This is a genomic window from Clostridium sp. LIBA-8841 (assembly GCF_034439435.1).
Classification (GTDB): Bacteria; Bacillota; Clostridia; order Clostridiales; family Clostridiaceae; genus Sarcina.
On sequence record NZ_JAPCKJ010000001.1, the window covers coordinates 346,028 to 807,400 of the forward strand.

At 28.7% G+C, this 461,373-nt stretch carries 417 protein-coding genes, 1 other RNA gene, 2 pseudogenes, 3 riboswitches and 2 other annotated features (1 of these 425 running past the window's edge); of the genes and pseudogenes, 54 read left to right on the forward strand and 366 right to left on the reverse strand.

Annotation, left to right across the window (positions count from 1 at the left end; genetic code table 11):
* Positions 1-33 precede the first annotated feature (33 nt).
* The 4 genes from OIF33_RS01355 to OIF33_RS01370 form a co-directional block, all read right to left on the reverse strand.
* Positions 34-726 carry a Crp/Fnr family transcriptional regulator gene (locus tag OIF33_RS01355; protein WP_322502429.1) on the reverse strand — a complete coding sequence of 231 codons (693 nt, stop codon included), beginning with the start codon at positions 724-726 and terminating at the stop codon, positions 34-36.
* Between the two features lie 148 nt (positions 727-874).
* Positions 875-1,687: a formate/nitrite transporter family protein gene (locus tag OIF33_RS01360; RefSeq protein WP_322502430.1), complete on the reverse strand. Its 813-nt coding sequence runs from the start codon at positions 1,685-1,687 to the stop codon at positions 875-877.
* Between the two features lie 189 nt (positions 1,688-1,876).
* Positions 1,877-2,497 (reverse strand): hypothetical protein, encoded by a 621-nt coding sequence (locus OIF33_RS01365; protein ID WP_322502431.1) that lies wholly within the window; start codon positions 2,495-2,497, stop codon positions 1,877-1,879.
* A complete protein-coding gene (locus OIF33_RS01370; RefSeq protein ID WP_322502432.1) occupies positions 2,475-2,756 on the reverse strand; it encodes a GIY-YIG nuclease family protein in 282 nt (93 codons plus the stop codon). Before OIF33_RS01370 ends, OIF33_RS01365 begins: the two co-directional genes overlap by 23 nt.
* Positions 2,757-3,021: 265 nt before the next feature.
* Here OIF33_RS01370 and OIF33_RS01375 point away from each other — a divergent pair, with 265 nt between their 5' ends.
* A complete protein-coding gene (locus OIF33_RS01375) occupies positions 3,022-5,082 on the forward strand; it encodes a helix-turn-helix domain-containing protein (RefSeq protein WP_322502433.1) in 2,061 nt (686 codons plus the stop codon).
* A gap of 484 nt (positions 5,083-5,566) precedes the next feature.
* On the opposite strand, the gene OIF33_RS01380 is transcribed toward OIF33_RS01375, so the two are convergent.
* From OIF33_RS01380 to OIF33_RS01415, 8 genes are all read right to left on the reverse strand, one after another.
* The gene (locus tag OIF33_RS01380) at positions 5,567-6,832 is read right to left on the reverse strand and encodes a helix-turn-helix transcriptional regulator (protein WP_322502434.1); all 1,266 of its coding nucleotides are present in this window, start codon (positions 6,830-6,832) and stop codon (positions 5,567-5,569) included.
* A 16-nt stretch (positions 6,833-6,848) separates the two neighbouring features.
* Positions 6,849-8,150, reverse strand: coding sequence for a helix-turn-helix transcriptional regulator (locus tag OIF33_RS01385; RefSeq protein ID WP_322502435.1), 1,302 nt, complete (start codon positions 8,148-8,150; stop codon positions 6,849-6,851).
* A gap of 296 nt (positions 8,151-8,446) precedes the next feature.
* A complete protein-coding gene (locus OIF33_RS01390) occupies positions 8,447-8,608 on the reverse strand; it encodes a YtxH domain-containing protein (RefSeq protein ID WP_322502436.1) in 162 nt (53 codons plus the stop codon).
* A gap of 79 nt (positions 8,609-8,687) precedes the next feature.
* Positions 8,688-9,320 (reverse strand): ribonuclease H family protein, encoded by a 633-nt coding sequence (locus OIF33_RS01395; RefSeq protein ID WP_322502437.1) that lies wholly within the window; start codon positions 9,318-9,320, stop codon positions 8,688-8,690.
* Positions 9,321-9,333: 13 nt separating this feature from the next.
* Complete coding sequence (locus OIF33_RS01400; protein ID WP_322502438.1) at positions 9,334-10,305, reverse strand: YkvA family protein; 972 nt, start codon at positions 10,303-10,305, stop codon at positions 9,334-9,336.
* A 280-nt stretch (positions 10,306-10,585) separates the two neighbouring features.
* Positions 10,586-11,617 (reverse strand): rhomboid family intramembrane serine protease, encoded by a 1,032-nt coding sequence (locus OIF33_RS01405; RefSeq protein WP_322502439.1) that lies wholly within the window; start codon positions 11,615-11,617, stop codon positions 10,586-10,588.
* 16 nt (positions 11,618-11,633) lie between these two features.
* On the reverse strand, positions 11,634-13,433 hold the full coding sequence (gene pepF / locus OIF33_RS01410; protein WP_322502440.1) for an oligoendopeptidase F: 1,800 nt from the start codon (positions 13,431-13,433) through the stop codon (positions 11,634-11,636).
* A 20-nt stretch (positions 13,434-13,453) separates the two neighbouring features.
* A complete protein-coding gene (locus tag OIF33_RS01415; protein ID WP_322502441.1) occupies positions 13,454-13,852 on the reverse strand; it encodes a DUF6762 family protein in 399 nt (132 codons plus the stop codon).
* 160 nt (positions 13,853-14,012) lie between these two features.
* Between OIF33_RS01415 and OIF33_RS01420 the strand changes: the two genes are divergently transcribed.
* The 3 genes from OIF33_RS01420 to OIF33_RS01430 all read left to right on the forward strand — a co-directional run bounded on the left by OIF33_RS01420 (position 14,013) and on the right by OIF33_RS01430 (position 15,925).
* Positions 14,013-14,357: a hypothetical protein gene (locus tag OIF33_RS01420; RefSeq protein ID WP_322502442.1), complete on the forward strand. Its 345-nt coding sequence runs from the start codon at positions 14,013-14,015 to the stop codon at positions 14,355-14,357.
* 72 nt (positions 14,358-14,429) lie between these two features.
* Positions 14,430-15,098 (forward strand): metal ABC transporter ATP-binding protein, encoded by a 669-nt coding sequence (locus tag OIF33_RS01425; RefSeq protein WP_322502443.1) that lies wholly within the window; start codon positions 14,430-14,432, stop codon positions 15,096-15,098.
* 17 nt (positions 15,099-15,115) lie between these two features.
* A complete protein-coding gene (locus OIF33_RS01430; protein WP_322502444.1) occupies positions 15,116-15,925 on the forward strand; it encodes a metal ABC transporter permease in 810 nt (269 codons plus the stop codon).
* 155 nt (positions 15,926-16,080) lie between these two features.
* Here OIF33_RS01430 and OIF33_RS01435 read toward each other — a convergent pair whose 3' ends face one another.
* The 4 genes from OIF33_RS01435 to OIF33_RS01450 all read right to left on the reverse strand — a co-directional run bounded on the left by OIF33_RS01435 (position 16,081) and on the right by OIF33_RS01450 (position 22,312).
* Positions 16,081-17,472: an MATE family efflux transporter gene (locus OIF33_RS01435; RefSeq protein ID WP_322502445.1), complete on the reverse strand. Its 1,392-nt coding sequence runs from the start codon at positions 17,470-17,472 to the stop codon at positions 16,081-16,083.
* 168 nt (positions 17,473-17,640) lie between these two features.
* On the reverse strand, positions 17,641-20,064 hold the full coding sequence (locus OIF33_RS01440; protein ID WP_322502446.1) for an FN3 associated domain-containing protein: 2,424 nt from the start codon (positions 20,062-20,064) through the stop codon (positions 17,641-17,643).
* A gap of 184 nt (positions 20,065-20,248) precedes the next feature.
* Entirely contained in the window at positions 20,249-21,643 is a 1,395-nt protein-coding gene (locus OIF33_RS01445) for an NCS2 family permease (RefSeq protein WP_322502447.1), read from the reverse strand.
* Between the two features lie 79 nt (positions 21,644-21,722).
* Positions 21,723-21,824, reverse strand: a riboswitch (purine riboswitch).
* A 77-nt stretch (positions 21,825-21,901) separates the two neighbouring features.
* Entirely contained in the window at positions 21,902-22,312 is a 411-nt protein-coding gene (locus OIF33_RS01450) for a Fur family transcriptional regulator (protein ID WP_322502448.1), read from the reverse strand.
* A gap of 382 nt (positions 22,313-22,694) precedes the next feature.
* Between OIF33_RS01450 and OIF33_RS01455 the strand changes: the two genes are divergently transcribed.
* Positions 22,695-23,897, forward strand: a complete 1,203-nt coding sequence (locus OIF33_RS01455; protein WP_322502449.1) for a 6-phosphofructokinase — start codon at positions 22,695-22,697, stop codon at positions 23,895-23,897.
* Positions 23,898-23,956: 59 nt separating this feature from the next.
* On the opposite strand, the gene OIF33_RS01460 is transcribed toward OIF33_RS01455, so the two are convergent.
* On the reverse strand, positions 23,957-24,322 hold the full coding sequence (locus tag OIF33_RS01460) for a C-GCAxxG-C-C family protein (RefSeq protein WP_322502450.1): 366 nt from the start codon (positions 24,320-24,322) through the stop codon (positions 23,957-23,959).
* Positions 24,323-24,461: 139 nt separating this feature from the next.
* Positions 24,462-25,748 carry an aminotransferase class V-fold PLP-dependent enzyme gene (locus tag OIF33_RS01465; RefSeq protein ID WP_322502451.1) on the reverse strand — a complete coding sequence of 429 codons (1,287 nt, stop codon included), beginning with the start codon at positions 25,746-25,748 and terminating at the stop codon, positions 24,462-24,464.
* Positions 25,749-25,918: 170 nt separating this feature from the next.
* Between OIF33_RS01465 and OIF33_RS01470 the strand changes: the two genes are divergently transcribed.
* Positions 25,919-27,850: an ABC-F family ATP-binding cassette domain-containing protein gene (locus OIF33_RS01470; RefSeq protein WP_322502452.1), complete on the forward strand. Its 1,932-nt coding sequence runs from the start codon at positions 25,919-25,921 to the stop codon at positions 27,848-27,850.
* Between the two features lie 138 nt (positions 27,851-27,988).
* Here OIF33_RS01470 and OIF33_RS01475 read toward each other — a convergent pair whose 3' ends face one another.
* From OIF33_RS01475 to OIF33_RS01485, 3 genes are all read right to left on the reverse strand, one after another.
* Positions 27,989-28,453, reverse strand: coding sequence for a deoxyuridine 5'-triphosphate nucleotidohydrolase (locus OIF33_RS01475; protein WP_322502453.1), 465 nt, complete (start codon positions 28,451-28,453; stop codon positions 27,989-27,991).
* Between the two features lie 129 nt (positions 28,454-28,582).
* On the reverse strand, positions 28,583-29,221 hold the full coding sequence (locus OIF33_RS01480; protein WP_322502454.1) for a hypothetical protein: 639 nt from the start codon (positions 29,219-29,221) through the stop codon (positions 28,583-28,585).
* A 75-nt stretch (positions 29,222-29,296) separates the two neighbouring features.
* The gene (locus OIF33_RS01485; RefSeq protein ID WP_322502455.1) at positions 29,297-29,851 is read right to left on the reverse strand and encodes a DUF1836 domain-containing protein; all 555 of its coding nucleotides are present in this window, start codon (positions 29,849-29,851) and stop codon (positions 29,297-29,299) included.
* 237 nt (positions 29,852-30,088) lie between these two features.
* On the opposite strand from OIF33_RS01485, the gene trhA reads away from it, so the two are divergent.
* Positions 30,089-30,736, forward strand: a complete 648-nt coding sequence (trhA, locus tag OIF33_RS01490; protein ID WP_322502456.1) for a PAQR family membrane homeostasis protein TrhA — start codon at positions 30,089-30,091, stop codon at positions 30,734-30,736.
* Between the two features lie 46 nt (positions 30,737-30,782).
* On the opposite strand, the gene OIF33_RS01495 is transcribed toward trhA, so the two are convergent.
* Both OIF33_RS01495 and OIF33_RS01500 read right to left on the reverse strand, forming a co-directional pair.
* A complete protein-coding gene (locus OIF33_RS01495) occupies positions 30,783-31,667 on the reverse strand; it encodes a LysR family transcriptional regulator (RefSeq protein ID WP_322502457.1) in 885 nt (294 codons plus the stop codon).
* A gap of 11 nt (positions 31,668-31,678) precedes the next feature.
* Positions 31,679-31,969 (reverse strand): hypothetical protein, encoded by a 291-nt coding sequence (locus OIF33_RS01500; protein ID WP_322502458.1) that lies wholly within the window; start codon positions 31,967-31,969, stop codon positions 31,679-31,681.
* A 176-nt stretch (positions 31,970-32,145) separates the two neighbouring features.
* On the opposite strand from OIF33_RS01500, the gene OIF33_RS01505 reads away from it, so the two are divergent.
* On the forward strand, positions 32,146-32,862 hold the full coding sequence (locus tag OIF33_RS01505; protein ID WP_322502459.1) for a polysaccharide deacetylase family protein: 717 nt from the start codon (positions 32,146-32,148) through the stop codon (positions 32,860-32,862).
* Between the two features lie 18 nt (positions 32,863-32,880).
* On the opposite strand, the gene OIF33_RS01510 is transcribed toward OIF33_RS01505, so the two are convergent.
* Both OIF33_RS01510 and OIF33_RS01515 read right to left on the reverse strand, forming a co-directional pair.
* Entirely contained in the window at positions 32,881-33,417 is a 537-nt protein-coding gene (locus tag OIF33_RS01510; protein WP_322502460.1) for a hypothetical protein, read from the reverse strand.
* 126 nt (positions 33,418-33,543) lie between these two features.
* The gene (locus OIF33_RS01515; RefSeq protein WP_322502461.1) at positions 33,544-34,179 is read right to left on the reverse strand and encodes a hypothetical protein; all 636 of its coding nucleotides are present in this window, start codon (positions 34,177-34,179) and stop codon (positions 33,544-33,546) included.
* Positions 34,180-34,396: 217 nt separating this feature from the next.
* On the opposite strand from OIF33_RS01515, the gene OIF33_RS01520 reads away from it, so the two are divergent.
* Positions 34,397-36,052, forward strand: coding sequence for a SulP family inorganic anion transporter (locus OIF33_RS01520; RefSeq protein ID WP_322502462.1), 1,656 nt, complete (start codon positions 34,397-34,399; stop codon positions 36,050-36,052).
* A gap of 54 nt (positions 36,053-36,106) precedes the next feature.
* Here OIF33_RS01520 and OIF33_RS01525 read toward each other — a convergent pair whose 3' ends face one another.
* From OIF33_RS01525 to OIF33_RS01575, 11 genes are all read right to left on the reverse strand, one after another.
* Positions 36,107-36,259 (reverse strand): hypothetical protein, encoded by a 153-nt coding sequence (locus OIF33_RS01525; RefSeq protein ID WP_322502463.1) that lies wholly within the window; start codon positions 36,257-36,259, stop codon positions 36,107-36,109.
* A 79-nt stretch (positions 36,260-36,338) separates the two neighbouring features.
* A complete protein-coding gene (locus tag OIF33_RS01530; RefSeq protein ID WP_322502464.1) occupies positions 36,339-37,304 on the reverse strand; it encodes a carbohydrate kinase family protein in 966 nt (321 codons plus the stop codon).
* 38 nt (positions 37,305-37,342) lie between these two features.
* Positions 37,343-37,537, reverse strand: coding sequence for a DUF4250 domain-containing protein (locus tag OIF33_RS01535; RefSeq protein WP_322502465.1), 195 nt, complete (start codon positions 37,535-37,537; stop codon positions 37,343-37,345).
* A gap of 254 nt (positions 37,538-37,791) precedes the next feature.
* Entirely contained in the window at positions 37,792-39,120 is a 1,329-nt protein-coding gene (locus OIF33_RS01540) for an MATE family efflux transporter (RefSeq protein WP_322502466.1), read from the reverse strand.
* Between the two features lie 16 nt (positions 39,121-39,136).
* Positions 39,137-39,823 (reverse strand): ABC transporter ATP-binding protein, encoded by a 687-nt coding sequence (locus tag OIF33_RS01545; RefSeq protein ID WP_322502467.1) that lies wholly within the window; start codon positions 39,821-39,823, stop codon positions 39,137-39,139.
* Position 39,824: 1 nt separating this feature from the next.
* Entirely contained in the window at positions 39,825-40,580 is a 756-nt protein-coding gene (locus tag OIF33_RS01550; protein ID WP_322502468.1) for an ABC transporter permease, read from the reverse strand.
* On the reverse strand, positions 40,555-41,559 hold the full coding sequence (locus OIF33_RS01555) for an ABC transporter substrate-binding protein (RefSeq protein WP_322502469.1): 1,005 nt from the start codon (positions 41,557-41,559) through the stop codon (positions 40,555-40,557). The genes OIF33_RS01550 and OIF33_RS01555 overlap by 26 nt, the downstream gene beginning before the upstream one ends.
* A gap of 254 nt (positions 41,560-41,813) precedes the next feature.
* Positions 41,814-41,999, reverse strand: a complete 186-nt coding sequence (locus OIF33_RS01560) for a hypothetical protein (protein ID WP_322502470.1) — start codon at positions 41,997-41,999, stop codon at positions 41,814-41,816.
* A gap of 229 nt (positions 42,000-42,228) precedes the next feature.
* Positions 42,229-42,420 carry a hypothetical protein gene (locus OIF33_RS01565; RefSeq protein WP_322502471.1) on the reverse strand — a complete coding sequence of 64 codons (192 nt, stop codon included), beginning with the start codon at positions 42,418-42,420 and terminating at the stop codon, positions 42,229-42,231.
* A 255-nt stretch (positions 42,421-42,675) separates the two neighbouring features.
* Positions 42,676-43,533 carry a hypothetical protein gene (locus tag OIF33_RS01570; RefSeq protein WP_322502472.1) on the reverse strand — a complete coding sequence of 286 codons (858 nt, stop codon included), beginning with the start codon at positions 43,531-43,533 and terminating at the stop codon, positions 42,676-42,678.
* A gap of 105 nt (positions 43,534-43,638) precedes the next feature.
* The gene (locus tag OIF33_RS01575) at positions 43,639-44,415 is read right to left on the reverse strand and encodes a sulfite exporter TauE/SafE family protein (RefSeq protein ID WP_322502473.1); all 777 of its coding nucleotides are present in this window, start codon (positions 44,413-44,415) and stop codon (positions 43,639-43,641) included.
* Between the two features lie 140 nt (positions 44,416-44,555).
* On the opposite strand from OIF33_RS01575, the gene OIF33_RS01580 reads away from it, so the two are divergent.
* A complete protein-coding gene (locus OIF33_RS01580) occupies positions 44,556-44,978 on the forward strand; it encodes a hypothetical protein (RefSeq protein ID WP_322502474.1) in 423 nt (140 codons plus the stop codon).
* A gap of 79 nt (positions 44,979-45,057) precedes the next feature.
* Here the strand turns inward: OIF33_RS01580 and OIF33_RS01585 are convergent, their stop codons facing one another.
* The 11 genes and pseudogenes from OIF33_RS01585 to uraA form a co-directional block, all read right to left on the reverse strand.
* Entirely contained in the window at positions 45,058-45,558 is a 501-nt protein-coding gene (locus OIF33_RS01585) for a DedA family protein (protein ID WP_322502475.1), read from the reverse strand.
* Positions 45,559-45,791: 233 nt separating this feature from the next.
* Entirely contained in the window at positions 45,792-46,289 is a 498-nt protein-coding gene (locus OIF33_RS01590; RefSeq protein WP_416173344.1) for a DedA family protein, read from the reverse strand.
* 357 nt (positions 46,290-46,646) lie between these two features.
* Positions 46,647-47,507 (reverse strand): annotated as a pseudogene (locus OIF33_RS01595) (tRNA 2-thiocytidine biosynthesis TtcA family protein); the annotation flags it as partial.
* A 265-nt stretch (positions 47,508-47,772) separates the two neighbouring features.
* Positions 47,773-48,276, reverse strand: coding sequence for a QueT transporter family protein (locus OIF33_RS01600; RefSeq protein ID WP_322502476.1), 504 nt, complete (start codon positions 48,274-48,276; stop codon positions 47,773-47,775).
* A gap of 323 nt (positions 48,277-48,599) precedes the next feature.
* Entirely contained in the window at positions 48,600-49,478 is an 879-nt protein-coding gene (locus tag OIF33_RS01605) for a ComEC/Rec2 family competence protein (protein ID WP_322502477.1), read from the reverse strand.
* 188 nt (positions 49,479-49,666) lie between these two features.
* A complete protein-coding gene (locus OIF33_RS01610; protein ID WP_322502478.1) occupies positions 49,667-50,992 on the reverse strand; it encodes an ATP-binding protein in 1,326 nt (441 codons plus the stop codon).
* Positions 50,986-51,696 carry a LytTR family DNA-binding domain-containing protein gene (locus OIF33_RS01615; protein ID WP_322502479.1) on the reverse strand — a complete coding sequence of 237 codons (711 nt, stop codon included), beginning with the start codon at positions 51,694-51,696 and terminating at the stop codon, positions 50,986-50,988. Before OIF33_RS01615 ends, OIF33_RS01610 begins: the two co-directional genes overlap by 7 nt.
* Positions 51,697-51,833: 137 nt before the next feature.
* Positions 51,834-52,877 (reverse strand): N-acetylmuramoyl-L-alanine amidase, encoded by a 1,044-nt coding sequence (locus tag OIF33_RS01620; RefSeq protein WP_322502480.1) that lies wholly within the window; start codon positions 52,875-52,877, stop codon positions 51,834-51,836.
* Between the two features lie 102 nt (positions 52,878-52,979).
* Entirely contained in the window at positions 52,980-53,267 is a 288-nt protein-coding gene (locus tag OIF33_RS01625) for an MTH1187 family thiamine-binding protein (RefSeq protein ID WP_322502481.1), read from the reverse strand.
* A 342-nt stretch (positions 53,268-53,609) separates the two neighbouring features.
* On the reverse strand, positions 53,610-54,623 hold the full coding sequence (locus OIF33_RS01630; protein WP_322502482.1) for a 3D domain-containing protein: 1,014 nt from the start codon (positions 54,621-54,623) through the stop codon (positions 53,610-53,612).
* 421 nt (positions 54,624-55,044) lie between these two features.
* Entirely contained in the window at positions 55,045-56,346 is a 1,302-nt protein-coding gene (uraA, locus tag OIF33_RS01635) for a uracil permease (protein ID WP_322502483.1), read from the reverse strand.
* A 187-nt stretch (positions 56,347-56,533) separates the two neighbouring features.
* Between uraA and OIF33_RS01640 the strand changes: the two genes are divergently transcribed.
* Positions 56,534-58,117: an ABC-F family ATP-binding cassette domain-containing protein gene (locus OIF33_RS01640; protein ID WP_322502484.1), complete on the forward strand. Its 1,584-nt coding sequence runs from the start codon at positions 56,534-56,536 to the stop codon at positions 58,115-58,117.
* A 57-nt stretch (positions 58,118-58,174) separates the two neighbouring features.
* Here the strand turns inward: OIF33_RS01640 and OIF33_RS01645 are convergent, their stop codons facing one another.
* The 18 genes from OIF33_RS01645 to OIF33_RS01730 all read right to left on the reverse strand — a co-directional run bounded on the left by OIF33_RS01645 (position 58,175) and on the right by OIF33_RS01730 (position 87,586).
* Complete coding sequence (locus tag OIF33_RS01645; protein WP_322502485.1) at positions 58,175-59,146, reverse strand: polysaccharide deacetylase family protein; 972 nt, start codon at positions 59,144-59,146, stop codon at positions 58,175-58,177.
* Positions 59,147-59,423: 277 nt separating this feature from the next.
* Positions 59,424-64,934, reverse strand: coding sequence for a glycoside hydrolase domain-containing protein (locus OIF33_RS01650; RefSeq protein ID WP_322502486.1), 5,511 nt, complete (start codon positions 64,932-64,934; stop codon positions 59,424-59,426).
* A 306-nt stretch (positions 64,935-65,240) separates the two neighbouring features.
* Positions 65,241-67,427: a DNA topoisomerase III gene (locus tag OIF33_RS01655; protein WP_322502487.1), complete on the reverse strand. Its 2,187-nt coding sequence runs from the start codon at positions 67,425-67,427 to the stop codon at positions 65,241-65,243.
* Positions 67,428-67,609: 182 nt separating this feature from the next.
* Positions 67,610-69,028, reverse strand: a complete 1,419-nt coding sequence (locus OIF33_RS01660) for a PH domain-containing protein (RefSeq protein WP_322502488.1) — start codon at positions 69,026-69,028, stop codon at positions 67,610-67,612.
* 9 nt (positions 69,029-69,037) lie between these two features.
* Positions 69,038-69,478: a PH domain-containing protein gene (locus OIF33_RS01665; protein WP_322502489.1), complete on the reverse strand. Its 441-nt coding sequence runs from the start codon at positions 69,476-69,478 to the stop codon at positions 69,038-69,040.
* 166 nt (positions 69,479-69,644) lie between these two features.
* On the reverse strand, positions 69,645-70,037 hold the full coding sequence (locus tag OIF33_RS01670) for a hypothetical protein (RefSeq protein ID WP_322502490.1): 393 nt from the start codon (positions 70,035-70,037) through the stop codon (positions 69,645-69,647).
* A gap of 214 nt (positions 70,038-70,251) precedes the next feature.
* Positions 70,252-73,530, reverse strand: a complete 3,279-nt coding sequence (locus OIF33_RS01675; RefSeq protein ID WP_322502491.1) for a ligand-binding sensor domain-containing protein — start codon at positions 73,528-73,530, stop codon at positions 70,252-70,254.
* Between the two features lie 81 nt (positions 73,531-73,611).
* Positions 73,612-74,712 carry a DHHW family protein gene (locus OIF33_RS01680; protein WP_322502492.1) on the reverse strand — a complete coding sequence of 367 codons (1,101 nt, stop codon included), beginning with the start codon at positions 74,710-74,712 and terminating at the stop codon, positions 73,612-73,614.
* A 23-nt stretch (positions 74,713-74,735) separates the two neighbouring features.
* Complete coding sequence (locus tag OIF33_RS01685) at positions 74,736-76,103, reverse strand: MBOAT family O-acyltransferase (protein WP_322502493.1); 1,368 nt, start codon at positions 76,101-76,103, stop codon at positions 74,736-74,738.
* A 273-nt stretch (positions 76,104-76,376) separates the two neighbouring features.
* A complete protein-coding gene (locus OIF33_RS01690) occupies positions 76,377-76,874 on the reverse strand; it encodes a DUF4358 domain-containing protein (RefSeq protein ID WP_322502494.1) in 498 nt (165 codons plus the stop codon).
* A gap of 230 nt (positions 76,875-77,104) precedes the next feature.
* Positions 77,105-78,322 (reverse strand): DEAD/DEAH box helicase, encoded by a 1,218-nt coding sequence (locus tag OIF33_RS01695; protein WP_322502495.1) that lies wholly within the window; start codon positions 78,320-78,322, stop codon positions 77,105-77,107.
* Positions 78,323-78,342: 20 nt separating this feature from the next.
* Entirely contained in the window at positions 78,343-78,654 is a 312-nt protein-coding gene (locus OIF33_RS01700) for a hypothetical protein (protein ID WP_322502496.1), read from the reverse strand.
* Between the two features lie 428 nt (positions 78,655-79,082).
* Positions 79,083-80,429, reverse strand: coding sequence for an NADP-specific glutamate dehydrogenase (gene gdhA / locus OIF33_RS01705; protein WP_322502497.1), 1,347 nt, complete (start codon positions 80,427-80,429; stop codon positions 79,083-79,085).
* A gap of 565 nt (positions 80,430-80,994) precedes the next feature.
* Entirely contained in the window at positions 80,995-83,079 is a 2,085-nt protein-coding gene (locus OIF33_RS01710) for a cellulose biosynthesis cyclic di-GMP-binding regulatory protein BcsB (RefSeq protein ID WP_322502498.1), read from the reverse strand.
* A 22-nt stretch (positions 83,080-83,101) separates the two neighbouring features.
* The gene (locus OIF33_RS01715) at positions 83,102-84,364 is read right to left on the reverse strand and encodes a glycosyltransferase family 2 protein (RefSeq protein WP_322502499.1); all 1,263 of its coding nucleotides are present in this window, start codon (positions 84,362-84,364) and stop codon (positions 83,102-83,104) included.
* Positions 84,365-84,368: 4 nt separating this feature from the next.
* The gene (locus OIF33_RS01720; RefSeq protein WP_322503247.1) at positions 84,369-86,018 is read right to left on the reverse strand and encodes a DUF2334 domain-containing protein; all 1,650 of its coding nucleotides are present in this window, start codon (positions 86,016-86,018) and stop codon (positions 84,369-84,371) included.
* Entirely contained in the window at positions 86,011-86,856 is an 846-nt protein-coding gene (locus OIF33_RS01725) for a GGDEF domain-containing protein (RefSeq protein WP_322502500.1), read from the reverse strand. The genes OIF33_RS01720 and OIF33_RS01725 overlap by 8 nt, the downstream gene beginning before the upstream one ends.
* A 235-nt stretch (positions 86,857-87,091) precedes the next feature.
* Positions 87,092-87,586: a hypothetical protein gene (locus OIF33_RS01730; protein ID WP_322502501.1), complete on the reverse strand. Its 495-nt coding sequence runs from the start codon at positions 87,584-87,586 to the stop codon at positions 87,092-87,094.
* A gap of 232 nt (positions 87,587-87,818) precedes the next feature.
* Here OIF33_RS01730 and OIF33_RS01735 point away from each other — a divergent pair, with 232 nt between their 5' ends.
* The gene (locus OIF33_RS01735; protein WP_322502502.1) at positions 87,819-88,844 is read left to right on the forward strand and encodes a branched-chain amino acid aminotransferase; all 1,026 of its coding nucleotides are present in this window, start codon (positions 87,819-87,821) and stop codon (positions 88,842-88,844) included.
* Between the two features lie 41 nt (positions 88,845-88,885).
* On the opposite strand, the gene OIF33_RS01740 is transcribed toward OIF33_RS01735, so the two are convergent.
* From OIF33_RS01740 to OIF33_RS01755, 4 genes are all read right to left on the reverse strand, one after another.
* Positions 88,886-89,326, reverse strand: a complete 441-nt coding sequence (locus tag OIF33_RS01740) for a hypothetical protein (protein ID WP_322502503.1) — start codon at positions 89,324-89,326, stop codon at positions 88,886-88,888.
* Positions 89,327-89,348: 22 nt separating this feature from the next.
* The gene (locus tag OIF33_RS01745) at positions 89,349-89,894 is read right to left on the reverse strand and encodes a hypothetical protein (RefSeq protein WP_322502504.1); all 546 of its coding nucleotides are present in this window, start codon (positions 89,892-89,894) and stop codon (positions 89,349-89,351) included.
* 285 nt (positions 89,895-90,179) lie between these two features.
* Positions 90,180-93,554: a beta-N-acetylglucosaminidase domain-containing protein gene (locus tag OIF33_RS01750; protein ID WP_322502505.1), complete on the reverse strand. Its 3,375-nt coding sequence runs from the start codon at positions 93,552-93,554 to the stop codon at positions 90,180-90,182.
* A 482-nt stretch (positions 93,555-94,036) separates the two neighbouring features.
* Positions 94,037-97,420 (reverse strand): beta-N-acetylglucosaminidase domain-containing protein, encoded by a 3,384-nt coding sequence (locus OIF33_RS01755; RefSeq protein ID WP_322502506.1) that lies wholly within the window; start codon positions 97,418-97,420, stop codon positions 94,037-94,039.
* Positions 97,421-97,815: 395 nt separating this feature from the next.
* Between OIF33_RS01755 and OIF33_RS01760 the strand changes: the two genes are divergently transcribed.
* A complete protein-coding gene (locus OIF33_RS01760; protein ID WP_322502507.1) occupies positions 97,816-98,766 on the forward strand; it encodes a fused DSP-PTPase phosphatase/NAD kinase-like protein in 951 nt (316 codons plus the stop codon).
* Positions 98,767-98,828: 62 nt separating this feature from the next.
* On the opposite strand, the gene OIF33_RS01765 is transcribed toward OIF33_RS01760, so the two are convergent.
* The 7 genes from OIF33_RS01765 to OIF33_RS01795 all read right to left on the reverse strand — a co-directional run bounded on the left by OIF33_RS01765 (position 98,829) and on the right by OIF33_RS01795 (position 113,878).
* Entirely contained in the window at positions 98,829-100,598 is a 1,770-nt protein-coding gene (locus tag OIF33_RS01765; protein ID WP_322502508.1) for an ABC transporter ATP-binding protein, read from the reverse strand.
* A gap of 61 nt (positions 100,599-100,659) precedes the next feature.
* Complete coding sequence (locus OIF33_RS01770) at positions 100,660-102,390, reverse strand: ABC transporter ATP-binding protein (RefSeq protein ID WP_322502509.1); 1,731 nt, start codon at positions 102,388-102,390, stop codon at positions 100,660-100,662.
* Between the two features lie 841 nt (positions 102,391-103,231).
* Complete coding sequence (locus tag OIF33_RS01775) at positions 103,232-104,260, reverse strand: hypothetical protein (protein WP_322502510.1); 1,029 nt, start codon at positions 104,258-104,260, stop codon at positions 103,232-103,234.
* 220 nt (positions 104,261-104,480) lie between these two features.
* Positions 104,481-107,231: an endo-beta-N-acetylglucosaminidase gene (locus tag OIF33_RS01780; RefSeq protein WP_322502511.1), complete on the reverse strand. Its 2,751-nt coding sequence runs from the start codon at positions 107,229-107,231 to the stop codon at positions 104,481-104,483.
* A 415-nt stretch (positions 107,232-107,646) separates the two neighbouring features.
* Entirely contained in the window at positions 107,647-111,159 is a 3,513-nt protein-coding gene (gene pulA / locus OIF33_RS01785; RefSeq protein ID WP_322502512.1) for a type I pullulanase, read from the reverse strand.
* 223 nt (positions 111,160-111,382) lie between these two features.
* Complete coding sequence (locus OIF33_RS01790) at positions 111,383-112,969, reverse strand: hypothetical protein (protein ID WP_322502513.1); 1,587 nt, start codon at positions 112,967-112,969, stop codon at positions 111,383-111,385.
* A gap of 111 nt (positions 112,970-113,080) precedes the next feature.
* Positions 113,081-113,878 carry a helix-turn-helix domain-containing protein gene (locus tag OIF33_RS01795; protein WP_322502514.1) on the reverse strand — a complete coding sequence of 266 codons (798 nt, stop codon included), beginning with the start codon at positions 113,876-113,878 and terminating at the stop codon, positions 113,081-113,083.
* 83 nt (positions 113,879-113,961) lie between these two features.
* Here OIF33_RS01795 and OIF33_RS01800 point away from each other — a divergent pair, with 83 nt between their 5' ends.
* The gene (locus tag OIF33_RS01800) at positions 113,962-114,603 is read left to right on the forward strand and encodes a GNAT family N-acetyltransferase (RefSeq protein ID WP_322502515.1); all 642 of its coding nucleotides are present in this window, start codon (positions 113,962-113,964) and stop codon (positions 114,601-114,603) included.
* Between the two features lie 163 nt (positions 114,604-114,766).
* Here OIF33_RS01800 and OIF33_RS01805 read toward each other — a convergent pair whose 3' ends face one another.
* Together OIF33_RS01805 and OIF33_RS01810 are read right to left on the reverse strand one after the other, a co-directional pair.
* Complete coding sequence (locus OIF33_RS01805) at positions 114,767-115,174, reverse strand: hypothetical protein (protein ID WP_322502516.1); 408 nt, start codon at positions 115,172-115,174, stop codon at positions 114,767-114,769.
* A gap of 181 nt (positions 115,175-115,355) precedes the next feature.
* Positions 115,356-115,715, reverse strand: coding sequence for a hypothetical protein (locus OIF33_RS01810; protein ID WP_322502517.1), 360 nt, complete (start codon positions 115,713-115,715; stop codon positions 115,356-115,358).
* Positions 115,716-115,917: 202 nt separating this feature from the next.
* Between OIF33_RS01810 and OIF33_RS01815 the strand changes: the two genes are divergently transcribed.
* The gene (locus tag OIF33_RS01815) at positions 115,918-116,253 is read left to right on the forward strand and encodes a YnfA family protein (RefSeq protein ID WP_322502518.1); all 336 of its coding nucleotides are present in this window, start codon (positions 115,918-115,920) and stop codon (positions 116,251-116,253) included.
* 114 nt (positions 116,254-116,367) lie between these two features.
* Here OIF33_RS01815 and OIF33_RS01820 read toward each other — a convergent pair whose 3' ends face one another.
* A complete protein-coding gene (locus OIF33_RS01820) occupies positions 116,368-117,273 on the reverse strand; it encodes a 3'-5' exoribonuclease YhaM family protein (RefSeq protein WP_322502519.1) in 906 nt (301 codons plus the stop codon).
* A 185-nt stretch (positions 117,274-117,458) separates the two neighbouring features.
* A complete protein-coding gene (locus OIF33_RS01825) occupies positions 117,459-118,877 on the reverse strand; it encodes a glycosyltransferase family 39 protein (protein ID WP_322502520.1) in 1,419 nt (472 codons plus the stop codon).
* 449 nt (positions 118,878-119,326) lie between these two features.
* On the opposite strand from OIF33_RS01825, the gene OIF33_RS01830 reads away from it, so the two are divergent.
* A complete protein-coding gene (locus OIF33_RS01830) occupies positions 119,327-120,658 on the forward strand; it encodes a polysaccharide deacetylase family protein (RefSeq protein WP_322502521.1) in 1,332 nt (443 codons plus the stop codon).
* A gap of 231 nt (positions 120,659-120,889) precedes the next feature.
* Here the strand turns inward: OIF33_RS01830 and OIF33_RS01835 are convergent, their stop codons facing one another.
* The 9 genes from OIF33_RS01835 to asrA form a co-directional block, all read right to left on the reverse strand.
* Entirely contained in the window at positions 120,890-121,303 is a 414-nt protein-coding gene (locus OIF33_RS01835) for a zinc ABC transporter ATPase (RefSeq protein WP_322502522.1), read from the reverse strand.
* Between the two features lie 252 nt (positions 121,304-121,555).
* Positions 121,556-122,503, reverse strand: coding sequence for a carbohydrate kinase (locus tag OIF33_RS01840; protein ID WP_322502523.1), 948 nt, complete (start codon positions 122,501-122,503; stop codon positions 121,556-121,558).
* On the reverse strand, positions 122,496-123,959 hold the full coding sequence (locus OIF33_RS01845; RefSeq protein WP_322502524.1) for a sucrose-6-phosphate hydrolase: 1,464 nt from the start codon (positions 123,957-123,959) through the stop codon (positions 122,496-122,498). The genes OIF33_RS01840 and OIF33_RS01845 overlap by 8 nt, the downstream gene beginning before the upstream one ends.
* 54 nt (positions 123,960-124,013) lie before the next feature.
* A complete protein-coding gene (locus OIF33_RS01850) occupies positions 124,014-124,991 on the reverse strand; it encodes a LacI family DNA-binding transcriptional regulator (RefSeq protein WP_322502525.1) in 978 nt (325 codons plus the stop codon).
* A 134-nt stretch (positions 124,992-125,125) separates the two neighbouring features.
* Positions 125,126-126,478: a sucrose-specific PTS transporter subunit IIBC gene (locus OIF33_RS01855; protein ID WP_322502526.1), complete on the reverse strand. Its 1,353-nt coding sequence runs from the start codon at positions 126,476-126,478 to the stop codon at positions 125,126-125,128.
* A 345-nt stretch (positions 126,479-126,823) separates the two neighbouring features.
* Positions 126,824-127,450, reverse strand: coding sequence for an alpha/beta hydrolase (locus tag OIF33_RS01860; protein ID WP_322502527.1), 627 nt, complete (start codon positions 127,448-127,450; stop codon positions 126,824-126,826).
* A 540-nt stretch (positions 127,451-127,990) separates the two neighbouring features.
* Positions 127,991-129,037 carry a sulfite reductase subunit C gene (gene asrC / locus OIF33_RS01865; RefSeq protein WP_322502528.1) on the reverse strand — a complete coding sequence of 349 codons (1,047 nt, stop codon included), beginning with the start codon at positions 129,035-129,037 and terminating at the stop codon, positions 127,991-127,993.
* 12 nt (positions 129,038-129,049) lie between these two features.
* Entirely contained in the window at positions 129,050-129,841 is a 792-nt protein-coding gene (gene asrB / locus OIF33_RS01870) for an anaerobic sulfite reductase subunit AsrB (protein WP_322502529.1), read from the reverse strand.
* Positions 129,842-130,873 carry an anaerobic sulfite reductase subunit AsrA gene (gene asrA, locus OIF33_RS01875; protein ID WP_322502530.1) on the reverse strand — a complete coding sequence of 344 codons (1,032 nt, stop codon included), beginning with the start codon at positions 130,871-130,873 and terminating at the stop codon, positions 129,842-129,844.
* A gap of 258 nt (positions 130,874-131,131) precedes the next feature.
* On the opposite strand from asrA, the gene OIF33_RS01880 reads away from it, so the two are divergent.
* A complete protein-coding gene (locus OIF33_RS01880) occupies positions 131,132-132,178 on the forward strand; it encodes a YdcF family protein (protein WP_322502531.1) in 1,047 nt (348 codons plus the stop codon).
* Between the two features lie 53 nt (positions 132,179-132,231).
* Here the strand turns inward: OIF33_RS01880 and OIF33_RS01885 are convergent, their stop codons facing one another.
* The 4 genes from OIF33_RS01885 to OIF33_RS01900 form a co-directional block, all read right to left on the reverse strand.
* Positions 132,232-132,696, reverse strand: coding sequence for a hypothetical protein (locus tag OIF33_RS01885; protein ID WP_322502532.1), 465 nt, complete (start codon positions 132,694-132,696; stop codon positions 132,232-132,234).
* Between the two features lie 58 nt (positions 132,697-132,754).
* Positions 132,755-134,239 (reverse strand): HAMP domain-containing sensor histidine kinase, encoded by a 1,485-nt coding sequence (locus OIF33_RS01890; RefSeq protein WP_322502533.1) that lies wholly within the window; start codon positions 134,237-134,239, stop codon positions 132,755-132,757.
* Complete coding sequence (locus tag OIF33_RS01895; protein WP_322502534.1) at positions 134,232-134,897, reverse strand: response regulator transcription factor; 666 nt, start codon at positions 134,895-134,897, stop codon at positions 134,232-134,234. Before OIF33_RS01895 ends, OIF33_RS01890 begins: the two co-directional genes overlap by 8 nt.
* Before the next feature lie 373 nt (positions 134,898-135,270).
* The gene (locus OIF33_RS01900) at positions 135,271-137,265 is read right to left on the reverse strand and encodes a bifunctional 2',3'-cyclic-nucleotide 2'-phosphodiesterase/3'-nucleotidase (protein WP_322502535.1); all 1,995 of its coding nucleotides are present in this window, start codon (positions 137,263-137,265) and stop codon (positions 135,271-135,273) included.
* 242 nt (positions 137,266-137,507) lie between these two features.
* On the opposite strand from OIF33_RS01900, the gene OIF33_RS01905 reads away from it, so the two are divergent.
* The gene (locus tag OIF33_RS01905; RefSeq protein ID WP_322502536.1) at positions 137,508-137,918 is read left to right on the forward strand and encodes a hypothetical protein; all 411 of its coding nucleotides are present in this window, start codon (positions 137,508-137,510) and stop codon (positions 137,916-137,918) included.
* Between the two features lie 99 nt (positions 137,919-138,017).
* Here OIF33_RS01905 and OIF33_RS01910 read toward each other — a convergent pair whose 3' ends face one another.
* The 10 genes from OIF33_RS01910 to OIF33_RS01955 form a co-directional block, all read right to left on the reverse strand.
* Positions 138,018-139,202 carry an ABC transporter permease gene (locus OIF33_RS01910; RefSeq protein WP_322502537.1) on the reverse strand — a complete coding sequence of 395 codons (1,185 nt, stop codon included), beginning with the start codon at positions 139,200-139,202 and terminating at the stop codon, positions 138,018-138,020.
* Positions 139,189-139,887, reverse strand: coding sequence for an ABC transporter ATP-binding protein (locus tag OIF33_RS01915; protein WP_322502538.1), 699 nt, complete (start codon positions 139,885-139,887; stop codon positions 139,189-139,191). Before OIF33_RS01915 ends, OIF33_RS01910 begins: the two co-directional genes overlap by 14 nt.
* Positions 139,880-141,010 carry an efflux RND transporter periplasmic adaptor subunit gene (locus OIF33_RS01920; RefSeq protein WP_322502539.1) on the reverse strand — a complete coding sequence of 377 codons (1,131 nt, stop codon included), beginning with the start codon at positions 141,008-141,010 and terminating at the stop codon, positions 139,880-139,882. Before OIF33_RS01920 ends, OIF33_RS01915 begins: the two co-directional genes overlap by 8 nt.
* A gap of 163 nt (positions 141,011-141,173) precedes the next feature.
* Positions 141,174-142,529 carry an adenosylmethionine--8-amino-7-oxononanoate transaminase gene (gene bioA / locus OIF33_RS01925; RefSeq protein ID WP_322502540.1) on the reverse strand — a complete coding sequence of 452 codons (1,356 nt, stop codon included), beginning with the start codon at positions 142,527-142,529 and terminating at the stop codon, positions 141,174-141,176.
* Positions 142,519-143,205 (reverse strand): dethiobiotin synthase, encoded by a 687-nt coding sequence (bioD, locus tag OIF33_RS01930; protein WP_322502541.1) that lies wholly within the window; start codon positions 143,203-143,205, stop codon positions 142,519-142,521. Before bioD ends, bioA begins: the two co-directional genes overlap by 11 nt.
* Before the next feature lie 2 nt (positions 143,206-143,207).
* Positions 143,208-144,167, reverse strand: a complete 960-nt coding sequence (gene bioB / locus OIF33_RS01935) for a biotin synthase BioB (protein ID WP_322502542.1) — start codon at positions 144,165-144,167, stop codon at positions 143,208-143,210.
* A gap of 17 nt (positions 144,168-144,184) precedes the next feature.
* Positions 144,185-144,739, reverse strand: coding sequence for a biotin transporter BioY (locus tag OIF33_RS01940; protein ID WP_322502543.1), 555 nt, complete (start codon positions 144,737-144,739; stop codon positions 144,185-144,187).
* A gap of 303 nt (positions 144,740-145,042) precedes the next feature.
* Complete coding sequence (locus OIF33_RS01945) at positions 145,043-146,188, reverse strand: DUF1002 domain-containing protein (protein WP_416173345.1); 1,146 nt, start codon at positions 146,186-146,188, stop codon at positions 145,043-145,045.
* 459 nt (positions 146,189-146,647) lie between these two features.
* Positions 146,648-150,049 carry an AAA family ATPase gene (locus tag OIF33_RS01950; RefSeq protein WP_322502544.1) on the reverse strand — a complete coding sequence of 1,134 codons (3,402 nt, stop codon included), beginning with the start codon at positions 150,047-150,049 and terminating at the stop codon, positions 146,648-146,650.
* 107 nt (positions 150,050-150,156) lie between these two features.
* Entirely contained in the window at positions 150,157-152,208 is a 2,052-nt protein-coding gene (locus OIF33_RS01955; RefSeq protein WP_322502545.1) for a molybdopterin-dependent oxidoreductase, read from the reverse strand.
* Between the two features lie 592 nt (positions 152,209-152,800).
* Between OIF33_RS01955 and OIF33_RS01960 the strand changes: the two genes are divergently transcribed.
* Positions 152,801-153,895: a ribose-phosphate pyrophosphokinase gene (locus OIF33_RS01960; protein WP_322502546.1), complete on the forward strand. Its 1,095-nt coding sequence runs from the start codon at positions 152,801-152,803 to the stop codon at positions 153,893-153,895.
* A gap of 51 nt (positions 153,896-153,946) precedes the next feature.
* Here OIF33_RS01960 and OIF33_RS01965 read toward each other — a convergent pair whose 3' ends face one another.
* The 3 genes from OIF33_RS01965 to pulA (OIF33_RS01975) form a co-directional block, all read right to left on the reverse strand.
* Positions 153,947-155,008, reverse strand: coding sequence for a PRK06851 family protein (locus OIF33_RS01965; protein ID WP_322502547.1), 1,062 nt, complete (start codon positions 155,006-155,008; stop codon positions 153,947-153,949).
* A gap of 164 nt (positions 155,009-155,172) precedes the next feature.
* Entirely contained in the window at positions 155,173-156,174 is a 1,002-nt protein-coding gene (locus tag OIF33_RS01970; protein WP_416173346.1) for a polysaccharide deacetylase family protein, read from the reverse strand.
* Between the two features lie 186 nt (positions 156,175-156,360).
* Positions 156,361-158,322: a type I pullulanase gene (pulA, locus tag OIF33_RS01975; RefSeq protein WP_322502549.1), complete on the reverse strand. Its 1,962-nt coding sequence runs from the start codon at positions 158,320-158,322 to the stop codon at positions 156,361-156,363.
* A 180-nt stretch (positions 158,323-158,502) separates the two neighbouring features.
* Here pulA (OIF33_RS01975) and lepB point away from each other — a divergent pair, with 180 nt between their 5' ends.
* Positions 158,503-159,039 (forward strand): signal peptidase I, encoded by a 537-nt coding sequence (gene lepB, locus OIF33_RS01980; RefSeq protein WP_322502550.1) that lies wholly within the window; start codon positions 158,503-158,505, stop codon positions 159,037-159,039.
* 208 nt (positions 159,040-159,247) lie between these two features.
* On the opposite strand, the gene OIF33_RS01985 is transcribed toward lepB, so the two are convergent.
* From OIF33_RS01985 to OIF33_RS01995, 3 genes are all read right to left on the reverse strand, one after another.
* Complete coding sequence (locus OIF33_RS01985; RefSeq protein WP_322502551.1) at positions 159,248-160,075, reverse strand: hypothetical protein; 828 nt, start codon at positions 160,073-160,075, stop codon at positions 159,248-159,250.
* Between the two features lie 93 nt (positions 160,076-160,168).
* A complete protein-coding gene (locus OIF33_RS01990; RefSeq protein WP_322502552.1) occupies positions 160,169-160,438 on the reverse strand; it encodes an ATP cone domain-containing protein in 270 nt (89 codons plus the stop codon).
* A gap of 160 nt (positions 160,439-160,598) precedes the next feature.
* The gene (locus OIF33_RS01995) at positions 160,599-162,614 is read right to left on the reverse strand and encodes an LTA synthase family protein (protein ID WP_322502553.1); all 2,016 of its coding nucleotides are present in this window, start codon (positions 162,612-162,614) and stop codon (positions 160,599-160,601) included.
* Positions 162,615-163,235: 621 nt separating this feature from the next.
* Here OIF33_RS01995 and OIF33_RS02000 point away from each other — a divergent pair.
* Positions 163,236-163,631, forward strand: a complete 396-nt coding sequence (locus OIF33_RS02000) for a hypothetical protein (protein ID WP_322502554.1) — start codon at positions 163,236-163,238, stop codon at positions 163,629-163,631.
* A 373-nt stretch (positions 163,632-164,004) separates the two neighbouring features.
* On the opposite strand, the gene OIF33_RS02005 is transcribed toward OIF33_RS02000, so the two are convergent.
* Positions 164,005-164,955: an aromatic acid exporter family protein gene (locus tag OIF33_RS02005; RefSeq protein WP_322502555.1), complete on the reverse strand. Its 951-nt coding sequence runs from the start codon at positions 164,953-164,955 to the stop codon at positions 164,005-164,007.
* A 149-nt stretch (positions 164,956-165,104) separates the two neighbouring features.
* On the opposite strand from OIF33_RS02005, the gene OIF33_RS02010 reads away from it, so the two are divergent.
* Both OIF33_RS02010 and OIF33_RS02015 read left to right on the forward strand, forming a co-directional pair.
* Complete coding sequence (locus OIF33_RS02010; protein WP_322502556.1) at positions 165,105-165,746, forward strand: undecaprenyl diphosphate synthase family protein; 642 nt, start codon at positions 165,105-165,107, stop codon at positions 165,744-165,746.
* 32 nt (positions 165,747-165,778) lie between these two features.
* A complete protein-coding gene (locus tag OIF33_RS02015; RefSeq protein ID WP_322502557.1) occupies positions 165,779-167,272 on the forward strand; it encodes a phytoene desaturase family protein in 1,494 nt (497 codons plus the stop codon).
* A 64-nt stretch (positions 167,273-167,336) separates the two neighbouring features.
* Here the strand turns inward: OIF33_RS02015 and OIF33_RS02020 are convergent, their stop codons facing one another.
* The 17 genes from OIF33_RS02020 to OIF33_RS02100 all read right to left on the reverse strand — a co-directional run bounded on the left by OIF33_RS02020 (position 167,337) and on the right by OIF33_RS02100 (position 181,272).
* Positions 167,337-169,028 (reverse strand): diguanylate cyclase, encoded by a 1,692-nt coding sequence (locus tag OIF33_RS02020; protein WP_322502558.1) that lies wholly within the window; start codon positions 169,026-169,028, stop codon positions 167,337-167,339.
* Between the two features lie 60 nt (positions 169,029-169,088).
* A complete protein-coding gene (locus OIF33_RS02025) occupies positions 169,089-169,223 on the reverse strand; it encodes a cyclic lactone autoinducer peptide (RefSeq protein ID WP_283704608.1) in 135 nt (44 codons plus the stop codon).
* Between the two features lie 23 nt (positions 169,224-169,246).
* Positions 169,247-169,891 (reverse strand): accessory gene regulator ArgB-like protein, encoded by a 645-nt coding sequence (locus OIF33_RS02030; protein ID WP_322502559.1) that lies wholly within the window; start codon positions 169,889-169,891, stop codon positions 169,247-169,249.
* A 1-nt stretch (position 169,892) separates the two neighbouring features.
* On the reverse strand, positions 169,893-170,354 hold the full coding sequence (locus OIF33_RS02035; protein ID WP_322502560.1) for a hypothetical protein: 462 nt from the start codon (positions 170,352-170,354) through the stop codon (positions 169,893-169,895).
* Between the two features lie 16 nt (positions 170,355-170,370).
* Positions 170,371-170,937: a DUF5317 domain-containing protein gene (locus tag OIF33_RS02040; RefSeq protein ID WP_322502561.1), complete on the reverse strand. Its 567-nt coding sequence runs from the start codon at positions 170,935-170,937 to the stop codon at positions 170,371-170,373.
* Positions 170,938-171,105: 168 nt separating this feature from the next.
* Positions 171,106-171,651, reverse strand: a complete 546-nt coding sequence (locus OIF33_RS02045) for a VTT domain-containing protein (RefSeq protein ID WP_322503249.1) — start codon at positions 171,649-171,651, stop codon at positions 171,106-171,108.
* A 25-nt stretch (positions 171,652-171,676) separates the two neighbouring features.
* Positions 171,677-172,117, reverse strand: coding sequence for a GNAT family N-acetyltransferase (locus OIF33_RS02050; RefSeq protein WP_322502562.1), 441 nt, complete (start codon positions 172,115-172,117; stop codon positions 171,677-171,679).
* Positions 172,118-172,179: 62 nt separating this feature from the next.
* The gene (locus tag OIF33_RS02055; RefSeq protein ID WP_322502563.1) at positions 172,180-173,175 is read right to left on the reverse strand and encodes a calcium/sodium antiporter; all 996 of its coding nucleotides are present in this window, start codon (positions 173,173-173,175) and stop codon (positions 172,180-172,182) included.
* Between the two features lie 132 nt (positions 173,176-173,307).
* Positions 173,308-174,387 (reverse strand): DNA polymerase IV, encoded by a 1,080-nt coding sequence (dinB, locus tag OIF33_RS02060; RefSeq protein WP_322502564.1) that lies wholly within the window; start codon positions 174,385-174,387, stop codon positions 173,308-173,310.
* Between the two features lie 159 nt (positions 174,388-174,546).
* Entirely contained in the window at positions 174,547-175,179 is a 633-nt protein-coding gene (locus OIF33_RS02065) for a peptidylprolyl isomerase (protein ID WP_322502565.1), read from the reverse strand.
* Positions 175,180-175,368: 189 nt separating this feature from the next.
* Positions 175,369-175,773 carry a DUF3785 family protein gene (locus OIF33_RS02070; RefSeq protein WP_322502566.1) on the reverse strand — a complete coding sequence of 135 codons (405 nt, stop codon included), beginning with the start codon at positions 175,771-175,773 and terminating at the stop codon, positions 175,369-175,371.
* Positions 175,774-176,080: 307 nt separating this feature from the next.
* Positions 176,081-176,695 carry a PH domain-containing protein gene (locus tag OIF33_RS02075; RefSeq protein WP_322502567.1) on the reverse strand — a complete coding sequence of 205 codons (615 nt, stop codon included), beginning with the start codon at positions 176,693-176,695 and terminating at the stop codon, positions 176,081-176,083.
* Between the two features lie 84 nt (positions 176,696-176,779).
* Positions 176,780-177,610, reverse strand: coding sequence for a Cof-type HAD-IIB family hydrolase (locus OIF33_RS02080; RefSeq protein ID WP_322502568.1), 831 nt, complete (start codon positions 177,608-177,610; stop codon positions 176,780-176,782).
* Positions 177,611-177,924: 314 nt separating this feature from the next.
* The gene (locus tag OIF33_RS02085; RefSeq protein ID WP_322502569.1) at positions 177,925-178,638 is read right to left on the reverse strand and encodes a PspA/IM30 family protein; all 714 of its coding nucleotides are present in this window, start codon (positions 178,636-178,638) and stop codon (positions 177,925-177,927) included.
* 85 nt (positions 178,639-178,723) lie between these two features.
* Positions 178,724-179,404: a hypothetical protein gene (locus OIF33_RS02090; protein WP_322502570.1), complete on the reverse strand. Its 681-nt coding sequence runs from the start codon at positions 179,402-179,404 to the stop codon at positions 178,724-178,726.
* A 206-nt stretch (positions 179,405-179,610) separates the two neighbouring features.
* Entirely contained in the window at positions 179,611-180,321 is a 711-nt protein-coding gene (locus tag OIF33_RS02095; RefSeq protein ID WP_322502571.1) for a PspA/IM30 family protein, read from the reverse strand.
* An 84-nt stretch (positions 180,322-180,405) separates the two neighbouring features.
* The gene (locus OIF33_RS02100) at positions 180,406-181,272 is read right to left on the reverse strand and encodes a hypothetical protein (RefSeq protein WP_322502572.1); all 867 of its coding nucleotides are present in this window, start codon (positions 181,270-181,272) and stop codon (positions 180,406-180,408) included.
* Between the two features lie 158 nt (positions 181,273-181,430).
* Between OIF33_RS02100 and OIF33_RS02105 the strand changes: the two genes are divergently transcribed.
* The gene (locus OIF33_RS02105; protein WP_322502573.1) at positions 181,431-182,096 is read left to right on the forward strand and encodes a hypothetical protein; all 666 of its coding nucleotides are present in this window, start codon (positions 181,431-181,433) and stop codon (positions 182,094-182,096) included.
* 62 nt (positions 182,097-182,158) lie between these two features.
* Here OIF33_RS02105 and OIF33_RS02110 read toward each other — a convergent pair whose 3' ends face one another.
* The 15 genes from OIF33_RS02110 to OIF33_RS02180 all read right to left on the reverse strand — a co-directional run bounded on the left by OIF33_RS02110 (position 182,159) and on the right by OIF33_RS02180 (position 200,361).
* Positions 182,159-182,431, reverse strand: a complete 273-nt coding sequence (locus tag OIF33_RS02110) for a metalloregulator ArsR/SmtB family transcription factor (protein WP_322502574.1) — start codon at positions 182,429-182,431, stop codon at positions 182,159-182,161.
* Positions 182,432-182,477: 46 nt separating this feature from the next.
* On the reverse strand, positions 182,478-184,814 hold the full coding sequence (gene gshAB, locus OIF33_RS02115) for a bifunctional glutamate--cysteine ligase GshA/glutathione synthetase GshB (protein WP_322502575.1): 2,337 nt from the start codon (positions 184,812-184,814) through the stop codon (positions 182,478-182,480).
* Positions 184,815-185,277: 463 nt separating this feature from the next.
* Positions 185,278-186,279 carry a PTS sugar transporter subunit IIC gene (locus tag OIF33_RS02120; RefSeq protein ID WP_322502576.1) on the reverse strand — a complete coding sequence of 334 codons (1,002 nt, stop codon included), beginning with the start codon at positions 186,277-186,279 and terminating at the stop codon, positions 185,278-185,280.
* A 72-nt stretch (positions 186,280-186,351) separates the two neighbouring features.
* Entirely contained in the window at positions 186,352-187,275 is a 924-nt protein-coding gene (locus OIF33_RS02125; RefSeq protein WP_322502577.1) for a patatin-like phospholipase family protein, read from the reverse strand.
* Between the two features lie 155 nt (positions 187,276-187,430).
* Positions 187,431-188,720, reverse strand: a complete 1,290-nt coding sequence (locus tag OIF33_RS02130) for an NCS2 family permease (RefSeq protein WP_322502578.1) — start codon at positions 188,718-188,720, stop codon at positions 187,431-187,433.
* A 253-nt stretch (positions 188,721-188,973) separates the two neighbouring features.
* A complete protein-coding gene (locus tag OIF33_RS02135; protein ID WP_322502579.1) occupies positions 188,974-189,342 on the reverse strand; it encodes a CoA-binding protein in 369 nt (122 codons plus the stop codon).
* 187 nt (positions 189,343-189,529) lie between these two features.
* Positions 189,530-190,483, reverse strand: coding sequence for an ABC transporter permease (locus OIF33_RS02140; protein WP_322502580.1), 954 nt, complete (start codon positions 190,481-190,483; stop codon positions 189,530-189,532).
* Positions 190,483-191,580 carry an ABC transporter permease gene (locus tag OIF33_RS02145; protein WP_322502581.1) on the reverse strand — a complete coding sequence of 366 codons (1,098 nt, stop codon included), beginning with the start codon at positions 191,578-191,580 and terminating at the stop codon, positions 190,483-190,485. Before OIF33_RS02145 ends, OIF33_RS02140 begins: the two co-directional genes overlap by 1 nt.
* Entirely contained in the window at positions 191,570-193,105 is a 1,536-nt protein-coding gene (locus tag OIF33_RS02150; protein ID WP_322502582.1) for an ABC transporter ATP-binding protein, read from the reverse strand. Before OIF33_RS02150 ends, OIF33_RS02145 begins: the two co-directional genes overlap by 11 nt.
* A gap of 158 nt (positions 193,106-193,263) precedes the next feature.
* A complete protein-coding gene (locus OIF33_RS02155) occupies positions 193,264-194,373 on the reverse strand; it encodes a BMP family ABC transporter substrate-binding protein (RefSeq protein ID WP_322502583.1) in 1,110 nt (369 codons plus the stop codon).
* A gap of 645 nt (positions 194,374-195,018) precedes the next feature.
* A complete protein-coding gene (locus OIF33_RS02160) occupies positions 195,019-195,840 on the reverse strand; it encodes an alpha/beta hydrolase (protein WP_322502584.1) in 822 nt (273 codons plus the stop codon).
* A 178-nt stretch (positions 195,841-196,018) separates the two neighbouring features.
* A complete protein-coding gene (locus OIF33_RS02165; RefSeq protein ID WP_322502585.1) occupies positions 196,019-196,873 on the reverse strand; it encodes a DegV family protein in 855 nt (284 codons plus the stop codon).
* A 274-nt stretch (positions 196,874-197,147) separates the two neighbouring features.
* A complete protein-coding gene (locus OIF33_RS02170) occupies positions 197,148-197,978 on the reverse strand; it encodes an energy-coupling factor transporter transmembrane component T (RefSeq protein WP_322502586.1) in 831 nt (276 codons plus the stop codon).
* Positions 197,978-199,684: an ABC transporter ATP-binding protein gene (locus tag OIF33_RS02175; RefSeq protein ID WP_322502587.1), complete on the reverse strand. Its 1,707-nt coding sequence runs from the start codon at positions 199,682-199,684 to the stop codon at positions 197,978-197,980. The genes OIF33_RS02170 and OIF33_RS02175 overlap by 1 nt, the downstream gene beginning before the upstream one ends.
* Before the next feature lie 119 nt (positions 199,685-199,803).
* The gene (locus OIF33_RS02180) at positions 199,804-200,361 is read right to left on the reverse strand and encodes an ECF-type riboflavin transporter substrate-binding protein (RefSeq protein ID WP_322502588.1); all 558 of its coding nucleotides are present in this window, start codon (positions 200,359-200,361) and stop codon (positions 199,804-199,806) included.
* Positions 200,362-200,591: 230 nt separating this feature from the next.
* Here OIF33_RS02180 and OIF33_RS02185 point away from each other — a divergent pair, with 230 nt between their 5' ends.
* The gene (locus tag OIF33_RS02185) at positions 200,592-201,056 is read left to right on the forward strand and encodes a rhodanese-like domain-containing protein (protein WP_322502589.1); all 465 of its coding nucleotides are present in this window, start codon (positions 200,592-200,594) and stop codon (positions 201,054-201,056) included.
* A 46-nt stretch (positions 201,057-201,102) separates the two neighbouring features.
* Here OIF33_RS02185 and OIF33_RS02190 read toward each other — a convergent pair whose 3' ends face one another.
* The 4 genes from OIF33_RS02190 to OIF33_RS02205 form a co-directional block, all read right to left on the reverse strand.
* Positions 201,103-201,426, reverse strand: a complete 324-nt coding sequence (locus tag OIF33_RS02190) for a hypothetical protein (RefSeq protein WP_322502590.1) — start codon at positions 201,424-201,426, stop codon at positions 201,103-201,105.
* A gap of 162 nt (positions 201,427-201,588) precedes the next feature.
* Positions 201,589-204,792: a type I pullulanase gene (gene pulA, locus OIF33_RS02195; protein ID WP_322502591.1), complete on the reverse strand. Its 3,204-nt coding sequence runs from the start codon at positions 204,790-204,792 to the stop codon at positions 201,589-201,591.
* A 102-nt stretch (positions 204,793-204,894) separates the two neighbouring features.
* The gene (gene glgB, locus OIF33_RS02200; protein WP_322502592.1) at positions 204,895-206,892 is read right to left on the reverse strand and encodes a 1,4-alpha-glucan branching protein GlgB; all 1,998 of its coding nucleotides are present in this window, start codon (positions 206,890-206,892) and stop codon (positions 204,895-204,897) included.
* 112 nt (positions 206,893-207,004) lie between these two features.
* Complete coding sequence (locus tag OIF33_RS02205) at positions 207,005-207,688, reverse strand: hypothetical protein (protein WP_322502593.1); 684 nt, start codon at positions 207,686-207,688, stop codon at positions 207,005-207,007.
* Positions 207,689-207,897: 209 nt separating this feature from the next.
* Between OIF33_RS02205 and OIF33_RS02210 the strand changes: the two genes are divergently transcribed.
* The 3 genes from OIF33_RS02210 (at position 207,898) to OIF33_RS02220 (ending at position 210,263) form a co-directional block, all read left to right on the forward strand.
* On the forward strand, positions 207,898-208,668 hold the full coding sequence (locus OIF33_RS02210; RefSeq protein WP_322502594.1) for a threonine/serine exporter family protein: 771 nt from the start codon (positions 207,898-207,900) through the stop codon (positions 208,666-208,668).
* A 342-nt stretch (positions 208,669-209,010) separates the two neighbouring features.
* Positions 209,011-209,781 carry a threonine/serine exporter family protein gene (locus OIF33_RS02215; RefSeq protein WP_322502595.1) on the forward strand — a complete coding sequence of 257 codons (771 nt, stop codon included), beginning with the start codon at positions 209,011-209,013 and terminating at the stop codon, positions 209,779-209,781.
* Positions 209,778-210,263, forward strand: a complete 486-nt coding sequence (locus OIF33_RS02220; RefSeq protein ID WP_322502596.1) for a threonine/serine exporter family protein — start codon at positions 209,778-209,780, stop codon at positions 210,261-210,263. Before OIF33_RS02215 ends, OIF33_RS02220 begins: the two co-directional genes overlap by 4 nt.
* 92 nt (positions 210,264-210,355) lie before the next feature.
* On the opposite strand, the gene OIF33_RS02225 is transcribed toward OIF33_RS02220, so the two are convergent.
* From OIF33_RS02225 to OIF33_RS02245, 5 genes are all read right to left on the reverse strand, one after another.
* Positions 210,356-211,123 carry a hypothetical protein gene (locus tag OIF33_RS02225; RefSeq protein ID WP_322502597.1) on the reverse strand — a complete coding sequence of 256 codons (768 nt, stop codon included), beginning with the start codon at positions 211,121-211,123 and terminating at the stop codon, positions 210,356-210,358.
* Positions 211,124-211,500: 377 nt separating this feature from the next.
* Positions 211,501-213,210, reverse strand: a complete 1,710-nt coding sequence (locus tag OIF33_RS02230) for a phosphatidylglycerol lysyltransferase domain-containing protein (protein ID WP_322502598.1) — start codon at positions 213,208-213,210, stop codon at positions 211,501-211,503.
* 173 nt (positions 213,211-213,383) lie between these two features.
* Complete coding sequence (locus OIF33_RS02235; RefSeq protein ID WP_322502599.1) at positions 213,384-213,707, reverse strand: thioredoxin family protein; 324 nt, start codon at positions 213,705-213,707, stop codon at positions 213,384-213,386.
* A gap of 96 nt (positions 213,708-213,803) precedes the next feature.
* On the reverse strand, positions 213,804-214,766 hold the full coding sequence (locus OIF33_RS02240; RefSeq protein WP_322502600.1) for an acetylxylan esterase: 963 nt from the start codon (positions 214,764-214,766) through the stop codon (positions 213,804-213,806).
* A 280-nt stretch (positions 214,767-215,046) separates the two neighbouring features.
* Positions 215,047-218,334, reverse strand: coding sequence for a M14 family metallopeptidase (locus OIF33_RS02245; RefSeq protein WP_322502601.1), 3,288 nt, complete (start codon positions 218,332-218,334; stop codon positions 215,047-215,049).
* Between the two features lie 438 nt (positions 218,335-218,772).
* On the opposite strand from OIF33_RS02245, the gene OIF33_RS02250 reads away from it, so the two are divergent.
* Positions 218,773-219,636, forward strand: coding sequence for a ComEC/Rec2 family competence protein (locus tag OIF33_RS02250; protein ID WP_322502602.1), 864 nt, complete (start codon positions 218,773-218,775; stop codon positions 219,634-219,636).
* A 45-nt stretch (positions 219,637-219,681) separates the two neighbouring features.
* Here the strand turns inward: OIF33_RS02250 and OIF33_RS02255 are convergent, their stop codons facing one another.
* The 15 genes from OIF33_RS02255 to OIF33_RS02325 form a co-directional block, all read right to left on the reverse strand.
* Positions 219,682-220,110: a DUF3783 domain-containing protein gene (locus OIF33_RS02255; protein WP_322502603.1), complete on the reverse strand. Its 429-nt coding sequence runs from the start codon at positions 220,108-220,110 to the stop codon at positions 219,682-219,684.
* A gap of 146 nt (positions 220,111-220,256) precedes the next feature.
* Entirely contained in the window at positions 220,257-220,838 is a 582-nt protein-coding gene (locus tag OIF33_RS02260) for a thiamine phosphate synthase (RefSeq protein ID WP_322502604.1), read from the reverse strand.
* 38 nt (positions 220,839-220,876) lie between these two features.
* On the reverse strand, positions 220,877-221,980 hold the full coding sequence (gene thiH / locus OIF33_RS02265; protein WP_322502605.1) for a 2-iminoacetate synthase ThiH: 1,104 nt from the start codon (positions 221,978-221,980) through the stop codon (positions 220,877-220,879).
* Between the two features lie 12 nt (positions 221,981-221,992).
* The gene (locus OIF33_RS02270) at positions 221,993-222,757 is read right to left on the reverse strand and encodes a thiazole synthase (protein WP_322502606.1); all 765 of its coding nucleotides are present in this window, start codon (positions 222,755-222,757) and stop codon (positions 221,993-221,995) included.
* Between the two features lie 177 nt (positions 222,758-222,934).
* Entirely contained in the window at positions 222,935-223,750 is an 816-nt protein-coding gene (gene thiF, locus OIF33_RS02275; RefSeq protein WP_322502607.1) for a sulfur carrier protein ThiS adenylyltransferase ThiF, read from the reverse strand.
* A gap of 86 nt (positions 223,751-223,836) precedes the next feature.
* On the reverse strand, positions 223,837-224,031 hold the full coding sequence (gene thiS / locus OIF33_RS02280; RefSeq protein WP_322502608.1) for a sulfur carrier protein ThiS: 195 nt from the start codon (positions 224,029-224,031) through the stop codon (positions 223,837-223,839).
* 123 nt (positions 224,032-224,154) lie between these two features.
* A riboswitch (TPP riboswitch) is annotated at positions 224,155-224,258 on the reverse strand.
* A gap of 46 nt (positions 224,259-224,304) precedes the next feature.
* Positions 224,305-226,005: an MFS transporter gene (locus tag OIF33_RS02285; protein ID WP_322502609.1), complete on the reverse strand. Its 1,701-nt coding sequence runs from the start codon at positions 226,003-226,005 to the stop codon at positions 224,305-224,307.
* 268 nt (positions 226,006-226,273) lie between these two features.
* Positions 226,274-227,080 carry a RelA/SpoT domain-containing protein gene (locus OIF33_RS02290; RefSeq protein ID WP_322502610.1) on the reverse strand — a complete coding sequence of 269 codons (807 nt, stop codon included), beginning with the start codon at positions 227,078-227,080 and terminating at the stop codon, positions 226,274-226,276.
* A 52-nt stretch (positions 227,081-227,132) separates the two neighbouring features.
* Positions 227,133-227,432, reverse strand: coding sequence for a DUF6483 family protein (locus tag OIF33_RS02295; RefSeq protein ID WP_322502611.1), 300 nt, complete (start codon positions 227,430-227,432; stop codon positions 227,133-227,135).
* Between the two features lie 16 nt (positions 227,433-227,448).
* Positions 227,449-227,892 (reverse strand): peptide-methionine (R)-S-oxide reductase MsrB, encoded by a 444-nt coding sequence (gene msrB / locus OIF33_RS02300; RefSeq protein ID WP_322502612.1) that lies wholly within the window; start codon positions 227,890-227,892, stop codon positions 227,449-227,451.
* A gap of 35 nt (positions 227,893-227,927) precedes the next feature.
* Positions 227,928-228,575 carry an alpha/beta hydrolase gene (locus OIF33_RS02305; RefSeq protein ID WP_322502613.1) on the reverse strand — a complete coding sequence of 216 codons (648 nt, stop codon included), beginning with the start codon at positions 228,573-228,575 and terminating at the stop codon, positions 227,928-227,930.
* Positions 228,576-228,686: 111 nt separating this feature from the next.
* The gene (locus OIF33_RS02310) at positions 228,687-229,646 is read right to left on the reverse strand and encodes a siderophore ABC transporter substrate-binding protein (protein WP_322502614.1); all 960 of its coding nucleotides are present in this window, start codon (positions 229,644-229,646) and stop codon (positions 228,687-228,689) included.
* A 27-nt stretch (positions 229,647-229,673) separates the two neighbouring features.
* Entirely contained in the window at positions 229,674-230,429 is a 756-nt protein-coding gene (locus tag OIF33_RS02315) for an ABC transporter ATP-binding protein (RefSeq protein ID WP_322502615.1), read from the reverse strand.
* The gene (locus OIF33_RS02320) at positions 230,429-231,391 is read right to left on the reverse strand and encodes an iron chelate uptake ABC transporter family permease subunit (RefSeq protein WP_322502616.1); all 963 of its coding nucleotides are present in this window, start codon (positions 231,389-231,391) and stop codon (positions 230,429-230,431) included. The genes OIF33_RS02315 and OIF33_RS02320 overlap by 1 nt, the downstream gene beginning before the upstream one ends.
* Positions 231,384-232,334 (reverse strand): ABC transporter permease, encoded by a 951-nt coding sequence (locus tag OIF33_RS02325; protein WP_322502617.1) that lies wholly within the window; start codon positions 232,332-232,334, stop codon positions 231,384-231,386. The genes OIF33_RS02320 and OIF33_RS02325 overlap by 8 nt, the downstream gene beginning before the upstream one ends.
* A gap of 246 nt (positions 232,335-232,580) precedes the next feature.
* On the opposite strand from OIF33_RS02325, the gene OIF33_RS02330 reads away from it, so the two are divergent.
* On the forward strand, positions 232,581-232,880 hold the full coding sequence (locus OIF33_RS02330) for a hypothetical protein (protein ID WP_322502618.1): 300 nt from the start codon (positions 232,581-232,583) through the stop codon (positions 232,878-232,880).
* Positions 232,881-232,918: 38 nt separating this feature from the next.
* Here the strand turns inward: OIF33_RS02330 and OIF33_RS02335 are convergent, their stop codons facing one another.
* Together OIF33_RS02335 and OIF33_RS02340 are read right to left on the reverse strand one after the other, a co-directional pair.
* Positions 232,919-233,920, reverse strand: coding sequence for a polysaccharide deacetylase family protein (locus OIF33_RS02335; protein ID WP_322502619.1), 1,002 nt, complete (start codon positions 233,918-233,920; stop codon positions 232,919-232,921).
* A 239-nt stretch (positions 233,921-234,159) separates the two neighbouring features.
* Complete coding sequence (locus OIF33_RS02340) at positions 234,160-234,429, reverse strand: hypothetical protein (RefSeq protein ID WP_322502620.1); 270 nt, start codon at positions 234,427-234,429, stop codon at positions 234,160-234,162.
* A 101-nt stretch (positions 234,430-234,530) separates the two neighbouring features.
* On the opposite strand from OIF33_RS02340, the gene OIF33_RS02345 reads away from it, so the two are divergent.
* Positions 234,531-235,184: a TVP38/TMEM64 family protein gene (locus OIF33_RS02345; RefSeq protein WP_322502621.1), complete on the forward strand. Its 654-nt coding sequence runs from the start codon at positions 234,531-234,533 to the stop codon at positions 235,182-235,184.
* Positions 235,185-235,351: 167 nt separating this feature from the next.
* Here OIF33_RS02345 and OIF33_RS02350 read toward each other — a convergent pair whose 3' ends face one another.
* The 3 genes from OIF33_RS02350 to OIF33_RS02360 form a co-directional block, all read right to left on the reverse strand.
* Positions 235,352-235,714 (reverse strand): hypothetical protein, encoded by a 363-nt coding sequence (locus tag OIF33_RS02350; protein WP_322502622.1) that lies wholly within the window; start codon positions 235,712-235,714, stop codon positions 235,352-235,354.
* Positions 235,715-235,832: 118 nt separating this feature from the next.
* Positions 235,833-237,140: a murein hydrolase activator EnvC family protein gene (locus OIF33_RS02355; RefSeq protein ID WP_322502623.1), complete on the reverse strand. Its 1,308-nt coding sequence runs from the start codon at positions 237,138-237,140 to the stop codon at positions 235,833-235,835.
* 209 nt (positions 237,141-237,349) lie between these two features.
* On the reverse strand, positions 237,350-237,562 hold the full coding sequence (locus OIF33_RS02360; protein ID WP_322502624.1) for a hypothetical protein: 213 nt from the start codon (positions 237,560-237,562) through the stop codon (positions 237,350-237,352).
* A 315-nt stretch (positions 237,563-237,877) separates the two neighbouring features.
* Between OIF33_RS02360 and OIF33_RS02365 the strand changes: the two genes are divergently transcribed.
* Entirely contained in the window at positions 237,878-238,066 is a 189-nt protein-coding gene (locus OIF33_RS02365) for a hypothetical protein (RefSeq protein WP_322502625.1), read from the forward strand.
* 196 nt (positions 238,067-238,262) lie between these two features.
* On the opposite strand, the gene ssrS is transcribed toward OIF33_RS02365, so the two are convergent.
* From ssrS to helD, 4 genes are all read right to left on the reverse strand, one after another.
* A non-coding RNA gene (gene ssrS / locus OIF33_RS02370) (6S RNA) lies at positions 238,263-238,460 on the reverse strand.
* A 59-nt stretch (positions 238,461-238,519) separates the two neighbouring features.
* Positions 238,520-238,915 carry a hypothetical protein gene (locus OIF33_RS02375; RefSeq protein ID WP_322502626.1) on the reverse strand — a complete coding sequence of 132 codons (396 nt, stop codon included), beginning with the start codon at positions 238,913-238,915 and terminating at the stop codon, positions 238,520-238,522.
* Between the two features lie 18 nt (positions 238,916-238,933).
* On the reverse strand, positions 238,934-239,191 hold the full coding sequence (locus OIF33_RS02380) for a DUF1292 domain-containing protein (RefSeq protein ID WP_322502627.1): 258 nt from the start codon (positions 239,189-239,191) through the stop codon (positions 238,934-238,936).
* Between the two features lie 15 nt (positions 239,192-239,206).
* Complete coding sequence (gene helD, locus OIF33_RS02385) at positions 239,207-241,498, reverse strand: RNA polymerase recycling motor HelD (protein WP_322502628.1); 2,292 nt, start codon at positions 241,496-241,498, stop codon at positions 239,207-239,209.
* A 186-nt stretch (positions 241,499-241,684) separates the two neighbouring features.
* Here helD and OIF33_RS02390 point away from each other — a divergent pair, with 186 nt between their 5' ends.
* Positions 241,685-242,155 carry a DUF2383 domain-containing protein gene (locus tag OIF33_RS02390; RefSeq protein ID WP_322502629.1) on the forward strand — a complete coding sequence of 157 codons (471 nt, stop codon included), beginning with the start codon at positions 241,685-241,687 and terminating at the stop codon, positions 242,153-242,155.
* A 38-nt stretch (positions 242,156-242,193) separates the two neighbouring features.
* Here OIF33_RS02390 and OIF33_RS02395 read toward each other — a convergent pair whose 3' ends face one another.
* Both OIF33_RS02395 and OIF33_RS02400 read right to left on the reverse strand, forming a co-directional pair.
* Positions 242,194-243,000, reverse strand: a complete 807-nt coding sequence (locus OIF33_RS02395; protein ID WP_322502630.1) for a cation diffusion facilitator family transporter — start codon at positions 242,998-243,000, stop codon at positions 242,194-242,196.
* A gap of 238 nt (positions 243,001-243,238) precedes the next feature.
* Positions 243,239-245,215 carry a hypothetical protein gene (locus OIF33_RS02400; protein WP_322502631.1) on the reverse strand — a complete coding sequence of 659 codons (1,977 nt, stop codon included), beginning with the start codon at positions 245,213-245,215 and terminating at the stop codon, positions 243,239-243,241.
* 143 nt (positions 245,216-245,358) lie between these two features.
* On the opposite strand from OIF33_RS02400, the gene OIF33_RS02405 reads away from it, so the two are divergent.
* Positions 245,359-246,024 (forward strand): hypothetical protein, encoded by a 666-nt coding sequence (locus OIF33_RS02405; protein WP_322502632.1) that lies wholly within the window; start codon positions 245,359-245,361, stop codon positions 246,022-246,024.
* 109 nt (positions 246,025-246,133) lie between these two features.
* On the forward strand, positions 246,134-248,059 hold the full coding sequence (locus OIF33_RS02410; protein WP_322502633.1) for an FUSC family protein: 1,926 nt from the start codon (positions 246,134-246,136) through the stop codon (positions 248,057-248,059).
* A gap of 60 nt (positions 248,060-248,119) precedes the next feature.
* Here the strand turns inward: OIF33_RS02410 and OIF33_RS02415 are convergent, their stop codons facing one another.
* The 22 genes from OIF33_RS02415 to OIF33_RS02520 form a co-directional block, all read right to left on the reverse strand.
* Positions 248,120-251,374: an SNF2 helicase associated domain-containing protein gene (locus OIF33_RS02415; RefSeq protein WP_322503250.1), complete on the reverse strand. Its 3,255-nt coding sequence runs from the start codon at positions 251,372-251,374 to the stop codon at positions 248,120-248,122.
* 200 nt (positions 251,375-251,574) lie between these two features.
* Positions 251,575-252,576: a LacI family DNA-binding transcriptional regulator gene (locus tag OIF33_RS02420; RefSeq protein ID WP_322502634.1), complete on the reverse strand. Its 1,002-nt coding sequence runs from the start codon at positions 252,574-252,576 to the stop codon at positions 251,575-251,577.
* A 76-nt stretch (positions 252,577-252,652) separates the two neighbouring features.
* A complete protein-coding gene (rbsB, locus tag OIF33_RS02425) occupies positions 252,653-253,558 on the reverse strand; it encodes a ribose ABC transporter substrate-binding protein RbsB (protein WP_322502635.1) in 906 nt (301 codons plus the stop codon).
* Positions 253,559-253,579: 21 nt separating this feature from the next.
* Entirely contained in the window at positions 253,580-254,515 is a 936-nt protein-coding gene (locus OIF33_RS02430) for an ABC transporter permease (RefSeq protein WP_322502636.1), read from the reverse strand.
* A gap of 13 nt (positions 254,516-254,528) precedes the next feature.
* On the reverse strand, positions 254,529-256,034 hold the full coding sequence (locus OIF33_RS02435) for a sugar ABC transporter ATP-binding protein (RefSeq protein ID WP_322502637.1): 1,506 nt from the start codon (positions 256,032-256,034) through the stop codon (positions 254,529-254,531).
* Positions 256,035-256,118: 84 nt separating this feature from the next.
* Positions 256,119-256,514: a D-ribose pyranase gene (rbsD, locus tag OIF33_RS02440; protein WP_322502638.1), complete on the reverse strand. Its 396-nt coding sequence runs from the start codon at positions 256,512-256,514 to the stop codon at positions 256,119-256,121.
* Between the two features lie 2 nt (positions 256,515-256,516).
* A complete protein-coding gene (gene rbsK / locus OIF33_RS02445; protein ID WP_322502639.1) occupies positions 256,517-257,449 on the reverse strand; it encodes a ribokinase in 933 nt (310 codons plus the stop codon).
* A gap of 140 nt (positions 257,450-257,589) precedes the next feature.
* Positions 257,590-258,057, reverse strand: coding sequence for a peptide deformylase (def, locus tag OIF33_RS02450; RefSeq protein WP_322502640.1), 468 nt, complete (start codon positions 258,055-258,057; stop codon positions 257,590-257,592).
* A gap of 153 nt (positions 258,058-258,210) precedes the next feature.
* On the reverse strand, positions 258,211-259,170 hold the full coding sequence (locus OIF33_RS02455) for an MraY family glycosyltransferase (protein ID WP_322502641.1): 960 nt from the start codon (positions 259,168-259,170) through the stop codon (positions 258,211-258,213).
* 147 nt (positions 259,171-259,317) lie between these two features.
* Positions 259,318-259,884: a helix-turn-helix domain-containing protein gene (locus OIF33_RS02460; protein ID WP_322502642.1), complete on the reverse strand. Its 567-nt coding sequence runs from the start codon at positions 259,882-259,884 to the stop codon at positions 259,318-259,320.
* 221 nt (positions 259,885-260,105) lie between these two features.
* The gene (locus tag OIF33_RS02465; RefSeq protein WP_003449608.1) at positions 260,106-260,750 is read right to left on the reverse strand and encodes a V-type ATP synthase subunit D; all 645 of its coding nucleotides are present in this window, start codon (positions 260,748-260,750) and stop codon (positions 260,106-260,108) included.
* A gap of 2 nt (positions 260,751-260,752) precedes the next feature.
* Complete coding sequence (locus OIF33_RS02470) at positions 260,753-262,135, reverse strand: V-type ATP synthase subunit B (protein ID WP_322502643.1); 1,383 nt, start codon at positions 262,133-262,135, stop codon at positions 260,753-260,755.
* Positions 262,128-263,903 carry a V-type ATP synthase subunit A gene (locus tag OIF33_RS02475; RefSeq protein ID WP_322502644.1) on the reverse strand — a complete coding sequence of 592 codons (1,776 nt, stop codon included), beginning with the start codon at positions 263,901-263,903 and terminating at the stop codon, positions 262,128-262,130. The genes OIF33_RS02470 and OIF33_RS02475 overlap by 8 nt, the downstream gene beginning before the upstream one ends.
* A gap of 16 nt (positions 263,904-263,919) precedes the next feature.
* Positions 263,920-264,237, reverse strand: coding sequence for a V-type ATP synthase subunit F (locus OIF33_RS02480; protein ID WP_003449642.1), 318 nt, complete (start codon positions 264,235-264,237; stop codon positions 263,920-263,922).
* A complete protein-coding gene (locus OIF33_RS02485; protein ID WP_322502645.1) occupies positions 264,224-265,231 on the reverse strand; it encodes a V-type ATP synthase subunit C in 1,008 nt (335 codons plus the stop codon). The genes OIF33_RS02480 and OIF33_RS02485 overlap by 14 nt, the downstream gene beginning before the upstream one ends.
* Positions 265,232-265,243: 12 nt before the next feature.
* The gene (locus OIF33_RS02490) at positions 265,244-265,840 is read right to left on the reverse strand and encodes a V-type ATP synthase subunit E (RefSeq protein WP_322502646.1); all 597 of its coding nucleotides are present in this window, start codon (positions 265,838-265,840) and stop codon (positions 265,244-265,246) included.
* Between the two features lie 31 nt (positions 265,841-265,871).
* Positions 265,872-266,366, reverse strand: a complete 495-nt coding sequence (locus tag OIF33_RS02495) for a V-type ATP synthase subunit K (protein ID WP_322502647.1) — start codon at positions 266,364-266,366, stop codon at positions 265,872-265,874.
* A 55-nt stretch (positions 266,367-266,421) separates the two neighbouring features.
* Positions 266,422-268,371 carry a V-type ATP synthase subunit I gene (locus OIF33_RS02500; protein ID WP_322502648.1) on the reverse strand — a complete coding sequence of 650 codons (1,950 nt, stop codon included), beginning with the start codon at positions 268,369-268,371 and terminating at the stop codon, positions 266,422-266,424.
* Positions 268,358-268,684 (reverse strand): ATP synthase archaeal subunit H, encoded by a 327-nt coding sequence (gene ahaH / locus OIF33_RS02505; RefSeq protein WP_322502649.1) that lies wholly within the window; start codon positions 268,682-268,684, stop codon positions 268,358-268,360. The genes OIF33_RS02500 and ahaH overlap by 14 nt, the downstream gene beginning before the upstream one ends.
* A 252-nt stretch (positions 268,685-268,936) precedes the next feature.
* Positions 268,937-270,616: a B12-binding domain-containing radical SAM protein gene (locus OIF33_RS02510; protein ID WP_322502650.1), complete on the reverse strand. Its 1,680-nt coding sequence runs from the start codon at positions 270,614-270,616 to the stop codon at positions 268,937-268,939.
* A complete protein-coding gene (locus tag OIF33_RS02515) occupies positions 270,516-271,118 on the reverse strand; it encodes a hypothetical protein (RefSeq protein WP_322502651.1) in 603 nt (200 codons plus the stop codon). Before OIF33_RS02515 ends, OIF33_RS02510 begins: the two co-directional genes overlap by 101 nt.
* A 123-nt stretch (positions 271,119-271,241) precedes the next feature.
* Positions 271,242-272,531 carry a hypothetical protein gene (locus OIF33_RS02520; RefSeq protein ID WP_322502652.1) on the reverse strand — a complete coding sequence of 430 codons (1,290 nt, stop codon included), beginning with the start codon at positions 272,529-272,531 and terminating at the stop codon, positions 271,242-271,244.
* A gap of 146 nt (positions 272,532-272,677) precedes the next feature.
* On the opposite strand from OIF33_RS02520, the gene spoVB reads away from it, so the two are divergent.
* Positions 272,678-274,207 carry a stage V sporulation protein B gene (gene spoVB / locus OIF33_RS02525; RefSeq protein WP_322502653.1) on the forward strand — a complete coding sequence of 510 codons (1,530 nt, stop codon included), beginning with the start codon at positions 272,678-272,680 and terminating at the stop codon, positions 274,205-274,207.
* Between the two features lie 7 nt (positions 274,208-274,214).
* Here spoVB and OIF33_RS02530 read toward each other — a convergent pair whose 3' ends face one another.
* The 3 genes from OIF33_RS02530 to OIF33_RS02540 form a co-directional block, all read right to left on the reverse strand.
* Entirely contained in the window at positions 274,215-275,009 is a 795-nt protein-coding gene (locus tag OIF33_RS02530; RefSeq protein ID WP_322502654.1) for a hypothetical protein, read from the reverse strand.
* Between the two features lie 197 nt (positions 275,010-275,206).
* A complete protein-coding gene (locus OIF33_RS02535; protein ID WP_322502655.1) occupies positions 275,207-276,049 on the reverse strand; it encodes a S1 RNA-binding domain-containing protein in 843 nt (280 codons plus the stop codon).
* A gap of 11 nt (positions 276,050-276,060) precedes the next feature.
* Positions 276,061-276,564: a gamma carbonic anhydrase family protein gene (locus OIF33_RS02540; protein ID WP_322502656.1), complete on the reverse strand. Its 504-nt coding sequence runs from the start codon at positions 276,562-276,564 to the stop codon at positions 276,061-276,063.
* Between the two features lie 177 nt (positions 276,565-276,741).
* Between OIF33_RS02540 and OIF33_RS02545 the strand changes: the two genes are divergently transcribed.
* On the forward strand, positions 276,742-277,743 hold the full coding sequence (locus tag OIF33_RS02545) for a CehA/McbA family metallohydrolase (RefSeq protein ID WP_322502657.1): 1,002 nt from the start codon (positions 276,742-276,744) through the stop codon (positions 277,741-277,743).
* A gap of 27 nt (positions 277,744-277,770) precedes the next feature.
* Here the strand turns inward: OIF33_RS02545 and OIF33_RS02550 are convergent, their stop codons facing one another.
* Positions 277,771-278,103, reverse strand: coding sequence for a hypothetical protein (locus OIF33_RS02550; protein WP_322502658.1), 333 nt, complete (start codon positions 278,101-278,103; stop codon positions 277,771-277,773).
* A gap of 237 nt (positions 278,104-278,340) precedes the next feature.
* Here OIF33_RS02550 and OIF33_RS02555 point away from each other — a divergent pair, with 237 nt between their 5' ends.
* Positions 278,341-278,811, forward strand: coding sequence for an Lrp/AsnC ligand binding domain-containing protein (locus tag OIF33_RS02555; RefSeq protein ID WP_322502659.1), 471 nt, complete (start codon positions 278,341-278,343; stop codon positions 278,809-278,811).
* Between the two features lie 97 nt (positions 278,812-278,908).
* Positions 278,909-279,115, forward strand: coding sequence for a DUF378 domain-containing protein (locus OIF33_RS02560; RefSeq protein ID WP_322502660.1), 207 nt, complete (start codon positions 278,909-278,911; stop codon positions 279,113-279,115).
* Positions 279,116-279,159: 44 nt separating this feature from the next.
* On the opposite strand, the gene OIF33_RS02565 is transcribed toward OIF33_RS02560, so the two are convergent.
* A complete protein-coding gene (locus tag OIF33_RS02565) occupies positions 279,160-280,905 on the reverse strand; it encodes a phosphoenolpyruvate carboxykinase (protein WP_322502661.1) in 1,746 nt (581 codons plus the stop codon).
* Between the two features lie 199 nt (positions 280,906-281,104).
* Between OIF33_RS02565 and OIF33_RS02570 the strand changes: the two genes are divergently transcribed.
* The gene (locus tag OIF33_RS02570) at positions 281,105-281,953 is read left to right on the forward strand and encodes a ComEC/Rec2 family competence protein (RefSeq protein WP_322502662.1); all 849 of its coding nucleotides are present in this window, start codon (positions 281,105-281,107) and stop codon (positions 281,951-281,953) included.
* Between the two features lie 55 nt (positions 281,954-282,008).
* Here the strand turns inward: OIF33_RS02570 and OIF33_RS02575 are convergent, their stop codons facing one another.
* Positions 282,009-282,692, reverse strand: coding sequence for a ribonuclease H-like domain-containing protein (locus OIF33_RS02575; protein ID WP_322502663.1), 684 nt, complete (start codon positions 282,690-282,692; stop codon positions 282,009-282,011).
* 186 nt (positions 282,693-282,878) lie between these two features.
* Between OIF33_RS02575 and OIF33_RS02580 the strand changes: the two genes are divergently transcribed.
* Genes OIF33_RS02580 through OIF33_RS02590 form a run of 3 tightly spaced genes read left to right on the forward strand, consistent with a single transcriptional unit; the run spans position 282,879 to position 285,060 of the window.
* Positions 282,879-283,097 (forward strand): ferrous iron transport protein A, encoded by a 219-nt coding sequence (locus OIF33_RS02580; RefSeq protein WP_322502664.1) that lies wholly within the window; start codon positions 282,879-282,881, stop codon positions 283,095-283,097.
* A gap of 36 nt (positions 283,098-283,133) precedes the next feature.
* Positions 283,134-284,897 carry a ferrous iron transport protein B gene (gene feoB, locus OIF33_RS02585; protein WP_322502665.1) on the forward strand — a complete coding sequence of 588 codons (1,764 nt, stop codon included), beginning with the start codon at positions 283,134-283,136 and terminating at the stop codon, positions 284,895-284,897.
* A 13-nt stretch (positions 284,898-284,910) separates the two neighbouring features.
* Entirely contained in the window at positions 284,911-285,060 is a 150-nt protein-coding gene (locus OIF33_RS02590) for a FeoB-associated Cys-rich membrane protein (RefSeq protein WP_322502666.1), read from the forward strand.
* Between the two features lie 45 nt (positions 285,061-285,105).
* Here the strand turns inward: OIF33_RS02590 and argS are convergent, their stop codons facing one another.
* Positions 285,106-286,803 carry an arginine--tRNA ligase gene (gene argS, locus OIF33_RS02595; RefSeq protein ID WP_322502667.1) on the reverse strand — a complete coding sequence of 566 codons (1,698 nt, stop codon included), beginning with the start codon at positions 286,801-286,803 and terminating at the stop codon, positions 285,106-285,108.
* A gap of 104 nt (positions 286,804-286,907) precedes the next feature.
* Positions 286,908-287,109, reverse strand: a binding site (T-box leader).
* A gap of 172 nt (positions 287,110-287,281) precedes the next feature.
* Between argS and OIF33_RS02600 the strand changes: the two genes are divergently transcribed.
* A complete protein-coding gene (locus OIF33_RS02600) occupies positions 287,282-288,790 on the forward strand; it encodes a Ppx/GppA phosphatase family protein (protein ID WP_322502668.1) in 1,509 nt (502 codons plus the stop codon).
* A gap of 33 nt (positions 288,791-288,823) precedes the next feature.
* On the opposite strand, the gene OIF33_RS02605 is transcribed toward OIF33_RS02600, so the two are convergent.
* The 3 genes from OIF33_RS02605 to OIF33_RS02615 all read right to left on the reverse strand — a co-directional run bounded on the left by OIF33_RS02605 (position 288,824) and on the right by OIF33_RS02615 (position 292,400).
* Positions 288,824-290,038 carry a CapA family protein gene (locus OIF33_RS02605; RefSeq protein ID WP_322502669.1) on the reverse strand — a complete coding sequence of 405 codons (1,215 nt, stop codon included), beginning with the start codon at positions 290,036-290,038 and terminating at the stop codon, positions 288,824-288,826.
* Positions 290,039-290,190: 152 nt separating this feature from the next.
* Positions 290,191-290,814 carry a site-2 protease family protein gene (locus OIF33_RS02610; RefSeq protein WP_322502670.1) on the reverse strand — a complete coding sequence of 208 codons (624 nt, stop codon included), beginning with the start codon at positions 290,812-290,814 and terminating at the stop codon, positions 290,191-290,193.
* A gap of 206 nt (positions 290,815-291,020) precedes the next feature.
* The gene (locus tag OIF33_RS02615; RefSeq protein WP_322502671.1) at positions 291,021-292,400 is read right to left on the reverse strand and encodes a PhoH family protein; all 1,380 of its coding nucleotides are present in this window, start codon (positions 292,398-292,400) and stop codon (positions 291,021-291,023) included.
* Positions 292,401-292,606: 206 nt separating this feature from the next.
* Between OIF33_RS02615 and OIF33_RS02620 the strand changes: the two genes are divergently transcribed.
* The gene (locus OIF33_RS02620; RefSeq protein WP_322502672.1) at positions 292,607-293,236 is read left to right on the forward strand and encodes a 3'-5' exonuclease; all 630 of its coding nucleotides are present in this window, start codon (positions 292,607-292,609) and stop codon (positions 293,234-293,236) included.
* A gap of 21 nt (positions 293,237-293,257) precedes the next feature.
* Here the strand turns inward: OIF33_RS02620 and OIF33_RS02625 are convergent, their stop codons facing one another.
* The 43 genes from OIF33_RS02625 to OIF33_RS02835 all read right to left on the reverse strand — a co-directional run bounded on the left by OIF33_RS02625 (position 293,258) and on the right by OIF33_RS02835 (position 340,547).
* Positions 293,258-293,587, reverse strand: coding sequence for a single-stranded DNA-binding protein (locus tag OIF33_RS02625; protein WP_322502673.1), 330 nt, complete (start codon positions 293,585-293,587; stop codon positions 293,258-293,260).
* 264 nt (positions 293,588-293,851) lie between these two features.
* On the reverse strand, positions 293,852-295,282 hold the full coding sequence (gene purB / locus OIF33_RS02630) for an adenylosuccinate lyase (RefSeq protein ID WP_322502674.1): 1,431 nt from the start codon (positions 295,280-295,282) through the stop codon (positions 293,852-293,854).
* A gap of 249 nt (positions 295,283-295,531) precedes the next feature.
* Complete coding sequence (locus tag OIF33_RS02635; RefSeq protein WP_003459789.1) at positions 295,532-295,792, reverse strand: HPr family phosphocarrier protein; 261 nt, start codon at positions 295,790-295,792, stop codon at positions 295,532-295,534.
* A 101-nt stretch (positions 295,793-295,893) separates the two neighbouring features.
* The gene (locus OIF33_RS02640; protein WP_322502675.1) at positions 295,894-297,087 is read right to left on the reverse strand and encodes a pyridoxal phosphate-dependent aminotransferase; all 1,194 of its coding nucleotides are present in this window, start codon (positions 297,085-297,087) and stop codon (positions 295,894-295,896) included.
* A 154-nt stretch (positions 297,088-297,241) separates the two neighbouring features.
* Positions 297,242-297,502: a stage V sporulation protein S gene (locus tag OIF33_RS02645; protein WP_003459803.1), complete on the reverse strand. Its 261-nt coding sequence runs from the start codon at positions 297,500-297,502 to the stop codon at positions 297,242-297,244.
* Positions 297,503-297,733: 231 nt separating this feature from the next.
* Positions 297,734-299,275 (reverse strand): ribonuclease Y, encoded by a 1,542-nt coding sequence (rny, locus tag OIF33_RS02650; protein ID WP_322502676.1) that lies wholly within the window; start codon positions 299,273-299,275, stop codon positions 297,734-297,736.
* Positions 299,276-299,626: 351 nt separating this feature from the next.
* Positions 299,627-300,673, reverse strand: coding sequence for a recombinase RecA (recA, locus tag OIF33_RS02655; RefSeq protein ID WP_322502677.1), 1,047 nt, complete (start codon positions 300,671-300,673; stop codon positions 299,627-299,629).
* 135 nt (positions 300,674-300,808) lie between these two features.
* Positions 300,809-301,399: a CDP-diacylglycerol--glycerol-3-phosphate 3-phosphatidyltransferase gene (gene pgsA, locus OIF33_RS02660; protein ID WP_322502678.1), complete on the reverse strand. Its 591-nt coding sequence runs from the start codon at positions 301,397-301,399 to the stop codon at positions 300,809-300,811.
* Positions 301,383-302,720: a 30S ribosomal protein S12 methylthiotransferase RimO gene (gene rimO / locus OIF33_RS02665; RefSeq protein WP_322502679.1), complete on the reverse strand. Its 1,338-nt coding sequence runs from the start codon at positions 302,718-302,720 to the stop codon at positions 301,383-301,385. The genes pgsA and rimO overlap by 17 nt, the downstream gene beginning before the upstream one ends.
* Before the next feature lie 68 nt (positions 302,721-302,788).
* Positions 302,789-305,176, reverse strand: a complete 2,388-nt coding sequence (locus OIF33_RS02670; protein ID WP_322502680.1) for a DNA translocase FtsK — start codon at positions 305,174-305,176, stop codon at positions 302,789-302,791.
* Positions 305,177-305,306: 130 nt separating this feature from the next.
* Positions 305,307-306,002: a ClpP family protease gene (locus tag OIF33_RS02675; protein WP_322502681.1), complete on the reverse strand. Its 696-nt coding sequence runs from the start codon at positions 306,000-306,002 to the stop codon at positions 305,307-305,309.
* A 53-nt stretch (positions 306,003-306,055) separates the two neighbouring features.
* On the reverse strand, positions 306,056-307,252 hold the full coding sequence (gene dapG, locus OIF33_RS02680) for an aspartate kinase (RefSeq protein WP_322502682.1): 1,197 nt from the start codon (positions 307,250-307,252) through the stop codon (positions 306,056-306,058).
* 13 nt (positions 307,253-307,265) lie between these two features.
* The gene (locus tag OIF33_RS02685) at positions 307,266-307,541 is read right to left on the reverse strand and encodes a YlmC/YmxH family sporulation protein (RefSeq protein WP_322502683.1); all 276 of its coding nucleotides are present in this window, start codon (positions 307,539-307,541) and stop codon (positions 307,266-307,268) included.
* Between the two features lie 134 nt (positions 307,542-307,675).
* Positions 307,676-309,784: a polyribonucleotide nucleotidyltransferase gene (locus tag OIF33_RS02690; protein ID WP_322502684.1), complete on the reverse strand. Its 2,109-nt coding sequence runs from the start codon at positions 309,782-309,784 to the stop codon at positions 307,676-307,678.
* A gap of 91 nt (positions 309,785-309,875) precedes the next feature.
* Positions 309,876-310,139, reverse strand: coding sequence for a 30S ribosomal protein S15 (gene rpsO, locus OIF33_RS02695; protein WP_322502685.1), 264 nt, complete (start codon positions 310,137-310,139; stop codon positions 309,876-309,878).
* Positions 310,140-310,254: 115 nt separating this feature from the next.
* Positions 310,255-311,184 (reverse strand): bifunctional riboflavin kinase/FAD synthetase, encoded by a 930-nt coding sequence (locus tag OIF33_RS02700; RefSeq protein WP_322502686.1) that lies wholly within the window; start codon positions 311,182-311,184, stop codon positions 310,255-310,257.
* 3 nt (positions 311,185-311,187) lie between these two features.
* Entirely contained in the window at positions 311,188-312,072 is an 885-nt protein-coding gene (gene truB, locus OIF33_RS02705; RefSeq protein WP_322502687.1) for a tRNA pseudouridine(55) synthase TruB, read from the reverse strand.
* 3 nt (positions 312,073-312,075) lie between these two features.
* Positions 312,076-313,029, reverse strand: coding sequence for a bifunctional oligoribonuclease/PAP phosphatase NrnA (locus tag OIF33_RS02710; protein WP_322502688.1), 954 nt, complete (start codon positions 313,027-313,029; stop codon positions 312,076-312,078).
* 3 nt (positions 313,030-313,032) lie between these two features.
* Positions 313,033-313,383: a 30S ribosome-binding factor RbfA gene (rbfA, locus tag OIF33_RS02715; protein WP_322502689.1), complete on the reverse strand. Its 351-nt coding sequence runs from the start codon at positions 313,381-313,383 to the stop codon at positions 313,033-313,035.
* Between the two features lie 17 nt (positions 313,384-313,400).
* Positions 313,401-315,440 carry a translation initiation factor IF-2 gene (infB, locus tag OIF33_RS02720; RefSeq protein ID WP_322502690.1) on the reverse strand — a complete coding sequence of 680 codons (2,040 nt, stop codon included), beginning with the start codon at positions 315,438-315,440 and terminating at the stop codon, positions 313,401-313,403.
* A 29-nt stretch (positions 315,441-315,469) separates the two neighbouring features.
* Positions 315,470-315,772 (reverse strand): ribosomal L7Ae/L30e/S12e/Gadd45 family protein, encoded by a 303-nt coding sequence (locus OIF33_RS02725; RefSeq protein WP_322502691.1) that lies wholly within the window; start codon positions 315,770-315,772, stop codon positions 315,470-315,472.
* Complete coding sequence (gene rnpM / locus OIF33_RS02730) at positions 315,765-316,031, reverse strand: RNase P modulator RnpM (RefSeq protein ID WP_322502692.1); 267 nt, start codon at positions 316,029-316,031, stop codon at positions 315,765-315,767. Before rnpM ends, OIF33_RS02725 begins: the two co-directional genes overlap by 8 nt.
* Positions 316,032-316,058: 27 nt before the next feature.
* The gene (gene nusA, locus OIF33_RS02735; protein ID WP_322502693.1) at positions 316,059-317,159 is read right to left on the reverse strand and encodes a transcription termination factor NusA; all 1,101 of its coding nucleotides are present in this window, start codon (positions 317,157-317,159) and stop codon (positions 316,059-316,061) included.
* An 18-nt stretch (positions 317,160-317,177) separates the two neighbouring features.
* Positions 317,178-317,642, reverse strand: coding sequence for a ribosome maturation factor RimP (rimP, locus tag OIF33_RS02740; protein WP_322502694.1), 465 nt, complete (start codon positions 317,640-317,642; stop codon positions 317,178-317,180).
* 232 nt (positions 317,643-317,874) lie between these two features.
* Positions 317,875-322,224: a PolC-type DNA polymerase III gene (locus tag OIF33_RS02745; RefSeq protein ID WP_322502695.1), complete on the reverse strand. Its 4,350-nt coding sequence runs from the start codon at positions 322,222-322,224 to the stop codon at positions 317,875-317,877.
* A gap of 77 nt (positions 322,225-322,301) precedes the next feature.
* Complete coding sequence (gene ispG / locus OIF33_RS02750) at positions 322,302-323,351, reverse strand: flavodoxin-dependent (E)-4-hydroxy-3-methylbut-2-enyl-diphosphate synthase (protein ID WP_322502696.1); 1,050 nt, start codon at positions 323,349-323,351, stop codon at positions 322,302-322,304.
* A gap of 19 nt (positions 323,352-323,370) precedes the next feature.
* A complete protein-coding gene (rseP, locus tag OIF33_RS02755; protein ID WP_322502697.1) occupies positions 323,371-324,378 on the reverse strand; it encodes an RIP metalloprotease RseP in 1,008 nt (335 codons plus the stop codon).
* 11 nt (positions 324,379-324,389) lie between these two features.
* Complete coding sequence (gene dxr, locus OIF33_RS02760) at positions 324,390-325,544, reverse strand: 1-deoxy-D-xylulose-5-phosphate reductoisomerase (RefSeq protein WP_322502698.1); 1,155 nt, start codon at positions 325,542-325,544, stop codon at positions 324,390-324,392.
* Positions 325,545-326,044: 500 nt separating this feature from the next.
* Positions 326,045-326,359, reverse strand: a complete 315-nt coding sequence (locus tag OIF33_RS02765; protein WP_322502699.1) for a DUF3784 domain-containing protein — start codon at positions 326,357-326,359, stop codon at positions 326,045-326,047.
* A gap of 21 nt (positions 326,360-326,380) precedes the next feature.
* Positions 326,381-326,773, reverse strand: a complete 393-nt coding sequence (locus OIF33_RS02770) for a DUF3887 domain-containing protein (protein WP_322502700.1) — start codon at positions 326,771-326,773, stop codon at positions 326,381-326,383.
* 2 nt (positions 326,774-326,775) lie between these two features.
* Positions 326,776-327,519, reverse strand: coding sequence for a YhfC family intramembrane metalloprotease (locus tag OIF33_RS02775; protein ID WP_322502701.1), 744 nt, complete (start codon positions 327,517-327,519; stop codon positions 326,776-326,778).
* Between the two features lie 11 nt (positions 327,520-327,530).
* The gene (locus tag OIF33_RS02780) at positions 327,531-328,844 is read right to left on the reverse strand and encodes a sensor histidine kinase (protein ID WP_322502702.1); all 1,314 of its coding nucleotides are present in this window, start codon (positions 328,842-328,844) and stop codon (positions 327,531-327,533) included.
* A 10-nt stretch (positions 328,845-328,854) separates the two neighbouring features.
* Positions 328,855-329,562, reverse strand: coding sequence for a LytTR family DNA-binding domain-containing protein (locus OIF33_RS02785; protein WP_322502703.1), 708 nt, complete (start codon positions 329,560-329,562; stop codon positions 328,855-328,857).
* Between the two features lie 180 nt (positions 329,563-329,742).
* Positions 329,743-330,537 carry a phosphatidate cytidylyltransferase gene (locus tag OIF33_RS02790; protein ID WP_322502704.1) on the reverse strand — a complete coding sequence of 265 codons (795 nt, stop codon included), beginning with the start codon at positions 330,535-330,537 and terminating at the stop codon, positions 329,743-329,745.
* A gap of 17 nt (positions 330,538-330,554) precedes the next feature.
* Positions 330,555-331,316 carry an isoprenyl transferase gene (locus OIF33_RS02795; RefSeq protein ID WP_322502705.1) on the reverse strand — a complete coding sequence of 254 codons (762 nt, stop codon included), beginning with the start codon at positions 331,314-331,316 and terminating at the stop codon, positions 330,555-330,557.
* 68 nt (positions 331,317-331,384) lie between these two features.
* Complete coding sequence (gene frr, locus OIF33_RS02800; RefSeq protein WP_322502706.1) at positions 331,385-331,942, reverse strand: ribosome recycling factor; 558 nt, start codon at positions 331,940-331,942, stop codon at positions 331,385-331,387.
* Between the two features lie 11 nt (positions 331,943-331,953).
* The gene (gene pyrH, locus OIF33_RS02805; RefSeq protein ID WP_322502707.1) at positions 331,954-332,667 is read right to left on the reverse strand and encodes a UMP kinase; all 714 of its coding nucleotides are present in this window, start codon (positions 332,665-332,667) and stop codon (positions 331,954-331,956) included.
* A gap of 93 nt (positions 332,668-332,760) precedes the next feature.
* Positions 332,761-333,672, reverse strand: coding sequence for a translation elongation factor Ts (gene tsf, locus OIF33_RS02810; RefSeq protein ID WP_322502708.1), 912 nt, complete (start codon positions 333,670-333,672; stop codon positions 332,761-332,763).
* Between the two features lie 79 nt (positions 333,673-333,751).
* Complete coding sequence (gene rpsB, locus OIF33_RS02815; protein WP_322502709.1) at positions 333,752-334,453, reverse strand: 30S ribosomal protein S2; 702 nt, start codon at positions 334,451-334,453, stop codon at positions 333,752-333,754.
* A gap of 422 nt (positions 334,454-334,875) precedes the next feature.
* Positions 334,876-335,652: a GTP-sensing pleiotropic transcriptional regulator CodY gene (codY, locus tag OIF33_RS02820; RefSeq protein WP_322502710.1), complete on the reverse strand. Its 777-nt coding sequence runs from the start codon at positions 335,650-335,652 to the stop codon at positions 334,876-334,878.
* Between the two features lie 141 nt (positions 335,653-335,793).
* Positions 335,794-337,896, reverse strand: a complete 2,103-nt coding sequence (gene topA / locus OIF33_RS02825; protein ID WP_322502711.1) for a type I DNA topoisomerase — start codon at positions 337,894-337,896, stop codon at positions 335,794-335,796.
* Positions 337,897-337,940: 44 nt separating this feature from the next.
* Positions 337,941-339,023 carry a DNA-processing protein DprA gene (gene dprA / locus OIF33_RS02830; RefSeq protein WP_322502712.1) on the reverse strand — a complete coding sequence of 361 codons (1,083 nt, stop codon included), beginning with the start codon at positions 339,021-339,023 and terminating at the stop codon, positions 337,941-337,943.
* Positions 339,024-340,547: a YifB family Mg chelatase-like AAA ATPase gene (locus tag OIF33_RS02835; protein WP_322502713.1), complete on the reverse strand. Its 1,524-nt coding sequence runs from the start codon at positions 340,545-340,547 to the stop codon at positions 339,024-339,026.
* 124 nt (positions 340,548-340,671) lie between these two features.
* Here OIF33_RS02835 and OIF33_RS02840 point away from each other — a divergent pair, with 124 nt between their 5' ends.
* Positions 340,672-341,040 carry a YraN family protein gene (locus OIF33_RS02840; protein WP_322502714.1) on the forward strand — a complete coding sequence of 123 codons (369 nt, stop codon included), beginning with the start codon at positions 340,672-340,674 and terminating at the stop codon, positions 341,038-341,040.
* On the opposite strand, the gene OIF33_RS02845 is transcribed toward OIF33_RS02840, so the two are convergent.
* From OIF33_RS02845 to pta, 20 genes are all read right to left on the reverse strand, one after another.
* Complete coding sequence (locus OIF33_RS02845) at positions 341,035-341,859, reverse strand: ribonuclease HII (protein WP_322502715.1); 825 nt, start codon at positions 341,857-341,859, stop codon at positions 341,035-341,037. The genes OIF33_RS02840 and OIF33_RS02845 overlap by 6 nt on opposite strands.
* A gap of 15 nt (positions 341,860-341,874) precedes the next feature.
* Complete coding sequence (ylqF, locus tag OIF33_RS02850) at positions 341,875-342,720, reverse strand: ribosome biogenesis GTPase YlqF (RefSeq protein ID WP_322502716.1); 846 nt, start codon at positions 342,718-342,720, stop codon at positions 341,875-341,877.
* Positions 342,721-342,866: 146 nt separating this feature from the next.
* Positions 342,867-343,214, reverse strand: coding sequence for a 50S ribosomal protein L19 (gene rplS, locus OIF33_RS02855; protein ID WP_322502717.1), 348 nt, complete (start codon positions 343,212-343,214; stop codon positions 342,867-342,869).
* A 118-nt stretch (positions 343,215-343,332) separates the two neighbouring features.
* Positions 343,333-344,043, reverse strand: coding sequence for a tRNA (guanosine(37)-N1)-methyltransferase TrmD (gene trmD, locus OIF33_RS02860; RefSeq protein WP_322502718.1), 711 nt, complete (start codon positions 344,041-344,043; stop codon positions 343,333-343,335).
* A complete protein-coding gene (gene rimM, locus OIF33_RS02865) occupies positions 344,033-344,530 on the reverse strand; it encodes a ribosome maturation factor RimM (protein WP_322502719.1) in 498 nt (165 codons plus the stop codon). The genes trmD and rimM overlap by 11 nt, the downstream gene beginning before the upstream one ends.
* Positions 344,531-344,586: 56 nt before the next feature.
* Complete coding sequence (locus OIF33_RS02870; RefSeq protein WP_322502720.1) at positions 344,587-344,814, reverse strand: KH domain-containing protein; 228 nt, start codon at positions 344,812-344,814, stop codon at positions 344,587-344,589.
* 46 nt (positions 344,815-344,860) lie between these two features.
* The gene (gene rpsP / locus OIF33_RS02875) at positions 344,861-345,106 is read right to left on the reverse strand and encodes a 30S ribosomal protein S16 (protein ID WP_003458442.1); all 246 of its coding nucleotides are present in this window, start codon (positions 345,104-345,106) and stop codon (positions 344,861-344,863) included.
* A 33-nt stretch (positions 345,107-345,139) separates the two neighbouring features.
* Complete coding sequence (gene ffh, locus OIF33_RS02880; RefSeq protein WP_322502721.1) at positions 345,140-346,498, reverse strand: signal recognition particle protein; 1,359 nt, start codon at positions 346,496-346,498, stop codon at positions 345,140-345,142.
* Between the two features lie 11 nt (positions 346,499-346,509).
* A complete protein-coding gene (locus OIF33_RS02885; protein ID WP_322502722.1) occupies positions 346,510-346,848 on the reverse strand; it encodes a putative DNA-binding protein in 339 nt (112 codons plus the stop codon).
* A gap of 205 nt (positions 346,849-347,053) precedes the next feature.
* Positions 347,054-347,968, reverse strand: a complete 915-nt coding sequence (gene ftsY, locus OIF33_RS02890) for a signal recognition particle-docking protein FtsY (RefSeq protein ID WP_322502723.1) — start codon at positions 347,966-347,968, stop codon at positions 347,054-347,056.
* Positions 347,969-347,981: 13 nt separating this feature from the next.
* Positions 347,982-351,539, reverse strand: coding sequence for a chromosome segregation protein SMC (gene smc / locus OIF33_RS02895; protein WP_322502724.1), 3,558 nt, complete (start codon positions 351,537-351,539; stop codon positions 347,982-347,984).
* Between the two features lie 16 nt (positions 351,540-351,555).
* Positions 351,556-351,651, reverse strand: a complete 96-nt coding sequence (locus tag OIF33_RS02900; protein ID WP_322502725.1) for a DUF4044 domain-containing protein — start codon at positions 351,649-351,651, stop codon at positions 351,556-351,558.
* Between the two features lie 90 nt (positions 351,652-351,741).
* Positions 351,742-352,815: an elongator complex protein 3 gene (locus OIF33_RS02905; protein WP_322502726.1), complete on the reverse strand. Its 1,074-nt coding sequence runs from the start codon at positions 352,813-352,815 to the stop codon at positions 351,742-351,744.
* Complete coding sequence (rnc, locus tag OIF33_RS02910) at positions 352,794-353,507, reverse strand: ribonuclease III (RefSeq protein WP_416173347.1); 714 nt, start codon at positions 353,505-353,507, stop codon at positions 352,794-352,796. Before rnc ends, OIF33_RS02905 begins: the two co-directional genes overlap by 22 nt.
* A gap of 98 nt (positions 353,508-353,605) precedes the next feature.
* Positions 353,606-353,836, reverse strand: coding sequence for an acyl carrier protein (gene acpP, locus OIF33_RS02915; RefSeq protein ID WP_322502728.1), 231 nt, complete (start codon positions 353,834-353,836; stop codon positions 353,606-353,608).
* Between the two features lie 76 nt (positions 353,837-353,912).
* Entirely contained in the window at positions 353,913-354,932 is a 1,020-nt protein-coding gene (gene plsX, locus OIF33_RS02920) for a phosphate acyltransferase PlsX (RefSeq protein ID WP_322502729.1), read from the reverse strand.
* A 56-nt stretch (positions 354,933-354,988) separates the two neighbouring features.
* Complete coding sequence (gene rpmF, locus OIF33_RS02925) at positions 354,989-355,171, reverse strand: 50S ribosomal protein L32 (RefSeq protein WP_003449428.1); 183 nt, start codon at positions 355,169-355,171, stop codon at positions 354,989-354,991.
* 15 nt (positions 355,172-355,186) lie between these two features.
* Positions 355,187-355,582, reverse strand: a complete 396-nt coding sequence (locus tag OIF33_RS02930; protein ID WP_322502730.1) for a DUF177 domain-containing protein — start codon at positions 355,580-355,582, stop codon at positions 355,187-355,189.
* Between the two features lie 218 nt (positions 355,583-355,800).
* Complete coding sequence (locus tag OIF33_RS02935; RefSeq protein ID WP_322502731.1) at positions 355,801-356,994, reverse strand: acetate kinase; 1,194 nt, start codon at positions 356,992-356,994, stop codon at positions 355,801-355,803.
* 108 nt (positions 356,995-357,102) lie between these two features.
* On the reverse strand, positions 357,103-358,104 hold the full coding sequence (gene pta, locus OIF33_RS02940) for a phosphate acetyltransferase (RefSeq protein ID WP_322502732.1): 1,002 nt from the start codon (positions 358,102-358,104) through the stop codon (positions 357,103-357,105).
* Positions 358,105-358,339: 235 nt separating this feature from the next.
* Here pta and OIF33_RS02945 point away from each other — a divergent pair, with 235 nt between their 5' ends.
* Positions 358,340-359,545, forward strand: a complete 1,206-nt coding sequence (locus tag OIF33_RS02945) for a nucleotidyltransferase (RefSeq protein ID WP_322502733.1) — start codon at positions 358,340-358,342, stop codon at positions 359,543-359,545.
* A gap of 68 nt (positions 359,546-359,613) precedes the next feature.
* Positions 359,614-360,774 (forward strand): sporulation integral membrane protein YlbJ, encoded by a 1,161-nt coding sequence (gene ylbJ, locus OIF33_RS02950; RefSeq protein ID WP_322502734.1) that lies wholly within the window; start codon positions 359,614-359,616, stop codon positions 360,772-360,774.
* On the opposite strand, the gene OIF33_RS02955 is transcribed toward ylbJ, so the two are convergent.
* From OIF33_RS02955 to OIF33_RS02980, 6 genes are all read right to left on the reverse strand, one after another.
* The gene (locus tag OIF33_RS02955) at positions 360,757-361,287 is read right to left on the reverse strand and encodes an ATPase (protein ID WP_322502735.1); all 531 of its coding nucleotides are present in this window, start codon (positions 361,285-361,287) and stop codon (positions 360,757-360,759) included. The two genes, ylbJ and OIF33_RS02955, sit on opposite strands and share 18 nt — an antisense overlap.
* An 8-nt stretch (positions 361,288-361,295) precedes the next feature.
* Complete coding sequence (coaD, locus tag OIF33_RS02960) at positions 361,296-361,790, reverse strand: pantetheine-phosphate adenylyltransferase (RefSeq protein ID WP_322502736.1); 495 nt, start codon at positions 361,788-361,790, stop codon at positions 361,296-361,298.
* 1 nt (position 361,791) lies between these two features.
* Positions 361,792-362,349 carry a 16S rRNA (guanine(966)-N(2))-methyltransferase RsmD gene (rsmD, locus tag OIF33_RS02965; RefSeq protein WP_322502737.1) on the reverse strand — a complete coding sequence of 186 codons (558 nt, stop codon included), beginning with the start codon at positions 362,347-362,349 and terminating at the stop codon, positions 361,792-361,794.
* Positions 362,350-362,413: 64 nt separating this feature from the next.
* Complete coding sequence (recG, locus tag OIF33_RS02970; RefSeq protein WP_322503251.1) at positions 362,414-364,447, reverse strand: ATP-dependent DNA helicase RecG; 2,034 nt, start codon at positions 364,445-364,447, stop codon at positions 362,414-362,416.
* A 257-nt stretch (positions 364,448-364,704) separates the two neighbouring features.
* Entirely contained in the window at positions 364,705-366,351 is a 1,647-nt protein-coding gene (locus tag OIF33_RS02975) for a DAK2 domain-containing protein (RefSeq protein ID WP_322502738.1), read from the reverse strand.
* 13 nt (positions 366,352-366,364) lie between these two features.
* Entirely contained in the window at positions 366,365-366,712 is a 348-nt protein-coding gene (locus tag OIF33_RS02980) for an Asp23/Gls24 family envelope stress response protein (protein ID WP_322502739.1), read from the reverse strand.
* A 194-nt stretch (positions 366,713-366,906) separates the two neighbouring features.
* Between OIF33_RS02980 and rpmB the strand changes: the two genes are divergently transcribed.
* Positions 366,907-367,098 (forward strand): 50S ribosomal protein L28, encoded by a 192-nt coding sequence (gene rpmB / locus OIF33_RS02985; RefSeq protein WP_003458496.1) that lies wholly within the window; start codon positions 366,907-366,909, stop codon positions 367,096-367,098.
* Between the two features lie 92 nt (positions 367,099-367,190).
* Here rpmB and spoVM read toward each other — a convergent pair whose 3' ends face one another.
* The 69 genes from spoVM to OIF33_RS03325 all read right to left on the reverse strand — a co-directional run bounded on the left by spoVM (position 367,191) and on the right by OIF33_RS03325 (position 438,170).
* Positions 367,191-367,307, reverse strand: coding sequence for a stage V sporulation protein SpoVM (gene spoVM, locus OIF33_RS17085; protein ID WP_416173348.1), 117 nt, complete (start codon positions 367,305-367,307; stop codon positions 367,191-367,193).
* A 32-nt stretch (positions 367,308-367,339) separates the two neighbouring features.
* Complete coding sequence (locus tag OIF33_RS02990) at positions 367,340-367,969, reverse strand: thiamine diphosphokinase (RefSeq protein ID WP_322502740.1); 630 nt, start codon at positions 367,967-367,969, stop codon at positions 367,340-367,342.
* Between the two features lies 1 nt (position 367,970).
* Positions 367,971-368,624, reverse strand: a complete 654-nt coding sequence (gene rpe / locus OIF33_RS02995) for a ribulose-phosphate 3-epimerase (RefSeq protein ID WP_322502741.1) — start codon at positions 368,622-368,624, stop codon at positions 367,971-367,973.
* On the reverse strand, positions 368,624-369,487 hold the full coding sequence (gene rsgA / locus OIF33_RS03000) for a ribosome small subunit-dependent GTPase A (RefSeq protein WP_322502742.1): 864 nt from the start codon (positions 369,485-369,487) through the stop codon (positions 368,624-368,626). Before rsgA ends, rpe begins: the two co-directional genes overlap by 1 nt.
* A 190-nt stretch (positions 369,488-369,677) precedes the next feature.
* Complete coding sequence (gene pknB, locus OIF33_RS03005) at positions 369,678-371,741, reverse strand: Stk1 family PASTA domain-containing Ser/Thr kinase (protein WP_322502743.1); 2,064 nt, start codon at positions 371,739-371,741, stop codon at positions 369,678-369,680.
* A 1-nt stretch (position 371,742) separates the two neighbouring features.
* The gene (locus OIF33_RS03010) at positions 371,743-372,462 is read right to left on the reverse strand and encodes a Stp1/IreP family PP2C-type Ser/Thr phosphatase (RefSeq protein ID WP_322502744.1); all 720 of its coding nucleotides are present in this window, start codon (positions 372,460-372,462) and stop codon (positions 371,743-371,745) included.
* Positions 372,463-372,474: 12 nt separating this feature from the next.
* Positions 372,475-373,518, reverse strand: a complete 1,044-nt coding sequence (gene rlmN / locus OIF33_RS03015; RefSeq protein ID WP_322502745.1) for a 23S rRNA (adenine(2503)-C(2))-methyltransferase RlmN — start codon at positions 373,516-373,518, stop codon at positions 372,475-372,477.
* A gap of 34 nt (positions 373,519-373,552) precedes the next feature.
* Entirely contained in the window at positions 373,553-374,878 is a 1,326-nt protein-coding gene (gene rsmB / locus OIF33_RS03020) for a 16S rRNA (cytosine(967)-C(5))-methyltransferase RsmB (protein ID WP_322502746.1), read from the reverse strand.
* A gap of 10 nt (positions 374,879-374,888) precedes the next feature.
* Positions 374,889-375,584, reverse strand: a complete 696-nt coding sequence (locus OIF33_RS03025; RefSeq protein ID WP_322502747.1) for a zinc metallopeptidase — start codon at positions 375,582-375,584, stop codon at positions 374,889-374,891.
* 17 nt (positions 375,585-375,601) lie between these two features.
* A complete protein-coding gene (fmt, locus tag OIF33_RS03030) occupies positions 375,602-376,531 on the reverse strand; it encodes a methionyl-tRNA formyltransferase (protein WP_322502748.1) in 930 nt (309 codons plus the stop codon).
* 19 nt (positions 376,532-376,550) lie between these two features.
* Positions 376,551-376,994, reverse strand: a complete 444-nt coding sequence (gene def / locus OIF33_RS03035) for a peptide deformylase (protein WP_322502749.1) — start codon at positions 376,992-376,994, stop codon at positions 376,551-376,553.
* A gap of 14 nt (positions 376,995-377,008) precedes the next feature.
* Positions 377,009-379,204, reverse strand: coding sequence for a primosomal protein N' (gene priA / locus OIF33_RS03040; RefSeq protein WP_322502750.1), 2,196 nt, complete (start codon positions 379,202-379,204; stop codon positions 377,009-377,011).
* Between the two features lie 38 nt (positions 379,205-379,242).
* Complete coding sequence (gene coaBC / locus OIF33_RS03045; protein ID WP_322502751.1) at positions 379,243-380,430, reverse strand: bifunctional phosphopantothenoylcysteine decarboxylase/phosphopantothenate--cysteine ligase CoaBC; 1,188 nt, start codon at positions 380,428-380,430, stop codon at positions 379,243-379,245.
* Between the two features lie 5 nt (positions 380,431-380,435).
* The gene (gene rpoZ / locus OIF33_RS03050) at positions 380,436-380,648 is read right to left on the reverse strand and encodes a DNA-directed RNA polymerase subunit omega (protein ID WP_322502752.1); all 213 of its coding nucleotides are present in this window, start codon (positions 380,646-380,648) and stop codon (positions 380,436-380,438) included.
* Positions 380,629-381,279, reverse strand: a complete 651-nt coding sequence (gene gmk / locus OIF33_RS03055) for a guanylate kinase (RefSeq protein WP_322502753.1) — start codon at positions 381,277-381,279, stop codon at positions 380,629-380,631. The genes rpoZ and gmk overlap by 20 nt, the downstream gene beginning before the upstream one ends.
* The gene (remA, locus tag OIF33_RS03060; RefSeq protein ID WP_003458433.1) at positions 381,269-381,538 is read right to left on the reverse strand and encodes an extracellular matrix/biofilm regulator RemA; all 270 of its coding nucleotides are present in this window, start codon (positions 381,536-381,538) and stop codon (positions 381,269-381,271) included. Before remA ends, gmk begins: the two co-directional genes overlap by 11 nt.
* Positions 381,539-381,551: 13 nt before the next feature.
* Positions 381,552-382,436, reverse strand: a complete 885-nt coding sequence (locus OIF33_RS03065) for a YicC/YloC family endoribonuclease (RefSeq protein WP_322502754.1) — start codon at positions 382,434-382,436, stop codon at positions 381,552-381,554.
* 285 nt (positions 382,437-382,721) lie between these two features.
* Positions 382,722-384,119, reverse strand: a complete 1,398-nt coding sequence (locus tag OIF33_RS03070) for an NCS2 family permease (RefSeq protein ID WP_322502755.1) — start codon at positions 384,117-384,119, stop codon at positions 382,722-382,724.
* A gap of 256 nt (positions 384,120-384,375) precedes the next feature.
* Positions 384,376-385,359: an asparaginase gene (locus OIF33_RS03075; RefSeq protein WP_322502756.1), complete on the reverse strand. Its 984-nt coding sequence runs from the start codon at positions 385,357-385,359 to the stop codon at positions 384,376-384,378.
* A gap of 263 nt (positions 385,360-385,622) precedes the next feature.
* Positions 385,623-387,101, reverse strand: coding sequence for a stage IV sporulation protein A (spoIVA, locus tag OIF33_RS03080; protein ID WP_322502757.1), 1,479 nt, complete (start codon positions 387,099-387,101; stop codon positions 385,623-385,625).
* A 192-nt stretch (positions 387,102-387,293) separates the two neighbouring features.
* Complete coding sequence (locus tag OIF33_RS03085) at positions 387,294-388,289, reverse strand: NAD(P)H-dependent glycerol-3-phosphate dehydrogenase (RefSeq protein WP_322502758.1); 996 nt, start codon at positions 388,287-388,289, stop codon at positions 387,294-387,296.
* A gap of 4 nt (positions 388,290-388,293) precedes the next feature.
* The gene (gene der, locus OIF33_RS03090; protein ID WP_322502759.1) at positions 388,294-389,610 is read right to left on the reverse strand and encodes a ribosome biogenesis GTPase Der; all 1,317 of its coding nucleotides are present in this window, start codon (positions 389,608-389,610) and stop codon (positions 388,294-388,296) included.
* 2 nt (positions 389,611-389,612) lie between these two features.
* Entirely contained in the window at positions 389,613-390,950 is a 1,338-nt protein-coding gene (locus tag OIF33_RS03095) for a DUF512 domain-containing protein (protein ID WP_322502760.1), read from the reverse strand.
* A 376-nt stretch (positions 390,951-391,326) separates the two neighbouring features.
* Entirely contained in the window at positions 391,327-393,042 is a 1,716-nt protein-coding gene (locus OIF33_RS03100; RefSeq protein WP_322502761.1) for an ATP-binding protein, read from the reverse strand.
* Positions 393,043-393,074: 32 nt separating this feature from the next.
* Complete coding sequence (pgeF, locus tag OIF33_RS03105) at positions 393,075-393,779, reverse strand: peptidoglycan editing factor PgeF (RefSeq protein WP_322502762.1); 705 nt, start codon at positions 393,777-393,779, stop codon at positions 393,075-393,077.
* A 181-nt stretch (positions 393,780-393,960) separates the two neighbouring features.
* Complete coding sequence (gene nrdR, locus OIF33_RS03110) at positions 393,961-394,410, reverse strand: transcriptional regulator NrdR (protein ID WP_322502763.1); 450 nt, start codon at positions 394,408-394,410, stop codon at positions 393,961-393,963.
* 61 nt (positions 394,411-394,471) lie between these two features.
* Positions 394,472-394,744, reverse strand: coding sequence for a YlmC/YmxH family sporulation protein (locus OIF33_RS03115; RefSeq protein ID WP_322502764.1), 273 nt, complete (start codon positions 394,742-394,744; stop codon positions 394,472-394,474).
* A gap of 143 nt (positions 394,745-394,887) precedes the next feature.
* Positions 394,888-395,661: an RNA polymerase sporulation sigma factor SigG gene (gene sigG / locus OIF33_RS03120; protein WP_322502765.1), complete on the reverse strand. Its 774-nt coding sequence runs from the start codon at positions 395,659-395,661 to the stop codon at positions 394,888-394,890.
* 74 nt (positions 395,662-395,735) lie between these two features.
* Complete coding sequence (gene sigE / locus OIF33_RS03125; protein WP_322502766.1) at positions 395,736-396,443, reverse strand: RNA polymerase sporulation sigma factor SigE; 708 nt, start codon at positions 396,441-396,443, stop codon at positions 395,736-395,738.
* Positions 396,444-396,456: 13 nt separating this feature from the next.
* Positions 396,457-397,263: a sigma-E processing peptidase SpoIIGA gene (gene spoIIGA / locus OIF33_RS03130; protein WP_322502767.1), complete on the reverse strand. Its 807-nt coding sequence runs from the start codon at positions 397,261-397,263 to the stop codon at positions 396,457-396,459.
* Between the two features lie 565 nt (positions 397,264-397,828).
* Positions 397,829-398,968, reverse strand: coding sequence for a cell division protein FtsZ (gene ftsZ / locus OIF33_RS03135; RefSeq protein WP_322502768.1), 1,140 nt, complete (start codon positions 398,966-398,968; stop codon positions 397,829-397,831).
* A 13-nt stretch (positions 398,969-398,981) separates the two neighbouring features.
* Positions 398,982-400,220, reverse strand: a complete 1,239-nt coding sequence (locus OIF33_RS03140) for a cell division FtsA domain-containing protein (protein WP_322502769.1) — start codon at positions 400,218-400,220, stop codon at positions 398,982-398,984.
* Between the two features lie 78 nt (positions 400,221-400,298).
* Positions 400,299-401,351, reverse strand: coding sequence for a type IV pilus twitching motility protein PilT (locus tag OIF33_RS03145; protein WP_322502770.1), 1,053 nt, complete (start codon positions 401,349-401,351; stop codon positions 400,299-400,301).
* Between the two features lie 179 nt (positions 401,352-401,530).
* Positions 401,531-402,232 carry an RNA polymerase sporulation sigma factor SigK gene (gene sigK / locus OIF33_RS03150; RefSeq protein WP_322502771.1) on the reverse strand — a complete coding sequence of 234 codons (702 nt, stop codon included), beginning with the start codon at positions 402,230-402,232 and terminating at the stop codon, positions 401,531-401,533.
* A gap of 66 nt (positions 402,233-402,298) precedes the next feature.
* Complete coding sequence (locus OIF33_RS03155) at positions 402,299-403,963, reverse strand: penicillin-binding transpeptidase domain-containing protein (protein WP_322502772.1); 1,665 nt, start codon at positions 403,961-403,963, stop codon at positions 402,299-402,301.
* A 127-nt stretch (positions 403,964-404,090) separates the two neighbouring features.
* Positions 404,091-404,717 carry a uridine kinase gene (gene udk / locus OIF33_RS03160; protein WP_322502773.1) on the reverse strand — a complete coding sequence of 209 codons (627 nt, stop codon included), beginning with the start codon at positions 404,715-404,717 and terminating at the stop codon, positions 404,091-404,093.
* Positions 404,717-405,946, reverse strand: a complete 1,230-nt coding sequence (locus OIF33_RS03165) for a U32 family peptidase (RefSeq protein ID WP_322502774.1) — start codon at positions 405,944-405,946, stop codon at positions 404,717-404,719. Before OIF33_RS03165 ends, udk begins: the two co-directional genes overlap by 1 nt.
* 6 nt (positions 405,947-405,952) lie before the next feature.
* Positions 405,953-406,597 carry an O-methyltransferase gene (locus OIF33_RS03170; protein ID WP_322502775.1) on the reverse strand — a complete coding sequence of 215 codons (645 nt, stop codon included), beginning with the start codon at positions 406,595-406,597 and terminating at the stop codon, positions 405,953-405,955.
* A gap of 15 nt (positions 406,598-406,612) precedes the next feature.
* Complete coding sequence (mltG, locus tag OIF33_RS03175) at positions 406,613-407,641, reverse strand: endolytic transglycosylase MltG (RefSeq protein ID WP_322502776.1); 1,029 nt, start codon at positions 407,639-407,641, stop codon at positions 406,613-406,615.
* Between the two features lie 150 nt (positions 407,642-407,791).
* On the reverse strand, positions 407,792-409,621 hold the full coding sequence (gene typA, locus OIF33_RS03180; RefSeq protein ID WP_322502777.1) for a translational GTPase TypA: 1,830 nt from the start codon (positions 409,619-409,621) through the stop codon (positions 407,792-407,794).
* A gap of 155 nt (positions 409,622-409,776) precedes the next feature.
* Positions 409,777-411,444, reverse strand: a complete 1,668-nt coding sequence (locus OIF33_RS03185; protein ID WP_322502778.1) for a ribonuclease J — start codon at positions 411,442-411,444, stop codon at positions 409,777-409,779.
* 70 nt (positions 411,445-411,514) lie between these two features.
* Positions 411,515-411,967 (reverse strand): Fur family transcriptional regulator, encoded by a 453-nt coding sequence (locus tag OIF33_RS03190; RefSeq protein ID WP_322502779.1) that lies wholly within the window; start codon positions 411,965-411,967, stop codon positions 411,515-411,517.
* A 20-nt stretch (positions 411,968-411,987) separates the two neighbouring features.
* Positions 411,988-412,242, reverse strand: a complete 255-nt coding sequence (locus OIF33_RS03195; protein WP_003459598.1) for a DUF1292 domain-containing protein — start codon at positions 412,240-412,242, stop codon at positions 411,988-411,990.
* 16 nt (positions 412,243-412,258) lie between these two features.
* On the reverse strand, positions 412,259-412,672 hold the full coding sequence (gene ruvX / locus OIF33_RS03200) for a Holliday junction resolvase RuvX (protein WP_322502780.1): 414 nt from the start codon (positions 412,670-412,672) through the stop codon (positions 412,259-412,261).
* A gap of 47 nt (positions 412,673-412,719) precedes the next feature.
* Positions 412,720-412,977 (reverse strand): IreB family regulatory phosphoprotein, encoded by a 258-nt coding sequence (locus tag OIF33_RS03205; protein ID WP_322502781.1) that lies wholly within the window; start codon positions 412,975-412,977, stop codon positions 412,720-412,722.
* A gap of 142 nt (positions 412,978-413,119) precedes the next feature.
* Positions 413,120-415,759 carry an alanine--tRNA ligase gene (gene alaS, locus OIF33_RS03210; protein WP_322502782.1) on the reverse strand — a complete coding sequence of 880 codons (2,640 nt, stop codon included), beginning with the start codon at positions 415,757-415,759 and terminating at the stop codon, positions 413,120-413,122.
* 164 nt (positions 415,760-415,923) lie between these two features.
* Positions 415,924-416,094, reverse strand: a binding site (T-box leader).
* A 225-nt stretch (positions 416,095-416,319) separates the two neighbouring features.
* The gene (locus OIF33_RS03215; RefSeq protein WP_322502783.1) at positions 416,320-417,357 is read right to left on the reverse strand and encodes an AI-2E family transporter; all 1,038 of its coding nucleotides are present in this window, start codon (positions 417,355-417,357) and stop codon (positions 416,320-416,322) included.
* Between the two features lie 83 nt (positions 417,358-417,440).
* A complete protein-coding gene (locus OIF33_RS03220) occupies positions 417,441-417,917 on the reverse strand; it encodes a PRC-barrel domain-containing protein (RefSeq protein ID WP_322502784.1) in 477 nt (158 codons plus the stop codon).
* A gap of 147 nt (positions 417,918-418,064) precedes the next feature.
* Complete coding sequence (locus OIF33_RS03225) at positions 418,065-418,574, reverse strand: PH domain-containing protein (RefSeq protein WP_322502785.1); 510 nt, start codon at positions 418,572-418,574, stop codon at positions 418,065-418,067.
* A 189-nt stretch (positions 418,575-418,763) separates the two neighbouring features.
* Positions 418,764-419,369 carry a GNAT family N-acetyltransferase gene (locus OIF33_RS03230; protein WP_322502786.1) on the reverse strand — a complete coding sequence of 202 codons (606 nt, stop codon included), beginning with the start codon at positions 419,367-419,369 and terminating at the stop codon, positions 418,764-418,766.
* A gap of 316 nt (positions 419,370-419,685) precedes the next feature.
* Positions 419,686-420,765: a tRNA 2-thiouridine(34) synthase MnmA gene (gene mnmA, locus OIF33_RS03235; protein ID WP_322502787.1), complete on the reverse strand. Its 1,080-nt coding sequence runs from the start codon at positions 420,763-420,765 to the stop codon at positions 419,686-419,688.
* 25 nt (positions 420,766-420,790) lie between these two features.
* The gene (gene nifU, locus OIF33_RS03240; protein WP_322502788.1) at positions 420,791-421,219 is read right to left on the reverse strand and encodes a Fe-S cluster assembly scaffold protein NifU; all 429 of its coding nucleotides are present in this window, start codon (positions 421,217-421,219) and stop codon (positions 420,791-420,793) included.
* A 2-nt stretch (positions 421,220-421,221) separates the two neighbouring features.
* Positions 421,222-422,418, reverse strand: coding sequence for a cysteine desulfurase NifS (nifS, locus tag OIF33_RS03245; RefSeq protein WP_322502789.1), 1,197 nt, complete (start codon positions 422,416-422,418; stop codon positions 421,222-421,224).
* On the reverse strand, positions 422,411-422,872 hold the full coding sequence (locus OIF33_RS03250; protein ID WP_322502790.1) for an Rrf2 family transcriptional regulator: 462 nt from the start codon (positions 422,870-422,872) through the stop codon (positions 422,411-422,413). The genes nifS and OIF33_RS03250 overlap by 8 nt, the downstream gene beginning before the upstream one ends.
* A gap of 275 nt (positions 422,873-423,147) precedes the next feature.
* Positions 423,148-424,395, reverse strand: coding sequence for a replication-associated recombination protein A (locus OIF33_RS03255; protein ID WP_322502791.1), 1,248 nt, complete (start codon positions 424,393-424,395; stop codon positions 423,148-423,150).
* A 194-nt stretch (positions 424,396-424,589) separates the two neighbouring features.
* Entirely contained in the window at positions 424,590-425,492 is a 903-nt protein-coding gene (locus OIF33_RS03260) for a GGDEF domain-containing protein (RefSeq protein ID WP_322502792.1), read from the reverse strand.
* A gap of 314 nt (positions 425,493-425,806) precedes the next feature.
* A complete protein-coding gene (locus OIF33_RS03265; protein ID WP_322502793.1) occupies positions 425,807-426,238 on the reverse strand; it encodes an MOSC domain-containing protein in 432 nt (143 codons plus the stop codon).
* 3 nt (positions 426,239-426,241) lie between these two features.
* Positions 426,242-427,213: a GTP 3',8-cyclase MoaA gene (moaA, locus tag OIF33_RS03270; RefSeq protein ID WP_322502794.1), complete on the reverse strand. Its 972-nt coding sequence runs from the start codon at positions 427,211-427,213 to the stop codon at positions 426,242-426,244.
* An 83-nt stretch (positions 427,214-427,296) separates the two neighbouring features.
* Positions 427,297-428,310, reverse strand: coding sequence for a molybdopterin-binding protein (locus tag OIF33_RS03275; protein WP_322502795.1), 1,014 nt, complete (start codon positions 428,308-428,310; stop codon positions 427,297-427,299).
* 110 nt (positions 428,311-428,420) lie between these two features.
* Complete coding sequence (locus OIF33_RS03280) at positions 428,421-429,017, reverse strand: molybdenum cofactor guanylyltransferase (RefSeq protein ID WP_322502796.1); 597 nt, start codon at positions 429,015-429,017, stop codon at positions 428,421-428,423.
* 146 nt (positions 429,018-429,163) lie between these two features.
* Positions 429,164-430,384 carry a gephyrin-like molybdotransferase Glp gene (gene glp / locus OIF33_RS03285; RefSeq protein WP_322502797.1) on the reverse strand — a complete coding sequence of 407 codons (1,221 nt, stop codon included), beginning with the start codon at positions 430,382-430,384 and terminating at the stop codon, positions 429,164-429,166.
* 316 nt (positions 430,385-430,700) lie between these two features.
* A riboswitch (molybdenum cofactor riboswitch) is annotated at positions 430,701-430,939 on the reverse strand.
* Between the two features lie 72 nt (positions 430,940-431,011).
* Positions 431,012-431,500 (reverse strand): molybdopterin-guanine dinucleotide biosynthesis protein B, encoded by a 489-nt coding sequence (mobB, locus tag OIF33_RS03290; protein WP_322502798.1) that lies wholly within the window; start codon positions 431,498-431,500, stop codon positions 431,012-431,014.
* Between the two features lie 251 nt (positions 431,501-431,751).
* Entirely contained in the window at positions 431,752-432,975 is a 1,224-nt protein-coding gene (locus OIF33_RS03295) for an NAD(P)/FAD-dependent oxidoreductase (protein WP_322502799.1), read from the reverse strand.
* A 1-nt stretch (position 432,976) separates the two neighbouring features.
* Positions 432,977-433,390, reverse strand: a complete 414-nt coding sequence (locus OIF33_RS03300; protein WP_322502800.1) for a 4Fe-4S dicluster domain-containing protein — start codon at positions 433,388-433,390, stop codon at positions 432,977-432,979.
* Between the two features lie 12 nt (positions 433,391-433,402).
* Positions 433,403-435,481, reverse strand: a complete 2,079-nt coding sequence (locus OIF33_RS03305) for a molybdopterin-dependent oxidoreductase (protein WP_322502801.1) — start codon at positions 435,479-435,481, stop codon at positions 433,403-433,405.
* 154 nt (positions 435,482-435,635) lie between these two features.
* Positions 435,636-436,400, reverse strand: a complete 765-nt coding sequence (locus OIF33_RS03310) for a TraX family protein (protein WP_322502802.1) — start codon at positions 436,398-436,400, stop codon at positions 435,636-435,638.
* A gap of 408 nt (positions 436,401-436,808) precedes the next feature.
* Positions 436,809-437,078, reverse strand: a complete 270-nt coding sequence (locus OIF33_RS03315; RefSeq protein ID WP_322503252.1) for a RidA family protein — start codon at positions 437,076-437,078, stop codon at positions 436,809-436,811.
* An 83-nt stretch (positions 437,079-437,161) separates the two neighbouring features.
* Positions 437,162-437,692 (reverse strand): PH domain-containing protein, encoded by a 531-nt coding sequence (locus OIF33_RS03320; RefSeq protein ID WP_322502803.1) that lies wholly within the window; start codon positions 437,690-437,692, stop codon positions 437,162-437,164.
* A gap of 304 nt (positions 437,693-437,996) precedes the next feature.
* Positions 437,997-438,170, reverse strand: a complete 174-nt coding sequence (locus OIF33_RS03325; RefSeq protein ID WP_322502804.1) for a hypothetical protein — start codon at positions 438,168-438,170, stop codon at positions 437,997-437,999.
* Positions 438,171-438,500: 330 nt separating this feature from the next.
* Here OIF33_RS03325 and OIF33_RS03330 point away from each other — a divergent pair, with 330 nt between their 5' ends.
* Positions 438,501-439,115, forward strand: a complete 615-nt coding sequence (locus tag OIF33_RS03330) for a hypothetical protein (RefSeq protein WP_322502805.1) — start codon at positions 438,501-438,503, stop codon at positions 439,113-439,115.
* A 67-nt stretch (positions 439,116-439,182) separates the two neighbouring features.
* Here the strand turns inward: OIF33_RS03330 and OIF33_RS03335 are convergent, their stop codons facing one another.
* The 5 genes from OIF33_RS03335 to OIF33_RS03355 form a co-directional block, all read right to left on the reverse strand.
* A complete protein-coding gene (locus OIF33_RS03335) occupies positions 439,183-439,608 on the reverse strand; it encodes a hypothetical protein (protein WP_322502806.1) in 426 nt (141 codons plus the stop codon).
* Positions 439,609-439,836: 228 nt separating this feature from the next.
* Complete coding sequence (locus OIF33_RS03340; protein WP_322502807.1) at positions 439,837-440,718, reverse strand: GNAT family N-acetyltransferase; 882 nt, start codon at positions 440,716-440,718, stop codon at positions 439,837-439,839.
* A gap of 446 nt (positions 440,719-441,164) precedes the next feature.
* Entirely contained in the window at positions 441,165-443,180 is a 2,016-nt protein-coding gene (abc-f, locus tag OIF33_RS03345; RefSeq protein ID WP_322502808.1) for a ribosomal protection-like ABC-F family protein, read from the reverse strand.
* Positions 443,181-443,794: 614 nt separating this feature from the next.
* Positions 443,795-443,926 (reverse strand): hypothetical protein, encoded by a 132-nt coding sequence (locus OIF33_RS03350; protein ID WP_322502809.1) that lies wholly within the window; start codon positions 443,924-443,926, stop codon positions 443,795-443,797.
* Between the two features lie 13 nt (positions 443,927-443,939).
* Positions 443,940-444,584, reverse strand: coding sequence for an MBL fold metallo-hydrolase (locus tag OIF33_RS03355; RefSeq protein ID WP_322502810.1), 645 nt, complete (start codon positions 444,582-444,584; stop codon positions 443,940-443,942).
* A gap of 268 nt (positions 444,585-444,852) precedes the next feature.
* Here OIF33_RS03355 and OIF33_RS03360 point away from each other — a divergent pair, with 268 nt between their 5' ends.
* Positions 444,853-445,032, forward strand: coding sequence for a hypothetical protein (locus tag OIF33_RS03360; RefSeq protein WP_322502811.1), 180 nt, complete (start codon positions 444,853-444,855; stop codon positions 445,030-445,032).
* A gap of 171 nt (positions 445,033-445,203) precedes the next feature.
* Here OIF33_RS03360 and OIF33_RS03365 read toward each other — a convergent pair whose 3' ends face one another.
* The gene (locus tag OIF33_RS03365) at positions 445,204-446,481 is read right to left on the reverse strand and encodes an FAD-dependent oxidoreductase (RefSeq protein WP_322502812.1); all 1,278 of its coding nucleotides are present in this window, start codon (positions 446,479-446,481) and stop codon (positions 445,204-445,206) included.
* Positions 446,482-446,739: 258 nt separating this feature from the next.
* A complete protein-coding gene (locus OIF33_RS03370; RefSeq protein ID WP_322502813.1) occupies positions 446,740-447,720 on the reverse strand; it encodes a sulfide/dihydroorotate dehydrogenase-like FAD/NAD-binding protein in 981 nt (326 codons plus the stop codon).
* A gap of 193 nt (positions 447,721-447,913) precedes the next feature.
* Between OIF33_RS03370 and OIF33_RS03375 the strand changes: the two genes are divergently transcribed.
* Complete coding sequence (locus OIF33_RS03375; RefSeq protein ID WP_322502814.1) at positions 447,914-448,756, forward strand: hypothetical protein; 843 nt, start codon at positions 447,914-447,916, stop codon at positions 448,754-448,756.
* Between the two features lie 72 nt (positions 448,757-448,828).
* Here the strand turns inward: OIF33_RS03375 and OIF33_RS03380 are convergent, their stop codons facing one another.
* Positions 448,829-449,704, reverse strand: coding sequence for a D-alanyl-D-alanine carboxypeptidase family protein (locus OIF33_RS03380; protein ID WP_322502815.1), 876 nt, complete (start codon positions 449,702-449,704; stop codon positions 448,829-448,831).
* 148 nt (positions 449,705-449,852) lie between these two features.
* On the opposite strand from OIF33_RS03380, the gene OIF33_RS03385 reads away from it, so the two are divergent.
* Positions 449,853-450,428 (forward strand): DUF2953 domain-containing protein, encoded by a 576-nt coding sequence (locus OIF33_RS03385; protein WP_322502816.1) that lies wholly within the window; start codon positions 449,853-449,855, stop codon positions 450,426-450,428.
* 57 nt (positions 450,429-450,485) lie between these two features.
* Complete coding sequence (ytfJ, locus tag OIF33_RS03390; protein WP_322502817.1) at positions 450,486-450,902, forward strand: GerW family sporulation protein; 417 nt, start codon at positions 450,486-450,488, stop codon at positions 450,900-450,902.
* Between the two features lie 262 nt (positions 450,903-451,164).
* Here ytfJ and scpB read toward each other — a convergent pair whose 3' ends face one another.
* The 11 genes and pseudogenes from scpB to spoIVB form a co-directional block, all read right to left on the reverse strand.
* Entirely contained in the window at positions 451,165-451,752 is a 588-nt protein-coding gene (gene scpB / locus OIF33_RS03395; RefSeq protein ID WP_322502818.1) for an SMC-Scp complex subunit ScpB, read from the reverse strand.
* On the reverse strand, positions 451,745-452,491 hold the full coding sequence (locus OIF33_RS03400) for a segregation/condensation protein A (RefSeq protein WP_322502819.1): 747 nt from the start codon (positions 452,489-452,491) through the stop codon (positions 451,745-451,747). The genes scpB and OIF33_RS03400 overlap by 8 nt, the downstream gene beginning before the upstream one ends.
* Positions 452,492-453,294: 803 nt before the next feature.
* Positions 453,295-454,503, reverse strand: a pseudogene (locus OIF33_RS03405) (D-alanyl-D-alanine carboxypeptidase family protein); the annotation flags it as partial.
* Positions 454,504-454,812: 309 nt separating this feature from the next.
* Positions 454,813-456,114, reverse strand: a complete 1,302-nt coding sequence (locus OIF33_RS03410; RefSeq protein ID WP_322502820.1) for a pyrimidine-nucleoside phosphorylase — start codon at positions 456,112-456,114, stop codon at positions 454,813-454,815.
* A gap of 247 nt (positions 456,115-456,361) precedes the next feature.
* Positions 456,362-456,751: a YxeA family protein gene (locus OIF33_RS03415; RefSeq protein ID WP_322502821.1), complete on the reverse strand. Its 390-nt coding sequence runs from the start codon at positions 456,749-456,751 to the stop codon at positions 456,362-456,364.
* 228 nt (positions 456,752-456,979) lie between these two features.
* Positions 456,980-457,852 (reverse strand): site-specific tyrosine recombinase, encoded by an 873-nt coding sequence (locus OIF33_RS03420; RefSeq protein WP_322502822.1) that lies wholly within the window; start codon positions 457,850-457,852, stop codon positions 456,980-456,982.
* A gap of 49 nt (positions 457,853-457,901) precedes the next feature.
* Positions 457,902-458,522, reverse strand: a complete 621-nt coding sequence (gene spoIIM / locus OIF33_RS03425) for a stage II sporulation protein M (RefSeq protein WP_322502823.1) — start codon at positions 458,520-458,522, stop codon at positions 457,902-457,904.
* A 441-nt stretch (positions 458,523-458,963) separates the two neighbouring features.
* Positions 458,964-459,494 carry an NUDIX hydrolase gene (locus tag OIF33_RS03430; RefSeq protein WP_322502824.1) on the reverse strand — a complete coding sequence of 177 codons (531 nt, stop codon included), beginning with the start codon at positions 459,492-459,494 and terminating at the stop codon, positions 458,964-458,966.
* Between the two features lie 147 nt (positions 459,495-459,641).
* On the reverse strand, positions 459,642-459,956 hold the full coding sequence (locus OIF33_RS03435) for a hypothetical protein (RefSeq protein ID WP_322502825.1): 315 nt from the start codon (positions 459,954-459,956) through the stop codon (positions 459,642-459,644).
* 216 nt (positions 459,957-460,172) lie between these two features.
* Positions 460,173-461,003: a sporulation transcription factor Spo0A gene (gene spo0A, locus OIF33_RS03440; protein ID WP_322502826.1), complete on the reverse strand. Its 831-nt coding sequence runs from the start codon at positions 461,001-461,003 to the stop codon at positions 460,173-460,175.
* A 171-nt stretch (positions 461,004-461,174) separates the two neighbouring features.
* Positions 461,175-461,373 carry the 3' portion of a SpoIVB peptidase gene (spoIVB, locus tag OIF33_RS03445; RefSeq protein WP_322502827.1) on the reverse strand. Its footprint extends 968 nt past the window's final position, so 199 of the gene's 1,167 nt are visible here — the last part of the coding sequence; the start codon falls outside the window, past its right edge — the gene reads right to left on this strand; the stop codon is at positions 461,175-461,177.

Here is a 461,373-nt window from a genome sequence, read left to right on the forward strand (position 1 = left end):
AATATTTATAACTTTTAACCATATAGACCCTTCTTATAATAAAGATTTAAAATATGCTGCAATTCTATCTCTATCAGGTACTATTATCTTTTTATTGTTTTTTATTATTAAATTCTCATCTTTTAAGGTTTTAATAGCTCTAGAAACACTTTCTCTTGGTGAACCAAACATATCTGCTAAATATGTTATGCTTATATCTAAATCAATAAGTGTTCCTTCATCAACCTTTTTCCCATAATCTTTACTAAGCTTCCAAAGCTTTGCTGCTACTCTTTTTTCAAGCTTTATAGGAGTTACATTCTTCATTTGTCTATAGAGTCTTCTTATTTTTTTACTCATTTCATTTAAAACAATTTTTGTTAATTCAAAATCTTCACTCATTATTTTTAGCAACTTATTTTTTTCTATACTTAATATAATTGAATTTTCAAAGGCTTCTCCATTTATTGATGAAGATAGATTATCAACTATTACTTCATTTAAGAAACTTTCTTCTCCAAGGATATATATTATTCTTTTTTGACCATACTCATTCATTTTATAAAGAGTAACTTTTCCCTTTAATACAATAAAAATATCTTGAACTTTATCCTTATCTCTAAAAATATGCTCTCCCTTTTTCTTTTTTAATACTTTCGAATTTTGAGCTATATATTTTAATGTATCATCATTAAGTCTCGAAAAAAAACTTATACTCTTTAACTCATCAATACTTATTAATTTCATAATCTCTCCTACTTTAATTCACAAAATATTAGTATCTTCACACAATATAATCTAATTTAACATAAAATCTCACGAAATAATAGAACTTAAATGATTATATTTTAAATATTTAGCCTTTAAAATATGAAAGATACCTATTTAATTGAGCTTAGTTCACAAAGATGTTCTTTTTCTTAATTGTTTTGTTATTAATTATTTTGTTTTTGTCAGATATATAATGATATGCCATAGCCAAAATAGTTCCACCTATTATATTACCTATTGTGACAAAAAATAAATTATATAAATAACCAGATATTGTTATGGTTGTTCCCTTTGTCAAAACAACCCCTATTGCTAGTAAACTCATATTAGCAACACTATGTTCAAATCCAACTGTTACAAAGGCAAAAATGCATAAAAACATCATTATAAGCTTGCCAGTCTCTGTTTTTAACCTATAAGTACACCATACAGCTAAACATACTAACATATTACAAAGTATTCCCCTTATAATTAACTGTTCCACTGGCATACTTGTTTTAATTCCAGCTGTTTTAATTATAAATTCGCTTACACTCCCAGTAGCTAAACCTGCTCCTGCGAACCCTAAGGCTGCCACTATTGATCCTAAGAAATTTCCTAAGTAAGCCATTCCCCATATTTTCCCGCATTCTTTAAAGCTTATTTTTTTATTTAGGATTCCTATGGTCATTATGAAATTATTTCCTGTAAAAAGCTCTGCTCCTGCAAAAACTACTAAACTTAAAGACACTCCAAAAGATGCACCCATTGCCATTTTTGTGCTTGGAGAATTCACACTATCTAATATCCCACCTATGGTAAATGCTAGCATTATACCAAAACCTACATAAAGTCCAGCCATCATAGCAGATACTAAATAACGTCCCTTACTATTATTTAGCAAATCTATTTTTCCCCTACCAGCATTATTAACTATACTTAATTCCTCACTAAACATGTTAAAGCCTCCCCACTAAAAAGTCTTTATTTAAAATTCTAAAATAAAATAATCTTAATAGCCATAATCAAAGTAATAAAATAACCATTTTTTACTTTTTATCTATAATTAATTAATAATAAATCAATATTTATATTAATCTTATAAAAGAAAAAAAGACTTTACTAAATTAATAGTAAAGTCTTTAATTTATTTTCTTTTATTATTATTTCTCATAAAGTCAGTTAAATCTTGGAATAACTTATTAGGTTTACCCTTTAAAAATCTATTTAAAAATGGTGATAAAACAATAGGGAATATACTTCCTGTTATTATATCTTTCATAGTATCAAACAAACTTATTTGAGCTGTTAATCCAAAAGTTTGATCTGTGAAGAACTCCCACATTTCCCATACAGCTGTAGAAGCTATTCCAAATAAAAGAGCAAATACAACTATTACTAATGGGTTTACATTGTCTGTTTTATAGTTATTAAGGTATAAAAATAACAAATATCCAAGTATAAATGTTAATATTCCAGATAATATATGTAAAAATGTATCCCAATGTGGTATAGCATAGAAGTTATTTACTTTAGCTAAAAACATTGAAATAAAGATAAATCCTACAATTATAAAATTTAAAAATGAAGATAATTTTATTTTAGCAATTTTACATATAGCTCTAGGTAAAGCTAAAGTAATAGCTGTTAAAACTGTTGAATATAATAAGATCATATCTTTATTTATTATTCCATATATTAAATATGCTACAAGTAAGATATAAAATATAATTTCAAAATAAATATCATAAGTCAATTTCTTTTTCATAAGTATCCTCCTCAATATCCTTACTATTTATAAGATTCAATTTTTGTTTTTTTGTTAACCTCTTTATATAATACTCTCTACTTTGAGCCTCTCTTTTATCTTCAAAAACCTCAAAATACATAAGCTTCACAGGCCCTCTTCCTCTAGTATATTTTGCTCCACAACCATTATTATGTGCATTAATTCTTTTTTTTAGATTGTTAGTCCATCCTGTATATAAAGAATCATCTTTGCATTTTAATATATAAACATAATTCAAAGTAATCACCACTTTTTATATTAAATCATACCTATGCTTTTATCAACTGAAAACATAACATTATTTAACAAAATTTTATTTTTATTTTTTATTGAGATATAATAGTACTATAAATAATTTTATCTAAAATTTACTAAGTAATTTCTAATTTTTTCAATAATAATTAAAAAATTATTTAGAATCATATAAATAAGACTAGATTTTTAGAACTTAACATTTTTTCTAATCTCTTAGTCTCAACTTATTATATAAAGGAGTTTTTTAAGTGAGAAAAGAATATGTGAACTACCCTTCAGACATCCCAGTAACAATATCTTATGCAAACATAAAAAACTATCCCTTGCATTGGCATGATGCAATCGAAATACTGTATGTACTTAAAGGTAGTATCCAAGTAGATATAGATACTGACAGTTATGAAATACTAGAAGATGAAATTGAAATAGTAAATACAGAACAAACTCACAGGATTTACTCTAATGAAGATAATAGAGTTTTAATATTTAAAATAGATCCTCACTTTTTTGAAAAATACTATAGTGATATAGAAAATATGTTCTTTTATACAAACACCTCTGATGAAGGTGCTCAAAGTGATGAATCCTATGATAAACTTAGAGTGTTTTTATCAATTATTTTATGTGAAGAAGCTCAAAAAGTAGATGATTATGATAAATATATCGAAAAGTCTTTAGTGGAACTTTTATTTCATCTTTTAAATAATTTTCATTATCTTTTATATGATAATGATGAAATACATGAAAATAACATGTTATTAGAAAGATATCATAGAATTTCTAAGTATATATACAATAATTATAATAAAAATATAACTTTAAAAGACATTGCTAATACAGAATTTCTTAGTACCCATTATCTTTCCCATGAAATTAAATATGCAACTGGCTTGAGTTTTACAGACTTATTAAATTTAACAAGAATTGAAGAATCAGTAAAACTTCTTTTAGATAGTGATAAATCACTTTCTGAAATCTCTTATGAAATAGGATTTTCACACACTCGTTATTTTAATAAACATTTTAAAGCTTATTATAATTGTACCCCTTTACAATTTAGAAAAAAACATAAAATAAGTGAAGAGGAATATAATAAGCAAAAAGAAGTAACTTATTATCCTTTAGAAGAAAGTCTTGATGAACTTTCTTACTATTTAGATGATTATCCTAGATTCAACTATGAAGATAAAATTCATAAACTTACTTTTAATATGAACACTGAAGGCACTGAATTTAATAAATACTTTAAGGAAGTTCTTAATGTTGGAGATGCCTTTGACTTACTTTTAGAAGATAACCAAGATATTGTTGAAGATCTGCAAGAACAAATCGGATACAACTATATAAGACTTCTTCATGTATTTTCATCAGATATGGGGATATTCCCTGGATCAAAATTTTTCAACTGGACTAGAACCTTCGATATTTTTGAGTATATATCTTCTTTAGATTTAATACCTTTGATTGTTTTAGATCATACTGGATATTCTAAAGAAAACTTCTTAGATATTATAAATTCATTCATAGACTTTTTCAGCGAGGTAGAAAGTTTTGAATTAACAGATTTAAAATTCCAATTAACCTCCACCTTTGATGAAGAATTAAAGAAATCCTTAATAGAACTTTTTGATTCTAAAGATTTGACTTTAGTAGATACTTTATATACACCTAATAATAAAATAGATTTAATATATGATACAGCCTATATGCTTCCATTTATAATCCATAACACTGTTAATTCTGGAAGCAAATTAAACTTTATAAAGGCCTTTGATGCCTTGGATAGACAAATCGATATTACAAATGAAGTTTTTTTCGGTTATCCAGCTATGGTTAATGATAAAGGAATAAAAAAGCCTGCTTATTATGCTTATTATTTCCTAAGTAAACTTGGAGATACCCTTCTTTATAAAGGTGATGGCTATATACTAACTCAATCTGAAGATGAGTATCAACTTCTTATATACACATATAATGACGAAATTGATTCTCTAATAGACTTTAAAGACTTTACAAAACTAAGAGGAGTTAAAGATTTAGTAGATAAGAAGATTTCTTTAAACTTACTTGATTTAGATAGTGATGTCAGAATAACCAAATACACAATAGGTGAAAATTTTGGTTCCTCTTTCAACTATTGGCTATCAATGGGAAAACCTAAAAGATTAAGAAAAGAAGAGAAGGACATATTATTTAAAGCTTCTTATCCTAAAATCGAATTTGAATATTCTAAAAAAAATACAATTTTAAATATTCAGACAACTCTTCAAGGATATTGTGCTGAATTATTTATACTAAAAAAAGTTTAATTTTGTATAATAAACATGTAAAAAGAGTACTTTTTTGCCTTTTTCAAATATTTTCCTGAAAAACTTTCCTTACATTTGTACATCTTTTAAGACATACATGCAAATTATTTTATTAAGGAATTAGGTATATAATATAACTATAGAAAAGAGAAGATATGAAAGAAGGTATTTTTATGGCAAGGCTAAAAAAATTTTTTAGACCTATTAATTTAAACTGTTTTAATTGCAAATTAAGTTTTTTACAACAAACAATGGACTTATTTTATAGAGGTTAAATATATATGAAAAAGAATCTAGAATTTAAATTTCTAGGTTCTTTTTTGTTATTCGAATAAAATTTTAGACTCTATTTTACGTAAATGTTGATTTTTAGATAGAACTGTAAGTTAAGTCTGAAGAGCTAGCTAAAAATCAACACTAGTTTAAAACAGCGCCTTTAAATAAAATTAAGGAGAGAGCCATAAGCTCCCTCCTTAATTTTATATTAATATAATTTATCAACTTCTTTTATAGCAAAGCTTAAATATTTTAAAGCTTCATTGGTATCATCTAAGTAATGGTAAAGATCAGCCATTTCTAAATATCTCGCTCTCTTTTCTTCATATGTACCAAACTTAAGTAAAAGATCTGTTGCTAAATTCATATACATTTCCCATTGCATATCATTTTTCTCATTTCTACTTAATTGGGCTTTAAAATAATAACTTCTCTCTATAAAAAACATATTGTTCTTATTTATCGCTAACTCTAAGGATAATTCACAATATTCTTTTACACTTTCTATGCATCCATTTACATTATAAACATTTATTATAAATAATAGAAGTTCTATATATCCTATTTTATCTTCTTTATCAACCTTATTTATAGACTCTTCAGTAAACTTTTGTGCTTCTTCATAATTACCATTCTTTAAGAAAGCATCTATAATAAGACTATTTATTCTTTTCCAATTATAAGCTTTACAATCAACCTTATTTTTATATTGATTATAATTTTTTTCAAACTCATCAATATTTTCATTTAGTAAAGCTATAGTGGCTAAGACACCTTGCGCCTCACCTAAGTATTTATTATTTATATCAATACCTTCAATTGAGAAAATATCTCTCAATATTTCATTGCTTTTGTCTATCTGTCCTACTCTATAATTACATATAGCTAAAGCCGTAGCATTTTTTATATAAATTTCATCCTTCTTTTCTATTCCATCTTTTAATAAAAAATCTAAAAGCATATTATAATATGTTATTGCATCTGCAAAGTTTTTTCTCACAGTAAAATATAAAGCTAAATCTTCATAATATACTCTTTTATTACTTTTATTACTTTCATATATGCTTGAATATTCATTTAATAATTCTTTTGCTTTTCTGAAATCCCTAAGGTTTGTATAATTCATAAATAAAATATGCATAAGTTTTGCTGAGATTTCATCATATTCCTTGCTTAAAGAATACTCTAAATACTCCTTAATTTCATCTGATTCGTTCTCTGTTAAAATTTTCTTCCCAACATATTTTTCAATTGAGTTGTTTAATTGAGTTATATCATCACATAAAAGATATTCTAAATCTAAATTTAATCTTTTAGCAACTAGTTCTAAGACCCATCTATCTGCTTTTACTTTTCCATTTTCTATACAGCTCATTCTAGATATAGATATATCCTCTTCACAAAGTTGCTTTAATGTTAACCCTTTATATATTCTAGCTCTTTTTATTTTCTCACCAGTAGATAAAAAATCCATCACTCTCACCTATACCTTAACTTTTAATTACACCTAAATTTTTCAAGTTATTTATACCTTTATCTAAATACTTAGCTGCTTCATAATCTCTCTTAAGCTCTAGATAAAACTTACCTAATCTTATGGATATGTTAGCTTCTTTCTTTTTCATATCATTTCTTTTGGCAATTTCAAGTGTATCTAATAAAATATTTTCTGCCTCTTTTATATTGTTTTGTAAGACTTCTATTCTAAAAGTCAGAATCTTATATTCTATTAACCTATTAACATCACTTATATTTAACTTATTCTTTATTTCATTAAGAATCTCTATGCACTTAGTCATATTCTTTGTTTTAATATGGTTTTCACATAAATTAAATAAAGTATCTAAAAGTTTAGAGTCAGTGTTTTCTTCTCTTATTTTCATTGCTCTATTATAATGTTCAAAAGATTCTTCTATATTGTCAAACTCAAAGAATAGTTTTCCTAAAGAATCTTCTATAGAACTTATCTTATCTAATTGTTCTAATTCCTTATAAACGTTAAGACTTTGTTTTGAATATGCTATAGCACTTTCTAAGTCTCCAACTTTAGCATGCTCTTCTGCTAATAACTCTAAGCTCTTAGCATAGGCCTTTTTATTGTAAACTTTTTCAAATTCGCTTTTTGCTAGAAATGCAAAATTTATTGCCTTAGGTAAGTTCTCAATAAAGAAATAAGTTTTTGAAATTAAGTAATATATTTCACCTAAAAGCAAATCTTCAGTTAATTTATTAGTTACATATATCTTTTCAGCCTCTCTTAAGTATGAATTAGCTGAATAGTATGCCTTTGAATGCAAGCTTATTTTTGCTATATTTAAATATGTCTTCACCATATCTATATTACTATTTATTTGTAAAAACAGCATATTTGCAGATAAAAAATACTGCTGTGCTAAAACGTATTCTTCGTTTTTTAAATACATCTCAGCCTTTAAGGCTAAGTTCTTTGCCTTTCTATATACTAAATCATATTTATCAGCATAATAGATTGCATATTCTATAAATTTCTCACCCTTTTTTATATCATCATTTAAAATAGCACCCTCTGCTATTTGTTCATAATATAAACATATTTTTTCTGCCTGTGTTTTTTCTGTTTCCATTAAATATTCAACAGAAGTGTTTAGTGTAATTGCAATATACTCTAAAAGATCCATTGAAGGATTTGACCTTCCTGACTCTACCAAACTTATCTGTCCTGGTGTTATTCTTTCCCCTGCTAATTCCTTAAGAGTCATATTTAATTCTTTTCTTCTTCTTTTAATTTTTTCTCCCAATGATAATATTTCCATAGCTTAAATCATCCTCTTACTGTTATTTTTTTAACATCCATAACTAATTAAATTATAACACAAATTTAGGTTTTTATGTCAATTATTCAGTATTTTTGTAAAAATCTATATACCTTTGTATATTTTTTAACATTTTTAATAGCCTATTTAAATATTTACAATTTCTATTCCTAATTTCTAAATATATATACATATTCTTTAAAATTATTATATATTATAATTAAAAATTTCTCTACATAATAAAAAAATTTCTATAAATATACAAAAAAAGCAGCTATTAAGCTGCTTTTTTTGTATTATTTCATCCATTCCATAGATTCTCCGGCTACATTCATCATTCTTCTTGAAGCTTTTTTAATAGCTCTTTGAGTTCTTCTGTCTAAGTTTGGAGTTACCATCATACCAACTGCTGCTCCAATAGCACCTACGGCTAAAGTAGTCATCAATCTATTTGCCATAACAATCACCTCTTTATAATAATGACTTCATGTTTAGTTTGGCTAAATCAAAGTTTTTTATTAGAGGTAATTCATAGCACTAAATACTTTCTAATGCTTTTTTAGCAAGTATATCTGCCATATCATTGAATTTATTTCCACTATGTCCTTTTATTTTTTTAAATTTAATATTTATAACTTTAAATTTTTCTTGCATAAATTCATGATAATTTTGAGTTATTCTATTGTTTCTTTTCCAAGTACCTAAAGCCCAGCTCTCTATTCCTTGGTAATCATAACAAAGTATTATTTCTTTATATCCATTTTTTACGGCATACTCTGTTGCTTTCATAGCACCTTCAACTTCACCTGATACATTTCTTAAAGCTATCGCTTCTTTATCATGTCCAACACCATTATCCTTAAATAAAACCTCATTGTTTTTTACAACTAAAAATCCATAAGAGTAATTTTCCTTATGAACCATGAAACTACCATCTACATAGATATAAATGGAATCATCATTAACTTTCTCTTCATTTCCCTTAACTTCTAAAGAAATCCCACTATTTGTGTGAAGAGAAATAAAATTTTCTGCCTCTTCTATTGAAGTGAAACTTTTATATTTAGCTCCCTTACATCCTATAACCTCTTTTTGACATTCAGGCCATGTTTCAACAATCTTAGGAACTCCTGATTTTCCTTTTGCTATAGCATAATATTTTTTAGCCATTATTTTACTCCTTCTAATTACTTATTAAATCTATGACTTCATATATATTATCTAAGTTATTTGCTCCTGTAAATCCACTAAAGAAATCTACAGTTTTTCTTAAAATAACCACAAATTCATTTTTACCTTGCCAGTTCTCTAAAATAATATCTATATCTACATCATTTATTATTCTATTTAAAGCAAAAAATACAACACTTATGTCATCTAACGCTCCTATAAAAGGTATTTTATCTGGTAATATATCAAAAGGACAGCTTACATAAGCTAGAGAAGCACCTACTACAGCTTTAGTTTTAATTGGAACTCTACTATCTTTTAAAAGTCTAAATATTAAAGCTACTATATCTGGTATAAACATTATGTAATCCTTATAAGCCTGAGCTTTTTCTGGAATATGTTCAACTACATATTCTCTACTACTTGTGTACATATCCTCAACCTTTTGTACATCTATACTCATAATATAGTCATCATTTTTTTCTTCATGCTCAATTTCTTCTCTTACTTCAATTTCTAATGCTGGTTCTTTTACTTTTGAAAGCTCAACATCTATCTTTTCTAAGTTTACATTTAAAGTATTTTCTTGAATTTTTAAGTCTTTAAAGTTTAAATTTAAAAAAGGTATCTTATCTAGTATTGTTTTATAACTTATAAGTATTTTATCCTGTTTTACTAGTATTCCTTGATTTTTAAAACCTTTTAAAGCTATTTTAAGCCCTATCTTTCTAAAAGGCTTTAAAATTCCAACACTCATAAGTTTAGCCTTAGAAAATTCAATAACTAAGTTATCTCCTTCTAAGCCTAGAACATCTATTGTTGCCTTAAATCCCAGTGCAAGAATCTTTTTAAATACACCTTCCACTTCTATTTTATTATTTATTTTTAAACTCTTTATTTCTAATCCTTCTATTTTTACAAAATCATTAATAAAACTCATTAAATCATCTGCACTTAATTTTATGTCTATATTTGAAATTTGCAAAATACTTCTCTCCCTATCTACTTAATATTTAACCATCTTTTAGTATATCTTATTTACTTCTAATTTTAAAGGTAAATTATCCAATAGATTCCACTTACTAATATACTGTACTTTTCCCCATAACTTACCTTGGTAAAACTTATAGAATTAATTAGACTTATTTTTTTAACACTGTCTAATAATAATTGTTTCTAGTTAATGTATTAGAAACTTTAATTACTCCAAACCAAATATTATATACAAAAAATCCTCTGTTTTACTCACAGAGGATTTTGTATTTTTATTTATTTTTTATTACTTTATAATTATGGAAGAAAAGACCTAATATAGCTCCACCTATAAATCCACCAAAATGAGCTGATATATCTATGCCATTCATTGATAAACCAATAAATACATTTAATAATATAATAATTATTATATTGGTTACTAATCCCTTACCAATTCTATCTTTTTCATAAAAAGCAAAAACTAGGGCAGCGCCTAAAAGTCCAAATATTGCTCCTGAAGCTCCAACTCCCATAACTGGAGAGAAATATAAGCTAAATATACTAGCTAATATTCCTGATACAAAATAAATAACTAAGTATTTTTTTGCTCCATACACTCGTTCTATGAAGTCACCTAATATATATAAAGCATACATATTAAATAAAAGATGAATTATTCCAGCATGTAAGAACATAGATGTTATTAATCTGTAATACTGTCCTTGTAGAAGTATTGCATTATTATGCTTAGCACCCATCCAGTATAGAATTTGTGGATTTACACTTAACAAATTCTTGAAAAAGCCATCTCCTAAAACAGTAGCTACAATAAGACAAATTAAAAAAGCTAAGATATTTAAACCAATTAAAATACTTGTTACTTTTCCACATCTTATTTTCTTATACCACGGAATTTTAGGTTCTTCTTTCTTCTTTAATAAAAATTCTAATATTTTAACTAGAGGCTCAGAGCTTCTATCACTTTTTAAAACTTCCTTTTTTTGAGCATCAACAATTATTCTATGACAATTCTTATCTATAGAAAAATCATCTTCCTCTCCTTCAGCACTATTATAGTTTTTATAAAGAATTATATTATGAAGAGAATAAGGTTTATCTAAACTCTTTAAATAATCTTCTGCTATTTTAAAATTCTCATCTTCTTCATAAGACTTAGATATTATAACAGCATACTTTCCTTCATTATTAACAGTTTTTATAGCTATCCATAATTCTTTATTATTTTCTCCTTTTAGATTTTCTACATAAAAACCATAATTATTTATTAGTAAATTGAAATAATCTTGCTCAAATCTACTCATAGCCTCTCCTCATTTTCTAAATTATTTCTTCTAACATATCTAAAAGTTCATTAAATCTATCTAAAGTATCTTTAAGAGGTTTAGAAGTTGTCATATCTACTCCTGCCATTTTCAATGTATCTATAGGATACATTGATCCTCCAGCTTTTAAGAAACTCTTATATTTTTCAACAGCTTCTTCTCCTTCTGTAAGTATTGAATTTGCAAAGGATGCTGCTGCTGCATATCCTGTGGCATATTGATATACATAGAAATCAGAATAAAAGTGAGGTATTCTAGCCCATTCTATAGAAATTTCTTCATCTACAATCATATCTTCTCCAAAATATTTCACATTTATATCTTTCCACATTTTGCATAAGTCTTCTGAAGTAAGAGATTCTCCATTTTCAATAGCTTCATGAGTCTTAAGTTCAAAATCTGCAAACATTAATTGTCTAAATACAGTTGTTCTTATTTGCTCTAACTCTTGATTTATTAGGTATAATTTTTTATTCTTATCCTTTTCATTTTCTATTAAATGATGTATAAGTAATATTTCATTTGTTGTTGAGGCAACCTCTGCACAGAAAAGGCTATAATCCCCATATATATAAGGTTGTGTTTTTCTAGTATAGTAAGAATGAATTGAATGCCCCATTTCATGAGCTAAAGTTGAAGCATCATTTAACTCATAATTATAGTTTAAAAGAACATATGGCATCGTATCGTATGTTCCCCATGAGTAAGCTCCACTTCTCTTACCTTTGTTTTCATATACATCTATCCATCCTTCATTTATTCCTTCATTGAATATATCTAAATATTCTTTTCCTAAAGGCTTTAATCCTTCCTCAACTAAATTTATAGCATCCTTATATTCTAAATTTTCTTTTTCAGATTCTATAACTGGAACATATAAATCATACATATGCATTTCATCTAAATTAAGTAGTTTCTTCTTTATTCCAACATATCTATGAAGAGCCTCAATATTTTCATCCACTGTTTTTAAAGCATTATAATATACCTCTACTGGAATATTGTTAGGCTTTAAAGAAGCTTCTAAAGAACTATTATATTTTCTTGTTTTGCTTTCAAAAACAAAATTCTTTATGGAACTAGCTAAACTTGTTGCTAATGTATTTTCATATTTTTTATATGTTCCAAATAAAAGTTTAAATGCATCTTCTCTTACTCTTCTATTTTTACTCTTTATAAAAGAACTATAGTTACCTTCACTTAATTCTACTTTAGCACCATTTTCATCAGTTATTTCTCCAAAAGTTATATCCGAATTGGTAAGCATTGAATATATACTTTCTGCTGCTCCTAAACAATCTGAAACTGATGCTAAAACTGCCTCTACCTCTTTTGATAATATATGTGGTTTTTCCTTTAATATCATTTCAAAATATATTTTATATTTCTCTAAATCTTTATCTTCCTTTATGAAGCCTTCAATTGTTCCTTCTTTTAAACTTAGTATTTCTGGAACAAAATAAGCAGTATAACTTGAAAATTCTGCTGAATATGGATCTATTTTATTTACTAGAGTCTGCATTTCAGAGTTAGATGTATCCTCATGGCTTCTCATATGTGCATAAACATATAACTTTCCAAGCTTCCTACTTAATTCTTCATTTAATGCAAGAAACGCTTTTAAGTCTTCTTTATTTCCAAGTTTGCCCTCAAATTCTTTTAATCTTGGAGCTTCATTTTTTAATTGATTTAATTCCTCATTCCAAAGAGTTGGAGTTTCATAAATTTTATCAATTCTCCACTTATCACTTTCTGGAATTTCCTCTCTTCTTCTAAGCTTTTTAACCTCACTCATTATAATTCTCCTTTCAACTATTATTTATAATCTTCTTCTTTACCCTTTATATCCTCAAACACCTTATTCATATGTTCATTTATGATTGAGCAAACCTCATTTAAAACTGCTCTCATTTCCTCATGTTCATCATCAAACTTAAATTTAACCACCCAAGTTGGATTATATTCTTCATCAAACTCTTCTACTATATATCCTAATGAAGTAAGAGCCTCCACATTAAACAAATCATATATTGCTGAAAATTCCCATTCTTCAACATCTTTATCAGTATCAAAAAATAGACTTACATCTCCATCTATGCAATATAATTTTTTAACATAATTAGTTCCATCTCCAACGGAATAACTTCCTAATTCTCCTTTTATAGCTCCACTTTCTTTATCTTTTTCCATTATAACTAATGAAGAAAAATCCATACTATCTCATCCTTTCCTGTTTTGTCATATATACTAATTATAAATTTTCTTTTTATATTTTCAAGTGTATATATAACATATATAAATAATGTAACATTTCTACTCTTTATACATTTGTAAAATTATGGTAATATACTTCTATATATCATTATAAATAGAGGTGATTTTTTTGAATAAATTTTTACTTAGACGCATAATTTTAGCAATATCTTTATTTTTTATAATTATATTTTCAAGTGCTTTTATTATTAATAAAATTTATGTTAAACAAAAGTGTAAAGATTTATACTTCGCTACTGAACATTTAACCACCAAAGGAAATATGGAAAATAGTCTTTTAAGAATTGAAAACTTCGAACTATCCTTTTTAGATGAAGATATAGCTGTTGTGCAAATTAATGGACTAAGCTATGAAAAGCCTCGTAAATCAATTTCTTGCAATGCATACTTTGAAAAAAACAAAAATTCTATTTGGAATTTAAAGAGAATTGAGAGGCTAACTTAAAATGCAAATTATTTGCACTTACCTCAAAATCAATGTATAATTTATTTAGAATTATACTAGGAGTGATACAATTTGATAAAAATAAATAATCTTTCCTTTTCCTATAGTGGTAAAAAGCCCTATCAACTTGATGATATAAACTTATCTTTGCCTAAAAATGAGTTTATTTCAATAGTAGGAGAAAATGGAAGTTCTAAAACTACTCTTTTAAAGCTTCTTTTAGGATATTTAAAACCTATTAAAGGGAATATTGAAATAAATTTAAATAGTGTTGGGTATGTTCCTCAAAAAGTTGATAACTTCAACTCTCAATTTTCTATCACAGTTTATGAAATATTAAAAATACATTTAAAAACTCTAAAAATAAAAGACAAAGGCGAAATAGACAGAGTTCTTTCAGCTGTTAATATGCTAGATTTTAAAAATAGATTAATAGGTTCTCTTTCTGGTGGTCAACAGCAAAGGGTTTTTATAGCAAGAGCTTTAATTGGTCATCCAGATATATTAATACTAGATGAACCATCTACAGGAATAGATGAAAAAACTCAAAAAGATATATATGAACTTATTTATAAATTAAACAAAGAGAAAAAAATGACTATTATATGCGTCGAACACAATATAAGAAAATCTCTTAAATATTCATCATATATTCTTGAATTAAAAAATGCACATGCTACTTTATTTAAAACTGATGAATATATAAAAAAACTTAATAAAATGAATAATGAATTTATATAGAAAGGGCTCTTTAAAACATGTCTATTATACAAAATATGTTTCAATTTGAATTTATGCGTAATGCATTTATGGCTGGATTTATAATATCTCTTCTATGCCCATGCATAGGACTTTTTCTTGTCTTAAAGAGATATTCAATGATAGGGGATACTCTTTCTCACTCATCCTTTGCTGGAGTTGCAATTGGATTAGTATTTGGCGTTAACCCTCTTTTAACAGCCTTTGTATTCACTACTATTTGTGCATTACTTATAGAAGTGTTAAGAAATTATTATAAGAAATATGCAGAATTATCTATGTCTATTATACTTACTTTTAGTTTAGGTTTGGCCTTAATATTAGTTAGTAGCGGTAAGTCTAGTACAACAGTTAACTCATTTTTATTTGGAAGCATACTAACTGTCTCAAGAACTGACTTAATAATTATAGCCTTAGTTTCCTTACTTTGCTTCATAGGTATATTTTCATTATATAACAAGCTAGTTTATACTACCTTTGATGAAGAAGGAGCTAAAGTTGCCGGAATAAACACTAAACTTATAAATTATATTTTTACAATTATAGTAGGAGCTACTATTTCTGTTTCAATTAGAGTTATGGGAATATTAGTTATCTCTTCAATAATCGTTATACCAGCTGCAACAGCAATGCAATTTAAAAAAGGCTTTACTAAATCTCTTATTATATCAATGATAATAGGAGTTATAGATGTTTTAAGTGGTTTAATCTTAGCTTCTCTATTTGATTTAGCTCCAGGAGGAACCATAGCTTTAACATCTGTAATAGTTCTTATATTTGCATTACTTTTAAACAGAAAAAAATTATAAAATGAATTTAATAATTATAATAAACAAAAAGTCTATAAGTAGATATTAAAAATATCTTACTTATAGACTTTTCTTTTAATCTTTAATTATGGTTTAGAATAGTTTTAATCTTAATCACTCTTTTGATACCACTTTAAATTTATCAAGCTTTAAAACTACATACTTATATGCTCTAATTCATTATCATCTTTATAGACTTTAAAAAGTTTATTCTTCTTATAAAGATATCTATATATAGCATATACCACTACTCCCTTTAAAGCTCCAGTTATGGTTATAGCCCACCAAATTCCATCTAAACCTAAGAATTCTGGTTTACACAAAATATAAGCCATTGGTATTCTCGCCCCAGTTAGCAATATACTAATTATTGAAGGTATATATGTTCTTCCTAATCCATTAAAGGCTCCTGTTGTTGTTATTTCCACACAAACAAGAATCTGACAATAGCCAAGTATTCTTAAATAAACAGTTCCCTGTTCTATAGCCTGTGCCTCTGGTATAAATATTCTAAAAATCTCTTCTCCAAAGAAAATTAATATAGCTGAAGCAAAAACTCCTACTACAAGAGAAATCACCATGGTTATATTAAACCCTTTTGTTATTCTCTTTAACTTGCCTGCTCCATAGTTTTGACCTACAAAACTACTTAAAGCAGTAGAGATTCCTCCTGCTGTCATCCAAGCAATCGCTTCAACCTGTGATCCTACTTTTTGAACCGCTATAGGAACAGGCCCAAAGACAGCTACTATTTTTCCTATAAACATTGAAAAAACAGTAAATAATCCACTTTGAAGAGCTGCCGGTAATCCAATATGAACTAGTGTTTTCATACAATTTATATTTATTCCACTAAATAAATTTATTTTTAAATATTCAGCCTTACTCTTTATCATTATATATAAGAAACTAAGTGTAACTATAGCCTGTGCTATGACAGTTGCAAGAGCTGCACCTAAAACACCCATTTCTGGGAATATTCCTATTCCAAATATTAATACTGGATCAAATACTATATTAAATATTAACCCTATTGTATTTGCAATAAAAGGAGTTCTACTGTCTCCTGAACCTGTAAATACCGCTGTGAATACAGGATTTAAAAAATTAAATATCATTCCTAAAGCAACAGCAATCAAATAGGTCTCAGCCATATTTATAACCTCTGTATCACCTAAATTAAAAAATCCTATTAATTCACTATTAAATAAAAGCAGTATTATTGAATACAAAATAGCTAGTATAATATTAATTTGAAATGCACTCTTTATATAATCCTTTGTACTTTCAATATCATGTCTTCCTAAACTCTGTGCAACTTTAATCTCGGCTCCTACTTTAGAAATCATTACAAAAGCCATACCAAGCCATGGAAAGAATCCAGCTGTTCCAACAGCTGCTACAGCATTACTTCCTATTCTACCAACCCAGAGCATATCAGCCATACTATAAGCCATTTGTATGAAAGAAGTTGCCATAATTGGTATTGAAAGTTTTATAAGGTTGCTTGTTATTTTCCCTTCTGTTAAGTCAATTCTCTTGTCCATTTTTCCCCCTGTGTACCTCAAAAAATTTATTCTTACACATTATAATTCATATTATATTTAATCTAAATATATAAAATTATTTTATACAAAATAATTTTAATTTGTTTTTTATATATATTTTTTAGTTAAGAATTTAGAAAAAGTCTTCCATCTGATTTAAAATATCTTTTATAATACAGTAATTTGGTCTACAAACATGAATGTTGGTCCTTCTCCCGGCATTATGCTCCATGGTGGACATACCTCTTCATTTTTAGCAAATATCTTAATATATCTAGCTTTACTCTCTTTACTTGCCACAATGTCTTTTTTTCCAACCTCTTCTCTCTTTTCACTACTATCTTTTTCTTCTCTTTTTAAAAGAGAAAATTCTCTTCCATCTATTGAAGAATAAAATTCTACGAACTTAGGATAATAAATCCAGGCCCTTGTATCTTGTAAAAAGCCTACCATAACCTCCTTAATATCTTTTATTTCTCCTAAGTCAACTATCACCTCCATATCTTCAGTATATCCAAGCCATCTTCCATCAGTATAATGTAAACTTCCTTTTTGTCCATCAATCAAATCATAAACTCCATTTTTATTGTACATATAATGATTCGTAGGATTTGTTAATCCCTTAATATCAACTATTGGTAAAGTAACATATATTCTACTTTCAACTGTATTGCTTGGCTTATATCCTTCTTTAAAAACTTTTGCCTTTATAAAAGCTCTATCATCAACAACTATTGGCTCCTTATATAAGATAGAGTTCTCATTTGGCTCACTTCCATCTAATGTATATCTAATCTCTCCTTTTTTATCCTTTTTTCCTAAAAGAATTTCCTGAGAGAAAGGTTTATTCATTAATAAAGTGTCAACATTTACAATAGGTCTAAAAGCTCTTAACTTAACTTTATTAGTTTTATTATATCTCTTATATTCTGGTATATATCCATCTATTTCCTCTCTATTTTTTAAATATTCATCATTAAAAAACTCCTTTTCCTTAGTTATTTTATTAGTTGTATTTAAGTCAATAATAACTTCACCATGATCAGAAGTTATCAATATTTTAGAATCCTCATCTATTGTAAACTCACCCTTAATTAAAGAAACTTTATACTTAAAATTATTGTGTTCACATAAAATTGTATTTGAATTTAATTCCTTAAGAACCGGTAAAGTATTTAAACTAACCATATATTTTTCATTAGACTTCACATTAAAATTAATCTTAATCTTATCTTCTTTACAAAGTATTCTTATCTCCTCATCTTCATGAATCTGCCATAAAATTTCACATTCTGCCTCTCCCATGGACTTAAAGTTTAAATATTTCCCTTCCACTTTTTCATATACACCAATTCTTTTTGCTTTAACAAAACTTATTTCAGGTCTTTCATCTATTTCATTTTTCCAATAATGTGGTCTCATTAAAGGCAAAGCATCAAATATACTTTCATTACTATTTAGTGAATTCTCATAATATCTAGATTTATAGTTCTCATTGAATAAATGTATATCCCTTATGCTTAAAACATTGTTTTCAAATAAAAAACTACTTCTATAAAATCTACTGTTATACCATAAAGTTTTCATATTATAAGTATTCCAGTCCTTTTTAGCTCCAAATGTAGTTGGAGGTGTTAACCTGTATTTTTTCTTATACCAAAGGGCACTTTCCACCAAAGTTTCAACCCTAACTTTCTTCTCCTTTTCTAATTTTAAAATTTGTTCTATTTGAACTTCATACCCCTTATACATGGTATTCCATAAGAATGTATTCTCTTGTCCTACTTGAGCATAAGAAAAACCTAAAACTTCTTCATCAGTTAAACACTCAAAAAACCAATCTACCCACTCTTTACTTTGTCCAATTATCCACGCTGGCTCTAATGTATGAACTCCTTTTAATTCTTGGCGTAATCCTTCTTCAAAATTATATATTGGATCTGGTCCTAAAAGCCTAAATAAAGGTAAATCTAATTGCATTTCCTTGTTTTGAGCTGGAATATATTCATTTAATTTACTCGGATAATAAGCTTGATTAAAATATCCACCCCAAAGAGTAAAACCATCAGTTCCTATTTGATCTCTACAAATAGCTCCTCCTATCACCCCATATTTCTCCTTTAAATAATTTAAAGTTCTTATATCTATAACCCAAGAACCTACTGTCTTAGGATAATACCCGAATATATCTTTAAAATCTTTCATATAAGCATCGACCATTTTAATTCTATCCTCTGGACTATATCCTAGTGAATATCCTTTATCAACGTGATCATCAATAGGAGTTTCTCCCTTCCAGATTACTCCTGCTTTATTCGCTAATTCCTCTGTTATTTCCCACCATGCTCCAACTTCATCATATTCATCTATAGAATCTTTTATAAGGTTTACAAACCTTTCGTCCATTAAAGCATCATGTTTTAATGCATATGTTGCTGGAAAACCATATTGCTTTATTAATTCAATTTCTTGAACTACTGTTTGAAAATCATCCTCAACGAACTCTCCACTTGGATAAACCGTTTTTCTTATGAAATTATATATATTTACTATAGTTAAATTATTATTCTTTTTCCTCTCAAACTTTATCATATAATAATCACCCCTTTTCACCTCATTTTAAGTAATCTAATCACTTTAAACAATGAACAAATTTTAGTTTTTATTAAGATTTTCTTTATAATTTCTTTTTTGTGAGTTTATACAATTCAATAAAAAAAGCTATGAAATAATGAATATTTTCATCCATTACTTCATAGCTTATTTATTTTATTATTTAATCTGGCATTAATATAAATCTAAGAATAAATAAAAATGCGAATATGTATATAACCTTATGAACTTCCTTTCCTTTTCCAGTTACAACTTTCATAATTGGATAGAAAATCATTCCTATAGCGATTCCATTTGCTATAGAATATGTAAATGGCATCATAGCTACTGTGAAGAATGCAGGTACAGCCTCTGTAAAATCTGAAAAATCTATTTGAGTTATAGCTCCCATCATTAATACTCCAACTATTATTAATGCTGGTGCAGTTGCACTTTGTGGTACAATTCCTATTATTCCACTAAAGAATAGAGAAACTACTAATAATATACTTACAATTACATTAGATAATCCTGTTCTTGCTCCAGCTGATATACCTGCTGCAGATTCTACAACTGTTGCTAATGTAGTTGTACCAAGCATAGCTCCTATTGTTGTTCCAACAGCATCAGATGCTAGAGCTTTTCTTAAATTTTTAACTTGTCCATTTTCATCTATCATTCCTGAGCTTTGAGCTGTTCCAACTAAAGTTCCTATAGTATCAAATAAATCTACTAAGCTTAAAGTTATTACAACCATGAATATTGTAAGAAGTGCTTCCAAAATGCTATTTCCATTACTTGTTAAAAGTCCTTTTATATCCATTGCAAAAAATGTATTTCCTATGTTAGGTAAAGAAAATAGCTTCATTCCAATTAAATTAGTAATTCCCATTGGTATTCCTATTATAGTAGTTATTATTATTCCTAAAAGCATTCCACCAGTTACCTTTCTAGCAACTAGTATAGCCGTTATTATAATACCGATTATTGTAAGTAAAACATATTTATCTGTAAAATCCCCAAAGGCTACTAATGTTGCTGGATTTGCAACTATAATTCCCCCACTCTTTAAGCCTATTAAAGCTACAAAAAGCCCTATTCCTGCTGTTATTGCAAACTTAAGATTCTCTGGAATTGCTTGTACTATTTTTTCTCTTATTGAAGTAAGAGTAATTATTATAAATAAAAGACCTGAAATAAATACAGCTGCTAATCCTTCTTGCCAAGAAAAATCTAATTTTATACATATGTTATAAGCAAAGAATGATACTAATCCTAAACCTGGTGTTAATACAAAAGGTAAATTAGCATAAAAGGCCATTACTAACGTACCTATAGCAGCCGCTATACATACTGAAGCAAAAGCAGAAGCTATTATAGGATCACCTGCCATAGTTAAATTAGCTGCGGCATCCCCTTTAACTCCTAAAGAATTCATACCTCCAATTTTAAGAATGTTCGGAATAACTAATAATGCATAAGCAAAAGTAACAAAAGTAGTTAACCCTCCTATAACTTCTGTTTTTACATTAGTCTTGTTCTCCTTCAGCTTGAAAATCTTCTCTAATAAGCTCTTCATTTGTTTCTCCTTTCTGAATCTTTTAATATGCAAAAAAAAATTAGTATTGATTTAGGTAAATCAATACTAATTTTGATCATTAATATGCCGATTTACCCATAGCGAGAATATTTACGGTTATCTCGTAGAAACATCTGAACCCTATTTTCAGAAATATATGGGGAATATTTTTAATTTATTATTAATGATTATACGTACTTATTTTCTTTTTGTAAACACTTTATTTAAAAGTAGTTTTTCCCAAAGCTGACTACTATTCTATTTTTTATTTTCATCAATACATTCTTCGCATATACCTTTTAAAGTTAAATTGTGCTCTTTAATCTTAAAGCCTGTTTGATTTCTCAAAAGCTCCTCAACCTGTTGCATTGGACATGGAACTTCTATTTCCTTATGACATAAATCGCACTCTAAAATATGTTTATGAATGTTTTTATCTTTTAACTTGTAAGAACTTTTTCCATCGCCTAATTCAAATCTATCTATTAAATCTTTTTCTAAAAACACTTCTAAAGTTCTGTATACTGTAGATAAATTTATATCAGTGCACTTACTATATATATAATCGGCAGTAATACTTCTATCACTTTCCTTCAATAAATCATATATTAATAATCTAGCTTTGGTAATCTTTACTCCCTTAACCTTAAATATTTCTTTTACTTCCATAACAATCTCCTAAACAAATATTTAAATCATTATTATAAATTATATCACATTAAAAATACTTGAATAACAATATATTTATAAATTCTTTTTAATACTCCCTATTTCGAAAGAAAACATTTTCATTTGTGATATTCTATTTATTAAATAGTATACCCTATTAACATTTAGTATAAAACCCTTGAAACCTTAGTAATTTCAACACTTAAATATATATATATGATTTTATTTATAAAAAAACTATAATTTTTTTTGCATTTTTCACTTTATTTTTTAATAAACATAGTGTATATTAATAAATAGAGTATGACATTAGACGAAATAGTATAGCACATTTAGTTTTTCTAAGGACTAATGCGTTTAACATAAAGGGGAGATTTTTTAAATGAATTGTATTATAGCTCAATCTGGTGGTCCAACTTCAGTAATAAACTCAAGCGTTTATGGATTGGTTAAGGCTAACAACGAACTAAAATTATATGATAATGTTTATGGTGGATTAAATGGAATAGAAGGTATATTAAATAAAACCATAATAAATCTTTCAGAACTTGATGATTTTCAATTAGAAAGATTCAAGAATTCACCTGCATCTGGTTTAGGTTCTTGTAGATACAAATTAAAACCACTACAGGAAAGTGAAGAAGAATATTTAAAACTTCTTGAAATATTAAATTCACTTGATATAAAAGCTTTCTTCTACGTAGGTGGAAATGACTCCATGGATACAACAGCCAAATTAAATGCTTATGCAAAGGCTAAAAATATAGATATAAAATTCTTTGGAATTCCAAAGACAATAGATAATGATTTAATGCACACAGATCATACACCTGGTTTTGGTAGCGCCGCAAAATTTATATCTACAGCTGTTTTAGAAACTTATTTAGACTCAAAAGTTTATACTAACAATGGAATTTTCATAGTTGAAACTATGGGAAGAGATACAGGTTGGTTAGCAGCCGCTGGTGCTTTAGCAACTATAAACGGAGTTCAATGTGCTGACCTAGTATATTTACCTGAAAGAGCGTTTTCAGTACAAAGCTTTTTAACTGACGTAGCTAGAATATTTAAAGAAAAGAAACATGTGTATATAGTAGCTTCTGAAGGATTAAAAAATGAAAATGGAAAGTTTCTTACTGAAACTGCAGCAAATGGAGATTCATTTGGACATGCTCAATTAGGTGGTGTAGGAGCTTACTTAAAGAACTTAATAATTCAAGCTAGTATAACAAACAGAGTTAAATCTTTAGAGCTTAATACTTTACAAAGATGTGCTATGCACTCTTCATCACAAATAGATGTAAATGAAGCTGTAATGGTAGGACAAGCCGCTTTAGAAGCTTCTACTACTTCTGAAGGTGGATATATGGTAGCAATAAAGAGAGAATCTTCATTCCCATATAAGAGCTCTACTTTCTTAATTGAAGCAGATAAAGTAGCTAATAATATAAAATACTTCCCAACTGAATGGATAAACTCAGAATGTAATAATATTACTGAAGAAGGTTTATCATACCTTAAACCTTTAATTAGCGATTTCGAGGATAGAGATTCTCTTCCTCTTTATCATAGTTTTGTTTTATAGATATTATTTTACTCAAATTACCCACATTTAATAAAAGACATGCATTAGATGCATGTCTTTTATTTTTCTTTAAGTACATCCTTTAATGTCTCATATGAAAAATCTATTATTTCTGCACAACTTACCTTATTCTTTTTTAAATCTAAACAAATTTCTGAATTAAACTCTTCTCTTATTCTATTTATAAGTTCTCTTGAATAAGTTCTTGCCTCATTCTTTTCTTCATTGCTTTCTCTTCCTTTTATAAATCCAATAGCTACTACTGCCCCATTAACAGCTCCACATAAGCTTCCAACAGTTATACCAGTTCCCATACCACTTCCTAAAGCAACAGGTATATCCTTATTAAATTCCTCATTATAAGACTTTATTATAGCCTCTGCACATGTATATCCTTCTTTATGATATTCTGATGGTTTTTTCATATCTATTCTCCTTGCTTTTTAAATTTACTTATATGATTATAATATCAAAAAAACCATTTAATTTCTGTGATTTTTTCACAAAAATATTCTAAATAAATTCTCAAGTTAAATAAACTAAAGAATTTATTTAGAATAAACTTCAAAGCTTAAAATCTTTTTGCTTAACTATTTCTAAAGTATTTAAAAATTCATCTATCTCATACTTATTATTATATAGTCCTAAACTTGTTCTAAGCATGCCTGGTCTAGGTTTACTACTATAAGCAAATTTTAAAAATTCTTCATCTTTAAGCTTTAATAATCTTCTAACATAAGGATGAGCACAAAAAGTACCATTTCTAATGTCTATTCCTCTAAAATTTGCTAGTCCTTCTGATACTATATCATGATGGATATCTTTCACATTAAATACTGCCACTCCAATTCTATCTTCATCTTTAGAATCTCCATATGTTATTATATCAGGCATGCGTTCTAATCCATCTAGCAAATATCTTTTTAAAGCATTCTCTGTTGATTCTATCTTTTCAAATCCTATAGAATTTATTACTCTAATAGCAGATAAAAGTGCACAGACTCCTATTATATTAGGTGTTCCTGCTTCAAATCGTTCTGGTTCACTATCCCAGCAAACTCTATTATCTGAAACTAAATCCACTGCTCCTCCACCTTTTAACAAAGGTTCTTTATCTTTTATAACTTCCTTTAATGCAATAACAACTCCTGTTCCAAAAGGCGCGTACATTTTATGAGCTGAAAAAACAAGAAAATCTATATGATCATTATTTCCTGTTCCCCCCATATTGATCGCTTTATGAGCCACCAGCTGGGCAGCATCTACGATTATTTTCACTCCATATTCATGAGCTATTTTAGCTATTTCATTTATTGGATTCAAATAACCAGTTACATTAGATGCTCCTGTTATTGTTAAATATTTTACCTTTCCTTTGTTATTTTTAATTAATTCTTCTATTTTATCCTTTTTTAAAAATCCTAATTCATCAACCTCAACATATAAAACATTACTATTTTCTCTCCAAGGAAGATCATTTGCATGATGTTCCATTCTAGTGCTTATTACATAATCTTTCTTATTTACTAAGGAATGAGCTAAAAGATTTAATCCCTCTGTAGCATTTTTTACATATATAACTGTGTAATCATCAGGATTTTTAACATGGAAAAACTCTAGAATCTTTTTTCTTGAATGTTCATAGAATTCATTACAGAATTTAGCTTTATACCCTTTTCCTCTTCCTATTGAACTATAAACATATAGCATATCACTTACACATCTTAAGCATTCTTTTAAAGCAGGAGTAGTAGCCCCATTATCTAAATTAATTGGTACTACTTTTTTTCCATTATAAATAGTTATTTCATCATCAATACCTATAAATAAATCTCTATAATTATTATTCATACCACATCACTCCAATAGTATATATTATTCTCACTTGCTAAATTATGTTCTTAAAAAACTTAATCTACATCTAATGCCTTTAATATAAAGACATTTAATTTGATGAAATATCGCATTATTAGTATAATTGTATTGATTAATACTATAAATTCAATGATGGGAGTTTTAAAATGATTATTTTAAGCTGTAGACACTTAACTAAAAGTTTTGGTATTGATGAGATTTTAAGAGATGTAACATTTAATATAAATGAAGGTGACAAGGTTGGTTTAATAGGTCCAAATGGAGAAGGAAAATCAACATTATTTAAAATTCTTACCAAGCAACTTGATTATGATAGCGGTGAATTATTTTTAGATAAAAACAAAACACTAGGATATCTCTCTCAGAATTTATCTTTAGATAGTGAAAATACTATTTATGATGAGATGCTTTCTGTATTCTCTTCTTTAACGGAACTTGAGGATAAAATTAAAAGTTTAGAAGAAAAACTTAACGAACCTTATGATGCTTCTAAGGAAGAGTATCATAATAAGCTTATAAAAGACTACACTCTTTCTCAGGAACTTTATGAAAATAGAGGTGGTTATACTTTTAGAGGAGAAATCTCTAGGGTTCTTAAAGGATTAGGATTCTTAGAAGAAGATTTCAATACTTCAATCATAAATCTTAGTGGAGGGCAAAAAACTAGACTTGCTCTTTGTAAACTACTTTTAAGAAAACCTGACTTACTTCTTTTAGATGAGCCTACTAACCACTTAGATTTAGAAGCCATAGAGTGGCTTGAAGAATATCTTAATAGTTATAAAGGAACTGTTTTCGTTATTTCCCATGATAGATTTTTCTTAGATTCTGTAACGAACACTACCTTTGAACTTATTGGTGGAAAAATACATTGCTATAATGCAAGCTATACTAAATTTCTCGAGCTTAGAAAAAAAGATATTGAAGCTAGATTAAAAGCCTATAATTTACAACAGGCTGAAATAAAAAGACAAGAAGAAATCATAGAAAAATTTCGCTCATTCAATAGAGAAAAAAGTATTAGAGCTGCTGAAAGCAGACAAAAATCTCTTGATAAAATGGAACGTTTAGAAGCTCCCGAAGTTATAAAAGAGGCTTCTAGAATAAGTTTTGAAACCTTAGTTAAAAGTGGAAATGACGTTCTTCACGTTGAAAATTTAAAAAAGAGTTATGATAATCTTCTATTTCAAAATGTAAACTTTGATTTAAAGCGCGGAGAAAAAGTTGCTTTAATAGGTGAAAATGGTAGAGGTAAAACTACTCTATTTAAAATAATAATGGGGATGATAAAACAAGATTCAGGTTCTGTATCTCTTGGTAAAAACGTATTTACAGGATATTACGACCAAGAACAATCTAACTTGAACCTTGATAAAACTATAATAGATGAGGTTTGGGATGATTTCCCTAATCTTACTACTACTGAAGTTAGAAATTATCTTGCATCTTTCTTATTTACTGGTGATGATGTATTTAAAGAAATTTCTCTTTTAAGCGGTGGTGAAAAGTGTAAAATTAACCTTTTAAAACTTATGCTTTCAAAAGCTAATCTTCTTCTTCTAGATGAGCCTACTAACCATTTAGATATTATGTCTAGAGAGGCTTTAGAAGATGCCATTTTAAGTTATGATGGTACTTTAATAGTAATTTCTCATGATAGATACTTTTTAAATAAAGTCATCAATAAAATAGTTGAACTTCAAGAAGATGGTCTTAAAACCTACTTAGGAAATTATAACTATTATATGGATAAAAAAGCTAATCCTAATAGATACGAAGACCTAGATGAAGAAATAAACCAAGGAAAAACCAAAACACAAATTAAAGAGGAAAGAAAAAAGAAAAAAACAGCTGAGAAATCAGCTAGAGCTTTAAGAGCTCAGTTAAGAGAAATAGAAAAGTTGATTCCTCAAAAGGAAGAAGAACTTGAAAAACTTCAAGGAATGCTTTGTACTGAGGAAGTTTATTCAAACCCTGAAGAAAGCATAAGAGTTAATAAAGAAATAAACTTAGTTCAAGAAGAAATAGATTCTCTTTATGCAACTTGGGAAGAACTTTCTGAATCTCTGGAAGATTAAAATATAGAGCTATATTTTAGATCAATTGTGATTTTTAGATATCCTTACAGATATATCCAAAATCAACACTAGTTTAAAACATAGCCAAATATAGAAAAGGCATAGAGACTAATACTCTATGCTTTTTTTATATTAAACTTATTTTACTCCTGTAGTACCAAATCCACCACGGTCTTCATTACCAAAAGAAGAAACCTCTTCAAATTCTATCTCTGGCATAACTTCCATTATTCTAAATTGTCCTATTTTATCTCCTTGTTTTATCCAAGTTCCTTTTATTTCTTTTCCATCCACTATTTCAACATGCTTTCCTTGTAAGCAATAAACTGGCATATGCCATTGGTCATTATCTCCTATGTATGTATCATCAACAACACCGACACTATTTGTTTGTATTATTCCCCAACTTTTAAAAGTTGAACTTCTAGGTGCTAAATGTCCTTCCCATCCCTTAGGAAGTTCTAAGGCAAAACCTAAAGGTATCATAGCTCTTTCTCCACTTTCAACAAATATATCCTTATTCGCATATACATCTATCCAGTTACCTTTTACTATTTTTTTTAACTTAGTTGCTCCCTCAAAATATTTAATTCTAATCTTCATATCATTTTCCTTTCTTTTGTTTAACCTATATAATTATTATGAATTAAACTATAGCTATTATATAATTTTATTCTTTTAAATTAAAGCCCACAGATTTCTCTGTGAGCCTCTAAATAAGATTTTTATTAATTATTTGCGACATTCCTTGCATATACAACATCTACAACGTCTTGATCTACTGCGACGTCTTGATCTACTACGACGTCTTGATCTGCTACGCCTTGATTTACTATTACACTCATCAAGATCTTTGCACCTACAACGTTTTGGTGGTCTATCACAATCTTCTTCTCTCTTTCTAAATTTATTGATTATTATAACTCTAGCAAATTTATTGCCTGGAGAGATACATACTTCATAACATGGATAATATTCTGGATTTTCAAAATAACAACGATCTACAGGTTGTTTAATAGCATATAAGCCATCTTCTAAGCATTTAAATACAACTTTTCCACAACGATCTGTCTCTTTGCAAGCTATAAGTTCAAATCCAGTATTACAATCTACTTTATATAATTGAATTGCCATTCCGCTTATTGGATCTCCATCTGAGCATCCTATTAAAGATTGAACTTCAATAGTTCCCATCTTAGGCATTGGCTTTGGTTTAGCTCTTTTACAACAATCTCTATCATCTTCATGACATTCCCAATCATCATCCTTATGACATTCCCAATCATCATTGTGACAATCTATATCCTCAAATAATTCTTCTAAATCATTCATTCCTCCATATTGACCATTGCAGTACTCTTTGTAGTCCATAATCTACCTCCTAAATTTTATCATATGATTAGTATATATTATGACTACTTCTTACAAATTGTTACATATTATAATTTACTCAAAATCTAATATTTTCTCTGCTAATCTCTTATACATATTAGCCTTATCTACGAGTACTGCAGAAATTAACAACCTTTTTTCACTCTTTCCTAAGGAATCAAAGTTTTCTCCTAAATTATTTAAATCAGCACTAATTTCCTTATTCATGCCATCTAAATTTTTTTCATGACCTTTTAAATACAATTTATATAATTCTCTTATATCATTGGAGTTAATTTCTTCTTTATTATACTTTTCAACTATATCTCCTAAAGCTAATTTTATATCACTTAGAGCTAGTATTCCTTTCATATTATATATAAAACACATCAATATAATATGCTCTTTAGTATATTTCTTATTTTTAATCTCCATTAACAATCTGCCCTTAGCGTAATTGTTAATCATTGTTTTAGTTAAAATCTTATCCTCTTCGAATCTTTTATTTTCACCTAATTTATTTTCAAAAAGTTGTATCACCTGATCCATATATAAATCTAATTCTGGTATATCATCTAAGTCTATACTTTTATCTAAATTCAAACTTTCTAATAAACTATTTAAATTCATAAAATCCCTTCCTTACATTTTTAATTCATTACATAGTTTTTAAAACTACATTTCATTCTATATATATTATATTATTAGTAATTTAAAATAAATTCAAGATATTTGGCAATATTCTATATATATTATTGAATTTCCACCTAATTTAAAGGTTGAATTATTCCTATAATTAGTTGATAATTGTAATATGATAATACGTAGTTTTAAAAACTACTTGAATTTATTCCTTGGAGGTATGTTATGAAAAATGTATTTTTTAGAGAACCCATAAATGGCTTTACTCATTTATTCGGTGCCATTCTTTCTTTATTTGCTCTAGTAGCCTTGACCGCTAAAGCTACTTATGTATATGGAATTGGATTGCCCCTTTTATCGGTTATACTTTTTGGATTTTCATTAGTTTTACTTTATAGTGCTTCTGCTATTTATCATTTAGTTAATGCCAAAAAAGAAACGATTGCATTTTTAAGACGTTTAGACCATTCTATGATTTTTATACTTATATGCGGAAGTTATATGCCTTACTGCTTAATTGGACTTGAAGGTAAAGCACAAATATTTATAACTTCACTAATAATAATCCTTACAATACTAGGTATTTTATTTAAAATGGTTTGGTTTAATTGTCCTAGAATACTTTCTACTCTTATGTATATAGGAATGGGCTGGATTTCTTTAGGAGCAATTCCGTTTTTCAAAAACATACCTACTCTAGCCTTAGTTTGGTTAGCAATAGGAGGAGTAATTTATACAATTGGCGGAGTAATTTATGCTTTAAAACCTAAATTTCTCGAATTTAAAACCTTAGGATTTCATGAGATATTTCATATATTCATATTATTCGGAAGTTTAAGTCATTTCATATCAATATTTTTTTATCTATTATAAGATAAAAAAGGATATTATACTTAATATCAAGTATAATATCCTTTTTTTATATGTCTGAATTTTTGATTTCCTCTATAAATATTTCTAAATTTTTAGAAATAAACTTATCTTTATGATATATAAGAAATAAATCTCTACTTATTTCCACATTGTCTATGTTTATTTGCTTTATTAAGCCATCCTTAATTTTCTCTCCTATTGCCTTACAAGAAACGCAGGCTATACCTAATCCTGTTTCAACAATTCTTACAATAGCTTCAGTATTTCCAAGTTCCATATATACATTGTAATTACAATCATTGTTTATAAGATAATTCTCAACAACTTCTCTTGTTCCACTACCGGCTTCTCTCATTATAAATTTTTCATTTTCTAAATCTTTCAATGTTATTTTATTTTTTGAAAATATAGGGTTACTTGGGTTAGCAATAAATATCAATTCATCTTGCCCTACACTTAAAACTTCTAATTCATCTGACATTACATGCCCTTCAACTAATGCAATGTCAACTTTATTTTCCATAATAAGCTGCTCTATTAGTTGAGTATTTTCTATTATTAAAGAAATTTCTATGTTTTTATGTAATTCATTAAATTCCTTTATTAATTCAGGAAGTATGTAAACTCCAATTGTTGTACTTGCTCCTATAACAATTTTACCCTTTTGACCTTCTTTGCTACTTCTTATGGTACTATTAGCCTCTTCATATAGGTTTAGAATTCTTCTACTATATTCAAAGTAAACTTCTCCTTCATGAGTAAGATAAAGCTTTTTCCCTATTCGATCAAACAGCTTAACATCAAGATCACTTTCTAGTTCAGCTATGGCTTGACTTATAGATGGTTGACTTATGTACATAGACTTAGCTACTTTAGTCATATTTAAGCATTTAGCTGTTTCAAAAAATATTTTTAACTTTCTAAAATTCATGTAATCAATCCTTATTTATCATCTTTTACTTCTTCAAAATCAACATCAATAACAGGTCCATCATCTTGCATTTCAGACTCTGATTTATGTTCTTCTTTTGTGAATTTGTAACTATAAGTTTCTGTAGTATTTTTTTTATTTTTACGTTTAATAACATACTTTCTTATAAATTTAAAATATACCCACCCTATAAAGAATAGTATTATTCCTCCGATTATAATATAAGGTAGTATAAAAAATGCAAATTGTAATAAAAGTATTGCAATAATTATTCCTAATCCTATTTTTAAATACTTCTCCATACATTATCACTCTCTTTTATATTTTTTATTTTATTAATTATAACATAAAGTTAAAAAAATAAAAAACACTTATTAATTTCAGAATTGCTATATATTTTCTCTTATATTTAATTATTTTTTGACAATACTAATTAAGACATCTTAAATACAAAATCAAAAATTAAGGAAGTGACAAAATGAAAAAATTTATACTTTTACTAATTGCATGTATTTTATCTTTTTCTGCAATTAACGTTTCTTCAGAAATTGTTAAGGCAACCACACTAGAGGATAACAACAAAAAAATCTTTTTAACCTTTGATGATGGTCCTGGTGGAAAGGTTACTGAGGATATTTTAAATATACTTAAAGAAAAAGGTGTCAAAGCTACATTCTTTCTAATAGGAGAACAAGTTGAACAATATCCTGATTTAGTTAAACGTATGGATGATGAAGGACATACTATAGGAGTACACACTTTTACTCATGAAAGAAGTAAAATTTATAGAAATAATTATTCTTTTATTCAAGAAAATCTTAAAGCACAACAAGCTATAGAAAAAGTTATTGGTAAAAAAGTATTTTCTCTTAGATTTCCTTTTGGCTCAAATAATAGCACCTATAGGCTTACTAGTTCTCTAGTAGAAACTTTACATAGTCAAGGATTTAGAATATATGATTGGACTGTAGATAGTACTGATTCTTTAAATCCTAATCTTAGTCCAAATTCAATATTTAAAAAATGCATTACTAATTCTGATTATGTAGTTCTTTTAATGCATTGTGGAAACATAAACAAAAACTCTGTTAAAGCATTACCTGCAATAATAGACCACTTTAAAGGTTGTGGTTATAGTTTTGAAGTAATAGATGAGACAACTCCAGAAATTTATAGATTAAAAAATAAAGGCTGAGAAATCACTCAGCCTTTATTATTTTGTTCCTAAAGTTAAAATTGAATCTACTAAGGTTTGTGCTATAAAAGAACACTTTTCAATGATATCAATTTCATCACCCACATCTAAATTCAAGTTTATTATTATACTTGGCTTATTTACATATAGTAAATTATATACTTCTGCATTTTTTATCCCTTTATTCTTATAATTAATTACTTCGAATGATGAGCATATATTTTCTGCAAACTTTCTTCCTCTAGAATCAAACTCATTTACTGAACATAATATTTCATTTTCCTTTGAAAAATCAATATTTAATGTAATGTGTAAAGATGACTTACTTAAATTAGCTTTTTCAACTCTGCTTTTTAGTTCTTCTCCATTAAAAAGAAATATCTCATTATAAGGAGTACAATCAATAAATTTTAAGTTATTCTTAACAATAAACTTTTTAAAGAAATGGCTTATTGTCTCTCTAATCTCTTCTTTTAATTTATCTGATGTATTTTCTCCTTTAATATGACCTTTACCTAAGTCCATACTTATAATGGCACCTTGAGCTAAATACATATTATCCTCCTATGTTAATATATTATATTTCATAATATGTTTGTTTTAGCCAAAATGCCATAATTCTATTTCATTTGATATTCTTTTGTTTGATTCTACCTTATAAATAAAAATTAACTTTTGAATTTATTTCCTTAATATTGCCTTATCACCATTTTCATAAGTTATAAATTCAAATTCAGGGTTAATTTCCTCTACAAAATTAGCTATCCATGAATTTCTTAGATTATGGAATTCTTCTACATTTCCATCCACTTGATCCCAAAACCTTTTATGTAAATCTCTACTAATACTCCATAATACTTTATCATTAGAATTTTCTAAAACCTCATTTATTCTATCACAAGGCATACCATCTAAAATATAATCATTTAAAGCTGTATAAATTTCAATAGCACTCTCTTTATCTAATTGATTTTTACATTCCTTTGCATTTAATCTTCCATGTTTTTTATAAAGTTCAACTAAATCTTCTTTTACTGCTGGGTCTCTATTAATTATATTATTTATATAGTATGCACATCTACCTTCAGCTGCATTTATTCTTTCTTCTAACCATCCATGAATATTTCCTTCATCTATTATTTCATCTAGTGGTTTATTAGGAGTTTTTTCTCCAAAATTTAAATTAGCATAAGAAATCCATTCATTTACTGGCATTTTTCTTTCTTTTGCTATTTCTAAAACTTCATCTTCTAAATTTTCAAACCATTTTATTTTATCAAATAACCAAAAATGTATTTTTCCTAAAAATAAGCTCATATTTTCACCTCTAAATATAAATTATATTTTAATTATATTTTATCTTTCCCTATTCTTCTGTAACATAGGTTACCACTAAGAGATATTTTGTAAACTTTTCGTAAATAAAGCGTATTTCCTAATTAATAACGTTTCAAATCGTTCCACGAAATTGTAAACCTCCCATTTAAGTAATATAATAGAAATCGACTGTTTTATAAGGAGTTGATATATTTCAATGTATAAACCAAAATTACTCTCTTTATTAGATGATAAAGAGAATGGATTCTCAAAAGAACAATTTTTTAAAGATTTAATTGCAGGTATAATAGTTGCTATTATTGCCTTACCTCTATCAATTGCATTAGGTATCTCTTCAGGTGTATCTCCTGAGAAAGGTCTTATAACTGCAATTATAGCTGGATTCATAATTTCCTTATTAGGAGGAAGTAGAGTTCAAATAGGTGGACCTACTGGTGCCTTCGTTGTTATAGTCTTCGGCATAATTCAAAGCCATGGAATTGACGGATTAATAATTGCTACATTTATGGCTGGTATTATTCTTATTTTATTTGGTTTATTGAGATTTGGTAGCTTAATAAAGTATATACCTTATCCAATAACAGTAGGATTCACATCTGGTATAGCTGTGACACTTTTTTCGACTCAGATTAAAGATTTTTTAGGCCTTACAATGACTAAAACACCATCTGAGTTCATACCTAAATGGGAAGCCTATATATCCCATATGAATACTACTAACTTTTATACTTTAGCTATTGGATTATTAGCTTTAGCTATTCTTATTTTTTGGCCAAAAATTAATAAAAAGATTCCTGGTTCCCTAGTAGCCTTAATCGTGACTACTCTTGTTGTATTTATTTTCAATTTACCTGTTGCAACAATAGGAAGCCAATTTGGAAAAATAAGTTCAAGTATTCCAATGCCTCATATCCCAAATTTAAATCCTGAAACATTAAAAGCATTGATAGGTCCTGCTTTTACCATAGCACTTTTAGGTGGTATTGAATCCCTATTATCTGCTGTGGTTTCAGATGGTATGATTGGAGACAAGCATAATTCTAATGCTGAACTTATAGCTCAAGGAGTTGCTAATATAGGTTCTTCTTTATTTGGTGGAATACCTGCCACTGGAGCAATTGCTAGAACTGCAGCTAATGTAAAAAATGGAGGTAGAACTCCTATTGCCGGTATAGTTCATTCAATAACATTATTACTTATAATGTTATTATTTATGCCTCTTGCTAAGTTTATTCCATTAACTACTTTAGCAGCAATATTAATGATAGTTTCATATAATATGAGTGAATGGAGAACTTTTAAAGCTATACTTAAGGCACCTAAAAGTGATATAGCCATATTATTAACAACATTCTTCTTAACAGTATTATTTGATTTAGTAATTGCTATAGGAATTGGAATGTTAGTTTCTATGTGTTTATTTATGAGAAGAGTTGCTACTTCTATAGAAATAAATGAATTAAATGAAGGTGACTGCTCTGATAAATCCACTATAGATACGGATATGGAAAATCTTAAAGTTGGAGAAAATGTTCTAGTATATGACATAAGAGGTCATTTATTCTTTGGTGCTGTTGATACCTTTATGAATACAATGAAAGAAATAAATGACGATGCTAAAGTTCTTGTTTTAAGAATGAGACACACAAAGACTTTAGATGTAACTGGTTATAAACAAATAAAAAATATAGCCTTAAGTTGTAAATCTCGTAATATTACCTTAATATTATCTGAAGTACAAGATCAACCAAAAAAAGTTATGAGACTTATGGGATTCATTGATTATTTAGGTAAAGATCATTTTGCAAATACTTTCGATGAAGCTTTAGAAAAAGCTAATTCTTTAGTTTAAGAAATACATAAAAAAGACACTAGCATAAACACTAGTGTCTTTTTATATTATGAACTAAACTTCTGAATCTTTATTTTCTAATTCTAGCTCTAAATTTTCCATTTCTTTTTTATTTTTTTGATTTTTATCATATAATAATGATGCTACAAAAGCACTCCCTGCTAGAGCTAGTAGAGCAAGTTTTCCTTTTTTTATTTTTTTACCCATAATCTCACCTCACCACATTTATATATTTATGTATGCTTATAATTAAGACTATTGTCAAGTTTTAAATTTATTATTCACTCTACTTATTTAAATCGTATTTTTCTTCTTTCCATTCTGTCTTTTCTAACTTAGTTAAAACAGTATCTAAAGCCATGTCTGGATGAATAGTTTCTTCATGAGATATTGTTATATTAGACATTGTTATAGCGAATTTAACAGTATCTTCTATAGGTAATTCATTCATATATCCATATCCTAATCCCGCTACAAAAGAATCTCCTGCTCCTGTAACGTTCTTAACTTCAACTTCTGTTGCTTTTATCTTACCACAACATACACCGTCATTATAGAATATACCATCAGCATCTAAGCTTATAAATACTTTTTTAATTCCTAAACCTAAGAAATAATTACTTGCCTTTATTAAATCCTCTGTATCTGTTATAGGGAAGCCTGCTAAAATTTCAGCTTCATGTCTATTTGGTTTTATTGTGTGGAAATCCTTTATAAGGTGTTTTACCCAGCTTGCTTTTTCAGCTGATACTGGATCTAATATAAAATTAGTCTTGTCCTTGAAGTTCTTTAATAAATATTCCATTATCTCTGGATTATCAGAATCTAAAACTGTATATTCTGCATTCTCAAAAATTTCTCTTTTAGAATCTATAAACTCAGTATTCATAGCTCCTATACTTTTCATATCTGCAATAGCAGAAACCATTTCACCATTTTCGTCTAAAATAGCTAAATAAGTTGGGGTACTTCCACCCTCAATTACCATAGAATCATCCATGTAATATCCTATTTTTTTTGAGTGCTCTAATATACTCTTTCCATGTTCATCATTACCTAATATTGACATAAAGTTAGTGTTTACTCCTACTCTTGCCATATTTTCAGCAATATTTCTGCAAACTCCACCAAAAGATATCTTTACATGGCCTGGTGTTGAGTTATATGCTCTGTAACTTGCCTTACTAAATCCAAATACATCTACTACAGAAGCTCCAAACACCAATAAATATGGTTCTTTTCTTAAGTTCATTTAATTAATCCTCCCTATTTAAAAAAACATAAATTATATTATTCAGCAACAAACTGATTACTTTCACTATTATATATGTATCCACATTCCTTTAGCCTTTGTCCAATAACTTCCTTGTCAACTGCTAAATCATCGCACATACTATCTAAATCACTGTAATAATCTCTTAATTTTAAATTTATAATACTAAGTAACATATATGGATTCATCTCTTTATAGTTTCCAATGTCCATTATAAAAATCTCTCCTTTAAAAAAATGCTTTAATATTATTATATACAACTTATTTAAGTTCTACAATTTTTTATTTAATTTATTGTCACATTTTAATAAATCAGCATACTATATTATTAGGTTAATTATAAGCCAATACCTCACTTATAAGAACTTAACCTCCTGTTTACAAAATCACTATAACTCTTACTATACTATATTTATTTCTTTGCATTTACAATAAAAACCGTTGATACTCAACGGTTTTTATTATTTTAAGCATTATTTCTTTTATTCTTAAGCTCAAATAGTAAAAATATTATAAGTGTTGCTAACTCTGCACTTGGTATTGTTAACCAGACACCGTAAACTCCTAGTATTCTAGGTAATATAATGATAAAGATTATAATAAATATCAATCCCCTTAAACTTGATAGCAAAGAGGATTCCTTTGCTTTTTCAACTGCTTGTAAATAAGCTACATTTACTATATTGCTACCATTAAATAAGAATGTTATGAAGTATAAGTAAATTCCTTGTCTAGTTATGCTTAGTAATTTACCTGTATCACTTGTAAATATACTTATCATTTGGTTTGGTAATAGTAATCCCATTCCAAAGAATATCACTCCTAGAATTAATACTATTCTTCTTGTTAACCTTAAAAACTCTTTAACACGTTCCCCTTTTTGAGCACCAAAGTTCACACTTATTAAAGGTTGAACTCCTTGAGAAACTCCATTAAATATAGCAGTAAAGATTAGAACAAGGTTTGTGATGATTCCATAAGCTGATACACCTAAATCCCCTTCAAATTTAAATATTACAATATTAAAAATAAATATAACAAATCCAGCTGATATTTCATTTAAGAAACTAGGTACTCCATTTTTAAGCACTCTTCCTATGTGCTCTATGTTAATTCCTCCAATTTCTAAATGCATAGTATTTTTCTTTTTTATAAAATGTATCGATAAAACAGCTAAAGCAACTAATTGACCTATTGAAGTAGCTAAAGCTGCCCCAAACATTCCCCAATTGAAAATATAAATAAAAATATAGTCTAAAACTATATTTGTTATATTAGATGCTATTACAGCATACATAGCTAGTTTTGGTTCTCCATCATTTCTTACAAAGACAATGAAAGATGATGCCAAAATGAAAGCTGAGTTAAAAGTTAAGATAACTTTTAAATAATCCCTAGTTAGAGAAAAAGTAGCTTCTGATGCTCCTAACATATAGACTATATTATCTAAAAAGAAAAATTCTAGTAAATTTATTATTATACAAAATATAATAGCTGCAAATACAGCTGAGGTAAATATCCTATTAACCTTATGAAATTTCTTTTGCCCCATAGCTATGGATAAAGTTGTTGCTCCTCCAATTCCAATAGCCAATCCTATGGCATTATATAAATTATATGTAGGTAAGGCTATATTTAATGCTGCTAAACCCAACTCCCCAAGTTTATGACCTATAAACATAGTGTCGAATAATATACATACTGAAAGCCCCAGCATTCCAGCCACTGAAGGTATCATATACTTTCTTAACAGTGTAATTTCTTTATCATGTAGTAAATCTAATTTTTTACTCAATGTACCCCCTCCTCAATTATTTGTTTTTTAAAATATATAAGATTTTTTCCTCTATAGTATCTTTTTCTAATTTTCTTATCTGCTTAAAATGTGCCATTAAATTTACTGGATTATCACCTAAAATAAATATGTTGTCTGCAATATCTAAAGCTTCTCTTATATCATGAGTAACCATGATTACCGTATTATTTTTCTCTAAATGAACTTCTTTAAAAATTTTTATAACATTTTCTTTACTATTTTCATCTAGAGATTTAAAAGGTTCATCCATTAAAAGAAGTCCCTCTTCATAAAGAAAAGCTCTGGCTATATTTACTCTTTGCCTCATTCCTCCACTTAATTCCTTTGGAAAACTATCTATATAATCATCTAGTTCCATTACTTTTAACATTCTTTCTATTTTTTCTTTTCTCTCATCTTTTTTATAAAGTTTTAAAAGAGGTAGTTCCATGTTTTTATATATACTCTTCCATTCAATAAGCCTATCCTCTTGAAACACATAAGCAATTTTTGATGGAACACCTATGATTTTTCCTGATTGAAACTCTTCAAGACCACTTATAATATTTAATAGAGTACTTTTACCACAACCAGACTTTCCTAAAATACAATTAACCTTTCCATATTCAAAGGTTAATGAAAATTTATTATATAACTTTTTGTTATTAAAACTTTTCTCTATATTTATTAATTTAATATCCATTTTACCTCATCCATCTAAAAACCCTAACATTAATAGTTTTTTGTATTAAAGAAAAAATTATTCCTATAATGATTACTAGGATTATCCACGCAAAAACCATGTTGGTATTCAAATAGTTCTTTTCAACAAAAAGGGCAGTTCCTATGCCATACTTAGGTTGTCCAATAACTTCACCTCCAATAACTAATTTCATAGTTAAAGAAAATGTAGATACCATAATTCTACATATAGCAAAACTTATACTTGGTAAATAAATATTATTTACTAGATTAATTTTACTTACTCCATAAACATTTGCCATTTCCAATATATTTTTATCTATATTTAACATAGAACCAATTATGGCATCATAAAATATTGGAAAACTTATTACAAAACCAACTAATATAGGTGCACTTCCTTGACTTAACCAAATTAAAGCTAATATTATAAAACCTATAGTTGGTAAAGATCTCATTATATTAAGTATAGGTATCATAAAATTATATATATATTTATTAAATGCACTGGCTACGCCTAAACAGATTGCTATAATTAAAGCTAATATAAAACTTATAAATGTTCTCCCTAAAGTACTTATAATTATTTTAAAAAAGTCATTTGATTTTATTACTTCAATTAATCCCTTAAACGTTAAATAGGGAGAAGGTAATATTACCTCGCTCCCTATAATCATACTAGCTAATTGCCATATAATAAAAAGTATAATTGAAGATAAAAGTATTAATTTCTTATTTTTGTAAGAAAATTTCTTCATTTACCTTTTTACCTCCTATAGCTTTAGGCTCTAAGCTGTAAATCTTGTCATAATATCCAATATAAGCACTTTCACTATCAACAGCACTTACATAATTTAAATTGGCTCTTTCTAATGATTTAGCTATTATTTCTTTTTTGCCTGTTATTCCTACTTCTTCTGCAAAAGAACCAGCTTCTTCTCTATTTTCGTTTGCCCATTTAGTACTATTATCTATTTCTTTTAGTATCTTTTGAACATCATCAAAATGATTATTTACTAAATCTTCTTTAACTATAACACTGGATTGAGGGTATCCCATTTCAGAATCACTCATCTCTTTCCACTGATCATTTAAAGATGCAACTATTTTAGTATCTGGTTTTTTAGTCATTATTTGAGTTAACATAGGCTCTGGAACAACTGCATATTTAGCTTTTCCTTCTATAAATAAAGGAGCTAATTCTGAAGCTGCATTTACATAACTTAAGGTTAAATCTTTTTCAGGATTTATTCCATTATTTTGAAGAATTATTTTAAATATTAAATCAGGAGTCAATCCTTGTCCTACATTATAAACATCTTTTCCTTTAAGATCACTTAAAGTTTTAACAAAATCATCACTGCTTATTACATATAATGAGCCAAACCCTACGGTTCCTGCAAGCTTATATCCAACTTCTTTGTTATATGCAATAGCTGCTACATTTGAAGGAACTATACATATATCTCCCTCACCTTTTAAAACTTTAGATACTAAAGCATCTGATCCTTTTACAATAGAATAATTTATGTTTAAGTTCTTACTTATTTCTGGTTTTTCTTTTATCATTTTAACTATGCTTATCGCTGGCAGCCCATCTGGCACAACTATTTCTATAGATGTTTTTTCATCTGGATCTTTAGCTTCTTCTTTTTTAGAAGTATTACATCCTATGAATAAAAACACTGAAAATACGGCCATTAGAACTAATGATAAAATTCTATTTAACTTTTTCACCCCTATGCCTCCATGTAATAAAATTTTCTATGTTTTATTTTGCCACTTATTCATTATTTTTTCAATATTTATTTATGCTTTTCTTTACCTTGAATTTCTGGCACTGGTTCTTCGTTATTTTTTTTAGGTGTTTTAAATCTTTTTGAATTCCAAGAAGATTGTTGATTCTGTTTTGACATGACTTTCACCTCCTCATATTAAAAACTAATTTTATTTTATGAGTAAAGGCGTATTTTATTCATAACAAAATAACTCTATTTTTTCTCTTGAATTCTATTTATTAGTTCAGTCTCTATAAGTTCTGATTTAGAAAATCCCTTTCTAAAATATCTTATTTGTTTATATTTTATTCCATTCATCTCAAAATCTAAAACATCTATTCTATCTCCACTATAAACAAAAGGATCTCTTTTCCCCTTAACATAAACTGAAAGTTCCATTTTTTATTGCTCCTCTCCTTAGCTCTATAATGCTTTTAATTATAGCATATTTTTCATATTTATGAATATTTTATTTGTACCTGTTAATGAGTAAAAATCGTAATCTAAACTATAAATAAGCTTTTAAATTTGCTTCTATTTTAAACTAGTATTGATTTTTAAATAGGTTTTCAGAGCCAGCTAAAAATTAATCTTTAACTAAAACAAAGTTTTAAATTTTAAAACTTCTTTACTCTATTTTTATTCCTGTAGCCTTAAAAACAACTTCATCTTCAAGACCTAAATCTTTTAATCTTTTTGCGATTCTCATTCTCTCATCTTCTCTTATGAGCAACTCTTCTTTATTATGATTTTCCTTATTATCTTCAACATTTAATATGTGTTGCCAAGTTTTAAACATACCATTATCAAATTTACTCATAGTAATTACCTCCAATATCTTATATTAGAATTATTTACTATTATTTTAATATAAATTCTAAGAATTTGTTTACTAAAATTCATATTGTTGTTATATTCTCTTGTTTAATTTCTCTTTATTAAGTTAAATAAAAAAAGACTTTGTATATTTTAAAGATTTTATTTGTAAAATTAATACAAATCATTTTTTCTCTTTAAACAAAGTCATTTTTATTATTTCTATTAAATATATCTTTCCACAAACATAAAAATTTATTTATCCTTCAGCATTTTGAAGTTCATATATTTCTTCAATAGTTATACCTAACTTTTCTGATATTAACTCTGCTGATAATATTCCAGCAAGGTTTTTTGCTATTCTTAATTGCTCTTCTTTTCTTGCATTTTTAACCGCTATATCTCTTTCTTCATTATACAATCTCTCAATCTTAGTCATTTCTAACAACTCCTTAAGTTCTCTAGCTTGATCATCATTAATAAATTTATCTGTAGACTCAATTATTCCATTTAATATAATTGCTTCATCTCTCTCGGATTTTATAGATTTTGCTAGTTGAACACATTCTCTTAGCATATTTGTGTCTTCATATTCATTTTTCATAAGTGGTAGCATTATAAACTTTATTTTATCAGCCTGTGTTAAGTTTCCTTCTATAACTTTAGGTTTTAATTCATTTAAAACTTTTTCTCCACTTAATTCTGACATAAATATACTTTCTGAACAAATAAGTATATCTCCAAAACTTAATGTATTTCTTGCTTCTTTAACACTTGAGTTATAGATTATGGCCATTCTAACCTTTGGGAAAGTCCCTCTATGTTTATAGTATCTTTTTATAACCTTAACAGCTACCTCTAAATATATAAACATATTTTCATCTATATTTCTCTCATCTTCATACCCAAAAAGTAAGATAGAACCATCTTCTAAAATAAATATTTCATTAGGCCCTCCTTCTAAAACTTCATTTTCAAAAAAGTTTCTAGGTAGCCTGTCCATTATTTTAGGCATATCACTAACTCCTAATGCCTCTAATGGTCTTCCTTTATAAAGTTGTCCCATGAGCTTATATAGAATATCTTTAGCTCCATAACTTATGTTAGTTTTTCCCATACTTTTATCACCTTCACTTTGTTGAGAATATATTCTTTTTCACCTATTATATCACATTTTATTCACATATATAGTTCATCTCAGTGTCAGACTCTAAAGTTTTTCTTAAATTGCAATTATAAAATTATATATGTTTAATCCTATAATCATAATTACTACTGTATTAAAAACTTTCAAAATAACCTCATTACTAAATATTTTATTAAATTTAGCCCCTATAAACCCACCTAAAATACCACCTAAAACCATATAACCTAGCATAGATAAATCATATACTGAAAATCCTGTTCCACAGGCAATAGTTAAAAGTTTAGATCCTTGAGAAAATAAAATTATTATAATTGAATTTCTAGCTGCATTCTTAGCTTCCATTGAAAAAAATATTGTTAAAAAAGCAACATTTATAGGCCCTCCTCCAATACCTAAAAAAGCTGCTATTAGGCCCAAAAATATTCCGATTAAAATACTTAAAACAAAACTATCAATTTTATAACTCTTAAATCTTTCCTTATAGTTCATATAAATATAAACAAATATAAGAAGCAAAGCTAAAATTCCACTTTGTACTAAAGAAACAATTCTACTTTCAACCACATCTAATATTAATGTTAATACCTGTTGCCCTAATAGTCCTCCCAATACTGATCCTATTGCTAAGGCTCCAGTATTTTTTATATCTATTTTACTTTTATAAAGTATTTGTCTTATTATTGAAACTATGGCCATAGCAAAAACTGTAAAGGAAGATAATACACTAATAGTCGCTATATTATAATCCCCTAAAAAGTCTAAAACAGGTTTTATTATTACACCTCCACCTAATCCAGCCATAGATCCAGCAATAGTTGATAATAAAGCAACCAAAAAATAAATTAAAATCATATACCCCTCCCATTTCCCACACTCTTTATACCAATATATTACAATAAGAAATTTTTAACAACAGAAAAATTCAATTATTTACATAAGATTCTTTATGTAGTATGTTATAGTTATAAATATAAACTAAGGAGCTTAGTATTATGGAAACACTAAATGAATTACTAAATTTAGATTTAAATAAATCTAGTATTTTTGATATAACTGAAGAACACTTAATATTATTAAAGACAGAAGATTTTTACACTCAAAATAACTTCTATTTTTATCTTTACAATAAACTTCTTTCTATTGATACTTCTAAAAAGAAAGAATTAGCTTATTGTAACTACCTTATCTCTTATTATTTATTCATAGTAATGACTCCTTTATACTACGAGGAATTAGCTTTTTATCATGGAAAAAAAGCATTTGAATTAGAAAATTCAATTAGATATATGGAATGGCTATTATTATTTGGAACTTTAGAAAAGCCTCTATTGACTTATGAAATATGCTCTAATCTTGCAAAGCAAATTTTAAAAGAAAATCCTGAGTCTACTTTAGCTAATTTTTTTCTTATGTAAAGCAAAAGCACAGAATGCCTACTTTTAAGGACACTCTGTGCTTTTTAATCGTTATCTTCTATCTGACCGTTAAATCCTTTTATTTAAATAGTATATCTCCAAAGAAATATCCTGCAAAAATAAACCCTAAATTCCAAAGAAATATACCTGGAGTAGAATATATTAAAAACTTTCCAAAACTCATTCTTACAGAACCAGCTATTATGGATACTATGGTTCTAAGTACTGGGATTAATCTACATAGAAAAATTCCAAAACTTCCTCTTTCTCTTAAAATTAATCCAGTCTTATTTATAGTAGACTGTGTTTTTGGATATTTTTTAGCCATTTTATCAAGCAAAACTGCTCCCCCATAATATCCTATAGAATATAATACTATACTACCAAGTACCCCAGCCACTACTGAAATAAAAACTATTAAAATTAAACTTTCATTATTCCTAACTGCTATAATTCCAGCCGCCGACATTATTACACCTGCTGGCAATCCTGGTAAATTTAAATATTCTAAAAATACTATTATAAATAATAAAGTTAATCCATACATTGCAAAATAATCTAGAACAGTTTGTATGCTCATAAATCCTCCCCAAACCTTTAGTTAAATATAATTAACTATATTTTATCCTAAATAAATTAATAACACACTTTCAAATAAAATGATTTAATATAAACTTAGGATAAATTGTAATCTTATTTGAGAATTAAGTACATTTTTAATATCAAAATTAATTTACTTAATCCCTATGTACTATTTATAAATTTCTAATAAGTTTGCTTAAAGTTCTAAATTTAATATTTGACCATGAAAGATTAACTTAGTAATGTACCTCCAAAGAAATAGCCTACAACAATACCACTTAAATTCCAACAGAATATTCCTGGAATTGAGAAAAGCACAAACTTAAAACAATCCATTTTTATAGATCCTGCAATAGCTGAAACAAGAGTTCTCACAATAGGTATTAATCTACAAATAAATATGCCTATAAAATCATGTTTTTCCAATATATCCTGTGTTCTTTCTATTGGCTTTTTGGTCTTTGGAAATCTCTTTTCTATTTTCTCCAAAAGAGGCGATCCCACATAATAACCAACAGTATATAAAGCTATGCTACCTACTAAACCTGCTATTAAGGAAATAAATATTACAAGAAACAAACCTTTATGAGCTCGTCCTGCCATAATTCCAGCTGCTGGCATTACTATTCCTGGTGGTATTCCTGGTATAGAATATTCTCCAACAACTATTATAAATAATACTATTAACCCATAAATGTGTATATAGTGCATAACAACTTGCATGTCCATAAATTGCACCAACCCTTTCTATTAAATTATTTAAACATCTGTAAAAAAGCTAACACAATGTAATATAGTATATAGTAACACATTTATTGGTAATTTTCTATCTATCATAATTTGCTTTTATACTAAAAAAGTGCATGAATCTAAGAATATTCTTAGTCTTCATACACTTCTTAATACACATTAATTGCTAAGTTTCATACTTTTAATTTCTTTTAATGAAAGTCCTGTTTTCTCTGCAATAACTTCATCATCTAAAAGTCCAATAAGATTTCTAGCTATATTTTGTCTTTCATAAGCCACAGCTTCATTTACTAAGCCCTTTTGTTTTAATTCAGCTGTTGAATTTAATAATGAATATTCATCATAAAAGTCTAAATAAGAATAATGTTCTCCATCAATATCCCATCCTAAGATAGAATCAACACTTACATTTTGAGCTGCTCTAAATATTGATTTATCTACTCCATCAAACTTTTCCTTAAACTCTTCTATCATATCCTTAATTTCAAAACGCTTATTACCAATCTTCTTAGCAGCAACCATACATGCACAGTTTAATGGCCATATTCCAGCTCTTTGTATCCATCTTTTTATATATTTTTCTTCTATATAATATAATGGTCTTATAAGCTCTATTCCCTCAAAGTTTGCAGCTTTAAGTTTTGGAAGCATTGTTTTAAAGTTACCTGCATATAAAACATTAAGCATTGTTGTTTCTATAACATCATTAAAATGATGTCCTAAAGCTAATTTATTACATCCAAGCTCCTTTGCCTTTCCGTATAATGACCCTCTTCTCATTCTTGCACACATGTAACATGGATAGTCTTTAGCTATATTATCTACAACTTGGAATATTCCTGATTCATATATATGTACTGGTATATCTAAGTATTTGCAATTATCCTCAAGCAGCTCTCTAATTTGAGGATGATATCCTGGATCCATTGCTAAAAAAACAAGTTCAAAATTTATTTGCCCATGCTTCTTAAGCTCTTGAAATAGTTTTGCCATTATTAAAGAATCTTTTCCTCCAGAGATGGCAATTGCTATTTTATCTCCTTCTTCAACTAATTTGTAGTCCTTTATAGCTTTTATAAACTTTGACCAAACTTGTTTTCTATATGTTTTAACTAAACTTCTCTCTATTTCAGCTAAAGGTCTTCTCTCATTAAATGGCACTAAAATCTCGCATCCTTCTCCTGCTACACCACTCATTTAAATCACCTCACAATATAAAACTCTTTTGTTATTATAACAATTTTATTTCTTTTTGTCTTTATAAAATAATAGTTAATTAAAAGGGAACCAACTATAAAAAATTAAAAGCTATATAAAAACTTCTTAAATTAGGTCTACATTAAAATAATAAGACTTATAGAAAGATCTACATAAGCTTTAAAATTTAAAACTATTACGTAGATTTATAAGTTTTATTTTAAGTTTATTTAATATAGCTAATTTGTTTTTATATAGCTAAAAACTATCTTGTTATTATATTTAATTTTCCAAAATACTTCTTTCTTATAAAGTTGAATAAAGGAACTCCTATAATTGTTATTACAACAAATTCTCCTAAAGCAACCTGGCCCATTGATAAAACTAATGGTAATCCATAAACATAATTAAGCATCCACCCAATTATAAGACCATTAAATATAGTTGGCCAAATTGAAGCAATCCAAAGAGCCTTCTTTCCTTTTATATACTTTCCAGTTAGATATATAGCCCAAACACTTATAAATGTTGCAAATGTTCCTAAAACCACATCAACTGTACCATTAGGACCTAAAATATTTGCTATGAAACATCCTAAAGTTAATCCAATTATATAATCTGAATTATAAAAAGCTAAAAGTACCATTATCTCTGATACCCTAAATTGAACTCCTGAATAACTTATTGGAGCTAAGGCTATTGTTAATGTTGCATATAATGCAGCAATAAGTGCTGATGTAACTATTCTTTTTATATTTTTATCTGTCATACTTCCTCCTTAAAACATCATTTTTGAAAGACTCCTAACTAAGATGTTTTAAGAAAAATAATAATTCACAAAGAAAAAATTTATTTCCTCTAAATATGAGAAATAAACTCTAATATTCTTGAAAATAATTATAAATAAAAAACCGTAGAAAAAGTTTCTACGGTTTAAAGCATGCAAATAGATATTACATAAAAAAATTTACATAATTATACTTAAAACACCGTAGTTTTATTTAAAGACAGGAGGCTTCCGAACTGTCTATATCCTATTTTCTAAGTCATTATATACTATATGTATAAAAAAATCAACATATCATTTAATAACTATTTAGCACTCTCACTGTGTAATTTTACATCAAGCTTTTCTCCATTAGATGTAATTGTTATATCTCCATCTCTAAATGTTTCATAAACTGTAACTCCTGCCTTTTTAAGATTGCTCATAGTTTCTTTATGTGGATGACCGTATTTATTATCTTTTCCACAAGAAACTATAGATATACTAGGATTAACAGCCTTTAAAAATGGTTCACTAGTTGATGAGTGAGATCCATGGTGTCCTAGTTTAAGAACATCTGCTTTTAAATCTTTATGCTCATTTAATACTTCTTGTTCTACAAGGGCTTCTGCATCACCTGTAAACATAAATGAATTCTTACCATAAGATATCTTCATTACTGGTGAATAGTTGTTTAATTCCTCATAATCTGTTTTTACAGGAGAATAAACTTCTACCTTTGTATTCTTCCCTAAATCTATGTTAGTTCCTTCTTTTATTGGTTTTATTTTTAAACCTTCATTCTTAACTGCCTTTAACATATTTTCATAGGTTTTTGTTGTGTGAGCTACCTTAGGAGCATAAAAATCTTTAACATCAAAGTTTTCTAATACCTCATCCATTCCTCCTATGTGGTCCTCATGTGGATGAGTCGCTATTGCTATATCAATAGTCTTTATTCCTCTGTTTTTTAAATCCTTAACTAAGTCTTCTGCTCCCGCATTTGTTCCTGCATCTATAAGCATATTTTTTCCATTAACCTGAATTAATTCACTATCTCCTTGTCCAACATTTAAATATGTAACACTCATACCATTCCCTTGAACTTGAGAAGTCTTTGCACTTTTATTACTATTTTGCGCTCCACATCCTGCAAAGCTCAAAACTGTAATTGTACTTATTATTGCTAATACCTTTTTAAACATTTCTCCTCCAAAACAATTTTATATATTCTTTATAATATTAACATATTTTTAATCTTTATTGTGTTTTTTCTTAATTTTAATAACTATTTTATGTATAATATCCTCTTCTAAATTTAATAAAAATATAATATAATTAAGGTATAGTCAGCAAATATATAATTATAAAAAAGAAGCATAGATTTTTATATCTAAGCTTCTTTTTCCCTATTTATAGGAATAAGCATTTTCAAAACAAATTTATCCTCTAAATGTTCAATGCTTATTTCTCCATCATATTTTTCTAAAGCTAATCTTATATTTTTAAGCCCTATTCCATGCAAAAATTTATCTTTTTTATCTGTTAAAAATTTCCCATTTAATACTTGAACTTTATTAGTCTTTGAATTTTCAATCTTAACAACATAAAAATTATTTATATATGTTCCTTTAATATATATATATCTTCTTTCATAATCTCTTATCTTTTTACAAGCTTCTATAGCATTATCGATACAATTAGAAAAAATAGTACATATATCAAAATATTCAATAAAGTTAACCTTTGAAAAATCTATAAATACTTTTAAATCAATTTTATTTTTAATACAAGAATCTCTTTTATTATTTAATATTACATCTAAAACCTCATTTCCTGTATTAAATCCAATATTAAGCTTATCAATTTCTAATTTAATGCTATCTATATATTTTTTTCTAATTTCTGAGTCCTTATTATTTCCTTCAATACAAGAAATATGATTTTTCATATCATGATAAAGCCTCTTTACCTTTTCTTGATTATCTCTCAAATTAGAATAATATTCATATTCCATTTCCAATTTATTTTTTATAAATTCATTTTCTAACTTTAACTTATTATTTTTAATTATTTTGCTAACAATAAACATTAAAGACATATTAGATAACAAAATCAGTATGGCAATAAAAAATATAGAAATATCATCTCCTAAATTCTCATTTCCACCACTAAAGGCATATCCAAAAATAACTAATATCATTATTATATTTGTTGCTATAGGTGTAAGCATATATAAAAAATCGCCTTTACCAATATCCACATGAAGCTTTAAATACTTAACAATAATAATTAAAGATATCAAAATAACCTTAGATAATATCATTGTTTCAAGTCTATAAAAATTTCTGTTTAAAAGTTCAGAAACACTACTTAAATCATTTATCTTAACCACAAAGGATATAGACAAAGCCTCTACTGTAAGCATAAACAACCAAAATATTAAAGACACCATAATACATTTTATATTGTTAACCTTAAAATTTCTCTTATAAAATACTAGACCTAAAAAAAAGCATATTATTATTCGCTCATTAGGATATACATTTATAAATTTCAAACCAATAGAAAAAATTATTATTATTATAAATGAGAAAATCCCATATTTAGTACTTCTCTTTTTTTCACTAAATTGACTTATAAGAATATAAAAACTTAACCACTCTATAAGTATAGAAACAGTCTCCATCAAATCCCAAGTTATATTGTTCATCAGCATATTAAGTCTCCTAAAATACTAGTTAATCTCAGCTTTAAGTTCTTCATTCTATGCTTACTTACAGGTAGATTAAATTCATTTATTATAAGAGAGTCTTTTTGAAGCTCCTCTATTTTTGATAAATTAACAATATAGCTTGTATGACATCTAAAAAAACCAATATTTTTTAGTTCTTTTTCTAATTTGTTCATACTAGTCTTTACTATATATTCCTGGGAGTTAGTATGTATAATCACCTTTCTATCAAAGGTTTCAAGAAACAATATCTCTTCAATCCTAAGCTTAAGCATACTTCCCTTATCTTTTATTGTTATATATGTATCTCTTTTTTTAATAATACTCTCTACACAAGCAGTTACTTGCTCTTTTAATTCTATAAGCTTAACTGGTTTTATCAAATACCTGAAAGCCCTTACTTCATATCCTTTTTGAACATAATCCCATAAAGCTGTTATAAATATAATCTCAACCTTATCGTCATATTCCCTAACTTTTCTAGCTGTTTCCATTCCAGTTAATTTTCCCATTTGAATATCTAAAAAAAGTATGTCCAACTTTTCTGGATATGATTTCAATAAATCTTCTCCACTTTCAAAAGCTATTATTTTATAATCAATACCTATTTCATCTAAAACTTTACTTAAATTATTTTTTAGTTCTTCTCTTTGCAAGGAATTATCTTCACATAATGCAATAGTAAACATGTCTAATAATCTCCTTTTACCTTATTGTACACTCGTAATTTTATCATATTTTTCTATACATTGGTGAAAATTCTAAGTCATTTTTTAAATATTTAATAAAACTAAACAAGACCTAGAAAAACCAGGTCTTATTAACATTAATCCATTTTAATATACTTTGCAGTAAACCATGCAGTCTTATATCCATAACCAGCAAAGTAGGTAGCCAAAGCATATCCATTTTCTGTTTTATGAACATAAAGGCGTTCATTATTTTTAACATATCCCATTTTACTTGATGTTTGCGCTGGATTATATCTAGCATCTAATTCTGTAACTATATTTATAGATGTTGCATTAGTATCTATTTTCAAATATTTTTGATTAGCACTAACCCATACTTTTGAAGACTCTACTCCACTAGAATCTTTCCAGTAAGTCACTGGTAAATAGTCCTTTTTATCACATACTTCAGGCAAAATCCTAATTCTCTCTCCAGCAAATATTTCTCCTAAATCTCTATAATTAGTACTTGGGTTATCCCTTGGATCTAAAGCAACTATTGCTTTTGCATTAGTTATTTTTAAAAACTTATCTTTTGAAGAGTCATTTATAGAAGGCGGAGTCTCACCACCATTATTTTCTGAATCAGATCCACTATCATTACCTATACTATTTCCATCTATAGCTTCTGCAATTAATTTTCCTATAAAATCTGGTCCTTTTTCCTTATATATTCTAACATCTTCAGTTGCTTCACAAAAACAAACTTCTACTATAACTGCTGGCATTGATGTTTTTCTTAATTCATATAGCTTAGAATTAACTTTAACCCCTCTATTCTTAAATCCAGTTTCACTAGAAACTTTATTAACTATTTTTTTTGCATATTCTTCTGCTTTTCCTCCAGTGCCATAAATCCAAGTACCTGTTCCCAAGGCACCTTCATAAATATCATAAGCCTTATCAAAGTGTATTGATATAAATAAATTTACATTATTATCTTCTGCCTTTTGTACTCCTAAATATAAATCTGTATTAACATCACAATCTCCTGGAGTTACATCAATAACATTATGACCTAGTTGATTCAAATACTTAATTACAGCCTTATAAACCTTTCTGTTCTCAGTTGTTTCATCAATTATACCACTTGCACCCTTTGCTTGAAAATTATGTCCACCTCTTACTGCTATTTTCATAAGAAATTACCTCCTGAAAAATATTTTCTTCTCATTATATAAATATTTTCAAATAGTAATTTCAGTTCCAATATTCTAAAATTTTCTTTAATTTATGTTATTTTATCTGTATTTTCCAACTTTTTCTTCCATAGTAACTCCATCTTTTTTATAATCTATTTTTACTATAGATATAACTCTTCCTGCCCCTTCTTTAAGACATATCTCTTGAGATTTCTTTACTATTTCTAATAATTCATCAATATTTCCTTCCATAGTTGTTTCCATAGGTCCAACCTCATATTTGACACCAGTTGATTCTATATACTCAATAACCTTATCAACAACTTCATAAAGTCTTTCTTCTTTTACCGATGGGATTATTTGCAAACTAACATTACAAGTCATCATTTTAATTCACTCCTCATATTAAAATTTCACATTATACATTTTATACATTAAAATTATCATGTAATAACCAAAATAGGTTTACATAATTCTATATAATTACATTTTATCATAAATCCTATTTCAGTTTTAATTCTTTCTATTTTTATTGATTAAAAATATCTAAGTTAAAATCATCAGATAAGTATTGTAGCATTCTCTCTTCCGCTCTACTATTTCCTTTATTAGCAAAATAGCTTCTGTTCTTGCTAGGTCTAAGACTGTTATTTCTATAAAACACTGCTTGTAAAAAGATTTCTAGTTAAAACAAAAAGACAGGCTAAAAAGCCTGTCTCTTTATCGTAGTTAATTTAATATATAAACGTCTAAGTTTCTAACGCCCCAGTTAGATGCCTCTGCTTCTGTATTAAAGAAAAGGTCTATCTTATTTCCTTTTATAGCACCACCTGTATCAGCCGCAATAGCATAACCATAACCTTCTACATATAGCTTTGTTCCTAAAGGTATAACATTAGGATCCACAGCAATTGTACTGTATCCATTTGGATCTCTAAGAACATGCATTCCTGATGCTGTATATGCTTCTGCTGAGCCTGCTGGATGATTATAAGCTGTAGAGGTAACACTTAGTTTTTTCTTAAAGTTTATACTTTCTCCCCCTCTACTTAGGGTTTGAGCCTCTTGCGTACCTTTTACAACCTCTTTATTTACAGGTTCCTTAACAACTAATTCCTGTACAACGTTATTACTTACTTCTTTTCCATTCTCATAAACAAGTTCGCGAGTTACTTTTTTCTCGCCATTTTGTCCACTGCTTAATGTTTCTGTATATGTTTGTGGCTTAGATTCATCCTTTTTAACTTCTGTTGTAAATTCTATAGGTTGAACTTCTGTAACTTTCTTTACATCAACATTTACCACTTCAACATTCATTCCATCTTTTAGACTCTCATCTTTGCTTGGTAGTATCTTATCATTATCATCAAAAGGTATTCCTTCTGATTTTAACATATCCTCTACATTATCTTCCGCACTAACAATCTCTTTTTCACCATCTGCTGTCTTTACTTTTACATTAACAGCCTCACTTATAATGATTGTTTCATTTCTTGATATTTTACTTTCTAATGAAGGTGTTACTTTGTCTTGAGGTGCTACTGTTATTCCATTATCGTGTAAAGCCCCTTGTACTGTACCTTTGTAGGTAACAATCTCCGTTTTCTCTCCATTAACTACTACGTTAAGAGTTTTTCTCATTGAAAATACTATTAGCCCTCCAGCTAGCACTAACCCCGTCAGTCCTATAGCTAAAGTCTTATTTCTATTTTCCCTTGAAAATAACTTTTTAATGTTTACCATATTATCTCCTCCTTCTGGCAAATAAAAGTTTTACGCTTCCATGCGAAAGTTATACGCTTTTCTGTATGTCAGAAGGGATTTTACACTTTTTAAGTAAAATACCTTTTTCATTGTAACCCATTTGTAATAATTAATCAAATGACCTATTTTACTCATATTCGTACTATTTCTATAAATTCTTAGGTGTATTAGCTAAAAAGCAAGTTTAACTCCATAAATGCTCCCTTATGCTTCGCATAACTATAAATAATGCATAGTTTTATGCTATTAATTAAAAATTCAGACAATTCTCTATCTTTATTTTAGAGGTATTTTTGGAAAAATATAAACTAGATTCTATTAAAATCCTAAATAAAAATAAAGGATAAAACAATGAAGTTTTTATCCTTTATTTTACTTACTTTAATAAAATCTAGTTTAATTATTCTTTTTCATTCATTAAACCTAATTTATCAAATAACATAAATGATAAGCTTAAAATCATAGCAACTATTGTTGCTAATCCCATTCCTTTAATTTCTACTGCACCAAACCTTACTGCAATATTACTTAATCCAACTATCATTACTACTGATGTTAGTATTAAGTTTCTTGATTTTGAATAATCAACCTTTTCTTCTATAAATGTTCTTAATCCAGATGTAGCTATAGTACCGAATAGAAGTAAACTTACGCCTCCTATTACTGGTGTTGGAATACTTCTTATAAGAGCTGACAAAGTTCCTGAAAATCCTAATAATAAAGAAAGTGCTCCGGCACCGCATATTACGTAAGAACTATAAACCTTTGTTAATGCCATAACTCCAATATTCTCACCATAAGTTGTTGTAGGTACCGAACCAAAAAATCCAGATATCATTGTTGATAATCCATCTCCTAAAAGAGATTTATTAAGTCCCGGATCCTTAGATAAATCCTTACCAACAATACTACTTGTTACTACTAAATGGCCAACATGCTCTGCAACTACTACAAAGGTTGCTGGTAAAATTGTTAATATTGCATTTAAACTTGGTTTAGCTATATGTATTTGAGGTAGGACGAAAAGGCTTGCCTCTTTTACTGGCGTAAAATCTACTAATCCTAAGAAGCAACTAACTACGTACCCCGTAACTATACCTATTAATATAGGTATTACTTTTAAAAATCCTTTTAATAATACTGAAGATAAGATTACAGTTATTATTGTAATCATTGAAACTAGTACCCATGTTTGATTTAAAGTTGGTGAGTTAGATAAACCTACTGGGAAGCCAGCCATATCTGCAGCTGTTGGAGCTAACTCCAACCCTATTATTGTTACTATAGATCCCATAGCTGCTGGTGGAAATAACTTTCTAATCCAACCAGTTCCTACAAAGCCTACAATAATAGCTATAGTAGCAAACAATAAACCTGAAACTACAAACCCACTTTGTACTTCAGTAAATGAATATCCTTCTCCCATTAAAAGTAATACTGGTGATATAAATGCAAAACTTGATCCTAAGTATGCTGGAATCTTTCTCTTTGTTATAAATGCATATAATAATGTTCCTATTCCATTAAAGAATAAAACCGTTGCAGGATCAATATTTAAAAGAATTGGTACTAAGACTGATGATCCAAACATTGCAAATAAATGTTGGACACTTAAAGGAATTGCTTTTTTTAGAGGTACTTTATCCTCTACTCCTATGACTTCTAGTAGTTCTACCTCTTTATTTTGTGCAGCATCTGCCATGTTATTTCTCCTCCCTTTTCTAGACTCTCAGGTCTAAATTAAAAGTTTATATAAAATATAGCATACCGTTCATAATAATTCAATATTTTTTTGTCGTATTTTATGATATAATAAGTATTCATGTACATAAAACTATTTTTGTGCATTAACAAATTATTAAAATTAGAAAAAGAAAGGACAGAACTTAATGATTACAGTAAATAATGTAAGCTTAAGATTTGGTGGAAGAAAACTTTTTGAAGATGTTAACTTAAAGTTTACTCCTGGAAATTGTTACGGAGTTATCGGTGCAAATGGTGCTGGTAAATCTACATTTTTAAAAATATTAGCTGGCGAAATAGAACCTAATACAGGAGAAGTTTCAATCCCTGCTAAGACAAGAGTTTCAGTTTTAAAACAGGATCACTATAAATATGATGAATGTGAAGTTTTAAAAACAGTTATAATGGGAAATCCAAGATTATTTGAAATAATGGAAGAAAAAGATGCTTTATATGCTAAGCCAGATTTTTCTGATGAAGATGGAATAAAAGCTGCAGAACTTGAGGCAGAATTTGCTGATTTAGATGGATGGGAAGCAGAATCAGAAGCTTCTTCATTACTTCAAGGTTTAGGAATCGGTACTGAGCTTCACTATAACACTGTTGGTGATCTTAAAGGTGATGAAAAAGTTAAGGTTCTTTTAGCTCAGGCTTTATTTGGTAAGCCAGATGTACTTATACTTGACGAGCCTACAAACCACTTAGATATAAAAGCTATTACATGGCTTGAAAACTTCTTAGGAAACTTTGAAGGAACAGTTATAGTTGTATCCCATGATAGACATTTCTTAAACATGGTTTGTACACAAATATGTGACGTTGACTTTGGAAAAATCAAATTATATGTTGGTAACTATGATTTCTGGTATGAATCAAGTCAACTTGCTCTTCAAATGGCAAAAGATCAAAATAAGAAAAAAGAAGATAAGATTAAAGAACTTCAAAACTTCATTGCTAGATTCAGTGCTAATGCTTCTAAATCTAAGCAAGCAACTTCTCGTAAAAAGTTATTAGATAAGATAACTTTAGATGATATTCAACCTTCAAGTAGAAAATATCCATTTGTTGGTTTTAAACCTGAAAGAGAAGTTGGAAATGACATATTAGAAGTTAATGGAATCTCAAAAACTGTTGATGGAGTTAAACTTTTAGATAACGTAAGCTTCAGAGTTAATAAAGACGATAAGATTGCTTTCGTTGGAAATGAAAGATCAATAACAACTTTATTCAAGATTATAAACGGAGAAATGGAACCAGATTCAGGAGATTATAAATGGGGTGTAACTATTTCAAATGCATACTTCCCTAAAGATAATACTGAATTCTTTGATGGTTGTGAATTAAGTCTAGTTGATTGGCTTAGACAATTCTCTGATGAAAAATCTGAATCTTACTTAAGAGGATTTTTAGGAAGAATGTTATTCTCAGGTGAAGAAGCTCTTAAACAAGCTTCTGTGTTATCAGGGGGAGAAAAAGTTAGATGTATGCTTTCTAAGTTAATGCTTAGCTCAGCTAACGTTTTAACATTAGATCAACCTACTAACCACTTAGATCTTGAATCAATAACAGCAGTAAACAATGGTTTAGATGACTATAAGAGTGTATTATTATTCGCTTGTCACGACCACCAATTCGTTCAAACTATAGCAAACAGAATCATAGAATTAACTCCAGAAGGAATTAAATTCGATAAATCTTGCTCATATGATGAATATTTAGAAACTAAATAATAAAAAAGCACTAGTTTTTCTAGTGCTTTTTTTATTGGATATATTTTGAACTGAGCCCTAAACATTAGCATCACTTATAGTTTTAAACTCATATCCTTCTTCTTTATAAAATTTTATTATTTCAGGTAATGCTTTTACGGTTTTTTCTTTACCAAAAGTATCATGCATAAGTAGAACTACTTGATTCTTTCCCTTTGATGTCTTTTTAACATAATCAATCATTTCCTGTGGAGTATATGGTTTTCCTTCAGCATCTCCATTTAAAGCATTCCAATCTACACTTACAATTCTATTCTTTTCTAAGTTATTATTTAAGTCCTGTAAGTTTCTATCTTTATAATATACTCTACTATTATATCCTCCTGGCATTCTTAGAACATTTGTATCAAATTCAACTCCAAGAACTTCTCTCATTAATTCATTTGTCTTTTTAAACTCATCCATGAAATAATTAACATCTGTTATATTGCCAGGATAAAGACGTTTAAAATTATGACTATAACTATGGTTAGCTATGGCATGCCCCTCTTCAATTGCTCTTTTCAAACTTTCCTTTGGCGCTTGTCCAGACTCTAGTCTTGAACCTAGCATAAAGAAAGTTCCTTTAACATCTTCACTTTTTAGAATATCTAAAACCTGTTCTGTAAGCGGACTAGGTCCATCATCAAAAGTAAGAAATACATACTTCTCATCTCCTTCATAAGAACCATCTACCATTTTACTTACATCTTTTACATTAACAGCATAGTTTTTACCATCAAAAGTAACGTTTCTACCTGGAACAATATCAGTTAGTTCATATTTAGGAAGCTCAACTGTGGATTCTTCCGTTTCTATCTCTTTATTTTCCTCTTCTTTAATTTCATCTCCTGTATTTCCCTTAGCTATTTCTGTTTTTCCATTTAAAGCAATTCTTGTCCCTAAAAAGACCAAGACAGCTATAGTGATCAAAACTACTCCAATTCTTCTTCGTATATATTTTCTTTTTAAAGCCTTACTTTTTCTTTTGCTGAAAACTTCCTTACTCATATTACCTCCAAAACACAACTTAATTCTATTTAATTATACAAATTTCTTCCTTTTTAAATGGTGAAATTTCTATTACAGAACGGTGTTATTTTATGTACTTTTAATTAATTCTTTATATAAACTTTTTAAATAACAAAATAAATTTCTTTATACCAATAGTATATTCAAAATACGCTTTTATATTATTTTATAAAAAAAAATTAACTCTACTCTTTTAGCTTTTTTCATACAAATAATAAATTAAAAGAATAGAGTCAAATTTTAATTTTTTATAAGATTAATTTAATATTTTATGTGATATAAATTGAACTTCATAGCTATTTATTAAACCATCTAAATTCAAATCAGCCTTTAAACTTACGGCATTACTTTCATCTACTTCTCCTTGATATTTAGATGCTATTGCTAAATCTCCTAAATCAACTTTTCCATTTTCGTTTATATCTCCAGTATTTTCACTTATCAATCTATTATTAAATAGCTCTAAAGCATTTTTTAAGGAGATTATTGAAGAGAGCACCTCTTCTAAATCCTTTGAAGTATTGTAAATATCATAACAACTATTTATAGTCTCTAAAAGTATATCCTTACTTCCTTTGTGATAATTTCCAACTTCGATTCCTTCTACAGCATTTTGAATCTTATTATTCCCTTCATTAATTAGAAGTTTTAATTCCTCTTTAGCTTTTTTTATGTCTGATTTTTCTCCAAATACCTTTAATTCAAAGAAGGATGCCCATATATTACTAGCAGGCAAACTATTAACTTGAAGTTTTACATATCTAACATTATCTTCTGATAATAAAACTTCACTTAATTGTTCTGCCACTAAGTTATTATTATTGTCAAAAACAGTTCTCCATTCCTCACCATCTTCTGATACTAATATAGAGAATCCATAGGCAGCTTCTTTTTCCCATTTAATACTTACTCCATCAATATTATAAACATCTTCTAAATCAACCTGCCACCACTGATTAGAATTTCCATTTGATGCACACCATCTTGTATTTTCATCTCCATCATTTCCTTTATTTGCTTCTCTTCCTAATTCATAAGAGCTTGCAGTAGCTGGTTTATTTAAAACTAAATTATTCGCGACAACTTTTAAAGTAGATACAATTTCTTGTAAATCATCCTCTCCATATAAATCACTTATAATCTTAATATCTTTAGCTTTAATATCCGTAGAATTAATTTTTTTATTTGCAGTAAACTTTACTTCTAAAATATTTCCCTTTCCATTAAAAGCTTTATTTTCACTTGGAATTTCAAGTTTTACAAAAACTTCTCCTGGATTTCTTTCTTCAAAGGAAACTACTTCAAAACCATTTACCCCAACTAACTTATTAGATAAAGATAAAACTTCACTATCATAAGTTAATAATAACTCTAAGCTTCTCATATCAATAGCTTTATCAACTGATATTTTATAAGAAAACTCTTCTCCAATTTCTACAGAACTCTTAGTTTCTGAAACTAACATTGTATCTGGTTTTGGTGGTTCCTCTCCACTTATTAACTTTCTAACTATACTTTCTAAAGCTTCTTTGGCCTCATTAACCTCTTCTCCAAAATCCACACCATCACCTAATCTGTATCCTCTATCTAAATCACCTAAAATTTTATCTATTTCTACTTCCCATTCTGGGTGCTCTTTTAATATATATCTTATCTTTTCATTATCTTGAATTCCTTCTCTAAATCTTTCAAATCTTACTGAACTTCTCTCTGGATAAACAATAAAGCAGTCTCCTGATTCAAATCTTGTATGATCTGTTGTTTCTAAAGGATTTTCAACCCAATTATCAAAAGACCATCTTAAAAATCCATCAATATCAGTTTTAGCAGAATACCATCCAACCCAAGCACTTTCTGTTGGATTTGAATAAGTAAAGAAATTTGGATAATCTCCAGTAGCTAAATACAAAGTTGTATTTTGTCCCTTTTCTCTTCTTTCTCTAGCAAAGTTAGCAAATTCCTCTTCATTATGAATTTCTCTTACTGCCACTGACATATCATCAACTTTATCTGATATTTGCTCTACATTTCCATAATCCATAGCACCTGATATTTTAAGAGGAGTATCTTTTAAAAGTTCAAAAACTGGATTCATAACATTGGCTGGTCTTTCATCCATAGCTATATAAGTTATATCCTCCCATCCTTTTGATTCAAGATGAGCTACAAAAGCATCTATGAATTGTCCCCAATAAGAATTCCAAGTTGAGCTTCCAGGTGTTAATATCTCAAATACTTCCTTTCCTTGTGCTTCATCATAATATGATACTCTATTAGCCCAAGGCACCATGCTATAACAATTTATTTGATCATCTATTCCAATTTCCATACAAAGCTCTACATACTTATCAAAATCATCAAAATTAAATTCAAAAGTTCCATTGGATTTTTTATTCCACTTAATCATAGAATCATAAGGATCATAAGTTTGACCATTCCAAGGATCTTTAACAATGGTAGTTGTTATAACCTTTTGCCCAGCATCCTTTAACCTTGCTAGGTGAGGTTTTAAATAATTTATGTGTTCTTCTGACCATAAAGGAACATTAAAATACCTAGCTACTGAATATGGATTTTGCCACATATCTAGATGGAATGTCCAGTCCTCTGGTACAGGTAATGTCATATCTAAAATCTCTAAGTTAACATTAAAAATAACTTCCTCCCCAGATTCTGCTTTGGCTTTTATTGTCCCTTTATAATTTCCTTCCTCAGAACTTTCAGGAATTTTCAATGAAAACCATAAAGGTTGAACACTTCTTCTCTCAATAAGCTCCTCTTCATTTATATCTACTATATCTGGTATTAACTTATTATCCGCTCTTACATATTCAATAAAATTGATTTCAGAATTAGTAGAATCTATAGTATAGCCATTTTCCTTTACAAAATCAGAAACTTCTAATTTTACTCCCCTCATTTCAGCAAATTCAGTCCATAAAACTAGTTGAGAATTTAATTTTTCACCTTTCCAAGAAGTAATATTTAACTCTTTATTTGAACTCTCAGTGATTATACTTTCATAATCTTCTTTAAAATAATGTTTGTCCTTACTTCCAACAAAGCCATTCAAGCTCTTTTCTACCTGAGAATCTATATAGTTAATTACCGGATTCCAATGTGTATTATCCTGAGCTATATTTCCATCTATTCCATTTACCTCAAAATAAATTAAATCTCCTTCTTTTAAAGTCAACATTAAATCTAAATTATATCCACTAATATCATTATAATTTAACTTTTGCCACTCTTCATTTTCTGGCCAAACTCTATTTTCATTTTGCATTACTCTAAGATTTACTCCATTACCACCTGATAATATTTTTCTAACATTTCCACTTACTAATACATCTCCATCTCGAGGTGCTTTAAAAGCTAAAACTGTATTTTGATTTGTTCCTGGATGCATTGATGAAGGTTTATAAATTCTACTCCATTCATGGGTTCCTTGCCATACTCCTCCATCTAAAGTAGCATTATAAGTCATATCTCTATATTCTCCATTAGAGAACTCTTTGTAATACCAGTTATTTTCTCCTTGATTAACTGAAAATCCCTTAGAAAACGCATAAATATTTTGAATCTTATTAGGATCTAAAATAATATTGGAATTATTGGCTAATACTCCTTCGGATAAAGTAACATCACAATCTGTTCCATTTTCATCACTTATATGTCCTCCATTTAATCTTATGTTAGGAGCATTATCTAAATCTTCACTATTATCCCCTGATGAAACTATATATTTAAAACGAAGTGTGTCACTTCCTGTTCCACTTATATAATCAGCCAATCCATCTGATTCTTTTCCTACATTAAGTGCTATTTGAGGATTACCTTTTACATAAACCTCTTTATCAAATTTAACTTCAAGCTCAATAGCATCTCCAACACCATAAACTCCATCCTTAGTTACCGCCTTAATATCCAAAACTTTAGATCCTACTCTATTCTCAACTATTTCATCAATTTCATTTAAAGTTAATCTTAAGCTTTTTATATATGGCTTATTGTAATCTTCTTCCCAATAGCCATAAGAAGTTAAAATATAAGTACCATCATTTAAAACTTCATTACCTGCATAACCACAATCTCCAGACTTAACAGAAGGAGTAAAATCTTCCATGAGTCTTATTCTATATTGTCCTTCCCTATTATGAACTAAGTCATCATAAGTACCTACCCAAGCAACCCAATCTCCAGCTACCCAATCATTATTATCTCCCGTTCCATTTGGATCTCTTATTATTTCTCTAAAAGTTATTAATAATCTTCCTGATATAGGATCATAAGTTGCCTGATGTCTTTCTCCCATCAAAGCTCCTTGAAGTTCTACAGGCTCTGTCCATGTTTCCCCTTCATCATTAGAAAAAGCAATCATAGAATTATGCTTCTTAGCTTGTGATCTAGCTATTAAAGCTAATTGATTTCCATCTGGAGATCTTAAAACCTCGATTTCACAAAGCTGAGCAGCTTTTTCTATGGAATTATGCTCTTCTAAAAGCCTAACAGGCTCTGTCCAAACTTCTTCTCCATTTTCATCAAAACTTAAATAAGTTTTCCAGTTATTATAACTAAAATCATGGAATATTCCCATCCACTTATTGTCAAACTCTCCATTTTCATCTTTAAGCTGAGTTAGACTAGCGTGTGCAACTATACCAGCATATTTTCCTGTAGGAAAATGATCTTCAAATTCACTCCATGTTTCTCCATCATCCTCTGAATATGCAGTTCTAAATCCTCCTTCTGGACTTCTTGGAACTCCAGATATCATTTGAATTCTAGTAGTTCCATCTGGTTTATTTATTTTATATATAACAGGAGTTTCTTCACTTTTATTCCAGCTCACTGGAGTCTCTAATCTATCACTCCAAGTTAAACCTGCATCTTCACTTTTTTTAAGAACCACTGGTCCCACACCATGCCCCTTTGGGTAAACAGCATACATGGTTTCTTCATCATCCATCAAGACGGTTGACGGATGTCCTAAATAAACACCCTCCTCTTTATCAACTAAAACCTGTCTTTCTATATCCTTTGATAAGTCAACAAAAGGAATATCATATCCAATCTTAACTTCTTGTTTGCTTAATTCTTTTACCTCTTCTAAATTTAAATATTTATCATATATATCTAAATAGTCTATATCCCCTTCAAAATACCATTCTCCTGAATTATTACTATCTAAATTTCTTCCAATATTCATAGAGTTAAGCTCAGTAACCATACTAACGTTGACTGGACTTTGTGATGAGCCAACTTCATTTCCATCAACATAAATCTTTACTCCAGAATCTCCTAAAGTCATAACTCCTGTATGCCAAGAATTATCACCATATCGCTCCGTAGATTTTATATTGCATAAAAAATTATTATTCTCTCTTATATGAGCATTTAATTTACCATCTGTTAAGGTTAATGCTAATTCACTTGAATGATCCTTTGAATCTGATACACTAAATAAGGTTCTAGCACCACTATTTGAACCAGTCTTAAATTTAACTACAACTGTCATTTCTTTTAAATTTTCAACCTTATCTATATCTTCACTTATATCTACATATTCTTTTTCAGAACTTAAAAAGTTTTCTTTAACCGAATAGCTTAAAATATAATTATTATTTTCTCCCTCTACTGATTCTAAAGGCATATTCTTAGAATCCACATCAATAGTACTTGCTAAAACACTAGTTGAAAATAAGTTCACTGCAAAGATGATTCCTAAATACTTACTTATTTTCTTTAAATTTTTTCTTACCCCCATCTATATCCTCCTAAATTTCTAATTTCTTTTTAAAGCAAATAAAATACGACTCCTCCTCTCCTATTTAAAATCAAATAAATATTTTACTAAATTCTCTTATCTTCAAATTTATGTATACGTTTAATTTTTTTCTTTATGCTATTTTTGAAATATGAAAATTAATAAGCTTTTTACATTAAACTTAGGAATTTTTAATTATAAAAAATTTTCTTTTTAAATATCTATTAAAATTCCAAAAAAATAAGAGTTTAAATATGCTATAAAGCATACTTAAACTCTTTAACAAAATTTGTACTTTAAATTTAATTAATCAAATTTAAATCCACTTAAAAGATCTGCAAATGGATTATTCCCTTCTTCATTCGCCTCTTTTTTCATTTTTTGCATTATTTTATTTACTTCTCTTTTATTAGTTTTATTATTTTTATCAAATCTCTTCTTAAATTGAGATTCCTTCTCTCTAAAATTACAGTTAGCTCCTGGACAAACATATATTTTACCTTCTCCATGACCTCTAAGCTCTAACTTTTTCTTGCACTCAGGACATCTAGCGTTAGTTACTCTAGAAATATTTTCTCTATACCCACATGCTCTATCCTGACATACATTCATAGTTCCATTCTTTCCTTTAACCTCAAGCATATACTTACCGCACTCTGGGCATTTTTTACCAGTTAAATTATCGTGATGGAACTTATTCTCTCCAAGTTTTACATCTTCAATTAATGCAACTGTATAATTTCTTATATCCTTTATAAACTTCTTAGAATCGCCTTTTCCTTTGCTTATTCTCTCTAACATCTCTTCCCAGTTAGCTGTAAGAAGTGGAGATTTTAAATCCTTTGGAACTAAATCTATAAGCTGTTTTCCTTTAGAAGTAGGTACTATTTCTTTTCCTCTTTTCTCTATTACAAAAGAATTAAATAGTTTTTCTATAATATCAGCTCTAGTTGCAACAGTACCTAGACCACCAGTTTCTCCTAAAGTTTTTGCTGATGATTTATCTATAGACATATACTTTTGAGGATTTTCCATAGCAGATAATAAAGTTCCTTCATTAAATCTTGCTGGCGGCTTAGTTTCTCCTTTTTTCACATTAACTTTAAGAACTTTAAACTCATCTCCCTTATTTAACTTAGGAAGCTCTTGTTCTTTTATATCTTCTTCTCCATCATCTTCTGTATCCCTGTCATAAAGCTTTTTCCATCCTTTGGCTTTGACAACTTTTCCCTTTGCAATTAACCTTTCTCCATTAACATCTCCTGTTAAAGTTGTTTGAATATATTCAAATGGAGGCATTAAAACGCTTAAAAATCTTTTAACTACAAGCTCGTAGACCCTTCTTTCATCTGAACTTAAATTAGCTAAGTTTCCTCTTTCTTCAGTCGGAATTATCGCATGGTGGTCTGAAACCTTGTTATCATCTACAAAACTTTTATTTGCTTTAATTCCACCTTTTAAAAGCTCTGTAGCTATAGTTCTAAACTCCCCTGTAGCTACTGCCTTTAATCTATCTGGAATTGTAGAAACTATATCCTTTGAAATATACCTTGAATCAGTTCTTGGATATGTAAGAAGCTTATGATTTTCATATAATCTTTGCATTATATTTAAAGTTTGTTTAGCTGAATATCCGAATATCTTATTACAATCTCTTTGAAGTTCAGTTAAGTCATATAATTGTGGAGAAAATTTCTTTTTATTAGCTTCATTTATACTAAGAATTGTTCCCTTCTTATCCCCATTTAATTTACTTACTACCTTTTCTTTAAATTCCTCATTAAATATTCTTGAATTATTTTCTTTATTAACCCATGTGAAAGAACACTTGTCTGTATCCACAGAGATTGTATTAAAAGCTTTAGGCTTAAAGTTCTTTATATCCTCTTCTCTTTGGACTATCATTGCTAAAGTAGGTGATTGAACCCTTCCAGCTGAAAGTTGAGCATTATATTTACAAGTTAATGCCCTAGTAACGTTTAGTCCTACTAGCCAATCCGCCTCTGCTCTACATTGAGCAGCTCTATATAAATTATCATATTGCTCTCCTGGCTTTAAGTTTTTAAATCCATCTAATATAGCCTTATTTGTTTGAGAAGATATCCAAAGTCTCTTAATAGGCTTCTTAACATGCGCCTTCTCTATTATCCAACGGGCTACAAGCTCTCCTTCTCTTCCTGCATCTGTAGCAATTATAATTTCATCTACGTCTTTTCTTTCCATTTGTTTTTTAACTTCATAGAATTGCTTTGTAGCTTTTTTTATAACTTTAAGTTTCATATTTTTAGGAAGCATAGGAAGAGTCTCCATAGACCATGTTTTAAATTTATTGTCATAATCCTCTGGTGATTGTAACTCAACTAAATGTCCTAAAGCCCAAGTTATGATATAATCTTTTCCTTCTATATAACTACCTTTATTATTATTGCACTTTAAAACCTTAGCAATTTCTCTACCAACACTAGGTTTTTCTGCTAATACTAATTTTTTCAATAAAATCATCCTTTCACAGTACTAAATTCCTTTTTAGTACCTCTTTAGGTATTATTAAAATATTTTAATAACACATTACATAATAATATACTACATTAAATATTCTTACTTAACAAATAAAAAATTGATGTCCAAATAATCTAATCTATTCAGACATCAATTTTAAATAAAAAGATTCTCAACTAAGCCCATCTTTTAAGCTCATTATATATATCTACTTTTAAGTTTTTTAATTTTATCCAATCCATCTTTTTTTGAGAATAGAATCTTAGCTTAAAACTTCCTATATTCTTCCTCATTTGAAATGGATTTGATGTAACTTTAATCTCTTCCATACTAGATCTTTTTATAAAAAATTGCCTCTTATTAAAAGACTTATAACTTACATAATACAAATCTTTTCCGAATCCAAACTTAGTATTTCTATAAAGTAAAGTTCTATCAATAACAACTAAAGTTATGGCTACCATCATCACCCATATCTCTCCAGTTAATAAGAATATTATTATACCTGAATAAATAGCTACCTGAAGAGGAACTGTATAAAATCTTCTCATTACGCTTTTTTCTGGCTTATATACCTCTCCCTCAAATATAAATTCAGGTACAAGGTTTTTAAGTATTTCTCTATATCCATTTTCATTGCACAATGGAAATATAAGCTCATCTTCCTTTAATGTGTTTCCATATCCAACAACACAACACTTTATTGTATAAAACTTAAATATTTGATTTATAACATTTTGTTCTATTTTTAAAGCATGTATATTATCTGTTGATATTGAATAACTTCTTCTCGTTATTAAGCCATACTCCACCTTTAAATAGTTATTATTTCTGTATATTGTGAATTTGTAATATTTGGATAATATTGCTGATATTGAAAATACTAATATTATTAATAATAAGATACTAAATAAAAAAAGTGCTGATAAAAATATTGCTAATATTGTATTTCTAGATATTACATTTTCCTCAATAACATTTGTAAAAAAATTTATTAATCCTTGATTTAACCCTTTGTATATTTTATTCATAAAATGTATGCTAGAATATAAAACCCCTATTCCTAATATTATATTATTTCTAAGCATTGATAATAAAATTAAATGAATTGCTGATATATTGTAAACTAAAGTCTCATTTATTTCTCGTTCATCATGTATTAAGTTTCTTATTCTATCACTTAAATTCCTATAAAGAAAGTCTAAATCTTTTTTCTTAAGTACCATAACTATTTCGGCACTTCTCTTAGAAGCCGGATATACACTATCAATCTTTATTTTTCTTAATTGAAAAATTCTATATATTATATTTCTTTCAAGTTCTATTAGAGATATGCTTTTTAAAGGAACTACAAGTTCTTCTTTAAATATGGCTCCTTCTTTATATATTAAAAATCCATCATCAATTAAAATACTTGTATTTAACCATCTTAATATGGAAAAAGCTAAAATCAAAACTATAGATAATATACTAGTTGTAATAATATGCTCGTTAAATTTTAAAGCTAAAAATATTATTATAGGCCAAGCTCTTTTTATTATTTTTAAAAAAGTTATAAAAATATTATACCAATGATTTTTTTTATGAAATCTCATTTTTCACCTCTAGATATTCTCTTTGACTATATCATAAAACATTTTTACTTGGCTTTCTCTAAGAGCTGGAATTCTTACTTTTCCTCCAGCAGTATATATATTGACACTTTTAATTCTTAAAAGCATTGATATTGGATCTTCAAATATATTTATGTATTTAATTTTATCTATTTTAATGCATATATATCTCTTAAACAAAACTCCGTATCTAATTTCAATAAGATCATCAAATACAAAATATGACCATGAAAGGAATTCAAGTATTGTTCCTATTAATCCTAATACAATATATAAGATACTAATTATTAATTGAAAAATATATAATATAATACTTATAATTCCATGAAACTCTTTAATTCCTATTTGTAAAACAAAGTACATAAACAAAAAAATTAATGTTCTAAATATGATAGCTCTAACAATAAATAGTTTACTTAATTTATATTTCATCCACTCCTCCTTTATTAATAAAAAAACCTATAAGAAAATCACTCTTATAGGCAACCCTGTTCTGCTCTATTTCTAAAGTTTCCCTTAGTATTAAATATTTTACCACATTATCATTTTTATTTAAATCATTATATTTATAAAGCATATTTTAATCTATTATATCCATTTATTTGTATCTCATAAATTTAACCTCATTTTTCACTTGGCGTTCTATAAATTTTATTAATTCTTCTTTATTATTATTTTCTATAAAATTTTTAATCTCCTCATAATTACGCAATAAAATTTCTATTATTAACTTTATCCAATTCACAACTTTCTTTTCTGAAGTTCTTGTCCAATCATAAGAAAGAGCTAATTTTAAATCGTCATAAAGAAATTCAACTTTATTTATTTCTCTCATTTTCTTTATTAATCTTTCAACTAACTCCGCATATTCATTATTTCTCAATAACCCCTTAAGTATTAAATCATTTTTTAATACTACCTTCCCTCGTTTACTTTCTACTACTTTTATATTGGAAGCCATTTTTATTGCACATCTTTTTAAATCAAACATCTCTTTCTCCTAATACATTACTTATTCCATAAAGTTTATGTATTATAATTACGCTAAATTCCTTAAAAATAAATTAATAAATTTTATAGCAAATAACTAAAAGAAAAAAGATTGTATCAAAACTCAATAATAAAACTTGTAAATATTATGAAGAGAATATCTGAATAAGTTTTATTTTAGGTTAATTTTGATACAATCACTTATACTAAAATTTCTATTTATCACTTTGTTTTAAAGGCAATGTAATTATGAATGTACTTCCTTTTTGCAATTCACTTTCTACCCTAATTGTTCCATGATGTAATTCTATTATACTTTTTACTAAAGTTAGTCCAATTCCACTACTTCTATATTTCTTTTTAGATACACTATCTGCCTGTGCAAATCTTTCGAATATCATTTCTTGTTGCTCTTTAGAAATTCCAACTCCAGTATCCTTTATTGCAATTTCTACTTTATCATCCTCACACTCTTTTATATAAACTTCAATAGTTCCATGTCCATGAGTGTACTTTATTGCATTCGACAATAAATTAATAACACATCTTTCAATTTCATTTTTATCACATTCAACTTGTAATTCCTCTATTTCTGGATCTATTATAAGCTCCAAGTTATTTTCCTCAACATAAGCTTTTAAGCTTAATGCTGTATCCTCAACTAAAGAAACTATTTCATAACTATCTATATTAAGTTTATATGCTCCTGATTCTATTTTGGATGAATCTATTATATCATTTATTATCTTTAATAAGTGATTTGCATTATTTTTAAGTGTGTTGCTATAATCCTCTACTTGATATTTTCCTAGAGAATCCTCTTTATTTTTTAGCTTTACTAACTGAACTGTTGCCAATATAACATTTAAAGGAGTTCTAAGTTCATGAGAAAGATTAACAAAATAATCATTTTTAAATTTTTGCCTTTCAATCATTTCATCCTTTAAAGCTGTAGCTTCCTTGAAAAGTTTTTCTTTTTCAAGATAAAGTTTTTCCTTCTCTTTAGCTTCTTTTTTTAATTGTTCAGCTCTTTTTTTAACTATCTTTTCTAATGCTGTTATGTAACTCCACATTAAAAATATAACTATTACAGCACTAGAAAAATATATCAAATAAGCCATTGGAGTTCTCCAAGGTGGAGGCGCTATTTTTAAATCCAAAGTGGTTATAGGAGTTAAATCACCATGATTATCTCGTGCCCTAATTAAAAGTTTATAAGTTCCGGATTCTAGAGTGGCATAATTGGCATTATTTCTTTTATTTGCAAAAACCCAATCTTCATCAATTCCTTCTAATTTATATTCATAGGTTATCTTTGTTGTGTTTAAATAATCTGGTAAAAAGAAATCAATGGATATATTATTTTCATTATATTTTAAGTTAAGTTCTCCTCCATAATAAGGATATGGCTTATTATTCACCTTAATTTCATCTATTACTACCTTTGTCTTAGTTTTATTTCCAGTAAAATTTAAAACCTCTTCAGGATAAAATGCAGTGACACCGTTTATTCCCCCAAAAAACATTTCTCCATCTTCACTTTCAAAGTATGATCTACCGTTAAACTCATTACTTTGTATTCCATCCATAATAGTATAATTTATAAATTTATTTGTTTTCGTATTAAGCCTAGATAACCCTCCATTTGTGCTTATCCAAAGATTATCTTCTTTATCTATAAGTATTCCATATATAAAATTATTAGCTAGTCCATTTTCAACAGTATAATTTGTAAAAGTATCTGTTTTAGGGTCTAATTTGCTTAGCCCAGCTTCTGTTCCAATCCAGACATTTCCTTTGGAGTCTTTTGCTAAACAACGTACATCATTACTTATAAGACTATTCCTATTAAAGCTATCACTTACATAACTTTTTAATATTCCTTTATTCTTATCAAACTGTACTACTCCACCATTAATTCCAATAGTAATCCATAACAATCCTTTCTCATCTTCTGATATGCTTGTTACAGCATTTTCAACAATACCTACAGCTTTAAATAAATTTGAATAATCAGTAAAAGTTCCAGTCTTATCATCATAGGATTGTAATCCCCCTCTAGCTCCAATCCATAAAAGTCCATCTTTATCCACATAAAGATTTCTAGCATCCATTTTATTTATTTCCTGCATACTTTCTGGATATTTAATCCGCTCAACTACTCCTGTCTTTTTATTTATTTTATTTATCCCGCCCTGAGTTGCAACCCATAAATGATCTTTATCTGCCTCACATATTTGCCAGACTACATTACTACTTAAGGTATCAGGATTATTATTTTCACTATAAAAATTTCTAACATCACCTGTTTTAGTATTTAGAGCATTTAATCCTGAGGAATTTGTTCCAAGCCATAAAGTACCATCTGAATCCTTATAAATTCCACTCATACTATTAGCACTAAGAGTATTTTCTTTATTAGGTTCTCTTTTATATTGTTTAAATGGCTGATTAGGGTTTAGTAGACTTATTCCATTATATGTTCCAAACCAAAGAAGTCCACTTCTATCTTCATATGCAGTTAAAACATTATTGTTTACTAAACTAGTATCATCATAGTATCTATTTTCAAAAAGATGCTTTTTTTTATTGTTTTTATCATATTTTAATAAGCCTTTTTGGGTTGCAAACCATATATTACCATATGTATCTTCATAAATACCATTTACACTATCTGGAGTTATGTTAAAAGACTCAATTTCTTCATCTATAAACTTAACATCTTTATAATTACTAGATATACAAATAATATGTTTGTCTGTTACAGCCCATATATTATCTTCTCTATCCTTATAAACTAAAGAAACTGCTGAATTATCATCATCAATTAAAGTATTTATGGATTGAAATTCTCTAGTCTTAGTATTAAATAAACTTAATCCCTCACTTGTACCTGCCCAAACATTTCCATACTTATCTTCACATAATGAAGTAATCACATTACTCTTTAATCCTTTTGGATATGTATCTTTGAAAATTTGATCAATTTTTTCTGTTTTTGGATCATAAATATTTAGTCCCTTACGAGTAGCTACCCATATTGTTCCGTCACTATGCTTTAGTATATCCCATATATTATCATTAGATAACATACTCTTCCCATCTTCATGCTCAAACATTCTAGTAACCTTATTGGTAATTATGTTTATGCTACTTATTCCTCTACTAGTTCCAACAAGAATATTATCCTTATCATATTCAGCTATAGATGATATAAAACCTGAATTAATACTTTCTTTATCATCTTTTGCTTCTCTAAAGATAACAAACTCATGTCCATTATATTTGTTTAATCCATCAGATGTTCCAAACCACATGTATCCTCTACTATCTTGAAATACCTTCGTCACAGTGGATTGAGATAAACCATCTTTTAAAGTTAAACTGTTGAATCTAAGCTCTGATTCTCCTAATGCAAAGACATTTTTACATTGAATTAACATTAGTATTATAGAGAAAAAAACGTATCTTCTAACTAATTTTTTTATATTCAATTTTATTACCTCTCTAAAACTAAAATAACAATTTAATTTTCTCAAAAAACAAGAATATTGTCAAACTATGTCATATTAGCTTTAATACTTTAATCTAATAATATTAACATCTCTCAAAAAATTATCCATATTGTACAATATTAAAGCATCATTAAAATTCTCATTTTCCATATATTCACTTACTTTAAATGGAAAATCCCTTAAATCTACCACATGAATCTCCTCAAAATTTTCACTCAAAAATGGAATCATTGAGTTTGCAAAAGAATCCTTAAATACTAATAATTTTTCTCCATTTTTAACTTCATGATTTCTTATTATAGTAAGTCCATTATTTCCTCTAATGAAAAATGAATACTTATCTATCGTATTTAGCTTTTCATAATCATATAGATTATTAAAACTTTCTCCTTGAATCTCCATAGTTGCATTATTTATATCATAATAAGTAAGAATATCACTTTCTGCATTAAAAAGCTTAGATTTAGAAAAATATGTGCCATAAAACCCACTAACTTCATGTTTCTCTATATTCCTTAATTCAATAGGCTTTTCCCCTAAACTTTCCATATAGGCTCCATAAGCTAAATAAGCTCCATATGTTGTCCAATGATGGTCTGTTTTATAATATATATAATCTTCTTTATTCTCCGTTAAAAGTTTTATCAAATCAATATTAGTATCTTTGTTACTGACCTCATAAACCTTAGATATAAGTTCTTCTTGTTCTAAAAGCTTTAATCCCCAAGGAATATATTCTTCATATATGGTATATGAATTAGGTACAATCATAGTTGTAACTCTTCCATTATACCCATTAATAAATTCCTTTAATGCTTTTAAATTGTTATTAAATCTTTCCTCATCATAGGAAATAATCTTATCAAACATATAGTTCTCTTTTCCATAAACTATATTATTATTTTCAATTTTCCCTAAGGCATATTCACTTATGGACTTTAAGTTTATCCATTTTTCTCTAAAAATAAAATTATCATTTATATATTCCTCATAATCACGGCTATAGGTTCCGCTTATAAATGCATCAAGAGAAAACTTAGGCTTTTTAACTAAAATTCTATTTTCAAACTCTGAAAAATCTATATTTTTTTTACTCATATCAAAAGCTGCAAATGTAACTACAAGAGAAAAAAATATGAAAACCATAGGATATTTTTTCATAAAATATTTCCTTTCAAATTAGTTTAAAATCTAAAATACAAAAATGGATTATAAGTAGAATCAATTAAATATGCTACTGATATTATAAATATCATACTTAAAATAAAACATTCTACATATTTATTTTTCTTTACCATTTTTTCATAAATATTATTAATAACTTTGCTAGAACACAATATAGCTATTAAAAATACTAAAAAATAATTTCTTAAATAGTATATGAAATCTAATGACCAATTTGGTTGAAACAAATATTGTATGTTCCCTAAATCCTCAAAGGCAAAAATCGCCCATCCAAAAATTATGGCAGATATACTATATATATGTGACACTAATTTACGCTTATTTAAATATTTAATTAAATAAAATTTTTCCAAAGTAATTAAAATAAAAAAATAAAGTCCCCACACTATAAAATTGTATTCAGCCCCATGCCAAAAACCAGTTAAAACCCATACTACCAAAAGATTTAATACTGTTCTTTTATATCCTACTCTATTCCCCCCCAAGGGAATGTACAAATACTCTTTAAACCAATTTCCTAAGGTAATATGCCATCTTCTCCAAAACTCTGTTATACTTCTTGATATATACGGAAAATTAAAGTTTTGAGGAAAATTAAACCCAAGCATTCTGCCTAATCCAATTGCCATAGAAGAATATCCACTAAAATCAAAGTATATTTGTAAAGAAAATGCTATTACTCCAAGCCATAATAGGGAAGTAGAAACATTACTAACCCCTAATCCTTCAATCTCATTCCATAAAAGTCCTATATTATTTGCTATCAATACTTTTTTTCCTAGACCTATTATAAACTCTTTAATTCCCTCTTCAATTTGATCCATTTTTATATTTCTATTATTTAGCTCATTATTTATATCAGAATATCTAACTATAGGTCCTGCTATAAGTTGTGGGAAAAGACAAACATACGCACCAAAATTTATTATATTTCTTTCAGCTCTAACGTTTCCTCTATATACGTCAATAGTATATGACATAGTTTGAAAGGTATAAAAACTTATACCTAAAGGAAGAGTTAGATAGATTAAAGACATGGATGCTCCAAAAGCTGAGTTTATATTCTCAACAAAAAAATTTATATACTTAAATAAAATAAGTATTCCTAAATTAAATGTAACTGAACTAATTAAAAAAGCTTTACTAATAAATGCTCTTTCTCTGTATTTTTCTATTAATATACTTAAGGAATAATCTACTATTATTGATAAAATCATTATGAAAAGATATTTTGGTTCTCCCCAAGAATAAAAAAATAAACTTAATATTAGTAAAGTTAAATTTTTTAATTTATTTGGTGTTAAGTAGTATATAATAAAAGCTATTGGCAAAAATCTAAATATAAACATAATACTGCTAAATACCATTTTAAATCTCCTAAAAATTTAATTTTATATTTATAGAGACTTTTACTTCTTTTAAATTAATTAGAAATAAAAGTCTCTTTATTCGTTTTATATGTAAAAAAATTTATTCCTTAATATATACTACTTCTTTCGTCATATAAAAATAAGCTGTATCAAAACTTTTAATAATAAAGCTTATAAATTCTTAGTTAAATCTAATAATTCTCGTAATATATTTATAAGTTTTATTTTGGTTTATTATTGATACGGCCTATTCTTATTTAAAATTAAATGTTATTTAAATGCTTCCTCATAAATCTTATTCGCTTCTTCTAATTGATCTTGTGGTAAAACAAATAATGAAACATAATTTCCCTTAACTTTCACTTCTGAAGACTTTACAACTTTCTCTTCCTCTGGATAAAAAGCCTTTCCAATCTTATCTTCTAAAATTTTATCTACTGATTCCTTAACAGAATCAATCTTTCCCTCTTTAGCCTTTACAATTATAATGGCAGAATTTCCTGGAGATATACCAGTTTCAGCAATTCCATATTCCTCTACATCATCTAAGTTTAAATGATAAATTTCATTAGCCATTTGGTCATCTACTGGCATAGGCATTCTAACCATATCTGCCTCCACTAGTTTATTAGTCATATCAGAAGCACTCATTGACATTTTAACATTACTTTGTTCAACCTGAGTACCATTATTATCTTTAGCTCCACATCCCGTTAATGTAGCTCCTATCATAACAGCAGCTAAAACACTTATAAAAATTTTTTTCATCCCTAAATTCACTCCCACATATGCATATTTGTTATGTTAACGTTATTATACATTATAAACCTACCCCCTCCAACATCTTTGATTAATTGTTAATTCTTTAGTAACTTTTCAATTGTAAACTCCTAAAACTCTCCTTTAAATGCTAAGATCTTTATTTAAAATCATAATAAAAAGCACCTTAAGAATTTTCTTAATGGTGCTTTAAATTAAAAACAAAATCTCTACTTTAATTATTTCTTTTTAAATGGCTTCTTTCCAATAGGCTTTTTCTTTCCATTATTACCTTTACTTGAAGAAGTATTTTTTACATTTGTCTTATGAATTTCTCCTTCATATAAATATAGTCTAGGAATTTGAACCTTTAACTGTCTTTCACATTTTCCAACTATTTTTTCTTCTTTATAATCAGCTAAAGAATAAGCAACTCCTTCTTCTCCTGCTCTTCCTACACGCCCTACTCTATGTAAATAGTTTTGAGGATTCATAGGTATATCTAAATTTATTATATGTGTAGCTCCCTTTATATCTAATCCTCTTGCAGATACATCTGAAGTTATTAAAACCTTAGCCTTTCCTTTTCTAAAATCTTGAAGAGCATTCTTCCTATCCATTTTATTATCGCTTCCATGAAGAGATACTGCATTTATTTTATTATATTTTAACTTCTGAATTACATTGTTTATATTATAACTATTATTTATAAACACTATAACCTTTTTCTCATCACCTATAGCATGTATAAGCTTTCTTAAAAAATCTATTTTATCCCTTAATTCAACCTGGAAATATCCATGTAATATATTTTCATTAACTTTATTAGCAGCTTTTGCTTGTATAAGCTCGCTTTCCCCAATTAATTCTTCTGCTGTTTCTAAAGCTTTTTCATTCATAGTAGCTGAAAAGATAAGCTTTTGCGAATCTCTAGGACAAGCTTTTACAACACTTTTGACATCTTTTATGTTTATAAAATCTAATAGCTTATCACCCTCATCAATAACTAGAGTTTTAATAGTATTAGCTGTTATTTTCTTTTTGTTTATAAGCTCTAAAACTCTTCCTGTACTTCCTACAAGTATATGTGGCTTGTTTTTAAGTTTTTCCATCTGTCTCTTAATATTTCCACTACCAACTAAAGTTGTTGAAGTTATTTTCTTTCCAAGTCCTCTTTTAAGATCATTTAAAACGTTATTTATTTGAACTCCTAATTCATGAGTTGGTGATAATATTATTGCTTGCATCTCATTTTTTGAGTCATCAATATTCTCTATTATAGGAAGTAAATATGCTAAAGTTTTTCCCGTTCCTGTTTCAGCCTTTCCTATAACATTTTTCTCTTTTAAAATCTCTGGTATAGCTTTTTCTTGAATATCTGTTGGCTCACTTATATTTAATCCTATTAATGATTTTGCAACCTCTTCACTTAATCCTAATTCTAAAAATTTATTCATTAGCATCCCATCCTTTTATTCTAAAGTTTAACCTTATTATTTTTTAATATATTCTCACAAAGAGTTTCGAAATGAGACGTATCTATTCCCTCTTTATTCAACTTAGAAAGTCTTGCGTTTATTCTTTCTAAGGTCTCTTTCCCTTCTTTTTTATCTCTTTTCTTAATACATGTATTAAAATAATCAACTAAATAATCTATCTTTATTACTTCATTTGCTAAGTCTTCTCTATCATCATTTACAAGCTCTAACAATAAAGAATATACCTTAGGAGAAGTTGAATTTCTATGCATCTTTAAAAAATCATTATTTCTACTAGTTATCTTTGCCATATCTTCTGTTCCTTTCTAAATAAATTATGATTCCACATAAATTATTAACATAACATCATTTAATATATCATAAGTAAAAAGAAAAAAACAGAAGAAACTATATCAAAAGTAACTTTAAATAAAACTTATAAATATATTCCTAGAATTACTAGATTTTAAGTGAAAGTCCAAATTTTTAATTTGGTACCTTGAACTTATGCAATCGAATATCATGAGATTGTATTCCTAAGAAAATAACAGTCTCGGCTTCTTAACGCAAACTCTTTTACGTAATAGCTTAAATTCTAAAGTTCATCTAGATATTTTCTTCATATTATTTATAAATTTTATTATTTAAAGTTTTGACATAGTTCCTTCTTAAAATCATAGTGAAAATCTATTATACTAAACTTATTATTTTATAATTAAGGTTTCAATATACTTTAATTTTATACGATACCTTGATCTAACATCGCATCTGCAACCTTCTTAAATCCAGCAATATTGGCACCAACTATCAAGTTTCCACCATATCCGTATTCAGAAGCTGCATTTCTAGAATTATAATAGATATTTTTCATTATATCCTTAAGTTTTGAATCAACTTCTTCAAAAGTCCAAGACATTCTTAGACTATTTTGACTCATTTCTAAAGCTGATGTTGCTACTCCACCTGCATTAGCAGCTTTTGCTGGAGCAAATAAAATTTTATTATCTACAAAAAGTTTTTGAGATTCTAAAGTTGAAGGCATATTTGCACCTTCTCCTACAGCGATTACTCCATTATCAATTAAAGTTTTTGCACTATTTGCATCTATTTCATTTTGAGTAGCACAAGGAAGTGCTATGTCACATTTAACATTCCAAATCCCTGAAAATCCTTCAGTGAACTTAGCACTTTTAACGTAATTTACATATTCAGAAATTCTTCCTCTTTTAACTTCCTTAATTTCTTTTACAACTGCTAAATCTATTCCATTTTCATCATATACATATCCTGATGAATCGGATAGAGCAACTACTTTTCCACCAAGCTCTTGAACTTTTTCTGTAGCATATATTGCAACGTTTCCTGATCCTGATATAACAACAGTTTTTCCTTCTATTGTTTCCCCATTATCTTTTAACATTTCATCTACGAAATATGCTAATCCATATCCTGTAGCTTCTTTTCTAGCTAAGCTCCCACCATAAGTTAAGCCTTTGCCTGTTAAAACTCCGGCATCTACAGAGTTTTTAAGCTTTTTATATTCTCCGAACATATATCCTATTTCTCTTCCACCAACTCCAATATCTCCAGCTGGTACATCTGTATTAGGGCCTATATGTCTATAAAGCTCACTCATAAAACTTTGACAGAATCTCATTATTTCTCTATCTGATTTTCCCTTAGGATCAAAGTTTGATCCACCTTTTCCTCCTCCAATTGGAAGAGTTGTTAGTGAATTTTTAAAGATTTGCTCAAATCCTAAGAATTTTATTATACTTAAATTAACTGAAGGATGAAATCTTAATCCACCTTTGTATGGTCCTATAGCACTATTAAACTGTACTCTATATCCTCTATTAACTCTTACATTACCAGCATCATCAACCCAAGGAACTCTAAACATTATAACTCTTTCTGGCTCTACCATTCTCTCTAAAATCCCTTCTTCAATATACTTTGGATTTTTTTCAAGGACAGGTACTAAAGAATATAAAACCTCTTCTGCAGCTGCTAAGAATTCATTTTCTCCAGGATTATTCTTCTTTAAATCTTCCATTAAATTGTCTACATATTTTTTTACTTGCATTTTAATGCCCCCTTGTTGTTTTTTAAATTATATATTAACCATGGCTTCTTAAATCCGCCCCATCTAATTTGAATTTTAAGTATTTAACCATAGTTTTTATTAAAGTTTAGTCAAGAGAGATTAACCTTTTAACTAAATCTTATTTTATATTATAACACTAAATACCATTTATTGAATATTAATCTTAAATATTTAATAAATTAATAATTTTACCATTCAGTATATTTTAATTAATCATTTTTATCATTAAAATATCTTAATTTCAACTCTTTTTTTACTTATATTATAATTTCTCAACATTTTCTTTTATTGTGAATTATCTTTAATCCTTTAAAAGAAGGCTATGTTTTAAACTTTCAAATTGCTCTTCTTTTTCTATTCCTTAAACAGCTACAATTAATTATAATTCACGAGTAATTTCTTTTATACTATTAACTATTCTATAATTTTTATACTTATCATTGGCTATTAATTTCTTATGAATCTTTAAAAACTCATCATATAATTTATTATAATAAAGAAGACAATGATTTTAACATTGTCTTCTTATATTTAAAGTTTAAATTTATTTGTTTTTCCTGTATTTCTTTCTTATTGTTATCACTGAAACTATAAGTAAAATACCTATTACAGCTACAAATCCTAAAAGAACTTTTCCTTGTGTACTAAGTATTTGTTCTTTACTGGCTTCCTCTTGCTGAACCTTATTATTTTCATTCATTAAAAATGTTGTATTACCTTTTTGATCTATTAGTACAGCTTTTCCTTCAAGTTTATTTATTAAAGCTTCATCGTTTAAATATTCTCCTGCATACACAAGTGATTTAGCATTTGGAGCAGTTATAACCATAACTCCACTATCCTTGTTAAAAGTTGACTTACACAATTGTATAGAAGAAACTTCCTTAGCGTAGTCGGGATTTATGTTTAACTTATCATTTCCTTCAAAAGAAGTAAAATCTCCATTGAATTTTATTGGTAATGATTTATTAACCTCTTTTATAAGTGGATTCTCCTCAGGAGTTCCTATAAGTATGAGATTCTTTTTCTTTAAATCATCTGTTAAATCTGAATATTTAACAACCTGGATTTCTCCGCTATTTTCATTTATATTTCTTCCAATATAAGAACTAATATCTAATCCCATATCTAAATAATCTAAATAAGGCTTATCAGGAACTACAATAACGGTATTATTTATAGAATTATTTTTTATGAATGGATATGGCAAATATTTTAAGTCATAATCACTTCTATCTGTAAAGGAAAGATTTAAATAAGAATCCTTTGACACAAAAGCCCAAGGAGTTTGTTGTTCTGTAAAATCACAGTATTCATCATTCATTTCTAAATCAAATCTAACCTGAATATTTAAAGCCGAATCATCCCTAATTTCTTTTGGTATTTTAACCTCTAAACTGTCATTATCAGCATCATCAACAGAAAGCTTTTTACTTCCAGCAGGTACTCCATTAACTAATACCGTTAAAAGTGACTTATCAAAATCTAGATTTTTAGAATACTTAACCTTTGCTACTATGCTTGCTTGGTCGTTTAACACTCTATTTTTTGGAACATCTACACTTAAATTCATTGTTTGTTTAAATGGTCCCTCCATAAATGAATTATCATATCCAAGACTATCAAAGGTCATTTTTACTCCATTATTAGACTCCGGTGTTACAACTTTCATATCATCATTTATAAACATAACATTATTAGGCTCTTCTTTAATTATACTTTCATTTCCTAGAGCTCTAGTTGCCTTAGTAAGAAGTTTAGGATTATTACTTATTACTAATAATAGTCTTTTTCCCTTATTATAAGGAGATATAACTTGTTTTATAATAGCCTCATTATCTAATCTCTTTTCCTCTTCTCCACTTAAAAGACTCATAAATTCTTTAGGAGTATTTTCTTTGGTTCCAATGAAAATCAAGTCATCATTTGAACCTTCATTAACCTCTGAAAAAGTGCTTATACTTCCATGTAACTCGTCACTTTTTTTCAAAGTTCCTAAAGAACTTCCAACATACATAGCCGCAGTAGCTTCATCATTATTATAATTGTCTGGTAGGCAGACCTTAAAATTTCCCTTTGTATCACTACTTTTTAAGTAAGGATATGGATAATATTGAAGTGTTGCCGGTGAATTTAATTCCTTAAAATCAACATGGACAAAGGAATCCTTACTATAAACAATCCAATTGGCAGGATTACTATCATCAGTACAAGGAAGATCACTTATTCTCCTTGCTGATTTTATAGTTACTTGATTTACTCCTTCTTTTAAAACATCTTTTGGAATAGGAACTTTCCATGTCTCTTTATATTTAAATTTTCCATTTAATTTTGTTGAACTTATCGGTACATCGTTTATATATACTGTAAGAGTAGATATATCATCTACTAAAAGTTCACTTTGAGTAAATATTAAATTTAAATAAGCATCCTGAACATCCCACATTTTGCTTATATCAAAGTATATACTTTCTGAAGATATAACACTACTTTCTTTATAATCACTTCCAAATATAAAATTTTTACTTAACACATTGTCATAATATTCAGCTCCATAGGCCTTAGTAGAAAATAAATTACTTGATAGCATAAGGCCACATATTAAAAAGGAACTAATTATTTTTTTCATTCATATCACCTCTAATCTTCTGTTAATCAAACCTTTCCGTCTTATACCACTTAACTTCTCTTTTGAACAATTTATCTTTAACATATTGAATCATTGCATTTATAGTTACAATTAACCAAAGTTGTGAATATGTAAAATACATTATTGCAACTAAAAAAATATTTTCAATGGTTGCTTCACCTTTTTCTATGGTTAATGTTATTGAAACTTCTAAGATATACAAAACATAGGCTAATATCCATAATATTAAGAAATTCGCCGAAACCTTAACCTTTATATCTGTAAATATTCCCAATATAAATAAAATATCAGATATAATAACAGATGCTAAAAATAAAAAGTATACTGTGAAAAAATAAGATATGTCAAACATTACAGTCTTGGAATTACCTTTAAATATTGTTTTTATATACTTAGCTAAAACATATATATTCCCCTTTGCCCATCTTGTTCTCTGCTTAAACCATACCTTTAAAACTTGTGGCTCTTGTTCCCATGTTACTGCTAAAGGATGAAAGGCTATTTTATATCCTAATTGATATATTCTAAAACTTATTTCTGTGTCTTCTGCAATGGCTTTAGTATCCCATCCACCAAGTTTCTCTATTATACTTCTCCTTATAACAAAATTGGTTCCCGGAATTGTACATAAGTTAAAAAGTTGCCATCTTCCAGCTTGTGCAATCCATTGAAAACTTAAAGTTTCTATATTTATAAATTTAGTTAAAAGATTTCTCTTTTTATTTCTAGTTCTGAATTTTCCTATAACAGCCCCTAAAGTTCTGTCTTTATGAATTCTAGTTATTAAATGCCTTAAGGCTAAGCTTTCTGCTGTGTTATCAGCATCATAAATGGCTATATAATCTCCAGTAGACTCCTTATATCCTAAATTTAGTGCATTAGACTTTCCCTTGCCTCCTGTTACACTATCTGTTGTTATTATTTTAAAAATACATTCTGGGAAGTCTCTTTTTGCTCTTTCTAATTCATCTCCTGTATTATCGCTTGAATTATCATTTATAACTATAAGCTCCATCTTATCCTTTGGATAATTAAAAGACAGAAGGGATTTTGCTGTCTTATATATAACTCTTCCCTCATTATGGGCTGGAACTAATATTGATACTGTAGGACATTCACTATCCTTAAGAAGAGGAAACTTTTTATTATTTATGTAAGAATAATACTTATAACCACCTAAAGATAAGATTATGTTGACTAGAAGTAATACCCATATAGAAGCTAAGGAATATAGAAATAAATAATTTACTACTGTATTACTCATATTATCACCTATAAAACTTTTTCTTTCCTTTTATTTTGAAGTTTATAAAGATTATTATAAATACTATAATAAATCCTCCAACAACAAAAATTAATATATTATTTATGTTATTTACAACTCCCTTATTCCCATTGATATTTTGCTCTTCATTTAAGTTATCTTGAGAATAGTTTGTGGAAACAACTCCATCACTGGATTTAACCTCTATACCTTCCCATTTAACCCAATTGTTATAGTCTTTCATATTTAAAAACTCAACATTATTTGACTTTAAGAAATTAATTATCTTCTTTAAATCATCCATACCTACAAAAGAATGATAGAAAAATCCACCTTCTGGGGCTCTAACTATATTTAAAATATCGTAGTTTCTCTTTAAATTATTAAACCACATCTCATCATTAGGATCTACATACTCTAAGTTTTCAGGTATTAACATGTTGAAACATTCAGTGTTCTTTAATATATAAGGATATGATGTTGTTGTGAAATTATCATCACTACTTTGGTATTGTCCAACATAAGTTGAAAAATATTTTTTAATCTCCTTATATCCCTTTGAATCCATGCCATAATGTGGTGCCTCAAAACCTAAAGGATAAATCCCATTTTTTACACACTCTTTTATAGCATCTCCCATATTATCATGTATATATGTACTTAAATCCCAAGTAACAGGTGAATTATTCTCTTCATCCCAAAACTCAAAATCTTCATCATCATTAGCACCTTTAAATCCACCATGATCATATCCATGTAAAATTACACTTCCCCCTTTATCTTGCATGTATTTTATTGTATCAACAAACTCTGGCATATCAGAAAGCTTAGTTACATGGCCAGTTTTTAAATTTCTATATGTTGGTATAAGAGCTATAATAAATGGTATTCCTTCTCCATATAGATAATCAGCCATTTCTCTTAACTCATTTGTATCTCTAAAAAGATGAACATCTTCTATTCTTACAAAGATTCTTGGTTTTCCTTCTCTATTTATTTGAAAGAAATCATTTAAAGAATCAGCTAACATGAAAAGATTCATAGTTTCATCAGGCAAAAGAGACATGTGATATAAGTTATTTTTAACCCACATATTGGGATACTGTTCTCTTCCATCACTAACATATGAATATACTTTATTAAGTTCTTCAGGATTTATAACTACTGAATTAATATTCTTACTTATGTAAAACTTCTTTGTTTCTCCATCATCTTTAAAATCATCCCTATTATAATTTACCTCTTGTACATTTATGTTTTGAATTCTATATTCTAAATCATATTTTTTTAAATCTAAATACTTTTCTAAGCCTGTTCCTATAAAATATATTTTTCCAGTATAATTGTTTAAATCATTATATAACGTCTTATTTTCTCTATTTCCATTTAGAGATATTACTATCATATAATTGTAGCTATTAACATCTCCCTTTTTGTAATCATCAATATTCATAGTTTCAGCTTTTTTATTTCCGTAAGCCCCTAGTAATTCACTTACAGAGTTTAAAATATTATAATCTAAAGAAAAAATAGTCTCCTTATCATACACTATTAAAACTTTTTCTTCTTTACTCAATGCCATAGTTTTCTTTAATGGAACTACCAAAAATATTAGAAGTACTGATAAAAAAAGTGCTAAAACCTTTTTATACATCAAACTCTAATTCTCTTTCAGCTATTTCTTTAAATTCTATGGCATTTTTAATATTTTCATCATATTGAGCGATTCCTATTTTAACTTCTAACATAATACTTTCATCTTTATTTTTAACTCTCTTACTTATATTTTGAAGTTTCTCCTTTAATCTTCTCTTAACTACTTCTGCTCCTTTCAAATCTGTCTCTTCCATTAATACAGCAAAATAATCCTCTCCAAATTTATAAGTCATATCTTCATTTCTAACTGAAGAACTTAAAGCATCGGCTATATCAACTTCTAGCTCTTTTAAACTATTTGGATCTAATATGGATTTGAATTCATTAAAATATGGAAAAGTTATAATCATAAGTGTTAAAGGATATCCTCTTCTTTTAGCCCTACTCATTCCTCTTCCTATATCTTGATAAAATCCTCTTAGATTACTTAAACCTGTTCTTTTATCTATTGTAACTAAACTTTCATGTGATTCTTTAATTTTCATATACTCTTCTTGAATTTGATTTAAAACTGTTGAAAAACATCCTACAGTTATAGTTATTATTGGAATAAAAATTATCCATATGTACACATTAGGACTTACTTCTTCTAACTTTACAAAGTTATTATATAAGTTTAAGGATGCATATATAAATATGGTTATTATACTTGAAATTATAGAAAATATTGACCCTTTTAAGTATGCAAAAAAAGAAATCACTATGATTATCCCTATTAATATAAAGTCCTCTAAGTTTAAACTTTTTAACCTTAAAGATAGTATTATAAGAAGCACAGATATTTCTAAAAGTAATGTCAAAAATAAACCATCTAAAACTTTGCATTTATTCTTCAAAAAAACACCTCCTATATAAACTAATTTTATGTATATTTTTTATTTAATAATAATTCTTATTTATTGTTTTTTCAATACGCCTTAACACTTTTAAAATCTTTTGTTTACATAATTCATATTTTTACACAATTTGCATATTATAAATATATTCTATGTATTTTTTATGTATTTATATCATAAAAAAATACTATGATTTTAGCATATCAAAATCATAGTATTTTTATAATTTTTTTTATTATCTAATAACCTTTTGAGGATTTGAAAAGAAAAATAAATCCAGCATTTTCTGATTTATTAAAACTTCATATGCAACCATCTTAGTTTCCCATCTAACTACAATAACATAAACTTTTTTATCATTTTGAACCTTATTATAGCATTTTTTGACCTTTGCATTAGAGTATCTCTTAAGTTCACTATTACCTAAAGGTGCCACGATTTCAACTTCTCTTAAATTTATATTACCCTTTACTTTTCTTCTAACTCTCTCGTAAATAGCACTTATCTCAAGTTCTCCATCAGTAAATTCATAATCATACTCAACCATAGATAGTCTTTTTGCTATAAAAAGTGGTAAACATATTATTAATAAAAAGATTAATGCCGGTATTAATCCTACAAACATGAATATTCCTGCCGCAAAAAACAAAGATATAATCATAACTGGTGCTATTAGTTTATGTAATGCTGATTCTTCACTTTTAATACTTAATTCGTAAAATTTCTCCATACCCTTCTCCCTCTTATATTTGTTTTTTCTTACATTATATCATAAAATTTTCTTTGGTTTCATATAAGAGGATAGTAATAAATATTAATTTTTTGTATTATTTCCACATTATTTATTTTAAATTTTAACATTAAAATAATTTTATTTTGCAATTTTTATTCTTTAATCTTTCATTTTTCTTAATAAAGTGATAAAATTAAATAGTATTAAACTTTGATAGGAGTGTTAAACTATGGATAAAAAGATAGCTATTGATTGGAATAATCTTGGTTTCTCTTATATGAAAACAGATTACCGTTATATTTCTCATTATAAAGATGGTAAATGGGATGAAGGAAAATTAGTTACAGACAACAAATTGAGTATAAGTGAAGCTTCAACTGCGCTTCATTACGGACAACAATGCTTTGAAGGTTTAAAAGCTTATAGAAGAAAAGATGGAAAGATTCAACTTTTTAGAGTAGATGAAAATGCTAAAAGAATGAATAGATCATGTGATAAACTTTTAATGCCTGAAATACCAGTTGAAAAGTTTATAGATGCTTGTATGCAAGTTGTTAAAGCTAATGAAAGATTTGTACCTCCATATGGTACTGGTTCAACTCTTTACATAAGACCTTTCATGATAGGTGTTGGTGATAATATCGGAGTTAAATCTGCTCCTGAATTTATATTCTCAGTATTCTGCGTTCCTGTTGGGCCATACTTTAAAGGCGGAATGAAACCTGTAAACTTTATGATTGCAGATTATGATAGAGCTGCTCCTAAAGGAACTGGTGCCGCTAAAGTTGGTGGAAATTACGCAGCAAGCTTGAAAGCTCATGAAATAGCAGCTAAAAAAGGCTTTGCTGATTGTATATACTTAGATCCAGCAACTCACACTAAAATTGAAGAGGTTGGAGCTGCAAACTTCTTTGGAATAACAAAAAAAAGTGAATTTGTTACTCCATATTCAGAATCAATACTACCTAGTATAACAAAATATTCTTTAATGCAAATAGCTAAGGATTATTTAAAAATGCCTGTATTCGAGAGAGATGTTTTAATAGATAACTTAGATGAATTCGCTGAAGCTGGTGCTTGTGGTACAGCTGCTGTTATAACTCCAATAGGAGGAATAGAATATAAAGATAAACTTCATGTTTTCTATAGTGAAACTGAAGTTGGTCCTACTACTAAAAAACTTTATGAACTTTTATCAGGAATGCAATTTGGAGATGTGGAAGCTCCTGAAGGATGGATATTTGAAGTTAAATAATACATAAATTAAGAGGGAGTATACACTCCCTCTATTTTACTTTACATATTCTTTTGGCTTTTAATAAAACCTTCTTTTATTTCACTAAGTAAGTCACTATAGGCTTCATCTTGATTTATTACCTTAAATGTTTCATTACCAATTCTAACAAACTCATCTGTTAATGATATAAGCATATACTCTTCACCCATATAAACTCCGTATGAATTTAAACTTGATGAGTCTTTAAAAGTTTTTAGTATTTTTATATCCTTAAGTCCATTATATAAATTTTCTATGGTATTCTTATTCCCTATTTCGTAAGCTTCAACTTTTGGAATTCCATTAATATCAACTTTCATCTCAGTTATGATTATATACTTTGGTCTTTCCTTAAACATATTAGAAGCCGTACCTATTTTAATAGGCATAAGGAAATAGGAACCAATAGTTATTAATAATATAGCTAAAAAAGCAATCACTATTCTACGCAAGAATTTCATAAATTCCCTCAAAAATAATTTCTTACTTTATTACTACTCCTCTTACTTCTAAATTATTCTTTTTTGCTAAATCTTTATAAATTTCTAAAACATCTTTTTCCTTAAAAAACATAGGAAAACTCAAATTATAATTTCCCCATATGGTCATAGGAACTTTTCTTAAATAAACTGTACAAAAGAAAAGTTCTCTTGTATTAAGTTTAGTTATAAAAGACATAAGCTCTTTGGATTGACATTCAAAAAAAACACTATTTATATCATCACTCTCAATATGATTCTTAAGTATTTCTTTGTCATCCCCTTCTAAGTTTTCTAAAAGCCTATTCTTACTTTCCTTATCTAAATTCTTTATATAAAAATCAACTATTACCTCCCCTTCTTCTAGTTCAAAAAGTTCATTGAAGAAGTTTATAAAGTCCTCTTCTTTTTCCTCAAAACTCTTTTCTTTACCGCCATACTCTAAAAGCCCATTTGAATAAGTATCTAAACCATTTAATATATTATTAAATCTTATATGAATCTTTTCTTTAAAATCCTCTTCACTTATTGATTTTAAAATCTTGCTCATTACTTAATCCTCCTTCAAGAAAATCAATTTTAACTTTAGTCTCTACCTCAAGATAATGCTGATTTTAAGAGAGTCAATTATACAGAGCTTAAAATCAGCGACAATTTTAAACTCTTATACAAGACTAAACGTATTTTTCTTTATACTTAATTATATTTATATATACTCTTTACTTACAATATATAAGTATATTAAAATCTTAATAAAATAAAATTAGACTTTACCAAAGTATTAAAAAAAACTTTTATAAAGCCTAATTTACTATATTCTAGATACTATTAGATATTATCTAGCTGTTCTTAGTGTTATGGATTCCTTAGTTGAAATCTCTCCATTTGAGAATTTAGCTGCAACTTTTAAATTATAGATTGTATGTCTATTTAATCCTTCAAATTTGTAAGTCGTTTCACTTACTGGAATTTCAGCTACCATCTTACCATCTTTATAAAGTATATAACTTTCTAATCCAATAGTACGTTCTGGAGTATTCCAATATACTGAAACTGAATTTTTATCTACTTCATTTGAAGCAAACTCTTTTACTGGATTTGATACAATCTCTTTAGATTCTCTTGCTATAATTTCATATAGTTTTAGTGCTGGTTTTGAAGAATCAAAATCAAATTTAACCTCGGTTATTTTATTATTAACAGGTAATTTATTTATTTGCTCATCTAAAATTCCAACATCTGTCCAATTTCCATCTAAATCTTTAACACTTACTTTTGCTTCAGAAATATTCTCTTTATCTTGTAATATTTCAAGTTCTGAAACATCAGTAGTTCTACTTAACTTATAAACAAAAGAATCTCCTTCATTTATAGTCTCTGCTTCATAAGCTGTTGATAAATCACCATCATATAATTTAGTAAAATCTCCTTTTGGAGTTCCTTCAACTAACTGAACTGCACTTTCATCAACTTCTTCTACTGTTTTATTAACTTCTATTTCATATATTTGTACCCAACAATCATAGTTATGACCACTAGACTCTATTTTAATATATCTAGCCATTTGTCCTTGTGCATTAGCAGATGCAACCATTTTTCCATCCTTAGATGTATATTGTAATTCTCCAAGCGATATCCAATTTTCACCATCTTCTGAAATCATATACTCAGAATGTCTTATAAAATCATTTGGATGGAAGTATGTGTTTATATCATGAATTGGTTTTACTATACCTAAATCAAGTTCTATCTTATCTCCCGCATCTGTTTCTCTATTAGAACAATATCTAGTATCCATGTTTCCATCTATTGCATTAGCTATAACATTATCTTCATGAGTCCCTATATTTTCTGTTATAGAAGGATTTGCTTTATAAAGTGGTAATACTTCAAAATTCTCTACATTTATAGTCTTAGCTTTTCCATTGTTTAAAACTCTAATAAATGTAGCATCCACTACCTTCTTAGCTTTTAAAGTTCCTTCTTCTACTATAGTTTCAGCCTTATTCCATTCTATTCCATTTAATGAATATTGAATTTCTATATTTTCATATTGATCTGCTTTAAAGCTTACTTCTTCTACTTTTGTAGCTTTAGGTAATTCCATTTCTAAATAAGAATCTTTCTTTAAAGACACTTTTTCTAACTCTTTAATTGAATAACTTCCTTCATTCTCATATGAAACCTCTACATTTTCAATATTTGAAAGGTTAGTGTCAAATTTACCATGGAACTGTGGTAAAATAGCTTTTCCTATATTTTCTTTAGCAAAGTTAAGAACATCAATAACTATAGGTTTTAAACGCTTTGTTCCTACTGCAACTATATTATCTTTTTCTCCATCTCCCTCCAAACTTCCAACAGTGAATGTATCCATTAATTCTAATTTTTCTTGAGATAATTTATTACTATTCATCCAAAGCTCTAAATTTACTTCCTCTGATGCAATTAAAGCATCCATTGCAGATACCCCAGCTTCACCTAAAGCTTTATATGCATTTAGATGTTGCTTTATTTCATCTAAAAGATTTTTATTTTCTAGTTTAGTTGTAATACTCTCATAATCTGAAACAATTAAAGCAAATTCATTTCTTAATTCTCTAGCTAACTCTAATGTTGATTCTCCGTTATCCATAGCTGCCTTAAGAGCATCTATCTTCTCTGTTAAATACCATGATTCATCAAATACAAATGGACCACTTGCTCCACCATCATCTTTTAAATAGCATGTGTTTGAAGCAAATCTCATAAATTCTTCTTTTACTTCTGGAACAAACGCCTCTATTGATTTCTCCCAACTTTCCATATAATTAAACTCATTAGTATTCCAAGTATAGTCAGCTATACTATATAAAGCTACCTTTGATGCTTCTGCTTGATTCATTGGATTTGAAAAAAATCCACTAACATTATCAAGGTCTTGACTTAAGTTATGAAGTGGAGCCATTAATATTCTGCTATCACAGTAATCATTTACGGGATAGTTCCACCAAACAGCTAGGTCCTTATCTACTCCTGTTTGTATCTTCGGCCATTCAAATACTTCTTTAGAAACATTGGACATTGTAGCATGACCTGTCCACATTACTTGTATATCTTCATTTAAAGTTTGCATAAATGGTTTAAAGTATCTATCCATATTAGGACCCCATGCTGAGTTATACCTCGCTGATATAACTATCATAGGAGCAACATCTCCCTTAGCCTTTACAAACTCTCTATCTATCTTATTAATCCACTCTGCTTGTTTTTGTCCATTTCTCCAATCATCCGTATCATCAAATAATACTCCAAACTGACGAACACCTAAATCGTATAACTGCTCAAATTTATTTATAAGAGCATCGAAATCCTCATCAGTAAATTGAAGAGTTGCCCCTGGATGGATTGTCCAACAGAAATTGAAATTATTTTCTGCTCCAGCTTGTGCAAGCTCTGCTATTTGCTGTGCTTCTTTCTCTGGATATAACTCTTTCCAATCTAATCTATGGTATGGGTCATCTTTAGGAGCGTAAATATAAGTGTTCATCTTATACTCACTAGTATCCTTCATAAGACTCATTCTATCCTCATGGCTCCATGGAGTTCCATAGAATCCTTCTATAAACCCTCTAAACTCTATTTCTGGATAATCAGTAACAACTACCTCTGCAAATTTATTATCCTCAGTAGATTGTTCTAATATTTGACTTAATGTTAATACTCCATAGTAAGCTCCATCTTTATCAGATCCAATAATAGATATATTTCCTTTAGAGTTCTCATCATTACTTGTTTTTAAAATATATCCTTCTTTTCTAGTTAGAACATCACTTTCTTCAAGGTTTCCTTCTAAACATCCTAAACAATGTTCACCATCAGATGAAACTATAATATTCGCTTTTCCTTCTACGACCTCGCTTGAAACAGTGAATGAGATTCCATTTTCACCTAAAGCTCTCTCAAGTCTAACTGAAGTCGCTGGCTCCTGTTCCCCATGATAAACAACATTAACTTCTCCATCTAAAGACATACCTTCTAAGGATGAATGTTCTAAAGTTTGTGGCACTGGATATATTTCAGCCTCTACTTTTGAATAAGCATCTTCCTTACTATATTCATCGCCTACATAACTAGCAAATGCCGTAACAGATGTAGAAGTTATAATACTCATAGCACACATAGCTGCCAATGCATTCTTAATAATCTTTTTAATCTTTTTCTTTTTCATATAAATCCCCTCTCCCATTATAAGCTGTAATAATAATTGTTCTGAGAAAAAATTTACACAGTAGATAAAACATTGTTTACTTTTAGTAATTATGTTTACCTCTTTATTTTCGTTCTATTTCTGCAAAATATTTCTCGACATTATATATTATATTCATATATTTACCAAATTATGACTAAAAATAGTTCTGAATTAAACTTTATTGTTCCAAAATATTATTTAACTTAATAAAATATTTAAAATATCTAAAACACTGTATAATATCACAATTAACCTTTATTATTTCTTTAGAATTTCAACATGTATTTTGTTGGTGCTATACGCTTTTTAACTTAAATAAAAAAGGATATATCAAAAGATTTTAATAAAACCTATAAATACACTCTAAAAACCACTAAATTCCCCTAAGAATTTATAAATTTTATTATTGTATTTTGATATATCCCTTAAATCTATTCTATTTTTAAACTCATTCTATAAAATTATCTATCAGTTCTTAAAGTTAGAGACTCTTTACTTGAAAGTTCTCCATTTGAGAATTTAGCTGCAACTTTAAAGTTATAGATTGTATGCCTATTTAAACCTTTAAATGTATAGCTTGTTTCATTTGCCGGAACTTCTCCAACCTTCTTTCCATCTTTATAGAGAATATATCCTTCTAAGCCAAATGTATGCTCTGGAGCTTCCCAATTTACAGTTACATCCTTTTTATTAATTTCAGATGTCACAAAATTTCTTACTGGGTTTACTATTATTTCTTCTTTTTCTTCTCTTTCTCTAGCTATAATCTCATATATCTTTGGTACTGATTTTGAAGCATCAAATTCAATTTTAACTTCAGTTATAACATCATTTACAGTTAAGGTATTTAGCTGACTATCTAATATTCCAACTTCTTTCCAATTTTCATCTAATCCCTTAACACTTATTTTTGCCTCAGATATTCTTTCTTCATCTTGTAAGAATATTAACTCTTTCATATTTGTTATCTTAGTCATTTTATAAACCAATGCATCTCCTTCTTCTACAGCATCAGGCTCATAAGCTGTTGATAAATCTCCATCATATAGGTTTTCAAAATTACCTAAAGGTGTCCCAGTAACTAATGATACTGAGCTATCACCCATATCTGGCACTGTTTTATTAAATTCTATTTCATGTATTTGAACCCAATAACCACTATTTTCTCCTTTAGCTTCAATCTTAATATATCTTGCTAATTTTCCTTCAGCATTAGCTGTAGCGACTTTTTTTCCACCCTCATCTGAATACTTAAGTTCTCCTAAAGAAGTCCAATTAACTCCATCTTCTGAAATCAAATATTCAGAATTTCTCATATAATCAGTTTGTGCAAAATGAGTCTTTATATCATATAGAGGTATAGTAGCACCTAAATCCACTTGTACATAATGTCCCTTTCCTGTTGCTTTATCTGACCAATATTTAGTATCCATGTTTCCATCTATAGCTTTATCTATAGTATAATTTTGATAAGTTCCTATATTTTCTTTTATTGTTGGTTTAGCTTTATAAACTGGTACTAGCTCTAATTTATTTAAATTTATAGTTTTAGGCTCTTGTGAAGTATTAACAACTCTAACAAAAGTAGCATCTAAAACCTCACTTACACTTAAAATACCATCCTCTAAATTAGCCTCAGCATTACTCCACTCTAATCCATTTAGAGAATACTGAATTTCTAATCCCTCATAAGAATCTGCATCTAAGTTTATCTTTCTTAATTTTGAAGCCTTAGGAAGAACCATTTCAACATAATCATTTTCCTTTAAGTTTAAATTCTCAATATTTGATACACTATAATTACCATTCTCAAACTTAACCTCTACATTTTCAATTCCTTCAACTGAAGTATTGAATTCTGCATTTGAATCTGGTAATAAGGAATTACTAATCATACTTTTTGAGAACTCTATAGTTTCCTCAACTATAGGCTTAAGTCTCTTTTCTCCAACAGCAACTACATTTTCTTTTTCTCCATCTCCTTCTCCACTTATAATCTTATAAGTAGTCATAAGTTCAAGTTTCTCCTCAGCAAGATTACTTTTATTTAGCCACTCTTCAACATTGCCTTCTTCCGCAGCAATTATAGCTTCCATAGATGCTACACCAGCTTCTCCTAAAGCTTTATAAGCATTTAAATGTTGTTTTATTTCATCTAAAAGATTTTCATTTGTAATCTTAGTTGTGATACTTTCATAATCTGATATTATTAATTTAAACTCTTCTAATAAAGCTTTCGCTGATTCTACAGTTGACTCTCCATTTTTAATAGCATCTTTTAAAGCATCTATTTTTTCTACTAAATACCATGACTCATCATACTCAAAGGGACCACTTTTTCCTCCATCATCCTTTAGGTAACATATATTGGAAGCAAATCTCATAAATTCTTCTTTTGCTTCTGGTACAAATTTTTCTATAGAAGTTTCCCAACTTTCCATATAGTTAAACTCATCAGTATTCCAAGTATAATCAGCTATACTATATAGAGCTACCTTTGAAGCCTCTGCTTGATTCATTGGATTTGAGAAAAATCCACTAACATTATCTAAATCTTGATTTAAATTATGAAGTGGAGCCATCAATATTCTACTATCACAATAGTCATTTACTGGATAGTTCCACCAAACAGCTAAATCCTTATCAACTCCTGTTTGAATCTTTGGCCACTCAAAAACTTCCTTAGATATATTGGACATTGTTGCATGTCCTGTCCACATCACTTGTATATCATCATGTAAAGTTTGCATAAAAGGCTTAAAATATCTATCCATATTTGGTCCCCAAGCTGAGTTATATCTTGCAGATATAACTATCATAGGCGCCACGTCTCCCTTAGCCTTAACAAACTCTGTATCTATTCTATTAATCCACTCAGCTTGCATCTGTCCTCTTGACCAATCATCTGTATCATCAAAAAGAACACCAAACTGACGAACTCCTAAATCATAAAGCTGTTCAAATTTGTTTATAAGAGCCTCAAAATCCTCATCTGTAAATTTAAGAGTAGCCCCTGGATGGATTGTCCAACAGAAATTAAAGTTATTCTCTGCCCCTGCCTTAGCAAGTTCAGCTATTTGCTTAGCCTCTTCTTCTGGATATAGCTCTTTCCAATTTGCTCTATGATAAGGATCATCTTTAGGAGCGTAAATATAAGTATTCATCTTGTACTCACTAGTATCCTTCATAAGACTCATTCTATCTTCGTGACTCCAAGGTACTCCATAAAATCCTTCTATAAATCCTCTAAATTCTATTTCTGGATAGTCAGTTATAACAACCTCTGCAAACTTTTCATCTTCATTAGACTGCTCCAAAATCTGACTTAAAGTTAAAACTCCATAATAAGCACCATCTTTATCTGAACCTATTATAGATATATTTCCTTTTGAATTAACATCATTACTTGTTTTTAATATATAGCCTTCTTTTCTACTTAAAACATCGCTGTCTTCTAAATTCCCATCTAAACATTCTTCACAATGATCTCCTTCTGAAGAAATTATGATATTAGCTTTTCCCTCTTCAATATTATCTGATACAACAAAAGGAATGTTACTTTCATTTAAGGCTCTTTCAAGTCTTACAGATGTTGCCATCTCTTGCTCCCCATGATAAACTACATTAACCTCTCCTTCTAAACTCATACCTTCTATTGATGAATGTTCTAAGGTTTGAGGAACTGGATAAATTTCAGCTTCTATCCTTTGGCCTTCTTCCCTCTCTTTAGGTTCCTCTCCATTATAACTTGCGAAAGCAGTAACTGAGGTTGATGTTATTACACTCACAGCACAAGTAGTAGCTAAAGCACTCTTAATAAGCTTTTTAATTTTTTTCTTATTCATTTAAAAATCTCCCCTCTCAAAATATTTTAACTTTTCACTTTCAAATAGTATTTCTCCTTGCTTGCAAATAAAAATCTTTAGTAAACATTTACAGTAAAATTTAAATAGATTAACAGTTTTAACTAAAATAATTTTTATTCCAAACTCTTTGAAAATTACTTCCCAATATATAAATATATTCCTATAATCATTAAAATATATCTTAATTGCTTTTCTAAAACAAAGTTTTTATATTTTCTCAATAATATCCTCTAAAAAACTCATCACTTAAATTAAATGATGAGTTTTTCATTTATATAATAATTAATATTACTTCTTAATACATATAAAAGTTATTTAATGCCATACTAAAATTAGTAATTATACTAGAAAATATATGTTGAGGTGATTTAACCGTGTTTAAGTTTTTGAAGAAAAACGCTTTTATTCTTTTTTTAATATTAAGTATTTTAGGAGGTTTTTTAGTTAATGATACTTTATTTGTAGCTGCTGAAGAAAATGATGTACATCTAGTTTTAGATACCAAAAACATTACTAATTTACCTCATAATTTTCGTACAACATCAAATTTAGATAATTTAGAGACTGTACCTAATTTAAATCTAAAAGGATTAGATACTCTTAATAGTTCAGGTAGTCAGCAATTTTCGCCTGAAAATTTATCCCTTTTGGTAAATGAAATAAAAACTGAACTTCCAATAGCCATTGTTGATTTGCGTCAAGAATCCCATGGTTTTATCAATGAATACCCTGTTAGTTGGAAAAATGCAAAAAATAATGCTAATGCTGGCTTAAGCAAAAAAGAAGTTATTTATAATGAAATAAATAGCTTAAATAGTATTCCAATAGGAGCGCCATTAAAATTTTTTAATCATCCTGAATTAAATGTTGTTCCCAAAAAAGTTTTTTCAGAAAATCAATTAGTTACATCTAATTCAATGTCTTATGTTAGAATTCCTGTAACTGATGGAAAACTTCCTACTGATGATATGGTAGATTATTTTATTGAGTATATAAACACAATGCCTAAAAATACTTGGCTTCACTTTCATTGTAAAGAAGGGATAGGAAGAACAACAACCTTTATGATTATGTATGATATTGTTAAAAACTATAAAAATGCTACTCTTGATGAAATAATACAGAGACAATTAGCACTTTCTGGATTAAAAGAACATAACATAGCTTCTTTTCCAACTAAAGAACGCTTAGATTTCTTTACTAATTTTTATAACTATGTACAAGAGCAAGAAGGTAACTTTAAAACTACTTGGAGCGATTGGCTTAAGAAAAATAATACATCTATTACACTTAATGAAGTTAACAAATTTGATATATGTGCATAAATAATAATAAAAAATATAGAAGAGACTCTAAAAGCCTCTTCTATATTTTTTAATAAATTCTTTTAAGCTTCCTTTAAAAAGCTATATTGTGCACAGTATAAATTATAATAATATCCTTTTCTTTTCAATAACTCTTCATGATTTCCCTCTTCAACAATCTTTCCATGAGAAAGAACAAATATCTTATCACAATCTCTTATTGTTGAAAGTCTATGAGCTATAACTATAGATGTTCTACCATCCATAAGCTTTCTAATTCCTTCTTGTACCAATCTTTCGGTTTCAGTATCAATGTTGGCTGTAGCTTCATCTAAGATTAATATTCTAGGATCTGCAATTAAAGCTCTTGCAAAAGCTATTAATTGTCTTTGTCCTAAAGAAAGTCTTGAACCTCTTTCATTAACATTTGTGTCATATCCGTCCTCAAGTTTTTCTATAAAACTATGAGCGTTAACAGCCTTTGCTGCCTCAATTATTTCTTCCTCTGTAGCATCTAATTTACCATAACGAATATTTTCTTTAATTGAAGAAGCAAAAAGGAATGAATCTTGAAGCATTATTCCCATTTGACTTCTAAGACTTTCTACATCAACAGAGCTTATATCTATTCCATCTATAAAAATCTTTCCCTTTGTTGGATCATAAAATCTGCTTATAAGATTAGTTATTGTAGTTTTTCCAGCACCAGTTTCTCCAACTAAGGCTATTTTTTCACCAGGATTCAAAGTAAATGTTACATCCTTTAAGGCATGATTTCCATCATCATCATAAGAAAAAGTAACATCTTCAAAATGAACCTCTCCCTTAATTTTAGGAAGCTTCTTCTCAGATGCATTTGCTACCATATCATTTTTGGTGTCCATAATATCAAAAATTCTTTCAGCTGCCGAAAGGTTAGTAACAAAAGCATTATAAAAGGCTGATAAATTCATTATTGGTCTCCATAGCATTTCAATATACATTATAAAAGCCATTAAAGTTCCTAGAGATAGACTTCCTCCATTTGTTAATTTATATCCTGCAAAAAGCACAATAGCAATTCCAAATCCTCTACATATATCTACCGTTGGCCAAAAATAATCTTGAAGTCTAACTGCATGTAAAAAACCATTAGCATGTCCATTTAAATGATTCTTAAACTTTTCTCTTGAATACTCTTCTCTACTAAACCCTTGAACAACTTTCATTCCTGAAAAGACTTCATGAGTATATCCTAAAAGTGATGATCTATTCTCTCTAAAAACGCTCCATCTCTTATTTGCTTTTATTTCAATAAGAAACATTCCTGCAAAAAGAAATGGTAAAACTACAAGACAAACCAAAGTAAGGCTTGGATTCATTAAAAACATCATAAAAATAACTAATAAAATTGTAAAAAGATTTGGTATTAAATTCACAATACTATTATTTAAAAGATTATTTAATGCATTAACATCTCCAACTACTCTAGATAAAATTTTTCCTACTGGCCTATTATCAAAAAATGAAAAACTTAAAGTTTGTATATGAGTATAAAGCTCATGTCTTATATTTACTAATATTTGATTTGTTATTTTACTCATAGACATGGTTCTTATTTTAGAAAGCACCATTGCTACTATATTTAATAAAACTAAAACTAGGCCTATTCCTAATAATCCTTTTACATCTCCAACTGAAACAAATTTGTCTATGGATACCTTCATTAAATATGGATTTAATGTATTACAACTCATAATCAATAAAAGCATTAATATTATCCCTAAAGTTTTCCACTTGTATGGAACTACATATTTTAAAAGTCTTTTAATAGTCTTCCATTTATGAGTTTTTTTCTCATTAATCTCTTCCATTATTCCTTCCCCCTTTTCTACTATAGCTTAATGTTATTTTTCTAAAACTTTTTAGATTCTTTTAAATCACCTCTTGTATAAACTCCAAATCTTGGAATTGGTGACGATATATGCTATAGTAATATCCCTTTTTCTCTAATAAGCTTTCATGATTTCCCATCTCAACTATTTCTCCATCTTTCATGAAAATTATTATATCTGCATCCTTAACCCCAGATATTCTGTGAGCTATTATGAAGGTTGTAGCCTTTTTTTGCTTTTTAGATAAATTCTTAAGCACCTTAAATTCTGTTTCCATATCAAGAGCTGAAGTAGCATCATCTAAAATTAATATTGGAGTTTTTCTTACTAAAGCTCTAGCTATAGCTAACCTCTGCTTTTGTCCTCCTGAAAGCCCTAAACCTCTTTCACCAACTTCTGTTTCAAACCCTTCTGGCATTTCATTTATAAATTCATATGCACAACTATCTTTTGAGGCCTCTATTATTTCCTCCTCACTTTTACTTCCACCAAAATCTATATTATCTCTTATGGAATCTGAAAATAAGAATGTGTCTTGAAATACTACTGCCATATTACTTCTTAATTTATCTAAATCCCATTTCTTAACATCCACACCATCAATTAATACTGTCCCTTCTGCAGCATCATAATGTCTTCCTATAAGAGAAAGAATTGAACTTTTACCACATCCTGTTTCTCCCATAATAGCAACAGTACTTCCTGCTGGCACCTTTAAATTTATATTCTTTAATACTTCCTCTTCACTATATTTAAATGAAACATTTTTAAATTCTATATCACCTTTAAGTATATCTGGATCATAAGGATTCTCTATAGAAGTTATTTGTGGTTTTCTCTTAAGAATATTAAATATTTTATCCATTGAAGCTCTATTTTGAGACATCATATTAACAAGCCATCCTAAATTTCTTACACAAAAAGATAGATTCAAAATATAACTACTAAAAGCTAAAAGTGTTCCCATAGTAATTTGTCCTTTAATAGATAAATAGCCTCCATAAATTATCATAGCCACCGGTGCTAAATTTGTTAAAAGATCAATTGCAGGTAAGAAATTACTTAAAATCCTGGCTTGAGTTATATTTAAGTCATAATAATCCTTATTAACCTTTAAAAATTTTTCAGTTTCATGCTTTTCTCTAGCAAAAGCTTTCACAAGCCTTATTCCTGCAATGTCTTGTTGTGCCATAAGATTTATATCAGCCACTTTATCACTTATTTTAGAATAATTTCTTTCAAATTTTTTATTTACTAAAATAGCTAAGAATCCCACTGGAAGTAAAATCACTAAACAAGTTATTGTAAGAGAAGGACTCATATTCATCATTATGGTTACAGAAATTATAAATAATATTATGCCCTCTATAAATAATCTAAGACCGTAGGAAATAGTTTCCCAAACAATATCTACATCCTCACCAATCCTAGACATAAGTTCTCCTGTATTGGTACTATCAAAAAATGAAAACTCAAAACTTTGAATTTTTTTAAAAAGATCGGTTCTTATTTCTTTACTCACATTTAAGGAAAATTTATCAAACATAAATTCTTTAATGTATCCTAAAATCCCACGTAAAAGTGCTAGGCTCAAGAAAATTCCAAAGAATAATCCTAACTTGCTTGAATCACTACCTAATAAAATATCATCAACAAATATCTTTTGAAGATAAGGGAAAAAGCTATCTATTCCCAAAACAATTATCATAGCTAATATTGGAATTATTAAAAATCCTATTCTTTTAGCTATATAGTTCTTAAATATCCCCATATGTCTTGCCCCCTTTGTTTATAGCTTTCTCTATAAGAGTATTAAAACTTTTTTAAAAGAACATCACCTATATTCACATTCTATCCCTCCTTATATGTAGAAGTAAAAATTTATATTAAAACCTATATAATTCTTTATTTCAAAGATTTATATAGCTTTAACTAACTACTATTTATGCAGCTTTTTATATAGCTTTGATCTAACTAATTCTTTTATTTTAAATATATAATTTTAGTAAATATAAAAAACTTATCTCCTTCAAAATATTTAGTTTTGAAAATAAAAAACACCTATATCCTTAAGCAGTGCCTAAGGACATAGATGTCCTATAAAATTAAAGATATAATTAAAAGATTTCTAAACTAAGCAAAATAGGAATACTGTTAAAATTTAAGTTTGTAAACTACTAAGGTTTTATATTTTTAAAAGTAATCAATACGTATAAAAAGTATTAAAAATCCCATATTATATTGGGTCCTCTTAGTAATAGTAATCTCTATATCATAACTTTATTTTATTTAAATAAAAAAGCACAGCTTCTCAGCCATGCTCTTTAAAATCACAAAAAGATTTCTATAAAGTTTTATGGAAAGCATTAGATAAATTCCATAAAAGGAGCAATTGACTGAGTACACATTATTCTTTTTGTAGGAAATAATAAATACATATCATGAACATATTCATTATCTAAAATTCTCATTTAATTGCCTCCTTTCATAAATTCAATCTTAATATTAATTATACTTGATTTTACGTACATTTCAACTATTTTATTCCATATTTTACGTTTTTTATCAATAAATTTTGTTTAACTTACCTGTTTTATATTATCTAAAATCTATTAATATTCTTCTTTTTCTTTTATTCTATGGAAAATCTCTTCTTCATAATCGTCTATATCAAAAGTATCTCCATTATAATTTTTATCTGCTCCTTTTATCTCTTCAACTTCCCAAGAATCATCAAAATCTATTTTTCTTCTTTTCTTTAAATAATTATCACTTAATTTTGGTTCTTCCTTTAGATTACTTTCATATTTAATATCATCCTCTTTAACTTCATACTCTTCATTATCAATAGATTTAGCAAAATCTAATATGTCTTTTAACATTGATTTTGCACCTTTTAGTATTTCTTCAAAACCTTCTTCATTTAACCCTTCAAAAACTCCTGCAGTTCCCCATACACTATTTCCTTCAATGTCCTTTAAAATTGATTTTGCACCTTTTATTATCTCTTCAAATCCATCATCATTTAAGCCTTCGAAAACTCCTGCAGTTCCCCATACACCACTTCCTTTAAAGAAAGTTCCATTTTTAAAATATTCTTTTACTATATTTATATTATCTTCAATGTCAACTTTATATTCATCATCTGTTTTTATATCTAAACGACTATTAGCTTTTGCCATTACGCTAACATCCTCATCAATATCTATTTTTTTTTTATTCTTTTGTAATTCTGAATTTTCATTAACTACATTATCAATATCGTAATCTACTTTATCATTATCATAAGTATCGTAGTCTACTTCATCATTATCGTAAATATCGTAATCTACTTCAGTATTTTTAATATATTCTTGCATAGGAATTTTATTTCTTCTATAAGTACTAACATTATCTTTCACAAGAGTCACTCTTGTGAAACTGAAGCTATCTCTTAAAGTCATTCTGTAAACTTTCCTTTTAAACAAAGGATGTTCTAAAGTTAAAACATAAACTCCTAAGGGAACTAAGAACTCCACAATTCCAGCAAAATCTGTATCTGCCTCATATTTTTCTCTTCGGTTTTCAATTTTAACTCTACATTGTGAAATAGGTCTTCGATTTTCATCTAATACATTTAAAAAAATTCTTTGATTAATCATAACTATTCATTAAGAGTTTTCTACCTCTTAAATTTTTCACACTCCAAAGAATACTATACATTATATACTTATTCTTAAAATTTCTTTTTGCTAATAAAATTTATAAAATAAAAAGACTTCTAAGAATTATTTTGAGATTAATCAAAACACTCCTGAAAGTCTTTTTTATTTTAATTGCTTAATAAATAGATATAATAATTTTAAGGTTTAAAGCTTACTATTATGGATTATATTGAAGTTTTGTAGTCTCTGATAAATTTCCTTCATAATCTTTTAACACTATAGAAATCTCTGTAGCTTCTTTAGGAATCGGAATATTATCAAACCCATCTTTTCCTCTTAAATATGAATACTCTATTCCTTCTACAGTAATATACATTTTCCACCAATCCTTAGAAGTTGGCCCATCAAAGATTAATTTACCATTTACAACTTTGTAGTTTCCGTTATAAGGTGTTGCATAAAAATCCTTAGTTTTACCTTTAGCTGTAACGGTATCTAAAACCTCCTTTTTATTATCAATTGTAGATACTTTCACTTCATATTTCTTACCATCTTCTTGTTTTAATGGCACTTTAATAGAAGTTGTACCTGGTTTAAATGTTTTTGAGAATATTTCTTTTTCTTCTCCACCCTCTAGTAAATTTACTTCTACTTCTATACCTTTAAAGGACTTCTTTTCTGGATTACTCCAATCTATTTCTAATTCCTCGGCAGTCTCAGTTACTTTTAAATCTTGCACCTTATAATCTTGTGAAAACTTAATTTTAGCGGGTTTACTTTCACTGCCATCTTCTCCTTGAGCTGTTAATAAAAGTTCCTTAGTATCCTCAGGTAAATTTTTAATGTAATAAACATCATCATAAATTCCACCTAAATAAGTTAAAGTTCCCTTATCTCCTTTGGAATAAAGATTATATTGTTTAACTTCATCATAATCTTCTAATTGCCACTCTACATAGATTTCATTAGTATTTAAATAATCCTCTATTTCAAATTCCTCTGGCATATCAGGAGTATAATCCTTACTATCAGTTATTCTTACTTCACCAATGTTCACTTGATAATCAGATGAAACTTCTCCATTTTTCGGAGAGAAAGCAAGTCCAATTACAGCAATTTCTCTTCCTTCAAATTGACTTAAATCAACATCTTTACTAACCCATCCATTAGTATCTTTATCTGAACCTTTAATTGGAACATATTCAACCTTATCAGGATTATCTTTAAATATAAGTCCTAAAGCCATTTCTCCAGCATTTTGACCAGATACTTTGTTGTAAGTTATTGTAGCTTTAGACTTTTTAACAACATCTAACTCTGTTTTAAATAAGCGTAAGTAATTCTCAGAATCTAAACTTCCATTAACAACTAAAGAACTTCCTCCCTTATATGCTCCTATTTGTTTATAAGTAAATTTATCACCCTTTTCTACATTTGGACCATAATCAAAGTCAGCCTGTAATTTACTTCCCTCAGACTCAATCCACCATTGCCATGTTGGAAGTATATCTTGAATGTTCATATTTGCCCATTCTTCTTTATTTGATATAACTCCATCTTTATAATAATGCACTCCATGTCCTGTGTTAAAGTTTGTCACAAAAGTTGCACCATCAACAACTGAACGCTCAGTTATATATCTTGATACTCCTCCCCACTGACTAGCATCCTTAAGCCCAACATCAGGTCTTGAATATCCTTCTTTTTCTCCTGTATCTAACGGATCAATTGTTACACCAGTATAAAACATTCTTTCACGTTCAGCTACCATCCATTGATAGTCAGCCTGTCCTCTTCTATTTTGAGTAGGATCTCCTAAATCATCATCTAAGCCTGCCTTTACATAATCAGGTGTAAATAAAGCTATTCCGGCTTTTGGATTTCCATTTTCATCTAATATAACATCCATATTTCTTGTTGAATTATGAGAACCATCAAACTTACCCATGGCAACCTCAACACCCATAAGAACTGAATCTAAAGGATTAATACCTATGCGCTGAGCCTCTGCTACACTTGCATCTATATATACAGGATTTGTGCTATCTCCATTATTCCATCCATCTGGAGAGTTCCAATTATAATTCATAAATATTGAATCATTTACACGACCAAGATTTTGATCATATACATAAGAGCTATGTGAAGATATAAGTGATGGTTTATATGTTAATTTACCATTTACATCATCTACACAATCATACCACTGAGTATATACACCTGCATCTACTAAAGTTTTAGTAAACTCTTTATATGGAATAATATGCGATGGATCTATACTTGTTTCTTGGTTTATAAAATACCCATCAAAACCAAAATATTCTTTTATTTCAATAAGCTTTTTAGCAACTATATATTCACCATTTTCATCCTTCTTTAATAAGGCATCATATGGTTGTCCTGATCTTGGTATAAATAAACATCCAATTGATTTAACCCCATTTTTATGAGCCGCATTAGTATATGCTGGGTTTGGAAGATTTAATATTCCAAATTCAAAATTACTACTATCTTCTCCTCCACCATATAAACGTAATGGAACCCCCTCTGTTGGCATACCATGCCATCCTCCATAATAATCAGTATACTGCCAGAAGTTATAAGCATACTGGCTAAAATCATTTGTATATGCTGTACTATCAAAGAAATAATTACCATAGTCTCCATTTAAGTTAGTAAGTGATGTTTCTGAACTTAAATTTGGATTTGCTTGAGTCTCTGAAAATGGTTCTATACGCTCTTGAAGTGGCACCTGAGCTCTTAACATTTCAGCATATGGATCCTCTTCCGGATTCCAATTTTCAATATCAATTGCTCTATATCCATGTTGAAATGGTTGATTTGCACCTTTTGTTGCATCTCCTGTTGGCGGAAGTGAAACACCAGCCTTCGTTGTTATAGCTAATGAAGATGTAACTACACATACTGTAGCAGCTATAATAGCTATCTTCTCTCTCATTTTTCTCATATTATTCATCCCCCTTATATTTACAAATATAGATAATATTTAAAATAAAGTATAGTTTCTTTAGTAAACGTTGTCAATGACATTTCATATGTAAATTCTTATTTTTGTAATAACTTACAATTTAAAAATATATTTATGATTATATTTTATTTGCTATAAATCAAATATTTACAATAAAAAAATAAGTAAAAAACTAATGTTTTACTTATTTTTCCTATCATTTTAAAACATAAATTCATACTATATATTAAACAAAGATTGTTTATGCAATATACTTTCTCCCTCCTATCTAAGTTTATTAGTAGTTCAAAACCTACCTAAATTAAGTTAACCTTTATTTCTTGAAAAATTTAGAGCTATTCTATTTATCCTCCTAGAATAGCTCTTTTTTTATATAATTAGTACTTCTTTAATATTAATTATTTTTTCTCTTTCTAAAGAATATAATTCCAGCTCCAACTAGTATTAAGCCAATTATCCCCAAAGAAAGAGCACTTGTTCCTCCTGTATTAGGAAGATTTCCTCCTGATGTCTTTTCTAAAACATTAACATTTATAGTTTTAGTCACCTTATTTCCGTCCTTATCAACTACCATATAAGTAACTTCATATTTTCCTGCTTTATTTGGATCAACATTATTTTTTATAACCTGAATCTTTGAAGTTAAATCTCCATCCTCTTTATCAAAGGCAGTAACTCCTTTTAAAGGATCAAACTTTTCTCCAAAATTCAATTCTAAATCCTTCGCATCTATTGTTGGTTTGCTATTTTCTGATGGCTTATTTGTACCATTATCATCTGGATTTTCTGGTTTATCTGGATTTTCACTTTCTCCACCATTATCTGGTTTATCTGGATTTTCAGTATTTCCTCCATTGTTATCTCCATTAAAGCTATCTTTTTGTACTAAAACGTAAGAAGATTGTGCTGGAACTTGAACTTTATTTCCTTTAATTTCATCAATCTTTTCAGTACCTGCCTTATTTCCATTTACAATAACAGCCCAGTCATTCATTGGAAGAGTTATCTCTACAGGTTCCTTATTTGCATTAAATACTACCGCTATGTCTTTCCATGAATCCCCTACATTTTCACCATTTAAAGTATATGCAACAACATTGTCATTTGTGAATGATTTTCCTTTTTCTAGGAATGTAAGATTGTTTTGAATATCTTTAGCAGTGTTCATTCTAAATACTTTATGAGATTTTCTAAGCTCTATTAATCCTTTATAGTAATTAAACAAGTCATTATATGCTTCTTTTCTTGTCCAATCAATTTTATTTACACTATCTGGTGCATTATAACTGTTGTGATTGAAGCTTCCATCTGAATTAACCTTTGTTCTTGCCATCTCTTCTCCTCCTTGGAAGAAAGGAATTCCTTGAGATGTTAAAACTATAGCTGAAGCCATTTTATTCATAGCCTCTAACTCTTCTTTAGATGCATCTTTATTTGTAGTTTGAAGTTTATCCCATAAAGTTAAGTTATCATGAGCTGATACATAATTTATTGTTTGATATGGTTCATTTGCCCAAGGTTCTACTCCATAGCCATCATATGGACTTGGGGAAATTCCATACTTGACACCACTATGCCTTACTGAACCAACTATTCCAAACTTAACAAGCTCTTCTAAACTATTATATCCATTAACGAAACCTGGTTTATCAGCATCAAAAACATGTCCTTTAACTCCATCTCTCATATCATCACTAAATGCAGCAATTTGCATATCACCATATTGTGGAGTATTTTTCTTTATGGCTCTTTGATTTTCTGGAAGAGGTGTATCTCCTCCTGTCCATCCTTCTCCATAAATTATTATGCTTGGATCTATTTTATCTAATTCTCTTCTTATATCCTTCATAGTTTCTATGTCATGAAGCCCCATAAGGTCAAACCTAAATCCATCTATTTTATATTCACTAGCCCAATATTTTACTGAATCAACCATCATTTTTCTAACCATGCTTCTTTCTGAAGCTAATTCATTTCCACAACCTGAACCATTTGAAAATCCTCCAGATTCATTCTGTCTATAATAATAATCTGGAACGGCTAAATTTAAATGGGAATCAGCTGTTGCTCCTGTATGATTGTAAACTGAATCCATAACAACCCTTATACCCGCTTTATGAAGTTCTTGAACCATTTCCTTAAACTCTTTTATTCTAACCTCAGCCTTATACGGATCTGTTGAATAAGATCCTTCTGGTACATTATAGTTCTGTGGATCATATCCCCAGTTATATTGTGGTTTATCTAATTTTGTTTCATCAATTGATCTATGATCAAAAGTTGGAAGTAAATGAACATGTGTTACCCCTAATTCTTTTAAGTGATCTATTCCTGTTTTTATATTCTCATTGGCAGGAAGTGTTGTATTAGGTTGCCACATTCCTTGATATTTACCTCGCATCTCCATTTTAGTATCTGAAGATGTGTCAATTGAAAAATCTCTTATATGGATTTCATAAATTACTGCATCTGTTGGATCAATAAACTCTGGCTTTTTATCATTTTCCCATCCTTCTGGATTAGTTGATTCTAAGTCAACAACCATTGCACGTCGTCCATTAACACCTACAGCTTTAGCATAAGGGTCAGTCACATTAGATTCTACTCCATTATTAGTAACTAGATAATCATAATAAACTCCTTTTTGATCCCCTTTAATAGAAGTTGTCCAAATTCCTTTTTCTCCTTTAGTCATTTCTATAACTTCCTTAGAGTTAGTTTCTTTAGTATAATCTCCTGTGTTATACATAGCTAATTTAACTGAAGTCGCCATTGGAGCCCATAATACAAAATCCGTTTTATTCTTCTTATATAAAGCACCTAACTCTCCGTTATAATGATAAAGTTTTTCAAACTCTTTATCAGCAAAGATTTTTCCTAAAGTTACAATAGCAGGTTTAAATCCTTCAATTTCTAAAATATACTCCTTAGTTAAATCTAATTTCTTGTCTGTTACTATTTTACCAGAGTTTAAGCTTTCTGGTATCGTTACCGAAATTGGTTGAGAAACACCATTTTCTTTTAAAGTAATCTTTTCATTCATATCTTGAGATGGCATCTTAATATTAGTTGTGAAGTTTATTTCATTTATTAAATCAATTTTAGCTCCTGTTATCGCTGGATCTTTTATTGCATCTTCTGCTCTAAAAACTATTTCAAGGTTATTTTGAACTAAATATGCATTAACTTCCCCCTTATTGTTTGCATAAGCTAAATTTATAAATCTATCAGCATGTCCATCTTTATCAGACCAATCTGGCCTTCTAACTATAATTCCAATACCTCTTGGATCAGCATCTTTTACTCCATCATAAACAATTGTTGATAGTTTTCCATAATCATCTTCTGATGATAAAGGGTATCCTTCTCCACCTTTAACCCCATCTAACCAAGACCAAATATCCCAATTATCATAATTTCCATCAAATCTGTAATAATGAAGATTTAAAGTAACCTTATCAAAATTTCTATTTAAAGGCTTAACCTCAAAAGTTCTTTCTCCATCTTCTTTATGATTTATAATAACTTCTTGATCTCCTTTTGAAAGGTCAATAAACTTATCTGAACCAAAATAGTTTTCTGCCCAGTCATTACCTGATTCACTTCTACGTAAGATAAATCCTAACTTTCCTTCATTTGTGTTAGTTTTAATAACTGTAAATTCTCCTTCATCATCATTTCCTATAAATTGAGAAACTTTAGTGTTGGTATCGGTACCATTCAAGTCTCTCTCCCAAGTCCATAAATTCCATCCGTTGTAGTTCTTATCAGGTCTGTTATATCTTATTTTAATATAAACACCTTCTGAACTTTTCTCATCAGCCTTAGTTATTTTAGGTATTTGTATTAAAGTTATGAAAAATACAAAACTTAAAAGAACTGATAAGAGCTTTTTAATTTTTCTCATATTCTCTCCCCCTATTTTAAATGTAAATATTTACATGTCACATATTACCATATATTCTCTGTACTTACAATATATTTTTATACAAATTGAAACTAAATTCAATAAAAAATTAATAAAAACTCAGAGTGTAAATATAAATAACACTCTGAGTTTTTATTATAAATTATGTTTTTATTTAATCAATACTCACATCTACTAAATCTTACTAAAAATTTGTATTTATTTAGTTCACAGTTATATCCTCAATCATCACTGCTCCGCTATCACTTTCATAAAAACTTAAGCTTAGTTCATCTACCTCTTTCATATCTATGTTTTCAAATAATTCTAAAGGTACTCTAATCATTGATAGAGGAGTAAATGAATCCCAAAAATAATGCTTGTACTCAAAAATTTCAGTAAAATCTAATTTTCCTTCCACATATGATAAGGCCTTTACATCATCATTTATTTTAACCTTAACTACATTTCCTTCTTTGTCTTTTAAAGTAACATTCACTTTTAATTTTTTATTTGGATCATTTAATTCATCTGATGGATCTAAAGCTAAGTTTATTATTAAAGCTTTTTTATTAGATAAATCTTTATCTATGGGAATAGTAATTGAAGCATTGTCACTTTCCCATCTAAGGTTTAAAAGCTTTTTCACATCTAACTCATCATTGAAAAACATAGGCACATTGAAGCCTTTTGTTTCATCACTTTTATAAAATGAACTTTCATTTAAAACTTTTAAGTCCAAATCCTCTTTTTTTACATCATCGAAATTATCATAATTTAAAAGAATTTCATTACTAGAACTCCAACTTTTCGTTTTAACTCCCAATCCATACATTGTTGTTGGCTCTATTGAATCCTTTTTGAAAAAGCCTTCTTCCTCATCTCTAAATAGACTGTCCATAAAATCTACAGAAATATTTTTTAAAAATCTTTCCTGTTCTTCTCTATTTAACTGTGATTCTAATTTCTTCTTATTTGCAATTAACTCCAAATCATTATTAATCAAATTACTATTAAAATTATTATGATTTGCTTTTTCTAGTATTATTAAATTTCCCTCACTTTTTCTACCAGGTTCTGCTACCATTTCATCAAACATAGGAATTCCGTCTAATCCAGCTACATCCCCATCATATTCAGGCACAACTATGGTAGTATTAACATCTGGCCATTTTCTTTCTGTGGATAAACGAGCTGGTGCAACTGATAAAATTCCTTTAATATTTTCGTTCTCATTAGCTATGTCGATTATAGTATCTGCTCCTCTAGAATGTCCAATTAAAACTATGTTCTCAAAATCTATTTTTTGAGATAACTCAGCATCATTTTTTAATACATTTATAAACTCTTTATACATGGCTCTTATTTTTTCATTGTCATCATTATCTCCATAGCTCCAAACATATGCTGGCTGAACATCTAAAGCTGCTCCTACATAGTCATTTTCCCCTAGATATTCAGTAAGATATTTAAAACCAGTATCAAACCTTACATTTTCATTCTCATTATTATGGGAGCCATGAATTACTATTGCTAAAGGCTTTTTTCCTTGACTTTTAGGAATTGTTATTGTTCCTCTTAATTTATATGGTAAAACCTTTCCACTTTTAGAATCATAGGTTCTATCTCCTAAGTTAAACTCTAAAGTGTCAGTCTCTTCATTTCGAGATTTTCCTTCTTCAACATTAAGGGTTGTTCTAGAAATTTCTTTTACTGATATCTCTTCTTTTTTATTCTCATTTCCTTTTTCTCCACACCCACTTAAAATTGTAGCAAACGCCACTAAAACAATAATTAAAGCCTTTTTCATTTGCCCCTACACCCTTTACATTTTATTGTAAGGTCATTATAAATTCTCTAAAATTTACAGTCAATATAATTTCCTGAACTGTAATTTATATGTTTTTATTTTGTAATAATTTTACTCAATTTTCATTTGTTTCTGACAACTATATGATTTAGTATTAAATATATCATTTAAAAGATCTATTTCTATTAAGCTTTCTAACTTCAAATTGTTATCCCCTAGATAATTATTAAATTTTTTCATTTGTTCCTTTTCATTTTCCTTGCTATAACTTAATGTTATGTAATTTCCCTCAGATAATTTTTCAACACCTATTATATTCTTATATTCTTCCTTCATTGGCTCAATAAATTTAAAAGCATATGACTTTTCTAAATCTCCCTTATTATCATAAAAATACATCATTCCTCCATCATCTGCATTCTTAATATTCTTTTCAATTATTAAATCCTCTAATTTTGAATAGTATAAAAGTTCTTTATAATCACCTAATTCCTTACATAGCATTTTTATTATCCATCTTTCTTTGAAATACTTAACTTTAACCTCCTTTTCTTTAACTGCTTTTTTAGAAAATTCTATTTGTGAATTTAAATTATCTATTTCTACTATAGTATTTTTTAAGCTTTCAATATTTCTTTCAGCTTCTATTTTCTTATCTTTTAAAAACTTTATAAGTTTTTCTGTATCTTTAGTTTTTAATATCTCTTGAAGTTCTTTTATGCTTACTCCTAACTTCCTACATCCTTTTATTATGTCTATATGAATAAATTGTTCTGCTGAATAATATCTATATCCACTGTTTTCATCAATGTAAGCAGGTTCAATTAAACCAACACTTTGATAATACCTTAAAGTTTTTATAGTTATTCCTTTAATTTTTGAAACTTCTCCTATAGAATATAATTTCATAAAAAATCCCCTTTCTTAATTGACTCTCCCCTTAGGGGATATATTATAAATTAATTATATACTAAATGAAGGGATGATTTTATATGAGTGAAATAAATTATAGGAAAATAGAAAAAACTGATTATGAAGAAGTTAAAAAAATAATAAATAAATCTTTTAAATTATATAAACTTATAGATGACGAAAAACTTCTTGATAAAGTGCTTACAATATATCTTCATTCTTGCTTACAAGAGACAACCTACTCTTTAGTAGCAGCAAAAGATAATAAACCGATTGGAGTTATTCTAGGAAATGTTTCAAAGAACAACTCAATTACAAACTCAATTTATCATTTTGGAGTAATTCTTAGTAAGTATATATCAATTGCATTAGGAAACTCTAAAGAGAAAAAAGAATTAAAGCAATTTGCAACAGTTTCAAAAGCTTATGAAAAATTATTAGAAGATAGAAATAATGAATTTCAAGGCTCTATAACACTTTTTGCTGTTAGAGAAGGTTATAGGGGCTTTGGTATTGGTAAAACCCTTGTAAATAACATTTTAAATTATATGAGAGAAAATGAAGTGAAAAAACTTTATCTTTTCACAGATACAATATGTAATTATGGTTTTTATGATAGCCAAGGCTTTAAAAGAGTAGATACTATTTCCTTAGATATGAGCTCTCAACCCACAAACTCTATTTTATCTTTAGATATATTTTTATATTCATATGATTTGTAAAGTTTAACCTCTCTTAAATTTAATAATAAACTTTAATAATTAGCTCTGTTTTAGGTGAATATTTTTATCCTACTAAAAGTTTATTTAATAAACTATAGACTTAAATGCATTTATAATACTTATTTAAATAACAAAAAGTCACGGAATTCTCCGTGACTCATCATTACTTTAATTCACAAAACTCTTTTTCTATCTCTTTTAACCTCTCATAAATATATTCACATTTATGCTGAACATAATAAGTTTTTCCTATTTGCTCCATAAAAAGATTCTTGTCCAATTCTTCAAATCTATTTGTAGTTTCTTCTCTTAACTCCTCTAACGCATTATAAAAATGAACTCCGTAAGGTCCTATATCCTCTATTTCTTCCTTAAAGATCTTACTTACTTCATTTAAATTAACCTCAATAATACCATCACAAGTATCATCTATAATAATCATATTAAAATCATCTTTAATTTTAATATTCTTGAAACTCTTTTCTCCAAAAATTTGAGATTCATCTCTAAATTCTTTTATAAGACTTGCAGCTTCTTTTGCTAATATTTTTCTTTTCTCAAAATCTCTCATTCACTTTTTCTCCTTAAAAATCAAAATAAAAATAAAACCAAAACTTTTAATTATATATTTATAGAAGTATTATTTAGATAATAACATTAGAATATAAAGCACAACAATATTTTCTAATCTATTTAAAATTTAATTTATTTTGAATGAAATTTTAAGTTTTTTTATAAATTACTAATAACTTTTAAGCTATAATATTTTCTTTTTTATTCTCATTAAACTTTTTAACTTTTTCTATGAAATTATCAAACATATAAAGGTATACCATCATTACTCCTATTGAAGCTAATATGGCAACTGTTAATAATTCTCCTCTTCCAAAATGAAGTATCTCTTTATCACTTATTAGAACTCCATAAAATAATAAAGATACTGAATTTTCTAACACAACAACTTTCCTCAAATTAAATGCAGATTTAACATCCTCCTCATTTATTGATTTAATTGCTTCTTCATTCTTCGAATAAAGGTTGTACACAAGATAAGAAACTATTCCTACTTGCATTACCATGAAAATTAAAGCTATAAAAAATCCTACTATCACTTATTCTCCCTCCAGTTCTCTCTTATCCTTTCATACCTTTGTAACCGTTTTGTATCAATTGTAATTATACCATCTTATTCTTTCATTTCCAATACAGTATGCATTCAAACTTCTCTAAATTGATATTTTTCTATGTAAATGCTATAATTTTGCATACTTAAACTTATAATAAAACTTAATACTAAACAAAGGAGAAAAAAATTTGGAAAATTTAAGATCAATATTTTACTTTCTACTAGCTGGTATTTTTGAAATAGGCGGTGGATATCTTGTTTGGCTTTGGCTAAGAGAAGGAAGAAGTCTTTGGTACGGAATTTTAGGTGCTATAGCTCTTATATTATATGGAATTATTCCAACCCTTCAACCAGCTAACTCTAATTTTGGAAGAGTTTACGCAACATATGGTGGTATATTTATTGTACTATCAATATTATGGGGATGGAAAGTTGATAATATTATTCCAGATAAATTTGATTTAATCGGTGGTTTAATCGCATTAATTGGCGTTCTTATAATCATGTATGCTCCTAGAAGTTAACTAGCAATTAAAAAAGCTATATCAAAACTTACAAATAATGTAAAGATAATATCTAAATAAGTTTTATTTTAGGCTATGCTTTAAATTATATTTGATATAGCTCTTTACTAGTTTTTATAGATACAATTTAGTTTCTAATCTCTTATCATATTCAGACCAAGTTCCACTTTTAGTTTTCTCTTTTAACATGGTTATTTTATTCATTGTTGCATCTAATCCATCTGCATAATTTACTATGTATGATTCCTCAGTCTTCATTTCTCTTGGAGATCCATATTCTAATTTTCCATGATGCTGAGTTATACATCCCTTTATTCTTGCTATAAAGTCATCACTATAAAGCTTTGAATCTTTTTTTACTGCTTCGTCTATCATTTGAACCCCTATTACAATATGCCCCTCCATCTCTCCTCTTAAGGTATATTTAAATGGTCCATCATAATAAAGTTCTTTTGTCTTTCCAATATCATGTAATTTTGCAGCTAATATTGCTGTTTCAGGTCTTCTACAATGATATCTTTCACACAATATTGACGTTAGATACATTACATTTAATGTATGTTCTGCTAGTCCACCTATATAATTATGATGCATGGATACTCCTCCAATACCCCTTTTGAACTTTTCTAAAAACTCATCATCCTTAAAAAAATAATCATTTAAGGCCCTTCCCTCACTAGAAACTATATATTTGTCTGTTATTTCATCTATTTCCTTCATTATCTCTTCTATAGGCTTCTCTACATGAGGAAGATAATCTCTTTCATCATATTCTGATAGTACTTTAAATTTTTTAACCTCTAAAATTCTATCTCTATTTCCTTCTACCTTTAAAACATCACCCTCTTTTATGCTCTCACTTTCTTTTTTAATTATATTAGCTTTTACCTCTCCTGTTTTATCAGCCAATATACAAACTACCTTTGCCTCATCTCTAAAAAGAATTCTCATAACCATTAAAGAAATCTTAACTGATTCTCTATGCTTGATTTCACTCAAATAAATATCTTTTTTACTCATATAACTCATCTCCATTTCCAAACTATAATCTATAGGTTTATTTATAAATTCAGATACCTTATATTAAACGAATCTTCTATGATTTATTATTAGCCTTTAATCCATATTAATTCTTAAATATAAATAAAAAAGATGATAGCAAATTTTGCTATCATCTTTTATAAAATTTACTTTTCATCTTAGAATTATAAATTCTTATAAAATAAAGAGCCACTACTTTCTTTTTCTTTTAATTTGAAAGCTGTGAAAGCAAGAATTATAAATATCCATGAATATGGATAAGTATATCTGTCTTGGAACTCTGTTATAAGACCAAATAGAGAAGCCCCTCCAAATATTATATAAAATAAATCTATTGAATAATTTCTATCTCTTCTCTTTCTATAAAGCCCTAAATAAGTCATTAGTACAAGAACTAACCAAAATACCTTTGTATATAATGCACCTTCTGTACTCATTCTTATTATCATTTTACCTTCTGTCTTTCCAAGCATGTTTAAATACTCATCTCTATTATACCCTTCATCTAATCCAACTTCAGCCCAATAAGCTCCTGCAAAGTCTCCTGTATTCCATTCATTCATGAATTTAGTAACATAAAACTTTAATAATTCCATTTTTGGAGTTTCTGTTAATCTTTCTTTTATAATACTTTTTGCAACTTCATCAACCTTTTCATAATCTCCATCATATTCATTGAATATTTTTGCATCTTCCTCATTCCATCTTCCCTGAGATTCAATGTTTGTTCCCTTTAAAATTGATATACTTAAAGGTTCTGTTCCATGCCACAATGGATATTCTGTTATATTTAATGCCATTAGCATATAGCTTGCTAAAGCCCATGGTAATATAAAACTTAAAATCACATTTAGAGAAGTTAGAAGTTTTAATTTTATTCCTTCTTTAAAATATATAAGTATATACATTACATATGCAACTATAACAACATATCCTATAGGTCTAAACAGTTGAGATAAGCTTAATAACACTCCAGATCCTAATACAAATAAAGACTTCTTAGAAAAGCTCTCAGCCCTATATCCTTTTAAAATCATGAGTACACTTGCAATAAAAAGTGGCATAGCCATGTTCTCAGAAGAAAATACATTATTATAAAAAATCATAGGTGGAAAAATTGCAGCAACTGCCATAACTCCAATTCCCTTTTCTTTATCTTGAAAAACCTCTTTACCAACAAAATAAAGTAATATTACATTTATCATAGAAAATACTATATTGATAAGTTTAATTGTAACTAATGGGTTAGAGAATATATTTCTAATCAGTGCAAAATATAGAACAGTTATAGTCATATGAGGAAATCTTCCCATATAAGCTGTACCTTTAAACATATAACTTGTACCGCCTAAAAAATCTCCTGCACATATAAACATCCTGTTAAAATCACCAACAGGAATACTATCTATATTATAAAACCATAACAATCTAATTGCCAAAGCCACAATTAAAATAAATGTCATTAATATAACTTTATTAATCCCTTTTTTTATCGCAATGAAAATTCCTAAAACAAATAAAAAACTTAGTGCTATTAGTATAAGTGATACACTTGTAACTTCATCAAAAAGATATGCCTTCACTACTGTCCCGCCTATAACAAATAAAAGTAATATTCTTAAGGCCCAGACTAAAAATATATCAAATCCTTTTTTAATATTTGTCATTATATATCTATAATTAACTTAATTAAGTCAATATATAGAATTCACCCCCTTGTTAAACTTTATTTCCCAGCTACACCTTAATTATACATACAACTTTACATTTTTGTAAAATAAATAAAATTAATTATATATTTTTATCTTAAAATATTATATAACTTAAATTTTCTTGTAAACTAAATTTATTTTAAATCATAAATTATATATATCTTTATAAAAAAACAAATTCCATTACATTTATTAATATTTTTTTAACCTTTTTGTAAATCAAACCCTTAATATGTAAAATAATATTATTAATGTACACTTTTCTTTTTTATTACAATTTATAAAAAGAATTGATCATAATTAATACAAGGGGGCACTACATGAAAAAACATTTTAAAGTGTCCATCTTAATTTTTTCTATACTTTTATTAAGTGGTTGTGGACTACAAAATGGTCCTACTAAAAACACACTATCAGTTTTAGGCTTAGAAAAATTTGATGGATTAGATAAACAAGAGGATAATATCAAAATAAACCTTAACGGTAAAATGCAAGATTTAAAATTACCAATATATTTAGATAAAAATAGGTATTTAGTTCCTATCAGTGAAATAGTAAAAGATAATGGCGGTGAAATTAAATTAGAAGATGAAAATTTAGATATTAACTTTGAAAATAAAAATATCAAAGTTAATTTAAAAGATAATACTTGGAATGATGCTACAAAAGAAAACTCAGAAAATAATAAATTTAAAGTTAACCCTATAGTAGAAGACGATGTAGTATATATGTCTTTAATAGATGTTGCTAATATGTTAGATTTAAAAAGTAGATGGTACGCAAAGGACAAGCTTATTAAACTTTATACTAATAAAGATATGTTGGATGTTAAACCTTACAAGGGAAATGGTCCTCAAAAAGGAATAATAAGATTTGAAGATGTTAAGTCAACAGGAACTGGTTCAGAATATGATTCACATTATCTTGAAACAATAAGAGTTATGGGTAGATATTTAGGAAAGAAAAACATCCCTTACCATATAGCATGGATACCTAGATATGTTAATCCTGGTAAAAACATAGATATGGATCCTTCTAAAGAAAATAACTTTGCTAACGCTGAGCTTATATATACTTTAGATTTTGCATCTTCTCATAAAGGAGAAATAGGTCTTCATGGATATACTCACCAAACAGGTGATACAGTGAGTGGAGAAGGATTTGAATTTGGAAAATATAATCCTTCTGTAGAAGATGTAACTACAAGAATGGATCAAGCTATGAAAATAGCTAAAGATTTAGATATAAATATAGGCTTCTTTGAAGCTCCTCATTATACTATAAATAAAGCTCAAAATGAAGCTTTAGAAAAAAACTTTAAATATATATTTAATGATTATGATGAGAATAAACATCAAACACAACCTATGAAATCTCCAACTGGAAGCGGTACTTATTATGTTCCAACTCCACTTTATTATGTTGAAAATGGTAAAGAAGATGTTATGTTAAATAAAATTGCAAAAATGTCTAAAAACACTTTCGCTGGAATGTTTTATCATCCATTTTTAGAAATGAATTTAATAGACTTCAAAGATGGACAAGATGGTTATCCTGAAAGTAATTACAAAAAAGATTCTACACTCCAAAGGATAATTGATGAATTTGAAAAGAGAAATGTATCTATCATCTCAATTGATCAAGTTTCTTAAAATTAAATTCTTCTAAAAGGAGCTATATCAAAACTCAAAAATAAAACTTATAAATATTCAGAGTACTTGCTATAATTAATGACTACAATGTAACTAAAGTTCCATTGTATAAGTTCAAGAATCTAAATTAAAATTTAGACTTTCACTTAAAATCTGGTAATTCTCTAAATATATTTATAAGTTTTTTTGAGTTATTTTCATAGAAATACTTTAAATTTACTATGCTTATATTTAATTTTTATTTTTTGAATCTTCCCAAACTTTAAAGAATAATGCTATAAAAAACAAGGTTAAAAATAATATTTTAAATCCTTGAATATTATAACTTAATCCATAGAAAGCTATTATAAAGACTACTATAATAGTACCTACTGAAACAAATTTGTTAAAGATTTCATTAGAATATAATATTATATTTATGCTGATTATTAAAGCAATAACTAAAAGAATTATGGCTATAAAAGTTATGAAAATAATACCACCAGCCTTTAGAGCCTCTTTTATCTCTAAGCTTAAAAGTTCATAAAAATTATTAATGTATGATTTTTCAGTTGTATTTAGAAATATTAAATTTGATATAAACGCTAATCCTATAGCTAAAAGATTCCTATCATCATAGCATATATTTCTTAAAACTCCTTTCAAGGCTCCCCCTTAGAAATTACTTTACTAAATTATATTCATGTTAATTTTTTAATATGCCTTACTATAAAGATAATATCCGTTAATTCAAATAAAAATCTACGTTTTAAACCAGCTTTAATTTTTATATAGGTAATCTGTATCTGAAGGACTAGCTAAAAATCAATATTAATATAAAAAAGTATATAAATACATTTAAAAGCTTATTAAATCAGAGCTTTGTAAAAAGTATTTATATACTCTTAAGTAGTTAAACTAGTTATATTTGATTAAATCTTCTTCTCTTGGAATAGCATCAATTGCACCATAATTTGTACAAGTTAATGCCCCAACCTTATTTCCATAACTTATTATTTCTTGCCATGAATTAAAATCTAAATCTTTTTTATTTTTTACTTCGCTTACTTTTTTAAGAACAGCTCCAACAAAGGCATCTCCAGCGCCAGTTGAATCTACTTGAATTATTTTTATTGATGGAACTATTTCTAAATTGCTTCCATTACTTAAAAGAGTTCCTTTTCCACCTAAAGTAACAGCAACTATTTTTGCTCCTAAAGAATGAAGTTTTTTAATTCCTGCCTCTAACTCTTCTTCCTTGGTTATAAGCTTTATCTCCTCATCGCTTAGTTTTAAGAAATCACAGAGACTTATAAACTTCTTACAGTCTTCTATAAACTCTTCTAAGTTTTCTTCCTTTATAAGCATATCTCTATAATTTGGATCAAAGGAAATGAAGTTTCCATTTTCTCTTCCAAACTCTAAAAGCTTAAAGTAAGTTTCTTTAAGTTCTCCTTCTAGAAAACCAGTAGCTGAACCGAAATGAATTATATCATCTTTTTCTATTTTGTTTAAGTCTATATTATTAAAAGAATAATCTCCATCACTACCTCTATGGAACTCGAAATCTCTTTCTCCATTTTCGTCAATAGCAACGAAAGCTAAAGTTGTGTATCCTTCCATTTTAGTCATTTCAGTATTTATTCCTATACTTTTTAACATATCTACTAAGAATTTTCCAAAGGAATCTTTACCAACTTGTCCTAAAAAATAAGACTCTCCTCCAAGCTTACAAACAGCTGCTCCCACGTTAGCTGGAGCACCTCCTGCCTTTTTTTCAAAGTTTATTCCATTTTTGAGACCTTTACCTATATCTTTTCCTATAAAATCTATTAATAATTCTCCTATACAAAATACCTTATTCATTATAATTCACCTCATTCATTTCCCATATATTTAAGGAATTTATTTTAGCTTGACCATCTTCTGTTTTTAAGCTTAAATTAAAACTTTCCTTATTAGGATAAAGCTTTAATGATGCCACTTCCCTTCCATCTTGGAAATATATTTCTACTGATGATTTATCTACAAACATGTTTACTTTTAACTTTCCGTTAGACTCCAACTTAAACTTTCTTACCTCCTTTTCTCCATTAAGCATTGAGTTTCTATCTATTAAACAAATCTCTCTTTCAAAGTCATAAATTAATGAAGTATGTTCTTTCTCACTTTGCATAAAATCAATTTCAAACTTTGATGCCTTATATTTATCTATTTCTATTTGAAGTTCATAACTATTCTCTTTTATTTCATTAAAGCTTAAACTCTCTGTATATATATCATTTAAGTTTACAATTTTCTCTCCTCTAAGAGATTCCATTTCCTTTATAGGGTTTTGATATAGAATTCCATCCCTTAAAGTTAATTCTCTAGGCATAGTTAATGAAAATACCCAACCATTCTCTTTGCTACAATGGAATTCTTCTTTTTCAGGAAGTCCCATCCACCCAATAAGGATAGTTCTTCCTTTTTCATCCTTAAATACTTGAGGAGCATAAAAGTCAAATCCCATATCTAACTCTTTAAATTCATTATCATTTCTAAATTCTAAAGTACCATAATTGAAATTTCCCACTAAATATCCTGATTGATATATATTTTGATATCTGAACTCCTCTTTTTCAAGCCCTTGTGGTGAAAAAATAAGAACCTCTTTATTATCTAATTTAAAAAATGAAGGACATTCCCACATAAACCCAAAGTTCTCATAATCGGTTTTTAATTCACCTTGAAAATCCCAATTATCTAAATCCTGTGATTTGTATATTACACATCTACCTTTTAGATCCTCTCTTTGTATTCCAAGAATCATATAGTATTCATCATCTTTTTCCCAAACATACGGATCTCTAAAATGAGCTGTGTATCCCTTTGGTAATTCTTCAATAACTGGTCCTAACTTCTTTATTTCACCATTTTCTTGAAGGACTCCCTTACATTGATAAGAAATCCTCTCTCCCTTATCTCCTTTAACATTTCCTGTATAAAAAACTTCTAAGTTTCCATCCTTAACAATAGCTCCACCTGAATAGCAACCATTTTTATCAAAATAATCTTCTGGAATTAAAGCTATCTGAGGAATTGAAAAATCTTTAAAATCTTTAGTTTTTACATATCCCCAATGTTTATATTTATGTTCGCATCCATATGGATTCCATTGAAAGAATATATAGTATTCTCCATTATAATAACTAAGTCCATTAGGATCATTTATAAGTCCAAAGGGAGCCTCAAAATGAAAATTACCTCTCCATAAATCCTTAGAACTTTTATAAGATTCTTCTGACCTTTTATTTATTTCTTCTTTATTTAAAAATTCCACTTACTTCACCTTCCTCTATGAATAAATATATTTGATGAAGTAAATGTTTTGTATTTACTTTAATTTTTTAACACTTTCTCTTATTATAAGCTCTAAAGGAATTTCGCAAGTATTTGTACTTTTCTCTCCATTTACTAAACTTAAAATATTAAGTGCTATTTCTTCACCAAATAATTTATAATCAATTTTCACAGTTGTTAGTGATGGGTATGTTATTGCACTGACTTCATATCCTCCAAAGGCTGCAATAGATATATCTTCTGGTATGTTTTTTCCTCTCTCAAGAAGATATCTCATAAGTCCAAGAGCTATATTATCTGTTGAACACACAACGGCTGTTGGATTATATTTTAAAACCTCTTCTCCTCGCTCATAAGCTTTATCAAAAGAAAAGTCAGTTTCAACAAAATCTATATGACTCTCTTTTCCAAAGGTATCATAAAATCCCTTCTTTCTAAGAACCCCAACTTCCCTATCACTTTCACTAACTCCTAAGAACACAATTTTTTTATGTTCTTGTTCCTTTATATATTCACCTAAAACTCTCCCTATTTTCTCATCATCTAAAACTAAATAATTTACATAATCATTCTTTTGTCCAGTAAACAAAATAGGTATTGGAAGTTTATTCACCAATTTCACATGCTCCTTTGAAATTTCAAAAGACATGATAATGATTCCATCTACCCCTTGGTTATATAATTTATTAATTTGCTCTAATTCTTTTTCTGTATTGAATTCACTTGTTAATATTATGCCTTGATATCCATGTTGTTCCAATTTTCTATTTATACCATTTAAGGTTTTTCCAGCTGTAAATGAATCTATTCTAGGAACTATTATTCCAATTAATTTACTTTGTTTAGACTTTAATCTTTTAGCAAAAAAGTTGGTTTCAAAGCCTGTTTTTTCTATTGCTTCTTTTATCTTAGTTGTATTCTCACTACTTACATAGCCACCATTTAAATATCTTGAAACTGTGCTTTTAGATACTCCAACCATATTAGCTATGTCTTGTATTGTAACCTTCATTCTTTTCCTCCTAAATAAAGATATATGTATCTTCTTATATTATAAATTATATCATTACTTAGAAGATTTTAACCATATATAGCCACTTAGAATATTTGAAATCAGGCTCTGTCATTTAACAGAGCCTGAAGATCTTATTCTTCTGGTTTAAAGAATATATATGTTAAAGCGAATGCAACTCCAAATCCAATAGCAATAGTTATAAAGTATTGGATTAAACCTGTATTTATATAAAGTAGTGTTCCTGGTAAGGCTGTTATTCCCATACCTGTTCCTGCAAGATTCATAATTGATGCAAACATTCCTGATGCAACTCCACCTATACATGCAAATATGAACGGTTTAATAAATCTTAAGTTTACTCCGAATATAGCAGCCTCTGTAATTCCTAAGAATGCTGGTATTGCTGAAGATATATATAATGAACGTTTTTTCTTATCTTTTGTTTTAAATCCTACTGCAAGAGCCGCTGCTCCTTGAGCCACTATAGCTCCTGTTATTACTGCGTTAAATGGATTTAATCCTGTACTTGAAATCAATTCAACCTCTAAAGCATTAAATATGTGATGAACTCCAGTCACAACTATAACTTGATGAACTCCACCAATGATTGCTCCACCTATACCAAATGGTAAACTTAAGAACATTTTGAATAGTTCTAAGATATAAACTTCACTTGTATGCATTATTGGTCCTACTACTAATAGACCAAGAATCATTGATACTAATAAAGTTAAAAATGGAGTAAGTATTAAATCTAATACATCTGGCATAAACTTTCTAATAAACTTTTCAAGTTTAGCAGCTATGATACCTAAAACTAAAGCCGGAAGTACTGATCCTTGATATCCTACTATAGGAATACTTATTCCTAGTAATGAAATATAAATTGGATCTGCTCCACCTGCAACTTGCCAAGCATTTGGAAGTTGAGGAGCTACAAGCATAAGCCCTAAAACTATACCGACTACAGGAGTTCCACCAAACTTCTTCATTGTTGACCAAGCCACTAAAGCTGGTAAGAATATAAATGCTGTATCTGTTAAGACTTCTGATAAAGTATTAAAAGTTGGACTAAATTCTACTCCTAAGTTAATTAGTAGTCCTCTTAATCCCATAAATAAACCAGTTGCAACTAACACTGGAATTATAGGAACAAAAATGTCTCCTAAAGTACGAGATATTTTTTGTGGTAATGTCATATCACTATATGCATCTTCTTTTACATTTCCAGTTTCCACTCCTTCGCCATTCATAGCAGCAAAAACTTTATTTACGAAGCCTGTCCCTAAAATTATTTGATATTGAGCGGCTGCAAAAAATTGTCCTCTTACTCCGTCAATATTCTCGATTGCCTTCTCATTTATTAAGCTCTTATCTTTAACTATAAGTCTCAATCTAGTTGCACAGTGTTCCATTGATTTTATATTTTCTTTTCCACCAATATTTTTCAATATCTCTTGAGCAACTACTTGTTCTTTACTCATTTTAAAACCTCCTAAAATTTCCTTCTCTTTTGATATCCTTTACTTTATGAATATATGGTATCAGTTCCACACATTTTCTGTCAAGCTATTCTTTTTAAATTTTTATATATATTTCTTTATTTAATTATTAAAAACTCAATAAAATATCTATTTTAATAAAAATTTATTATAAAATAACTTTTTAAATTCTAATATTCACATTTATTTAAACCCTTTACATATTTTATATGGAATTAGTTTCATATTTTCACCATAATTTTTGTCAGCATAAAATAAAGAATGAAGAAGGTTAGTGAAATTTATCACTAACCTTCTTCATTCTCATATTACACAATACCAATACATTTATCTTAATATAAATTCTTTTTCTATTTGTAAAGACTCTTTTAAATCATCAACAGTCTTCATTACGTTTCCTTCTATATCAAGAGCATGATTTCCTCCCTCAATTACAAAGGTTTCTACATCATCTCTATTTTCTATATTCATTCTATTATCTATACTTAATAAAGGATCCTCATTTCCTGTTATAACTAATGAATTAGGTTCTATATTAAACTCATTTAAAGTTTTATTTATTGGACTTATGTATATATTTCTTATATTTTTAAATCTTTTTCCTAAATCTTCATTTAGAAAATATTGAACACTTGTTCCAATGCTTTTTCCTATTATTAAAACTTCTTCATAATCTTTTTCTATAGCATTATCTATAACCTCTAAAGATTCTGAAACCATTATACTAAATTCTTTTTCAAGATTAAATTCACTTCTATTTATTTGATATCCATATTCTACTTCTAAAATATCATATCCTATCTCTTTTGCTAGTTGTTTTGAGTAATCTAAATAAGATCTATCTAAACAATATCCTATTCCAGGTAATATTACACAAAGTTTTTTCCCTCCAGCATCAATAAATCTTGGACTTAACTCAACACCCCAATATGATTTAATTGTTCTACTACTCATTTTAAAAACCTCCTAAATATTAAAGTCTTCAAAAATCTGTCCTAAAAAGTGATATGAAAGGGAGAAGAAATTTTCACTTCTTAGGACAAATTACTTATTAAATCTATAATAAATTTTGCTAACATTCTTTGCTTGGTACATTTATTATTATAAATTTAAATAATAATACAAGCAAAGTCTCAAAAAAATAAAGATTTAAATTTAAGCTTTAATTTATTAATAATTTGTTAATAAATTTATATTTTGTTAATATCTATCTTCTAATTTATTCTATTTTTTTGCTTATATAAGAAATTGCATAGATTATAGAAATTTTTTATTTTTCTTAATCTATGCAATTTTAAATAAATTTGACCTTTAATTTTAGTAAAAAACCGCACTGCTAAAGCTTATATACTTATATTTCATTTAAAGAGTATACCCCTTCCCTTTAAATGAAAAATCTATAAATCATATAAATCGTCAAATTCTAAACTATTATTATCCTCAAATTAAAATCAACATTAATATAATTAGGTATACTTTCCTAACAGCTAACCCTTATCTTAAAGGTCTGTTAGACTCTATTGATTTATGCATTTTTATTGGTTTAACATTGAAGTTTGATCTGTACTCTGTTTCAGCCCAGAATATATTATCTGCCACTAATGCTTCTGGATTTAATTCTACTCCATCTAGAATTATTTCTTTAAATTTATGGTATCCAGCTCTGTCGATTAAATGTCCACCATGTAGGTATTCTGGTTTATAATCTAAAGCCCAAGCAGAGAATTTTTGCCAGTTACCAAATATTCCAAGAACAACTTCTTCTGTTGCAAAGTTTATGAATGTTTTTCCCATTCTAGGAGTTTGTTTTCCTGTTCTTCCACCTATGACTATTCTATAGTATTTTTCTGGTTTTCTAGTCCAAGCACTTGCAGGACATGCTAACACACATTCTCCACAACCAACACAACAACAAGGATCTTTATCAACTAATCCTTTATCATTCAAGCTTAAAACTCTTGTAGCATGATGCTCACAAGCTCTAACACAAGCCCCACATCCTATACATCTCTCTGGATGGTATTCCATTCTAGCTTGTCCTATAACACCAAAATCTTGAAAATGGCCTTTAGCACAGTCATTTGGGCATCCAGCTACTGATACTTTTATATGATAGTGTGATGGGAACACTAATTTTTCTATTTTGTTAGCCATATCCTTAGTATCAACATTTCCTTTTATACAGTGTGAATTTCCTATACATGCCATAACATTTCTAGCACCTATTGTTGGATATCCATTTTCATCAACTTTCATATCACAATTACATCTATCAACTTCAACTTCTTGTAAATAATTTTCTATAAACTTATTTACTGCTGGAATATTTTCATATTTAATTCCTGGAATATTGAATGTTTGTCTCATCCCCATATGAAATGTTCCATTTCCCCAAGTTTCTGCTATTTCTTGTATTTGTGATAAATACTTAGCATCTACTATCCCTCCTGGAATACGCATTTGAAGCATAAACTCTCCTGGAACCTTTGATTGACGAAAACAATTTAATCTAACCTTTTTAATATCTATATCATGATTCATAAATAATACCTCCTAGTCTAATAATGTCTTTGCTTTTGTATAGTTAAATACTGGTCCTTCAAGACATACATATGTTTCATTTATTCTACAATGTCCACATTTTCCTACTGCACATGACATTTTCCTTTCAAATGAAACCCATATCTTATCTTCTGGAACTCCAAGTTTTAAGAATTCTAAAGCTGTAAAATGCATCATTACTGGAGGTCCAACTATGATAACCTCGTAGTTATCTCCAAAGCTTTCTAAAGGTAATTTATTTAAATGAACTGTTACAAGTCCAGTTTCCCAACCTTCTTTTGTATCATTGTCTAACGTATATATAGTATTGAATTTTTCATTCCATCTATCTAAGTCATTTTTAAATAGTATTCCATCTGAATTTTTGAATCCAAATACAAGACTTAAAGTTTCAATATAATCAGGTTCATCATAGAACTTATTTATTAAACTTCTAACTGGTGCTACACCTGTACCCCCAGCTACTACTATTACATTTTTATTCTTAAATTGCTCAACAGGCCATCCTTTTCCATAAGCTCCTCTTAAGGCAATCTTATCTCCTGGCTGTAATTTAAAAATTTCATCAGTAACCTTACCTACAGCTCTTATAGTAAAGTCCAAGTATCCAGGACCAAATCCACTCACAGAAATTGGTGCTTCTCCAACCTTAGGAAGAGATAATTCTAGGAATTGACCATGTTCTGGAACAACATCAGAAGCTATTCTAAAAGTCCACTCTTTGTCAGTTTCCTTAACTATGTCTATTATTTCACATGTTTTAGGTGTTAAAATATTTTCCATTTACATCTCCTCCATTATCTCTTTTACTGCTTTTGAAACCTTATTAATAGTAGCTGTGATTGATATATTTTCAGGACATCTATCTGTACATCTTCCACAGCCTACGCACATATGCTCTTCTCCAAATTGAGCTTTATAATCATGAATTTTATGCATAACCTTATATCTCATTTTGTCTCCAGCTGTTTTTCTGAATACATGTCCACCAGCCATTTCATCAAATCCATCTACATGACAAGATGCTTGTATTCTCTTTCTTTCACCTATATTGTGATTTGAATCATGAACTATATCTCTTGTTGTAAAACATGTACATGTGCTACAAGCAATTGTACAACTTCCACATTGAATACATCTTTTATTGTATTCTTCCCACATAGGATGATCTTTTAATTTGTTTAAAACTTCAATATTCTCTATTTCTGGAAGTTCAACTTTTGCTATATTTTCTTCAATAAATTGAAGTTCAAACTCTTCTTCTTCTTTTCCTTCAAAATATTTTTGGAATTCATCTTCTTTAACATTGAATAATAAGTTATCCTCATTAAATCTTACTGCTAAACTATAATCATCAGTTTTATTACTATTCATTGTTGTACAGAAACAGGTATCCCATCCCTCTGTACATTCCATGCAAACAAATTTAACTCTATCTCTCATTCTCTTATAAAATGTATCTTCAAAGTTTCCATTTTTAAGATATATAGTATCTTGTCTTCTTTGTGCATTTATATCACAAGGTCTTGCAAATATAAGCATTTTCTTTTCACTATCCATTTTACTTTCTCTAAACTCATTTTCTATAAAATAGTATAAAGTTTGAGAAATTGGAGTAATAACCTCTTTAACTGGATAAGTTGACTTTTCTTTATATACTATTTCTTCTACATTATTTATAACATCATACTTTATAATATCTGTATCTGAATATCTTCCTTGTTTTTTAAATCCTTTGGGAGCATAAATTATATACTCTTTTTTAAGCTCATTGAATAAATCATTTACTTCTTGTAATTTTAATTTGTATCCCATTCAAACACCTCCAAAATTTAAACCTTGTAACTCCTAATAGTTTATTTTTTAACAAACTATTTACAACTTTATAATACTCCTTTTTGTTCCATAAGTTAAATTCTATTTTATTATTATTATTATAATAATTTACCTATATATAATTAGATTACTCTTTCTTTCTATATTTAGAATGCAAAAAATAATGTTTTAATATTTTTTGATTTTTAAATTAAAACCATTTACAATTTATATATATTTTTTATTTGGAGGTGTATTATGACTTTTATTTTAGCTTTAACAGCAGTAATGTTTTTAATCTTTCTAGTATCCTATTTAAAAGATCCTAGAAAATTAATAAATGGATTATTATTTAATATTTTTCTAATCTTTTTAATGCTATCAATTGTTTATTTAGCTTTCTTGACAGAAAATAAAATTTTAATGGTTTTAGTTGGAATATTCTTTATATTTATTATTTTTATATTATTATTTGGAATATATGTTCTTATAATAGCTTTATTGATAAACTCCAAAATTGTATTAAAACATGAAAGTAAAAGTCCAGCTAACTTGCTAACTCTCTTTTTAGCCTTAGCTCTTATAGCACATTTGATTTTCAGTTTTACTAAACCACAATTATATTTTTCTGAATATTTAAGACCTTTATTAGGAGCTTTTACTTTTATAGAAATTTACTTTATTTTTGATATATTTAATTTTTTAAGCATATCATTACTTTATAAATTTAGAATAAATAAATTAAATCAAGATTTTATAATAGTTTTAGGAAGTGGACTAATTGGTGACAGAGTTCCTCCTCTTTTAGCTAGTAGAATAAATAGAGCAATAGAATTCTATAGAAAACAAAGCAGAGTTAATAATCCTCCTAAAATAATATTTTCTGGTGGGCAAGGTCCAGACGAAAAAATTTCTGAAGCTTTAGCAATGCAAAAATATGCAATAGCTACTGGAATTCCTGTTGAAGATACTATATTAGAAGATAAATCTAAAAATACATTGCAAAATATGAGATTCTCAAAGAATATAATGGATAAATTAGTAGAAAACAAAAAATACAATTGCGTCTTTGTAACAAATAACTTTCATGTGTTTAGAGCTAGTTTATATGCTAGAAAAGTAGGTCTAAAAGCACAAGGTATAGGCTCCAAAACAGCTCTTTACTATTTGCCTAATGCCATGATTAGAGAATATATAGCTATAGTTGTAATGAATAAAAAGAGAAACTTAATAGTAGTTTCACTTATACTCATTACATGTATCGCTATATACTTATTGGACTTTTTTATAACTAAAATTCTATAAAATAAAAAAGAAACCCGTAGAATTTAGTGGGTTTCTTTTTTATTTATTATATTTTATTTGTTAATTCCATTTCCTCTTCCTTGAAAACCTCTATTTCCTTGACCATTACCACAACTTCCTCTTCTCTCCATCATATTTTCTCTTCTTCTATTGCATGCATCAGAAAATTCAATTCCTAAATATTTAAAAGCTTTATCATGAATTTCATAATATCTATTTAACTCTTCTTCACTAAGATTTCTCTTTGATTTTCCATGATATTGGTCAAAGAAAATCTTTTCCTCTCCTGTTAATTCATTATATCCCTTATCAAAAAGTTGTTTTTGTTCCTCTGTTAAATTCATATTAGAGTTATTTTCACACCAATATCCCTCTGAATAATTATCATCTGAAGTATTTTCTTCGTTAACCGCTAGTGTTTGAAAGTCATCACTTGCCTTTGCCGTAACAGTTCCTATCATTCCAACTCCTAAAACTGTAGCTACAGATAGTGTTATTGCTATATTTTTAACTTTCATCTTAATCCCTCCTAGTTATTTTATGATTTAATTATAAATCTTTGCTGTTACGCCACTGTTACGTGATAAAATTATATATATTTAACTCAACCCAAAATTCAACTCCATGCTCTTTATTTTCAACTCCATATTGTCCATCATGTAAGTTTATTATTTCTCTCACAATAGCTAAGCCTAATCCTACCCTATTATCTTCTGAACCTCTATGCTCACTTTCTCTTATAAATGAATACCATATTGATTCCTTTTTACATTCTTCTATTTTTTCTCCACTATTATAAACTGATATTTTAACTTTATTTTTATCCTCATAAATCTTTGTTCCTATAATTATTTCTTTATTTCCATCTACATGACATATAGCATTATCTATAAAGTTATTTAAAACTTGTCCTATTCTTATTTTGTCACCTATAAGCCAGATATTTTCTAAATTTAAAGAAATATTTATTCTTTCGTTTCTTAATCTAATACTAAAAATATTAATAACTTCTTCTATTAAATTGTTCAAATAAAACTTTTCTTTTTTTAATGAAAAACTTTTAGATTCTAATTTATATAAATCTAAGAGATCCTTAACCAACACTCCCATCTTTTCACTTTCATCACATATAACATTAACATAAAACTCTCTATCCTCTTCTCTCTCTGCTATGTTATTTCTAAGTCCCTCAGCATACCCATTTATTACTGTTATTGGAGTTTTTAATTCATGAGAAACACTCGATACAAACTCTCGTTTTAATTTTTCTTCTTTTTTCTGTTTATCTAATAATTCATTTAATTTTATGTTCTTATCACTTAAATTTGTAAAGGCCTTTTTTATTTCATAGGATAACTTATTTATACTATTACCTAAATTTTCGATTTCATCTCCTGTAAATACCTCTACTTTTTCTTCAAAATTAAGTTTTGAAATCTTATCTGTAATCTTATTTAACTTTCTAATAGGTTTGGTAAATTTATTTGAAAAATAAACTGCAATAATTATAGAAAATAGCATTATAGGAACAAATATAATTATTAGAAATTTAAGGGCTATATTAACACTATTCTTAATAGTGCTTATAGGAGTCTTAGTTATTATGTTATATCCATAGTCATTATTTTTGTTTATTGCACTTAAAAACTCTATATTTTCTGTTCTCTCATACATGGTATATACTTTAGAATTACTGCTTATTTCATATTCTTTTCCAAAAGTACACATTCCCATAGACTTCCCCATATTATTCTTATGGTTCCCCATACCATTTCCCATAGGTTTAGTACTAAATACTAAATTATTACTTTTATCATATATATCTACTGTAAAGCCTTTTGTTTTACTCTGATTTAATATATCATTTTCTACATCCTCATTAATTCCTTTTTCAACTTTTACATCTATGTATTCCCCAAAGTAATTTAATTCTCTGCCTATATTTTTTATATAGAAATTTTCAAAGCATGTAGCAAAAATAATTATTCCTATTACTATTAAAGAATTTATAAGTAATATTCCCGTTAGCAACTTCCCTCTTATAGATTTTATTTTACTCACCAAGTCTATACCCAAATCCTCTTATATTTTTAATAAATGAGGCATCCTTTCCTAACTTTCTTCTCAATCTTGTAATATGAGTGTCTACAGTCCTAGAATCACCCTCATAATCATATCCCCATATTAACTCTATTATATTTTCTCTGTTATATATTCTTTCTTTATTTTTCATAAAAAGTAAAAGAAGTTCATATTCTTTATGAGTTAATTCAACCTTTTCTTTATTAATCTCTATAATATGATTATCAATTTCTAAAGTTATATCATTATACTTAATAACTTTCTTTTTATTTTCTATTTGAACTCGCTTCAATAAATTTTTCACTCTAGCTATAAGTAATTTAGGGTTAAATGGTTTTGATATATATTCATCTGCTCCCATATCAAAGCTAACCAATTCATCTATATCTCTATCCTTAGCAGTTAACATAAGTATTGGAACCTCTGATTTTTCTCTTATCTTTTTACATACTTGCCAACCGTCATATATAGGCATCATTATATCTAATATAACTAAAGATATATTCTCGTGATAAAAAATTTCTATGGCCTCTTTTCCATTGGCAGCTAGAAACACTTTATAATTTTCCTTTTTTAGAAAATCTGATACCAACCTTAAAATTCTTGAATCATCTTCAGCAACTAATATATTTATCATGAATATCTCTCCTTAAAATCTATTTACACATTAATTTAATCACTAAAATATGTAAATTTTAAGTATTCTTCTTATAAAAAAAGAGTCAAAACAGTAAAAAAACTGTTTTGACTCTCTAAATTAAACTATTCTTCTGTACTTCCAACTATTTTTGTTTTAGCTTTTTTAGGTTTTTTCGTATTATTATTTTTAGCCATATTACTTTTCTCCTTAGAATTCTTCTTTTAAATTAATAATTGCAATTACTTATTTATAAACTATTATGTCTGTATTTTTATAAATGTATACTGGTACTTTATACAAAAAAATATGGTTATTTGTCCTTCATTACAAATAACCATATAAAGTCTTTTAATTAATACATTCTTTTAAATTATTTAGAAAATTTATATGTATAAGTGCTTAATCCTTTTCCAGCATCACCTTGTACTTCTATTCCTTCAAAATCTCCTACATAATCCTTTCCATTAGTATTAGATAGGAACTTTCCTTGAACTCCTTCTCCAATTATTTTCCAATTATTATCCTTAGAAGGAGTTAATGGTGATTTCGCCTTAATATAATCAGATAATATCTGTCTTGTCTCATCTTGTGAAAGATAAACTAGCTTATCCCCTGATTTTAAAGTTGGGAAGTTTCCTCCACCACCTGCTCTATAGTTATTAGTTACAACTAAAAACTCTTGGTCCATATCAATAGGTTGTCCATTATATGTTAAATTTTTTATTCTATTTGAATCCTTATTTATAACATTTCCGTCTTTATCATACTTTGGTGCTTCTGTTACATCTATATCATAATTAACACCATCTATAATATCAAAATTAAATCCTGGGTATTCAAGATTCACAAAGTCTTGTGGTTCATTTGAATCCTTTTTAACTTGATTAAATTGACCAGCACTCATTTCTAGCCACTCTTTAACATCAGATCCTTTTACTTTAACAACAGCTACCAAATTAGGAAATTTATATATATTAGATATATCTTTTATCTTTATATCTCCACTCTTTAGATTAAAATAATCTTCTGAGTTTATTCCACCTTCAGTTAATCCAGCTTTAAGAGGTGCTGTTGCACATAATACTGGTAAATCCTTATAAGGTGTAAGTTCTTCGTTATTATTAGCTATAAGACCTTGTACATATTCCTTTTGAGCATCATTTATAAGTTGTATTGGAGCACTATCTGCAACTAATGAAAAATAACTATTTAAATCCTTTGTTATTTTTCCTACTGGCGCATTTACATACTCCATAGTGGCTTCATGATATGGTTTTAAAAAGCTTACTAACTCTTCATCATTTGCTGCCCCTTTAGCATCCATATTTTTAGTACTTCCATCTGCTACAGTCCATTTCCCATCCTTATTTTGATTAAGAGTTAAATCTATAACGCCTAATTGCTTAGCAAAGTTAAGTGGCTGAACAGTAGGTGTTCCATTCATTGTACCTTTTTCAACATCAACATCTCCTAATGATTTATATTTTTCATTTGGAAATTTATCGTGAGAATGTCCTGTTACCACAGCATCTATCCCATCTACCTTTGTTAATTCATAGGCTTCATTTTCATCACCTTTATTATATTCTCCATCACCATAACCACTATGTGATAAAGCTACTATAACGTCTGCTCCATCATTTTTCATTTGAGGAACAAATTTTTCTGCAGTTTCTTTTATGTCTGCGACCTTTACTTTTCCATCTAAATTTATTTTATCCCAATTTAAAATTTGAGGAGGAACAAAGCCTATTATCCCAACTTTCAAATTTTGTTCTTGTCCATTTGAATCCATAACCTTCTCATCAATTATTTTATATGGTGTGAAAACATTAGTTTCTCCATCATCTTTATATATGTTAGCATTTACAAATGGAATATCACTATTATTAACAATATCTTGGAGATAATCTAACCCATAGTTAAATTCATGATTTCCTAATGTACCAACATCATATCCCATTTTTTCTAAAGTTGAATAAACTGGTGATTTCTCTCCTTCTTTAGGTGGATTAACCTTACCATAGTAATCTCCTAAAGGAGTTCCTTGTATGTCATCTCCATTGTCAACTAAAATCACATTATCTATATTATCATTTACATTTGAATTTGGATCAACTTCTTTTTTCGCTTCTTTTATGAGAGTTGATATTTTGACCATTCCCATATTATCTAATTCAGAATCAGTATAATAGTCATAGTTCATCAAATTAGAATGCATATCCGTTGTAGCTAATACTCTTAACTTAACTTGATTTTCATTTGATGCCTGCTCACTTTCACCTTTAGAATCACAGCCCCACAATAATGATCCCGTCATCAACTGAGCTGCTAATATTGTTGCTATTATTCTTTTCTTTTTCAAATTTTACACCGTCCTTAATTTAATTCTTAATAACCTTTTAAATCGTTTTAACTATAAATAAAGTTTAATATATCGTTTACAGAACAATTTTAACATATAGTTACTAATTTAACAAGTTATTTACATATAGACCATTTTCTTAATTTTTCCTTAATTATTTACAAAGTTTATCTATTTATTTTACATTTTGTTAATTTTTATGATATATTGTAATAAATAACTTTTGAAGGGGGAATTCTTTTATGGAAAATCAAAAACAAAATAAATTAGGAGCTGGGATAATTGCTATTTCTATAATACAAATAATCTTCTCAGCCTTTGGACTTCTTGGCTCAATCCTTTTATTAATGCCAAGTTTCCAAGAAAATATGGCTGCAATTTCTGGAGTATCACTTAATCAAATGGGTTTCAACAATGTAACAATTATTATTGGATTAGTAGCAATAATATTAGATCTTTTAGGAATAATACTAATACTAAGAAAAAAAGCTATCGGACTATATATATACTTATTAGTGACTGCTGCTAATATAATTTATTCAATTGTACTTAATGGAATTAGTATATTCTCATTAATAGGTTCATTAATCTTACCATTATTAATGACATTTTTTGTTTATAAAAAGAAAGAACTTTTTGGATTAAGTAAATAATAGCACCATAAAACTTGCATTAATAAAAAAGACGGAAATTAAAATAATTAATTTCCGTCTTTTTTATAGTTTCTTTTAATTTGAAATATAATTTTAATTTTATCTATAAATAGCCTTTATAGGATCTAACTTACATGCATTGTAAGCCGGTATTATTCCAAAGACTATTCCCTCAATTATTGAAACTAATGTAGCTCCTATAAATGTACTCATTGTAAGAATTGGCTTAAATGGCAAGAATGCTCCTGCTCCTTTAGCTACTAAGTAACCTAATAATATTCCAATTAATCCACCTATTAGGGTTACTAATACGGCTTCAAATAAAAATTGAAGTAAAATACTTTTTGGTTTTGCTCCAATAGCCCTTCTTATCCCAATTTCCCTTTTTCTTTCTGAAACTGAGACATACATTATATTCATAACACCAATTCCCCCTACTAAAAGAGAAATTCCTGTTATAAATGCTATGAATTTTGTTAATCCACCAATTATATTTTCAAAAGCTTTTGTTACTTCTTCTGGATCTTGCATTTCATATTTTCCTGCAATATTAGGATGATTAGCCATTAAATATTTTTCTATCTCTTTATATACAGCCTTTTTATCCACATCTGCATTAAGTGATACATCTAAAGAAGTTATTACTTCATTGCTATTCATATTATCTATAGCTTTTTGAGGAACATAACTTGTGCTTCCTCCAAAACTCATCATATCAACCTTAGGAAGAATACCTATAACCTCAAAATTAATTCCATTCATAGTTACAGCTTTACCAATACCACTTTCAATCGGATTAAACAATTCTTTTGCAACGTTATTATCTAATACAATTAAAGACTTATTTTCATCTCCATCTTCAAACCATCTTCCATACTGAACTTTCTCATTTTTTCCATCGTATGGTCCTAACATAGTAAATTGATTCTTATCAAAATATTGAAGTTGACTACTTGAAAAACTCATTACTCCCATAAAACCTTGAGATGGCTTCACATCTTTAACTCCCTTTATCTCTTTTATACCTTGCATATCTGATTTTGTAAAAGGTTCTAAAAGACTCATATTTGCTTCAAAGTTATCTGGTTTAAATGTTATGTTTATCTTATTAGCATTAGTTTCTTGAGAAGATTCTAAAACATAAGCTTTTAATCCATCACCTACTGAAAGTATTGTAACTACAGAGCTTATGCCAATAATAATACCAATCATTGTTAGAAAAGTTCTTAACTTATGAAACTTTAAACTAGCAATGGCAGTTTTTATTAAATTAATTGATGACATAATCTTCCCCCTTTGTTATCACTCCATCCTTAACTCTTATTACCTTATTGGCATATTTAGTTAAGTCTTCATCATGTGTTACCATAATTATTGTCTTATTATCCTCATTAAGTTTCTTTAAAATCTCCATAATTTCTGTACCAGTATTACTATCTAAAGCACCTGTTGGTTCATCTGCAAAAATAACATATGGATTATTTATAAGAGCTCTTGCAATAGCTACCCTTTGTTGTTGACCTCCAGATAACTCTAAAGGAAGCTGGTTTTTCTTTTCAGATAATCCAACCATATTTAAATACTTATCTATAAGTTCTTCTCTTTCCTTACGAGGAACATTTTTTTCATTATATAACAGTGGCAGCTCAACATTGCTTCCTATAGTCATAGAATTTATTAAGTGGAATTGTTGAAATATAAATCCCATATATTTATTTCTTATATCAGCCTTTTGATTCTCTTTTAACTTACTTACATCAACGTTATTAAACTTGTATGTACCATCCTCAAAACTATCTAATAACCCTAATAAGTTCATTAAAGTTGTTTTACCACTACCTGATTTACCCATTATCATGACAAAATCACCTTGTTCTATAGTCAAGTTTACATCCTTTAACACATGGAACTTTTCTTTACCTAAGTTATAGTATTTATTTAAGTGATTAACTTCTACTATATTACTCAACCTTCATACCCTCTTTCATATTTGGAGTAGGGTTAGAAACTATTTTATCTTCTTCATTAAGTCCACTATTTACTATAACTATATCCTCACTTCCCTCTTTAGATGAATATGTTATAACTTGTTTAACAAGCTTTCCATCTACATTCTTAAATACAAATTCTTCATTATCTGCATTTAAAATCGCTACTTTAGGAATTTCTATTGGCTTTTGCTCTAAGTTAACAGAAGCTTGAACATGGAATCCATTAGTTAAATCTTCTTGTGAATCTGGAGTTATGTTAACTTCGTAGTAAGACATGTTTCCACCAGATGCTCCTCCCTGAGCTCCAGCTTGTGCTGCTAAAGTAGCCCCACCATCTACAGGAGTGTTTCCAACTGAAGTTATTTTACCTTTTATATTTTTATTTGTTGAAAGTATATTTATTTCAACTTCTTGGCCATCCTTAATCTTAGGTTGGTCTTTTTCATTTACAGTTCCACTAATATAATAATTACTTGATTCAACAGTCATATATGGTTGTGTAGGACTACCATTTGATTCTCCTAGTATTACTTTACCATCTATAGGAGAAGTTACTGTATAATATTCTTTATCTTTTAATGCCTTTATTTGTTTTTCTAAAAGTTTTATTTGATCATCAACACTACCTGTTGACATGCCGCCTGCATTCTGACCTAAATTTGGAGCCTGCCCTCCTTGTGGATCTTGATTTTCTAATCCAGAATTTTTTAAAGCTTCTAACTGTTTTTTTGCTTCCTGATTTTGCTTTTGAATCTCTTCCTTCTGGCTTTTAGCAGAATTTAATTGAAGCTCTAATTGTTCTATTTGACTTTGAACTTGTTCATTTTTATAGGTAAATAAAGGAGCTCCCTTTTCAACAACATCTCCATTTTTAACTTCAACCTTATCTACAGCTCCCTTTGTTGCATCTAAAAATATATTTTCAACTTTTTCTGGTTCAATTTTACCATTTACAAAGACCTTATCTGTAGAAGGTACTGTATATATTTCCATAGTTGCTACAGACTCTTTGTTCATGCTCTGTTTTAAAAAATAACTTCCTACTCCGACCCCTGCAAGTATTACGACCGTTACTATTGCTATTATGTATTTCTTCTTCATGAATATCCTCCCTTATAAATTCTTTATCCTAATAATATCATATTTTAAAAAAATATGTATAAATTTTGAATATTGTTAATCTTAAATAAACCTTAAATTACCTTTTTATCTTTTATTAACAAGAATAAATATCTATATAAAAAAATAAGATAGCAAAACTATCTTATTCTCCTAAAACATTTTCTATACATTTTTGGGTTGTCTCAACCATAAAAATCATATCTTCTTCTGAAACAATATATGGAGGATTAAAGTATAAAACATCTCCTAAAGGTCTTAACAGCAATCCCTTTTTTAGAGCTTCCTTATAAATTTTATATCCTATTCTTAAGTCACTTTGAAATCTTTCTTTTGTTTTTCTATCATTAACTAACTCTATAGCATTTATCATTCCAATACTTCTTATTTCTCCTACATTTTTATGTTCTTTAAGAACAGAATTTAATTTTTTATTTAAAAACTTCCCCTTTCTATTTACCATTTCCAATATATTTTCATCTTCAAATATATTTAAAACTTCAACAGCTATGGAAGCTCCTAAGGCATTACCTGAATAAGTATGTGAATGCATAAAAGCTTTATGCTTATTATAATCATCATAGAAGCACTCATATATTTTATTAGCTGTCAAAAGTAATGCCATTGGCATATACCCTCCTGTTAATCCCTTTGATAAGCACATAAAATCAGGACATATCCCAGCATATTCAGTAGCAAACATCTTTCCGGTTCTTCCAAACCCTACAGCTATTTCATCTGCAATAAAATGCACATCATATTTATCACAAGCCGCTCTAAGCTTTTTTAAATATAGTGACGGGTATATTTTCATACCTGCTGCAGCTTGTACCAATGGTTCTATAATAACTCCTGATATAATCTCAGAATTCTTTTCCAATTCTTCTTCCATATAAGAAAAGCATTCACAATTACAATTTTGTCTATCTTTTGAAAACTCACACTTATAACAATTTGGTGCTTTTACTCTTATAACATCTATCATTAAAGGCTTATATACAGCACTATAGATATCCAAATCTCCCATTGAAAGAGCTGCTAAGGTCTCCCCATGATAAGCATCTTCTAAAGCTATAAATTTTTTCTTTTTTTCTTTTCCGCTTTGTTTATGGTAGTGAAAACTCATCTTTATAGCTGCCTCAATAGCAGAAGAACCGTTGTCACAAAAAAATATCTTATTTAATCTTTCTCCTGTTAACTTTATTAATCTTTCACTTAGCTCTATAGCCGGTAGATTAGAAAAATTAGCAAAAATAACATGTTCTAGTTTATCAACTTGATTTTTCAAAGCATTATTTATTCTTTTATTAGCATGTCCAAAAAGATTACACCACCATGAACTAACACAATCTAAATACTTTTTATCATCTAAATCATAAAGATATGGTCCCTTTCCACTCTTTATTATTATAGGTTTAAGCTCCTCATAATCCTTCATTTGAGAACATGGATGCCATATATACTCTAAGTCTTTTTTTATTAATTCTTCTTTAAACTCCATAAAGCACCTCATTAAGTTCATTTAAATCATATTCTTCTATATTCTCTAGACTTGGTACAGTAGAAATATTTTTTACTCCTGTTAACTCTCTTATTATTCTTTTATTATCTGTGTGTATTATATTTTTTCTATTAAATCCATTAAGTACTATTCCACTAACTTTTAAACCTAAGTTTTTTAAATAACTTATGGTTAAAACCGTATGATTAATAGAACCTAATCCACTATTAGATACTAATATTATTGGTAGGTTTATTTCTCTAACTATATCCTCTAGCATAAATTTTTCATCTGAAAAGCTTATAGGACATACTATTCCACCGCTTCCTTCACAAAGGATAAAATCATATTTTTCACTAGCTCTTAAATAATCCATTTTTATTTTTTCTATATTTATAGGAACCGCTTCAACTTCACTTGCCAAATGTGGTGAATATGGATGTTCTAATATATAAGAAACCATATTATCATAATCCTCTTTTAACCCTGAGATTTTCATAACCTCTTCGCAGTCCATAGGTATTAGTCCTTCTTTCCTCTTTACAGCTCCACTTAAAACAGGTTTATAATATCCTGCATTTATTCCATCTCTTCTTAATTTTTTTAGAATTAATCCACTAACAAAAGTCTTACCAATGTCAGTGTTTGTACCTATGATATATACTCCCTTTTTCATAACTAAAAAATCCTCATTCCAACTTTCTCTATTAACTTTTTATCATCTTTTATCTTATTTCCACATGTGGTTAATAAATTGCCTGTTATAGTAGCATTTGCTCCTCCTTTAAAGGCATTTTCCCCAAAGAATTTAAGTAAATGTCTCCCTGCAGCTAATCTTATTTTTGCCTCTGGATTTATAAATCTAAAAATAGCTATGGTTCTTAATATCTCCTCTTCTTCTAAAGGTGGTACATCTTGAAGCTTTGTTCCTTTAATGGCACTTAATACATTTATAGGAATTGATTTTATTTCTAATTCCCTAAGAGTAATAGCTAAGTCTATTCTATCTAAAATTGATTCTCCAAGCCCTATTATTCCTCCAGAACAAACCTCTAACCCAATCTCTTTAGCATGTTTTATAGTATTTATTCTCTCCTCATAAGAGTGAGTTTTGCATATTTCATGGTAATATTCTTTAGAGGTTTCTAGATTATGATGATATCTTTTTACCCCAGCCTCTTTTAATTTAATTAAAGCTTCTTTATCTATTATGCCATGGGAAGCACAAAGATTTATTTTAAGTTCTTTATTTAGGTTTGAGTAATAATTAACAACTCTCTTAAAGTCATCAGCATAAAGGCCTTTTCCCGAAGTCACTATAGAAAACCTATGCACCCCTTCCTCTTCATTTTCTTTAGCAATCCTTTTTATCTCTTCGTATTCAAGAAGATTATATTCATTTATATTAGTCTTGTGATGCTTAGACTGGGCACAATAAGCACAATCTTCTCCACATCTTCCACTTTTCCCATTAACTATGGAACATAAATCAACTCCATCACCATGAAGTTCTTTTCTTATATTATTAGCTTCTTTAAGCAATATTTCTAAATCACTATTAAAAAGCTTAACTCCTTCTTCTTTAGTTAATTTAATATTTTTTAAAGCCTTTTCTTTCATTTTTAAAATAAAATCCATAACTACACACCTCAAACTTATACATACTCAAGTCTTTTTAATCTTGAAACCACTTTAGAACCAACTAATGAAATTATAAAAGTCAATAATAGATCGCTTGGCAGACATGCTATAGCTCCAATACTAACTGCTGAAAATAAACTCATAGTATCACCTAAGTAAAAATTATAAATTAAATACATATAAGAAACTCCAAATATATATATAACTAAAAGCCCAGAAATACCAGCTAAGAATAAATTTTTAATAGTTATTTTCTTTAAGTTTTCTGTTATCTTTCCTATTATATAAGCTCCAAAAATAAAACCAATTAAATATCCAAAGGTAGGTTGAAATACATATGAAAGGCCTCCACCTTGAGTAAATATAGGAATTCCAATTAATCCTACGGATACATAAATTATTTGAGCTAATGTACCTCTTTTAGCCCCAAGTAAAATTGCTCCTAATGCACAAAAGAAATACTGAAGTGTAAATGGCACTATAGGAATAGGTATTCTTATAAAAGCACCTATAGCTGTAAGTGCAGCAAAAATAGGTATTAATGTTAAGTCTCTTGTCTTAATTTTCATAAATATAATCTCCTTTAATTCTTATAAATCCATAATATCTCTCAAAACAAATTTATCTTGATTATCAAAGTATATTTCATATAATACTCTCACCGTTCACAATTGTCAACTAATAAATATTTTTAGGTTTACATTTGTTTTATTAAAATTTATTGGTTTACCAAATATCCAATTTAAAGATTTTTTATTAAAACAAAAGACTATGTTTTGAACTAGTATTAATTTTAAGTTATGTCTTAGGGAATATCTAAGCTAAAATAGATCCAAATAAAAAGGAGAGCTCTAAAGCTCTCCTTTTTATTACTATTTATTTTGTTGTGTTGATTGATCTTCAGGTTGTTCATTTGACTGATCCTGTGGTTGATCTTGAATATTCTCCTGTTTACTTGAATCATCTGAATTATTTCCTGTTTTTATAACTATATTACCATTTTCATCGTATGTTATTCCGTCCTTAACCTTCTCACTAGCTGAACTAAACATATTTACAATAAAGTCTTTAATATCAACTAGAGCATTCTTTATTCCGTTTAATGCCTTCTCTAAAAGTCCACTCTCTTCAAGTTGTTTTCCTGTATCCTTTAATACTTGTTGAAGCTTATCATTCATTTGATTTAAAGACTCTTTCATAGCATTGTAGTTGTAATCTAAATCATTTATTTTTGACATGAATTGTATAGTTTGCTCTTGTTGACCTTGTGTTAAAACTATATTGTAATTATTAGTAACATTATTTACTATCTTTCCGATTTCTTCATCATTTTTAGGCTTATCTTTTATTACATCAGTTTTAATATCGTTAACTACTACAGCAGCCTCATCCTTACCTAATGTTTGTCCATCTTTAGTTTTAGCATCGCTAAGATTATTAGTTAGAGAAATTTCTTCTCTAGCAGCTTCTTTCTTTGGAAGAGATAACTCTTCTCCTGAAGCATCTTCAAATCCTTTTAATATACCTGCTAAAGCAGCAGTTCCTGTTACCTTAAATGGAGCATCTGCTTTTACATCTGCATTATTTACCCCTGATGTAAGAAGTGCATTAGCAAGCATACTTCCTGTTACCTCTGTTAGATTGTTAGTAGTTACATTTATTCCACCTTTATCCTTAACTACTACGTAAGAACTTGATATAGATTGACTACTTGCCGGAATAGGTTTGCTTGTATCCATACCTAATTGTTCCCTTATATCTTGATTAGTTACTTCTATTATTTTAACTTCATTAGCCTTTACTCCAAAAGCATCTAACATTTGTAACTTTTCTGCTTCTGTTAGATTAGCTCCTAAAGTTACTACAGCTTCAGTTTTCTCACTTTGTGCAAAAACTGGAGTTGCCATTCCAAACATGAATGTACTCACTATGGCTCCACAAATAACTTTCATTAAACTTTTCTTTTTTATCATAATCTTTTCGTTGTAAGTAATAGTTAATCCCTTTAATTTAACCATTGCTCTATTACTACAACAACACCTCCTAAAATATAATTGTTATGAGAAGTTAAGCTTATCTATTTCATCACCCTTACTAAACTTCTTCACCCGTTTTCAAATTATATCATGGCAAATATACCTAAAAATTAAAATTTGATTACTTTAATATATCTTAATAAAAAAGTAATTTCTATTTATTAATCAAAACTATAAAAACCACATAACCAAACATTATAAAGCCTAATACAATTAATACTTGTACTAGGCTTCTTTAATTAAAACCATTTAATTTTTAAGCTATATTTTAAACAAGCATTGATTTTTAGATAGAACTGTAAGGCCATATTAATGAACAATTAGTATTGCATTATTCTGGATTAGATGCTAGTAATACTTTGCAAAATTAAGTAGGTCTAAAGGGCTAGCTAAAAATCAATATTCACCTAAAACAAAGCCAAATTCCAAAATAATATTTGTTTAAAAACTACCATGTTGAGTGATATTTTTCTTTAAGAAACTTTCCTTACTTTTTAATATATCTTCTGCTAATATTTTGTTTAATGTATCCAAGTTAAATTCTTCATCACATACTCTTACGCTTTGAACTCTTATTAAATTATCTAAAAACTGCTTTATCATAAGACCATTTTTAAGAGCTAACTCTCCTATTCTCTTTTGCATATCCCCAATAGCATTTTCTAAAGCAAGTTCAGCATCCTCATCTAAAGAGAACCCTTTTTTAACTAAGGTACTTAAGGCTATATCACATAATTCTTTTTCATTGTAATTTCCAAAGTCAACCCAAACAGGGAATCTATAGTTTAATCCTTCATTAGCTAATATAAGATCTTTCATTTTTCCTCTTACACCGCCAAGAACAATAACTATTCTATTACTGTTATTATCTATGAACTTTATAAGGTCTGAAACTATTTCATTATATCTTTCTTCCCCAAAGAAGGTATTCCACTTATCTATGTATAAAACTTTTCCAATATGCTTATTCAACATATCCTCTACCTTTATACCTGAATTAACCATTGCCATAAATTCATATTTATCTATTTGAACTATGCTTTTAGCTTTTACTATTCCCATGCTATATAACATCTCTGAATATATATTTAGAACAGTTTTCTTCCCTGTTCCACTTTCTCCAGTGAACACCATATTCATATACTTATTTAAGTCAACTTCGAAGCCAAGCTTCTTTCTTTTCTCCTTGATTTTTATAAGTTTATATTGACTTCTAAGGAAATCTTTTAACCCCTCATTTCCTACTAAAGCATTTAATTTTTTCTCTAAATCAAAGTGGTTATCATATTTAATTGCATTCATAGCCTTAATATCTTTTGTGTTTATTAAATTCATTTCATAAACACTTATATCATTTTCTGCAATTCTAATACTTTGATTTCTTATAAGCTGCTCAACATAATTTCTTACCATTCTTCCATTTCCTGATTGAGCATCTGCATTTTCATATATTTCAACAAAATTCTTTTTAAGCTCTGAATATCCATTCTTAGAAAGCTTAAAGCCTTTAGCTTCTACTAATTTTATAGCCATTTCTAAAAGCTCATTTGGATTATAATCTTCAAACTTAGTCCAAAGTGGGAATCTTGATCTTAATCCTATGTTAACATCGAAGAAGTTTTCCATTTCCTCTTCATAACCTGCTAAAATAACTATTACTTCTTTTGAATAGTCTTCAATTAATTTAAGAAGAGTTTCTATAGCTTCTCTTCCTAGAGAATCATTAGCTAAAGTATAAGCTTCATCTATAAATAAAACCCCTCCTAAAGCTTCCTTAAACTTCTCTTCAGTTTTCTTTGAGGTTTCTCCTAGAATATCTGAAACAAAACTTGATCTGTCAGTTTCAACCAATTGACCAACCTTTAAAAGTCCCATGCTATTTAACATTTCAGCAACTAATCTTGCTATACTAGTCTTTCCTGTTCCTGGATTCCCTGCAAATATCATATTTAAGTTTTGTTCTATTTTAGTGCTTACCCCAACAGACTTTCTCTTTTCTTGAGCCACTATAAGTTTATATTGGCTTCTTAGGAATTCTTTAACTTCTTCAAGTCCAATTATTTCTTTAAGCTTTTCCTCTAAATCAAATTTAGCACTAACCTTAAAGTTAAAGTTATCTTTCTCTAAAAGATCTATAGCTCTTTCTTTATTTACTAAGTATTTTTTAGAAGCATCCATTATCGCGTTTTCTACAATATTCCTAACAAATCTAGCATTTCCTAAATCACTCTTTCCAACAAGTTGGTTCTTAGTGAATAATTCAATAAGCCCAGCCTTTGCATTATTAGCTATTCTATACCCTTTTGATTTAGCAATATTAACGGCTATTTCATACATTTCTGATGGATTATAATCTTCAAATTTTATTACATTTGGAAATCTTGATTTCAACCCTTGATTAAAACTTAAAAAGTTTTCCATATCTTTTTCATAACCAGCTAAAATAACAGTTATATTGCCTCTATTATCTTCTATTCCCTTTAATAAAGCATCAACAATTTCAAGTCCTACTTTATCCTTTTCATCTTTGCATAAAGAATAAGCCTCATCTATAAATAATACTCCCCCTAAAGCAGACTCTATTATTTCATTTGTTCTTTTAGCAGTATCATTAACTCCTTCACCTATGAAATCTGCCTTACTAACCTCTTTAAATATATTCTCTTTTATCATTCCTAAGGCATGTAAATATTCAAAAGTTATTCTTGCAGCATTGGTTTTTCCTGTTCCTGCATTTCCTGCAAATATCATATTTAAAGATATCTGAGTTGGCTTTAATCCAAGTTTTTCTCTTATCTTTTGCACCTTAAAGTTATTCTCTATTTTATCTATAAAATCCTTAAGTTCCTTCATACCAATAATAGATTCTAACTTATATCTAACCTCTTCTAAGGTTGGAGTTGTGTATTTGCTTAAATCATATATTTCATCATTTGATTTGCAGTAGATACCATCGTCTTTTACATATATAAGCAATCTACTATTTGCTTCAATTCCTTCTTTTCTAATAATATTGATTATTGGCTTACATATTTTATAAGATATATATTGATCTAAACTTAAACTTCCTTTTTCTCTAAAAGTATCTTCTATATAAGGACAAACTCCTGCCTTTTCTTCTATTTCCGGATCTTCATCTACCCCTATTATTATGTCAACATCAAAAAGTTCTTTAACTTTTTTTATTTCTTTTAATAGCTTTTTCTTTATGACCTTATTTTTATCCTTTTCACTTAATGCCTTTCTATATAAAGCTTTATTCTTATTAACTAAAAACTCTTTAGATATTGTTTCAAAATCCTCGTTCTTTTCCTTGTTATAAAGGAATATAAAGAACTTATTATTGCAAATAATTTTATTTATGATTTCTTCATCAATTTCCTCTGCTTCAACTAAAAATTTATTCTTTATTACATAATTATCTTTCAGCATTATACAAGAATTAGGACTTATTCCTGAAAGCACATTTAATATATCTTCACTTGCTTCTTCTGTATTTTTAAATATTACACATTGAGAATCACTATTTAATTTTTCATATAAGTCTGTTAAGAAAGCATTATATCCTAAATTAAACTTATATGCTGCCAAATCAATTTCATCAATCTTACTATTTTTAAGGAATTCATATTTACTAAGTTCTTTAAATAATAAACTTAGTACACTATTTTTAAATATATCTCTTTCCTCTACTATAAGTAATATACCTTTACTATCCTCTTTAATTTTTTCTTTAAAGTAATTGCATAACTCCTTATTAAAAACTCTTTGTCCTATAAGTTCCTCATTAAGTTTCTTTTCTATTTTAAAAAATCCATTTTCTAAAATCTCTTTATTCACCATATTCTACTCACTTCATAAACTGATTCTTTAATGAAGCAATTCCTCCTTCTTTTCTATAATGTTTATCCTCTTCAAATACTAAGCTTTCCCTTTTGTTATTTTATTTATTATTTAGGCTCTGTTTTAGGTGGATGTTGATTTAAAGTTATCTTTTCAATTTCCACAAAGGTATCATTATATGTTATTTGTCCTCCCATATCAGAAATACCTGATTCAGTTAAAAAGTTTGGATTACCATGCTTTCTCCACCATCCAACATACATAAGTACCACATAATCTTGTACTCCTTTATCTAAAGAACACTTTAATGTTATTTCTCCCTTTGATGACTTAAGTTTAATTTTTTCTCCCTCACTTATATTAAACTTTTTCATCATTTCTTCGTTTAAATATGCCTTTGCTATTCCATCTATATCTATATAATGTTGACTTGATAAAGAATCCTTAGAATGATTAGTAAGTAACCTAAACTTATTTGTGTCTTCATTTAAAACTTCATCTTCTCTTTCAGCTATATTAGATATATAAGTTGGAGTTAAACTTCCACCTTCCTTTAAAGCTCTTTCAGAAGCAATCTCAAACTTTCCAGAAGGTGTTTTAAACTTTTTATCTTCCCAAGCTATATCATTATAAACTGTAAAGGACTCCTTCTTAATTATATCTAAAGTTATATCTTTATTGTATCTTTTTAATGGTTCAATAATCTTATTTAAATACTCTCTTTTTGAAACTAATGGATAACCCTTTATATTCATCCTTTTTGCTAATTCCATAAAAAAGAAATATTCATCCATAAGTTCTTCTTTAGGCTCTACAGCTTGCTCATTATAAATTAAATATGGATTAGTCATTGAACTAAATACCATGTCCTCACTTTCTAAAGTATTAGTACAAGGTATGAATAAATCACATTTTAAAGCTGTATCTGTCATAAACATATCAAAACAAACTTTAAAATCTACCTTATCTAAGGTTTCACTTAATCTATTTAAATTAGGAAGTTGATTCATAAGATTGCTATTGGCTATTACCATCATTTTTATTGGAGCATTTGAATCCCCTTTATTTAAAGAATATTTTTTCGGTGTTTCTATGAACTCATTTATATTAGAAACATAGAACTCTCTGTTTTTCCCAAAGCTTTCACTTTTAAATGGGTCTAGATCTAGTATTCTAGTTAAAACTTTATTTGCGTAATTTACTCCTCCACCTTTAACTCCAATTTGACCAGTTAAAGCACCTAATGAATCAATAGCTCTTATGGTATTTCCTCCATTTTTATATTTTTGCATTCCATATCCTAAATATATACTTGAATTTTTTTCACAATACATTTCAGCAAGTTTATTTATTTCCTCTATAGATATTCCACATTCCTTACTTAAATACTCTAAATCGAATTCTTCTAAATGCTTTTTGTATTCATTAAACCCTAAAACATAATTGCTTATAAAATCATCATCTTGAAGATTTTTAGAGATGATTATCTTAGCCATTGCCATTGCTAAAGCTCCATCTGTTCCTGGCTTAACTTTCACATGAATATTTCCAAGCTTTGCACTTTGAGTATTTATAGGATCTATAACTATTATTCTGCTTCCATTTTTCTTAGCCTTATTTAACATAGACATTGTATGTATTGTTGTATACGCAGGATTTTTTCCCCATAAAAATATATTTTTACTATTTAACATATCTTCTATAGAATTAGAAATAGAATCTCCAAAATCATATTTTTGCGCTCTCATACCAGCACTCCAACAAGGCCCACCTATAGCTTTACTAACTCCTCCATAAAAGTTGAAAAACACATCCTCTATTCCCTTGAGAATTCCTCCACTTCCATATTGATTGTAATATAGTATGGATTTCGAGGAATACTCTCTCTTAAAAAATTCAAGTTTTTCCTTCATTATGTTTAATGCCTCTTCAAAGGTAATTTCCTTCCATTTACCATTGCTCTTTAGAAGAGGTGTATAAATTCTCTCCTCATGATTTAATCTTCTTAAATGTGCTATTCCCTTTTTGCATATAATTCCCTTAGTAAAAGGGTTGTCCTTATCTCCTTCAATTTTTATTACCTTATCCTTTTCTTTATAAACATTAAATTTGCAACAATCAAAACAATCTAAAGTGCATCCATGACTTAATATTTCCATAAACATACCTCCCCACAGCTTTTTTATCCCTGTCCTTCTAATTGGTAATTAAATATACTCATTAAATTTTCTATCTCTAAAAAAACTTATGCACATAAAATTGTGAACATAAAATAAAGTTCATTTTTAATTTAGTCTAATTTTATATGAAGAAGAATCTATTAACAACCATAAAATGAAATTTAATTTGTAGAAAGTAAAAATTTCCTCTAACTTTTTAACACTCTAATTTTAATTTATATATCTTTTAATATACTTTTAGTTTAATAAAATTTATTTTTAATTCTATAAACTATATAAAATTAATCTTATCCCTGCCCCATTTATTAAAGCTATAAAATCCAAAATTATTATTTCTAATATTTTAACAAAACATATTACTTACAGATTAAATTTCGAATAATATTCATATTTTCTAAAAAATCTAAATTATCTGACAGGGAAAATTAGCGTAATTTCTTAAATTTAGTCAAAATTTATGATAAATTTCTATTTTTAAAAGCAGATTATTCGTATATAATATAAGTGACAATATCTTTAGTATTTACGATTGTAAAATATTTTAAATATGCATTGAGAAGGAGATAGACGAATGAACGAACAAAATCATGGATTAGGAATTATAGCTTTAGAAAGTTGTACAGACCTTGGTAACGCTATAGACAAGCTTATACAAGAAAAAAGAAATTGCAAGGATTCTTTTTTAATCAAAACTGATGAGATAAGATTCTCTAACGGTGAAGGAAAAGTTAAAATACCTGAATCTGTAAGAGGAAGAGATATTTATATCCTTTGTGACATAGGTAACTATAGTTGTACATATAAAATGTTTGGTTTTGAAAACCATAAAGGACCAGATGAACATTTCCAAGATATAAAAAGAACTGTTTCTGCAATAAGAGGAAAAGCTAGAAGAATTACTGTAATAATGCCTCTTTTATATGAATCAAGACAACACAGACGTAAAGGAAGAGAGTCTTTAGATTGCGCCTTAGCACTTCAAGAACTTGAAAGATTAGGTGTTGATGAAGTTTTAACTTTTGACGTTCACGACCCTAACGTTCAAAATGCTATCCCACTAATGTCATTTGAAAACTTCTACCCAACTTATGATATAGTTAAGTCTCTAATTCATAACGAAAAAGATTTAGAGCTTGATAAAGAAAAATTACTTGTAATCAGTCCAGATACTGGAGCAATGGACAGAGCAATTTACTACTCAAGCGTATTAGGAGTTGACGTCGGTTTATTTTACAAAAGAAGAGATCATTCACGTATAGTTAATGGTAAAAACCCAATAGTTAAACATGAATACATGGGAAGAGATGTTGCTGGTAAAGATGTTTTAATAGTTGATGATATGATAGCTTCTGGTGAATCTGTACTTGATATCGCTCAAGAACTTAAAGAAAGAGATGCTAGAAATGTATATGTAGCTACTACTTTCTCATTCTTTACTGAAGGTCTAGAAAAATTCAATAAGTTCTTCAATGATGGAATAATTAAGAGCGTTTATTCAACAAACTTAACTTATATTCCAGAAGAAGTAAAAGATGCTCCTTGGTTTAAATCTGTTGATTTATCTGACTTCATAGCTAGAATAATAAATAGATTAAATTATGATAAATCTGTAGCATCATACATGGATGCTACTCACATAATCAAGAGATTACTAGAAGAGAAATAATTCCTTAATTTTAAAAAGGCTCTGTTTAATTAAACAGAGCCTTTTTCTCATCTATTTAAATAAGAATTCTACAGCTTTCTTTGCCTCTTTATCATTAAAAGCATTGTTATAAATTTCATCTAATTTATTTTTAATTTCCTCACCTTTTGCTAAGAAGGCAGTTCCCTTTCCAACTTGATTTTTATAATTCAAAGCAAGTTTTGCAATTTCTTCCTTGTGAATCTTATCAACATCATCTTCAATATATGAAGTATAAACATCTATGATTTCGTCCTCTTCCTTACTTGGGAAGTATTCATGAGGTGCTGTACTATCAAAGATTGCAAAATTAAGTTCTCTACTTATAACCATATCCTTACTATCTGGATCAAATGCACAAGAATAAAATTCTACATCATAACCTAAATCAGATACTTCTTTTGCTATTTTTTTAAGCATAGTTGATTTTCCTGTTCCTGCTCTACCCTTTATAAAATATCTCTTAACACCTTCTGTTATGTTAGGTACGAAATCCTTTGACCCAGTAGGTGTTGCTGCACCTAAATATCTCTCTACAATTTTACCTGGCTTTTCTTTCTTAAGAGCATTTTCTGTTAACAGTGCAATTATATGCTTCGTAAGCTTATTCGCTTTATTAATATTTATATAAGGGAAATAAATGTCTTCCCAGTAATCATGTATCTTTAAAGCCTTTCTATATTCCATATGGGCATTACTCATACATTGAGAAAACTCATCTTTTAAAGTTTTTATTGTTTCTTCATTTTTACTAATTTTATTTTTATCTAGAAATATATCTAAGTCTATTACTTCAATATTATCTCCTATTAAATTCATAACCCCATGAAGAGGAGTACCATTTACTACAGCAATTTCCTCTTCTTTTAATATTATTCCTTCCATTTCATTATTATCTATAGAACTAACAATAACGTCTAAGTTAAACTTGTCACTATATTCATCTATGAGCTCTTTTATAATAGCGGTCTTAAATATATTGCTTCCTCCATTTAATGAATATATTTTTTTTATCCCTTGAAAAATAGAGTTATAAAGTGGTTTAAATCCCTTTGATGTATTTGCTGCTCCATAATAATAAGTTACATTCTTCATTTTTTTCTCCTTAATATCTAATATATCGCTCTTAACTTATTATATTTTCTTAACTGTAAATAAGTTCCAGAACAAAAAAGTTGATTTTATTAAATAATAAAATCAACTTTTGAAATAAGGAGCATTATAACTTATATTACTCTGCAATTAATATTTATTTTTAATTAAGTAGTTTGTGTACTACTACTTTGTGAATTACTACTTGTATTTGAAGAATTAGAATCATTTACAGGTGAATTTTTTATTACCTTAAATGCATACCCATGATCTTTATAAAATTTTATTATTGAAGGCAATGCTTGTACAGTTTCTTTCTTCGCTGCTGCATCATGCATTAATAAAATTACATGATTTAAAGAATCAAGATTTTTAGCTGAGTTTTGAACATATTGCTCTACTGTATAATGTTTTCCAGTTGCATCTCCAGTTTCAGCATCCCAATCTATACTAACTATATTATCCTTTGCAAAAGCTTCATCTAGAGCTTTTAAATTAGGATCTCTATAATATCTTCTAGACATATATCCACCCGGCATTCTAACAACTCTAGCATTAAAGTTATTTCCTAATACGCTCTTCATTATTTCATTAGTTTCATTTAATTCACTCATAAATTTATTTACATTTACTGAATTTCCTGGATATAATGTTTTATAATCATGTGAAAAACTATGACCTGCTACAGCATTTCCTTGATCAATTTCTTCTTTTAACAGCTCTTGATTTTCTTTATTATCTTTTAAAGCTGACCCTATATCAAAAAATGTAGCATGTACATCTTCTTTTTTTAAAATTTTTAATATTTCTTTTGTATTTTCGCTTGGACCATCATCAAAAGTTAAAAATATTTCTTTATCAGTATTAGTAGATTTTCCTTGAAGCATTTTTTCAACTTCATCTGCACTGACAGCATAAGAATCAGCAGCATAAATTATATTTCCATTTGGCATTATATCTGTTGGTTTTGGTTTCTCCTCTTTTTTAGCCTCTTCTATATTATTCTTAGTTGAAGCTAATGCTTTTTTGCTAGAGTTGTGATTTTCTAAAGCTTTAATACCAAACCCTAAACCAACTATTATAACAACACCAACCACAACCGTTGCTATTCTTCTTTTAACATACTTTTTATGTTTTTCATCACTCGTTCTATTACGCACAAAATTCATCTCCATGTCTATATAAATTAAATATTAAAATCTCCTAATATCTATATTAAAACTTTAAAAGATCTTTTTTGTTACAAATTGTTTAAATTTAATTCATATTAAATTCAGCTACAAAAGGAACTTAAAAGAATATCTTCTTTTAAGTTCCTTTTTCTTATTTCTTTTCGTTATTATACTTAATAAAAATCAAACTTTTTTTAATACATAAGCTGCTTTATCTTTTATTGTGTAATTACCACAGACTTTATTTATTATCTCTCTACTAGCAACTTCTTTATTAACCATTATTCCCCATTCACCTTTTGGAAGAGTTAAATTAAACTCATTATCACTTCCATTGAAAATTACTATAAATTCATCATTTTCATCTTTTAATCTATATGCAACTACACCTTTTTCTTTTATGCCTAATTCTTTTTCTATAAATGAAAGTTTTTCTCTTATTTCTTTACTATTATTTAATCTAAATAATTCATATTCTTTTCTTAAGTTGATTAATCCTCTATAATATTCAAATAGACTCTTATATTCTATTTTTCTTGTCCAATCAATTTTATTTACAAAATCATTAGAATTATAGCTATTTTCAATAAATTCTCCCTTTTCATTAACTTTACTTCTCAAAAGTTCTTCTCCTGCATGAATAAATGGTATTCCTTGAGAAGTTAAAACTATAGCTGCACTTAACTTATTCATATCTATGATTTTTTCCTCTGAAGCATTTTCACATACAATTCTTAACTTATCATGTAAAGTATTATTATCATGAGCTGAAGAATAATTTATTGTTTGATAAGGTTCATTTGCCCAAGACTCATCAGAATAATTTACTTTTTTATAATCTATTTCTTTGTGATAGGTAGCTGCAACAATTCCAAACTTTATGCTCTCTTCAAAATCATTGCCTCCATTTACAAAGCCACCCTCTTTAAGCTTTGAAACATGCCCCTTTATTCCATCTCTCATATCATCGCTAAATGCAGCTATTTGTAAATCCCTAAACTTACCTACATTGCATTTAAAGCATGCCTCTTCTTTAGGCAAAGGTGACTCTCCTCCATTCCATCCTTCCCCATATATTAGAATAGACGTATCTATTTTATCCATTTCTTTTCTTATTTCTTTCAGTGTCTCTATATCATGTAATGCCATTAAATCAAATCTAAAACCATCTATATGATATTCCTTAGCCCAATACTTTAAAGAATCTATCATATATTTTCTAACCATTAATCTTTCTGAAGCTAACTCATTTCCACATCCTGAGCCATTTGAAAACTCTCCATTTTTGTCTTGTCTATGATAATATCCTGGATATGAAAGATTTAAGTTAGAATTTTCTCCTGAATAGGTATGATTATATACCACATCCATAACAACTCTTATACCAGCTCTATGAAGCTTTAATACCATTTCTTTAAACTCTTTTATCCTTGCTTCTCCTTTGTAAGGATTCTTTGAATATGATCCTTCTGGCACATTATAATTTACAGGATCATATCCCCAATTATATTGAGGTTCATTTAATCTTTCTTCATCAACAGATCCAAAATCAAATGCTGGCAAAAGGTGTACATGAGTTATTCCCAATTCTTTTAAATGATCTAAGGTTGTTTTGACCCTAGTTCCTGGAATTGTAGTTTTTTCTTCTACTACACCTAAAAACTTACCTCTATTTTCTATAGTAACTCCTGAACTTTCATCAATGGAAAAATCTCTTATATGCATTTCATATAAAATTGAATCTATAACTTCTTTTAATTCCGGTCTATAATCCGCTTTCCATCCTATAGGATTGGTTTCTTCTAAATCTATAACCATTCCTCTATATCCATTTACTCCCAAAGCTCTGCAGTATGGATCTACAAAATCATGCTCAAAATTTTCTCCTACAATATGATATTTATAATAAACTCCATTTAAGTCTCCTTCTTTTATAATTTCCCAAACTCCATTTTCTTTCTTATTAAGTGAATCTTTTTCTATTAAACTATCTGTATTACCATCTCTATAAAGCAATAACTCTAAACTCTTAGCTTCAGGTGACCATACTCTAAAAATAGTTTTATCTTTACTATATGTCGCTCCAAGTTCGCCACTATAATAAAATTTATTATTGAATTCTTCAGAATTAAAATTTTTTCTCATAAAACACTCTCCCTTTTCTCGGTAACGTTTCCAATAGATTGTATATAAATTACAATTCATTTAATTTAATTATATTAAAGCATTAATTAAATTTCAACTAAAACTTAAATATTAGTTCTTATTTATATGCGAAAAAAATATTCTAATAATATATTCTTAATCTATACGAGGTACTAATCCATGAAATATTTTCATTATATTCTAGAACCACCTGATAGTTTTTTTAAGATTATAATAACAATATTAATATCCGTAATTTTGATTCTAACATTTTTCTTGAATAACATTTTTATAGCCATTGTTGATGGTTCTTCCATGGAAAATACCATACATGATAATGATATACTAGTTATAAATAAAAAAGCATATTCTATTTCTTCGCCTCAAAGATATGACATAGTAAATGTGTATGCTCCATATAAATATGATAATTTTTTAGTAAAAAGAATTATTGGACTTCCTGGAGATGTTATAGAAATAAATGATTCCATTCTCTATATAAATGGAGAAAAAGTTTATGAACCTTATATAAAAGAAGAAATGAATATCCCCTACTACTTAAAGCTAAATATACCTAAAGATAAATTCTTTATTATGGGAGATAATAGAAATATAAGTTTAGATTCCAGATATTTTGGTTTAATACAAACTGAAGATATTCAAGGTAAGGTAATATTAAAATACTGTCGTAAAAATCATAAATTTAAATTGTTCTAAACAGTTATTTTATAGCAAGAATGTTGTATCAAAAGTAAAAATAAAACTTATAAATATATTTTAAAAATAACTAAATATTCCTTTAATACTATTTATAAGTTTTATTATTCAAAGTTTTGATACAGCACCTTTATATTCTAATAATTAATAAATATATTAACTATCATTTAAATCATAACTTGTTGCTAAAATAAAATTTTTAATATTTTTAATTAATATTTGTAGTAATGCCATCCTTTACTTCTTTAACTTTCCAAGATTCCTTATCAACAAGATATTGGCTGATTAATGCTGGTTCTGGTTTTCCCTCTGGAGCATAAAATTTATTTATAATAAATCCATAACTTCCATCACCTAAATCATAAACTTCATTGGATTTAAGCTCTAAATATTGATCTTTTTTTACAACTCCAAGATTTTTTACTACTTCTAAAGCCTTTTCTTTTTCTTCCTTTGCTTTTTTATTTTTTTCAGCTATTTCTTTATTTTTTTCTTCATTCTTTTCTATCTTTTCGTCTAAAACCTTCATTTTAGAATTTCCGCTATCAATTAGCTCCTTAGCATTATCACCTAAATAAGAAACTTCTTCAATAGATGTACTCAATAGTTCCTTAGCCTCAACTATACTTCCTTCATTCTCTAAAGCTGTCACCTTGTCCATATTTAAATTAAAGTTATCTATAGCATTTTTATCTTTACTTATTTCTTCATTTAATTTTGATATATCCTCCTTAATTAGATCTGCATTTTTATTTTCTTCCACCTTGTTTAAACTTTCTAAAGCCACATCTAATTTGAACTCATCATAAGCTTTGCTTGCAATTACATAATTATATGTTAATTCATATAAACTTTCGGCCACATCTTTATCTTTTGAATCCTCTTCACTTGCAGCTTTAAAAATTGCTGTCGCCTCTTCATAATTTCCTTTTTTAATTTCTTCTTTTCCTTGGTCTATTAGACTTTTTCCGCCACATGCAACTAAAAGACTTAGAATAAATGTTAAAACAAATACTACACCTAATTTTTTTCTCATCCCTTTATTTCTCTCCCCTATATACTTTTAAATTACTTTAGTTGTTTAAAAATAAATTAGGCAGAACCATCTACCTAATTTATTTACTAAATATTATTTTTTATATTCTATATATGCTTTTAATATTTCACTAAATTTTTCATCTTTTAAGCTACTAATTAAAACCCCAACAACCTCATAACTTGAAGTTGCCTCATTATTTAATCTTATTGATTTTATTATTTTCTCAACATCTTCTGTTATTATCTTTACATCTGATTTGTTAAGAGTTAAGTTTAAGTCATTAGCCGCATTTGATAAGCTTGTTGATAATTTTTCAATTTTGAATTCTTCAATTCTACCATCTTTTTTTATTATGTTCACTAGTGAAACCCTCCCATTAATATTAATCTAATTTATTAATTCTCAAGTTAAGTATAACATTTACATTTTCTTCTTAAAAGAAAAATTTTATACTTAAGATTTAATAAAAAATGGCTAGACTATTATTTATAAGTCTAACCATTAAACATAATATAAATTACTATTTTACTTCTAAAACATTAGTGGAACTTAATATTTTATCATACTTTCCTATTTGACCAACTGAAATCTTATTAATACTTGAAGGAATATCACTTATTGTTAAAGTGTGATTATCTACAAAATTAGTTTCAACAATCTTACCATTTATAATAATTTTACTTTTATAATTAAAATTATCTCCTGTTACTGTTAATGTGTTATTGCTTATGTCATAATTGTTTAAAACTATCTCATTTATACCTAACTTCATATTAGTTTTCTCATATTGTTTTTTGTCTGCACTTAAAAAATATTTATTACCAAATAACATATCATATTGAAGTAATTCAAATTCTTTATTATAATCTGGCTTTTCTTTATATGCTTCATGGAATGTAGGCATAACTCCTGAAACCATATTTAACTTATCTAATATATATGTTGTAAATTCCTCAGCTTCCATATTTACATTTTCCTTTTGTAAGCCAATATTATCCCATATAAAGAAGTCAGTTAAATATTTATTTCCATCTTTTAATACACTCTCATCCTCATTTATTACTTTTAATGATGGTAGATGATCTCCAAACATTGCTATTACAGTAGGCTCTCCTGAAGCTTCTACATAGTCAACAAGTTCTTTTATATACTCGTCAACCCCTCTTAACTTATCAACATAGCATTGAATTTCATTTCTCTCATCTTCAGTTAAATTTCCATCTACTGTGTAATTATCAAAATCTGAAGATGAATATCCACCATGACTTTCTACAGTTATATTATAAATAAACTGTGGTGTTTCATTGTCAGCCAATATTTGTTCTACAGGCTTAATATTTAAAACATCCTCTGGATATTGCCACTCATCATTATTAGGTTTGTCCATATACTCCATAGGAACATATGTATCAAATCCTAAGTTAGGAAATACTGTATCTCTATTATAGAAATTCCCTTCATAATTATGTATAACACTTGTGCCATATCCATAATCATGTAATATGTAAGCCATGCTCTCTACTGGCTGTTTTTTTAATATGTTGTTATTAGGTATTTCTCCAACTGGTAAATAATCTGTGCTTAATCCTGTTAAAACTTCGAATTCACTTCTAACAGTTCCACCACCATAAGTAGGAACCTTTAAAAATCCATGAGTTGACTCTTCTGCGATTCTTCTAAAATTAGGTATTGGATCCTCATTAAAAGTTAATCCTTCTATTCTATTTAAATCCATAAAAGACTCTAATTGAACTATTATAATATTAGGCATTTCTGCTGGCTTAGTAGATGCCACTTTAGCATTTACACTAGCAACTTGTTCCTCTTCAATTATATTGTCTCTTATATTATCAATAGATGCTTTGCTATAATTAGCTGGTTCTTTCACTTCAAATCCTGCTGCCGTATTTAAAAATGAATACACAAATCCATTTTGATGATATGAAGCTGGTAAATCCCATCTATATATTTCTATTCCATCTTTTATACTTCCATAGAAACTTCCTGTGACAATAACAGCTAAAGGAACAATTATTAAACCATATAAATTAAAGACTTTATTTTTACTCTTATATCTTTCACTAAACCATAATGCTACTATTATTACTACTATTGCTATTAAAGCTATAGCAATATATTTTAAAGTTCCAGAGTTCAAGTAATTTTCTGCTATTGCTATTCCATCTTTTATAGAGAACATATCAGCCCATATAAGTGGCGATCCTCTAAAACCTACTATTACTCCACTCGCTATATAAAATCCCATAATTATTATGCTTATGATTCCATAAACCATTCTAGTCTTTTTAAATAAAAATGCTATTGAGGTAATTACTAAAAATATTAAGTAATTTAATATAAATAGTTCTCGACTATTATTAAAGAAATTTTTTCCATTTTCAATAGATCCTCTATAAAATGACTCTCCCAGAAAAACCAAAAGAAATGATAAAGTAATCCAAATAAATAGATTGATTCCTAAATTCTTTAAAGTTTTTTTATTTCCTAAAAGCTCTTTAAAATATTTCTTATTCATTTACTGCCTCCCTTAATAAGTGTAATAAATGAGACTTAATTCAGAATTAAATTTATTTTTCTAAACATTAACTCATTTTAATCTTAAGCTTATAGTAAATTAGTTCTTGTTTATACAATTTTAAAACATTAAACCATTAAACCATTAGATAAATTAAAACTCTCTCTATGAACTATCTCCCAAAATAAATTTTTTAAACTTAAAATTTATAAAACTTTATATTGATTATTCTAACGTATTTAAGCTTTTTATACTATTTAAAATTTGTTAATATTTATTAAATGAATATTATTCTTACTGATTAATATATTGCATTTATTATATATTTGTTCATATTTTGTATCTTATTGTAATTTTATTGTTCCACATTTAATCTTATTGTAACGTTTTTTTCTTAAACCTTCCTACCCATATTAACTTTTTATTCATATTTTATTAATATTATTCTTTTAATAATATTAAGTATCAAATCTAAATATTTTTATTGTCTAAAAATACCTTACCAAAAAATTTATCAATAAATTTGTTTTTTTAGTATTAATCTATCAACATATTAAATTCTCATATTTAATAATTAAATGATAATATGTTAATTATTAAGTAATTACTAAGGAGATTAAAATGGACTTAAAAAAACTTTTTTCATTTAAAATTAAACCCATAAATAAAAAATTAGAAAAAGTAGCAAGCTCTTTTTCTTTAATAATTTTAATAATTTCACTTGCTTTAATATTTTATTGTATAATAAGTAACTTCCTACACAACATTTCTTATGGCTCATTAAAAGATATTAGAAATACAATTGGTGAAATCAGTGCCTATATCTTTGGATTCTCTATAGCTATGTTTATAGTAAGACGTATATTAAAATATATTCAACCTTCTAAATTAGAAAAAGAAGAAGACTTCTTTTCTAAATCTCCTCTCTTTAAACCTTTAGTAGATAAGTTTAAAAAACTAGATTTAACTTATTTTAAAAAAACACTTCAATATCTTGCAATTTTTCTTAGACAATAGCATATTCCACTATCATTGTTAGCTTTTGCACTCATAATAATACATGGCTATATTGGGTTACATTTTGGAATAATAAAAAATAATTTAAGTTTTAAAATTGGGTATTATCTTGGCATTTTAGCTTTAACAGATTTAGTTGTTCTTATTATATCTGGAATATTCAGAGCTGCTAATAAGGGAAAAAAACTTCATAAATTCTTAGGAATATCCTTTATAATATTAATGCTTTTACATATAGCAATAATTTAATAAAGCTCTGTTTTAGATCAATGTTGGTTTTCAGCTAACCTTCAAACCTAGCTAAAAATCAACACCACTTTAAAACATAGCCTTTAATAAAGTAAGCTGGCATATCTTTAAATGATATGTTAGCTTATTTTATGTAACATCGTTTCTTTGTTTCTATGAAAAATTCCAAATCATTCAAAAACTGAAAAAGCATTGCTCTATTTTCGAATTCCTCTCTTGTTACTGGGAGTTCCTGTCCACTTAAATCTTTTCTCAACCTATTTAATCTATTTATTAATATATTTACATTAACTTCTTTTCCTATAACTGAGGCTACTTCTTCAGTAAAATTAGCCACTAGTTCTGTCTGTTTAACTGTAATAGATATTCTTGAAAAATGTTCTCTCATATATTCTAATATTTGAAATTGAACTTCTCTCATCTCTATGTAATTGACATAATATCTAACGTCAGAAAATAAGTAGTTATTAAAATTATCATTAGCTCTTTTCTTAGCAATGCATAATCTATTTTCAAGTTCATTAAAAAGCCTTTGTTGATTTATAGAGACACTATGAGTTCTTAAAGAATATGCCATATCCATAAAAATTTCTTTTATTTTTTCTGATATATAATCTATATCCTCTTTTATTTTTTCTTCATTTTTAGGCATATAACTATTTAATGCCAAAGCTACTAAAACTCCTACCAACATAAGTCCTAACTCATTTAATATCCAATAAGTATTTACCTGCTTCTCTATTAATAGATGGGTTACTAAAACAGAACTTACCACAATACCATCAGTAACCTTCAACTTTACCGTTGAAGGAATAAATATTAAAAGGTATATTCCAAAAACAACTGAATTAAAGCCCAATGTTAAAAATAAAATTGAAGAAATCATTAAAGCTATAATAACAGATTCAATTCTTTTAAACGCTATTTTTAATGATTCTCTCTTTGTACTTTGAATGCTTAATATAGTAATAATCCCTGCTGAAACCCAATAACTTAATCCTAATTCTTTTGCTATAATCATAGCTATTACCGTACCTATACTAGTTTTCCATGTTCTAACGCCTATAAATCTCATTTTTCAACTCCCTATTATCCAATCTTATAAAGTTTTTTATAGATTAATAATATAATCAATTCTTAAAATAATCAAATTTATGCATTTTATTTATTAAACTGGGAATACTTTCATTTGAATCTATTTTTAAGAAAGGGTTGAAATATATTATGAGAATTCCAAAACATATAGGGGTTATCCCAGATGGTAATAGACGTTGGGCTGTTGAGAATGGTCTTGGAAAAGATGAAGGATACTTACACGGAATTGACCCTGGGCTTGAACTTTTTAAACTTTGTCAAAAACTAGGTGTTAAAGAAATAACCTATTATGGATTTACAACAGATAATACTAAAAGACCATCCTATCAAAAGGAAGCCTTTATAGATGCTTGTATAAAATCAGTAGAATTAATTGCAAATGAAGATTGTGAAATACTTGTAATGGGAAATTCTGATTCTCCAGTGTTCCCTGAGGAATTAAAGAAATACACTAAGAGAACTAAATTAGGTAAAGGTGGAATCCTAGTTAATTTCCTTGTTAATTATGGTTGGGAATGGGATTTAAACCAGCTTAAGTCTTGCGATATTAAAAGAAAAAACATATATGATAATATTCAATCAAAGGATATATCAAGAATAGACTTATTAATAAGATGGGGTGGTAGACGTCGATTAAGTGGTTTCCTACCAGTTCAATCAGTTTATTCTGATATGTATATAATTGATGATTTATGGCCTAACTTCAAAGAAAGCCAATTTTTAAATGCTCTTAATTGGTATAATGACCAGGATGTTACCTTAGGTGGTTAAAATAAAATTTAAACATACTAGGAGTGTTACTTATGAATAAGAAAAAAGCCATAATAGTAGGGGCTGGAATAGGCGGATTAGCTACTGCAATTCGCCTTCTTATTAATGGATTTGAGGTGGATATCTTCGAAAAAAATTTAAGTGTAGGCGGGAAAGTAAACTTAATTAAGTATAAAGACTTTAAAATAGACTCTTCTGCTTCAATATTTATGATTCCTAAACCTTACTTAGATATATTTAAATATGCCAAAAAAGATTATAAAGATTATATAGAATTAATAGAATTAAAAACTCTTTATAGAGTTTTTACTGATAATAAAAATAACTTTGATATCTATTCTGATTTTTTAAGAACAACAAAATCTTTAGAAAAACTCTTTGAAGATGATAGTTCAAACTATTATAAGTACATATCTGACTCTTACAAAAGATATCTTCTTGTTGATAAATATTTTCTCAATGAAAGTTTTTTTAATTTAAGTTTAAAAAATTTTAAAGCTATACCTCAATTATTTAGAATACAGCCTTTCAAGAACTGTTATAAAACTATTGAAAAATATATACGTAATGAATATTTAAGATCTTTTTTAGCCTTTCAATGTATGTATATTGGTGAGTCACCTATAAAAAGCTCTAATGTTTTTAATTTGATTCCATCAACATCTCAAGTATATGGATTATATTATATTAAAGGTGGAATGTATTCATACGTAAAGGCCTTAGAAAGATTAATTTTAGAATTAGGAGGAAAAATACACCTAAACTCTTATGTTAATACCATATTAATGAAAAAAAATCGTGCAATAGGAATAAGTTCTAATCATGAAAATATATTTTCTGACTTAATAGTTTGTAATGCAGACTTTACTTACAGTGTTCAAAACTTGATTCCTAGAAGTGTTATTAAAAATAAATTTTCTAAAAGAAAACAGGAAAAGCTATCATTCTCTTGTTCAACATTTATAATTCATCTCTTTTTAAAAAAGAAGTATAGAAATCTAAATGTGCATAATATTATTCTAACATTAAATAAAAAAGAAGCCTTTTTAGTTCCTTTTATAGGTGGAAGACTTCCTAAAGAATTCATATATTATATTTATTGTCCAAGTTCAATAGATTCCTCATTAGTTCCTAATGATTGTGAGTGCCTTAATATAACTTTGCGTGTTCCAAATCTAAATAAATATAAATCTAAATGGACAGAAGAGGAAATTAAAGCTTTAAGAAATAAGGTTTTATATGATATAAGTAGAATTAAAGGATTAGAGGACTTAAAAGAAAATATAATTTATGAAAGTTACACTACTCCTATAACTTTTAAAAATGATTTTAATTGCTTTTTTGGAGCTTCCTTTGGACTTAACCACAATCTATTGCAAACTACTGCATTTAGACCTCAATCAAAAATTAAAAACATCAAAAACATATATTTTGTAGGAGATTCCGTTCATCCCGGTTCAGGCATATCAATGTCCTTAATTTCAAGTAAATTATGTGCTAAAAAAATATTATTAGATTTTAAATAATATAAAAAGCATGAGGCTGCATCAATAGTAACTTAAAATAAAAGAGATGTAAATTTACATCTCTTTAAAAATCTTGTATTTCATTTATATTTTCTCTAACTACTTCAGTAAAAACTTCAACTATTTTCGAATCAAATTGAGTACCACTACATCTATTAAGTTCTTCTAATCCTTCATCATAAGTCTTTCTCTTATTATAAGGTCTGCTAGAAGTCATAGCGTCAAAGCTATCCACAACTGTTAAAACTCTCGCTAAATATGGTATATCTTCGCCTTTTAATCCTTCTGGATATCCAAACCCATCATATCTTTCATGATGGTATAATATAAGTGGAACTACTTCCTTTAAAGAATTTACTGATTTTATTATTTCTACTCCATCCTTTGGATGCTGCTTTAAAATCTCCCATTCATCTTTAGTAAGTCTCATCTTCTTAGTTAATATTTCATTAGGTATATTTATTTTACCTATATCATGCATATAAGCACCATATATTAACTGCTTCTTTTCTTTTTCTGAAAGACCTAATTTTTTAGCCATAAGCCTACTGTATACAACCACTCTTTCAACATGACTATATGTATATTTATCCTTTGCATTTATAACACCTATTAAAGTTTTTATAGAAGTTACTAATGCATTTTCCTCTTCATTTAAGTCTTTTTTAAGCTCATCTAAAACAGATATATATGTCTCAACTCTATTTTTATGAAAAAACTTAGCCCTATATAATGCATCATCAGCATATTTAACAAGATCTAATTCATTTTCAGCCTTATCTGGGAACACAGCTATCCCAACTGATACAGTTAAATTAGAATTAGGTTGATTTTCTTGCCCTTCAAAATATGTTTTTTCTATTTTATTTCTTATAGTTTCCGCAATTTTAGTAGCTTCAATTTCAGATGTATTAGGTAATATTATTGCAAATTCTTCTCCTCCATATCTCGCTACCAAATCTCCCTCTCTTGCTACACTTTTAAGTATAGAGCCTATTCTTTTTAATGCTTCATCTCCTCTTTGATGACCATATAAATCGTTGTAATGCTTAAAATAATCTATGTCCATAAATATTAGAGAAAGTTGTTTATTTTCAACTTCACTAATATGCATTTTCTCTCTTAATTTATCATAAAAATATCTATGATTATAAACCCCTGTTAATCCATCTTCATTAACTAACTTTTGTAATTCTTTTATGTGATCATTTTCAGTTTTCACATAAAAACCCAAAGTCCATGCTGTTAGTACAAATACTCCTGCCAGTATTAAATCATTTTGGAAGTACATATTTACCCCATTGTTACCAGCAAAAATCAAATCTATAACTAGAATAATAGCTGATGATACTATAGATACTATACATCCTCTATGCATTCCACCTTGTATTGTAGATGTTATTATAATAAATAAAAATAAAAATTTATTATTGCTAGAATTTGCACCTGAAACTAATATAGCCATTACAAATATAACCATAAATAAAATTATTTCAATCCACTGTATCGCATTTAAATAATCTTTATATTTACTTAAAGATGCTAAACTCCAAAGCATGTAAATTGTTGATAACAAAAATATACTTATTAAAATTGATAAAATACTATAATCTGCTAAAAAATTATTATTATGCTTTATAAGATTAAAAGTATATTGTAAAAAAGCTATGGCCGAAAATAATAATGATGATATCTTTACTATTGATAATATTTCATCAACTTTTTTCTTTCTATTGTCATTTACATCTCTAATCATATTCTGCCTCACTATTAATCATAAAATAAGGTCGGCTTAAACCGACCTTATTTATAAATTCTATTCGTCTCTTAAAGATTTTGGTTCTTCTGGTTGGTGTGTAAACCAAAGACAAGCTGAAGTAGCAACTGTTGTTGCTATTACTGTTGTTAATGCAGCGAATACTGTTAATAAGTTTTTGTTTAATTTTTTCATTGAAACTCATCCCCTCTAAAAATTTATAATATTTTATTTGTAAAAGAATCTATAGTTTTTAACAATATATTTCCTAAAGCTGTAAGAGTCATGCACTGCCATGCTATTCCAAATAAAATACTCAGTATAACTGGCTTAGCAAAAACTACATCTGAATTATAATATAAAATTGTACTCAATAAGACAATAAATAAATATATAGTTAAAATCTTTAAAGATCCTTTTTTCATACGCTTTTTCTTTTTTTCAGTTTTTATTGGTTTATTTGGTGTATCTACTGGTGCATATTTGAAAATTATAAAATATGCAAAAACAAATATTACTACTCCAATAAATATAATAAACTCAAAATTCATATTTACAAAAAAACTGCTTTTAATTAAAAATCCAATACAAATTGAAATTACTATTCCTAATAAAGTACACACATTAGATGATTCTGAGTGTGCGCCTCCTGAATATTTTCTTAATATACTTGCTGTAAATAAAAATATTAAAGCTTCTAAAGCAATATTGAATATTAAACCTAATATTAAAACAGAAATTATTGATATTAATGTTTGTATTAAGGCATATGTTCCATATTGTATAACTTCTTTTCTTTCATTATCGTAATTTAATTCATTAGAAACTTTTTCAGCTACTGCCCTTGATATATTCTCAATCATTTTATCTCAACTTTCCTTTTTTTAATGCTATTAAATAATAGGAAACAACTGTAACAGAAAACATTATAGTTGATGGAATTCCATATATTGTTTTATTGAATGTACTTTTAAATAGAATATCTATATTCTTATTTAAAACATTTTCTATAAGCCATAAGTTTAATCCCTCGCATAAAAACAAAATCATTAAAATTAATATTGATGCTTTTATGCTAACTATTAAATCTATTTTATTTATATTAAATGCTAAAAATATTAAAACAAAAATGTTCAATATAGTATGTACACCATAATTTATAGGTAGTAGTCGTATTAAATAAACTACTAAACTCAATATTAAACTAGATGTCAAATATTCTTTCTTTTCTACTTTTCTATCAGCAAAAGCATACATAGCTAAAATCATTGTAAGCGCCTCTGGTATACCTCTTACTAATGTTTCAAAAAAAGTTACTTTTAGCATTTTTTCCTCCGTTGTCTTAACTAAATATTCTAGTCTGTCTATTCATGCATTCTTCATTTGTTTTTTTAACAGTTACATATATTATTATAACTACAAATACTCGTATAAGTATATCACCTATACTAAGTACACTATATCCAATATCTATTATATCACTTAAAAATTTATAGTTTACTGTACTATTTCCTAAGGTATGTATATCATTTATCTTAGATAAAGTATCTGGTTTAACATATCCAGTTAAATATGTTAGGCTAGGAAAAACTGGCATTTCTCCTCCATTTGCTGCCATTACAAAGTGATTTAGAAATGTCCCAGCAAATAAAAATACTGAACCAATTAAAGCACTTATATACTCTCTATACCAAAAAATAGGTATTAAAAATAAATACATATATATATCTTTAAACCAAGGAGACCATTTTACAACTTCATAATTCCCCATAAATATATTTATTTGAAGAATTATATACATAACCTCTGATATTAATATAGGATAGATTGTCCAACTTTTAAAAAATGGCTTTAAATTATATCCTTTTATTTTTGCAAGTATTAATGCTAAAACTACTGCTTCAACCATTATTTTACTCCTTTAACTTACTGTAAAGCTTTTAACCAATTGTTAAACTCTTTTCATTTAAATTAAATCATATAATTTATATTAAATCAACAATAAAAGCCTATTTTTTACAAAAAAAATACCATTTTTCTCTTTTTTAATGTTAAAAATATCCTTTTTCTATTTTTATTATTTTTTTCTCTTTCTTATTGTTAAATATATTAAAATTAAACTTATAATGACTATAACAATTTTTATATTTTTCTGTGAAGCCTCTATAACCCCATAACTAACTAAAACCTCTAGTAAAATTGATGGTATTTTCCCCAAAAATGTAGCTATTATAAATGTTAGACTATTAACCTTACTCATAGCTGCTGCTAAAGTCACAACTCCAGAAGGTACAAAGGGGAGTAATCTTCCTTCAAATATCAACAAACCAACTCTTTTTCCTTCACTCTCTAGTATTCTATCTATTAATTTATATTTTCCTTCAATATTGTCTACAAACTTATTAACTCCCTTTCTATATACCTTAAAACTTATCCATCCACCTATAACTTCACCTAAAAGAGATATTAAAAAGCCATTTACAGGACCAAAAAATACTATATTGGCTCCAGTAACAAATATAGATGGAATTATTCCAAGTAAAGCTATAATTATACTTATAAATAAACTTATAAATATAGCTATTCCACTATAATTACTAAAAATATTTATTAAACTATCTATTTTCTTCTCCTCCTTTGATTACTCCCTATAAGTTTAATTCCATTACCTTTTCTCCCCCATAGTCTAATTCTCCTGTAAATTTAAAACCTATCTTTTCATAAAGTCTTAAGGCTCCCTTGTTATTTTCAAAAATACTAAGATATATTTTTTTAACTTTAAATTCATTTGCAATATGTTCTATTAGCTTTAATAGACCTTTCTTTCCATAGCCTTTTCCCTGAAATTTATAATCTATCATAAACCTATCTAACCAAACCCTTTTGTCATCATCAAAATATCCATACATAGTAAACCCTATTAATTCTTCTTCTAAGTATATTCCTTTAACAATCCAATTCTCAACATATTTTGATTCTGCAATTGATAATGCATTGCTTTCTATAAAATCACTTTGTTCATCCTTAACCCTTAAATCCACAGCTTCTTTCCAATTTTCTTTATTTATATCCCTAAAATAAAAATTCATTTTCTATTCCTCCTTAAAATTTGTATAAAAATAACTGTCTTATATAAAGACAGTTATTAAAATTAATTTCTCATTATTATATATACAGTATAACTAACATAAAGGGCTACAAGCAATAATCCTTCATATCTAGTTAGTATTTTTTCTTTTTTCTTATTTAAGAAAATTAAAGCTCCTATAAATAATGTTATACCTATAAGAAACATTAAATCTACTGATAAACTTGCTGCTATAGATATAGGACTTATTAAAGATGATACTCCTAGTATTAATAATATATTGAATGTATTAGATCCTAGTATATTACCAAGAGCTATATCATTTTCTCCTTTTTTAGCTGCAACTAAAGAAGTCACAAGTTCTGGAAGAGAAGTTCCTATGGCTACAATAGTTAATCCAACTAATTTTTCACTTAACCCTAATCCTAAAGCAATAGCAGTAGCTGAATCAACAACCACTTTTCCACCTAACACTATACCAATGACTCCTATTATTGATAGAAGAACATTCTTTCCAGTACTATTAGATGATTTTATATTTTCCTCTTCAAACTCTTCTATTTCTGCAGTAACTGCTGCCTCATTATTTCTATCATTGCATCTTTTAACAGTGTAAACTAAATATCCTATATATGTTATACACATTAGAACCAATATAGCACCATCTGTTCTTGATAAAATCTCTTTACTTCCAATTAATCCAGTAAAAGCAAATATGTATAAAATAAATGTTGCTATTATATTTACGATAAAATCATTTTTAATTACACATTTTTTTATTGCTAAAGGAGCTACGATTGCAGTACATCCTAAAGCAGCTAAAAGATTGAATATATTTGAACCTAAAACATTTCCCATAGTAATATCATTGCTACCTTTTAATGCAGCTGATATACTCACTGCAAGCTCTGGTGCACTGGTTCCTAAGGATACAATAGTAAGTCCAATAATAACGGCTGGAACCCCTAACTTCTTAGCTATACCAGAAGCTCCATCAACGAAAAGGTCTGCACCTTTAATAAGTAAAACAAATCCGATTATTAAAAGTATATAGTTCATTAATTCCTCTCCATTCTAAATTAATATCCTCAAATATAGATATTATTAATATAAATTATAAAGATTATTATACTATTTATTTTAATAATTTCCATATTATTAAGGTTTGTTTTCATATAGTTAATAAACTGTCTAAACATCAAAACTTAACTGTTCGCTTTCTTCCATTAGAATATTTTCTTCTAAAGAGGATATTGTTATTCCTAATAACCTTACCTTCTTATTTTTAAAATCCACTAAACTCATAAGCTCTTTAATAAGACCCATTATTTCATCTTTTTTCTTTATGAAATGTTCTAAGGTAATACTTCTAGTTATATGTTTAAAGTCACTAAATTTAATTTTCAAGGTTACTGTCTTTCCTTTTTTATTTAATAGACTTAAATTATCTTGAACTCGCTCTGCTATTCCTTCTAAAATTTGTATCATTTCCTCTTCATCCTCAAGGTCTTCTCTTAAAGTAATTTCTTTACCAATAGATTTTCTAATTCTATATGGATTTACAGACCTATTGTCTATTCCTCTTGCAAACTCATATAGTATCTTTCCTCGTTCACTAAATATTTCAATTAACTCTTCCTCTGAAAATTTTAGTAAGTCCTCTCCCTTAAAAACACCTATATTATTCAATTTATTTTTAGTAACTCTTCCAACTCCAAAAAATTTTCCTATAGGTAAATTCCTTATAAACTCATCTGCTTTATCTTTAGTTATAACCGTTATACCATTAGGCTTTTTATAATCTGATGCCATCTTAGCTAAAAACTTATTAAAAGAAACTCCTGCTGAAGCTGTAAGCCCTATTTCTTTAAATATTCTTTCTTTTATTTCAAGAGCTATTAATGTTGCTGAACCCTTACATTTTTTACTTTTTGTAACATCTATAAAAGCCTCATCAAAGGATAAAGGTTCAACAAGCTCTGAATACTCATGTAAAATATTCATAACTTTCCTAGAAACTTTCTTATAAACATCCATTCTAGGTCTTATAAAAATAGCTTTAGGGCATAACTTATATGCAGTTAAAGAGGGCATAGCTGAATGTATCCCATATTTTCTAGCTTCATAGGAACAAGTTGCAACTACACCTCTTCTATTTGGATCTCCTCCTACGATTAATGGTTTCCCTTTAAATGTAGGATTATCTCTTTGTTCAATAGATGCATAAAAAGCATCCATATCTATATGAATTATCTTTCTATCTTCCTTCATAAAGCCTCCATGCAAACATATGTTCACACATAATTTTACACTAAGATTCTATAAATTCCAATATACTAAAAAACCATTTTAATTATTAACTTATTTTTGATTTTTAGATAGATTTAAAGATATCGCTAAAAATCAATATTCACATAAAACACAAGGTAATTATTTAACCTTTTCCGGCTCTTTGTACTCTATTCCCTTTGTATCTACTTTAATTGACTCTATAACAACATCCTCAACAGGTTTATCATTTGGTCCTACTGATACCTTCTCTATTTCATGTACAACATCTAATCCTTTAGTAACCTTTCCAAAAGCAGCATATTGACCATCTAAATGAGGAGCCTCTTCAGTAACAATAAAAAATTGACTTCCTGCACTGTCTGGATTTTGAGATCTTGCCATAGAAAGAACCCCTTCATCATGCTTTGTATCATTTTCTACTCCATTAGATGAAAATTCTCCCTTTATTGAATATCCTGGTCCTCCTGTTCCTGTTCCATTTGGATCTCCTCCTTGAAGAACAAATCCCTTAACTATTCTATGAATTGTTAATCCATCATAAAACCCACTGTTTGCTAAACTTATGAAGTTATTTACAGTGTTAGGTGCTTTATTAGGATATAGTTCAGCCTCTATGGTTCCAAAGTTCTTAACCTCTATAGTTGCAACTGGTAACTTATCTTCCGATATAGGCTCCTGTGACTTTTTTCCTTCTCCTCCACATCCAATCAACAATAAAGATGACATTGTAACTCCTACAACTATCTTGCTGACTTTTTTTAATAAACTCATTTATTCATTCCCCTTTCTCATTTTTATTAGTCATATGCATTAAATTATACCATCTAAAGCTTTTTATTTTATGTCAAATAAGCTATCAATTTGTTTCTATATAATTAAATTTTCCAAAACAAAAAATTGGTATGTATTCTTAAGTTCTCTTTTTTACAACTTAAAAATACATACCAATTATATTAATTACTATACATCAAGTTCTTCAACTTCAACAGCGAAATTCCCACAGTTTTTACAAACATTTATATTAAGCAAATAGCTTTTATCAACTTTCTTGGCTCTTAATAACTTGTTATATGTAAGTCCTTCATAAGATTTTTCTATATTACTTATTACAAACTTTCCATTTTTAGTGTAGATAAACATATTAAATTCTAAAAAAGGAAAGCTCTTTATTTTTTCATCTAATCCAAATTTACATTCTTCACAAGGTCCATCATAATAAGCCTTTCCAAAACTAACTTTCTCACTGTTATTTAGAATTTCAAAAAGTTTATCTATATCAAAATCATCTACATCTTCATTAAAGAAATAAATTAACTTATCCTCTGATAAATTATATTCTTTTTCATCAAAAGTAAAACTAAACATATTATCATCCTTTCCTATATGTATTTTTAATTATATTATTGCCCATAAATTTATTTAATAACTTTAAATATAATATGTCAAACCATTTTTTTTTATTTTTGTAAGATAATTATTTTCTTTATTAAGTAATTTAAAATAAAAAAGAGTTGTATTAAAACTAACTTAAAATAAAACTTATAAATATATTCCGAGAATTGCTAGATTTCACTAAGAATTTATCTATATATTCTCTTCATACTATTTATAAGTTTTGTTATTTAAAGTTCTGATACAACCGCATTAAAAACTGTATTATAATATAAACCTTTTAATTGTTAATATACTTTTGAAAAATCTCTCCAAAATCTTTAACTATAAAAGCTTCCCTAGCCTTTGATATCCAATCGAAAGCATATTCATTAATTTGTTTAAAATCATTACCTATATTGCTATTTTCAACCCTGTTGCTTCCCATTACTTGTGCGGCAATTTGAAGTGTTTGAGTGCTATGTTCTAATCTTATAGCATTTTCTGCTTTAATTTGTGATATTTTTATTAGAGCCTTATATAAATCTTTTAATTGCTCCAATTGTTTTTTATCAACATCTATTGAAAAATATTTTTCTCCTATAGAAAACTTAATTTCAACATCTAAATCTACAGTTCCAGCTGTTTCTAAAGATACATTTCCTATGTTATTTAAATAGTATTCATATCTATATAAGTTTCTCTTTTTACTAACAGCATTAGCTCCATCTACATGTATTAGCGCCTTGTTAGTAAAACAATATTCATCTGATTTAGATTTTATTAAGAAGTATATTTCCTCTCCATCTTCATGCATTATATAATCATCTGAATCAACCTTATCATAATCTTTTGGACTTATAACCTTTCCTATGTCACTTAATCCTAATGCATCTGATGCTATTTTTTTAAACATCCTAAACACCCCTTTTATTTTTTATTAGATTATAACATATCTAATATAATCTAATTATAAAAAATTTTAAAATACCTATGAAATTTAACTTAAAATAAACTTTTCTATTGCTTTAGCAACACCATCATTTTCATTTGTATCTGTTATATAATCTCCATATTTCTTTATAAAATCAGGAGCATTTCCCATAACTACAGCTAACCCGGCCTCTTCTAACATAGATACATCATTTCCACTGTCGCCAATGCATATTACATCTTCAATTTTTATTCCTAACTTATCTGCAAGTGCTTTAACTGCACTCCCCTTAGAAGTCCCTTTTTTCATAATTTCTATGCATCCCCCCCAGGAAGCATAGACTAAATCTACACCCTCTAAGCTTTCAAACTCATCTTTTGCAGCTTCTATTCCAACTCCATCTTCTTGCTTTATTATTATGAACTTTAGTATATTTTCACCATGCTCATCATAAGCATCCTTTAAATCATCATACTTATAAAATTTTATCTTTTCTTCTTCATCTACCCAACTATTCATAAGTCTATGACTATCATCCTCTGGAATTTCAGTGTCTGCTATTAATCCATCAGTAGAATCCACATACGCTAAAAATTTATATTTTTTTATGATATCACATATTTTAAAATAAGTTTCTCTATCTAATGTTGATTTAAAAATAACTTCCTCTGTATTTTTATCTTTTATATATGACCCATTTGAACATATTAATGGCGCATTAACCCCAATTATATTTCCATATATCCTTGCTGAAGGGAAAACCCTTCCTGTTGATATAGCAATATGTACTCCTTTTTTAATAGCCTTTTTTAAAGCCTCTTTATTTTTCTCACTTACTTTATGCTTTGAATTTAAAAGTGTACCATCCATATCTATACAAACTAACTTATAATTCATTTACCTCTCCCCTTTCTAAATTAAATTTTATATAGCCTTTATTCTTTAATCAATCATTTGCAACCTAATATACAGCTATTAAATAAAAATAGCTACAAACTAATATAATTTACTCTTGCTTTATAGCTTTTTCTATTTTTTCTCATCTTTTATTTTTTAACTACTTGTAATTAATCCCCTTAAACTATTGCCCTAAATAAAAACTTTAAAGAGCTTATATATTCTTTTCCTATACTTTACTAAAAATTTATTACTAACTTTAAAACTAATAAAAAATCAGAGAAAGACACTGCTTTCCCTGATTAAATCTAATTTTATTGATTTTTATATTTTTCTAATTCTGAATCTAACTCTGTATCTGCTGATTTATTTGATTCTGGGCTTGAAGTTCTGTATTTATTTAACTCATCATCTAAGCTTAACTCTTCTAACTTAGCAAACTCATCATCTAAACTTTCACCCTTTAATTCTTCTAAACCTGCTGCATAGCTTTCCTTTTTTGAAATTTTTCTTTCTATATCATCAATATTAATTGAGTTACTCTTGCTTTGAACATTTGCTATTACTTCATTGATTTGTTTTGAAGCCTCAGCATTATTTAATCTAGCAACTGCTTCATCTCTGTAACTTCTTGTCTTGTCTAATTCTTTTTCTAATTCTGTTAGCTTATTTTTTAGAACTTCAGCCTTAGCTTTTTGCCCTTCATAATTTTCTTTTAAAGAAGCAAATTTCTTATCGCTATCTAATTTAAGTCTTAAAGCTTTTTTAGCTAATTCTTCATTTCCCTTACTCATAGCTAGTCTTACTTTCTCATCATATTGAGCTGAATCTTCTTTTGCTTGATTCATTTTCTTTTCAGTCTCTTTTAAATTACCAAATATTTGAGCTGAAGATCTTTTTGCTTCATTAAAAGACTTCTCCATATCTCTTATTTTTTGATCTAACAGCTCTACTGGATTTTCCATTTCATCTAAAGCTGAATTAGTCTTAGCCTTTATCATATTAGAAATTCTATTAAATACTCCCATATTATTACCACCTTTACCGACTTTTTATTAAAATTTATTATACTCTCTCTTCTTTACAATTTCATGTCATAATTATTAATTTTAATTACCTTCTTTTTCTTCTTAATAATACTATTAATAATACTATTAATAAAATTGTTCCAATACCTACAAGTGGTCTTCTTATAAACATAAAACTAAACATGTTTCCAAGCATATTCATTATATTATTTAGCATAAGCATATCAAAAAAGTCGAATCCTCCTGATTTATTGCCCCTATAACTTTTATCTGAACTATTACTTTTCGATTCACTATCGCTTTTTGATTTATTGCTTTCTGAAGAACTTTCCGAGGAATCATTGGGTGCCTTATTATTAAATTTATCAGTAGTAGAATAATTACTATTTCCCTGTGTACTATTTTCTTTAGAGTCTTTTGATCCTTGTCCACTTTCTACGCTACCTGAACTACTTCCTGAGGAAGAATTATTAAACTTATCTGTAGTCGAATAATTACTATTTCCTTGACTTTTTTTCTTGTCACTTGATGAACTACTTGGTTTAGAATATTTCTTAGTTGAATTATAAGAGCTGCTCTTACTTGAACTTTTACTTGAACTTCTTGATCTACTTCCTGATGATTTACTGCCTTTTGCAATAGTATTTTCTATACCAAAAGTTTCTGCTTTAACCTTTTTAATTGGAGAAATATTAAAACAGCCAACTAAAAAGAAAAGAGATATAAAAAATACAATTAATTGTTTATACCGATTATTTTTCTTCACCCTCTTACCCTCCTTAAACTCAACATATATCATTATTATAAATTAATTATTAAAATTTGTATATTTTAAGATTACAAATTAATAATTCTTTGGTAATCCATAATATTATATAATATTGTAAAAAAGTATAACAAATGAGTATAAAAGAATCTTTAGATAAAAAAATCAGAGAAAGTCATGCCCTTCTCTGATTAAATCTAACCTTATTAATTTTTATATTTTTCTAATTCTGAACCCAACTCTGAATCTACTGATTCATTTACTTCTGAACTTGAAGTTTTGTATTTATTTAACTCATCATCTAAACTTAACTCTTCTAACTTAGCAAACTCATCATCTAAGCTTTCACCCTTTAATTCTTCTAATCCTGCTGCATAACTTTCTTTTCTTGAAATACTTCTTTCTATATCATCAACATTAATTGAGTTACTCTTACTTTTAACATTTGCAATTACTTCATTGATTTGTTTTGAAGCCTCAGCATTATTTAATCTAGCAACTGCTTCATCTCTGTAACTTCTTGTCTTGTCTAATTCTTTTTCTAATTCAACTAACTTACTTTTCAAAACTTCAGCTTTAGCTTTTTGACCTTCATAACTTTCTTTTAAAGAAGTAAACTTCTTGTCACTATCAAGTTTAAGTTTTAAAGCTTTTTTAGCTAATTCTTCATTATCCTTACTCATAGCTAGTCTTACTTTTTCATCGTATTGAGCTGAATCTTCTTTTGCTTGGTTCATTTTCTTTTCAGTATCTTTTAAATTACCAAATATTTGAGCTGAAGATCTTTTTGCTTCATTAAAAGCTTTCTCCATATCTCTTATTTTTTGATCCAACAATTCTATTGGATTTTCCATTTCATCTAAAGTTGAATTAGTCTTAGCCTTAATCATGTTTGAAATTCTATTAAATATCCCCATATTATTACCACCTTTGCCGACTTTATATTAAAATCTATTATAATCACTCTTCTTTTTAATTTAGTTCATAACTTCCAATTTTAATTATTTATTTCTTTTTTTTATTATAAGCCCTATTAATACTAGTATTACAAAAATTATTCCCATACCTTTAAATACTGTTTTTATAAACATATTAAAAAAACCTGAACTACCACTATTATAGTTCTTATTAGAATAACTTACCTCTCCCTCAGTGTCTTTTGATTCCTGTTCACTATTTGAACTGCTGCTTGATTCATTGTCGCTTTTTGACTCATTACTTTCTGAAGAACTCTTTGAGGCATAATTTGGTGCCTTGCTATTAAATTTATCCGTAGTAGAATAATTGTTGTTCTTCTGTGTGCTCTTTTCTTTTGAGTCTTGTTCACTCTTTGAACTACTACTATTTGATTTATTATCACTTTTTGATTTATTGCTTTCAGAAGAACTCTTTGAAGAGCTGGCTGGTGCCTTACTATTAAATTTATCCGTTGTAGAATAATTGCTGTTTCCCTGGGTACTCTTCTTATTTGAATCTTGTCCATTCTTAGAACTACTATTTTTTGATTTATCATCACTCTTTGATTTATTATCGCTTTTTGATTTATTATCACTTTTTTGATTATTGCTTCCAGAAGGACTTTTTGAAGAATCCGCCGGTGCCTTACTATTAAATTTATCTGTGGTTGAATAATTACTATTTCCTTGACTCTTTTTTTTATCGCTTGATGAACTACTCTTACTTGAACTTTCAGAGCTACTTTCTGATGATTTATTACTTGATGATGTACTAGTCTTTACACTATTATTTTCTATACCAAAAGTTTCTGCATTAACATTTTTAATTGGAGAAATATTAAAACACCCAACTAAAAAGAAAAGAGATATAAAAAACATAATTAATTGTTTATAACATTTATGTTTATTCACCCTCTTACCCCCTAATCTCAACATATGCCATCATTATAAATTAATTATTTAAATTTGTGTATTTTAAGATTATAAATTCATAATTCTTTTTTATAATTCTTTGATACTTTATGATATTATAAATATGTATTACATAATATGGGGAAGGAGTATAACAAATGAATGCAAAAGAATTTTTAGATAAAGAAAAAACTACCTATGGTAATCTATATAGTCAATTGGTATTTGTTCTAGATGATATTGAAGAATTAAGCGAGGATTCTACTTTAAAAGAAAGAGCTTATTATAAAAACATAAAAATATTAAAAAAATATAATGATTTACTAGATAAAGTTTCTAGAGAATTACCTGAAAAGAAATCTTTCCTATCATTCCTTAATAAATCTAAAGATAATGGAATTATAAAAGAATGTGAAGACTTCAAAAAAACATATAAGGATGCTCTTGAGAAAATATTTGTATGTTCAGAATGCTTATGTGTAAAATGCATAAGAGAATGCGGCTTTAACCCATGTGTATCATGTAATAAAACTGGTAAAGTTAATTATTGTGATAAAAAAAATACTAACCTAATAGTATTTAAAAACTTTATAAAACAGCAATACAATAGTGAAACTAAAGAAAATGAACCTCTTGAAATACTTTGTGAAGTAGAAATGTTAGATATAGACAAGCGTTTTAGAATCATAAAAGAAGTACTAAGTGGACAACAATTTGTGCTTGAATATACTTATGACATAAAAGATGGTGATTTATATAATTCAATCGATGATGTTGATTTATTTAATGAAATAATTGAAATATATGAAAGTAATAAAATATAATAAAAATAAAACCTACATATTTTTAAAACATGTAGGTTTTATTTTTTAATGATATGTTCTATCTAATCATTTTTGCACATACTATCTGCTAAATCCATTATTTTTTTTATCTTATCATTTTTCAAGCTATAGTATTGATATAATCCTCTCTTTTCAGAAACTACAATTCCAGAATCCTTTAATATCTTTAGATGCTGTGATAAATTTGCTTGTGAAAAGTCAATTTCTCCATTTAGCCTACAAACGCATACTGGTCCATCATACAATTTCTCTATTATCTTAACTCTAATTGGACTTGATAAAGCCTTAAATATATCTAAACTTTTGTTTTCCATAAAAGACTAAGCACCTCCTAAATTAAGCATTTACAAACTTAAAGAGTTAATTAAAAAGTAAATCTAATATTTTTTCACCAGCTTTTCTGTTTGTTCCTTTATAAGGGAAGCAATGAATATGTATTGCAGGATTAAAATTAAGCTCTATTATTCCATGATTATCATCTCTTGCTTCCTCATTAATATCATCTATAACCATATCAACTCCAGTTATTACTGCTCTTACAGCCTCAGCTGATTTTAGTGCAACCTTCTTATAACTATCATGTATTTTATCTGTAAAGTCTATGCTGTCTCCACCAGTACTTATATTAGAATTTTCTCTTAGATAAATCTTCTCTTCATCTTTAGGCACATAATCAAAGTTTAATCCTTGATTCTTTAAGAACATCTCTTCTATTTCGCCTAATTTTATTTTTTCTAAAGGAGTTTTATATCCTTTACCTCTTAGTGGATCTTTATTTTTTTCATAAACAAGTTCTCTTATACTTCTTTCCCCATCTCCAATTACATTGGCAGGCTCTCTATGAAGTATTCCAACCACTTCTCCTCCTATTACAAGAAATCTATATTCTTTTCCTGTCATAAACTCCTCTATAAGAATTGAACTATCCTCTCTAAAAGCTATATCAATAGCCTTATCATAATCTTCTTTAGAATAGCTTCCTGTAAATATACTTATCCCTAATCCAAAATTAGTTGATTTAGGCTTTATAACTATTCTTTCATTTTTAAAAAGTCTAAAATCTCTTTTAGCTTCCTCTATATCATCATAATTTTTTCCTTTAGGAACCCTTATATTATTTTCTTTAAGTATTTCCTTAGTTACTAACTTATTTTCCATTATTAATGCAGTTATATATGAATCCTCAGAGGTTTTTGTAGCCTGTTTAACATATTCAATCTTTTCTCCATTGCTAAGAGAAATAAAATTCTCTAACCTATCCATTACATTAAATTCAATTCCTCTTTTCATGGCATCTAATATTAAAATTTGTGTTGATAATTCTAAATCCTCATATCCAATTAAATTAAACTCCTTTTTCTTAAAATCTTCTAGGTATTCTTTAGTTTTTCTCATATGAAAAGCTATATATCCTTCTTCTTTTACATCTTCAAGAAGTTCTTCTGAAAATGTATTCTTAGAATTATTTATTTTTTCTAAAGAATTCTCTATTACTTCTTTGAATTCTCTATTATTAGAAAATAATAAATCTACAATTTCATTCATTTCTTTTAATATTTCTCTTCCCTTATCTTTTAATAGAACAGGAACTCCATTTTCATATATAACTGTATTTTCATTTCTACCACTAACAGCTACTATTTCATAATTTTTAAAGAACTCTTTTTGTTCTTTGCAAGTAATGCTATGATTTTCTTTTAATAAAGTATATATCATGAATAGATGAACTAAATAAAGAGTCTCTTTACTTATTCCTTGAAGATTTAATGGATTTAAATCTAAAAGTCTTACTTCTAAATAATCAATACCTTTAGTTAATAAATTTCCAATCATATCACTACTTCCTAAAGACTTTAATCTTATAGGATTATAATATTCCTTTGCACTTTGTATTTCTTTATCATTAACTAAGTTTCTAATATCATTAGCATATTGCTCTATACTATTATATGAAACACAAAAATCTTTTTTATTCTTATATCCATAATAACTATTTCTTAGGGATGTATCTCCTTTTATGTAATATGAATTACAATCTAACTTATCCCCGTTTTCTTTAATTTCATCCATATAACTTTCATGAAAAACTGGACTTGCTCCTGTTAGATATATTAACAACCAGTTATATTTTTGAAAGTTTCTAGTCATTCTAAGATACATATTATCCTTAAAACTTCTAAAATCTTCTTTTGCTTTAAGCTCTTTATAAAGTAATTGCATAAACTCTTCCTTAAAAGAAAAATTATAATGTATGCCACTTATTACTTGTTTTTTCTTTCCATACCTTTTACTAAGATTTTCTCTATATAATTCATCTTCTTTATTTGCAAGTTTAGCTATTGGTATTTCATCTTCATTTGGCAAAATAGGCGGATTACTTTGTGGCCATAGATATTCTCCATTTTTAATAAGTTCTAAAGATACTACTTTATTCAAATTAGATATAAAGCTATAAACATCTTCTATTGTATTACAAACTGGTGTAACCATTTCTAATTGGCTCTCTGAAAAGTCTGTTTTTATATATGGATTTCTATCTTTATCTCCAAAAGCTTTTGGATGAGGTGTCAAAGCTAATTTTCCGTCCTCTGTAACTCTAACATTCTCCTTTTCTAAACCAAAATTAGCTTTTACAAAGTAATCTTCTAATTTTTCATTTTTTATAACATTAACCAAATCTTTATCTAAATTTATCATTTCTCTCCTCCTAGAACTATCCCTGTCTATATACACTAAATTAAATTTACTCTTATATAAATAAACCATCTATTTATGTATTATTTATGAACTGAAAAACTTTTCTCTTTTTTTATAATTATTAAATCTTTAAATAAAAAAGCACATAAAATAATAATCAAACAAAATACTACTCTAAATAAATATTCATTACTAAATTTACCTTAAATATAACTATATAAGAAACTTCTTATATAGTCAAAACTTTTATTGCCTGCTTTTTCTTTAAAATACTTTTAAAACCTCTCTTTTTCTCTTTATTACTTATTATGCAAATAATTTTTATCATTTAATATTCCCTATTTAATATTTTAAAGTAACTCATTTTTATAATAACCTTTTTTTCTCTTCTTATAATTAACTTAATATAAAATAAATAAAAAAATACAGTATAGTTATTTTCAAATAACTATACTGTATTTAACTATATTTTTTCTAATAACATATCTCCATCTTTTATTAAGTTCTTTTTTCTTAAAAATTTAACAATAATTAAAGATATTAGTGCTGGTAAAATAATTTGAGAAATAAGTATTAATGGAATTGCTCCTTTTCCCATAATAGCAACAGTCTGTATTTGGCCAACTAATCCACTAGTTCCCATTCCTGCTCCAATGCTATTAGATGTTATTTTAAATACTGTTGTTGATAATATTCCTATGATAAAACTTGAAACAACAGTAGGTATTAATATGTACGGATTTTTTACAACATTCCCAAATTGTATTTTAGCTGTACCTATTCCTTGCGCTATAAGTCCTTCTACTCCATTTTCTTTAAAAGAAATAACTGCGAAACCTATCATTTGACAAGAACATCCTACAACGGCAGCCCCTGCTGCTAATCCATTTAATCCTAAGCTAGTAGCCAAAGCCGCTGAACTTATAGGTGAAACTAATACAAGTCCCATAATTGTTGATATTATTGCTCCCATATATATGGGTTGCATCTCTGTTGCCCTATTGATTAAATCTCCAATAATCCCTACAAATTGTGATATTGTTGGAGATATTCCAAGACCAACTATTCCTCCAAATATTATACAGACTATTGGAGTTAATAGTATGTCCACTTTAGTTTTCCCTGCAACTAGCTTTCCTAATAAGACTGTTAGAATAGCTGCTATATATGCCCCCGCAGGATCTCCAACTCCTAAAATCATTGCCCCATCAACGGACTTTATTGCTCCAGCCCCTATACTTCCAGTAACCACACATGAAAATATAACTAAGGGAGATGCTTCTAAAAAGTAAGCAACTGCCGCTCCAATAGCTCCCCCCATAAACACTTTTGCAAAACTACCTAAAGTTATAAATAAGTCAAAGTCTATTAATGTACCTAATTGAACTATTATTGTTCCAACTACAAGAGTTGCAAATAATCCAATCCCCATACCATTTAATGATTTCACCAAAGAATTTTTCATTATAGCCCTCATTTCATATATATTTTTTCTTTTATTCTATTTACATATGAAAACTTTGTCAATATTTTAACATTATTTATTAACTATATCCTTTGATGAAAACTTTGTTTTAAAATCTTTAAAACTGTTAAACAATCTATATAGAATTGGATTTCTTTCATTCATTTCACTTTCAAAGCTATTTTTAGCTAAAGTAATTATAGGGCCTAGAAGATTCATTGTATCTTCATATCCTTGTTGAGCTCTTAATCTCTTTGCATCTATATCTAAGTTTAAAGTTCCACTTATCATACTATCATCTAAACTCTTAGGAATAATCTCTATTATTTGAGCATTTGGATAGAGACTTCTGTCAACTTCTCCTTCTTTAGATAGATGTACTACAATAATTAAATCACAACCTTCCCCATAAACAGGCTGTATAGGTGTATTATCCACCATTCCCCCATCTAAGTATTTTTTTCCCTCAACTTCTGAACTATCATATATTAAAGGTAATGAAGCAGATGCCATTATTATTTCTCTTCCTACTTCTTCATCATAATCGTTAATTCTAAAATATTTAACCTTACAATCTGGTAATTCTGTACACGCTGCATAACATATTTTTCCTGATTCCTTAACCTTGTTTATATCTATAAATTTATTTACAACTTCGTAAGCTCCATCCTTAGGGAAATCACCATTTTCTAATTTATCTGACATGTGCTTTTTTACAAAATTAAGACTCTTTACTCCTAAGGCTAAAGCTACTCCCTTTTTTAATAAGTCAATTTTAGTCATAGGAACTAACTTCTCCATGGTAACTTCATCCCATAAAGCTTGAGCATTATCCATGTCTCCTTGGGCAAATAAAGCTGCATTAAACGCTCCTATAGAAGTCCCAGAAATAACTTTTATATATTTATCTAAGTTCATTTCAACTAGGGCTCTCCAAACGCCTAATTCATATGCACCTTTTCCTCCTCCGCCTGATAATACTAATCCAACTTTCATAATATTTCCTCCATTCATTATTAAATGAATCGTTTCATATCCATAAAGATATTCATTATACTATTTTACTATATTATATAAAAAATTGATAATAAAATCATTATATAAAAAAATAGACTATATGAATTCATCATATAGTCTATTTTATATAACCTTTATATTACAAACTTAAGTAGGAATATTAATCCTAAAATCACAGTGGTTAAACTTATTTCTTTTCTCTTTCCTGAAAATAATTTTAATACTATGTATGATATAACACCAAATACTATACCATCTGATATTGAATAAGCAAATGGCATTATGATTATTGTTAAAAATGCTGGTATAGATTCTGTATAATCATGAAAATCTATCTCTTTTATTGGCTCTATCATAAATAATCCAACTAATATTAATGCTGATGCTGTAACTGCTGGAGTTATAACTGTAAATAAAGGCGCAAAGAATAATGCTAAGAAGAACATAAACGCTGTTGAAACAGCTGTTAAACCAGTTCTTCCTCCTTCTGCTACTCCTGAAGCACTCTCTACGAAAGTACTAACTGTACTTGTTCCTAAACAAGCTCCTATTGTTGTTCCTATAGCATCTGCAAATAATGCTTTCTTCATGTTTGGAACCTTTCCATCCTTATCTACCATTTTAGCCTTTGTAGCAACACCTACTAAAGTTCCTATTGTATCAAACATATCCATAAATAATAATGTAAATAATGCTATTACCATATCCATTGAAAATATATTATGGAAATCAAATTTGAAGAAAGTAGGCTCAAGTGATGGTGGCATACTAACAATATTACTTGGTATCGGAGTTATTCCCATAGGTATTCCTATAATAGCTGTAACTACCATACCAATAAATAAAGCTCCTTTAACATTCTTAGCTATTAAAACACTTGTTATTAATAATCCTATTATTGCTAAAAGTCCTGGTCCTGAAACTATGTTTCCTAATGAAACTATTGTTCCGCCTTCTGTATGTACTACTACTCCAGCTCCCTCTAATCCTATTAAAGCAATGAATAATCCTATACCAACTGATATTGCATTCTTTATACCTGTTGGTATTGAATCTACTATGGCTTCACGTACATTAAATATAGTTAAAAGTATAAATATTATTCCTTCTAATAAAACTGCTGTTAAAGCAAATTCAAATGAATATCCCATCTGAATAACTATTGTATAAGCAAAGAAAGCATTTAAGCCCATTCCTGGAGCCTGTGCAAATGGTAACTTAGCATAAAGTCCCATTATTAAAGTTGCTATTATTGCTGATAAGGCAGTTGCCGTAAACACAGCCCCTTGATCCATTCCTGCCGCTGATAATATTGATGGATTTACTATAAGTATATAAGCCATTGTCATAAAAGTAGTTAATCCAGCAATAAATTCCGTTTTTACATCAGTATTATTTTCCCTAAGCTTGAAGAATTTTTCCATAATCTCACTCTTTCTTTCATTTGTTTTTTCTAAAGCACCTTTAATATATTATCAGATTTTTTATATTTATCAATACTTTTACGAATATTTTTGTCGAAAAAGTGATATTAATAAGTTATTTTGTCCTTTTTTCTAATCAAATACGTATATTAAACTCATTTTATTTTTGAATAATACGTATAAAAACATATTATTCAATCATAAAATTATTCAATAAATACTTTTAAGTTTAATATACGAACTTTTTATCATTCTATCTCTTACTTAATTCAACTAATACACATCCTTCAATAGCTTCTATGTTATTTTTCTTACAAAATTTTAAAATCTCTTCACTTTCAGCTCCTGGTTGAATTAAAACCTTATTTATTGATAAATCTTTAACTTCTTTAAGAAACTCTATTCCTTTAATAGGATTTATACATAAATCTATAACTTCAATATCATAGGGAACTTCTGATAAACTTTTATATATGCTATCTCCTCCCCTTGAATTAACTCCAACCACATTATATCCATTTTCTTTAAGTTTATTTAAAATCCTATATGCATACTTTTTTTCATTTCCAACATCACCAATAACACACCAATTTTTAAACTCTAAAAAATTCTTAGCTAACATAAAAATTCCTCCATTCAAATTATTCTTAAATATATTATGGCTCATTATTTTAATAATATAAAGATTGTAATTAAATTAATATAAATTCACATATTGTGTTTTTTATAGATTTTAAAAAAAGAAAAAAGACCTCATATCTATGAATATGCTAAAAATCATATTCATAGATAAGGTCTTAAATTTTATATTATCTCTTATCCTTTTGATATGGCTCTCCAGCAGCCTTAGGTGCTTGAGATGACTTAGAGAATACTATTAATGCTATTAAAGTAACAACATAAGGGAATACCTTAAGTATTACTGGAGGTATAGTTGAAAGTGATGGTACTATTTGCGATACGTTAGCTATAGTTGTTGCGAATCCAAAGAATAAAGTTGCTCCTAATATTCCCCATGGTTTCCATTGACCAAAGATTAAAGCGGCTAATGCTAAGAATCCTAAGCCAGCAACACTTCCTGTAAACTCTCCTCCATAAGTCACAAGAATTACAGCTCCACCAAGAGATGAGAATGCTCCTGATATCATAACTCCTATATATCTCATTTTATAAACATTTATTCCTGCAGCATCTGCGGCTTGAGGATGTTCACCACAAGCTCTAAGTCTTAATCCAAAACTTGTTTTATATAGAAGGAATGTACTTATTACAAGTATTAAAATTACTAACCATGTAGTTGCATAAGTTTTTGTAAAGAATAAATCCCCTATTATAGGTATTGAAGATAAAACCGGAATATCCTGTTGTATAAAACCTTGAATTATTCTGATATTACCACTACCTGTCATATTTCTAGCTAAGAATACTGTTAATGCTCCAGCTATCATATTTATAGCTGTACCACTTATTACCTGGTTAGCATTTAAATTTATGCTTGCGAAGGCATGAAGTAAAGAGAATAGTACTCCAACTAACATTGCAACCCCTAAACCAATCCATAAAGGAAGTGAGCTTCCTGGCATAGCTTCTTGAAGTTTTGAAACTGTAAAGGCTCCAGTAAAAGATCCTACAATCATAAGACCATCAAGTCCTATATTTACTACACCACTTCTCTCAGAAAATAAAGCACCTAATGCGGTTATTAAAAGAGGTATAGTAAAGGCTATAGCATACGGAAATATTTGTTGAATTGTTTCCCACATTACTTGCTCACCATCCTTTCCTTAGTTGTTTCCTGATTGGTATTTTTATTCAATTTATCTTTCTTTCTTTTTTGGAATTTATTAAATACTCTCTCCATTATTACACTTGTAGCTGCAAAGTAGATTATTGTAGCCATTATAGTGTCTGCTATTTCTGGAGGTATGCTTGTCATAGCATTCATAAATCCTTTTCCTGTGTATAAAATACCAAAGAATAAAGCTGAGAATAAAACTCCTATTGGGTTACTTGCACCAAGTAAGGCAACAGCTATTCCATCAAATCCCTGTGTTGGCATAACCCCTATTTGTATGCTTGTAGCATTTCCTGTGTATTGAACAACACCTGCAAGTCCTGCTAAAGCCCCAGCTATCATCATTGATAATACTATGTTTCTATTTACTGAAATACCAGCATATTCTGCAGCATCTCTATTAAATCCAACAGCCTTTAATTCATATCCTAAAACTGTTTTATTTAGTATGAACCAAATAGCAAATACAGAAACAAGAGCGATTAATATACCCATGTTTATAAATGATCCTTGGAAGAAATCTGTAAGAGCTTGTACTCTTAAAGTAGCTGCAGCTGGAAGCTGTGCAGATTCAGTCTCTAAGAATTCTCCCTTAAAGTACATAGGAACCATATAATAAACTATCCAATATGCTATCCAGTTCATCATGATTGTTGAAACAACCTCATGAACATTGAACTTAGCTTTTAAAGCACCTGGAATGAATGCCCAAAGAGCACCTCCAAGTATTCCTGCAAGAATCATTAAAGGAAGTAATATTGGAGCTGGTAATTTTACAGTTAAACCTACTGCTGTAGCAAAAAATCCTCCCATAAGCATTTGTCCTGGAGCACCAATATTAAATAGTCCAGTTTTAAAAGCAAATGCTAATGATAGTCCAGTTAGTATAAGAGGTGTAGCTGTAGCTAAAGTGTTTCCTATTCTTTCTATATTCATAAGACCGCCTTGGAATAAGAAAGAATAACCTTCTATTGGATTATGACCCATAATAGCCATTAAAACAGCCCCAGCAATAAGTCCTAAAACAATAGCCATTAAAGATATAATAAACTGTTTAAACTTCATGCTTTTGTCCTCCTTTTATACCAGCCATCATAAGACCTACTTCATTTTCATTAGTTTCATCTGCATTTACAACACCTATAAGTTCACCATTATTTATTATTGCAATTCTATCTGAAACATTTAATATTTCATCTAATTCAAGAGATATTAAAAGTACTGCTTTTCCACTATCTCTTTGTTCTACAAGTCTCTTATGAATGTATTCTATAGACCCTACATCAAGTCCTCTAGTAGGCTGTGCCGCTATTAAAAGTTCAGGATTCAACTCTATTTCACGTCCTATAATTGCCTTCTGTTGATTTCCTCCTGATAAAGATCTAGCAATAGAATCTGCTCCTTCTCCAGATCTTACATCAAACTCATTTATTATTTTTTCTGCATATTTTTTTATTTCTTTTCTGTTTAATAGTCCTTTGCTTGAGAATGGTTTCTTATTATAAACCTCTAGAACCATATTATCTTCAATTGTATAATCTAGAACTAATCCTCTCTTATGTCTATCTTCTGGAATGTGTGCAATACCTGAGTTAATCCTATTTCTTATAGATTCTCCAGTTATATCCCCATTTTTAAAGTTTATAGTTCCACTTTCACTCTTTCTTAACCCTGTAATAGCTTCGATAAGTTCACTTTGACCGTTACCTTCAACTCCAGCTATCCCTACTATTTCTCCTGCTCTAACGTCAATAGAAAAATCTTTTAATCCTAATACTTTTTTATTATTTTTAACTGAAAGATTTTTTATATCTAATACTACTTCACCAGGATTAGCTGGCTTTTTATCTACCTTAAATGAAACTTCTCTTCCCACCATCATCTTAGCCATTTCAGCTTCACTAGTAGTTTTAACATCTACAGTACCAATATATCTTCCTCTTCTTATAACTGTACATCTATCTGCAGCCGCTTTTATTTCCTTAAGCTTATGAGTTATGATTATTATTGATTTACCTTCATTTATAAGATTCTTCATTATCTTTATAAGTTCATCTATTTCCTGTGGAGTTAAGACTGCTGTAGGCTCATCTAATATAAGAACATCTGCATCTCTATAAAGCATTTTTAATATTTCAACTCTTTGTTGCATACCAACAGATATATCCTCTATCTTTGCATAAGGGTCAACATTTAGTCCGTATTGCTTTGATAGTTCTTCTATTCTCTTAGCTGCCTTATTTAAGTCCATTCCTAATCCAAATAGAATTTTAGGCTCACATCCTAAAACTATATTTTGAGTTACTGTAAAGTTTTCAACTAGTTTAAAATGCTGGTGAACCATACCTATTCCTAAATCATTAGCAACGTTAGGATTTGTAATCTTAACTTCTTTTCCTCTAACTTTTATACTTCCTTTATCAGGTTGATTCATTCCGAAAAGAACTCCCATTAAAGTAGATTTACCTGCTCCATTTTCTCCAAGCAAAGCATGTATCTCTCCTTTTCTTAGTTGCAAAGTTATGTTATCATTTGCTACTATACCAGGAAACTCTTTACGGATATTAAGCATCTCTACTACATATTCCATAAGTTATCCTCCTTAATACTAAAAACTCTATACTTTTAATAATTAATATTACCCTATCTCTCAATTCCCCAATTAATATTTTTTATTATTACTTTTCATATAAATAAAAGGAGAGGGAAGCCCCATCTCCTTAATAAAAACTTCCTTGAATTTTTAAATTACTTTATTAAGTCTCCTTGCTCATTAGAAACCTTTATTTCACCATTCTTTAACTGTTCAAATATTTTATTTACTTCAGTCATTGTTTCTTCACTTAAGTTTGGATTCTTATCTGGTAAACCTACACCATTATTTGATGCATCATATGTTATAGTTTGTCCACCTGGGAACTCACCATTTAATTCTTTCTTTATCATGTCGTATGAAGCGTGGTCAATTCTCTTAACAGCTGAAGTAAGTATTACTGATTTATCTCCTTCATATATACCATCTTCATATTGGTCAACGTCAACACCGATTATCCAAGCTTCATTTCCTGAAGCAACTCTATTCTTAGCTTCTTGTATAGCTCCTACACCAACTCCACCAGCAGAACAGAATATAGCTTTAACTCCGCCATCATACATTTGAGCAGCTATTTGACCACCAGCAGCGGCATCATCAAATGTTCCTTGATATATAACATTTTTTGCTTGAAGTGACATCTTAGTTCCTAATTTTTCATTAGCATAAGCTACCCCTTGTTGGAATCCCCAGTTAAACTTTTGTACTGGTGGGATTTCCATACCACCTATGAATCCTAACTCTCCTTCTTTAAGTTCAAGCGCTGTAGCAACACCTGCCATAAATCCAGCTTGCTCCTCTGCGAAGAATATAGATACTGTATTTTCTCCAACTTCTGGTTTTGCATCTTTTTCGCCTGAATGAGGTGCACCATCTAATAATACGAATTTAGCATCTTGATATTTTGATTGTCCTTTATATATAGCTGTTTCAAATTTAAATCCTGGAGTTACTACGAACTTAAATCCTGCATCATAAAGATTTCCTATTTCTTTTAAGTAATCAGCCTCTGTTGTACCACTTGGTTTTAAGTACTTATTTTCTATTCCTAAATCAGCCTTAGCCTTTTCAATTCCTTCCCAAGTTCCTTGGTTGAATGATTTATCATCTATAGTACCAGCATCTGTAACCATTCCAACCTTCATTTTGTCCCCCTTAGAACCAGCATCACCTGATGCTTGTCCATCATTAGAGCTACCACATCCCGCAAGTAAAGTAGCTGTTGTAAGTACTGCTAACACAGCCGAAAGAAATTTCTTTTTCATTTAATAATCCTCCTTAATACCTATAAAAAATTCTTATTTAAAAGCTTACATATTAACTTGGAAGTTAAGTTAATAATCAAAATGTAATAAGCTAATATTCATAAGCTATTTTAAATTCAATGTTCGAATTTACAAGACTATATTAAACTGTGAAAGCGATGTCCTTCTATGATGTTTTTTTTATTTTAATATTTTGTTTTCACTTTATAATAATTAGACATATTTTCTTATTTTATCCAACTTACATTTTATGTATTTTATCCTTTTTTATCGATTTATGTATTTTTTTACCTTTATATCTTTTTGTTTATTAATATTTTATATACAACTTCTTTTTAATTTATTAATAATTATAAAATTACATAAGAAAGCGCTTTCACATCTTTTCTATTTTTTTATAGTTTCACAGTTAGTTAACTTTAATCTATATACTAATGTATACTTTCAATTACTAATGTTTATTCTTAGTAATTATCACCTTATTTAATTTATTAATTTAACAAAAAACTCTTCTTTAAATAAAAGACTCTGCTTTAAATACTGTTGATTTTTAGCTAAGTCTAAAGAGCTAGCTAAAAATCAACATCCACTTAAAAGAGAACAAAAAAAGATCATAGTAAAAATTACTATGATCTAAATAATAAATTAACATCTATTAATAAAACTCATTATATCTCCAGTTTTTTTAGTTCCTAAGCCTATAAACAAATTTTGCAAATCTGCATGATGATATCCCTCTAATTCTAAAAACTGTCCATTTCCTTTTAATTTGTTTACTTTTTCTACAAATCTTTTAGAATTTTCAATGCTAACTATACAATCTTTAGAACCATGCACACATAATACTGGTATTTTAGGAGAATACTCTGTTACCAAATTTATTGGGTTAACCTCAAAAATCTGTTCTTTATTGTGCAAATATCTTTTTATGTAGTGTTCATATTCTTTGGAATTGCATTGACTAAAATCTAATGTACCTCCTAAGGTTACGAATGAAGATATAATATTATTATCTATATTATATTTTTCTTTCATTTCCTCATTGTAAACTAGATTGGCAGCCAATTCAGCTCCTGAAGAGTATGCCATAACAACTACTCTATTTGGTTTGCTATTTTCTATATAATGTTTAAAGGCTGAAAATATGTTCTCTACTTGAACTGGGTACTTATGCTCTGGAGCTAATTCATAAGAAGGAATTACTACACTAAATCCATATTTATAAAAAAACTTTCCTATAGCAGCGCATCCTTTAGGACTTCCTTCCCAAGGACCATAACTATTTACAAAAAATATAGTTGGCTTTCTTTTATCATATCCTTTATATACTCTGTAATAGTCTTTATTGTTATCTCCATACCTAAATTCCTTATATTCTATATTTCTATCTTTTAAAAAATTATAGTTAAAAAATTTAAAAAATAATTTTCTTCTTAGTTTTTTCTCTTCTTTCTCATTCTCATACATTTATATTCTCCTTAAATTTGAAAATTCCATCTAAACTCTCTCTTACAAATATACCTATAATTATTAACAATTTCAACACTTTATTTAATATTTATTAATATTTAACCAATTATTTTATATTGACTCTAAAAACATATAAGAAAAAAGGTATTTATTTCAAATAAATACCTTAAAAAAACTATTCAGCTATTTTTTCATATACTATGGCTACAAGACCTGGTCCAGTATTCATTCCAAATATTGGTCCTAAATGTCCGAAATTTAAGCTTTCCATATTTTCATAATTTTCTTCTTTTAAAACATTCATATAATTTAAGGCTTCCTCTTCAGCTCCACCTTCTAAAACCCATACATTACACTTATATTTTGATAATACTTCTTCTAAATAAGAAGTCATTTTCTTAAGAGCCTTTTTCTTTCCCCTAACCTTAGAGTGAGTGTATAAAACTCCCTCCTTATTTACAGATGCTATAGGCTTTATTTGAAGTATGCTTCCTAAAGAGCTTTCCATTTTTCCTATTCTTCCACCCTTTTGAAGATATTCTAGGGTATCAATAGTAAAATATCCGTGCATCCTTTCTCTTATCTTAGGTATTTCCTCTACTATTTTATCGAAACTTTTTCCATCCCTTATCATATTTGATATCTTTAAGACAAGTTGCCCCTCTATAACTGTAAGAGCCTTACTATCATAAACAAAAGTCTCTAGTCCTTCAAAATCCTCACATAGAAGTCTTAAAGAATTAAATGTTCCTGATAATCCACTAGATATTGTAACTATTATGGCATGAGTATATCCTTTACTTACTAAATTATTTAATAAATCAGTTACTTCACTTAAATCTGGTAAAGAACTTGTAGGAATCTCCTCATGTAATCTATTATATATTTCTCTGGAACTTATCTCTAAAACATCCTTAAACTCTTTATTTCCATATCTAATTATAAATGGTGTCAAAAATATATTATTTTCTTTTAGCTCAGTTAAAGATAAATCTCCACCGGTATCAGTTATTAAAGCAATTTTCTCCATATATCAAATTTCCCTTCTTATCTATATACTATAAAATTTAACTATATTTTATAAAACAATAGATAGCTTTTAATAGGTACTATGGATAAATTTATTAAGACTTTAATATTATTTATACTTTATTAATAATATACTTTCTTTCAAAGCTAATAATATTTCTATATAACTCATGCCTCTCACCCTTTTTATTTTATTCTTTCATAAATTAATACGAAGCTTAAAGTTTATTTCTTACAAAATTCAATAAAAAAAGAGAAGATTATCTCTTCTCTTTCTATCTTATAAAAGGATTATAAAATCTACTTCCATTATTAAATGTACACCATAATGATAATGCAAATATTAATATAACAACAATAATAGCTATATAATCTCCCTTAGAAAATTTTCTTGTATTGTACCAAGTTCTTTTTTTCTTCTTTCCAAAGGCTCTAAGTTCCATAGCCGTACTTATATTTTCTATTCTATCTAAACTTGAAAAAATAAGTGGCATCAAAATTGAAGACATATTTTTTATTCTTTTACCAAGTTTCTCTTTCTTAGACATATCTATTCCTCTAGCTTGCTGAGCAAATGATATATCATGATATTCTCTTTGAATATCTGGTATATATCTTAAAGCTATTGATACTGAATATGCGATTTTATAACTAACACCTATTTTATTTAAAGATGCAGCAAACTCACTTGGATTAGTTGCAAGTATAAATAAAAGTGCCATAGGTATAACTGATAAATATTTTAATGTTACATTAAACTCATAAAATAATTGTTCCCATGTTAAAGTATATGGGCCAGCTATATGGAATATATCATGTCTTGTTCCATATATATGGACACCTTCATAAGGTGAAAATACAAAAATAGCTAAATCATTTAAAAGTAAAAAGAATAGTATAAAGTAAACTATAAAAGCAACCTCTTTAAACTGTATTTTTGATACTTTAAATATAATTAAACTAAATATAAGCATACCTATTAATATTCTAGTATCATATGTAAGCATAGCGGCTAAAGTCCAAAGTGCAAAACAAATAAGCTTAGTTGCACCTGTAAGTTTATCAATAGGTGAGTCCTTTTTTATGTACGTAAGCATTGCATCCACTAATTTCTTACCTCCCTATCAAAGTCAATAAATTTACAAACAAAATCCTTAGGATTTTCTAATTTAAATTTTAAGGCTAAATCATATAGTGATGTTTCTTTTAAGCTAGCCTTTTCTATGACTTCTTTATCTGTAAGTATTTCTGCTGACGTTGTATCAGCTATTTTTTCTCCATTAGAAATTACAATAGCTTTATCTGTGTACTCAAGCATTAAGTGCATGTCATGAGTTATTAAAATTATTGTAACCCCTTTTTTATTAAGTTTTAGGAGGAACTCCATTATCTCATTATAATGTCTATAGTCTTGTCCTGCTGTTGGTTCATCAAGTATTATAACCTTAGGATCTAAAACTAGTATTGAAGCTATAGTAACTCTTTTTTTCTGTCCAAAACTTAAGGCAGAAATTGGCCAATTTCTATATGGATATAATCCACATATCTTTAAAGTTTCAATTACTCTTTCCTTAACTTCCTCTTCACTTATTCCTCTAACTCTTAACCCTAGTGCAACCTCATCAAAAATCATTGTTTTAGAAATCATTTGATTTGGATTTTGAAGAACAACACCAATTTCTTCTCCTCTTTCTTTAATAGTTTTTCCATCTAAGCTTTTTCCTTCAAAGACTATATCTCCCTTTGATTGTTTAAAGAAACCACATATAAGCTTAGATATAGTTGATTTCCCTGCACCATTTTTACCAACTACACTTATTATTTCTCCTCTATTAACCTTAAAATTAATATCTTTTAATATATCTCTTTTCTTATCATAAGAAAAATGTACATTTCTAAATTCTAATAATGTATCATTTTCCTTGCTCTTATCATTAGCTTTTAAACCTTTGTACCACTCTTTTAATTTTTCTCCGCCATCATCAAGCTTCAATTTATTTATATGTTCAAGATTCATTTCTGAAGTTAATTCATACCCACTATATTTAAGAGCTGTTATGTATAGAGGTTCTCTTATTCCACACTCTTTTAATTTGTTAGAAGCCAAAATTTCATTAGGAGTTGTATCAGCAATAATTTCGCCTTCATTCATAAGTATTATTCTATCTACATCACAACTTAAAACTTCTTCTAATCTATGCTCTATTATTATAACTGTCTTATTTTCTTCTTTTTGTATTTTATCTATAAGTTCTATGGAAGCTTTACCTGCTGCTGGATCTAGACTAGCTAAAGGTTCATCAAAAAGAAGTATGTCCACATCATCAACAATAGTTCCTGCTAAAGTAACTCTCTGTTTTTGTCCGCCTGAAAGACTATATGGAGCTACCTCTAATCTATTTTCTATATCAACTATCTTTGATACATCATTAACTTTTTTCTTCATTTCTTCCTGAGATATGCAGTTATTCTCTAATTTAAATGCTATATCCTCAGCTACTGTTAATCCTATAAACTGACTATCTGGATCTTGAAGAACTGTTCCAACCATCTTAGATATTTCAAAAACACTTAAATCTCTAGTCTCTTTTCCCATTATTTTAAGACTTCCTGAAATCTCAACATCACTTGAAAATGGTATTAATCCATTTATACAGTTAGCTAATGTACTTTTTCCTGATCCTGAAGGACCAGCAATAAGAACTTTTTCTCCTTCATATATAGTTAAATTTATATTATTTAAAGTTGGTTTTGATTGAACTGTATAATGAGCAGTAAAATCTTTAAACTCTATTATTGCTTTTCTTTCCATATCAATCTCCTTTATAAATAGTCCTTTAAAATAAGCTCATATTTTAAAATAGTACCTAATTAAATGGAACTCATAAAAAAGGTTGTCTGAAAATATATTTCCGACAACCCTATGCATTTCTAATATTCTTTTATTAAGCTACCTTTTTGTATTCTTGTTTTAGCATAATTAGATATTAAAATAGTTCCTAAAACTCCAACAGTAACCATATTAGAAATTCCACCTATTGCCCCTTGTAGATAAACCTTATTTGCCGGTTCTGAATAAATTAATATATCTAAAGTTGGTGCCACTAAAAACCAAGCTACTGCATTTGCAGTTATTTGTATTAAATTAAATATAACTATTTGTTTTAACTTAAATACTCCTTGATTAATTTTTATAAATCTAGCTCCTAAACCAATTATTAAACCTACTATACCCGAAGCAAAAACCCAACTTATCCAAGGTGATCCAAAAAATACTATATCCTTTAAAGCATGTCCTATGAATCCTATTAAAAAACCTGCTAAAGGACCATATAATAATGCCATTAATGCTAAAAACGCATATGCAGTTTCTATATTTGTATTAGGAATTCCCGTAGGTAAAGAACCAAATCTACCTAATATCATAAAAACCGCTGAGCCAATCCCAATAGCTACGATTGTTTTAATTGATAGTTTGTTTTTTCTCATTGTTCATCTCCATTTTAGAAAAATCTATCTTTAGATATTAAAAATTTTTGATTAAACTTTATTTAATCATTCTATTATAAACATAATTTCACATAGTTAACTATAAAGATTCTTAAAGTAATTGTCAACAACCTTAATTTCTACTTCTAAATATTAACAGTTTATTAATTGCCTTATTATGTAATAATATGTTAAATTCTATATATATTTTAAAAATTAGGGAGGACTTTATGAAAAAATTATCATTACTATTACTTAGTCTAACTTTGACAACCAGTTTATTTATAGGTTGTGGTTCTAATAATACTGAGAAAAAAGATGCTAATAATTCCACTACATCACAAGAAAACTCAGAATCTCCAAGTGAGACACCAGCCGAGCCTATTGCAAAAGATATTTCTATAGAAGAATCTAAAAAACTTATAAATGATGGAGAAGTTACTTTAATATTAGATGTTAGAAACGAAGATGAATTCACAGAGGGTCATTTAAAAAATTCTATTCAAATACCAGTTGATGAGCTAAAAGAGAGTTTAGGCGATATAGAAAAATTTAAAGACGAATTAGTTTTAGTTTACTGTAAAAGCGGAAATAGAAGTGCTGATGCTATGGATATATTAAAAGAAAATGGTTTTACTAATCTTGTTCACATGAAGGATGGAATATCTAAATGGGATGGAGATGTTGTAAAATAATCTTTCAAATAATAAAGTGAAATACTTTTTGTAGTATTTCACTTTATTATTTTTCATCACTTCTTCTTTTTATAACTTCATTAATATTTCTTTTTAGCTCATAGCTTCTAGCATCTTTTCTTAATTCCTTTAATTCATCGTAATCTAGCTCTTGAAATATCCTATTCATTCTCCAGAAAAAATCTAACTTCTTTTGTTCTAATAAATAATTTATATTATTTATCTTTCTTAACTTTTCTACATTTTTTCTTTCCTCAATTTTTAATTCATTTTCAGTATATTTTTTTATAAATCTCAAAATACTTTCATGATAATCTCTATAAGCTACACTTTTCTCACATATATTTAGTATATTTAAAGTTCGTTTCATAACTTTCTCCTTTTAATCATTGCTTTACATAATTACAAACTCTTCTATATTTAATTATATTACTCATAACTTTAATTGTTACTTTTATTTTTAATAAAAAAGACTACACATGTTTATTCTGTGCAGTCTTTCTTTTATTATTTATTGAACTTTAATTTTATTTTAAATAACTTCTTCATCATATAGCACCATAATAGAATGTGATTTTATTTTAGGAATTTCATAATCCTTAACCCGTTCTATGATTTCTTCATTTACAACCCCATTCTTAGCTATGATATTCCAGAAACCATTATCTGATTTTGGTATCGATGAATTAACATTATAATCATCAATGGTTGTTCCATTATATATAACAACTATATTTTTCCAACTATCTCCATTAGCATTATTTTTAAAGTGAGCTATTATAACACCACTTGTATCATTTCCTTCATAAAAATAAACATCTAGATTTTTTCTTACCTCTTCAGGTTCCTTCATTCTAAAAGCACTATGCCCTTTCCTTAAACTTATTAAGTTTTTGTAATAATCAAAAACCTCAATATATTTTTCTTTATCTTCCCAATTTAAAGCATTTATTTTATCTGAACTCTTATAACTATTATGATCTCCATCCTTTGTTCTTAAAAACTCTGCTCCTGCTTGAATAAAAGGTATTCCCTGAGAAGTAAAAATTATACCAGCTCCAAGCAAATCTTCTTTAACATAAAAATTATCTAATAAATTTTCCGTATATAAATCTCTATAATGTCCTTTTTCTACACTATAGTTTTGACTTTTAACTATTTGATCCCATAATGTGTAGTTATCATGAGCTTCTAAATAATTTACGCTTTCCATAGGCTTATAAGTAATAGAATTTATAGAACCTTTTATTCCTTCTATTACTTGCCATGCTTTATTCTTGTTGTGTTGTTCTCCATTTATGAAACCATTTGACGGATCATTATTACCTCTTAAGGCATTTCTAAACTCATCATTAAATATAGAAAATCCTAATCCCTTTTGACTTCCTCTATATGTACCATTAATTAAAGGTGAATTCCCACCTTTCCAAGGTTCTCCATAAATAAGTATTTTATCATCAACCTCTTTACTTCTTTTTACTATTTCTTTCATAGTATCTAAATCTATGAGTTCCATTAAGTCAAATCTTAAACCATCTATATGATAATTCTTAATCCAGTGAAGTATTGAATCCACAATAAACTTTCTAACCATTGGTTTTTCAGAAGCCATCTCATTTCCGCATCCTGATCCATTGGTATATTTTCCCCAATTATCACTTCTAAAATAATAACCTGGCACAATATTATCCATATTTTTAGTTTCGTACATATGATTATATACCATATCTAATACAACTCTTATTCCATTATCATGAAGCTTTTTAACCATCTCTCTAAATTCTCTTATTCTCACTGAAGGAGTATATGGATCTGTTGAATAACTTCCTTCTATTGCATTAAAATTCTTAGGATCGTATCCCCAATTTCTATTATTTTCATCATCAATTATTTCTTCATTAACAGAAGCAAAATCAAAAACTGGAAGCATATGAACATGAGTTATGCCTAACTCTTTTAAATGATCTAAACCAGTTTTAACTCTCACTCCACTTTCTCTATTAGTATATGAGGTTCCTTCTTGCACAACTCCCAAAAATTTCCCTCTAAACTTTTCAGAAACTCCAGAATTTTTATTTATGGTAAAATCTCTAACATGCATTTCATATAATATGGAATCTTCTTTATTAATTAATTTAGGCTTATTATACTTATTCCATCCCTCTGGTACACATTCCTTATTAGTTAAATCAATTAAAACTCCTTTTTCTCCATTTACACCTACAGCTACTGCGTATGGATCCACAGCATAAGTCTTTTTACTTATATGCTCACCACTAATACTTAGATCATTAAAGTATAACTTATATAAATAATACTTTCCTTCATTTTCTTTCCTAGGGATTTCTATTAAGTGAGTACCATTTTCCTTTTCTCTATTCATTTCATATCTTCTTAAGGGCTCATGATTTAAATCTTTATAACTTTCATATATTAGCACCTCAACTCTTTTAGCTGTTGGAGCCCATAACCTTAAATTTAAATTCTCCTCACTAAACCTTATTCCCAAATCATTTCCTCCATAATAAAAATCATCTAAATAATCTCTTATGGTTACTTTACAACTTGAAAACATACTTGAAGCTCTTATTTCTAAAAGATCTGAAGGTTGTATATCACTAGGTAGATTAGTTATTAAAAGTTCCTTTTCATTTTCTCTCACTATGGTTGATATTCCCTTAGCTTTTATTCCATTTATATATAAACCATATTTTATTCCTATTAAAGGTTTGTGAGAAAGATATGCTTTTATTGTATTTCTATGATCCATTAAAGCTAACTTTATTTTAGGTGTTGTTTCTTCTATAGCATCTTTTAGAGAAGTTAATATACTATTATTTTCATATATGCAAAATAAATTACTTTCTTCTTTGTTTAAGTCAAAAGTATATGTTTGTTCATCCCAGTCATTAACCCAACCATATCCCCATGTTCTTTTTCTTATTATAAACTTTTCTTTATCTACAAAAGTACCTACACCTAAATCCGTTTTTATATTTAAATTAAGTTCTAAACCTGAACTATTTTCTCCAAATGTCCAAAGGTTCCAACTAAAGTTTCCTCCATAATATAAACCATCATCTTTTATAAACTGGACAAAAGTTCCTCTTTCTCCACACTCTACAACCTCTATTTCCTTATATGCAGTCATATCACTTGAAGTATCATAAGCTTTTATTAAAACTTTAGTACCACTTTTAATATCTCCATTAACCTTTAAATATCCATTCTCTAATTTTATCCCTTCTGGATTATTTTCTAATGACAATATTGCATCTTCAATGGTTATATTTCCATAAAACGAATTTTTAACTGCTATTAATTCAATTGGATATTCCTTTGATACAAAATCTCTAGAGCTTTTTATTTCCAATGATTCTTTAAAAGGACACCAATAAAAAGAAAAATCCTTTTGTTTATCATTCCAATTATTTATATTTATTTCTTTACCATCTAAAGTTATTATTATATATCCATATTTGTATTCGCCTTTTTTTAAGCCATGAGGAAAAGTTATATCCCTCATCATTTTTACTCTTCCATCATTAGTATCTAAACCCCAATTTAATTTAAAATCATCATTTTTCTCCCAGCAATTAAAATCTCCCACTAAATAAGCCTCAATAGCTCCTTTGCAACTTAAGGCTACTCTTAATGTATTAGTTAAAGGACTAATCTCTATGTAATATTCATTATCATTATAATAAATAAGTTTTTTCTTTACAGAATCAAACATTTTTTAATGCTCCTCTATATAATTTTTATGTATTAAAAGCTACTATTTATCCTAAAACAAAATAATATTATGTCCATAGATTATAGTAGCTTTTTATAGAATTTATTTTAATTTTAAAACTAAAGTTCCTAATGGTGGTACTTTAACCTTTATTGAATAATCAAAATCCTTAAATGTCTCTTCCTTAGCTTTTATGATAACATTTCCCATAATATTGCCTGCACCACCAAATTCTAAAGCATCTGAATTTAAAACTTCCATATATTCTCCTAATTCAGGTACTCCTACTTTAAAATCATAATAAACCTCTGGAGTAAAGTTGCATATAAATATTAATTTTTCATTTTTATTTTTTCCATTTCTTATGAATGAAAGTACACTTTGTTCTGAATTATCAGCATCAATCCACTTAAAGCCCTTTTCTTCATAATCAAGTTCCCATAAAGACTTATTTTCTAAATAAAAATGATTTAAATTTTTAAAGTATTCTTGAGTTTTTCTGTGTATATCAAATTCTTCAATAACATTCCATTGAAGCCCTTCCCATTCTCTCCATTCAACAAACTGTCCAAATTCACATCCCATAAACATTAATTTCTTACCTGGATGTCCAATCATAAAAGAAGAATACAACCTTAACCCTGCATACTTTTTCCAATTATCTCCCCACATTTTATTTATAAGAGACTTTTTTCCATGAACAACTTCATCATGAGATATTGGTAATATAAACTTTTCTGAATAATTGTACACCATAGAAAAATTCATCTTATTGTGATGATATTTTCTATATATAGGATCAAGTTCTATATAACTTAAAGTATCATTCATCCATCCCATATTCCACTTGTAGTTAAAACCTAATCCACCATCCTCAATAGGTTTAGTTATTCCTTCCCATGAAGTTGATTCCTCAGCTATTGTAATAGCTCCTTTTCCTTCTGATTTTATTATTGTATTTAATTCCTTTAAGAATGATATAGCTTCAAGATTTCCATTTCCACCATAAATATTTTCTTCCCATTCGCCATATTCTCTTCCATAATCTAAATAAAGCATATTTGAAACTGCATCTACTCTTAAACCATCTATATGGAATTCATTTATCCAGTACATAGCATTTGAAAATAAAAATGATTTAACCTCAGGTCTTCCTAAATCAAAGTTACAAGTTCCCCATCCTTCATTATTTGCCTTCCACCAAGCTTGATATTCATAAGTTGGCGAACCATCAAACATAAACAATCCATGTTCATCCTTACAAAAGTGACTAGGTACCCAATCTAGTAGAACCCCTATATTATTTTTATGTAGTGTATTTATAAGTATTTTTAAACCATTTAAATCACCATACCTACTTGTTACTGAATAATACCCAACACCTTGATAGCCCCATGAAGCATCTAAAGGATGTTCATTTATTGGCATAAACTCAACATGAGTATATCCCATTTCCTTTATATAACCTGGCAAGACTTCACTTATTTCTTCATAGGTCATAAATTCTTCATCTTTTGTTTTCCAAGAACCTAAATGAAGTTCATATATATTCATAGGTTTATTATCTAGATTTTCTTTTTCTCTTTTATTAAGCCATCTCTTATCTCCCCATCTGAAATTCTTTATTTTAGTTAATACGGAAGCTGTATCTGGTCTTAATTCTGATTTAAAAGCATATGGATCTGCTTTATAAACTGTATTGTTTTCACACTCATTAACCACTGCAAATTTATATTTAATTCCTTCTTCTAATTTAGGTATAAATAAACTCCATATGCCCCTATCATTTACCTTTTTCATGGAATACTCTTCTTTAATTTCCCAATTAGAAAAATCACCTACAATATATATCCTACTTGCTCTAGGAGCCCATGTAGTAAATCTTACACCTTTTCTTCTATTTTCTGTGACAAAATGTGCTCCCATAAAGTTATAGGCAGAATGTTCTTTCCCATTTAAGAACAAATCTAAATCCATTAAAATATCCTTATTCTTGTCATTTCTACTTTTTTTATCTTCTTTCTCTTTTTTCTCGGTAACGTTACCATTATTCTTTACCTCAAGTTTTTTACAATTTTTCTTTTTCTCTTTAACCACCATAGTAATCCCCTCATCCTAAAAGATATTGTAATTTCTTATAAATATAATATTTTATCTCTATTGTACCATTTTATACATTAAATTACAATTAATCATATTATTCCTTAAAATTCTATTCTCTCCTTAAAACTAATTCTCTATCTTTAATATCAAACTTTCCATCCTTACTAAATGCAACCTTACTTTGTAATATGCCTATAATATCAACTAATACTATTCCTAAAATATTTTGACGTATTAATAGATTATATTTATCTTCTTCTATTTCTTTAATTTCATAATAATTGTTAATATCTGACACTTCTGCATTTACTTGTGTTTTTATATTCCCTTTATCATCATATATAAGATTTAAATATGACTTTTCTTTGTGAGAAATGTCTAAAAGATATTTTTCTTGTTCACTAAAAAAAATTTCTATTTTATAATTAGGTAAGTACTTTATACTAGCTTTATTTCTATTACTTATTTCCCACTGATTAGTTAGTTCTCTTAGTTCTCCATTATAATAATCGTATAATAGTAAAATAGCTATTCCACCTGATCCCGGAAACCTCCCTTTAACCAATATGCTATCTCTTCCATCTCCTAAAAAATCTCCTAAAAACAATTGCATGAAATATCCACCATAAGGTATTTTTTTTACTATACTTCCCACATTCCCCTCTAAATAAACATTTAATTCCAATTCATCTGCAAATTGATCTCTTTCTACTGGATATCTTCCCTTAAGTATAACTCTATCCTTTGAAAATCTGCTTTTTATATTACCCGTTTTCTCATCCAAAATAGCCATAAAAAAACCTCCGATTAAAAATTACCCATATAATATATTCATACTCTTAAGCATCTGTTAATTCTAAAAATTAATATGAATAAATTTATAAAATTACTTACTCCATATAAATTTACAAAATTTTAACTCAATATACACTTTATATACACTTTTGAATAATATTTTCCTATTAATCTTATATTGACATTTACATACTTATAGGAGGAAATATGGATTTTAATAGAATTATAAATTTATCCACAGACATCGGAACCTTAATGCTTAAAAATGGAGCTGAAACCTATAGAGTTGAGGAAACCATGAGTAGAATTTGCTTAGCTTATGGAATAAATAAGGTTGATGTATTTGTAATACCTACAAATATAATAATAACTATAAAAATTAATGATGATGCTATTTCAAGAACTAAAAGAGTTACAAGTAGGACTATTAACTTGGATAAAATCTCAAAACTTAATAACCTTTCAAGAGATATAGCTTTTAATAATGTATCTATTGAGGATGCCGAAATCGCTTTAAATAAAATAGATTCTGAAAAGGAATATTCTCTTAAAGTAAAAATACTAGGCTTTTTACTTACAGCCTCTTCATTTACTTTACTCTTTGGAGGAAATATGAAGGATGCCATAGCTTCAGGCTTTATTGGAATAGTACTATGTATTCTTTCATACTTTTTAAATATTTTAAGGACAAATAATTTTTTCATAAATATATTGTCAGGTGCTTTAGCCTCATTATTGGCTTTTTTCTCCATAAAATTAAACCTAGCTAATAACTTAAACGAAATAATAATAGGTTCATTAATGCCTTTAGTACCTGGTCTTGCCATAACTAATTCCCTTCGTGACATAATAGCTGGTGATTTAGTTGCTGGAAGTGCTAAGTTTATTGAAGCATTCTTAATTGCTGTTGGTATAGCCATTGGAAGTTCAGGGATTTTATCTATATTAATAAACCAGTATGGAAGTATATCTCTATGAATTTACTCTTAGACTCATTTTATGCATTCCTTAGTGCATCAGGCTTTGGCATAATATTTAATATAAAATTTACATGACTCTGTTTTAAACTAGTGTTGATTTTTATATGGAACTGTAAGACCATCTTAATGAGCAATTAGAGTTTTGAAACAATCTAAAAAGTTCTAAATTATAAATATAATTTAATTAGACATTTTTCATTGAAAATCATGTTGTTTTTACATTTTTTAATTCAAAGTCTTTATAACAATATATTCTTCACGGTATAATAGAAATGAAATAATCTAATAATTTTTCAAAAAAATATTTCATATTAATCTTATATGCTAATTGGAGGTACCTATGGATTTTAACAGAATTATCAATTTTTCAACTGAACTTGGTACTTTAATGCTTGAAAATGGCGCTGAAACATATAGGGTTGAAGAAACCATGAACAGAATCTGTTTAGCTTATGGAATAGAAAAAGTTGATGTTTTTGTAATTCCTACAAACATAGTAATAACAATAAAAGTTGATGAAAGTGCCATTTCAAGAACTAGTAGAGTAACAAGTAGAACTATTAATTTAGATAAAATATCTAAATTAAATAATCTTTCAAGAGAAGTAGCATTTAACAAAATTTCTATTGAAGATGCTGAAAATAAACTAAGTAATATAGCTAGTGAAAAAGAATATTCTCTTAAAATAAAGATATTAGGATATTTAATTACAGCTTCAACATTTACTTTACTTTTTGGAGGGAATTTAAAAGATTCTTTATTCTCTGGCTTTATAGGAATAGTACTTTGTCTTCTTTCATATTTTTTAAATATTTTAAAGACAAACAATTTTTTTATAAATATAATATCTGGAGCTTTAGCATCATTACTAGCCTTTCTTGCGGTAAAATTCAATATTGCTCCTGATCTAAATGAAATAATAATAGGGTCTTTAATGCCATTAGTCCCTGGACTTGCTATAACTAACTCACTTCGTGATATAATAGATGGAGAGTTAGTTGCTGGAAGTGCAAAATTTATTGAAGCATTTTTAATAGCTGTTGGAATTGCTATTGGAAGCGCCAGTATTTTATCTATATTAATAAATCAACATGGGGGTATGGCTCTATGAACCTAATAATCAACTCAATTTATGCTTTTTTCAGTGCTTTAGGTTTTGGGATAATCTTTAATATAAAAGGTAAGAATTTATTTTTTTCTTCTCTATGTGGTTGTTTAGGATGGTTTGTTTATCTTTTTTCTTCAAAATTTATAAGCACAAATGAAAATTTCAATTATTTTTTAGCAGCTATTTTTATATCTCTATTCTCTGAGATTGCAGCTAGGGTATTAAAAGTTCCTGTATTAGTATTCTTAGTATGTGGAATAATTCCTTTAGTTCCTGGAGGAGGTATGTTTTATACAATGCTAGAAACTTTAAAAGGAAATCTAGATAAAGCTTTATCCCTTGGATGCAATACATTAATGTTAGCTGGTTCTTTAGCTACTGGAATTGTTTTAATTTCATCATTTACTAAGCTATTCTTTTCTATAAAAAGACTTATTAAAAATAAAGTTAATCAAAATAATAACTATTTAAATAAAAACATTTAACTTACTTAAAATACTCTTATACTTTTAATAAATAATCTATACAAAAAGACTAAATCTAAGATTTAATATCAACTTAGATTTAGTCTTTTTCACTATCTTAAATAATCATTTTCTTCAGAATCCCATGAAACAAAATAATAAACATCCATTAAGTTATCAAATTCACCCCTAACAAAATCTATTATTTGACTTCTTGAATTACTACTGTGCTTTTTATCGTAGTCTTTCCTTATAGTTAAACAATATTTTTCTCCATTATCTGTGTATCTTATTATATCTTCTACATACTCTGATTCGTTTTCATAACCTCTATAATCATTATCCTTAATTAAGTATAACTTATAACCCTTATCTTCTAAAGCCATAAGTATATTTTCAAATTTTTCTTTAAGCTCATAATTTTTTCTTATCTTATTCACAAGATTTCTTTGTTCTATAGTACTGTATTTATCTAAATATAATGCTGTGTTCCAAGAATCACCACTTATCCCTAGTTGAATTTGAGGAATATAATTAAATACCATATCATCTTCTATTCTATTTCCCTCAATATCATGGAAAAGATTTAGCACTTTTATAAGTTTTCTAATATCAGCTCTATTTTTTCCATAGGATAAATATATTCTATCAACATACTCATCATTAACTCTCTTTGATGGCCAAGTTATACTTGTTATATATTGCTTTTCCCAATGAGAACTTAATCCTCTAGAATTCATAAATTCTAAAAGTCCAGAATTATGCAATTCTCTTAACTTATCAGCTGTAACTCTTCTTCCTTCTAATATAAATTTATCTCTATTTCTTGATTTGTCTATATCAAAAGCTCTAAAATCACTTTCTAAAAAAAAGTTTCCCATATTTATACCCTCCTTAATAAAACATCTTAAAGTTTATTTTATTAAATATTTAATCTCATTATACACCTCTTAAAAATCACTTTAAAATATTTTCATTTGATAAATATTAACCTAAAACCTTAGAATTTTTATATCTATTTAAAAACTTATTGTTTATTGTATATAAAAAGAATTATTTTCCTTATTTTTTTAAAAAACTTCAATATATAATATAATCCTTTTTATTTAATATTAATTTTTAAATAACTTTTTATTACTGCCATATAATTTATAAAATAATAAAGAAAGTTTATATACAGTATGATATAAAAAGAGTCAAAGATAATAAAAATCATCTTAGACTCTCTTTTCTTAACTTATATAAAACTCTCTTTAAATTACTTTTTCTCTACTCTCTCTTTTGAATTAGCTATTAATGAACATAAGTTAACAAAAACTTCTGGTAAGGACATAAATTTAGGATATGCTAAATATCTTGGTTGCCAAACTGGTGAAAACTTTGACTTATATCTTCTAAGCCCATCAAAGCTATAGAATATATTTCCACCATTATAAACTAATCTTGCTATCTTTTCTTGTAAATGTGAATGAGCATTAAATCCAACATTAGCTAATGGTGCTTCTCCTAAGCTAAAATATTTATATCCTTTTTCTTTAAAAGCTAGAAATAAATTAAGCATTAAATAATCCATAGAAGCATTAGGAGCATCTTTATCTATTCTCATTAAGTCTATTGCTACAGTCTTTCCTCCATCATTAGCATCCATTATTGTTACAAAGCCCCTAATTTTATTTTCTTCCTCATTCTTTAAAATAGCTATAGGTGATCTTTGTATATAATCTTCACTAAACCATCCTAATGAAAATCCTTTTTCCTTTCTGCTTCCTAGCCATTTATCAGATATTTCTTTTAATTGACTTATTACTTCCTTATTGAAAGGTGGTTCTATAATCTGAAAACTATAACCTTCTCTTTCAACTCTTCTTAAGGTGTTTCTAAAAGCACTTTTTTTGGAACCAACTAAGTTAAATTCCTCTAAATTTACTACTGCCTCTTCTCCTATTTTAAAGAAATAGTATCCCGCATCATGATAAGTAGAAAAGTTTTTTTCTTCTATTTCATAGAAAACAACATCATATCCATATAGATCTGTAAACTCTTGAAATTCTTCTATACTACTATATAGATTTTCTCTAGTGGCTATAGGATCTCCTAAAACTATTATTTTATCTTTGTATTTACTATACATTATTAATGATTTACCTTCATTAGCCCAAAAGACTTTCTTATCTTTTAAATAAACTAAATGAGAAAATATAGTTCCATAATCTATTTCACTATAAAACTTTGATATCTTATCTAAATCTGCATCCATATATCTCTCATCCTTTTCTATTTTAGGCATAGTCAAATACCATATTATAACGAATATTATGAATGCTATATAGGTATATAAAGCTATTCTTAAATAGCCTCTAGTATTTTGGAAAAAATCTACATAATACCTATAGTTTCTGCTAAAATGTATATTAAACTTATGTATAAAGCTTGCAAATATAATTATTACAAATAAAAAAATAATTAATATTGTGCTTAATTTAGTTAATTTCATTGGAATACTTTCTCTATAAAAGCTTTTCTTTGATAATATTAACAGAATTATAACTCCTAAAATAAATATTCCTTCTGTGTAATCTAAATCTTTTATAAATGCAAAGGCTCCCCCAATTATAAGTAATGTTAGTGTAACATAATAAGCTCTTTTAACTTTGAAGAAAACTTCCCTTGAAGTCATTATTAACATCAATCCAATTAAAACTGAAGCTCTATGTGAAAATCTTAAAAAGGATAAACTATATATAGTATCCAAAAATTTTATTTTATAAAATATTGTAGGATAAATTCCTGAAACTATTAAAAGAACACCACTTAAAAATACTAGAGCAGATACTATTATATTTGATATATCACTTAGTATTTTATAATTCTTTAATAATTTTTTTATATTTTCATAATTCTTTTTATCTCTTAAAAACCTAATAGCATTTTTCACACTATTATAACTCTTTTTTAGTGAATCCCACATATTATCTCCTTTCTTTGAAGAATGCATTAATTTGTTATCAAATTATTCATATTTAACTTGTATATAGTATATAAAATTTTACTTTATAAAGCAAATCACTCTCTATACTTATAAAAATAAAAGTAGGGTCTAAAATTAATATTCCCTACTTTTTAAATATATTTACTTATTTTCTATTGATAAAGTTTAAAATATCTATCCATAACCTTTTCTAGTTCAACAACACTTATATACTTAGCTTCCCTTAAGATTTCTTTACCATCTATATAAAGTATAATTGCTGGAAACATAAAAATACTTAACTGTGCTACTATATCTATACTTTTATCTGCTTCAACCTCAACCATTTTTGCATTTTCATATTTTTTTATTAGTTCCTCAATCTTAGGTTTCAAAACTCCACATGCACAACAAGTGTTAGTACTTAAATAAACTAATCTTATTCCTCTTTCTCCACAAAAATCTTTAAACTCATTCTCATTATCAATAATCCTCATAATCTCATCTTCTTTCTAATTATGTATAAAGGGATGAATTTCTATAAAATTCATCCCTTTATACATAATTATATCAGTAATAAAATAATATTCAATTTAAACATTTATTGCCCATTGATATATCCTATCATTTAATTTCGGCAAATAAGGCTCATGTCCATAATCAGGATACAAAACTAGTTCTTTTTCACAAAGTATATTGTTATATGCTGCAAACTGAGTTGATGGAGGACATATATCATCCATTAGGCCTATTGCCATATTTACCTTTCCTTTTATTCTATGGGCCATATTTTTTATATCAATATATCCTAAAGTATTAAAGACATATTCTTCATTTTCATGATTTGGATCTATGAATTTAAAATATCTTTTTAACTCATCATAAGCTTCCCCGCCTAAATCCATAAACCACACTCTTTTATAATCGCATAAAAATGGATAATATGCATATACTCCTTTAATTCTATTTTCTAAAGCAGCACAGGCTAAAGACAATGCTCCTCCCTGTGATCCTCCTGTAGTAATAACTCTATCTTCATCTACACATTCCATATTCATTATAATTCTAGCAAGAACTACAGTATCTAAGAATATATTTTTAAATAATAATTTTTCTCTTCCTTCAACTAATCCTCTTACTATGTGTCCTTTTACTGTAATTCCTTTAACCCCTCCAACATCTTCTGATAAACCAGCTTGTCCTCTACAATCCATAGATATTACGCACATTCCACTAGCTACATAATGAAGTTTATTGCTCCAATCAGTACTTCTTCCTTGGTAACCATGGAATTCTAGTAATGCTGGCATTTTTCCTTTAACCCCTTTAGGTTTCATAAATTTAGCATATATCTTCGCTCCATCTATACTATTAAAGTATAAATCATAACATTCAGCTATAGGACTTTGAAAATCAGCCTTTTTCATTTCAACCTTAACATCTAAGTTATCCAATTCTTTTAACTGCTTATCCCAAAATTCATCAAAATCTTTAGGTAAAGGACTAACTCCTTTATACTCATAAAGCTTTTCTAAAGACATATCTAACATTGGCATAATAATATTCCCCCTACTCCCATAAACCTATAATATAAAAATAATTATTTTCCCCTATAAATAATTATTTTAGAGCTAAACTTTTAATCAGCATCTTATTTAAACGTTTAACCAACATCTAAATTTTACCATTAAATTGTATTTTTTTCAAATATTGAATTATAAATTCTATTTTCTATATTAATAATAAAGATTTTTCATCTTAAAATCACCTAAAAAAACGTTAGTTAGGAATAGAGTTTCCTAACTAACATAAAATAACAAACTAATTTAAATCTATCTATTCTTCTCTTTTCTTAGAAAATTTTAAGAAACATCCTCCAAGAGTTGATATAACTCCTAAAAGAATTACTCCTTCTCTGCCAAGTTCTACTCCTGTTTGTGGCAAAGAATCATTTTTGTCCTCATCCTCAATATTATCGTCATTTCCACCATTGTTTTCATCATCATTTAAATCATCATCACCTTCATCATCTAAATCATCCTCTGGTATATTTATTTTAAATGAAAGCTTAATTTGATTTTTATTTCCAGCCTCATCTTCGGCTTCTACACTTAAAACATATTCTCCAGATTTCTCTATAGACTTTCCGTCCCATTCTTCTCCATTTAATTCTATATAAAGTTTAGCGCCTTCCTCTGTTGTAACTATTGGAGTTACAGGTTTATCATAAGTCTTTCCATCTTCAACACCTTCTATTTTTATTTCTGGAGGTGTTATGTCCTTATTTTCATCATAAGTTGAAGAATATATCGTATTAGAAATTAATCTATATTTATGCTGAGGATGGGCTTTATTCATTAAGTTATCAGCAAATAAAGTTACATTTTTCCCATTTATCTCTTCCGTAAAAGCCATTACCTTTCCCTTTGCTTTTTCATTGTTAGGCCACCATCCAGCAACAAAGAAATCCTCTTCATCGCTTATTTTCCCAAGCACTTTAGCATTCTCTGAAACACTTGAAATCCAAGCTCCGTTAGCTGTATATATTAGTTCTTCCTCATCATATCCAGATGTTATTACACTATCTAAGTTATAAATTCCTTTTACTAACCCTTCATGATATCCATATTGATCTGTTGTTTCATAATCAAATTTTGGTATTATATTACTACTTTTAACAGCATCTAAGGACCACATTCCTATTCCTAAATAATCCTTATCTTCATTTAGATAATCTAAAGTAGCATTTCCATAATCATCTACTATTATAGTTGCATCATCAACAGGAACTAATTCAAATCCAAGTTCCTTTAAAATCCATGTACTTTGAGCTGAACCAATATTCGCAACCTTAGGTTTCTCTAAAGTCTCACTCTTAATTTCCTCATTAGCTTTTTCCACTTCTAAATAATATTCATTACATAATTCTTTAAGATCATTAACTTCGACTAAAAAATCTCCCTTAGAAAAATCATCTCCTGAATTTAAAATGACTTCTACTTCTTCTCCATTTTCAAGAAGTTTATTTACAGCCTTTATAGTATCTGTACTTGTATTTTCTAAAACAACCTCATCTCCATCTTCAAAAATAGTTATAGGTTTTTTCACATCTTTTACAGTATCATATTTGTTTTTAAATACATCAGCTTGTCTAACTTCATATTCATCAAATCCTCTAAGAGCTGGGAAATTAACAACAATTTCTGCATACATTTCATCAAAATCTGAAACATCATATCCATCATATAAAAGCATATTAGCTAATCCTCTCTTAGCTTGATGCATGTCCACAATATAGCTTCCCTTTGGATATTTTGTTTCATTTATCTCTACATCCTCAGTTGTAATGCCAACTTTAACCCCATTTCTTAAAAGATGTTCAACCATATTATAAACTTCTAATACGTTTTTTTGTAATTCATCATCTACTGGTAAAACATAATATTCAGGGAAGAAGTTTTCATTATCTCCTCTTGGTCTTCCAACTGATTCGCCTGCCTGATTCACAAGATATTTATCCACTGTCTCCTTTGCATCTATTCCCTTAATACCACGATCAAGATATTCTAACTGATTTAAAAATAATTCATCTTTATTGTTTTGGATATAATTCATTGAACCAAAAAGTCCATAAACTAAAGCATTAACACTCTCTTCATTTAGCTCTGGTATTTCGATTGTATGTCCTAAAGAACCATGATGCATTGCAAAAACCGGTGTATATGATGGACCGCCATCATCCCATCCTGTCTCATAGTCTTCATAGGGAATTAGATAACTATCATATTTACTATTAGCAATTCCACTTTTACCAAATATATTGGCTTGTTCTAGCATTTTATCTACTAATAAATCATACTCATAATTTGGATCATGAGGTGGAGTACAAGGTTCTATTAAAAATCCTGATACAAAGCCATGTAATTCTAAAAAGCTTATAGGATTCCACTTAGCAATTTCTTCTACAACTATTCTAGTTTCTTTTTGTGTTTGATACCCATTATCTCTATTTAAATCAAATCCATTTGCATTCTGTCTTTTATTATAGTATCTTCCATCTGGGTTCTCTGTTAAATTCAAAAGAATTATAACATCCTCTAAAAGATCATCAATATTTAATGTTTCTTCCTTAGTTCCACCTTGAAGATTTTTATCATCAATTGCCACATTATAAGTTATATTTTCCTCTGTGGTTAGTTTTTTTAGAGTTTCTATCTGAGCATCAACTCCTGGAGTTTCATCTGGATGAATATTATTTATAAACATTGGAACTTTATAATCCCCTAAACTTCCATCCTTCATCATACTTTGAAGTTTCTCAGGATTATCATTCATAAGTGGTACAATTTCATTTAAATACTTATCAACAGAAACTTTATCCTTTGCCATAATAACAAAATGCATATCTCTTCCTTCTACAGATTGTCCCAAAACTTCATATTCTAAATATATATCTTTTCTAGCATTTTTAAATATTTCATCTACTGCTGGCTTTAATTCATCATATTTTTTATAACTATCATACACATTTAACTTCATTGATGTTTTTTTACTCTCACCTGAAACTGAATCATTGATTTCAAGCTCATAATCCCCTATTAACTTTGGAAATTCTCTTCTATATCTTGAAGCATCTTCTGTTCCATATAACAGCTTAAACTTTAAAGTAGCCTTAAGCTTATTTCCTTCAACTACTGGTTCCTCAAGAAATTCTATATAATTTTCACCTGTATAAGTTCCATCTTCTATATTCCAAGTTTTCCACTCCTCAAACTCTTTGCCCCCAAGAGTCCAGACTAAATTCTCAACTTGAATGTTATTTTTAAACTCAACCTCTACCTCAATCTCTCTTTCATCAGTCATAGATATTAAGTTATTACTTAAGATTATTCCCTCAGCAATATTTTTATTTTCCTCTTCCTCTACTAGAAGTTCTTTTTCCTCATTTTCATTTAAAGTTTCATTAGAATCATAATCCCCATTATTACTTCTAATCTCTTCTGAAATGACTACATTTTCTCCTTCCAAAACTTCCTCTGCTGAAACACTAATAATAAAATTATTTAGTAAAAGACTAAAAGATATTGCCCCTGCTAAAATAGTCTTCAACTTATTATTTTTCATTTCTTTGCCCCCTTTATTTATTTGTATATTTATTGCTTATTGCTTTTACAAAATTTATTATATTGTATATTTATTCACTTTTCAAGAAAATATTGCATAAATATAATATAAACTTTTTATATCATTTAAAACATAACATTGTATTGATTACTTTTAGTAGAACATTAAAAATTTCATATTGCTAAACAACGAATAATTATTCACCAAATACTGTATATTTATATATGATGAACATTATATATAAATATACAGTAAAATGTGCTTTTAAAATAAATCATCTTCTTTAAAAAATTCCAAATTCAGTAAAAATATTTTTAATTTTATTAAAAAATTTACTCTTAATATAAATAATGTACATCTATTAAAATACATATTAAATTATAATTCTTATTGATGATTTTCTTTCTCATCAATATATAAAATTAAGGAGATTAGTACATGGATAAAAAGAAAAAAATAATCAGCTCAATTATTGGAATTATAATTGTTCTTATTGGTGGATATTTTGGAATAGATTTAACACAAAACTCTAAGTCACCTAATGATGAAAAGCTTATGATTTCATACATGGATGTTGGACAAGGGGATGCAGCTTATATAAATGTAAATGGAAATGATATTTTAATAGATGCTGGTCCAAGAAGCAATTCTAAAGAACTTCTTGAACAATTAAAAGCTAAGAATATTGATGACTTTGAACTAGTTATTGCAACCCATCCACACGAAGATCATATAGGGGGAATGGTTGACGTATTTAAAGAATACAAAGTTAAGAGCTTTTATTCTCCTAAGGTTACACATACAACTAAAACGTACGAAAATCTTGTTAAAGCAGTAAAAGATGAAGGATTAAAAATAAATGAACTAAAAGGTGGCATGGTTATAGACTTAGGAGATGGAGCTAATTTTGAAGTATTTACTCCTCAAAACTCAAATTATGAAGAACTTAATGACTATTCACCTATAATGAAATTAAACTTTGATAAAACATCTTATTTATTTACTGGTGATGCAGAAAAAATTGCTGAAAATGAAGCTCTAACTAAATATAAAGATTCTCTTGATTCTGATGTCATTAAATTTGGTCATCATGGTTCAAGTAGTTCATCAAGCTCTGCCTTCATTGAAGCTGTTTCTCCAAAGTATGGAATAATCAGCTGTGCTAAAGATAATAAATATGGACATCCTCACAGAGAAACTTTAGATATAATCAAAAAGTATAATATAAAAACTTTTAGAACTGATATAGATGGCGAAATAATATTGACTTCAGACGGAAAAAATATAGTATTTAACAAATAAAAAAAGACACTAGTTTTTAACTAGTGTCTTTTAATTCCTTATAATTTAAGCTTCTTCATGAGTAGTCATATCACCTGATTTTAAAGCTCTTCTTTCAGCTATTAAATTCTTAACTAAAACATCAATAGTCCAATTAATAGATGTTTCTGTAACCATTGCAACTAATGGTCTTTGTATTCCTACCTTTTTTAAGTTTTCTAAAAATATATGCACTTTTCCTGGAGCTGTAGCATTAAATATTATGGCTCTTTCCTTAACGCCTTCCCCTTCTTTGCTTTCCATTTTATCTTCTAATATATTCTTTATAGTTTCTTCTCCATTTTTAGAGCTTAAAACTATTTGATCTTTTATTCCCATTATTCTAGCAAAGTTTTGTATCTTTTTTAATTCTTTATTTCCAAAGTTATATAGAATTACACAACTTCTACCTTCTTGTTCACTTCTATCTGAAATATCTATTCTTTCAAATGACATAATTAATTCTCCTTTAATAACAAATTATAATTATTATTTAATATCAATTATATCATATTTAAATTAATAATTATATAATCTAAAATTATGTTTTAAATTAATACTAATTTTTAGCTAATCAAATATATTAAATTTTAAATTATCATTTAAATCTTATTGAAACTATTTAAACACTCCTCTATATTATTACTCAAAAATAAAAGAGACATACATGCAAAATCATCAGCACCAGCACATAAAACTTCCTTGAAATTCTCTTCATTTATTCCTCCTAAAGCCACTACAGTACAATTTACTTTTTCTCTAATTTCTTTTATGAACTTACTTCCTCTAGGAATTGCTCCAGGTTTACATTTAGTTTCAAAAATAGGAGACACGAGTATATAGCTTGCTCCTAATCTATCAGCCTCCATAGCCTCATTAATAGAATGAATAGATACTCCAACATCTAAGGATTTAATATTTTCTAAATTTCTCTTAAAATCATTAAAACTTAAATGAATGAACTTTTCTTTCAAGATATTTACTGCCTCAATATTAGAGTTTATTATTATCTTTGTCTCTTCAGAAACTAACTCTCTTATCTTCTTATATATCTTTATTAATTCATCTGTTTTTAAATCTTTCTCTCTTAAAATTATATTTTTAACACCATATTTACTTGACTTTTCTATAGTATTAAAATATTTTTCCTCACTTACTAAATTTCTATTTGTTATTAAAAACATATAAAATCACCATTTTACTTAAATATTACAAGTTTAATCTAGAATCTATGCCAATCCTTAAATATAGGTTGATATCCTTGACTCTTTATTAACTCTTTAACCTCACTTACAGAACTCTCATCATTTATATCAAATTGACTTGTTCCCTTTTCTTTCAAAGAATGTCCTCCAACAGCAGTAGAAACTCCAGCACTCATTTTACTTACTCCTAAAGGAATTAAATTCTTTCTAAAATTCTTCTCTTCTCTAGTCGAAATATTTATTCCCCCTTGGGGATCAAACAGCTTATAAGCTAAGAGTATTTGAACTAGTTCCCTATCATTAACTTCATTTAACTTTTTAAGCCCCCCTTCACAGGGTCTTATTCTTGGCAATGAATAACTTATGTCTATATAAGGATACTTATCTCTTAAATATCTTCCATGCATCGCTGTAAAGAAGGCATCAACTCTAAAATCAGCTAATCCTAATAATGCACCTATACTAATACTTCTCATTCCAGCCTTAGCTCCTCTCTCTGGAGCCTCTAACCTAAATTTATAGTTTTTCTTTGGTCCTGCTACATGAACCTTATCATATGTCTTTTCATCGTATGTCTCTTGATATACAGTAAGCCCTTCTGCGCCAGCTTCTACTGCTCTTTTATATCCTTCTTCTGTCATTGGATATATTTCAAGAGTTATAGACGGAAATTTCTCCTTTAAAGTTCTAATACTATCTTCTATATAATTTACTGGAGTATGATATTCACTTTCCCCAGTTAATATTAAAATGTGTTTAAAACCATCCTTTGAAATAGCTTCTCCCTCTTTTTCTATCTCTTCTTGGTTCAACTTCTTTCTACATATTTTATTTTCTACATTATACCCACAATATGAACATTTATTTATACAATAATTTGAGATATACATTGGTGTATATAGTAATATAGTTCTTCCAAAATATTTTAAAGAAAGTTCTCTTCCTTCTTGAGCCATTTCTTCTAAAACTTCTTCTCCTATTGGAGATATTAAATTAAGTAAATCCTCTGGGCTCTTATTTCTTTCATAAATACTTCTTAATACGTCCTCCCTTTTTACGGAATCAAAGTATCCATAAAAATCAAACTCTCTATATTTTTCTACTACATCATAAAAACTCAATTCAATCATCTCCTAATCTAAGAATCCAGTAAGTGGAGATGAAGCATTTCCAAATTTTGATTCTCTTCCCATTTTAGATTCATAGGCTAATCTGCCACCCTCTACTGCCATTTTAAAAGCTCTTGCCATATTTATAGGATTTTTAGAAGATGCTATGGCAGTATTAACTAAACATGCCGCCGCTCCCATTTCCATAGCCTCCATGGCTTGGGATGGTTTTCCTATTCCGGCATCAACTATAATAGGAATATCTAGTTCATCTATCATTATTTGAATTAGTTCCTTAGTTTTCAAACCTCTATTGCTTCCTATTGGGGCTCCCAGTGGCATTACAGCTGCTGCTCCTGCCTCTATTAACCTTCTACCTGCATAAAGATCTGGACACATATAAGGAAGTACAATAAAGCCTTCATCAGCCAATACTTTAGTTGCCTTTATAGTTTCTTCATTATCAGGAAGTAAATATTTAGAGTCTGATATAACTTCTATTTTTATCCAATTTCCACACCCCATAGCTCTTGCTATTCTAGCTATTCTAATAGCCTCCTCTGCATTAGTAGCTCCAGAAGTATTAGGTAATAATATTACATCCTTTGGTATGTTTTGAAGAATATCCTCTTCCTTATTATCTAGATCCACTCTTCTTAATGCTAAAGTTATAACTTGAGATCCACTTCCCTCTAATACATCTTTTATTATCTCATTTGAAGGATATTTACCACTTCCAACAAAAAGTCTATTTTTTATTTCTACTCCACCTATTATTAACTTGTCCATAAAAATTCCCCTTTTCTACTCTTTTTTGTAAATTTTTCAAAATCATATATGAAATTGTTAGTTAATAAAACTTATAATTATCACTAAATATATTTATAAACTCTTTTTAATTGGTTCTGTTTTAGACTAATGTTGATTTCTAGAAATCAAACTTCACTTAAAATATAACCTTTTAGTTTAGTCTTTCTTAACAAATTCTATTTTATTAACAGCTATATCTATAACTAAATTAGCCATATGATTTGCACATATAGAAACTCTAGGAGCCATTAGTCCACATCCCTCTTTAGCTTCATTTACTAAATCTCCACAAATATAAAATTTATCTGTTATCTTCTTTGTTTTTATTAAGTTTGAATCATAAAAACCTGCCATTCCTGAAGATGAAATTAAGTATTTTTCTTTCATATTACTTAAAACATAGTTTGCTAATAAAGCTTTATAATCTGGATTATCAAAGGCCTCTATTATTATGTCAGCTTCTTTTAAAATCTCCATATTATCCTCAGAAAGTTTAATATTTAAATCTTCTATTTTTATAAAAGGATTTATTCTCATTAAATTTCTTTTTAATGCAGACACCTTAAACTCTCCAATATCGTCAATATAATATTGCTGTCTATTTAGATTAGAAGGTTCTACTATATCAAAATCTACTAATCTTATATTTCCAACACCTAGTCTTGCTAGAGAAATAGCAATGTTAGATCCAAGCCCCCCACATCCAGCTATTAAAACCTTAAGTTTTTTAAGTTTTTCATGAATACCTGGTGTATGTCTTGAGACCATTAATTCTTCTAATTCCTCTTTCTTAGGCTTAATTCCTTTTTTAATAAAAACAACTCTATCTCCATCTTTTAACTCTTTATCTTCTCCAAGTGGAAATCCATTTAAAACTATAACATCAGCATCATTTAATTCTTTATCCCTTAAAGAATAGACTGTACAATTTTCTTCAACCTCTTTCCACTTTTCATTAATCTTTATCTTCATAAAGGCTCCTTATATCTTTTTCTCTTTTTTCTCTCTTTTACTTTCAACCAACTTTTATTTTCTTAAACTTCTTAAATTCTTATTAATCAACCTCCACCAACAAATGCAATAATCTCAATTATATCTTCATGATTTAATAAAATCTCATCATAACTACAAGAGTTAATTATCTCTTTGTTAAGTTCCACAACCACTCTATTTCTATTTACATTTAAACTTTCTAATAAATCAGAAACTGTATTAAGGTTTTCTTTATTTAATTTCTTTCCATTAACAATCATATCTTCACCTCTTTCCCTTTAAATACCGCTTTATACCAACAAAAAAAGGTTTAGCAATATTGCTAAACCTTTTAAAATATATTTTCTAATTAATCATAATAATATTTTCTAATATGAAAAATCACAACTTAAAATATACTTCCCTACGTTGGTATTAACCAAATCAGGTTATTAGAGTTAGGATATTAAATCCCTCTCAGCCTTTTACAGCACCCCTAGCAATATCTTAAAATTTATTTGTTTTATTCATCATAACTCAAAAAACATTTTTTATCAATTAGTTTTTTCCACGCTTTCCATTTTTTTATTTTTCATATTTATTAATTGCTTATTTAACATAAGTGTTAAAATTAATCCAACTAAAGCTATCATAGCACATGTTAAGAATAATTTAGTATATCCTGTATTCATTACTTGTTGGAATGTAGTTTCTATAGCATTTTTAGCCCCATCTAAGCTTTGCATATATGATTTTTGAATCATATCTATATTTACATGAGGATTATTAGCAAACTTGTCACCTAATGATGCAAATTGTGATTGCACCATATCCTTTATAATGCTGAATATATTAGTAACACTTGCATTTCCCATTGAATTTGCAACGTGTGAAGATCCTCCACCATTTGCCATAATATTTGACATTCCATCTACATGAGGCATAACTTTTTGTAATGCATCTGGTACTCTTCTTCCAGCATCTGATATAAAGTTAATAAGTATGTTTGGTGATACTGCAATACCTATAGATTTAACTAATGATACTGCTGATTGTCCAACTGTAGCTTCATTATCAGGTACTAAGCTAAGCATTAAGTAGTTTATTGGTGTTCCCATAGAAAATCCTAAACCAAATCCCATAATAGCTAATCCTATTATTAAGTTAACCATACTTGGATGTTTAGTTGTTATATACCCTTGATAAAGGTTTCCTATTATAACTAAACTCATACCTATTATTAATACCTTTTTAACACCTATTTTATCAATAAATTTACCACCTAAAGGTGCTGCTATACCTACAAATACTGCAAATATTGTAACTATATATCCACCACTACCCATAGGTGTTCTTAATATATTTTCACTAAATTGAGGAATGAATACTGTTGCCATTAATCCACATCCTACAACGAAACTTAATATTAAAGTTATCGCTATTTCCTTATTAGTAAAGTAGGATAAGTTTATTACTGGATCTTCTGCTTTCTTTTCTACCCAAACTAATACAGGAATTGATATTACAAATATTAAAAGATATGGCCAAACATCTAATGATTTTATTGAGTCCATAAAATCGTAGAATTTTAAGTTTGTAGCTCCATACATTAAAGATAAAATTAATACAGTTAATACTCCTGAACCTAATATATCTAACTTCTTAACTCCTTGTGCAGAAGTATTCTCTTCTAATTTAGTTGCTAAAAGTAATATTATTATACTTATTGGAACATTTACTAAGAATAAAAATCCCCAGTTTTTATCACCAAAAATAGAAAGTATTCCTGAACCTAAAGTTGGTCCAATTACTGTTGCGATTCCATATACTCCACCAATCATTCCTAAAGCTGAACCTCTTTTTTCAACTGGGAATGATGTTCCTATATAAGCTGTAGCTATTGGCATTATTCCACCACCACCTATAGCTTCTATTACTCTTGCACATAATAAGAATCCATAACTATTTACATAATCTGATACTCCACATAATAAAGAACCTAGTCCAAATAAAGTTATTGAGACCATGTACACTTTTTTTCTTCCGAACTTATCAGAAAGTTTTCCCATGATAGGCATTGATACTGCATATGCTAAGGTATATATTGTTATAACCCAAACACTGGCATCCTGTGAAACCTTTAATCCATCAGCTATTATATCTCTTGCTGGTGATACAATTCCTGAATCAATAGCCCCCATGAATATTCCTAGTAAGAAGACAGCCATAGTGATTCCAACTGATTTCTTTTTCATAATCGTCACCCTTTCTTAAACTATAAACTTGTCCTTACTATGCCTTTTATTAATATTATTTTTTAAATATTATTAATAAAAAACACAGTGAACTACGTTCATATTACTCCTTAAAGTTTATAAAATCAAAGAGTAAATTTCCCCAAATTCTTCTAAAATCCCAAACAAACAGTTATATTCCTTAACTTTATTAATAATTAATTAATATTTTGTTCATATATAATTTTAAAATAAAGCTACCTTAATTATTCATCAAGGTAGCTTTCTATTATTTCATTTGTTCAATATTTTCTTTTAATTTTCTTATTTCTTCATCTTTTTCTCTTAACTTACTTTCATAGTAATTATCCTTATTATCTAAACTATTATTCAACATATTGATTAATGAAGCCATTTCATCTGCACTTCCTACAATTCTATTAAAAAGCAATAGATTTGATTTTAATATTTCAGGTATTTCATTATGAGAATATCTAAGCCTATGGTCAATTTCCCCATATCCCTCTTCAAAAATAGTTCTTACTTGAATCTCTGCAATAACCTTTTGATTTGTTGGATAACACTCCACAAGATAATGAACAGACCTATACCCTGATTGTCTTGATATAACTTCAATACCTAAATTATCAAATATAGTTCTGTCATCTCCATCTCTTATATTAGCTGTTATTTCAATTACATTCCATGTCTTTATTATAAAATCATGTATTGCCTTCCATTGATCTTTAAATATATGTAATACCCTTATACCTATCAAATCAGTTATTTCATTTTTATAATTTTCAACATTAAAATAAAAATGTTCACCATATTTTTCTTTTCTATCTTCTGTTTTTCTTATTATTTTTTCAATTAATCTTTCCGGATTTTTTATTCTTGATTTTACAGAATGAACATTTTCATTTGAACGTAATATATTCGCTATGAAATCTGCTTGATTCTCATAAGACTCTTCATATTTCACAAAGTCATAAAATATTTTTTGTAAATCTTCAAAATTAATATCATTCTTTTCTATGTATTCTTCTACATGAGGATATTTTTGGAGAAAACTTTCTTTATTTAAACTTCTCATAATTACCTCCCCTTATTTTAATTTAGTACTATATATTAAATCTCAATAATCCTTACTTTTTTATTAATTTCTTTAAATCTTCTAACCCCAAGGCTATTTCTTCCTTAGAAAAATTATATTGTTTAAGCTCTTCATCACTCTTTTTATCTAATAAGCTATACATCTTCTCTCCTATTTCATAAACTTCCATAGAAGGATTTTTCTCAGCCTCTCTAAAAAGCATATCTTCTGCTTCATCAATTTTTCCCTTAGATATTAATCCTCTTAAAGTTATCCAAAATATATCATCTTTTGAATAAGTATCAGCCAAAAGAAAATCATTTTCTCCATCTTTATTTAATAAAAATCCCATTTTAACACCTACTTTTCTATTTAAATATCTCTAAATATTCTTCATACCCTTTTTCTTTTAGTTCTTCCTTTGGAATAAATTTTAGTGAGGCTGAATTTATACAATATCTTAATCCACCTAACTCTTCTGGTCCATCACAAAATACATGTCCTAGATGAGAATCGCCTAATCTACTTCTAACTTCTGTTCTAATCATTCCATAGCTTTTATCTATCTTTTCCTTTATTATACTTCTATCTATTGGTTTTGAAAAAGCAGGCCATCCACATGAAGAAAAGAACTTGTCCTTAGAAGTGAATAAGGGTTCTCCAGTTGCTACATCAACATATATTCCTTCTCTATCAAAATCCCAATATTCATTTGTAAAAGGTCTTTCGGTTCCATTTTCTTGAGTAACATAGTACTCCTCATCTTTTAAAAGCTTCTTTAGTTCTTCTTTTTCTTTCTTTGCATATTTCAAAATAATCACTCCATTTAAAAATTTAATTTCATTACTTAAATTTTTTCAAGATAATTTTTTATAACTTTAATTATTAGTTCTAAGGCTCTAATACTTTCTAATACATTTCCTTTTATACACAGAGAATGTCCTGCATCTTCTATTTCTAAAACATTAAACTTTTCTTCTTTTATTTTCTCCAAATTATCTGAAGATATTAAAGCATCCTTAGTACCTGTTATTATTAAACTTTCTTTGTTTATGTTATCCTTAAAAGTTTCATTTATAGGAGTTAAATAAATATTTTTAACCTCTATATTATAAACCTTTTTAATTTCCTCACCTATTTTATTTTGTAATACTGTACCTAAACTTTTTCCTATAATAACTATATTTTTATATTTTCCTGTTCTAAATTCCAAAGCACTAAAAACAACATCTAAGCTTTCCAAGAATAATTCTCTAATGTCCTCTTCATCATGTCTATTGAAAGTTTCCCTACTAACTTGAAATCCATATTCTATTCCTAAACAATCATAATTTAAGTCTAGAACTAATTGTTTTGAATAATCCAGTATTGCTTTATCCAAGGTATATCCTAATCCAGGTAATAAGATAACCAAAGTTTCACTTTCATTGCAAATTAATTTATTATTGGTTCTACATTTCCACATAGATTGTTTCTCTATATTAAAACTCTTCACTTTTCGCACCTTCTTTTTAAATTCTATTATATAATTATATACGAAATTTTTTCAAGAAAGAAAAATGATGTTTTATTAAGTAAAACCTTAATAAAACATCACTCTCTTCTATTAAATGTCCTTTATTGAATTTTCCATTTCTGTTAACATTACATCTGTTGATTGTAATCCTGGCCCACCTAAGTACCAAGCCTTCGTATCTAAATAAACTATTTTCCCATTTTTATATGCATCTGTTCTTTGTACTAATTCATTTTCAATTATACCCTTAGCAGGTTCTTGCTTGCTACTTGCTACTATGCCCTTATCTATTACAAATAAATATCCAGGATTAATATTTGCTATATATTCATTAGAAACTGTTTGTCCATGATTTTCAGTTGTTATATTTTCATCTGCTTCCTTAAAGCCAAATTCTTTGTGAATAGTACTAAATCTTGAATCTTTACCAAAAGCACTTATTTCGCCATCATAAACCATTGTAATTAAAGCTTTTTCATCCATATTAGAAGTTTTTGCATTTATATTTTCTATTCTAGTATTTATATCTTTTATTTTATTATCCACAAAATCTTCCATACCGAAAACTATACCTAATGTCTTTGCATTATTTTCTAATGACTCAAAATGATTATTACCATTTCCCCCTAAAAATAATGTAGGTGCTATTTTAGATAGCTCATCATAATGTTTTTCTTGTCTTCCTTCTATTATTATAAGATCTGGTTTTAATTCATTTATAGTTTCCATATTAAACTCTTTTAAAGAACCTAAATCTTTATAATTATCACCCTTATACTCATCTAAGTATTCTGGTAAACTACCTTTAGGTAATCCTACAACTGTGCTTTCCTTATCCATTTCGTCAATTATATCTAATGATGAATAATCTAAAACAACTACTTTTTCTGGGTTTTTAGGTACTTCAATTTCCCCTTTTCTATCTGATACCTTCACCATTTCCTTTGCAGCCAATGCCGTGTTTTTGTCCTTCTCTCCTCCAAAAAGAGCAAAGCCTCCTGCCACTAAGGCTATACTTATCCCTACTATAGCTAAAACCTTTTTATTCATATATATATCCTCCTAAATTTTATTTTATTAAAAATAAACACATAATTTATTTCCATTGAAATTTTTAATTTCAAAATCTATTTCATATATATCCTCTAAGAATTCTTTGCTAATTATCTTAGATGTATCATCATTTCTAGCAATTTTACCATCTTTTAATACCACTATATTATCTGAATAGAATGATGCAAAATTTATATCATGCATAACTATTACTACTGTTTTGTTCAAATCATTTACTAATCCTCTTAAAACCTTCATCATCTTAACTGAATGTTTCATATCTAAGTTATTTAATGGCTCATCTAGCAAAATATACTCAGTATTTTGGGCTATTACCATTGCTATATATGCTCTTTGTCTTTGTCCACCTGAAAGCTCGTCTAAATATCTGTTTTCTATATCTTTAAGTTGCATATACTCTATTGCATTATCAATATGTTTCTCGTCTTCTTTAGTAAGCCTTCCTTCATTGTGAGGGAATCTTCCAAAACTAACTAACTCTCTAATGGTAAGCCTAACATTTATGTTATTAGATTGTCTTAGTATTGCTATTTTCTTTGCTAGTTCTTTATCATTCCACTTTTCTAAAGGAACCCCATCAATGATGACTTCACCCTTATCTTTACTCATGATTCTAGAAATCATAGATAAAACAGTACTTTTACCTGCTCCATTTGGTCCTATAAAAGATGTTATTTTTCCTTTATTTATATTAAAGGACACATCATCAACAACAAATTTATTACCATATTTTTTACTTAAATTTTTTATCTCTATCATTACTTACTCTCCTTTAACAATAAATATAAGAAATATGCTCCACCTATAAAGTTTATAATTATACTAACTGTACTTGTGTAGTTTAATATTCTTTCTACTATAAACTGTCCACCTACCAAAGCTATTACCCCCATTAGAGAAGCTCCAGCTATGAGTACACTGTGTTTATAAGTACTAAAGAACTCATAGGATAAATTAACTATTAATATCCCTAAAAATGTTATTGGACCTACTAAAGCAGTAGATACTGATACTAATATAGCCACAACTACTAAAATCTTTTTAGATAATTTATCATAATTTATTCCTAAGTTTATAGCATTTTCTCTTCCTAAAAGTAAAACATCTAATTTCTTTATATCGTCATACATAAAAGCAAATATTAATAATACAATAACTATAGTTATAAATAATATATCTGTATTCACATTGTTAAAACTTGCATATAAGCTAGTTTGTAAAGCTTCAAACTCATTTGGATCTATTAATACTTGCATAAACGTTGATAATGTCTTAAATAAGGTTCCAAGTACTGTTCCCACTAATAACAAGAAATAAATATTATTACTCTTTTTAAACATAAATTTATAAAGAATCAAACTTGAAATTATCATGCATAAAACTGATACTCCAAAATTAACTTTATGATTTAACATTACAACGCTACTTGTACCAAATATAAATACAGATAAAGTTTGTACAAATCCATACAAGGAATCTAAGCCTAATACGCTTGGAGTTAAAATTCTATTGTTAGTAACTGTTTGAAATATCATAGAGGAATATGCTATTGCCCCTCCTGTTATAATTATTGCTATAACCTTTGGTACTCTTTTGGAAATATTGTAATCCCAATTATTCTTATTTAATCCTTGAAATAAAAACAATAGTACAACTGATAAGGCTATAACTCCTAATAATATTAGTTTTTTTCTATCACTTTTTGAAATTGTCCTATTCATTTTTGTTCCTCCTAAAAATAAGATAAAGGAATACTATACTTCCAACAGTTCCTACAGTTACACTTATAGGAATCTCATAAGGATAAATCATTAGTCTTCCAACTATATCACATACAAGAACAAATATTGCTCCAAATAAAGCTGTATGCCATATATTTTTGCTTAAATTATCTCCCATCTTTAGAGAAACTATATTAGGGACTATTAGTCCTACAAAAGGAATATTTCCAACAGTTATTACAACTAAAGCTGATACCATAGCTACTATTGAAATACCTATATTAGCTACCTTATTAAAATCTAAACCTAAGTTTTTTGATATATCTTCTCCCATACCTATAATGGTAAATTTATTAGCATATAGTAATGCAATTATCATTAAAGGCACTGTTAAATACATAAGTTCATAATTACCTTTTAACACCCCTGAAAAACTTCCTTGCATGAAAGAACTCATATTTTGTACCATATCAAACTTATAAGCTAAGAAGTCTGTTATAGCACCTATTACATTTCCAAGCATAATACCTAGTAAAGGTATAAAAACTGCATTCTTATACTTTATCTTTTTTAGAATTTTCATAAAAATAAAGGTTCCTATCATTGCAAACATAAAAGCCCATATCATCTTCTGCATAAGAGTTACAGATCCTAATAGTAAAGTAGCAAATAAAATTCCTAACTTCGCTGAGTCTATTGTAGCTGCCGTTGTAGGAGATACAAACTTATTATTACTTATTTGTTGCATTATAACTCCCGATACACTTAATCCTACACCAGCAAATATTATGCTTAAAAGTCTTGGTAATCTACTTATTAAAAGCACTTCTATCTTGTCTGTATTTCCAGCCAATATATCTTTAAACCCAATATCATAAACTCCTATGAAAATTGATACAAATGATAATATGATTAAAGCTAATATTAAGTATCTCTTTTTCATAAATTAAACTCCTTAAATAATTAAATTTCCTATGTTAAAATTAACCTTTAATTCCTTACACTTTATCATTCTAATGATAATAATTATCATAGTCAATACATAATCAATCTCGTTAACTATTTATTATCATTAGTAATCATTTATACACAAAACAGGAATTTTTTGTATTTTATTTTTATTTAAAAGGAAATCTTAGTAAATAGCAGAATATATACTATAATCTCTATTTTTAGGAAGGAGTTTCTCATGAATATTGACGACTTAAAAGAAGTTCAAGTAAAAAATAATAAGATGATTTCTGAAATTCATTTTAAAGAACAATGTAGTTGGCTTAGAAATTCAAAAAAGAAGAAAAACTTAGAAGAAGATTTTTCAAAAGAAATCTATGATGAGTTTCAAGAGAAAAAAATTTATCTAGAATTAGTTGAAAAAGAAATTAAAGATATTTTTTCAAGCAAAGAATTTACAGCTAAAGAGAAAAAGCATATATATGAATTAACTAATGAGGCTTTTTGGAAGTGGAAAATTAATATAAATAAAAAATAATAAAGCATCATTAGTATTTTTCTAATGATGCTTTATTTTTATTTACTTTGTTCTGTATTTGTTTCTTCTGTATTATTTTGAGCTTTATTATTATCTGCTCCTGACTTTGAAGTATTTTTTATAACTTTAAATTCATAATCTTCACTTTTATAATAATCTATTATTTGTGGTAATATTTCTACAGTCTTTTCTTTTCCGGCTGCATCATGCATAAGAATAACTACATGATTTTTTCCTTTTGATGTTTTCTTAACATAGTTAAGCATTTCTTCTGTAGAATATGGTTTTCCTTCTGCATCACCATCTAATGCATTCCAGTCAACATTTACTATTCCATTTTCTTGTAATGTATTATCAAATTTTTGAAGAGAAGGATCTTTATAATATTTTCTTGTACCATACCCTCCTGGCATTCTTAGTACTCTACAATCAAATTCTTCTCCTAAAATACTTTTCATTATATCATTAGTCTTATTAAACTCATTCATAAAAGTTTCTATATTTAACTTATTATTTGGATATAGCTTTTTGAAGTCATGACTATAACTGTGATTTGCAATAGCATTTCCACCCTTTAATTCTTCTTTTAAATACTCTTGTCTTTTAGAGTCTTTTTCTATACTACTACCTAAAACGAAGAATGTTGCATGTACATCCTTTTCTTTTAATATATTTAATATCTTTTCTGTTGAATTTGATGGACCATCATCAAAGGTTAAAAATACATATTTACCATCACCTTTATATGTACCATCAGCCATTTCTTGAACATCTTTAGCATCAACTGCATACTTGTCCGCTTCATATGTAATATTCATACCTGGCATTACATCATCTGGATTAGGTTTTGCCTCCTGAACCTTATCAGCTTGTTCTTGACTAGTTGAGCTTTTGCTTTTAGCTGAACTATTTCCTATCATTGTAACAACTTTTGTACCAGCCCATAATAAAATTATAATTCCTAAAACTCCTAAAAAGATTTTTAAAAAATCATTTCTCTTGGAATTTCTTCTTTTTTTTGAAAATATTCCTTTGCTCATCATTTCCTCCTATGTTAACTTCATTTAAATATCTTTAGAATAAATCCACTTGTCCACTTATATAATTATCTTTTAAAACTTAATTTTTATCATTTCAAAACAGTTACATTTTTTTAAATAAATATTAATATTTTAAAATCAAACTCAATCCCTATTATATATCACTATTGAATATATTTTCCAATATAAAAAATGAGAATAAACTTAAAATATCAATGTTTATCCTCTCTTTTTATTAGTTAGCTTAAATTATTTTTAAAATACATAACTCCATATACTATTGTTGAAGTTAGTAAAAGTATTAATTGAATCAAAGAAATACCACTTATTAAACGGCTATTGATCTTTCCATAAATAAAAGTTCTTCTCACTACTTCTATCATTAAAAATATAGTTAAAATCTTAAGGTATATTTGTTTATTTTCTAAATATTTGCAATAACATATGTATAGAAGATATATAAGACATATAACAACTATTAAACTTATAAGAAAATCTCCATTTAGCATCCTCTCACTCCTTACCAAAACTATATTTTAATTGAGTTTTACAATCCTATAATTTTATTTTACAATAAAAAGTGCTTAATAAATATAAAGGATGGTTAATAATGAAAAAATTTCACAAAATTTTTATTTCCCTATTCATAATTGTACTTATATTAATCATGTTCTACTTTATGAATAAAGATATAATAAACATAAATACCTTGAGGAACTTAATTTTAGATTCTGGCTATTTTGCTCCATTAATATATATAATAGCCTTCTCCCTAGTACCATTAACCTTTTTCCCAGACTCTCTATTAGCTATCTTAGGGGGAACTCTCTTTGGGTTAAGTAGAGGTTTTTTATATACAAGCATAGGAGCTTTAATAGGTGGAAGTATTTCTTTTTTTATCTCTAGGATATTAGGACAATCTTTTGTAGAAAAGCTAGAAAATGATAAATTAAAAAATATTCAAAACCTTCTAAAAGATAATGGGTTTCTAATGATTTTACTTTTAAGACTAATACCTTTATTTCCATTTGATTTAATAAGTTACGGTGCTGGTCTTACTAAAATATCATATAAAGATTTTGTTTTAGGAACTTTAATAGGAACAATTCCTGGGATACTTGTCTTCGTAAATTTAGGAGCTCAATGGATTAGCTTTAATAAAGAAAGCATCTATTTATCAGTAAGCTTACTAATTTTATTTATAATAGTATCTTTATTCCTAAAGAAAATTTATATCAATAAACATCTATCTAAAGAAAATTAATATTTAAACTTTCTTTTGTATAAAATAGAAATAGCTATATCAAAGTTTAATCTTTACTTTGATATAGCTATTTTTTACTTTAATTTTTGGCTCCGTTTTAAACTAATGTTCATTTTCATCTAGGTCTGAGTAGCTAGTTAAAAATCAACATTAACTTAAAACAATGCCTAATTTTTATAACTACTCATATTTAGTGTAGGTATATTATTTTTTCTTGCCCATCTATTAAACATATTAAAAACATGCTTTTCGTCTAATTTATCTCTTAGTTCCTTTTCCTCCTCTTTACTACAAGATAAATATTCTTTAAATAAATCTTTCTCACTTCCTGATAAAGATTCTATAAAATCCTCTTTTTTATCTAAAGGCATATTATTGAATTGATTTTTAAAATCAGCATTAAAATCTTTTCCTACTTGCCCATTTGAATTTTTTGAGAACCACTTAAAAGCAGCCTTTACATTAAGCAATGATTCAACTAATAATCCTATTGCTAAGATTACTATGCCTACTACAATTAAAACCTTCATTTTATCATCTCCAAACTAAAATCTATTATATACAAAAAGGAGTGTATTAAAAATTAACTTCAAAGAAAGTCTTTTATAGTTTTCTTCGATAATTTAACTTTAATACACTTCCTTTAAATTAGCTTATGTAATTCATAGGATTTACCCATTCACCATTTATCATTATTCCAAAATGAAGGTGTGGACCTGTACTATATCCAGTTGATCCTACATAGGCTATTACTTGTCCTTGTGATACTTGTTGACCTGCTTGTACGGCAAGGCTAGATGAATGACCATATAAAGTGCTTGTACCATCACCATGATCTATTATAACCATATTACCATAAGCTGTATTCCATCCTGCTTCAACTACAGTACCTGACTTTGAAGCCAATATAGGCGTTCCATAAGGTGCACCTAAATCTGCGCCTGTATGCACACTTTGTTTTCCTGTTACTGGATGTGTTCTAGGACCAAATGGATCTGTAACTCCACCTGGAGCTGGTCTCATAAATCCACTTGAAGTATTTGTGTTTCCACCTGAACTTCCATTACTTCCTGAGTTTGATCCTGAATTACTATTGTTTTTATTAGTATTATCATTTGCCTTACTACTATTATTTTGATTTATTAAATTATTTATATAATCTTTAAGATTTGCATTGTCTTCTTGATAACTATTTATTTCATTTAATACATCTTTTTCTTTTTGGCTTAAACTATCTATTTCTGCTTGTTTTTGTGCCTCTAATGAATTTAATTCTTTTAATTGAGATTCATACTGACTTACTAAAGTGTCATATTCTTTCTTTTCAGTTTCTAATCTAGACTTTTGATCTGATAAATCTGTTTTTTGACTTTCTAATTTATTCTCTTCATTTTTCAGTTCGTCTTGAACTTTCTTTATGTCATTTATTAACTTATTATCAGTATCAACAATATATTTTATATTTGATACATTACTTATGAAATCCCCTACATTCTTTGATTCAAGCATTATGTATAAAAATTGGTTACTTAAATTTGACTTATATGCACTTCTTATTCTACTAGCAAGTATTTCTTCTTTTGCTTCTTCTTCTTTTTTCTTCTTATCTATACTCTTTTGAACATCGCTAATTTGAGTTTCTAAATTATTTATACTAGTCTTTAAAGAATCAATATCCCCTTTATATTCATCTACTTTCTTTTGTGAACTAAGTAGCACTTTATTTTTTTCAGCTATTTGATTTTGTATTTCATCTATTTTACTTTGAGCTTTATCTTTCTCAGAATTTATGTCATCCTTCTTATCTTTAAGCCCATCTATTTTGCTATTATTATTATCAATTTCTTGTTGTGCTTCTTCTTTTGTTTTAGCTTGTACAATATTACTACTGTTTATTGAAACAGCAAAAATCATTGTTATGCTAAGTATAACAGCCGTTAGTCTTCTTCTGTTCATAATATTTCTTCACCTATCTCTTTATATATATTATTTTGCTAAAACACTACATACCAAAACATTATACACTATAAAGATAAATTTGTTAATATAGCCAGTATACACTATAAACATTGTTAACATTTATTTAACCTTAATTTCAAAAAGACTATATAAAAACCAGCTTTCTTATATTTGAAAGCATGTTTTTATATAGTCCTACTTACGAATTAGAATCTTTCATTTGAAATTTCATCTTCAATAAGTTCTTCTAATGTTTTGTACTTACTACCTTCTTTTAAGTAATGTTTTTTTATACTGTCTTCCATTTCAGATAATGAAACTTCAGTATCAAATTCTTCTTGTTTAAAATCTTGTTTCATTCTTTTATATATTCTTGTTATTATATTTTCTTTATCTTTATTACTTATTTCCTTACTCATATGTCTATCTCCTTATTTAATTTAATAATTTATTCATAATTATATTATACACATAGCCTCTAATATATTAAAGTGATTATTAAAATATATATTATTCTTTAAAGCTTTTTTCCTATTTAATGTTATAGTTATTTTACTTTAAGTAACTAGAAAAGATTGATTAATATTAAAAGTTCTAATATAAATATCATTGATAAATTTAAATTTTTCTTTGGCTCTGAAAAAATAAGGAAAATTTAAAATTCTTAATATGATTCACCAAATCTCCTATTTTTTCTATACTATTACTAGTATTTTAATTTTAGGAGGTTTTTTATGAGCAAATCAGCGTGGGATTATACATTAGAAATCCTATCCTTAATGGGAGATATTGATTATTATAATGATTTACTAAGTAAAAATTTAAATCCTAAGGATAGAGAAATATATTCTAGAAAAGTAGATGCTTTAGAAAGTAATCTTTTCACTATGAAAGAAAAATTGAAAAATACATTCATTCTTTAAAGTAGCTTAAAACAAGCTACTTTTTTAATTAGTCTATATTTTAGGTGAATGTTAATTTTTAGCTAGCCGTTCAGACCTATCTAAAAATTAACACTGATTTAAAACAGATTCTTAAATTAAAGCTACTTATACATTATACCTATTCATAAGAAAAAAAGGTTCAACTTCAGAAGTTGAACCTTTAAACAAACTCAATTATATTCCCAAATATGCCGTCACACTTACAATTTTATACCTGCCTCTCGCAGGTGGGTTCTACTCAAACTAACTCGACCATCTTCTGTCACAAAAGTGAAGTTAAAAACTTGAAGTCCGATTTCCTTAGCTATTTTGCAAATCCCGTATTTAACATGTAGGTTAAAATTAATAAGCTTCGCGTACATCTCAGGATTGATTATGTTTTTATTATAACATAAGAATTTTAAAAATCAACCTTGATTTTTTAAAATTTTTTTACCTTAATTCATCTAATATTTCATCTACTTCTAATTCTTCATCTTCAGGTAAAAATACAGCTATGAATTGCTTACCTGAATAATTAGTAGCATCAATTTCATATCCTTCAGCCTTAGCTATAATTTCAAACTCTTCCATAATTTCTTCTAGAATCTCTTCAACATTATCTGTTGCTATATCATCTAAATATGGAATAACTCCTTCCACTATCCATGGATTACTATCCTCTTCATAATCTGTTTCATCATTTGCACAAGCCTTAGCTCCCTGTATTTCTATATCTTCAAAATCATAATAAAACTTAAGGGCCAATCTGTTATCTTCAGAAGAAACCTCTTCTACTTCTGTTAATCCATTGGTAGATAAATAATTTATTATCCTGTACTTATCCATAATATCCCCCTTTTTATTTTAATATAATAATTTTTTATATTCTTTTTTTACTAATCTAAATTCTTCATCGTCTTCAACTAAGTTATACTCAACTGAATCATTTACTTTATCAACTCTAAAAACAAAATCATCAGCTTCATCTCCTTCACCATCTACTGGTGAAAGAACTATATATTCTTTTTTATTTTTTTCTCCTAAATATATCTTAGCAACAACTTCAAATTCAACTTTATTTCCCTCTTCATCTCTGAAGGCCATTATTTGTTTTTCTTCCATACTAATCCTCCTAAATCAGCCTATTAAAGGTGATTTTTCATCTTTATAATATATATATTCATAATGTAATGCTCTAGTTAAAACAACATATAAAAGTTTTTTATCTATTTCATTATCATTATAATTTTCTTTACTTAAATTATAAACTATAGTGCAATCAAATTCTAACCCTTTAGTAAGATATGCCGGTATAATTATTAAATTCAAATCAAATTCATTTTGATCATCCTTAATTAGTTCAAAGTCATACTTGGAATATTTTTTAATCGCAGTTTTTATTTTTTTACATTCACCAAGAGTTTTTCCAACTATAGCTATTGAATTTTTTCCTTCACTCTTTATTTTTTCAACTATCTTATCTAAACTTTCACAAAAATCTTTTGCATTAGTAAATGATATTTCTTCTGGAACCATTCCATGTCTTAAAACTGGTTTTGCTGGTTTTTCATAAGTTTTTTGTTTAACTAAAACCTTATTAGCATAGTTTATTATTTCAACTGTACTTCTATAACTTTGACTTAGATGCTTATATTCTGCATTTCCATCATATACTAATTTAATAGCTTCTCTCCAGTCATTAATACCCTTAAAAGAATATATTCCTTGACCAATATCTCCAACTATGGTTAGTGAATTTCCTGAAACCATCATAGACATAACATATAATTGTAGCATAGAATAATCTTGTGCTTCATCAATTACTATGTGTTTTAACAGACTACTTTCTTCAATTCCTTCTATTCTAAATTTTAAATAAAGCATAGCAGCTAAATCATCTGCATCTATTATTTTTTTATCTATATTATTAGCCAAATTCTCTCTCATATATACAGCTAACTTTTCTGGAATTTTTCCTGCAGTTATTTCATCAAAAATCTCTTTATTTTCAAATAAAGTTCTATAAACATTAGTTGTGTCTATACCTTTCCATTGGTTGAAATATTCATTAAACTCTTTTTTTGCTGATTTCTTTATCTCTTTTTTATGATTATCTCTCTCGTCATAAAGCTCAATAAGCTTTTGTCTTCTCTCTTTAGAATCTTCCATTTCCTTTTTAAGTCTAGCTATTCTATATTCGTATTGGAAATCAACTTTATCTAAAACCTTACTTATCTTTTCTCCTAATTTTTTAGAAAAATAATTTTTTATTTCATCTTTTCTCTTATTTACAGGATACTTTATTAAATCCTTTAAAAACAATCTCTTGATTTCTTTAGAATCAAAAATTGAGTAACCGCAAACTCTTATATTATCTATATTACTGTCTTCTCTTTCAAGAACTTGAATATATCTATCTAACATTTCTTTAAAAAGTATAGAACCTTTTATTTTACTATCACTCATTATGTATTTATTTTTCTCTAAATCGTTCTCTAAAATTTCTACTAATTTTTTATCTTTAGTTATGACTTTTCCTTTTATCCCTAGCTTCTTTAAAGCTAATTCTTCAAAAGTCTTCTGTTCAACCTTTTCAACACCAAGATTAGGTAATACCTCTGAAATATAGTCTAAGAATATTTTGTTTGGTGCTATAACTAATATGTCCTCGCCTGTTATATTTCCTTTATATCTGTACAGAAGATATGCCAATCTATGAAGAGCTACAGTAGTTTTACCCGAACCTGCTGACCCCTGTATTATTAAAGGGAAATTTTTAGGCGCTCTTATTATATCATTTTGCTCTTTTTGTATTGTAGCTACCACATCTTTTAACTTTGTTCCTGTACTATTTTCTAGGTTTATTCTAAGGAATTCATCTATTAAACCATCGCCCTCTTCATTAAGACCAGATTTTAAGATTATTTCATTTATTCCTTCATCAAAACATTCTTTAAGATTATGGTCATCATCAAAAAGGAATTTTCTCTTTAAACTAAGCTCTCCCTCAATTACCCCCATAGGTGCTCTATAGTACGCTTTTCCTTGCGTTCCACTATAATAAAGGTCTGCTAAAGGTGCTCTCCAATCTATTACCTTCTCTTCCCCTTCCATAATATCTCCAAGACCACATTTACCTATATAAAAACTTTCAAAATCTTTTCTATATTCTCTAAAATCAATTCTTGCAAAGTATGGCTTATCATAAGCTTCGTTAAATTTATCTAACTCCTTTGATAAAAAATCAACAGATTTCTTAATTATTTCTATTTCAGGATCATATGCTCCTTTAGATTTTTTATTTAAAGCATCTAGTTTTTCATCTGTTTTAGATTTTTCATTTTTCAATCTTTCTTGTTCACTTGCAATCCATGTTTTAGTTTGTGAAAGTGCTTCTCTTTCATAACTTAAAACCCTATTATCGCTCATAATAAATACCTCCTTCACTAAGTAACTTTATTAAATTTTTTCCATAAAAATCATCAATGAATTTAATTATACTATCTTAAGTGTAACTATACAAATTTTATAATAAAAATTATAAATAAAAAGAAAGATTATTTATAATAACATTATTTTTTGATAAAAGGACAAAATACTAGGGAGGTGATATTCATGGAAAAAGTTACAGATAGAACTCCAAGCGAAGCTCTAAATGATAGTCTCAAAGGACTTTATATGGGTATAGATATTTTTGATCACTACTCCAAGAAGTGTACATCTAATGAACTTAAAAATTTACTTAGAGATGTTATAAACGTATACCAAAAAGAAGCCACTGAAATTTCTGCTAAAATTTCATCATTTGGTGGCTCTCCAGCATCTAGTACCGGTATAGTAGGTAAGGTTTCTGAGGCTCTCTACAACATAAAAACTCTTACTGCTGATACGGACAGTGAAATTCTTAAAGAAAGTATAAAAGCTTCTAAATCAGGAATAATCATGTTTCAAAAATTACTACAAGATAAAGAAAAAGAATTAGATTCACATTCTATTAATCTAATAAAAAACATGATAAAAGAAAATGAAGAGCTTAGTAAAAAGTTAAATGAGTATTCAAGTCCTCATCAAGCTAATTTCTTCTAAAATAAAATAGGTGCGTATTAATATAAATACGCACCACTTTACATAGCCCACTTTTTATCCTTTGTAAAAGATACATTTAGCCATTTTTCATAAGCTATGTGATTCAACGAATTAAATATTTCCTCTCTTAATGTATCCATTTCATCTAAGGCCTTAATATTAGATTCTTCATTATATATAAAATCTATTTCTATCCTTAAATCTCTTCCAGTTTTTGAAACTCTTGTAATGGCTTCTTCAAACCTATACTCTTCCTCTATTCCTTTTACAAGCTGACTAATTTCTGAAGTTATGCTATCATCAGCTTTAAATTCTAGAAGCTCTTTAAGTCCATCTATAAATGCTTTTACTGGCATTTTTATAAATATTGATGAACACATAATAACCATTAATGGATCTAAGTATTTAGTAAACCAAACAAGTTCTGTATATTGAAGTATGTTTGCTATTAAAAATCCTATTAAAACACCCATACTTAAAAGAGTGTCCATAAGCCATTGGTTACTTTCCACTGTTAATAAACTTGAATTTGTTGTCTTCCCTTTTCTTTTTAAGAATATATATGCAATTCCACATCCTAAAGTTGATATTATGGCATATATTAATGCATACCCATATTGAACCTCATTTCCACCATTTAATAAATCTTTAATTGCTCCAGTAAGAGAATACATACACATAATAAATATTGCTAAAGATTTAATTATAACTATCAAAGGCTCTATCATTCTTTTCCCGAAAGGATATTTTTCATAATCCTTTTTGTTTATATATATAATTCCTAATACCGATAATATTGATAAAATTACACTACCTAAAGAATATAACCCATCAAACAAAATCATTTCTGACTTTACAGTTCATCCCCATGCAATTCCTAATACTGCAAAAAATAATGCTCCTAATGCCGATATTTTTAATAAATAACTTTCATTCTTCATAAATTCACCTCAAAATAAGTCTTCTAAGATTATTTTATGATTTTTTAAAGTAAAATTCACTCACTAATAAGTTATATAAAAGGCACTAATATATTATTTTAAGATTATTTTTAATTTAATATAAAACATTTTAATCACTATTTTACCTTAAACTTCTACTGATTTTTTCTTTTTTTAACTTTGTTTCAATTTTTTCCTTTAATAACAAAGCCTCTTCTTTTGAAGGATAGACATATTGAAAACTTAAATCCATATTTATTGACTTTAAAGCATCTTCTAATTTTTCCGTAATAAACTGTGAATTAGCTAAATAGTACCAATATATAGACGATGTTGGATTTTTATCTACTAATCCACTATAATATTTAACTAAATTCTCAAAATATTTTTCATAGAGATCTCTTGCTTTTATTAAATTATTATTTTTAACACTATATATTTCTAATTTATATGCCTCTCCACTATCCCTACTCCAAATAATCACTTCAAAAATACCATCATCGTTAATATCTTCTACATATAAATCATTAAATGGCTTATCTAATGTTAGATAATTATATATACCATATTTATCTTGAGAATATATATCTAAAGTTTTCCATATATCTGAAAGCTCCCACACCACTATAATGTATCTATTTTTATCCTCTAGAGGTGCTATAATTATTTTATTTACATTATAACCATGTCCTTTTAGAATTTCTAATAATCCCCATTCACCCTTAATTTCTTCAAGAATAATTAAATATAATCCTTTAGCATATCTATATCCTGCAATAATTTCCTTATTTCCATCATTATTTATATCAACCTCATTAGCAAATAATATTTCACTATCCTTATTTATAAATCTTTTTACTATTTCCACTAAATCTAGCCTTTTTATCTTTGTATCAATTATAACTTCTCCCTTATTATCGCCATAGTACCCCTCTAATAAAACTCCATGTATATTTTCCTTTTTTATTTCATCAATTGATATTACTTTTTCCAAAAATATATTTTCCTGATATTCTTCTCCGTTAAATTTTGCTATTCTATACCCATCTTCTATCCCCAATCCTGAAATATATAATATTAAGTCTTTATATCCATTAGTTTTTTTATTTGAAATTATTATTGGATGTGCTACACTACTAAAATTTCCTATAACTTTAAATTCTCCATTATCCTCTTTTAAAACCAAAGCCTTGCACCCATTAATATTACAAAAATACCAATCTTTTAAATATATGAATATTTCATTAGTTCCATCATCATTTAAATCCACATTATATCTCACATATTTGAAGTTATCTTTTTCAAAATTTAATTCCTTTTTTATAACTTCCTTTATTTTAGGATCCTCTTCAGAAATTCCAGTTAATATATTAAAGCAACCTTCTTCTATACAAATCTCCTTATTTCTATAATTCTGATTTATAAAATTTCCCTTTAAATTAACAGTTTGGTCTACTAATTTAAACTCCTTATCTCTATAACTAATTACACTTTGAACCAAACATATAATATCTGTATCAGACTGCCCTAATATTTTTTGTAATACACTTATGCTTGCAACTCCATTTCCCATTGGGTAAAAAGGATAACATTCCCACACTCTACTTATATTAGCTTTTTCTCTTCCAGGTTTAACTTTACCGGAATCATCATAAACAAAGTCTAAATAATACTTATAATTTTCTCTTACTACAACAAAATATTTCTTATTTCTTTCATAATTTAATACTTGCAACTCATAATTATCTTTATAAAGAGCCATTACCTTATTTTCTTTATAAAATGTATTACTATTAAAGAGTTCTACAATCTGATTATTTTCAAAAGAAAATACCTGGCACTTAACATATCCACCGAAACTTTCACCAATGTTTCTTAAAAATATTTCTTTTTTTCTACGGTCTCTAAAACTTATTAACTGAATCTCAAATTTATAATGATCTTTTTCAAGTGGAAACTCATAAATATTTCCTGTTTTCTTTTCATAAACTACTAAAAAATTATTTTGCTCACAAACTTTTCCTAAACATGATACAATATAAACCTCTTCTTCAATTCCATTACCAGTAAGATCGCCCTTATCATAATCTATGATTTTATCATATTTACTAAAATTCATAATAACCTCCATAGATATCTACACTATAATAATAGTTTATCTTAAGTGTTCTTATCTGTTACTTCATATAAAAATAAGTGAAATTCAACTCAATTTAGTTTATAATTGAATTAATAAAACCTTATAGATTGGAGATAAGTTTCATGACTAAAAATAAAAAGAGGCTTTTAATAGTTTCGTTATCATTATTAATTCTTATAATAGCATCTTTTATAGGTGTAAAAATAGTTTATAATTCCTACTTTGCTCCTAAAGTAGCCGTAACTCCAATAGATTCTACCATAGAGCTTGATAATTGGAATTTGATAAAAAAGTTTCTTCCTAATAATGTAGATTTTTCCTTAAAAGAAATAAATGTTGAATCAACGACTGAATTCTCCGATTCTGAACTAACAGATTTATTTATATTAGCTTTAAGAGAAGAACCTAATGCAATAAAACAACTTACTGGATTAAAAGTAGATATAGAAAATAATGATATTAATGTATATATAGATGTAAATTATAAAAATATCCCTTTCCAAGGCAAACTTACCTTCACAGCTCAAAGTAATGATGGTAAAGGAATATTTCATTATAAAGAAGGAAAAATTGGATTTATAGATATTCCTAAAGATGCTATTTTTGAAAATCTAAAAGACAATTCCTTACTTTCCTTTGATAAAAATAATGGAGATATCATCCTTTCTTTTAAGGACATAATAAAATATCTTCAGATAAAATCTATAACAGTTGAAAATGATAAAATAATAATTGTATTTAATGGAGCAGTGCCTTTATTTAGTGCAATTTTTCCAAATGTGAATTAATAAAAAAAGTTCTAACTTTAAAATAGTTAGAGCTTTTTTATTGTTTAAACATAAATTTATATATTAAGTGGAATAATAAATTTACTATATATTTATTTTAGGTGATTATATGATTGATAAAGCTATTAAAAAATTCAACTTAGATATAGACTCAATGAAACGTGAAGGTTCTATTGCTTTTTTAACATTTTTAATCTCTTGGATATTTTTTGGAATTAATAATGCAATATTAGCCTATCCCATAGCATTAACTTCATCAATTCTTTTGAAAGAAAATTTCAAAATAAATCCTGTAGAAAAAACTATTCAACTTATATTTATATATTCATCTTTAGTTATTTTATCCTTTTTAGCTTCAAGCAACTTCATATTAGGAATTATAATTAATTTTTTCACTATATTTTTCATTGCTTATAAATTTTCAGTCAGCTATACTCCTTTACTTTATAAGCCATTCTTAATGTTATATATATTTACTTATTTCTATAGAATAGATTTTCAAAGCCTTCCAAAAAGATTATTATCTATGCTGTTTGGTTTTAGCTTAATAATAATATTTCACTTATTTATAAATAAATTGAGCTATAAATCCCTAATAAAAGAAAGCATAAGCAAATCAATCCTTTTATTAGACGGTCAAATTGATAACATTCTTTCAAAAAATTATAATTTAGACTTGCAAAAATCTATTTCTAAAGAAATGAACAATATCTGTTATAATCTTTATACAACTAGAAGAAGAAAAACATTAACCAATAACCTAGGTAGCATTCAATTTAAAATATATATAATATTAGAGAACTTAAATTTAGATCTGGCTAATTTAAGCATTCTTTATTATAAGATGAACTATAACAGCCCAATAATAAAATCTTTTTTAAAAGAATTAAAGAGATCTTTATTAATTATAAAATCATATTTAAATGATGAAATCTCTTATTATGAAATAGATAAACAACTTGATAAATTAAATAGATTTCATGAAAATTTACCAGATCAATTTACATTTATTCATGATATATCTACTTCAGTTAATAATCTTTATTTATACCTAGCTGATATGAATACTCTTGAAGAAACTGAAGGATATAAATCCTATACGCCTTGGAAAAACACTGATAAAAATCAATTTAAATTTAAAGATTCATTACATTTTGGAACAATCAAATTTAACTTTGCCTTAAGAATTTCATTGACATTAACCATTGTCTTATTGCTTAGCTCTTTATTTAATCTTGCTAAAATGAGTTGGCTTGGAATTACAATAATGTCCATAATGCAGCCTTATTATGAGGAAACATTAAACAAAAGTAAAGATAGATTTAAAGGAAACCTCTTGGCAATTATTCTTATAACCATTATTTTAAACTTATTTCAAAGTCAAGCAGTTTATATCATTGTTTTAAGTACAAGTTTATATTTAACCTATGCTTTCAAAAGTTATTATAAACTATCATTATTTACTGCTATATCAGCTATTTGTATGGCTTCTTTAAGCTATGAAGTAAATAATTTGGCATTTTTTAGAGTTTTCTATTTAGTTTTAGGTATAGTAATAACTTTTTTAGCTAATAAATTTTTATTTCCTTATAAACTAGATCATGGAATTAAAGAGTTAAGTTTCAAGCTAATGAGATATTTAAATATCTTAGCTGAGGAATTAATAAAAAATCCTTCTAAAAATGAAGAAGGAATAATAAATTTAACCATCCATATAAATCTTATGTGTAATAAGCTTTCTCTTAGAAATATTCAAAAAGATAATGCTAATATTTCTAGATTAATTTCATTAACTCAAAATTTAACAGCATCTTTAACCTATTACACATTACTAAAAAAAGACTTAGGATTAGTATGTGAAGTCAACAAAGACGAGTTAATAAAATTTCAAAACCAATTACAAAATTTACTTAAAGAAAAGGCTTCTTTAATAGATATAATAACCCTTTTAAATAACACACTTGATTCTCTCATAAATTGTCCTTATCTAAGAAAAATAAACTATACTCCATCTTCTAATGGTTTAATATTATAATTTATATTCTCAATAATAATAAAAGCTATATGAAAATCTTCATATAGCTTTTATTTAAATTTACACTAAATAATCTACTTTAAATAAATTCATTACCTCTTCTTCACTTAATGTGTTAAAGGCATTTCCTACTGATAGCTCTCCTTCTTCAATAACCTTAGAAATTAAAGTCTTTTTCTCTTCTTGAAGAGCTATTACTTTTTCTTCAATAGTTCCCTTGGCTATTAGTTTTATAACTTCTACCACATTCTTTTGCCCTATTCTGTGTGCTCTATCTGTAGCTTGTTCTTCTACAGCAGGGTTCCACCAAGGATCAAAATGAATTACAATATCTGCTGAAGTTAGGTTTAACCCAGTTCCTCCTGCTTTTAAACTTATTAAAAACACTGAGTTTTCACCCTTATTAAAATCATTAACCATATTAACTCTCTTTTTAGGTGAAACACTTCCATCTAAATAGCTAAAAGAAATTTTTTCATCTTCAAGTCTTCTACTTATATTCTTTAAGACAGAGGTAAATTGTGAAAAAACAAGTATCTTATGTCCTCCTTCTATTCCCTGATTTAATATTTCTATTAAAGCCTCTATTTTCGCACTTTCTCCCACATAATCATTTATTGTTACAGCTGGATCTAAGGCTAACTGTCTAAGTTTAGTTATATAAGATAATATTTCTATCTTGCTTTTATTGAATTCCTCTGCATCTTGTTTCTTCTCCATAATTGATAAAGCATTGTTAGCATATATGGAATATACTTTTTTCTGCTCTTCACCTAAGTCAACTAACTGCATCTTTTCAATCTTATCTGGTAATTCTTTTATAACATCTTTCTTTTTTCTTCTTAATATAAATGGTTTTATAAGAGCATGTATTTCCTCTAAAACTTCTTTACTTTCATTTAATTTCTTATAATATCTAACGGTAAATCTCTTTCTATCATAAAGATATCCTGGCATTATAAAATCAAAAATTGACCAAAGTTCCATAAGAGAATTCTCCATAGGAGTTCCAGTTAAAGCAAATTTATATTCAGCATTCACTTCTTTAACCGCTTCTGAATTTTGAGAATCTGGATTTTTAATTGCTTGTGCCTCATCAATAAAACAATAATCAAAATTTATTTTTTTATATTCCTCTAAGTCTCTCTTTAGTAGATTATAAGTAGTTATAATAACATCTTTATTGCTTATATCTTCTAAAATTTCTTCTCTTTTATCCTTACTTTCATTCAATACTTCTACAACTAAATTAGGTGCAAACTTTGTAAACTCCTCTTTCCAGTTATATATCAATGAAGTTGGAGCAACTATTAGTGTTTTCTTTCCCTTATTAGAAAGGATAAATGTAATGGCTTGAAGAGTTTTACCAAGTCCCATTTCATCTCCAAGTATTCCCCCTAACCCTAGATGTTCTAAAGTTTTGAGCCAATTATATCCAAACTTTTGATATTCTCTAAGTTCGGCATTAAGTTCCTTTGGAACCTCAAAAGAAAGTTTGTTTATATTTTTAAATTTACTTTTTATTTCATTTAATTTCTTTTTCCCCTTTATATATCTAATTCCTTGTTCTTCTATGTAGTTGGCTATAAATAAAGCTCTGTTATTACTAACCTCTAAACTATTATTATTTAAAGAATCTATATCAAGTGAATCCACAAGTTTTAAAAACTGTTTTAATTCTAACTCTTCTAAATCAAGGAATTCTCCACTTTTAAGCTTATAGAATTTTAAATTATCTCTAAAGGCTTTAAGTATTCCTTTTGTTTCTTCACTAGGTATATCCCCTATTTTAAAATCGAACTCAAAGTAATTATATCTTCCTGGTTTAATATCTCCCTTTATACCTTTACTTCCTAAGCTTTTGATTCCCTTAAAGTTTTCAGAATAGTAAACTTCTCCATACTCTTGCAATTTACATATATCATGTTTAAAAAAGCTAAATATGTATTCATCTCCTAAGTAGAAATAAAACTTTTTATTTATCTCCTCAAAACTAAATCTTTCAATTAAAGCAAGAACTTCTTTTTCTTTTTTTATATCTCTATAAATTATTTTTTCCTTACAATCATCAAATATATTAAATTCATAAGCTCCGTATTTTACTTTTAAAGTTAAAGTTATTTCTTTTCCTTCTTTATCAAAATAAAAGTTAAATTTTACTGGCTCTAGCACCGTCTTATTCATTATATTTTTTGAAAGGAATACATTATCAGTTAAATCTCTTAAAGAAGGAATTAGCTTTCTAAAGACTCTTTCTTCCTCATATTTATCAATATTAATAATCTTTCCCTCTGAAAAAACATCTAAATAGTTTTTTATCTTATAGCAAAACTCTTTTTTAGGAATATATATATTAGTTCCATATAGAAAAACGTCAGCTCTATCTCCTAAAACCTTAGGCATACCATTTGGAGAACTTAATTCAAAATTATTTTTTGAATCTTTTAAAGAAAAATCTATTGGTACCTCTTCAAAAAGTACTTCTCCCTCGACTGCTCTATAAAAGAATCCTTCATTTAAATAAACTCTGTGATTTTTTATTATACAAAAAAAATCTCTTACTAAATAATTAGGTATTTTTATACTTTTGCCATCTATAAATGTATCTCTATTTCTTAAAAAGCTTTTTATTGGTTTTTCTATTTCTTTTAAAGTCTCTATAAACTCTATTAATTCCTTATCCTTAGGACTTAACCTCTGCTCCCTTATGTCAAAAGTAAAAACCTTACTGTATCTAATAGGTATTTTATTATAATATGATACTAAGAACTGCTCAATATCTTTTAATATATAAAGCTTATTTGAACTCATTGATTTAGTTCCTATTTTAAATTCAGCTAATATACTATTGCTCCACTCATTTTTATTTATATATACCTCTATTTTCAGTTCTTCCTTCTCCATTTCTTCTTGAAGAATTAAGTCTAAAATTTTATTTTCACTCTTTTTGCAAAATAAGTTTTTATTTTCTTTAAATTCTTTCTTATTAGCTAAATCACCTAAAGCTTTATAAAAAGTTGCTACTAAATGCTTACAACAGTAATTTTCCTTACTAAATTCATGCTTTTCATAATCAGTACAAGTGCAATATGTTGATAATATCCCCTTCGTTCTAATATCTATCTCTAATTTAGTATTATATTTACTAAATAATTGCTCTGAAATTACTATTCCATTAACAGCTATTAGCTCTTGCTCATCCTCTATTTTTATGGATTCTACTAGATCATTATTAATAACTCTTTGCCCTTTGTTATAATTTCTTCCTGTAGTTTCTTCCTTAAATCTCTGTAACAATAAATCTTCAACTAACATAGTTACTCCTCTATTTACGTGCTTCATATCTTCTCATTATAACATAAAGTTATTTTTACTGAAAAATTAACTGAACTTTACTTTTTTATATTAAATTTATTTTTTTGTAGTTTTCACTCTAAAATCTCCCAATTTTAAAAATTCTGAAAGACAAAACAAAAATATCAGATGTAGTATTTACATCTGATATTTTTATATGATTATTCTACTGTTCCTCTTTCTACTAAAGAGGGTTCCAAATTTATTATTTTGCTCTTTAAAGATTTGTTATTTACTAAATCCATAAGCAACTTACATGAATATTCTCCAATTTTATAAATAGGTTGTGCTATAGTAGTTAATTCTGGCTCCATATAAGAACATATATTGATATTATCATATCCTAAAATACTTATATCCTCAGGTATTTTGTAGCCGTTTCTTATTAAATATTTCATACCTCCAATTGCCATAACATCACTACTATAAAATATTGCGTCAACTTTATTATTATTTTTGACTATTCTTTCTGTAGCTTTTATTCCGCCTTCCATAGAAAAATCTTCCTCTTCTATTAAAGCTTCACTAAATATTCCTAAATTTTTTGCTGTGTTTTTGAAACTTTCTAGTCTCAATTTAGCTATTTCTAAGTTAGATTTACCTGTAACAAAAGCAATTTTCTCTTTTCCTTTGTTAACTAAGTAATTAACCCCTAATTCAACACCTTTTTTGTTATCACAAAATACTCCATTTACATTTTTTTCATCTGAAATTATTCTATCTATCATTACAAAAGGAATTTTATTATTTTTTAGAATTTTAATCCATTCTTTACCTTCTCCACAAGCTGCTATTATTACACCGTCTACCAACTTACTTATTAAGAGCTTTAAATATTCCTCTTCCTTCTTTTTTTCATTAAGAGTATTGCATAAAATAATGCTATAGCCATGCTTTTCACTTTCAATTTCTATGGCTTTTGCCATTTCTGAGAAGAATGGGTTTTGGATATCTGGTATTATCATACCTAAAGTATAGCTCTTTTTAGTACTTAAACTTCTTGCTAATGAATTTGGTATGTAATTCATATCTTTCGCTGCTTTAAATATTCTTTCTCTAGTCTCTTTAGAAACATTTATTTCTTTATTATTTAGAACCATTGATACAGTAGTCTTTGATACATTTACTGCTTTAGCTATGTCTAATAATGTAGTTTTTCCCATTTTATCGCAACACCTCTTGTCCGCTTCGTTTTATAACAACAGTAATTATACCATATTATCCCTAGCTGTACCCTAATTATTTAGTATAGACCTTAAGATCTGCCGCTATTTTATCCTTAACACTTTCACCATGATATATTTTATTTGCTAAATCTACACCTAGTGCTCCAATTAAATCTGGTTGTTGTGCTATTGTTGCTGTCATTTCACTTGCATCTATAGAATCTTTGGCATCATCATTCCCATCAAAGCCTATTACCATTGCATTTAATCCACTAGCTTTAATGGCCTTAACAGCTCCTAAAGCCATTTCATCATTGTGAGCAAATACAACTTGTATATTAGGATTTGCTTGAATTATATTTTCCATAACTTGAAGTCCCTTTTGTCTATCAAAGTCTGCTGCTTGTATTGAAACAAAGTTGAATTTATCATTTTTGTCCATTATATTATGGAATCCTTCTCCCCTATCTCTAGTAGCTGATGCTCCTGGAATACCTTGTATCTCAACTACATTTATTGGACCCTTTTCATCTTTAAACTTATCTAATACATACTCAGCAGCCATCTCTCCACCTTTTATATTATCTGAAGCTATGTGACTTGTTATCTTTCCTCCATTAGCTTGTCTATCTAATGTTATAACTGGAATATTACTTTTATTTGCAACCTCAACTGTTTTAACTACAGCATCACTATCTGTAGGATTTATTAATAGTGCAACAACACCTAATTGTACTAAATCCTCTACATTAGCTCTTTCTTTCGCTGGATCATTTTGAGAATCTAAGACTACTAAATCATAACCTAACTTTTCTGCCTCTTTTTCTGCTCCATCTTTCATATTTACGAAGAATGGGTTATTAAGAGTTGATACAACCATACCTATTTTAGGCTTATTATCCCTTGAACATCCCATAAATGAAGTCATAAGCATCATGAGTATTAACCCAACTGAGAATATTTTTTTATTTATACGCATAAAACTCACCTCTTAAGCTTCTTAATTTTTTCTGCTCTTCTTGTCTAAAAGTACTGCTATTAATATAACTAACCCTTTTACTATTGATTGATAGAATGGTGATACATTCATAAGGTTTAATCCATTGTTAAGTACTCCTATAATAAGTGCACCTATTAAAGTACCTGTGATTGTTCCTTCTCCACCTGCTAAAGAAGTTCCTCCTATTACTACTGCAGCGATAGCATCTAATTCAAATCCTGTTCCTGCATTAGGTGAAGCAGATCCTATTCTACTTGTTATAATTACACCTGCAATGGCAGAAGCAAAACCTGATACTACATAAACTAAAGTTTTTATTTTATCTGTATTTATTCCTGATAATCTTGAAGCATCTTCATTTCCACCTAAGGCATATAAATATCTTCCAAATCTTGTTTGTGATAAAGCATATACTGCTATGATTGCTATTATTACAGTTATTATGACTGGTATTGGCATAAATCCTATTTTACCATTTCCTATTTTAACAAATGCTTCAGGTAATTTTGATATTGGAGTACCATCTGTAAATACTAAAGTAGCTCCTCTAAATATTGTCATTGTGGCTAAAGTAACTATGAATGCTTGTAGTTTTCCTTTTGATACTAATAAACCATTTATTAATCCTACTACTATACCTATAACAGCAGCTACTATAATTGCTAAGAATACGTTTCCAGTTGACTTAACAATAGATGCTCCAACAGCACCACTAATAGCTAAAGTAGATCCAACTGATAAATCTATTCCACCTGTTAATATTACAAAAGTCATACCAATTGCTATGATTGCATTAACTGAAACCTGCGTAAATACGTTAGTTATATTAGACACACTTAAAAAGTTTGGAGTAACTATAGTAATAACTATACATAATAATACTAGTCCTATAAGAGATTTATATTTAGATATATTTGCTTTAACATTCGCTTTCATTATGTAATCCTCCCTAATTGTTTATTCCAACAGCTAATTTCATTATACTTTCTTGATTTGCTTCTTCTCTACTTAATTCTCCAGAGATTCTTCCTTCACTCATAACCATAATTCTGTCGCTAATTCCTAATACTTCAGGTAAATCTGAAGAAATCATTATTATTGCTTTTCCACTAGCTTTAAGCTCATTTAGAAGCTCATAAATTTCTTTCTTAGCTCCAACGTCTATTCCTCTAGTAGGTTCATCAATTATTAATACCTCCGGTGATAACATAAGCCATTTTGCAAGTATAACTTTTTGTTGATTACCTCCACTTAAGTTTTTAATAATCTGATCTTTACTTGGAGTTTTAATATTTATTTTTTTAATATAATATTCTATGTCCTTAGTTTCTTCTTTTTTGTTTATGACTTTAAAATTATTTTCATATTTTTTTAAATTACATAAAGTCATGTTTTCTCCAACAGGCATTCCTAAAATACAGCCTTCTTTCTTTCTATCTTCAGAAAGATAACATATTCCTTTACTGATTGCATCATCTATACATCCTATGTTAATGTGACTTCCATTTAATTCAATTTCACCACTTGTCTTTTTGTACTCTCCAAATATCGTTTTTGCAAGCTCTGTTCTTCCTGATCCCATAAGACCTGCAACTCCTAATATTTCACCTTTTCTTAAAGTAAATGAGGCATTCTTTACGCCTTCCTTACAGCTAAGATCTTTGACTTCTAAGGCTAAATCACCCTTTTCAACTACCCTATATGGAAATTGGTCTTCTATTGTTCTTCCAACCATCATTGATATAAGCTTGTCATTATCTATGTCTTTTATGTTTGCACTTCCTGCATACTTACCATCTCTTAGCACTTCTACTCTGTGGCAAATTTTAAATATTTCTTCCATTCTATGTGATATGTATATTATTGCGATTCCTTTTTTTCTTAAGTTTTCTATTACCTTAAAAAGGTTTTCAGTCTCTACATCAGTTAATGCTGTGGTTGGCTCATCCATAATAATTATTCTAGCATTCTTGGTTAAAGCCTTAGCTATTTCTAACATTTGCTTTTCTCCTACATTAAGGGTACCAACAAGTCTATTTGGATTTATATCACAGCCTATTTGTTCTAAGAACATTCTACTTCTTTCATCTAATAATTTTTTATTTATTCTTCCAGTAAACTTATTATGTTTTTCATTTCCTAAAAATATATTTTCTGAAACAGTTAAGTTATTTAAAACACTAAGCTCTTGGTGAATTATTGTTATTCCAGCTTCTTCAGCTGACTTAATTCCCTTTACTTCTATTTCTCTTCCTTCTATAAAGATTTTTCCTTCATCTTTTTTATAAACTCCACTTAATATTTTCATTAAGGTTGATTTTCCTGCACCATTTTCTCCCATAAGAGCAGTAACTTCTCCCCCATAAGCCATTAAGCTAACATTATCTAAAGCCTTAACTCCTGGAAATGATTTTGATACACCTTCCATCTTTAACATTGGTGTTCTTTCACTCATTTACTACACCTCCCAAAATACTTTGTATTTTTCTAAGAATATTCTACCTATATAAAAACTAAGTAGAATATTCTTTATATATTCTTAAAAAACAACCCCTGATTTTAATATTATATTTGCATATGGAGTTTGTTCTCCTGTTCTAACAACAGCTTTACAATCTTTTAATTCCTTTTTTAACTCCTCATGTGATATAAATGTTATTTTAGTATCTTTTATAACATCTTTTATTTCTTTAAATAACTCAGGACTAACTTCTTCTGTTTCCTTAGCAAGAACTATTTCTTCTATTTGTAACTCTTCTAATATAGCTTTTAATGTCTCCATAAATCCTGGAACACCTTTTATTAATGCTAAATCTATTCTCTCAGTTTCATTTGGTATAGGTAGTCCACAATCTCCTATAGCTAACATATCAGTATGTCCCATTTTTGATATAACTGAGCTTATATCACTATTTAATAAACTTGTTTTTCTCATAATTACTCTTCTCCCTTATAAACTTCTAAAACTTCTTCTAAAAATGGTATTGATGGTTGAGCACCTTTTCTTTGTACTGCTATTGATGATACTTTATTTCCAAATCTTATAGCCTTACTTAAAGTTTCTCTTCCTAAGTTCTTAACATCTAATTTTGAACTTAATCCTCCAATAAAGCTATCTCCAGCCGCTGTAGTGTCTATTGCATTTACCTTGTATGCTGGAACTATTTCATAAAAGTCTTTTCCTATTAAAGCTGCTCCCTTTTCACCTAAAGTTATTATTACAAATTTAACTCCCTTGTCTAAGAATATTTCACCAGCTTTTTTTGCATCTTCTATATCTTTTATTTCAATTCCTGTTAAAAGCTCTGCTTCTGTTTCATTTGGAACTATTATATCTGTATATTTTAATAATTTTTCTTTTATTTGCTTAGCTGGAGCTGGATTTAAAATTGTTAATTTTCCATACTCTTTAGCTATTTTAAAAGCTTCTATTGTTACATCTTCTGGTGTTTCAAATTGTGATATTATAATATCTACTTCTTTTAATATGCTTTCTGCTTTTTTTATTTCCTCTTTAGTTAATGTCATATTTGAACCTGCATTAACAATTATTGAGTTGTTTCCATTATCATTAACCATTATTAATGCCATTCCTGTTGGCTCTGTTTCATCTTCAAAAATATATTTAACATCTATGTTATCTTCTATTAATTTATCTCTTAATTCTCTTCCATTTTCATCTTTTCCTATTTTTGAAATCATGAAAACTTCTGATCCATTTCTTTTAGCTGCTACTGCTTGATTCGCACCTTTTCCCCCTGCTATTTTTTGAAATGATTTTGAAAGTATAGTTTCTCCAACCTTAGGCATATCTTTAACCTTTAAAACTAAATCCATATTAATACTTCCAAGTACACATATTTTATTCATTAATGCTCCCTCCTTAGTTAACCGTTTCACTAAACCGATTAACTATATAATAATACTTTTGTAAACGTTAATCAAGGCTTTTTTGCAAAAAAATAAAAAAAGAGTATAGATTTAAAAAAATCCATACTCTAAAAATTTAATTATTCTTCTATTAATTCATACATTTCTTTAGCTCTATCAACGTACATTATTCCTTCTAGATGATCTATTTCATGTAAGAAACATCTCGCTAGAAGATCTTGAGCTTCATAAACCTTTAATTCACCTTTTTCATTTAAAGCTTGTATTCTAACTGCTCTTGGTCTTTCAACTAATCCCTCATGCATTACATAGCTTAAACATCCTTCATAATCATCATAAGTTTCTTTTGAAACTCCTATTACTTCTGGATTTATAAGAACATATTCATTCTCTCCATCTTGAAAATTTATATAAACAACTCTTTTATTAACTGCTAATTGTGGTGCAGCTAAACCTATTCCTTCTACAGTCGCTAATGTATCCTTTAAATCTTGAATTAATTCTTTAACTTCACTAACATTTTTAACAGGCTCTGAAACTCTTTTTAAAGCTTCATCTCCTAATTGAACTATTTTTTTAACAGCCATTTAATTTCTCCTTTCAACACTCTTATATGTATATTAAATCATAAAAATATAAAATTTTCACTAGTAAATTATATATAATATTCTTATAAAATATTATTGACTGTCTTTAAAGCATCTAAGTTTAAACTTATTATACTTTAAAGACAGTCAATACTATAATATTATCATAACTATTAACAATGATACTAAGCTTAAACATCCACTCAGTATACATATATATGATACTATTTGCTTTACAGTCATTCCCTTTTCTTGAAGTCTATAATGTATTTGGCTTCTATCTGCCTCATAAACAGGCTTTCCTGATTGAAATCTTCTGAAGATAACAAAGATATTATCAAAAATAGGTACACCTAAAGCTAATACCGGTACTAGTATAGATAATACAGTGGCTTGTTTAAATGCCCCTTCTAGGGCTATAATAGCTAAAATAAAGCCTAAGAAGTTAGCACCTGAATCTCCCATGAATACTCGTGCTGGATGCCTATTATATCTTAAAAAGGCTAATATTGATCCTACTAGAGTTATTGACATATATGCAGAATTAAATTGTCCCTTTGCAAGAGCAACGACGAACATAGTCATAGCTGATATTATAGATATACTTCCTGCTAATCCATCCATTCCATCAGACCAGTTGATTACTGTTGTAACTCCAAAAATCCATGTTATTGTAAGAATATATTGAGCCCATGTGGAAAATTGGACAAATTCACCTGTGAATGGATTGCTTATACCTCTAAAAACAATTCCAGCTTTAAAAACCATAGTGGCAGCTAAAATTTGTATTATAACCCTAGGGTATATTGGAAACTCTTTGCCTTTTCCTTTATAATAATCGTCTATTACTCCTATTATAATTACCAGAGTAGATGCTATAAATATAGTAAAAGTTTCTGATAATTGCCTTGTAGAATCTATTCCAAAAAGGTATGTTGCAAAAAATCCTATATACATAACAACCCCACCTATCAAAGGCGTTAATTTATCATGTTTTTTTCTTCCTGTAGGTTTATCAACAAAACCTTTTTCCTTAGCAAAGTCAATAAACTTTGGCATTAATAGATATACTATAATAAAAGGAATAAGCATTACAATTAAATACTTAATCATATTTTCTCCCTCTGCATTAAAAAACATTTTTTTTACATATATTATTCTAGTAGATTAATAAGTCATATTGATGACATTTTAATTAAAAATCTTTTATTACTTATTATTATATCACCTAATTAAGTAAATTAATCATTTACAGAAAAATTACTCTGTCTCATGCTTTAAGCAAACTGAAAAAACATGACAAGGTATTTTTCCTTCTTCTTTTCTTTCATATCTTTTAACTAATTCTCTTATTTCTCTATTTATCTCTTTAAACTCATCCTCATTTAAATATATATTCTTATAATTAAATCCTACAGCATCCTCTGCATTGCCTGTATCAACTTTCTCGGCTATTCTCTTCATAGTTTGTTCTTTTGAGCTATCATAATATTCGCTTAGAATATTTAATATTTGAGATTTGTATACTTGCTTAGCTTCTTTTTTAATTTGATTTCCTTCTATATTGAAGCTATCTGCAGTTAAATAATAATATTTTGCTATTATACCCTTTATTTCTTTTGTTTTTACAAGTTCCAAAATTCCTGCTTTTTCTAATTTTTTAATATGATAATGAACTTTTGCTGGTACTTCCCCAAAAAAATCAGCAATTTCTTTTACAGTAGCAGATTCTTGATTATTTCTAAGATAAGTTATTATCTTTAGTCTATATGGATCTGAATATGCTTTTATTTGTTCTAAAGTAGTTAAATTCATAACACTGTTCATTTTAAGCCCCCCCTTAGTATTAAGTGTAATTATTTACTTATTATACCATATTCTGTAGATAATTCACATAATAAAAAAACTATTATAAAAATTTTTATTATATTAAAATATCTATTTTTTCTTAATAAGATTATACATTTTATTTGGAAAATAGTAAAGAAAAAAGGCAAATCTTGATGTTTTATTAACATAAGATTGCCTTTTTTATTAATTTATATAAACTATCCTCTTTGCTCAATCATAGATTTAACTTTCATAAGTCTTGTTAAAGCACTTCTCTCATTTTCATCAAGTTTCATTCTGATGTATCTGATAGTCTCTTTTAATTGAGGAATTGTCATATATTCAAGAGCATTAACTCTTCTTCTTGTTTTTTCAATCTCGTCTGCCATAAGCTGACCAGATTTCTCAACTTCTGCAAGTTCTAATAATTTTGGTAATATTCCATATAGCTTAGAAATTGCATCATCAAGCTCAGCTGAAGTATTCATAAATCCATAAGGATAAATACTACCTTCATCACCTTCTAACTTTCTTTTGAAGTTCATTATAGGCACATTTACACTCATTATGTTTTTATTTCCGACTTCAACCTCAATCTCTTCTTTAGGGTATGCTATAGCTTCCTCTAGGAACTCTGAACTCATAACAGCTCTAGCCATAACGAAGTCTTTTAAGGAACTTCCTAGTTCCTTTTCAACTTCATCTCTTAATTGATTATTATATTTGATAAGGTTTATGAATTGTCTCATTAACTCATCTTGCTTATCTTTTAATAATTTATGTCCTCTTGTTGCTGTTGCTAATCTTTTCTTTAGCTTTGAGAGTTCCATTCTAGTAGGATTGACATTTAATCTTTGTGCCATTCTTACTCATCCTCTCCAACAGGCATATACTTTTCAAGATATTCATCTCTAATTCTCTTAAGCTCTGTTCTAGGTAAGATCTTAAGTAATTTCCATCCAAGATTTAGAGTTTCCTCTATTGTTCTGTTAGTTGTAAAACCTTGTGAAACATATTCATTTTCAAAAGCTTCAGCAAATTTAGCGTATGCTTTATCAACGTCTGATAATGCTGATTCTCCTAATATAGCAGCAAGTTCTTTTGCTTGCTTACCTTGTGCATATGCTGAGAATAACTGGTTCATTGTATCAGCGTGATCTTCTCTAGTTTTTCCTTTACCAATACCTTTATCCTTAAGTCTTGATAATGATGGTAAAACATCTATTGGAGGCATTATTCCTTTCTTGTAAAGCTCTCTTGAAAGGATTATTTGTCCCTCAGTGATATATCCAGTTAAGTCTGGAATTGGGTGAGTTTTATCATCTTCAGGCATTGTTAATATTGGAATTTGAGTTATTGAACCTTCTTTTCCAACTAATCTTCCTGCTCTTTCATATAATGTTGAAAGGTCAGTGTATAGGTATCCTGGATATCCTCTTCTTCCTGGAACCTCTTTTCTAGCTGCAGAAACTTCTCTTAAAGCCTCACAGTAGTTTGTTATATCTGTCATTATAACAAGAACGTGCATTCCCTTTTCGTATGCTAAGTACTCAGCAGTAGTTAATGCCATTCTTGGAGTAGCTATTCTCTCTATAGCTGGGTCTGATGCTAAGTTCATGAATAGAACTGATCTATCTATAGCTCCAGTTTTTGTGAACTCATCTACGAAGAATTCAGCTTCTTCGAAAGTAATACCTATAGCAGCAAATACAACTGCGAACTTAGAATCTGAGTTTAAAACTTTTGCTTGTCTTGCGATTTGAGCAGCTAACTCTTTGTGTGGAAGACCTGATCCTGAGAAAACAGGAAGTTTTTGTCCTCTAACTAGAGTATTAAGACCATCTATTGCAGAAATACCAGTTTGAATGAACTCTGATGGATAATTTCTAGCAACAGGGTTTATAGCTTCTCCGTTTATATCTAATCTCTTCTCTGGTATTATATTTGGACCGTTATCTTTTGGTCTACCCATACCATCGAATACTCTTCCTAACATATCTTCTGAAACACCAATTTCAAGTGGTCTTCCTAAGAATCTTACTTTTGTATCTTTAAGGTTAATTCCTGCTGAGCCTTCGAAAAGCTGAACCATAGCTTTGTCTCCGTTAACTTCAAGAACTTTACCTCTTCTTAACTCACCAGTTTGCATTTCTATTTCAACTAGCTCATCGTATTTAACACCTTCTACGCCTTCAACAGCCATTAAGGGTCCTACAACTTCAGTAACTGTTTTGTATTCTTTAAGCATTTAGAACACCTCCCTCGCTGATTAACTTGTTCATCTCTGACTTTAATTCAACTAAGATATCATCCATCTTACTTATTTCTTCTTCTGAAATATATTTACTTCTTGCAATTTTATCTCTAACAGGAAGTTTTAATACTTTATCTAAATAAACACCAGCTTCTAAAGCTTTTTCAGCTTCATGTCTGAAACTTAATATTAAGTTTAACATTTTGTGTTGTTTATTTAATGAAGTGTATGTGTCATTCTCATGGAATGCATTTTGTTGTAAATAGTCTTCTCTTATTGACTTAGCAACTTCAAGTTTTAATCTATCACCTTCTGAAAGTGCATCCATACCAACAAGTCTTACTATTTCTTCTAAGTTTGCTTCTTCTTGAAGAAGTGCCATAGCTTCTGTTCTTAATCCTGACCAGTCATCTGCTACGTTCTTATCCATCCACTCACCCATTTTTTCTAAGTATAATGAGTATGATGTTAACCAGTTAATTGATGGGAAATGTCTCTTATATGCTAATTGAGCATCTAGTCCCCAGAAAACTTTAACTATTCTTAAAGTTGATTGTGTAACTGGCTCTGATATATCTCCTCCTGGAGGGGATACTGCTCCGATAGCTGTAACAGCTCCTTCTCTTCCATCTTTACCTAAAGCTACAACCTTACCAGCTCTTTCATAGTAATCAGCAAGTCTTGATCCTAAGTATGCTGGGTAACCTTCGTCTCCAGGCATCTCTTCAAGTCTTCCTGACATCTCTCTTAAAGCCTCTGCCCAACGTGAAGTTGAGTCAGCCATGATTGATACTGAGTATCCCATATCTCTGAAATACTCTGCTATTGTTATACCAGTATAGATTGATGCTTCTCTGGCAGCAACCGGCATGTTAGATGTATTAGCTATAAGAACTGTTCTCTTCATTAAGCTTTCCCCAGTTTTAGGATCTTTAAGTTCTGGGAACTCGTTAAGAACGTCTGTCATCTCATTACCACGCTCTCCACATCCAACGTAAACAACTATCTCAGTATCTCCCCACTTAGCAACTTGGTGCTGAACAACTGTTTTACCAGCTCCGAAAGGTCCTGGAACGGCAGCAGCTCCACCTTTAGCTACAGGGAAGAAAGTATCTATAACTCTTTGTCCTGTAGTCATTGGCTCAACTGGGTTTAATTTTCTTGCATATGGTCTACCTTTTCTTACAGGCCATTTTTGCATCATTGTTAAGTTCTTGTCACCTTTTTCAGTTTCTACTACAGCAACAACTTCTTCTACATTGAAATCTCCAGCTTTTATTTCTTTTATTGTACCTTCAACTCCATAAGGAACCATTATTCTATGAATAACAACAGCAGTTTCTTGAACTGTTCCTATTACGTCTCCAGCTGAAACCTTCTCTCCTACCTTAACAGTTGGTACGAAAGGCCATTTTTTCTCTCTATTTAAAGATTTAACTTCTACCCCTTTAGTTAAGAAAGCAGAATTCGCTGCCTTCATGAAAGCGTCTAGAGGTCTTTGTATTCCATCGAACATTGACTCTATAAGTCCTGGTCCTAATTCTACTGAAAGTGGTTCTCCAGTAGTTATAACTGGGTCCCCAGGTCCAATTCCTGATGTTTCTTCATATACCTGGATTGAGGCCTTATCTCCTCTCATTTCTATGATCTCTCCGATAAGACCTTTTTCTCCAACTTTTACAACGTCATATACATTAGCTTCATCCATACCTTCAGCAACTACTAAAGGACCTGAAACTTTGATAATTTTCCCCGTTTTCAAGTTATCTACCTACTTTCTATAAAATGTTAACGCCAACTGCTTTTTCAACGTTATCTGATATTCTTTGTTTTCCTATATTTAGAGTTCCTTGATTGCTTGGAATTAATATTACAGCAGGAAGTACTTGTCTTGTATATCTTTCGATAGTTTCTTCTATGTTCTTAGCTACGTGCTCTGTAACAAAGATTACTGCATAACCTGTCATTGCAAGCTTATCAATTGTTTTTCTAGCTTCTTCATCTTCAACTACAGGGAATACATCTATTCCAAGCGCTTTGAATGCTAAAACTGAATCTTTATCACCTACAACTCCGATTTTCTTATACATATCCATCACGCAGCCTTTCTCTTATTACTTCCTTAGTAATATTGTTTAATTTACCAACCATGATAGTTCTTATTTGCTTAATTTCATTCTCTTTAACATACATATATGTTAGAACAGGCTCTAAACCTTTAGTTACTATTTTAGCTTCCTTCATTATACTCATTATGTGATTATCAATAAGCTTTTCAAATTCACTAACTGATGAAGTTTCTATGTAACTAGCTATACCTTCTCTTAATACTTGTGAGTATTCCTTACTACTTAAGTTATTAGGAATATTTTCGATTGTATCTAAGTATAAACTTCTAAACTTACTTGCATCTATACTACCACCTGGTACTACAGCATCTAAAAAGAAGTTAACATTTTTATCTTGCTTTTTAGTTCTTAATAATGTTTTAACATTATTTAAGTCTATAAGGTTATTAAGATATCTATCTAAAGCCTTATCTTTTATATTTTTCTTGTTTGCAATTTCATGAATATGAGCATATAAGTATTTATCTGCGATTAAATCTATAACTTGTGGATCCTGAGTTTCCTCAAATTTTTCAAATATTTTTCTTAAGCACTCTTCCATTTTCTTAGGAAGTCTACCAAAATCTTCTCCGTTTATTGCAGATTTTAAATCATTTACTCCTATCATACCAACTGGTATTAGCATTTGGGAAAAATCTTTATCTAAGATTTTCCCCTTAACTAAAACTTTTATGTTATGATAGTCATATTTTAAAGCCATAACGTCTATGATTTCCTTTAAAGGACTAGCCTCATACATAGTTTTATATAATTTAACTAGTTCATTTGATAAAAGTATTTCATAATCCTCTGGTCTTCTTACTTCATTCATAAATGCTGCATACTCTGTTTCTTGTAGAACTTTTAATGCACCTTCTGAAGTGTTTGCATCTATCATTCTTTCTATTTGAGCTTTATCAAGGAGTTTCTTTTCGTATACTCTGATTCTAGGAATTAATTGCAAAAATTGCATTGAATCCATTCTTCATCCTCCTTAATCAAATAATACTTTATTCACCTCAAACTCTAACTCTCCTCTTAAAGAGTTAATTAAAGCTTCAAAGGTATTATTTATTTGTATTCCATTTCTATCTAATATGAAGCCACCATTAAATTTGCCTTCCATATTTAATGTAATACTTCCTTTTTTTCCTTTAGATTCAAGTTCTTTATTTAATGCTTCCAAGAACTCATTGCTAAATATATCTTTATCTTTTTCATTGATTATAATAACTTCTGTTCCCTCTAACTCTAAAGAATCTAAAGTTGAGATAACATAATATTTATAATCTCCATTAGAAAGATTTTGTAATTTTTCTATAGCTTTGTTAAATATTTCTGATATAACATTTTGCTTAGCTCTTAACATATCATTTCTTACTGATAATTTAGCATTTGAAATTATTCTTGCTTTTTTAACTTCTGCTTCTACATTAGCCTTATTTATTATTTCTTCTTTATCTGCTTCTGCTCTATTTATTTTCTTAGATATTATTCTATCTTTTTGTGCTTCAGCGTCAGCTAATATATAGTTTTTCTTTTCTTCAGCATCATTTAGAATCTTGGAAGTTAAATTATTTAAATTTGACATTCCCTTCACTTCTCCAATCTTTGCTTACTAATTATTTTATTACGCTTGCGCCATTTACTAATAAGAATGATATAACGAATCCTAATAATGCATATGTTTCAACCATTGCTGCGAATATGATACCTTTAGTATTGTGCTCTGGTCTCTTTGCTAAGATTTGGATACCAGCTGCAGCTGCTTTACCTTGAGCTATACCTGACCATAATCCAGCGATTGCTATTGGTAAACATGCAAATAATAAGTATAATCCTTTAGCTAATGATGCATCACCATTACTGATTTGGTTAAATACTAAGAAACCTATAACGAATCCATAAAGACCTTGTGTACCTGGTAATAATTCAAGAACTAACGCTTTACCAAACTTTTCTGGCTCTTCAGTTACTAATCCTGCTGCCGCTTCCCCAACTATACCAACACCTTTTGCTGATCCTACACCTGACATACCTACAGCTAAGGCTATACCTAAAGCTCCAAATATTAATCCTCCGTAATTTGCCATAAAATATGAAATCCAGTTTTCCATAATTTAATTCCTCCTGAAAAATATAATGTTATTTTAATTTAATTTTAACTATTATTTATTTATTTCTTTTTTTTATTGTTATAAATTTATTTATTGTTCTAAATGGTGTGAATGCTTTTCCACCACCTTCATAGAATTTTGAGAAGTACTCAACGTACTGTAATCTCGCTGTATGAACATATGCTCCTAGTAATGATAAAAGCATATTAAATGTATGAGCCGCTATAAAGAATAGAGGTCCTATTATTATAATCGCTATTCCTGGGAACATACCTATTATTAAGTTAAGTGCAGCTGCTATTGATCCACCTGCAATACCTAATGCCATAAGTCTTGTATATGATACTAAGTCTCCTACGTATCCTGTTACACCGTATAAGGCATATAAACCTTGACCTATTTTAGCACCTTTTGTTTCTTCATCTCTACCTTGTGTTAATATTATTATTATTGAACCAACTATAGCTAATATCTTACCTATTAAACCTACAGTTCCACCGAAGAATATCATTGGAAGACCTATTAAAAGCATTACCCATGATCCTACGTCAAATAGAGCATATAAATATTCTCCATTTCTTATTAACATATATGCTTTTATAAATAATCCAAAGAATATTTGTATAACCCCAAATCCAACAGATAACATCAATAATAGATTTGTATCTTTACTTGGATTTATAAGTCCAAATGGTAGTTCAAATCCAAATGCAGTACCAAATATTGCTCCAGCTACTGTTGTAGCTATACTTAAATACATAAAGAATTTAGCAAATTTTTCTTGAGATTCATCTAAGTTAAGTAATTTCATAGCTAATAATGAACCTGCAAATAATATTAGTCCGTATCCTAAGTCTGCAACCATCATACCAAAGAATACTAGATAGAAAGGTGTTAAAAGTGGTGTAGGGTCTATTTCATTGTATCTTGGTAAGCTATACATTTCAGTTATCGAATCAAAGGCTGATGCTGGACCCTTGTTATGTAATTTAACTGGAACATCTGCGATTTCTTCATCTTTAACTTCTTCAAACTCAAGATAATACATATCTCCTACTGAACTCTTTATGATTTCCTCTAGAGAAAAGTTTTCATCTTTTGGAACCCACCCTTGAATAACAACTACTCTATCAGTTTTTAAGAAGTTTTCACTTGCTTCTTTTCTAATAAGTATGTTGCTATAATATTCATAAGCTAATTCTAGAGTTCTTTTTTCTTCTCTGTAATTTGAAAGTACTCCTCTTAAGTCTGCTTTTTTAGCTTCTATTTCTTTTATTTGTAATTTAAACTCTTCAACAAGAACTGAAGCTTTCTCTTTATACTTAGTTTGGAATGCTGAAAAACCGAAGTTCTTTAAAACTTCATCTATTTGTTCAGCTCTTTCTTTCATTGTCATTACAAAGACATATGAATCTTGGTCAGTGTTAGAAATAACTTCTATATAACTTTCCTTGAATTCGCTTTCAATTTCATTCTTCATATTTTCAAGATTTTGACTTGAAATAACTCCTAAGAATACAACTACTTTTTCAAAATTATTTAATTCACCTAGTGGAGCATCGAAACTTTGCCATGGCTCTAAGATTTCTATTTCACCTAAAAGTTTTGTCTTTTCGTTTTCTAGAGTAGCAAGCTCTCTCTCCATCTTCTTAACCTCTGAATAAACGACTTCCCAGTTGCTATTTTCAACCTTCGCTTCTAGCTCATCCAAAGTTAAGCTTTCTTTACCAGCTTTTAAAGCTTTAAGTCCTCCAACTTCAGCAACAAACTCTCTTAAGAAGTCTAAAGCTGATCTTGTTTTTGAAACATTTTCTTCTATAAGGGCTGTTTCAGAATCTAAATCATCCTTGCTAAGAGATTCAAAAACTTCGTTGCTTTCCACTTTTTCTTCATCTTGTAGGTTTATGAATTCAACCTCTGAAGAACTTTGAACTTTTTTAAGAAGCTTCTCTTTCTCTGATTCAAAGGCAAGTAAGGTGAATTTATTCATCTTAACTATTGCCATTAGTTTTCACAATCCTCTCAATAACTAAATTTACTGCTGAATCAATCTTAGAACCAGTAAGATTTGACACATCAGCACATTGTTTTTTACCTTCTGAAAGTATGACCTCGGCCTCTTTTCTTCCGGCATTTTCTGCATTGCCAATAATTTCTCTTGCAACATTTCTAGCCTCTTCTATGATGGAGTTATGTCTTTCGTCAGCTTGGATTGTTGCATCTGAAATTATTTTCTTGCTTTGCTCATGAGCTTTTTTAATCATTTCATCAGCTTGCATTTCAACTTTTTTAATTTCTTTTATTGCTTCTATTGCCAAAGTTTCACCACCTTTATATAAGGAATTTTTATAAAATATATATTAATACTTTATATAGTATTAATTAACCCTTACTACTAATTATACATGAAATTCAACTTAATTCAACATAATTTTACTCCTGTATACATTTTCATAGGTTTTTATTCAAAAATCTACATTATATTTTTTTGAATAAAAAATTAACTTTATTTACATTTGTAAAAAAGTCGTATTAATATATTTAGGGATTTATTAATACGACTAATATATTTATTGATTTTCTACTTCTATGTATGAATCATAATCAAAATTCATTTCATCAAATATAAGATATCTTGGTTCAGATTTAATTTCCCCATTTTTTAAGTAATTAATTATATCTAATTCAAATTTTTCTATATGAGCTTTTTTAAATGGCATTTGTCTATCAAAACTATCCTTTATTTTTTGCTCATCTTCCTTAGTAATTGTTCTAACAAGGAAATCTGGTAACCATCTCTTTTTATTAAAGCACAAATAATCGAATTTTAAAACTTCCTTTAAAAGACTCTCATCCTTCCCTTTTAGCTTCTCAATGTAAAAATCTAATAATATCTTATAATATTCAACATTTCCTATACTTCTCTTGAAATTACCCTTCTCTTCAAAGAACATAGCTAAATCATAATAAAAATCAAAAGGCTTCTCATATATATCTAAGAAGAATTTAATTACATTATTAAATTTGCATGAGTTATAATATTTATCAACCATAGCTTCAACTTTCTTTAATAATAGAAGTTCATCATAACTTATATCACTACTTCTTATTATTTCATATGGCGCATATGGTGAATAAACTATTCCCCACTTTTCTGCTTCCTCTCTCATTGATGAACCTTTTAACAACTTTAGGAAGCCTAATTGAATTTCATCTGGTCTTATGGCATGAACATCATTAAAAGACTTTTTAAATGATTCTAAGTCTTCTCCTGGTAGCCCTGCAATTAAGTCTAGATGTTGCATTACATTTTTTCCTTCAGCAACTTTTAAAACTTTCTCCTTTATGTTTTCATATGTGATATATCTATTTATATTATGTAAAACTTCATTATTAGTAGTTTGTACTCCTACCTCTAATTGGAATCTTCCCTTTGGAGAATTATTTAAAATTTCTATTTGCTCATCTGTTAAAAGGTCCGCTGCAACTTCAAAATGGAATCTTGTTTCTGTATCTTGCTCACTTAAGTATTTAAGAAGTTCAACTGTATATTTTTTATTACAGTTAAAAGTTCTATCAACAAACTTAACTAACTTTATTCCTCTTTCCATAAAGTATTTAAGTTCTTCTTTTACTCTCTCTACATCTAAAAATCTAACTCCATGCATTACAGAAGAAAGACAATATTTACATTTAAATGGGCATCCTCTTGAAGCTTCATAATAAACAATTTTATTATTTATATCCTCTTCATAAGTATAAGGAAATACTAATTCATTCATATCCATTTCAGGCCTAATTGGATTTTCAAAAACTTTTCCATCCTTCTTATAGTTTAATCCTCTTATATCTTCTATTTTTCCTTCTCCAAGCTTATAAAGGACAAACTCTCTAAAAGTCTTTTCTCCCTCTCCAACTATTACATATTCTCCTGGATGGTTTTCTAAAAACTCTTTTCCCTCATAAGAAACTTCTGGTCCACCATAAAGTATTTCTATTTTAGGATCTACAAGCTTTATAAGTTCGGCTAGTCTGTTTACGAACTCCATATTCCATATGTAACAGGAGAAAGCCACAACATCTGGTTTCTCCTCAATAATACCTTCTAAAATATTCTCAACTCTATCATTGATTGAAAACTCTTTTATATCACCTTGGAAATCTAAATCCTTTGTAAATGTCTTCAGATACCTCACTGCTAGATTGCTGTGAATGTACTTGGAATTTATTGCTGTTAGCAGTATCTTCATTCTTTATACTTCCTCTCTTTATTCCTTTAATAAATATTATTTTATCACAAACTTTAGTTTCCTGTATTTCAAAATATTTTTCAAGTACTTTTTTTGAACTATCCACTGTAAACTCATTTGAAATACTATTGTCTATAAATTCAATTTCCTTCTCTTTTTCCTTTGGCATTAAAACTTTAATCTTATCATTTACTGTTTCCCTTCTCTGTTTTTCTCTATCCCATATATAAATATTCCCTCCAAACCTTACATTACTCCATATATTTTTTATAACATTTTCAATTTCATTTTTATCTAATTGGCTTAGTGAAAAAAATAAAACACCGTTATCATATTGATTCCTATACTCATCATCAAAATTCTCAATATAATAATCTACACTTATCTCATTCTCTGTTTGCTTTAAAATATTATAAATGATTCCATAATTATTTATACCAACATCTAAGGTGTTACCTTTAAAATTTATGTTACCCATATCCAATATAACTTCTCTTACCATAAAATCACTCCCATTTTATTCCATTTCAATTTCTATTATACATTTAAAGAGTAATTCTTTCTATCTTTAATTAGAAAAAATTACTCTTATTATCTCTTAATAAATTTATATAATCCTAAAAGTTTAATTCTTATTTTTCTTTATAGACATAGTAAATTTGACAATAAGTACAATAATTAATATTAAATTTATACTTAATATTAATAAGTAATTATAAATAGGTATATTATTACCATCTATATTTTTTTGTAATTTAAAAAGTACACCTTTATTTCCATCTAATATATAGAGATTATCCTGAATTATCTTCATATCATTTATATAGGCATTTTCTTCTAAGCTTATGATATCTTTAACTTCTCCCGCCTTAAGAAACCTTGAAAGAGTATTTTTTTCGTGATTAAAAAACAAAAAGGCATTTTCTTCTAATATTATTCCCTCTCTATCTATTAACAAGGCATTAATCTCTCCAACATTTTCAGTTTGATATATAGGTTTTGGCATTATATAACTTCTATGTTCATCTGTTATAAAATTAATTATAGGTTTTCCTTCTTCTCTAAACCTTGGAGAGTTAACAGGATCTCCTCCACTATAATCTGGCCATCCATACCAAGTACCTTTTCCTTCTATTTTATATATATAGTCATTATCACCATTTAAAGGTCTATATCCTTTTTCCTCAATTCCTCCAACTATTGCAAAAATTTCTCCTGAACTGTTTAAATCAATTCCCTTAACATTTCTTATTCCATAAGAATATAGCTTTTTCTCATTATTCTTTATATCAACCTCTATAATTGCTCCATTTCCTACTATGTTTCCTTTTACTACTTCTCCCTTTTGTGTTTTAGTATTGTATGGCACAAAAGCTCCTTTTTTATTTTCATCATAATTTCTTCCATTTAAAATAGTATCTACTGGAGGTATATCATAGGCTTCTCCCTCCTCAGCTACAATTCCTGAATTTGTAGCTGATCCTATACTCAAATAAAGTTTTCCTTCCTTTATCAAAATCATGGTGTTTTCTTTATTTAGCCCCTTATTAGGAATTTCTTCAATTAAAATTTCTTTACTTAAGTTATTTAAGTCATAAGATATTAACTTTTCATCTAAGGTGTAATATAACTTTCCATCATAATACTCTAAATCATATATATTGCTTTCTTCCTTTGTCTCTAAAAATACATTATTGTTTTTATCTATTTTAAAAATATTATTCTTTACTGCTACATAAATTTCCTCTTCATCATTACATAAAGCTTTTGCACCATCTAGCCCCTTTAAAATTAATTCTTCACTAAAATCTTCACTCTCTAAATATTTTCCATCCTTATTAGTAAAAAAACATATTCCACTTGATAATAGTGCACTAATTAAAATTAACCCTATAATCTTTATAATATTCTTCATCTTTCCTCCTAATCAGCCTCAATAATAAATTTTCACTATTAAGAAAATCAAAAGCAATTAATCACAATTACCTCCTATATAATGAATATTTAACATAAGTTGTGAATATTCATTATTATTGAACTTTTAAATAAGGCGGTGATTCATTGGGTAAAGATGATTTTTATAAAAATTCTTTTATGCTGACAGCTTCAAATTTAACAACAGGTTTATTAGGCTTTATATTCTCAATGTACTTATCAAAAGTCCTAGGCCCCGAAGGAATGGGTCTATATGGAATTATAATGCCGATTTATAATCTATTTATATCCATCATGACTGCTGGTATAATTGCATCAATTTCCAAAATAACAGCTGTATATTCAGCCAAAGACGATTATAATAACATAATTCGTACTATGAAAGTCGTAGCTATTTTTAACTTTATTTGGTGTTTTATAATAGGTATATTTGTTTTTTTCATATCACCTATAATAGGTAACTTTTGGGCTAAAGATCCTAGAATAATAAAAGCTATAATGGTAACTTGTCCAGCTATGATTTTTATATCTCTTTCAAACATATTAAAGGGATTCTTTTACGGAACATCTAAAATTACAGTTCCATCTTTTATAGATATTTTAGAAAAATCTCTTCGTATACTTGTATTAGCAGTACTAATTTTTATCTTTAAGGCTCAAACTTTAGAAACTTTAGTTACCTTAGCTTATTTAGCCCTATGTTTGGGAGAACTCCAAAGTTTAATACTTTTATTTGGTTATTTTAAATATATGATAGGAAAAACACCTAAAAGAAATACTAAGGGAGAAAGCCGTGCTCAATTATTATTTGATGTTTTAGTAACATCAGTTCCTCTATGTTTAAACGGTTTTTTAATGAGCATATTTAGCGTTATATCAACACTTTTAGTTCCTAAAAGACTTATTGTTGCTGGTTTTACTTATTCTCAGGCATTATCACTTATAGGAAAATACTCCTCTATGGCTATGTCCATAGTAACCTTTCCTATAATAATAGTTTCTTCTATAAATACAATGTTAATACCAGATTTATCACAGACTTTAAGTAAAAGGAATTATATTTCTGCGGCCAAAAGAATTAGAGATGTAATTAAAATAGCATTTTTAATTGGTATTTGTACTGCTGTTGTAGGTTTATGTGTTCCAGATTCATTAGGAAAAGTATTCTTTGGAAGAGATGATTTAGGAGAATATATAAGAGTAACTTCATTAATGATGCCAATAGTATTTACTTCTAACACTATGTATGGAATATTAAATGGTTTAGGAAAACAAAATGTAATTTTAAGAAATACTATAATAACAGAATTATTAGAAGTTACTTTATTATTCTTTTTAACAGCTATACCATCTATAAATATATATGGTTATGCAATAACTATGCTTTTTGTTTCATCATTATCTCTATGCCTAAACCTTTATGAAATATATAAAAACATAGATATAGGTTTATCCATATCTAATTGTTTTATATATATATTAGTTGGAATTTTAACTTATATATGCTTAAGTCCACTTTCACTAAAACTTTCTTTCGTTGACTTTAGAGTTCAAGTTTTAGTTATTACCTTAATCGCAGTCTCTGTATTCATACTTTTAATTATTAAAGATAAATTTTCATCAAATTTAAAAAGAATTTCTATAAAAAGTAGATAAGGCTATACTATTTAGTATAGCCTTCCTTTCTTGACAAAATTTCAAATTCTTTAGTTTCACCAAGAACTCGCATTATTTTTATTCCTTTTTCTTCATTTAAATTAAAATGCTTAACTCCCATTTTCTTTATAAATTCATTATTCTCTGAATTTTCTATTATTACTAAAGGATTTAGGTTCTTTACTAATTTCTTTATTTCCTTTTTCTTTTCTTCTCCATCATTTAAATTTAAAATTTCTACTCTACAATCTTCTATTTTACTTAACTCTAAAGCTTTATCATAAGATTCCTTAGACAAAACTGCTATTTTAATATTATCTACAGTAGCAAAAATCATACCTTCATTAGAATTATCTACTCTTTTTGCATTTAGAGAAATACTTTCTTTATTATAATTAAATCCCTCTTCCATAGATGTTATTTCTATATTCTTGCTTTTCATAAGACTTTTAGTTTCTTCATTTAATCCTCCCAAAGTAGGAATAAGTATCTTTTTTATATTACTATTATTTATTGCCTCTTCAATAAACTCATTGCTTTCCTCTTTAAAAGAGTTTAAAACCAATAAATCAATTTCGCCTAAATTTTCTTTATTGACTCCTTCTAAGATACTCTCTATATTATTTCCCTCACTTATAACAACAGTTTCACAAGGACTTTTTAAAACTATTATTTCCTCTTCATAACCTAAAAACTCTATGGTATTTGGATTTTCTTTTGCGAATACATTAGTATTGCTACTAAATAGCAAAATCATAAGAAACATAAGGAGTATCATTTTTATTTTTTTCCTATTTTTCATAAAATTCACCACCTATACCAATAAAATCTCCAAAAAATATTTTTTTATACTTAATATTTAAACATAAACTTTTCTTTTAAATACAGATTGTTTTTTTCAATTCTTAAAATATTAAATATACTACAAAACTCAACATTCACCTAAAAAAGCCTAAAAAAATAACTATATCAAGAAAATTCTTGATATAGCTATTTAAACTATTTTAATCTAGTTCCAAATTCATCTTGTTCTATTAAGCCTTTTTTCATTAATCCACCTAAGGCCATTTTGAAATAGTTTTTAGAAGTTTTAAAAGTATTTCTTATTTCATCTGGAGTACTCTTATCATTTAAGCTCATAACTCCGCCATGTTCCTTTAAATACTCTAATATAGTATCTCCTAATTCGTTTCTCTCCTTAAGTTTATGATTTCTTAAAGATAACCCAACTATTCCATCTTCGTAAACCTTTATTATTTTACCTTTTATAGTATCTCCTGGTTTAATATTTGTGAAGTATTCGTTTTTAAGCACTACTCCTCTATATTTGTTATCTATTGCAACTCTTAAAGAATCATTAGTTTGATATCCATATACTACTCCTGAAACTTCTGTTCCCAGTTTAGGTTCCTCTATTTCGTCTAAATATTTATCAATATCTGTTGTTGCTGCTAATCTTCCTGTTTTATCAACATATATATATACTAGATATTTTTTTCCTTCTTCCATGTTATATTTTTTTTCTTTCATTGGAACAAGTATATCTCTTTCTAAACCAAAATCAACAAAAGCACCTATTTTAGTAATAGATTTAACTTCTAATAAAGCAACATCTCCAACAACAGCTAGAGGCTTTTTTAATGTAGCTATTAATCTATCTCTAGAATCTCTATAAATAAAAGCTTCAACTTCATCCCCAACTTTTATTTCTTGTCCTGCTAAATTTCCGCTTGGAATTAATATGTCATCAGAAGTATTTCTAGTTCCTCTATCTAAGTAGTATCCAAACTCTGCTTCTCTTACTACTTTCATTTTATTAAATTGTCCTACGTTTATTATCATAAGCTCCTCCTTTATTTATTATAAAGATTTTTCATCTCTATATATTCTCTTCTTGAATTTTTTATACTTTCGATTTCACAATCTGTAAGCTCTCTAATAACCTTGCCTGGAACTCCCATAACTAAGACTCCCTCTGGTATCTCTTTGTTTTGACTAACTAAAGTTCCAGCGGCAATCATAGTATTTTTCCCTATTTTTGCTCCATTTAATATTATTGCCCCCATGCCTATTAAGCATTCATCTTCTATCTTACACCCATGTATTATAGCACCATGTCCTATGGTAACACCATCACCAACTTCAATGTTATGCTCTTTATCAACATGAAATACTGCATTATCTTGTACACTAGTTTCATTTCCTATTTTAATTGAATTTTCATCGCCTCTTAATACAGCCCCAAACCAAATCCCACAATCTTCACCTATAGTAACATCACCTATGATGTCACTACTATGTGCTACAAAGGTTTTCTCTCCTATTTTAGGCTTATTTCCTTTAACTTCAATTAACATATAATCACCTCTTAGTTATTCTTATAATTTTATCATATAAAAATAGATTATGTCCACTTATGCTTTTATATAATTAAAATTCCCTCTTAATCTTATATATATCAATATTAAAAGCATGACATTTAATCTGAATAACAATAATATTATATATTATATTAATATAATTAAGAGGTATTAATGGATAAAAAAAACATATCCTTTGATAAACTTAGATTTTATTATGGAATTCCTCATTCTCACACATCATTATCAACTGGAAAAAGCACTCCACCCCAGGTCCTGGAACACGCTCGCTCTCGTGGATTGGATTTTTTGATAATAACTGATCATAATAAATATCTAAGTGAAAATATAACAGAAAAAAATAAAGAAATTTCAAAATGGACATATTTAAATAAATGCATAAATAAATTTAACAAAAAACATTCTGACTTTTTAGCTTTATCTGGATTCGAAGCAAAGTCAACCTCCTTAGGTCATTTAAATATAATATGCCCAAATACTTTTTTCACTGGGATAGTTTCAGATATCAACTATTTGTTGCTTTGGTTAATTAACGACCATACAGCTTTGCTTAGTATTAATCACCCTAAAAACTCTATTGCAAAAAAAATTGAATTTACTCCTCTTTTAGATAAGCTTTTATGCTCTATAGAAGTTGGGAATGGAATACCCCCTAAAAATTATACACGATATGATTCTCAATTTTTTTCACTACTTGATAAGGGATTCAAAATTGGAGCTATAAACTCTCAAGACAATCATAAATTAAATCATGGAGATAGTGAAAACTTAACTTGCGTAGTTTCTCACAAATTAGATAAGAACACCTTACTTTCAGCATTTAAAAATAGACATATATTCTCAACAGAATCTAAAACTTTAAAAATGCTATTCTCTTTAAATTCAACTTTTATGGGCGGAACTGTTGCCATAGATAAATCTTCCAAAATTAATCTCTATTTACAAGTTGAAGATGATTTAAACAGCATATCAAAAATTCAGTTTTTGACTAACAAAGGAAAAATTATTAAAGAAATTAATGATATAAACTTGCATAATATTAAATATATCTTTGAAAAAAATGTTTCTTTAGACGAAACTTGGTTTGTAGCTAAAGTATTTTTAAATGATGATAAAGAAGCTATGTCTTCTCCAATATTCGTTACTTACGAATAAAAAAAACAAACTCCATATATATGGAGTTTATTTTTTTGAATCTTTATTATGTTTAATTCTATTTGGTTTCGCCTTTGGTTTAATAACAACTTTTTTCTCTTTTTTAAGTTTTGGATATCCATTTCTAAGAATATCTAAGAACCATAAGAATAATATTGTTGCTATGGCCGAAATTATTAGCATAATCCATTGATTCATAGGAATGAACATAGGAATAAGGAAGATTATTATAGCTGCAGCTAATATGATCCATTTATTAACTTTAACCTTATTAAATACATATCTACTTAATAATGAAAATCCTCCAAAAATTACTACTGCTAAAAGTATTATTTGTAAAATAAATACAAGTATTCCCATAGTTTTGCCTCCTTGCATAATACTCCTTATATAATATATTAGTCTAAAAAAAAAACATTTTCAAGTTTTTATTTTTTAAATTTGTTCTTATAAAATTAACATTTGTAATATCATTTTTATTAATGTGTTAAATTAATAAAAAAAACTTTATTATTTTTAAAATAATATATAGTATTTTTATAAAAGTTTTGTTAGAATAGAATTATCATTTTATTCAAATTTTAAAGAGGTGATATTATGTCTCTAATAAATACATCAACTCATTTAGATGAATTAGATTTACAAATTTTAGATATCCTAATAAAAGATTGTAGAACTCCTTATTTGGAAATAGCAAGAATATGCCATGTTTCAGGTGGTACAATTCATGTTAGAATGAAGAAGATGGAAGACTTAGGAATAATTAAAGGTACTAGAATTCTTTTAAACTTACCTAAATTAGGTTATGATGTAACATGTTTTGTTGGAATACATGTTAACTCAACATCATCATATACTCATGTTTTTGATGAACTTTCAAAAATTAAAGAGGTTGTAGAGCTTCATTTGATAACTGGTGACTACGCTATTTTTGCTAAAGTTATATGCAAAAATATATCAGACCTTCAAGATATTCTAATGAACAAAATAAATCATATTGAAGGAATAAGTGGAACCGATACATTTATATCTCTATCTCAACCAATAGATAGAAATATAACTCTATAAAAAAAGAAATAGCACAAGCTATTTCTTTTTTTATTTGAATAAAATATATTTTTCTACTAATAATATTAATATATTCTTAGTAAAGGATGTGTTAAAAATGAAAACATTAAATATTATTGCTCTTACTTTAGTAATAATAGGAGCATTAAATTGGGGTCTTATAGGCATCATGGATTTTAATTTAGTAGATTTAATATTTGGAATAGGCTCCATTTGGAGTAGAACTATTTATGTATTAGTAGGTCTAGCTGGCCTATACTGTTTATCATTCTACGGCTATCTTAATAGCACAAAAGAACAATAATAAATTTATATCCCTATTAGGCTTCCTAATAGGGATATCTTTTTCTACATTTTTTCAATTATATCAAAAAGCTCTATAGCAGCCTTTTTAGGTCCCTCTTTTTCAAAACCGGAAACACCTAAACAAGTCTTTATTTGTCCAACCTTAACCTTATTGTTAAACATATCTTCAAAATATCTATCTATTATTAAATCCATTTCCTCTTTTTTCTGAACTGGTCCAAATGGATTTGCAAAATATGACTCTACTAATCCATTTTCTGTAGTAGTTCCTTTTGCCATTCTAGCACCAGCTTTGAAAACTTTTTTTGCTTCTTCTGGATTTTTAAAATATTGAATTGATTTTTCTCCATCCTTTAAACCATCATAATTATTTGCATAAAGGAAAAGATCAACATCATATCCTTTTACTATTTCATCATAATTACAAACTGGCATAACAAGTCTTGCATTTATTTTATCTGGATTCATAAATATACTTCTATCAATTTCTTTAAAAGCATATCCTTGATCTAAGTCATCAAGTCTTACAAAGGCACCAATTTCTGTTCCATACCCTTTAATTACGCCATTAACATTTTTAAATACACCCATATCATCAAATATTATAGTCATATCGCTTATATATTCTTCACTTAATGTTCTAAAGGCTTCTAGACTCTCAGATTTACCTGCTCCACTATCACCCATTATTACAACATTAGCTTCTTTTCCATTTTTAAGAACAACATTAACCATTGCTCCATGAATAGGCATGTATCCTCTTTTTATCATTATTATATTGTGTAGAGTTAAAATCATTTTCTTCATATATCCAAAATAATCTATCTCTTCACTATAATTAGCATATCCTAACATTATATTATTCTTTTCATCATCATAGAAGCAAGTTTTTACATCCTCTTCATCATCCTTTGCTCCAAATACATATACTATATCTGGTTTAATCCCTCTACATTCCTCTGCCGTAGCTAAATCAAATAAATTACATAGGCTTATTCCATGAGACATAAAATCTCTATGGAAATATACATAAGCTAATAATTCTCCTACTTTAGCTGGATAACAGAACCATTCTTCATTATTTATATGAGCACCTCTTAATGGATTTTCATCTATTTCTGAAAAAATACCATCTCTAGTATTCTTATTAGGATAAGTTATAAATGGTGCCTCTAAAGATATTGAATCTATAAACGGAATGTTTTCTAATATAGCGTATTCTCTTGGACTTGGCCAAATTACATTATTCACCATAATCCCTGCATTTCCACCTGCAGAAACTTGTCTAAGTATATTAGGCATATTTCCTAATAAATTCTTTTGAATCCTTCTATAAAATCTTAATACAAGATCATTAAAGCTTCTATTTGCATCTACAAATCCTACTGCAGCAATTCCATCTTTTACTTTATTATTTTGAATAACAGTATATCTTTCTAATTTCCTCCAGAAAGAATAAACATCATCTATAACACTTGCAAAAGACTTTCTATCCTCAAGTAACCCTTCAAAAGCCTCATTGACAACTAATACCTCATGAGCCCCCATCATGGATAATAGTTTTAATGTGCTTATTAAGTACCTTGATATTACCTTTATGTCTTCAGTACCTATAGTTTCACTTAAGAACCTAAAGTTATGACTTTTCTTATTTTTAGCCTTTTTTAAATAAGCTTCCAGAACTCTTCTAAACCCTTCACTATTTATTATTGACTCAAAACTATCGCAATATTTAGCAGTGAAGTTCATTGTTACTTTTCCATGCTTTAAGCAAAATTCTTTTTTCATATTAAGCCCCCTTTTTAATTAATACAAGTTTAAAATGTATTATCTCCAACTCAATTATAACACCAAAGTTGTATCTTTTCAAAATATTCCATTATTTTTTTCTATTGTAATTATAAACTAACTAAATTGAGTTTATTAATTGAATTATAGGTTAATAATGTATTATATTATTACTTATTTTTTAAAGGAGTTTTTATAATTGAAAATTACAACTAAGAAATTCAGCTTTTTTCTAATTATTTTACTTTTAATATCAATACTTTATTACTCACCCTCATATTCAATTCCCAATTATGACTTTATAATTCATTACATAGATGTAGGACAAGGAGATTCTGCTTTAGTTCAAACAAATAATAAAAATCTTTTAATAGATGCAGGTACACCAGATTCTTCTGAATCTCTTATAAACTATTTAAAAAATCTTGGAATAAAAAATATCGATTTCGTCGTAGCAACACATCCCCATGCTGACCACATTGGAGGCATGCAATCTATTCTTAAGGAATTTAATGTGAGTTACTTTTCTGCACCTAAAGTCACAGAAAATACTGATATATTTAAAAATATGATTAAAACTCTAAAAGAAAAGAATATTTCCATAAACATATTATCTGATTCTCACCCAATAGATTTAGGTGAAAATACTAAAGTAGAAATATACTCTCCTTCAAATAATGAATATGATAATATAAATAACTACTCATCTCTCCTTAGAATATCTTATGGTGAAACTTCATTTTTGTTTACTGGAGATGCAGAAGCTGAGATTGAAATGGAAGTTCTAAAACTAAATAAAGATTTAAAATCAGATGTGTTAAAGGTAGGACATCATGGCAGTATAACTTCAACAACAGATTCATTTCTAAAAGAAGTTTCTCCAAATATAGCAATTATCTCTTCAGGCCTAGATAACTCCTATGGCCATCCCTCTTCTCAAGTTCTAAAAAAACTTTCAGATAATAAAAGTAAAATTTTTAGAACCGATGAAGATGGAACTATTATTCTAACCTCTGATGGAAACTCTATAAAAAGGCATAAAAACTAAAGGCACCAAACTTGGTGCCTTTAGTTTTTATAGTTTTTTATTCTATAATAAACTATTATTCCTCAGTTGCTTCAACTTCACTGTCGTCTTCACTAATTAATATACTTTTCCAACTCAACAATATGTAAAATAAATTTACAACATCTTGCTCATTATAAACAAGTATTTTCTCAACCTTTTCTTTTGGCATTCTTTGAAAATACTCTCTATCTTTTAAAACTTTATGAAATGTTTTTGCTAAATTTGACCCTGAAAGAACATCGCCTTCTCTTTCAATACCAAATTTCTTTTCTAAAGCCTTAAGACCTATCCCTTGCTTAAAAGTATGCTCATAAATTTTCTGTATATCCACAGATCTAAAGTAATTATTAAAATCAAAATTTATTCCATATTTATCAAACAAATAATTTATAACTGTAAAATCATTATTCCCAGAAAAAGTTACTATATACTTTTTCTTTTGCTCTGCAGCAACCATTATAAAATATTTTTTTGCTAAGTAAAGAATATCTCTTACTTCTCCCTTATGTTCTATCATATATTGAGTCATCATGAACTTAGATTTCTCCTCATCATAATATCCCGCTCCAAAAACACCTATGCACTTAGGCTTTTTATATACATAGTGTTCTAAATCAAAATATACAGCCTGTTTATATATATCATAATTTTCATTAAAAGATAGGGCATTACTAAGATCTAAATCATTTATATCTATTTCATGCTCTTTTATGATCACTTTATCACTCTTTTCTTATATAAACTTATAACAGAAATATTATATCATTATATCACTCTTTAGTTAAGTATTAATAAACATTAATTGAATTTTTAATTAATACAATTTATCAATTGACAAATTCCTGTCAAGTTGATATAATTTAAATGAATTTGATAATGATTTTCATTTAGTGAGGTGCTTAAGATGAGTATATATGATTTAAAAATCGGACAAGCCGGTGTTATAGATAAAATTTGTGGACATGACGGTCTGGCTAAAAGACTTCTTGCTTTAGGATGCATTGAAGGAACAGAAATAAAATTAAAAAGAATAGCTCCTTTAGGAGACCCATTAATAGTAAACTTAAGAGGTTTTGATTTAGCTATTAGAAAAAAAGATGCTAAAAATATAATCTTAAAATAATAAATAAAATAGAATAATTTAATAGGAGGAAAACTAATGACAACAATAGCTTTACTCGGTAATCCTAACGTTGGTAAAACTACTCTATTCAATGCCTTAACAGGCTCTAACCAACACGTAGGAAACTGGCCAGGTGTTACAGTTGATAAAAAGGAAGGGTTTCTCAACTCTAACAAAATAGTTGATTTACCTGGTATCTATGCTTTAGATACATTTTCAAACGAGGAAAAGGTATCTAAAAAATTCTTAGAGTCTGGAGAGGTTGACCTTATACTAAATATAGTTGACGCTTCTAACTTAGATAGAAACCTATATCTAACTATGCAACTTAAAGAATTTAAGAAGCCAATAGTATTGCTTCTTAACATGAACGATATAGCCGAGAAAAAGGGAATTAAGATTAATCCAAAAAAATTAGAAAAAGCTTTTAACCTTAAAGTAATTCCTATAACAGCATCTAAAAAAGAAGGCTTAGATGAAGTTAAAGAATTCATAAATAAAGGCAATTTTGATAAATACTTAGACAAAAATACTTACTCATTTAAGGATGAGGCTAATACTTATAAATTTATTGAGGAAAAATTATCAGACTGTTTTAATAGGTCTAATAATTCTTCAACAAACCTAACAGACAAATTAGATAAAATATTTTTAAACCCATGGCTTGCATACCCATTATTTATAGTACTTATGATTTTTGTATTCCAATTTACATTCTCATGGGTTGGACAACCTATTTCAGATGCTTTAGATGGCTTTTTAAGTGATACTTTCATGCCATACTTAAGTAATCTTTTATCAGGTACAGCTCCATGGTTCCAATCATTACTTGTTGATGGTATTGTAGCAGGTGTAGGTGGAATCATAGTATTATTACCAATAATATTAGCATTATTTTTATGCATATCAATATTAGAAGATAGTGGATATATGGCTAGAGTTGCTTTCCTAATGGATAAGTTCATGAGAAAAATAGGACTTTCTGGAAAGGCTTTTCTTCCTATGATAACAGGATTCGGATGTACAGTTCCTGCTATTATGTCAGCTAGAACTTTAGAAAGTGAAAAGGATAGAAAACTTACTGCTCTTTTAGCACCATTTATGTCATGTAATGCTAGATTACCTGTATATGTAATATTCGCTGGATTATTCTTCCCAGAAAATGCATCTTTAGTTGTTGCTTCTTTATATATACTAGGTATAATCGTTGCTTTCATATTAGGCTTAGTGTTTAAAAATACTTTATTCAAGAAAGATGAAGAACCTTTTATTATAGAACTTCCTGAATATAAAGTACCAGAAATTAAATCTGTATTAGGTCAACTTTGGGATAAATCAAAGAATTTCCTAAAAAAAGCTGGAACTATTATATTTGCAATGAGTGTTGTTATTTGGTTCCTTCAAAGTTTCAACTTCAGTGGAATGGTTGAAGATATAACTCATAGTTTCTTATATAATATAGGTTCATTTATAGCTCCTATATTCGCTCCATTAGGATTTGGAGATTGGCAAGCTTCAGTTTCATTATTAACTGGTTTAATGGCTAAAGAAACTATAATTTCAACAATGGAAGTTATTTATAAAGGTGACTTAGTTCATATGTTACCACAATTCTTTACAGCTATTTCATCTTACTCATTTATGGTATTTGTATTACTTTACACACCATGTATAAGTGTTGTAGGTGTTATGAAGAAAGAATATGGTGGTAAATTCACAATTTTATCAGTAATATTCCAATTTGTAGTTGCTTGGGTAAGTGCCTTCATAATTTATCATATTGGTCTATTAATATTCTAAAGAAGGTGTTTTTATGGAAATTTTTATTACAGCCTTAATAGTATTAGCTGTGGTTGTTATACTATATAAAAACTTTAAAAAGTCATCAAAAGGACAATGTAGCGGTTGCAGCAAATGTGCTTCTAAAGGAAGTTGTCCTAGTAAAAAAAATAAAAAAAAATAAAAAAATAACCAATTCCAAAAGGAATTGGTTATTTTTTATTATAAACTACATTTTTTCAACTACATTTATTCCTATTAAGAATAAAGCATTCTTAATAACTTGTGCAGTAGCTTTTATAAGAGCAAGTCTAGCAGCTTTTAAACCTTCATCTTCTACATTTAATACTGTATGATTATTGTAGAACTTATTGAAAGCCTTAGCTACTTCTATTGAATATCTTGTTACAACAGAAGGCTCTAATTTATCTATTCCTAATATTATAGCTTTTTGTAATCCTTCTAATGTTTTAGCTAATTCAAACTCTTCTTTTGAAGTTAATTTTGTGAAGTCTGGCTCAGCTGTTATATTTTGCTCTTCGGCCTTTCTTAATATACTCTTAGCTCTTGCATATGAGTATTGAACATAAGGACCAGTTTCTCCTTCAAAGCTTAACATCTCTTTCCAATCGAAAACTATATCTCTTTCTCTTGAGTTCTTTAAGTAAGTGAATATTATTGCACCTATACCTATTTTCTTAGCTGCTTCTTCTTTATTTTCTAATGAAGGATTCTTTTCTTCTATAGTTTCTCTAGTTTTATCTATAGCTTCACTTAAAAGATCTTCAAGTAAAACTACATTACCTTTTCTTGTTGAAAGTTTTCTATCTGCAAACTTAACTAATCCAAATGGAATGTGTACGCAGTTTTTAGCCCATTCATTTCCTGCTAATTCTAATGTTTTAAATACTTGATTAAAGTGTAATATTTGGTCTTTACCAACTACATATATACATTTATCAAAGTCATAAGTGTTATGTCTGTACATAGCCGCTGCTAAGTCTCTTGTTGCATATATTGATGCTCCATCTGATTTAACAACTATACAAGGTGGCATATTGTACTCATCTAACATTACAACCTTAGCGCCATTACTTTCAGTTAATATATTAGCTTTTTCTAACTCTTCTACTACTACATCCATCTTGTCATTGTAGAAACTTTCTCCAGCCCAAGAATCAAAGTCTACCCCTAACATACCGTATATTTTATTAAACTCTTTTAATGATAAGTCTTTAAATCTTTCCCATAAAGCTACAGCTTCTGCATCTCCGTCTTCAAGCTTCTTGAAGTACATTCTTCCTTCGTCCTCAAGCTCTGGATTATTTTCAGCCTCATCATGGAATTTAACGTATATTCTTAAAAGTTCAGTTATTGGAGCCTCTTCTAAAGCCTCTTCATTACCCCATCTTTTATAAGCTGATATTAATTTACCAAATTGAGTTCCCCAGTCTCCTAAGTGGTTTATTCTTATTGGGTTATATCCTTCAAAGTTTAACATTCTATATAATGAATGTCCTATAGCTGTTGTGAATAAGTGTCCAACATGGAAAGGCTTAGCTATGTTAGGTGATGAATACTCAACAACAACATTTTTTCCCTCTCCTATTTTAGAAGAACCGTAGTTATCTCCCTCTTCTAAAACTTTATTTATTACATTCTTTGAGAAAGCCACTTTATCAACAAAGAAGTTTAAGTAAGGTCCTAAGCACTCTACTCTTTCAAATCCCTCTTTGTTTATTTTTTCAGCTAACTCAGCTGCTATCATGTTAGGAGCTTTTCTCATAACCTTAGCTAATTGGAAACAAGGAAATGCAAAATCCCCCATTTCAGGCTTAGGTGGTATTTCTATAAGCTTTTCTATATTCTCTAACTCTAAATCAACATGCTCTTTAATTCTTTCTGCAACCAACTTTTTGTAATCCATAATTATCCTCCTTATTTATATGCTAATTTTAAAAACACATTATATAGTGACATTATTGCCAAAATATAAATTTATTTACAATATAAAAAACCGCCTCTTTGAAACAAAGAGACGGATATATCCGCGGTACCACTCTAATTGGTTAAAAACCCACCTTATAATTTAACGCATAAGCGACATTTTAATAATGAAATACTAAAATGCAATCTCAGAGGCTCTCTTCATCCATACTATTCTATAAGGCTTACACCATCCCTTACTCGCTTAAGAAATCATAAAGACTACTCTTCTCTTCACAGACTTTTTATATTATCTTTTCTTAATTATTATATTATTTTACCTTAAATACTGTCAATATCCTCTTTTATTTATTATTAATAAAGTTTTATTTTAAAATACCCATTGAAAACTTCTTTGAAATTCTATAGTATCAGTATTATAATCAAATTATATTTTAAACAAGTAGAGGGGAAAAGAAATGGATAGAATAGGAGTAATAGATATCGGTTCTAACTCTGTAAGATTAACGCTTGCTGAGGTTGAGAATTCTGGATATTTTAGAATAATCGATGAATTAAAAGAACATATAAGACTTGGTTCTGATTTATTCGCTTGTTCTGTTTTGGACGAAGAAAAAATTAAACTTACAATTTCATCTATAAAAGCTTTTAAATCTATGTGCATCTCTTGTGGAGCATCTAAAATCATACTTATAGGTGTTGAAAGCATAAGACAATTAGATGAAAGAATTAATCTTAAAGAAATAATAAAAAAAGAACTTGGGTTAGATCTTAGAATTTTATCTAACGAAGAAGAGATTCATTATAATTTTTTAGGAGTTAAAAACTCTCTTTATATAAATAATTCTCTTCTTTTAGATATAAACGGAAACAATACCCATGTTTGTTGGTTAAAAGATAATAATATATATAAAGAAGTTACTCTTCCTTTTGGATATGTAACATTAACATCAATGTTCCAATTAAATGATATGATTTCCTATGAGAATAATACTAACTGTGTTAAGTATATAAAAGAACATCTTGAAAAAGTAGATTGGCTTGAATCTAATAAATTTGATTCAGTTATAGGTGTTGGGGGTTCTTTTAGAAATCTAGGAAAAATGGATAGACGTAGAAAAAGATATCCCATTGATATAGTTCATAATTATGTTCTTTATGATTATGATGTTGAGGAAATGTTCCACTTACTAAAAAGTAAAAATCTTCGTCAAAGGAAAAAGGTTGAAGGACTTTCTCCAGCAAGGGCTGATGTTATAGTTGCTTCTACAAATTTAATAAAAGAAGTTTTAAGCTTTACTAGTACTAATGAGGTAATAATCTGCGGTCGTGGTCTTAGAGAAGGACTTATATATGAATATATGACAAATACATTCCATAATGATGATGATATTTTAGATGTGAGTTTAAAAGGAATTATGGACACTTTAAATATAAACATTCCTCATGCTAAAAATGTATGCAAACTCTCATTTTCATTATTTGAAGGTTTAAAACCACTTCATCATTTAGGTGATGAGTTTAAAAACATACTAAAAACTGCTTCACTACTTCACGACTGTGGTATAAGCATAAGATATTATGATCACCATGTTCATTCATTCTATGTTATTTTAAGCTCCCACATAAATGGATTAACACATAAAGAAATTTTATTAAGTGCCTTATGTGCTGCTTACCATAGAAATAATTCTTATCAAGCACCACTTGCAAAATATTCTACTATAATAAACAGACTTGATTTAAAGCATGTTGAATATTTAGGAGTTATTCTTAAACTTGCTGAGGGATTAGATAGAGGATTAACTGGCCATGTAAAAAATCTTGATGTAATAATTGATGAAGATACAGTTACATTAAAACTTTATTCTGACTATGATTTAGAGTTAGAAATACGTCAAGCAAAGAGAAGTGCTAAAGCATTCTCAGAAATTTACAATAAGGATTTAATTATCGAAAAAGCATAATAAAAGTCTACAGGAGAATATCTCCTGTAGACTTTACTTTTCTATTATACTTCTGGTTGATTCTAGAGATTTATTTAATTCATTTATAATACTTTTATCTAAGTCTTTACCTTCTTCACTATTTAATGTCTCTTCTACAGGTAATATATAATAATCAGACTTTTTATTTTCTTTTTGAATTTTATAAACCCAAGTTGGAGTATATCCCCATTCTTCTATTTCTACTCCCTTTCTAGTCTTATCTAAAGTTAAATTTAGTATAATCCCATCTGCTGTTCTTCTCTCTCCCATTGTTTCTTCTCTTTGATTTGAAATAAAGTTCCCTAAAGAATAAGCTACTAGTGTCTTATGACCATCTTCCCTCTCAATTTCATTTATAGGCTGTATAACATGAGGATTGCTTCCTAGTATTAAATCAACCCCATACTCATTTAAAGCCTCAGCTATTTGAATTTGATACTTGCTAGGTTCACTATTATATTCGATTCCCCAATGCATACCAAAAACTATAAAATCTGCTCCTTCATTCTTCATTTTCTCTATTAAAACTTTCATTTCCTCTAATCTCTCATCTAATTTATTATAATTAAAAGTGTTTAGAGTGCTATTTTCAGAAATTTTATTACCATTTAACTCTCCTTCTTTACTTTCATAAGTGTAGGATGTAAATGCTATTTTTATTCCCTTTACTTTTTTAATAATATATTTTTTATTTCCGATAGAACTCATTAACTCATCTATTTTTTCTCCTGTTCTAATAGCCCCATCTTCTCCCTTATCTAAAGAATGATCAGTTGCTACATTTATAACATCAAAGCCTGTCTCTCCCAAAGCTGTTATCATTGAATCTGGTCCATTATAAGAAGGATATCCTGAATACCCCTTTTCTTCGCCACTATAAGTTCCTTCTATAGTTCCATAGGATATATCACTCTTTTCAATAAAACTCTTTATATACTTAAAATTATCCGTAAAATCATAGATTTTATTTTCCTCATTGTATGCTGACCATATTTGCTCATCATGTAATATTATATCTCCTACTGCACTTATTTTCACTTTTCTTCCCAAAGTAAATAAATTAAAAAATCTCTTTTTATCCTTTTCCTTTGTAACCTCTTTTTCCTCAATACCAGCTCCCTTTGTGGTTACAATATTGTTGGTTATGATATTATTAGCTATTAAAACAGAACAAACAATAACTAGAGAGGATAATATTATTTTCATTGCTTTAGACATTCTTATCATATTCTCACCCCTCTATATATTACCATATTTTTACATTTTATTTCAATTATCTTTATATAAAAAAATTAGATTAGATTCAGCTAATTTATTTCGAAGAATAAAACTGCCTATCTAATCTAATTCTCTTTAATATATTAATTTTAATTCTTAAATTACATTATTATTCCGACTAGAGAATATATGAAAGCCATAACCATTTGTGATGGAATAGCTAGTATATATCTTCCAAGTAATATTATAGCTATAAGTATAATACTATAATATTCATATACTACACCAGATAACTTATAAAATAGTCTTGGTTTAAGATCTTCTAAAATTCTAAAACAATCAAGACCTGGTAACGGTAATATGTTGAATACAAAAAAGTTAACATTTAATACAACTATATACTGTAATATTAAAAATATTATCTGAGATAAATCTCCTCTTATTCCAAAAAATCTAAGATATAGAACTGTAAGTATTACTCCAACTATAGCCACTACTAAGTTTGAAAGCCAAGCTGCCACATTAACTTTTATAGCATCTTTCTTAGGATTTTTAAAAGCATATTTATTTATCTCTACAGATTTACTCCATCCAAAACCAACAAAAGCCATCATTAAAGCTCCTAAAATATCAATATGCTTTAATGGGTCTAAAGTCAATTCTCCTTTAAATCTCGGTGTTTTATCCCCTAATTTATCTGCCATTTTGGCACGAGTATATTCTTTAACTGAAAAGGCTATTAATATTGCCGGAATGCTAAGCAATGCGTTTAATATAAATTGCATAATTAAGACCTCCTTATTTTGTATTTTAAATTATACCATAAATTTCTTTATTTTATTATGTAGTAAACTTAATAATTTATTAATTTTAGATTCTCTTTTAAGTTAATATTAGTTTTTGTTCTTTATTTAAAATATAACCTAATTTTAAAGCACGCAAAATAGAGGGTTCCTATCTTTTTCATAAATAAAGAACCCTCTTAAATCAACTATAATCTCTTAGCTGCTTCGTAAGCTAATTCACTTCTCTCACACTCATCATACTTCAAAGTAACTTGATAGCAAAGATGACTCCCCTTCATTTTTTCTGAAGCATAACACAATCCATTACTTCTTGAATCTAAAAATGCTTGGTCTATTTGCTCAGGATCACCAACCAATATTATCTTTGATCCTTCTCCTGCTCTTGTTATAATAGCCTTGACTTGCTTTGGTGTTAAGTTTTGAGCTTCATCTATTATAATCCAGTTCTTTATTATGCTTCTACCTCTCAAATAGGCAACAGCTTCCGTTGTTATTATCTTTCTCTCGAAAAGTTCTTCTATCTTATCATTTAACTCTCTTTCATTAGAATATCTTTCCTTCTCATCTGAATCTATTAAAATTTCTAGGTTATCATATATAGGTCTCATAAATGGAGCTATTTTTTCCTGTTCAGTTCCTGGTAAATATCCTATGTCTTCATCCATTGTTACATTTGGTCTACATACTAAAATCCTTCTATATTGTCCACTTTCCTCTTCTAATATTTTTTGTAATCCAACAGCTAAAGAAAATAATGTCTTAGCAGTACCTGCAGGTCCCTTTATAATTACTAAAGGAGCTTTTTTAGCATCAATACTTAAACACTCTAACATAAACTTTTGCCCAACATTTCTAGGACTTATTCCCATAATATTATTGCTGTCCTTATAAATTAAAGGTCTAACAACTTTCCCATCAAATCTTCCTAAGGCAGTCTGTTTATCATTATCATTACAATGTATTATTAAGAACTGATTAACCTCTAGTTCTGGTTCTACATATTTTTTATTTCCCTCATCATAAAATGTTAAATCTTTTTTTTCTATTACTTTATTTTTAAAGAATTTACTTAAAACTTCAGAACTTGTGTAAACTTCCATCCTTCCACTATACTGTTCTTCAAACTCAGGTACTACAACTTCATAAAAGTCTTCTGATTTTATGCTAACTGTATCAGCCTTTATTCTTTCAAATATATCCTTAGTTATTAAACAAACATCTTCTCCCGCTTCTTTTAAGGCCTTACATATTTGTATTATTCTATTATCAGGTTTACTTATATTCCATGCTTCTGGTATTTCAGTATTATAAAAATTAGTTACTACTTTAAGTTTCCCTCCTCCAGGTAAATCAACACCTTCACTTAGAGAACCCTCTAATCTTAGCTTATCTAACTCTCTAGCAACATTCCTTGCATTTGCTCCCAAATCATTGTTCATTTTCTTTATATTGTCTAATTCCTCTAGAACTACTTCTGGAATAATAACATTATTATCATGAAAAGAATATATAGCTCCTGGTGAATATAACAATACATTGGTATCTAATATATAAGTTTTCTTCAAAATAATCACTCCTTTAGAATAATACAGCCATAATAAGCAAACTTGATTTTCATTTGTTTATATATTAATATTTAAGAATACTCAATATAATTCTTAAATATTGATATTTTATAAGTAAAATTTATAAATTATAAATTTGATTTAATTAATAAGAATTTTAGTTTATACTATTATATAGACATTAAGCATATGGGAGGCTTTACATAATGAAATTACTTTTTTTTGATACAGAAACTACAGGAGTCAAACCCGGAAGCATATGCCAGCTTAGTTATATTCTTGTAGATACTTCAACTAAACCTCAAACAACAATAGGTAAAAATGTTTTCTTTACAGTTGACGAAATGGAACCAGAGGCTGAAAGAATTCACGGCTTTTCTTTAGAAAAATTATATGAATTAAGTGAAGGAATGTATTTTGAAGATCTTTATACTGATTTTATAAATGATTTCTTAGAATCAGATTTTTTAATAGGACATAATGTTCAGTTTGACATTAAATTCTTAAAGCATGAATTATTAGGTCTTGGAGATTTCTTTGAACCTAAAAATGTATTTTGTACTATGAAATACTATAAAGATATATGTAAGATATTAAGACCTACTGGAGATTATAAAAACCCTAAGCTTGAAGAGGTAATTAAGCACCTAAAAATAACTGATGCTGAAATAAGTGAAACTGCTAATAAATACTTCCAAGGCAGCGGAAACTACCATGATGCTAGATTTGATACAGCAGCAACCTATCTTACTGTAATAAATGGAATAAAAAAAGGAATAATTCCAAGAAATTATTTCACAAATTTATTAGAAAAAAATAAAAAGATATATTTTTAAAATATATCTTTTTTTAGTTCCCTATGAAATTTCTTTTTCTTTTGCTTTATTTAGAAGATTTATATTAGAGGTATTTATATTAGTATAATATCTAACTTCTCCACTTTCACTCTCATATCTACTTTCTACAACCTCTCCACTTACAGAAACTAAATCACCAATCTTAACATAATTCTCTAAAAATTCTACTGTGGATCTACTCCATGTTATTACGCTTAAAAATGTAGTAGTTTCCTCTTTTCCATTAAAACTATTAACGGCTATTCTAAATCTCACATACTTCTTTTGATTTTTAGACTCTTTCACCTCAATTTTTGTAGCAACTCTTCCGATAAGATCAACTTTATTCATTGATTTTCACTCCTTAATTGTTATTTACTTAGAGTATTGACCATATTTAAGAGTCTCAAACGTATGTTCTTTAAAAATTTTTTATCAAATCAACTTACATAACATAAAATTAAATCTTACAATATATATTTCTACTTAGATAAGTATTATTTTAATAATAAATAATTTAATATTATAGTTTTAAATAAAGCCCTTTATATGAGAATGCATAAGAAAAAAGCTATTAGATAGAATCTCTCTAATAGCTTCTTAATTAACTTTATATTAAACTGTTATGTTACTACTTAAGTTAGCTGCATCTTTATTAGCTTCTATTATAGGATCTACATATTCATCTATGAACTCCACAACTTGACTTGGAGCTCTACCAACGAACTTAACTGGATCTATTATAGCGATAATTTCTTCCTCTGAAAGATTAAATGAATCATCATTTATAATTCTTTCTATTAAGTCATTATTAAGTCCTTCACCTTTAACTCTTTGTGCTGCATCCATAGAATGAACTCTTATTCTTTCATGAAGTTCTTGTCTATCTCCGCCTTTTTTAACTGATTCCATCATTATGTTCTCAGTTGCCATAAATGGTAACTCTTGATTTACATGAGCTGCAATAACTTTATCATAAACAACCATGTTCTCAGCAATATTAATATAAAGATTTAAAACACCATCTAAAGCTAAGAAAGCTTCTGCAACAGCGATTCTCTTGTTAGCTGAATCATCTAAAGTTCTTTCAAACCATTGAGTTGAAGCAGTTATAGCTGGGTTTAAAGCATCTACTATAACGTATCTAGCTAAGGCACCCATTCTTTCACTTCTCATAGGATTTCTCTTATAAGCCATAGCTGATGATCCTATTTGATTCTTTTCAAATGGTTCTTCTACTTCTTTCATGCTTTGAAGTAATCTTAAGTCATTTGAGAATTTATATGCACTTTGTGCAACTTCTGATAATGTATTTAAGATTATAGAATCTAATTTTCTTGGATATGTTTGACCAGTAACTCCAAAACTCTTTTCAAATCCCATCTTTTCAGCAACAATCTTATCTAAAGCCTTAACTTTGCTTTGATCTCCTTCAAAAAGGTTCATAAAGCTTGCTTGAGTTCCTGTAGTTCCTTTTACTCCTCTTAATTTTAAAGTTGATAATAAGAAATCTATGTTCTCCATATCCATTACTAAATCTTGCATCCATAATGTAGCTCTTTTACCAACTGTAGTAAGCTGTGCTGGTTGGAAATGAGTAAATCCTAAAGTAGGCATATCTTTATATTCTAATGCAAACTTTCTTAAGTTATTTAAAACTGCAACTATTTTTTTCTTTATTAATAATAAAGCATCTCTCATTATTATTACGTCTGTGTTATCTCCAACGTAGCAGCTCGTAGCTCCTAAATGTATTATACCTTTTGCTGAAGGACATTGAAGTCCATATGCATGAACATGACTCATAACATCATGTCTTACTTCTTTTTCCTTCTTTATTGCTTCTTCATAGTTTATATCTGAAATATGGCTTTTAAGCTCTTCTATTTGCTCATCAGTTATATTTAAACCTAATTCTTTTTCGCCCTCTGCTAGAGCTACCCATAATTTTCTCCATGTTGAGAATTTCATATCATCTGAGAAAATATATGACATTTCCTTTGACGCATATCTTGAATTTAATGGTGTGCTATATAAATTTTTCACTTTGTACCCTCCTAAAGCAGCAATACTAATTATGTCTATATTATACCATAAGATAAGTATAATATAAATAAATTTATAAGTTTTTTGTTTATCATTCGTGTTTTTCTTGTTTAATGCCATGAAAGATATATATTTTATATGTCAATGTACGTATTTTGTCTATATTTATAGTTTTTGAAAAACTCTATAAAATTATTATGTAAATTTATAAAAAATAAAAGGATTCCTTATGGAATCCTTTTACGAAGATTACTCTTCTAAATTTTCAATTAACTTAGCTATTTCTTCAGCTGCTAAAGCTTCATCATCACCACTAGCGATAACCTTAACATTAGCATCTTTAGAAACTCCTAATGATAAAACTCCAATTAAGCTCTTAACATTAGCTTTTTTTCCATTGTACTCTAAGCTTATGTCTGATTTGAAAGCTGAAGCTTTTTTTACTAGTAAAGTTGCTGGTCTAGCATGTAAGCCTGTTGAATTTTTAACTATAACTTCTTTAGTTACCATTATAAACACCTCTTTACTTCTACTTTTATTTGTTATTTAACAATACTAACTTCTTAATTATACTCATTTTTTTAGAAAATTTCAACAACTTAAAAAAAAGATTAATTTCTATTCATTATTTTGTCAACAAATTTTTTTATTCTTTTTAAGCCCTTAATTATTTCCTCTTTAGAAGTAGCATAAGATAATCTTATAAAATTATCTTCTCCAAAAGCTATTCCCGGTATTACAACAACATTTTCTTCTTTTAATAACATGTTAGCAAATTCCATTGAACCTTGTATATTACCTTTTTCTAAAACCTTAGATATATCAATCATTACATAAAAAGCACCTTTAGGCTCTATAAATGTAAGTTCATTTATATCACTTATAAGTTCTATCATAAGATTTCTTCTTGAACTAAATTCTTTAACCATTTCCTCTATAGTTTTTTGATCACCCGTTAAAGCTTCTAAAGCTGCAAACTGAGCTATACTATTTGTATTTGATGTTATATGGCTTTGAATATTGTTCATTACTCTAACTAACTCTTCATTATAGCAAGCTGCATAACCAATTCTCCATCCTGTCATTGCATATGCTTTTGAAAATCCATTTATAACAACAGTTCTTTTAAAAGCATCTTCATTTAAAGAAGCAATACTTATGTGTTCTTCTTTTCCATATATAAGTTTTTCATATATTTCATCAGAGATTATTATAAGGTCATTTTCCTCAGCAAATTTTGCAATAACCTCTAAATCATTTTTTGAATATAAAGTTCCTGTTGGATTATTTGGTGAATTTAAAACTATAGCCTTTGTTTTATCACTTAAAACTGACTTTAATTCATCATAAGTTACCTTAAAATCATTTTCTTTCTTTGTTTCTATAAAAATAGGAACTCCATCACTTAACTTAACTAATTCAGGGTAACTTACCCAATAAGGTACTGGTATTATTACCTCATCACCCGGATTTAAAATTGCCATAAATACATTTGCTAGAGATTGTTTAGCTCCTGTTGAAACAATTATATTTTTAACTCCATAATTCAATCTATTATCATCATGTAATTTTTTTGCTATGGCTTCTTTTAATTCTACTATTCCAGATGTTGCTGTATATTTTGTCTTTCCTTCTTCCATAGCTCTAGTAGCAGCTTCTATTATATTTTTAGGAGTATTAAAATCTGGCTCACCTACTCCAAAACTTACTACATCGATTCCTTCTTTTTTTAGCTCTCCAGCCTTAGCTGTTAAGGCTAAAGTTAATGATGCCCCAATACTTTGTGCTTTTCTAGATAATATCATCTAATCCCCTCTTTACTGCTTATTTTTTAATTTAATTACGCTTTCAATATATCACTTTTATTATTTAAAGTAAACCAATAAAAAATGCTACTACAAGTAAAATTACTCATAGCAGCATCTATTTATTTACCAAATTTAGAGCACCTCTAAACTTTTATCTTGGCTGTATTATAAGCTTTATAGCTGTTCTTTCTTCACCATCTATTTCGATGTCTGTGAATGCAGGAATACAAACTATATCTTTTCCACTTGGTGCTACAAAGCCTCTAGCTATAGCTATAGCTTTAACTGCTTGATTTATGGCACCTGCCCCTACTGCTTGTATCTCTACAGTATTTCTTTCTTTTATTATGGCTGCTAGTGCACCTGCTACTGAATTCGGATTTGATTTAGTTGATACCTTTAATACTTCCATTATATAAACCTCCTAGACATTTTTAGGATACGTTTACATTTAAATAGTTAACGTTTTCCCTTACATAATAATATTCTATATAAGTTTTCTAATTCCTTCTTGAACAAATGAAATTTTTAAAAGAATTTTAAAATATTTATTTTAAGCAATAATAAAACTCTACTGTAATTGTTGCAGTAGAGTTAATTAAAAAAATACATTTTGTAAACAAAATGTATTTTATATATTCATTTATTTAGCATAGTCAACTGCACGAGTCTCTCTTATTACATTTATCTTGATTTGACCTGGATACTCTAATTGTTCTTCTATCTTCTTAACAATATTTCTCGCCATCTCAATTGCCCCTGCATCATCAACTTGATCTGGTTTAACCATAATTCTAATTTCTCTTCCAGCTTGAATGGCATATGACTTTTCTACACCTTCATATGAAGTAGCTATTTCTTCTAATTTTTCTAATCTCTTAATGTAAGCTTCTAAAGTTTCCCTTCTTGCTCCTGGTCTAGCTGCTGATATAGCATCTGCCGCTTGAACAAGTATTGCTTCAAGAGTTTGCATTTCTTCATCACCATGGTGAGCTCCTATAGCATTGACTACAGCTGCTGACTCATGATATTTCTTTGCAAGTTCTCCACCAATAACGGCATGAGGACCCTCATATTCTTGATCAACTCCTTTACCTATATCATGTAAAAGACCTGCTCTTCTAGCTAGATTCACATCTAAACCTAATTCAGATGCCATTAATCCTGCTAAATATGAAACCTCTATTGAATGTTTTAAAACATTTTGACCATAACTTGTTCTGTACTTTAGTCTTCCTAGAAGCTTAATTATTTCTGGATGTAATCCATGAACACCAGTTTCGAAAGTTGCTTGTTCTCCCTCTTCCTTAATGTCATTTTCTACATCTTTAATAGCTCTTTCTACCATTTCTTCAATTCTAGCTGGATGAATTCTTCCATCTACAATTAATTTTTCTAAAGCTATTCTTGCAACTTCTCTTCTTATTGGATCGAAGCTTGAAAGAATAACAGCTTCTGGAGTATCATCTATTATTAAGTCAACTCCTGTTAATGTTTCTAAAGTTCTTATGTTTCTACCTTCTCTACCGATGATTCTTCCTTTCATCTCATCATTAGGTAAGGCAACAACATGAACTGTAGTCTCAGAAACATGGTCTGCCGCACATCTTTGAATAGCAGTAGTAATTATTTCCCTTGATTTTTTATCAGCTTCTTCTTTGGCCTTAGTCTCAAGTTCTTTAATCAGCATAGCTGATTCATGTTTTATTTCTTTTCTTACTTCATCTAATAATAATGTTCTTGCGTCTTCTCCTGAAAGATTTGATATTCTTTCAAGTTCAGCTCTTTGTTCACCGTATAAACTTTGCACACGTTCTTCAAGTTCTTGAATTTCTATAGATTTTTTGTTCATGCTATCTTCTCTTTTTTCAAGCATTTCACTCTTTTTATCTAATGACTCCTCCCTTTGGATAAGTCTTCTTTCAAACCTTTGAATCTCATTTCTTCTGTCACGAGTTTCTTTATCAAGATCTGCTCTTAGTTTGTGTACCTCTTCCTTTGCTTCTAATATGGCTTCTTTCTTTGTAGATTCAGCTGTTCTTTTAGCCTCCTCAAGAGTTGCACTCGCTTCTCTTTCTAAGCTTTCCACCTTATTTTTTGAAGCTTTTTGTATAAGAGTGTATTGAATAAACCCTACTACCCCTAATATTATTATTCCTATTAATACAAGTATTTCTACTCCCATATAAACACCTCCTCGCTTATTCTCTCTATAAAAAACATTTCGCGTAGAAAGGTGTCATACTATTCTCACTGTAATTTCTTGAATATGATAAACCAGTATTTGTTATTATTGTATAGTAATTTTATATTTATGTCAAGGTTAGCCCCTGCGTATATTATATGCTAAAAAACAAAAATTATTCTTATACTAATCCAGATATAATGGGCTTTTATAACTTTTTAACTTCCTTAAAATGTAGAAACTTTTAATTAATGTTAACATATTCATAACTACCTGAATTTTCATATTTTTAATAGTGTAAATTCATAAAATATGAAAAAAAAGATAAGGAAAAATCCTTATCTTTTTTTATTATTCTTCAATAGTTTCTTCTACCTTTACTGCTTCTACTGCTTTAGCTAAAGGTAAATCATACTTTTCTCTTATTTGATTTTCTATATCTAATGCAACTGATGGATTTTCTTTTAGATATTGCTTAGCATTTTCTCTACCTTGGCCTAGTCTTATATCTCCATATGAGAACCAAGCACCACTTTTTTGTACTATATTTTCTTTTACTCCAACATCTACTATGTTACCTTCTTTTGATATACCTTCATTATACATTATATCAAATTCAGCTTGCTTAAATGGAGGAGCAACCTTATTTTTAACAACCTTAACTCTTGTTCTGTTACCAGTTATTCCATCACCTTGTTTTATTGAATCAATTCTTCTTATATCCATTCTAACTGATGCGTAGAATTTTAAAGCTCTACCACCTGGTGTTGTTTCTGGATTTCCGAACATTACACCAACTTTTTCTCTTAATTGGTTTATGAATATTACTACACAGTTTGATTTATTTATTGTTCCTGTTAATTTTCTTAAAGCTTGAGACATTAATCTAGCTTGAAGTCCCACATGAGAGTCTCCCATTTCCCCTTCAATCTCAGCTCTTGGTACTAAGGCAGCAACTGAGTCAACAACTAAAACATCTATAGCTCCTGATCTAACTAAGGCTTCTGTTATCTCTAAGGCCTGTTCTCCTGTATCTGGTTGTGAAACAACCAAATCATCTATATTAACACCTAATCTTCTTGCGTAAACTGGGTCTAAAGCATGCTCAGCATCTATATACGCTGCTGCTCCCCCTATTTTTTGAGCCTCTGCCACTACATGTAGAGCCACTGTTGTTTTACCTGAACTCTCTGGTCCATATATCTCGATAATTCTTCCTTTTGGTACCCCACCAATTCCTAAGGCTATATCAAGATCTAAACATCCAGTTGAAACAGCATCCATTTGAGGAGCACCTTGCTCTCCAAGTTTCATTACTGATCCCTTTCCGAATTGTTTCTCTATTTGACCCATCGCCATCTCAATAGCTTTTAATTTATCTTTATCTATATTTGCCATACTTAACCTCCTTAAATAACCGAACATAAGTTCTATTATTATTATAATATATACAAAAAAAAAGTCAACATTAACATGAAGCTATAGAAAAAACTTCATGTTTTAATTATTGACTTTTTTTTAACTTTTAAACCCTTATTTATAAGTGTTTATAACCTTTTTATTTTTTATAAAGTAATCTATTCCAGAAATTATTGTTATTGCAACAGCTAAGTATAAGAATATATCGGGAACATATATAAAGAAGTTTCTTAAGAAACTATTTCCCACTACTAATTCTTTAATTCCTGGTGAATTAATTATGTTTACTTGTAATAATAAAAGCACTATAGCGATTATTTGTATTACAGTTTTGATTTTTCCCCACCAACTAGCAGCTATAACTTTACCCTCTGAAGCCGCTATAGTTCTTAAACCAGAAACAGCAAACTCTCTAGCTATTATTACAATTGCTGCCCATGCTGGAACTAGTTGTAATTCTACTAAAGATATTAAAGCTGCCGTCACTAATAACTTATCCGCTAAAGGGTCCATAAACTTACCGAAATTGGTTACTTGATTTCTTGATCTTGCTATATATCCATCTAGTTGATCTGTCACAGATGCTATTATGAATATAAGAGTTGCTATTATACTACCATAAGGTAAGTCTTGATAAGCTATAAATACTAAAAATACGGGAACTAAAACTATCCTAATCAAAGTTAATTTATTTGCAAGATTCATTGCATACAACTCCTACTAAATCATATTCTAAGGCCTTTTCAATTTTAACTTTACAGAATTGGTCCTTTTTAGCTCCATTTCCTTTTACATAAATACATCCATCTATATCTGGAGCCATTTCATAGCTTCTTCCTATATAGTACTCCCCATTAAATTTTTCAATAAGAACATTATATTTTCTATCAACCTTGCTCTTATTAATTTCTTCTGATACTTCTTTTTGAAGTAACATTATTTCTTCTTCTCTAGTCTTTTTAACTTCTTCATCTATTTGATCTTCCATTATAGCTGCTGGAGTTCCTTCTTCTCTTGAGTAAGTGAAAACCCCTACTTTATCTAATTTTATTGTTTCAATAAATTCTTTTAACTCATTGAAATCTTCTTCAGATTCTCCTGGGAACCCAACAATTAAAGAAGTTCTTAAAACTATATTAGGTATGCTTTCTCTTAAAGCATTAATCTTTTCTATTATTTCCTCTTTTGTTGTTTTTCTACCCATTCTCTTTAAAACATTATTGCTTATATGTTGTATAGGTAGATCAAGATAATTACAAACTTTATTATTTGATGCAATTTCCTGAATTAGTTCATCATATATAGCTTCTGGATAGCAATAAAGAACTCTTATCCATTCTATTCCTTCAATTTTAGCTAATTCTCTTAAAACTAAGTGAAGTCTCTTCTCGCCATATATATCTATACCATAATTAGTTGTATCCTGAGCTATTAATATTAACTCTTTTACTCCACTCTCAGCTAATTTTTTTGCTTCATCAATTATATTTTCTAAAGTTCTACTTCTAAACTTACCTCTTATTTTAGGAATAATACAATAAGTACAGAAGTTATTACATCCTTCTGCAATTCTTAAATATGCAGTTGTCTTATCAGTTGTTATCAATCTTAATCCTTCATTAATTGATATATCACTGTAATTTGTCGCTGTAACCTTCTTACTATTTCCATTTATAAAGTTCATTATGGCTTCATTTATTTTAGTATAATCATTAACACCTAACATTATATCTATTTCTGGCATTAATTCTAATAATTCATCACCATATCTTTGAGTTAAGCAGCCTGTAGCTATAAGTAACTTACAGTTGTGACTTGTTTTGTATTTTGCCATATCTAATATTGTGTTTATGGATTCTTGTTTAGCCTTTTCAATAAACCCACAAGTGTTTACTATTATTATGTCCGCTTCCTTTGGGTTATTTGTAAGTTCATACCCATTTTGAACCATACCAAGCATGATTTCTGAGTCTACTCTATTCTTATCACAACCTAAACTCACCATTCCTACCTTATATTTCGCCAAATCTACTTCCTCCTACGTTTAAATATATATTTCTTATTTTAAAACTCTTTTTAAAATTAAACAAGTTTTTATTTCATATTTTCTAATTCATCTTTGCTAATTAGGATTTGTCTTGGTTTACTTCCATCTCTTCCAGAAATAACGCCGCATTCTTCTAGTTCCTCTATTATCCTTGCCGCTCTATTAAATCCTATTCTTAATCTTCTTTGTAAATAAGAAGCCGATGCTTGCCCACTCTCAACTACTATTACTATAGCTTCATCTAAAAGCTCATCTCTATCTCCATCACCATTTCCTTCAGAAGCAACTGTGGCTGAATTTATATGTTCTAATATATCCTCTTCATATTGAGTATCTTTTTGTGATTCCTTTATAAAGGATACAACATGTTCAACTTCTTCTTCTGAAATAAATGCACCTTGAACCCTTTGAGGTTTAGATTCTCCTACTGGATAGAATAACATATCTCCTCTACCTAATAGCTTTTCTGCTCCTGCTGAGTCTAATATTGTTCTTGAGTCAATTTGGCTTGAAACTGCAAAGGATATTCTAGATGGTATATTAGCTTTAATTACCCCTGTAATTACATCTACAGATGGTCTTTGAGTAGCTATTACCAAATGCATACCAGCCGCTCTAGCCATTTGTGCTAATCTACATATATAATCTTCCACATCATGAGGGCATGCCATCATAAGGTCAGCAAGCTCATCTACAATTATAACTATATAAGGAAGCTTCTCAGGCACTTCTCCCTTAGAAAATAAAGCATTATATGATTCTATATTTCTTACTCCATTATCAGCAAAAAGCTTATATCTTCTAGTCATCTCATTTACAGCCCAGTTTAATGCAGCGGCTGCCTTCTTAGGCTCTGTAACAACTGGAATTAATAAATGTGGAATTCCATTATAAACATTTAATTCAACAACCTTAGGGTCTACCATTAAAAGTTTAACCTCATCTGGAGAATATTTATATAATATACTTACTATTAAAGTATTTATACATACACTCTTACCAGACCCAGTTGCTCCTGCAATAAGCACGTGAGGCATCTTACTTATATCTGTAACAACAGCCTTACCTGTAATGTCTTTTCCTAATGCACATGCCACCTTAAACTTATTATCTAAAAATTCTTTTGATTCTACAATTTCTCTAAAAAATACTGGTGTTTGTTCCTTATTAGGTACCTCAATACCTATAGCAGCCTTTCCTGGAATAGGTGCTTCTATTCTTACCCCTTTAGCTGCTAATCCTAAAGCTATATCATCAGATAGGTTAACTATTTTACTAACCTTTATCCCCGCCTTAGGTTGAAGCTCAAATCTAGTAACAGATGGTCCTTTTGTTACTTGAAGTATTTTAGCTTCTACTCCAAAACTCATAAGAGTTTCTTCTAACTTAGCTGCATTAGCTAATAATGCTTTTTTATCATCTTTATCTAATTCATTGTTATCATTAAAGTTTAATAAATCTGCATTTGGTGCAACATAACTAGCTCCTACCGGTGGATTTTTACTAGCTATATTATTTGATATTTCTTCTCCTATGGATTCTTCACTATTGTTATTATCTGAATTAAATCCTCTTTGTTCTATTATTGTATTATCTAAACTTAAGTCTCTAGGCATTTTAGACTCTTGCTTGAATTGATTTATCTTAATATCATTCTTTGCATTTTCTTTATCTTTAATATCATTTAATGATGAATTCTTCATAAAATCTAATATCTTTATTTTATTATTTTCTTCTGGATTATCCTCTTTTGAATTTTCCTTCTTAATTTCCTTATTATCTTCAGAAGAACCATCCTTTTTCTTTAAATTGATATAATCATCTTTCTCATACTTTTTATCAACAAGTTTAACTTTAGAAGCCTTTTCCTTAACACCACCAAAGAAATTTCTTATTGAAACTAAATTATAATCAAATATAAGCATTGAAGAGATAAGATATAGAGTTATAAAAATTACAAAAAGTCCTATTTTACCTACTAATTTATATAAAGGTAATACTATTAAAAATCCAACTATACCTCCATGCCATTCATTTGCTGAATTCCATATTGTTTTTATAGATCCCCATAAACTACCTTGGATATAATAGTCATTTATATTTACTGTCTGAATAATTAGCACAGTGGTTATTAATACTATAGTTATTCCTAATCCAACTCTAGAAAACAATACTTCTCTTTTAAATAAGAAAAGCTTTGTACATAAATATATTATGTAAATTGGAATAAAAAAAGCTCCAACTCCAAAAAAACCTATTAGTAAAGTTCTTGATATAACACTTAAATATCCTGCTTTATCAGTATATAAACTAAACATAACTATTAACGAAACACATATAGCTACTAAAGCATATATTTCTTCCGTAACTTTTATTTGGCTTTGATTTTTCTTTTTTTGAGTCTTAGTTGCGGTTTTCTTTTTTCCCCCAGCCATACTTAACTAAATCACCTCACCTATTTTAATTTTAAAATGGTAAAATACTTGTACCAAAAAATATTATATACATAAAAGAGTATAAATTGTCAAAATATTTTTATATTACATAAATAGAACCATAGAAATTCTATGGTTCTGCATTATAAGCTTCTATTAAGCTATTTAATTTATCTAAGGCTTCTTTAACACCGCCAACCTCGTTTATTAATCCACACTGAACAGCCTCTTCTCCAACGAGTATTGTACCCATATCATTTAAAAGCTCATCAGTTTGCATCATCATTTCCTTAAGTACATCTAACTTTATACCTGAAGTTCTTATTATAAATTCATTTATTCTCTCTTGCATTTTGTTAAAATATTTAAATGTTTGAGGAACACCTATTACAAGCCCATTCATTCTTATAGGATGTACTATCATCGTTGCTGATGGTGAAATAAAAGAGTATTGTGATGCTGTTGCTAAAGGAACACCTATAGAATGTCCTCCTCCAATAACTAATGACACTGTTGGCTTAGTTAAACTTCTTATCATTTCAGCAATAGCTAACCCGGCTTCTACATCTCCTCCAACGGTATTTAAAACAAATAATATGCCTTTTATTTTATCATTTTGTTCTAAATCAATTAATTGAGGAATCATATGTTCATACTTAGTTGTTTTTGTTTGTGGTGGTTGGACGCTATGACCTTCAATCTGCCCTATTATTGTCAGAACTTGTATGTTAGAGTCTTCCTTTTTGTTTTCAGGCAAAATAGCTCCAACTTCTTTTATTTCTTCTATACTCTTATTTTTATTTTCATTTTCTTTATTATGTTCCATTTATCTCCCTCCTGTATCATTGTTATTTTATACAGAAAGGAAATTTATATACATTATTTCATAAAAGCTCTATGAAGTGCTTTTATAGCTTCTTTTACATTTTTACTTTCAACAAGACACCATATTGTCATATGTGAATCTGCTGTTTGTAAAACTTCTATATTTTCCTTATCTAAAGCTCCAACTATTTTTGCCATAACCCCAGGAATTCCTCTCATTCTTGAGCCAACTATGGCTATAGTACTTAAATCTTCTACTAAGCTATACTTTAGATTGCTCTTTTCCATAATATTTTCAAATAATTCCTTAACCTTTGAATCTATTGTAAACACCTTTTCTTTAGGAAAAATATTTATTAAATCTAAGCTTATTTTATTATTTGCAAGACTTTCTAAAACAGTCTTATAATTAGGATTATTTTTATTTTCATCAGACTTTATAGAAACTTGTATTCTATTTGATTGATGAGTTATTCCTGTTATAAACTTAGTGTTATTTACATCTCCTAAACTGTCTATCATTGTACCTTCACAAGAGCTCATAGTGTTCTTTATTACTAAGGCAACATTACCTTTCATAGCTATTTCTACGGCTCTTGGATGAATAACTTTAGCCCCTTGGTCTGCTAATTGGAAGACTTCATTATAACTTATTTTATTTATAAGCTCAGCCTCTCCAACTATTCTTGGATCAGCAGTCATTATTCCATCAACATCTGTATATATTTCAATCTCTTCAGCCTTTAATGCTACTCCTAACACAGCTGCTGTAGTATCACTACCCCCTCTTCCTAAAGTTGTTAAAAATCCATTTCTGTCAACACCTTGGAATCCAGCAACAACAGGAACTTTTCCTTCTTTAAGTACATCTAATATTAATTTAGGATTTATATCTATAAAATCTGCACTTGAATAATTATTATCTGTAAGTATTCCTGCATTTCCTCCTGTTAAAGGAACTGCTTCTATATTTGCATTTTTTAATTCATCACTCATAACAACAGTACTTATGATCTCTCCACATCCCATAAGTAAGTCTGTAGCTAATTTATTTTCTTTTTTAAATTCTTCTGATACTAGTCCTAAAAGTGTATCAGTTGCATAAGGCTCCCCTTTTCTTCCCATAGCAGATACAACAACAACCGGTACGTATCCCTTATTTATTGCCTCTTTTACTTTTTCTACAACCATAGTTCTTCTTTCTTTAGTTGATACAGAAGTACCCCCAAATTTTTGTACTACTATTTTCAAAATCCCCACGCTCCTATAGTTTTGTTTTTCTTATCATATCGCTATCTACATCTAATATTATGGTTTTAGCGCCTATTCTTTTTACATTTTCCCACTCAATTTCTAAATATTCATCTGAGTTAAAAAGATTAAACTTTCCACCACCTAAATTTACTATTAAATATTTTAGCTTTCCCTCTTCATCTATAATAACATCATTATTTATAAGTCCGCTATATTTTTCACCATCATTTATATTTATAATTTCATATCTTTCTATTTCGCTCAAATATTTAATATTATTACTCATAAAACATACCTCCACTTATTTATTAAAACAATAAATAATATGTTACTATTAACAAATATATGTCAAATTACTCTTAAAAGAGGTAAGCTTTATGAATAAGAAAAAAATAAAAAGGCAATAATAATTGCCTTTTACTATTGCTGTTTATTTTCTTCTTCAGCTTCTTTTATTGCATCTTTTCTTGAAAGATTTATTCTTCCTTGAGAATCTATTTCCGTTACCTTAACTAGAATTTCATCTCCAACAGATACTATATCTTCAACTTTTTCTACTCTCTTAGCATCTAACTTAGAAATGTGTACTAAACCTTCTTTATTAGGTAACACTTCAACAAAAGCACCAAATTGGGCAATCTTTGTAACTTTACCTAAGTAAATTTCCCCGGCTTTAACTTCTTTAGTTAAACCTTCAATTATTTTAATAGCTTCTTTAACACCTTCTGTTTCAGATGATGAAACATAAACTAATCCATCTTCTTTTATGTCTATCTTAACACCAGTATCTGCTATTATTTTATTTATAACTTTTCCACCAGCACCAATTACATCTCTTATTTTTTCAGGATCTATTTGTAAAGTTGATGTCTTAGGTGCATATTTTGAAACTTCTTCTCTAGGAGCTGGTATGCATTCTTTAATCTTATCTAAGATCATTAATCTTGCTTTTCTTGCTCCGTAAATGGCATCGTGTATAACTTTCTCTGAAAGTCCTGCTATCTTAGTATCAACTTGGATTGAAGTTATTCCTTCTTCAGTTCCAGCTACTTTAAAGTCCATATCTCCAAAGAAATCTTCTATACCTTGAATATCTGTTATAACTTCTTCCTCTGTTAAATCTTTTGAAGTTATTAATCCCATAGCTATACCTGCTGCTGGTCTCTTTATTGGAACACCTGCATCTAGAAGAGCTAATGTACTACCGCAAACTGAAGCCTGTGAAGTAGATCCATTTGAACTTAAAACTTCTGATACTAATCTTATTGTATATGGGAACTCAGCTTCTGAAGGTATAAGCGGTTCTAAAGCTCTTTCTGCTAAAGCTCCATGACCTATTTCTCTTCTACCAGGTCCTCTTAATGGTCTAACTTCTCCTACACTGTATGCTGGGAAGTTATAGTGATGCATATATCTCTTAGACTCTTCTTCACTTATACCATCAAGTATTTGTATTTCACTAATTGATCCTAAAGTTGCAACAGTCATTACTTGAGTAAGTCCTCTTGTAAATACGCCTGTTCCATGTGTTCTTGGAAGTATTCCAACTTCACAATCTATATTTCTAACCTGATCGAAAGCTCTTCCATCTGGTCTCTTGCCTTCTTTTAAAAGCATATGTCTTACAACTTCTTTTTGAATGTTGTAAACAGCTTCTCCAATATCAGACATATTATCTGGATATTTTTCTTCAAATTCTGCATTTATTCTAGCTTTAACATCATCCATAGCAGCATTTCTTTCATCTCTGTCAGTAATGTGCATTGATTCACTAATCATATCAAATGCGAATTCTTTTACTGCTTCCTCTATTTCAGCTGGTACTTTATGTAGTTCTGGCACTTTTTTCTCTTTACCAAACATACTTATAGCTTCTTCTTGGAATTTTATTATATCTTGACACTTATCAAAACCAAATTTGATAGCGTTAATCATTGTTTCTTCTGGGATTTCATCTCCACCAGCTTCAATCATCATAGATCTTTCCTTAGTTGCACAAACAGTTAATTGAAGTGAGCTTTCTTCTCTTTCCTTTGATGTAGGGTTTAATATGAATTCATCTCCGATTAATCCTACTTGAACTGCAGCTACTGGAGTATTAAAAGGTATGCTTGATAAACATAATGCCATTGACGCAGCATTTATAGCTAATATTTCAGGAAGGTTATCATTTTCTACTGAAACAACTGTACATACTACTTGAACATCATTTCTATATCCTTTTGGGAATAAAGGTCTTAAAGGTCTGTCTATAGCTCTACCATTTAGTATAGCTTTTTCTGAAGGCTTTCCTTCTCTTTTTATGAATCCACCTGGTATTTTACCAACTGAATATAATCTTTCTTCATATTCAACACTTAGTGGGAAAAAGTCTATTCCCTCTCTTGGTTTTTCTGATGCATTTACATTTGTTAATATTACTGTATCACCATAACTCATTAGTATAGCAGCATCTGAAAGCATTCCTAATTTTCCGAACTCAACTTTCATTGGTCTTCCTGCTATAACAGTTTCATGTGTATGATTCATATAAATACCTCCTTTCGGTATATAAAGACTAAAATTTTACAATATTAATATTTTTAAAATAATAGAGCGGTAAAAAACCCGCTCTACTAAATTATCTTCTTAATCCTAATTCTTTGATTATAGCTCTGTATCTTTCGATATCTTGCTCATATAGGTAGTTTAATAAACCTCTTCTTTGTCCAACCATCATTAAAAGACCTCTTCTTGAGTGGTGGTCTTTTTTGTGTGTTCTTAAGTGATCAGTTAAAGAGTTTATTCTTTCTGTTAATAACGCGATTTGAACCTCTGGTGAACCAGTGTCTCCTTCGTGTCTTGCATGTTTAGCTATTATTTCTTGTTTTCTCATTTTATCCATTGTTACACCTCCGAAAAATTATCCCCTAGTTCCAAGAAAAAAGACGGTTACCCTTAAATCTTAGAGTTAGGTTCTATATGATTATATCAAAACTCGCTTTTCTTGTAAATCTTTATTACAAAGAAATTTTTATGTTACTTTTTTCTGCGAAATTTTTATCCTTAATCAACTGTTCTTTTAATTCTTCCAAAGAATTAAATCTCTTTTCATTTCTTATTTTACTTATAAAGTAAAGTTTTATATTCTTTCCATATATATCTTCATCAAAGTTTAGTATGTGAGTTTCTACCGTAATATTCTTACCATTTACCGTAGGATTATTCCCTACTGAGGTTATCCCTTTATAAATTTTTTTATCAATACCTACATTAGTATAGTAAACTCCTATTTTAGGTAGTATTCTTTTTTCATCAGTTTTTAGATTAGCAGTTGGAAAATCTATTGTTCTACCTATTTTTTTTCCACTTACTACTTCACCACTTAAAGAAAAATATCTTCCTAGCATATTGTTAGCATCCTCTAATTTACCTTCTGATAAAGCTTTTCTTATTCTTGTTGAGCTAACAACTTCTGATTTATATGTAAATGGTTCTATAACACAAAGTTCTATTCCTTTTAGATTACATAATTCCTTAAGCAATCTAACATCCCCCTTATTCTTATGACCAAATCTATAGTTAAAACCTACAACTATTCCCTTTACATTATAGTTCTTTATAAGATTATCTATAAACTCTTCAGGCTCTAACTTCATAAACTTTTTATCAAATTCAACAAAGCTACTTAAATCAACTTTTAAATCTTCAAGAATCTTTATTTTTTCGCTCAAAGTACTTATAAGCTTTGGAGCTTCTTCTTTATTTATAAAAGTCCTTGGATGATTTTTAAAGGTATAGATCATGCTTAATGAATCATTATTCTTAGATAACTCAATACTTTTATTTATTAACGCTAAATGACCTTTATGAATCCCATCAAAACTACCTAAAGCTACATAGGTACTTTTTTGAACCACTCTCTTAAAATCATTGTTTATTAAAATCATTGACTACTCCTCTATCAGTAATTTCTCTAATTTAAATCCTTTTTCATCCCTTTTTCCTAATCCTAAAAAGACACCATTATCTTCATATACTCTGTATAGCTTATTTAATTCAACATCTCTACTATACATCCTGTTATCAAATACTTTAACGCCATTTCTTAAAAGCTTGCTAAATTTTTCATTTACAGTTATCTTTTCAAAGTCATCCAAAGCTTCTTCTATAGAAATAAGATATTTTTCTAAAATCTCTTCTGTTAAATCGTCTATATTTATAGCTTCTTCCTTTGTAAATGGACCATTTTGTATTCTCTCTAAAGCAGTCATTGTTGCTCCTACATCTAACTTTTCACCAATGTCAAAGCAAAGACTTCTTATATATGTTCCTTTAGAACAACAAACATCCATCTGTATATTATCATTTGATTCTATTTTTATATTTTCAATAGAATAAATAGTAATTTTTCTAGCCTCTCTATGAACCTCTATTCCTTGGCGCGCTAATTCATATAATCTTACTCCATTTTGTTTTAAAGCAGAATACATAGGTGGAACTTGATCTATTGTTCCTACAAAAGAATTTATACATTCTAATATTTCATCCTTTGTTATGTGCGAAGCATCCTTCTCCTTTAAAACTTCCCCTTCTAGATCATAGGTATCAGTAATCATTCCAAGCTTTAAATTCACTCTATAGACCTTTTTATTTTCCATTATATAATCTATAATCTTTGTAGCTTTTCCAAGACAAACAGGTAAAACTCCAGAAGCCGCTGGATCTAAAGTCCCTGTATGCCCTACCTTTTTCATCTTTGCAACTCTTCTTATCATGGCTACAACATCAAATGAAGTCATTCCCGTATTTTTATATATGTTAATTACTCCATTCATATGTTACACCATCTCTTTTGCAAGTATTTCTAATATTTTATTTTTAGCTTCATCCATAGTTACATCTTTAATGAATGCTCCTGCAGCCTTTGTATGACCACCGCCACCGAAGTTTTCTGCAATCTTTCTAACATCTAAAGCATCTTTTGATCTGAAACTAACTTTTACTCCTTCATCTACCTCTTTAAGAAGTATACATCCTTCTACTCCTTTTATTTGGTTTCCTAAGGATACAACATCTGAACTATTTTGTACATCTTCTCCAATAGAATCTAACATCTCTTTAGTAATTCTCATAAGAACTATTTTATTATTACAAACTAACTCCATATCTCCTAAAACTAAAGACATTAATTTCATCTTAGCGAAAGGCTTATTATCAAATATATTTCTATGAATCTCATCATGTTTTATATAGTTGACTAGTTCACCGGCTATTATATGTGTTCTTTCAGTTGAATTTGAATATCTAAAAGAACCTGTATCTGTTATTAAAGATGTATATAAACATTTAGCTATATCTTCATTAATCTCAATCTTTAATTCCTTTAATAACATAAATATTATTTCAGCCGTTGCTGCTGCTTCAGTATCAACATAGTTAATATCACCATATTTATCATTTGATAAATGATGGTCTATGTTTACTAAGTTTCCTTTGAATTCACTTAAGTCTGCAGAAATTCTCTCGACGTTTCCACAATCTAAAACTATAACACAATCTGTATCTTCTGATGGTTTTATAACCTCTCCAGTTATTTCCTCAGCATAAGGCAGAAAGCTTAGGTTATCTGAGACTAAGTCCTTAGAGATAACATAAGCTTCTTTACCATAATTTCTGATACCTTGAAGTAGTGCTAATACACTACCCAAGGCATCACCATCTGGAGATACATGATATGTTATACCAATTTTTTCACTTTTATTTATAATTGATATTACATCATGAAATCTCATTTTTTATTTCTCCTTGATTTTGTGTAGCAATGATTCAATGTACATTGCATTATCTATAGAATTATCTTCTTCAAATAATATTTCAGGAGTACTTCTTAGCTTAACTCTATTTCCAACTTCTCTTCTTATGAATCCAGCTGAACTTTTTAGAGCTTTTAAGCTTTCCTCTTTTTCTTCTTCATTTTTAGCGAATAGGCTAACAAAAACTTTAGCGTATCTTAAGTCTTTAGTAACTTCAACATGAGTTACACTTACCATAGCTGTTAGTCTAGGGTCTTTTATTTGGTTTCTTATGATATCACTTACTTCTTTTCTTACTTCTTCGTTTATTCTTTTACCTCTGAAGTTAGCCATATAAATCACCTCTTTAATTAAAGTTCTTTTCTTTCTATAGCTTCCATAGTGTATGCTTCGATGATATCGCCTTCTTTAATATCATTGAATTTTTCTACGCTGAATCCACATTCATATCCAGCATTAACTTCTTTAACATCATCTTTAAATCTCTTTAATGATGCTAATTTAGATTCAAATATTACGATACCTTCTCTTATAACTCTTACATCTGCATTTCTAACTAATTTACCAGTTAATACATATCCACCAGCAATTGTTCCAACGTTAGAAATTTTGTAAGTTGCTCTGATTTCTGCAGTTCCTAATACAACTTCTTTGTATTCAGGATCTAACATACCAATCATAGCTGATTTAATATCTTCTATAGCATCGTATATTATTCTGTAAGTTTTAACTTCAACACCATCTCTCTCAGCAGTTGAAATTGCATTGTTATCTGGTCTAACATTAAATCCGATAACTATAGCATTAGAAGCTGCAGCTAGTGTTATGTCTGTTTCACTTATAGCACCAACAGCACCATGTATAACTCTTACTTTTACATCATCAGTTGATAATTTTTCTAATGATGCTTTTATAGCTTCAACAGATCCTTGAACGTCAGCTTTAACTATAACTGAAAGTTCTTTAACTGATCCTTCTTTTATTTGGCTATATAAATCTTCTAATGAAACTCTATGTGAAGTTGCAAAATTTTCTTGTCTTACTTTTTCTTTTCTTGCTTCAGCCATGTTTCTAGCAGTCTTTTCATCTTTAACAACTGTGAATCTATCTCCTGCAGCTGGAACTTCTGAAAGTCCTAAAATCTCTACTGGAATTGATGGACCTGCTGATTTTATTTTCTTACCAGCATCATCAAACATAGCTCTTATTCTTCCATAAGTTGATCCAACAACTATTGAATCTCCCATATTTAAAGTACCATTTTGAACTAATAATGTAGCAACTGCTCCTCTACCCTTATCAAGTTTAGCCTCAACAACTGTACCTTTAGCTCTTCTACTAGCATCTGCTTTTAACTCTTGCATCTCTGAAGTTATAAGAACCATTTCTAATAAAGTATCAATGTTCTCTTGAGTTTTAGCTGAAACTGGTACTGCGATTATATCTCCACCCCAGTCTTCAACAACTAATCCATGCTCAGTTAACTCTTGCTTAACTCTTTCTGGGTTAGCTCCTTCTCTATCCATTTTGTTTATAGCTATTATCATAGGAACATTAGCTGCTTTACAGTGGTTTATAGCTTCTACAGTTTGTGGCATGATTCCGTCATCTGCTGCAACAACTAAGATAACTACGTCTGTTATTTGAGCACCTCTAGCTCTCATTGCTGTGAAAGCTTCATGTCCTGGTGTATCTAAGAATGTTAAAGTTTCTCCATTTACTTCAACAGTGTAGGCACCTATATGTTGAGTAATTCCACCAGCCTCTGTACTTGTTACTTTTGCTTTTCTTATAGCATCAAGTAATGAAGTCTTACCATGGTCAACGTGACCCATAACTGTTATGATTGGTGGTCTCTTAGCAAGATTTTCTTCTTCTACTTCAGTATCTTCTTCGAATTCTTCTAAAGTATTTTCTTCTTCTTTTTCATAAACTGCAACCTCATACTTTTCAGCAACTTTTTCAGCTGTTTCGAAGTCAATTTCTTGGTTTATAGCAGCCATTACTCCTGTAAAGATTAAAGTTTTTATAACATCATTAACTGGTTTATTTAATTTCTCAGCTAATTCTTTTACTGTTATAGTCTTTCCGATTTCAATAACTTCAACATCTTGCTCGTCATTATCTTCATCGTCATTTTTCTTTCTCTTTTTCTTCTTCTTAGCAGCGTTATTTACTTCTTCAGCTAATTCAGCTTCATACTCTTCAACTAATTCGCTATTTCCTTCGCTACCTGCTAAAAGTTCTTTTATTAATGCAGCATCTTCATCTTCTATAACGCTCATGTGGTTTTTAACCTCAACGCCGAACTCATCCATTAATACATTTATAAGAACTTTACTTGGAACTCTTATTTCTTTTGCCAATTCATAAACTCTTATTTTTGACATATATTCACCCCCGAAAAATTTTAGATGAACTAATTATTATTAGAATATGATAAAAGTTTATTTGCCATATTCTCATCAGTTACTCCTAGTATATTGATTTCATATCTACCAATACTATATCCTAACTCCTCTTTTGAGAAATTATCAACATATGGTATGTTGTACTGTTCACAGTACTTAATAAATTTTTCTTTTGAACGACTTGAAATACTGTCTGAAAAAATAAAAAGATAAATTTTACTTCTTTTCATTTCCTCTTCACATTTATTATAACCTTCCAAAAGTTTTCCTGCTCTTTTAGTAAGTCCTAAAAAATTAAGAAATTTATCCATTCACTATCTCATCTCTCAATCTATCATAGACTTGATCTCCAATATTTGTTTGAAGATTCTTGTTTAATCTTTTTGCCTTAAATGCTTTTTCTAAACATTCAACACTTTTACAAATGTAAGCCCCTCTACCTGACTTTTTCCCTGTTAAATCTACTGAAACTTCACCTTCAGCATTTTTAACAATTCTTATCATTTCTTTTTTAGGCTTCATTTCCATGCAACCATTGCACATTCTCATCGGAATTTTTTTTGGTTTCATTTTGTCACCTCCAAAGTCTAGAAGTTATTATTCTTCTATTATTATCTCTTCTTCAACAACAACATTTTCTTCTTTTAATAACTCTTCTGCTTTAGATTTGCTCTTTATGTCTATTTTCCAACCAGTTAATTTAGCTGCTAATCTAACGTTTTGTCCTTCTTTACCTATAGCTAATGATAATTGACTATCTTCAACTATAACCTTAGCTGATTTAGTTTCTTCGTCTGCTTCTACGCTTATAACTTTAGCTGGACTTAAAGCATTTGATATATATTCAGCTGGAACATTGCTCCATTTTATTATATCAATTTTTTCATTTTTAAGCTCATCAACTATGTTTTGAACCCTAACACCCTTAGGTCCAACACAAGCTCCCATAGCATCTACTGATTCATCATTTGAGTAAACAGCTATTTTAGTTCTTGATCCAGCTTCTCTAGCTATGCTCTTTATTTCAACTATTCCTTCATATATTTCTGGAACTTCTAATTCAAATAATCTTTTAACTAAGCCTGGATGTGTTCTTGAACATAATACTGAAGCACCTTTAGATGTTTTTTTAACTTCAACTACATATAATTGTAATTTTTCATTGAAGTTATACTTTTCTGTAGGCATTTGTTCGTTTGGTCCTAAAACACCTTCTATTTTTCCTAAATCAACAAATACATTACCTTTATCTTTTCTTATTACTGTACCAGGTAATATGTCAAACTCTTTTTCTGCAAATTCTGAATAGATTACATTTCTCTCAGATTCTTTTATTCTTTGGATAACCATTTGCTTAGCAAGTTGTGCAGCAACTCTTCCAAAGTTTTTAGGCGTTACTTCTATTTCTACTATATCATCTAATTGATAAATAGCACTAACAGCCTTTGCATCTTCTAAGCTTATTTCTGTTACATCATCATAAACTTCTTCAACAACAACTTTTTGAGCATAAACATGGATTTCTCCTGTTTTCTCATCACGTTTTACCTTTACATTTTGTGCAGTTGTTCCTGAGTTTGAAAAGTTTTTCTTATAAGCTGCTATTATAGCATCATCTATAGTTTCTAATAAAGCCTCTACTGAAATACCTTTCTCTTTTACTATTTCAGATAATGCCCCTAGAAATTCTTCATTCATTTTTAAACCCTCCTTAAATTATATCTCCCCTTCAAGGTTCGCTGTTTTAATTTTATCTTTAGGAACTTTAATGTCATTCCCTTCACATTCAACTACTATGTTGTCTTCTTGTACATCTTTAAGAATTCCTTTTACGTTTTTTCTACCACTTAAAGAACTCTTAAATCCAACAAATACTTCACTTCCAATAAATCTATTAAAATGATCATCACTATGTAAATTTCTGTTTAATCCTGGTGATGAAACTTCTAAGAAGTAAGCATCCTTTATTGGATCTTCTATATCTAGCATTTCACTTAATGCTCTACTTACAATTTCACAATCTCTTAGAGAAATTCTTTCCTCTGGCTTTTCTATATATAATCTTAAATAGTATTCATTATTTTCTTTTACATATTCTATATGATATAAATCATATCCTTTTTCTTCAACTATAGGAGCACAAAGTGCTTCAAGATCAGCTACAAGTTGCTCTTTTTTCATTATACTTCCCTCCCTTATTAAGTTTTAAGTCTTATCTTTATTGTATCCAATAAAGTAAATACCTATTAACTTATATAATAATAGGTATGCAAAAACGCAACTTTTTTCTAAGTTGCGTTACAAATAGAAAGAGCGGGCTTTTCTGTCCCACTCCTTTACCTCAAACTATTAGTAAAAAACTTCTACTTATATAGTAACATAGTATATTTTATATTACAAGAAATTTTTGAAATTAGCCAAATAGACTAAGTTGGTTACTTTCTTGCATTCCTTCTAAGCATCCATGGTTATCTAAAGTTTCTATTACAGTCTTTGAAACTTTAGATCTAAGCCTTAAATCTTCCTTTGAAATAAACTCACCATTTACTCTACATTCAACTATACTTTTTGCTGCATTATCTCCAACTCCTTGGAGAGCATTTAATGGTGGTCTTATTCCATCTTCTTCTATCTTAAACTTAGTTGCCTCTGATTTATATAAATCAACCTTTAAGAATTTTAATCCTCTCTTATACATTTCATAAGAAAGTTCTAAAATCGTTAAAAGTCCTTTTTCTTTTACAGATATGTTGTTTCCAAGCTTATTTAACTCCTCCATCTTAGCTTCTATAGCCTGCTCACCCTTACATATTAAATCAGCATCAAAATCATCTGCTCTAACAGTGAAATATGTTGTATAGTAAGCTTCTGGATAATAAACTTTATAATATGCTATTCTAACAGCCATCATGACATATGCAACAGCATGCCCCTTAGGGAACATGTATTTTATTCTTTTACAAGATTCTATATACCAATCCGGAACTTTTTTTTCTCTCATTATGGCTTCATCTTCTTCACTAAGACCTTTACCCTTTCTTACTTTCTCCATTATGGTGAAGGCTGTTTTTGGAGGTAAGTCCTTATACATAAGATAAACCATAATATCGTCTCTTGTTGCAATACAGTCCTTCAGAGTTGTATATCCTTCTTTTATAAAGTACTGTGCATTGTTAAGCCAAACGTCAGTACCATGTGAAAGTCCTGATATTCTCACAAGGTCTGCAAAACTCTTAGGTTGAGTATCAACAAGCATTTGTCTAACGAATTTAGTACCGAACTCAGGAAGTCCATAACTACCAACTTCACATCCTAATTCCTCTTTAGTTACCCCTAAAGCATCTGGTGAAGTAAATAAACTTATAACCTTAGGGTCATTTAAAGGTATTGTTTTAGGATCTAAGCCAGTTAAATCTTGAAGCATTCTAAGAACGGTAGGGTCGTCGTGTCCAAGTATATCAAGTTTAAGAAGTCTACCACTTATAGAGTGGTAATCAAAATGAGTAGTTATAATATCTGTGTTAACATCGTCTGCTGGATGCTGTATTGGACAGAAGTTATATATCTCGTTATCACTTGGAACAACCATGATTCCTCCTGGATGCTGTCCACTAGTTCTCTTTATTCCAGTACATCCAATAGTAAGCCTTTCTATTTCAGCTTGTGATACTACTAAATCTCTTTCTTGAAGATATTTTCTAACATATCCATAAGCAGTTTTCTCAGCCACTGTACCTATTGTTCCAGCTTTAAATACATATCCTTTTCCGAAAAGAACCTCTGTGTACTTATGTACAACCGCTTGGTATTCTCCAGAGAAGTTAAGGTCGATATCAGGCTCCTTATCCCCTTCAAAACCTAGGAATGTTTCAAATGGTATATCATGACCATCTTTAATATATTCAGTTCCGCATTCTGGACAATTCTTATCTGGCAAATCTGCTCCTGAACTTACGGATCCATCTAAGAAAAATTCAGACTTTTGACAATTAGGGCAAACATAATGAGGAGGTAATCCATTAACCTCTGTTATATCTGACATTGTTGCAACGAAGGATGAACCAACAGATCCTCTTGAACCAACTAGATATCCATCTTCTAATGACTTAGCCACAAGCTTTTGGGCTATAAGATAAAGAACGGCATATCCATTATTTATTATGGAATTTAATTCTTTATCTAATCTTTTTTGAACAACATCAGGAAGTTCCTTACCATAAATACTATGAACCTTATTCATAGTCATTTCTCTTATTTCTTCTTCAGCCCCTTCAATCTTTGGAGGGAATGTTTCATCTGGTATTGGTTTTACTGCCTCAACCATATCAGCTATCTTTTGAGTATTTTCTATTACAACTTCCTTACAAGCATCTTCTCCTAAATACTCAAATTCCTTCATCATTTCATTTGTTGTTCTGAAGTATAATGGTGGTTGATTGTCTGCATCTCCATACCCTTGACCAGCCATTATTATTCTTCTAAATACTTCATCATTAGGATCTAAGAAATGACAATCACATGTAGCAACTACTGGTTTATCCATTTCCTTTCCTAAATCATATATTTTTTTGTTTAATTCCTTAAGTTCTTCCTCATCCTTTACATTTCCTTTTCTTATAAGAAATTCATTATTTTGTATCGGCTGAATTTCTAAATAATCATAGAAAGAAGCAATTTCTTTTAATTCCTCATGAGTTTTCCCTTCTAAAACAGCCTTATATAATTGACCAGCCTCGCAAGCTGAACCAATAATTAATCCTTCTCTATATTCAGTTATTACACTCTTCGGAAGTCTTGGTCTTCTTGCAAAATAATCTAAATGAGCCATAGATACTAATTTATATAAATTCTTAATTCCAACTTGATCTTTAGCTAATATTATTATGTGATGAAGAGGAAGTTTTCTAACATCTATATTTGATAAATACTTTTCATTCAAAGACTTAACATCATGAATATCCATTTCTTCTTTCATCTTTTTAAATGAAACCTTTAAAATTTCTGCAGTAGCCTTGGCATCATCAACAGCTCTATGATGGTTTTCTAAGCTTATTCCTAAGTGCTTAGCAACAAGATTTAATTTAACCTTCTTTAAATCTGGATAAAGATATCTTGCCAAAGGAACAGTATCCATAACAGGATTTTTTAAAGTTTCCCCTAAATCAGCTAAATTTTTCTTTATAAAACCAACATCAAAGGCAGCATTATGAGCTACCATAATAGCATCTCCAACAAACTCCATAAACTTTGGTAAAACTTCATCTATAGTAGGTTTACCATCAACCATATTCTGAGTTATGCTTGTAAGTTCTGTAATTTTATATGGAATAATAACTTTTGGGTCTACAAAAGCACTAAATGAATCAATTATTTCTCCATCTTTTAATTTAACAGCTCCTATTTCTATTATTTTATCATTCTTGCTAGAAAATCCTGTTGTTTCTAAATCGAATACTACGTACTCATCATCAAAGCTTTCATCATGCCCATTAATAACTATAGGTGTTCCATTATCCGCTAAGTATCCTTCTACTCCATAAATAACCTTTATATTATTTTTCTTAGCTGCAATCTGAGCATCTGGGAAGGCCTGAACCACACCATGATCTGTTATAGCGACAGCCTTATGTCCAAACTTAGCCGCTCTTTCAACAATTTTACTAGCTGCTGTTACAGCATCCATAGAACTCATAGTTGTATGCATATGAAGCTCTACTCTTTTCTCCTCAGCCGTATCCATACGCTCTATCTTAGTAAGTTTGTTTATATCCCTAGCCATTATTACAACTTCTTTAGCATAAGGGTCCATAGTAGCTTCCCCTCTTACCTTGCAATAAAGTCCTTTTTTAACATTCTCTAATACATGTTCCTTATCTTTATCTCTCAAGAAACACTTAACAGCTATGGAACTTGTATAATCTGTTATAAAGAATGTAAGAATTATTCTACCTGTCTTAGTTTCAAATATATCAGTTTTAAACACATCTCCAGCAACAGTTACTATTCCAGAACCCATATCAATCTTACTTATTTCTATGGTATCACCCTGAATATTTCTTCCAAGAATAGTGTTTTCATTTTTAGGTTCATCCTTATATGATTTCTTCTCATATGAACCTTTGCTTCCTCCACCTGTTTTTGGTTTATTATCTACATTTTCCTTTTTAAGAGGTTTTTCTTGAGAAACTTGAGCCTTCATAGTTTCTATAACCTTTTTAGCTATTTCCTTATTTTCATTTATCTTTTCGTCATTGTAATTTTTATTAGCTAAAGATTCATCATATTTAAACTCTATAAAAGAATTAATTCCAAAAAATGATTTTATATATCCCTTTAATTCTTTATCTATGTTTTTCTTATTAACGAAGGTACATAAGAACTCTGAGCCATTTCTTATAATTAATTTCTCCTCTTCAATCATTATAGGAGAATTAAGTAAAATATTTTTTAAAATAGGATGTTTGTCTATAATTTTTTCACATACGTGATTCCAATGTTGATCTACTACCTGTTTTAAAGTTATATCAGAAATATCTATGTAATACATAAGTTCTATATTTATTTCAAATCCTATGGCCTTCTTTATGTATTGCTTTATTATTTTTTTCTGTTCCTCTGATAATTGTTCCTTACTCTTTATTATAGTTCTCAAAGTATTGCTCTTTTTCAATAACTGAAACTTAGTTATTTCAAACTCTAAGTCGCTCAGATTTTCATCTGATCTTATAGACCTGTTAATCTTTTTGACAAACTCATTACTCAAAATCTAAGCCTCCTTTGAATTAAATGTTATTTTATCTATATACGACATAAAGAAGGGATAAGAATCCCTCCTTTAAATTATATTGTTTCTATTATTTTTATAAGCTCTTCAACTAAGTCTTCTTCTTTTACCTTTTTAATTATTTCACCTTTTCTAAAGATAAGTCCTTCTCCCTTACCTCCAGCTATTCCAATATCTGCTTCTCTTGCCTCTCCAGGACCATTTACAACACATCCCATTACAGCAACCTTTATGTTCTTCTTACAAGAACTTAATCTTTCTTCTACTTCTTTAGCTATGTTTATTAAATCGATTTGAGTTCTTCCACATGTAGGGCATGATATAAACTCTATTCCTTCTTTTACATAACCAAAGTTTTTAAGAATTTCTTTACCTACTTTTATTTCTTCAACAGGGTCTCCTGTTAAAGAAACTCTTATTGTATCACCAATTCCTTCTGCAAGTAAAGTGCCTATTCCTATAGCAGATTTTATTGTTCCTCTCCAAGGTGTACCAGCCTCAGTAACCCCTAGGTGAAGAGGATAATTAGTTTTCTGTGATGCAATTCTATAGCTTTCAATCATAGTTTCAACATTAGATGATTTCATTGAAATTACTATATCATGAAAATCTAATTCTTCTAATATTTTAACATGTTCTAATGCACTTTCAACTAGGGCATCTGGGGTAGGCTTTCCGTATTTTGCTAAAAGCTCTTTTGATAATGACCCTGAGTTAACCCCTATTCTTATAGGAATATTCTTTTCCTTACAAGCTTTTACTACAGCTTCAACCTTTTCTCTTGATCCAATATTTCCTGGATTTATTCTTATTGCTGAAACTCCATTTTCTATTGCTTTTAAGGCTAATCTATAATCAAAATGAATATCTGCAACTAATGGTATATTTATTTTTGCCACTATATCTTTTATAGCACAAGCTGCATCCATATCTAAAACTGCACATCTAACAATATCACATCCAGCTTCTTCAAGATCCTTTATTTGTTTAACTGTAGCTTCTACATCTTTTGTATCTGTATTGGTCATAGATTGAATGGAAACTCTAAAGTCTCCTCCAACAAATATGTTTCCAACCTTAACCTTTCTAGTTTCTTTTCTATTCACTATTAATCCCTCCAAAGTTCTATAGTATCGGGAATATTATATCCTTTATAGTAACTAATACCATAAGTCCCATAAGGAGCATGAATCCGACGGTATTTACAGCATCAATATATTTAGCCGGTATTTCTTTTCTAGTTATCATTTGAATAAGCTCTATAAATATTCTTCCACCATCTAAAGCTGGGAATGGTAAAAGGTTAAATACAGCTAACTGAACACTTAAGAATGCCATAAACCATAAAAGATTACTTGCTCCTGCTTTTGCTGCTTGCCCTGACATCTTAATTATGGTAACAGGACCACCTACATCTGTTTTAAGGTTAGCTTCTCCTGTAACAATAGTTTTTAATGCAATAAATGCCTGAGATACAAGACTTCTTGTTTCATTAAAACCTTGCTTTATTCCTTGAAGCAAAGTAGGATTTTCAACAACACTATAGCCTATTCCAACTTGATACATTCCATGCTCATTTGCAACCGGCTGTACTGTTTTACTTAAGACTTCATCGCCTCTTTTTATTTCTAATTCAACTGGATTTCCCTTAGCTAAGGCTAATCCTACTCTAAAATCATCAGTTGTGTAAATTTTATGCCCATCTATCTTTAGGAATTTATCTCCCTGTTCAATTCCTATTTCCTGAGCTGGTGAATTAGGTACTACGCTTGCAACTTTATTTTCTGCAAAACCAGAACTCATAGCTAACCCAATAAATATTATAAGGGCTAATACATAATTCATAAAGGCCCCTGCACCCATAACAAGGATTCTTTGTAATGGTGTCTTAGCATTTAAGCTTCTTGAATCCTCACTATCATCCTCTTCACCAAGCATTTTAACAAATCCACCAAAAGGAAGGATTCTTAAGTTATATTCTGTTTCTCCAACTTTTACACCAAAAAGCTTTGGGCCCATACCAATAGCAAATTCCTCAACATAAATTCCATTTAATTTCGCTACAATAAAATGTCCAAGCTCATGAACTAAGATTAAAGCACTAAATGCTAATAAAGCAAAAATTATATACACCCTTTCCCCTCCTAATTATATTTTTCATATATATATTTTCTTACCTTTTTATCTAAATCTATTACATTATCAAGAGTAACCTCTTTGTTGTAATCAAACTTATTCATACATTCTTCTATTATTTCTGGTATTTGTAAATACGTTATTTTCTTATTTAAGAATAACTCAACGCAAACTTCATTTGCACCATTTAATATTGTTGGCATAAGTTTTCCCTTTTCTCCTGCTTCATAAGCTAATTTTAAGCATTTGAAAGTATCTAAATCTGGCTTCTCAAAAGTTAATTCTCTAATTTTGAATAAATCTAACTTTTCACTTATATTACCCTCTCTATTTGGATAATTTAAAGCATATTGAATTGGTAACTTCATATCTGGTACGCCTAATTGAGCTATAACTGCTCCATCAGTATATTGAACCATAGAATGAATTATTGATTGCGGATGAACTACAACCTCTATATCTTTATAAGGACAATCAAATAACCAATGAGCCTCTATAACTTCTAAACCTTTATTCATTAAAGTTGATGAATCTATTGATATCTTTTGTCCCATATTCCATTTTGGATGCTTAAGAGCTCTTTCTGGAGTTACTGATTTTAAATCTTCTATAGTAAATCCTCTAAAAGGTCCTCCAGAAGCTGTTAAAAGTATTTTGTCAATTTTGTTATGAGCATTTCCTTGTAATGATTGGAATATAGCACTATGCTCAGAATCTACTGGAAGTATTTTTACTCCATTTTCTTTAGCTTCTCTCATAACAAGCTCGCCTGCTACAACTAAAGTTTCCTTATTTGCTAAAGCAATATCTTTTCCTTTTCTTATGGCCTTAACTGTTGGTTTTAATCCAATCATACCAACTACAGAAGTAACAACAATGTCAATCTCATCTAAAGTAGCAACTTTGACTAAGCCTTCCATACCATAGATAACTTCACATTCTAATTCTTCCTTTTTCACTAAATCCACAAGTTTTTCATAAGATTCCTTATGATTTATCGCAACATATTTAGGTGAAAATTCTTTTATTATATCTAATGTTAAATCTATATTTCTATTAGCTGTTATTCCAACTAATTCAAAATCTTCTTTATGAAATCTTATTACATCTAAAGTTTGAGTTCCTATAGAACCGGTTACCCCTAGTATAGATATTCTCTTCATATTCTTTCCTCCTAAGTTCTTCCTTAAACATACTAGACTAAAATTCTCTACTTAGCCTATTATACTATTTTATATCATTATATCTCTAAATACAATAATATACATTTATTATGTATTCTTTTAACAAAGATTTATATATTCTCTGCTAATTTTAGTTTTTTATTCAAATTTCGTTCGCTTCAATATAGTGAATTCCCTTAGGTATTGATTTAAGTTATAACTTAACAAGCCTTCATACTTATACATAATAAATATATTATATTTATTTCTGAATATTCTACATTAGATTATTTTACTATAAATATTTCTTCATATATCACTAAATCACTTTTTTCCTTTTAATGTCCTCTTTATGATATTTTATTCAGTTGCAAAACCGCATTTTATTATATAAGAAGGAGTTTTTTTATCCTCATAGCTATAAGCATTTTTATACCCACATCTGACTATGTATTTGCTAAATACAATAAAAAGCATGGACTAACCATGCTTTTCAAACATTATTTTTTAAACCTATCCCCAGTATTCATATATATAACTCCACCTAATGTAACAAGAATGAAAATTACACTTACTGAGAAAACAAGTCCATCATATTCAATTTTCAAAATTTCAGTAATAGGTAAAATTAATTGAATTGCTCCTAAAATAAATAAAAACTTTCCCATAAACCTACTTAATTTTTTCTTATCTATCTTTTCTTTTTCTTCTTTACTTGCAGTATTATATCCTGCAATCAAAAAGTTAGCCTTTCCTGATCCTATTACTATGGCTAATCCCCATAAAAGTATTGAAGCTAAAAAATACATAATCATATTACCATTCCCAAATTCTTATTATTTCATATAGATTGCAGTTAATTTTATTTCCTTATTAAAGCCTAATGTAAATTGTGCTTTACCATTTTCATACTTAGCTATTACAGCCACAGCTACTCCTTCTTCAGTTTCCTTAAATAAAATCTTTTTTATCTCTTCATAATTACCTAATTTAGAAGATAAACCTGTATATGCCTCTTCTATCTGCTCTTTAGTTAATATCTTCTTTAACTCATCACTTCCCATATCAACTATATCTTCATATTTTCCCTCTACTAAATAATTCACCACCTCTTCTGACGCAGCTTTTAAATCCTCTTCATTATAATCTGAACTTAATTTTGGAGCTCCACATCCCCCAAATAAAACCCCACAAAAAACTACCATTAAAATAGACATTAATTTTTTCATTTTTAATACACTCCCTTATTTTTCTCAAATACTCTTTTATATTTAATAGTAACTATTAATCCTCCTAAAGCACAAATCCCTACCCATCCTTCAACTAAAAGTATATTTATTCCTAAACTTGATAGTAATACAACTATAAAATCTACAAGTCCATGAAGTATAATAGCTAAGAATAAATATCTTATCTTATTTTTATTAATTCCATATAAGACTATCATTGTTAATCCTATATGAATCATAATTGCAAATATACGTTCAAATCCACCTAGCAAAATATATGGTCCATTTGAATATAAAATATTTAAAACACTTTCATTCCCTTTAGAAATTACTATAAATAAATTTTGCAAACTAGCCATTCCTAATAAAAGCATAGCTTCTATCCCTCCATGACCAATTCCAAAAGCAATTCCATCTATCCACCTTCTATTATTCTTTAAAGCTATTTTAAACCCTAAGTATCTTCCTACCTCTTCAAATACCCCTGCTGTTAATCCAAGAAATATCATAACTATCACTGGATAAAACGTAGACATCTCCATATACCAATCCATCTTGCTTATTACATTGTTCAGAAGAGGTATTCTAAGAATCATTTGAGATATGAAAAATACTAACATCCCTATAAAATATGGCTTTACACATCTATTCTTTTTTCTTATAAAATAAACCAAAGCTCCTATTGGTATTCCAAAACTGATTATTATATTGATTAAAAGATATATAATTATACTTGCTGATTCCATATAACACACCCCTAATTATTAATTGGAATAATTATATTAACTTTAAACTCTCTATCATCAAAATCTATTCTCATGTTTCCCTCATACTTTTCTAAAGCTCTACTTACATTTTCTAATCCAAATCCACTATGATTCTTCTTAGTGCTCTTAAAAAAATTCTTATCTTTTTGAGGCTTATTCCTTAGCGAATTTATAATATTGATAATTATAAAGTTATTAAAAGAATCTATCTTTAATGTTATTTTCTTTTCCTTCTCTACTAAGCTTGTCTCATCAATAGCATTATCTAATAGATTTGCAAAAATAGTTGTTAAATCAATATCCTTAATAAATTCTAAATCTATCTCTCCAACCTTACAGATAAAATCAATGTTATATTTATTAGCTTTAATCATCTTATCGTTTATTATAAGATTTAAAGTTCTATGTTCTGCATATTGTTTTTGAGAGAACTTTTCTAAAAGTTTATACATATCATCAGTATATGTTTTTCCTTTATCACACTGCTCTGATTTATATAAATTTTCTATTGTCTGAAGGTGATTTTTAATATCATGAATTACTTTTCTAGAATTTTTATAGTTATTTTCTAAAGAAGAGTAATATTCATACTGAATTCTAGATTGTTCTTCATAAAGTATCAACTTACTTTTAAGCTCATTATTCTTTGATATTGACTCAAATATATTAGTAATGAATATGTTCAAAATAATTATGGATAATATATTCACCATAATCCAAAGCATATCACTAAGTCCTATATAAGTCTGAAGGTACATCATTAAAGTCATTATATATATAATACTAAATAGTGGCATGACTAAGAAATTAAAATACTGAACCTTTGTTATCTTTTTAATATTTTTATTTTTAAAGTATATTATAAATAATCTTGAAATTCCTAAGTAGGAAAACTGAATAACCAGTGATAATGTACTAATATAAATTATTGGACTATAAAAATAAATTGCAAAACGAGCACAAGCAAGGTTAAATAATAAACTAACAACACTTTGAGTTATTAGCAAGGCTACTACATAAATTGAATAATAAATTATAGCTATCTTTTCTCTATTGTATAAAAAATACCCTATCGATACTGTTCCTAAAAAAGTTACTCCTAAAGTAATCAATCCATCGGCTAAAATTATATTTACGCCAAACAAACTAACAGTAAATATAATATATGCTATTACATATACGTACTTTGGATAAAACTTATTTCTTTTAAATCTACCTAAAAAATCAAATATTATAAAAGTAGAAAAAAATCCTAATAAAAGATTTATTAAACTAGCTAAAATCTCAATTGAACTATTCACCATATCTCCCACCTTAAAGTAAAATGCAGCTTTCTAAAAATATATTTAATTTATCTCTAAAGTAAGTAGCCTTCTTTTGAGATAAAGGAATACTACTTCCATCCATCATGAAAATATCATATCCTTTTATAGATTTAACATATAGCAAGTTCACAACAAAACTCTTATGAGGCATAAGAAAATTATACTTTTCCATCATTTCTGCAATATTAGTTATTTTCTCTCTTATCACATATACCTTTTCTTTTGAATGAATATAAACCTTTCTATCCAAATATTCAAAGTAATATATATCCTTTAGCTCTAATTGTAATACTCCTTCTGTAGTAACAAACTTTATGCTTTCTTCACCTTTCTCTTCTTTTAAATAAGAAACTACCTCCCTTAATTGCTTATGTATCTCTAATTCATCTACTGGCTTATTTAAATATCCAAATGCATGCACTTGAAAAGCTAAATTTGTATAATCAGTATAACTTGTTATATATATTATTTTTACTGATTTATCATATTCTCTTATTCTTTTAGCTGTTTCAATCCCATCCATATTAGGCATGTCAATATCTAAAAATATTAAATCAAACTTATTCTTCTCTTTTATAAGTTCTTCTCCACTACAATAAGTAGTTATTTCATATCTAATTTCTTCAAAACTTTCTATATAACTTTTAGTTTTTTCGATAATAGATTTATCATCATCACATATCCCAATTCTTATCATAGATCTCTCCATCGGTGTAATTTCTAAATTTTGTATCCTAGATTATTTAAATTATATATCCATGAAAATACTATTACAATACGAAGTGCATAAGGTATAGTTTTTTTTACATAAAATACAGATTTTATTAATAAGTATAAATTTTTGCATAAAAAAAATGCTTTAGAAAAATCTAAAGCATTAAATTTTTAATACAAGTGTTAAATAGAAGAATACTATTGTTCCAGCAAATAATATACTGTCAAATCTATCAAGTATTCCACCATGTCCTGGTATTAAGTTACTGTAGTCTTTTATTCCTGCATATCTCTTTATTGATGAAGCAACTAAATCACCAAATTGACAGAATACTCCACATAATATACCTATTATGAAATAATGATATATTGGTATTAAAGAGAAACTATTTGATATTAATATACCAAAAATTCCACAAGCTAGTGTACTTCCTATTATACCTCCTATAGATCCTTCTATAGTTTTCTTAGGACTAACCTTTGGACATAATTTGTGTTTTCCTAAAAATCTTCCTGAATAGTATGCTGCAGTATCACAAAGCCATGATGATAGGAATATTAACCAAACTAGGTATTGTCCACCATTTTTGCTGTTTACTAAATATATGAAGCTAAAGAAAACGCCAACATATATAAAACCTAAAATTGTTACTGCTACATCAATAAAAGTATATTCAATGTCTAGTATTGGAACACATAGTAAAATAAAAGTTCCTATTATAATTAAAAATGATAACACTTCAAAATTATTTGAAGTTAAGTAGTATAATATTAAAAGAATATATCCTGCTATAGATATAGGCTTCATTTTTGCTACTTTAACAGTCTTATAATATTCATATAACCCTGCTAGAGATAAAGCAATTGTAAAACACTTAAGCCAAATACCGCCTAAAAATATAAAGGCAATAAACGGCGCCATAATAAGTGCACCTAAATATCTGCTATTGGATTTCACTAAAATCACCTCAATATTTATTTAATTCCACCAAATCTTCTATCCCTATTTTGGTAATCAAAAATAGCTTTTCTTAAATCTTCTCCATTAAAGTCTGGCCAGTTAATTTGAGAATACCAAAACTCTGAATAAGCACATTGCCATAATAAAAAATTACTAAGTCTTTGTTCTCCACTTGGTCTTATTATAAGATCTGGATCTGGTATCCCTTTAGTATAAAGATAATCATTAAACATAGTTTCATTTACATCCTCTATGCTTATTTTGCCCGCTTGAACATCTTCTATTACAGATTTCATACCTCTAATTATTTCATTTCTTCCACCGTAATTTAAAGCTAGAGTTAAAACTACTCCATTATTATTTGCAGTTTTTTCAATAGCACCTAATATAGCCTTTTTAGGCTCTTCAGGAAACTTGGACAAATCTCCAATAGTTTTAACCTTCACTCCATTTTTATGTAGTTCTTCAATTTCATTTTTTATAAATTCAACAACTAATTTCATAAGAGCATTAACTTCTTCTTCTGGTCTTTTCCAATTTTCAGTGGAGAAAGCATATAAAGTTAAGTATTTAACTCCTAACTTATCACATTCTTTTACAATAGTTTTTATAGTTTTGACACCAGCTCTATGTCCCATAGTTCTTGGAAGCCCTCTTTTTTTTGCCCATCTTCCATTACCGTCCATTATTATGGCAATATGTTTTGGCATTTTATCTTCTATTAGAACTATTTCTTCTGAATCATCATTTCCTTTTTTACTAAAAAAATCTAACATAGAAGGTTCCTCCTTATAATACCAATTACAAAATAATAAAAACCTGCTAAAGAAGCAGGTTTTTAAAATTAAATTGACATAATTTCTTTTTCTTTAGCTGCTACTATATTATCTATTTCTTTAACGAATTTATCTGTTACTTTTTGAACGTCATCTTCGCCCTTTTTCATTTCATCTTCAGTAAGAGTTCCCTCTTTCTTTAAGTTCTTGATCTTATCATTTGCATCTTTTCTTATAGATCTTATAGCAACTTTAGCTTGTTCTCCAGCCTTTTTAACATTTTTAACTAAGTTTTTTCTTGTTTCTTCAGTTAATTCTGGAACTAAAAGTCTTATTATTGCACCATCATTATTAGGGTTTATTCCTAAGTCAGATTTTAATATAGCCTTTTCTATTTCTTTAAGCATTGGCTTTTCCCATGGTGTTACAACTAATAATCTTGGTTCTGGTGATGAAACGTTAGCCACTTGATTTAAAGGGCACATGCTTCCATAGTACTCAACTTGTATTCTATCTAACATAGTTGGGTTAGCTCTTCCTGCTTTCATTGTAGCTAACTCTGAATTTAAAGCACTTATAGTTTTATTCATTTTCTCTTCTAAATTTTTTAGAACATCTTTAATCATAAAAATCCTCCTTATTTCTTACTTACTATTGTTCCTATTTTCTCACCTAAAATAGCCCTTTTAATGTTTTCTGGCTGGTCTAAAGCGAAAACTAAGATAGGAATGTCATTGTCCATACAAAGTGATGTTGCTGTTGAATCCATTACCTGTAATCCTTGCTCAAGTACTTCTATATATGATAACTCATCATATTTTTTTGCATCATCGTATTTATGTGGATCTTTATCATAAACTCCGTCAACTTTCTTAGCTAATAATATTATATCAGCTTCAATTTCAGCTGCTCTTAAAGCTGCAGCTGTATCAGTTGAAAAATAAGGGTTTCCTGTTCCTGCTCCAAATATTACTACTCTGCCTTTTTCTAAGTGTCTCATAGCTCTTCTTCTGATGTATGGCTCTGCTATTTCTTTCATTTCTATAGCAGTTTGTACTCTAGTGTCAACACCTAAAGACTCTAATGAATCTTGAAGTGCTAATGCATTTATTGAAGTAGCTAGCATTCCCATATAGTCAGCAGTAGTTCTATCCATACCTTCTCCACTTCTACCTCTCCATATGTTTCCGCCACCTACAACAGCACCAACTTCTACGCCCATATCAACAAGCTCTTTTACAGCCTTCGCTATATTCATTGCTATGTTGAAATCTATTCCAAAGCCATTTTCTCCTGCTAAAGCTTCGCCTGATAACTTAAGCATAACTCTTTTGTATTTACAAGTTCCCATCTCAAACCTCCAAAACGCTGAAATTCTCTATTTTTGTTAATTTTTATGTCTATACTCTAAAAAAAAGAGAACACATTGTGTTCTCTTATGTTATTATTTTCCGCCCATTTTAGCTACTTCTTCAGCGAAGTTTTCTTCTTTCTTTTCGATACCTTCTCCTCTTTCGAATCTTACGAATTTGTTGATAGTTATCGGAGAACCTACTTCTTTAGATTTTTCTTGTAATAACTTAGATATTGACTTGTCGCCATCTTTTACCCAAGCTTGCTCTAAAAGACATACTTCTTTGCAGTACTTCTTAACTCTTCCCATTACCATCTTATCAACGATGTGCTCTGGTTTACCTTCGTTTAATGCTTGAGCTCTGTATATTTCTTTTTCTTTTTCTAAAGCTTCTTGATCAACATCAGCTTCTGATAAGAATAGTGGGTTAGCAGCAGCTATTTGCATACAAACATCTTTAGCAACTTCTGCTAATACAGGTGATGAAGCTTCGCATCCTAACTCAGCCATAACACCTATTCTTCCACCACCGTGGATGTAGCTTTGAATTAATCCGTTTTCAACAGCGAATCTTTCAAATCTTCTTACGCTCATGTTTTCACCGATTTTAGCTATTAACTCAGTTAAAACTTCTTGAACAGTTTTGTCTCCGTCTAACTTTTCTGCTAATAACTCTTCTACAGTTGTAACGTTTGAGTTAGCAACTAACTCTGCTACTCTTCCAGCGAATCCAATGAACTCTTCGTTTAAAGCAACGAAATCAGTTTCACAGTTGATTTCAACTATTGAACCTTTCTTCATGTCTTCTGATACATAAGTTTTAACGATACCTTCAGCGGCTACTCTTCCAGCTTTCTTAGCTGCAGCTGCTAATCCTTTTTCTCTTAAAACTTCAACTGCTTTTTCCATATCTCCATTTGTTTCAGTTAGCGCTTTTTTACAATCCATCATTCCTGCGCCAGTTTTTTCTCTTAACTCTTTAACTGCTTTAGCTGTTATCATTGAAATTCCTCCTGACTATTTAATTAAAAGGTAAATGAAGCAGAGAGCTTCATCTACCTTTTCAGTATTTATGTTAATATTACTCTGCTAATTGCTCGCCTTGTCTTCCTTCGATTACAGCGTCTGCCATTTTACCAGCTATTAATTTAACTGCTCTTATAGCATCGTCGTTTCCTGGAATTACGTAGTCAACTTCTTCTGGATCACAGTTAGTATCAACTATAGCTACTACTGGGATTCCTAATATTTTAGCTTCTGCTATTGCATTCTTTTCTTTTCTTGGGTCAACAACGAACATAGCTCCAACATTTGAAGCATCTAATTCTCTGATTCCACCTAAGTTTCTTTGTAATTTTTCTCTTTCAAGTTTTAACTTGATTACTTCTTTCTTAGGTAAAACGTCGAATGTTCCGTCTTCTTCCATTTCATTTAATTTGTTTAATCTGTTTATTCTTGTTTTTATAGTTGAGAAGTTAGTTAACATTCCTCCTAACCATCTGTGGTTAACGAAGTACATGTTTGATCTTTCAGCTTCTTCTTTAACAGCTTCTTGAGCTTGTTTCTTAGTTCCAACGAATATTACGTCTTTACCTGATTCTGATACTTCTCTTATAAAGTTGTAAGCTTCTTCAGCTTTCTTTACAGTTTTTTGTAAATCGATTATGTATATACCGTTTCTTTCTGTAAAGATGTAAGGAGCCATTTTAGGGTTCCATCTTCTTGTTTGATGTCCGAAATGAACACCAGCTTCTAATAATTGTTTCATTGAAATTACTGACATTATTGTTTCCTCCTCGATTGGTTATTTCCTCCACTATCTTCTTTACTATAAGCACTACCTAAAGTAGCACCGGCTTATAGATTCGATAATGTGTGTATTTTGTTACCTTTGATAGTATAACATAGGGTTATAAAAGTATCAATAAGATTTTTCAAAGTTTTTTATAAAATAAGAATTAATTGCCATCAGACTTTTAACCTAATTCAATTTTCCCTCAAATCGTCTATTAATATACTTAAAATAAACTATATATACTATAAATATAATAAAATTTCATTTATTCTTCTTAAATCACTTATGAAACTTTTAAACTAATATTAACATGTTAAATTTAATAGTTGTCTTTTTTAATTTATTATTTTATTAAAGTTTAATTATCTAAACAAAAAATAAGGAGATGCTTTACACATCTCCTTCTATTTCTATTTTATCTTCTTAAGTTCATCCATTAACTTTTCATTTAATATTTTTATGTGAGTACCTTTCATACCAAGACTTCTTGATTCTATAACTCCAGCACTCTCAAATTTTCTTAATGCATTTACTATAACCGATCTAGTTATTCCAACTTTATCAGCAATCTTAGAAGCTACTAATAATCCTTCGTCTCCATTTAACTCACTAAAAATATGTTCTACAGCTTCTAGCTCAGAATAAGATAAGGTTCCTATAGCTAACTGAACCACTGCTTTTTTACGTGCTTCTTCTTCTATTTCTCCTTGTCTAGCTCTTAAAAGCTCCATTCCAACTATTGTAGCACTATATTCTGCTAAAACTAAGTCATCCTCATTAAACTCTTCACCAAATCTAGCTAATAATAAAGTTCCTAATCTCTCTCCATTACCCACTATAGGAACAATAGTTGATATTTTCTTAGAGATTAAACATTCTCCTACCCCTTCAAAAACACAAATACCTTTATTAGATATGTTAGCAATTGTATCTTGAATGTTTATTAATTTATTATTGTAGTCTTCTGGGAACTTTCTATCAACAACAACTTTTTCTTTCATTATGTCACATTCAAATTTTTCTGAGAAAGAATAACCTAATATTCTTCCTTTTTTCCCTACTAAATACACATTACATAACATAACATCGCTTAATAATTCGCATATATCTCCAAAAGCTATAGCTTCAGTACCTGATTTTTGTAAAATCTTATTTAATCTTCTAGTTTTACTAAGTAGTGTCGACATTATATCCTCCTCGCACTATTTTACAAAAGATGTAAATTTCAGAATTTTTAAAATATTCTAATAATAAACCTATTATTTAAATATTAACATAGTACATACTTCATTTCAACCAGTATTCGTGGTAAAGATAATGCCTAAAAACTACTTTTCTGAGTTATTTTCATCGTTGTTTTTTTCAATTATTTTCTCATGTTTACATTCTTTATTGCTACACTGTAGATATTCACCTTTGCTCTTTGAATATCTCTTAACCATATATGAACCGCATTCTGAACATTTTTCATTTGTTGGTTCGTACCAGCTTACAAAATTACATTCTGGATAGTTACTACATCCATAGAATCTATTTCCTTTTTTACTTCTCTTAACTAAGATCTTTCCTCCACATAATGGACAGTTTGCATCAACCTCTTCAACTATAGGTTTTGTATTTTGACATTCTGGATATCCAGGACAAGCTAAAAAGTCTCCGAATCTTCCATGTTTTATAACCATAAGTCTTCCACACTTATCACAAGGAACATCACTTACTTTGTCTTCTATTATAACCTTAGATATTTCTTTTTCAGCCTTATCTATATCTTCTTTTAATGGCGTAAAGAATTCATCAACTATATGAGTCCAACTTTCTTTTCCTGCTTCAACATTATCAAGCTTAACTTCCATTTCTGCTGTAAAATCAGTATCTACTATTTGTTTAAAATAATTTGAAAGTATATCATTTACTATGAATCCTAATTCTGTTGGAATAAGAATCTTTTTTTCTCTCTCTACATACTTTCTACTTATTAATGTAGATATTGTTGGAACATAAGTACTTGGTCTTCCTATGCCTTTTTCTTCTAGAAGCTTAACAAAGGCTGCCTCTGAATATCTAGCTGGCGGTTGAGTGAAATGTTGCTTTCCTTCAACTGATTCCTCTTTTAAAACTTCATTTTCTTCTAATTCAGGTAAAAGAACTGATTCTTCCTCTTCTCCAGAAATATATTCATATACTTTCATAAAGCCATCAAATTTTATTGTAGAACCACTTGCTCTTAAAGTGTAATCTCCATTTTTTATTTCTAAGCTATTAGTATTTAATATGCATGTAGCCATTTGGCTTGCAATGAATCTCTTCCATATTAAAGCATATAATTTATATTGATCATTACTTAAATTTGCTTTAGCAACTTCTGGTGTTATTTCAACATATGTAGGTCTTATTGCCTCATGGGCATCTTGTATATTCTTCTTTCCTTTATATACTCTTGGCTCACTTGGAACATACTCTTTTCCATATGTCTCGTTTATAAAGTTAAGTGCTTTTTCTTGAGCCTCATTTGAGATTCTAACAGAGTCAGTTCTCATGTAAGTTATTAAACCTACAGTTCCGAACTTCTTAACTTCTACCCCTTCATAAAGTTGTTGGGCAACAGACATTGTTTTCTTTGTCATAAAATTAAGCTTTTTACTAGCTTCCTGTTGAAGTGTACTTGTAGTAAATGGTGCTAAAGGATTTTTATTTTTAGTTCCTTTTTTTATCTTACTTACTACATATTCATTTTCTTTTAATTCATCTATTATTTGGTCTGCTTGATCTTTATTTTTTATTTCTAATTTTTTCTTATTTTTAGTTGTTAACTTAACAGGGAAAGATTTTTTTCCTTTTTTAAGTTTAACATCAACAGTCCAATATTCTTCTGGATTGAACTTTTTTATTTCTTCTTCTCTATCACATATAAGTTTTAATGCTGCTGATTGAACTCTTCCAGCACTTAATCCCCATTTTACATTTCTCCATAAAAGTGGACTTATTTCATATCCAACCAATCTATCTAGTACTCTTCTTGCTTGTTGAGCATCTACTAAATTAGAATTTATTTTTCTTGGATGCTTTATTGAGTTTTTTACAGCATCCTTTGTTATTTCGTTAAATTCTATTCTGCAATTTTCACTTTCATCTATCTTAAGTACATTAGCTAAATGCCAAGATATTGCTTCACCCTCTCTATCGGGGTCAGTTGCAAGATATATCTTATCACTTTTTTTAGCTAACTTTCTAAGTTTACTTAGAAGTTCACCTTTTCCTCTTATTGTTATATATTTTGGATTATAATCATTTTCTATATCAACGCCTAATTGGCTTTTTGGCAAATCTCTCACATGTCCCATTGATGCTTCGACTACATAGTTTTTACCTAAGTATTTTTCTATTGTTTTAGCCTTAGCTGGTGACTCAACAATTACTAATTTTTGACCCATCGTAAACTCTGAATTAACTTCAGAGTGTTCACCCCCTCAAACTATCATATTATTTTTGTATAATAATCTCCTGGTATAACTTCTATTTTATTTTCAAATTGCAATTCACATAATAACTCATATATTATAGATGTGTCAATATTTGTTACTCTTATAATATCATCTATATGTAGAATATTATTATCTAATATGCTTAAAAGCAACTGGTTAATCTCCGAATTTTCTTCCTTTTTACCAACTTTATTACATTTTCCTTCTTTTTTTATCTTAAAAGGAATAGAATTCAACAAATCGCCTACATTAGTGAATATACCTGCACCATCTTTTATAAGATTATTGCATCCTTTACTCTGAAGTGAAAATACATCTCCAGGTACTGCAAAAACATCTTTTCCTTGATTTATAGCGTAATTTGCAGTTATTAAAGAACCACTTTTCTCTCCAGCTTGAACAACTATAACAGCATCAGACAAACCACTTATTATTCTATTTCTTCTAGGAAAGTTATATTTAAGAGGTGGTGTATCAGGGAAAAATTCGCTAACTATACATCCATTTTTAATTATTTTCTTATACAATTCTCTGTTATAAACAGGATAATCTAAATTTATTCCACAACCAAAGACAGCAACATTGTAGAAATTTCCATCAACACATTTTTTATGCGCCTCAGTATCTACTCCAAAGGCTCCTCCACTTACTATACCAACACCTACCCTCCCTAAACTAGCACTTATAAGTTGGGTGCATCTTTTTCCATATTGATCACACTTTCTTGAACCAACAATGGCTACATTAGTATTTTCAGCCTTTTCTAAGTCTCCTTTATAAAAAAGAATATATGGAGCTTCATCTATGTTTTTTAATCTCTCAGGATATTCTTTATCTAAGTATGTTACTATTTTATAGTCTTTCTTATTTATATCATTAATTATCCTACTATTCAAATCAACATTAATGTCATTTTTAAATTTACCAGCGCATTTAATTCCAGTTTTCTCTATATCTTTTCTATGTATGTATATATTTTCTTCATTTCCTAATTGATTTAAGAGTTCTATCTTTATATTGTTTGAAATATTCAAGTTTCCAAACCATATTTTATAATTCAAATCAATCTCTTTCATCTATATAACCTCACCCTCTAAATTCTTTCTATAATTAAGAGCTTCATATATATTAGCTTTACTAATATCTTCATTTGCATTAATATCTGCTATGGTTCTAGAAATTTTTATAATTCTATCTAAGGCTCTACCACTTAAAGAAAACCTTGTATATATATTATTTAAAACTTCATGACACTCTTCATTTAACTTTATAAGACTTTGTATATGACTATGTTTCATCTGAGAATTATAGCTTATATCATACTCTCTAAATCTAAGTTCTTGCTTTTCCCTCGCATTCTTAATCTTATTTCTTATTTCCTCAATACCTTCTTTTTCATTCTTTGAATTAAGTTCTTCGTATGAAGCATACCTAACAGAAGTAAAAATATCAATTCTATCTAACATCGCCTTAGAAAGTCTATTTCTATATTTAATCCTTTCATACTCACTGCAAGTACAAATACGTCCCTCATACCCACTTAAATAATTTCCACAAGGACATGGATTAAAAGCACCTATTAACATAACTTCTGCTGGGTAAGTTACGCTTCCTATATTTCTTGATATAGTTATTTCTCCATTTTCCATAGGTTCTCTTAAACATTCTAAAGTTCTTCTATCAAACTCTAGAAGTTCATCTAAAAATAAAATTCCATTATGAGCTAAGGTAACCTCTCCTACTCTTAAATCCCTTCCACCTCCAATAAGTGATACTCTAGTGGCTGTATGATGTGGACTTCTAAAAGGTCTCTCAATTTTTCCTTCTTTATTATTTAAAAGTCCTGAAACACTATATATTCTTGTTGTTTCTAACATTTCTTTTTCATTTAATTCAGGCAATATAGATTTAACTCCCTTAGCTAACATGGTTTTACCTGATCCTGGTGGTCCTTGAAGAATTACATTATGATTCCCTGAAGCAGCAATTGTTAATGCTCTTTTAGCACTTTCTTGTCCACAGATTTCATTAAATAAATTATCTTCTCTTTCAAAAAAGTTCTTTCTATTTTTTTCATAAGGCATAACATCTTCATAAGTTAAAAATCCAACTACCTCTTTTAAGTGAGAAAACCCATATAAGCTAATATTATTTACATAAGAACACTCACTTAAATTTTCTATTGGCATAATAAATTTATCATTATTATTCTCAACTGCTGATATTACAGAACACAATGCCCCTTTAATACCTCTTATGTGGCCATCTAATGATAACTCCCCTAAATAAACTGTATTTTCTACAAACTTTTTATCAACTTGCCCACTTTCCATTAATATTGCTAAGGCTATAGGCAAATCAAATCCAGTTCCTACCTTTCTCAAGTTACCTGGGGCTAAATTAACAGTTATTCGTCCTAGTGGAAATTCATATCCACTATTTACAATAGCTGCTCTCACCCTCTCCTTCGCTTCTCTAACAGAAGTATCAGCTAATCCTACTAAGGTAAAACTAGGCAACCCCTTACTTATATCTACTTCTATATTAACAATTACTCCTTCTATTCCCACTAAAGTTGAACTTATTAAACTAACAGACATATAACCCACCTTCTTAAAAAGATTTTCAAGAATCATACTGTCCATAAAAAAACTTTTTAAACATTAAACCTATTAAGTGATTAAATTAATGTTTCATTGTTAAAAATTTAGATGAGGTGATTCAATGAAAAAATATAACAAATCAATAGGTTCGTATGGCGAAGAAATCAGTGTGGATTTTTTGAAAAAAGATGGTTATTCAATTTTAGAAAAAAATTTTAATTGTTCCTCTGGGGAAATTGATATAATAGCTCTTAGAAATGAAATTTTATCTTTTATAGAAGTAAAAAGCAGGTTTACTAAGTCTTTTGGAAATCCAAAAGAATCAGTAACCTGCCATAAACAACGTAGAATAATAGCTGCTTCAAAATATTATCTGCACCTAAAAAAACTCTACAATTATTATATTAGATTTGATGTTATTGAAATTAATTTTAATTTTGATGGTTCTGAATATGAATTAAACTTTTTAAAGGATGCCTTTAGATTATAACTCTAAAATATTTTTTAAAAAGCTCATTCTATGTATATCAGTAGGACCATATTCCTTTAAGGCATCTACATGAGTTTTAGTTCCATACCCAACATTTTTCTCAAAATCATATTGTGGATATTTTTTATGATATTCCTTCATAATATTATCTCTATAAACTTTTGCAATTATTGAAGCACAAGCTATACAAGCACTCTTTGTATCACCTTTTATAACATGCTTATTCTCACCATTAAAGTTCTTTATTAAATATCCATCAGAAAGAACTAAATCCGGTTTTATACTTAGTCCTTCACAGGCCTTTATAAATACTTCATTATTGCAATATCCTATACCTTTTTCATCTATTTCATTACTATCACACATAGAAATAGAATAGCTTAATGCTTTTTCTTTTATGATTTCACTTAACTCTTCCCTTTTATGTTCTGATAATTTCTTAGAGTCATTTATGTAGAGAATTATATCATCTAAATCGTTAGAATCTAATATTACTGCTGCTGAAACTATAGGCCCTGCTAAAGGTCCTCTTCCAACCTCATCTACTCCAGCTACATGAGTATAATCTCCAAAACTCTTATCAAAAAGATACATGTTTTTAACCCTATCTTCTTCTTTAATAAGATTATTTAAGTTTTTCTCTAGTCTGGTACCTAAAGATGATACATTCTTTCTTTTATCCTCTTTTAATAAATCAGCAAGTTCTTTTATTTGAGCTTTATTGTCTTTATTTACTTCTAACTCTTTTACTAAATCACTTACCACTTTAAAAGAGTATGAATTTAAATTTTCTTTCATATCTTTTATTAAATTATCCATAATAAACCCTGCTTCCTATTCTGGTTTTTCTAAAGATATTTTCCCTATTTTTCCGCCTCTAAATTCATCTAAGATTATTCCTGCAATTCTATTGTAGTCTATTTGATTGCCTGACATTATAGCTCCTCTTTTTCTAGCTATAGAATCTAAGTTATCTAATGGATTTTCTTGAAGCTCCGTAAGCTTATATCTAGTCATTAAAGCTTCTGGATTTGTCTCTTGAAGTCTTTCAACTAGTTTAAGTGCTAATTCTTCAGTATCCATTATTTCGTCCTTTATAGCCCCAGTGAAAGCTAAGTTTAACCCAACAATTTCATCTTCAAATTTAGGCCATAAAACTCCTGGTGTATCCATAAGTTCTATTCCTAACTTAGTTTTTATCCATTGTTTATTCTTAGTAACACCTGGTCTATCTCCAGTTTTAGCTATATTGTTTTTAGCCATTTTATTTATGAATGTTGATTTACCTACATTAGGAATTCCAACAACCATAACTCTAGTAGTTATTTTAACTAATCCCTTAGCTCTTAATCTATCATGTTTTTCTTTTAATAATTTTAAAAGAGCAGGTTTTATAGCATTTAATCCTTCCCCTTTTAAAGCGTTTACTTCTAAAACAACCGTTTCATTGTTAGTTAAGCTTTCCTTCCAAGCCTTAGTAACTTTAGGATCTGTTAAATCACTCTTATTAAGAAGTATTACTCTAGGCTTTCCAGCACATAATGTATCTATATCTGGGTTTTTAGAAGACTTAGGTATTCTAGCATCTCTAATCTCTATAACAGCATCTACAAGCTTTAAATTGTTCTGTATTTCTCTCTTCGTTTTGACCATATGGCCAGGGAACCAGTTTATTGCCATAATAAATCACCCTTCCATTTTTTATTTTAGGTTATATCTAATATATTATCTTAAACAAATTAAATCAATATTGTTTAATGTAAAATTCTAATATTTTTATACAAACAAAAAATGGGACTATTCACTAGTCCCAGTTTATGTTTAAATTATCTAGTTAACTCTTTAACTTTAGCAGCTTTACCTACTCTGTCTCTTAAGTAGAATAATTTAGCTCTTCTTACTTTACCTCTTCTTACAACATCAATCTTATCGATGATTGGAGCATTCATTGGGAAAGTTCTTTCAACACCTACACCGTAAGCAACTCTTCTTACTGTGAAAGTTTCTCTTAATCCACCGTTTTGTTTCTTTATAACAGTACCTTCGAATACTTGGATTCTTTCTCTGTTACCTTCTTTAATTCTAACGTGAACTTTTATAGTGTCACCTATGTTGAATTGAGTTAAATCTTCTCTGATTTGTTCTTTTTCTATAGCTCTTATGATTTCGTTCATTGTGCATTCCTCCTTAATATCTAAAAATTTTGACGTTCTTAACACACTCTGTGACAGAGGACCGCCGGTACTAGCACGAAGTTTATTCTATCATACTTGTATTCTTTAATCAATATATTTATTTTGATTTTAATAATTTTATATCTTCTTTTGAAAGTTTTATTTTTTCAAACATATCAGGTCTTCTTTCCTTTGTTATAAGAAGGGACTGCTTCCTTCTCCACTTTCTTATATTTTCATGATGACCTGACATAAGAACATCTGGTACTTTTTCCCCTTCAAACTCAATTGGTCTAGTGTATTGTGGGTATTCTAAAGTTCCATCATAGTAACTTTCATCTTGGAAGCTCTCTTCACTTCCTAAAACTCCTGGGACTAATCTAGCTATACTATCAACAACAGGGATACATGCCATTTCTCCACCTGTTAATACAAAATCTCCAAGAGAAATTTCTAAATCAAAATATTTGTAAACTCTTTGATCTATTCCCTCATAATGTCCACAGACAAAAATAAGATTATCTTCTTTAGAAAGCTCCTTAGCCATCTCTTGGTTAAAAGTTTTTCCTCTTGGTCCTAAGAATATAACTTTACCCTTATTATTTTCTTTAACAGCCTTTATAGCATCTACAACTGGCTGAGGAGTCATAACCATTCCTGCTCCTCCACCATAAGGATAGTCATCAACCTTTTTATGCTTATTTAAAGTATAATCTCTTATATTTATTGTTTCTATATGTAGAAAACCATTTTCTTGAGCTCTTCCTATTATGCTATGTTTAAATATATCAAACATATCTGGGAAAAGGGTAAGAATATTAATCTTCATATTGCCACTCTCCAGAAGGCCTAATAGTTATTAATTTTTCATCCATATTAATATCTAAAACTATGTCCTTTAAAACTGGAACTAAAATCTCTTTATTTCCTTGAACCCAATAAACATCATTACTTGGAGTTTGTATAACATCTTTGATTTTTCCGTATTCAAATCCTTCTGTATCAACAACAGTGCATCCAATTAAATCAACTATGAAATATTCATCTTCTTCAAGTTCTATAGCATCTTCACGTTCTATTTCTAAATAAGTTCTTTTTAATTTTTCAGCTTCCTCTATTGAGTTTATTCCTTCTAATTTAAGTATAACTTTATCTTTAAAGTATTTTACGCCCTCTACTTTAACCTTTTTCCCTTTTAAGATAACATACTCTAAGTAATCAAATCTTCTCATGTCATCAGTTAGAGGCATAACTTTCATTTCTCCTCTTAATCCATGAGTGTTTATTATTTCACCAACTACTAATAAATCGTCCATTACTACACCCCTTTTCTGTATATAAAAGAAGAGTTAGGTATTCCCCTAACTCTTTTTTAAATGATCTCTACTACAACTTTTTTATTTTCTTTAATTGCAGCAGCTTTCACTACTGTTCTAATAGCCTTGGCAATTCTACCTTGCTTTCCAATAACTTTTCCCATATCTTCAGGTGATACCTTTAGTTCTAATATGATTGATTGCTCGCCTGTGATCTCATTTACATGAACATCTTCAGGTTTATCTACTAGTGACTTAGCAAGTATTTCAACTAATTCTTTCATATTACCCTACTTAATAAATTAAGTAGATCCACCTCCCTAAGGAAAATTATTTTATACCAGCTTGGTTGAATAACTTTTTAACTATATCAGTTGGTTGAGCACCATTTCCTAACCACTTAGCAGCCTTTTCAGCGTCTATTTTAACTTCAGCTTCTGGCTTAGCGATTGGGTTGTAGTATCCTATTTCTTCGATGAATCTTCCGTCTCTTGGACTTCTTGAATCAGCAACAACTACTCTGTAGAAAGGAGCTTTATGAGCACCCATTCTTCTTAATCTTATTTTAACTGCCATTACATTTTCACCTCCTTCAAAAGTGTGTTCAATTTATTTCATAAAAGGAAGTTTATTTAAAAATCCCTTTTTATTAACATTTTTTTGGAATGATTTCATTTGCTTCATTTGCTTTTTCATCATTTCATAGCCTTTTAAGACCTTATTTACCTCTTGTACTGTAGTACCAGAGCCTTTAGCTATTCTTCTTTTTCTTGAACCATTTCCTATAACTAAAGATGGATGTTTTCTTTCTTTAGATGTCATTGACTGTATGATTGCTTTAACTGAAGCCATTTGTTTTTCTCCTTGAGAAAAGTCAATACCTTCAAGTTCTTTTGAATTCACACCAGGAATCATTTCTATAAGTTTATTTATAGGTCCAAGCTTTTTCATTTGATCCATAGCTGATAAGTAATCATCAAAGTTAAATTCTTGACTTAACATCTTTTCACTTAACTTAGTTGCTTCTTCCTCATCAATAGCTTGCTGAGCTTTTTCTATTAAAGAAAGTACATCTCCCATACCTAATATTCTTGAAGCCATTCTGTCTGGGTGGAATACTTCGATATCACTCATCTTTTCTCCAACACCAACGAACTTTATTGATTTACCAGTAATGTCTCTTATTGAAAGAGCAGCACCACCTCTTGTATCACCATCTAGCTTTGTTAATATTATTCCTGAAAGATCTAATGAATTATTAAATGTCTCAGCTACATTTACAGCATCTTGACCTGTCATAGCATCTACAACTAATAATATTTCACTAGGATTTGAAACTTCCTTAACATCTTTTAACTCTTGCATTAAATCTTCATCTATATGAAGTCTACCAGCGGTATCTATGATAACAACATTATTTCCATTATCTTTAGCATGTTCTATTGCTGCTTTAGCAATATCAACTGCCTTAACCTTATCTCCCATTGAGAATACTGGTATATCTATTTGTTTTCCTACAACTTGTAATTGCTTTATAGCCGCAGGTCTATATATATCACAAGCCACAAGTAATGGCTTTTTGTTTTTCTTTCTTAAATGTAATGCAAGTTTTCCTGCCATAGTAGTTTTACCTGCACCTTGAAGACCTACTAACATGAACACTGTTGGTCCATTATCTGAGTACTTTAACTTGCTCTCAGTTTCACCCATAAGAGTTGTTAGTTCTTCATTAACTATCTTAATAACCTGTTGACCTGGAGTTAAACTATTTAATACTTCCTCACCAACACATTTATCTTTAACACTTGATATAAACTTTTTTACCACTTTGAAGTTAACATCAGCTTCTAAAAGAGCGAGCTTTACTTCTCTCATGGCTTCTTTTATATCTTTTTCTGTTAGCTTTCCTTTACCCTTTAACTTTTTAAGCGTATCTTGTAATTTAGACGCTAAACCATCAAAAGCCATGCTTAACCCTCCTAAGCGTTTATAATTTCCTCCAACTTTTCATTTATATATTTTTTAATATCATCATTCAAATTGAAGTTCTTATTTAATTCTGCCATAAGCTCCTCTTTAATTCTATACCTTTTATCATATTTTTTTGATAATTGTAATTTTTCATCATAAGAGTGTAGTTGCTTACAGCATCTCTTTATCAAATCATAAATTGCTTGCCTACTGGTTTTATTAATTTCAGCAATTTCTGCTAATGACAAATCTTCATTATAATAAAGGGTCATAACATTAAACTGCTTTTCCGTAAGCAATATTCCATAGTAATCTATTAACATTGATATTTCAAATCTATTTTCCATATAACCACCTTGCTCACGAATAAGATAATAACAAATATTTTTATAAGTGTCAAGTATTTTTACTTAACACCTATAATTTTTCATATTATCCCCATAAAGCTAGATAATTACTACTTCTCAATATAAATAAACTACAGTAAAAATAACATTTTCATTTTTTTTATTCTTTTTCAGAATTAAATATAAGTTTTAATTAAAACCTAAATTATAATAATGCCTCTGCAAATTCTTTAGCATTAAATTTTTGTATATCATCTACACCTTCTCCAACTCCAATATACTTAACTGGAATATTTAAAGTATTCTTTATAGATATAACAACTCCACCTTTAGCTGTTCCGTCTAGTTTAGTTAATATTATACCATCAATAGGACAAGCTTCCATAAATTGTTTTGCTTGAATAACAGCATTTTGTCCTGTTGTTCCATCTAATACTAAAAGAGTTTCTTTTTTTCTATCTCCTAACTCTCTATCTATTATTCTATTTATTTTAGCTAACTCATCCATAAGGTTTTTCTTGTTATGAAGTCTTCCAGCCGTATCACATATTAATAAATCCACATTTCTAGCTTTAGCAGCTTGAACAGCATCAAATACAACAGCCGCTGGATCTGAACCCTCTTGATGTTTAACTATATCAACATTAGCTCTTTGACTCCAAATATCTAATTGATCTATTGCCGCCGCTCTAAATGTATCTGCTGCCGCTAACAATACTTTCTTACCATTATTTTTATTTCTAGCAGCTATTTTACCTATTGAAGTAGTTTTACCAACACCATTAACCCCTATGATAAGCATAACTTTCTTTTCGTTATCCTCTTCCTCCTCTTCATAGTCACCTTCTAGCATCATTTCTGCAATAACTTCTTTTAAAGCTGGTTTAACCATTTCAACATCATTTATCTTTTCTTTTCTTATCTTAGCTTTTAATCTATCTATTATTTCAACAGTTGTATCCATTCCTATATCTGACATTATAAGAGCCTCTTCAAGCTCTTCATACATATCATCATCTATAGTAACAGCTAAATTTAAAGCCTCATTTATTTTATCCGTTAAGTTGTCTCTTGTTTTTGTTAATCCAGTTTTTAATTTGTCAAATAATTTTCCAAACATTTTTTCTCCTCCTCTATTTGTCTAAGTCTACTGAAACAATTTTAGATATACCCTTTTCTTCCATAGTAACTCCATACATAATATCAGCAGCTTCCATAGTACCCTTTCTGTGAGTTATTACTATAAACTGTGTATTATCTCTAAACTTGCCTAAAAACTCTGCATACCTTCTTACATTGGCATCATCTAATGCAGCCTCAATTTCATCTAGAATACAGAATGGTGTAGGTTTCATCTTTAATATTGAGAATAATAATGCTATAGCAGATAAAACTTTTTCTCCTCCAGACATAAGATTTATATTCTGAAGCTTTTTACCTGGTGGTTGAACATTTATATCTATGTTTCCTGTAAGCTCATCACCCTCACCTAAAACAAGTTTTGCACTACCACCCTTAAATAATTCTTTGAAGGTTTCATCAAATAATTTATTTAAAATATTAAAGTTCTGTCTAAATACTACTCTCATCTTAGAAGTCATCTCTTCTATAACATTTAAAAGTTCTTCCTTAGCCTTTTCTAAGTCATCTCTTTCTGTAGCCATAAAATTGTGCTTCTCTGATATTTCCTTAAACTCTTCAATAGCATTTACATTAACATTACCTAATCCAGTTATTCTAGCTTTAAGAGTTGTTATTCTTGATTTATGAGAATTAATATCTTCAATAGGCCTAAATCTATTTTTTTCTTCCTCAAAAGTTGTATTAAACTCTTCTAAAAGTCTCTTATTTAAAATATTTTTTTCATTTTCCTGTTTAGTATATGTTATATCATTCTTATGAACTTCTTCTTCTTTTCTAGCTATCTCAACTGAAAGAACCTCTAAAGCATTTTCTACAGAGTTAATAGTTTCTTTCAACTTACCTTTTTTAAGTTCAAAAGATTTAAAGTTTTCTTCAAGAGTAAGTATATTTCCCTCTTCATTCTTTATAAACTTTTCACATGAAATTATTTCCTTCTTACTTTCTTCCTTATTAGATTTGATCTCTTCTAAGTACTTAGTAAGATTAACAATTTTATTTTCTACCTCTTCTATCGAAGAATTTATTCTGGAAGCCTCTTTTTCTCTTCCTTCAATAACTTCTTGAAGTTTAGCCTTGTTTATTTTCATATTAGTTAATTTATCTTTATGCTTAAAAAGATTTTTTGAAAGCTCTTCACATTTCTTCTCTAACTCTTTAACCCTTTGAGAATTAGTCACTTCCTTATTTTCAACCTGACTAATCTTTTCATTAACCAATTCTATCTCTTTCTCTATTTTGGCTTTTCTTGAATCAGTATCTTTAAGTTCTAATTCTAAAGATTTTATTGAGTTTTTTATTTTAAATGTTTCATCATTAACATTTTTAATCTTATTATTTAAATCTGCTAATTCTAGATTCTTTTCATATATCTTATCTGTGATTTCTTTCTTCTGTATATTTAAATCTTCTTGAATGTTATTTAACTCTTCCAATTCCTTAGTTAATATTTTTTCTTCTTTTTTGACATTAACTAATTCATCTTCTAAAGATTTAACTTCATTTTTCCTAGACATTATACCTGTATTCTTTTGATAAAGACTACCACCAGTAAGAGCTCCACCAGCATTTACTACTTCCCCAGATAAGGTAACTATTTTATATCTATAATTAAGCACTTTAGCAATCTTTATAGCATTATCTATATTATCACATATTATGGTTTTACCTAATACATAGTTTATTACATTCTTATAGACCTCTTTAAATCCCACTAAATCCGAAGCTATTCCTAAGAATCCTTTACTTTCAACAATATTTTTACTAAGCTCTAACTTCTTACCTCTTATTATGGATAATGGTAAGAATGTAGCTCTTCCTAATTTATTTTCTCTTAAATGGTTAATAAGAATTTTAGCTACTTCTTCATCTTCAGTTATTATATTAGAAATACTTCCACCTAAAGCTATTTCAATAGCAGTTTCATATCCAGCTTTAGTTTCTAAGATTTCACCTAAAACCTTACATTTGTTCTTATTTATTTTAACACGTCCAGCATCTACACTAGACATAATCTTCTTTACAGAAAGATTATACCCTTCATACTGCTTTTCTAGCTTGTTTAGCATTTCCTTATTAGCTTCAAGTTTATTTCCTTTTGATAAAACTTGGTTTAACTTATTTTGAGTTTCCTTAATACTATTAAGTCCCTCTCTAAACTGGATTTCTTTTTCTCTTAATTCTTTTTCTTTATTTTGCTTCTCCTCTTCAATATTTTGAAGTTCTTTTTGAAGAGTTACTTTAGTTGCTAAATTTATCTTTAATGAATTATCATAATTTGTTTGCTTGTTTTTTGAAGATTCAATCTTCTCATTTAAATTATTTAATTCACTTTCTAACATTGTTTTTTTATTTTTAGAAGAAGAAACTTTTCTTAAAAGCTCTAACTCCTCATCTTTTATTTTCTTAACTTCTTTTTCCTTAGAAATAAGTTTAGAATTTAGTTCATTAACTTCCTTTTCTAACTTATTAATTTCTTCTAACTCTTTAGCAAATTTATCTTTATTTGAATTAAAATCCTTCTCTATAGAATTCTTTTCCTTCATTAAGCTATTTAGTTTTTTCTTGTTTTCTTCTAACTCTGCCTTATTTTTAAGAACTAATTCATCAATATTCTTAATTCTTTCATTTAAAAGATTTACCTTACCTAAGCTTCTATTTATTTCTTCCTTCTTAGCAAAGTACTCTCCTTGCTTTTCAGAATGACTATTTTCTAAAGAATCTAGTTCTTCCTTTAAAGCAAACATCTTTTCTCTTTCTACTTTATACTTTTCTTTTTGCTTATCATTAAAAGCTATTAAATCTTGTATCTTTTCTTTTTGCTTTAATATAACCTCATCAATATTATGAAGTTCACTCATAATAGATGAAATTTCCTTATGTTTAAGCTCATTAGAAAGTTCTAAATATCTTAATGCTTTATTCTTTTCCTCTTCTAAAGGACCTAATCTTTCCTCATAAGTAAAAATTATATCATTTATTCTAACTAAGTTTTCTTCCGTATTTTTTAATTTCCTCTCAGCTTCAACTTTCCTAGATTTAAACTTAACAATTCCTGCTGCTTCTTCTAGAATAGCTCTTCTATCTTCCGGCTTCCCACTTAGAATACTATCTATTTTACCTTGACCAATAAGCGAATACCCTTCTTTTCCTATTCCTGTGTCCATAAATAGGCTTACCACATCTTTTAGTCTACAAGGAGAATTATTTATTAAATATTCACTTTCTCCAGAACGGAATAATTTTCTAGTAACTTTTACATCTAAATAATCTAAAGGAAGTTCTCCTAAAGAGTTATCTAAAGTTAAGGAAACTTGAGCATATCCTATAGGCTTTCTATATTCTGTACCAGTGAAGATTACATCCTCCATCTTAGCACCTCTTAAAGTTTTAGCACTCTGTTCTCCTAAAACCCATCTTACGCTATCTGATACATTACTCTTACCGCTTCCATTAGGACCAACTATAGCAGTTATCCCTTTTTTGAAATTCAATTCCGTTTTATCAGCAAATGATTTAAACCCCCTTATCTCAAGAGATTTTAAAAACATATATTCACTCCTATCCTTACATAAACATAACTGGTAATAAAGTTGCTAAAAAGCATATTATTATAAAAACAATTGTATATTTTATAACTTTTTCTCTTGTATCTTTTCTCACTACACTTCACTCCTCATGGTATAAGTTTATATTATGCTAATTAAAATATCAATAAAAAAAGCCCCAGAGATTAACTCCAAGGCATATAAATTATAAATCTATTTTATATACTTTTGATTCTACTTCTATATTAATTTTATCTACTTCCATAGAATTCTCTACCTTAACCTTCAACTCACAATTTTTAGCCTTGTTCTTAAGTTCATTGAAGTATCTCTTCTTATCTGCATAAAGTTTAGAAACAGCCCTGTTACTAACCCTTATAATGACCTCTCCACTTTTATCCTTTAGTATATTGTAGATATTTTCATTTATAATACTACTTTCTACTAATTCTCTAAAAGCAGGATGAAAAGGTCCATCAACTATATCTTTTCCTAAAGCTATATTATCTGTTGGCTGAAGTCCTATTCTTATAACCTGTATATTATTTTCCTTATACATCTTATAAAGCTTAGCACTTATACAGACAGCCTCTTCTAGAGTATATGGCTTATAAGTTCCCTCTAAGTACATATCTTCCATAGGAGTATTTTTAACTGTAAGAGCAGGATATATTCTACATATATCAGGCTTCATTTTTATAGATTCCTTTGTTGTTTCTATATCTTTTTCAAAAGTATCTTCAGGTAAGCCAACCATTATTTGATGACCTAAAGTAAATCCATATTCCCTTATAAGCTTAGAAGCTTTAAGAACTTCTTCATAACCATGCCCTCTGCCTGATTTATGTAATACTTCCTTATCTAAAGATTGAACTCCAAGTTCTATTATATCAACTCTATAGCTCTTTAAATGATCTAAAATAAACTCATCAATATAATCTGGTCTAGTAGATAATCTTATATAGTCTATTATATTTTTATCTTTATATTCTTTAGCAACAGCTAATAGTTCCCTTTGCTTGTTAATATCGATAGCAGTAAAAGTTCCCCCAAAGAAAGAAACTTCTAATACCCTATCACCTTCTCCAATTGTTTCTATATACTCTTCAATTGTCTTTCTTACAAAATCACTATCAACCTTATTCTCTTGCTTGTATTTTGGCCCTAATATAATTTCCTTATTCTCCCCAGTAATTTTCCCTTGATTACAAAAAACACAATCATGGGGACATCCTTCATGAGGAACAAATATAGGTATTATATAGTGTCTTTTTCCCATTTAATTTCACCTAACCTTTGTAGTGCTGCTTTAGCTGCATTTTGCTCTGCTTCTTTTTTGCTATATCCAACACCTTCGCCCATGACCTCATTGTTTATCATAAGATCTGTAAAGAATTTTCTTCTATGAGGAGGACCTTCATGTTTAACTAAATTATAAACAATATTAACCTCTCCATTTTTTTGAAGAACTTCTTGTAATCTAGTCTTAAAGTCTAAGATTATCTCTTCGTTTATAGCCTTATCTATAACCTCTTTAAAGTTTCTTAATATAAAGTCATTTGCAACCTCGATTCCCTTATCTAAATAAACAGCTGCAATTACCGCTTCTAAAGCATCAGCTTGAATTGAGGTTCTTTGTCTTCCTCCAGTTAACTCCTCACCCTTACTCATTCTTATATATTTTCCAAGTGATAGTTTTATAGAAACTTTATGTAAAGAACTTTCACAAACTACTAAAGCTCTTATTTTAGTTAATTCACCTTCTGATTTTTCTTTGTAATTATTGAATAAATATTTTGTTACACAAAGCTGAAGAACTGAATCTCCTAAAAATTCTAATCTTTCATTGTATTTTACATCTTTAAATTGATTTGCATAAGAACTATGCGTTAATGCTGTTATAAGCACCCCTTTGTTTTCAAACTCAATTCCTATGAGTTTTTCAACTTCTGTTAATTTTATCTCTTTCACCTTAAAATCCATCTCCTTAAGGTTTATTCTTCAAGTTGTTTTTGAAACAACTTCAAGAATAAACTTAAATTAAAAATCCCGCTTAATGCGGGACTTTGTTACTTCTCTGAATGTTCTGTGATGTATTCTACTACATCTCCTACTGTCTTGAAGCCCTCAGCATCTTCATCTGGGATTTCCATCTCTAACTCTTCTTCAAGAGCCATTATTAATTCAACTATATCAAGAGAATCAGCACCTAAATCATCTATAAATGTTGACTCCATAGTTATTTCATCTTCGTTTACGCTTAATTTATCAGCGATAATTACTTTTAACTTATCAAACATCCAATTCACCTCCTAAGTCAATCTAATAAAATATTATTATATATAAAATCCATAGTCAATATGCATTACGTAATTTTTAAATATTTTTTTGATTATCAAAGCTTTTTTTCGCAATTTCCTCACTTAATTTTCCAATTAAGTTATTTTCATGGAATATTTTCGCTTGTCTTATTGCATTTTTGAAAGCTTTAGCATCAGAACTTCCATGTGCTTTTACACATATTCCCTTTACACCTAAAAACGGTGCTCCACCATATTCCTTATAATCCATTTTTTTCTTAAGATTTAATAAAGCTGGTGCTAAAAATGGTACTCCTAACTTAGCTAAAAATGATGATTTCACTTCTGCTTTAATCATGCTTAATATTGTAGAAGCAACTCCCTCGTACATTTTTAGTACAGTGTTTCCAACGAATCCATCACAAACTAAAACATCAACATCTCCAGTTGAAACCTCTCTAGGTTCAACATTTCCTACAAAATTAATATCTTTTTCTTCTTTTAAAAGTTGATAAGTAGCTTTTGTAAGATCGTTTCCTTTTTCTTCTTCTTCTCCAATATTAACCAATCCGATTTTAGGGTTACTAACTCCCATAACAGATTTAAAATAAACCTCACCCATTTTAGCAAATTGAACTAAATAAGAAGGTTTAGAGTCAACGTTAGCTCCCGCATCAATTATCATAAAAGGACCATTTTTTCCCGGCATAACTGGTGCTAAGGCAGGTCTTTCAACCCCTTTTATTCTTCCTACAATAAGCGTACATCCAGTTAAAAAAGCACCTGTGCTTCCTGCTGATATAACAGCTTCACACTCATTCTCCTTAACAAGTCTAAGAGCTTTAACAAGACTTGAGTCCTTTTTCTTCTTAACAGCCATAGCAGGATGTTCATTAGTACTTATTACTTCTTTAGCATCTATAAAAGTAACCCTTTCTTTATCATATTTGAATTTTGAAAAGGCTTCTTTTAAAAGATCTTCTGGACCAGTTATGTATATCTCTATATCCTTAAATTCTTCTAATGCCTGAACACACCCTTCAACTACTGCATTAGGGGAATGATCTCCTCCCATTCCATCTACAGCAATCCTCATGAGTTTACCCCCTTTTTTTCCTATATATAAAGAAAAGAAAGTCATAAGACTTTCTTTTATTCTTCAACTGATACTACTTCTTTACCTTTGTAGTGTCCGCAGTTTTTACATACTCTATGAGCCATTTTCATTTCATGACATTGTGGGCATTCTACGATACCTGGTAAGCTCGCCTTGAAAGTTTGAGCTCTTCTTGAATCTCTTTTTGCTCTGAACGTTTTTCTAGCTGGATTTCCCATTGTTACACCTCCTTATTACTTAAACAAGTCCATTAGCTTTGCCATTCTTAAGTCAATTTCTTCATTGTCACACTGGCATGTTTCTTTATTTAAATCAATACCACATTTTTGACAAAGCCCTTTACAGCTTTCACTGCAAAGTCTTTTTATAGGTAAGGTTGAAATTACGTTTTCTACTACCGCTTCAGCAACATCTAATTCGTCGCCTTCTACAAAAGCAATAGAATCATCTTCTTGGTTTGAATTATTTGTAAACTTCTCATCCATATCTATTGATACTTCATAAGAGAAATTTGTTAAACATCTTGAACACTTCATCTGAAGTTCTCCAGTGATATTACCTAATAACTCTATAAAAGACTCACTAGATATAAATTCACCAGTAAAATGTAGAGGCTTTACAACCTTCATATTTTCGCCTTCAAATTCAAAGCTTTTTAAATCTAGAACAAAATCTAAAGATTTTCTTCTTTCTCTTTTTGAGCATAATTCTGAAAAATTTAATTTCATAATTTACGTAGTTAAGTAACTACTTTCACGCTCCTTAACATAAGATATGCATTGTTTATTCCTAAACAACACATATCTTATTATATTGATTACCTATTTAAAAGTCAAGCATTTTATAATTATTTACTTACAATACTTACTGTATCTTGTGCTATTACTAGCTCTTCGTTAGTTGGAACTACGTAAAGTTTAATTCTTGAACCTTCTTTGCTTATTTCAGCAACCTTAGCTCTTATATTATTTCTTTCTTCATCTAACTCAATTCCTAAGAACTCTAAGTTTCTACAAATAGCTCCTCTTTCTATGATTGAGTTCTCTCCAACTCCAGCAGTAAATACTATTACATCACAGCCGTTCATCTCAGCAATGTATGAACCTATACATTTCTTTACTGAATTTCTAAATAAATCTAAGGCTATTTGAGCTTCTTTACTTCCTTTTTCAGCAGCTGCTTCAACATCTCTAAAGTCACTGCTTACTCCTGAAACTCCAAATATTCCTGATTTTTTATTCATTAAAGTATTTACTTCTTCTGCAGTATATCCTAATTCATCTATTAAGTATGTAACTACAGCTGGGTCTATACTTCCACATCTAGTTCCCATTACTAATCCAGCAAGAGGAGTGAATCCCATACTTGTATCTAAACATTTTCCATCTTTTATAGCAGATATACTTGCTCCATTTCCTAAGTGACAAGTTATTATTTTTAAATCCTCTATGTTTTTACCCATAGCTTCTGCCACTTTAGCTGAAACATATTTATGAGAAGTTCCATGGAATCCATATTTTCTTATATGCTCTTTTTCATATAACTCATATGGTAAAGCATACATATATGAACTTGCTGGCATTGTTTGATGGAATGCAGTATCAAAAACAACAACCATTGGTACATTAGGCATTGATTTTTGACAAGCTTTTATACCAATTATATGTGCTGGATTATGAAGCGGTGCTAATTTAGAACACTCTTCTAAATCTCTCATAACTTCCTCTGTAACTAAAGCAGATTCTGAATATTTTTCTCCACCATGTACAATTCTATGTCCAACAGCATTTATTTCATCAATTGATTTTATAACACCGTGCTTTTTATCAACTAAAGCTTTTAAAACTAAATCAACAGCAACTTGATGATTTTCCATAGGTGTTTCAATTACATATTTGTCTTCTCCGGCTTTTTGAGTTAATATAGATCCATTTAATCCTATTCTTTCAACTAATCCGATAGCTAAAACTTCTTCATTTGTCATATCTATTAATTGATATTTTAATGATGAGCTTCCGCAGTTTATAACTAATACCTTCATTATAAAATCCTCCTATTAATCTTATAAATTCAGCTTATTAAGCTTAATTCATATTAATTCTATCCATCTCTATCTATATAAATTCTAACAACTTAATTTTTCATATAATTATTTAGTTGCTTGTGCTTGAACAGCAGTGATTGCAACAACATTAACGATATCTTCTGAACTACATCCTCTTGAAAGGTCGTTTATAGGTTTAGCAAAACCTTGACAAACTGGTCCAATAGCTTCTGCATTAGCAAATCTTTGAACTAATTTATATCCTATGTTTCCTGCTTGTAAGTCTGGGAATACTAAAACATTAGCCTTTCCTGCTACCTTGCTGTTTGGTGCTTTTTGAGAAGCAACCTTTCCAACTATAGCAGCATCTAATTGTAATTCACCATCTATATCTAAATCTGGTCTTAATTCCTTAGCTTTTTCTGTTGCTACTCTTACCTTTGTTACTAAATCGTGGTCAGCACTTCCCATTGTTGAGAATGAAAGCATTGCAACCTTTGGATCCATTTTACAAAGATTTTTAGCAGTATCAGCAGTAGCTATTGCTATTGCTGCTAATTGGTCAGCATTTGGATTTGGATTAACAGCACAGTCTGAGAATAATAACATTCCACCTTCTCCATATTCTGATCCTGGTACCATCATTATGAAGAAACTTGATACTACAGATACTCCTGGAGCAGTTTTTATTATTTGAAGACCTGGTCTTAAAAGGTCACCAGTTGTATGTACAGCACCTGATACCATTCCGTCTGCATCACCCATTTTTACCATCATAGTTCCGAAATATAAAGGATCTCTTACGATTTTACCAGCTTTTTCAACTGTCATTCCTTTAGCTTTTCTTAACTCGTAAAACTCGTTTATATAAGTTTCTAATTTATCTGAAGTCTCAGGATCAACTACGTTTACTCCGTCTAAATTCACTCCTAAACTTTCAGCTTTTTCTCTAATTACTGATTCTGAACCCACTAAGTAAACATCAGCAAGTCCTTCCTCTTTTATTTTTTGTGAAGCAATAAGAGTTCTCTCTTCATCACCTTCTGGAAGTACTATCTTTTTTCTATTATTTTTAGCACTCTCCCATATTTGTTTCATAAGTTCCATGTTAATTTCTCCTTTCAAGTCAAAGCAGATCTTATGTGTCATCACACACAATACTAATAATACTATACTCCTATACTAATATATTTTTCAACAGATAACAAATAAAAAAACCACATAATAATATTTTTTTTATATTAAAAATTATCTGAATTTTCTTATAAATTTATACCCTTTATTATTTTTATATATTAGGGTATTATATTTTTATCAAACTATGAAAAAGCGGTGATTTAATATGAATATAACTGGCATAATAACTGAATATAATCCTTTTCATTTAGGTCATGAACTCCACTTAAAATCCTCAAAAGAACTCACTAACTGTGATGGAGTTATTTGTGTTATGAGTGGAAACTTTGTCCAAAGAGGTTTACCAGCCTTAACTGATAAATGGACTAGAACTAAAATGGCATTAGAAGCTGGAGTTGATTTAGTGGTAGAACTTCCAACTCTTTTTGCAACTTCCTCAGCTGAATTTTTCGCCTTTGGAGCCGTTTCTTTATTAAACTCTCTAAATGTTGTTGATAATCTTTGCTTTGGTTCTGAATGTGGAGATATAGATTTAATAAAAAAACTTAGTGAAATTATTGTCAATGAACCACAAGAATTTAAAGAATATTTGAAAGAGTTATTAAAGGAGGGGCTTCCTTTTCCTAAAGCTAGAAGCAAAGCTTTAATGAAGTACCTAGAAAATAATAATTTTAAAATAGACTTTTCTTATTTAGAAACAGTTTTAAATTCTTCTAATAATATATTAGCCATAGAATATTGTAAAAGCCTTTATAAACTTCAAAGTTCTATAACACCTTTTACAATTAAAAGATTAGGTGCTGATTATAACAAAGAAGAACTTTCCAAAAACGAAATAGCTTCTGCATCTGCTATAAGAAAGAGCATTTATACATCAAGCATAGAAGAAAGTCTTGAATTTATGCCTAAGTCTAGTTATAAAATACTTAAAAACTCTTCATTTAGTAGTATAGATAAAATGTTTGATTTAGTTAAATATGCTATAATAAGCAATCCTAATATATTAAAGGAAATACCTGAAGCATCTGAAGGAATAGATAATAAGATAATTCAAAACATAGGAAAAGCCAATTCTTTAGATGAACTAATAAATTTATGTAAGAGTAAACGCTATTCTTATACTAGACTTAATAGAATTTTATGCCATGTTCTTTTATGTGTAGATAAGGAACTTCTGTCTCTTAGAAAATCCCCTCCTAAATATATAAGGATTTTAGGCTTCAATAATAAAGGAAGAGAAATTTTAAAAGAGATTAAGCAAAATTCAGAAATAAATATCGTTAATAAATTATCAAAATCTAAACCAGATCCCTTGTTAGAATTTGACATAAAATCCACTAATATTTATAGTCTTTTAAATTCATCTATTAAAGTTAACAGTGACTATTTAAATAGTCCTATTATTTTTTAGATAACAATAATATTATTATATGTACTTAAATATAAATACTATATATGATTTCGCAAAAGGAGGAAACCATGTATAGTATTTTATTTTTACTTATAATAATACTTAGCATAATTTTAATAAAATTATTGAAGATAAAAAGCAATATTATTTTTTCTCTATTCCTAACCCTAACTGTAATATACTTCATAATTAATCCTAAACTTTCCATGGAAGCATCCTTAGCCGGTGCAAAGTTATTTTTTTACTCTGTACTTCCAACAATGTTTCCATTTATGGTTATTTGTAATATGATAATTAATCTAGATGGAATAAAGCTATACTCAAAAATTTTGGGTCCTATACTATGTAGGCCTCTAGGATTAAGCTATCCTTGTAGCTTCGCTTTGGTAGCAAGCTTTCTTTGTGGATATCCATTAGGAGCAAAATATTCTACAGATTTATATAAGAAAGGTATTATAAGACATGATGAATTTTTACACCTTCTAAACATTGCTTCTAATATAGGTCCTTTATTTTTATTAGGTGCTGTGGGTACATCCATGTTAGGTAATTCTACTTTAGGATACTTGCTATTAATACCAAGTTATCTTTCAGTAGTTATTATGGGAATAATAACTAAAAATAAAAAAAGAGAGAAAAAAATCTCTCTTCCTGGTAAAGATATTACTGAAAGCAAGTCCCACTATAATATAGGAGAAGTAATAAAAAAGTCTATTGAAGATGCTTCATTAAATATACTTGTCCTATGTGGATACGTAATTATGTTTTCAGTAGTAATAAGCATGGTAAAAACCTTATTTGTTTCAACTGGAACATTAACAAGTTTAAGTTCCCTATTAAATATACCAGAAGATATATTTAATGGCTTATTCCTAGGAGGCATAGAGGTTACAAACGGCTGTAACATAATTGCTTCTAGTAACTTATCAATTTTAAGCAAATTATCCTTGATTTCATTCTTAAGTTCCTTTGGTGGACTTTCAATTATAGCTCAAACATCTTCTTTCTTTTATAAAGAAAATGTGTCTATACTAAAATACTTTCTTTATAAAGTTTTACAAGGAATAATTTCTTTCGTATTAATGTTCTTTATCTATATGATATTTAAAAATAATATATCAGTATTTTTAATAGAAAGTTCTTTCTTAATTACACTTTCTCCATTAATACTTATTATAGGAATAACCTTAGGATTGGCTATTTTGTATAAACTATTTATCGCCTCTTAATTCCCTAATGTTACTTCTTATTTCACTTGTTGCTTTATCTAAGTCTTCAGTGAAGCCAATAGCAAATTTCTCCATATTATTTTTCATATGGTTAAGAAAGTCTTCTCTTTTATTTGTTATTTCATTTTCTAATTGAGATAATATTTCATCAGCATATTCTCTTGAGCCTAGTCTAATAGTTTTTGCTTGTCTTTGAGCATTAGCTATTATCTCCTGGGCTCTTAATTCTGCTTCTTTTACTATATTATGATTTTCAATTCTCTTTTTCATCATTTCGTAAGTTTCTTGCTTAACACTCTCATTCTCTTTTCTAGCTTCAGCCAAGATTCTTTCCTTTTCTCCTAAAACCCATTGTGCTTTCTTAATCTCATCTGGAAGACAATTAATTACCTGGTCTATAAGTTCAATGACCTCTTTTCTATCAACAACAACCTTACCAGTTATAGGTACTTTAGAAGCCCCGTCAACAGTATCTCTTAAGTAATCTAAAATTTCAATAACTTGTGACTCCATGTTAATAATTACCCCTCCCTTCTCAAAATGCTAATCCTTTCTTCTATATCTTCAACTATTTCCTTCGGAACGAAGTTCTTTATTTCTCCATTAAAACTTGCAACTTGCTTTATTGCAGATGAACTTATATAGGAATAATTAGGGCTTGTAACCATAAATACGGTTTCAACCTCATTTGCTAATTCTCTATTCATAAGTGCCATTTGGAATTCATATTCAAAATCAGTTACTGATCTTAATCCCTTTATTATTACATCTGCTTTCTCTTCTCTCACAAAATCAATCAAAAGCCCATTGAAGCTCTTAACCTCAACATTACCGTATTTCTCAACACATTTCTCTATAAGATTAACCCTTTCTTCTATAGAAAACATACCTTTTTTATTTATGTTTATAAGAACAGCCACTATGACCTTATCAAATTTACTTGCCGCTCTTTCAATAAGGTCTAGATGTCCTTTAGTAATAGGGTCAAAACTTCCTGGATAAACCCCTACCCTCATTTTAGTCCTCCTCTATTCTATAAAAGCAAACTGTTGTATTTCCGTATTTTTTAACCTTTGTAAGTTTTATCTTTTCAGTTCCTTCAAAGATTTCTTCACTTGAATCTATCTTAGTAACTATTAATCCATCTTCTTGAAGTAAGTTCTTCTCTTCTATTATCTCTATAGCTTCTGGAATAAGATTTTTCATGTATGGAGGATCTATAAACATTAAATCAAATACTTTTCCTCTTGAAGCTAAACTTCTTAATGCAGAATAAGCATCTGTGTTTAGAGCATGACAAAAATCTCCGAATCCTAATGACTCTATATTTTTCTTTAAAACTGGAAATGTTACTGGACTTTTATCAACTAAGTAGCACTCCTTAGCGCCTCTACTTGCTGCCTCTAATCCTAAACTTCCTGTTCCTGCAAAAACATCTATAACTACTGCATCAGGAATATCCCATTGAATCATGCTAAACATTGATTCTTTTACTCTATCTAGTGTTGGTCTTGTTTCATGTGTTGGTGGTGATAATAGTTTTCTTCCTCTTGCTTTTCCTGCTATTATTCTCATTTTTGATGTCCTCCTTTGATTTTCCTTAATTATTTTATCACATTACTAGTTTTTGAACAATTTACTAATTGAAACAAATGTATCTACTATTTCTTTCAATTCCTCTCATTATTTCTGTACAAAGTTTTTTATTATCTTCATTTATGTTATTTACGATTAATTTCGCTTCATGATTAGCACATTTTAATATATTTATATCATCAACTACATTTGCCAAGATAAATCCTTCATCTCCGTGCTGTCTCATACCAAAGACTTCTCCTGCACCTCTTAATTTCAAATCTTCCTCAGCTATATAGAAACCGTCTGAACTTTCTGTCATTATTTCCATCCTTCTTTTAGTAACATCATTTTTAGTATTTGCTATAAGAATACAAGATGACTTATGTTCTCCTCTTCCTACTCTTCCTCTAAGCTGATGAAGCTGTGCTAGCCCGAATCTTTCTGCATTTTCTATAATCATCATTGTAGCATTTGGTACATTAACACCTACTTCTATAACCGTTGTAGATATTATACCCTTTATTTCCCCTTTTTTAAAGGTGTTTATAATTTCATCCTTATCTTTTCCTGACATTTTGCCATGTAAGATCTCAATTCTAATATCTTTAAATATTCCATTATTAAGTTCCTCATAAATTTTCTCAACGGAGTTTAAATTCAGTTTTTCATTTTCTTCTATTAAAGGAGAAACTATATAAAACTGTCTTCCCTTTTCAACTTCCTTTAAGGCAAATTCATAGGCCTTCATTCTATGGTTCATATCTACCAATATAGTATCTATTGGTTTTCTTCCTGGTGGAAGTTCATCTATTATAGATATATCCAAATCACTATATAAATATAAGGAAAGAGTTCTTGGAATAGGTGTTGCTGTCATTACTAAAACATCTGCTCTCTTATTTTTGTTTATAAGTTTACTTCTTTGTTCAACACCAAATCTATGTTGCTCATCTGTTACTACAAGTCCTAAGTTATTAAGATCTACGTCATCTTGTATAACTGCATGAGTCCCTATTAACATTATTTCTTTTCCTGAAGCGATTTTTTCTTTTATTCTCTTCTTTTCCTTCTCTTTAGTGCTACCTGTTAAAAGCTCTATATCTACTCCAAAATCATCTAAATATTTCTTAGCTTCAGCATAATGCTGATTAGCTAAAATTTCAGTAGGTGCCATAAGTACTGTTTGATATCCATTCATATATACATTAAACATAGATATTAAAGCAACTAGAGTTTTTCCTGAACCAACATCCCCTTGCACCAATCTATTCATAGCAATATTTCTCTTTTGATCCATCAGTATTTCTCTAAGAGTTCTAGATTGTGCATTAGTTAAAGTATATGGTAATGACTCCTTTAAATCCTTAAGAAGAGGACTCATTTTAAAACTTATACCACTATTTTCTTTCTTTATGTGAGCTTTCATCATTATTATCTTTAAAGAATAAGTAAAAAGTTCCTGAAACTTTAATCTATTTATAGCACTTTGTAATTCTACTCTTCCATCAGGAAAGTGAATACTTCTTATGGCCTCATCTAATGAAATTAGTTTATATTTTTTAACTATTTCATCAGGTAAATTTTCTTTTATAACCATATTCTTAAGTATTTCATTTATTAACTTTACTATAACCTTATTAGTTAATCCATTTTTCAATGTATATATAGGTAGTATTTCACTTTTATTAGCTTCCTTACATGGTATTAATGGATTAATAACCTCTAAAGTGTTACCAACCTTTTTAAATTTCCCCATAAGGTTATATTCATTGCCTAAAGTGAAATTCCTTTTAATATAAGGCTGATTAAACCATTTTCCAACAACTTTTAAATTATTGTATGTAAAATTAATAGTGGTCAGCGTTTTTCCATTTCTAGTTCTTATAGAACTTCCATAACTTTGAACCCTGCATTTTAAAATAGCTTTTTCACCACTTGTATCTCCACTTAGATTTATGTCATCAGTTAAAAACTCATAATCTCTAGGAAAATATAAAAGTAAATCTAAAACAGTGAATATTCCTACTTTATTAAGTTTTTCTTTAAGCTTAGGTCCAACTCCCTTTATAAATCCTATATCATCATATATGTTAATCCTAATCCCCTCCTTCAGATAAAAAAGTTCAACTAAATCTTTCTATCCAATTTCCATAGAACTATGGCGATTAATTAATAATTTCTACATCATGTTTTTTAAAAATATTACTTTAAAACATAGCCAAATTTTAAAGTAAAATTGCAAAATTAAAGGATTATAACCATAAAAATATAGCTATAACCCCATAATAAGATTTCTATTTCTATTAGTTTTAACAAAAACTAAAATTTATCTAATAAATATCAAATCTCAATTTATTCTACTGACATTATGAAGTAGTATAATGGCTGCTCTCCATTATAGCACTGAACATCTAAGTCATCATATTTTTCTTCTAATTTTTCAATTAAGGCATCAACCTTTTCTTCTTCACAGTCTTTACCATAGAATATAGTGATTAACTCTGAATCTTCATCAACTAAAGAATCTATTAAGTCTTCAGCTACTTTATATGGATCTTCTCCAACTTCTTTTATCTTACCTTCAACTAAGCCTAAGATATTACCTTCTTTGATTTCTTTTCCATCAATTTCAGTATCTCTAACAGCATATGTTACTGAAGTTGTTTTAACCATTTCCATGGCTTCTTTTAATTCTTCAACATTTTCTTCTACATCAGCCTCTGGATTAAACATAGTTATACAAGTTATTCCTTGAGGAATTGTCTTAGTTGGTATAACTCTTATATCCTTGTCTGAAATCTCAGCTGCTTGGTTAGCTGCCATAATTATATTTTTATTATTAGGTAAAATAAATATATGTTCAGCATTTAATTTTTCAATAGCTGCTAACATATCCTGAGTACTTGGGTTCATAGTTTGACCACCTTCTATAACATAGTCAACACCTAAGTCCTTAAATATGTTTTTCATACCTTCACCCATTGCTACTGATATAAATGCATATCTTTTAAATTCCTCAGCTGCAACGCTTTCCTCTGTTTCAGCCTCTTCTTCATACATACCTTCAAGCATTTCTCTGTGCTCTTCTCTCATGTTATCAATTTTAATCTTTGAAAGCTCTCCAAATTTAACTGCTTCTTCAAGAACTTTTCCTGGATTATTTGTATGAATATGGACTTTAATTACATCCTCATATCCAACTACAACTAAAGAGTCACCTTTATCTATAACCTTTGATTTAAAATCTTCTGCATGAGTTGCATCACCTAGTATTATGAATTCAGTACAATATCCAAACTTAATGTCTTCCTCACTCATAGATTCACTTCTTTGAGCCTTAGCCACAGAAGATTTAACAGCTTGAGGTGTTCCTGTAGTTACTTTTAAATCATTTTCTAAAGCTTCTTGTATTCCTTGAAGGATTATTAATAATCCCATTCCGCCTGAATCAACAACTTTAGCCTTCTTTAACGCTGGTAACATTTCTGGTGTTTTATCAAGCATTATTTTACTTTCTCTGCAGACTTCTCTCATAAGTTCAGTTATATCATCTTCTTTTAAAGCTACAGCCACTTCTCCAGCAGTTCTAACAATTGTAAGTATTGTTCCCTCTGTTGGTCTCATTACAGCCTTATAAGCTGATTTACTACCTTCTAAAAGTGCATTAGCAAATTCACTTGCATCAGCTTCTTCTTTTCCTTCAAGCCCTTTTGAGATACCTCTAAGAATTTGTGAAAGAATAACACCTGAGTTTCCTCTAGCACCCATAAGTGCCCCCTTAGCTAATTTCTTAGAAACTTCGCCAATATTTTTGCTGTTCATTCCTTCAATTTCCTTAACAGCTGCTCTAAATGTCATAGACATATTTGTTCCTGTATCTCCATCTGGAACTGGGAAAACATTAAGAGAGTTTACATATTCACTCTGTAACTCTAACTTATTTGCTGCATTACTCATCATATAATACAAGTGTTCCCCATTTATCTTATTAAATTTCATTCTGTTTTACCTCCTAGACTCTAACCGCTTGAACATTTACTGTTATGCTAGATACCTTAAGCCCAGTATAATTTTCAACATTGTACTTAACCTTTTGAATTATATTGTTTGCTATTACAGATATTTTTGTACCATACTCTACCATAACAAATACTTCTATTGTTAACTTATTAGTCTTATTATCTATTTTTACGCCTTTTGTTAAGTTTTCTATTCTCATTAACTCCCAAAGGCCTTCTGTAGCGCTCTTAGAAACCATTCCAACGACTCCGTAACATTCCATTGTTGATAACCCAACAATTTTTGCTAAAACGTCATCAGTGTAAGACACATTTCCATATTCATTTGAATATCCAATCATGGCGATTCCTCCTCAACTATTACATATACTATATTCTATATTAAATACATTTATTATTCAAGAACTATATATGTTTAGCAACATATTTTTAAAGATTTATTTTAATATTATACTTGCACAATTAGTATATCTTATGATAGAATATTATCTGTCCTATTGAAGATTTTATCTTCATTTTAAAGGAGGTGTTTTTAATGGCAAGAAGATGCGAGATTTGTAACAAAGGAGTTGTCGCTGGAGTACAATACAGTCACTCACACAGACAATCAAAGAGAACTTGGGCTCCTAACATAAAAAAGGTTAAAGCAATCGTTAAAGGAACACCAAAAACTGTTCACGTTTGTACAAGATGCTTAAGATCTGGAAAAGTTCAAAGAGCTATATAAGAAATCTTTGGCAAAAATGCAGTTATTAAACTGCATTTTTATTTTGCACAAAAATAAGGGATAAGTCTTACTTATCCCTTATTTTTTCCATCTTATGTATTAGATTTTTTATTACCCTTAAAAGCCCTAACTATCTTAGCTAAGAATTTTGGCAACTTAATAGTCATTATTCTCATAAACTCTCTCCTACCTTTAAAATTATTTCTCATTTTATTTTATGCAGAAGAAACTCAAATTGTGTTTAATCTCTTGAATATATAACTAAAACTTCACCTTTTTCAAAGGATATTTCAATATATTCATCAATAAACTCATTAGAAACACATAATGAATCTCCTATTAAAAGTTTATGATTATGTAGTTCATATTTAGAACCCTTTATAGAAAAATTGTTTACTGGTGAACCAAATGCTTGAAAAGATATATATGCTCCAAACTCTTTTTTAAGAGTTGTCCCTTTATTCTTTAGATAAATTTTATTATTATCATCAATAATATATGCCTCTATGCCTCTTACTAAAGATTCTCTTAAAAGTCCTAAGTTAGCCATAACATGGTCTAATCTTGTTCCTGTAACCCCTAAAAAAACAATTTCTGTTACCCCTAGCTCCACAGCTTTAAAAAATGCAATTTCTGTATCAGTATTATCTTTTTCTGGATTAAATTTTTCTATCTTTATATTATCTAATATATACTTAAATTCTTCTCCTATGGAATCAAAATCTCCTAGGGCGTAATCTGGAGTAAAGCCATTTTCTAAATAAGCCTCAACCCCTCTGTCAGCAGCTATTAATAAGTCACAATTTTTAATCTCACTTTCTAATAACTCTTTACTAGGTTTTTCTCCTCCAGCTATTATAAGTGCTTTCATATTATAGTGCCTCTCTTAAAGCTTTAATGTTTTCTTCTATTTTATCTTCTTTAAATACAGCTGATCCAGCAACTAAAACATTAGCTCCTGCTTCTACTATCTCTTTTATATTATTTGCACCTACTCCTCCATCAACTTGGATTAATAAGTCTTCTTTACCGCATGCTTTAGCCATTTGTTTTACTTCTCTTATCTTGTATAAGCTATATGGTATAAAACTTTGTCCTCCAAAACCTGGATTAACAGACATTATTAATACCATATCTAGTGAAGATATTAAATTTTGAAGCATTGAAACTGGTGTTCCTGGATTTAAAGCTATTCCTGCTTTGCATCCTTTACTCTTTATATAATTTATTGTTCTATCAATATGTCTATCTGCTTCATAGTGTACAGTTATTAAGTCTGCTCCTGCACTTATGAATTCATCTACGTATCTTCCTGGTTCCTCTATCATTAAATGAACGTCAAAAACAAGATTACTTAGTCCTCTTATGGCTTTCATTATTGGAAATCCAAAGCTTATATTGGGAACAAAATGACCATCCATTACATCTATATGTAAGAACTCTGCCCCACCTTTTTCTACTCTCTTAACTTGTTCTCCTAAAATACTGAAATCTGCTGATAATATTGATGGTGCTATTTTAACCATTAATTACCCCTCCTATTTATTATCTCTTCTAAGGTTTTTATATAAAATTCATATCTTAGCTTATTTATTTTACCCTCTCCAACTGCTTCTTTTACAGCACACTTAGGCTCTTTATAGTGATTACATCCATTGAATTTACAAAGGTTATTGTACTCATTAAATTCTGGGAAACAATACTTTAAACTGTCTCTATCTATAAAAGTAACATCTAAAGTAGTGAAACCTGGAGTATCCACTAAAAATCCATTATCTACATCTATAAGTTCACTATGTCTAGTAGTATGCTTACCTCTTCCAATTTTCTCACTTACACTTCCAGTTTCCATATGATCTCTATCTATAAAAGCATTTAAAAGCGTAGATTTTCCTGCTCCAGAGGGACCACAAAGAACTGTTATGTTATTTGCTAATCTTTCTTTTAAGGCATCAAATCCTTTTCCTGCCTTAGCATTTATGAAGAGAACCTCATAACCTATATCATTTATTAATTCTTTTAATTTTTCCTTTTCTTCTTCTGTACATAAATCTTCTTTATTTAAACAGACAACAGCATGTATGTCATTATACTCACAAAGAGTTAAAAATCTATTTAATAAATCTAAATTTATATCAGGATTCTTTATTGCAAATACAACAAAAGCTTGTGTTACGTTTGCAACAGTTGGTCTTATAAGCTCTGAGCTTCTCTCATGTATTTCTTCTATTACACCTTTTCCATTCTCTACTTTTATTGTAACTCTATCACCTACCATAGGTTTTAATGAATTGTATCTAAACTTTCCTCTAGCCTTACACTCGATAATTCCTTCTTCTGTTTTTATATAATAGAATCCACCTATTCCTTTAATTATAATTCCTTCCATATTTCCTCCCTATCTTTAATAGTATATATTCTTATAATAAACAAATTTTAATATAAAATGCAAGAAGCTTAAGCATTATATATTAACTTCTTTCTCTCCTAACACTGATTTCTATTTATAATTAATAAAATTCTCCCACTTATAAAAATTTATAAAATAAAAGGGAGTATTAACTCCCTTTTATTTTATATTATGATTTTTTATTTGAAGTACTAGTACTTGCATGTTGACCATTTGTACTAGTTTGATTTGGATTATTTGGATTAGTTGATGAATCTCCACCATTAGTTTTGTCTCCATCATGGTTTTGATCTCCGCCATTAGTTTGGCCACCACCATTATTTTGATCTCCACCATTATTTTGGCCGCCACCATTATTTTGACCGCCATTATTCTGGCCACCACCATTATTTTGACCACCATTATTTTGACCACCATTATTTTGGCTACCATTATCACTTGGCTCAGTTGGTTTTGGTGGAACATAATCACCATAATAATTAATTGTTATAGTTAATTTTTCCCCTTGTTTAATTGTAAGAGATCCTGATTGGCTTTGGCTATAAACTTTACCAGCCTCACCTTCACTCTTAGCAGCATCACCCTTAACAGCATTTACTCCAACACCAGCATTAGCTAGGATAGATTTTGCTTCATCCACACTTTTTCCAGATACATCTGGAATATTTACTGTTGTTGTTTTTATTTCTTTACCTTTACTTATAGTGACATTTACTTTAGAATCCTTATCTACTGATTCATTAGCATTTGGACTTTGATATATAATTTGTCCCTTTGGAACACTATCACTATATTCATAGCCTACATCTCCAAGTTTTAACCCTAAATTATTTAAAGTACTCTTAACGCCATCTAAATCCATTCCTGCTAAATTTGGAACCTTTATTTGGCTTTCTCCTCCACTAATAGTAAGTTTTACTTCACTACCACTCTTTACAGTAGCATCTACACTCGGATCAACCTTTAATACAATTCCTTTTTCTTGGTCGCTTTCTTCTGTAACCTCTAATACCTTTAATCCTAAAGCTTCTAACTGACTCTTAGCATCTTCTGCCTTTTCGCCAACAACATTAGGTATTTTTACATCTTTTTCTTTTCCGCCTTCTACAAATTTCTTCATACCTAAGAATCCAAGTGATATACCTAACACAATTACTAAAATAGTTGCAAGAACTATTAGTATTTTTGATTTTGTCTTCTTTTTCTTTGTAGTTACAGGCTTCTTATCTTTATTTTCAGCTACTTCCTGATTTTCGTCTTCATCATCGTCATCTTCATCATCATAATCATAACCATCGTCATCATCTTCATCTTCTTCAGGCTTACTAGTATCAGCATCTGGAACAACAACTGGAGACATAACTCTTGTAAATTGTTCTTTATCCGCTCCTGCCTTTGATGATATTACAACATCAGGATTGTTTTTTATTTTTTCTAAATCACCTATTATTTCCTTAGCCGTTTGATATCTATTAATAGGATCCTTTTCCATAGCCTTTAATATTAAATCATTTAAACTATCTGGAATATTAGGGTTTATATTTTTAGGAGGTATTGCTTTCTCCTGTATGTGTTTTACAGCTACGGTAACTGGTGAGTCTCCATTAAAAGGAACAACTCCAGTAACCATTTCATATAAAACTATTCCTAAAGAATATAAATCAGTTCTATAATCAGTATAAGTTCCTTTAGCTTGTTCTGGAGAAAAATAATGTGCTGACCCCATAACACTATTAGTATGAGCTATTGTTGAGGAATCCATAGATTTAGCTATTCCAAAGTCTGTTACTTTAACAACACCTTCTTCTGTAACTAAAATATTTTGTGGTTTAACATCTCTATGTATAATTCCACTTCTATGAGCACATTCTAGAGCCTTAGCAACTTTTATTCCTATGCTTATAGCAACCTCATAAGGTAAAGCTCCCTTTTCTTGGACTATGTCCTTTAAAGTTTTACCTTCTATATATTCCATAACAATGTAGTTCATATCCTCTTGAGTTCCGACATCTAATACATTTACTACATTTGGATTAGATAAGTTTGCAATAGCTGTAGCCTCTTTTTTAAACCTTCTAACAATTTCTTCATTGTTTTTAAATTCATCTTTTAATATTTTTACAGCTACGAATCTATTTAGTTTTCTACATCTAGCTTTGTAGACAAAGGACATGCCGCCTTCACCTATACACTCAAGTAACTCGTACCTATTCCCTAAGATTTTACCTATCATTCTATTTCTCTCCTCCAAAAACTAACACGGTGATATTATCTCGTCCTCCTCTTTCTTTAGCCATTTCAACTAAATCCTTACATGCATTATGAAAGTCTTCAGCTTTTATTACTTTTTTCCAAATTTCATCTTCATCAACATCATTGCTTAATCCATCTGTGCAAAGTAAATATGCTTTATACTCGTGTCTATCCACCTTAAACACATCAACATCAACATTTGAATTAGTTCCTATTGCTCTAGTTATTATATTTTTTCTTGGATGCTTTTTAGCTTCTCCTTCTGTAATACAACCACTATCAATAAGTTCTTGAACTAAGGAGTGATCCTTTGTTAATTTTTTAATTCCATTTTCATTAATACCAAAACAAGCACTATCACCAACGTTAGCAATATAAACCATATTTTTAACTTCTAATATAGCTGTTATAGTTGTTCCCATACCTGATAATCCAGTACTTTCTTGACTCATATTATATATTTTAGCATTTGCATGTAATATTGCATCTTTTAATAGACTATCCAATGGTATTATTCCATAATTTTCTTTTATAAAACAAATAATGCTTTCTACAGCTCTTTTACTAGCCACTTCTCCAGCATTATGTCCACCCATTCCATCACCAACTACATATATTGAAAATTCATCTTCTCTACTATAAGATAAAAAATCTTCATTTAACTCTCTAACATTACCTTTATCTGTTACAAATCCTAACATAAATATTTCCCCCTACAGTTTTAACCCTTTTGACTTAATATAACTTCTTCTTAATTGACCACAGGCTGCATCTATGTCTGAGCCCATCTCTCTTCTTACTGTAGCTTCTACTCCATATGTTTTAAGAGTATTTAAAAATGCTTCTATATTCTTCTTAGTAGATTTTTTAAATTCATTTTCCTTTATTTCATTTACAGGAATTAAATTCACATGACAAAGCATGCCCTTTAATAATCTACCTAAGCTTTTGGCATCTTCCTTAGTGTCATTTACTCCGCTAACTAAAGAATATTCAAAAGTTATTCTTCTTCCTGTTTTCTCAATATAATAATTACAAGAATCTAAAATCTCACTAATTGAATATTTATTAGCTATTGGCATTATTGTTCTTCTCTTTTCATCTGAAACAGCATGTAATGAAATCGCTAAAGTTACTTGCATTTCTTTATCTGCCATGTCACGAATTTTCGGCACAAGTCCACATGTAGATAATGTTATATGTCTTTGCCCTATATTTAACCCATAATCAGCATTAACAAGCTCTAAAAACTTCATAACATTATCATAGTTATCTAATGGTTCTCCACTTCCCATTAAAACTATATTAGATATTCTTTCTCCTAGAAGTTTTTGTCCAATTAAAACTTCTGATAATATTTCTCCCGCAGTTAAATTTCTTACCATACCTTCTAATGTAGATGCACAAAACTTACATCCCATTCTGCAACCAATTTGTGTGGAAACACAAATTGAATTACCGTATTTATATCTCATAATAACACATTCAATTATGTTTCCATCATTTAATCCTAAAAGGATCTTCCTAGTTCCATCTTCACTAGATGATAAAGAATCTATAACTTCAGGGATACCTATATAAAAATTCTCTGAAAGCTTGCTTATAAGAGTCTTTGAAATATTTTTCATATCTTCAAAGTTAAAAACTTCTTTTTTGTATATCCAATCAAATATTTGCTTTGCTCTAAAAGCACTTTCTCCATTTTCTTTCATCCATTCTTTTAACTCTTCTAATGTAAAATCTAAGATGTTCTTCATATAGCCTCACCTTCCATGTTCATCTTTTTGCTAATTATTTTACTTTTTTCTTAAGCTTAGCAATAAAGAAACCATCCATGTACTTATTAGGTAATATTGTAACACTTCCATTATCATTATATATTACATTATCTGCTTTACCTAAGAATACTTTTTCAAGTTCACAGTCTGAATTGTTTTCTACAAACCAATCTATAACTTCCTCATTTTCCTTTTTATTTAAAGTACAAGTAGAATAAACTAGTTCTCCACCTTCTCTTAAATAGTTCCATGCATTTTTTAAGATTTCTTTTTGAACCTTAACAACCTCTGTTAAGTCGTTATTCTTCTTATTCCACTTTATTTCTGGTTTCTTTCTTATAATTCCAAGTCCTGAGCAAGGAACATCTAATAATATTCTATTAGCCCAATTTATGTACTTAGAATTGATTCTTGTAGCATCTCCTAATTCAACTTCAACATTAGTTAAACCTAATCTATCTATATTTTCTTGTATTAATGCTAACTTATGGTCGTGAATATCAAAAGCTACTACTTTTCCTTTATTCATCATTAACTCAGCAATATGAGTAGCTTTAGTTCCTGGAGCACTACATACATCCATAACTTGCTCATTACCCTCTAAATCAAATAAAGGAGCTACTAGCATAGCACTTTCGTCTTGAACTGTTATTAATCCTTCTTGATAAAGTTTATTTTTCTCTATAGCACTACCTCTTTTAATTATGATAGCCTCCGGTGAAAATGCTCCTTCTTCTATATCATAACCTTCTTCTTCAAGTCTTTCATAAACCTCATCATAATCAGCTTTACATGTATTTACTCTAACTGTTACATATGGAACTGTGTTTAGCCCTCTAAGTATTCTTAAAGCATCCTCTTTTCCATATTGCTTTGTGAACATTTCTATCATCCATCTGTCAAAAGAAAAATCATAACATAAAGCTTCATTATTTCTTAATCCAACTTTAAAGTTTTTATTTTCATTTCTTAGATAATTTCTAAGAACTCCATTTACGAATTTAGTTAAATTTGGATCTGTTTCCTTAGTTAAGTTTACTGCCTCATTAACTATTGCATATGGAGGTACTCTATCTAAAAACTTCATTTGGTATATAGCACTTCTTAATATGTTTACTACGCTTTCATCTATTTTTCCTATATCAGCAACAAAATTTGAAAGAATTATATCTATCATCTTTTTGTACTTTATTGTTCCATAAACAACTTCTGTTATTAATCCCTTATCTTTTGGATCTATATCATTAGATGCAAATTGCTTATTTATTTCTATATTTGAATATGCTCCATTTAATAAGACATTGTCTAATATTTCTACTATTATTTTTCTTGCATTCATATTCTAACCTCTAATCATTTGAATTTCTATTGCTTATAGCTATAAGTCTTACTAATTGTAATATAGCCATAAGTGTTGCTGCTACATAAGTTAATGCGGCTGCACTTAATACTTGTCTAGCCCCTTTCACTTCATTATCATAAAGTATTCCCTGTCCTTCTAAAAGTTTTAAAGCTCTTGATGAAGCATTAAACTCTACTGGTAATGTTACTAACTGGAATAATACAACTGCTGAGAATAATATTATACCGATAGCCACCAAACTTTTATAACTAAATAATATCCCAACAAAGAATAATATCCATGATAAACTAGATGAAAAGTTAACTACAGGAACTATAGCATTTCTAAAAACTAATGCTGCATAAGATTCCTTATCCTGTATAGCGTGACCAACCTCGTGAGCAGCCACTCCTATTGATGCCACAGAAGAGCTTCCATAAACATCTGATGATAATCTTAAAACCTTAGCTCTTGGATCGTAATGGTCACTTAATCTTCCTGGTACTTGTTGAATTTCTACATCTTGAAGCCCAGCATTATTTAAAAGAATTCTAGCAACCTGCGCTCCAGTATATCCATTTGTACTTCTAACTGTACTATACTTATTAAATGTACTTGAAACCTTAAATTGGGCCCATGCAGATATTAAAATCGCTGGTATAAGAATTAAATATGTTGGATCAAAATAAAACGGATAAAACATACCATCACCTTCTAAAATTATTTTAATACTTTACCTATTTCCACTGAGTTTCCATTTATAAATTGTTCTACAAATAGTTGCTTACTATTTGGGAATTGTAATTTTTCTATTATTAATACATCTTTTCCTGTCGCTACCTTAATTCCAGTCTTATCTACAGATATAATAGTTCCTGGATCCTTATTACTGTCACCTTTTTCTACACGAGTTTGATGGACTTTCATTGTTACATCATCATATGAAGTTAAGGCTACTGGCCAAGGATTTAATCCTCTAACTAAATTATGAATTTCCTGAGCTGAAAGAGACCAATCAATCTTAGCTATTTCTTTATCAAGCATTGAAGCATAACAAGTTTCTTCCTCATTTTGCTTTTCTGGAGTTATTTCATTATTAACTATTCCCTTTATAGTTCTAACTAATAAATCTCCTCCTCTTTCCATTAAGATGTCATGTAATTCTCCTGCTGTCATGTTATCTGTAATTTCCACTTCATCCTTTAAAAGCATATCTCCAGTATCAAGTCCTACATCCATAAGCATAGTTGTATTTCCTGTTACCTTTTCTCCCTTAATTATACTCCAGTTTAAAGGTGCTGCTCCTCTAAATTTAGGAAGTAATGATGCATGTAAGTTTATACATCCAAACTTAGGAATATCTAAAACTTCCTTAGGTAATATTTGACCAAAAGCTACTACTATTATGAAATCTGGTTCCATACTTCTTAATTCTTCTATAGTTTCTGGCTCATTTTTTATTCTTAAAGGTTGGTAAACTGGTATATTATGTTCTAAAGCAACTTCCTTTACAGGAGACATCCCTAATTTCTTACCTCTTCCTTTTGGTCTATCTGGTTGAGTGAAAACAGCTTCTACTCCAAACTCTTCTATTAGACTCTTTAATGATGGAACAGCAAAATCTGGTGTTCCCATAAATACTATCTTCATGTCTTATTCCTCCTCAGTCTTAAAGTTCATGATCTATAAAAAGCACTCCATCTAAATGATCATATTCATGTTGTATAGCTCTTGCTAAGAAGCCTTCAGCGTCTAATATAAACTCTTTTCCATTAGAATCTAAAGACTTTATCTTTATTTTATTAGCTCTTTTTACTGGTTTATGTCTTCCAGGTAAGCTTAAGCATCCTTCTTCATCAGTTTGCTCTCCACTCTTTTCTAGAATTTCTGGATTGATAAACACTCTAGAACCTGCTCCATCCATAGCATCTACAACAAATACTCTTTTAAGTATTCCAACTTGTGGTGCTGCTAATCCAACGCCATTATTTTCATACATAGTTTCTATCATATCTTCTGTTAAAACTTTTATTCTATCATTAACATCATCAACTACTCTACATCTTTTTCTTAGTATTTCATCATCATTAAATCTTAGGTTTCTTATTGCCAAAATAGGTTCCTCCCTTACATTAAACTATTAGGGTTTATATCTAAACCAATCTTAATCTCATTATAAACATCTTTAGATAATTCATAAACCCCTTTTTTTATTTTGTTGCATACCTGTAAATCTAAGTTTCCTTTGATTAATATTTGCCATCTATAAACATTTTTTATTTTACTTATAGAACAAGGACATGCCTCGTATATAAATATATTATCATATTCTTTTAATATATTACGTAAATACTTCTCTAATTTTTTTGCAAAGAGCTTTATTTTTATTTCTCCTTTTGCACTTAAACTTATTAAGAATAAATCATCAAAAGGTGGATATCCCATAACTTTTCTTATATTTATTTCTCGTTTAAAGAACTCATCATAGTCATTATTTTTGGCACATGTTAAAGCATAATGTTCAGGTGAGTAACTTTGTATTATTACATCTCCTTTTTTATCACCACGCCCTGCTCTACCACTTACCTGTGTTATAAGCTGAAATGTTTTTTCACTTGACTTATAATCTGGTAAATTTAAAGACATATCTGCTGCCATAACTCCAACTAAAGTTACATCTGGGAAATCTAGTCCTTTAGCTATCATTTGAGTTCCTATTAATATATCAGCCTCTTTACTTTTAAAAGAATTATAAATTTCCTCATGAGAATTTTTCTTTCTTGTTGTATCCACATCCATTCTTAAAACTTTTGCTTCTGGAAAATAATGATGAACTGCCGCCTCTAATTTTTCTGTACCTACTCCAAAATGTTTAACATAGGTACTTCCACATTTAGGGCAAATTTTAGGCATCCTTGCTGTGTTTCCACAATAATGGCAAATTAAGTATCCATTATTATGATAAGTCATTGATATGTCACAATTGTTACATTTAAAAACAAATCCACAACTTCTACAAGAAACAAAAGATGAAAATCCTCTTCTATTTAAAAACAAAATTATTTGTTCTTTTTTCTCTAATCTATCTTTTATTTTCAAATATAAATCTCTACTAAACATAGTCTTATTGTTTGCTCTTAATTCTTCTCTCATGTCAACAATAGAAACATCAGGAAGTTCCCCATTATTAACTCTATTTTTAAGTTCAATAAGCTCATACATTCCCTTAAGAGCTTTATAATAACTAACCACACTTGGAGTCGCAGATCCTAAAACTACCTTACAATCCTTTAAGTAGCTTAAATACTCACAAACCTCTATGGTATTATATTTAGGATTCATATCTGACTTATAACTACTTTCATGCTCTTCATCAACTACTATTAAGCCTAAATCATTAAAAGGTAAAAATATAGCTGACCTCGCACCAATAACAACCTTAACCTGGTCATTTTTCACTCTATACCATTCATCATACCTCTCTCCATCTGAAAGTCTACTATGAAAGACTGCTACATCTTTTCCAAATCTTCCTTTAAATCTTTCAATCATTTGAGGAGTTAATGCTATTTCTGGTACTAAAATCAAAGAGCTTTTCTCAAAGAGAAGCATATAGCTAACTAAGTTCATATAAACTTCAGTTTTTCCACTTCCCGTGACACCTTTTAATAAAAAAATATTTTTATCACTTTCTAAAACAGTATCATATGCTTTTATCTGTTCTTCATTTAGACTTTTAGGTGGATAAGGCTTAAACTCTCTTAAGTCTTCTCTAGAAACTCTTACTTCTTCAATATAAGCACATCCTAATTCTATTAATTTATTTATCATGTATGTTGATACATTGAAAAACTTATTCCATTCTGTCTTTGTGAAACCACCACTTTTTTCCTCAATTAACTCTAAGGCTGTTCTCTGTGGTTCACTTAACTCTTCTATATATTCCTTAAATAATACAACCTGTTTTGTTTTTTCTTTATTACCACTCATTATTCTAGGTGGAATCATAACTCTTATAGCATCTATATACTTACATAAATACTTTTCTCTTAAAAAGTAAATAAGTTTTAAAGAATCTTCACTTAATAAGGGTTTTTCATCACAAACAGCATATATAGCCTTATACCTTATATTTTTATTTTCAACATTATTTAATATTTTTAAAACAAAACCTTCAATTTTTTTATTTCCATTTCCAAAAGGAATCAACACCCTATGGCCTACCTCTATCTTATGGACTAAATCTTCTTTAATCTTATATGTAAAAGGCTTATCAATTGTAACAGCCTCACTATTTACAATTACTTCAGCAAATTTCTCCAAAATAATCACCCTTGTTCATATAGAATAAAAAGGCGCAATTAGCGCCCTTTTATAATATCAAATATGTTCTTTGCAACCTCTCTTTTAGACATCTTTTCTAAAGATATCTCTTCACCAGATTTACTTATTATAGTAACCTTGTTTTCATCACTAGCAAAACCTGTTTCTGGTTTACTTATATCATTTGCAACAATATAATCTAGAGCTTTTCTCTCTAACTTACCTTTAGCATTTTCTGATACATTGCTACTTTCTGCTGCAAAGCCAACTAGGATTTGATTTTTCTTCATTTCCCCAAGAGTGTGTAGAATATCTCTATCTCTCTCAAAGACTAAATTTAAATCATCCCCTGTTTTTTTAATCTTTTCACTACTATAGTTCTTAGCTTTATAATCTGCTACAGCTGCAGATTTAATAACTATATCAGCGTCTTCAAACTCTTTTTTTATAGCATCAAACATTTCTTCATTAGTCTTAACATCAATAACCTTAACCCCATGAGGTTTTATTAAAGAAGTAGGGCCTGATATAAGAACAACTTCTGCTCCTCTATCTCTGGCTTCTTCTGCTATTGAGTATCCCATTTTTCCTGAAGATCTATTTGTTAAAATTCTTACAGGATCTATTGGCACTACAGTAGGTCCTGCAGTAACAACAACTTTCTTACCTACTAAATCACTAGTAGAATGTAACCTTCTCAATGTTTCTTCTGCAATAACTTCGGTATCTTGAAGTTTACCTTTTCCCTCATCACCACATGCTAATCTTCCACTAGCTGGTTCTACGAATTCATAGCCAAGCTCCTTAAGAAGACTTATGTTTCTTTGAACTATAGGATTCTCATACATGTTTGTATTCATTGCAGGGCAAAAAACAACTGGCGCCTTTGTTGCCATTATAGTTGTTGATAACATATCGTCAGCAATGCCATTTGCAACTTTTCCTATAATGTTTGCCGTAGCTGGTACAATAAGCATTAAATCAGCCTTCTTAGCTAATGATATATGTTGTATTTCCCAAGCCTTTGGTTCAGCAAACATGTCTGTTATAACCATGTTTTGACTTAATGATTGAAAAGATAATGGTGTTACAAACTCAGTAGCGGATTTAGTCATTATTACATGTACTTCTACATCTTTTTTTCTTAGTCTGCTTATAACATCTAAAGCTTTATAAACAGCTACTCCTCCACTTACTCCTACAACAACACATTTCTTATCCTTCATGTCTCTTATTTCTCCTCAGCGTCTTTGTAATTTACAAATCCTTGGTCGATTTCGTTTATAGCTATTGTTAATGGTTTATTTGACTCAACATCAACAAAAGTCTCTGCTCCGTCAATTATTTGTCTAGCTCTCTTTGAGCTTAATATTACTAAAGAATATCTATCTTCTACCTTTTTTAATAATTCAACGATTGATGGATTAATCATAGAGTTGTTCATGCATTTCGTCCTCCTTTGACTCTAATATATTTTCTTTTAATCTGTCTACTCTACATTTCTCTGCTAATAATATAGCCTCTATTTTTTTCACTGCATCTTCTACATTATCATTAACTACAGCATAATTGTATTTTGATACATAATTAATTTCTTTATAAGCTGACTTAAATCTAGTCATTAAGCTTTCAGGAGTTTCACTACCTCTTTTTATGATTCTTTGTTTAAGTTCTTCCATTGAAGGAGGTAATATAAATATAAATACTCCATCAGTAGCCTTTTCCTTAACCTCTAAAGCACCTTGTATATCTATTTCTAATATTACGTCTTTTCCTTCATCAAGCATTTTTTCAACGCTTGATTTAGGAGTTCCATAGTAATTTCCATAAACTTCAGCATGCTCTAAGAAATCATCTTCTGCTATTCTTTGTTTAAACTCTTCTTTTGTTAAGAAGTGATAATTTACTCCATCAACTTCTCCTACTCTAGGACTTCTAGTCGTAGCAGAAACTGATATGAATATGTCATCATGTTTTTCTAATAAAGCTTTACAAATAGTTCCTTTACCCGCACCTGAAGGACCAGAAATAACTATTAAAACGCCTCTATTGTCCTTATGTATTTTATTCATCATCTTCAACAACTACTTCTTCCTTAGTTGATAATCTGTGAGCCACTGTCTCAGGTTGAACAGCTGAAAGAATTACATGATCTGAATCTGTAATTATTACGGCTCTTGTTCTTCTACCATAAGTTGCATCTATAAGCATACCTCTATCTCTAGCTTCTTGTATGATTCTTTTTATAGGTGCTGATTCAGGACTTACTATTGCTACTAATCTATTAGCTGAAACTATGTTTCCAAAACCAATGTTAATTAACTTTATACTCATTTGCTACCTCCAATTATTCTATGTTTTGAACTTGTTCTCTAATTTTTTCAATAATATTTTTTATATCTATAACCTTATTGGTTATTTCTAAATTTGTTGACTTTGATGCTATAGTATTAGCTTCTCTGTTCATTTCTTGTACTATGAAGTCTAACTTTCTACCTATTGGCTCATCTAAAGTTAAAGTTTTTCTTAATTGATTAATATGACTTCTAAGTCTTATTATTTCTTCGTCAATTGAAGCTTTATCAGCAAAAACAGCTACTTCCATAGCTACTCTGTTTTCATCTACTGGAACTTCTCCTAATAAAGTTTTAAGTCTATCCTCTAACTTTTGCTTATAAGCACTAACAACAACATCTGCCTTATTTTCTATAAAAGCTACTATTTCTTCTATAGAGTTGCATTTAACTAATATGTCACTAGCTAATTTCTCACCTTCAACTTTTCTCATAGAAACCATATTTTCTATAGCATCGCCTAATAGTGAGTTTATTTCTTCCCATATAGCATCTAAATCTTCTGATTTTTCTTCTATAGTTATTACATCTGGGTATCTAGCCACTAGTGATAAGCTTAAATCATCTTCCATGTTAGGAAATAAAGATTTTAACTGTTCTAAAGAACCAACATAACTTTTAGCTAATTCTTCATTTAAAACAGCGCCACCTTGATTTTTAGCATAATCTTTATAATTTATAAAGATATCAACTTTTCCTCTATTAAGCTTAGAAGAAACAATATTTCTTATTTTTTCTTCTAAAGAAACCATACTTCTTGGCATTCTTATGTTCATGTCTAAATATCTATGGTTTACACTTTTCATTTCTAGAGAAAATATTCTATCTTTTCCCTCTTCACTAGTTGCTCTCCCAAAACCAGTCATACTTTTAACCATAAAGAGAGCCTCCTTGAAAATAATATAAATATACTTTAATATAAAATCCCTATAATAACAAGATATTATTTACAAATTGTTAACATTTGTTTTCACAAAAAATTTTCAATCTACTCTTCTAAATATTCTCTAGATGGAATTGCTATATATATTACTAATAAAAAAGACTTTGCTCAAAAACCTCAAATTATTTATTACAAAATAATCATCGATTTTCAGCAAAGTCTTTTAAGTGCTTAAATTAAAGAAACATGAGATTTTATTAATATATTTTATATAGTCTTATTAGCCGACCATTTGAGTTATTATAGGTAAGCAAAGTTTTATTACAAATATAACCGCTAATACCTTCATTACCATTGATAACTCTTTTTTATCTTCTTTCTTCTTAGTAAATATATTGTGTACTAAGTTTAATATTACATATGCTAAAACTCCGATTGTTAATCCATCACCTATACTATAAGTTAAAGGCATTAAAGCTATTATTAAGAAAGCTGGTACAGCCTCTGTAATATCACTAAAATCTATTTTTAACACACTAGTTAACATTAAATATCCAACATATATTAAAGCTGGTGCAGTAGCACATGATGGCACTGCTACGAATATTGGTGAGAAGAACATTGCTATAAAGAATAACGCTCCTATTGTTATAGCTGTTAATCCTGTTCTACCACCTTGCTCAACTCCAGTGGCACTTTCAACATAAACTGTTACAGTTGATGTTCCAAGTAAAGCCCCTGCAGTAGTTGCTATGGCATCTGTCATTAAAGCTCTACCTGCGTTAGGTACTCTTCCTTTTTTATCTAACATATTAGCTCTTGAAGCAACCCCAATTAAAGTTCCTACTGTGTCGAAGAAATCAACAAATAAGAATGTGAAAACTATAGTTATAAAGTTAAATATATGTTGTGGTGAAGTTAAGTATGAGAAATCAACTTTTCCAGCTATAGGTGCAATTGATTCAAACTTAAATATTCCATTTGGTAAGTATATTCCAATATTAGCTGCAGCTTCAGTATTAATTAAGGCATATCCCCAAGCTAAAAGAGTTGAAACTACTATACCAACTAACATTGATCCTTTAACTTTTTTCTTTTCTAAAATTACTATTATACAAAGACCAATCATAGCTATTAACATCTTAGGACCTACTTGTCCCATAGCAACCATTGTGTCTGGATTTCCAACTACTATTCCTGCTCCATTAAATCCTATGAAGGCTATGAATAAACCAATACCTGCTGTAACTGCATACTTTAAATTTATTGGTATGGCATCAACAACGGCTTCTCTTACTTTAAATAATGATAAAAGTATGAATATTATTCCTTCTACAAAAACAGCTGTAAGAGCTACTTCCCAAGATATTCCCATTCCTATAACTACTGAAAAAGTAAAGAATGCATTCAATCCCATCCCAGGAGCTAGTCCAAATGGTAACTTTGCATAAAGTCCCATTATTAAACATCCTATGACAGCAGATATACATGTTGCTGTTACTACTGCCCCTGCTGGCATCCCTGCCGCACTTAATATTGATGGGTTAACAGCGATTATATAAGCCATTGCTAAGAAACTTGTTGTTCCGGCTAAAATTTCTCTCTTATACTCACTTTTGTGTTCAGGTAAGACACGTAAATTTTCTTCTTCGTGTAAAACATGAATTTTATTTTCCATAAAAAACCTCCAAATTCATCTTAAGTTCATAAATATAAAAAGCTATTTTAAGCTTAGTAAACTTAAAATAGCTTTATTCTCCATGAATAATAACCTTAGAAAAGTTTACTAATAATATTTCTCTCAACTCAAAACACGAACATTTTTATCATTTATGAACGTTTTATCTGTCTACGAATGTTATTGTACACTATTCTAGATTAATATTCAACTATTATCGAATATTTTTCATAACTTTTTAATAAATTATATGTGTTTAATATCTTTCTTTCTCAAAACTATGCTTAATATATCTATAGTCCTTATTAAATCCAAGAAGAGTTAAAAGCTTTATTCTAGCCTTTTGACTTGGCATACTCTCTCCGAATATAACACCAAGTTCCTTAAGATTTTTTCCACCTCCAAGATATCCATAGCTATCACTTACTCTTCCTTCAAAACATCTTGAAGTAAGCACAACAACTATGCCCTTATCTAAAGCAGCCTTTATTGCCTCTACCATAGTTGGAGGAACATTTCCTCTTCCTAAAGCTTCTATAACTATTCCATCATATTCTCTTTCTATACAATGATATATGAAATCCCCATCCATTCCAGCAGCACATTTAATTATTGCTACCTTCTTATCAATAACCTCTAATGGTATAAAGTCCTCTTGTGGAACCTTTCTATCGAATATAACCCTATTATTATCCACTATTCCTATAGGTCCAAAGTTAGGTGTTCTAAAGGCATTTAAAGCCATTGAGTTAGCCTTAGTTACTTCTGAAGCACTATTTAATTCTCCATTAAAGCAAACTAAAACCCCTCTATTTCTTGCCTCATCTGATGCAGCCGTACATATTGCTGCTGCTAAGTTAGCAGGTCCATCATATCCTAATTCCGATCCACTTCTCATAGCTCCTGTAAATACTATTGGCTTACTTGTTTTAGTTGTTAAATTCACAAAATAAGAAGTTTCTTCTAAAGTATCTGTTCCATGAGTTACTACAACTCCATCTATATCATCTCTATCTATTAAAGCATTTATAAATTTTGATAACTCAAGCATTATTTCTGGAGTAACATGTGGACTTGGTAATGAAGAAAAACTATGTGACTCTATTGTTGCAAAGCTTTCTATTCCTGTTACCATAGCCATTATTTCCTCTCCTGTTAGGCTTGGAACTGCCGCCTTTATTCTATCATCAACTTTCATTGATATTGTTCCACCGTTAAAAATTACAGCTATTTTCTTCATGAGTACCTCCGAATTTCTTTTTTATTTGATTAAACATCATTCGTCCTATTGCTTATTATACTTAAATTAATATTTTTCTTCAATGATTATGAAATTCTCTTTATATGAAACGTCAATTAGTTAAAATAAATTACCAAAATACCTAACCATTATTAATAATTATAATCTTTTTAGAAATTTTATAAAACTAAATTATATTATAAAATCATAAAAAGACTATATCAAAGTTTACTTTGATATAGTCTTTAAATATACTGATTACTTTAGAATATAATACAGATTAAGTTACCTTCACCCTCATTAATAATTCTTTGAAGAGTCTTTTGAATTTTACTTTGAATGTCATCTGGCATTTTATAAAGCTTGCTTCTTAAACCTTCTTGAACTAATGTCTCTAGTGATTTACCAAACATATTGCTTTGCCATAATTTTTCCGGATCACTTTCAAATTGCTCAAGTAATGTTTTGAATACTTCTTGAGTTTCTTTTTCAGTTCCCATTATTGGACAAATCTCAGTTTGAATATCTGCTTTTATTAAGTGTAAGCTAGGAGCACTAGCCTTAAGTTTAACAACATATTTTGAACCTTGCTTATCAATATCAGGCTTTTCAAATTTCATTTCTGATAATTGAGGAGCAACTAATCCATAACCTGTTTCCTTAACACTATTTATAGCCTCAGCTACCTTATCATATTCAGATTTTGCTCTATGAAGTTCTTTAATTAAAGAAATTAAATCACTTTCATCATTTAACTCTTCATCACACATTTCACTTATTATTCTGTAGAATATGCCATTTTTAGGATTCATCTTAACTCTTACAGTTCCATCTCCTAAATTCATCTCATCTATATCAGCTACTCCTAAGAAATCTTCCTCTCCATAAGTACTAAGTAGATCCTTAACGTCTCTAATTTTTGATATGTTTTTACACATGTCTCTAACTATGTTTATAAAATTAGATTTTAACCAATGAGATGGTTCTAATTTTTCAATCCATTGTGGCATGTCTATATTAATTTCCCTAACAGGAAACTCTTTAAGTACTTTGGTAAATAAATCGTTTATGTCATTTTCATTCATATTGGCTACATCCATTATCTGAACTGGAACTCCATATCTGATTTCTAACTCTTGTTTTAAATCTAATGTCTCTTCTCCTCTTGGGTGTAATGAATTAAGTACAATTATAAATGGCTTATCTATTGATTTTAATTCAGCCACTACTCTTTCTTCAGCCTCTAAGTAATCCTCTCTATCTATACCAGTTATACTTCCATCTGTAGTAATTACTAAACCTATTGTCGAATGGTCTGTTATTACCTTTCTAGTTCCTATTTCAGCTGCATCTTCAAATGGAATTTCGTAGTCAAACCAAGGAGTATGAACCTTTTTAGGCTCGCCATCATCAAAATAACCATTTGCTCCCTTGACAATATATCCAACACAATCTACCATTCTAACACTAAACCTAATACCATCGTCTAATGCAATTTCAACTGCCTCATTAGGAACAAATTTTGGCTCTGTTGTGTGAATAGTTTTACCTGAACCACTTTGTGGCAACTCATCCTTCGCCCTTTCCTTTTTATAAGTATTATCAATCTTAGGTATTACCATTAAGTCCATAAATCTTTTTATAAATGTAGATTTTCCTGTTCTTACTGGTCCAACAACTCCAACATAAATATCTCCCTGAGTTCTTTCTGCTATATCCTTGTATATATTGAAATCTTCCAAGATACACCCTCCTATAAATATTATTAACACTATATATATATTAGGAATCTCAAAAAAGTATACTTTTAGAGGAAATATATTTTCATTTAATTGTGGACAATTTATTTCAATATTTTCACTTTTATAAATATAAAAACAAAAAGAGATGCACAAAATTATCAATTTTGACACATCTCTTTTATTAAAAACAACTTATATCTCTTCTTTTTTCTTGTCTCTTTCCATTAAGAAAGTAACAGCATTTTCTGCCTTTGCACCTTCAAAAAGAACTTTATATGCTATATCAGTTATAGGCATTGTTATACCCTCTTTTTCTTTTAATTCATAGAAGGCTTTGCAGGCTTTTATACCTTCAACAACCATTCCTACTTCTTCTATAGCTTCTTCTGCAGTTTTCCCTTGACCTATAAGTATTCCAGCTCTTCTATTTCTTGAATGCATACTTGTACAAGTAACTATTAAGTCTCCCATACCAGTTAATCCAAAGAAAGTCTCAGCTTTTCCACCCATCTTAATTCCTATTCTAGCTATTTCAGCCATTCCTCTAGTCATTAAAGCAGCCTTTGAATTATCTCCATATCCTATACCGTCACAAACGCCAGCAGCTAAAGCTATGATATTTTTAACGGCTCCTCCAATTTCAACACCAATAATATCATCATTAGTATATATTCTGAAGTTTTTATCCATAAATAAATCTTGAACTTTTTCTGCACACTCCATACATTCTGAACTTGCAACTAAAGTTGTAGGAATTCCTTTTGAAACCTCTTCTGCATGACTAGGCCCAGATAAAACTACGACTCTATTGTTTGGTAATTCTTGATTTATAACCTCAGATAATCTTAGGTTAGTACCCTCTTCAATTCCTTTAGCAATATTAATTATGATTACATCGTCACTAATTTTGCCTTTTAAGCTTTTACAAACTGTTCTTATAACATGAGAAGGCACTGCAAGAACTACGTATTCAGCCCCATTTAAAGCTTCATCTAAGTCTTTATAAGCAGTGACATTTGTAGGAATAACTAGATCTTTTATATATCTATCATTTTTTCTGTTTACGTTAATGTCATTTATTACATTTTCATCTCTATCCCACAGAGATACCGTAACACCTTTGTTCCCCAATAATATTCCTAAGGAAGTACCAAAACTTCCTGCTCCTAAAAAAGCCACTTTACTCATAAAATTACTCCTTTCTAGCTCTATATTCTATTTCTATTCCAGTTCCCTCAAAATCAAAACTATCTCTTAGTTGGTTTTCTAAGTATCTAGCATATGAGAAATGTGAAAGATTCGGATCATTTACGAAGAATACAAACTTAGGTGGTTTTGTAGCAACCTGTGTAGCATAGTATATTTTTAATCTCTTTAATGCCACTACTGGTGGTTCCTTCATTAAAACAGCCTTACTTATAACATCATTTAATATTCCAGTTGAAACTCTCTTTGAGTAATTATCATAGCAGTACTTAGCTGTTGATAAGATTTTATGTACTCTCTGTCCTGTTAATGCTGATATAAATAAGTACTTAGCATATGGCATAAATTTAAGCTTTTGTTGTAAATCCTTTTGGTAATTACTTAAAGTTTTATCATCTTTCTCAATTAAATCCCACTTGTTAACAACAACCATAATAGCTTTGTTCATTTCATGAGCATATCCTATTATTTTCTCATCTTGCTCAGTTATTCCTTGTTCTGCATCTATTACAAGTATAGCTACATCAGCCTTTTCTACTGCAGCATAAGTTCTGATTACACTATATCTTTCAATTTCTTCTTTAACCTTGCTTTTTCTTCTTAATCCAGCAGTATCAACAAGGATGAATTTTCCTTCTTCTGTTTCTAAATAACTATCGATAGAGTCTCTAGTTGTTCCTGGAACATTACTTACGATAACTCTTTCCTCACCTAATAATCTATTTATAAGTGATGATTTACCTACATTTGGTTTTCCTATCATAGCTATTCTTATGTACTCATCCTCTTCCTCATCTTCTGAAGGATCGTTGAAGTATTTAACAACCTCATCTAGCATATCTCCAAGACCTAATCCTTGAGATGCTGATATAGTTACAGGATCACCAATTCCTAAGTTATAGAACTCATAACTATTTTCTTCTAATGCTAATCTATCTATTTTGTTAACTACTAAAACAACAGGTTTTTTACTTTTTCTAAGCATTTGTGCAACCTCTTGGTCAGCAGCAGTAAGCCCTTCCTTACCATCAACAACGAATACTATTACATCAGCCATTTCTATAGCAATTTGTGCTTGTCTTCTCATCTGTTTAACAATTACGTCGCTACTTTCTGGCTCTATTCCACCTGTATCTATCATTGTGAATTTTCTGTTTAACCATTCTGATTCTGCATACACTCTATCTCTTGTAACACCTGGTGTATCTTGTACTATTGAAATTCTTTTTCCTGCTAATTTGTTGAAAAGCGTCGATTTACCTACATTCGGTCTTCCAACCATAGCAACTATTGGTTTACTCATTCTTATTCCTCCTCACAGTGTTCGTTTATTAAGTCTATTAGGTCTTCCCCTGTATAGTTACAAACTATAACTTTAACTCCCAATCTTTCTTCAATATCCTTTGCTGTCAAATCATCTAACATTATTCTTTGAGTTATGTCTCCTGGCTCATAACCTTTTCTGAACATGTTGTCTGCCATAATCAAGTATTCACTGTCGATACTATCTTTAAGTTGAGCAATAACATCTTGACCTGTTAAAAGTCCTGCAACTGTTATTGTATGCCCAAAGAAGTCATTTAATATAGCTTGACATTTAATATCTATGTTATTATTTGCTTCTCTTATATCATTACATACCTTATCTAATTCTTTAAATGCTGATGTTCCTGTAATAAGAGTAAACTTTCCTTTTCCCTTTTTAGTTAACTTTTCTTTTATATCTTGAGTCATAGTTTCTCTTAGAAGTCTTATCATTCCCACTCCATCTTCTAATTGCTCATATCCACCATAGAACTCTTCATTTGGAACTTCTTCCTCTGCCATAACATAAAACTCATCTGATAGTCTTATAAATGGACTTCCAATTTCTTTTATATACTTTTCTTGAAGAACTTTTATTCTATCTATTTCTTCCTTAGCTGTTTCTTTATTAAATATTTCAAGGTCAGCTAATCCTTCTCTAAACTTTGTAACACCAATTGGAACAGCTGCAACATTTTCAACTGAAGGACGTAGCTTATAAAGATCCTCTACGGTTCTAACTAGTTCCTCTCCATTATTTATTCCTGGCATAACAACTATTTGAGCATTTACTGTTATACCTGCAGCAGCTAGCTTTTGTAATCTTTCATATACATTCCCTGCAAATCTATTATTAAGAATTTTTTTTCTTAAGTCTGGATTTGTTGTATGAACTGATACATTTATAGGACTTATTCTATATTTTATGATTCTATCAATATCTTCATCCTTCATATTTGTTAAAGTAACAAAGTTACCTTGTAAGAATGAAAGTCTTGAATCATCATCTTTAAAATATAAAGTTTTTCTCATTCCCTTTGGTAATTGATCTATGAAGCAAAATATACATTTATTTGTACAACTCTTCGCTTTATCTAGGATGGCTTCTTCAAACTCTACTCCTAAATCTTCACCATAATCCTTTTCTATTTCAAACTCCCAAACCTCTTTATTGGGTTTTAATATCTCTACCTCAATATATTCGTCTGCTAATAAAAATCTATAATCAAGTATATCTTCAACTTTAGTACCGTTTATGCTTAATAGTATATCTCCCTTTTCAAAGCCTAATTCCTCACCAATTCCACCTGGTAAGACTTCAGCAATTCTACTCTTCATATGCTTCACTCCTATTTTAGTACTATCTATGTTATATTACCTTAATTAAATAATGTAGTCAACTTAAATAACTTTATGCTTATATATTACGATTTTGTATAATTTTTAACTAATTATTTTTAATATATCTTGAATTATTAACTATTTAATCTTGCTTTAAACAATAGTAATACTTTAACGTTAAAAAGTAATCCTCAAATTGCTTTTAGAGGATTACTTATTTTTAACTATACCTATTAAGTATATTTTACTATACATAATTAAAAGTATCTACCAAATTTAATTAACACATGTAATATTTTTAACTTAAGATTTCTTTCAAATCCTCATATACTTAAATACACTATATTTAAATATTCTAAAGCTTAAAAACTCTTTATATATTTATAGGAATTGTTATTACAATTTTAGTTCCTACTTCTACTTCACTACTTACGCTTATATCCCCATCAAAAAGTCTTACTATGTGCTTAACTATGGCAAGACCAAGTCCAGTTCCACCACTTTCTCTACTTCTAGCCTTATCAACTCTATAAAATCTTTCAAATATTCTTGGAAGATCCTCTTTACTTATTCCAATACCATTATCCTCAATAACTAAGACTAGATTCATATCATGAGTATAACTTTCAACTTTTACTCTGCCGCCCTTTTCAGTATACTTAACAGAGTTACTTACAAGGTTTAATAGCATTTGTTTAAACTTATCCTTATCTCCTATAAGAATACAGTTACTATTTGTATCTAAGAATATTTCAACACCTTTTTTCTTAGCTTGATCACTTAATAAGAAATATACTTTTTCTATTTCTTTATCTACATCAAACTCCTCTGAAACATTGTTTCTCTTTTGTTCAATTTCATAAAGAGATAGTATATCCTCTAAAAGTCTTGCTAATCTGTCAGACTCTTCATCTATTATACTTAAAAACTTATTTCTAGTTTCATCATCATCAACATATCTTAAGGTTTCTGCAAATCCCTTTATTGATGTAAGAGGAGTTTTAAGTTCATGCGATATGTTAGCTACAAATTGACTTCTCATATTTTCAAGCTTTTTAATATCTGTAATATCTTGAATAACCACAACTGTTCCTATGATTTCAGGCTCATTTATTATACTTGCCTTTCTTATTTTTAAAATCTTAGGATCATTATTATAGTTAACCTCAATTTCTACTTTCTCTTTTCCACCACAAAAAGCTTTTATTATTTCTTTATCTGTTATATAGTCCAAAAGCTTATTTCCAACAATTTCTCCACTTATGCCAAATATTTTTTTAGCATACGGATTTATCATTAGAATATTCATATCTCTATCAAAAGCTATTACACCACTATCCATACTTTTTAATATTGCTTCTAAACCATTTTGCTTATCCTTAAATTGTTCAATTGTTATCTCTAATTGTTCTGCCATGTGATTAAAACTTTTTCCTAAGCTCTGAATTTCATCATCCTTAGAATTAATCTTAACTCTCTTATGAAAATTACCACTAGCAATAGTAGCTGTTAATTGTTCAAGTTCCTTTAAAGGATTTAGTATTATATTTGTTATTTTAACAGTTAATAATAATGAAATTACTAAAGCCAATACTACTCCTAATATTAAATAGTTAGTATTAGTACTATCTAATATTTGAGCATTTTTAACTGCTATAGAGGTTCTTATTATAGAGCCATCCTTAAGTTTAAGTGCACTATAAATCATGTTTTGATGTAAATCATCACTATATCTAACACTACTTCCAGAGCCATCTTTAATAGCATCCATTATTTCCTGTCTTTGAAGGTAGCTCTCATTTTCACTACTTAATTTTTTATGAGTATCAAAAAGAACATTTCCCTCTTTGCTAATATAAGTTATCCTTATATTTTTCATGTCACTGCTTGATTCTAGTTTTGATAATTCACTCTTTATATTTCCTTGATCATTTTCTAACAATAAAGCTATAACCTTGTTATACTCATTTAAAACATTTTTTGATTCCTCTAAATATTTGTGATTAGATATAACTAAATATATAGACGTCATTATTGCTAAAAAAAAGGTTATTATTAATGTTGTAAAAATAATGATTCTTTTCTTCATTGGCTATCCATCCTCAATTTATAAAATAGAATCTAAGAAATAAATACTGTTGAGAATAATCTTCCTGACATCTCTTGCTTTTGTCTATAACTATGCATCTTTATTTCTTCTTCACAGTAGGTGCATACTCCAACAGAAGTAATATTTTCTTCTTTCACAATTCCTTCAAGCTGAACTTTCACACACTTTTCAAGATTCAACATTCTACCATTACATACTTCTTTTCCAAAAACATTTCTAAACTTATCTGCTAACTCTTCACTAACCTCATAACAGCATTCTCTTACATGAGGTCCTATTATTACTTTAATATTTTCACAACCATATTTTTCTTTCATATATTCACAGGTATTTCTAACTATTTTGTTATATGTGCCTTTCCACCCACTATGGATGGCAGCAATAATTTCTTTCTCCTTATCATAAGCTATAACTGGAACACAATCTGCAGTAAATACTCCAATTAAAGTATTCTTATCCTTTGTAACTATGGCATCACAGTCTTTATTTCCTTTAAAATTTTCTCCTGTTGCATCTATAAAATCATGACTGTGTATTTGATTGACATAAACAACCTTATCAAGAGAAAATATCTCTTTTAAATCTTCTAAATTCTTTTTTCCATCTTCATCTTCTTTTTTATAATTAACATTATTATATGCTGTTGAAAATCTTACTTTTATATTTCCATCATTAAATGCAATAAACTCTTTATCTTTTATAATTTCTCTCTTCATACTCTCACCTCAAAATCATAAATTCAACGTACTTTTTGAAAACTTACTTATTTTATCATATTAACACACTTTCATACTTTATTAAATTAAATTCCGGTTAAATCTAATTCACAATAAAGACTAAACTTTTAATAATTATAAAAAAGCTATCTTAAAGAAAAGACTTTAAGATAGCTCATAATTATTTCATTAAATTTTTTATTTCTTCCATAAAAGTGTTAATATCCTTAAATTGTCTATATACAGAGGCAAACCTTACATATGCAACCTCATCTATAGCCTTAAGTCTTTCCATTACCATTTCACCTATGTAATCAGACTTTATTTCTACCATCATTTTATTACTTATGTTTCGTTCAATATCAGCAGCTATTTCTTCAACCTGAGCTCTAGATACGGGTCTTTTTTGGCATGCCTTAATCAGTCCGCTTATTATCTTCTCTTTGTTGAAACTTTCTCTGCTTAAATCTTTTTTTATAACAAGTATTGGTATATCTTCTACTTTTTCATAAGTTGTGTATCTCTTAGAACACTTTAAACATTCTCTTCTTCTTCTAATTGCATTATAGTCTTCTGCAGATCTAGAATCCACAACTTTACTTTCTTCATAAGAACAGTAAGGACATCTCATTTTAAATTACACGCCTTTCTCTAAGTTGTACTATCATTATACCTTCTTTTTTGCTTAATTTCTATATATATTTTTCAACATCTAGTATATTTTTCCCTTTTGAATCTATTAGTATAACATCTTCTCCTATCTTATATACATCAGACCAATCTATTTCTATGTCCTCTGACTTACTAAAAAATGATGTTTTTTCTCCTGGCATTATAATAGATAATATTCTATTATCATCACAGTCTATCTTAACATCACATATTAATCCTAATTTTTTCCCCTCATTTATATCTATGACCTCCATAGACCTTAAGTTATTTAAAGAAAATAAATTTTCTTCCATATTTAATCCCTCCTAAAATATACAATTCTTATATTTAATTTATATGTTATATTTTTATATTTATTAATTAGAAGAAAAGAAAAATTCTAAATAACATAAAATTTTAAAATTCTAGTCATAAAAAAATAGAGCTCAAAAGAGCTCTATACATACTTCCTCATGTGCTTTAATGCTATTTTTTCCAACCTTGAAACCTGTGCTTGTGATATACCAATTTCATCTGCTACTTCCATTTGAGTTCTTCCATTGAAAAATCTCAAATTTAAAATCAATTTTTCTCTATCATTTAATTTCTTCATAGCCTCTTTTATTGCTATATTTTCAAGCCAACTATCATCTTGGTTCTTTGAATCACTTATTTGATCCATAACATATATCGCATCTCCACCATCATGGTAAATAGGTTCAAATAAAGAAACTGGATCCTGTATTGCATCTAAAGCAAAAACAACATCTTCTCTAGGAATCTGAAGTTCTTTTGCTATTTGAGATACAGTAGGTTCCTTATTATTTTCATTTACTAATCTATCTCTAACCAATAAAGCTCTGTAAGCTATATCTCTTAAAGACCTACTAACTCTTATAGTATTATTATCTCTTAAGTATCTTCTTATTTCTCCTATTATCATGGGTACAGCATAAGTTGAAAATTTAACATTTTGTGATAAATCAAAGTTATCTATAGATTTCATAAGTCCTATACAACCAACTTGAAATAAATCATCTACATTTTCACCTCTGTTATTAAACCTTTGGATTACACTAAGCACTAATCTCAGATTCCCCTTAATAAATTTCTCTCTAGCGCTATTGTCTCCACTTTGCATTTGTAACAATAATTCTTTCATTTCTTTTTCTTTCAAAACTGGTAATTTTGCTGTATTGACTCCACATATCTCTACTTTATTTATCATCATAATTGAAATCAACCCCTTCGAAGTAATTCCCTTCCGCATTTTAATTATTACCTGTAGAGGTTAATTTTATACTCTTAAATCATTTTGTTAATTTCTTTCTTTAATCTTTTTATAATTTTTTTCTCTAATCTTGAGATATAAGATTGTGATATACCAAGCATATCAGCTACTTCTTTTTGAGTTTTTTCTTTATATCCACATAGTCCAAATCTTAATTCAACAATTTCTTTTTCTCTATTTGAAAGATTTTTCATAGCAGTAAATAATAATTCTTTATCTACTTCATCCTCTATTAAATTGTAAACAATATCATCATCTGTACCAAGTATGTCTGATAATAAAAGCTCATTTCCGTCCCAATCTATATTTAAAGGTTCATAAAATGATATCTCTGCTTTAATCTTACTATTTCTTCTTAAATACATAAGAATTTCATTTTCTATACATCTTGATGCATAAGTGGCAAGCTTTATTTTTTTCTCAGGATTAAAAGTATTTACTGCTTTTATAAGTCCAATAGTTCCTACCGAAATTAAATCTTCTACACCAACTCCAGTATTCTCAAATTTTCTAGCTATATAAACAACTAATCTTAAGTTTCTTTCAATAAGTATGCTTCTGATAGATTCGTCATTTTCCCCTAACTTGTTAACTAGCTCTTCTTCCTCTTCCTTAGTAAGTGGCGCTGGAAGAACATCATTTCCTCCAACATAGTAAATTGGTTCAACCATAATATCTAATTTAGTAAATAACTTATTAAGTAAAAGTCTTATATTTAACATAACCTAATCACCCCTATATAATTCCTCTAGACAATAAAGCCTCATATTCTCCTTCTTTACTCAGTTTATTATCACAAAAACATAAGATTACATCTCTTGTCATTATTTCCCCATTAACGTTACAAAGCTTTATATTGTCAATTTTAATCCCTTTCATATATCCTGAATTCCCATCAACAACCTTATACGGTATCTTAAATTGATCTTTTTCCTTAATGTTTATTCTTTCAAATTTCTCTCTTTCCGCTATTATTACAGGCAGTGCTGTTGCAGGTTCTACAAGTCCATTTCCTGTATCTAAAAAGGCCTTAAGACTTATAACCTCCGAATCAATGCAAAGATCTAAATCATATATAAAGTTATTAATCATGGCTCTATTTTTAAAATGATTCATAACTCCACTAACAAGTATATAACTTATAATTAATGAGAATATCATTCCCTTTGTTGAATAATTATTTATAGTAAATGATTCTGAAAAACTATATTGATTTTCAACTAAAGCGAACATAAAACAAGCTCCACAAAAAGCAAAAGTTATTACTAAAAAAGTTATATACATTTTCCTAATTGTCTTAATATTTCTTTTTTCCAAAATTATGGAAACCATACCTAAAGAAAAAAGCAGTTTAAAAGGCAATGATGTCAGTATGTTTAAATCCGGAATGAACACCAGTAAAGTGTATATTGCACCTAAAAAAGCTGCTAGTAGTATTCTCTTGTAAATTATTCTTTCTTTTAAGGTCTGTAAAGTTAGATAAAGTAGAAAAAAATTAATTAAAAAATTTTCTAATATGACAATGTCAACATATACAGTCATAAATCAACTCACTCCCTATTTATAATTATAAAGCTTCTTGTTCTAAAATTTTGTCATTATATATTCTATATGCATATTTTCTATCTTCCTTTTTCTACATTTTTCTTCATAATTTTACTTTATATAAGTTTTTTAACTTTATAATTCTTTTTTATTTGTCTAAATTTGTTTTGAAAATGTATTCATTCAATATAAATTCATAATTTATTAAATCTTAAATCATAATATTCAATAATATTTTCCATATCCTATTTTTTACATTTCCAATATATTGTAACAAAAGAAATCATCTTTTAATTTTTCATAACTTTCATTATAAATTTTACAAAGTAAATTAATAAATGACTCTATTAAGACTAATATTGGTTTTAATTAGTAAGTAAAAGATATAATTAGAGATCAACACTTATTATAAAAAAGCTAAATATAAAAAATTAACTATTTAAATATAAAGCTAGGTCTGAAAGTCTATCTAAAAATCAACATCCACCTAAAATAAAGCCAATATAAAAAGTAAAAGCACTTATAGTAATCTATACTATAAGTGCTTTTATGATTAAAAATATTATCTTCTGCCTCTTCTTAAGAACATAGGTATTTCTAAATCATCATTATATCTCTTTTCTGGTTCTGAAGTAGCTGCAACTTCTTGCTCAGTTATTTTTTCTTCTACTCTTTCAGTTACAACTTCTTTTTGAACTTGTGGTTCTCTACCAACTGTTCCTTGAGATGCCATACCTACTCTTTGACGCTCTTTTTCAAAGCCAGTAGCTATAACTGTTATTCTTATTTCATCTTTTAAGTTTTCATCAATAACAGTACCAAATATTATGTTAGCATCTGGATCGGCAGCTTCTTGAACTATTTCAGCAGCCTCATTTATTTCTAATAATCCTAATTCAGAATCACCTGTTACGTTTAATAGAACCCCAGTAGCTCCAACTATTGATGTTTCTAATAATGGAGATGATATTGCTTCTCTAGCAGCATCTTGCGCTCTGCTTTCTCCTTTACCATATCCAACACCCATGTGAGCTAATCCCTTGTCTAACATAACAGCTCTTACGTCTGCAAAGTCTAAGTTTATTAATCCAGGGTTAGTTATAAGGTCTGATATACCTTGTACACCTTGTCTTAAAACATCATCAGCTTTCTTGAATGATTCTAATAAAGTTGTTTTCTTATCTACCATTGATAAAAGTCTTTCATTAGGTATTGTAACTAATGTATCAACTTTTTCTTTTAAGTTTGCTATACCCATTTCAGCATGAGTCATTCTTCTTCTACCTTCAAATGGGAATGGTTTAGTAACTATACCAACTGTTAATATTCCCATTGACTTAGCTATCTCAGCAACTACTGGTGCAGCACCTGTACCTGTACCACCGCCCATACCAGCAGTTATGAATACCATATCAGCTCCTGATATAGCTTCTGTTATTTCATCTCTGCTCTCTTCAGCAGCTTTTTTACCTATTTCAGGATTAGCACCTGCGCCTAGTCCTTTTGTAAGTTTATCACCTATTTGAATTTTATTTTGGGCATGAGACAATGTTAAGGCTTGTTTATCTGTATTTATAGCAATAAATTCAACGTCTCTTAAACCTTCTTGAATCATTCTATTAACAGCGTTTCCGCCTCCGCCTCCGCATCCAATTACCTTAATATTAGTAAATGATTGTATATCTACATCAAAATCTAACAAACCAATTCCTCCTTTAGAAAAGCTCTTCTAAGAACGCCATTATTTTGGAAAGCCCTCTCTTCTTTACACTTTTATTTTCACTTTTATTTTCCTTATCAACGGTTACTTTCTTACCTGAAAGCAACTCTTCATCACATATTAATTTTAACCTATCATATACCTCTTTAACAATACTAATTGCATTAATTATTGAAGAATTGTCAAATAAAAATTGTTTTTTAGTGAATATTTTTACATCTTTATCAGATATATATTCCAATCTTTCCTTAATGTGTTCATAATAACTGATACCATCACCAGTTAATATTATCATATCTGTAGTGTTTAAAATCTCTTTTTCTACTAACTTATTATTGACAATTTCTAGTATTTCGCTTAATCTAGCATCTATAATATCATGAATTAAATAGGTATCCAATATATAATCTTCAAAGGAAATATTATTGTAATCCTTTCTAATACTATAATATTTTGAAGAATATTGCAATTTTAATCTTTCTGCTTCTTCTTCTGATATTGATAAACATATTGCTAAATCTTTACTTATGTTCCTTCCACCTAAAGGCACGCAGTCTATATCCTTTAATACATTTCCTTTATAACTATATATCTGAGTTTCTTCAGCACCAACATCAATAATTACAATATTAGAAGTTTCTGTTTTTTTATTCAGAAATATATTTTTAAATCCAAATCCCAATCCAATTGTCCCTAAAACTTCATAACCTGCCTCTAGAACAATCTTGTTTAGCACACTTATTTTTGACTTAGGTGCAACAATTAAGTCCTCATCTATTTCTATTCTTTCTGTTTTCATTCCTATTGGGTTCTCTACAAAGCCAACTTCTTCTGTATAAAATGAATTTATTACACTATCGGCTACACATTCCTCTTCAGAAAGATTTAATGTTCTTCCTTCTATATAAGCCTCTTCTAAGTTTTCTTTAAAAACTAATGAATCATCATTATCTGTATAGGAATACCCCTTATTTTCTACTATTTTGCATTCATTATTTTTTAATGTTAAGTAAACACCTTGAATATTATGTCCACTTTTTTCCCCTAGTTCTTTTAGACATTCTTTTACGGCCTCTATAACAGACTCTTCATCTATTATTTTACCCTTAGATACACCATGCACATCTTTTACTACAAAATCTAATACTTCAAATTCTCCACTTTCATTTTCACCAGATATAGCTGCACAGATATTTCTGTTTCCAATATCCAGTCCCACTATGTTTTTAGACATTTTTTCTATGTGTACCTCCCTATCTAAAAATTGTGATTAATATATATATTCTCTTAAATTCTTAAATTTCCTCTATATTTAATACATCAATAATCGACTTAGAATTTCCCTATCTATTGCAGAATTCATCGCAGTTTCTTTTGTTATGACACCTTCTCTAAAAAGCTTAGCCAATTCCATGTCCATTGTTGTCATACCATATTTACTTCCTGTTTGTATAGATGATTCTATTTGATGCGTTTTTCCTTCTCTTATTAAATTCCTTATAGCTGGTGTAGCAGTCATTATTTCTAAGGCTGCCGTTCTCTCACCATCAACTGTTTCTACCAATTGTTGTGATATAATTACTTGTAAAACAGATGCTAATTGTATTTTTATTTGTTCCTGTTGGTGTGGCGGGAAAACATCTACTATTCTGTCTATAGTTTTAGCTGCTCCTATAGTATGAAGAGTTGAAAATACTAAATGTCCAGTTTCAGCTGCTGTTATTGCTATTGAAATAGTTTCTAAATCTCTCATTTCTCCAATTAAAATAACATCTGGATCTTCCCTTAAAGCTGCTTTCAATGCTCTTTCATAGCTCAAAGTATCTTTACCTATCTCTCTTTGATTTACAATAGATTTATTATGTTTATGCAGAAATTCTATTGGGTCTTCTATAGTTATAATATGAGCCTCTCTATTAGTATTTATTTCATTTATTAGAGCTGCTAATGTAGTACTCTTACCACTTCCTGTTGGTCCTGTAACAAGTACAAGTCCTCTTTTAAGATTACATACCTCCTTTAAAACATCAGGATATCCTAACTTTTCTAAAGTTGGCATCTCTACAGATATGACTCTTATAGCCAATGCTGTACTATTTCTCTGCTTATATATATTAACTCTAAATCTACCTTTACCATGTATTGAATATGAGGTATCATACTCTCCGATGGCATCATACTTTTCATAGGCATCCTGTAGTATTTCCTTAGCATATGCTTCAGTATCTCCAGGACGTAGTATTTCATGTTCTAGCCTTACTAATTTTCCATTAACCTTTATTATAGGAGAAATACCTACTGTTAAATGCAAGTCAGATGCTCCCTCTTTAACTGTCAATTCTAAAAGTTCTGTCAAACTTTGCATAATCTCCTCCTAAACTTAACTCTCAATAAATAATTTGTCCATTTCACAAAGAAATGAACAAATTATTCATAGAAGAATTCACCTTTTTTATCGTATAATAAATATTATAAACCATATGATATTTCAATTCCATAATTTTATAAAACTTATTTTTTTTTATACAATTTCTTAAGTATCATTTAATATTTGAATTCTTTATTTAATTTTTTTAATGCTTTTTTTTCTATTCTAGATACATATGACCTTGATATACCAAGAATCCCTGCTATTTCTCTCTGAGTTTTTATATCACCATCTAATAAGCCATATCTCATCTGAAGTATTTCTTTTTCTCTAGAACTTAAAATATCAGACATTTTTTTATAAAGAGCCTTAACCTGTAATGAGTTTTCAACTATTTCCAAAACCGAGTCTGCATCGCTACTTAAGATATCTATAAGACATATTTCATTTCCTTCTTTATCTACTCCTATAGGATCTTGAAGAAACACCTCTCCCTTAGTCTTTTTATTATTTCTAAAAAGCATAAGTATTTCATTATCTATACACTTAGCTGCATATGTTGCAAGCCGTATGCCTTTGCTGGTATCAAAGGAATCTATAGCCTTTATTAACCCTATTGTTCCTATAGATATAAGATCGTCCATTTCCTTTGAATTTTGATAACTTGAAGAATACTTCTTAACTATATGTGCTACTAGCCTTAAATTCCGCTCAACCAATATACGTTTAGCCTCAACATCTCCATTTTTCAACCTTTCTAAGTACATCTTTTCATCCTTTTCATTCAAAGGCTTTGGAAAAGTAGAATTCCCTGTTACATAGCCAGTTAAAAAAATATTGCTACCAACTAATTCTAATAAGTATTGTAACATGAACATGCCGTTCCCCCTATTAATGCTTATTACTATAATATGAGTTGATAGCTAAAATATTGCTAAATCTATTTATTTTTTTGTAAGTTCTAAAACTATATCTCTAAAAATAGGACCTGCAGTATTACCTCCACCTGGCTTTCTATCTTCATAGACATTCTTTATATTTGGCACCATAACTCCTAAAGTATAGTATTTTCCTTCATGTTTAAAGTATCCTAAAAACCACCCATGAAGTTCCTCTCCTAAAGCCTCTGCTGTTCCTGTTTTAGCCCCTACCTCTATTCCTTCAATTTGAGTTACAATGGCAGTTCCCTCTCCAACAGTAGAATTCATTACACTTTTTAAATTATTAGCTGTTTCTTTAGAAATTACATTTTTTCTAAGTTCAGTAAACTCTTTTACCATTTTACCCTTTTGATTTTCAAATCCTTTTAATATATATGGCTGTACATACTCTCCTTCATTAACAACAGGAGCTATTATTCCTGCCATTTGGATTAAACTTGTTTGCATTGATTGACCAATAGAAAGGTTAGTTATACTAACATTTTCTGGTACAGCCCCTCTAGTTTCCATACCAGTCTTTTCATCCAAACCTAATACTGAAGAAAAAATTCCTTGTTTCTTTGCAAAATCTAAAAGTTCTTTTGTTCCTATTTCAGCTCCAAGTTTTGAGAAAACATCATTACATGAAACCTCAAAGGCTTCTTTTACACTAATAGTTCCATGTATTTTTTCTTTCTTACATACTAAGCCCTCACATCTTAACTCATCTGAAAGACTTATTCCTTTTAACTCCATTGCCGCTTCTAAGGTTAATATTTTAAATATTGATCCTGCTTCATACCCACTAATACTTCCAGAACCTAAAACAACATTAGGTGATCCTTCATTTTTTTGTGCTAAGGCTAATACTTCTCCACTAGCACTATCAATAAGAACAGCTCCAGCATTTTGAAATGTTTTATATTCTTCTTTTGATAATACATCTCTAACTATTTTTTGCATTTCACTATCTAATGTTAATTTAACATTTAGATTACTCTCTGGTATATCATACTCCTCTTCTCCATATAAGCCATCATGGTCTCTTTCAAAAACAATTTTAGGGTCTTTATTGTTTTCTAACTCTTTCTCTATTATCATTTCTAAAGACTTTTCTTCTTTATCTATTTCCTTAGTCTCAACCCTTTTATTTTCATTTTCTACTAAGGCAAAACCTTTAGTAGATGTTAACATATTCTCTATTTTCCAACTTTCATCTTTTTTCTTTTCTTGAGCCACATAAGTGTAAATTCCCTTTATATTTTTTAAGCTATTTATTTTATCAAAATTCTCTTTTGATACATCATAATATAACTTACCTCCATTTTTAACCACAGCATCAAAAGAAAAGTCCTTGTCCTCTGATTTCATAATATAATTAAAAGCCATTATATTTTCTAAGTTCTGATTTAAATTATTTAATTTAAAAGCCATAGTATCTATAACTACCTTGTATTTAATATCATATTGAAAAATACTCTTTCCATTTCTATCTAGAAGAGAATAATTATAGTCAGAAATTTGTTCATATTGTTTATGATTCCCCTTAAAACTACCAGTTTCTCTTGTACTATATTTTTTTTGAATATAGTAAACTCGCATACTAAGTAATATTAAAACTAAAAGCAGTAAAGATACTAAGCTTATTAATCTATTTTTAATTTGTGTTTTTCTTTTCCTATTAAACATAAAAATACCCCTCCTGGCTAAATTCTAGCCAAGTTAGGGGTATTTTATTCAGCAATAGTTATTAGTTTTGTCTTATTATTGAAGTAAATCTTCTAAGACAAGGATTCCAACCAATATATTATTTATATTATTCGTATTGTCCTAAAACCTCTTTTATTTTTGCAACAATAATATCTATAGCAACTTTGTTATGTCCGCCTTCTGGTATTATTATATCTGCAAATTTCTTTGTAGGTTCTGTAAATTGGTTATGCATAGGCTTAACTACATTTAAGTACTGATTTATAACAGACTCTATAGTTCTACCTCTCTCATTTATGTCTCTGACCATTCTTCTTATGATTCTAACATCGGCATCTGTATCAACGTAAATTTTTATATCTAGAAGTTCTCTTATTCTTGGATCTTCTAAGATTAATATTCCCTCTACAATAACAATTTCCTTTGGTTCAACTGTAGTTGTTTCTTCAACTCTGTTATGTATTGCAAAATCATAACTTGGTTTTTGTATAGAATGTCCATTTAGAAGTGATTCTAAATGAGAAACTAAAAGGTTGTTATCAAAAGCATGTGGATGATCGTAGTTAGTTTTAACTCTATCCTCCATTGATAAATGGCTTTGATCCTTATAGTATGAATCTTGTTCTATCATAGCAATACATTCTTCACCAAATTGTCTGTATATTTCCTTTGCTATTGTACTTTTACCTGAGCCAGTACCACCTGTTATTCCTATAAAAATTGGTCTCTTCATTAGCTGTTTGCCTCCTTGCACTTAATTAACATATCATTTATCTTTACAGGCTTATCTATTTTAACCTTGAATATCATTTGAGCTTTGTTAGCAACATCTATTTTTTGATCTTTTTCATCTTTCATATCATTCATTTGGATTTCATAGTAGTCTCCAACTGGAGTTAAGACTTCTACTGTATCTCCTTCGAATAATCTGTTTCTTTGCTCTATAGTTGCAACTTGAGTTTCTTCGTTATAATCTCTAACAACTCCTACGATATCATAATCTCTTATATAAGATGATGATTCATAAACTTGCTCACCTGATTTTCCAAAATAAAATCCTGTGTGATATCTTCTGTGACTAACCTTTAATAGATTATCCATTAATTTTTGGTCAAACTCATATCCTTCTGGATCTTCCCAATACTTATCTAAAGCTTCTCTGTAAGCTTTAACAATTGCTGCAACATAGTATGGGCTCTTCATTCTTCCCTCTATCTTAAATGAGTATATACCACTCTTAACAAGCTCTGGGATATATTCTATCATACATAAATCCTTTGAATTCATTATGTATGTACCTTTATCATCTTCTATAACTTGGAAATACTCTCCTGGTCTCTTTTCTTCCATTAAGTAATACTTATATCTACATGCTTGAGAGCAAGCTCCTCTATTTGAGTCTCTTCCTGTCATATAGTTAGATATTAAGCATCTACCTGAGTATGCCATACACATTGATCCATGTACGAAAGCTTCTAAATCACAATCTTCTGGTAAGTTCGCATGTATCTTTTCAACTTCTTTGAAGCTAAGTTCTCTAGCTAAAACAATTCTCTTAACTCCTAAGCTGTGCCAAAACTTAGCTGACTTCCAGTTTACGTTGTTTGCTTGAGTACTTAAGTGTATTTCTAAGTCTGGTGCAACTTCCTTTGCAGTGATTATTATTGATGGATCTGAAACGATTATTGCATCTACATTTAAATTATCTAGACCAATAATGTATTCTTCTAATCCTTCTAAATCATCATTATGAGGGAATACGTTCATAGTAACATAAACTTTTCTTCCTCTATCATGAGCATACTTTACTCCCTCTGCTATTTGTTCGTTAGTAAAGTTATCAGCGAAAGCTCTTAAATTAAGCTTACTTCCTCCAATATAAACTGCATCTGCTCCAAAATCTATTGCTGTTTTTAATTTTTCTAAACTACCTGCTGGTGCTAATATTTCTGGTTTTCTCATGTTTGCTTACCTCCTCTTAGTTAACGCAATTCCATCTCCCATAGGAATAACAGTTGTTATTAGATTTTCATCCTTCGAGACTAAATCTAAATACTTTCTCATTCTTTTAACAATAGTTATTTTTCTTCTTTTCACTAAGTCATCAGAAGCAACCATTCCTCTAAACAATACATTATCTGCTATTATAATTCCGTCATCTTCTAAAAGTCTTAAACATTCTGGTAAAAAATGATTATAATGTCCTTTACCTGCATCCATGAATATCATATCAAATTTTTCATCAAGACTTTCTAAAACTTCTAAGCAATCTCCCTGTAAAATCTTGATTTTATCTTCTAAACCAAATTTTTTGATATTCTCTGTAGCATATTTTATCATATTCTCATCTCTTTCGATTGTAGTAATATGACAATTTCCATTAGTAGCTTTATTCATAAGTATTGAAGAATATCCTATAGCTGTTCCAAGCTCTAAAATCTTCTTTGGCTTATTCATAGCTACCATAAATTCAAGAAATTTTGCACCTTCCTTTTGGATTATAGGTACCTTATTTTCTTTTGCAAAGTCTTCTAACTCTTTTAATTCGTCATTTCTATCTGGAATAAGATCTCTAAGATAATTTTCCATATAATCAAAGGTTACTCCACTCATTTGCTCCTCCAAATTTTAGTATCCAAATTCTTTCTTTTTAGCTAAGAAATCTTCGTAACTATTAGTGAAATAGTGTTTATTATCTGATGGATTTAATAAGTAATATATGTAGTCTGTTTTAGCTGGTCTTATTGCAGCTAAAAGTGAAGGTTTTCCTGGATTGCATATTGGTCCAACTGGAATTCCTTTAATTTTATATGTATTATATGGTGAATCTACTTTTAAATCCTTATAAAGCACTGTATCCTTATGCTCTCCTAAAGCATATAAGACCGTTGCATCAATTTGTAATGGCATTCCTTTTTCTAATCTGTTGTATATAACAGATGCTATTTCAGGACGCTCACTATCATCTCTAGCTTCTTTTTCAATCATAGAGGCTATAGTTACATATTTCTCATACTCTTCATTTGGAATTGTAATGCCTAATTCACTCTGTATCTCACTCATTACTTGCTCAAACCTATTTAACATCATCTCAACAACTTGAGTTGGTGTTGTACCTTTAGGAAATGTATATGTATCTGGGAATAAGAATCCTTCTAATTCATATTTTCTTTCCTTATTAGGTTTTATAAATGATGGTAATGGATACTCTTTAACTGCCTTTATAAACTCCTCTTTAGTGCATACTCCACTTTCTTCTAACTTATTAGCTATATCATCAACTGTATAGCCTTCTGGAAATGTTACCTTAGCTTCTGATACTTTTCCCTCAGTTAATACACTTATAAAGTCTGACAAGTTTATATCACTACTAACAGTATATGTTCCTGGTTTTATACTTTCTTTTACATCATTAAACTTTATGTATATCTTAGAAAAGAATGAACTTCTAAGTATATCCTCATTATTTAATCTCTGAAAAAGACCATGAAGCGATTCTCCATTCTCAACCTTAAATGTTATGGTTGAATTGTTAGACTCTAAAGGGTTCTTTTTTATCGAGTTATATTTTACTATAAATACAGCTAAGTTAATCAAAAGTAAAATTAAAAATATAGCTATTAAAGCCATACTTTTAGAGCTTTTTAGCTTTTTCACAGTAGTACCCCCTTATATTTAAAGATAAATGGCCGGGAAGCCATTTATCTAATTATAAAACTTTTTTTAATAAAAACAAACTTGTTTTACTAAATTTTGTTTATATAAACAAAGTTATTTTCTCAAAATTTATCTACAAATTCGATTTAATTATTTTTTACTTCTGTTTATTGCTCTCTTTCTCTCAGCACTATCTAAAATTCTTTTTCTCATTCTTACACTTACTGGAGTAACTTCAACTAACTCATCATTGTTTATGAACTCTAAACATTGCTCTAGTGACATTTGTCTTACTGGAGTTAATTTTAAAGCGTCATCAGCTCCTGATGATCTTGTGTTAGTTAATTGTTTTTTCTTACAGATATTAACATCTATGTCATCTGCTCTTGAACATTCTCCACAAACCATTCCAGCATAAACCTCTGTACCTGGTTCTATGAATAAAGTTCCTCTTTCTTGAGCATTGAATAATCCATATGTAACAGCTTCTCCAGATTCAAATACTACGATTGATCCTCTACTTCTTCCTGGGATTTCTCCTTTGTATTTTTCAAATCCATCAAATACATGGTTCATTATTCCGTTACCCTTTGTATCTGTCATGAATTCATTTCTGAATCCTATAAGACCTCTTGCTGGTACTCTGAACTCTAATCTTGAGTATCCATTTACTGCTGAAGTCATGTTTACCATCTCAGCTTTTCTTGGTCCTAATTTTTCCATAACAGGTCCCATGAATTCTTCTGGAACGTCTATAGTTAAGTGCTCCATTGGCTCAACCTTAACGCCATCTTCAATTTTAGTTATAACGTTTGGCTTAGAAACTTGGAACTCAAATCCTTCTCTTCTCATAGTTTCTATAAGTATTGAAAGGTGTAATTCTCCTCTACCACTTACCTCGAAACAGTCTGGAGTTATTTCATTTACTCTTAAACTTACGTTAGTTTCTAACTCTTTTAATAATCTATCTCTTAAGTGTCTTGAAGTTACGAAATCCCCTTCTTTACCAGCAAATGGTGAATCATTAACCATGAAGTTCATGTTTAATGTAGGCTCGTCTATTTTAACAAATGGTAATCCTTCTGGATTTTGTGCATCTGTTATAGTTTCTCCAATATTTACATCAGATATACCACTTACTGCAACTATATCTCCTAATTGAGCTTCATCAACTTCTACTCTCTTTAATCCATCATGAGTATAAAGACTTGATATTTTGAATTTAGTCACAGTTCCATCTTGTCTTACAACAGCCGCTTGTTGGTTTTTCTTAGCTGTTCCTCTAGTTATTTTACCGATAGCTATTTTACCAACATACTCACTTGAGTCTAAAGTCGTAACTAACATTTGTAAGCTATCTTCTATTGAACCCTTTGGTGATTCAACTTTTTCAATTATAGTATCGAATAAGTCTTTCATGTTATCTTTTGGTTCATCTATATTAATTGTAGCTACTCCATCTCTAGCTGAAGCATAAACTATTGGGAAATCTAATTGCTCATCGTCTGCTCCAAGTTCTAAGAATAATTCAAATATTTCATCTATAACTTCTTCTGGTCTAGCGTCTGGCTTGTCAATTTTGTTTATAACAACTATTGGTTTTAATCCTAACTCAAGAGCTTTTCTTAAAACGAATTTTGTTTGAGGCATAGCCCCTTCATATGAGTCTACTACAAGTAAAACACTTTCAACCATTTTAAGTACACGTTCAACTTCTCCACCGAAGTCAGCGTGTCCTGGTGTATCTATTATATTTATTTTAACTCCATTATAGTGAACAGCAGTGTTCTTTGAAAGGATAGTGATTCCTCTTTCTTTTTCTAGATCGTTTGAGTCCATTACTCTTTCTTCAATTTTTTCGTTTGTTCTAAAAACGTTACTTTGTCTTAATAATGCGTCAACTAAAGTTGTTTTACCATGGTCAACGTGGGCGATTATAGCTATATTTCTAATGTCATTTCTTATGAATTCGTTACTCATTATATATTCCTCCAATTTTATGTGCATAAAAAATTGGATACTTTTAAAGTACCCAATTTTTCTTTACCTTATTAGATTCTACTGTTAAGCTTGAAAAAAGTCAACACAACATTTTTACTTAAACAGTTACATTATACATTATCATCTAAATTTTTTTATATTTCCATTATTATTGGTAATATCATTGGTTTTCTCTTTGTTTTTTCATAAAGGAAACTTCTAAGTCCATCTCTTATGCTAGATTTCATAGTAGCCCAATCACAGATTCCTTTTTTCTCACAGTCTCTTAAGATGTCTTTTACTATTTGCTTTGCTTCATCCATTAAATCTTCTGATTCTCTTACGTAAACAAAACCTCTTGATATAATATCTGGTCCTGCTACAACTGAAGCTGTTTCCTTAGAAATAGTAACAACTACTGTAAGTATTCCATCTTGTGAAAGATGCTTTCTATCTCTTAGAACTATATTTCCTACATCACCTACTCCAAGACCATCAACAAAGATTTGACCTGAAGTAACAGATCCATTCTTTTTAATTGAATCTCTAGTGATTTCTATAACATCTCCATTTTCACCTATCATGAAATTCTTTTCTGGTAATCCTACATCAACAGCAAGCTCTGCATGTCTCTTAAGATGTCTGTACTCACCATGAACTGGTAGGAAGAATTTCGGCTTTGTAAGAGCTTGCATAAGCTTTAACTCTTCTTGACAAGCATGACCTGAAACATGGACATCAGCTAATTTTCCGTATACTACCTCAGCTCCTTTTTTGAAAAGTTGATTTATAACCTTAGAAACTAACTTTTCATTTCCTGGTATAGGAGTAGCAGATAGTATTACAGTATCACCCTCAATGATATTAACTTTTTTATGCTCTGAAGATGCCATTCTAGCTAAAGCTGACATTGGCTCTCCTTGACTTCCTGTAGTAATTATTGTAACTTGCTCACTTGGATATTTATTTATAGCATCTATACTAACGAAAGAATCCTTATCTATTGTTAAGTAACCAAGTTCTATAGCAACCTGAACTATGTTCTCCATACTTCTTCCAGAAACAGCAATCTTTCTTCCTGTCATTTCAGCAGCTTCAACGATTTGTTGTATTCTGTGGATATTTGAAGCAAATGTTGCTATTATAATTCTTCCTTTTGCCCCCATAAATATCTTCTTAAGATTTTCTCCTACAGCTCTTTCTGACATTGTATAACCTGGTCTCTCTACATTTGTAGAATCAGCCATAAGTGCTAAAACACCTTTTCTTCCTAGCTCTGCAAATCTAGCGAAATCCATTACTTCTCCGTCAGTTGGAGTATAGTCTACTTTAAAGTCACCTGTATGAAGTACAACTCCTAATGGTGTGTGTACTGCTATAGCAACTGAGTCTGCTATACTATGATTAGTTTTTACAAATTCAACTGATGATGACTTTAATTTTATAATATCTCTTGGTTTAACTCTTATAAGTTCTGTTGTACTTAATAAACCATGTTCTTTTAATTTAGTTTCAACTATTCCTAAAGTAAGTTTTGTTCCGTAAACAGGTACATTTAAATTTTTTAACACATATGGTAAAGCTCCAATGTGGTCCTCATGTCCATGAGTTAAAAATATTCCTCTAACTTTATCTGCATTCTTAACAAGATATGATACATCTGGAATAACTATATCAATACCAAACATATCTTCATCTGGGAACTTAAGTCCACAGTCAACTACGATTATATCGTCCTTAAATTCGATAACAGTTAGGTTTTTACCTATCTCGTTTAAACCACCTAAAGGTATAATTTTAACCTTTAGTTTTTCACGTTTCATATTTTCCCTCCTCTTTTTTGTAGTGATACGCTTATGTATAAAAGAGGTTTCCTCATTTGAGAAAATTTCTCTATTCATTTTTACAATCCTTGCATATTCCGAAAAACTTTACTGTATGATCTAATATTTTAAAACCGTATTTAGTTTCAATTTCTTCTTCTAATTCGTCTAATAAATCCGCCTCAACTTCAAAAACTTTTCCGCATTTATTACAAACTAAGTGATGGTGTCTATGCTCTTCATCATCATGAGCAAGCTCATATCTGCTACATCCATCTTCTAAGTCTAACTTATAGATTACACCCATCTCTTCTAGAAGAATTATTGTTCTATAAACGGTAGCTAATCCAATCTCTGGACAACCTTTTTTAACCTCGTCATAAATTTCCTCAGCCGTTAAGTGCTTACCCTCATTTTGTATTATAGTATCAACTATTGCTCTTCTTTGAGGAGTTAACTTATATCCTTTTTTCTTTAATTCTTCTTTCAAAGCATCAAAATCTACTGAAGCTATATTTGTCATATTAAAACCTCACTTTACCGTTATTCTTCTTCTGCGAATAAAGTTGCATAAGCTTCTTCTATCATTTCAATTTCAAAATCATTCTCAACTGGAGCTAGAGTTTCTTCTCCATCTTCATCTTGAACAACTTGCATAGCTATAACTACATCTTCTTCACCTTCTGGTGATAATAAGAAATATTCTTTCTCTTCTATATCTAATTTAGTTACTACGTTGAATGTTGTTTCTATTCCTTCTTCATCAACTAAAACTATTGGTTGTAAATCGTTATTCATATTAATTTCTCCTTTTTTACTTTGATATTCTGTCTAAGTATCCTTGTAATATATAAGTAGCCGCTATTTTGTCGACTATTTTCTTTCTCTTCGCTCTTGATAAATCCGCTTCTAACATGGCTCTATGAGCAGCAACCGTTGTAAGTCTTTCATCCCAAAACTCTATCTTACCATCAAAAGACTTTTGAATTTGTTCACATAAATTCTTAACCATCTCTCCTGAAGGTCCTATTGTTCCATTCATGTTTTTTGGCATACCTGCAACTATAGTTTCTACTCCATACTCTTTGCATATTTTCATAACTGCTTCTACATCTTTAGTATAGCAATCTCTTTTTATAGTTGTTACACCTTGAGCAGTCCATCCAAGTGGATCACTTACCGCAACCCCTATAGTTTTACTTCCGATATCTAAACCTAAAATTCTCATTGAATCTCCTTATATAAACGAAAGAGTACCCTTTCGGGCACTCTTTGTTATTTTATCTCTAGATAAGATTTTATAACTTCTTCAAGTATTTCATCTCTTTCCAGTTTCCTTACTAAAGCTCTTGCCCCGTTGTAATTAGTGATGTAAGTAGGGTCACCTGAAATTAAGTATCCAACTAGCTGATTAACCGGGTTATAGCCTTTTTCCTTTAGTGAGTTGTATACATCAGTTAATATTGATTTAGTTAAGTCTCCCTTGTTCTTACTAAAATCAAACTGCATTGTGTGATCAAAATTGTTACTCATAACACGCTGCTTACTAGCAGCTCACCCCCTTACAGTAAATATATTTATTTTATATATCTACGTATATTATTATCTTTTAAATTAGTTTTTATTCACGCTTTACTTTATAATTATTATAAACTATATTGGCATAAAAGTACAACTATTTTACAAGTATTTCTACAACTTCTTTTGCTTTTTCTAAAGCTTTAGCTATATTTTCTGGATTTTTTCCACCAGCTTGAGCCATGTCAGGTCTTCCACCTCCACCGCCGCCTACAACTGATGCAACTTCTTTAATAACTTTTCCACAATGAACTCCATTAGCTAATGAGTTCTTAGTTGCCATAGCTACTAGGTTTACTTTTCCATCATTATCACTTGCTAGAACAACTATTCCATTATTTAATTTATTTCTAACCTTATCAGCTAAATCTCTTAATGAGTTTCCATCAACATCTTTAAGCTCTGCTGTAACTAATTCAACTCCGTTTATCTCAACTTTGTTATTTAATATGTCATCTTCAGCACCTTGAACTAATTTAGCTTTAAGTTCTGCTATTTCTTTATCTTTTTCTTTTAATTCATGAGTTTGAGCTGCTATTTTCTTAGTAATGTCTTTTTCATTACACTTAAGCATTGAAGCAGCCTCTTTAAGCATGTTGTTCTTAAGTTCCATGAATTTTAAAGCACTTATTCCAGTAACAGCCTCTATTCTTCTTATACCAGCTGCAACTCCTGATTCTGAAACTATCTTAAATAATCCAATTTCTCCTGAGTTAGCTACGTGAGTTCCTCCACATAATTCTTTTGAGAAATCTCCAACGGCAACAACTCTTACCTTTTCAGCATATTTTTCATCAAAAAGACAAGTTGCTCCACTATTTCTAGCTTCATCTAATGACATTTCTTTTGTATCAACTACAGCTACAGTCATTATTTTCTCATTTACTAATAATTCAACTTTTTCTAATTCTTCCTCAGTTAAAGCTGCAAAGTGAGTAAAGTCAAATCTTAATCTTTCTTCATCAACATATGAACCTGATTGGTTTACATGATCTCCTAAAACTTCTCTTAAAGCTTCATGTAACATGTGAGTAGCAGTATGGTTTTTACATATATTAGATCTTCTTGAAGCATCTACTGATAATTTAACCTCTTGACCTTCTTTTATACTTCCTTCTACTACTTTAATGTAGTGAACAAATTTTCCACCAACATTCTTCTTACAATCAGTAACTATTGCCATTCCTGTTTCTGAAGTTAAGTTACCTTTATCTCCAATTTGACCTCCCATTTCAGCGTAGAATGGAGTTTTCTCTGTTAATAAGAATCCTTCTTCCCCTTCTGAAAGTTCAGCCTTGAATTCTTCGTTGCTTCCTAAAACTATAACTTTTGAATTAAGTTCTAAGTTAACATATCCATCAAACTCAGTAACTACTGAAGCATCAATCTTGTTTATTGGACTTTCTTCACTTCCCATGTAGCTACTTTCGCCTCTAGCATTTCTAGCTCTTTCTCTTTGCTCTTTCATTTCTTTATTAAAGTTTTCTATATCTAACTCTAATCCTTTTTCTTCTAAAATCTCTTGAGTAAGTTCTAGTGGGAATCCAAATGTATCATATAATTTGAAAGCTTTAGCTCCTGATAAAACTTTCTCATTCTTTTCTTCCATTTCTGAAATATAGCTCATAAGTATATCCATACCTGAATCTATTGTTTCATTAAATCTTTCTTCTTCTAATTTGATTATCTTCTTAATATAATCAGCTTTTTCTTTTAATTCTGGATAAGCTTCTCCATAGTTTTCAACTACTGCATCAACCATTTCATTTAAGAATATTCCCTTAACTCCTAAAAGTCTACCATGTCTAGCAGCTCTTCTAAGAAGTCTTCTTAAAACATATCCTCTTCCTTCGTTTGAAGGTTGAACTCCATCACAGATTAAGAAAGTAACACTCTTACCATGGTCTGTTATTATTCTTAATGATACATCAGTGTTTTTATCTTCTCCATATTTAGCATTTGTTAATTCGCATGCTTTATTTAATATGTTTTTAACTGTATCTATTTCAAAGATGTTATCAACACCTTGCATTATTGTAGCTATTCTCTCAAGACCCATTCCTGTATCTATGTTCTTTTGAGCTAACTCGTTATAGTTTCCTTCTTCATCTTTATCAAATTGAGTGAAAACTAAGTTCCAGAACTCAACTATTCTATCAGCATCAGAAGCTTCTAAGAATTCTTCAACAGTCTCAACTTTTCCTTCTCCTCTATCGAAGTGAATTTCTGTACATGGACCACATGGACCTACTCCGATTTCCCAGAAGTTATCATCTTTTCCTAATCTGAATATTCTGCTTGGATCTACATCTGTTTTACTAGTCCAAATGTCATAAGCTTCATCATCATTTAAGTATATTGTTACATATAACTTATCTTTAGGAATTCCTAAAGTTTCTGTTATGAACTCCCAAGCCCAAGGAATTATTTCTCCTTTAAAGTAATCTCCAAATGAGAAGTTTCCTAACATTTCAAAGAATGTACCATGTCTTGAAGTTTTTCCAACATTCTCTATATCACCAGTTCTTATACACTTTTGGCAAGTTGTTATTCTCTTTCTTGGTGGTTGCTCTAAGCCTGTGAAGTAAGGCTTTAAAGGTGCCATACCAGCGTTTATTAATAATAAACTCTTATCGTTTTTAGGTACTAGTGGAAATGATTGTAATCTTAAATGATCTTTGCTTTCAAAAAAGCTTAAGTATTTTTCTCTTAATTCATTTGCTCCCATGAATTTCATAATTCTTTACCTCCAAATTTTATGTATTTATCCTTTTGCTTCAATCTTTAATCTCTCTGTTCTTTAAAACAGATTAAAAATTCACTTAGCTCTTAGATAAGTTTTTTATTTTATTATTAGTTTTACACACAAAAAAAGAACATAAAAACAAACACCCCTAAAACTCAAGGGACGAAAGCCTATGCTCCGCGGTACCACCCTAATTATGTAAAACTACATCACTCTAAAAAATATAGCTCAAAGATAGCTTCAACACCTCTTTTAAGAAGTTCTCACCAACCACTTCCTCTCTGGATAAAAGATAAATGCCTACTCATTCTCGTCAACGCTTTTCATTTAGTTATTATAGGCAAATTATAAGAAAAATTTCTTCACATGTCAATATAATTGCCAATTGTATGTGTATCTATTTCATTAAAATTCCTTTATATTATATGGTAAACTTAGATATTTCACATAAATACTAAACTTTCCTTTTTGCTATGTTTCATGTAAAGGTTGATTTGTATAAAAACATATGATAATCCTAATCACTGAAAATCTTAGCTTCATTTTAAACCTTAAAGGAACATATAATAATCCCAATCTTCATATATTACCTTAATTATAACTGCTATAGGGACTATAAATACCATCCCCATAAGGCCTCCTATTTGCTCTCCAATTAAAAGCAATATTATGATTAATATTGGATGCATATCTATACTCTCTGCCGTAATTTTAGGTGCTATTAAGTTTCCTTCTATTTGTTGAATTATTAAGAAGGTTACTATGACCCATAGAACTTTACTTGGTCCTTCCACTAAGGCCACAATAATGGCTGGAATTGCTCCTAAAATAGCTCCAAAGTAAGGTACTATATTTAATAAGGCATTTAAAAATGCCAATAGTAATGGAAACTTTAAACCTAATATAAGCATCCCTATAAAAGTCATAACTCCAACTAGCAAACTTAAAAGTAATTGTCCTAAAATATATTTACCTAAAACCCTATCTATATCCCTTCCAAGATTTTTTAATAGGGATCTTTTGTTCATAGGGAAAAAATATAAAAATTTATTAGAAATCAAATCTCCATAAGCTAAAAAATAATAAGCTAAAACTGGTATTACAGCAAAAGCTAAAATATTTTCAGAGAACCCAATTAAATTATTTATAGTATTATTAGCAAAGTTAGCTATAAATATATTGAGTTTTTCTGTAGCTTGAGCCTCAACAACGTTAAAAACTCCTGAATCCATAAACTTCATCTTCATTGCTAAGTCATTTATAAAAGTTTCAATGCTATTTATAAGTCCATCAAAGCTTTCTCCTTCTTTAAACATACTTGGAATTAGAGCCATGAAAAAGAACAGCATTAAGAGAATTATTCCTACTACCACAACCATAGCTAAAAAGCTCTTATTAAATTTTGTTTTTTCATACAGTAACCTATATAAGGGTTTTAGAATATATGCAAAAACTCCTGATGCTATTATTATAATAATAGTATTTCTAAAAGCTTCAAATCTATAAAAAAGAAATATAAATAAAGCTGCTATCAATATAATTATTATATTTCTAGTTAATTTTCTTTTATTTTTTAAAGCCTCAAACATTCTAATTCCTTCTTTCACTTAATATCAAAAATAGCATAAGATAAAGAATAATCCTTTCTCTTCTATAAAGATTGAATAATTATTTAATCTTTATAAGATTTAGCTGGAAGCATTCTCATATTTATATTCTTGTTACCAAAAAACAAAATATTCTCTTCTCCCAAAATAGTCTCTTTTAGTTGAACTACTCTTTTTCCATTCTTAAACTTATCAAAGATTCCTCCAACCACAATTAGTCCTCTTATATAAAAATCATAGTCTATTAAAATATCCTCTAATATACCAAGCATATGTCCATCCTTATTTATAAGATCAAAATCTTTTATTTCACTAAATTTTAATCCTTTATGTATGTGAACTCCCTCAACCATAATAGTCTCACTTAAAGAAATGACATTAGTTAAATCCACATAATCTCTCTTTGAAAATAATTTTTTTGTTACTATGAATCCCATAACTTTTCCATTGAAATAATCCATAGCAAGATCACATACCACTCCAACCTTTTTTCCATTAGAATCAAAAACCTTAAGGCCAATTAAATCTCTTACTCTATACATCCTAAAAGTCCTCCCTTCCTAATTCAAGCAAAGTCATTAGTAATAATATTTAGTATTATCTATATCTTTCCAAAAAATACACAGTTTAAAGGTTATTTTAGAATTATTTCCATAAAATATAGCTAATATAAAAAAGATGATTAAATATTATACATTAAAATATTTAATCATCTTTTTCATTATATCTACTATATTATAATTTTCTTTTTCTTTTTTAAGTTCAAGTATTTTATAATATTCTTTTAATGTTTCTTCATTTGAACCTAAGTTTATCATATAATTATCACTTTTAGTTTTGATGTATATACTCTCATTATTTAAATTTTCAACAAAGCACTTGCTTACTCCAAAATTCTCAAGACTTTCCTCACCAAAAATTTTATCTCCAAAATTTCCTCCTCCCTTATTCCACTGTATATTTAAGGGACCATCTACGACTTTCATTGATTTTATATCATTTAAATTAATCTTGGCATCTCCCCATCCACTAATTCTAATTTCATTTTTTGATAAATTTATTATAAAAGGATTTTTAATCATATTTGAAAAATAAAAGTATAAACCAGCAGCAATACCCATTACTACTATGAAAATCATTAAAATAATTATTGCAAAAAATTTTTTATGTTCTTCTAAAGCCAAGGCTTTATAAATCATAAAATTTCCTTCTTTCTTTATATTTATATAAATTAATAATATTACTTACAATTCTATAATTAAACTGAACTTAATTATTAATTTGCTATTTTAAACCCAAATTTGTTTATAAATTACAAAATAAAGAACTATTAGTTATGTATTAAACATAAAACCAATAGCCTCAATGTTAAAAATCTTAAAAATTCGTTATATTTTAATTCTATTATGAATTTTCATTTTCATCTCTATAAGATATCCAAGTCCTTGAAGTAAAGTAATTGGATTATAAACTCTTTTATATTCTTTAAATCCAATTTTTTCGTATAAATTTTTAGCATTAATATTTTTGGATAAAACCTCTATATAGCATTCTTCAAAAATTCTTTCATCATTACAGACAAAATTAATAAGCGCTGTAGCTATTCCCTTACCTCGGTATTTTTTATCAGTTACTAAGTAATCAATGTATAAATCACTGTCTCCCTTTACTGCTGGCTTTTCCATAATTGATTTCATCTGCTTATATACTATTGTTCCTTTTCCATTTCCCAAAAGCTTTTTAAAAACTTCCTTATTAAGAGAAACTGCTCTTTTTTCATTTGTTCCACTGCCTAATAATCCTACAACTTTATCTTTCTCAAGTGTAATATAAATCATAGAGAAATCTAATGAATAAAAAAATAATTCATTTAACACCTCTCTATCTTTAGTAAAAGAAAACATCTTATGAAATCCTTCTGCGAATAAACCTGTAGCTTCTCTTTTATACTCTTCATCTAATTCTGATAACTTTACTATACTAAAATTTTTCATTTACTCTTTCTTTCCCCCATATCACTAATTATCTTTAGAAAACATTTTTTAAAATCCAAATTCTCAAAAATCAAAGTAATATTAATTATAATATCTTTTTTGTAAATAATATACATAAAAGCAAATAAAATAAAGCACTATAAAATACACCTACCTAAGGGTAATTATGATTGGCGAGATAATTAAAACTTTTTATTTTATGTTTTAAGAAGTTTTGTGATAGTAGTAAAAATAATATTTATATGGATCCCTAGTATATTCTCTAAAAACTCCTAAAAAGCTAAAATAAAAAAAGCCCCCTTGCGGGAGCTTTTTATTAAAGTAGGCTTTCGATTATTCCTCCACCTACAACTAAATCATCTTTGTAGAAAACAACAGATTGACCTTTAGTTATGGCTCTTTGTTTATCTTCAAAAGAAACCTTAATTCTTCCATTTTCCATAGGACTTATAGTAGCCTTAGCTGGTCTAGCTGAATATCTAATCTTAGCTTCAACTTCCATTGGCTCTTCAAGTTTATCTATAGATATTAAGTTTATATCCTTACAAACTAAATCAGTTTTAAAGATATCTTCTTCTGGTCCAACTACAACTGTGTTAGTTACAGGGTTTATATCTGTAACGAATACTGGTCTTCCAAGAGCTAATCCTAAGCCTTTTCTTTGACCTATTGTGTAGTAAACTATTCCTTTATGTTTTCCTAAAACATTTCCTTGCTTATCAACAAAGTTTCCTGGTCTAACTTTGTTTGGAGCAGCTTCACATATGTATCTTCCATGATTGTTATCTGGAATAAAGCATATTTCTTCACTGTCCTTTTTATTATGAACATCTAGACCAATTTCTTTAGCTATTTCTCTAATTCTATCCTTTGTAAACTCTCCACAAGGCATTAAAGTATGCTCTAACTGTTCTTGAGTTAAGTTATATAAAGCATATGTTTGATCTTTTCTGTCATCCTTTGATCTTATGAGCTGGACTCTTCCATCTCTCTCCTCGATTTTAGCATAGTGACCTGTAGCAACATAGTCTGCACCTATACCTTTAGCTTTTTGTAAAAGCTCATCGAATTTAAGATATTTATTACATGCAATACATGGATTTGGAGTTCTTCCTTGTATGTACTCATCTACAAAATAATCTATTACGTTTCTTTTAAAACTATCTCTAAAGTTTAAAACGTAAAAAGGAATATCTAATTTTTGAGCAACTCTTCTTGCATCATCAACGGCTGAAAGAGAACAACATCCGCCTTCTCTCTCTTCATATTCCTTATCCTCTTGCCATATTTGCATTGTAACACCAATTACATCATATCCCTGTTCCTTTAAAAGGTAAGCAGCAACGGAGCTATCAACTCCGCCACTCATACCTATAACAACCTTTTTCTTTGTCACAAAATCACCACTTTAATTATTATTCTTAGCCGTGAACATGCTCATGTATGTCATGTGAATGTTCTTTCATATCCCAAGGCTCTAAACCTTGACTTTTTCTATAGTCGTTTATAGCTTTGTGTATAGCTTCTTCTGCTAATACTGAGCAGTGCATTTTTACTGGTGGAAGACCATCTAAAGCTTCAGCAACAGCTTTATTTGATAATTCCCAAGCTTCTTCTACAGTTTTTCCTTTTATAAGCTCTGTAGCCATACTTGATGAAGCTATAGCAGATCCACATCCATAAGTTTCGAATTTAACATCTTCTATGATGTTATTTTCTATTTTAAGATATATTCTCATTATATCTCCACATTTAGCGTTACCAACTTCTCCGATTCCGTTAGCGTCTTTTATTTCTCCTACATTTCTTGGGTTTTTGAAATGATCCATAACTTTTTCACTATATATCATGATTAATTCTCTCCTTCTACTTCTCTTAAATGATTTTTCCATAATGGTGACATACTTCTTAATCTTGCGATTATTGGTGGTACTTTTTCTAATACGTAATCTACGTCTTCTTGAGTTGTACCTTCACCTAAACTTAATCTTAATGATCCATGTGCTATTTCATGAGGAAGTCCTATTGCTAATAACACGTGTGATGGATCTAATGATCCTGATGTACAAGCACTTCCGCTTGAACCACATATTCCTTCAAAGTCTAATGAAAGAAGTATTCCTTCACCTTCTATAAACTCAAAGCATACATTTACGTTACCTGGTAATCTCTTGCTACCATCTTTTGGTCCGTTTAATCTTGTAAATGGTACTTCTAATAATCCTTTTATTAATTCATCTCTTAACTTAGAAACCTTAGCTATATGTTCTTCTAGGTTATCTCCTGCTATTTCCATAGCTTTTCCTAATCCAACTATTGCAGGGATGTTCTCAGTTCCAGCTCTTCTAGCTCTCTCTTGACCACCACCATGGATTAAGTTATCTATTCTTATACCTTTTCTGATATATAAAGCTCCAATTCCTTTTGGTCCATAGACTTTATGTCCAGCTAATGAAAGTAAGTCAATGTTCATATCTTTAACATCAATCTTAACATTTCCTACAGCTTGAACTGCATCTGTATGGAATATTACTTTTCTTTCTCTACAGATTTTACCTATTTCCTTAACTGGTTCTATAGTTCCTATTTCATTATTTGCAAACATTATAGAAACTAAGATAGTTTTATCAGTAATAGCATTTTTTAATTCTTCTAAATCAACAAATCCTTCTTCATTTACATCTAAGTAAGTTACTTCGAATCCTTGCTTTTCTAACCATTGGCAAGTGTGTAGTACAGCATGATGCTCTATTTTTGAAGTTATTATATGATTTCCTTTATTCTTATGAGCAAAAGCTATTCCTTTTATTGCCCAGTTATCTGCTTCTGATCCGCCACCAGTAAAGTAGATTTCATTTGTATCTGCATTTAAAACTTTAGCTACTCTTTCTCTAGCAGTATCTACAGCCATTCTTGATTCTCTTGAAACTCCATAAAATGCTGATGGATTTCCAAATTTATTTGTGAAGTATGGTAACATTTCCTCTAATACTTCAGGTTTAACATATGTAGTTGCTGAGTAGTCCATATAAACAACTCTATTATTCATTTTCTTCACTCCTACTAACAATTTTTAAAGCTTCATTTTTTTCTTTCATAGCCTTGTAATCTTCTACTATATCTTTAAGAGTTACTGAATTAGTAACCTCATCTATACTTGTTTTTATCTTTTTCCATAAAAGTCTAGTTGCGCAACAATCAACATTATTACAAACTACATCCTCTAAACATTCAGATATTTCTATTGGTCCTTCTAAAACCTCCATAATATCTGCTACTGTTATTTCTTCAGGTAGTCTATTTAAAACATATCCTCCTTGAGCTCCTCTAATACTTTTTATAAGCTTAGCTTTTCTTAGAGAACTAAATAATTGCTCTAGATAATATTCAGATATATTTTGTCTTTGTGATATTGATTTTATTGACACAGGTGACCCACCATAATTTATAGCTAAATCAACCATGGCTTTCACACCATATCTTCCTTTGGTAGATAATTTCATTTAATCACCTCTAAATCTGACTAATTCGATGTACTTTATGTGATTATAATATCAAAGCCGAGTAAATTTGTCAACTATAATATTTACATATTCTTTATTTAAAAATATAAATATTTCAAAGAAAATTTGTCTAGTTTATCCATTGTAATCACAGCATAAAGGAGTTTTTATTAAATCACAAAAAGTAAAGCTTTTAAGTCTTCTACATTTACAAAAAAGACTCAAACTCACTGCTTTTTTCTCATGAAAAATCTAAACTCCTCTTAAAATTAGATTTATTTATTCTTAATATTCTTCCAATATGCCTTTATACTTCCCTCGTATTTATTGTCTTTAGGCTTATAATATTCTTTGCCTTTCATATTCTCAGGCATGTACTCTTGTGATACATAACTATTTGGATAATTGTGTGGATATAAATAGCCACCTACCCCTAAGTTGCTTGCTCCACTATAATGAGCATCTTTTAAATGTTTTGGCACATCGCCTGCATTAACTCTCTCTAAATCACTTAAGGCACTATCTATTGCAACGTATGCACTATTTGATTTAGGAAGAGTGGCTAAATAAATTACAAGTTCTGATAATATTATTCTTGCCTCAGGTAATCCTATCTTTAAACAAAGATCTATTCCACTATTTACAACCTGAAGGGCATTAGGATGAGCAAGTCCTATATCTTCAGCTGCAATAACCCCTAATCTTCTGACTATGCTATCCATATTTCCACCTTTAATAAGCCTTGCTAAATAATGAACAGCTGCATCAGGGTCACTTCCTCTTATACTTTTTTGAAGTGCACTTAATAAATTATAATAATCATCTCCAGATGCATCAGATTTTAAATTAGATTGTCCTAATTCTTCTATATAATCCTGAGTTAATACAATATTCTCTTTGTTCTGAGATTTAATGCCTAATTCTAATACTGTGTAAGCTTTCCTAACATCTCCTTGAGCTATTTCTCCAATATATCTTAGGACATTCTCCTCAATAGAAATCTTATAACCTTCCTTTTCTAGCTTACTAACAGCTCTTTCTAAAGCAATTATTATATCCTCTGTACTTACAGGTTCAAAAGCAAATATAGTACTTCTACTTAATATAGCCTTATGAATTGCAAAATATGGATTTTCCGTAGTACTAGCTATTAAGACAACTCTTCCATCTTCTATAAATTCAAGAAGAGCTTGTTGCTGCTTTTTGTTAAAATGCTGAAGCTCATCTATATAAAGTATTATTCCTTTAAAGTTCAATAAGTTATCTATATCTGAAGTAATACTTTGTATTTCTTTTATTGAAGATGTGGTGGCATTTATTTTATAAAATTTTTTATCTGTATAATTTGAAATTATGTTGGCTAAAGTTGTTTTTCCAACTCCAGGGGGACCATAAAAAATACAGTTCATTATATTTTTATTTTTTATAAGCTTATTTAGGGGAGTTCCCTCTCCAATAATATGCCTTTGACCAACCATATCTTCCAAACTTTTAGGTCTCATAACATCTGCTAAAGGTCTCAACTTTGATAACTTACCTCCTTTCTTAACTTCATCTAATAATATCTTTTCATTTACCTAAGATCCTATTTTATTTTTTCTTAGGAGTACAATTTCACTAAGTTCTACTTCATAAGTTCAAGGTACCAAATTGGAAATTTGAACTTTCACTTAAAACATAGCCTAATTTTAATATCTTATGTAAATATATTAACTTGCTAAAACATAATTTTGTTTCTTCCTGTCATTTTAGCATTATAAAGTTTATTATCAACATGTTTTATTATATCAGATATATCCTCTTTTTTTGAAATTTCAAATAGTCCAAAACTAGCTGTTAGTTTTATTTTTATATCACCATAAACGAAGTCTTCATTCTCAACTACTTTTCTAAGTTTTTCTGCTACATTAATTCCCTTTTCTTCATTAGTATTATTTAAAATAATTAAGAATTCTTCGCCTCCATATCTACCAACCCAGTCACTACTAACTCTAATATTTTTTTCTAAAATATTAGCAAAATCTTTTAATATTTTATCTCCAATCAAATGCCCATATGTATCATTTATATTTTTAAACCAGTCTATGTCTGCCATTATTATAGTTGTAGGTATGCCTCTATTTAAATTTTTATCTATTTCTTTTGAAAGCCTATGATTTATGTATCTTCTGTTATAAATTCCAGTCAAATAATCCTTAACAAGATTTTCTCCAATATTACTCATTTTTATATCTAAATATGTAGTTTCTCCACATTTGTCTACTATCTCACCATTTTCTGTTATATCTTTCAAAACTTCAACCACATATCTTTTCCCCTCAACTTCTATTGGAGAAGCTATAACCAAAAATATTTTCCCCACATTGTGCTCTAACTTAACAAAGGTATCATTCTCTAAATATGCCTTTTTAGCTATACAGTTACTACACCTTGAGTTTTTTTTCCATATATCATGACAGTTGACCATAGAAAAATCGCCCTCAAAGAGTAACTTATGATTACAATTTTCATTAATATGATCTGAAATAACTTTCTTTTTTATGGGGTCTACCACTCTAATAGCATCATAAAAATTTTTAAATATAGATAGCCTATCCTTAATATCCAATACAATGTCCAATTAATCGTCCTCCAATACTTTAAATTAAGTATAAAACCTTATTTAAAACAAAAAAACTAAATATGAAGCAAGCTTTTAATAAATACTTGCTCTCCCTAAAAATTACTTTTTCCAATATACACACTATCTATTAGTAATTATACAACAAAAAAGATTCTAATAAAAAATATTAGAATCTTTAATGTGTAGGTATTCTTTTTTATACTCTTCACAGCTTACGAATCAGTCCTTTATCTGGTAATTTTTCCAACATGGTACCATTTCACTGTTTTAAGTGAGTATTGATTTTTAGCTAACCATTCAAATCTAACTATTTATTTTAAAAGTTCTACTTCTTCATCTAAAGATATGATTCCACCTTTTAAAACTTTAGTAAAGACACCATATGCTGGCATTATACATCTTCCTACTTGATAATATATAGCACATTTATCGTGGCATTTTTTCCCAATTTGAGTTACTTCTAAAATAACATCACCAATTTTTATTTTTTGCCCTATAGGAAGTTTATTTAATTCTATTCCATCTACCACTAAGTTTTCTCCAAAAGCTCCGAAATCTACATTTCCTCCATCTGCTCTGAAGTCCTCTATTTTTTCAAAAGCTAATAAACTTACTTGTCTATGCCACTTTCCTGCATGAGCATCTCCTTTAATTCCGAAATCCTCTATGAATTCAGCTTCCTCAACTTGAAATTTAGCTGTTCCTTTCTTTTCACTTATACAAATAGCTCTTACCTTGCTCATGTCTTATCCTCCTATTTCATACATAAATCTTTTATCTTCATCTTTTTCTTTCACTTTAAAATTATGTTTCTCTGGCTTGTCATAAATACTTTTTTCGATTATTTCTCTAAGCTCTTCATCACTTATTCCGGCTCTAATCTTATCCTTTAAGTTAACCCCATATTTCCAATGAAGACATTGCTTCATAAAACCCTCTGGTGTAACTCTTATTCTATTACAATCTTCACAGAAACAGTCACTTATAGCACTTATAAAACCAACTTTTCCTTTAAATCCATTTATATTTATGTATTTAGCTGGCCCATTTCCTCTTAAAGTTTTCCCATTATCTAATACTTCTTTTTCTTTTTTTATGATTTCTAAAACTTCTTTATTAGTAACTCCCTTAAACTTTTTACCTTCTCCAATAGGCATAAGTTCTATAAACCTAATATCTATAGGATCTTTTTCTGCTAGGTTTACTAAATCTAAAATCTCATCTTTATTAAAATCCTCTAATATAACAGTGTTTATCTTAACTTTAACATTATTTTCTAGGCATTTCTTTATTGAATATAGTACCTTATGTAAAGTTCCTACTCTTGTTATTTCATTAAATCTATTCTCTTTTAATGTATCTAAACTTATATTTACTCTTGTTAATCCATTTTCACTTAATTCTTTTACATTATCACCTAATAAAATCCCATTAGTAGTTAGGCAAATCTCTTCAATACCTGGCACTTTATTAATATTTTTAATTAAATCTACAATTCCTTCTCTCACAAGAGGTTCTCCCCCTGTAAGTCTTACCTTCTTTATTCCAAGAGCTGCACATTCCTTAACAATCCTTAGGACCTCATCTAAAGTCATAAGCTTATTATTTTCGATGAAATTATTATGTTTCTCATCCATACAATAAGCACATCTTAAATTGCATTTATCAGTTAGAGAAATCCTTAAATAATCAATTTCTCTTCCATACCTATCCCTCACTTTTTCACCTACTTTTTCTACATAATAAACTTGATTTTCTAAAAATCAATATTTTCCTAAAACAAAGCCTCTTTCTTAAATAATTACTTTCCAAAAGAGCAATGTGGGAAAGTGCATACTGGACAGTTTAGGCAAAGTCCTCCATGTCCATACTCTGCAATATCCCTTAAAGTTAATTTTTCATCTGCTAAAACTCTTGGAAGAACTAAATCTAAAGCTGTTCTTTTTGCATACATAGCACAGCTTGGAATTCCTATAATAGGAACATCATTATAATATGCTAAAAGAAGCATTGCACCTGGTAGTACCGGTGAACCATATGTTACTAATTCTCCACCACATTCCTTTATAGCTGTTGGAGTTACATCATCAGGATCAACTGACATTCCACCTGTACAAAGTATAAGTTCAGCACCTTCATCTAATGCTTTTTTTATTTCCTCAATAATTCTCTCCTTATGGTCTGGAAGAATAACTTGTCTTTCCATTTCTATATTAAACTCTTTAAGTTTATCCTTAAGAACAGGACCAAAGGCATCCTTTATTCTTCCACTATAAACTTCATTCCCTGTAGTTATGGCAAAAGTCTTTTTCTTTTTTATATCCTTAACTTCTATAAGCTTATCTTTTATTAAATTTTCTGCTTCAATTATTTTCTTTTCATCTATAACAAGAGGAATTACTCTTGTAGCTCCTACCTTATCTCCTTTTTTAACTGGAAAGTTTCCATGTATTGTAGAAACTATTATTTCCCCTAACATATTTAACTCTAATAATTTTTCTTTATCTATTTTTAAAAGCCCATCTTTATTAGCTATAAACTCTATTTTACCTTCCTTTATTTCTCCAAAACTTAATCCTTCTCCACAAACTAAGTCTTTTAATCTTTCAGCAGCCTCATTTTCATGAAGCATTCCTTCTTCTTTCTCCCATACGTAAATATGTTCTTTACCTATAGATAAAAGTTTTTCTATATCTTCTTCTCTTATTACATGTCCCTTTTTAAAGGCTCTTCCTTTAAATTTACCTGGTATTATTTGAGTTACATCATGAGATAATATTGTTCCAACTGCATCTTCAACTCTTATTTGTTTCATAATTCTCTGTTATCCCCTATTATTTAAATCTCTTAGTAGCAAATATCTATTTAAATAGTTTGGATAACAATCCACCTCCCCTTAATGTTCTTTATATAATAATAAATCTTTTACTCTTCTCTATTTTCTATTAATTTTTCATACTCTTCAACGGTATTTATATTATAAAAATTCTTTTCTTTCTTGTCATTTATTTCTCTTAATGAAGAAAAATCATCAATTATTTTAGTATTAAAATTTAAGCAAGTTTTTATTAGCTTATTATTATTTCTTAAAAGTTCTCTCTCCATAAGTTCTTTACAAGTTTTTTTGTATATAGCACAAAGTGGTTGGAGTTTCCCTTCCACCTTAGGAATTAAAACCTCATAGTCATCATTTATACTTCCTAAATAATTAACTACATTTTTATTTATAAAAGGCATGTCACAGGCAACAACCAAACAATAATCTGTTTTTATATAGTTTAAGGCTGAATGAATTCCACTTAATGGTCCCTGAGAAGGATATATATCCTTAATAACCTTAAGCCCTAAGCCTTTATAATCCTCCGGGCTGTTAGATATTATGATTATTTCTTCATAATCACTTAAAGCATTAATTATTCTCTCTATAAAATAATTATTTTCATACTCTAAAAAAGCTTTATTTTTATAATTCATCCTACTACTTTTTCCGCCTGCTAAAATAGCAGCAGTCTTTCTTATCACCTTTAACACACCTCCTTAAATTATCACTTTCTAGTTCCGCTTTAAGCTAATATTGATTTTTAGATAGAACTGTAAGACCATCTTAATGAGCAGTCAGGTCTGAAGGGCTAGCTAAAAAGCAACATTCACCTAAAACAAAACATAAACTATAATTTTATTATGTTTACTGTTTCTCCAGCATTTAATCCTTCATTTCCAGCCTCAATTTCTATTAGGCAATTAGCATTTAAAAGGGAACTTAAAATTCCATTTCCACTCTTAACCTGAGTTATGTAAACCTTACCTCCACTTTCATTATAAACTATATTTCCTCTTAAAAACCTTCTTTGTGGACTTTTCTTATTAAAAGAATCCATTAAAACTCCCTTTTCTCTTTTAATACATACAGATTCTTCTTCTCCTTCTAATTTCTTAAGAACTGGTTTTCCTAATAGTTCAAAGGTTGTTAAGGCTGCATTTGGATTTCCTGAAAGGCTTATTAAAAGCTTATCTCCTCTTTTACTACAAACAACAGCAGAACCTGGTTTTATTTTTATCTTCCAAAATAATTTTTCAAAACCTAAATTCTCAGCGACATCTTGCATAAGGTCCTTATCTCCAACTGAGGCACCTCCAGTGGTGAAAACCACATCAGCTTCCTGAAAAGCTTCTTCTATTGCCTTTCCTATGTCTTGAATATCATCTCCAACATGCTCCATTAATAAAACATCATATCCTAGTTCTTCTATTCTTCCACTTAAACTATATAAATTGCTGTCATATATTTTTCCAGCTTTTAAAAGGCAATGTATATCACACACTTCATCACCAGTACTTACTATAGAAACTTTTGGCTTTCTATATACATGAACATTAGTTATTCCTGAACTTGCCATTATACCCAAATCAGCATAATCAAGCCTTTTTCCTTTATCAATTAAAAGCTCTCCTTCTCTTATATCCTCTCCCATAAAGGAGATATTTTCACATACCTTCATCTCTTTAAATATTTTAACTAGATTCCCATTTCTATACGTTTCTTCTTGTTTTAAAACACAATCTGCTCCCATAGGAATTGGAGCTCCCGTCATAATTCTAGCGGCTTCACCTTTTCTAATTTCTCTTTTAGGCCACATTCCCGCAAATATCTCATCTACTATTCTAAGTTCTATAGGATTTTCTCTTGATGCTCCCTTAGAATCTTCTGATTTAAAAGCATACCCATCAAAAACTGATTTATTAAAGGGAGGATTATTAATCTTCGATTTAACATCACTATATAAAACTCTCTTTAAAGAATTCTTTATACTAACAACCTCACTTTTTAAAGCCTTAGTATGCTTATTTAATGTTTCAAGAGCTTCTTCTAAAGCTATAAATTTTTCCAAAATATCACCATCCCTTTAAAAATAAAAATGCTTATTATCTTTGTTATAGTAACAAGAATAATAAGCATTAAATAGTCTTCTTTAGACTATAATATTAAAACTTTAGAAAACATAATAACAAATAAAATTTTCAAAATTAAGTGGTCTTTGTTTATTAATTAAAGAATTAAAATGTTATTTTAGTTTTATTAGCAAGGTTTATTTGTAATCATTCTTTAATCATAAACAGTTAAATCCTTCACCAAATAATATAATTATTAATACAGTGAATTTTTAAGCTCCTTACTTTGCAAATTTTATGCACGCTTTTTAGTTTCAAAGTTTTGCTTATTCTCCTTCCCAAAGTACGTGGAGGCAAAGTTTTTTCAAACCCTACCCTGTGGATTACTAAAACTAAATTTTATAATAAAACAAAATTATTATAATTATTTTTCTTATATGTAAGTGAAATCAAATTACTTAATAAACATATAAAGCTCTAATATTTTAGTAATCCAGGCTTAGAAATCATAGGTATTTTCCCTTAGACTTATAAGCTTGGAGAATTAAGTTAGGTTTTAATATGATATTTCTACCTAACTTAATTTAATATTTTATATATAAGATATGTCTTTTAATACCTCTATTTTAATCAAAATCTTCAGTTACAAGATTTGCAATTTCTTCATAGTCATTTAAATTAACAACTTTAACTCCATCTAATGATAATGGAACATCACTAGCAACTCCTATAAGTTTTTCCTTTGGAGTTATTATCTCAGTGCTAATCCCTTGTCTATATACTTCAAGCTTTTTATAATGACTATTTTTATAACCTTCTATTATTATAAAGTCAAAATCTTCAACTTGCCTTATAAGCTCTTCTAAAGGAATTTCTTCCTCTAATTCTCTTATTAAAGCCATTCTTTTCTTAGAGGAAATTATAACTGCCTCCGCTCCTGCTTTTCTATGACGCCAAGTATCTTTTCCTTCTTTATCTATATCAAATCCATGGACATCATGTTTTATGGTAGCGACACTCTTTCCTCTTTTTTTAAGTTCTTTTATAAGCCCTTCTATTAAAACAGTTTTTCCTGTATTAGAGCAACTTGCAACCACATTAATAATTTTAGCCAAAGCTCTAACCTCCTCCTAACAAAGCTTATATAAAAGATTATATAAACCATATTTACTTAATAGAATTATAGCTCTTTTTTTCTGTTTTAAGCTATTGTTGATTTTTAGATAGAACTGTAAGACCATCTTAATGAGTAACTAGTATTGCATTATTCTGGAGTAGATGATAGCAATACTTTGCGATATTAAGCTAGGTCTGAAAGTCTAGCTAAAAATCAACCCATGCTAAAACAGAGCTCTACTTTTAGCCACTAGTAAGTGTATTCTAAGTTTTCTTTTATGTTGAAGAAGTCTGCATAATCAACTTCAAATAATGGCTTTTTAACTCTTGAAACATTTATCTTTTCTTTTATAAGTTGAGTTAAAACTCCAGCGTAAGATAAATCTCCTTGAATTATTGCTCCATATATCTTTCCATCTTTATGAATTATCTTCTTATAGTTTTCTCCATCAATCTCTATTTCTTCTACATAAGAATCATCTGGAGAATTTACATTTCCTAAAGACATTGTTGTAAGACCTAGGAAGTTCATTGTATTTTTGCTACCAAAGAAATCTTCCATGAATATCTCATTTCCAGTCATATTATTAGCAGCTATTATACCTTCTTTTACTGCTGTTGGCCATATTGGATTTCTTCCTGTAATATCTCCTGCACCATAAACGTCTCTTGTGTTAGTTTCACCTTTTTCGTTTATTATTAAACCAAACTTATCAGTTTCAACTCCACTATCCTTTAAGAAGGCTACATTTGATCTTACTCCAGTAGCAACTATTATAAGTTCACAAGGAATTTCTTCTCCTGTATTTATAAGTAATGCTTTTGGATTATTGTTTTCATCAACAATAACTTTTTCCGCTCTAACACCAAGTTTTAAGCTTACTCCTGCCTTTTCAAATCTCTCTTCATACTTTGAAGAAGCATATTTATCAAGTTGTATAGGAAGAACTCTATCACCCATTTCAACTAAAGTAACATTTAGTCCTTTTCCTACAAGGCCAGCAATAGCATCTATTCCTACAAGCCCTGCTCCTAAAACAACTACATTTTTAACCTTTTCTGCCTCTTCTTTTATTTTGATAGCATCATCTAAATTTCTTAATCCAACTACATTATTAGCTCCTCTTAAATTCTCTATAGGAGGAATAAATGCTGAAGCTCCTGTAGCTAATAATACTTTATCAAATTTAACTTCTTCTCCATTTGAAAGAGTTAAAATATGTGCCATCGGGTCTATTGAAGTAACCTCAAGACCTTTTTTCCATTCTATATTATATTTTTCAAAAAAGTTTTTGTCTGTGAAATCTAAAGCTTCAACATCTCTATGTCCGCTTATATAATGATGTAATATACATCTTGAATATACATTTTCATCTTTTGATATTAATATTATTTCCGCATCCTTATCTATTTCTCTAAGAGTTTTTGCTCCACTTATTCCAGCGGCTGATGCACCTACAACAACATATCTCATATTATTCTTCTACCTCCTCTAAAGTTATTGCTCCCATTGGACATTTTGCAACGCATTGAGGAGTTCCTTCTGGTGTATTTGCACACATATCACATTTCATTATATATTTATTCATTTCATGCTCAGCTTTTAAAACACCATAAGGGCATGCCATTACACACATAAAGCAACTTGCACATCTTGACTTATCATAAGTTACAAAACCAGTCTCATTATCTTTTTTCATTGCTCCACTCATACAAGTATAAACACATTCTGGTCTATCACAGTGTCTACAGAAAATAGGAGTATATTTACCTTCACTTGTTATAGCTATTCTACTTCTTGTGTCCTCTGAATCATGTGCAACTATACAAGCAGTTGTACATGTTAAACATCCTACACATTTATCTCTATCTATTTTTATTCTTTTCACAGTAAATCCCTCCTACTTTCTAACCTTTTCTATATTAACTTGAACTGTCTTATATGAAGGCTCCTTTGAATAAGGATCAAATATAGATGGTGTTAATGCATTTGTTTCTATGTAATGTATTGGTGCATATAACTCTTTTTCCTTAACATTATCAGTTAATCTAGCAGTGAATTTAGATGTAACTCCATTTGATGAATGAACTAACACCTCATCATTTTGCTTTATGCCAAGCTTTTCTCCATCTTTTCTGTTTATATCTATATAAGCCACTTCTGGAACTATGTTAGTTACAGCCTGGATTTCTCTTGTTCTAGTTTGAGTATGCCATTGTCCTACTGTTCCTCTTCCTGTATTGAAGTTAAATGGGAACTCTTCATTTGTAGCAGTTGGATTTTCAGCTACATCTTCAAATACAAATTTAGCTCTTCCACTTGGAGTATAGTATTTTCCGTCTTCAAAAAGTCTTCTCTCATCTGACTTTAATTCTTCTCCTTCTCTACAAGGCCATTGAAGTCCCTTAGAACCTCTTAATCTTTCATAAGATACTCCTGTAATATCACAAGGCATTCCTTTACTACATTCTCTTAGAAGCTTGAAAGCATCCTCTGGAGTTCTCCATTTATCTAAAAGGCTACCCATTCCTAAAGCTTCTCCAATTCCTAAGAATATTTCATAGTCGCTTAGTTCTCCTTCTTCCTTTTCTAAAACAGGAACTAAGGCAGAAAGTCTACGCTCAGTGTTTATTAAGACGCCTTCCTTCTTAATTGCAGGAACTGAAGGTAGGTATAAATCACATTCACTTGAACTGTCTGTATCTTCATATATATCTTGAACAACAAAGAAATCTAAGTTTTCCATAGCCTTTTTAAATGTTTCATTATTAGTCCATGAATGTCTTGGGTTAGTACAAACTACCCATAGTCCTTTAATTTCACCCTTGTTTATTCCATCTATAATTGCAGGATAAGGAAGAGTTGGTTTTGTTGGAAGCATTTCTTCATCTATATCTAAAATGTCAGCAACAGCTTTTCTTCTTTCCTTATTATCATATTCTCCACCACCATAAAGACCAGTTGTATTACTAAATGCTCTTGATCCCATAGCATTACATTGACCTGTTAGAGAGTTAGCACCTGTACCTTCTCTTCCAATGTTTCCTGTCATTAAAGCTAAGTTTATTATGGCTTGGGCTGTTCTAACAGCTTCATAACTTTGGTTAACACCCATTGTCCACCAGAATGAAACTCTCTTTCCTTCGTGGATTATTTTTGCAAGTTCTAAAACTCTCATTTTAGAGATTCCAGTTTTCTCTTCAACATCTTCTAAAGTATATTTTTTAACATGTTCTTTGAAATCTTCAAAACCTTCAGTATGGTTATTTATATACTCTTCATCTATCCATCCTTTTTCTATAAGCACGTTTGCTAAAGTATAGAAAAGAGCTAAATCACCCTTAGTTTTTATGTCAATCCACATATCTGAGTTCATAGCTGTTTCAGATTTTCTTGGATCTATGGTAATTATTTTAGCATCCTTATTTTTTCTAACTCTTCCCCAAGCTATTGGATGAGCTATAACTGGGTTTGCTCCAATAAAAAATATAGTATCTGAAAGCTCTAAATCATTTAATGTATATGGCGGTGCATCAAAACCAAAACTTTGCTTATGAGCAACAACTGCTGTAGCCATACAAAGTCTAGTGTTACCATCACCGTTAATTCCCATATAAGTTCTTCCTACATGCCCTAAAAGAGCCATTTCTTCTGTTGGTAATTGTCCTGTGCTTATGTAAGCTACGCTCTCTTTACCATACTTTTCTTGAATGGCTGTCATCTTTTCAGCAAATAGATTAAATGCTTCATTCCACTCTATTGCCTTTCTTTCTCCATTTTCCATTTTAACTAAAGGCTTTTTAGACCCTTTAAATTTAGTGCATTGTTTATCTAAATTAAGTCCTTTTATACAAGAAAACCCCTTATTAACTGGATAATGAGGTGTAGGAACCACTTTTTTGATCTTACCATCTTCTGTGTAAAAATCTATATTACATGCAAGTGCACAATAGTTACATGTAGATTGTACTCTTTTCATACATTTTCCTCCGTTCATAAACATAACCAAACATTGTTAATTTTTTATCATACTTAATTGGATTATATCATTATGTTTCCTAAAATAATATGATAATTATCACGCTTTTTGTGTATATTATGAGAAAACAATGCTTGCACCTGTTTTTATTTTATCAAATACAGTATTTTAAATATCCTAACAGTAATAAATGTAAGGGATAAAATATATAAAATGTCCATTTAGTATTTTTACTTACCCCTAATTTTCCATTATATTGAGCTAGTAAAGGAATTGTAAGTAATAATCCTAACTGATAAAGTTCCCACCACCAAAGACTATTATTAATATTAACAAAACTTATGATTGGGCTACACAGCATACCAATTGAAACTATTAAAAAACCTATAATTTGGTTTTTAAACTCTCCATGATTTGCCCCAAAAACTAAAGTCCATAAAACTCCAGTATATCCCCAATCCCCTCCTATTGAAAATATACATATGATAAATATAAAAATTAATTTTAAGCATATATTGATTTTTTTATTATTCCAAATATTAAGAGCAATTAGTCCTAAAAGAAGAGTAAATATAACACTAGTGGGAAATTGTATTTGTATTCTTATACCATCATTAAAAGAAATGGGTGGCACCCCCGTTGCAAAAAAGAAAAAAGCATAATGAGCTATTATTGTAAAAATTGAAAGCCTCAATATATACCTTCTTATATTACTAGTTTTATAATATCCCTCTGCTATAAAATAACACATAATAGGCATTGTAATTCTTCCTATTCCATACATTAATTGCCCCATAAAACTTTCTTTAGGAACAAATACCACTGCAGTATGGTTAAGTACCATAGCCAAAATAGCTATAAACTTTAAATTATTAGCACTTAACCCTTTAGATATATATCTCTCATTTACATACTCCATAATTACCTCCGCATACCTTTTGTATTTTTATACAATTATAACTATATTTTCTAAATAAAAAACGAAGATAATTCTAAAGACTTTCTAAAGTTTTTTTAAATTTAGTATCTGTTTTAAACAATTATATACTATTGTGATATAGTTGTTTATTAAACTAACATAATGAATAATCTAACATTATGACGAACTAAAGTCCAGCAAGGATTGTTGCTGAACTTTTTATTCTAAAATACAATACATATAGATTATGTTATAGGTCTTATTTTTAAATAGTTTTTATAAATTTACTCTTGATAATCATATAGTTATTTAGAAACGCAATTTATATATAGTTAGCTAAAAATTTCAATATTTATAATTAAGCTAAACTTTAAATTCTACTGCATCAAGTTGAAATTGAAGCCCCTCTTATCCTACATAATGAGAGCTTTCTGTTTGTATTGATTTTCGTGCTGGATACTCGCCGTTAAATCTTTCCTTGATTGCTTTTTCCATCACATGTATATTCCAAATATCTCTAAATAAGCAATCAATCTTTACCACAGATTCTAAAGTTAAGCCGATTGCTTCCAGTCGTTCATTTAACTGGTCTAAGACACCATTAATTTGATTTTCAATTGGTTGATCAATGTTACCCACACAATAACTTATGAAAACAAAATCGCCAGCTTCAATAATTCCAAAGTTCGTCCACTCCTCATTTACATCACTTCTTACAAAGTTTCCTTATATAGTTTTCCTCCTTATAAATACAGCCTAAATTAATGAATCAAAGAGCTTTTAGCTTTATTAACTTCTTCATTTGAAATAATATCTTTTTCTTTTAGCATAGTAAGGTTTTCAATTTGCTCTGTAAGGCTAAATCCCGTTCTTAACTTTTTAACACTCTCTTCTTCTCTTTCCTTTGAAGTTTTAATCATTGAAAATATCTTTCTAAGAGATGACTCAGTTATTTCCGCAATCTCTAAGACCACTTCCTCGGAACATATTCTTATTTTTCCATAGCCAAAATCAAAATCACTCTCTATGTATTTAATTTGACTTAAAATAATTTCTTCTTGCTTTGTTTCTCCATAACGTTTCTCCACATATATAAGTCTTGAAGTCGTAAAAATTATCAACACATTGCTGTCCCCATATAAATCTGAAATAAAGTGTTGAACATTTTCTCCTTCCGGAAGCCCTTTTTCAAATTCTTCTAGTTCCTTATTGCTCTCTCTTCTCTTAATACTCTCAGTAAAGAAATCTTTTTTTGATTCACTCTTCCTTAATCCCTCTCCAAAACTTCTCATATCACAGCCCCCTTTTATTAACTATTTATTAACCATTATAACATTATATGGAATTTAACTGAAATACTTCATTTAAATATAGCTCACTATTAATGTTTATTCATTAGGACCTATTTATTATTTCTAAACCCTAGGCTTATATCATTTTTCATTTAATTCAAAAAGTCTTTGTGTTGGAAGATTATATTTAAGCTTAACAATGCCAGTCCTTCCATCTCTACACTTTGCAAAGTTAAGTTCTAAAACATCTTCATTTGAAATTTTCTTATCCTCTTTAGATTTATAATAACCCTTTCTAAAAAGTTTAATTATTATTTTTTTTTAATAGATTAATATTTGGGTTAAGCTTTTCAGTAGAACAGGGTTCCTCATTTGAGCTCACCCCTCTTTGCTTTTCAGCAGACTGCTTTTTTCTATTTGAATCTAACCCCATTTCTAAAGCCTTTTTTTGATTAAATCCTAAATAATTAAACTGCATAATTTTCCCTCCCAAAATAACACCTAAAAAATTTATACATTCTTATGTTAAACTCTCTTTCACTATATAAATACTTTTAACTTTGCCTTTCAGCTGTAAAAATCTTAAAAAAATTTATTTTTGTGATTTCTACCAAAAAAAATTCTGTAAAAATAGTCACGCACAAACTACTTTTACAGAATCTTTACTCTCTGAATTTATAATTAGCTTTACATAAATAATTCTTTTTTCTAATATATATGAACTTAAGTATTAGTACTATTGTTCATAATGCATTATAATAACATTATGAAAAAAATTACATAAGATTTAAATCTTAAGGAGAAAAATATGAAAAGAGTTAAAATCAAAGATGTGATGAGCATTTTTAAAAATGTTCTTTTAGGAAACAAAAGAAACATATTTCTTATATGTCTTTTAAGTTATTTTATACTATATGTATTATCAATAGGATCAATAAAAATAGCTAATTTAATTTTCAATCTTTTCGTTATTGCACTTACTATTGTAATAGATTGTGGTGTTATAGCTTCAATAGATAAGTGTTCTAAGGAAGATATTAAATTAAGCTTTAAAGACATTTTTATTTTTAGTAAATCTAAATTAAAGTTAGGGTTATTTTGGTATATACTTATAGCATTTTTAAATTCTATGTTAGGAGTTGTAATAGCAGCTCTACCATTTAAACCTACAATAATGGTCTTAAGTTTATTATATTTTTCAATAACTGCCATAATAACTCCACTTATGATTATATCAATATCAGGACATACTATAGTAAATAAAAAGAACTACATTTATGTTATTTTTGCAATGATATTTATTATTTGGGTTAATTTCCTTCCTTTTGTAGGAGAAATACTAAACTTTTTAATAAAACCTTTTATAATTCTTTATTTAATATCTTTATCTGAAGCAGAAAAAAAAGCTATAAATAACCTTTAAATTTAATAAATAAGGTATTATCAAATTTTTAACTTTTGATAATACCTTATTTTTGTTAATCTATAAATTAAAATAATAAATAAACCGAATATATTAAAGCTAAAATACCTAATACCTTTAAATAACTTTCATACATATCAGACATATTATCTCCACTAGAATCTTTTAAAGAAAAAACATGTTGAATTTCAAAAACAAATCTTGTAAATTTCACACAAAGAATTCCTATAATACTTAACGCTATTATTGCAATAACCTTAGAAATCATTAACTCTTTGAAATTCAAAGCTCCTACAATTAAAAGAATTAAGAAATATACTGCTAAAATACCTATTTCTAAATTTTTCTTTAGCTTTTCTTTATTTCTCAAGTTAATTTTCACATCATTACTTACTTTTTTATAATCATCAAATTCTCTACTAAAACACTCTGCGCTTTTACAGATTAAATTTTTATCTTCGTTTACCTCTCCACATCTTCTACATACTTTCATAGAACCTCTCCCCAATCCACTATATACCTAAATTTTATAATATAAAATTTAGTATATGTTTCTCTATCTTTTAATTTAACAATATATTTACACACTTGAAATTAGGCCATATCTTAAACTAGTGTTAATAATATAGTATATAAGTATTGAATTGTAAAATAAAAAATATCGTATATTCTCTTTTGAATAATACGATATTTTAATTATATTTAATGAGTATTTTTCAAGTTAGTTTCTATGCCAATAAAAAGTATAATGTGAATGTTGTTTAAAACCTATAGACTTATAAAAATCACTGTCTGAAATAACATATGCTTTTTTAGCTCCTAAATTATATGCTCTTTTTAATCCTTCCATAAGAACCAACTTAGCAATCCCCCTATTACGATACTCTGGAATTGTACATATAGGCTCAACATAAACATAATCAGTTTTCTCGCTATACCATAAGCCACAATATGCAACATATTCATCACGTTCATTTTTAGCTATTACATGTAATAAAGAATTTAAATGTGGTGCTGATAACATTCTCTTTTGCTTATTGATAGTTTCCTCATGAAGTGGTGCCTGTCCTTCATGATTAAATCCTTTCCATAACAACTCATGGTGTTTATATAAATCATTTTCTATATTAATATTTTTTAATTCTATGCCCTTAATTGGAGTTAAATTAAAATCCATATCCTCTAATGTGAGTTCAAGTATGTTTTCAGTTTCTTCACACTTAGAAAAACCATAACTTTGTAATAAATTTAAACTACTAGTATCTGTATTATTTACAGCAATACCAATTCCATTTTCATCACTAAAAGTTTCAATACTATATTCTAGCATCTCTTTTTCTAGCCTCTCAAACCCAGATTTCACTCCAAAAAATCCTTCTCCTAAATAGTGGTCATATGTTGCCACACCTATTAACTCTTCATCACAAAACCATAATCCAATCTTGTCTACTAAATTATTATTAAAGTCTGGATGATAAAACATCCATTCCCATCTTGCCCAATTCCAATTTATATGTATGAGATTATCTTGAGATAACTCAATGAAAAAATCACAGACCCTATGGTAATAAGTATCGTCAAATTTTCTAAAACTAATTTTCATCTTATCATTCCTCTCATCTAAAATAACTAAAGAGTAAATTTAAAAATAATTCTATACCATACAAATTCCTATATATAACCTAATTAATTATACCATTATTTTAAAATATATCCTGTTTTTTCTATTTAAACAAACTGCTAATTTATGCAATAATTTCAATATATATGTTAACAAAAATAAAAGTGATTGTATCAAAATAACTTATAAATAAAACTTATAAATAGTATGAAGAGAATATCTGAATAAGCTTTAGAATTTAAGCTATTACGTAGAAGATTTTACGTTAAAAAGCGAAACTGTTTGACCGAAGGGAGTTTTTCGCTTTAGTAAAATCTTCGGAGTAATTGCTATAAATTCTTAGTGAAATTCAGTAATTCTCGGAATATATTTATAAGTTTTATATTAGAGTTTTGATACAGCCCCTTTTATAGTAGTTGTCTACAGTATTAGCTATTAAGACTTAGCCAAACTTCCATAACTTTTTCTAGCTCTTCCATTAACTCTTCTTTTCTAGAATACAATCTATCAAGTTCTTCATAATGTATTTCTGGGTCAGCCATAGTTAAGTTAATTTCTTCAATTTCTTTTTCAAGTGTTTGGGCCTTTGCTTCAATTCTAGCTTTTTCAGCTTCCTTCTTTTTAGTTTCATCTATGATACTTTGCTTCTTAATCTTTTTATTATCTTCATTCCTCTTTGACTTATTAACTTTTTCAAGTTTATTTTTAGCCTGATTTTCTGCATTTATTTTTAATTCTTCTTGAAGCTCTTTATAGTAATCATAATTACCAGCATAGCTTTTAAAACCATGATTTTCAATAGAGACTACTCTTTTACTAATTTTATTAATAAAATATCTATCATGAGATATAAATAAGATTGTTCCTTTAAATTCTTCTAAAGCCTCTTCAAAGGTTTCTATTGAATCTATATCAAGATGATTTGTTGGCTCATCTAGGATTAATAAATTTACGTCCTCATATAGAAGCATAGAAAGCTTTAATCTTATTCTTTCCCCTCCAGATAAATTCTTAATCTTTTTAAAAACACTATTTCCAAAGAACATAAACTTTGACAAGTATTCACGAGCCTTTCCTTCTAATATAAAAATATCATCTCTAAAGGCTTGAAGAACAGTAAGATCCTCATTGTTAAAGGTAATAGCTTGAGGTAAATATCCTACTTTTACATTAGAGCCAAATTCAACTATACCTTTATCAGGAATTTCTTCCCCTAACAGCATTTTTAGGAAGGTAGTTTTACCACTTCCATTAGGTCCAATTAAGGCTACTCTTTCACTAAAATTTATTAATAAATCAACATCATTTAAAATAACCTTATCCTTAAAGACTTTAGATAGTCCTATAGCCTTTATGGCCTCATTACCTGATCTTTCACTGTCTTTAAAGCTTAGCCTCACAGTCTTTCTTTCAAACTTTGGTTTTTCAGTTCTTGCATATTTACCTCTAGTTCTATAACTACTATTTCCTTCAGTATCACTATTTTGCATTTTCTCAAGCTTTTTTTGTAAACTGGCAGCTCGTTTAAAGAATTTATTATTATCTGCCCTCATTGCCCAATCTCTAAGATCCTTTATAGTATTTTGTATATTTTTAATTTCCTTTTGCTGTTCCTTATATTTATGAACTTGCTCAAGGAGATCTTCTTCTTTTTGCTTTACGTAATCAGAGTAATTACCTTTATAAGTCTTACTTTCCATATCTTCAATTTCTATAATTTTTGTTACTACATTATCTAAGAAGTATCTATCGTGAGATACTATAATTACAATACCATTATAGCCTTTAAGATAAGCTTCAAGCCACTCAATAGACTCCATATCAAGATGATTTGTAGGTTCATCTAGTAGTAATATATCTGGTTTATCAATTAAAAGCTTCCCTAATATAACTGTAGTTTTTTCACCACCACTTAATAAATTAAATTCCTTATTTAAAAAGCTTTCAGTAAATTTTAATCCAGTGCAAATCCTAGCTAATTTCTCTTCAGTATTATATCCATCCTTAACCTCGTAAACCTGTACTAAGTGACTATACTGCTTTAATGCTTTATCTAGGTTATCCCCTTCTAAATACTTCATTTCTTCTTCTAGTTCACGCATCTTATTTTCAATGCTATAAACTTCATGAAAGGCTAGTTTTAATACATCAATAACCTTTATACTATCTTCATATTGAGGGATTTGCTCAAGATAAGCACAAGTAGCCTCCCTAGGCTTATTAATAAAACCTTCATCATATCCTGGACTTGTAGCTCCTGGATATCCCACACAATAATCCATAGGTAAACTTCCTGCAATTAACTTTAAAATAGTGCTTTTCCCACTTCCATTAACTCCAACTATACCAACCTTTTCCCCCGAATATACTTGAAAGTTTATATCCTTAAGCACAAGAGTTGCTTCCATATATTTTTTCACATTAATTAACGACAATTCAAACATAAATATTCCTTCTTTCATCCATTTTTCTTTAAATCTCCAAATAGATAAGGAAAGAAGCTTCCTAAACTTTATAATTTATTTATCTTAAAAACTAGGTTCCAAATTAATAACTATAAAATCATAAAACTATACCAAGGAGCTTAACCCCTTGTTTATTTACACTATAAAATTCTATATTAACTATTTATTCTTTTCATATTTCAATTATTTGATAAATAAAAAACTGTAAGAAGATTAAATCCTCCTACAGTCTGAAAATACATTATTATCCTATTAGTTTTAATGATAAAGCTATATCCTTATTAATTTTAGTTCTTAAAAATTATACATCATAGTATAAACATGCTGTTTACACTAATGCATAATTAATACAAATACACAATTAATAAAAATATCTATTAAAACATATATACTATAAACTATAATGCCTAAATTCAGTAAAGTAAGTTACCTTCTAAACGCCTTATTCCATAAAGAGCATCACAATAAAGCCTAAATAACTAGGCAAATTTTTACTCATTATAAAATACATATTAAATTAAAATAATTTTAAATTAATATTAGTAATTAGCTGGTGTCATAACTTACTTTCCCCTTTCAACATTTTTTCTCCATTATACCATATATTGTATAATATTGAAATAATTTTTAGCAATTGTTTTATCTAAGTCTAGCCCTATTCTTTCTTCTTTATTAAAATCATTTATAATTTCCATATCTTCTTCAGTTAACTCAAAATCAAACATATCAAAGTTATATTTAATTATATTTAAGCACAGCAATTCCTGAATAATCTTTAATAGTTTCTTTGTTTAATTCTAATTCTGAATACTCTTTTGCTTTTAGTCCTGAAGCCAAAATGAATTCATCAACCTTAGCAAACAAATGACCTTTTTCTCCTAAGGCCTCTGTTCTGTAGTGCATAGGTATAACAATTGTTGGCTTTAATTGCGACCTTACTTCCACAGCATCAAAAGGATCAATTGTATATCCTCCTCCAACAGGAACAAGCAATATGTCTACATTTCCTATTTCCTCTACATAATTAGAATTTAAAATATGTCCCAAATCACCACAATGACAAATATTAATTCCATCAATTTTAAAGTTATATATAATGTTTTTTCCTTTTTCGGCTCCTAAAACTTTATCATGAAATGTTTCCACACCTTTTATCTCTATTCCATGTTCTGAAAAGCAACCTTTTTCATTTATATGTACAAAATTACTATTTACTGCGTTTATATTATTATGATCACTGTGATCGTGACTTGTAGTTACTATGTCAGCTTTAATTTCCGGCAATCTATAATCCAGCATGTTATTATATGGATCTGTTAGTATTTTTGTCCCATTTTCAGAAGTTATAATAAAGCATGAGTGCCCAAACCATTTAATTTTCATTTTAAATCTCCGATCTTTTTAAATATTTTCTTTTCTATTCTACTACTAATTACTCATAAAATAATCGTATTGTCGTTAAAAGTATATGTAACATTTTTTTCATAAATATACCTTCTTTCATTAAATTAACACACCTTATTCATAGTATTTATTGGTATTTCTCAGAATGTTTATATGTATTATTTGCACAAAACCCACATAAAATAACTTAAATGGTCTTGTATATTATTTATGTAATATTTTTTATTTAATGAATGGGAGGTCTTGTATGAATTTAATAGCTTGTATTATTTCTTTATGTTGTTCTTCATGGATGTTTATTTATCTTTATGGTTTAAGTGCAACAAGTTCTTCTGCTTATAACCCAGTACTTTATATTTTCCCTTGTTTATTTTTAATCATATCTCTTTACTTATTTTATAAAATAGCCATAAAAGATGAAAAATAAAAAAAGAGTGTTTAAAGAAATTTCTAAGGATTTTAAACTTTGACTTTATTTTAAACTAGCTAAAAGTCAACATTCACCTAAAACAGAGCCTAAACTTTTATTAGTAATCCTTATATTATTTTCTTTAATCACTCTACTATTATCACTTAAACCTATATATTAATTCTCTAATTAAATAAGCTTTTTACTAAAAACTCCATCTAAATTAAGCTGAGATACTCTCTTTTGAATTTCTTCTTTATCCATAGTATAAAGACCCAACTTCTTCATTCTATCGAAATAAACTGAACCTGCAAAAGTATATCTAATTTTCTTTCCTTCTCTAGATTGTGACTCTTCATTAGCGAATGCTATTATATCTCCTAAAACAGTGGCTCTAGGAAGTATTAAAGAAGGCATACCTAGATATTGTCTTACTGCATTATGGCCTGCTAATGTTCCTGTAACCATGGCCTCTGTATGACCAACAAAAAGCCCTGATTTTTCTCCAGCACAGAATAAATTAGTAACACCTTTAACCTTCATATTATCATCTCTTGGTGCTACTGATAAATATCTTATGGAGTTACCCTTTCCACCTGCATATGGATCAATATATTTAACATTTTCAAGGCCCTTAATCTTTCTAAGCTTTTCAAGAGGATAATAAGTAGTCATAAGCTTAGCATGTCCTGTATCTAAAAGCACAACATTTTCTGCAAACTCTTTAAGAGCATATTGCTGACAAACCTTTGCATTTAACTTATCGTAATTTACATCTTCTTTTGGAACTTCAATAACTACACATCCCTTTTCATCAAGCTCTTTTCTTATTTCTTCTGAAAGTGTTTCCTTTGCTAGTTTGCAAGAACCACTAAATGCACCAAGTTCATCTCCAACTCTTTCCCCTTGAATATCCTCTACTCCACATCTAGCACTTATACTAATTCTAGGTCCAAAGGATGGACATCTTAATATACACATTGAACATCCATTTCCATATCTCAAACAATTCCCCATAGGTCCTGTTGAACCTGTTGCTTCAATAAAGATATCACCAGGATAATATTGACCATCACTAGTGTATATACCTAAAATCTTATCTTCCTCCTGTTTAATATCAGTAACTCTAGAAACCATCTTAGTTTCAATGCCTAAACTTTCTACGTATCTTTTAACCTCTCCTTCTATAAGGTTAACATCATAAAGCCAAGCATGCTCATGTCCTGGGAAAGGTATATTCTTATGCCTACTACACTTATCAGTTATTTCTATTAAATCTCCCCCTCCCATAGCTATAAGTTCTTCCGCAGCTGTATACCTTCCATTGTTTCTCATTATTCCTCCTACATTACCAAGACCTAGGAGTAAATCTGTTTTTTCAAAAAGCATTACATCTGCTCCCATTTTTTTAGCTTCAATGGCAGCTGCAACACCTGACCATCCAGCACCAATAACAATAACTTTCATAAAAACTCTCCCTTCTCTAAATAAGTTTTTTTGAAGTTCCCTAGCTAAAGTTCTTTAAAACCATTGAAACTTTAAGCTAATATAAATCAAAGTTATTTCATAACTTTCAACAAATTAAACTTAGCTTCATTAAACTTTTTTTAAATTCTTTAGCCTAATTCATTTATACATTAAATTTCAAACCGAACATTTTTACTTAGATTCTATTTTTAAATAGGTCTGAAAGTTTATCTAAAAATCATCCTTTACTTAAACCTATTAAATAAATCTTCTGTCTTCAAATATCTTTCTAGGATCACTTTGGGTCTTGCAAAGCCTCTTTACTTTATGTCCTGCAAATCTAGCTGTGCAGCTTCCACATACACCTTCTCCACAACACATCTTTGCATTATTACAACAAGATACCTTAGTAGTTTCATCACCTAAATCATTTAAATATTCAATAAGATTATAGGTTAAAATATCCGCTCCTGCACAATGAATTAAATCCGCTCCCTCATTTTTAATAAATTCTTTAGCTTCATCTGATATTTCACCTTTTGTAATTAAATTCATAGGTAAATATTCAACATCGTATTCCTCTAAATATTTTTCTATATGACTATTCTCAAAAGGTGCTTTATCTAAAAGAATTTTAACCTTATTTCCCTCATTGACTAGCTTTTTAATAACAGGTACTGCTGGTGCTAGTCCGATTCCCCTACACAGTACAAGGGCCTTCCCGTTCTTAGTTGAATCTATATTTTTAATTCCAAAAACTCCATTAAAATAAGGCCCTCTTATTGTTATTTCTCCACCAATCTCTGTATTTAAGAGCCTTTTAGTTTTTATTCCTCTAACTTCAATAAGTACTTTTATTATATTTTTATCTGCATCAGATTCTAAAACAGATATAGGTACATCAAAAAATGGATTATCCTTAGTCCTTATAAAAATAAATTTGCCCGGTCCAAGTAAGTCAATACAAAGTTTATGCGGTGCACTGAACTCAATAAATAAAAGTCCATCCTCAACTTCTAAGGCGTCTATAACCTTACAGATGAAGGTTTTTCTCCCTTCCTTAGCCTTAAATCCATTACTTGCAAATTCTTCATATATGCAAACTCCCTTCCAGTTTACACAATCACAAAAACACTTTCCATGAAGCTGCGAACAAAGTATGCACTCCCCTTCTTCTGCTAAGTGACAAGGACAAAATTCCGTACCAGCATCTATACAATCAATTACTTCATAATCCATAAAAACCCTCCCATATAAGTTCTTGCTATTAAAATATCCAATTGTATTAAAAATTGTTACAAAAATCCTATAATAAATATTTAATTCTTAAAATATTTTCCTAAATTTATCTAAAATTTGAAACTTTGACCTTTACATCTTAAAGGTTTTAACTGTTCTTTGTTATAATGAGAATAAAAGGGGATGATGATATATGAGAAACAAATTAATTATTGTTGAAGGGCTTCCTGGCTCTGGAAAATCAACCACAGCTAAGACTCTGTACAATATTCTAAGAGAAAAAGGAATAAACACTAAATTATATGCTGAAGGTGATTATAATCATCCAGCTGATTTTGATGGATTCGCTTATTTCACAAAAAAAGAATTCGTTAATCTTATAGAAAAATATAGTGATTATAAAAAATTATTAGATAAACTTAAAAAGGAATTTTATCATGGATATCTTATTCACTATAGAAAAGCTATTGAAGAAGATAATGTATATATTCCTAGTGATTTGCTTAATGATATTAAAGAAAAAGATATATATAATTTACCTTTAGAACTTCATGAAAAGCTAATATTAAAAAGATGGACTAACTTTGTTTCTTCTAGTAAGGATAAAGATGAAATAACAATTTTTGAATGTTGCTTTATTCAAAATCCAGTAACAGTTACTATGGTTAGAGATAATGCCAAAAAAGATGTTACTCTAAACTTTGTAAAAAAACTTGAAAAAATAATAACTCCTTTAAAACCAATTTTAATCTATGTAAATCAAGAAGACATAGAAGATGCACTTAGTAGAGTTATTGAAGAAAGACCAGAAGACTGGTTTGAAGGATTTAAAATATACTATACAGAACAAGGATATGGATCATACTTTGAACTTAAAGATTTAGAAGGTACTTTAGAAATACTTGAAACTAGAAAAGTCCTTGAGGATGAAATTTATAACGAACTTTCCCTAACTAAATATAAAATAAACAATTCAACTTTCAATAAAGAAATATTAAATAAAGAACTACAATGTATTTTACAAGAACATTTATAACAAACTTTAAAACAAAAATGGTGTTATATCAAAGCTTTATCTTAAGTTACTCTTGATATAACACCTTTTATTTTAAGAATAATTTTCTTTTACATAATTATAAATCTTTTCAGTAGTTTCCCATCTAGTTGGACAATTTAAAACAACTATAATTATGTTTCTTCCATTATGATCTACTGAACTTACTAAGCATTTTCCTGCTTGGCCAGTATAGCCTGTTTTTCCTCCATTGGCATTTGGTAATTTCCATAACATTTTATTTATGTTGTTGTAGTTTCTAGTAAATTCATACTTTGAAGCTTCAACTTCCTTAGTTCCTGATATCTCTCTAAAGAATGGTTCTTCCATAGCCTTTGCCATTAAAACAGCTAAGTCATAAGCAGATGAAAAGTGCATTTGGCTGTCTAATCCATGAGGAGATTGGAAATTCGAATCTTTAAGACCAAGCATTCTAGCAAAATCGTTCATAAGTATAGCAAATTCTTCTACGCTACCTCCAATATGCTCTGCAATAGCAATAGCTGCATCATTCCCTGATTTATACATAAGACCAAAAAGAAGTTCTCTCATAGTAACCTTCTCTCCAGCTCTAAATCCAACTTTAGATCCTCTAATACTTGCTGCTGTTTTTGATATAGTAACTTCTTCATCTAAATCACAATAATTTATAGCTACTAAGGCTGTAAGTATCTTGGTTGTACTAGCCATTGGTACATTTCTAAAAGCACTTTTTTCAAATAAAATCTTTTTATTTTTAGCATCATAAGCAATAGCAAAATGAGCATCTCGAGCAATATCTTTACAGGGTTTTCCCTCCCCATCTTTAACATCTAACGTTTGTATTGAAACTTTCTCAGGAATTTCAATTCCTTTTCCAAGAACAATAACATTAGTGTTCATAGATATTGCTATAAAAAAAATCATAAGAATTGAAATCTTCTTTTTCATGAAATATCCCTCCTTAAAACTAAGCTTTTTTCTCTATCAAATCTTCTTTTATTAGTTTTCCAAGTTATAAATTTAATAACCTAGTATATTCTTGGATAATTTAAGCTATTATTGACAATAATGTATAGATGTTAAGGAGGTTCATGGCGTGCTGAAATTTTTTTTATTTTTTATATTATTCCTACTTCTAGTTCTAATATTTTGTCCAATTAAAATTAAAATAAAAGTACTTGCTTCAGAAGAAGATCTAAATATTTATTTTTATAAATTCAAAGTATTTTCTTTACATAGATTTATTAAATATAAACATAAAAAACAGTGTAAAGAATACTGTGAAAAATCTCCTTCACAAAAATCTTCTAAGAAACCTTTAGATGAAAAAAAAAGGCTTTTAAAAACCGATTATGGAATAAATGTAACTAGATTAATCAAATCATTGATTGCAAATAGATTTAAACCTTCTTTTAAATTTTCATTTGATTTAACATATTCAACAGAAGATGCTGCTTTAACTGCTTTAACCTATGGATTTATACATCAAATTTTATCTTTATTATTTTTAATTTTTGATTCATTTTTTAACTTAAAAAAATTTTCTAAAGATATAAAACCTGAATTTAATGATAATAATTCCTTATCTTTTGAAATTGAAGGTATAATTACCACAAATTTCGCTCAAATTATATATATATGCTTTATATATTTAATAAGCTTAACAAAGTAGGAAATATTCTATTTTTAAATGGCATAAACTCAAAATATATTTTTGGAGGTTTTTAAAATGACAAACTCAAATCACCCAATAGAGAATTTAATGGGCACAACAATGGAAAATCTTCGTGACATGATAGATGTTAATACTGTGATTGGAGATGCAATTGAAACTAAAGATGGAAGCTACATAATTCCAATCTCAAGAGTATCTTTTGGTTTCGCTTCTGGTGGCTCAGAAATTCCAAATAAAGAGCAAGAAAAGCAAGAAAATAGATTTGCCTTTGGGGGAGGTTCTGGAGCTGGTGTTAGCGTAAAACCAGTTGCATTCTTAGTTTTAAAAGGAGATTCTGTAAGACTTCTTCCTGTAAATCAAACTAATACTTATGACAGAATAGTAGATAGTATACCACAAATAATAGAAATATTTAAGGACATAAATTATAATAAAAAAGATTTTAAAAAGGAGTCTTGTGATTGCGATTAAAGCGCCTGCTATAGCTTTATATAACTCACTAAATAGTTTCTAATAAAATATTCCTGATTTTATTTAAGAGTTCTCTATTATAGATAAATACCCTCTAATATAATAAAATCAATTAACCAAACTCCATAATAAAACAACCTAAAACCTAAACTTCTTACTTCGCAGGGAGTAAGAAATTAAGAAACTTAATAATTTAGTGAGTTACTTTTGCTATTAAAATACTAAAAGGTAGAGAAGTTTATTTCTTCTCTACCTTTTAAATTTATTCTTCTGTCGCTGCTACTTCATCTTCTTCATCACTAAAAAGTTCTATAGATGGAAGATCACCTAAATCATTTAAAGCAAAATGTCTTAAAAACTCATCTGTAGTTCCATAAAGTATAGGTCTTCCTGGTACTTCTAATCTTCCGGTTTCTTCAACTAGGTTCTTTTCAACAAGCCTTTGTATAGCACTTTCACTCTTAACTCCTCTTATTTCATCTATCTCTACTCTAGTGATAGGTTGCTTATAACATATAATAGCTAAACTTTCTAAAGAAGCTTGAGATAATGATTGTCTAACATTCTTTTTTAGAAGCTTTTGAACATGCTCACTATTTTTAGTTTTAGTAACAAGTTGATAAGTTCCATTTAAACTAATAAGCTTTATCCCTCTTGCTCCATCTCCATTATATATATTCATAAGCTCTCTCATTAAATCTTCTACATATTTAAAATCTTCTTCTACTATTCTACATATATCTTTTAAAGCTAGTGGTTCACCACTAACAAATAAAAGAGATTCTATAATAGACATAAGTTCATCTTTTCTAGAAATCTCGCTAAACTCTATTTGGTTTATATCACTCATTAACTATCACCTTCTCCATCATAATCTCTCCAAAGTTTTCATACTGAACAACTTTAACTTCACTTCTTTTAATGAGTTCAAGCATAGCCATAAAAGTAACAACTACTTCTAACTTACATTCACATTGTGGTATAAACTCAGAAAATCTAATAACACTCTTTTCATTTAGTTTGTCCCTTAGGAAATTAATTTTATCAGTAATCTTATACTTATCTACACTTATCTTTTTTTCCATGACATTTACGTTTTGTTTTTCACCGTAAATTCTCATTAAATTATTATAAAGCTGATAAAGATCAAGCATAGTTATATTTTTAAAGTAATCTTCATCAAGTTTGTTGTCCACTTCAACCTCAATAATTTCAGCTTTCTTCGTAAATACTTCTCCAGTAGAAAGTTCTCTTTCTCTTAAATAAGCACTTATTTTCTTAAACTTTTTATATTCTTGAAGTTTTTCCATTAACATCTTTTGAAGGTCTTCCTCATCAACCTCATCCTCAACTTTCATCTTAGGAAGTAAGGACTTAGATTTTATCTCTATTAAAGTGGCTGCCATAACTATAAACTCTGAAGTTATCTCTAAATCAAGTTCCTTCATTAAGGCTATATATTCTAAATACTGTTTTGTGATTTCATGAATCTTTATCTCAGTAATACTCATTTCATTCTTTTTGATTAAATGCAAAAGCAAATCAAAAGGTCCATCAAAGTTTTTAAGTTTGATAATTGGCATCTCCATAGTTTATTTTTTCTCCTACTATTCAAAACTTCACATAATATCATAACAACTATCCCCTAAAAAAGCAATGAACATCACTGATAAAGCTAAAGTTACCATTAATAACCTTATCCTTTTTTAATCTATTAATATACCTTTATATAGTTTACTATATTTGAGGCTAGTGTTGATTTTTAGATAGAACTGTAAGACCATCTTAATGAGCATCTAGTATTGCATTCATATACGTAGGAATAATAGCGTTAAGAAGCTTTTTCTGTTTGAGCGTAGCGAGTTTAAAAGCTTTAGCTATTATTCTGGAGTAGATGGTTGCAATACTTTGCAAAATTAAGTAGTTCTGAAGGGCTATCTAAAAATCAACATTCACCTCAAATATAGACTTATAAAAAAACAACTGGCATAGGTAGACTATATGCCAGTTGTTACTCTTTTTAGCTAATGAATATTTATGTTTAATTCTAAATCAAACCACTCAAAATGTCTAATAATTTAAAAATCTAATTATTTTTATTTGTTTTACTTTTATCTTTTGCTCTCTTATTCAATAATTCAACTAAATTTTCAAGTTCTTTTCTAGTTACATTTTTATCTTTCATAATAATTCCCTATCTTAATATAACTTAAATATATTTTTAGTCTTCTTCAGCATTATTTTTTTCGTCTTGTTTTTTATCATCTGTCTTTGCATCTCTTATCTTTTCTGCTTTTTCTTCTTTAATTTTTTTATCTTCTTTTTCCATACTTGGAGCATTTGCTTTTTCTTCTTTTATATCATTTTTATTTTTAGACTTATCATTTTCTACTTTTCCGTTAGTCTTTTCATCTTCTTTCTTCTCTTCTACTTTATCTTCCTCTTCACTATTAAAGAAATTCTTAACCTTAAATTTAACACTGTCAATAATTCCACCTTTTTTCATGTCTCTATCTGAATATAGATCCACTTTACCTAAAAGTTCTCCATCTAAATAATATTCACAGTATCCAACAGTCTCAAATTCCTTAACCTTTGTCTTGCTTTCATCTAAAACAATTTTCTTTTCTACTTTATCACCCATGCCCCTTGGATAAACTATGGTTAAATCATCTTTAGCCTTTCCTATGATAAACTTATCACCAGTTTTACTCATAGGGATTTGTTCAACGTCACTGTCTTTTTTAGCTACTTGCTTACTTTCAAATTTAGAAAAACCATAGTTCATAAGCATACTAGCATCTCTATTTCTGATTTTAAAGGTTGGAGCTCCCATTATTACGGAAAGCATTCTAACTCCATCCCTAGTTGCAGTAGCTGAGATACAGTATTTAGCATCATTAGTGAATCCAGTTTTAAGACCATCGCATCCCTTAAAGAATCTAACTAATTTATTATGGTTAACAAGTTCAATAGGGGATTTTCTTCCTTCTGATATAGTTTCCATATAAGTTCCTGTATATTTTAATATAGTAGGATGTTTTAAAAGTTCTCTAGACATTATAGAAATATCATATGCAGTTGAAAGATGTCCATCAATAGGAAGTCCTGTGCAGTTTTTAAATGTAGTATTTTTCATTCCAAGCTCTTGAGCTCTTTTATTCATCATTTCAACAAAGCCACTTTCACTTCCACCTAAATATTCAGCCATAGCCACAGCTGCATCATTACCAGAAGCAATACCAATTCCCTTTATAATCTCCTCAACAGTTCTGATTTCTCCAGTATCTAAAAGCATGGTACTTCCACCCATTTTCTTAGCTGTTTCACTAACTGTGATTTGATCTGAAAGTTTCATTTCTCCTCTATCTACTTTCTCCATGGCAAGTAGCATTGTCATGATTTTTGTTACTGAAGCAGGTGCAAATTTTTCATTAGCATTTTTCTCATAAATTATTTTCCCTGTACTAGCCTCCATGAGAAGTGCTGATTTTGCTTCTACATCTATTGCTTCTTCAGCTTTTACGAGAACAGAAGAAAACATGCTAAATAAAGATAAAAATATTGCAAATGCTGCTATTTTTCTTATGTATTTTTTCATAATATCTCCTCCTTTCCTGCTTATTTTCTCCTAAAAGAGATAAATTATAAGCAAAAAAGAAAAAGTTATCCTATACTAAATTCGTATAAGATAACTTTTATGAAAAAATCTATAATGAGCATCTAAAATTTAAATTTCTACTCCTCTTAAAACTATTAAATATAATAATAAGACTTTTGAAATTTATTTATATAAAGCAAGTTGGGTTCCTTGTTAGATATGGTTTCAAAGATTGTGATGCGTAACTATAATCTAAGCTATACCTAACAAGAATCCAACAAGCTTTACAGCTATTTTATTAACTAAATACTATTTAACTATATCGTATATTAATGGGATATCTTTTACTGAATCTGAAATTTCATAGTTAGCTAGTATTCCATCTACTGCTTTCTTACCTTTTTCTTCATCATCAGCATGAATATATGCTATGATATCTCCTTCATTAACTTTATCTCCTCTTTTCTTTTCAAGAACAATACCAACAGCTAAATCTATTATACTTTCCTTAGTAGCTCTTCCTGCTCCAAGTTCCATAGCAACTAATCCTATGTTCTCAGCATGTATTTTGCTTACCACTCCTGATTTAGTAGATTTAACTGGAATTACATATTTAGCATTGTGGAAGTTTGATATGTCATCAATAACAGATGCATCTCCACCTTGAGCTGTTACAAACTCTTTTAATTTTTCAATTGCTTTTCCTGAAGTTATTGTTTCCATTAACATTTTTCTAGCCTCATCAGTATCTTTAGCAACACCTGCTAAAACAACCATGTTGCTTCCAAGTGTTAAACAAAGTTCTAAAAGATCCTTAGGACCATTTCCTCTTAATGTTTCTATAGCTTCTTTAACTTCTAAAGCATTACCTATAGCAAATCCTAAAGGTTGATCCATATCTGAGATTATGGCAACAGTATTTCTTCCAACATGTTTACCTATACCAACCATTTCAGTTGCAAGTTCTCTAGCTGCCTCTGGAGTTTTCATAAATGCTCCATCTCCAACCTTAACATCTAGTACTATAGCATCTGCACCTGCTGCTATCTTTTTACTCATAATACTTGAAGCTATTAATGATACATTATCAACAGTTCCAGTAACATCTCTTAAAGCATAAAGCTTTTTATCAGCGGGAGCTAAATCTCCTGTTTGTCCACCAACTGCTAACTTTATATTATTAACATTATTTATAAACTGATCCTTAGTCATTTCTACTGAGAATCCATCAAAACTTTCTAATTTATCTATTGTTCCACCAGTATGTCCAAGACCTCTTCCTGACATCTTAGCCACAGGAATTCCTAAAGCCCCAACCATAGGTCCTAAAACTAAAGTAGTTGTATCACCAACTCCACCTGTTGAATGCTTATCTACTTTTATACCGTGAATTTCACTTAAATCTAATATATCTCCTGAATTAACCATAGCCATAGTTAAGTCTGAAGTTTCTCTCTTATTCATTTTTTGGAAGTATATCGCCATTAATAAGGCTGCTACCTGATAATCTGGTATTTCACCATTTGTATATTTATCAACAAAGAAATTTATTTCCTTTGTACTTAATTCTCCGCCATTTCTCTTTTTTAATATTAAATCATACATTCTCATAAGTTTTTCCTCCATATCATCACATCATGGTAACCTTTTCACAACTTCATTTTATCAAAGAGAATCCCTATTTACAAGTACTTTCCCGTATTTATTTATAATATATTTTTAAACAATTAATCAATTATTCTTTTTTTAATTATAAAATCGTAAAAATTTCACAAATTTATTTATCAAATACCAATTTAAATACTCTAAAAATTACAAAAAGAAAAGACTTTTATGAAAGCCTTTCCTCTTTTTACTATTACTTATCTAATTCAGCTTTAGCTGCACTTGGCACCTCATCAGGTTTAACTTCTTCATAGCTAGTAATCTCATTTACAGAATTATCTTTTACATCTTTAACCCTTATTTCTAAATAGGCATCTTTTCTCAATTGCTTTTTATCTGATGAAAATCTAACCTTTATTCCTTTTCCATCTTTATCATAAGCACTTACATCTTCATATTGATAATAAATGAAATCCTTTTTTTCACCATCTCTAATATATGGTTCTTTATGCTCTTTACCATCCTGTATTATCTTAACATAAAATTTTTCAGTATTTATTTCATTAAGCCTTGTACATCCAATCATTCCTGATAACATTGATACTGCAAAAATACCTATAATTAATCTTTTTATGTACTTCAAACCTCATCACACTCCTTTAATAATTCTTCTTTGAAGCATTTATCTTAATCACTAAATTCATTATAAATTCAAAGTGAAAATTTTAATATTTATCTTTATTACATTACTCTTACATTTTTGTAATTAAGAATAAAGTATATCTAATAAAATATTTATCCATAAATTAAAGCAGTTATCTATTATAGATAGCTTTTTAACTACTAAATAATAAATAACTGCATTAAATTTTTATGCTCTAGGGTGAGCCTTTCGATATATATTATTGATTTTTTCATTATTTATAATATCATAGTACATATCTATATAAGTCATTACTTGATTTCCAAGTAATTCTTGTACTACTTTAGCATTAGCTCCATTTTGTAATAAGTGCACCGCAAAAGAATGTCTAAAGGTATTTAAATTAATATCTTTACCAATATTTGCAATTACAGCATATTCCTTAACAATTCTCCAAACTCCTTGCCTAGTTATAGGCTCTCCACTCATATTTAAGAAAAGCTTGTCTGATCCCTTAGAATTATCTTCTCTAACAACTATATATCTTTTAAGAGATTCCTTTGCTGCCTTTCCTATTGGTATAAGTCTCTCGTATCCTCTACTATCTCTACAATTTACAAAAGATGAATCCAAATTGACATCTTCAACTCTTAAAGATATAAGCTCTGAAACCTTCATGCCAGTTGCATACATAAGTTCTAGTAAAGCTTTATCTCTTATCCCCTTTTCAGTTAAAGCATTTGTGGAGTTCATAATTTTGTTTATCTCGTCAACAGTAAGAACTAAAGGTTTCTTCTTTTCAACTCTTTCTTTTTTCATAGTCAAATTTGGAACCTTCTTTAAAAATTCTTCTGCCACTAAGAAATTATAAAAATTTCTTAAAGATATGATAGTTCTTTGGATTGATGATGGAGACTTGTGACTCTCTTTTAGATGTTGTACATAAGATACCAAAGGATATCCATCCTCATCTACCTTAAGCCCTTTTTCCTCTACAAAATCTAAATACATAGAGACATCTGTAATGTATGCACTTACGGTATTCTTTCTCTTTCCTATTGATTCTAGATATACTTCGTATTTGCTTACTAAATCTTTCATATTAACTCCTAACCAAAATGTTATTACATAATTATTTATATTACAGAAATCACCTACTAATTACTAATCTTATTAAATTAGGTGAGATATATGTTTCAATTAATATTCCTGATATGATAATTAGGCTCAAAAGTCCTTGAAAGTTTAAATATGTCTTACTAATATCAAGTTTTATTCTGTCTCTAGCTCCCCCCATTTTAAGCTTAGTCATGGAATGTTTTATAGCTAAAACACTAATTAACATTATTATTGGAATAAAAATTAAATTTTGAATCATTAAACCTGATAATACTAACATAAGTCCTTTGCCACCTAAGATGCTAACTATTAAAGAAAAGGTAAATCCAATAACATAACCTTTTGCCAAATCCATCATAAGAATTACAGGAATTCCTACAGCTGTATAACCTAATAAAATTATTATTACTACCATTGGTAAAACATTCTTAATACTATCAGCAAGAATACTTGTATAAGCCACTGAATTTCCATTTAAGAATCCTAAGAAGTTATTAAAATAATTAGTAATCTCAACCCTATTAAAATCACTCATGTAGTAAACTGTATAGGACCCTAAAACTATACCAACTAAAAAGAATAAAAGTACCCATAAAAAAGTGATTTTATTTTCCTTTAATGACTCCATAAGCCCACTTAAAAACATCCTCATAAATCCTCTCTCCCCTTCCATTAAGCTATCTATTAAAGAATATGATTAACATAATAAAAAGATACGTACTTTTTAAAATTTATTTTTAGCCTTATAAAAAGCTAGCTAAAATATTCTAACTAATTATTTTATTAGAATATATTTTTAATTTAGTCTGTATATTTTAATATAAGATTTAATAGGAGTTATTTATATTGAAAAAAAGATTATGTTTCATATCTATTGGCATCCTAACTATACTTTTTAGCAATAATATTTATGATTTTTTCTATAGTGGTTATGGTGAGACTTTTAAACTAATAAAAACTTTTTCTTTTATGCTAATTGGCTTAGCATTAGTTTAAATTGGTCTTTTTTTAGATTTTAATTATTTTATGAAAGAATAAATTCTAAAAAAATAAGAACTAAAGTAAATTCAAATACTTTAGTTCTTATTTCTAATTATTTTATATTTTCATAGAAAAATAGGCACGCTATTGTTTTAGCATCAGTTATTTTTCCTTCTATAATCATCGTTTTAACTTTTTCTAAGGAATACTCCTTTAAATTTAAAAATTCATCATCATCAAAGTTTGTTTGTCCTTTTTTAAGTTCATGGGCTTTATATAAGTGAACTACTTCATCACAAAACCCTGGTGATGGAGCTATTTTCCCTAAGTATATCACGTTATTAGCAGAGTATCCTGTTTCTTCTTTAAGTTCCCTTAAAGCTGCCTCTTCTAAGTTTTCTCCTTGATCAACCTTTCCTGCTGGTAATTCTAAAAATACTCTATCAAATGGCTTTCTAAACTGTTCTACCATAAGAATATTTCCATCCTCATTAAATGCAATAACACAAACACCATGTGAGTGTTTAACAATATCTCTTTCAACCTCATTGCCATCTGGTAACTTAACTTGCTGTTTAATAACCTCCATAAAGGAACATTTAAATACACTCTCTTCATTTAAAGTTTTTTCGTATAAATCCATAACTCTCACCTTATTATAAATATTTTTGACTCTGTTTTAAGCTAGATCTGAAGAGCTAACTTAAAATCAACATTTCTTTAAAACAGAACCATATTTTTAATTATTACTATATTTTAAAACTGTTATCAAATTTCTACTCCTATGAAATTATAAATCTCCAAATGATAATTGAGAAAAATCACTATTCATAGTATTATCAATTTTAATATTTTTTCTTCTTAACCTTTTTCTTTTTCTCATAATCCCATTAGGACATCCTTCAATGTGCTTATTCTTAGGTAATGTATAAAAATATTTACCATCTCTTATCTTTTTTACTTCTCTAAACCCAAGTCTTGCTTTACATCCATCTATTGGACAAGATAAGTTACCCTTATATATTTTTTCATACTCCGACTTAGTTATACAATTAGCCAATATAATTTTCTTTTCAACACCTTCTATATATAAGGCTTTTCTCATATTAATCCCCTCCTATCTATACGTAAAATTTATTTTTAATCAAGACTATATCTTAATAAAAAAGTAATTTAGGATTATTTAATATGACTACTTCTTGTTTCTACAAAAAAGCACTTTTTACCACGCAAGAACTTAGCTGATAAAAAGTGCTTTTTCTATGAATATAAACATAAAAACTATATTTATACTAAAGTTAATTCTAATAAATTTTTTATATTATGATACTTTATTTTTAAGTCTTAATTTATCTGCAACCATAGCTATAAACTCTGAGTTTGTTGGTTTACCCTTATCATTGTGAATAGTATGTCCAAATATTTTATTTATAGCATCTATTTGGCCTCTTCCCCAAGCAACCTCTATAGCGTGTCTTATTGCTCTTTCAACTCTACTTGCAGTAGTGTTGTATTTCTTTGCTATTGAAGGATATAACTCCTTAGTTATAGCTGATAATAATTCCATATCATTAACAACCATAGTTATAGCTTCTCTTAAATACATATATCCTTTTATATGCGCAGGAACTCCTATTTCATGGATTATACTAGTTATTTCAACCTCTAAATCCATTGGCTCCTTGTTATCTTCTGAAACTGACTCTTCATTTTTTTTGCCTTCAAGAACACTCATTGTTGGCTTATTTGGAGCAGTCTCCTCTGAAATTGTGCTATTGAACATTTGTCTTATTCGTTCTGTGAATACATCCATGTCAAATGGTTTAACAACGTAATAATCAGCTCCTAAAGTTATAGCTCTCTGAGTTATCTTATCTTGTCCAACAGCAGATAATACTATTACTCTTGGTGCTTTTTCTAATCCTAGAGAATTTATTCTCTCAAGTACCCCTAATCCGTCTAAATGTGGCATAATTATATCTAATACAACTAGATCTGGTTGTTTTTCTTCTATAAGTTTTAAAGCTTCTAATCCATCCTTTGCTATTCCCGTAACAACAATATCTCTTTGACTTAATAAATAGTCATTTAGAATATTGCAAAACTCTTTGTTATCATCAGCAATTAATACAGATATTTTTGATTCTTTCATGCTTCCCTCTCCTTAAACAATTCACTATATCCATTTTTTTACATTCTTTATACCTTAACTATATTCGACAAAACTTATTTATTTCCTTTTTAAAAAAAATAAATACTAAAAAATTCAGTTAATTTTCTAGTATTTATTATAACACATATTTACATTAATCTCACTTATTTTCTATTGTATAATTTGAGCATCTTTTAACATCCATTCTATATATATCCCATATCCAATTTCCGGCTTGTTAACTAAAACATGTGTTACAGCACCAATTATCTTATCACCTTGTATAATTGGACTTCCACTCATACCTTGAACAACCCCACCAGTTTTCTCTAAAAGTCTTTCATCAGTAATTCTTATGATCATACTCTTA

Bases quoted from the DNA above. Each gene is read 5' to 3' on its own strand.
- OIF33_RS01355 (WP_322502429.1), bottom strand. From the start codon at position 726: ATGAAATTAATAAGTATTGATGAGTTAAAGAGTATAAGTTTTTTTTCG.
- OIF33_RS01360 (WP_322502430.1), bottom strand. From the start codon at position 1,687: ATGTTTAGTGAGGAATTAAGTATAGTTAATAATGCTGGTAGGGGAAAA.
- OIF33_RS01365 (WP_322502431.1), bottom strand. From the start codon at position 2,497: ATGAAAAAGAAATTGACTTATGATATTTATTTTGAAATTATATTTTAT.
- OIF33_RS01380 (WP_322502434.1), bottom strand. From the start codon at position 6,832: ATGGATTTTTTATCTACTGGTGAGAAAATAAAAAGAGCTAGAATATAT.
- OIF33_RS01385 (WP_322502435.1), bottom strand. From the start codon at position 8,150: ATGGAAATATTATCATTGGGAGAAAAAATTAAAAGAAGAAGAAAAGAA.
- OIF33_RS01390 (WP_322502436.1), bottom strand. From the start codon at position 8,608: ATGGCAAATAGATTGATGACTACTTTAGCCGTAGGTGCTATTGGAGCA.
- OIF33_RS01395 (WP_322502437.1), bottom strand. From the start codon at position 9,320: ATGGCTAAAAAATATTATGCTATAGCAAAAGGAAAATCAGGAGTTCCT.
- OIF33_RS01405 (WP_322502439.1), bottom strand. From the start codon at position 11,617: ATGAGTAGATTTGAGCAAGATTATTTCAATTTACTAATAAATAATTAT.
- pepF (WP_322502440.1), bottom strand. From the start codon at position 13,433: ATGAGTGAGGTTAAAAAGCTTAGAAGAAGAGAGGAAATTCCAGAAAGT.
- OIF33_RS01415 (WP_322502441.1), bottom strand. From the start codon at position 13,852: ATGGATTTTTCTTCATTAGTTATAATGGAAAAAGATAAAGAAAGTGGA.
- OIF33_RS01430 (WP_322502444.1), top strand. From the start codon at position 15,116: ATGTCTATTATACAAAATATGTTTCAATTTGAATTTATGCGTAATGCA.
- OIF33_RS01435 (WP_322502445.1), bottom strand. From the start codon at position 17,472: ATGGACAAGAGAATTGACTTAACAGAAGGGAAAATAACAAGCAACCTT.
- OIF33_RS01440 (WP_322502446.1), bottom strand. From the start codon at position 20,064: ATGATAAAGTTTGAGAGGAAAAAGAATAATAATTTAACTATAGTAAAT.
- OIF33_RS01445 (WP_322502447.1), bottom strand. From the start codon at position 21,643: ATGAAGAGCTTATTAGAGAAGATTTTCAAGCTGAAGGAGAACAAGACT.
- OIF33_RS01450 (WP_322502448.1), bottom strand. From the start codon at position 22,312: ATGGAAGTAAAAGAAATATTTAAGGTTAAGGGAGTAAAGATTACCAAA.
- OIF33_RS01455 (WP_322502449.1), top strand. From the start codon at position 22,695: ATGAATTGTATTATAGCTCAATCTGGTGGTCCAACTTCAGTAATAAAC.
- OIF33_RS01460 (WP_322502450.1), bottom strand. From the start codon at position 24,322: ATGAAAAAACCATCAGAATATCATAAAGAAGGATATACATGTGCAGAG.
- OIF33_RS01465 (WP_322502451.1), bottom strand. From the start codon at position 25,748: ATGAATAATAATTATAGAGATTTATTTATAGGTATTGATGATGAAATA.
- OIF33_RS01470 (WP_322502452.1), top strand. From the start codon at position 25,919: ATGATTATTTTAAGCTGTAGACACTTAACTAAAAGTTTTGGTATTGAT.
- OIF33_RS01475 (WP_322502453.1), bottom strand. From the start codon at position 28,453: ATGAAGATTAGAATTAAATATTTTGAGGGAGCAACTAAGTTAAAAAAA.
- OIF33_RS01480 (WP_322502454.1), bottom strand. From the start codon at position 29,221: ATGGACTACAAAGAGTACTGCAATGGTCAATATGGAGGAATGAATGAT.
- OIF33_RS01485 (WP_322502455.1), bottom strand. From the start codon at position 29,851: ATGAATTTAAATAGTTTATTAGAAAGTTTGAATTTAGATAAAAGTATA.
- trhA (WP_322502456.1), top strand. From the start codon at position 30,089: ATGAAAAATGTATTTTTTAGAGAACCCATAAATGGCTTTACTCATTTA.
- OIF33_RS01495 (WP_322502457.1), bottom strand. From the start codon at position 31,667: ATGAATTTTAGAAAGTTAAAAATATTTTTTGAAACAGCTAAATGCTTA.
- OIF33_RS01500 (WP_322502458.1), bottom strand. From the start codon at position 31,969: ATGGAGAAGTATTTAAAAATAGGATTAGGAATAATTATTGCAATACTT.
- OIF33_RS01505 (WP_322502459.1), top strand. From the start codon at position 32,146: ATGAAAAAATTTATACTTTTACTAATTGCATGTATTTTATCTTTTTCT.
- OIF33_RS01510 (WP_322502460.1), bottom strand. From the start codon at position 33,417: ATGTATTTAGCTCAAGGTGCCATTATAAGTATGGACTTAGGTAAAGGT.
- OIF33_RS01515 (WP_322502461.1), bottom strand. From the start codon at position 34,179: ATGAGCTTATTTTTAGGAAAAATACATTTTTGGTTATTTGATAAAATA.
- OIF33_RS01520 (WP_322502462.1), top strand. From the start codon at position 34,397: ATGTATAAACCAAAATTACTCTCTTTATTAGATGATAAAGAGAATGGA.
- OIF33_RS01525 (WP_322502463.1), bottom strand. From the start codon at position 36,259: ATGGGTAAAAAAATAAAAAAAGGAAAACTTGCTCTACTAGCTCTAGCA.
- OIF33_RS01530 (WP_322502464.1), bottom strand. From the start codon at position 37,304: ATGAACTTAAGAAAAGAACCATATTTATTGGTGTTTGGAGCTTCTGTA.
- OIF33_RS01535 (WP_322502465.1), bottom strand. From the start codon at position 37,537: ATGGACATTGGAAACTATAAAGAGATGAATCCATATATGTTACTTAGT.
- OIF33_RS01545 (WP_322502467.1), bottom strand. From the start codon at position 39,823: ATGGATATTAAATTAATAAATATAGAGAAAAGTTTTAATAACAAAAAG.
- OIF33_RS01550 (WP_322502468.1), bottom strand. From the start codon at position 40,580: ATGAAGAAATTTTCTTACAAAAATAAGAAATTAATACTTTTATCTTCA.
- OIF33_RS01560 (WP_322502470.1), bottom strand. From the start codon at position 41,999: ATGGAACTTTCAGTTTATGTTAAGGGGAAAAGAGATCCTTTTGTTTAT.
- OIF33_RS01565 (WP_322502471.1), bottom strand. From the start codon at position 42,420: ATGAGTAAATTTGATAATGGTATGTTTAAAACTTGGCAACACATATTA.
- OIF33_RS01570 (WP_322502472.1), bottom strand. From the start codon at position 43,533: ATGGGAAAAACTAACATAAGTTATGGAGCTAAAGATATTCTATATAAG.
- OIF33_RS01575 (WP_322502473.1), bottom strand. From the start codon at position 44,415: ATGATTTTAATTTATTTTTTGGTTGCTTTATTATCAACTATTGCTGGA.
- OIF33_RS01580 (WP_322502474.1), top strand. From the start codon at position 44,556: ATGGAAACACTAAATGAATTACTAAATTTAGATTTAAATAAATCTAGT.
- OIF33_RS01585 (WP_322502475.1), bottom strand. From the start codon at position 45,558: ATGAGCATACAAACTGTTCTAGATTATTTTGCAATGTATGGATTAACT.
- OIF33_RS01590 (WP_416173344.1), bottom strand. From the start codon at position 46,289: ATGGACATGCAAGTTGTTATGCACTATATACACATTTATGGGTTAATA.
- OIF33_RS01600 (WP_322502476.1), bottom strand. From the start codon at position 48,276: ATGACAGATAAAAATATAAAAAGAATAGTTACATCAGCACTTATTGCT.
- OIF33_RS01605 (WP_322502477.1), bottom strand. From the start codon at position 49,478: ATGTTTAAAAAGGTATTAGCAATAATAAGTACAATTACAGTTTTGAGC.
- OIF33_RS01610 (WP_322502478.1), bottom strand. From the start codon at position 50,992: ATGCTGATGAACAATATAACTTGGGATTTGATGGAGACTGTTTCTATA.
- OIF33_RS01615 (WP_322502479.1), bottom strand. From the start codon at position 51,696: ATGTTTACTATTGCATTATGTGAAGATAATTCCTTGCAAAGAGAAGAA.
- OIF33_RS01620 (WP_322502480.1), bottom strand. From the start codon at position 52,877: ATGAAAATAGCAGTAAGAGGTGGACATAATTTTCAAGCAAAGGGTGCA.
- OIF33_RS01625 (WP_322502481.1), bottom strand. From the start codon at position 53,267: ATGATGACTTGTAATGTTAGTTTGCAAATAATCCCATCGGTAAAAGAA.
- OIF33_RS01630 (WP_322502482.1), bottom strand. From the start codon at position 54,623: ATGGTAAACATTAAAAAGTTATTTTCAAGGGAAAATAGAAATAAGACT.
- uraA (WP_322502483.1), bottom strand. From the start codon at position 56,346: ATGGCAGATGCTGCACAAAATAAAGAGGTAGAACTACTAGAAGTCATA.
- OIF33_RS01640 (WP_322502484.1), top strand. From the start codon at position 56,534: ATGATTACAGTAAATAATGTAAGCTTAAGATTTGGTGGAAGAAAACTT.
- OIF33_RS01645 (WP_322502485.1), bottom strand. From the start codon at position 59,146: ATGAGTAAGGAAGTTTTCAGCAAAAGAAAAAGTAAGGCTTTAAAAAGA.
- OIF33_RS01650 (WP_322502486.1), bottom strand. From the start codon at position 64,934: ATGGGGGTAAGAAAAAATTTAAAGAAAATAAGTAAGTATTTAGGAATC.
- OIF33_RS01660 (WP_322502488.1), bottom strand. From the start codon at position 69,028: ATGAGATTTCATAAAAAAAATCATTGGTATAATATTTTTATAACTTTT.
- OIF33_RS01665 (WP_322502489.1), bottom strand. From the start codon at position 69,478: ATGAAATATAAATTAAGTAAACTATTTATTGTTAGAGCTATCATATTT.
- OIF33_RS01670 (WP_322502490.1), bottom strand. From the start codon at position 70,037: ATGTTTGATTTAAAAAGATGTGCAATAAAAATGGCTTCCAATATAAAA.
- OIF33_RS01680 (WP_322502492.1), bottom strand. From the start codon at position 74,712: ATGAAAAAATATCCTATGGTTTTCATATTTTTTTCTCTTGTAGTTACA.
- OIF33_RS01685 (WP_322502493.1), bottom strand. From the start codon at position 76,103: ATGGTATTTAGCAGTATTATGTTTATATTTAGATTTTTGCCAATAGCT.
- OIF33_RS01690 (WP_322502494.1), bottom strand. From the start codon at position 76,874: ATGAAAAAAATTTTTATAAGTGTTTTAGCTGCTGTTATGATAGGAGCT.
- OIF33_RS01695 (WP_322502495.1), bottom strand. From the start codon at position 78,322: ATGAATAAATTTTTAGAATTAGGATTAAGTGAAGAGGTTGCAAAATCA.
- OIF33_RS01700 (WP_322502496.1), bottom strand. From the start codon at position 78,654: ATGGCAAAGATAACTAGTAGAAATAATGATTTTTTAAAGATGCATAGA.
- gdhA (WP_322502497.1), bottom strand. From the start codon at position 80,429: ATGCAAGTAAAAAAATATGTAGACAATTTAATGGAAGATTTAAAGAAG.
- OIF33_RS01710 (WP_322502498.1), bottom strand. From the start codon at position 83,079: ATGAAAAAAATAATTAGTTCCTTTTTAATATGTGGCCTTATGCTATCA.
- OIF33_RS01715 (WP_322502499.1), bottom strand. From the start codon at position 84,364: ATGAGTAATACAGTAGTAAATTATTTATTTCTATATTCCTTAGCTTCT.
- OIF33_RS01720 (WP_322503247.1), bottom strand. From the start codon at position 86,018: ATGTATAAAAAGGTTTTAGCACTTTTTTTATCAGTACTTCTAATATTT.
- OIF33_RS01730 (WP_322502501.1), bottom strand. From the start codon at position 87,586: ATGGAGAAATTTTACGAATTAAGTATTAAAAGTGAAGAATCAGCATTA.
- OIF33_RS01735 (WP_322502502.1), top strand. From the start codon at position 87,819: ATGGATAAAAAGATAGCTATTGATTGGAATAATCTTGGTTTCTCTTAT.
- OIF33_RS01740 (WP_322502503.1), bottom strand. From the start codon at position 89,326: ATGAAATTCTTGCGTAGAATAGTGATTGCTTTTTTAGCTATATTATTA.
- OIF33_RS01745 (WP_322502504.1), bottom strand. From the start codon at position 89,894: ATGAGCAAGATTTTAAAATCAATAAGTGAAGAGGATTTTAAAGAAAAG.
- OIF33_RS01750 (WP_322502505.1), bottom strand. From the start codon at position 93,554: ATGAAAAAGAAAAAGATTAAAAAGATTATTAAGAATGCATTGGCAGCT.
- OIF33_RS01755 (WP_322502506.1), bottom strand. From the start codon at position 97,420: ATGAATAAGAAAAAAATTAAAAAGCTTATTAAGAGTGCTTTAGCTACT.
- OIF33_RS01765 (WP_322502508.1), bottom strand. From the start codon at position 100,598: ATGGAAGAGATTAATGAGAAAAAAACTCATAAATGGAAGACTATTAAA.
- OIF33_RS01770 (WP_322502509.1), bottom strand. From the start codon at position 102,390: ATGGGGATATTTAAGAACTATATAGCTAAAAGAATAGGATTTTTAATA.
- OIF33_RS01775 (WP_322502510.1), bottom strand. From the start codon at position 104,260: ATGATTAATCAAAGAATTTTTTTAAATGTATTAGATGAAAATCGAAGA.
- OIF33_RS01780 (WP_322502511.1), bottom strand. From the start codon at position 107,231: ATGAGAAAAATGAGAGAGAAGATAGCTATTATAGCTGCTACAGTATGT.
- pulA (WP_322502512.1), bottom strand. From the start codon at position 111,159: ATGAGAAAAATTAAAAAGCTCTTATCAGTTCTTTTAAGTTTTGTATTT.
- OIF33_RS01790 (WP_322502513.1), bottom strand. From the start codon at position 112,969: ATGAAAAAGGCTTTAATTATTGTTTTAGTGGCGTTTGCTACAATTTTA.
- OIF33_RS01795 (WP_322502514.1), bottom strand. From the start codon at position 113,878: ATGAAATTATATTCTATAGGAGAAGTTTCAAAAATTAAAGGAATAACT.
- OIF33_RS01800 (WP_322502515.1), top strand. From the start codon at position 113,962: ATGAGTGAAATAAATTATAGGAAAATAGAAAAAACTGATTATGAAGAA.
- OIF33_RS01805 (WP_322502516.1), bottom strand. From the start codon at position 115,174: ATGAGAGATTTTGAGAAAAGAAAAATATTAGCAAAAGAAGCTGCAAGT.
- OIF33_RS01820 (WP_322502519.1), bottom strand. From the start codon at position 117,273: ATGAGTAAAAAAGATATTTATTTGAGTGAAATCAAGCATAGAGAATCA.
- OIF33_RS01830 (WP_322502521.1), top strand. From the start codon at position 119,327: ATGAAAAAACATTTTAAAGTGTCCATCTTAATTTTTTCTATACTTTTA.
- OIF33_RS01840 (WP_322502523.1), bottom strand. From the start codon at position 122,503: ATGAATAAGGTATTTTGTATAGGAGAATTATTAATAGATTTTATAGGA.
- OIF33_RS01850 (WP_322502525.1), bottom strand. From the start codon at position 124,991: ATGAAGGTTACAATACAAGACATAGCTAATATGGTTGGAGTATCTAAA.
- OIF33_RS01855 (WP_322502526.1), bottom strand. From the start codon at position 126,478: ATGAGTAAAGAACAAGTAGTTGCTCAAGAGATATTGAAAAATATTGGT.
- OIF33_RS01860 (WP_322502527.1), bottom strand. From the start codon at position 127,450: ATGAGTAGTAGAACAATTAAATCATATTGGGGTGTTGAGTTAAGTCCA.
- asrC (WP_322502528.1), bottom strand. From the start codon at position 129,037: ATGAATCATGATATAGATATTAAAAAGGTTAGATTAAATTGTTTTCGT.
- asrB (WP_322502529.1), bottom strand. From the start codon at position 129,841: ATGGAAAATATTTTAACACCTAAAACATGTGAAATAATAGACATAGTT.
- asrA (WP_322502530.1), bottom strand. From the start codon at position 130,873: ATGGGATACAAATTAAAATTACAAGAAGTAAATGATTTATTCAATGAG.
- OIF33_RS01880 (WP_322502531.1), top strand. From the start codon at position 131,132: ATGACTTTTATTTTAGCTTTAACAGCAGTAATGTTTTTAATCTTTCTA.
- OIF33_RS01885 (WP_322502532.1), bottom strand. From the start codon at position 132,696: ATGAAAGTTAAAAATATAGCAATAACACTATCTGTAGCTACAGTTTTA.
- OIF33_RS01895 (WP_322502534.1), bottom strand. From the start codon at position 134,897: ATGATAAATATATTAGTTGCTGAAGATGATTCAAGAATTTTAAGGTTG.
- OIF33_RS01905 (WP_322502536.1), top strand. From the start codon at position 137,508: ATGGAAAATCAAAAACAAAATAAATTAGGAGCTGGGATAATTGCTATT.
- OIF33_RS01910 (WP_322502537.1), bottom strand. From the start codon at position 139,202: ATGTCATCAATTAATTTAATAAAAACTGCCATTGCTAGTTTAAAGTTT.
- OIF33_RS01920 (WP_322502539.1), bottom strand. From the start codon at position 141,010: ATGAAGAAGAAATACATAATAGCAATAGTAACGGTCGTAATACTTGCA.
- bioA (WP_322502540.1), bottom strand. From the start codon at position 142,529: ATGGAGTTTAAAGAAGAATTAATAAAAAAAGACTTAGAGTATATATGG.
- bioD (WP_322502541.1), bottom strand. From the start codon at position 143,205: ATGAAAAAGGGAGTATATATCATAGGTACAAACACTGACATTGGTAAG.
- bioB (WP_322502542.1), bottom strand. From the start codon at position 144,167: ATGGATTTTATTTTAAAAATGAAAGAAAAGGCTTTAAAAAATATTAAA.
- OIF33_RS01940 (WP_322502543.1), bottom strand. From the start codon at position 144,739: ATGAAAATTAAGACAAGAGACTTAACATTAATACCTATTTTTGCTGCA.
- OIF33_RS01945 (WP_416173345.1), bottom strand. From the start codon at position 146,188: ATGGTTAAATTAAAGGGATTAACTATTACTTACAACGAAAAGATTATG.
- OIF33_RS01950 (WP_322502544.1), bottom strand. From the start codon at position 150,049: ATGGTGAATAAAGAGATTTTAGAAAATGGATTTTTTAAAATAGAAAAG.
- OIF33_RS01955 (WP_322502545.1), bottom strand. From the start codon at position 152,208: ATGGAAATATTAAGTCATGGATGCACTTTAGATTGTTTTGATTGTTGC.
- OIF33_RS01960 (WP_322502546.1), top strand. From the start codon at position 152,801: ATGAACGAACAAAATCATGGATTAGGAATTATAGCTTTAGAAAGTTGT.
- OIF33_RS01965 (WP_322502547.1), bottom strand. From the start codon at position 155,008: ATGAAGAATGTAACTTATTATTATGGAGCAGCAAATACATCAAAGGGA.
- OIF33_RS01970 (WP_416173346.1), bottom strand. From the start codon at position 156,174: ATGAATTTTGTGCGTAATAGAACGAGTGATGAAAAACATAAAAAGTAT.
- pulA (WP_322502549.1), bottom strand. From the start codon at position 158,322: ATGAGAAAAAATTTTAATTCTGAAGAATTCAATAATAAATTTTATTAT.
- lepB (WP_322502550.1), top strand. From the start codon at position 158,503: ATGAAATATTTTCATTATATTCTAGAACCACCTGATAGTTTTTTTAAG.
- OIF33_RS01985 (WP_322502551.1), bottom strand. From the start codon at position 160,075: ATGAGAAAAAAATTAGGTGTAGTATTTGTTTTAACATTTATTCTAAGT.
- OIF33_RS01995 (WP_322502553.1), bottom strand. From the start codon at position 162,614: ATGAATAAGAAATATTTTAAAGAGCTTTTAGGAAATAAAAAAACTTTA.
- OIF33_RS02000 (WP_322502554.1), top strand. From the start codon at position 163,236: ATGGACTTAAAAAAACTTTTTTCATTTAAAATTAAACCCATAAATAAA.
- OIF33_RS02005 (WP_322502555.1), bottom strand. From the start codon at position 164,955: ATGAGATTTATAGGCGTTAGAACATGGAAAACTAGTATAGGTACGGTA.
- OIF33_RS02010 (WP_322502556.1), top strand. From the start codon at position 165,105: ATGAGAATTCCAAAACATATAGGGGTTATCCCAGATGGTAATAGACGT.
- OIF33_RS02015 (WP_322502557.1), top strand. From the start codon at position 165,779: ATGAATAAGAAAAAAGCCATAATAGTAGGGGCTGGAATAGGCGGATTA.
- OIF33_RS02020 (WP_322502558.1), bottom strand. From the start codon at position 169,028: ATGATTAGAGATGTAAATGACAATAGAAAGAAAAAAGTTGATGAAATA.
- OIF33_RS02025 (WP_283704608.1), bottom strand. From the start codon at position 169,223: ATGAAAAAATTAAACAAAAACTTATTAACAGTATTCGCTGCATTAACA.
- OIF33_RS02030 (WP_322502559.1), bottom strand. From the start codon at position 169,891: ATGATTGAGAATATATCAAGGGCAGTAGCTGAAAAAGTTTCTAATGAA.
- OIF33_RS02035 (WP_322502560.1), bottom strand. From the start codon at position 170,354: ATGCTAAAAGTAACTTTTTTTGAAACATTAGTAAGAGGTATACCAGAG.
- OIF33_RS02040 (WP_322502561.1), bottom strand. From the start codon at position 170,937: ATGGTTGAAGCAGTAGTTTTAGCATTAATACTTGCAAAAATAAAAGGA.
- OIF33_RS02050 (WP_322502562.1), bottom strand. From the start codon at position 172,117: ATGAATTTTTATTTTAGGGATATAAATAAAGAAAATTGGAAAGAAGCT.
- OIF33_RS02055 (WP_322502563.1), bottom strand. From the start codon at position 173,175: ATGAACTATATACTTTTAATAATCGGATTTGTTTTACTTATTAAAGGT.
- dinB (WP_322502564.1), bottom strand. From the start codon at position 174,387: ATGAAGGAAGATAGAAAGATAATTCATATAGATATGGATGCTTTTTAT.
- OIF33_RS02065 (WP_322502565.1), bottom strand. From the start codon at position 175,179: ATGAGTTTATTAAAAAAAGTCAGCAAGATAGTTGTAGGAGTTACAATG.
- OIF33_RS02070 (WP_322502566.1), bottom strand. From the start codon at position 175,773: ATGTTTAGTTTTACTTTTGATGAAAAAGAATATAATTTATCAGAGGAT.
- OIF33_RS02075 (WP_322502567.1), bottom strand. From the start codon at position 176,695: ATGTTTAAAAAAATAGCATCAGATGCATTAGGATTAAGTGACATAGGA.
- OIF33_RS02080 (WP_322502568.1), bottom strand. From the start codon at position 177,610: ATGAATTATAAGTTAGTTTGTATAGATATGGATGGTACACTTTTAAAT.
- OIF33_RS02085 (WP_322502569.1), bottom strand. From the start codon at position 178,638: ATGGGAGTATTTAATAGAATTTCTAATATGATAAAGGCTAAGACTAAT.
- OIF33_RS02095 (WP_322502571.1), bottom strand. From the start codon at position 180,321: ATGGGGATATTTAATAGAATTTCAAACATGATTAAGGCTAAGACTAAT.
- OIF33_RS02105 (WP_322502573.1), top strand. From the start codon at position 181,431: ATGAATGCAAAAGAATTTTTAGATAAAGAAAAAACTACCTATGGTAAT.
- OIF33_RS02110 (WP_322502574.1), bottom strand. From the start codon at position 182,431: ATGGAAAACAAAAGTTTAGATATATTTAAGGCTTTATCAAGTCCAATT.
- gshAB (WP_322502575.1), bottom strand. From the start codon at position 184,814: ATGATAAATTTAGATAAAGATTTGGTTAATGTTATAAAAAATGAAAAA.
- OIF33_RS02120 (WP_322502576.1), bottom strand. From the start codon at position 186,279: ATGAAAAATTCTTTGGTGAAATCATTAAATGGTATGGGGATTGGATTA.
- OIF33_RS02125 (WP_322502577.1), bottom strand. From the start codon at position 187,275: ATGAAAGTTGGATTAGTATTATCAGGCGGAGGAGGAAAAGGTGCATAT.
- OIF33_RS02130 (WP_322502578.1), bottom strand. From the start codon at position 188,720: ATGGAAAAATTCTTCAAGCTTAGGGAAAATAATACTGATGTAAAAACG.
- OIF33_RS02135 (WP_322502579.1), bottom strand. From the start codon at position 189,342: ATGTTAGCTAAGAATTTTTTAGAGTTTAAAAATTGGTGTGTTATTGGT.
- OIF33_RS02140 (WP_322502580.1), bottom strand. From the start codon at position 190,483: ATGTGGGAAACAATTCAACAAATATTTCCGTATGCTATAGCCTTTACT.
- OIF33_RS02145 (WP_322502581.1), bottom strand. From the start codon at position 191,580: ATGAAGTTTAAACAGTTTATTATATCTTTAATGGCTATTGTTTTAGGA.
- OIF33_RS02150 (WP_322502582.1), bottom strand. From the start codon at position 193,105: ATGGAATATGTAGTAGAGATGCTTAATATCCGTAAAGAGTTTCCTGGT.
- OIF33_RS02155 (WP_322502583.1), bottom strand. From the start codon at position 194,373: ATGAAAAAGAAATTTCTTTCGGCTGTGTTAGCAGTACTTACAACAGCT.
- OIF33_RS02160 (WP_322502584.1), bottom strand. From the start codon at position 195,840: ATGTATGAGAATGAGAAAGAAGAGAAAAAACTAAGAAGAAAATTATTT.
- OIF33_RS02165 (WP_322502585.1), bottom strand. From the start codon at position 196,873: ATGGAGAAAATTGCTTTAATAACTGATACCGGTGGAGATTTATCTTTA.
- OIF33_RS02175 (WP_322502587.1), bottom strand. From the start codon at position 199,684: ATGGAAAGAAAAGCAATAATAGAGTTTAAAGATTTTACTGCTCATTAT.
- OIF33_RS02180 (WP_322502588.1), bottom strand. From the start codon at position 200,361: ATGAGAAAAAACAAACTATCAATTAAAACAATCGTAGCTATTGGGATT.
- OIF33_RS02185 (WP_322502589.1), top strand. From the start codon at position 200,592: ATGAAAAAATTATCATTACTATTACTTAGTCTAACTTTGACAACCAGT.
- OIF33_RS02190 (WP_322502590.1), bottom strand. From the start codon at position 201,426: ATGAAACGAACTTTAAATATACTAAATATATGTGAGAAAAGTGTAGCT.
- pulA (WP_322502591.1), bottom strand. From the start codon at position 204,792: ATGTTTGATTCTGTAAAGAAAAAACTTATTTATTATAATGATAATGAA.
- glgB (WP_322502592.1), bottom strand. From the start codon at position 206,892: ATGGTGGTTAAAGAGAAAAAGAAAAATTGTAAAAAACTTGAGGTAAAG.
- OIF33_RS02205 (WP_322502593.1), bottom strand. From the start codon at position 207,688: ATGGCTATTTTGGATGAGAAAACGGGTAATATAAAAAGCAGATTTTCA.
- OIF33_RS02210 (WP_322502594.1), top strand. From the start codon at position 207,898: ATGGATTTTAATAGAATTATAAATTTATCCACAGACATCGGAACCTTA.
- OIF33_RS02215 (WP_322502595.1), top strand. From the start codon at position 209,011: ATGGATTTTAACAGAATTATCAATTTTTCAACTGAACTTGGTACTTTA.
- OIF33_RS02220 (WP_322502596.1), top strand. From the start codon at position 209,778: ATGAACCTAATAATCAACTCAATTTATGCTTTTTTCAGTGCTTTAGGT.
- OIF33_RS02225 (WP_322502597.1), bottom strand. From the start codon at position 211,123: ATGGGAAACTTTTTTTTAGAAAGTGATTTTAGAGCTTTTGATATAGAC.
- OIF33_RS02230 (WP_322502598.1), bottom strand. From the start codon at position 213,210: ATGTGGGATTCACTAAAAAAGAGTTATAATAGTGTGAAAAATGCTATT.
- OIF33_RS02235 (WP_322502599.1), bottom strand. From the start codon at position 213,707: ATGAGGATTATTGATAATGAGAATGAGTTTAAAGATTTTTGTGGAGAA.
- OIF33_RS02240 (WP_322502600.1), bottom strand. From the start codon at position 214,766: ATGCCAATGTTAGATATGTCTTTAGAAAAGCTTTATGAGTATAAAGGA.
- OIF33_RS02245 (WP_322502601.1), bottom strand. From the start codon at position 218,334: ATGAAAAATAATAAGTTGAAGACTATTTTAGCAGGGGCAATATCTTTT.
- OIF33_RS02250 (WP_322502602.1), top strand. From the start codon at position 218,773: ATGGATAAAAAGAAAAAAATAATCAGCTCAATTATTGGAATTATAATT.
- OIF33_RS02255 (WP_322502603.1), bottom strand. From the start codon at position 220,110: ATGTCATTTGAAAGAATAGATATTTCAGATAGAAGTGAACAAGAAGGT.
- OIF33_RS02260 (WP_322502604.1), bottom strand. From the start codon at position 220,838: ATGTTTTTAATAACAAATAGAAATTTAGTAAGTGAGGAAAAATATTTT.
- OIF33_RS02270 (WP_322502606.1), bottom strand. From the start codon at position 222,757: ATGGACAAGTTAATAATAGGTGGAGTAGAAATAAAAAATAGACTTTTT.
- thiF (WP_322502607.1), bottom strand. From the start codon at position 223,750: ATGAAGATAAAGATTAATGAAAAGTGGAAAGAGGTTGAAGAAAATTGT.
- thiS (WP_322502608.1), bottom strand. From the start codon at position 224,031: ATGATTGTTAATGGAAAGAAATTAAATAAAGAAAACCTTAATACAGTT.
- OIF33_RS02285 (WP_322502609.1), bottom strand. From the start codon at position 226,005: ATGAAAAAGAAATCAGTTGGAATCACTATGGCTGTCTTCTTACTAGGA.
- OIF33_RS02290 (WP_322502610.1), bottom strand. From the start codon at position 227,080: ATGAGAAGTTTAAATAAAGAAAGTTTTCTCCAAAAATATCCTCATGTA.
- OIF33_RS02295 (WP_322502611.1), bottom strand. From the start codon at position 227,432: ATGGGATTTTTATTAAATAAAGATGGAGAAAATGATTTTCTTTTGGCT.
- OIF33_RS02310 (WP_322502614.1), bottom strand. From the start codon at position 229,646: ATGAATAAAAAGGTTTTAGCTATAGTAGGGATAAGTATAGCCTTAGTG.
- OIF33_RS02315 (WP_322502615.1), bottom strand. From the start codon at position 230,429: ATGATAGAGATAAAAAATTTAAGTAAAAAATATGGTAATAAATTTGTT.
- OIF33_RS02320 (WP_322502616.1), bottom strand. From the start codon at position 231,391: ATGAATAGGACAATTTCAAAAAGTGATAGAAAAAAACTAATATTATTA.
- OIF33_RS02325 (WP_322502617.1), bottom strand. From the start codon at position 232,334: ATGAAAAAGAGATACTTAATATTAGCTTTAATCATATTATCATTTGTA.
- OIF33_RS02330 (WP_322502618.1), top strand. From the start codon at position 232,581: ATGAATATTGACGACTTAAAAGAAGTTCAAGTAAAAAATAATAAGATG.
- OIF33_RS02335 (WP_322502619.1), bottom strand. From the start codon at position 233,920: ATGAGCAAAGGAATATTTTCAAAAAAAAGAAGAAATTCCAAGAGAAAT.
- OIF33_RS02340 (WP_322502620.1), bottom strand. From the start codon at position 234,429: ATGCTAAATGGAGATTTTCTTATAAGTTTAATAGTTGTTATATGTCTT.
- OIF33_RS02345 (WP_322502621.1), top strand. From the start codon at position 234,531: ATGAAAAAATTTCACAAAATTTTTATTTCCCTATTCATAATTGTACTT.
- OIF33_RS02350 (WP_322502622.1), bottom strand. From the start codon at position 235,714: ATGAAGGTTTTAATTGTAGTAGGCATAGTAATCTTAGCAATAGGATTA.
- OIF33_RS02355 (WP_322502623.1), bottom strand. From the start codon at position 237,140: ATGAACAGAAGAAGACTAACGGCTGTTATACTTAGCATAACAATGATT.
- OIF33_RS02360 (WP_322502624.1), bottom strand. From the start codon at position 237,562: ATGAGTAAGGAAATAAGTAATAAAGATAAAGAAAATATAATAACAAGA.
- OIF33_RS02365 (WP_322502625.1), top strand. From the start codon at position 237,878: ATGAGCAAATCAGCGTGGGATTATACATTAGAAATCCTATCCTTAATG.
- OIF33_RS02375 (WP_322502626.1), bottom strand. From the start codon at position 238,915: ATGGATAAGTACAGGATAATAAATTATTTATCTACCAATGGATTAACA.
- OIF33_RS02380 (WP_322502627.1), bottom strand. From the start codon at position 239,191: ATGGAAGAAAAACAAATAATGGCCTTCAGAGATGAAGAGGGAAATAAA.
- helD (WP_322502628.1), bottom strand. From the start codon at position 241,498: ATGAGCGATAATAGGGTTTTAAGTTATGAAAGAGAAGCACTTTCACAA.
- OIF33_RS02390 (WP_322502629.1), top strand. From the start codon at position 241,685: ATGGAAAAAGTTACAGATAGAACTCCAAGCGAAGCTCTAAATGATAGT.
- OIF33_RS02395 (WP_322502630.1), bottom strand. From the start codon at position 243,000: ATGATTTTGTTTGATGGGTTATATTCTTTAGGTAGTGTAATTTTATCA.
- OIF33_RS02400 (WP_322502631.1), bottom strand. From the start codon at position 245,215: ATGAATTTTAGTAAATATGATAAAATCATAGATTATGATAAGGGCGAT.
- OIF33_RS02405 (WP_322502632.1), top strand. From the start codon at position 245,359: ATGACTAAAAATAAAAAGAGGCTTTTAATAGTTTCGTTATCATTATTA.
- OIF33_RS02410 (WP_322502633.1), top strand. From the start codon at position 246,134: ATGATTGATAAAGCTATTAAAAAATTCAACTTAGATATAGACTCAATG.
- OIF33_RS02415 (WP_322503250.1), bottom strand. From the start codon at position 251,374: ATGTTAGTTGAAGATTTATTGTTACAGAGATTTAAGGAAGAAACTACA.
- OIF33_RS02420 (WP_322502634.1), bottom strand. From the start codon at position 252,576: ATGGGAAAAACTACATTATTAGACATAGCTAAAGCAGTAAATGTATCA.
- rbsB (WP_322502635.1), bottom strand. From the start codon at position 253,558: ATGCGTATAAATAAAAAAATATTCTCAGTTGGGTTAATACTCATGATG.
- OIF33_RS02430 (WP_322502636.1), bottom strand. From the start codon at position 254,515: ATGAAAGCGAATGTTAAAGCAAATATATCTAAATATAAATCTCTTATA.
- OIF33_RS02435 (WP_322502637.1), bottom strand. From the start codon at position 256,034: ATGAGTGAAAGAACACCAATGTTAAAGATGGAAGGTGTATCAAAATCA.
- rbsD (WP_322502638.1), bottom strand. From the start codon at position 256,514: ATGAGAAAAACAAGTTTATTAAATAGTGATATAAGCTCAGTTATATCA.
- rbsK (WP_322502639.1), bottom strand. From the start codon at position 257,449: ATGAATAAAATATGTGTACTTGGAAGTATTAATATGGATTTAGTTTTA.
- def (WP_322502640.1), bottom strand. From the start codon at position 258,057: ATGGCTGTTAAAAAAATAGTTCAATTAGGAGATGAAGCTTTAAAAAGA.
- OIF33_RS02455 (WP_322502641.1), bottom strand. From the start codon at position 259,170: ATGATTAAGTATTTAATTGTAATGCTTATTCCTTTTATTATAGTATAT.
- OIF33_RS02460 (WP_322502642.1), bottom strand. From the start codon at position 259,884: ATGAACAGTGTTATGAATTTAACTACTTTAGAACAAATAAAAGCATAT.
- OIF33_RS02465 (WP_003449608.1), bottom strand. From the start codon at position 260,750: ATGGCACAAAGATTAAATGTCAATCCTACTAGAATGGAACTCTCAAAG.
- OIF33_RS02470 (WP_322502643.1), bottom strand. From the start codon at position 262,135: ATGCTTAAAGAATACAAAACAGTTACTGAAGTTGTAGGACCCTTAATG.
- OIF33_RS02480 (WP_003449642.1), bottom strand. From the start codon at position 264,237: ATGGATATGTATAAGAAAATCGGAGTTGTAGGTGATAAAGATTCAGTT.
- OIF33_RS02485 (WP_322502645.1), bottom strand. From the start codon at position 265,231: ATGGATTCAATGCAATTTTTGCAATTAATTCCTAGAATCAGAGTATAC.
- OIF33_RS02490 (WP_322502646.1), bottom strand. From the start codon at position 265,840: ATGTCAAATTTAAATAATTTAACTTCCAAGATTCTAAATGATGCTGAA.
- OIF33_RS02495 (WP_322502647.1), bottom strand. From the start codon at position 266,366: ATGGAAAACTGGATTTCATATTTTATGGCAAATTACGGAGGATTAATA.
- OIF33_RS02500 (WP_322502648.1), bottom strand. From the start codon at position 268,371: ATGGCAATAGTTAAGATGAATAAATTCACCTTACTTGCCTTTGAATCA.
- OIF33_RS02510 (WP_322502650.1), bottom strand. From the start codon at position 270,616: ATGAAGATACTGCTAACAGCAATAAATTCCAAGTACATTCACAGCAAT.
- OIF33_RS02515 (WP_322502651.1), bottom strand. From the start codon at position 271,118: ATGGTAAGAGAAGTTATATTGGATATGGGTAACATAAATTTTAAAGGT.
- OIF33_RS02520 (WP_322502652.1), bottom strand. From the start codon at position 272,531: ATGAAGAATATTATAAAGATTATAGGGTTAATTTTAATTAGTGCACTA.
- OIF33_RS02530 (WP_322502654.1), bottom strand. From the start codon at position 275,009: ATGAAAAATAGGAAAAAAATAAAAATGATACTCCTTATGTTTCTTATG.
- OIF33_RS02535 (WP_322502655.1), bottom strand. From the start codon at position 276,049: ATGATAATAAACGTAGGACAATTTAATAAAATGAAAGTAGTAAGAGAA.
- OIF33_RS02540 (WP_322502656.1), bottom strand. From the start codon at position 276,564: ATGTTAATTGAAGTTAAAGGAAATAAGCCTAAAATAGGAGAGAAAACC.
- OIF33_RS02545 (WP_322502657.1), top strand. From the start codon at position 276,742: ATGGATAAAAAAAACATATCCTTTGATAAACTTAGATTTTATTATGGA.
- OIF33_RS02550 (WP_322502658.1), bottom strand. From the start codon at position 278,103: ATGGGAATACTTGTATTTATTTTACAAATAATACTTTTAGCAGTAGTA.
- OIF33_RS02555 (WP_322502659.1), top strand. From the start codon at position 278,341: ATGTCTCTAATAAATACATCAACTCATTTAGATGAATTAGATTTACAA.
- OIF33_RS02560 (WP_322502660.1), top strand. From the start codon at position 278,909: ATGAAAACATTAAATATTATTGCTCTTACTTTAGTAATAATAGGAGCA.
- OIF33_RS02565 (WP_322502661.1), bottom strand. From the start codon at position 280,905: ATGAAAAAAGAATTTTGCTTAAAGCATGGAAAAGTAACAATGAACTTC.
- OIF33_RS02580 (WP_322502664.1), top strand. From the start codon at position 282,879: ATGAGTATATATGATTTAAAAATCGGACAAGCCGGTGTTATAGATAAA.
- feoB (WP_322502665.1), top strand. From the start codon at position 283,134: ATGACAACAATAGCTTTACTCGGTAATCCTAACGTTGGTAAAACTACT.
- OIF33_RS02590 (WP_322502666.1), top strand. From the start codon at position 284,911: ATGGAAATTTTTATTACAGCCTTAATAGTATTAGCTGTGGTTGTTATA.
- argS (WP_322502667.1), bottom strand. From the start codon at position 286,803: ATGGATTACAAAAAGTTGGTTGCAGAAAGAATTAAAGAGCATGTTGAT.
- OIF33_RS02600 (WP_322502668.1), top strand. From the start codon at position 287,282: ATGGATAGAATAGGAGTAATAGATATCGGTTCTAACTCTGTAAGATTA.
- OIF33_RS02605 (WP_322502669.1), bottom strand. From the start codon at position 290,038: ATGATAAGAATGTCTAAAGCAATGAAAATAATATTATCCTCTCTAGTT.
- OIF33_RS02610 (WP_322502670.1), bottom strand. From the start codon at position 290,814: ATGCAATTTATATTAAACGCATTGCTTAGCATTCCGGCAATATTAATA.
- OIF33_RS02620 (WP_322502672.1), top strand. From the start codon at position 292,607: ATGAAATTACTTTTTTTTGATACAGAAACTACAGGAGTCAAACCCGGA.
- OIF33_RS02625 (WP_322502673.1), bottom strand. From the start codon at position 293,587: ATGAATAAAGTTGATCTTATCGGAAGAGTTGCTACAAAAATTGAGGTG.
- OIF33_RS02635 (WP_003459789.1), bottom strand. From the start codon at position 295,792: ATGGTAACTAAAGAAGTTATAGTTAAAAATTCAACAGGCTTACATGCT.
- OIF33_RS02640 (WP_322502675.1), bottom strand. From the start codon at position 297,087: ATGATATTATCTAGAAAAGCACAAAGTATTGGGGCATCATTAACTTTA.
- OIF33_RS02645 (WP_003459803.1), bottom strand. From the start codon at position 297,502: ATGGAAGTATTAAAGGTATCAACTAAATCAAATCCGAATTCAGTAGCA.
- rny (WP_322502676.1), bottom strand. From the start codon at position 299,275: ATGGGAGTAGAAATACTTGTATTAATAGGAATAATAATATTAGGGGTA.
- recA (WP_322502677.1), bottom strand. From the start codon at position 300,673: ATGGCAAATATAGATAAAGATAAATTAAAAGCTATTGAGATGGCGATG.
- pgsA (WP_322502678.1), bottom strand. From the start codon at position 301,399: ATGAATCTTGCAAATAAATTAACTTTGATTAGGATAGTTTTAGTTCCC.
- OIF33_RS02670 (WP_322502680.1), bottom strand. From the start codon at position 305,176: ATGGCTGGGGGAAAAAAGAAAACCGCAACTAAGACTCAAAAAAAGAAA.
- OIF33_RS02675 (WP_322502681.1), bottom strand. From the start codon at position 306,002: ATGGAACATAATAAAGAAAATGAAAATAAAAATAAGAGTATAGAAGAA.
- OIF33_RS02685 (WP_322502683.1), bottom strand. From the start codon at position 307,541: ATGAGTAATAATATTAAATATTTGAGCGAAATAGAAAGATATGAAATT.
- OIF33_RS02690 (WP_322502684.1), bottom strand. From the start codon at position 309,784: ATGAATCATACACATGAAACTGTTATAGCAGGAAGACCAATGAAAGTT.
- rpsO (WP_322502685.1), bottom strand. From the start codon at position 310,139: ATGGATAAAATGAGAAAACAAGAAATAATAGCTAAACATGCAAGACAC.
- OIF33_RS02700 (WP_322502686.1), bottom strand. From the start codon at position 311,184: ATGATTTTAATAAACAATGATTTTAAGAGAGTGGTTCAAAAAAGTACC.
- truB (WP_322502687.1), bottom strand. From the start codon at position 312,072: ATGAATGGAGTAATTAACATATATAAAAATACGGGAATGACTTCATTT.
- OIF33_RS02710 (WP_322502688.1), bottom strand. From the start codon at position 313,029: ATGAGATTTCATGATGTAATATCAATTATAAATAAAAGTGAAAAAATT.
- rbfA (WP_322502689.1), bottom strand. From the start codon at position 313,383: ATGGCTAACTTCAGAGGTAAAAGAATAAACGAAGAAGTAAGAAAAGAA.
- infB (WP_322502690.1), bottom strand. From the start codon at position 315,440: ATGTCAAAAATAAGAGTTTATGAATTGGCAAAAGAAATAAGAGTTCCA.
- OIF33_RS02725 (WP_322502691.1), bottom strand. From the start codon at position 315,772: ATGGATAAATTTCTTAATTTTTTAGGACTTACTAAAAGAGCAGGAAAA.
- rnpM (WP_322502692.1), bottom strand. From the start codon at position 316,031: ATGAAACCAAAAAAAATTCCGATGAGAATGTGCAATGGTTGCATGGAA.
- nusA (WP_322502693.1), bottom strand. From the start codon at position 317,159: ATGAATGAAGAATTTCTAGGGGCATTATCTGAAATAGTAAAAGAGAAA.
- rimP (WP_322502694.1), bottom strand. From the start codon at position 317,642: ATGAAAAAAGAGCAACTTGTAGCTGATCTTGAAGCACTTTGTGCTCCT.
- dxr (WP_322502698.1), bottom strand. From the start codon at position 325,544: ATGAAGAGAATATCTATACTAGGGGTAACCGGTTCTATAGGAACTCAA.
- OIF33_RS02765 (WP_322502699.1), bottom strand. From the start codon at position 326,359: ATGATTATGTATTTTTTAGCTTCAATACTTTTATGGGGATTAGCCATA.
- OIF33_RS02770 (WP_322502700.1), bottom strand. From the start codon at position 326,773: ATGAAAAAATTAATGTCTATTTTAATGGTAGTTTTTTGTGGGGTTTTA.
- OIF33_RS02775 (WP_322502701.1), bottom strand. From the start codon at position 327,519: ATGGAATCAGCAAGTATAATTATATATCTTTTAATCAATATAATAATC.
- OIF33_RS02780 (WP_322502702.1), bottom strand. From the start codon at position 328,844: ATGGTGAATAGTTCAATTGAGATTTTAGCTAGTTTAATAAATCTTTTA.
- OIF33_RS02785 (WP_322502703.1), bottom strand. From the start codon at position 329,562: ATGATAAGAATTGGGATATGTGATGATGATAAATCTATTATCGAAAAA.
- OIF33_RS02795 (WP_322502705.1), bottom strand. From the start codon at position 331,316: ATGTTAGATTTTTTTAGTAAAAAAGGAAATGATGATTCAGAAGAAATA.
- frr (WP_322502706.1), bottom strand. From the start codon at position 331,942: ATGATTAAAGATGTTCTAAAAAATTTAGAAGAGAAAATGAATAAAACT.
- pyrH (WP_322502707.1), bottom strand. From the start codon at position 332,667: ATGGGAACTTGTAAATACAAAAGAGTTATGCTTAAGTTATCAGGCGAA.
- tsf (WP_322502708.1), bottom strand. From the start codon at position 333,672: ATGATAACAGCTAAAGCAGTTAAAGAGTTAAGAGAAAAAACTGGCGCA.
- rpsB (WP_322502709.1), bottom strand. From the start codon at position 334,453: ATGTCAGTAATTTCAATGAAACAATTATTAGAAGCTGGTGTTCATTTC.
- codY (WP_322502710.1), bottom strand. From the start codon at position 335,652: ATGTCGACACTACTTAGTAAAACTAGAAGATTAAATAAGATTTTACAA.
- topA (WP_322502711.1), bottom strand. From the start codon at position 337,896: ATGGGTCAAAAATTAGTAATTGTTGAGTCACCAGCTAAGGCTAAAACA.
- dprA (WP_322502712.1), bottom strand. From the start codon at position 339,023: ATGAAAGAGATTGATTTGAATTATAAAATATGGTTTGGAAACTTGAAT.
- OIF33_RS02835 (WP_322502713.1), bottom strand. From the start codon at position 340,547: ATGTCTGTTAGTTTAATAAGTTCAACTTTAGTGGGAATAGAAGGAGTA.
- OIF33_RS02840 (WP_322502714.1), top strand. From the start codon at position 340,672: ATGAAAAAATATAACAAATCAATAGGTTCGTATGGCGAAGAAATCAGT.
- OIF33_RS02845 (WP_322502715.1), bottom strand. From the start codon at position 341,859: ATGGATAATTTAATAAAAGATATGAAAGAAAATTTAAATTCATACTCT.
- ylqF (WP_322502716.1), bottom strand. From the start codon at position 342,720: ATGGCAATAAACTGGTTCCCTGGCCATATGGTCAAAACGAAGAGAGAA.
- rplS (WP_322502717.1), bottom strand. From the start codon at position 343,214: ATGAACGAAATCATAAGAGCTATAGAAAAAGAACAAATCAGAGAAGAT.
- trmD (WP_322502718.1), bottom strand. From the start codon at position 344,043: ATGAAGATTAATATTCTTACCCTTTTCCCAGATATGTTTGATATATTT.
- rimM (WP_322502719.1), bottom strand. From the start codon at position 344,530: ATGGACGATTTATTAGTAGTTGGTGAAATAATAAACACTCATGGATTA.
- OIF33_RS02870 (WP_322502720.1), bottom strand. From the start codon at position 344,814: ATGAAAGAATTAGTTGAAATACTTGCTAAGTCACTAGTAGATAAACCT.
- rpsP (WP_003458442.1), bottom strand. From the start codon at position 345,106: ATGGCAGTTAAAATAAGATTAAGAAGAATGGGTGCTCATAAAGCTCCT.
- ffh (WP_322502721.1), bottom strand. From the start codon at position 346,498: ATGGCTTTTGATGGTTTAGCGTCTAAATTACAAGATACGCTTAAAAAG.
- OIF33_RS02885 (WP_322502722.1), bottom strand. From the start codon at position 346,848: ATGGAAAATAGATTTGAAATATCAATGTTAATAGATTACTATGGAATA.
- ftsY (WP_322502723.1), bottom strand. From the start codon at position 347,968: ATGTTTGGAAAATTATTTGACAAATTAAAAACTGGATTAACAAAAACA.
- smc (WP_322502724.1), bottom strand. From the start codon at position 351,539: ATGTTTTTAAAATCTCTTGAGATAAGGGGGTTTAAATCATTTGCTGAT.
- OIF33_RS02905 (WP_322502726.1), bottom strand. From the start codon at position 352,815: ATGGGAAAAAGACACTATATAATACCTATATTTGTTCCTCATGAAGGA.
- acpP (WP_322502728.1), bottom strand. From the start codon at position 353,836: ATGTTTGATAAGTTAAAAGTAATTATCGCTGATAAATTAAGCGTAAAC.
- plsX (WP_322502729.1), bottom strand. From the start codon at position 354,932: ATGAGGATTGCTGTAGATGGAATGGGAGGAGATCATTCCCCTAATGCA.
- rpmF (WP_003449428.1), bottom strand. From the start codon at position 355,171: ATGGGAAATCCAGCTAGAAAAACGTTCAGAGCAAAAAGAGATTCAAGA.
- OIF33_RS02930 (WP_322502730.1), bottom strand. From the start codon at position 355,582: ATGAAGGTTGTAAAGCCTCTACATTTTACTGGTGAATTTATATCTAGT.
- OIF33_RS02935 (WP_322502731.1), bottom strand. From the start codon at position 356,994: ATGAAGGTATTAGTTATAAACTGCGGAAGCTCATCATTAAAATATCAA.
- pta (WP_322502732.1), bottom strand. From the start codon at position 358,104: ATGGAACTTATGAAACAAATATGGGAGAGTGCTAAAAATAATAGAAAA.
- OIF33_RS02945 (WP_322502733.1), top strand. From the start codon at position 358,340: ATGAATATAACTGGCATAATAACTGAATATAATCCTTTTCATTTAGGT.
- ylbJ (WP_322502734.1), top strand. From the start codon at position 359,614: ATGTATAGTATTTTATTTTTACTTATAATAATACTTAGCATAATTTTA.
- OIF33_RS02955 (WP_322502735.1), bottom strand. From the start codon at position 361,287: ATGGAGTCACAAGTTATTGAAATTTTAGATTACTTAAGAGATACTGTT.
- coaD (WP_322502736.1), bottom strand. From the start codon at position 361,790: ATGAGGGTAGGGGTTTATCCAGGAAGTTTTGACCCTATTACTAAAGGA.
- rsmD (WP_322502737.1), bottom strand. From the start codon at position 362,349: ATGAGAATAATAGCAGGAAAAGCAAGAGGAAGAAAACTATTATCACCA.
- OIF33_RS02975 (WP_322502738.1), bottom strand. From the start codon at position 366,351: ATGAAATTTAATAAGATAAATGGGGAACACTTGTATTATATGATGAGT.
- OIF33_RS02980 (WP_322502739.1), bottom strand. From the start codon at position 366,712: ATGATTGGATATTCAAATGAATATGGAAATGTGTCTTACACTGATGAC.
- rpmB (WP_003458496.1), top strand. From the start codon at position 366,907: ATGGCAAGAAGATGCGAGATTTGTAACAAAGGAGTTGTCGCTGGAGTA.
- spoVM (WP_416173348.1), bottom strand. From the start codon at position 367,307: ATGAGAAATAATTTTAAAGGTAGGAGAGAGTTTATGAGAATAATGACT.
- OIF33_RS02990 (WP_322502740.1), bottom strand. From the start codon at position 367,969: ATGAAAGCACTTATAATAGCTGGAGGAGAAAAACCTAGTAAAGAGTTA.
- rpe (WP_322502741.1), bottom strand. From the start codon at position 368,624: ATGGTTAAAATAGCACCATCAATATTATCAGCAGATTTCAGTATTTTA.
- rsgA (WP_322502742.1), bottom strand. From the start codon at position 369,487: ATGGAAGGAATTATAATTAAAGGAATAGGTGGATTCTATTATATAAAA.
- pknB (WP_322502743.1), bottom strand. From the start codon at position 371,741: ATGATAGGTAAAATCTTAGGGAATAGGTACGAGTTACTTGAGTGTATA.
- OIF33_RS03010 (WP_322502744.1), bottom strand. From the start codon at position 372,462: ATGTTAGGATTTGTAACAGATAAAGGTAATGTTAGAGAGTTAAATGAA.
- rlmN (WP_322502745.1), bottom strand. From the start codon at position 373,518: ATGAAGAACATCTTAGATTTTACATTAGAAGAGTTAAAAGAATGGATG.
- rsmB (WP_322502746.1), bottom strand. From the start codon at position 374,878: ATGAATGCAAGAAAAATAATAGTAGAAATATTAGACAATGTCTTATTA.
- OIF33_RS03025 (WP_322502747.1), bottom strand. From the start codon at position 375,584: ATGTTTTATCCGTTTTATTTTGATCCAACATATTTAATTCTTATACCA.
- fmt (WP_322502748.1), bottom strand. From the start codon at position 376,531: ATGAAGATAGTATTTATGGGAACACCAGATTTTGCTGTTCCATCATTA.
- coaBC (WP_322502751.1), bottom strand. From the start codon at position 380,430: ATGAAGGATAAGAAATGTGTTGTTGTAGGAGTAAGTGGAGGAGTAGCT.
- rpoZ (WP_322502752.1), bottom strand. From the start codon at position 380,648: ATGAACAACTCTATGATTAATCCATCAATCGTTGAATTATTAAAAAAG.
- gmk (WP_322502753.1), bottom strand. From the start codon at position 381,279: ATGATGAATAAAATACATAAGGACAATAGAGGCGTTTTAATAGTTATT.
- remA (WP_003458433.1), bottom strand. From the start codon at position 381,538: ATGAGTATAAAGTTAATTAACATTGGTTTTGGAAACATAGTTTCAGCT.
- OIF33_RS03065 (WP_322502754.1), bottom strand. From the start codon at position 382,436: ATGGTTAAAAGTATGACTGGTTTTGGGAGAGCAACTAGTGAAGAGGGA.
- OIF33_RS03070 (WP_322502755.1), bottom strand. From the start codon at position 384,119: ATGGAAAATAAAATTCATGTTTTACACGAAGAAGAAAATTTACGTGTC.
- OIF33_RS03075 (WP_322502756.1), bottom strand. From the start codon at position 385,359: ATGAAGAAAATAGCTGTAATTTTTAACGGTGGAACAATATCAATGAAA.
- OIF33_RS03085 (WP_322502758.1), bottom strand. From the start codon at position 388,289: ATGAGTAAAGTGGCTTTTTTAGGAGCAGGAAGTTTTGGTACTTCCTTA.
- der (WP_322502759.1), bottom strand. From the start codon at position 389,610: ATGAGTAAACCAATAGTTGCTATGGTTGGAAGACCGAATGTAGGTAAA.
- OIF33_RS03095 (WP_322502760.1), bottom strand. From the start codon at position 390,950: ATGAAGAGTAGAATTGCTGAAGTCTTACCAGGTGGAATTGGTGAGGAA.
- OIF33_RS03100 (WP_322502761.1), bottom strand. From the start codon at position 393,042: ATGAAGAAAAGAATCATTATTTTTACAACATTAATAATAACCTTTTTT.
- pgeF (WP_322502762.1), bottom strand. From the start codon at position 393,779: ATGAAGAGAGAAATTATAAAAGATAAAGAGTTTATTGCATTTAATGAT.
- nrdR (WP_322502763.1), bottom strand. From the start codon at position 394,410: ATGAGATGTCCTTACTGTTCTTATGAAGAAAGTAAAGTTGTGGATTCT.
- OIF33_RS03115 (WP_322502764.1), bottom strand. From the start codon at position 394,744: ATGGAAGAAAATTTATTTTCTTTAAATAACTTAAGGTCTATGGAGGTC.
- sigG (WP_322502765.1), bottom strand. From the start codon at position 395,661: ATGATGATAAATAAAGTAGAGATATGTGGAGTCAATACAGCAAAATTA.
- sigE (WP_322502766.1), bottom strand. From the start codon at position 396,443: ATGTTAAATATAAGACTTTTACTTAATAAGTTATTTACTAAATTAGAT.
- spoIIGA (WP_322502767.1), bottom strand. From the start codon at position 397,263: ATGACTGTATATGTTGACATTGTCATATTAGAAAATTTTTTAATTAAT.
- OIF33_RS03140 (WP_322502769.1), bottom strand. From the start codon at position 400,220: ATGTCTAAAAACATAGTGGGACTGGATATTGGAAACAGAAATATCTGT.
- OIF33_RS03145 (WP_322502770.1), bottom strand. From the start codon at position 401,351: ATGCAAAGTTTGACAGAACTTTTAGAATTGACAGTTAAAGAGGGAGCA.
- sigK (WP_322502771.1), bottom strand. From the start codon at position 402,232: ATGTTCATGTTACAATACTTATTAGAATTAGTTGGTAGCAATATTTTT.
- OIF33_RS03155 (WP_322502772.1), bottom strand. From the start codon at position 403,963: ATGTTTAATAGGAAAAGAAAAACACAAATTAAAAATAGATTAATAAGC.
- udk (WP_322502773.1), bottom strand. From the start codon at position 404,717: ATGAAGAGACCAATTTTTATAGGAATAACAGGTGGTACTGGCTCAGGT.
- OIF33_RS03165 (WP_322502774.1), bottom strand. From the start codon at position 405,946: ATGAGAAAACCAGAAATATTAGCACCAGCAGGTAGTTTAGAAAAATTA.
- OIF33_RS03170 (WP_322502775.1), bottom strand. From the start codon at position 406,597: ATGAGTGGAGTAACCTTTGATTATATGGAAAATTATCTTAGAGATCTT.
- typA (WP_322502777.1), bottom strand. From the start codon at position 409,621: ATGAGTAACGAATTCATAAGAAATGACATTAGAAATATAGCTATAATC.
- OIF33_RS03185 (WP_322502778.1), bottom strand. From the start codon at position 411,444: ATGAAACGTGAAAAACTAAAGGTTAAAATTATACCTTTAGGTGGTTTA.
- OIF33_RS03190 (WP_322502779.1), bottom strand. From the start codon at position 411,967: ATGACAAATATAGCTTCAGTAGATTTTGATGCTTTGAAAGAAGAATTA.
- OIF33_RS03195 (WP_003459598.1), bottom strand. From the start codon at position 412,242: ATGAATAACGATTTACAACCAATAGTTTTAGTTGATGAAGAAGGAATA.
- ruvX (WP_322502780.1), bottom strand. From the start codon at position 412,672: ATGAGAATTTTAGGTTTAGATATCGGAAGTAAAACTATAGGGGTTGCG.
- OIF33_RS03205 (WP_322502781.1), bottom strand. From the start codon at position 412,977: ATGAGTAACAATTTTGATCACACAATGCAGTTTGATTTTAGTAAGAAC.
- alaS (WP_322502782.1), bottom strand. From the start codon at position 415,759: ATGAAATTCATGGGAGCAAATGAATTAAGAGAAAAATACTTAAGCTTT.
- OIF33_RS03215 (WP_322502783.1), bottom strand. From the start codon at position 417,357: ATGTTTGAGGCTTTAAAAAATAAAAGAAAATTAACTAGAAATATAATA.
- OIF33_RS03220 (WP_322502784.1), bottom strand. From the start codon at position 417,917: ATGTATAGAGTAAGAGATTTAATTGGCCTTAAGGTTTTTGATTCTAAT.
- OIF33_RS03225 (WP_322502785.1), bottom strand. From the start codon at position 418,574: ATGATTTATAAAGCCTTGGCTTTAGAAGAACATAAAAAATTTTTTGCA.
- OIF33_RS03230 (WP_322502786.1), bottom strand. From the start codon at position 419,369: ATGAAAAATTTTAGTATAGTAAAGTTATCAGAATTAGATGAAGAGTAT.
- nifU (WP_322502788.1), bottom strand. From the start codon at position 421,219: ATGATATATAGTGAAAAAGTTATGGATCATTTCAAAAACCCAAGAAAT.
- nifS (WP_322502789.1), bottom strand. From the start codon at position 422,418: ATGAATAATAGAGTTGTTTATATGGACTACTCAGCAACTACATATGTT.
- OIF33_RS03250 (WP_322502790.1), bottom strand. From the start codon at position 422,872: ATGAAATTATCTACCAAAGGAAGATATGGTGTGAAAGCCATGGTTGAT.
- OIF33_RS03265 (WP_322502793.1), bottom strand. From the start codon at position 426,238: ATGAGCAAGGTAAGAGCTATTTGTATAAGTGAAAAGAAAGGAACAGCT.
- OIF33_RS03275 (WP_322502795.1), bottom strand. From the start codon at position 428,310: ATGAAACAAATAAGAGTTGAAGATGCAGTTGGAACAATATTATCTCAT.
- OIF33_RS03295 (WP_322502799.1), bottom strand. From the start codon at position 432,975: ATGAGATATGTTGTTGTAGGTGCATCAGCCGCTGGAATAAGTGGAGCA.
- OIF33_RS03305 (WP_322502801.1), bottom strand. From the start codon at position 435,481: ATGAAAAGAGTACAATCTACATGTAACTATTGTGCACTTGCATGTAAT.
- OIF33_RS03310 (WP_322502802.1), bottom strand. From the start codon at position 436,400: ATGGAGTATGTAAATGAGAGATATATATCTAAAGGGTTAAGTGCTAAT.
- OIF33_RS03320 (WP_322502803.1), bottom strand. From the start codon at position 437,692: ATGAGAAGTTTTGGAGAGGGATTAAGGAAGAGTGAATCAAAAAAAGAT.
- OIF33_RS03325 (WP_322502804.1), bottom strand. From the start codon at position 438,170: ATGCAGTTTAATTATTTAGGATTTAATCAAAAAAAGGCTTTAGAAATG.
- OIF33_RS03330 (WP_322502805.1), top strand. From the start codon at position 438,501: ATGAAAAGAGTTAAAATCAAAGATGTGATGAGCATTTTTAAAAATGTT.
- OIF33_RS03335 (WP_322502806.1), bottom strand. From the start codon at position 439,608: ATGAAAGTATGTAGAAGATGTGGAGAGGTAAACGAAGATAAAAATTTA.
- OIF33_RS03340 (WP_322502807.1), bottom strand. From the start codon at position 440,718: ATGAAAATTAGTTTTAGAAAATTTGACGATACTTATTACCATAGGGTC.
- abc-f (WP_322502808.1), bottom strand. From the start codon at position 443,180: ATGTTTGAATTGTCGTTAATTAATGTGAAAAAATATATGGAAGCAACT.
- OIF33_RS03350 (WP_322502809.1), bottom strand. From the start codon at position 443,926: ATGTTTGATTTTGAGTTAACTGAAGAAGATATGGAAATTATAAATGAT.
- OIF33_RS03355 (WP_322502810.1), bottom strand. From the start codon at position 444,584: ATGAAAATTAAATGGTTTGGGCACTCATGCTTTATTATAACTTCTGAA.
- OIF33_RS03360 (WP_322502811.1), top strand. From the start codon at position 444,853: ATGAATTTAATAGCTTGTATTATTTCTTTATGTTGTTCTTCATGGATG.
- OIF33_RS03365 (WP_322502812.1), bottom strand. From the start codon at position 446,481: ATGAAAGTTATTGTTATTGGTGCTGGATGGTCAGGTGTTGCAGCTGCC.
- OIF33_RS03370 (WP_322502813.1), bottom strand. From the start codon at position 447,720: ATGGATTATGAAGTAATTGATTGTATAGATGCTGGTACGGAATTTTGT.
- OIF33_RS03375 (WP_322502814.1), top strand. From the start codon at position 447,914: ATGAGAAACAAATTAATTATTGTTGAAGGGCTTCCTGGCTCTGGAAAA.
- OIF33_RS03380 (WP_322502815.1), bottom strand. From the start codon at position 449,704: ATGAAAAAGAAGATTTCAATTCTTATGATTTTTTTTATAGCAATATCT.
- ytfJ (WP_322502817.1), top strand. From the start codon at position 450,486: ATGACAAACTCAAATCACCCAATAGAGAATTTAATGGGCACAACAATG.
- scpB (WP_322502818.1), bottom strand. From the start codon at position 451,752: ATGAGTGATATAAACCAAATAGAGTTTAGCGAGATTTCTAGAAAAGAT.
- OIF33_RS03400 (WP_322502819.1), bottom strand. From the start codon at position 452,491: ATGGAGATGCCAATTATCAAACTTAAAAACTTTGATGGACCTTTTGAT.
- OIF33_RS03410 (WP_322502820.1), bottom strand. From the start codon at position 456,114: ATGAGAATGTATGATTTAATATTAAAAAAGAGAAATGGCGGAGAATTA.
- OIF33_RS03420 (WP_322502822.1), bottom strand. From the start codon at position 457,852: ATGAAAGATTTAGTAAGCAAATACGAAGTATATCTAGAATCAATAGGA.
- spoIIM (WP_322502823.1), bottom strand. From the start codon at position 458,522: ATGAGGATGTTTTTAAGTGGGCTTATGGAGTCATTAAAGGAAAATAAA.
- OIF33_RS03430 (WP_322502824.1), bottom strand. From the start codon at position 459,494: ATGGATTTATACGAAAAAACTTTAAATGAAGAGAGTGTATTTAAATGT.
- OIF33_RS03435 (WP_322502825.1), bottom strand. From the start codon at position 459,956: ATGAGAAAAGCCTTATATATAGAAGGTGTTGAAAAGAAAATTATATTG.
- spo0A (WP_322502826.1), bottom strand. From the start codon at position 461,003: ATGAAAGAATCAAAAATATCTGTATTAATTGCTGATGATAACAAAGAG.